The sequence below is a fragment of the Burkholderia sp. MSHR3999 genome, assembly GCF_000833595.1.
Taxonomy (GTDB): domain Bacteria; phylum Pseudomonadota; class Gammaproteobacteria; order Burkholderiales; family Burkholderiaceae; genus Burkholderia; species Burkholderia ubonensis.
In genome coordinates, this window is record NZ_JRFO01000007.1 from 907,604 (window position 1) to 1,365,498 (window position 457,895).

Sequence of the window (457,895 nt, forward strand, 5' to 3'; positions counted from 1 at the left end):
CGCCATCGCGGCGCCACGTTCACGGTGACGCTGCCCACCGGGTGGCAGCCGGCCGGCCCGATGGCGTGGGGGGCGGTCGAGCCCGCCGGCAACGGCGAGGCGACGATGCTCGACGCGCAGCGCGTGCTGCTCGTCGACGACGACGCGACGACCCGCGTGAGCCTGGCCGCCGCGCTGAGGACGCTCGGCGCGGCGGTCGACGTCGCGTCGTCCGGCCGCGAGGCGTTCGCGAAAGCGGCCGGGATGCGGCCGACCGTCGTGCTGTCCGATCTCGCGATGCCGGACGGCGACGGCTACTGGCTGCTCGACGCGCTGCGCCGCGACGTCGCGCGCGGGCTGGCCGGCGTGCGGGTGCTGGCGGTCACCGCGCATGTCGGGCAGGCGGACGAGCGCCGCGTGCTCGCCGCCGGCTTCGACGGCTATCTGCGCAAGCCGGTCGACGTCCGGCAGCTCGCGCGGGCGATCGCCCGCGCGACCGGCGGCCGCCGCGCGTGAGCCGAGTACTGAAATATTTACAACGCGGCGCGTGACCCGCGCCGTGGCGGCGCGCATCCCGCGCGCGGCACGAATCTTGCGCCCTCGTGACATGGCCGGCACGACGCCGGCACGAAGCATGGAGGTCACGATGAACGCGGCACAGTGGCGAGCCCGGTCCGGCCGGCCGGCGCGCCGCGCGGTGAAACGGCCGTGCGTGGCGGCCGTCGTCCTGACGGCGATCGTTTGCGGCGTCGCGCCGCGCGCGATGGCGGCGGGCGACGGCAGCCTGTCGGCGCTGCTGGCGGCCGCCGGCACGGAGCTTCGCGACACGGCCATCACGGTCAAGGCCAAGGCGGCGCTCGCCGGCAAGGAAGCCCTGTCGTCCGGCGACATTCACGTCACGACGCGGCGCGGCGACGTCGTGCTGACCGGCAGCGTGCCGGACCGGAGCCAGCGTGAAGCCGCCGTCAACATCGTGAGACAGCTCGACGGCGTGCGGGGCGTGAGCGACCAGCTCGCGATCCGCGCGAAATGACGGCGACCGCCGGCACGGCACACCCGCAGGCGCGCCGCGCGATCCCGTTTTCCCTTCAATTTTTCGGGAGAACCCGCGATGGCATCGCATCTGCATGGCGTTCACGAACCCGGTCAAGCGCACGTCCTTGACGACGAGCCGGTGCAGCAGGGCCACGACGCGGGTGCGAGCGGCAAGCCGCCGAGCCCGATCGAGATCCAGAAGGCGCTGAAGGGGATGGTTTACCCGGCCGGCAAGGCGGACCTCGTCCGATGCGCCGAACACGCGCATGCGAGCCGCGACGTGCTCGACCTGCTCATGCGCATTCCCGAGCGGGAATACGGCACGCCGGCGGCGGTGTCGAAAGAGCTGGGCCGGCTGCCGACGCCGCGCAAGAAATGACGAGGAGGTCGTGGATGAGACCGAGTATCTGGACGATCGCGGCGTGCGCCGCCGGCGCGTTGCTCGCGCCGGCCGTCACGCTCGCGCAAACGTCGGGCGCGGCGCCCGCGTCGCCGGTGTTGGGTACGCGCGCAACGCCCGACGTGATTCGGCCCGCGTCGGGGCCTGACGATACGCAGATCACGAAACGCCCGCAGGGCATCGACGCGGAATTCGTCGACACCGCGGGGCAGGCCGGCAAGCGCCAGGTGCAGGCGAGCCAGCTCGCGCTCGAGAAAGCCGCGTCGCCGGACGTGCGCGCGTTCGCGAAGCGGATGGTCGCCGATTACGGCGCCCTGAACGCGAGGCTGCGCGGGCTTGGCGCGCGCAAGGGCCTGCCGGTGCAGACCGTGCAGATCGTCGATCCTGACGTCGAGGCGTTGCGCGGCCGGAACGGCCCGGCGTTCGACGCCGCTTATGTCGCGGTGGCCGGGCCGGACGCGCATCGTCACGCGATCCGGCTGTTCGAGGACGAGGCGCACAACGGCCGCGACCCCGATCTGCGCGCGTTCGCGAGCGGGGCGCTGCCGACCCTCATGCGCCACCTGGCGGCGGCGCAGGCGCTCGTGCACAAGGTCGGCGCGCGCTGACGCGCACGACGATACAGGAGTTTGTCGAATGACTATCCAACGTAGCGACGACGACGTACTGCTGTGGCGCTCGCCCGACAGTGTGCCGGCGCGCCCGCGCCGCGTGCTGGTGGCCGACGACTATCGCGATGCGGCGGACGCGCTGCGCCTGCTGCTCGAGGCCCGCGGCTTCGCGTGCCGGGTCGTCGACGATCCGTTCGCGGTCTGCGACGTCGCGCGCGACTGGCAGCCGTTCGCGGTCGTGCTCGACATCGCGATGCCGGGGCTCAGCGGCCTGCAGATCGCGCAACGCCTGCGCGACGATCCGCGCACCGCCGACATGCTGCTCGTCGCGTGCAGCGCGTTCGCGTCGACGCGTGACCGCGAGCGCGCGAAGGAAGCGGGTTTCGACGCGCATTGCGCGAAGCCGCTGACGCCGTACCGGCTGCTGAACTATCTCGAAGCGGCGAGCGGGAACGGCGCGCCGCCCGCGGGGGATACGGGACGGCGAACGTAGCACGTAGCGGCCCGCGCGGCTCAGCGCGGACCCGAGCCGCGCTCCGGCCGGTCCGGCGAGGCCTCGTGCGGCGGCGCATCCTGCTCCGAGTCGAAGTCGTCGTCGCAGCTCCACCAGAGCGTGCCGCTGCCGTCGTAGCGCGCCGCGCCGACCCATTGCGGGTCCGCGATGACCGGCCAGTGATCCTTGTCGAACCCCGGCGCGTTGCGAATCCGCTCGGACGACGCCCACAACCGGAAGCAGCGGCGCTCGGCGTCGAGCGTGAGCGCATCCCATGGAATCGCGAGCAGCCTGTCGCCGATGCCGAACAGGCCGCCGGTCGACAGCGCCGCGTAGGCGACGCGGCCCGAGTCCACGTCGAGCATGATTTCCTTGATCCGGCCGACGTACACGCCGTCGGCCGTGACGACCCGGTCGCCTTCCAGCGTGCCGGCGCCCATCACGTCCGGGCCGGGGCCGCGCGCCGTCTCGCGATCCTTGCGGATGATGCGGGCCGGGCCTTCGTCGGGGTTGTGCACGGGCTTGTACATGTCATGTGCTCCTGTCGGGGCGCGCACGCGGCCCGTGGCGGGCCGCGTGTCGCATGGGTGGATGTCCGGGCCGGCGCGGTGTGCGCCTACGTCCGCTTCGGCTGCGATACGCGCTCGAGCGTGTTCACGAGTTCGTCGCGCGACGCGTCGGCGGCGCGTGTCGCGATGTCGCCGAGCGACAGCATGCCGACGAGCCGCCGGTCGTGATCGACGACCGGGATGCGGTGCAATTGCGCGTCGGCCATGTAGCGCTGGATCTCGTCCAGCGAGTCGTCGTCGAAGCACCATTCGATCGGCCCCGACGCGACCTCGCGCACCCGCGTTTCGGGCGGCTTGCCCGCGGAGACCGCGCGCACCGCGAGATCGCGGTCCGTCAGCATGCCGACCAGGCGGTTGTGGTCGCACACCGGCAGCGCGCCGATGTCGTAGCGCGCCATCAGTTGCGCGGCGTGGCGGATGGTGTCGGTCGGCGCAACGCGCACGACGTCTTTCGACATGATTTCGCTGACGCGATGCATGAGCGGTTCTCCTGGCTGGCTTGCGCAATGCGCAAGGCGTTCGTCGCGGCATGCGACCAGCGTCGCGCGACGTGCGCCGAGGGGCAGGGTGCGCCGGGTGGGCCTATAGGCCGCCGTGCGGAAAGCCGATCGCGGCGATCAGGCCCATGACCAGCGCACATTCGACCGCGGCAATCGCGGTCACGGCAAGCGCGTCGTGTACGGCGCGCCATCTCTTCGGGTTGCGATGCATGTTTTTCTCCTGGCGAATGAGCGCGCGATCATCGGCGGAACGCGCGCGCCGGATGGATTCATGCGGAGCTGGCCGCAAGCTGCGTTCCCGCGCCGCCCGGGCACACGGCTTGCCGCATGGATGCAGGCCTGCCGCGACGCTGCGCGCCGGCGGGGCAAGTACGAGGAGAGGGTGATGACATTGCGGAAGCGGGCGCCCGAGGTGCACTTCGAGGTCAACGTATGCGGCGGCGGTTTCGACGTAGTCGGCAACCGCTTTCTCGAGTGGAAGCAGGAGCCGCTGATTTCGCGGCCCGGCCGGCGGATGTTCGAGGGCAAGACCGACGTCCGGCGGCTGAACGACCGGACGTTCGACAGCACCGAGGTGGCGCGTCGCGCGCTGGAGCACGCCAGCCGGCCGCAGGACGATTTCGCGCTCGCGGCGCCCGTGAATGAAGAGGGCCGCGCGTTCTGGATCGTGCTGGCGGCCTACGAGGCATGAACCCGCGGCGCGGCGTGAAAGATTTGCAGCGGCGCATGTAGCGATTTCAAACGCGGGCGGTGCGCGGCATTCGGCGCGCACGCGCGGGCCGGCACGCGGATTGCGGATCGGCGGCATGCCCGTCACGACCGGAGGACGCATGGAATTTCGACACCTGACATCGCTGCACCGGCCCGAGCCGCCGATGCCCGATGTCGATCCGGACTCGGACCCCGAACTGCCGGAGCCCGACGACGATCCGCCGCCCGATGCGCCGGAGCCGTATCGGCATCCGGAGGGCGATCCGCCGCACCGCCGGCCGCCGCTGCATGCGCCGCCAGCAGGCGCGGCGGCGCGGCAGGCACGCGCGCGATGAGCATTCGCGTCGTGCCCGGCCTCAAGCGCGAGATCGCGGAAACGCTCGGCCAGTACTTCGAGGCGCGCGGCATGCCGTTCCATATCGAGGAGCGGCCCGCCGGCGTGCTGCATGTCGGTTTCGAGGCCGACGGCCATCCCGCGGCCGTGACCGTGACGTTCGACGAGGACGCGTTCGCCGCGTTCGAGCAGTGGGACATCGGACAGAAGCGGCTGGCGCTGGTGCGCCTCGCGACCGAGTTTGCCGAGCTGATGGCGCAGCGCAGCCCGACCGCGTGTGCGGGGGATTTTCACGTCAACCGGTTTTAGCGGGCGCCGAACGGCGGGCCTGCGGGCCGTCATTTCCCAGGAGGATCGTTCGATGAAACCGAACTCCGCGCCGACACATGCCGCGCGCCCGGCCGGCGCGCCGGAGCGGCTGTCGCCGGAAGCCGTCGCCGCGAAGACGCCGACCGGCCTGCCGCCGATCGACGTCGACGCGCGCACGAGCGACAGCGGCGATCCGGTGCGGCGAGCCGCGAGCCGGATCGTCACGCTGGACAACGCGAACATGGCGGCGACCGACAACAGCGTCGACGTCGACGGCAAGGGCATGGAGGCGCGCCAGGGCGCGTCGAAGTGGCAGGACAACGTGATCTATTCGAACGCGTCGCTCGACGAAAGCGTCGACACGCCCGATGAAGGGCTCGGCGGGTTCGAGAGCCGCCCGGGCGGCAGCCTGCCGCAGATCGCGCCGCGCGACGGCTGGCGGGTGCGCCATGTCGGCGTCGTCGAGATCGAGCGCGGCGACGGCAAGCGCGTGGAGCACGTGATTCGATTCGAGCGGGCCAACTGACGCGCGCCGCGCACGACATCCCGACATCCGGTTGAAATGCTTGCACGGGGTCCGGCTCACGCGCGCCGTGCGCGTGAGCCGGATATCAGGTCGGCGCGTGAACGAACGACGAACGCGAACGACGAACGCGCGAACCGGCGCTTCCCGTCAGATCGGCAACTGCGGCACCGTCACCGACGTGCCGGCCGGATCGAGCGACAGCTCGGTGCCGGGCGTCGGCCGCAGCGTCGCCTCGTTGTCGCTCGACAGCACGACGAGCCCGAGCCGATGGCCCGCTTCGAGCCGGTAGTCGCGCGGCATGAAGGTCAGGCGCAGGTCGTACGGCATGCCGGGCAGGACCGGCTCCGAGAACCAGCTCGACACGCGGTTGCGCGGATCGGTCCACGCGCGGGTGACGATCGTCGCGCTGCCGTCCGGCGCACGGTCGACCAGCAGCGCGGTCACGTTTGCCACGGCCGAGAACGTCAGCCGCACGCGCGCGGTCGCGGTGCCCGAGATCCGCGTCGCGCTCGCGAGCGGCGCCGTCTCGAAGCGGGAGCGATGCTCGCCGGTCGTCGCGTTCGCCAGCGTGAGGGCAGTGATGCGCGCATCGTCGGTGAACTTCACGAGCGGACCGCCGGTCGGCGTGCTCAGCAACGTGCCGGTGCCCGCGCCGTCGCCGCCCGCGAAATACGCGACGCTCGCCGCGCCGCGCGCGGGCCAGCTCGCCTCCTTCAGCAGCGTGCCGTCCGCCTGCTCGATCACCGCACCCGGATCGCGCTCGACGCCGTTGTCGAAGCCGAGCAGGTAGCGCGTGAACCAGCGGTTCACCTGCGCCGTCCACGCGGCGGCCATCGCCGGCACGCGGGTCGGATCGGTGTGCTTCAGGCGGTGCAGCCACAACTGCGCCGGCACGCCCTGGCGCCGCATCGCGAGGTACCACGAGGTCGACTGGTCGACCCTGACGTTGTCGTCGGTCAGCCCCTGCGCGACGAGCGCGGGCGCGACCGCGAGCGCCGTCGGAATGTCGCGCGCCGCCCAGAACGCCGAATAGTCGCCCGAGGCGCGATCTTCCTTCTTCAGCGCGTCGTCGACCAGATGCGTGCAGCGCTCCGGATGCGGGTTCGTCAGCAGCGCCTTGATGTAGACGTCGACGTCCTCGCCCTGGTAGCCGTCGGGCGCGCGCACGAGCCCGCCCGAGCGGTAGTAGCCGTACATGTTCGACAGGCCGGCGACCGGCACGATCGCGTCGAGGCCGCGCGTGCGCAGGCTCGCGACCATCTTCGGCAGCGTGCCGTCGTACGACACGCCGTACATGCCGACGTGGCCCGTCGACCAGCTCGCGACGACCGGCTTGCCGCTCGCGTCCTTCGCGCTCGCGCCGCGGCCGAGCCAGCGGATCACCGACGCCATCGCCACCGATTCGTCACGCGTCAGGATCGTCGGGCAGCCGTCCGAGCCGGCGGTGCCGAGCGAATCCGCATACACGATCGTGAAGCCGCGCTGCACGAAATACCCCTCGATCCACGAACGCCCCGCGGCGGCCGCTTCGACCTGCTGCAGGATTCGCGTCTGCGGCGCGGCGGCCATGATGCGCGCGGCGCTGGAGGCGGCGGGATGCGGCGTGCCGTCGAGCTCGACGTCGACGTTGTGGTTCGGGCTGTCGGCGAGGTTGTTGTAGTAGGGGCTCGCCAGCACGATCACCGGCGTGCGTGCGCCCGACGCGGTTTCGGTCGGCCGCACGACGCGCACGTGAATCCGGTCCCTCGCGCCGTCGCCGTCGGAGTCGACGGGCGTCTCGACCCACGCCTCCTCGTTGATCGTGGCGCCCGACAGCGACGGCTGCACCTGGCCGTTCTGGATCACGGGCGGGTAGCGGCCGCCCGACAGGGCGGCATACGGCACGCCGGACGGCGAGAAGCGCGCGGCGAGCGGCTGCGCGTCGGCCGCGGGCGCGGCTGCCCCCTCCTGTCGGCCCTGGGCAAGCGCGGATGCGCCCGGCGCGCCTGCGCCGTCCTCGCCGCCGCATGCGGCGAGCGTCGCGGCGGCAACCAGCGCGGCCAGCCACGCGCGCCGCGGTTCGGTTCGTTGAAATCGCATTGTTGTCCTCGTTCTTCTAGTTTTCGATGCTCATGTGGAAACGCGCGTCCCGGGCGGGACGGCGGGGTGCAGTACCGGCCGGCGGACGCCGCCGGCCGCGGCGCGTCGCGCGGCGTCGCCCGGGCCAGGCCGGGCGCGTTCGCGCTCGCTTACTTCGTGGCGGCGGCGACCGCGTTGCCGGCGTCGAGCAGCCCCGCACCGCAGGTGCTCGTCGAGCAGTTCGAGCCGCTCGAGAACGGCCGCGCGCTCGACTGCAGCCGCTGCAGGACCTGCGCCGGCGTGAGCGCCGGATTGACCGCGAGCATCAGCGCGACGGTGCCCGCGACGTGCGGCGTCGCCATGCTGGTGCCGTTGTAGCTCGCGTAGCTGTCCGCGCCCGGCGACGTCGTGCCGGCATTGAGCGTCGACAGGATGCCGACGCCCGGCGCCGCGATCTTCACGGCCGGGCCGTAGTTGCTGAAGCTCGCGCGCACGCCGCTGCTGTTGACCGCGGCGACCGCGATCACGCCCTGGCAATTCGCGGGCTGGCTATTCGCGACCGGGCCGCCGCTGTTGCCGGCCGCGACGACGACGTTCGCGCCGCGCGCCGTGATCGCGTCGATCGCGTTCTGGTACGTCGTGCTGCAGGTGCGGCTGTTGCCGCCGAGGCTCAGGTTCAGCACCTTCGCCGGCGTCGGGTTCGCCGGCGCGCCCGGCACCGGCAGGCCGGCGGCCCAGCGCATGCCGTCGGCGATGTCGCTCACCGTGCCGCCGCACTTGCCGAGCACGCGCACCGGCTGCACCTTGCCGACCCACGAGATGCCCGCGACGCCATTGCCGTTGTTCGTCACCGCGCCGATCGTGCCCGCGACGTGCGTGCCGTGCCACGAGCTGTTGCGCGCGCCGCAGCCGTAGAACGGGCCGTTCGGGTCGGCATCTTCCTGAGCGGTCACCCAGTCGCCCGGATCGGACGCGCTGTTGTCGCGGCCGTTGCCGTCGTTCGCGGTCGCCGGATCGGAGATGAAGTCGTAGCCGGGCACCAGGTTCGCGGCGAGATCCGCATGCGGGCGATAGCCGGTGTCGATGACGCCGACGACGATGTTCGGGGAGCCGGTCGTGCGATCCCATGCCTTCGGCAGGTTCGCGCCGCCCGCCGGGCTGGAGTAGCCCCATTGCTCGCCGTAGCGCGTGTCGTTCGGCACGAGCAGCGGAACCATCCGCGCGTCCGGCTCCGCGTACTCGATCGCGCCGTCCGCCGCGAAATCGCGGGCGAGCCCTTCGGCCTCGGCGAGCGACACGCGACGCTGCAGCGACAGCACCGTCGCGCCGCCCGACATGTCGCGCTTGATGCGGATGCCGGCGGCCGGGTCGGCCGGGTTGCCGGGCGCCGAGGCGGCGGCGGCGCCGAACGCCTGGCCTGCCGCGCGCGCGCGGCGGGCCGCGAGCACGCGATCGATGACCGCCTGGACGTCCGCGTGCCCGGCGGTCGCGGCCGAAGCAGCAGACGTGGCGGACGGCGTCTTGGCGGTGCGCAGCTTGACGATCAGCTGGTTCACCGCATCGGCCGGCCCGGGCACGGGCGCAGCCGCGGTTTGCGCGTGTGCGGCGCAGGCGAGGCCGGCCAGCGCGGCACCGAGGACGGTCGCGTTAAGCGAAGCAGTGCGAATCAATTTGGACATGCCGATACTCCCCCCGACAGGATTGAACGGAATGCATCGATGCTGCTTGTCTTGTTGCTGTCTTGTAGCTGCTTGCTTCGCTGCGCTGCCGGCAGGCGTCGGATTGGCGTCAGGGAGCCGGGCGAAACGTCGATCTTTGTTCACGCTGGGCCGCGCCGTTTCTTTCCGGAAGCTTGCGCAGAAATTAGCTCATTGAAATGCGTGCGTCAAACATTTTTAATTCAAATCAAAAAAAGTTTGATTCTTTCGCAATCTGGAACGCCGACCGACGGATACGCCGGTGCGGATCGGTGATCATTTAACCATTGGAAACAATCTGTTTACTTTACGGGGCATGATCTTCGGCGAATCGGCAGGCATACTTGCGGAAATGATGTGAAATGCCGTTGATCCGGCGCATAACCGCTTCCCATGACGAATCCTGTCCCTTTCCGATCCCTGCGCTGGCTGCCGCTCGTGGCCGCCGCCTGCCTGCTTGCCGCTTGCTCGACCACGTCCGACGTCACGGCGACGTCGAATCCGAACGTGTTCACCGTGTCCACGCGCACGGTCGGCGTGTCGACCAACTGGGCGACCGCGCACGAGAACGCGGTCAACGAGGCGATGAACTTCTGCTCGCAGCGCGGGATGCGCGCCAGCATGAAACAGGAGTCGCTGAGCGCCGGCCGCGGCGTGAGCGGCCGCTCCGAACTCGCATTCGAGTGCCATCCGACTTTCGAGGCCATGGCGGGCCCGCGCGGCTGAACGATTCCGGCGACATACGGCGGCGGGGCGGCACGTAACGCCGCGCCGCCGTCCCGGCGTCACGCGGCCGGCGCCTCGTACAGCTTCACGCACGCGGAGAAGTCGAGTCCGCCCAGCCCCTGCTGGCTCATCGACTGATAGAGCTGCTGCGCGAGCGCGCCCATCCACACCGGCTGGCGCGCCTGCCGCGCGGCTTCGGTCGCGAGCCCGAGATCCTTCAGCATCAGGTTCGCGGCGAAGCCGCCGCTGTAGCCGCGCGCGGCGGGCGCCGCGGGCAGCACGCCCGGGTACGGGTTGCAGCTGTCCGAGCTCCAGCAGCGGCCGGTCGACGTGTTGATGATGCCGGCCAGCACCGCGGGCTCGATGCCGAGCGCCGCGCCGAGCGCCATCGCCTCCGACACGCCCATCATCGAGATGCCGAGCAGCAGGTTGTTGCAGATCTTCGCGATCTGGCCGGTGCCGGTGCCGCCGCAGTGCACGACGTTCTTCCCCATGTCGAGCAGCACCGGGCGGATCTGCTCGAACAGCGCGGCGTGAGCACCGACCATGAAGGTCAGCGTGCCGGCCTGCGCGCCGGCGGTGCCGCCGGACACCGGCGCGTCCGCAAGCGGATGGTCCTGCCGCGCGGCCGCGTCGGCGATCGCGCGCACCGTGCCGGGGTCGATCGTGCTGCAGTCGATCAGCGTCGCGCCGGCGCGCGCGCCCGCGAGCACGCCGTCGTCGCCGAGATAGACCTGCTGCACGTGCGAAGCTGCGGGCAGCATCGTGATCACGAGCGCGGCGCGCGCCGCCGCGTCGCGCGGCGAGCCGGCGGCGGTCGCGTCCGCGCGCACCGCGGCGTCGAGCGCGTGCGCGTCGAGATCGAACACCGTCAGCGCGTGGCCGGCCTTGAGCAGGTTGGCGGCCATGGGGCCGCCCATGTTGCCGAGCCCGATGAATGCGATGTCCATGTTCCGGCTCCTCGCGTCAGCGCAGCGCGATCGTGGTGTTGACGCCGCCCGACGTCGCATCGTCGTCGAACCAGCGCGCGGTGACGGTCTTGGTCTGCGTGTAGAACTGCACCACCTGCTTGCCGTACGGGCCGAGATCGCCGAGCTTCGAGCCGCGCGAGCCGGTGAAGCTGAAGTAGGGCACCGGCACCGGGATCGGGATGTTGATGCCGACCTGGCCGACGTCGATTTCGCTCTGGAACTTGCGCGCGGCCGCGCCGCTCTGCGTGAACAGGCCGACGCCGTTGCCCATCGGGTTGCGGTTGACGAGCGCGATCGCGTCGTCGAGCGTGTCGGCTTCGAGCACGACCACCACCGGCCCGAAAATCTCTTCCTTGTAGATCGACATCTCGGTCGTCACGTTCGAGAAGATCGTCGGGCCGACGAAATTGCCCTGCTCATAGCCCGGCACCTTCACGCCGCGGCCGTCGAGCAGCAGCGTCGCGCCGGCCTTCACGCCTTCGTCGATCAGCCCCGTGATGCGCGCGTGCGCGGCCTTCGACACGACGGGGCCGACGTCGGTGCCGGCCTCGTGCCCCGCGCTGACCTTCAACTGCTTTGCCTTCTCGACGAGCTCCGGCAGCCAGTCGCGCGCGGCGCCCACCAGCACGACCACCGACGTCGCCATGCAGCGCTGCCCCGCCGCGCCGAACCCGGCGCCGACGAGCGCGTTGATCGTCTGCTCGCGATGCGCGTCGGGCAGCACGACCGCGTGGTTCTTCGCGCCCATCATCGACTGCACGCGCTTGCCGTGCTCGCTGCCGAGGTTGTACACGTGCGTGCCGACGCGCGTCGAGCCGACGAACGAGATCGCCTTCACGTCCGGATGCGTGCACAGCCGGTCGACCGCGGTCTTGCCGCCGTGCACCACGTTCAGCACGCCCGGCGGCAAGCCGGCCTCGATCGCGAGCTCGACGAGCTGCATCGTCGACAGCGGGTCCTGCTCCGACGGCTTCAGCACGAACGTGTTGCCGCACACGATCGCCATCGGGAACATCCACAGCGGGATCATCCCGGGGAAGTTGAACGGCGTGATGCCCGCGCACACGCCGATCGGCTGGCGCAGCGTGTACGTATCGACGCCGCCCGCGACGTTCTCCGCGAATTCGCCGAGCTGCAGCGTGCCGATCGAGCACGCGTGCTCGACCACTTCGAGGCCGCGGAAGATGTCGCCCTGCGCGTCGGGCAGGGTCTTGCCCTGTTCGGCGGTCAGCGTTTTCGCGATGCGTTCGAGGTTGCGGCGCACGAGGTCCTGGAACTTCAGCATGATGCGCATGCGCGCGCCGATCGGCGTGGTCTTCCAGGTCTGGAACGCGCGCTGCGCGGACGCGATCGCGGCGTCGACCTCGTCGACGGTCGCATACGGCACGCGGCCGATCGTTTCCTGCGTCGCGGGGTTGACGATGTCGCCCCATTCGCGGGTGTGCGATTCGACGAACTGGCCGTCGATCAGCAGCTTGGCGGTGGGCAGCGCGACGGTGGCTTGAGGTACGGCGGCGTTCATGAACAATCTCCGGATAAAGAAGCGGCAATGCGATGAAAGGAGGCGGCCGCCGCGCATGCGCGCCGGCCGGCAGGTCAACGAATGGGGAGCGGGGCGGATCGTGCGGTCAATCGCGCGCGCGGCGCATCAGCCCCGTGCAGATCAGCGCGAACGCGCCGAGCCCGACGAGGTAGGCGATCACGTAATGCGGCTGGCCGCCGCCCGTCTTCAGCAGCGACGTCGCGATCATCGGCGCGAAGCCGCCGCCCAGCACGCCCGCGAGCTGCACCGACAGCGAGATCCCGCTGTAGCGGATCTCCGCCGGGAACTGCCTGGCGAACAGCAGCGATTCCGGCGCGTACAGGATCGGAAACACCACGCCGAGGCCGAGCACGATCGCCCACCACGCGATCGACGTCTGCCGCGTGCCGAGCATCATGAAGAACGGCGCGACGAACGCGCACATCAGCACGAGGCCGATCGCGAACATCCGGCGCTGGCCGATGCGGTCGCTCAGGTGGCCGCACAGCGGCATCGTCACGAGCGACAGCACGGCGCCTGCCGTGATCGCCTCCAGCATCGCGGCTTTCGGCAGGTGGAGCTGCTGCGTCGCATACGCGAGCGCGAACGTGACGACCATGTAGAACCACGTGTTCTCGGCGGCGCGCGCGCGCCGACGATCGTCAGCACCTCGCGCGGATGCCGGCGGATCGCTTCGAGCACCGGCGACTTCACCGCCTTGCCCTGGTGCTTCATCTTCTCGAAGTCCGGCGATTCCGGCACTTTCGCGCGGATGAACGCGCCGAGACCGACCAGCGCGATGCTCGCGAGGAACGGGATGCGCCAGCCCCACGACAGCATGTCCGCGTCGGGCAGCGCCGCCACCGCGGTCATCGCGAGCGACGACAGGATCAGGCCGAGGCCGACCCCCGTCTGCGGCAGGCTGCCGAACAGCCCCTTGCGGCCCGCGGGCGCATGCTCGACCGCCATCAGCACCGCGCCGCCCCATTCGCCGCCGACCGCCATCCCCTGCAGGAAGCGCATCGCGATCAGCAGCGCGGCCGCCCAGTAGCCGATGCTGTCGTACGACGGGATCAGCCCGATGACCATGCTCGGCACGCCCATCAGCAGCAGCGTGACCATCAGCATCGACTTGCGACCGATGCGGTCGCCGAAGTGGCCGAACACGATGCCGCCCATCGGCCGGCCGATGAAGCCGACCGCGAACGTGCCGAATGCGGCGAGCGTGCCGGCCACCGGGTCGAGCGACGGGAAGAAGATGCGGTTGAAGACCAGCGCGGCGGCGGTGCCGTACAGGAAGAAGTCGTACCACTCGATCGTCGTGCCGGTCATGCTGGCCCAGCCGGCCAGCAGGTGGTCCTTCGCGGTTCGGGTGGGCGCGGGCGCGGCAAGCTCCGCGTGCTCGTCGAGGGTGGATCGGGTCTGCATGGCGTCTCCATCGTTATTTGCCCGCGGCTCGTGGTCCGCAGGTCACGGTCGAGTATAGTTATGCGCAGAATCCTGTAGTACCGACAAAGAATCCGGTTGGATGTGCAAATTTGCATATCGGCGGCCGGCCCGGAGACCCTCCCACCTGAACCCCGCCCGCCGATGCGACACCACCCCGAGCCGGTATCCGGCAACCTGAACTGGGACGACCTGCGGTTTTTCCTGGAAGTGGCGCGTACGCAGCGCGCGAGCGGCGCCGCGAAGCGCCTCGGCGTCGACTACACGACCGTCGCCCGGCGCATCCGCGCGCTGGAGGAGGCAATGGGCACGCTGCTGTTCGACAAGTCGCGCTCCGGCGGTTTCGTGCTGACCGCCGAAGGGCAGCGGCTCGTCGCGCATGCGGATGCGATGGAGACGACCGTGCAGTCGGCCTGCGACCAGGTCGCCAATACCGGGCATGCGCTGTCGGGGCATGTGCGGATCGGGTCGACGGAAGGTTTCGGGTGCTTTTTTCTTGCGCCGCAGCTTGCGCGGTTTCGCGCCGCGCATCCGCACGTGACGGTCGACCTGCTGCCGGTGCCGCATTTCGTCAGCCTGACGAAGCGCGAGGCCGATCTTGCGATCACGCTCGAGCGGCCTGAGCGTGGGCCTTACGTGTGCACGAAGCTCTGCGATTACCAGTTGCGGCTTTATGCGACGCGGGCGTATCTGGCGAGTCATGCGCCGATTGCGGGCGTGGGCGATCTTGCCGCGCACACGTTCATCAGCTACGTCGACGATCTCGCGTTCAGCAGCGAGCTGCTGTATCTGGAACGCGCGGTGCCAGGGGCGACGGCCGGGCTGCGCACGACGAGCGTGATCGCGCAGTATTTCGCGGCGCTGCAGGGCGGGGGACTGGCGATCCTGCCTTGCTTCATCGCCGCGCAGCAGCCGGCGCTCGTGCCGGTGCTGGCGGACGAGGTGGTCGTGACGCGGTGCTTCTGGCTTACCTGTCGGGAGGATTTGCGCAAGCTGCGGCGGGTGACGGCGCTGTGGGATTACCTGCGCGCGGCGGCGGATGCGAATCGCGCATTGCTGGCGGGGGAGTCGGGGGAGTTGCGGTTTGTTGGGGCGCCTGATCCGCTGGCCTGACCTGCATGGCGCGCGTCGAGCGGCTTGCCGGGCCGTGCGAATCCAGTGGCGTGGCCGCCGTGATGTACAGTTGCCTGTCGCATCAGCGACGTCCGCCAATCCGGCGCAGAACCCCGAATCGATTCGAAGTTTCCGCTACCTCGACACATGTGCTCACTCCTTCCGTCTCCTGGCGCCGTCCTGTTGCTGATCGACCTGCAGCGAGCGATCGACCATCCGAGTTGGGGAGAAAGAAACAACCCTCATGCGGAGTCGCAAATTCGCCGGTTGCTCGTCCATTGGCGCAGGCAGGGCTGGCCGGTATGGCACGTTCGGCACGACTCCACACACCCGGAGTCTCACTACCGGCCGGGCCAGCCGGGACACGAATTCAAGCCGGAGGCCACTCCGGTGGCCGGCGAACCCGTCATCCCGAAACAAACGAACAGCGCGTTCATCGGAACCGATCTGGAAGCCCGGCTTCGGGCCGGCGGCCACGATGCGCTGGTCGTGGCCGGCGTCATCACGAACAATTCGGTCGAGGCGACCGTTCGCATGGCCGGCAATCTCGGCTTTCGCACGTGGCTAGTGGCTGACGGCTGCTTCACGTTCGCCCGGCCCGACTGGAACGGAACGCCCCGAAGCGCCGACGATGTTCACGCGATGTCGCTGGCCAATATGCATTCCGAATACTGCACGGTCGTTAGCGCGGATGCGCTGCTAGTGTTCCGTCCCAGAAATAACTTTACATGGAATTGTGTTGCTCTATGATCAAGCGAAATTGAGTGGAGGTGATCATGGCGCGCAAGAGAATCGAGGTGGTGATCTCGGAACTGGAGCGGGAGCAATTGCTGTCGATGAGCCGCTCGCGTTCGCTGCCTCATTCGCTGGTGCGCCGGGCAAAGATTGTCCTGATGGCGGCTGACGGTCGTACGAACCAGGAAATCGCAGCGCAATGTGAAGTAACGTCTCCTGCGATCACGCACTGGAAGAAGCGGTTTGTCGCGCATGGGCTCGCCGGTCTGCATGACGAAGCACGCCCGGGGCGACCGCGCGCGCATGACAATGAAGCCGTGGCGGAGTTGCTGGCGAAGGTACTGCATGAGAAGCCCGACGGGGCAACGCACTGGAGTGTGCGTTCTGCTGCTGCGCAAACGGGTATTTCGAAGAGTTCGGTGGCCCGGTATCTGTCGCTGTTCGGTGTCCAGCCTCATCGCTCGAAGAGCTTCAAGCTTTCGACTGATCCGTACTTCGTCGAAAAGGTGCGCAATATTGTCGGGCTGTATCTGAGCCCGCCGACCAACGCCTTGGTGCTGTGTGTCGACGAGAAGAGCCAGTGTCAGGTGCTCGAGCGTACGCAGCCGGTGTTGCCGATGGGGCTGGGCTATCTTGAAGGTGTTACGCACGACTATATACGGCATGGCACGACCACCTTGTTTGCAGCGCTCAATGCGGCGACGGGCGAAGTCATCACGCAATGCAAGCCGCGTCATCGACATCAGGAGTTTCTGGCGTTTTTGAATCACATTGATCAAGCGGTTCCGGAAGATCTTGACGTGCATCTGATCGTCGATAACTACGCAACGCACAAGCACCCGAAGGTCAGGACATGGCTGGCGAAGCACCCGCGTTATCACATGCACTTCACGCCGACGTATTCGAGCTGGCTCAATCAGGTGGAGCGCTGGTTTGGCCTGATCACGCAGCAGGCCATCCGGCGCGGCTCGTTCAAAAATGTGCGCCAGCTGATTGCCAGCATCGAGCGCTATGTTGAGCAGTACAACCAGCACAAACGTCCGTTCGTCTGGACGGCAACCGCCGATTCCATCCTTCAGAAAGTGGCTCGGCTATGCAAAGTTATTTCTGGGACGGAACACTAGGGTCTGTTTACATACGGAACACGCATGCGAATGCCCGAAATCGCCCGTAGGGCAAGGAGCAAGGAGCGCCGTTTGGCCGTGCCAAACAAGCGACGAGCGACGCCGCCATACGGGCGATTTCGGGCATTCCCGTGGAATGGTTTTTTGAAATTTGGGGTTGCCACGAGAACGGCCGCTCGCCGCGTTGCGCTCCTTGCGAATACGTCCAGTATTCGCGGCGTCGCGCGCCTCGCGAGCGGCCGTTCTCGTCGCAACGCATGCGTGTTCCGTATGTAAACAGACCCTAGGCACGTCCAGCCAGGCAGAGTGAATTCCGGAGGGCGGCATTCGCAGGTCGACCACACGTTGGCGTCGCGGCGCCATGCTACGATCGACCCGATCCGACTTCCACCCGGTGCGCAATGACGACGCTATACGAATTGCTTGGCGTGCGCGAGGACGCCTCCGACGAGGAAATCAAGCGCGGCTACCGGAAGGCCGCGATGAAAGCGCATCCCGACCGCAACGTCGGACGCGAGGCGGCCGCGCATGCGCTGTTTCAGGAGATCAAGGAGGCTTACGCGATTCTCTCGGACCCCGCGCAGCGCCGTGTCTACGACACCGTCTATGCGGAGGAGATGCTTCGCCACGCGCGCCTGCGCGAAGAGGAAGAGCGGGCGCAGGCGGAGCGTGATGCGCAATACGCACGGTTCGTGACGCTGGCGATGCGCTTTGCCGAGCAAGGGCACAACCGCGACGTCGTGTTCGGCGTGTTGCTCGGCCGCGATTGTGAAGCGCCGCTCGCCGAGCGCATTGCCGGCAGCGTGGTCGAGCTGCATGCGTCGCGGCAGGCGGGGGCGTCGCGGGATGCGCAGAGCGACGAGCCGGCGCCGCGACACGACGAGAACGCGGCGCAGACGGCGTCGGCCCGGGACGCACGAGAGCCGGACGGCGTGTCGCAACCGGCGTCGGAGCAAGCGTCGAAGGACGACATCCGAAAGAGCGACGAACGCGCGGAACACACGGATTTCTTCAGCGTGCTGTGGCACAGCATGTTCGGGCTGCGCCAGTGAATCCGCATGCGATCGATGCCGGTTTCGAAAAATTCCCTTTCCTCGAATCACGTCGCGCAATGACGGCTGTCGGCTGCCGGCCGGCCTTGCCGTAAACGTTCGGCGTTTCCTCCCGCTCTCCGTCAAAGCACCGAGCCACTTTGGGCACGCCGATTGCTGCCCGACGGACAGATGTAACCGACTCTGACCGACCGGTTGTATCGAATCCCGTCCCGCTTCGGCTGCATTCGCATGTGCGCGTCCGATCCCGCATGTCGCTCGTTGTGGAGGGTCGCGCACCGTGAAACGTGCGCTTACACGTCTCGACAGGTTTGCACGTCCGTCGCGGGTATCGTGAATTCATGTTGCCCATAGCAAGGAGGCTGCGATGCAGATCCGTTCAATCATCTCCCACGCCGCGCTGGCGGCGGCCATGGCAGGCGGCGTCTCGCTGAGTGCGGGGACCGCGATCGCGCAGGAAGGCCCGGCGCCCGGCACGTATGGTCAGGCGCCCTCGATTCCGGCCGCCGATGTCAACATCACGATCGGCATGCATGGCGACCGCTATTGGGATGGCCATCGGTACTGGCGGCACGAGGAATGGGTGCATGAACATGCGCGCGAAGAACACGACCCGTGGCGCCGCGACGAGGAATCCGAGCACATGCGGCGTCGTTACGACGAGCCGCGTCGTGATTATTGACCCGCGCATGAGCTGAAGCGGTCGAGGCAGGTGCCGCCGCGTCCGTTGACGGGCGTCAAGCGTCATCAGCCTTCACCGGAAGTCGACCGCCTGCACGTCAGCGCGCCGCCCGACTGCGGGCGTTCGAACACCATCGGCGCGGCGCGCATGCCACGCGCATACATGCTGATGACGTGGTCGTCGAAGCCGGGCAGCCGGCGTTGATACTTGCCGACCAATTGCGGCTCGAACGTCGCCTGCCGATCGCGCGGAATATCCAGCTTCAGTTCGCCGTTGGGCGTCAGGACCGTCTTGGGGCTGGTGCCGTTGCGGTGGTTGCCGGCCTTGCCTTGCTCTTCTTGGTCACTGTTGCATCGGTCATGGGACGTTAGTTCCGTTTTCGTCTCATGACCTCGGCACACTAAAAATCTGACAGGCTCCGACGTCACGATCCAACACACTGCTTGCCGCACATTGGTGCTTAAGCGTACCGGTACTGCGGCACGACGCCCGCCGAGCCTCCGTCCGGTTTTGCCACCCATCGGCGTAAACCCGGATGCGGAAACCCGCGCGCCGTCACGATATAACGAATCAGACGTCCCAGACGCGACCAAAAACCACACGTCAGGTTTTCACCTTGGATACCGAACCGCAAAGCCCGCGCTACAGCCTCGGCCTCGCGGCCGAAGTGCTCGCGTCCGAACAGAGCGTGCTGCGGCTGATCACGCGCAACACGCCGCTGCCCGAACTGCTGGCCGAAGTCTGCCGCCGCGCCGAGGCGCTGCTCGGTACGGGCGCCTCCTGCACGATCATGCTGCTCGACGACGACGGCGTGCACATCCGCGTCGGCGCCGCGCCGTCACTGCCCGCCCATTACGGCGCGGCGATCGACGGCGTCGCGATCGGGCCCGTCGCGGGCTCGTGCGGCACGGCGATGTACGAACGCCGGATGGTCGCGGTCGAGGACATCGCAACGGACCCGCTGTGGGACGCCTACAAGGGCCTCGCGCTGCCGCTCGGCCTGCGCGCGTGCTGGTCGGTGCCGTTCCAGGACGAAGCGGGCGCGGTGCTGGGCGCGTTCGCGGTCTACCATCGCGCGCCGCGCCGGCCGACCGACGAGGAAACGGCGCTGCTGCGCGACATCAGCAACAGCGTCGGGCTCGCTGTGCACCAGGACCGGATCGCCCGGCAGCTGGCGCGCAGCGAGGAACATCACCGGCTCGTGGTCAACAGCCTGAACGAGGGCATCCTCGTCGTGTCGCGCGACGGCACCGTGACCGCGAGCAACCCGAGCGCGCAACGGATGCTGCGCGTGCAGGGCAGCATCGTCGGTTGCCGGCTGTGGAGCCTGGTGACGAGCGCGACCCGCGAGGACGGCACGCCGATCCCGCTGGACGACTGGCCGAGCCGGCGCGCGCTTGCCACCGGCGCGCCGCAGCCCGGCTTTACGATCCGCCTCGGCCTTGCCGACGGCGACATGATCTGGGTCAGCGGCAACGCGGTGCCGATCGTGAAGCCGGGCGACGCGCAGGCCGGCTCGGTGCTGCTCTCGTTCAACGACGTCGGCCCGATGCGCGAAGCGCAGCAGAAGCTGCGCTACCTCGCGACGCGCGACGCGCTGACGGGCCTCTACAACCGCCGCTGGCTCGCGGATCGAATGCGCGACCTGTTCGGCGCGCACGACGGCGCCGCCGAAGCCGCGCGCGTCGCAATCCTGTTCATCGATCTCAACGGATTCAAGAAGGTCAACGACACGGCCGGCCACGATGCGGGCGACGCGCTGCTGCGCGGCGTCGCGTCGCGGCTCGCGGGCTGCGTCGGCGAACGGCATGCATTGACGCGCGTCGGCGGCGACGAGTTCGTGATCCTGGTCGACGACTACGACGCGCCGGACGATCTCGCCGCGCTCGCGCGGCGGGTGATCGACGCGATCGCGCGGCCGTTCGACGTGGCGAACAACGAGTACTACCTCGGCGTGTCGATCGGCATCAGCCTCGCGCCGCGCGACGGCGACGACGCGGCAACGCTGATGCGCAACGCGGATTCCGCGATGTACGACGCGAAGCAGCACGGGCGCAACACCTTCACGTTCTTCACCGCGCAGCTGAACCAGCGGCTGCAGCGCCGTTTCGCGATCGAGCAGTCGCTGCGCCGCGCGCTCGCGTCGAACGCATTGCGGCTCGCGTACCAGCCCGTCGTCGACGGCCGCAGCGGGCGCACGGTCGGCGCGGAGGCGCTGCTGCGCTGGACCAGCGCGGAGCTCGGGCCGCTGTCGCCGGCGGAGTTCATCCCGGTTGCCGAGGACACGGGGCTGATCGTCGCGATCGGGCAATGGGTGCTCGAAACCGCGTGCCGCCAGGCGGCCGAATGGCGCCGCACGATCGCGCCGGACCTGATGATGGCCGTCAACCTGTCGCCGCGGCAGTTCCACGACGGGCTCGTCGAATCGGTCGACCGCTGCCTCGCGAAGGCGGGGCTCGACCCGTCCGCGCTGGAGCTGGAGATCACCGAAGGGCTGCTGATGTACGACACCGACACGGTGCTGCCGATGCTCCGCGCGCTCGCCGACATGAACGTGCGGATCTCGGTCGACGATTTCGGCACCGGCTATTCGTCGCTGTCGTACCTGAAGCGCTTTCCGCTGCACAACCTGAAGGTCGACCGCTCGTTCGTGTCGGGCGTGCCGGAACACCGGGATGCGGTCGCGATCACGCAGGCCGTGGTCGCGATGGCGCATTCGCTCGGGATGAAGGTCACGGCCGAAGGCGTCGAGACCGAAGCGCAGTCGTCGTTCCTGCGGCAGATCGGCTGCGACAAGCAGCAGGGCTACCTGTTCAGCCGGCCGCTCGAGCCGGCCGAATACGCGCGCCGGCTCGTCGCGCCGTAAGCCGCGCGAAGCCGCGCGCGGCGCGCCCCGGCGTCAGGCGGGCGGCGTGCCTCCGTGCGCGCCGCCTTGCCCCGCCGGCGCGGCCACGTCGATCGCGACGCGGTTCTTGCCGTCGCGCTTCGCTCGGTACAGCGCGCGGTCCGCGGCCTCGATCAGCGACGTCGTCGGCGCATCGGCCGCCGGCACGATGCTCGCGCCGCCGATGCTGATCGTCACGTAGCGGCCGGTCGACGACTGCTCGTGCAGCAGTTTCAGCGCCTCGATCGCGAGGCGGATCTTCTCGGCGAGCAGGCGCAGGCCGCCCGGCGACGTGCCGGGCAGCACGACCGCGAATTCCTCGCCGCCGAAGCGCGCCGCGAGATCGCCCGCCCTGCCGAGACAGCGCTCGACGGTGGCCGCGATCTGCTTGAGCACGTCGTCGCCGGACACGTGGCCGTAGGTGTCGTTGTACAGCTTGAAGTTGTCGACGTCGATCATCAGCAGCGACAGCACCGCGTGCTCGCGCGCGCCGCGCCGCCATTCGGCGCTCAGGTATTCGTCGAGATAGCGCCGGTTCGACAGCCCGGTCAGGCCGTCCGAGTGCGTGAGGCGGCGCAGTTCGAGGTTCGCCTGCAGGAGCTGCTGCTGCGACTGCCGCAGCGCGCGGTAGGCTTCGTCGCGCTGCAGCTGGTTCACGTAGGAGCGCGAGTGGTAGCGGATGCGTGCGACCAGCTCGATGCGGTCCGGCAGCTTCACCAGATAGTCGTTCGCGCCGGCGGTGAACGCCGCGCTCTTGATTTCCGGCTCGTCCTTCGTCGACAGCACGATGATCGGCACGTCGCGGGTCGCCGGATTCGCGCGGTACGCCTTCACGAGGCTCAGCCCGTCGGTGCCGGGCATCACGAGGTCCTGCAGGATCACGGTCGGCCGCGTCTGGACGGCCGCGATCATTGCGTCGTGAGAATGCGTGCAGTAATGGAAGTCGATGTTGTCTTCGTCGGCGAGCGCGCGGCGTACGGCTTCGGCGACGATCGTCTGGTCGTCGACGAGCAGCACCATCACCGGCACGTCGGTGGCCGGCGGGGTCTGCAGCGCCTTGCGCGCGGCTTCGAGCGCGGCGTCCGCGGCGTCGGCGGCGGGCGTCCCGCCGTCGTCGCACGGGCTTCGCGTGGTGTCACTGGTCATGTCGATACCTGTTTCTGCTAGGGTCTGTTTCCATACGGAACGCACATGCGTTGCCACGAGAACGGCCGCTCGCGAGGCGTGCGACGCCGGGAATACTGGACGTATTCACAAGGAGCACAACGCGGCGAGCGGCCGTTCTCGTGGCAACCCCAAATTAAAAAATTCATTCCAGGGGAATGCCCGAAATCGCCCGCATGGCGGCGTCGCGCGTCGCTTGTTTGGCTCGGCCAAACGGCGCTCCTTACTCCTTGCCCTGCGGGCGATTTCGGGCATTCGCATGTGCGTTCCGTATGGAAACAGACCCTTGTCGCGCGTGTTCATGGGGTTCAGGCCCGGGCGAGCGCCATCAGCTCGCCCGCGATGCGGTCGAGCGGCAGGATCGCGCGCGCCGCGCCGAGCGTCGCGGCCGCCTTCGGCATGCCGTACACCGCGCTCGTCGCCTCGTCCTGAGCGATCGTATGGTAGCCCTTCATGCGCATCGCCTTCAGGCCGATCGCGCCGTCGCGGCCCATGCCGGTCAGCAGCACGCCGATCACGTCGCCGGGCCAATGCTCGGTGACGCTGCCGAAGAATACGTCGACCGACGGCCGGTAGGGCGTCTCGACCGGCTCGCGCGTGTATTCGAGCGTGCCGTCGCGCGCGATGCGCAGGTGGTCGTTGGTCGCGGCGAGCAGCGCGACCGACGGCTGCGGCCGCTCGCCTTCGCGCGCGATGCGCACCGTGAGCGGCGTCTGGCCGTCGAGCCACCGGGCCATGCCGTCCGCGAACGCCTGGTCGACGTGCTGCACGATCACGATCGGCGCGCCGAAATCGGCGGGCAGGCCGCCGAGGATCGTCGCGAGCGCGGTCGGGCCGCCGGCCGACGCGCCGATCGCGACGAGCGGCCCGCTGTCGCCGCGCGCCGCGCCGGCTGCGCGCGCGGCGCGCGGCGGCTTGTCGAGCAGCCGGCCGATCTGGTCGATCTTCGCGAGCAGGAGCCGCGTGGTGTCGCCGTTCGCGCCTTCGCCGAGGCGCGGCGTGTCCACCGCGTCGAGCGCGCCGGCGCCCATCGCCTCGTACACGCGCCACGCGTTCGCGCCGATGCTGCTCGTCACGACCAGGATCGCGCACGGCCGGCCCGACGACATGATCCGCCGCGTTGCCTCGACGCCGTCGAACTTCGGCATGATCAGGTCCATCAGCACGACGTCCGGCGGCTGCGCGGCGCACATCTCGACGGCCTGCGCGCCGTCGGTCGCGACCCACAGCACGCGGTGCTCGGGCCTGAGCGCGATCGCGCGACGCATCGCCTCGACGGCAAGCGGAAGGTCGTTGACGATGCCGATGTTCACGGGCGGGCTTCTCCTATCAGGTCGCGTACTGCATCGAGCAGGGTTTCATCGTGGAAACTGCTTTTGGCGAGGTAGTAGTCGGCGCCGGCATCGAGCCCGCGGCGGCGGTCTTCCTCGCGATCCTTGTACGACACGATCATCACCGGCAGCGCTTTCAGCGCGGCGTCGCGCCGGATCAGCGTGACGAGCTCGATGCCGTCCATGCGCGGCATGTCGATGTCGGTCACGACGAGATCGAACGCCGCGCCGCGCAGCGCGTTCCAGCCGTCCATCCCGTCGACGGCGACCGTCACGTCGTAGCCGCGTTTTTCCAGCAGTTTCCGTTCCAGCTCGCGCACCGTCAACGAATCGTCGACCACCAGCACGCGCCGGCTGCGCGCGACGGCGGCATGCTGCTCGCGCTGCACGCGCTCGAGCCGGCCGCCGCGCACGAGCTTGTCGACCGAGCGCAGCAGGTCCTCGACGTCGATGATCAGCACCGGCTCGCCATTGTCCATCAATGCGGCCGCCGCGATGTCCTTGACCTTGCCGAGCCGCCGGTCGAGCGGCTGGATCACCAGCATGCATTCGCCGAGGAAGCGGTCGACGGCGACGCCGCAGGCGTCCCACTCGTCGCCGATCACGACAGTCGCGACGCTGTCGCGCGCCGGGTCCGGCGCGCGGGCGCCGAGCAGCTGGTGGGCGGTGACGAGCCCGATCGCGCGGCCGTCGAAGCGGAAGTGCTGCTGGCCTTCGAGCGTGTCGATGTCGTTGCGCGCGAGTTCGAGCGTGCGGCGCACGTGCGCGAGCGGGATCGCGTATGCCTCGCCGCCGACCTCGACGAGCAGGCTGCGCACGATCGACAGCGTCAGCGGCAACTGCAGCACGAAGCGCGCGCCGCGCCCCGGTTCGGTGAAGATCCGCACCGCGCCGCGCACCGCCTTCACCATGTCGTGCACCGCGTCGAGCCCGACGCCGCGGCCGGACACGTCGGTCACGCGCTCGCGCATCGAGAAGCCGGGCAGCAGCAGGAAGTCGAGCAGCTCGTGATCGGACAGCCGCGCCGCGGTGTCCTCGTCGGCGAGCCGCCGCCGCACGACGGCGGCGCGCAACGCGTCGAGGTCGATGCCGGCGCCGTCGTCGCTGACGGAGATCAGCAGCTGGCCCGCGCTGTGGCGCGCTTCGAGCGTCACGCTCGCCTCGGCCGGCTTGCCGCATGCGATGCGCGCGTCGGGCGTTTCGACGCCGTGGTCGAGCGCGTTGCGCAGCAGGTGGCCGAGCGGCGCGTCGAGCATGTCGAGGATGTCGCGGTCGACCTGCGTCGTCTCGCCGACGATCGAGAACCGCACGTGCTTGCCGAGCGAGCGCGCAAGGTCGCGGACGATGCGCGGATACGCATGCGCGGCATCGCCGAACGGGCGCATCCGGCAGCGCAGCGCCTCGTCGTAAAGCTGCTGCGCGAGATGGGTGCTGCGGCGGTCGAACCGGTCGAGTTCGTCGATGCGCGCGCCGAGCTGCAACTGCAACTGGCCGAGCCCCTGGCGCACGTCGTTCAGCGCCGCGAGCGCGGTCGGGTCGAGACGCTCGGCGAGCGTTTCGACGACCACGTCGAGCGCGCGCGCGACGTCGCGCTGCATCCGCTTGATGCGCAGGATCGACCCGGTGAACGGCTTCAGCCAGTGCGATTCCACCAGCGACTCGCCGGACAGGCCCAGCAGCCGGTCGAGCTGTTCGGCGCGCACGCGCAGCATGCGCTGCGGATCGTGGCGCGCGCCGGAGTGGGGCGGCGACGGCGGCGGCGCGCCTGCGTCGTGCGCCCGAGCGGCCGGTGCGCGCGGCGCATGCCGGTCCGGCGCGGCGCGCGGCGTGCCGGATGATTCGTCCGCTTCCGGCATCGCGGGCATCGGGCCTGCGTCGCGCGTATCCGGCGCGCCGTCCGGCGCTCGCCCGGCCAGCCGCGCGGTGAGCGCGTCGATGTCCGCGCGCGCGACCGCCGTCGCCGGATCGGCGTCGCCGATGCGCAGCAGCAGGTCCACGCCGTGCAGCAGATCGTCGATATGCGCGGCCGTCAGCGTCAGCGTGCCCCGTTGCGCGGCGACGAAGCATTCTTCCATCGCGTGCGCGACCTTGACGCCGTCGTGCAGGTCGATGATGCGCGCCGCGCCTTTCAGCGAATGCGCGGCGCGCATGCACACTTCGAGCGCGGCGGCATCGGTGCTCGCATGCTCGAGCGTGAGCAGCCCGTCCGCGAGCGCCTGCGCCTGGGTCTGCGCTTCCTCGCGGAACAGGTCGAGCAGCGACAGGCGCGTCAGGTCGTCGTCGGTGCTCATCGCAGGCTCCGGGCGAGCGAGTCGAACACGCGGTCGGCATCGAGCAGCCCGAGCGTCGTGTCGCGCCACGCGAGCAGGCCGCGCGTGTGCATCGTGGCGGCGTGGGCGAGCGTCGTCGGCGCCGGCAGCAGCGCGGATGCCGCGAAACGCAGCACGCCCTCGACCTCGTCGACGGGCAGCGCGACCGTGTCGCCGCGATGCTCGACGACCAGCAGCCGCGCATGCGCGTGGCGCGACGCATGCCGGCCGGCGGCGTCGTGCTCGAGGCCGAGGCCGAGGTCGAGGCCGAGAAGCGCGCCGAGCGACGCGGCGATCGTCAGCGTGCCGCGGACGTTGACGAGCCCGAGCACCACGCCGTTGCGCCGATGCGGCAGCGGATGGATCGGTCGCGGCCCGTCGATCTGGCGCAGCGCGGGGACGGGCAGCCCGAGCCATTCGTCGGCGATGCGGAACGCGAGCGCGGTTTGCGGCGCGTTCGCATCGTCGGCGCGCGCATCCGGCGGCGCCTGATGAGTGTCATGGGCCTCATGGGCCGTGCGCGCGGCTTCCGCGAAATCCGCGTCGGAGAGCGGCCGGTCGAGCAGCGTCGCGGCGGCCTGCGCGAACACCGGGCAGTTCAGGCAGCGCGTGTGCGCCGCGAGGCGCGGGCACGTACCGTCGCCGCGCGTGCCGATGCGGTTCCAGCAGTCGTCGATGCGCCGCGCCGGCGCGCGGTCGTCATGAGCGGCGTGAACCATCGGTTCCTCCGCGATCGTCCGTCAGGTCGGCCGTCGGCGTGCCGCGCAGCGCGCTCGCGCGTTGCGCGCGCGCCATCAGCTGCCGCGCGCCGTCGGCGTCGCCGGCCGCGTCGCGCAGCGTGGCGAGGTGCGTCAGCGCTTCGTAATGGGCCGGCTCCAGATACAGCGTCTTGCGATAGAAGTCCTGCGCGTCGGCGTCGAGGCCGCGCGCATCGGCGATCAGCCCGAGCAGGTAGAACGCGTCCGCGTGCGGCCCGTGCACGATCGTGAACGCGTGCGCGGCGCGCTCGGCTTCGTCGAGCCGGCCCGTGTCGGCGAGTTGGCGGGCGTCGTCGAGCGTCGGCGTGGCGCCGGCGGGCGACGAGGCCGGCGCGCCGCGAGGCGGCAAGCGTCCGTCGGGCAGGGCCGCCCGGGTGCGCGCGACCGGTGCGGGCGCAGGCATGTGCACGGCGGCGGCGGCGCGGGCCGCTGCCACGAACGGCGCCTGCGCCGGTCGCGCCGGCTGCGCGCGCGCGGCGTTCGGCGGCTTACCGTCCGATGCGATGACGCCCGCCGTCGTCGGCGTCATCGCGCCCGGCGGCGCGCGATGGAACGCGAACGCGAGCGGGATGCGCGCGGGCGTCAGCGGATGGCGCATCATCAGGCCGGTCTCGGCCGGCCCGACGAAGATCGTGCCGCCGTCCGCGAGCTGCTGGTCGAGCAGCCGGATCGACTGGTCCTGCGCGTCGCGGTTGAAGTAGATCAGCACGTTGCGGCAGAAGATGAAGTCGTAGCGCGCGGCGGCGTCGAGCGGCAGGTCGAACAGGCTCGCCCGCACGAACCGGACCGGCTCCTGCACGCGCGCGTCGAGCTGCCAGCCGCCGGCCGTCTCGCGGAAATGGCGGTCGCGGAATTCGAGCGGATGGCCGCGAAACGAATTGCGGCCGTAGAGGCCGTCGCGGGCGCGCTCGATCGCGCGCGCGCTGATGTCGATCGCGTCGACGCTGAAGCGCGACGGGCCGATGCCGGCGTCGAGCAGCGCCATCGCGATCGAATAGGGCTCCTCGCCGGTCGAGCACGGCGCGCTCAGCACCCGCAGCGTGCGCGCCGGCTCGCGCACGAGCCGCGCGTCGGCGAGCCGCGCGAGCGCGGCGAACGCCTCGCGGTCGCGGAAGAACCACGTTTCCGGCACCACCAGCGCCTCGATCAGCGCCTGCCGCTCGTCGGCCGACGCGTTCAGCAACTGCCAGTAGGCATCGATCGCGCCGTCGCCGGCGGGCGGGCGCGCATCGCCCAGCGCGACGCGCGCGCGTTCGGCGACGGCGCGCGCCAGCGCATTGTTGCCGAGCGTGGCGGGGTCCATGCCGGTCTCGCGCGAGAGCCACGCGTCGAAGCGGGGATCGTCGGCGTTCATCGCGGCGGTCATCCGGAGGCCGCCTGCGGCAGCGGCTGCGCGGGCGGGAACAGCAGCGCGCGGGCGTCGTCGTCGAGCATGCGCCGGACGTCGACCCATTGCACGAATCCGGACGCGTCGCCGGCAACCGGCCCGAGCCAGCGCGCATGCGGCGTCGCGATCCCGCTGTCGGCGAACCGAGCGGGGTCGATCCGGCACGTCTGCGTCGCATGCTCGACGATCAGCCCGAGCATGCGCCCGGCCGCGCTACCCGAGTCGGGCGGCGCATCGGGCTGCGCATCGGGCTGCGCATCGGGCGTGTAGCAGCGCACCACGACGAGCCGCGTCGAGCGCAGCCGGCGTGCCGCGCGCCCGAGCGCGAACTGCGCGACGTCGATCACCGGCACCGGTTTGCCGTGGCGGTCGATCGCGCCGGCGATCCACGGCGGCGCGCCGGGAATCGACTTCACCGGCGCGAGCGCCAGCACTTCGACGATCCGCGTGGCCTCCAGCGCGTAGCGTTCGCCGTCGAGTTCGAAAAGAAGGAAGAGCATCGCGTCGTTCGGCGCGTCAGCCGTCGATCTTGAAGCGCGACACGCCGGTGCGCAGCTGGTTCGCGACCAGCGTCAGGTCGTCGATCGCCTGCGACGACTGGCGCAGCGATTCGGCCGTCTGCTGCGCGGCTTCCGAGAGCTGCGACAGCGCCTGCGTAATCTGCTCGGCGCCGCTCGCCTGTGTCTGCATCCCTTCGTTGACCATCTGGAAGCGCGGTGCGAGCGCCTGCGCCTCGTGGATGATCTGCGACAGCTGCCCGCCGACCTGCTGGATGTCGCGCATCCCGCGCCGCACTTCCTCGGAGAAGCGGTCCATCCCCATTACGCCGGCCGACACGGCCGACTGGATCTCCTTCACCGTCTGCTCGATATCGTCGGTCGCCACCGCCGTCTGGTCCGCGAGGCGGCGGATCTCGGTCGCCACGACCGCGAAGCCGCGGCCGTATTCGCCGGCCTTCTCGGCCTCGATCGCCGCGTTCAGCGACAGCAGGTTGGTCTGGTCCGCGACCTTCGTGATGGTCGCGACGACCTGGTTGATGTTGACCGCCTTCTCGTTGAGGATCGCGAGCTTCGCGTTCACCGAGCCGGCCGCCTCCATCACGCTGCGCATCATTTCCTCCATGTGCGCGAGGCCGCTCTGGCTCGCGCCGGCGAGCGCCGCCGACTGCTCGGCGACCGACGACACCTCGTTCATCGTATGCAGCAGGTCGCGCGACGTCGCGAGGATTTCGCGGGAGGTCGCGCCGATCTCGGTCGTCGTCGCGGCCGTCTCGTTCGCGGTGGCCTGCTGCTCCTTCGACGTCGCCGCGATCTCGGCGACCGACGTCGTGACCTGCAGCGACGATTGCTGCGCCTGCGCAACGAGGTTCGCGAGCTCGTCGCTCATCCGGTTGAAGCCGTCCTGCAACGTGCCGAATTCGTCCTGGCGGCGCAGGTCGAGCCGCCGGGTCAGGTTGCCGGTGCGCATCGCGTCGTGCACTTCGACGAGGTGCGCCATCGGCCCGGTGATCGCGCGATACAGCGCGTAGCCGAGCGCGAGCGCGGCCAGCAGCACGACGCTCAGCGCGGTCGCGACGGTGACCTCCGCGCCGGTCACCGACTCGTGGATCAGTTGCGCCGAATCATCCGCCTGGGCACGGTTTTCGTCGACCAGCGTGTCCGCGGCGTGGATCACGCGGTCCCACGCCGCGCTCAGGCGCGCGAAGCCGGCCCGCGCGGTCGCGCGGTCGCCCGCCGCCGTGCGGGTCAGCTCGTTCGCGAGCAGTAGGTACGCGTCGTATGCGGCCCGGAATTCGCGGAACCGCGCCTTGTCTTCGTCGCGGAACAGCGTGGCTTCATATCGCGTCGACGCCTGATCGAAATGCCGCAGCGCGTCCGGCATCCGGTCGAGGTCGCGCTTCGCGGCGTCAGCGTCCGGATCGACGAAGATCGCCCGCTGCAGGATGACGTAGCTTTCATTGGCGGCGGCGCGCAGCGACGTCGACAGGAACAGGCCCGGCACCGAATCCCGCTTGAGGCTGTCGGCCTCGTCGTCGATGGCCTTCAAACGGCTGTATGAAATCGCGGCCATGACGAGCATCAGCACGAAAATCGTGCCGAAGCTGAGCACGATGCGCGTGCCGAGCGTGAACCGTCCGCCGCGCAACGGGGCGGGCAGCAGGGGGATGCCGGCACGGGGCGTCGCAGTGGCCATGGGGTGTCTCCCGGAGGATGGTCGGTCGTAGGGCGCCCGCATGCTGTCATGCGGGGCGTCCGATCGCAATCGAATTTTCCGCGCATTGCATCGCGCTTTTTCATGCCATTAAAGATAGGTGATTGTTCGGACGATTGTCGTAATTCGATCGGCAAGAACGTGCGGGTTTTATGCGCAGGCGTCGGCCGGCGCAGCGCGCATGTGTGGCGGGCTTGCCCAGTAAGACGATTGCAATGAAAGCAGCGTGCGCGTCGGTGAACATTTGCCGCCTGAATTCCGATCGGCAGGCGATGCGACATCGCATTCGATCGGGAGTGGCTGCCGAATCGGCGGGGCTATGGAAAGGGACGTGACGACGCGATGAACGGCGACTGGGGCCCGTTCGCCGTCGCGTTCCTGGTCGCGGGCGCGCTCGGCGGGCTCGTGGTGATCCTGGTTGGCCTGTTCGACTCCGATCGCACGGCGGACGGCTGGGCGGACGCCACGTCATCCGATGAGGCCGCGCTGATCGTGATGGTCGTGGCGGTGCCGCTTCATTTCGTGCTGCGTCGCTTCTGCGAGCGGCGCTAGCGTGCGCAACCAGCGTCGGCCGTCAATGGCTGCGCGCGTACCCCTGGATCAGCGCCCGCATCATTCCTTCGACGGTCGCGTCGCGCAGGTCGTCTTCCTGCTCGACGTCCTCGACGAGCGCGGCATAGGCGGTGGCGAGCGTCACGCGGTCGACTTCATGGCGCTGTTCCATCAGCGTCACCATGCCGTCCTTCGCCAGATGGGCGGAGAACGCGCGGCTGCCGATGGTCTCGTATACGTCAATCATGGCGGCTCTCCCGAGTGCTGCGGATGTTTTCCAGTGTAGTTGCTGCATGGGGGCTCCGCCATGCGGGCGCCCCGCCCGGCGGGGCGGGAGCGGCGTTTCCGGACGGCCGCCGGCGCGTGGCGAATCGTCGGACGAATGCGCGGCGGGCGGCTTCTGCGGTACGCTGGCGACGCAAATGCCCGCGAGCTTCGACATCGCGCGCCGACGTGCTACGGATGCCCGCGTCCGTTTCCGTTATCGACGAACCGACGAGAGGACCATGACTGCACGACTCACGCCCGACATCGCGTCGAAATTCGCGTCGCTCGCGCTCGCGCACCTGACGCGCGAATACCCGAACCGGCTCACGCATTCACTTGCCGGCCCGCAGGACGTGCAGGGGCCGCGCGCGCTGCATCCGATCTTCTACGGCAGCTACGACTGGCATTCGTGCGTGCACGGCTACTGGCTCGTGCTGCATCTGCTCGAACGCTACCCGACGCTGCCGGAGGCGGAGCGCATCGTCGCCGTCGTCGACGCGCATTTCACCGACGCGCACGTCGCGGGCGAGCGCGCGTATCTCGCGCTGCCGCATAACGGCGGCTTTGAGCGGCCGTACGGCTGGGCGTGGCTGCTCGCACTTGCCGCGCAGCTCGAGCGGCTCGCGCTGACGGGCGCGCTGCCGCAGGCCGCGCGCTGGGCGAAGGCGTTCGCGCCGCTGACCGACGCGTTCGTCGCGCGCTTCGAGGTGTTCCTGCCGAAGGCGACCTATCCGGTGCGCGTCGGCACGCATTTCAACACCGCGTTCGCGCTGGCGCTGGCGCTCGAGTTCTCGCGCGACACGCGGCGCGACGGGCTTGCGGCGCTGATCGCCGATACCGCGAAGCGCTGGCACCTGAACGACGCCGCGTGCCAGGCGTGGGAGCCGTCGGGCGACGATTTCCTGTCGCCTGCGCTGATGGAGGCGGAGCTGATGCGGCGGGTGCTCGCGCCGGCCGAATTCGATGCCTGGTTCGCGCGCTTCCTGCCCGATCTCGCGCGCGGCGAGCCGGCGACGCTGTTTTTGCCGGCGACGGTGAGCGACCGCAGCGACGGCAAGATCGCGCATCTCGACGGCTTGAACCTGAGCCGCGCGTGGTGCCAGCGCGCGCTCGCGAACGCGCTGCCGGACGGCGATACGCGCCGCGCGCGCCTGCTCGACGCGGCCGACCTGCACCTGGACAGCGCGCTCGCGCATGTTGCCGGCGACTACATGGGCGAGCACTGGCTCGCGACGTTCGCGACGCTTGCGCTGGAGGCGTGACGCGCAAGGCTCCGGCATCGCGACGCCCGCCGGCATCACTGATAGAAGTTCAGCGTCACCATCGCCGAGCGTCCCGGGGCCCACGTCGCGTAGATCGGATACGCGCTCGCGTAGTACTTCTTGTCGAACAGGTTCTGCACGTTCAGCTGGACGTCCATCGTCTTGTTCACGCGCCACGTGGCGGCCGCGTCGAAGCGCGCGTAGCCGGGCGTCCACTTCCTGACCGTCGGCGTCACCGACGCGTAGGTCTTGCTCATCACCGTCGCGCCCGCGCCGAGCGTCAGCTTCGGCATCACGTCATAGCTCGTCCACAGCGTGAAGTTGTGCTTCGGCACCATCACCATCGGCAGGCCCGACGCGCCGGGGCTGCCGGGGCCCGCATCGGTCGTGACCGCGTTCATGTACGTGTAGCCGCCGAACATGTGCCACTTGGGCGTCAGGTTGCCCGCGAAGCCGAGCTCGACGCCGCGCACGCGCTGCGTGCCGGCATTGATCGTGTGGCCGAGCCCGTCGCTCACGCGCGCGTTGGTCTTCTCGGTCTGGAACAGCGCGGACGTCAGCGACAATTGCTCGTGGAGCACGTCCCACTTCGCGCCGATCTCGATGTTGCGCGAGCGCTCCGGCGACAGGTCGCGGTTGGCCGCGGTGATCTGGTCGGTGCCGCCGCCGAGGCCGCCGTTCGCGCCCGGCGGGTTCGACGACGTGCCGTACGACGCATACAGGCTCACGGTCTGCACCGGCTTGAACACGAGGCCGAACTGGTAGCTGAACAGGTTCGACGTGTTCGACAGGTCTGCCGCGCCGGCCTGCTTCGCGGTGATGTCGTAGCGGTCGAAGCGCAGGCCGGCGTTGAAGCGCCACCGCTCGGACAGCTTCACGGTGTCGAACACGTACGCGGACGCGGTGGTCGTGCGCGTGTTCGTCGTCGCGCCGGGGAAGGCCTTGTCGCCGTTCAGCACGATGCTGCCGGTCCACGGCATGTTCGGGTTCCAGCCGCCCGCGAGCGGCGTGCAGTTGCCGGCAACCGAGCACGGGCCGCCCATGCGGATGTTGTTGCCGGCCGCGTCGGTGACCAGATAGCCCTCGTAGCGGTTCTGTTCCTGGCCGAACTCGACGCCGGCCGTCAGCGTGTGCTGCATGCCGAACAGGCTCGCGCGGCCGGTGACTTCGGTCTGGTTCGCGAAGCCGTTGGTCGCGTACTTGCCGCTCTTCGCCTGCAGGCCGAGCAGGTTCGGATTCGACGCGAGGATCTGCGGATTGGTCGCGACGAAGTCGAGCGTCGTGCGCCCGAACATCGTCGTGTTCTTCAGCTTCCAGTTGTCGTCGATGCGATGCTCGACGCGGATTTCGCCGGTGTCGGTCTGCCCGTAGCGATAGTCGCGCGTGTTCAGCCCGAAGAACCGGCCGCGATCGGTCTGCACCGGCGTGCCGCCCGACGTGCGGAACGGCGCGCTGAAGTCCGGCATGTCGTACGAATTCATGTGGTAGTAGCTGAGCGTGACCGTGGTCGGCGTGTTCAGCCCGAACACGATCGACGGCGCGACGCCCCAGCGCTTGTTGTACACGTCGTTGCGGCCGGCCTGGTTCGCGTCGTGGCCCATCACGTTCAGGCGCACCGCGGTCGTGTCGTTGAGCTTGCGGTTCGCGTCGATCGTCGCGCGCTTGTAGCCGTCGGTGCCGAAGCCGATGCTGCTGTTGATGAAATCGTCGTTCTTCGGCGTCTTCGTGACGATGTCGATGCTGCCGCCGACCGAGCCGCGGCCCGCGTAGACGGAATCCGGACCCTTGATCACGCTGATCTGCTCGACCGCGAACGTCTCGCGGTTCTGCAGCCCCGAGTCGCGCATCCCGTCGACGAAGATCGAGTTGCGCGATTCGAAGCCGCGGATCACGGGGCGGTCGGCTGACGGGTTCGCGGCCGCGTCGCCGCCGAGGAACGTGATGCCGGGCACCGAGCGCAGCGCGTCGGCGAACGTCGTCACGTTCTTCTCCTTGATCAGCTGCTCGGGGATCACCGTGACCGAGCGCGGCGTGTCGAGCAGCGGCGCGGTGAACTTGTAGGACGGCGAGCGCTTCACCTGCATGTCCGACAGCGCGGACGACTGGACCGCGATCGCCGGCAACGTGGCGGCGGAATCGGCGGCGGCGTTGGCGGCGGCGTTGGCGGCGGGCGCGGTTTGCGCGGTGGCGAGAAGCGGCGTCAGGAAAACGGAGCAATACAGCGCGGACACGAGGGCTCGCGGTCGCGTGTTGAACTGGGCAGGCATAGGAGAGGCAGCGGAAGTATCGGTGATCGGCGGCGTGCAGGCGGCGGACGCGGTCCGGGGCAGTCCTGCACGTCAATCGTAATGCGTATGATTCGCATTTGCGTCCGCGATTCTAGGGATTGTCGCCAAATATGTAAACAGTCGATTGGTTTTTGTACTGAAGCGGTTGACGCGCTCGTGCACGATAGCGAGCGTCTTTGCACCGGGCGCAACACCACTTTCCATCCGCGCCTTCGCCCGGCGCGGAGGGGACTCGATACACTTTCGCCTCGATTTGACGAGGCCCGGTCACGCGGCCGTGAGAAATGGAGACAGGATGGATACGAACGGCGCGGCGGTAGTCACGTACCGTGGAAAGGCGATCGAGAACACGCACGCGGCGCACGTCGCGGTGGTGGATGCGCACGGCAGGCTGCTGTATCGGCTGGGCGACCCGTTCCGGATGACGCTCGCGCGCTCGGCGGCCAAGCCGGCGCAGGCGTTGTCCGTGCTCGAGACGGGCGGCCCCGACCGGTTCGGCTTCGACGAAGCGGACCTGGCGCTGATGTGCGCGTCGCACAGCAGCGAGGACCGGCACGTCGAGCGAACCCGCGCGATGCTGGTCAAGGTGCACGCGCAGGAATCGGACCTGCGGTGCGGCGGGCACGCGCCGCTGTCCGACGCGGTGCTGCGCTCCTGGATCAGGCGCGACTACACCCCAACCGGGGTGTGCAGCAACTGCTCGGGCAAGCATGTCGGCATGCTGGCCGGCGCGCAGGCGATCGGCGCGGCGATCGCGGACTACCATCTGCCCGACCATCCGATGCAGGTGCGGGTGAAGCGCGCCGTCGCCGAAGCATGCGGGCTGCGCGACGACGAGGTCGAGTGGGCGATCGACGGCTGCAACCTGCCCACGCCGGCGTTTCCGCTCGATCGCCTGGCCCGCATCTACGCGGGCCTCGCGCATGCCGCGGACGCCGTGGAAGCCGGGAATGCGCACGACGCGCGCATCGGCGCGCTGGCGCGGATTCACCACGCGATGACGCGCCATCCCGAGATGGTCGCCGGCGACGGCCGTTATTGCACCGTGCTGATGCGGGCGTTCGGCGGCAGCGTCGTCGGCAAGCTCGGCGCGGATGCGTGCTACGGGCTCGGCGTGCGCGCGTCCGGCGAGACGCGCCGGCTCGGCGCCGACGGCGCGCTCGGCATCTCGGTCAAGATCGAGGACGGCAACATCGACGTGCTGTACATGCTCGTCAGCGAGCTCCTGGAGCGGCTGCAGATCGGCACGGCGGCGCAGCGCGAGCAACTGGCGGCGTTCCATCGGCCGCCGATGCTGAATACGCAGGGCGTCGAGACCGGTCACGCGGCGTTCCCGTTCGAACTGCAGGCGGCCTGACCGGCAGGGCCCCGGCGACGGCGCTCAGCGCCGTGCGCCGCGGATCTTCTGCATCTGCGCTTCGGCAAGCTCGCCGACGTGGGCCAGTCGTTCCGCCAGGAATTCGCGCAGCACCCGCAATTTCGCCGAGCTGCGCCGGTTGGCCAGATACGCCATGTAGATGAAGTCGCCGGTCAGCTTGTTCTGCAGCCGATAGCGGGGCAGCACGACCTCGAGCTGGCCGCTCGCCAGCAGATCCCGCACCAGCCAGATCTCGAACTCCGCGATGCCGAGCCCGGCACGGGTGGCGTCGAGCAGCAGCTCCGAGTGGTCCGAGACCAGGTTCCCCGCCGGCAGGATGCTGTGCCGCGCGTCTGCGCCGACCAGCTCCCAGCGCGGGTCGCCTTCCGGGTGGACGTAGCGCAGGCAATTGTGGCTCGCCAGTTCGTGCGGCTCGGCCGGACGCCCGCAGCGATCGAGATAGGCGGGCGACGCGCACAGGATGCTGTCGTTGCGCGACAGCCGCTGCACGACCAGGTTGTCGAGGTAGTTCTCGCCTTCGTGGATGTCGAGGTCGAAGCCGCCGGCGACCAGGTCGTTGTGGTTGTCGGTCAGCCGCACATCGAGCTGGATCGTCGGGTACTGCGCGAGAAACGGCGCGATCAGCGGCGCGAGATGGCGCCGGCCGAACGCAACCGGCGCGGTGAGCTTGAGCGGGCCGCTCGGCCGCGCATTCAGCTCGGCGACGACGCGCAGCGTGTCGTCGAGATCCGCGATCAGCGTGACGGCCCGTTCGTGATAGATGCTGCCGGCTTCCGTCAGCGTCACGCTGTGCGTGGAGCGGTGCAGCAGCGGCACGCCGAGCGCCTCTTCGATCGCCGACACCTTGCGCGCGACGGTGGACGTCGACACGCGCATCTCTTTCGCAACCGCGGAAAAACTCCCTGTTTCGACCACCCGCACGAATGCGCGCATCGCGCCGAGGTGATCGACGCCAGCCTCTCTTGGCCCCTTCTTCATGCCTGCCTCGCTATTGCATGTGACGCAAAACCGAATTCGATAATAACGAAATGAGTATTTTTTTGCAAAGACATAGAATGCGAACGCGTCGCGCGGGCGGCAGGCCGGCGAAGACCGGTTCGGCTTCGCGGCGCATGAACCGAGGGCCTTTTCGATGCCGGCGTCCGCCGGCGAGACCAAACTGGAGAGACACGATGGCAGGCATCGACTTCCGCGTCGAAACCGATCTTTTAGGTAAACGAAATGTACCGGCGGACGCCTACTACGGTATCCACACGCTTCGCGCGAAAGAGAACTTCGACATTTCCGGCCGCAGCATCGCGTCGTTTCCCTACCTGATCATCGCGCTGGCGGCCGTGAAGGAAGCGGCCGCCGACGCCAACTGCGAACTCGGGCTGCTGCCGCAGGCGTACCGCGACGCGATCGCCGCGGCGTGCGTCGAGATCCGCGAAGGCCACCTGCACGACCAGTTCGTCGTCGACATCATCCAGGGCGGCGCGGGCACGTCCACCAACATGAATGCGAACGAGGTGATCTGCAACCGGGCGCTGGAAATCATGGGGCATGCGCGCGGCGAGTATGACTATCTGCACCCGAACGAGCACGTCAATCTCGCGCAGAGCACGAACGACGTCTATCCGACCGCGCTGCGGATCGCGACGTGTTTCGCGATCGAGCATCTGCTCGAGGCGATGGTGCACCTGCGCGACGCGTTCGACGAGAAGGCCCACGCATTCGCCGGGCTGCTGAAGCTCGGGCGCACGCAGCTGCAGGATGCCGTGCCGATGACGCTCGGCCAGGAGTTCTCCACCTATGCGGTGATGCTGACGGAGGACATCGCGCGCCTGCAGGAGGCGGGCGCGCTGATTCGCGAGATCAATCTCGGCGCGACGGCGATCGGCACCGGGATCACCGCGCATCCGGAGTATGCGGCCAAGGCGCTCGCGGCGCTGCGGCGCATCACCGGCGTCGACCTGAGCACCGCGCCGAACCTCATCGAGGCGACGCAGGATTGCGGCGCGTTCGTGCAGATCTCCGGCGTGCTCAAGCGGATCGCGGTCAAGCTGTCGAAGACCTGCAACGACCTGCGGCTGCTGTCGAGCGGGCCGCGCGCCGGGTTCGGCGAGATCAACCTGCCGCCGATGCAGGCCGGCTCGTCGATCATGCCCGGCAAGGTGAATCCGGTCATCCCGGAAGTCGTCAACCAGGTGGCGTTCGAAGTGTTCGGCAACGACCTGACGGTGACCTTCGCCGCCGAAGCCGGCCAGCTTCAGCTCAACGCGTTCGAGCCGGTGATCGCGAGCGCGCTGTTCCGCAGCTTCAGCCACCTGACGGCGGCCTGCATGACGCTCGCCGACAAGTGCGTGAAGGGCATCACCGCGAACCCCGAGCGGCTGCGCGAAACCTTGGAGCGCTCGGTGGCGCTCGCGACCGCGCTCAATCCGTACCTTGGCTACAAGCGCGCGACGTCCGTGGCCGCCGACGCGCACGCGAGCGGCAAGACCATCCGCGAAGTCGTGCTCGGCCGCCAGCTGATGACCGAGGCGCAGCTCGACGAGGCGCTGCGGCCCGACGCGCTGATCCAGCCCCGCGTCTACTGAGCGCGGCGACCCCGTTACCGCAGCAGCCGCCGGGCCGTCGTTCGCGCGCTGCGGCTGCGCGTTGTCCATTCAATTCCAATTACATCGGAGACACATCATGAAACATGCCAGCGAGCGCCCGGCTGACACGGCCGGCGGCGCCGCCTCCCATCATGCCGACCGGGATGCGCTGTTCGCGTCGCACGAAACCGGCTATGCGAAGCAGCTGAAGCCCAGGCACGTGCAGATGATCGCGATGGGCGGCGCGATCGGGACCGGGCTGTTCCTCGGCGCCGGCGGCCGCCTGCAGCACGCGGGGCCCGCGCTGGCGCTCGTCTATCTCGTCTGCGGGATCTTTGCATTCCTGATCATGCGCGCGCTCGGCGAGCTCGTGATGCATCGCCCGACCAGCGGCAGCTTCGTGTCCTATGCGCGGGAATTCATGGGCGAGCGGGCGTCGTTCGTCGCGGGCTGGATGTACTACCTGAACTGGGCGACCACCGGCATCGTCGACATCACGGCGGTCGCGATCTACATGAAGTACTGGGCGGTGTTCTCGGACGTGCCGCAATGGGTGTTCGCGCTCGGCGCGCTCGCGATCGTGTCGACGGTGAACATGATCGGCGTGAAGATGTTCGGCGAGATGGAGTTCTGGTTCTCGCTCGTCAAGGTCGGCGCGCTGGGCGTGTTTCTGCTGGTCGGGAGCCTGTTCCTGGCCAGCGGCCGGCCGCTCGACGGACACCTGCCGGGCCTCCACCTGATCGCGGACGGCGGCGGAATCTTTCCGCACGGGCTCCTGCCGGCGGTGCTGATCGTGCAGGGCGTCGTGTTCGCGTACGCGAGCATCGAGCTCGTCGGGGTCGCGGCGGGCGAGACCGCCGATGCGCGCAAGGTGCTGCCGAAGGCGATCAACAGCGTGATGTGGCGCATCGCGCTGTTCTACGTGGGCTCGGTCGTGCTGCTGGTCACGCTGCTGCCGTGGTCCGCCTACAGTGCGCACGAAAGCCCGTTCGTGACCTTCTTCGGCAAGCTCGGCGTGCCTTACGTCAGCACCGTGATGAACGTCGTAGTGCTCACGGCCGCGATGTCGAGCCTGAACTCCGGGCTCTATTCGATGGGGCGCGTGCTGCGCGCGATGGCGATGGGCGGCTCCGCGCCCCGGTTCGTTTCCCGGATGAGCGCGCGCGGCGTGCCTTACGGCGGCATCCTGTTTACGGTCGCGATCAACGCGATCGGCGTGCCGCTGAACTACATCGTGCCGGCGCAGGCGTTCGAGATCGTGCTGAACATGGCGTCGCTCGGCATCATTGCGACGTGGGGCTTCATCGTGATGTGCCAGATCCTGTTCCGCCGCAAGGTCCGGCGCGGCGAGCTGCGCGACGTGCCGTTCCGGATGCCCGGCGCGCCGTTCACGTCCTGGCTCACGCTCGCGTTCCTGCTCGCGGTGCTGGTGCTGATGGCGTTCGACTATCCGGGCGGCACCTGGACGATCGCGATGATTCCGGTCGTCGCGCTCGCGCTGACGGTCGGCTGGCGTCTGGCGAAGCGCGGCTCGGTGCGCGAGGCGGCGACGATGCATCGGTCCGTGGCCGATCGGGTGAATCAGGCCTGATTTCGCAACGAAAGGGGAGACGGCAGCCTGCACGGGCTGCCGTCGCGCGCAGGCGAGCGCGAAATGCGCGGCGGGGCATTTCCTCGATTCGTCAAAATGATTCGGAAAAGCAATCCGGCGATGCGCTTATTCCATGCCGTGATTCGTTCGATAAATTAAATGGCGATCATTCGCAAACGTTTTTCTGATCGCCATGAATATCCCGTCATGCAATCTCGCGGTCGATAATTCGCGTCGCGTGAAAGGCAGGCGCAAAGCCTCGCCGGCTGGTGATTCCGGCAGTTTCCGAGCAAGTGCAACCGTGCGTTAACGGCAAGCCGCAAAGGAACTTTAGGATTTTCGTCCTGAAATTAATCATTTCAATTTACGCGCGAATCGATTTGCGCATGGTCATCCGACGGTCATAAATCATCCTCGATAATTCGGCGCTCGGCCATTCAATCAACAGAACGCACGAGCGTTTGAAGCCGGATCGCTACGGGGAGCTGTACACATGACCATTCGTCATCGCATCACGTTGCTTGTCGTCCTGACCTTTCTCGCGTTGTCGGCGATCGGCGCCTATGCCGTCTACCAGACGCGCAAGAGCGCGTCCGAGGTCCGGCAGGTGACGCAGGGCATCGTGCCGAGCGCGCTCGCGTCGGCGGACGTCGTGTCCGACGTGAAGAACATACAGATCGCGACGATGACGCTGATCTACGCGCCGGACGCCAGCACCGCCGCACAGGCGCGCGACGAGCTGAAGGTGAAGGAGGCGGCGCTGCGCGCGGCGCTCGACGTGCAGGCGAAGTCGGCCGCGAGCCATGCGCAGGAAGGCCTCGTCGCGCAGGCGAAGGACAGCGCCGCCAACTATTTCGCGGCGATCGACGACACCGTGAAGATGAAGGCCGACGGCAAGGCCGAGATGGCGCAGGCCTACCTGTTCGCGAACGTCGCGCAGTATCGCGACGAGCTCGAAGGCATCGTCGAGACGCTGCGCGTCGAGAAGAACCGCCAGAAGGACGACGCGATCAGCGCGCTGAACGGGATGCTGGCGACGACGGCCACCGCGATCGCCGGCGTGGCCGGCACGGTGATCGTGCTGCTGACCGCGCTCGGCTTCGTGCTGTACCGCCAGATCACGCGCCCGCTCAGCCGGATGCAGACGATGATGAGCGAGATCGCGACGAGCCAGGACTTCACGCGCCGCGTGCCGGTCGGCCGGATGGACGAGATCGGCCACTCGATCGTCGCGTTCAACGGGATGATCGAGAAGATCCAGGAGAATTCCGCGCAGCTCAAGCAGAAGACCGCCGACATCCAGGCGATGCTGCAGAACATGCAGCAGGGCATCCTGACCGTCGTCGACGGCGGCGTCGTGCATGCCGAATACTCGGCGTACCTCGAGACGATCTTCGAGACGCAGGACATTGCGGGCCGCGACCTGATGGCGCTCGTGTTCGACGATTCGAACCTCGGCTCGGACGCGCGCTCGCAGGTCGAGGCGGCCGTGCATGCGTGCCTCGGCGAGGACAGCATGAACTTCGCATTCAACGAGCACCTGCTCGTCAACGAAGTCGCGAAGCGCATGCCGGACGGCCGCGACAAGTGGCTCGACCTGAGCTGGTCGGCGATCACCGACGAGACCGACACGATCGTGCGCCTGATGCTGTGCGTGCGCGACGTGACCGAGCTGCGCGAGCTGACCGCGCAGGCCGGCGAGCAGCAGCGCCGCCTGGAGATGATCGGCGAGATCCTGTCGATCAGCCAGGACAAGTTCCACCAGTTCGTGAACAGCGCGAAGGGCTTCCTCAGCGAGAACGAACGGATGATCCGCCAGCACGAGCGCGCGGATCACTCGATCGTCGCGGCGCTGTTCCGCAACATGCACACGATCAAGGGCAACGCGCGCACGTACAGCCTGCAGCACCTGACGAACATCGTCCACGAGGCGGAGCAGGCCTACGACACGCTGCGTCGCGCGGACGCGGGCCCCGAGTGGAACCGCGATGCGCTGATGGACGATCTCGCGCGCGTGCGCGATGCGGTCGAGCATTACGCGACGATCAACGCGGTCACGCTCGGCCGCAGCGGCGAGCCGGCGCAGCACGCGAGCGAACACTACCTGATGGTCGAGCGCGCGCACATCAGCGAGAGCCTGCGCGTGCTCGACGGCGTCGATCCCGCTAACGCCGCCGACTGGCGCGCCGCGCGCGATGCGGTGCGCCGCATGCTGAGCCAGCTCGGCACCGAGAGCGTCGGCGATGTGCTCGGCGGCGTGCTGGAATCCCTGCCGTCGCTGGCGGCGGAGCTCGGCAAGGCGTCGCCCGTCGTGCGGATCGACAGTCACGGCTATCGCGTGCGCAGCGAGATCGGCGGCACGCTGAAGAACGTGTTCATGCACCTGCTGCGCAACGCGATCGACCACGGCATCGAGTCGTCGGACGAGCGTCGTGCGGCTGGCAAGCCGGCGGCCGGCACGATCGACATCGCGGTCGACGTCGCCGACGGGATGCTGCAGTTCACGCTGGGCGACGATGGCCGTGGCCTCGCGCTCGACCGGATTCGCGGCATCGCGCGCGAGCGCGGCTGGATCGATGCGGACAACGCGCGCATGCTCGGCGACGAAGTGGTTGCCGAGCTGATTTTCCGGCCGGGCTTCTCGACGGCGCGCGAGGTGACCGAGGTGTCGGGGCGCGGTGTCGGCATGGACGCGGTGCGCAGCTTCCTGAAGCGCGAGGGCGGCGATATCGCGCTGCGCTTCGCCGACGACCGGCGCGGGGCCGCCTATCGCGCGTTCCGCACGATCGTGTCGCTGCCGGCCGCGTTCGCGGTGGAGGGCGCCGGCGTGACGCAGGACCACGCGCGCGCCGGCTTCGCGGACGCCAACGCGACGGAGTGATCGTGCAGGCATTGACGCATATCGGCGCCGTGCTGGCGGGCGCCATCGTCGCCGCGATCGTCGCGGCGGTCGTGTTTCGCGTGCATCGCGCGCGGCTCGTCGCGCGGCTGGCTGCCGACGCGGATGCATTGCGCGACGCGCTCGCGCAGGCACAGGCGCGCGCCGGCGAGGCGGCGGCCGCGCATGCGGCGCGGGCCGATGCATGGGCGCGGAAGGAAGCGGAGCTGGCCGACGCGCTCGCACGGCAGACGGCCGACGCGGAGGCGCAGCGCGATGCACGCCAGGCGCTGTCGGCGGAGCGGGACGCGCTGTCGCAGCACGCGGCGCGGATCGCGCACGAGGCCGCGCGCCTGCGCGGGCTCGCCGGCACGTTCGAGCGCTGGCACGAGCAGATGATCTCGCTGACCGCGCAGAACCAGGACATGCGCGCGAAGAACCTGGAGCTGTCCGCGATCGTCGCGCACGTGTCGATCGTGTCGCTGAACGCGTCGATCGAGGCGGCGCGCGCCGGCACGGCCGGCCGCGGGTTCTCGATCGTCGCGAGCGAGGTGCGCGGGCTTGCCGCGCGCTCGCAGGAGCTGTCGAACAGCTATCGCGACAGCCTGAACCGCAACGACCTCGTGACCGCGGCGACGTTCCAGGACATCCAGGCGGGCGGCAAGATGATCACCGCCGCGCTCGCGAGCGTCGAGACGCTGGCCGGGCAACTGAATGCGCGGCTGGAAGGAGCGGCGGCGTGATCAGCGCGCAGGCGAAGGCGAGCTTCGAACGGATTTTCTTCGACGCGGCGCGCACGCGGCTCGCGACTGGCGGCGGCGCATGCGACATCGCGCCGGCGGCGGACGAGCCGCCGCGCGAACGCCGGTCGCGCGCGAAGCCGGCCGCGCAGGTCGCGGTGCTGACGATCTCGGCGCTGCATTTCCGCCTGCTGCTCGCGCTGCGTTTCAACGACGATGACGCGACGCGGCGCTATTACGCGGGCGGCGCGGAGGCGGGCGGTGCGCAGCCGTCGCTGCAGGAGGCTTTCATGGAAGTCGCGAACCTCTGCTGCGGCGCGATGAACCAGGCGCTGACCGTCCATTTCCCGGATCTCGGCATGTCGACGCCTTACCTGTTGAGCGACGCGAGCATCGAGTATTTCACCGCGCTGGCGCCCGGCCATGTCGCCGCGTTCGACGTGACGCTCGGCGACGGCGTGCGGATTCGCGCGACGCTGTGCATCTGCGCGAACGCGCCGGTCGATTTCCATGCGCCGGCAATGGCGGCGGTGGATGCCGGCGGCGAGCTCGAACTGTTTTGACCGGACCGTTCCGGAACCCGAACCCAAGGAACCCGCGCCATGACCGAAGGCAAACCCGTCAGCAAGGTGCTCGTGCTCGACGACAGCCGCGCGCACGCCGACGCGATCAAGCGCTTCTGCGACGACCACAACCTGATCGGCCTCACGGTGCGCCGCAACCGGCTGCTGAAGGTGCTGCGCTCGAACATCGATCTCGGCGCGATCCTGCTCGCCGAGGATTACGGCGGCTCGTCGGCCGAGAGCGCGATCGTCGCGACGCAGATCGACGCGCTGCGCCCCGAGCTGCCGATCATCCTGCGCCGCGACGCGCAGGCGTCGCGCGACGGCCTGCCGGACGCGCTCGCGCGCGTCGCGTGCGCGACCTACGTCGCCGACGACATGACGCCGCTGCGGCGCGTGATCGACGAATACATCTTCAGCATCGATTATCCGAACGCACTCGTGCGCGGCATCTCGGAGATCACCGAGGCGCGGCTCGACAGCATGTTTCCCGGCATGACGATCAGCCGCGACACGCCGTGCATCGTGCGCGACCGGATCATCTTCGGCGAGGTGTTCAGCCTGATCGCCCTCGAAAGTGCGTGGTGCCGCGGCTACATGCTGCTGCAGACGAGCGAGCAGCCGCTGCTCGACATGCTCGGCGGCGTGCGCGCCGACGGCCGTGCGCCGGACTTCCGCGACGTGAACGGCGCGCTCGGCGAGCTCACCAATCTCGTGTGGGGCGCGTTCAAGGACCGCTACCTCGGCGATGCGGAAGCGCTCGCGCGTCATACGGTGCAGGTGCCGCTGATCGTCAATCACAAGCAGAAGTTCATCTCGTTCGGCGGCGATTGTCCGCAGCTCTGCTTCAAGTACCGGATGACCGATCCGGCGTCGGGGCAGGCGGTCTGTATCGACCAGCGCTTCGTGTTCAGCCTGAGCTGGTCGCCGGAGGATTTCCGCGAAGTGGTGCAGGACGTCGGGCCGATGGTCGAATCGGGCGAACTCGAATTGTTTTGAAGTTTTCAGGCAAGTTCAGCAAGAAGAAAAGGGGAATGACGCATGGCAAAGATTCTGGTGGTTGACGATTCGGGCACGGTGCGCGACGAAGTCGCGGGCTTCCTGCGCAATCACGGGCTGGACGTCGCGACGGCGGTCGACGGCAAGGACGGGCTCGCGAAGCTGAAGACGACGCCCGGCATCCGGCTCGTGATCAGCGACGTCAACATGCCGAACATGGACGGCCTGACGATGGTCGAGAAGATTCGCGGCGAGCTCGGCAACGCGGCGGTCAACGTCGTGATGCTGACGACCGAAAGCAGCCCGGCGATGAAGGAGCGCGGCAAGGCGGCCGGCGTGAAGGGCTGGATCGTGAAGCCGTTCAAGGGCGATGCGGTGGTCGAGGCGTTGAAGAAGCTGGCGGGGTGACGCGTGCGGCCGGGCCGCCGCAGCGCGGCCCGATTGTTTGCAGGGCACGGGATGGGTGTTGCTGCGCTCCGCACGGCTGATCAGGTTCATCGAGCATAGGGTGGCGGACACGCGGGTCGTGCGGCTCATCAAGAAATGGTTGCACGCCGGTGTGCTGGAAGAGGGTAGGTTGACGCGGAGTGAGGTTGGAACCATTCAGGGCGGAAGTATTTCGCCGCTGTTGTCGAACATCTACCTTCACTACGCGTTCAACTTGTGGGTAAAGCAATGGCGTGTGCGACAAGCCGTAGGCGATATGATGGTTGTGCGCTATGCCGACGATTGGGTCGACACTGATTTCTTCCTGCCCGTCGCCGTTCAGATCGGCAACATGCTTGACCGCGAAGGCGAATGCCGCGCTCGTCCACAGATATGCGCTTCGCCCGGCATCCCGCACGTTCTCGGTGTAATTGAACGCGCGCACGGACAGCGTATCGGGTCCGTAGGGCAAGCGGGCGAGGAAGCGCGGCATCGTCAGCGCGACGTAGCGCGCATCCTCGGTTTCACGGAAGCTCTTCCATTTCAGGTATTCGGCCCGCTCGAACCAGATCGGCAGGTCTCGGATGCCTGCGACCGCCTCCATAGTGGGTTTGTCGAAGAAGGCCGGCGAGGCCGCGCCGATAAACGGCATGTGAGCGGCCGCGGCGACTTTCGAGATATTGCGCAATAGAGCGATGTCCTGCGCGCGATGGTCGAATTCAAACGCCGAAATTATCGCGGCGATGGGCTGTCCGCCAGGCATGTCGTATTCGCCAACGTAGGTCAGTCTGAACAAGCCGCTCTGGATGATATCGGGCGCATCTTCGAAGTCTTGATGGAGTGCTTCCTTTGAAACGTCGAGTACTTCGATTTTGACGTTTTGACGGAAATCGGTGCGATCGACCAGAAACTGCAGGCCTCGCCAAGTCGATTCGAGTGCCTGAAATGCTGGGTGGTGCAGGATGGCATCAAGTTGACGGCCGAGTTGTTCGTCCAGGTCCGCCAGACACCAATCGAGAAAATCCGGATCTATGCAAGTCATCGCATTCGAATTTGCTCTTGCATGCGTATCGGAGACTACGGCGATTTTGGTGTGCTGATCGCTTTGAAATTCTGCGCTCATTGGACGTCGTAGTGGGTATGGCCGGACATCAGCGGAGAGCGACGTATAGCATGGCAATCATCTCAAAAACAGGGCATACGTGAACAACTGTTACGTTTCGACCAAATACAACAATCCGCTCGAATAATAGGAGTCCACGCTTCCCGAGTCTGGGTGCGTGCGGCTATCGTTTGTCGCTCAATCCATGCATCGCACGCAAGCAACGATGCTGCCCATGACGGCAGTGCGTAGCAGTGCTATCTGGACACGGGGTGAACAACAATGGCCAGCCTGTTTGACGATGCGAAGCGGTTCGTGTCGAACCTGAGAGATGTATCGGGGCGTCAGACGTATTTCCTCGACGTGCCCGGCACCGATTCCGCAGCCGCGCTGTCGGTGGTGTCAGTTTTCGCGACTGAGCGGATGGGCGCGCCCACCGAGGTGCGTGTCGTGCTCACGCATCCGCTGCAGCTCGCACGCACCGAGTACCTGAATCGCGACGCGGCTTGCACGATCGTCTCCGACGGCGGCGTGCCCCGCCGGTTCTCCGGCTTCATTGCCCGTTTCTCGACGCTGCAGACCACGCGCGATTTCACCAAGTACTGGCAACGTATCGCTACGGATCTGTCCTCGCCGTCCGTCTGATTCAATTACCTCATCGCGCACCCATGACTCTTCCACCCTGTCCGTATTGTGAAAAAGAAGGCTTGCCGATCCTGCTGACGCGCTACGGCATCGCACCGGAGAAGGCGTTCATGGCCCGGCCCGGAAAGCCACCCGTCACCCGGCCCGCACCGAAGGCGGCGTCTTCCGTCGGCGACCCGACGCCCGCCATTGCGCTGGGCAAGACCACCGACGCGCATTACACCGTTCGAAGTTTGCGAGGCGGCTATGTGTACGTCTACTACGAGGTCGGCAAATCGTGGGAGGCCTACGCGGTCGATCAGGAGGGGCGGCTGGCGCAGGTGCCGGTAGAGAGTTACATGCCCCCGGAGGCAAGGCCTTTCCATCAAGGCTGCGTACAGAACATGCAGAAGGTGGCGAGCGCCTCGCTGATCACCATTCGCGACCCGAAGACTGCCGGAAAGGTATGGTTCGGCTTTTCCGACGCATGGTGGACGCCTGCGGTTCGCAAGGACAACGAGTCTGAAGGGATTCGCCGGCTGCATATGCGGTGCGTCGATGTTCAGCGCTGGTACAACGACGGTCAGCCCGCGAAGGCGCCCCCGCATGCCAGTGCCGTCGCCAACGTCGATGCGGTCGTCGCCGATTACGCGATGTCCGACGAGGATAGCCGGCGTCTGTTTTTCTGGAGTCCGTTTCCGGCCCCGAGGCAGGGTTCGCTCCAGTTGCCCCGCGCGACCATTCTGAAGGCTGAATCGCAGCGATTGCTGAAGGACAAGGGGCTGATCGTCGTGCTGGACGATCCCGTTGCGATCCTGCAGGAAATTTCGGCGTATATCGACAAGCGCTGGTTCAGCTTCGTTTCGCAAAACGATGCGGAAGATCCGGTCCACCCCGATCAAACCTGGCATCGCAAGTCCGCGCTCAGTTCGTCCCTGGAGACGCTCAGGCTGCGTGTCGAGCGGGAAGCGGAGGTCAGTGTCTATGGCGAAGCAAGACAGGCGCGTCGAAACGTCGAATGGATCGACGGCGGCGATGGCAAACGCGTGTACAACACGGGGCTGCTTGTGCCGGAGTACCGCAAGGCGGCTCAACCGATCCTCGACGAGAAGGTGACCCAGGCCCAGCTGGAGGCGGCTCGGGCCGAGCGCTGGGGGGCGTATGAGAAGCTGTTCGATCGTACGCAGCGGGAAGCCTTCGAAGCGCGCTTTGAAAAGGCGTCCGCGCGGCACGATGCGGCGTACACCACGCCGCTGGCCATCGCGCATGCCGCATGGCTTCGCAGTGCGAAGCTGCGTGCCGTTCTCGACCATCATTTCGACATGCGCGATATCAACAGCGGCGCCGCCTTCGCGGGCATGACGTTGTCGTGCATCCGCGGGACGGGCGGGTTGGGCGCCTGCATGAACGTTTATAGCGATTGGTTCGACGAATCGATCGAGAAAAGTCCGCTCTGGCGAGCGCTGAACCTGAATCATCGACCGCTGCTGCAGGCGGTGGACGAGGTGTCGAGCGGCTCCGGCGAGCCGTTCGGCAATCCGGATGACTGGATCAACCTGTTCGTCGTCTATTCGGCTGCCGCCAGCAAGATCAGGGAACTCGGCGCGGCCATTGGTGCGCTCGGCGTGAAACGCAACACGGTCATGAGTTCCGATGTGTTGCCCGCGCTGCTGCAGGAACTGGGGGTGCTGCCAACGAACATCCTGCGCAAAGGCGGAAAGTCGGGGACGGCCCTGCGCGCGACGCTCGGCATGCGCAGTGGCCATTCGATTCGCGTAGTGGAGGTGGCGGCGACGCGACGCGATCTGTACCAGACCATCCTCGAGGTGATCCTCAAGTCGCAAGCGGGGCGGGGTATCTCGCTGGGACATTTGCAGTACTCGCTTGCCGATCAGCTGCGCACGTTCGAGATCGAAGGCGTGCCGCTGGACGAGAAGGTGCGGTTCTGGAGCCTGGTATTCGACGAGGAAGCGCAAACCAGTCTGGCGAACGGTCGTGTCACGCCCGCGCAGCGTGGCGATGCGCTGGGCAAGACGGTCAAGGTGATCGGCGTCGAGAAGTTCGCGGAAGGTACGGTCGGCAAGGTCATCGAATCGGCCGCGCATCCGGGGGTGCTGGCGGGCGTCGGGCTGACGCTGGCGATGGTGGGGCTCACGCAGGCGGCGAGTGCGGATGCGTCGATGAAGCATCTTGGGACGCGGGCGACGTTGAAGATCGCTGCGCTGTATAGCGCGGGGGCGGGGAGCTTGCTCGATCTGGTGCGGGTGGGGGCGCGGGCGGTGGCGGGCAGAAGGGTTCCGATGCTCAGTCCGTGGCTGGGTACGCGATTGGGGCAAAAGGGGTTTTTGATTTGGGAAGGATTGGGAGGGGTGGCGGGTGGGGTTGGGACGATCATGCTCGGGGTAATTGATGTTGGAAACGCCGTGGAAGCAAGAAGCCGAGACCAGACTGGCATGTACGCACTGTATGTAACTAATGCTGTATCTGAAATTATTGTCGGTGGCTATGCAGTCGCTGCCGGAATTAACTTCATCTTTAGCGATATTAGCCTCATCTTCAGACTCGGTTCGGTATTTTCTGAATTCAATCCCGTCATCTTTGGGTTGACGATGGTCATTCTTGTCACCAGTGTAATCATCGAGATTGAAAAGGATCCGCCAACTATGGATTGGGTGCGCCAGTGCCTGTGGGGCAAGGAAAATAACTACAAGAATGCGGCTGAAGAAATCGGCAACTTTAACAAGGCGTTGAACGGATGAAATCCTGGATTGCATGGCTTCTGGTGCGGAACAACGGTATCGTGATGTCGGGGCGTTATTTGCGCGAGCCGGCGTGGACGCCGAGTGAGCAGTTCGTAAAAAGTCGGCTTTATCAAAGGCAACGGTCCATGTCTGAACCTTGCACGCTCGGCAGTGTCGTAGCGTTCAACGAAAATTATATTGACGTTGTTGATTGGGCTTACCAAAAGGTTGGGCCGCCAGAAATTATCTGGGTGTTTGTATTTTTTTTGAAAGCGGGACTTTTGGCTTATCTCTATGTCGACACAATTTTCGGTCCATCAAATCAGAATGCATTGTTCTATAATTCGTTTTCTACTGTTGCATTTCTTCCGGGTGTTATCTGGTTCAGTCGGATCTTATACAACACATTCACCGGTTGCACATACTATCCGGTTCGCCTTGACCGAAGGAATCAGATGGTCCACGTTTTCCGCCACAACGGGGAAGACGGGGTAAGCAGTTACCGCTGGCGCGACATTACGTTCGGGATGATCGGTGGCGGGGCCTTGCAGCGCAGCTTCGTGAAAGGGGTAATGGCCGGATACGTACGGCGTCCTGACGGCAGCTACGACTACTTCCGGCTGGGCGTGATGTGGCCCACGGAAGAGGGCATGCGCGGGCAATGGGAATACTTCCGGCGCTACATGGAAGAAGGCCCCGATTCATTGCCCGAGCCGGAAATCCTGCTGCCGATCGAAAACAAGCGGGAATCGTTCCGCATGGGCGCGCAACTGTGCTGGTTCATGGCCGGCCCGATGCTCGGTCCGGCGATCTTCCTTGCGCCGCTCACGGTGCCCGGCAGCCTGCTGCGCTGGTTCATCATGCACGTCACGCGGCGCCTGCCGCGCTGGCCGCAGCACATCGTGGATCTCTGCCCGATTTCTGCCGACGACAAATACGCACACAAGCCGCCCAAGTCGCTGGACGTGTCGCTGGACCTGGCGTTCTTCGTGACCGCGGGTGTGCTCGCACTCGACGCCACATTGATTTGGTGGTTCGTCGATTGGCTGTCGCAGCCGGGCTATCACTGATAGGGATGAACGGATGAAACCCAGGATGGCTTGGCTGCTGGTACGGAACAACAGCATCGTGATGTCGGGTCGATATCTGCGTGAACCAGCGTGGACGCCGAGTGAGCAATTCAATCAGTCTGTACTTGAGAAAAAACGACGTACTGCTGTCGAGCCGTGCACGCTTGGTGGTGTCATTACGTTCAACGAAAACTATATGGATGTGGTCGATTGGGCCTATCAAAAAGTCGGACCGATTGAGATTATTTCAATGGTTGTGATGTTGGTTCCAATGGCATTCTCATCATTTGTTTATTTAAATACATTTTCTGGCTGGAACAGGGATCCGGTATTTTACAATGCGGTGGCGACTATTTTTTGTCTTCCTTTCCTCATCTGGTTCAGTCGGATCCTATTCATGACATTTACTGGCTGTACGCACTATCCGGTTCGCCTGGATCGAAAGAACCAGATGGTCCACGTATTCCGCCACAACGGGGAGGGTGGGGTAAGCAGCTACCGCTGGCGCGACATTACATTCGGGATGATCGGCGGCGGAGCCTTGCAGCGAGATTTCGTCCAAGGGGTAATGGCCGGATATGTACGACGTCCTGACGGCAGCTACGACTACTTCCGGCTGGGCGTGATGTGGCCCACGGAAGAGGGCATGCGCGGGCAATGGGAATACTTCCGGCGCTATATGGAAGAAGGTCCCGATTCATTGCCCGAGCCGGAAATCCTGCTGCCGATCGAAAACAAGCGGGAATCGTTCCGCATGGGCGCGCAACTGTGCTGGTTCCTGGCCGGCCCGATGCTCGGTCCGGCGATCTTCCTTGCGCCGCTCACCGTGCCCGGCAGCCTGTTGCGCTGGTTCATCATGCACGTCACACGGCGCCTGCCGCGCTGGCCGCAGCACATCGTGGATCTCTGCCCGATTTCTGCCGACGACAAATACGCACACAAGCCGCCCAAGTCGCTGGACGTGTCTCTGGACCTGGCGTTCTTCGTGACCGCGGGTGTGCTCGCGCTCGATGCCGCGCTGATTTGGTGGTTCGTCGATTGGCTTTCGCAGCCGGGCTATCACTGATTTGTTTGCAGGGCGTGCGGATTGCCGTTCGCCCAGCGAAAGACTTTATCGAAAAAGCTTCGCGCAGGCGATGCCGCGTTCGGCGTGCGTGCAGGCTGGTCGATCCCTTATGCGGGCGGCGGGGCGTCGTTCGCCTGTTCCGGATCGACGGCAACACGTTGCGCGTCGTATTCGCGCAGCCGAAGATGTTCTATCGGAACATTGCCGGCGACTGTCATCCTGACGGCACGCGCGATCACGACATCACGGACGGCAGCAACGCGCTGAACGTGCTGCCGACATCAACGGACGGTTTCCGCGACTTGCAATTGCGCCAGCGCGGCGGCAAGTGGCATCAAACGTTTCGCTGGTCGGCGCGCGACGGCGAGTATCCGCCGCGCTGAAGCGACGGCGACTGGCGCGGACCGTGAACCGGCCGGTCGGTCCCGGGCGCCGACATCCTCCAGCCGCGCCCCGATTGGACTATATTGATCCGCTACCGCACCGCGATCACTCTCAATCCGGGGACCATCATGGATTCGAATCCCGCTTCATCGGAACCCCTCCTGCAGCGCGAAGCCCGCGACGGCGTCGTCACGCTGCGCCTGAACCGTCCGCAGCAATTCAACGCATTGTCCGAAGCGATGCTCGCGAGCCTGCACGACGCATTCGAATCGCTCGCGGCCGATCCGCACGTGCGCTGCGTGATCCTCGCCGCCGAAGGCAAGGCGTTCTGCGCGGGCCACGACCTGCGCGAGATGCGCGGCAAGCCCGACCTCGACCATTACCGCGCGCTGTTCGCGCAGTGCAGCCGCGTGATGCTCGCGATGCGCGCGTTGCCGGTGCCGGTGATCGCGCGCGTGCACGGCATCGCGACGGCCGCGGGCTGCCAGCTCGTCGCCGCGTGCGATCTCGCGATCGCGGCCGATACCGCGCGCTTCGCGGTGTCCGGCATCAACGTCGGCCTGTTCTGCTCGACCCCGGCCGTCGCGCTGAGCCGCAGCGTCGCGGCGAAGCGCGCGTTCGACATGCTCGTCACCGGGCGTTTCGTCGACGCGGCGACGGCCGCCGCATGGGGCCTCGTCAACGAAGCGGTGCCGGAAGACGCGCTCGACGCCGCCGTCGCGCGCAAGGTCGCGGAGATCGTCGCGAAAAGCCCGGCCGCCGTGCGCTACGGCAAGGCGATGTTTTACCGGCAGCGCGAGATGCCGCTCGACGATGCCTACGCGTACGCGGGCGACGTGATGGCGCGCAACATGATGGAAGAAGACGCGGGCGAGGGCATCGACGCGTTCCTGGAGAAGCGGCCGCCGCACTGGCGGACCTGACGCGCGGCGACGCCGCGCGCCGGATTTACCGCCCGTAGCTGCCGGTGCGCAGCGGCTCGTCCTGCGCTGCCGACGTGCCAGACGTGCCCAGCGGCTCGACCACGATCGGCACACGGGGCGCGACCGCGCACATCAGCTCGTAGCCGATCGTGCCGCTCGCCTCGGCGACGTCGTCAACCTTCACCTGATCGCCCCACAGCTCGACGTGCGAACCGATGTCCGCGTTCGGGCACGGCGTGAGGTCGACGGTGAGCATGTCCATCGACACGCGGCCGACGACGCGCGTGCGCACACCGTCCACCGCGATCGGCGTGCCGGTCGGCGCGTGGCGCGGATAGCCGTCCGCATAGCCGCACGCGACGACGCCGATCCGCATCGGCCGGTCGGCCGTGAAGCGGCGGCCGTAGCCGACGGTTTCCTGCGGCGCGAGCGTCTGCACGCCGATGATCTTGCTCGTGAGCGTCATCGCGGCAATCAGCGGCGTATCTGCGATGTGGCGCGCGGCGCCGGTCGGCGACGCGCCGTACAGGATCGTGCCGGGGCGCACCCAGTCGCGATGCGCGCGCGGATGCCACAGCACGGCGGCCGAGTTCGACACCGAGCGCTCGCCCGGCATGCCGGCCGTCGCCGCGTCGAACTGGTCGAGCTGCCAGTCGATCTCGCCTTCGTCGGCGTTCGCGAAGTGCATCATCAGCGTGATCTTGCCGATCGACGGCGCGCCGGCCGCGCGCTCCCACGCGGCGCGGAACGCGTCGGGCCGGTAGCCGAGCCGGTTCATGCCGGAATTCATCTTGAGCTGGATGTCGATCGGCCGTTGCGGCTTCGCGGCGATCAGCAGGTCGAGCTGCGCGTCGCAGTGGACCGCGACCGTCAGCCGGTGGCGGCCGGCCAGCTCGACGTCGGCCGGCTCGAAAATCCCTTCGAGCAGCAGCACGGGCTTGTCCCAGCCGAGCGCGCGCACGCGCACCGCTTCGTCGAGGTCGAGCAGCGCGATGCCGTCCGCTGCCGCGAGCCCCGGATAGATCCGCTCGATGCCGTGGCCGTAAGCGTTGGCCTTGACGACCGCCCACACGCGCGATGGCGAGACGCTCCGGCGAATGAATTCGAGGTTGCGGCGGACGGCGGCGGGACGGATGTGGGCGACGATGGGGCGGGGCATGGCGTGGGCTCGGATCGATGGTCGGTCGGTCTGGCGCGGATCGGCGCCAGGCCAGCAATGAACGCTATGTTATTGGGGATTGACCAGTTTGAATTAATGTTTTTGTCGGCAATTTGGTGGAAATTCCGGTGCGGTATGACCGGCCGAGCGCCCCGTCTAGAAAACCGGTGCGCGCTCGCGGCGGGGCGATGCTAAGCTTTCGGCGATCTTGTCATTGAGTAATGTAATCATAAACACGGAGGAGGCTTTGATGACGACGTCCCAGCTGTGCCTGTTCATCGTGGCGGTGCTGCCGTTCCCCCTGACGATTCTCGCGAAGGCGAAGAAGGGCTACGACAACCACGCGCCGCGCGAATACCTCGCGAAGCTCGAAGGCTGGCGCGCCCGCGCGGCGGCCGCGCACCACAACGCGTGGGAGGCGCTCGCGCTGTTCACGGCCGGTCTCGTCATCGCGTGGCAATCCGGCGCCGACGCACATCGCGTCGACCAGCTCGCGATCGCGTTCGTCGTGATCCGCGTCGTCTACTCGCTGCTGTACCTGCTGAACTGGGCCGCGCTGCGCTCGCTGACGTGGTTTGCCGGCATGGCCTGCGTCGTCGGGCTGTTCTTCGCCGGGCCGTGACCGCACGCCGTCCGGGCGACCGGGCGGCCGTTCGCAACGATCGTTTCATCACGCCGCCGTGCCTTCGGGCACGGCGGCGTTTTCATTTGCGCGCCGTTTCGTCTGAGCGAAGCGCGGCGACGCCCCCGCGCCGATGCCCGGGTTTTTCTCGATGCAATCGCCTGTTGCGCGTTTTTTTGTTGTCGTAGTATCGGTGTTGACAACACATGTTGCACTAAGGTGTAATTCGACATCGCATGTTGCGGTGCGGCTTGCTGTCGTCGTTCTACCCGGCCGGGGTGCCGGGCCCATCGCCAATCAATGCGGAGAAATGCCATGAGTCGCCGTTCCTTCCTGAAAACCGCCGTGGTCGTCGCGATGCTCGGCGCGAGCGTCGCGCATGCCGACACGAAGACGCTCGTCGTCGGCACCGACACGTCGTTCATGCCTTTCGAGTTCAAGCAGGGCGACAAGTACGTCGGCTTCGATCTCGACCTGTGGGCGGAGATCGCGAAGGACCAGGGCTGGAAATACACGATCCAGCCGATGGATTTCGCGGGCCTGATCCCGGCGCTGCAGACGCAGAACATCGACGTCGCGCTGTCGGGCATGACCATCAAGGAAGAGCGCAAGAAGGCGATCGATTTCTCCGCGCCGTACTACGACAGCGGCCTCGCCGCGATGGTGCAGACCGGCAACACGACGATCAAGTCGATCGACGACCTGAACGGCAAGGTGATCGCCGCGAAGACGGGCACCGCGACGATCGACTGGATCAAGGCGCACCTGAAGCCGAAGGAGATCCGCCAGTTCCCGAACATCGACCAGGCGTACCTTGCGCTCGAGGCCGGTCGCGTCGACGCGGCGATGCACGACACGCCGAACGTGCTGTTCTTCGTGAACAACGAAGGCAAGGGCAAGGTGAAGGTCGCGGGCCAGCCGGTCAGCGGCGACAAGTACGGGATCGGCTTCCCGAAGGGCAGCCCGCTCGTCGCGAAGGTCAACGAGGGGCTCGTGAAGATCAGGGCCGACGGCCGCTACGCGCAGATCTACAGGAAGTGGTTCGGCGCCGAGCCGCCGAAGATGTGAGCGTGACGGTGCATCATGGCGCGGCCGAGCGGCCGCGCCGGTCTTGAATCGAACGGGGAGCGGCAAGTGAATTTCGATTGGTCAGCGATCTGGGCGGCGTTGCCGGACTTGATGGACGGGGTCCGGCTGACGGTGTTCATCGCGTTGTTCGGGTTATTGGGCGGCTTCGTCGTGGGCATGATCGCAGGCATGTTCCGCGCGTACGGGCCGAAGGCAATGAACGTGCTCGCGCAGGTGTACATCGAGCTGATCCGCGGCACGCCGATCGTCGTGCAGGTGATGTTCCTGTATTTCGCGCTGCCGCTGCTCGCGCACATCCGCATCGACGGGCTGACGGCCGCGATCATCGCGATCACCGTGAACTCCGGCGCGTATCTCGCGGAAGTGGTGCGCGGCGCGCTGCTGTCGATTCCGAAGGGATTGACGGAAGCAGGGCTCGCGATGGGGTTGTCGATGCCGCGCGTGCTGCTGAAGGTGGTCGGGCCGCTCGCATTCCGGCGGCTGATTCCGCCGCTCGGCAACCAGTGCATCGTGAGCCTGAAGGACACGTCGCTGTTCATCGTGATCGGCGTCGGCGAACTGACGCGCAAGGGGCAGGAGATCATCGCGGGCAATTTCCAGGCCGTCGAGATCTGGACCGCGGTCGCGGTCATCTACCTGATGCTGACCGGCGCGATGACGCTGACGCTGCGCGTGGTCGAGAAGAGGATGAAAATTTTATGAGCATGGTCGAATTCCAGAACGTGTCGAAGAGCTTCGGCCACGTGCCGGTGCTGAAGAACATCGACCTGAAGATCGACGCGGGCGAGGTCGTGGTCGTGATCGGCCCGTCGGGCTCGGGCAAGTCGACGATGCTGCGCTGTATCAACGCGCTCGAGAAGATCACGTCCGGCGATCTGCTCGTCGACGGCCAGAGCGTGCGCGGCCACGCGGCGACGATCCGCAACATCCGGCTCGAGGCCGGGATGGTGTTCCAGCAGTTCAACCTGTTTCCGCAGATGACCGCGCTCGAGAACGTGATGTTCGGGCCGATCCAGGTGCGCGGCGCATCGCGCGCCGACGCGCGCGACCAGGCGATGGCGCTGCTCGACAAGGTCGGCCTCGAATCGCGCGCGAATCATTACCCGTCCGAGCTGTCGGGCGGCCAGCAGCAGCGCGTCGCGATCGCGCGCGCGCTCGCGATCCGGCCCCGGCTGATGCTGTTCGACGAGCCCACCTCCGCGCTCGATCCGGAACTGCGCCACGAAGTGCTGAAAGTGATGCAGGATCTTGCGACGGAAGGCATGACGATGATCGTCGTCACGCACGAGATCGGCTTCGCGAAGCGGGTCGGCACGCGCCTCTTGTTCATGGATCAGGGCGGCATCGCCGAGGACGGCCACCCGGCCGACCTGATCGACCGGCCGCCGACGCCGCGCCTGAAGGAATTCCTGAAACACGTGTCCTGAGCACGACCCCGACGTCCGACATGCAGCTTTCCCTTTCTCCCGTCATCGCCGGCGCGCCGTTCGACATCGGCGTGCGTCTCGGCGAACTCGCGCGGCCGGTGTTCGACGCGTACATGCAGCAGAGCAGTGCGTGGCAGGCGGTCAGCCGCTGGCGCGGCCATCCGTTCGTGCACGCGTTGCGGCAGGCGGCGCTCGCCGCGTACCCCGATCTCGTCGCGGAGCTCGACGGGATGGCGGCCGGCGTCGGCTGGCCGGCGGAAGACGTCTTTCTGTGGAATTGTCGCGGCGAGCTGATCCACAACGCGCCGGACGGCTGCACGACGCTCGCCGCGCGCGGCGCGGACGGCACGCGCTGGATCGCGCACAACGAGGACGGCGACCCGTTCCTGCGCGAGCGCTGCCTGCTCGTCGACGTGCAACCTGCGGCCAAGCCCGGTTTCGTCAGCTTCTATTACCCGGGCTCGCTGCCGGGCCACACGTTCGCGGCGAATCGCGCGGGCCTCGTGCAGGCGATCAACAATCTGCGCATCGAGACGCCGGCCGCCGGCGTGCCGCGCATGATTCTCGCGCGCGCGGTGCTCGATGCGACGTCGCTCGACGCGGCAGTCGACGTGCTGCGCACGCATGCGCGGGCGAGCGGCTTTCATCACACGCTCGGCACGACGAACGACGCGCGGCTGCTGAGCATCGAGGCGAGCGTCGCGCGCTGCTCGGTCGTCGACGTTGCGCGGCTGTCGGGCCACGCGAATCATCTGGTGCATCCGGGCTGCGAACGGGAAGGGCAGATCGTCACGCAATCGTCGGCGGATCGTCAGCGGCGGGTCGATGCGTTGGCGCCCGGCATCGACGCGATCGGCGAAGATGCACTGCTGCGCGTGCTCGGCGATCGTGCGCCCGACGGCCTGCCGATCTACCGCGACGACCCGGCCGATCCCGACGACGAGAACACGCTGGCGACCGCGGTGTTCGCGATCGACGCAGCGGGCATCGACATCACGATTCATCAACACGGCACGCAGCGTTTCGCGACGCGCATCGTGCCGGACAGGCGCGCGACAGACGCGTCCTGAACCAAGAGGCAACGCATGACAACCGTTTTTCATCGCGCGCCGCGCGCGACACTCCCGGTCGCCGTCGCCGGCGACGGCATCGAGATCATCGACTCGACCGGCAAGCGCTACATCGACGCATGCGGCGGCGCCGCGGTGTCGTGCCTTGGGCACAGCAACCAGCGCGTGATCGACGCGATCAAGCGCCAGGTGCAGCAACTGCCGTACGCGCACACGTCGTTCTTCACCACCGACGTCGCCGAGGCGCTGGCCGACCGGCTCGTCGATGCCGCGCCGGCGGGGCTCGACCATGTGTATTTCGTGTCGGGCGGCTCGGAGGCGATCGAGGCGGCGCTCAAGCTCGCGCGCCAGTATTTCGTCGAGAAGGGCGAGCCGCAGCGGCGTCACTTCGTCGCGCGCCGGCAGAGCTATCACGGCAACACGCTCGGCGCGCTCGCGATCGGCGGCAACGCATGGCGGCGCGAGCCGTTTCTGCCGATCCTGATCGAAGCGCATCACGTGAGCCCGTGCTACTCATATCGCGAGCAGCGCGCGGACGAAACCGAAGAGGCGTTCGCGCAGCGTCTTGCCGACGAACTCGAACAGAAGATTCTCGAACTCGGCGCGGACAGCGTTGCCGCGTTCGTCGCGGAGACGGTGGTCGGCGCGACGGCCGGCGCGGTGCCGCCGGTGCGCACGTACCTGAAGAAGATTCGCGCGGTATGCGACAAGTACGGCGTGCTGCTGATTCTCGACGAGATCATGTCGGGGATGGGACGCACCGGCTACCTGTTCGCATGCGACGAAGACGGCGTCGCGCCGGACCTGCTGACGATCGCGAAGGGGCTCGGCGCGGGCTACCAGCCGATCGGCGCGACGCTCGTCAGCGACGAGATCTACCGGACGATCGTCGGCGGGTCGGGCTTCTTCCAGCACGGCCATACGTATATCGGCCATGCGACCGCTTGCGCGGCGGCGCTCGAAGTGCAGCGCGTGATCGCGGAAGAGCGCCTGCTCGACAACGTGAAGGCGCGCGGCGAACAACTGCGTGCGTTGTTGCGCGAGCGTTATGCGCAGCATCCTCATGTCGGCGACGTGCGTGGGCGCGGGCTGTTCGTCGGCGTCGAATTCGTGCGCGATCGCGCGAGCAAGGCGGCGTTCGATCCGGCGCTGAAGCTGAACGCGGTGATCAAGCGCGAGGCGATGCAGCGCGGTTTGATGGTGTATCCGATGGGCGGTACGATCGACGGACGCCAGGGCGACCATGTGCTGCTCGCGCCGCCGTTCATCTGCACCGCGCAGCAGATCGACACGATCGTCGAGCGCCTGGCGGGCGCGATCGACGCCGCGGTGGCGGCGGTCGGCGCATGACAAATTCGGTGAACGGAAACCTGATGACTTCGAGACTTCCCCCATTCGACCCCGCATCCGCGACCGATGCGCAGAAGGCGGTGCTGGCCGAGATTCTCAGCGGCCCGCGCGGCAACCTGAACGGCCCGTTCCTCGGCTGGATCGCGAGCCCCGAGCTTGCGCAGCACGCGCAGCGGCTCGGCGCGTTCTGCCGGTATCGCACCGGCTTGCCGCTGCGCCTGTCGGAGCTCGCGATTCTCGTCACCGCCGCGCGCTGGCGCTCGCAGGCGGAATGGCACATTCATCATCCGATCGCGCTCGATGCGGGCCTGCCGGCCGCGACCGCCGAAGCGATCCGCGACGGCGTCGAACCGGTGTTCGAGTCGGACGACGATGCGCTGATCTACGCATTTGCGAACGAGCTGTACGATGCGCGGCGCGTCAGCGACGCGACGTTCGCGCGCGCGGAGGAGCGCTTCGGCCACGAGGTGGTCGTCAATCTCGTTGCGCTGCTCGGCTATTACGCGCTCGTCGCGATGACGCTCAATACGTTCGGCATGCGCGCGGAAGGGCAGACGGAATTGCCGTTTCCGGAGTGAGCGGCCCCGGCGCGATATCCGGCACCGACCCCATGGGAGCGTGGGGTCGGCATCGATGCAACCAAATGTATTCGTCGGATATGACGCGCCGGCGGTCGTTTATCATCGATCGTTCACTTCGATTGGACGACCGGTGAGCGAAGCATGACGAATACCCGTAGGAAAGTGATGATCGCCGGGGGGCTGCTGGTGGTCGCGACGAGCGTGTCGTACCTGATGCTCCTCAGGGCGGACCACCGTGCGATAGCGGAAGCCGGCTTCGGCGAGGCCGCGCCGGCCGCACCAGCGCAAGTGACCGAACCCCGAGCGGGCGACGATCACGCGGTGCAGGGCAGCATTGGGCAACCGGCGTCCGCCGCCGCAACCGCGACGCATGCCGACGCGGCACCGCAACAGCCGCCGGTCACCGTGAGCGCGGTGCCGCCGCCGCCACCCGTGAGCGCCGTGCCGCCGCCACCGCCGGCACCCGTGAGCCTTCTGCAGAAGCCGCCGCCTGCGCAACCACCCGAGCAGCCGCCTGCGCGCGTGAGCGCGACGCTCGTACAGGGGCAGGCAGTTCCGAGCGTCAGCGAGAAACCTCAACCGCCGGTCCAGCCGAGCGAGCCGCCGTCCGCCGCTGTCGCGTCGGTCGATGCGCAGAAGTCGGCCGCTTCGCCCGCGAATCCGGCGCAACACGCGTCGCGTCAGCGCGACGGCTTGGCGCGTCACGCCATGACGAATCCCGCCAAAACTTCCGAGACGCCCGAGACCGCCGCGCTGGTCAGGGAATCGGCGAAGCTCGATCCGTCGTTGCCACCGCCGCAACTTCCGGCGGGTGCGGGCGCAGGCACGGATCGGCACGGCTCGTCCACGGGTTCGAACGCAGTCGCCGCTGCGATGACCGAGCGGCTCGTCAGGGAATCGAGCAGTTTCAAGCCATCTTCTCCCCCGCCAAAGGACAATCCGGTCGCACCCCAGTGATCCGGGCGGCGTGTGTAAATGCACGCCGGTTCCGCCAATCCGGGCAGCACAAAAAAAGACCCCGCACGCTGACCAGAGCATGCGGGGCCAAGAGAGACAACCTTGGGTATGACGGGTATTACGCGGCGACCGCCTCCTCGACGGCCGGCTTCGCGTCGACGGCCGCGACGTCCTGCCGGATCAGGTGGTCGAACGCGGCGAGCGATGCCTTCGCGCCTTCGCCGACCGCGATCACGATCTGCTTGAACGGCGCCGTCGTCACGTCGCCGGCCGCGAACACGCCGGGCACCGACGTCGCGCCGCGCGCATCGACGACGATCTCGCCGTGCTTCGACAGCTCGACCGTACCCTTCAGCCATTCGGTGTTCGGCACGAGGCCGATCTGCACGAACACGCCTTCGAGATCGATGCGCTTCACGTCGCCGCTGCGCAGGTCCTTGTAGACGAGGCCGTCGAGCTTGCTGCCGTCGCCGGTCAGTTCCGTCGTCTGCGCCTGCGTGACGATCGTCACGTTCGGCAGGCTGCGCAGCTTGCGCTGCAGTACTTCGTCCGCGCGCAGTTGCGCGCCGTATTCGATCAGCGTGACCGCCTTCACGATGCCCGCGAGATCGATCGCGGCCTCGACGCCCGAGTTGCCGCCGCCGACCACCGCGACGCGCTTGCCCTTGAACAGCGGGCCGTCGCAGTGCGGGCAGTACGCGACGCCGCGGTTGCGGTATTCGCGCTCGCCGGGCACGTTGATTTCGCGCCAGCGCGCGCCGGTCGCGAGGACGATCGTCTTCGCCTTCAGCACCGCGCCGTTCGCGAGGCGGATCTGGTGGACGGCGCCGGGAATCAGCGCATCCGCGCGCTGCACGTCCATCACGTCGACGTCGTACTGCTTCACGTGCTGTTCGAGCGCGGTCGCGAACTTCGGCCCTTCGGTTTCCTGCACCGACACGAAGTTCTCGATCGCCATCGTGTCGAGCACCTGGCCGCCGAAGCGCTCGGCGACGACGCCGGTCGCGATGCCCTTGCGCGCCGAGTAGATCGCGGCCGCCGCACCCGCCGGGCCGCCGCCGACGATCAGCGTGTCGAACACCGGCTTGGTCTCGAGCGCCTTCGCGGCGCGGGCGCTCGCGCCGGTGTCGAGCTTCGCGAGGATTTCCTTCACGCTGCTGCGGCCCTGGCCGAACGATGCGCCGTTCAGGAACATCGTCGGCACCGCCATGATCTGGCGCGCCTCGACTTCGTTCTGGAACAGCGCGCCGTCGATCGCGACGTGACGGATGCGCGGGTTGATCAGCGACATCACGTTCAGCGCCTGCACGACTTCCGGGCAGTTCTGGCACGACAGCGAGAAATACGTCTCGAACGCGTAGTCGCCGTCGAGCGCGCGGATCTGCTCGATCACGTCGTCGTCGAGCTTGACCGGGTGGCCGCCCGTCTGCAGCAGCGCAAGCACGAGCGACGTGAATTCATGGCCCATCGGAATCCCGGCGAAGCGGATGCCGGCGGGCTTGCCCGGTTCGCCGATCGAGAACGACGGCTTGCGCTCGGCGTCGCCGCGGCGTTCGACCACCGTCACACGCGTCGTCAGCGACGCAATCTCGTTGAGCAGCGCGAGCAGTTCCTGCGACTTGGCGCTATCGTCGAGCGACGCGACGAGCTCGATCGGGCGCGTGATCTTTTCCAGGTACGCTTTGAGTTGGTTCTTGAGATTGGCGTCGAGCATGGCGTTTCGGATTCCGTATTGATGATTCTGGTCGGGCACGTCGTGCCGGAGGGGAGGGCGGGCCGCACGATGCGGCGGCCGGCCGTTGCGCGCCTCGCATGAGGCGCGCGGGGCGTGGCGTCAGATCTTGCCGATCAGGTCGAGCGACGGCGTCAGCGTCTCGGCGCCCGGGGTCCACTTGGCCGGGCACACTTCCCCCGGGTGCGCGGCGATGTATTGCGCGGCCTGCACCTTGCGCAGCAGTTCGCCCGCATCGCGGCCGATGCCGTTGTCGTGGATCTCGCACAGCTTGATCTCGCCTTCCGGGTTGATCACGAACGTGCCGCGCAGCGCCATCCCTTCTTCCTCGATCAGCACGTCGAAGTTGCGCGACAGCGTGAGCGTCGGGTCGCCGATCATCGGGTACTTGATCTTGCCGATCGTGTCCGACGTGTCGTGCCAGGCCTTGTGCGTGAAGTGCGTGTCGGTCGACACCGCGTAGATTTCGACACCCAGCTTCTGGAATTCCGCGTAGCGGTCGGCGAGGTCGCCCAGCTCGGTCGGGCAGACGAACGTGAAGTCGGCCGGGTAGAACACGACGACGGACCACTTGCCCTTGAAATTCTCGTCGGAGACGGGCACGAAATCGCCGTTGTGGTAAGCGGTTGCCTTGAACGGCTTGATTTGGGTGTTGATGATCGGCATCTGGTTTTCCTTGCTCGTTGCGGTGTTGAATTAACGAGTCGCCAGTATCCGGGTTCACCCTGAGTTTGTGAAATTGCTTGTTTCAATCCGCGGGATCGTGAATTTCTATCTGCCTGCGCCGGTTCGCGCAGGAGAGGCGAAGGGCGCGGCGGATTGTCGCATTCAGCGCGTCGGCGCGTCGCCGTAGAACTGCTCGATCAGCTCCTCGAGCAGGTAGCGGTGGTGCGCCGACAGCGTCTCGATCTTCGACGCCAGCTCGATCGTCTCGCGCGTCGGCGGATAGCGCTCGTCGCGCGGCAGCGGCGGCGGCGTCATGCACGACGCGGCGCTCGGCGGCGGGCCGTAGCGCAGCCAGTGCAGGTCGACGCGCAGCCACGTCGCGAGCGTGCGTAGTTTGTCCGGCGTCGGGATCGTGCGCCCGGTCAGCCATTTGTGCACTGTCTGCGTCGACACCGGATGCGCGCCATGGTGACGGAGATTGAAGTGCCGCGCCAGATCCGTCGCGCCCGCGACTTTATGCGGGCCGCGTTGCAATGCGAATTTCAGGCGTTCGCTGAACGCCGCTTTTTCTTCGGGTGTCGGCATGGCGCGATTGTGCATTTCGGCCGACACGCGCCGGGCAACCGGTCGGGTGAGATGTATCCCGCGGGCTGGTCGGCAGCGACGCCACGGCGCGCGCCACGCTCGCCTATGCAGTCGAACGAGGCTGGGGCAGGGCGATGTAGACGATGCCAAGGGCGCCCGGCATCACGCCGCCGCCATGTGCCTCAGCCACGCCGCGAGCCGCCCGGCGCCGTCCGGCAAGTCCGTGTCCTCCCGGGTGCACAGGTAGTAGTCGCGCCCGTCGTCGAGCACGTGATCGAACAGCCGCACGAGTTCGCCGCTCGCCAGCTCGCGCTCGACGAGCGGCGCGCGCAGCAGCGCGACGCCGAGATCCGCGCGCGCCGCGCTCAGCGTGAGCTGGCCGTCCTCGAACATCGGGCCGACCGCGTGCGACACGTGCCGCACGCCCGCGCCCTGCAGCCAGTTGACCCACGCGCTGCGATCCTCGTCGTGCACGAGCGGCGCGTGCGCGAGATCGGCCGGGGTGCGGAACGGCCCGTGACGCTCGAGGAACGACGCGCTGCACATCGGCGTCATCGCGCCCGGCAGCAGCCGCTCGCAGCGATAGCCGGGCCAGTCGCCGGTGCCGAAGCGGATCGACAGGTCCGACGCATCGCTTCGGTAGTTGCGGTGGTGCGCATACAGCACGGTCACGTCGACGTCGGTGTTCTCCGCGAGGAACGCATGCAGGCGCGGGATGAACCAGCCGATGCCGAACAGCGGGATCAGGCTGATCGTGATCTGCCCAGCGACGAGCGGTCGCGCACGAAGCGCGTCGCGCTGCGCAGCACCGAGAACGCGGCGCTGATCGACCGGTAGTAGTCGCGGCCTTCGTCGGTGAGCGCGAGCAGGCGCCCGTCGCGCACGGTCAGCGGCGTCTGGATGAACGCGTCGAGCAGATGCAACTGGTGGCTGACCGCGGACGGCGTGATGTCGAGCTCGGCCGACGCGGCGGGCAAGACGATCGGCGAGGAGCTCGCGCGGATCGGCTATGCGGGCAGCGAGCCGGTCGGCGGCTATCCGGTGCACGCCGCCTACGAGCTGCATATCGAGCAGGGCGCGATTCTCGAGCGCGCGGGCAAGACGATCGGCGTCGATGCGCACGCGGGCACGACGCCGATGGAATTCCGCCGCGACGCGCTGGTCGGCGCCGCGCGGATGATCGCATGCGTCGACGCGCTGGGCCGCCGTCATGCGCCGCATGCGCGCGCGACGGTCGGGATGATCGACGCGCGCCCGAACTCGCGCAACACGGTGCCGGGCGGGTGCTTCTTCACGGTCGAATTCCGGCATCCGGACGACGCGGTGCTCGACGCGCTGGACGCCGCGCTGCGCGCGGAACTCGCGCGCGTGGCGGGCGAGGCCGGCCTCGGCGCGCAGATCGAGCAGATCTTCAGGTATCCGCCGGTGCCGTTCGCGCCGGCCTGCATCGGCGCGGTGCGCGACGCGGCCGACGCGCTCGGGCTGCCGCACATGGACATCGTGTCCGGTGCGGGCCATGACGCGTGCTATATCGCGCGCGTCGCGCCGACCGGGATGATCTTCGTGCCGTGCGTCGATGGGCTGAGCCACAACGAGGCCGAGGCGATCACGCCAGAGTGGGCGGCGGCGGGCGCCGACGTGCTGCTGCGCGCGGTGCTGCAAAGCGCGCAGGAAGCGGGCCGCTGATCGAGCCGAGGCGGCCGGGCGCCGCCAGGTCGAATCGCGCGGTCAGGCCACTTCCACCGGCCCGTGGTCGTCGCAATGATCGCCATGCGGGTGATGGAGGCGGCCGTCGACCAGATAATCGACATGGTCGCCATGCGGTACCGCTTCGTGCCCGCATCCCGGCCCGTGGACGTGACTCGCGTCGTGGCCGCCGCAGCCCTGCGTGCACTGATCCGGATTCCTTGGGCTGACTTCGAGCGCGTGTTCGTCGACATGGTCGCCGTGCGGATGGTGCAGATGGCCATCGTGCAGGTAATCGACGTGGTCGCCATGCCTGATTGCGGTATGACCGCAGCCCGGACCGTGCTGATGCTCATGTTGGGCATGATGCGGTTCATTGCATGTGCTCATGCGTATCTCCTCGATCTGCCGGGTGGCGCGGACGTCGCCGACCCGTTGGAGATAGTCTAGTGCGCACCAACGCGGATTTCGACCACGCGATGCGATCCGGCGCGGCGCCGCGCTGCCTTTCCCGAGCGCCCACGGGCCTGCCACCCGCCCGGGGAGCGGGCCGATGCAAATTGGCCTGCAGGCGAAAGGGGCATTGCGCGCGACAAATGCAACGTTATATCATCTCGGCGTTCGGCCCGACGCGACCTGTCAGCGCGCTCATGCCGGTCAGAGGCCTTCCCGTAATGGGAAGGTGCGCGTCGATGATGATACGTTATATCATTTCGGATCCGATTCGGTGCGCTTTTTCAACGCGTTCCCACGCGAAAATTTCCGAACATCACGGTCGCCCGTCGCGTTGCGATCGCCCGCGCGAAGCGTTGTCATCGACGATCGGAACATGGCGCTTCCGACCCGGCAAGCGCCGTTTCCCGCCCCTGTTCGAAATCGGCTTCCCGCACGCCCGACGGCGTCAGCGACACGAAGTGCATGGTCGTGTCGCTGGCCGGGAACGCGGCGATGCCGGTCGTGCCCCACGGAATCGGCGAGCGTTGGGCGCCGCGCACGGTGATTTCCGCAGGCGCGAGCGCCAGCGTCAGCAGCCGTCCGTCGTGCGTCGGCACATAGGCGTTCGGGCCGGCGACGCCGATGCCGGATTCGCGCACCGTGGCCGGCAGGCAATCGCGCTGCGCCGTGCGGCGGCCGTCCGGGGCGATCAGCATCGCGACGCCGCGCTGGTCCGCCGTCGTCGTGACGACGATGAAGCGATCGATCGCCGGCACGTAGGCCGACGAGTAGACGTAGTACCGGATCGCATCGTTCAGCCGCCCGAGCTTGTCCAGCTTCGCCGTCACCGGATCGAACATCGCGTATTCGAGCGTCGCGTCCGTGCTGCCTTCGATGAATTTCTGCCAGACGAGCAGCGCGTTGCGCGGCGAGCCCGCGATCACGGGCCACCACTCGCGGCTGTGCGGCGCGACCGGGACGTGGTTCAGCAGCCGCCCGGCGGCATCGTAGGTCTTCAGATAGACGCCGCCGCCGGTGCCCAGGTTGTCGACGCCGCCGCCGTCGACCCAGTCGGCCGAATAGAACACGACGAAGCGCTCGCCGACCGCGGCGACGTGCCCCGAGTGGCCGCCCGACTCGACGTCGTTCGGATACGGCTTGACCGGCTTCAGGTCGCGTCGATACACGCCGTACCGCTGGCTGACTTCCTGCGGCGCGTTCCAGCCGTCCTCGAACGTGACGAAGAGGTCGCCGCGATCGTTCTGCGCGACCGACACCGGCTCCTGCGCTTCGGGCCGGCTGATGAACGTGCGAACATGCGTGATGTGGGCACTGCCGGGCGACCACTCGCCCACGTATACGTCATGCGGCCAGTTGCCGTTGGCCAGCGCGCCGCGCGGCGGGATGCCCGAGCTGCTGAAGAAGATCCAGCGCTTGCCGTTGCCGGCGTCGGCCACGCCGATGCCGTGCATGAAGCGTCGCGGGTCGCCGGTGTCCTTGCGTTGCGCGGACGGGTGGGGCGCGGCCTTGTGTCTGGCGGTCGCGCCCGCGAGCGCGGCCGGCGGGGCCACGCTCGCCGCGACCACGAGACAGCAGGCGGCGCACAGCGCGCTTGCGACGGCCCGCGCCGCTTTGCGCCGATCCGCCTTCGATCCGGCCATGATCCGCGCGCGCAGCGGCGTCATTCCACGGTCACGGACTTGGCGAGATTGCGCGGCTTGTCGACGTCGGCGCCGCGCGCGCAGCCGACGTGATAGGCGAGCAGCTGCAGCGGCACGACGTGCATGATCGGCGACAGCACGTCGCCCGGCTCGCGCAGGCGAATCAGGCGCGTGTCGTCGGTGTCGTCGATCTCGAGATGGCTGCCCGCGAGCACGTAGAGCCGCCCGCCGCGCGCGCGCACTTCGGCCATGTTCGACTTCAGCTTCTGGAACAGGCCGTCGTCCGGCGCAATCGTGACGACCGGCATCGCGCTCGTCACGAGCGCGAGCGGGCCGTGCTTCAGCTCGCCCGCCGGGTAGCCCTCGGCGTGGATGTACGACACCTCCTTGAGCTTCAGCGCGCCTTCCATCGCAATCGGGAAATGAATGCCGCGCCCGAGGAACAGCGCATTCTCGCGCTGCATGAAATCGGCGGCCCAGCCCATGATCTGCGTTTCCAGGGCCAGCGCATTGCCGACGCGCGCCGGCAGCCCGCGCAGCTGCTGCAGGCAGGCTGCCGCGCGCGCCGCGTCGAGCCGGCCGCGCAACTGCGCGAGCGTCACCGTCAGCAGGAACAGCGCGACGAGCTGCGTCGTGAAGGCCTTGGTCGACGCGACGCCCAGTTCGATGCCGGCCTGCGTCAGGAAGCGCAGCGACGCGTTGCGCGCGATCGTGCTCGTCGCGACGTTGCAGATCGCCAGCGACAGGTCCTGGCCCAGGCCGCGCGCGTGCTCGATCGCGCCGATCGTGTCGGCGGTCTCGCCCGATTGCGAAATGCCGACGACGAGCGTGCCCGGGTCGGCCACCGATTCCCGGTAGCGGTATTCGCTGGCGATCTCGACCTGGGCCGGCAGGCCCGCGATGCTCTCGATCCAGTATTTCGCGGTGAGCCCCGCGTAATAGCTGGTGCCGCAGCCGAGCAGCAGCACGCTCCGCACGCGCGACAGCAGCGCCTGCGCTTCGTCGCGCGAGCCGAACAGGGCCGGGGAGATCGTGTCGACGCCGGCCAGCGTGTTGCCGATCGCCTGCGGCTGCTCGAAGATCTCCTTTTGCATGAAGTGCTGGAACGGGCCGAGCCCGGCATCGCTGTCGCGCGCCTTGACCTGGCACAGCGGGCGTATCGCGTCGCGCCCGAGCGCGTCGACGATCCGGATGTGCTCCGGCGTGAGCAACGCGACGTCGCCGTCCTCGAGATAGATGAAGCGGTCGGTCAGGTCGCCGAGCGCCGCGCAGTCGGACGCGAGGTAGTTCTGCTGCGCGCCGATGCCGATCACGAGCGGCGAGCCCGCGCGCGCCGCCACGAGGCGCTGCGGCTCGCGCGCGCTCAGCACCGCGACCGCGTACGCGCCGCGCAGGCGCTTGACCGCGCGCACGACGGCGTCGAACAGGTCGTCGCGATACTCGCCGTGAATCAGGTGGGCGATCACTTCGGTATCGGTCTCGCCGCGAAAGACGTAGCCGCGCTGCCGCAGTTCGGCCCTGAGCGCCTGGTGGTTCTCGATGATGCCGTTGTGCACGACCGCGATCGAGTCGCCCGACATGATCGGGTGCGCGTTGGCCTCGGACGGCGCGCCGTGGGTGGCCCAGCGTGTATGGGCGATGCAGGTTCCGGCTTCGAGGCCGAGCGTCATCACGCGTTCCTGAAGGTCCATCACGCGCCGCAGCGTGCGCTCGCTGCGCAGGTTGCCGCCGTTCTGCAGCGCAATCCCGCACGAGTCGTAGCCGCGGTATTCGAGCCGGCTCAGCGCCTTGACCAGTTGCGGCACCTGATTGCTCCGGCCGCTTGCTCCGACGATTCCGCACATGGATCACCTCGTCCAGAAGAAGTTATCGGAACGCCCGCGCGGTGCGGCGGACGTCGATGTCAGGTGCCGTGACGCGTCGTCCGGCCGACGCCGCCCCAGACTGTCTCGTTCGATTCCTCGTCGTCCCATTCGCGCGCGTGCGGCGCGGCACGGCGCTCGTGGCGCTTCCATTCGAGCGCGGAAATCGAGCCGTCGGCGTCATGCGATGCGACGAGTATGCGCGATGCCTGCTTACCGTCGGGGTGTGCGGATTTCGCGAGAGCCGTCGTCGGTCCCGGCTTCGACTTCAGGCTGGCCGAGCGCCGCAGCATCTTCGTGACGTGCCACCGGAAGGTGAGCGGGTGGATGACGCGGGCGGCGATCAGCCACGTGACCAGCGCACCGGCGATGAGCGAGATGCAGGTCACGTAGAAGACCAGTTGCTCGATCGGCATTTCGTCGTCGTTGATCGGCAGCAGGTAGCGGTACGTATAGATGCAGATCGACGCCCATACTGCGCCGACCAGTGCTGGCCGAATGAAGCGAAACCACACGATTTGCGTGCAACCGGCGATGATGCCGCGATCGGCGATCATCCGGGCGGGCGAACGGAGCGAGAGGTCAATAATCGGCGCGTTCTTCATGCTGAATTCCTCGGTCGGGGCTGGTCCATATTGCGCGTTTGCCCCGGCCTCGCAACACGATGGCGGGCAGGGCGACGACGGTGGTGATCATGCTGATCAACCAGAAGGCGACGGGATACCAGACGGTGTCCAGGAAATACATCAGGAGCTTTTCGTCGTAGCGGCGATCGATCATGCAGCCGACGATCAGCTGCAGCACGCAGGTCGCCACCAGCAGCATGCCGTGCCAGCGCGGCACCAGCGACACGTGCCAGTCCGGCGGCAGCGGATGGAACAGGCCGACGACCGACAGCAGCAGGATGAACGCCATCGAATACGCCCACGCGATGCCGATCAGGTACTCGGCGTAGAGCGGCCACATCATCATCTGCGCGGGCCGCGCGACCGTGCTCGCATATTTGAGCAGCACCTGGATGCCGCCCTTGGCCCAGCGCAGCCGCTGGCGGTAGAGCCCCCGGATCGTCTCCGGCATCAGGATCCAGCTGAGCGCATGCGGCTCGTACATGACGCGCCAGTCGCGGCACTGCAGCTTCCAGCTGATGTCGATGTCCTCGGTCAGCATGTCCGAGCTCCAGAAGCCCACATCGGCGAGCGCGGTCTTGCGGAACATCGTGATGACGCCGGACACCGTGAAGATGCGGCCGTACACCTGCTGCGTGCGCTTGATCAGCCCGACGATCGACGAAAATTCGCCGACCTGCATGCGGCCGAGCAGCGACGTGCGCGTGCGGATGCGCGGATTGCCGGTGACCGCGCCGACGCCGGGGTCGGCGATGAAATGCTCGAGCATCCAGTCGATCGCATCGTGCGCGAGCAGCGAATCGCCGTCGATGCAGAGCAGGTACTCCGCATTCGACACGGCGGCCGCGGTCGTGAGGCCCACCGCCTTGCCCTCGTTGCGCGCATGATGAATGACGATGAGCCGCGGGATGGCGGCGGCCAGCTCGTTGAGCATCTCGCCGGTGCGGTCCCGGCTTCCGTCGTTGACCGCGATGATGTCGTAGTTGCGATAGTCCATGCCGTTCAGGTGCGTGATCACGCTGCGCACGTTCGCTTCTTCGTTGAAGCAGGGCACGACGATCGACACCTTCGGCATGCCGCTCGCCGCGAGCATGCGCTTGGACAGCACGCGGCCCTCCTCGAGCAGCAGGAAATGCACGACGCCCCCGATCATCCACAGATACGACATGAAGAACGGGTAATAGAAGACGAAGTCCTGCAGGCGCCGGATGAAGTCATGTGTGATCATTTTGCCGGCTTCCCCTGGTTCTGTTGCGCCTGCATCAGCGCATTGATCGAAGTCGGGTCGAGGCGTGACTTGAGCGACATGGCGTTGCGTATGGTCGCGAGTTTCGGCTGATCGTGCAGGAAGTTGTCCGGGTAGTAGCCGAAGCTCAAGGCTCCGCGGCTTCTCAGCCGCCCCATCTGCGCAAGCAGCGTGGTGCTGGAAATCTCCTTGCGGGCGCGCCAGTCGTAGGCCTGCAATTCGAACACGGTCTTCGCGAAGCCGTGCTGCCTGGTGGCGACGACGTCGGCGAGCTTGTCCAGCCAGCGATCCGGGTCCGATGCCTGCTCCATGTACGGCATCGCCATCAGCGCGACGAAGTCGTACGCCTTGAGGAAATCGTCGTAGTTTTGCGCGTACCACGCTTCGGATTCGGGGTTCAGCACCGGCTGCGCGAAGATGTTGCGCGCGGTGAGCACGTCGCCGGCGTTCTGGTTCGCCAGGATGATCTGTTGCAGTTGCCGCGTCAGGTCCAGCAGATAGCGGGTCTTCTGCCGCGTCCAGCGGTTCATCAGGTCGGGCTTCGCGCGAATCTGCCCGATGTCGCGCGGCAGCCCCCACTGCGCATACAGTTGCAGCGCGTGCCGGCTCGCATCCTCGTAGTCGTCGAGCACGGCGTCGTCGCTGAAGAGGATGCCGTTGAACGACGCATACTTGCTGAGATCCTCGTAAATCTGCTCGATCAGCAGCCGGGCGTTCGGGTCGAACGGACTCAGGCGAAACACGCGCGTGCCGTTCTCGCGTGCCGGCGCGCCGCTATAGGCGGTGACCGTCTCGAGGTTGCGCATCTTGTCCGGCGGCGGATGGAAGGCCAGCACCGGCATCCACGCATAGACCTGGACATTGGACCGGGTATTGAGCTGCCATGCGGCGCGAGAGAACAGGTCGGCCCGCATCGGCAGGTGCCGGTTCGGAAAATAGACGGACTCCGCGACGCCGGTGCCCTTCGGATCGGCGAACGCCTGCAGGTAGACCGACTTCGGCTGCATCCGGTAGATGCGCTCGACGAGCTCGCCGAGATTCTTTTCCTGTTGCGCCGGGTTGGGGTCGTACACCTGGTCGAGATCGACCTGCACGATCCGCTCGGCGCCTTCGACTTCGCCGCGGTTGGTCGCCGGCTCGCGCATCGAGCGCTCGAACCCGCCGATATCGACGTCATACATCATCAGGATGCGCCGCAAGCGATCGAGCGGCACGTCCGGCGTATTCGGTCCGGCATCGAGACTGAACTGGATATCCATGCCGAGCGACGTCGAGATCTTTTGCACGGGCTGGTTTTCCGCGCCGTACGGCCAGACCATCGAGCGCGCGACAAGCCCGGTGCGTTCGCGAATCTGCCGGATGCAGGTCTGCAGGTCGTCGTGCACCCGCGCCTGGAATTCCGCATCGGTTTCGTAGCGCTTCTCGCTGGCCAGATAGAGGTGCGACGTGGTGGCGGGCAACTCGTTGCCCTGCGGATTGGCCACCGCGCCATGATGCAGGTTGTGCGTGTGGCAGGCGAGCTCGACCAGCTCCGACGAACCGAGCTGCTTGACCTCGTCCCACGACATGAAGTAATCGCGCGGCAGCTGGATCCTGTCGCTGATGCGGATCGGCGCGTCGGCGGGGGCGTCGATCCAGGCGGTGACGATGCCCATCACCGCCGGATAGCGGAACCGCTTCAGCAGTGGCAGCACTTTCGTGAAGTGGCTGCGAAAGCCGTCGTCGAACGTGAGGAGCACGGAGCGGGGCGGCAACGGCTTGCCGCCGTGCCGGGAGGCCTCGATCTGCTTGACGGTGATCGTGTGATAGTTGTTGGCCTGCAGCCAGGAAAAGATCGCGGTCAGCGTGCCGGTGTCGATCGCGTACGGATCGATTATCGTGGCGCTCGCGTACGTCGACAGCAGGTTGTCGCGCACGTCGTGCATGCAGATCACGCGGAAGGTCTTGCCGTCGGCGGGGTCCGACGGCGGAAGGAGGTCGATCATCCTTGCCTGGGTCACGCCCGGAAACAGCGAACAAGCAGCAGCTGTGCCAAGGCAACCACACATGAAGGTACGTCTCGATTGCATTCGCCGGGCTCCTGGTTCTAGAACGGCAGGTTGAGTGCGAGGAAGCCCGTTTCCGAGCGCTCCCGCTGGCCGTCGTACGCATGGCTGCTGACCTCGATGCCGTAGGTCAGCGTGATGTCGTGCTTGAACGTCCACGCGTGTTCGAGGCGCGCGCTCCACAGCGCGCTGGTGCCGAATCCTCTCTGGTTGTATGCGCCGCCGGAAGCGGAGATGCGCTGCCGCATCGACATGTCGCTCTTCTTCCAGGCCAGCCATTGATGCATGACGGTCGCCGCGACCGCGTAGTCGCGGCTCGGGCTGAAGTAGGGGGTGTTTTGCCGCGTGTTGCTGTCGGTGCCGGCATTCAGTGAAACGTTGACCAGCTGGTTCGCGGACGTGTACACGCGCTGCGTGCCGGTCGCCGCGATTTCCTGGTGGAAGTTCGAGTCCGAGTAGCGGCTCACGCCGTAGCTCAGCTTGACCTCGCGGCGATCGTTCTGGCGGTACCCCACCTCGACGTTCGCGGATTTGCCCCAGATGTGCGCGACGTAGGCTTTCCACGGCAGCGAGTTGTCGTTGCTGTCGAGCCCGGCTGCCACCGACCAGTAATCGTCGAAGTTGTAGCTGACGGAACCGCGGCCGCCGGTGCGCCCGTCGGTGCCGAACGAGCGCGTGGCTTCGGCCTGCAGGCTGAGCGGCCCGTGCCGGTAGTCGCCGCCTACCCCGGTGCGCGTGCGGCTGATCCTGCCGAGGTCGGTTTGCGCATACCCGAAGAACGTATGGGCAAACACGCGCCAGTTGTCGCCGAACGGTTGCGAATACAGATAGGTATTCGACGTGAAGCTGTTGTCCGCCAGCGTGCTGTTGCCGTGCTCGTAGCTCAGGTCCGTCGTCAACACCGGGCTGCGGTACGCGTTGTAGTCGCGCTTGAACTGGCGGACCGCGCCGTTGTCCGGAAACGTATTGCCGAAGGTCTGGTCGATCTTGCGCGCGGCTTCATAGTCGTCCGCCGCGAGCGACGCGCGGCCGAGCCCGGCGAGGTTTTCGACGCTGTCGGGATGGTCGGTCAGCGTCGCGTGGTACATCGCGATGGCCTGGCGCGGGTGCGACTGGCTCGATATCGCATCGGCATGGGCGGCGCTGATTTCGGAGTTGAACGGCACTTCCTTCTCGATCTTCTCCAGCTCGGCAATCCCTTCCTCGGTCCTGCCCGTGTTGAGCAGGAGCTGCGCGCGCAGCCGGTAGTAGCGCAGGTAATCGTCGGTTGCCGGGTCATGTGGACGAACCTGAGCGGCCGGCGGCAGCGACTTGCCCATCTCGTCGAGCACCTTGCTCGCATCCCGCGCCCGCCCCTGATCGATATACGACCAGAACAGCCCTTCGCGCAGCTCGATCGGGCGCGTGCGTGCGCCATACTGGTAGCCGCGCGTCGCGTGGTCGGTCGGCGACGCGCTCGCCTGCGTCAGCGCACGTCGATAGACGGCCTCGGCCTTGCCCGGCTCGCCCAGGTACAGATAGGCGTCGCCCGCGCCCGCCAGCGCATCGATCGAAATCTCCGCGTCGGGCGGGATCGTTTCGAACGACGCCACCGCCTTTTTCATGTCGCCGCGCGCGGCGTAGGCGACCGTGCGATCTCCGGCGAGCGCCGTCCTGACCGGCGAATACTCGGGCGTGATCGGCATTTTCGCGTTGAGCTCGTCCGCCGCGCGCAGCGCGGTGTCGAGCCCGTCGAAGCGATCGGGGCTCGTCATCGAGCGCGCCTTGTCGCGTCCGCCGCGCACCTGCTGGCGGATCGAGAGCTCCTCCAGTTGCGCGAGATCGAATGCGGAAAAGATGTCGGGCCGGGACTTCGCCTCGTCGAGCGCCTTGACGGCGCCGCCGCTCGTGGCGAGACCGAACACTTCGTCGCGCACGGCTGCTGCGTCGGCCGGCTGCGCGCGCGGGGCGCCTTGCGCCTCGGCGACGTTGCGGGGTTGGCTTGACTCGGCTCCGCCTTCGGCGGCGACGCAGGCACCGGATGCAACCAGCAGCAGCATGAGCGGCGTCTGAAGAAGAATCCGCCGGTTGCGCGGAATGGCAGTGAGTCTGCGATTGTTGATATTGGCCACGGGGTGTCCTCACTTCGAAACGGTTAGATCGGTCGTGCGCCGATCAATGCGCTCGATCTGCCGTCGAGTTTGTTGGTGGTTCTGGTTCCCCGAGTACAACGTCAAGGATGGTTTCGGATGGCCTCCCCGAGCAGTGCCCGCGATTCGCCGTTCTGCGGGTCGATGGCGAGCACCCGGCTCGCGTTCTGTTCAACACAGCCCCATTGCTCGAGCACAGCGCACGAGCGCGCCTTCGTGAGCGCACGTGCGCTCTCCAGCTCCTCGTGCGTGACGCCTGCGGTGTGCGCGTGTCCGTCTTCGCTGAACGAATGCGGCCTTGCCGTGACGATCATGCGTGTCCTTGTATTGGCAACGTCATGAGGCCGTGGATGCCGATGCTGCTGGCGATGCATGCCGGCATGCCTTGCGTTGACGGCGCCGCCGGACGGTGCAGCGTGTGCCGCATGCGCGTTGGTCGCGGCGACAACAGGCGGGGCGACAACAGGCGGCGCGGGCACGGGCGGCGTTGCCGTCGCCTGCGCGTCGACGCGCGGCGCGGCCTCCGGCTCGATTTCGATCGTCACCGGCGACGTCATGCCGGTGGGTGGTGCCGATGCAACATCCGGCCTGTCAGTGCTCCTGACTGATATGCCGACCACGCCCGATGTCTGGTGCGATGCCGTGGAAACCTCGTCGACGACATCCCGCTTGACATAGGCGAATATGCCGAAAATCACGGCAAAAGCCGCGAAGCTGAGCGCCGCGTTCTTGCCCGGGCCCCAGCCCGGTTTTGGATGGCCGGTGGAGTGCATATGCTGTCGATTCACACTGGTCATGCATCGCTCCTCGATTCAGTGCCGTTGCCGGTGGAAGGCTTACCACCGTAGTTGCGTATTCAGCACGCCTGTTTCGACGATCGCGAATTTCGTTTCGCCCTGGTACGTGCCCTCGATCCGGTAGCTGGCATCGGGAACGCTGAACAGGCAGCGCGGTCCTGCCGCGTTGAATTCGGCGAGCACGCGACCGTGGCGTCTCAGCCGCACTTGAACGTTGACGAGCGGATTGCCGGATTGGGCGGAAGCAAATGACACGCCCAGGTTGTAAGGACGTCCGTCGGGTGGAAGCGGTGCGGTGCCGTCGATCCGTGCGTCACCGCAGATGTATGAAATCACATAACGCTGCGTGTCCGGCTCGGACGCGGGAGCCGTCTGGGCCATTGCCACGACGCCCATGCAAAGCATTGAAGCGGCAGTGGCTGCAGCAGGAACAGCGTGCTTTCGAAACGAAGATAACATCGAGACCTCCGTTCGCGTTTGATAGCAAGCATACATTCCGGAACGAAAAACGCAAAGGCCATTCGCTATTTTCCAACAGGCTATTCACTTTCATGGGTCGATTAATAAAATACCGCGCATGACGTGGAAGTGGCGATGTTCGGGAACATAATATCTGAAATGAGAATGACGGCGGTTTCGTGCGATCAATAACGACCGAAAAAACAAACCTCCCCGGATTACGGCCTCGCGTGGCCGTTTCAACTTGCAGAACATAATATGGAAAGAAGGTTGCCGCGCGCTTTGTTCCGATTACGTGGCGTGACGAATGGAAATTTTGCCGCCCATCCGTCTGCCTTATTGCGCGACGCGGGATGTTCGAGGGGCGGCGCCCGCTAATGGGGTTGCGAGTGAATTTGCATCACTGATAACGACTGACAATTGAAGATTTTCCGCCATGTGGAAGGGGGCGTTTTGAGCTGGCGTGTGGAATTGTATTTTTGGTTCTGGTTGTTTGGTTGAATAAATGACGTGGTTTCAAGGGTGAGGAATTTTGATGATTGGCCGTTCCATTTGTGATATCGAAATGGCATTTGTGTGATTTCAATGAAAATCCCCGTGCGGCTACGAGGTGGGCGTGTCCGGGAAAAGGGGTTTTCGCGCCTGATTGATATTCGGCATTTGAAATGGATTGTCGGTGTTAACGCCGACGGGATATTTACTTATTGGCAGCGAATTACGACTGAATATTGGCCGGGAGCGGCGACGCAACCTGCCCATGCGCGGGCGCGGCATCCCGGGAATGGTCCCGGAGGCGACGCGCTGAAACGCGAGGAGGAGGTGCTATCGCCAGACCAATTCGGTGCGCGGCAAGTCGGGCAGGGCGCCGTGCGCGATCAGGGCAGGAAATTCGTCATCCTGATGGAAGCGCAACGAAGAGGCTGGTTTGAAATGGTGCGGGCCGATATTCCCCTGCGCAACCGGTCGACGGCACCGCACCCGCCCGGCCTGCACTACCGCCCGCCGCCGCTCGCAGTCCGTCTCGCGACCCGCGTCGCCGGCGCCGGCGGATCGGCCGTTGCCGTCGCCGCGCCGCGCGGCCGGTTCATGATGTACGTCCAAAGCTGCTCCGCCGCCAGCCCGCGCTTGCGCGCCGACCGATACAGCCGGATCTCCAGCTCGGTGATCCAGTCGGCCGATCCGGCGCACACGAGGCTGCCTTCCGCGAGTTCCCTCGCGACGCAGCTTTCCGGCAGCCAGCCGATCCCGTGGCCCGCCACCACCATCCCCTTCAGCGCCTCGGACATGTGCGTCTCGAAGCAGCGGTGCAGCGCGTACGGCTCGGCCGCGTTCAGCAGCAGCATCTCGACGACGTTGCCGAGGAAGGCCCCCGACGAATACGCGAGCAGCGGCAACGGCTCGCCCGGCCGGCCGGGCAGCTGGAACAGCGGCTTGCCGTGCGCGTCGGGCGTGGAGACGGGGAGAATCCGCTCGACCCCGAGGTTCACGAACGGGAAATGGTTCGGGTCGAGCACGATCGGCAGCTGCGGATGGTGATAGCCGAGCAGCATGTCGCATTCGCCCTCGACGAGCTGCTGCACGCCCTCCGGCACGTTCACCGCGTTGACGCGCGCGGTCACGTGGCCGACTTCGCCGTTGAGCTGCTTCAGCCATTCGGGGAACAGCGTGAACACGAGCGTATGCGCGACCGCGAACCGCACGACCTGGTCGCTCGCCGCGAACTGGTCGTAGCCGTTCACCAGGTTGCGCGCCGCATACATGCTGCGCAGGATGTCCGCGGCCAGCCCGCGGAACATCTGTCCGGCCGGGGTGAGGGCGACCGGCGTGATGCTCCGGTCGACCAGCTTCGCATCCATCCAGGTCTCGAGCGACGCGATTCGCCTGCTGAATGCCGATTGCGTGAGATGCCGGTTACGCGCTGCCCGGGAAAAACTCTTGGTATCTGCAAGGCTCAGGAAATCTTCCAGCCACTTTGCTTCCATATCGATCGTCGTCTTTTATATAGTCGGGCGCTTGCCGAAGCCGGCGCGGGTTTTCTGCACGAACCCTAGGGTCTGTTTACATACGGAACACGCATGCGTTGCGACGAGAACGGCCGCTCGCGAGGCGCGCGGCGCCGCGAATACTGGACTATCGCCAAGGAGCGCAACGCGGCGAGCGGCCGTTCTCGTCGCAACCCCAAATTTTAAAAGCCATTCCACGGGAATGCCCGAAATCGCCCGTATGGCGGCGTCGCTCGTCGCTTGTTTGGCACGGGCCAAACGGCGCTCCTCCCTCCTTGCCCTACGAGCGATTTCGGGCATTCGCATGCGTGTTCCGTATGTAAACAGACCCTAGCCTACCGCGCCTCGTGTCGAGCATACCGATGTTTTTTTTCGATGGGTGTTAGTCGAAATATGCATGAGCGTTGTCGCCATAAATACGGCTGCATAACGTTGTCATGCCGGACAAGGCTAACCGGTTAGTTCATCTCGCGTCTGAACCCGCCGGCTGGCCGTGGACGGTACTTCCCCCAGGGCTCGGCTGCGCCGTGCGCGCGTCGGCCCGCCTCTTTCGCCGACGCGGTGCGGCAACCCGGTGCGCGGGGCATCGCGCCGGAGCGGCCGCGCGGGCCGGCCGGCCGCGAATGCTGCACCGCAGATTGCACATTGATGACACGCGGGAGAACCATGATCGTGACACGCGGCGCACCGATGCCGCGAATCGCGTCGCGCGCTGCACCGTCGTGGTGCGGCATGCCGCCGGAGCGTGCCGGCGGCGCGGCGAAATCGGGGAATGGCAAGGCACGCTCCTTGCTCAGCAGTCGTTACGCCGGTCCGGCATGCGCAATGCCGGGAAAAACGATGGAGAACAAATCGATGAAGCCATTCGATGAAATGCTGCAATCCGGCGACATGGTCAGGGCGCCCTACGCGCGCCTGAAGCAGTGGCTCGACACGCAGAACCCCGCGAGCCTCGCCCAGAAAGCCCGCGACGCGGAGAACGTATTCCGCAAGACGGGCATCACGTTCGCCGTCTACGGCGACGCGGACGCCGCCGAGCGGCTGATCCCGTTCGACATCGTGCCGCGCATTATTTCCGGGAACGAGTGGAATCGGCTGTCGCTCGGCATCGAGCAGCGCGTGATGGCGCTCAATGCCTTCCTCGACGACATCTACCACCGCCAGGAAATCGTGCGCGCCGGGATCGTGCCGAAGCACCTGATCGCGCACAACGACGCGTTCCTGCCCGAGATGATCGACTTCCGGCCGCCGGGCAACGTCTACACGCACATCATCGGCGTGGACATCGTGCGCACCGGCGAGAACCAGTTCTACGTGCTCGAGGACAACGCGCGCACGCCGTCCGGCGTGTCGTACATGCTGGAAAACCGCGAGACGATGATGCAGCTGTTCCCCGAGCTGTTCCAGCAGGTCAAGGTGCGGCCGGTCGAGACCTATCCGCAGATGCTGCGCCAGTCGCTCGCGGCCGTCTGCCCGCCGGGCGGCAACGGCGACAACCCGACCATCGCCGTGCTGACGCCCGGCATCCACAATTCCGCGTACTACGAACATTCGTTCCTCGCCGACCAGATGGGGGTGCACCTCGTCGAGGGCAGCGACCTGCAGGTGATCGACGACCGTGTCGCGATGCGCACCACCGAGGGCTTCCGGCCGATCGACGTGCTGTACCGCCGCGTCGACGACGCGTTCCTCGACCCGCTGACGTTCCGCCCCGATTCGGTGCTCGGCGTCGCGGGGATCATGGACGTGTACCGCGCGGGCAACATCACGATCGCGAACGCGCCGGGCACCGGCATCGCCGACGACAAGGCGATCTACTCGTACATGCCGGAAATCGTCGAGTTCTACACGGGCCGCAAGGCGCTGCTCGAGAACGTGCCGACCTGGCGCTGCGGCGAGGCGGACAGCCTGAAGTACGTGCTCGATCATCTCGACGAGCTGGTCGTGAAGGAAGTGCACGGCTCGGGCGGCTACGGGATGCTCGTCGGGCCGTGCGCGTCGAAGGCCGAGCTCGAGGCGTTCGCCGCGAAGCTGCGCGCGCGGCCCGCGAACTACATCGCGCAACCCACGCTGGCGTTGTCCACGACGCCGATCCTGACCGACGCGGGCCTCGCGCCGCGGCACGTCGACCTGCGGCCGTTCGTGCTGGTGTCGGACCGGATCCGCATCACGCCGGGCGGGCTCACGCGCGTCGCGCTGAAGGAGGGCTCGCTCGTCGTCAATTCGAGCCAGGGCGGCGGCACCAAGGACACCTGGGTGCTGGCCGACTGAACGCAACGCGGCGACGGCGCGCGCCGGCAACGGCCGCGCGCGAACGGAAAACAGACGGAGTGGACACAAGATGCTTCTTGGACGCACAGCGAGCGGTCTCTACTGGATGTACCGCTATATCGAGCGCGCGGAGAACACCGCGCGGATCGTCGACGCCGGCCTGCGGATGGCGCTCACGCGCACGTCCGACGCGCCGGCCGAATGGTCGTCGGTGCTCGTCAGCTCGGGCTCGGACGACGGCTACCGCGAGAAATACGACGCGTACGCGGCCGACACCGTGACCGACTACCTGCTGCGCGACCGCGACAACCCGTCGAGCGTGCTGTCGTGCATCGAGGCCGCGCGCTCGAACGCGCGGATGGTGCGCACGGCGCTCACGCGGGAAGCGTGGGAGAGCGTGAACGGCGCATGGCTGTCGCTCGGGCGCGTGCTCGCGCAGCCGGTGCCGGAGGGCGAGCTGCCGGCGGTGCTCGACCAGGTGAAGCGCGAGACCGCGCTGATCCTCGGCAGCTTCTACAGCACGATGCTGCGCAACGAGATCTTCGATTTCGCGCAGATCGGCGCGTTCGTCGAGCGGGCCGACAACACCGCGCGGATCCTCGACGTGAAGTACCACCTGCTGCTGCCGTCGGTCTCGCACGTCGGCACGATCCTCGACAACTACCAGTGGGAGACGATCCTGCGCTGCGTGGCCGCGCACCGCTCGTACCGCTGGGTCTACGACGTGCAGTACAAGCCGCTGAACATCGCCGACTACCTGATCCTCAACGGCCGGATGCCGCGCTCGCTGCGCTATTGCTACGGCCGCGTCGTGTCGAGCCTCAACCTGCTCGCGAAGGACTACGGCGTCACGCACCCGTGTCACGACACCGCCACGAAGATCCTGCAAATGTTGTCCGACACCAGCGTCGAGCGGATCTTCAAGAGCGGCCTGCACGAATTCCTGACCGACTTCATCGGCCGCAACAACAGCCTGGGGCTCGAAATCGCCCAGGCGTACAACTTCGACTGAGACTTGCCATGCGACTCGCCATCCGACACATCTCGCGTTATCAGTTCGACGATCAGGTCACCCACGTGCTGCAACGGCTGCGGCTGCGCCCGCAATCGGGGCCGGGCCAGACGGTGCGCGCGTGGCAGGTCACGATCGACGGCGTCGAGCCGACGCTCACCTATGCCGACGGGCTCGGCAACCGCACCGACCTCGTGCGGCACGACCGCGGTGCGAAGCCGGAGATCGTGATCGTCGCGGCGGGCGTCGTCGAGACCCAGGACCGCGCGGGCATCCTCGGCCACACCGAGGGCTACGCGCCGCCGTGGATCTTCGAGCGCGAGACCGCGCTCACGAAAGCGGGCGACACGGTGCGCGCGCTTGCCGACGCGCTGCCGATCGAGCAGCGCAGCCTCGATGCGCTGCACTGGCTGATGACCGAGGTGCACGGCCGCATCGCGTATGCGCCGCATGCGCCGGACACGCCGGTCGACGCGGAAACCGCGCTGCAAAGCGGCGAGGGCACGAGCCGCGACCATGCGCATGCGTTCATCGCGGCCGCGCGGGTGCTGAAGATCCCGGCCCGCTACATCTCCGGCTACGTGCTGGCCGACAGCGCGATGCAGCGCATTGCGGACGCGAAGCAGCACGGCGGCGGCGCGCAGGAGGAAGAAGCCGTCGCGATGCAAAGCGGTGACGGGATGCAGCAGGCGCTCGGCCAGCGCGTCGATGAAGCGCACGCGTCGCAGTCGCAGGGCATGCCGCGGCCGGCGCTCGGCGCGCGGCAGCAGGCGGCCGCGCCGATGCAGCAGCCCGCCGGCCACGCGTGGGCCGAGGCGTATGTCGACGGGCTCGGCTGGGTCGGCTTCGATCCGTTCATGAACCGCTGCCCGGACGAGCGCTACGTGCGCATCGCGACCGGCCTCGACTCCCGCGACGCACAGCCGGTGACCGGGGCCGGCGCGACGCCGGTCGGCATCGAGATCAGCGTCGTGCAGTCGCCGGAACTGGTCTGACGCGCACGTCAGCCGACGAACCCGTCGCGCCGCGTCGCCGCGCCCGATCCGGCGCGGCGCGACGGCCCGATCCAACCTGAGCCGAGCCGCTTTGCCATGCCCATTCACGTCGCGCTGCATCACACCACCCGTTACCGCTACGACCGGCTCGTCAATCTCGGCCCGCAGGTCGTGCGGCTGCGTCCCGCGCCGCATTGCCGCACGCCGATCGTCGCGTATTCGATGACCGTGCGGCCCGCGCAGCACTTCATCAACTGGCAGCAGGACCCGTTTGCGAACTACCTGGCCCGGCTCGTGTTTCCGGAGCGCACGCGCGAGTTCGAGATCACGGTCGATCTCGTCGCCGAGATGTCGGTCTACAACCCGTTCGACTTCTTCCTCGAAAGCAGTGCCGAGCAATACCCGTTCCAGTACGACGATGCGCTGCGCACCGAGCTCGCGCCGTATCTCGCGTGCGATCCGCACACGAGCGCGTCGCCCGCGTTCCGCGCGTATCTCGACGGAATCGACCGCGCGCCGGCCGGCACCGTGAACTTCCTCGTCGCGCTGAACCAGAAGCTGCAGCACGACATCCGCTATCTGGTGCGGATGGAGCCGGGCGTGCAGACGCCCGAACGGACGCTCGAGCTCGCGTCGGGCTCGTGCCGCGACAGCGGCTGGCTGCTCGTGCAGCTGTGCCGGCACCTGGGCATCGCCGCGCGCTTCGTGTCAGGCTACCTGATCCAGCTCACGCCGGACGTCAAGTCGCTCGACGGCCCGAGCGGCACGGCGGTCGACTTCACCGACCTGCACGCGTGGTGCGAGGTCTACCTGCCGGGCGCGGGCTGGATCGGCTTCGACCCGACCTCGGGCCTGCTCGCCGGCGAAGGGCACATTCCGCTCGCGTGCACGCCGCAGCCGACCAGCGCCGCGCCGGTCGAGGGGCTGATCGACGAATGCGACGTCGCGTTCGAGCACGAGATGGCGGTCACGCGCGTGTACGAATCGCCGCGCGTGACGAAGCCGTACACCGACGCGCAATGGGGCGCGGTGCGCGCGCTCGGCGCGCGGGTCGACGCGGCGCTGACGGCCGGCGACGTGCGGCTCACGCAGGGCGGCGAGCCGACCTTCGTGTCGATCGACGACCGCGACGGCGCGGAATGGAACACCGACGCGCTCGGGCCGACCAAGCGCGGCTATGCGACCGAGCTCGTGCAGCGGCTGCGCGCCGAGTACGGCCATGGCGGCTTCCTGCATTTCGGGCAGGGCAAGTGGTATCCGGGCGAGCAGCTGCCGCGCTGGGCGCTGTCGATCTTCTGGCGCGCGGACGGGCAGCCGGCGTGGCGCGATCCGTCGCTGTTCGCGGACGAGCGTGCGCCGTCGGCCCTGACGACCGGCGACGCGAAGCGCTTCATCGACGCGCTGGCCGCGCGCCTGAACCTGACCGGCGAATTCATCCGGCCCGGTTACGAGGATGTCTGGTACTACCTGTGGCGCGAGCGCCGGCTGCCGGTCAACGTCGATCCGTTCGACGCGCGGCTCGACGACGAGCTGGAGCGCGCGCGGCTGCGCAAGGTGTTCGAGCAGAAGCTCGACAGCGTGGTCGGCTACGTGCTGCCGCTCAGGCGCGCGGATGAATCCCCGGGGCTCGAAGGCCCGTGCTGGCAGACCGGCCCGTGGTTCTTCCGCGACGAGCGGATGTACCTCGTGCCCGGCGATTCGCCGATGGGCTACCGGCTGCCGCTCGACTCGCTGCCGTGGGTCGGCCGCGCCGATTATCCGGTCCTGGTCGAGCGCGACCCGTTCGCGCCGCGCGAGCCGCTGCCGGACGCCGACGCGTTCCGCGCGCGCCATGCCGGCACGGGCGACGCGCCGCGCTATCTGGCCGGCGTGCATCGCGAGGCGCCCGCGCAGACCGTGATGCAGTGGCGCGACGATGGCGCGGCGGGCGACGCGCGCCGTGCCGCTCCGGACGCGACGCGCCGTCCCGAGCGCTTCGAATCGGCCGCATGGATCACGCGCACCGCGCTGTGCGTCGAGGTGCGCAACGGCATCCTGTACGTGTTCATGCCGCCGCTCGCCGCGCTCGACGATTATCTCGACCTGCTGGACGCGATCGAGCTGACCGCCGGCGCGCTCGGCGTGAAGCTCGTGCTCGAAGGCTATCCGCCGCCGCGCGACGCGCGCCTGAAGCTGCTCCAGGTGACGCCGGACCCGGGCGTGATCGAGGTCAACATCCATCCGGCGCACAGTTTCGACGAGCTCGTCGGCCATACGGAATTCCTGTACGACGCGGCGTGGCAGTCGCGGCTCAGCAGCGAGAAGTTCATGGTCGACGGCCGCCACGTCGGCACGGGCGGCGGCAACCACTTCGTGCTCGGCGGCGCGACGCCGGCCGACAGCCCGTTCCTGCGGCGTCCGGACCTGCTCGCGAGCCTGATCGCGTACTGGCACAACCATCCGTCGCTGTCCTATCTGTTCTCGGGCCTGTTCATCGGCCCGACGAGCCAGGCGCCGCGCGTCGACGAAGCGCGCAACGACCAGCTCTACGAGCTCGACATCGCGTTCGCGGAGATCCAGCGCAACCGGCTGCTGCACGGGCACGACATGCCGCCGTGGCTCGTCGACCGCGTGCTGCGCAACCTGCTGATCGACGTGACCGGCAACACGCATCGCAGCGAGTTCTGCATCGACAAGCTGTATTCGCCCGATTCGCCGACGGGCCGCCTCGGCCTGCTCGAACTGCGCGCGTTCGAGATGCCGCCGCATGCGCGGATGAGCATCGTGCAGCAACTGCTGCTGCGCGCGCTGGTCGCGCGCTTCTGGGCCGCGCCGTACACGACGCCGCTCACGCGCTGGGGCACCGCGCTGCACGACCGCTTCATGCTGCCGACGTTCCTGAAGATGGATTTCGACGACGTGCTGGCCGAGCTGCGCGACGCGGGTTTCGATTTCGATCCGGCGTGGTTCGCGCCGCACTTCGAGTTCCGCTTCCCGCTGTTCGGGCAGATCGCGGTGAGCGGGATTCAGTTGTCGCTGCGCGGCGCGCTGGAGCCGTGGCACGTGATGGGCGAGGAGGGCGCGAGCGGCGGCACGGTGCGCTACGTCGATTCGTCGCTGGAGCGGCTCGAGGTGCGCGTGACCGGCCTGAACGAAAACCGCCATGTCGTGACCGTCAACGGCCGCGCGCTGCCGCTGCAGCCGACCGGCACCGCCGGCGAATACGTCGCGGGCGTGCGCTACAAGGCGTGGGCGCCGCCGTCCGCGCTGCATCCGACGATCGGCGTGCATGCGCCGCTGACGTTCGACATCGTCGATACGTGGATGCAGCGCTCGCTTGGCGGCTGCCGGTATCACGTCGCGCATCCGGGCGGGCGCAACTACGCGACGTTCCCGGTCAACGCGTACGAGGCCGAGAGCCGGCGGCTCGCGCGTTTCGTCGCGATGGGGCATACGCCGGGCCGGATGACGGTGGCCGCGGCCGCGCCGAGCCGCGAGTTCCCGTTCACGCTGGACCTGCGGCGGCCCTGAGCACTGCATGCATGGAGGAGACCCGATGACGATGCGCGGACGGCCGGGGCGACCGGGACGACGGCGCGCGCCGGCCGATGGCGGCCCCGCCGGAATGCTAGGATGCCGGCAGAGCGCGGTCGCGCACGCGCGTGCGCGTGCCGCCTGCTGTTCGTTTCTGCTGACTCGCGCCTCCTGACTCAAGACGGACCGATACCGTGCCGCCCATTCACCCCGACGATCTCGCCGCCGCCGACGCGATGCACACGCTCTTCGATACCGGGTCGCAGCCCGACGCCGCGGAGCTCGCCGCCGCGCTTGCCGCGCCGGCCGCCGCCGGCCGCTACGACGAGCTGCGCGGCAGCGCGGCCGGCCTGCAGGCGCCCGCGCTCGCGCCCGCGTGGCGCGCGTTCTTCACGCACCTCGGCAGCGACGGCGTCGCCGATCTCGACCGCCGCGCGGATGCGCTGCAGCGGCGCATGCGCGAGAACGGCCTGTTCTACCAGCTGCACGAGCAGCGCGCCGGCGACGGCGCGACCGGCCCGTGGTCGCTGGACCTGCTGCCGCTGATCGTCACGTCGCAGGACTGGGCCGCGATCGAGCGCGGCGTGCTGCAGCGCGTGCGGCTGCTCAACGCGATGATGGCCGACCTCTACGGGCCGCAGACCATCCTGCAGCGCGGGCTGCTGCCGCCCGCGCTCGTCACCGGGCATCCCGGCTACCTGCGCGCGATGCGCGGCGCGCGGGTGCCCGGCGACACGTGGCTGCACGTCGTCGCGTTCGATCTCGCGCGCGGGCCGGACGGCCAGTGGCGGGTGATCGCGCATCACACGCAGGGCGCGGCCGGGCTCGGCTATCTGCTGGAAAACCGCCTGATCGTGTCGCGCCTGCTGCCGCGCACCTTCCGCGGGCTGCGCGTGCAGCGGCTCGCGGCGAGCTACCGCGCGCTGCTGCAGAGCATGCAGGCGCTGAGCCCGGCGGGGAAGAACTCGCGGATCGTGCTGCTGACGCCCGGGCCGCACAGCGCGACGTATTTCGAGCATGCGTATCTCGCGCGCTACCTCGGCCTCACGCTGGTCGAGGGCGGCGACCTGACCGCGCGCGACAACCGCGTGTTCCTGAAGACGCTGCGCGGGCTCGAACCCGTGCACGGCATCCTGCGGCGCGTCGACGACGCGTGGCTCGATCCGCTGGAGCTGCGTCCCGATTCGATGCTCGGCGTGCCGGGGCTGCTGCAGGCGGTGCGCGCGGGCAACGTGCTGCTCGCGAACGCGCCGGGCTCGAGCTTCCTCGAATCGCCGGGCATGCTCGGCTTCCTGCCGCGTCTCGCGGAAAGCCTGCTCGGCACGACGCTGACGCTGCCGGCCGTGCATTCGTGGTGGTGCGGCGAGCCGGCCGCGTGCGACGATGCGCTGCCGCAGCTCGCGCGCTGCATCATCAAGCCGTCGTTCCCGCCGGACGTGCAGGCGGGCGGCGGCTTCGAGCCGGTGATCGGCGCGCGGCTCACGCACGCGCAGCTCGCCGAATGGCGCGCGCGAATCCTCGCGAATCCCGCGCACTACACGGTGCAGGCCGACCTGCCGCTGTCGCAGGCGCCGACGTGGCCGGGCCACCGCGAGGCGGGCGACGGCTACGGCAACGGCGGCGCGCGCATCGTGCCGAAGCCGCTGCTGCTGCGGGTGTTCGCGCTCGCGGACGGCGCCGCGCGCTGGCGCGTGCTGCCCGGCGGGCTGTCGCGGGTCGGCGCGCGCGACGCGCTGTTCAACGCGCCGATGCCGCGCGGCGGCAGCACGGTCGATACGTGGGTGATGACGGAAGGCGTCGTCGATGCGACCACGCTGCTGCAGACCCACCTCAGCGCGGACGACCTGACCACCGCGCAGCCGCGCGCGATCGCGAGCCGCGCCGCGGAGAACCTGTTCTGGCTCGGGCGCTACACCGAGCGCGCGACCAACCTGATGCGGCTCGCGCGCGCGGCGCTCGAACGGCTGCGCGGCGAGGACGACGCGGACAGCCCCGCGCATCTGGAGCTGATCGACACGCTGTGCCGCGACACGGGCTTGATCGCGGCCGACGCGCCGAGCGCCGTCGACGCGCCGCGCGCGTTCCAGCTTGCGCTCGCCGCATCGCTGACGCGCGGCGCGGACCACGCGGCGGGCATCGCGTCGTGCCTGTTCGGGATGCGCGGCGCAGCGGCCGCGATCCGCGAGCGGCTGTCGAGCGAGCAATGGCGGCTGATCGACGACGCGACCCAGCTGTTCGCCGACAGCACCGGCAACGCGGAAGCGGAAGAGCAGCTCGGCAACGAAGCGCTGCAGCTGCTCGAGCGGCTCGGCTTGCTGCTCGGCGCGATCACCGGCGCGCAGACCGACAACATGACGCGCGACGACGGCTGGCGGCTGCTGTCGATCGGCCGGCAGATCGACCGGCTGGACTTCCTGTGCAGCGTGCTGCGATTCGCGTTCGAGGAGGGCGCGGTGCACAAGCAGGACGGCTTCGAGCTGGTGCTGGAGCTGTTCGACAGCGCGATCACGTTCCGCTCGCGCTTCCAGCGCGGCTTCGACGTCGCGCCGCTGCTGTCGCTCGTCGTGCTCGACACCGACAATCCGCGCTCGCTCGCGTGGGTGGTGCAGGCGATGCGCGGGCGCCTGACGAAGGTCGAGCGCAGCGAGGGCTACGCGCTGTCCGAGCTGGCCGACGCGATACCGGACGTGCCCGGCTGGTCGCTGCACGAGTTGTGCGAAACCGGCGACGACGGCCGCCACGACCGGCTGCTCGAGCGCCTCGACACGACCGCGAAGGCCGTGTGGGAGCTGTCGAACCGGATCGGCGAACGCTATTTCAGCCACGTGCGCGAGGCGGGCAGGACGCTATGGTGACGACGACCAAATCCGCGGCGAAGGCGCCGCCCGCACCGGACGCGGCGGTGCCTGCCGCGCCCGTTGCCGGCCGGCTGCTGCGCGTCACGCATGACACCGAGTACCGCTACGCGGCGCGGGTCGAATCCGCGCAGCACCAGGCGCGCCTGACGCCGCTCGCGACGCCGCGCCAGCAGGTGCTGTCGTTCGCGCTCGACATCGAACCCGCGCCGGAAAGCGTCGGCACCGAGACCGATGCGTTCGGCAACGCGCGCACGTCGTTCGCGCTGAACCAGCCGCACGACGCGCTGTTCGTGCGCAGCCGCAGCGTCGTGCGGGTGACGCCGCCCGTCTGGTCGGCCGGCGCGCGCGGCGAGCCGCCGCCCGCGATCGCGCAGCCGGACCCGGCGCAGGCGAGCGTGTGGGAAGCGGTGCGCGAGCGGTTCCGTTTTCGCGCGGGGCAGCCGTACGACGAGGCGAGCGAATTCGTGTTCGCGTCGCCCCACGTCGCGTGCGATCCGGCGCTGGCCGCGTATGCGGCGGTCAGCTTCACGCCCGGCCGGCCGCTCGTGCAGGCGGCGTGGGACCTGATGCGGCGCATCCACGCGGAATTCACGTATGCGCCGAACAGCACCGACGTGACGACGACCGCGCTCGATGCGCTCGCGCTGCGCCAGGGCGTCTGCCAGGATTTCGCGCACGTGATGATCGGCGCGCTGCGCTCGCTCGGGCTGGCCGCGCGGTACGTGAGCGGCTATCTGTTGACGCAGCCGCCGCCGGGGCAGCCGCGGCTGATCGGCGCGGACGCGTCGCATGCGTGGGTCGAGGTGTACGACCCGGCGTGGCCGGAGGACGGCGGCTGGCTGCAGCTCGATCCGACCAACGATCGCGCGCCGGGCGACGACTACGTGATGCTGTCGATCGGGCGCGACTACGCGGACGTGACGCCGCTGCGCGGTGTGATCCGCGGCGGCGGCGCCGATCAGGAGCTGAGGGTGGGGGTGACGGTCGAGCCGCTGGAGGAGGACGGCGACGGGTGAATGTTCGGGGTTTCGCGTGCCGGTGACGCCTGCCGGCTGACTAGTTCGCGAACCGGTCCGTCGCCGCGAGCAGCGCCTTCAGGATTCCCGGTTCGTTGTACGCATGGCCGGCATCGGGCACGATCTCGAACGACGCGTCGGGCCATGCCTTCGACAGATCCCACGCGGTGCGCGCGGGCGTCGCGATGTCGTAGCGCCCCTGGACGATCACGCCCGGAATGCCGGCCAAACGATGCGCGTCGCGCAGCAACTGCCCCTCGTCGACGAAACCGCGGTTCATGAAGTAGTGGTTTTCGATGCGCGCGAACGCGAGCGCGTAGTGTCCGTCGCCGAAATGCTCGGCGAGCGCGGGATCGGGCAGCAGCGTGATCGTGCGGCCTTCCCACAGGCTCCACGCGCGCGCGGCTTCCAGCTTCGCGGCTTCGTCGTCGCCGGTCAGGCGGCGGTGGTACGCGGCCATCAGGTCGCCGCGCTCGTGCTCCGGGATCGGCGCAAGGAACTGGTCCCACAGGTCCGGGAACAGCCACGACGCGCCTTCCTGGTAGTACCACAGCAGTTCCGCGCGGCGCATCGTGAAGATGCCGCGCACGATCAGCGCGCTCACGCGTTCCGGGTGGGTTTCCGCGTAGGCCAGCGCGAGCGCGCTGCCCCATGAACCGCCGAACACGAGCCATTGCTCGACGCCGACCATCTCGCGCAGGCGCTCGATGTCCGCGACCAGATCCCAGGTCGTGTTGTGGTCGAGGCTCGCGTACGGCGTCGAGCGGCCGCAGCCGCGCTGGTCGAACAGCAGCACGTTGTAGCGGGCGGGATCGAAGAGCCGGCGATGGTCGGGGCTGCAGCCGCCGCCGGGGCCGCCGTGCAGGAACACGGCCGGCTTGCCTTGCGGGTTGCCGCACAGCTCCCAGTAGACCTGGTGGCCGTCGCCGGTGTCGAGGTAGCCGTGGGCATAGGGTTCGATGGCTGGGTACATGGAATTTCCCCCTGGAATGAAGGACGCCCGGCTGCCGTGGCAGCGAGGCCGGAAGCGATTCGCCATTATGCCCAATCCGCGTTGCCCGCGGCCGGCCGTTGTGCGACCTGAATGGCGTGTCGTTTAAGCCGGCATTTTTTTTAAGAGATTTTATTTCGATATTTTTCGACGAAACTGGCGACGACATATCGGCACGCCATTCAGAAACACGAATCAACAAACCGGCCATTCGCCATTCCGATGGAAACGAGTCCATGACACATCGCGTCCAGCAGCTTACCGGGTTGCGCGCCGTCGCGGTGGCGATGGTCGTCGTCGGGCATGCGGAGCACGTCACGCCCGGCGGCTATACCGGCTGGCTCGCGCCGCTGCGGCTGCTCGCCGACGGCCGGCTCGGCGTGCTGATCTTCTTCGTCCTCAGCGGATTCCTGATCACCAACGTGCTGCTGGGCGAACTGAAGCGTACCGGGAGCATCGCGCTGGCGCCGTTCTATGTCCGGCGCGTGCTGCGGATCTGGCCGGCATGCTATGCGTATCTCGCGGTCGTCGCGCTCCTGGCAGTGGCGGGGTGGATCGACGTCAGCCCGCGCCAGTGGGCGCTTGCCGCGCTGCATCTGTGGAACTATTCGGTCGGGCTTGGACTTACCGCCGACACCGCGCTGCATCCCGACGGCGCGTGGTATCTCGGCCATTTCTGGTCGCTGGCGCTCGAGGAGCAGTTCTACTGGTTCTGGCCGCTGCTGCTGCTGTTCGCCGCGCGGCGCAACAACACGCGCTGGCTGGCGGCGCTGATCCTGATCGTGCCGCTCGTCCGCGCGGGCACCTATTTCGCCGCGCCGGCGCTGCGCGGCCAACTGCGGATGATGTTCCATACGGGCATCGATCCGATCCTGATCGGCTGCTACGTGGCGCTCAACCGGCAGCGGCTGGAGGCGTGGATCGGATCATGGCGCGGCGAGTCGCGCATCGTCACCGCGATCGTCTGCATCATGCTGTTCGCGATGCCGGTGATCGAATCGGAACTGCGGGGAATCTGGAATATCACTTACGGCGTGACGATCGAAGCGGCATTGATCGGCGTTCTGATCGTCGTGCTCAATTTTCGAAATGATTTATGGTGTTCGCGATTGTTGCAAACCAGGCCATTGGTGTTTGTCGGCACGATTTCATTCAGCCTGTATTTATGGCAGCAACCGTTCGCCAATCCGAATTTGCCGATCCCGCATGGCTTTCCGCTCGGCATCCTGGAAGCGTTCGCGGCGGCCACCGCCAGCTATTTTCTCGTCGAAAAACCGTTCCTGCTGCTCAAGGAGCGCTATTCGGCGCGGGCGGGGCGGCGTGCTGCGGGCGATGCGATGAGGATGCCGGCGTCGTCCGACGGCATCGGGCCGAAAGTGGCGGAGTAGGTGAGGTCCGTCCACGTCGCCACGGACAGGATGCGAACCATCCTTTTCATCGCCGCAAAAAAAGGCCCTTGCGGGCCTTGTTGCGACGAAGCGTGCGCGGGCGTCAGCGCGTGAGCGCCGTAAACCCATCCAGCAACCGCTCGACATCGGCCGCCTCGATCGCGCCCATCGTCGAGATGCGGAACAGTTCCTTCGACAGCCCGCCTTGCCCCGCGTAGATCACGAAGCCGCGCGCCTTCAGCCCGTCGTGCAGTTGCTCGTACGTCACGCCCTGCGGCAGGCGGTACGCGCGCAGCACGACCGACGACGCGCCCTCCGGCAGCACGAGCGGCATCCCGCGCGCGGCGAGGCCCGCCTGCGCCTGGTCGGCGAGCGCCTTGTAGCGCGCGTGGCGCGCGCGCCAGCCGCCGGCTTCGTCGAATTCGCGCAGCGCCTCGACGAGCGCGTAGTACGCGTGCACCGACGGCGTGAACGGCGTATTGCGCTGGTCCTGCAGCTTCGCGAGGCGGCCGAGGTCGAGGTAGTACGTGCGGCTCGCGGCCTGCGCGAGCGCGCTGCGGCGCGCGATCACGAACGCCGCGCCCGGCACGCCGTGCAGGCACTTGTTCGCGGTCGCGGCAACCGCGTCGATGTCGCCGCCGGCAAAATCGATCGCCTCCGCGCCAAAGCTGCTGACGCCGTCGACGAGCAGCTTCACGCCGCGCGCACGGCACACGTCGGCGATCGCGCCGAGATCGTTCAGGCGGCCGGTCGTCGTTTCGTGATGGATCACGGCGACGTGCGAGAAGCCGCCCGCGTCGAGCCGCGCGGCGATCTGCGCGAGGTCGGGCGCCTGCATCCACTCGTGCTCGAGCACTTCATGCGCAATCGCGTACTGCGTCGCGATCTGCGCGATCCGCTCGCCGTATACGCCGTTCTCGATCACGAGCAGCTTGCCGCGCTGCGGGACGAGCGCCGCGATCATGCTTTCGACGGCGGCGGTGCCCGAGCCCGTCATCAGCACGGCGGCCCATTCGGCCGGATCGAGGCCGTACGCGGCGACGAGGCGCGCGCGCGCGCCTCGTCCTGCAGGTCGAAGAACTCGCTTTCGCGATGGCACAGGTCGGGTTGCAGCAGGCTGCGGCGCACGCGTTCGGTCAGCGTCACCGGGCCGGGGTTCAGCAGCAGCATCAAAGGGCTCCTTCAGCGTGGGTTTCGGCCTGCGCGGCGCCGATGTGCCGCATCAGGCGGGTCTTGACCTCGACCGGCGTGACGGTCGGGCGGGGCAGGCCGTCGGGCACGCCCGTGCGGATCGCGAGACGCACGAAGCGCGTGCCGTCCGCCGGATGCGCCGCGTCGAGCGCCGCATCGAGCACGTCGAGCGATTCACCTTCGACCGCCGACGCGTAGCCGCACGCGGCGGCGACGCCGGCGAACGACACGTGCTGCGACACGGTGGCCTGGCCGCCCGTCGATTCGTGCGCGCCGTTGTCGAGCAGCACGTGCGTGAGGTTCGCGGGGCCGTAGGCGCCGAGCGTCGCGAACGCGCCCATGCGCATCAGCGCGGCGCCGTCGCCGTCGACCGCGACGACCTTCAGGTCGGGCCGCGCGAGCGCGAGGCCCAGCGCGAGCGGCGTCACGCAGCCCATCGAGCCGACCATGTACAACTGGTTCGGGCGATCGTCGAGCGCGTACAGCTCGCGGCCGCAGAAGCCGGTCGATGCGAGCACGACGGTCGAATCGACCGGCGTGTGCGCGATCACACGCTGCAGCGCGTCGTGGCGGGTCGGCCGCGCGTCGGCCGATTCAACTCGCGCCGCCGACTGCGCGGCGACGTGCGCGCGCGGCGTCGCCGCCGGATTGGCCTTCAGCTCATACGGCGCGACGCTGCCTTTCTGCATCACGAGCGCATACGGGCGGCCGGTCGCGTCCATGTGCGCGATCGCGCGGTCGAGCGCCGGGCCGACCGCGTCGGGATCGGTCGGGAAGGTCTCCCACGGGATCTCCATCGTGTCGAGCATCGCGGGCGTGATCGGCCCCATCAGCGCGTGCTGCGGTTCGTCGGGCACGCCGGGCTGGCCGCGCCACGTGACGATCAGGAGCTGCGGCAGGCGGAACGTCCACGTGAGCGACGTGAGCGGGCTCACCGCATTGCCGAGCCCCGAGTTCTGCATCATCGCGATCCCGCGCTTGCCGCCGAGCGTCGCGCCCGCGATCAGAGCGACCGCGTCGCCTTCGTTCGCGGCCGACACGTAGTGCAGCGTCGGGTCCTGCAGCACGTAGTTGATGAACGGCGTCAGGTACGAGCAGGGCACGCCCGCGTACCAGTCGAAGCCGCGCGCGCGGGCGGCCTCGACGAACTGGGCCGCTTCGATCATTGCGCGCCTCCGTTGCCGGCGCCCGGTTCGGACAGCGGCGTCTGGCCATGCGCGAAGTCGCCCGCGCGGCGGAAATCTTCGAGATCGTTGACGCCGCGCCAGTGGCCGTGCACGTACTGCACCTCGATCTTCTCGCCGGCGGCGATCAGTTCGTTGAGGAGCGTGGGGATGTCGAGCGTGTCGAAATCGGCGCGCGCCTGCAGCGTCGCGAGCATCGCCTTCAAGCGATCGACACCCGCGCCGCGCACGTTCAGCAGGCCGATCCAGCGGCCGTGCGGCGTGCCTTCGGCCACATCGCTCGACACGCGCTGCAGATAGGTCTTCTGGCCGAACAGGCCGCGGTCGTCGGCTGCGGAGCAGAGCGCGAAGTCGCGCACGCTCTGGTTCGTCGGTTGCGTCAGCGACGAATCGACGACGACGCTGAACTCGGCCTCGCTTTCCGCGAGATCGCGCAGGATGTAGCTGCGGAACAGCAGGTCGCCGTACGAGATCACGGTGTCGCCGGTCAGGCGCTCGGCCGCGCACGCGAGCGACGCGAGCTCGCCCGTCTGCGCATGGCGCTCGTTGACGACGAGCTTGATGCCCGACGTGTCGATCGCGTCGGCGCGGTAGCCGCCGACCACGGTGATGTCGTTCACGCCGTGCTTCTTGAAGCCGTCGACGAGCCAGCGCAGCAGCGGCTTGCCGGCGACCGGCAGCATCACCTTGGGCTTGTCTTCGGTGACGGCTTCCAGCCCCTTGCCGCGGCTCGCGGCGAGCACGATCGCGGCGTTCGACGCGCGCGACGACGACGACAGGTAGATGCGCTCGGCCGCCGAATACTCGTCGGCGTCCTGCAGGCGGAAGATCTCGTTGACCGACGCGACGCGGTCTTCGACGTTGATCAGCGTTTCGTTCTCGTGGATCTCGCGCGCGACGGCCTGCATCGCGGACGCCGATGCGCGGATCAGGTGGTTCGCCCAGATCACGGTGCTGATGCCGGCCTGGCGGAACACGTCGGTCGGCGTGCTGTAGTACTTGGTCGGCACGATCACGAGCGGCGCCTTGCCGCTCCATTCGCGCGCGAACTGCAGGATCTCGTCCGGGCGCGACAGCTTGCTGTGGATCAGGATCGCGTCCGCGCCGGCTTCCGCATACGCGTTCGCGCGGCGCAGCGCCTCGTCCATCCCCCAGCCGGCGATCAGCGCCTCGACGCGCGCGACGATCGAGAAGTCCGGGTCGCTCTGCGAATCCTTGCCGGCCTTGATCTTGCCGCAGAACTCGTCGATCTCGGCGAGCGGCTGGCGCTCGCCGTCGATGAAGCTGTTGGTCTTCGGGAACTGCTTGTCCTCGATGCACACGCCGGCGATGCCGCGCTGCTCGAGCTTCTTCACGAGGCGGCGCACGTTGTTGAAGTTGCCGTAGCCGGTGTCGCCGTCGAGCAGGATCGGGAGGTCGCTCGCGTCGGCCATGAATTCGAGCACGTCGACGACCTGGGTCCAGCTCGCCTCGTTGTTGTCGCGCACGCCGAACTGCGCGGAGATCGCGAGGCCGGACGCCCAGATCCCCTTGAAGCCCGCCTCGCGGACGATCCGCGCGGACAGGCCGTTGTGCGCTTCCATCAGGAATTCGAGGTCGCTGCTGACGAGCATGCGGCGCAGGCGCGCGCTGCGCGATTCGGTGAAGTTGGGTTCGCGTGCGTTCATCGTGCAGCTCCGGCGGTGGTGCGTTGAATCAGGGGGAGGATGTCCTGCGTGGCGCGCGCGACGTCGTTCGGGAAGTCGATCTCGATCCACGGCGCGCCCGTCACGTCGGCGACGTCGAACGAATGGCCGCCTTCGAGCAGCAGGTCGCGCACGGCTTCCTCGTGCGGCATGTTCGCGCGGCCGCTGTCGACGTAGCCCGCGACGATCGCCGCCAGGCGCCGCGCGGTGCCTTCGGTGAAGCGGAAGAAGCCGACCGATTCGCCGATCGTGTCGTAGTCGAGGTCGACCGCGAGCTGCTTGCGCAGCTCGACGGGCACGCCGTTCTTCAGGCACAGCTTGACGGGCTCGTCGCCCGCCTCGAAATCGCGGTCGATCAGCAGGCGGTCGACAGGCTGGTCGGGGTTGGCCACGAGCGCGTGCAGGATGCTTTCGTCGTACAGCACGTCGGCGTCCATCAGCAGCACGTCGCCGCCGCGCGTCATCGCGTCGGCGACGGTATGCACGGTCAGCACGCTGCCGAGATCGTAGCGGTCGTTCAGCACGATTTCCGCGCGGCGGCCGAGGCGCTTCAGTTCTTCCTCGACCTTGCCGGACTGGAAGCCCAGCGCCAGCACGATCTCGTCGACGCCGGCCGCGTCGAGCACGCGCAGGTGGCGTTCGAGCAGCGAGGCGTCGTCGAAGCGCAGCAGACACTTCGGGAATTGCGCTTCGGGAGGTTGCTGCAGGCGCAAGCCGAGGCCTGCCGCAAGAATGATGGCTCGCATGTGTTCTCCAACCAAAAAATCGACCGATCGATGCTTGACCGATCAGTCGGCGAGGGGCTGCGGCGCACGGCGCCGCTGCCAGTTTCTTTCACTGAAATGCAGATAGAGCAGGCCGGGCAGGCCGAGCGCGAGTTCGCGCGCGCGCTTCGCGAGCGACAGCGCGAGCGCTGCGTCGGGCGGCAGGCCGACGAGCGGCGCGAGCAGCAGGTAGCCGCCTTCCTGCGCGCCGAGCGAGCCGGGAATCGCGAAGGCGGCGCCGCGGATCGCCTGGCCGACGCTTTCGAGCAGCAGCGCGTCGAGCCAGCTCACCGGATGCCCGAGGAAATGCAGCGCGAGCCACACTTCCGCGGTGCCGACGATCCAGCCGACGAGACTCAGCGCGAAGGTCGACGCCACCTTGCGGCGGTCGCCGTACAGCGTGCCGACCGCCGCGTCGATCGCGTCCGCGCGGGTTGCGAGCGACGACCAGTCGCGCGGGCCGAGCAGCTTCGACGCGACGCGCAGGCCGCGGCCGAACAGCCCGCGCCGCTGCGCGGCATAGAACAGCACCGCGCAGCCGCCGAGCACGCCGGTCGCGATCAGCGCCGGCGTGCGCAGGTGCGCGGCCGATTCGTGCGTCGCGACCATGCTGAATGCGGCGATGCCGAGCAGCGCGAACGCCATTTGTGCAAGCGCCTGCATCGTCGTGCTGACCGTGATCGCGGCGGCGGCATCGGCCATCCGGGTGCCGCGCTGCGCGAGGTGGCGCACCATCAGCACCGGGCCGCCGATCTGCCCGGCGGGCAGCAGGCTGTTGACCGATTCGCCGACCCAGCGCGCGCGCAGCGCATTGCCGAGCTCGGCGCCGGGCTCGCCCTTGCGGAACATCGACGAGATCGCCGCCGCGTCGATCACGAGCGGCACGACGTGGAACGCCGCGACGAGCGCGAGCCCCCAGCCGGCCGCGAGGAACGTCGACGCGACCGCGCCGACGCCCTGCCACGCGAGCAGGGCCACGAACAGGGCCGTCCCGAGGGACAGCAGGATCATGCCGGCGCGTGTCATGAGCCCGTCGCGCGTCGCGTCGCCAGCTGCTTGAACACCTGGCGGAAACCGAAGTACGCGATCGCGTCCTTCATGTTCGAGATGAAGCGCTTCCACGGTCGCATGCCGGGGTCGGTCACGTATTCGAACGTGAGCGACACGCGCATCTCGTTCTGGCCGAGCGGCGTGACGCGATGGCGCAGCTTGTCGCCGTCGAACAGCACGATGCCGCCGTCGGCGATCTGCACCGTGCCCGGTTCGTCGGGCACGTCGGGGTTGCGCGTATGCAGTTCGTAGTCGAGCCGGCAAGACGAGTCGTCGATCACGCCGATCAGCAGCGTGTAGCGGCGGCCGTCATAGTACGACGTGTCGTAGTGCCAGCCGATGTGGTCGCCCGGCTTCGTGTAGTAATACAGCGCGTAGGCGTGCGGATCGTCGTCCGGCGACAGCAGCAGCGTGTCGCCGGTGAGCTTCTCGAGGAGGCCGATCAGCGCCTTCGAGCGGTACAGCTCGGCGATGTACGGCGCCTTCGCGTCGATCGTGTGGCGGCTCACGCTGCCGCCCTGCTTGTGGCCGGGCAGGTAATTGCGGTTGATGTCGGCCATGAGCGCGCGCGCGGCGTCGGCGAGCTTCGCGTGCGCGTCGGGCGGCAGGAATGTGTCGAGATACAGGAACGACCCCTGGCGCGTGTAGTCGTCGCGCAGGCGGCCGACGTCGAGCCGGCCGACGCAGTCGGCCACGGTGCGGTCCGCGGTGGCTGCCGCTGCGCGCGCAGGCGCGGGGCGTGCCGGGTTCAGCACGGAGTCGTCGCGTGTGCTGGGAGTCATTTGCTTGCCTGGATTTCGGTTGGGTTCTGCGGCAGCGCGCCGCGACGGACGATGCGCCACCAGTCGATCACGACCCAGGCGGCGAACAGCGGCGCGCCGATCGACGCCGCCAGCAGGAACGGTTCGACGCCGTTCGTGAGCGTCACGAGCGGCAGCAGATAGAGGACGTCCTCGGTCTCGAAGCCGCCGACGAACGCCTGCTTGGTGCCGGCCTTGCCGGCGAACGACTCGATCCGCATCCGCAGATAGAAGATCAGCGCGACCGCCGCGCCGGCCGCCGCGCCGAGCAGCACCGGCGACGCGGCCATCTGGCCGCCCTGGGCGATGATCCCGACGCCCATGCTGACGAACAGCGCGATCGTGACGAGCGCATCCGCCGCGAGGTCGTAGAAATGGCCGATCTTGCTCGACTTGCCGCTGATGCGGGCGAGTTCGCCGTCCGTGTGGTCGACGAAGTTCGACAGCACGATCAGGAATGCGCCGGCGTTGCTCCAGCCGTAGCCGCCCTGGGCAAGGCACCACGCGCCGGCCAGGCCGATCAGCAGGCGGACGGTGGTGAGGTGATTCGGAGTGACGGGGGTGTCGACGAGCGGCCGGACGAGGGCGCGCGCGAGCCGCGCATCCCACGTGCGGGGTAGCGGTGGCTCGGAACGTTTGGCGGTTTTTCTTTGGTCCATCGGCGAAATATATACGGATTTGTAAGTTGTTGCTTTTTTCCGCTCAATCTCCTGACATTTTCCGGTGTTACCGGCCATTTCGGAAGGACTTTGCGCGCCATGCGTGCGCGGCAGGCACACATATGGTGCGCACGGGGCCGTTCCGCTCCGTCCGCGCCGAAGCGGCGCGTTATGTTGAAGTTTCGTCGTCGCCGCCCGCATGCGCAAGGCGCGTCGTTGGCGAACCGGGCGGGGGCTGGAGGCCCGCGCCACGCACGCTTGACGCCGATCATGCCGGCCGTGCGCGCATCGGGCGACAATCCGCCGCCTGTCACAGAACGGCTGTCCGATACCCGGCAATTTCCGAAAGGGTCTTTTGCATCCGGCGGACATTTCGCCGATGCGGCCTCTGCGATACTCCGGTCGTACCTGTGGTGCCGGCCGCCGACCGCGGCCCCAAGGTTTCCACGCCGCTCAGGAGACACCCCCCCGCGGCGTCAACGACAGACCAAAACGCATTCGTTCAAACTGCCATGTCTTCATCCCGCATCCTCGCTCCCGCCCTGCGTTCGCTCGTCCGCACCGCCGACGAAGCCGCTGCCCTGATCCGTCCCGGCATGACCGTCGCCATGAGCGGCTTCACCGGCTCGGGCTACCCGAAGGCCGTGCCGGCCGCGCTCGCCGCGCACATCGAGGCGGCGCACGCGCGGGGCGAGGCATTCCGCATCAACGTGCTGACGGGCGCATCGACCGCGCCGGAGCTCGACGGCGCGCTCGCCCGGACGAACGGCATCTCGATGCGCCTGCCGTACCAGTCCGACCCGACGCTGCGCGACAAGATCAACGCCGGCGAAGTCGACTACCAGGACGTCCACCTGAGCCACGTCGCGCAATACGCGTGGTTCGGGCTGTACGGCGATCTCGACGTCGCGATCGTCGAGGTCGCGGGCATCCGCGAGGACGGGCTGCTGATTCCGTCCGCGTCGGTCGGCAACAACAAGACCTGGCTCGACCGCGCGAAGCACGTGATCCTCGAGGTCAACGCGCGCCAGCCGCTCGGCCTCGACGGGATGCACGACATCTATTACGGCACCGCGTTGCCGCCGCACCGCAAGCCGATCCCGCTGACGAAGAGCGACGACCGCATCGGCGAGCCGTACCTGCGCTGCCCGGCCGAGAAGATCGTCGCGATCGTCGAGACCGACGCCGCGGACCGCAGCAACGCGTTCTCCGCGCCGGACGAGACGTCGAAGCAGATCGCGACGCAACTGATCGATTTCCTGCGCCACGAAGTGAAGCGCGGCCGTCTGCCGGAGAACCTGCTGCCGCTGCAGTCGGGTGTCGGCAACATCACGAACGCGGTGCTCGCGGAACTGAGCACGGCCGGGTTCTCGAATCTCTCCGCGTACACCGAGGTGATCCAGGACGGCATGCTCGACCTGCTCGCGGACGGCACGCTCGGCTTCGCGTCGGCCACCGCGCTGTCGCTGAGCCCGGACGCGGTCAAGCGTTTCGCCGACGAGATCGCGACGTTCCGCGAGAAGATCCTGCTGCGCCCGCAGGAGATCAGCAACCATCCGGAGCTCGTGCGCCGCCTCGGCTGCATCGCGATGAACGGGATGATCGAGGCCGACATCTACGGCAACGTGAACTCGACGCACGTGATGGGCACGAAGATCCAGAACGGCATCGGCGGCTCGGGCGACTTCGCGCGCAACGGCTACCTGTCGTGCTTCATGTCGGCGAGCACCGCGAAGGGCGGCGCGATCTCGCGGATCGTGCCGATGGCGAGCCACGTCGACCACACCGAGCACGACGTCGCCGTGGTCGTCACCGAGCAGGGCCTCGCGGACCTGCGCGGGCTGTCGCCGAAGCAGCGCGCGCGCAAGATCATCTCGACCTGCGCGCACCCGGACTTCCGGCCGATGCTCGACGACTACTTCGAGCGCGCGTGCCGCGAGAGCTTCGGCAAGCAGACGCCGCACCTGCTCGGCGAGGCGCTGTCGTGGCACGAGCGGTTCGTGCGGACCGGGTCGATGAAGGGCTGACCGGGCCCGGCGTCATGGCATCAGCGTGAGCACCTGCGCGGCGACATACAGCCCCAGCCCGTAGGACAGATGCGTGACGAGGCTGCGGCGGCGCGCGACGCTCGGCTGCGGCGTGCGCGCCGCGGCGATGCCGAAGCCGAATGCCGGCTGCATCACGAAGAACGGCGCGGCCACGCTTCCGATGCCCGCGGCGAGCGCGGGCAGTAGCGTCGGCGCGCTGATCCAATGCGTTCCCGCGAGCGCGACCGGCAGCCCGGCGAACGCGATGCCGATCGCGTAGTGCGCGAGCCAGCCGAGCGGCCGTTCGTGCCGCACCGGCGCCGCCGCGACGATCGACGCGTGCCGGAACCGGCCGCTCGCCATGTGGCCGAGCCAGCGGCCGACCAGCGCGTAGTCGAGCGACGGAACGCCGAACGCGCGCCGTCGGAACAGTGCCCAGAGATCCATCACGAGCGTGCCGCCTGCGCCGATCAGCAGCAGGTGGAGCAGGGTGTCGGCCGTGTCGTTCATTGTTTGCCTCTGATGTAGGGGCTGGATGCGTCGGCGCGACGTGGGGTTTGGATCGGTTTCATGGCAATTCCGGCTTGTTTCAATGGGAGCGAGCGGCTATCTTGCAGCTTCAAGTTCACTTGAGGTCAAGCATGGGCTGTCTGGATATCGCTGACGTCGCGCGTCATGCGGGCTTGCCCGCGTCGACGCTGCGCTACTACGAGGAAAAGGGGCTGATCGCTTCGAACGGGCGTCGCGGGTTGCGGCGGCAGTACGATCAGGCCGTGCTGCAGCGGCTCGCGCTGATCGCGCTCGGTCGCGAGGCAGGGTTCTCGCTCGACGAAATCGGCGCGATGTTCGGCGCGGGCGGCGAGCCCGAGATCGACCGCGCGAAGCTCGACGCGAAAGCCGACGAGCTCGATCGCACGATCCGCCGGCTCAGCGCGGTGCGCGACGGCCTGCGGCACGCGGCGGCGTGTCCGGCGCCGAGCCATCTGCAATGCCCGAGTTTCCAGAAGCTGCTGCGTATTGCCGAGCACCGCGGTGGCACGCGTCGTGCGAAGCCGGTCGGTGTGGACGGAGCGTGAATCCAGCCTGAGGGGGCGCGATGAGCGTGCCGATCGAGTGGGTGCTGTTCGATATGGAGGGCGTGCTGACGCACTACGATCGCGCGGCGCGGGTCGCGCGCCTGTCGGCGCTCACGGGCCGGCCGCCGGAGGCCGTGCGCTACGCGATCTGGGAGTCCGGTCTTGAAGCGCGCGCGGACGCCGGCGAGATCACGCCGGATGCGTATCTGGATGCGCTGGGTGATTTGCTGAAATGTCGCGTCAGCCGCGATGCGTGGCTCGATGCGCGTCATGCGTCGATTACGCCGAATCCTGACACGCTCGCGCTGGCGGAGCAGGTTGCGGGGAGGTGTCCGATCGCGGTGCTCACGAACAACTGCCGGCTTGTTACCGATCATCTCGACTATCTGAATCCGCAGGTCGCGCGGCTGTTTGGCGCGCATGTGTATTCGTCGGCGTCGTTCGGTGCGGTCAAGCCGGCTGTGCGTGCGTATCTTGGCTGCGTTGGGGTGCTCGGTGCGCGGCCGGATGCGACGCTGTTTATCGACGATACCGATGCGAATGTCGCGGGGGCGGTTGCAGCGGGGCTGCTCGGGTATCGTTTTGTCGACGCGGGGTCGCTTGCGGACGAGTTGCGGCGGTACGGGTTGATTTAGCTTTTTCGTGGATGTCGGTTATCGACCCGAAACGGTCGGTCGTCACAGCGCGCTTGTAACGGCCGCTTGTGAGGCATAGCGGCCGTTCATATTCCATGCTCGGAATTGTCCGTAAACGGTACGTTTAGTGGCCTCCCAGCAAACAGTGCGCCCTTCAATACGGGGCGCCTCCGCCTCGCTCGGTATAGTCGCGCATCATCGCGAGGAGATTGTCTTTCGTCCGAGAATGCTCGAATTGGTTAAGAAATACGAAAAAACCGGCGCGGTCATTTATTCCTAAATTTTCGAAATTGACCGGAAAATCCGAGCGGTTCGCGAGATAGATTTTTGAGACTAAGCCTTCAAAATAAAAACGAACATGGGTCAATCTGCGGTCAGGTTCTCCCTCGATTGTGATCGTGTCCTCCTCCATAAATGGCGTCCGGTTATGCGGTGCGCCGAGATTGGAAATTTGATGGAGAAAAATCGGGTAATCCTCTTGGGCGCCGGGGTCGCGATTGAAGACTCTTTGCCGAAGGTCTTCGGTCTCCTCGGGTGTGAGGGCAACATGCCTAAATTCCGAAAGGCCGGATGCTCCGGCTCGCCACAAAAGGCTAAGGAAGAACAGTCTGAGGTTTCTCGTGTTTTGCAACCGGAGTTCCCTGAAAGGACTGTCGGAGTCAATGCCTAGAAGGGCTTGCAATGATTCGTGTCCTTCCCAGCCGCTCCAGATCAGATGATTCTCGCGAAGTTCCTTGATGCCAACGTCATCAATATCGGCAAGAATATCTTCGCCTAATCGTACGACTAGTTTCAGGTCATACCAACTGTCCGGAACCCGCGCCATGCGCTCTCCAATACCGGACTGAATGAACTTTTCGCCGGTGCGGGACAGGCGTGTCAGCGCGCGAGGTATCAGGTGCGACTTTACGAACTGGCCATACTCGCCGGTCAGCGCGCAAGTGCCAAAAAATTTCTTTGCCATTTCTACCTTGATAGAGTTAGGTGAATTGGAATGCGCGTCGCAGCCGTCATTGTAGGCTGGTCGAAGCTGGAAATTATAACGGCGATCATTGACACCGAATTTAGTTAGTAGCGTTTGAGCATCTGGCTGTTTCGCACAAACGGCTCGTTCCTAGCCGTTGCCTTGACTGGCAATCTGTGGTCGACAACATGCTCGGCGCTGGTTGCGGTCAAACGGCTGTTCACAGCGGCGAAGCGGTTGCATGAATGTCGATCTGACAGCCAGATCAATGGCGCGTCTTGGCCGGCTACCGCCCGATGCAATCGGCCGCAGCCAACCCGAAGTTGCCAATCAGGCTAAGCTAAAACGGACATTCAACGCTTAAATTTAAGAAAGACTAGATACCGTTGAGGTAACCATCGACGACATCCCATGTATCAGTCAGCAGCTTTGCACGGTCTTGAGAGGTCCCGCCAGACGCTTCGCCGTGTCGTAATGGATCGGCAGCCAATTTGATGCTGCGAAGAGTGTCCTCGGTGGAGCCCGAAACCTCACGAAATTTGTCCCATTGCCTAGCCTTGCCTGCGTCGGTTAATCCATGCAAGGTTGCACAATGGTGCCGTAGTGACTCAATAGCACGGTAGCAGTAAAAGCCAGTGTCATCGGCATGCTTCATTGATGAAACAAGATCGGCGAAACAGCGGCTGAGGAACACGCCGTTCTCGCCGATGGTCTTATCACGGAGCTGCATTAATGAATCTTGTACATCTATTCCCTTGTTTCGCTCTGTAAGACAAGGAACGTCGATGCCAAATACATAATCAATGCCTCGACTCTGATTCAGAACGCGAGTGATTTCAAAATCATAGGCGATACCCGCGAGGTAGCCAACCATAGCCAAGTGATTTTGGATGATATTTTTAACGACGTTTCTCAGGTCGAAAATATCCCAATCATGCTCGCTATCGACGTGAGCGGCTACCTGATTAAGAATAATACTTACCTTCGCGGCGCCACCGACTCCGGATGTAAGGTGAGAAAATCGCACACTGAATTGAAGCGACAACTGCGCACGTTCGGGGAGAACAACGCCGAAGAACAGGTAGGGTTCCATAATGGAGCTGTTTAAGTTGTGGGATGTCATCACCGATTGTCGACAATTTGCGCCATGGTGTCGAGCGACCGTTCGTGGCCGTACGCCGACGCTCCGCCCCGCATTCCCCGGCAAGCCTCGATGAACCTTGATTTACGGACCATCCCACCACCTCACCCAGCGTAATACACCTCACACTCCCTTTCCCGCCCCCGCACGACCCGCTTGCCAGCCAGCGCACCATGCGCTTCGGTAAACACCGTACGCTCATGCTCCCTTAGCACGTCGTCATAGAAGTACATCGCGACCCAATCGGCAGTGCCGACCGACTCATGCGCGCGCCCCGTATGCATAAACAGCGCTGTGAAATGCCATCCACCTTTCGTGAGATGCAGCACGGGAAGCGGCGGCCGAGCGTCCGGTACCACGCGCTTCGGCGCGATGGTCGGCAGCACCCCGGCGGCGGCCCGCGCGCGATAGAGGCGATCAACATACAGCAACAGCTCGACCGGCGGCTCCGCGCCGAGACCAGCGTCGCGCGTCGAGCCATGCCACCGCCGCCGGCGGCTCAGCACCTCGTCGAGCGCCGCGCGAATGCCCGCCGCGCGGCGCGGGCCGACGCCTGCGACGGTTTCGAGCCGGCCGGTGCGGGCCGCCGCCTCGAGGTCCTCTAGCGTACCGATGTGCAGCGCATCATGAATGCGCATCGCGAGTTCGCGGCCGATGCCGGGCACGGCCTCGAACGGCGACGCCGACGCCGTGTCGCCGCGCAGCCGTTCCAGCTGGCGCCAGCGGCCGGCGAGCAGCAACTCGGCGATCGCCTGCGCAATGCCGGTGCCGATCCGCGGCAGCGCGTCGAGCGCATCGACCCCGCCGGCATTGAAGAGCGCCCGGACATCCTGTCCGAGACCGTCGATCGTGTCCGCCGCCGCGCGGTATGCGCCGGCCCGGTACGCGTTCGCTCCCTGGTCGGCCAGACGCTCGGCCGCCTCGCGCAGGCAACTGGCGATCTGCCTGTTTTCCTCGTCGATACGGCTTTCGGTCGTCTGCATGGGCGATCAAGCGCGTTGAGTGCAAACAGAGGGCGCGCGTCGCGCCGTGTCCGGGCCATTCACGATTGTCCGGAACACAAAACGCGAAAAGTTGATGCGCGTCAATGGCAAACGTTGCACAGGCGCGCTGCCTGCGCGGGGGCATGATTCCCCGGCCCGGCCGCGCGGCGTTACGCTATACGACAGGATGCAACGCGGGAGGGCTGCGATGCAACGGACGCTTCTGATCTGCGGATTGCTGCTGATCGCGGCGAGCCTCGGCTGGCGCTGGCTCGCGCGGATTCCGTTCGGCCGCCTGCCGGGCGACTTCCACATCGTGCGCGACGGGTTCAGTCTCTACGTTCCGCTGGCGACGTGCGCGGTGCTGTCGGTCGCGCTGACGGTGCTGGTGTGGCTGTTGCGGCGATGAGCGCGGCGCGCGACGCGCGGCCCGCAGGCTGCGCGCGCCTGTTTCTGTGCGGCGACGTGATGACTGGGCGGGGGATCGACCAGATCCTGCCGCATCCGGGCGACCCGCGCCTGTTCGAGCCGGTATGCGGCTCCGCGCGCGACTACGTGCGGCTCGCCGAGCAGGCGAACGGCCGGCTGCCGTCCGCGCGCGACGACGCGTATCCGTGGGGCGACGCGCTCGGCGTGCTCGAGCGCGTGCGGCCGGACGCGCGGATCGTCAATCTGGAGACGGCCGTCACCGCGAGCGACGACCGCTGGCCCGGCAAGACGGTGCTGTACCGGATGCATCCGGACAATGTCGGCTGCCTGCTGCGCGCGGGCCTCGACTGCTGCGTGCTCGCGAACAACCACACGCTTGACTGGGGGCGCACGGGTCTCGCCGACACGCTCGCGACACTCGCGCACGCGGGAATCCGGCCGGTCGGCGCGGGGCGCGATGCAGCGGAGGCGGCCGCGCCGGCCGTCGTCGAGTGCGCGGGCGGCGTGCGGGTCCGCATCGGCGCGTTCGCGTCGCCGAGCGCGGGCGTGCCCGACACGTGGGCCGCGCGCGGCCCGCACGCGGGCGTGAACCTGCTGCCGGACCTGTCGCCGGAGCGGGCGGAGGCGATCGGCAGCGACCTCGCTGAAGCCCGGCGCGCGGCCGGCGACGTGAACGTCGTGTCGCTGCATTGGGGCGGCAACTGGGGATACGCGGCGAGCGCCGACGAGCGCGCGTTCGCGCACCGGCTCATCGACACGGGCGGCGTCGACATCGTGTACGGCCATTCGTCGCATCACGTGCGCGGGATCGAACGCTATCGCGGCCGCTTGATCCTCTACGGATGCGGTGATTTCCTGAACGACTACGAAGGCATTGCCGGCTACCGCGCGTACCGGCCCGATCTCGCGCTGATGTACTTCCCGCTGGTCGACACGGCAAGCGGCGCGCTGTGCGACCTGTTCATGGCGCCGATGCAGATCCGGCAACTGAGCGTGCGTCGCGCGCCGGACGAGGGCGTCGCGTGGCTCGCCGACACGCTCGAACGGGAAAGCGCGGTGTTCGGCACGCACGTGCGCGCGGACGCGACCGGGATGTTGACGCTGCGGGACTGACGCAGGCCGGAGCGCGCTTCGGCGGCGCGGGCTGGCCCGCCGGCGCATGAAACAAACAGTAACCGATCATACGTATCGAAATGTGCGGGAGACGTAAGCTAGAAGCGTGGCGCGCGCCGGATTGCGTCGCGCCGATTCTGCCGGAGCGTGACATGAAACCGATTTCCGCGATCAGGCCCGCTGCCGTTGCGCTGGCTGCGCTGACGCTCGGCGGCTGCTATTACTCGAGTCCGTACGGCTACGCGCCGTACAACACGCCGTATTACGCACCGGCGACGGTGTCGCAGACGCCCGCCACGCCGGACAATGCAACCACGCCGCCTGATGTGCAGGCCACGACCGTACCCGTCTATCCGGCGCCGGTCTATGCACCGTATCCGTACCCGTATTACTACCCCGCCTGGTACGACTGCTGCTGGCCGCCGCTCGCGATCGGCTTCGGATTCAGCGGCCGGTTTGGCGGCGGCCACTTCCATCATCACCACATGGGTGGCGGACACTGGGGGGGTGGGCACTGGGGTGGCGGCCACTGGAACACCGGTCATTTCGGCGGCGGACATGGGCGCTGAGCCTCGCGCGGCGGCGGGCGGCGCGACGTCCGGTGACACGATGCGCGCCCGTGCGGTGCAGGAGAACGCTATGAGAAACATGATCGTCCGATGTCTGTGCATCGTCCTTTTCGGCCTGCTGGGCGTGCCGGGCGCGGCCGACGCGCAGACCGCGGCGTACACGAACGCGCCGGCCAACCTGCGGGCAGGGCCGGCGCAGGATTATCCGCTCGTCGCGCAGCTTCCGGAGGGCACGCTGGTTTCCGTGATCGGCTGCATCAGTGATTACACGTGGTGCGACGTCGCCGTGCCGGGCTTGCGCGGGTGGATCTACGCGGGGCTGCTCGACTATTCGTACCAGGGCGGCGAGGTGCCGCTGCTCGATTACGGGGCCGAGCTCGGCTTCCCGATCGTGGCGTTCGCGATCGTGCCGTACTGGGACAATTTCTATCGCGACCGGCCGTTCTTCCACGACCGCGACCGCTTCATGCACCGCCACGCCGAGCCGCGTATCGGCCCGGGGGGCGTCGGGCCGGGGCGCGGGCATCCGCAACTGAACGAGCCGCCGGCCGTCGTGACGCCGGGCGTGGGTGGGCGGCCGCCCGAGCACGGCGGGCGTGACGGCGGCCACGATACGCGGCCGTCGGCCACGCGCGGCGGCTGGACCGGCGGCATCCGCACGCCGGCTCCGGCTCCGATGCCTGCGCCTGCGCCGATGCCCGCACCGCAAGGCGGCGGGAACATGCACGCACCGGGCCCGGCGGCTACCACGCATGCACCGGCGCCGGCGGTCGTGATGCCGCCGCAAGGGCATCAAGGCGGCGAGCGCGGCAGCTTCGGCGGTCATCAAGGCGGAGGCGGCGGCGAACGCGGCAGCTTCGGCGGCCATCAAGGCGGCGGAGGCGGTGGTGGTGGCGCACGCGGCGGGGAATTCCGGCACGAGTGACGGGACCGGGCTTGCCGCCTGACCGAGGTGCGACGCAAAAAAAGCCCGGATGCGCCGGGCTGAAAACGGGCGATGCGTGCCGCCGGCGGGCACGACATCGCTTCGCGTGGAACCGTGCGTCAGAGCATCCGTGCGAGCACGCCGTCCTTCAAGACGAAGCGGTGTGCGAGCGCCGCGCACGCATGCAGGCCGATCAGGATCGCGAGCGCAGTTGCCCACGCGCTGTGCAGCTCGCCGATCGACGCGCCGAGCGAATGCGGCGCGGCGATCGCCGGCAACGGAATCGCGCTGCCGAGCCCGACATGCCAGGTGCGGCCGTTCGCGTTCAGCCAGCCGAGCACCGGCACCACGATCAGCGACGCATAAAGCAGCTTGTGCGTGACGTTCGCAATGAACGCCAGCGCCGGAGGCTGCTCGACCGGCGCGATGGGCTTTCGAGCGCCGGACCACAGCAGGCGCGGCGCCGCGATCAGCAGCAGCAACACGCCCAGGTTCACGTGCAGCAGCACCAGCCCGAGCGGTGGCGCGGTGCCGTGGACGTCCGGCATCGTCCAGCCGATCGCGAACTGGACGGCCACCAGCAGCACCATGCTCCAGTGGAACAGGCGCGTGAGCCGGTCGTGGCGGGCGGTCTGGCGCGGGGTATCGGACATGGCGGCTCCTTCGGGCGGATCAGTTGAGCGGGGGCGCGGCACGACGAACGGGCGAGAGGCCGCTGCTGACGGGATCATCGTAGCGCGAGCCTTATGACAGCCTTAAGGTGCGCGAGCGCGCAGCGGTCGTGTGTGGCGGGGAAAGCAGAGACGACCGGGGGAAGCGAAGTACGCAACAGCGGGCGATACCGCATCGTCCGCGCGCATTGCGCCCGCGGACGATGCGTGTCGCGCATCAATCGAGCAGCGCGAGGATTTCCTCGTAAAGCGGCCGTGGAATCCGCACGCCGTTCGCCGCGCTGCGCGCGCGGGCGTCGAAGCGCCGTTGCGACGGCAGCCGCGCGCCCTGCGCGACGATCGATTCGAGCATCCGTTCGCCGCGCGCGAGCCCCGCGTCGAGGTCGTCGCCGAGAAACACCTTCGGGTCGAACGCGATCACGAGCTCGCCATGGCACGGGGTCGCGCCGACGCCCTCGTCGAAGGCCATCGACTCCTGGCTCGTCAGGTCGCCGATCAGCGCGCCGCCGAGCAGCTCGACCATCGCCGCGAGCGCCGAGCCCTTGTGGCCGCCGAACGTGCGCATCGCGCCCTGCAGCGCGGCCTTCGGATCGGTGGTCGGTTGGCCGTCGGCGTCGATCGCCCAGTGCGGCGGGATCGGCTTGCCTTGCTTCGCGTGCAGCTCGATGTCGCCGCGCGCGATCGCGCTGGTCGCGAAATCGAACACGAACGGCAGGCCGCCCGGCCGCGGCCACGCGAACGCGATCGGGTTGGTGCCGAACACGGGCCGGTTGCCGCCTTCCGGCGCGACCCAGCTATGGCTCGGATTCATCGCGATGCCGGCGAGGCCCTCGGCCGCGATGGCCTCGACCTCGGGCCACAGCGCGGAGAAGTGATAGCAGTGGTTGATCACCATCGCCGCGATGCCGTGCTGCTTGGCCATTTCAACCAGCACCGGCAGGCCCGTCTCGAAGCTCAGCAGCGAGAAGCCGCGATGCGCGTCGACCGCGACGATCGACGACGACAGCCGGCGCAGCGTCGGCACGGCCTGCGGATCGACCTTGCCCTTTTTCAGTGAGCGCACGCAGACGAGCAGCCGGTACACGCCGTGCGAATGGCATTCGTCGCGCTGGCCTTGCGTGATCACGTTCGCGATCGCGCGCGCATGCGCGTCGGACATCCCGTGGCGGGTCAGCACGCGCAGCGCGAGCGCGTGCACGTCGTCGAGCGGCAGGACGGCTTCGTTCGCGTCAGACATCGCGCGCCTCCTTCGGCAGCACCACGGCGCCGTCGATGCGCTGCGCGACGTGCAGCGGATTGTCATCGCGCAGCGCCGCCGGCAGCAGCGCGGCGGGCACGTCCTGATACGACACCGGGCGCAGGAAGCGCTCGATCGCGCGTGCGCCGACCGACGTCGTGCGCGTGTCGGACGTCGCCGGGAACGGGCCGCCGTGCACCATCGCATGCCCGACCTCGACGCCGGTGCCGAAGCCGTTGACGAGAATCCGGCCGGCCTTGCGTTCGAGCGTCGGCAGCAGCTTTGCGAACAGCGGCGCGTCGCCGTCGGCGAGATGCGCGGCGATCGTCAACTGGCCTTCGAGCGACTTCAGCACGCGGTGCAGCGTGTCGGCGTCCGGGCAGCGGACGATCAGCGACGCGGGGCCGAACACTTCGTCGCGCAGTTCGTGGCGCGCGATGAACGCTTCCGCCGACGTCGCGAACAGCGCGGCGCGCGCCTGGTAGCGGTCGCCTTCGACGCCTTCGGCGAGCGTGTCGACGGCAGCGTGCGCGCGCAGGCGCGCGACGCCGTCGCAGTAGCTCGCGTGGATGTGCGGCGTCAGCATCGTCGCCGCCGCAGCCGCGCGCGCCGCGGCCGCCGCGGCGGCCTCGAACGCGCGCAGTGCGGGCCCGTCGACGCCGAGCACGAGGCCCGGGTTCGTGCAGAACTGGCCGGCGCCGAGCGTCAGCGACGCGACGAACTGCTGCGCGATCGCATCGTGCCGCGCGGCGAGCGCGTCGGGCAGCAGCAGCACCGGGTTGATCGAGCTCATTTCCGCATAGACGGGAATCGGCTCGTCGCGCCTGGCCGCGATGTGCATCAGCGCGACGCCGCCGCGGCGCGAGCCGGTGAAGCCGACCGCCTTGATGCGCGGATCGGCGACGAGCGCCTGGCCGATCTCGCGCGACGCGTCGAACAGCAGCGAGAACACGCCGGCCGGCAAGCCGCATTCGCGCACCGCCTGCTGGATCGCGCGGCCGACGAGCTCCGACGTGCCCGGATGCGCGGAATGCGCCTTGACGATCACCGGGCAGCCGGCCGCGAGCGCCGACGCCGTGTCGCCGCCCGCGACCGAAAACGCGAGCGGGAAGTTCGACGCGCCGAACACGGCAACCGGCCCGATCGCGACGTTGCGCAGCCGCAGGTCGACGCGCGGCAGCGGCTTGCGCTCGGGGCGGGCGGGGTCGATGCGCGCGTCGAGGAAGCCGCCGTCGCGCACGACCGACGCGAACAGCCCGAGCTGGCCGACCGTGCGGCCGCGCTCGCCCTCGACGCGGGCGCGCGGCAGCCCGGATTCGGCGACGCAGCGCTCGATCAGTGCGTCGCCGAGCGCCATGATGTTGCGGCCGATCGCGTCGAGAAACGCGGCGCGCGCTTCGAGGCTCGTCTCTCGATACGTGTCGAACGCGTCGTCGGCGAGCGCGCAGGCCGTCTCCAGGTCGTGCAGGCTCGCGCCGCCGAACGCGGGTTCGAGCCGTTCGCCGGTCGCGGCGGCGATCGCGTGGAGGGTGCCGTTCTGCCCGGTGACGGCAGCGGAGCCGATCAAAAGCTGACCTGTGAGTCGCATGGTTCTCCTCGAAAAAAGTGCGGGCCGGGCGCGCGGCCCGGCCGATGAGAAAAAAGGGAAGGGGGCGTCAGCCTTCGTCGTCCTCGAGCTGCAGCTTCGCGGACGGCACGCCGGTATGCGCGCCCCAGTAATAGATGACGAGCGCGATCGCCGCGACGACGAGCGTGTCGTACGGATGCGCGAGCTGGCCCGTGCCGCCGAAGCCGCCGAAATACGACGCGACGATCATCGCCGCATGGAACGCGATCAGCCACGCCGACGAGCGCACCTGTTCGGCGAGGCTCAGGTGCGCGGTCGGCACCCAGCGGCGGCACGCGAGATAGATGACGAACATCGCGATCTGCAGCCCGAGCAGCCAGGACACGGTGCTCCAGCCCGACCAGTAGACGATCAGCGCGGCGATCACGAACGACGCGGGGCCGGTGATCGCGAACGCGCTCGCGCGGAACGGACGCGGCAGGTCGGGCGCGGTGCGGCGCAGTGCTGCGACCGATACCGGCGCGACCGCATAGCTGAGCACCAGCGCGGCCGACACGATGTTGATCAGCGCTTCCCACGACGGGAACGGCAGCGTCCAGAAGATCGCGAGGCCGAAGGTCAGCCACAGGCCCGCGCGCGGAATGCCGGACGCCTCGTCGATGCGCGTGAACACCTTGAAGAACGTGCCGGTCTTCGCCCAGCCGTAGACGACGCGCGGCGTCGCGTTCATGTAGATGTTGCCGCAGCCGCTCGGCGAGATCATCGCGTCGGCGACGACCATCACCGCGAGCCAGCCGACGCCGAGCGCGAGCGCGATGTCGCGGTAGGGCAGCGAGAACGCCTTGCTGACGTCGTGCCAGCCGGCGGCGAGCATGTCGGTCGGAATGCTGCCGATGAACGCGAGCTGCAGCAGCACGTAGATCAGCGTCGACAGCAGGATCGACAGGATCAGCGCGATCGGGATCGTGCGCTGCGGGTTGCGCACCTCGCTCGCGACCGACACGATCGGCGTGAGCCCGAGATACGCGAAGATGATGCCGCCGGCGGACACCGCCATCTCGATGCCCGGCATGCCGAACGGCGCGAAGCCGTGCACGGTCAGGTTCGCGGGCTTGAAGAACGTGAACAGCACCGCGATCACCGCGAGCGGCACGATGAACTTGAAGAGGCTGATGATGTTGTTCGCCTTCGCGAACGTCTTCACGCTCGAATAGTTCAGGTAGAAGAAGAAACCGAGGAGCGCGGCCTGCACGAGCCAGCCGAGCGTGGTCGGGTCGCTCGACCCTTCGGCCGTCAGCCCCGGAAACCACGCGGCCGCGTACTGGCGCGCGGCGACGACTTCGATCGCGATCAGGCTCGAAAAGGCGATCAGCGTGATGAAGCCCATCAGGTAGCCGAGCAGCGGCCCGTGCGAGAACACCGGATAGCGGACCACGCCGCCCGCGCGCGGCAGCGCGGCGCCGAGCTCGCAATAGACGATGCCGAGCAGCAGCACGGCGAAGCCGCCGAGCAGCCACGAGAAGATGCCGGCCGGGCCCGCGATCGTCGATACGTGACTTGCGGCGAACAGCCACCCCGACCCAAAGATGGCGCCGAGACCGATGAACGTGAGGTCGGTCAGCGACAACTGTTTCTTGAACTTGCCGTGACCCGCGTCGGGGTGCGCGGAACGGGAAAGCGGCACGGACGGTTGTGCATTGCCTTGGCCTGGCATGGGCTTTGTCTCCTATGGGAATGTCGGCACAGGCGGAAACCGCGCCGCGCTCCGGCGGAGCCGCGGCGCGCGCCTGCCGGCCGGCGGCGCCCGGTTCGATCGACCGGGGCGGGCCCGTGCGGGCCATGCCGGACCGAGGGCGGCGGCGCGACGGGGATAGCCGTTGCGCCGCCGCCGGGGAAGCCGGTCAGAGACCGACGTCGGGCAGCGTCGGGCGCGTTTCGAGCGCCTTCGCGACGATCGCCTTCACTTCCGCGAGCGTGTCGCCCTGCAGCGCGAGGCGCGGCGGGCGCGTGACCGCGCTGCCGCGGCCGACCAGCTCTTCGCACAGCTTGATGCACTGCACGAGGTCCGGGCGCGCGTCGAGGTGCAGCAGCGGCATGAACCAGCGGTACACCGCGAGCGCTTCGTCGAAACGCTTCTGCTTCGCGAGGCGGAACAGCGTCTCGCCTTCCTTCGGGAACGCGTTCGACATGCCCGACACCCAGCCCTGCGCGCCGACCGCGATGCTCTCGACCACGACGTCGTCGAGGCCCGCGAACAGCACGAAGCGGTCGCCGACCGCGTTGCGCAGGTCGATGAAGCGGCGCGTGTCGCCCGACGAATCCTTGAAGCAGACGATGTTCTCGCAGTCCTGCAGCGCGATCAGCACGTCCGGCGTCACGTCGTTCTTGTAGATCGGCGGGTTGTTGTAGACCATCACCGGCAGGTCGGTGCCCGTCGCGACCGCGCGGAAGTGCGCGGCGGTCTCGTGCGGCTTCGCCGAGTAGACGAGCGCCGGCATCACCATCACGCCGTCGACGCCGACGCGCTGCGCTTCGCGCACGGTGTTGCGCGCGAACTCGGTCGTGAACTCGGCGATGCCGGCGATCACCGGCACCTTGCCGCCGGCCGCGTCGCGCGCGGCCTCGATCACCTGGAGCTTCTCGCTCGTCGTCAGCGACGTGTTCTCGCCGACCGTGCCGCAGACCACGAGGCCCGACACGCCGTCGTTCACCAGGTTCTTCACCACGCGGTGCGTGGCGTCGATGTCGAGGGAAAAGTCCGGCTTGAACTGCGTGCTGACGGCCGGGAAAACCCCGGTCCACTGAATGGCGTTTCGGCTCACTGAAATCTCCTACGTTCGTATCGGTCGGCCGACAGGGGTGTCGGTGCGGCAACCAGTATCGCCGTGCAAACGCCCGTCGCGCTTGAGTCGTTTCCCGGAGCAACATGACGAAATCGGCACAGTCTCGGAAAGGGGCGCGCAAGGCGCCGCGCACTATGCCGATTTCGTCGTCGTCCTCAATGAAAATCCACAAGCGGGCGGACGCGCGACGGAGGAAGCTGTGCTCCTTTCCCCACTTTCGGACGACGCATGATGAAGCGCATCCAGATCATCGATTCGCACACCGGCGGCGAACCCACGCGGCTCGTCGTGTCCGGTTTTCCTGCGCTCGGCAACGGCTCGATGGCCGAGCGGCGCGATCGGCTCGCGCGCGAGCACGACCGCTATCGCACCGCGTGCATCCTCGAGCCGCGCGGCAGCGACGTGCTGGTCGGCGCGCTGCTGTGCGAGCCGGTGTCGCCCGACGCGGCCGCCGGCGTGATCTTCTTCAACAACAGCGGCTATCTCGGCATGTGCGGGCACGGCACGATCGGCGTCGTGCGCACGCTGCACCACATCGGGCGCATCCAGCCGGGCGTGCACCGGATCGAGACGCCGGTCGGCACCGTCGAGGCGACGCTGCATGACGACCTGTCGGTCAGCGTGCGCAACGTGCCCGCGTATCGCCATGCGAAGGACGTCGTCGTCGACGTGCCGGGCCATGGCCCCGTGAAGGGCGACATCGCGTGGGGCGGCAACTGGTTCTTCCTGATCAGCGGCCACGGCCAGCGCGTCGCCGGCGACAACGTCGCGGCGCTGACCGCGTATGCGTCGGCCGTGCGCGCAGGGCTCGAATGCGCGGGCATCACCGGCGCGAACGGCGGCGAGATCGACCACATCGAGCTGTTCGCCGACGATCCCGAGCACGACAGCCGCAGCTTCGTGCTGTGCCCGGGCCTCGCCTACGACCGTTCGCCGTGCGGCACCGGCACGAGCGCGAAGCTCGCGTGCCTCGCGGCGGACGGCAAGCTCGCGCCGGGCGTCGTGTGGAGGCAGGCGAGCGTGATCGGCAGCGTGTTCCACGCGAGCTATGCCGAAAGCGACGGCGGCATCGTGCCGACGATCCGCGGCACCGCGCACCTGAGCGCGGAAGCGACGCTGCTGATCGAGGACGACGATCCGTTCGGCTGGGGCATCGTGTCGTGAGCGACATGAAGACCGACGTCGTCGTGATCGGCGCGGGCATCGTCGGCGCGGCGTGCGCGCACGAGCTGGCGCAGCGCGGCCTGCGCGTGCTGGTGCTCGACGACGCCAGCGGCGGCGCGACGGGCGCGGGCATGGGGCATCTCGTCGCGATGGACGACAACGCGGCGGAGCTGGCGCTCAGCCATTTCTCGATCGAATTGTGGCGAGGGCTGAGCGGCGCGATGCCGGAAGGCTGCGCGTATCGCAACTGCGGGACGCTGTGGCTCGCGGCCGATTCGAACGAGATGGACCTCGCGCGCGCGAAGCAGGCGACGCTCGCCGCGCATGGCGTGGCCGGCGAGCTGGTCGACGGCGGCGCGCTCGCCGCGCTCGAACCGATGCTGCGGCCCGGGCTCGGCGGCGCGCTGAGGATTCCCGGCGACGGCATCCTGTACGCGCCCGTGACGGCGAACTGGCTGCTGCAGCGCGTGCCGGGCATCGTGTTGCGCCGCGACAAGGCGGTCGCGGTCGACGGGCCGAGCGTGACGCTCGCGAACGGCGACGTGCTGCGCGCGGAACGCGTGGTCGTCGCGAACGGCGTCGCCGCGCGCACGCTGCTGCCCGAACTGCCGCTGCGGCCGAAGAAGGGGCATCTGCTGATCACCGACCGTTACCCGGGATGCGTGTCGCACCAGCTCGTCGAGCTCGGCTATGCGGCGAGCGCGCATGCGAGCGACGGCACGTCGGTCGCGTTCAACGTGCAGCCGCGCCCGACCGGCCAGTTGCTGATCGGCTCGTCGCGCCAGTTCGACACGGAAGATCCACGCGTCGAGCCGCCGGTGCTCGCGCGCATGCTGCGCCGCGCGGTCGGCTACCTGCCGGCGCTCGCCGACCTGAACGGCATTCGCTCATGGACGGGTTTCCGCGCGGCGAGCCCGGACGGCCTGCCGCTGCTCGGCGAGCATCCGGCGCGGCCGGGCGTGTGGCTCGCGGTCGGGCACGAGGGGCTCGGCGTGACGACCGCGCCGGGCAGCGCGCGGCTCGTCGCCGCGCAGATGTTCGGCGAGCGGCCGCCGATCGACGTCGAACCGTATTTGCCGGGACGTTTCCTGTCGACGTCCCCTGTAGTCGGAGCGCTTTCATGATCATTCATCTGGACGGCCGCGCGCTGACGGTGGCGGACGGCCTGACGGTCGCCGCCGCCGTCGCGTCGAGCGGCGACGACACGACGCGCACGTCTTGCACCGGCGCGCCGCGCGCGCCGTTTTGCGGGATGGGCATCTGCCAGGAGTGCAGGATGACGATCGACGGACGCCGCCGGCTTGCGTGCCAGACGCTGTGCCGCGACGGGATGCAGGTGGAGCGCACTAGATGAAACACGAGATTCTGAGCGTCGACGTCGCGATCGTCGGCGCGGGGCCGGCCGGGCTGTCCGCCGCGCGGGCGGCGGCGCGAAGCGGCGCGTCGGTCGCGATCGTCGACGACAGCCCGCGCGCGGGCGGGCAGATCTGGCGGCATGGGCCGGGCGTCGCTGCGCCGCCGGCCGCGGCCGCGCGTTTCGACGTGCTGCGGCAACCGAACGTGCGGCATCTCGCGGCGACGCGCATCGTCGCCGAAGCGAGCCCGTGCACGCTGCTGCTCGAAGACGACGAACGCGGGCTGCTGCTCGAATACCGGACGCTGATCCTGTGCTGCGGCGCGCGCGAGCTGCTGCTGCCGTTTCCCGGCTGGACGCTGCCGGGCGTCACCGGCGCGGGCGGCTTGCAGGCGCTGATCAAGCACGGCCTCGACGTGCGCGGGCAGCGCACCGTGATCGCGGGCAGCGGGCCGCTGCTGCTGGCGAGCGCCGCGACGGCGCGCGAGCGCGGCGCGCAGGTGCTGCACGTGCTCGAACAGGCCGCGCGGGCGGATGTGATCGGCTTCGGAGTCCGGCTGTGGCGCTGGCCGTCCAAGCTCGCGCAGGCGGCGCGGCTGATGACGCCGGTGTACCGGCCGGATGCTTATGTCGTCGAGGCCTTCGGCGGCCAGCGGCTCGAAGGCGTGCGGATCAGGCAGGCCGGCCGCGAATTCGACGTCGAATGCGACCGGCTCGCGTGCGGATTCGGACTCGTGCCGAACACGGCGCTGCCGAGCCATCTCGGCTGCCGGATCGAACACGGCGCGGTGGCGGTCGATGCGCACCAGCGTACGAGCCGGGAAGGGCATTTCGCGGCGGGCGAATGCACGGGCGTAGGCGGCAGCGAGCTGGCGATGGTCGAAGGCGAGATCGCCGGTTGTGCGGCAACCGGACAGACGTCGCGGCTTGCCGGGCTGATTGCACGCCGCGCCCGCTGGCAGGCGTTCGCGGATGCGGTGCGCGATCGGTTCGCGATCCGCGAGCCGGTCCGCAAGCTCGCGCGGCTCGATACGCTCGTCTGCCGCTGCGAGGACGTGCGCTACGACGCGCTCGTGAACGAAGCCGGCTGGACGGCCGCGAAGCTGCAGTCGCGCTGCGGAATGGGCGCGTGCCAGGGCCGCGTGTGCGGCGCGGCCGCGCAGGCGCTGTTCGGCTGGACGCCGCCGGCGCCGCGTCCGCCGCTCGTGCCGGCGCGAGTGGGGACGTTGGTGCTGGATGGGGGCGACGACGCTTGAGTCGAGGCCGGTCGCCGGCTTGGGGCGGGAAAAGGCGCAGCGGCGGGGATGCGCTCGTCGCGTTCAACGGCCGCGTGGCCGGGATCAGCGGCATCGTCGGCGGTTTGCTCGCGCGCCGTGCGGACGGGCGCGACTGGCGGCTGGCGTTCGTCGCGGGGCTGATCGTCGCGCCGCTCATGCTGCGCGCGACCGGAATCGGGGCGGCGCCGCAGGTCGACGCGAGCTGGCCCGTCGTCATCGCGGCCGGCCTGCTGGTCGGAATCGGCACGCGTTACGCGGGCGGATGCACGAGCGGCCACGGCGTGTGCGGGCTGTCGCGCGGGTCGCTGCGCTCGCTGGTCGCGATGGCGACGTTCATGGCCGTCGGGTTCCTGATCGTGTTCGTGCAGCGGCATGTGCTGGGAGGCTGACATGGCGGCGTGGTTCGCATTCCTTGCCGGGCTGGCATTCGGCGGCGGGCTCGTCGTGTCGGGCATGGCCAATCCGCAGAAAGTCCTCGGCTTTCTCGATCTCGCGGGAAGCTGGGACCCGTCGCTTGCCTTCCTGATGGCCGGCGCGACGGGCGTCGGCGTGCTCGCATTCGCATGGGCGAAGCGCCGCTCGCGGTCGTGGCTCGGCCTGCCGATGCAGTTGCCGGCCGCGCGCACGATTACCGTGCGTCTGGTGGCGGGCGTCACGACGTGGCCGTCCGCCCGCGGCGCAAGCGCGCCCGCCACGCGTCGAGCACGCCGCGCCATCCGGCACGCGGCTCCGGCGCGACCACAGCCGTACTGGCCGCCGTCGCGCCGGCAGGCGCGAGCGACGCATGGCCGGCCGTTTCGATCGTCAGGCAGTCGCCGGCGTCGAGCACCCTGCGGATGTAGTGCGGCGCGTCCGGCAGCCAGTCGAGACCGCCGTGCCGGAGCGTGACGGCGAGCGCGCCGTCCAGCACGATGACCTGGCTGCCCTTGTCGAACCACGCGATGTGGCTTTGGCCGGCGTCCAGCCGGAAGTGTCGAGTCCGCATGGCGATTCCTTTCCCGGTTGCGCGCCGTCGCGTCGTGCGCGGCGATCGCATGTCGACAGGTTAGGGACGCCCGCCCGGGCGCGACAGATTCAGGGGGCGGGAATCTGTTGCGGTGCAAGCGTCAATTCGCGCGGCTGTATCGGTCGGTTTTCCCGGGATCTGTATCTGGCAGCAGAACAGCCGCGCGGGCACGATGGCCCGCATGAATTCTTCCCGCGACGCCTTCCGCCAGCATCTGCCGATCGCCGGCGAGCCGCTGTACGAACGCCTCGCCGAGCACTACCGACGCATCATCGCCGCCGGCACGCTGGCGCCCGGCGACCGGATGCCGTCGGTGCGCGCGATGATGGAGCAGCACGGCGTCAGCCTGTCGACGGCGATCCAGACGTTCCGGCGGCTCGAAGACGCCGGCTGGTGCGAGGCGAAGCCGCGCTCCGGCTACTTTGTCCGCCGTCGCGCGTCGGCCGCGCTCGAGACGCTGCGCGAAAGCGACGCGACGCCGCTGACGGTCGCCCCGCCGTTCGCCGGCCTGCACGAGCGCGTATCGCGGGTGATCGACCGCGCGAACGCGATGCCCGATGCGCTGAATCTCGGCGGCGCGTCGGCGTCGTCGGCGCTGTATCCGACGGCGCGCCTGCAGGCGCTCGCGATCCGGCTGCTGCGGCGCAAGCCGACGCTGCTCACCGATGCCGGCCCGGTCGGCGGTTCGCCCGAGTTCCGGCAGACGATGGCGAAGCGCGCGCTGGCGTATGGCGTGACGGTGTCGCCGGACGAAGTCATGTCGACGAGCGGCGGCGTCGACGCGGTGAACCTCGCATTGCGCGCGGTCGCGCGGCCGGGCGACACGATCGCGATCGAATCGCCGGCGTTCTTCGGGCTGATCCAGCTGCTCGAAAGCCTTGGCCTGCGCACGCTCGAAATCCCCGCCAGCCCGACGACCGGGCTGTCGATCGAGGCGCTCGACGTGGCGCTGTCCGCCTATCCGGACATCAAGGCGGTGGTCGTCGTGCCGAACCTGCAGAACCCGCTCGGCAGCGTGATGCCCGACGACCGCAAGGCCGCGCTCGTCGCGCTGTGCGCGCGGCACGGCGTGGCCGTGATCGAGGACGAGCCGTACCGCGAGCTGGTCGAAGCGCCGCAGGCCGTGAAGCCCGTCAAGGCGTGGGACCGCGACGGCACCGTGATCTACTGCCCGTCGCTGAACAAGGTGCTCGCGCCCGGCATGCGGCTCGGTTGGATGAGCGCGGGGCGCTGGCATGCGCGCGTGAAGATGCTGAAATTTGCGCACAGTCGCCACAACGCCGCGCTGCTGCAGGCGGTCGCGGCCGAATTCGTCGGTTCGGGCGCGTTCGACCGCCATCTGCACCGGTTCCGCGAGCAGTTGCGCGCACAGCGCGACGCGACGATCGACGCGATCGCGCGCCACTTTCCGGCCGGCACGCGGCTGAACCAGCCGCCGGGCGGCCTGATGCTGTGGGTCGCATTGCCGGACGGCGTGTGTTCGGAGGCGCTGTTCAATGCGGCGCTCGAACAAGGGGTGCGCATCGCGCCCGGCGCGATCTTTTCCAACACCGACCGCTTCGACGCCTTCATCCGCATCGGCTGCGCGCGACCGTTCGACGCGCAGCTCGAAGCGGCTTTCGGGACGCTTGGCCGCCTCGTGCGCGCCGCGGCGGCCGCGTAAGCAGCCGCGCCGTTGCGCCTGCCCGATCGGCCGCCCGGCTCAGCGGCTGGCGGTGTGGGCGGCGAGGTGCTGGCGGATCAGCGACAGATAGCGATCGCCGACCGAGAAATCGCGCACCGCCCGCGGCCGAGCCGTGTGGCGCAGCGTCGCCGGCGCGCTGACGCCCAGATACCGGCACAGGGCCGACGGAAAGGGCTTGCGGGTGTGCCCGAGCTGCCGCGCCGCGCGCTCCACGCGCGCATCGCCGACTTGCGTACGCAGCCAGGCCAGCACTTGGCGATCGGTGTCGTTGACGATCCGGACCAGATGTTCCATCGCGCACCTCACTGTTTATAAATACAGTACTGTAAATATAACCAGTATCTCGTGCGGCAGCAAGCGGCACGTATCTGTCCGATGCGCGAGGCGGTGATTCGGGACGATAGGGGGCGATTCGGGCGTGGAGGGAAGGGAGGCGCCGTGCGAGCCGAAACGGTCTCGAACGACGGCAGGCGAGTGTGCTAGCGATGCCGGTTCGCCTTTTCGATCGCGTCGAGCCGTGCCAGCAGCGTGTCGACTTGCGGCTGCAGCCCCGGCGGAAGATCGGCAATGCCGTTGATGCGTGCACGCCAGTAGTCCGGCTGCGTCACGATCGTTCCTTTCCAGTCGAGGCGCTCACCTTGAACGAGCTGTTCGAGTCGCGTGACCATGGCAGCGATGTGTACCAACTCCTGCGCCGCGGGATGGTGGTAATTCATGCCTTTTGCCAATGGCGCACGCCATCGTTCCGGCGCGCATCGACATCGCGTTGGTGATGCATGCCGTTCACAGGTGAACGGCATGCGGCAATGCCCGTCAAGCCGGCTATGGCTATCGCTTGGCTGCCTGCCGTTCCTGCTCGATGGCGCGCTTGGCGTTCTTCGACGCCGCCGCGGCGACCACGTCGATGTTGCTTCGCGCGACTTCGACCGCCTGCTGCCCGGTTTTTTCCAGCGTCTGGTAGAGCGTATTGGCGGCGACGATCGCCGAGTTCCATGCAGCCACGGCGGCCTCGGAGCCGGCCGGCGCGTGTTTCGTCGCGTCTTCGACGAACGTCTGGACGCGGCGCACGCAAGACTCGTTGCCGGCCTGGGCGGCCTTCAGCACTTCAGCCTGGGCGGACGACAGGATGCCGAAAAATTCGCGGCTGTAGGACTGAACCTTCTCGGCCAGCGGCGCCGCGATCGAGCGCTGGATCGCGATCCAATCCTGTGGTTTTTCCGCCGTGCTCCGCGCGACTTCCAGCGCGACTTCCAGCGCGTCTTCCAGCGCCGATTGCGTGAAGCGCGCGTTGAGTTCCGCCAGCTTCCCGACTTCATCGACCATCTTGCCGACCAGACTGAAAACGACGTCGAGATTGGCGCGCTGCGCGCTCGAAATCAGCTCATGGGCTTGCATGATCAGCGATCTCCTGGATTGATCGAATTTCCGTGGACCCGCGCTATTCGGCGTGCCGAATGAGCCGCATCGCAGCCATTCGAACCTCGGTCCGTGATGGGGATGACCCGCCCGGCGGCCCGGGCGACGGTCAGCGTTTTCGCGTCATCGCCCGCAGCAGCAGTTCACCGTCATTCGTCACGCGTGGACGGCGCGCGCCGGAAACGAGTCTCTCGAGAACGACGAGCCGTTGCTCGAGCAGGGTGTCGAGTTCGTCGCGGCTCATGTCGATCTGGTCAGGCGATGACTTGACCAGCATGAGCGCCGCAAATTCATGGGGGCTCAGCATTGTTGTCTCCGATATCTGAAATAAGCAGGCGTTGCCGCTCGGCACTGAGTCGGCTTTCGCGACATCGAGTCGCGTGCACTGCTTGCGCGTCGCGTGCGATCAATCCTGCCCGGAACGCGCAATGTGATGCGTGATATCCCTGACTATCGTCAGCTTCGGATGGGGGCGCGCGATCGGGAACGAATCCGCGGCTTCATTTGCATCTTCCTTCTCGTGTCGATGGGTTGCGGGATTCGAGACCACGTTCAAATGAAACAGGGTGAGGCTCAATTCCAGCGGTGTCTCGATGAACATGTCGGCGATGTCGGCCGTGCACAGCGGCCCGGACTCGACAAGATCGACCGTCATCGATTCCACGCCGGTGATGCGATCGACGCTGATGCTCCAGCGATAGACCTTTGCTCTGCTTTTTGCGAGGCATCGCCACACCGAGATGACTCGCAGCTTGCCCTGGGCGGCGCGGAACGACAGCCTTTGAACGATCATCTTTGATATCCCGTGAGGTGACTTTCTCGAGCGGAAAATGACCGTACCAAGCATATGACAGGGCCGGCGGAAAAGTACACGACGGGAATGTGTCCGTATGGTCGGCTTTACGGACAGGGGCGCCGGATGCAGGCAGGCGCTGCGTTTCGCCCGGTCGTCGAGGAGCAAGCGCGGCGTCACATGCCGGTCAGGTACGGTCCGATGAATCGGCGGTGCCGCGACGCGCGGTCTCGCTATCACGTTCGAATGTCGATGAGATGGCATGCGCGCAATGTACGGTTGCGCAAAACTCCGAGACGGCGTGCAATGGAAACGGATACGTTCACCGCAACCTGATCCGGCGAGCCGGCCGAATCCCGCCGGGGTCGGACGTTCATATCCGCGCGGCAGACTTCGCGACATGCAGGCGCGGGCACGCGTATTGCTGCACGTAAACGATTCGCGGATTGGAGCCCGAATGACCCACCGAGACTTCATCGCAATAGGTGCGTCGTCGGGGGGCGTGGATGCGCTTCGTGTTCTTGCCTCCCTGCTTCCCGGCGACCTGCCGGCGACCATCGCGATCGTCGTGCACATCGGCGTCCATGACAGTTGCCTGCCGTCGCTGCTGTGCGACTCCGGGCCGCTGCGCGCCGAGCATGCCAAGGATGGCCAGACGTACCGGATCGGCAGCATTTACGTAGCACCGCCGGATCGGCACCTGATCGTCGAAGGCGCGCATTTTCGCTTGCTGAACGGGGCGAAGGAGAACTTTGCGCGACCGGCGATCGACCCGCTGTTTCGCAGCGCGGCCGCCGAGATGGGTGCGCGCGTCATCGGCGTCATCCTGACGGGCACGCTGGACGACGGCGCGGCCGGTCTCGAGGCCATCCAGTCGTGCGGGGGCTCGACGATCGTCCAGGACCCTGCCGAAGCTTTCGCCGGCGAAATGCCGCTGCATGCGGCTCGCTACGCCGATCAGGTCCTGTCGCTCGACGGCCTCGCGCACCGGCTGATCGAGCTGACGACAGGCGGCGGCGGCTGACGGGATCGCGCGGCAGCGTGCCGTCGAGTGCGCGTTGCGCGAGAGCGAAAGGAGGCGCGGCGACAACGCGGCGACAACGCGGCGCGCAACCGGCGGGAGGAGGCGGCAAAGTTCTTGCAGTCGATGCGCGGCGAAGGATAATAGAGGTCTCAGCGCATCTTGGCGCAAGCAGGCCAGGAGCCTCCCCGGCCTTGGTCGCGACTCACACAATTATTCATCGAACAGGACACGCAGCAATGCCGAAACGACGTGGGCAGACTCTCCCGAGCCAGGCAGACTATCCGATCGTCGGCATCGGCGCATCGGCCGGCGGGTTGAGTGCGCTCCTGGAATTCTTCGAGGCGCTGCCGGCGCACACGTCGATGGCGTTCGTCGTGGTCGTGCACCTGGCGCCCGATCACGAAAGCAATCTGGCTTCCCTGCTGCAGAAGGCCACCGGCATGCCCGTGCTGCAGGTGACGACCGCCACGCCGATTCAGCCCGACCATGTCTACCTGATCGCGCCGTCGCTCGAACTGACGATGGTCGACGACTACCTGCGCGTTGCGCCCAGCCGGCCCGAGGAAGGCGGGCGCAGGGCCGCCATCGACCTGTTCTTCCGCACGCTCGCGGAAACCCACCGCGAACGCGCGATCGGCATCGTGCTGTCCGGCGCGGGCTCGGACGGCTCCGTCGGGCTGTCGCGCGTCAAGGAAATGGGCGGCATCACGTTCGCGCAAGACCCGGCCGAAGCGGAATACGACAGCATGCCGCGCAGCGCCATCGCCACCGGCATGGTCGACTTCGTGCTCACGGCGGCCGAGATGCCGCAGCGGCTGCTGGATCTGTGGCTGACCGCAAAGGAAATTCACCTGCCCGCCGTCGAAGACGAGGAGCGCCAGGAAGACTTGATGAACGAGTCGGCCGAGCGTGCGTTGCGCGAGATCATGATCATCCTGCGCACGCGCACCGCGCACGATTTTCGTCATTACAAGCGGGCGACCGTGCTGCGCCGGATCGAGCGCCGCCTGCAGGTGAACGGCATCACCGATCTCCAGGCGTATCGCGACTATCTCCATCTGCACCCGGACGAAACCCAGGCGCTGCTGCAGGACATGCTGATCAGCGTCACGAACTTCTTCCGCGACAAGGAAACGTTCGACGTGCTGGAGCGCGAAGTCCTGCCCCAGTTTTTCGAGGGGCGCAGCGAGCAGGACCGCATCCGCGTCTGGTCCGTCGGCTGTGCGACCGGCGAAGAAGCGTATTCGCTCGCGATGCTGCTGCAGGAACGATCGCTGAAGTCGTCCGAGGGCATTTCGTTCCAGGTCTTCGCGACCGATATCGACGAGCGGGCGATCTCCTTCGCGCGCGCCGGCCTCTATCCCGACTCGATTCTCGCCGACGTGACGGCGGGCCGCGTGCGCCAGTTCTTTTCGAAGGACGCCGCGCACTATCGCATCAAGAAGGAACTGCGCGAGCATATGCTGTTCGCGCACCACAACGTGCTGAGCGACCCGCCGTTCTCGCGGCTCGACCTGATCTGCTGCCGCAATCTGCTGATCTATCTGGACCGCGAGGCCCAGATCGAGATCCTGAAGATGTTCCACTTCGCGCTGCGTCCGGGCGGCGTGCTGTTCCTCGGCAGTTCGGAGTCGGCCGACAGCGTCAGCTCGATGTTCAGCGTGATCGACAAGCGCAACCGCATCTATCGCGCGAACGTGGCGGTGCGCGGCGACACGCCGATGCCTGTCGCGATCACCGGAACGATGAGCGCGCGGCCGGTCGTCGCGACGGTGCAGCTGCCGGGGCGCCGCCGCTTCTCGTTCGGCGACCTGCACCAGCGCCTCGTCGAGCAATACGCGCCGCCGAGCGTGCTCGTGAACCGCGACTCCGAAATCGTCCACCTGTCCGATCGCGCGGGGCGGTTCCTGCAGTATTCGGGCGGCGAGCCGTCGCACAACATCATCGCGGCGGTGCGCCCCGAACTGCGGCTCGAACTGCGCACCGCGATCTACCAGGCGCTGCACACGAACCGCAGCGTGGAAGCGCGGCGCGTGAGGATCGAGCGCGACGCGCGGTCGTATTTCGTCAACATGACGGCGCGCCCGGTGCACGACCCCGAAGCCAATGCGGATTTCGTGCTGGTGCTGTTCGATGAAGTCGAAGACAGCATGAGCGGTGGGGAGACCGCGACGGCCGACACGCAGAAGGACCCGATCATCACCCAGCTCGAGCGCGAGCTGCAGCGCACCAAGGAGCAACTGCAGTCGACGATCGAGCAATCGGAAACGTCGACGGAAGAGCTGAAGGCCTCCAACGAGGAGCTGCAGGCCATCAACGAGGAGCTGCGTTCGGCGACGGAAGAGCTCGAGACCAGCAAGGAGGAACTGCAGTCGATCAACGAGGAGCTGACCACCGTCAACGCCGAGCTGAAGTCGAAGGTCGAGGAAACCGGCAAGATCAACGACGACTTGCAGAACCTGATCGCCGCGAACGACATCGGCACGATCTTCGTCGATCGCAATATCTGCATCAAGCGCTACACGCCGCGCGCGACGGACGTGTTCAGCATCATTCCGTCCGACATCGGCCGGTCGCTGCTCGACATCACGCATCGGCTCGAATACGACAAGCTCGCCGACGACGCGGCCGAGGCATTCGATTCGCTGCGCCTGATCGAGCGCGAGCTGAAGAGCAACGACGGGCGCTGGTATCTCGCGCGCTTCGTGCCGTACCGGACGACGGAAGACCGCATCGACGGCGCGGTGCTGTCCTTCATCGACATCACGGACCGGCGGCGGGCGGAAGAACGGCTGCGCGAAGGCGAGCGGCGCATGCGGATCGTGACCGAGGGCACCAAGGACTACGCGATCATCACGTTCGACGACGACGGCGCCATCACCAGCTGGAATGCGGGCGCGGAACGAATCTTCGGGTACGCCGCAGCGGAAATGATCGGGCAGTCCGCCGAGGTGCTGTCGACCGACGAGGACCGGGCCGGCCACGTTGCCGAGCGCGAGTTCGCGCAGGCGCGCGCGAACGGGCGCATCGAAGAGGCGCGTTGGCACCGGCGCAAGGACGGCACCCGTTTCTTCGCGAGCGGCGTGTTGTCGCGTCTCGACGAGCCGGGCGTCAGCGGGTTTGCAAAAATCGCCCGCGATCTCGGGGAATCCACCCAGGCCGCCACGGTCGGCCGAGACGCACAGGTCGAACAGCTTCGCGTTTCCCGCGAGCAGGATGCCGAGCGGCGTCGCGACGAATTCCTCGCCGTCGTCTCCCATGAGCTGAAGAACCCGCTCAACCTCATTTCGGCGAGCGCGGAGCTGATCGCGCGTTCGCCGGAGGCGCGGCAAAGCCTGAACATCTCGCGCGCGACCGAGACGATCCGGCGCACGGTGATTGGCCAGGCGCAGATCATCGACGATCTGCTCGATGTGTCGCGCGTGCGGACCGGCAAGCTGTCCGTGGTGCGCACGCCCGTCGACATGCGCGAGATCGTGCGGCGCGTCGCCAGCGCCGTGCAGGACGAATCGAACCAGCGCGGCCTCGCGCTCCAGGTCGCGATGACCGAGTCGCCCGTCATCATCCTCGCGGACCTCACGCGCATCGAGCAGGTCGTCTGGAACCTGATCAGCAATGCGCTGAAGTTCACGAGCCACGGCAGGGTGGACGTGTCGCTGCAGGTCAACGGCCATGCGGAGGCCGTGCTGCGCGTGGCCGATACCGGCAGCGGCATCGAGCCGGCGCTGTTGCCGCACATCTTCGACATGTTCCGCCAGAGCCGCGACCCAGCCGCACGCCGCGCCGGCCTCGGCATCGGCCTCGCGCTGGTCCGGGAGCTGGTGAGTCTCCATGGCGGCACGGTGCGGGCGGAGTCCGAGGGCGCCGGCCGCGGCGCGACGTTCACGGTCACGCTGCCGACGCATCGCGCGCATGCCGATGCGAATGCGGCCGGCGGGATGCTCGCCGAATCGTTGCATGGCTTGCATATCCTGATGGTCGACGACGATACGGAGACGGTCGAGACCTTCAAGCTCCTGCTGGAAAGCGAAGGCGCGATCGTTCGGACGGCGACCAGCGGCGAACAGGCGCTGTCGATGCTCGACGGCAACGTGCCGGACGTCGTGCTGTCCGATATCGGCATGCCGGGCATGGACGGGCTGGCGTTCGTCGGGAAGCTGCGCGAAGCGCCGGCCATGAAATCGGTGATCTGCATTGCGCTCAGCGGCTTCGGCCAGGAAGCCGACGTCAGGCTGGCCGAGCAGGCGGGCTTCGATGCGCACCTGAAGAAGCCCGTGACGCTCGAAAACCTGCAGTCCGTGTTCTCGCGGCTGCGCGGCTAGGGCCTGTTCCCGCTAATAACGGGCTTGCGCTGGCCGCCAGAAGGGCCGAGCGCGAGGAGGCCCTTGCGCACGCCGACCCGGGCCGCGGAGGCGGAGCGTCGCCGTCGCCGTCGAAGCGGCGGCAGTGCGCGAGGATTGCGCAGGCGGCGCATACTGCAACTGGATGACATGCCGCGGGACGCGTCGCGACATGCGTTGCCCAGGCTCGGATGTCGGTTCCGACCCGTACCGAGCGACGGAAGCCCAGCGAGAAATGACGAACAGCATCGACAATCGCGACAAGGATGCGAAGGCGCAATTCGACGAAGCCGCCCGGCGGCTCGAGGCCGCGGAGGCCCGCTTGCAGGCGCTGCTCGCCAATCCGTTCGCGGACGAAACTGCGCGGCAAACGGCGCTGGAATCCTACCAGGAGGCTCGCCTGCTCTGGCTGAGCAGCGAAGCCGTATTGCGCAGCGCGGCGATCGTCGACGACCCGCCACGGCACGCGGGCAAGAGCGTCGTGATTCTCCGGGGCAACCCGCACGTCGGGGAATCGATTGCGCTGTTGTTGCGCTTGCGAGGATTCAGCACGACCGTGCTCCCGAAGCATCGCGTCGAGGAGACGGTCGCGCACGGGCCCGTCGCGGCGGTGATCGTCGACATCGAGCGAGATCCGCACAGGGCGCGCGAGCTCGCCGTCGACACGCTCAGGACGTACCCCGGCGCCCGTATCGTCGGCATGATTCCGCAGACGCTGGCGCGCTGCGACTGGAGGGAGTTTCACGCCGTCATCGTGAAGCCGGCCTCGATCGACATGATCGTGCGGGCCATCGCAGGCGATGCCGGGGCATCATAGAACAAGGTAGCGAACCACGGATCGGCCGACAGCGTTGCGTCCTTCGGAGCTGGCTTTGCAGCGAACCTACTTCTACATCAACAGTGCGGCCGATGGCCATGTTCCGGAGCAGGAACTGATTGCGTTCGACAAGGCCGGCTACACCATCGTGCTCAATCGCATCGCAACCGATCATGTGCCGCCGCACGTCGCCGCGGCGGAGCGGCCCGAACTCAAGGGCCTGTTGAGACGCGCCGCGCCCGGCGATCTGCTGGTGGTGCTCGAACTCGCCGCGCTCGGGTGCAGCGCGCGGGACGTGCTGTCGACCCTGATGCATTGCCGCAGCGAAGGAATTTCGGTTCGATGCGTCGAACTCGGCAACGTCGACCTGGCCGGCCGTTCCGAACCGCAGGCGGTCAAAACGCTGAAGGCGATCGTCCGGATGGAGATCGTGACGAGAAGCCAGCGCAGCAGGGAAGGGTTGAAATCCGCGCAGGACAGCGGGCGACGCACCGGCCGGCCGGCGTCGCTTTCGCACCATGATCGGGAGCGCGTGATGCGCGCGCTCGACAAGGGTCTGTCGATCAGCGAGATCGCGCGCAGGTTCGGCACCTCGCGTCAGACCGTCATGCGGATCCGGGCGTCCGCTGCGGCGGCTGCCGCAGCGCAGCGCTGACGCGAGTTCGGTCGCGCCGATCTTGTGCAGCAGCGCGGCCGTCGCTGTAGTGACTTTCAGGTCGCACCTGCGTCAACACAGCATATTTCCGTCCGCAACCGGCTGGACGTTTACTCTTTCGAAACAAAGCCTGAAAGATTCGTAATGTGAATAATCGCGATGCATCCAAAGAATTTCATGGCACCGGTCCACTTTGATATGATTCGTTTCCATTGAATATATTGTGTAGGATTTGCAAATATTTAGAAGGTATGCGGCATAGTTTTGCCATTGTTATTCTTGTTGAGCATGTCGAGTCATGAATCTGATCGATAACGAGAGGTCCTATCAAATCAAGCTTGAATCATTTTGAACAGAGGCTCACACGGATATGATGCAAACGTCAATCATGCTCGGTGTTTCACGAAATGAACTCGGATTGACCCTGTCATGGCCGAGTTCCTCGACTGCCTCCATGCTGATGATCGGCGCGAACGGCGCATCGCCAATCCGAGCCGCTTCAGCTGGCATCGCGTGCTGACCTTCGTCACGCTCCACCATCCGAGCCGGCGTCTGGAAGAGGCCTTCCGCCGGCTCAAGCATCGACCTGATCTTGAAGTCGTCACCGGGACTGAATTGTCTGCCAGCGCTGGCTGCACGATCGGGCTCTGCCCGACGCCGAAAGTCTGAGCCGACTGTTTCTTCAGCTCGCCAGTAATATTATTCGTTTCGTTGCCGACCGCATGCGCGATTGACCTCGAAAACCCATATCCCACAATGCTTTTGCGGCACAGCTCATTATGTAGTGGTCCTTAAGTTGGCAGGATTGGAAAGGAGGAGACGAATAGAGATAAATCCTGATTGGCAGCCGATTACCCCGTCGTTAATAACTCCGTTGATATGGAAAGGTTGCGAATGAGTACGACAGCTCGATACGATTCGATTGGCGGACTGTTTGAGGATTTCACGCAGTCTGCCGCGCAGCGGGCCATCGAGGTCCGCACGATTTTCCACATGATTGGTGATGTTTCCGGCAAGTCGGTGCTGGATCTGGCTTGCGGATTCGGTTATTTCGGACGCGAAATTTACCGGCGCGGCGCGGCCGCCGTGGTCGGCGTCGACATCTCCGAGAAGATGATCGACCTGGCTCGCGAGGAGTCGCGCAAGTATGGCGATCCGCTCGAATTCCACGTGCGCGACGTCACGAACATGGAGCCGCTCGGGCAGTTCGACCTGGTCAATGCCGCCTGGCTTTTCAACTACGCGGATTCGGTCGAGAACCTGCGCAAGATGTTCAAGGTGGTGCGCGCGAGCCTGAAGCCGGACGGCAAGTTGGTGGCCTATACGGTAGATCCCGACTTCTCGCTGGCCAACGGCAATTTCACGAAATACGGCGTGAACGTACTCAACGAGCGCAGCTGGGGCCCCGGCCATCGCCATGACGCCGAGTTCGTCACCGATCCGCCCAGCCAGTTCAGCTTCTACCGCTGGACGCGCGCCGACTACGAAAGCGCGATCGCCGATGCGGGTTTCGGCCACTTCGAATGGCAAAAGCCGCTGCTCGGTGCCGACGATATCGCCACCCATCCGCCCGGCTTCTGGGACGTGTTCCAGAACAACTGCCTGCAGACCGGGTTGCTCTGCAAACCCTGATATTCCAGAGGCGGCCCGATCCGCCCCGTTCGTCCTGACTCTGCGCAAATCGGCAAGGCATGCCTGCCCGCTGGCGTATTTGCCGATGCGCGCGCATCTCCTCAACCTGAGAGGCCGAGCCCGTGAACCAATCCAATGATCATTCCGGCGTGAGCATCCGCACACGCATCAAGGTGCCGATTCGTCCGCGTTCGAGCGCAACGGCATTTGAAACCGAGATGGTGACCTTCAACGGTCTTTGCGACGCCGCCGAGCATATCGCGCTGGTGTTCGGCAAGATCGGCGAGGCGCCGCTGGTGCGCCTGCATTCCGAGTGCCTGACCGGCGACGTGTTCGGCTCCGTGCGCTGCGACTGCGGCGAGCAGCTCGACGAGTCGGTCGCGCTGTTCGGCGAAAGCGGCGGCATCCTGCTCTATCTGCGCCAGGAAGGGCGCGGCATCGGGCTCTACAACAAGCTCGACGCCTATCGCCTGCAGATCTCGCAGGGGCTCGACACGTTCGCGGCCAACCGCGCGCTCAACTTTCCCGACGATCTGCGCGACTTCCGCGTGGCCGCGCAGATGCTCGAGGCGCTCGGCGTTCGCGAGGTATCTCTTGTCACCAACAACCCCGACAAGACCGCACAACTGACCAATCACGGCATTAAGGTGCGCCAGGTGAAGTTGACCGGCGTGTTCGCGAACAGCGTCAACTTCGGCTATCTGTATGCGAAGGCGACCCAGCACCAGCATGCCATCAAGCTCAACGGAGAAGTGCAATGATTGCCCATCGCAGCCCGATCAGCGGCATTGCCGCTCACCGCGACCAGTACGTGTTGACGGCCGGCTACGACAACCAGGTGATTCTGTGGGACGCGAAGACGCAGCAGCCGCTGGCGCGCGCGATGCACGACCATCTCGCCAACCAGGGCGCGTTCTCGCCGAACGGCGACTACGTGGTTACCTCCTCGTCCGACTACACCGCGCGTCTGTGGACCGTGCCGAACCTGCGCCTGGTCGCCGTGTTCGCCGACCAGGAGGACGATGTCGAGATGAGCGTGTTCCATCCGTCCAAGCCGCTGGTGGCGACCGCTTCGCGGGATCACCGCGTGCGCGTCTATGATTTCTCCGGTCGGCTGGTGCAAACATTCGTGGGCCACGCCGCCGACGTGATTTCGGTCGAATGGATGAGCGATGCCGACGAACTGGTCTCGTCGAGCGACGACGGCACCATCAAGCGCTGGTCGCTCGCCACCGGTGGCCTGATCGGCGATATCGACCTGAACGGCATCGAGACCGATACCATCGTGATCGCCCCGGACAGCCGCATCTTTGCCGGCAACGACGAGGGCGAGATCATCATGATCGACGGCGAGCGGCGCGCCACGCTGAAGGCGCACGACGCCGGCGTGAAGCGCCTGGTGCTCGACGGCCGGCGCGGCCTGTTGGTCTCGCTGTCGTACGACCGCACCATGCGGCTCTGGAAGGTCGGCGAGGGCATGCCCGAGGCGAGCGGCGGCACCCAGCTGCCGCCCGAGGTCTGGCCGCGCTCCTGTTCGTTCGAGGGCGACGACCACGTGGTGTTCTCGACCTTCCACTCGACCTATCGCCGCTACAACTGGAAGCTCTCGCGCTGGGACAGCAGCGAGATCGCGCCGACCCACGGCGCCAATGCCGCGATCGCGATCGACGGCAAGGTCTGGACCATCGGCGATGCGGGCGTGGTGCGCGTCGACGGCGTTGAACACGCGAACACCCGGAGCCTCTGCAACTTCCTGAGCGTGGCGGGCGAGGTGGTGCTGACGGGCGGCCAGCTCGGCAAGGTGTTCGATGCGCGCAACGGACGCGAGCTCTACCAGCATCGCTCGCCGCTCAACTGCGCGGTCGGTTTCGTGCACGAGGGCGTGACGCATGCGATCGTGGGCGCCTATACCGGCGAGGGCATCGTGCTGCGCATCGAGGGCGACGAGGTCAGGCACGTCAGAGACCTGCCGCTGCATCCGAACGCGGTCAAGGGCGTGGCGCGGTCGGGCGACCTGCTGTTCTCGGTGGCGGCCGACGCCTCGGCGACCTGGGTGCGCTGCTCGACGCTGGAGATCGTCGCCACGCTGCCGGACGCGCACGACAAGATCGCTAACGGCTGCGCCGGCCTCGGCGACGGCTACTTCGCCTCGATCAGCCGCGATCTCAAGCTGCGCATCTGGTCGCCCGACCAGCAGGCAGAGGTGATCGACACGCCGCACACGCATTCGATCAAGTGCGTGAGCGCGAGCGGCGACGGCCGTTATATCGCGACCGGCAGCTACTACGGGCGCGTCGCGATCTACGACCGCGTCGAGCGGCGCTGGAGCTTCGATGCGCGCATGACGACGGCGGGCGTGTCCTCGCTGAGCTTCGATCCGCTGTCGCGGCATTTCCTCGCCAGTTCCTACGACGGCCAGGTCTACCGCGTGCCGGCGATTCCGCACTGAGTCAGGCCCGACCGGCAGCCGTCCGATGCGGCGGCCGTCGGCGGGCGTTCCATCCCGGCGCGCGGCGGCCGGTTTGTCGCGCGCGATTTGCCCACCCGATCCTGCTACCGACCATGACTCCCATCCTGGCTGACAATCCGAACCGCCTCACCGACCGCGAGGCCATGGGCCTGCCCGAAACCTTCCTCGCGCGCACGCCGGCCGCGCTGCTCGCCGGCCACGAGGACCTGCTCGGCGCCGGCGCGTCGCGCCTGGTCGAGGTGGTCGAGGATCCCGCCCAGCCGTTCGCGCGCCGTCATGCGGCGGGCGCGTTGCTGGGCCTGCTCGGCGATCCGCGCATCCGCCCGCTCGATCCGGCGATGCGGCGCATCGAGGCCGCCCGGGTGCGGATCGGCCTCGATCCGGGCGAGGTCGGGCGCGTGGTCGCCGAGTGGGGGCGCGTAGGCGTGATCGAACCGTGGATCGCGAAGGAATGCCCGGCCCATTTCGTGGAACTGGCGTCCTATGCCCTGATGCGCTACCCGGTCAGCAATCTCGAATACCGCCTGTTCCTCGAACAGACCGGCTCCACCGAGTTGCCGAGTTCCTGGGTCTTCGGCGTCTATCCGGCCGAGCGCTCGAATCATCCGGTCTGGTCGGTGTCGGCCGAGGCGGCCGACCACTATGCGCGCTGGCTGACCGAAAGGACGGGGCGCGCGTTTCGCCTGCCGACCGAGGCCGAATGGGAATATGCGGCCGCTGGCGGCGCTTCGCGCGAATATCCGTGGGGCGACGGCTTTGATCCGGCCGCCGCGAACACGGTCGAGGCGGGGCCGCTCAGCACGACGCCGGTCGGTATCTTCCCGGCCGGCCGCAGCGTGTTCGGCATCGACGACCTGGGCGGCAATGTCGAGGAATACGTCGCTGACGACTATCGCGCCTATCCCGGCGGCGATGTGATCGACGACGATCTCGCGCTGACTCAGGGCGCCTACCGCATCGCACGCGGCGGCAGCTTCACGCGTTTCGGCGATCTCGCGCGCTGCACGCGCCGCCACGGACGCTATCAGCGCGACATCTACGCGATGGGCTTCCGGCTCGCGGAGACGCTTCGATGAGCGGCGCGCTGCGCAGCAGCGACGTCCACGACGAGGCCTCGCGCGAGGCCCTCGACCGTGCCTGGATGGCGGAGGCGCTGGCCCTTGCGGCGGGCGGGCTGTACACGACCACGCCGAATCCGCGCGTCGGCTGCGTGATCGTCAAGCACGGCAGCGTGATCGGCGAGGGTTACACGCAGCCGGCCGGCCACGATCATGCCGAGGTGCGCGCGATGAAAGACGCGCGCTCGCGCGGCCACGAACTGCGAGGCGCGACCGCCTACGTGACGCTCGAGCCGTGCAGCCATTACGGCCGCACGCCGCCGTGCGCGAAGGCGCTGATCGAATCCGGCATCGCCACCGTGGTGGCCGCGATGGAGGACCCGAATCCGCAGGTGTCCGGACGCGGTTATGCAATGCTGCGCGAGGCGGGCATCGAGGTGCGCGACGGCGTGCTAGAGGATCAGGCGCGCGAGCTCAATATCGGCTTCGTGTCGAGGATGACGCGCGGGCGGCCCTGGGTGCGCATGAAGATGGCCGCCTCGCTGGATGGCCGCAGCGCGCTGCCCGACGGCGCGAGTCAGTGGATCACCGGCGCGGCCGCACGCGCGGACGGCCATGCCTGGCGCGCGCGGGCCTGCTCGATCCTGACCGGCATCGGCACGGTGCTGGCCGACGATCCGCAACTGAACGTGCGCGGCATCGACACGCCGCGCCAGCCGCGGCGCGTGCTGATCGACGGCCGGCTCGAGCTGCCGCATCAGGCTCGGTTGCTGGCAGGCGCACCGCCGCTGGTGTTCTGCGGCGAACTCGATGCGCCCGTGCGGGCGCGCGCCGAGACCCTGCGTGCGTGCGGCGTCGAGATCGTGTCGCTGCCGAACGCGCGCGGTTCGGTCGACCTGGCCGCCGTGCTGGCGGAACTCGGTCGGCTCGGCAACAACGAACTGCACGTGGAAGCAGGACGCACTTTGAGCGGGGCGCTGCTGCGCGCGGGGCTGGTGGACGAACTGCTCGTCTATGTCGCACCGAGCCTGCTGGGTGCCGATGCGGCGGCGATGTTCGAACTCCGCGCACCGGCCTCGCTGGCGTCGCGTATGCGGCTGCGCTTCCATGATGTCGAGCGTGTCGGCGAGGATCTGCGGATCCTGGCGCGGTTCGCGCGCGGCACGTGAGTTGGGGGGAGCGAAGCGCGCCGCACATGGTCCGGCGATTTCAGGGCCTGTTGTTACGGCGGCCTGGCCGGGTGGCCGCCTCAGCCCGCCGTCGCCGGCCGCGCATCGGTCTCGCGCGGCCGGTCGCCGGTGTGCTCGATCCAGCCGCCGCCCAGTGCCCGGTACAAATCGACCAGGTTGGTCCAGCGGTCCAGTCGCGCCGAGATCAGCGCGGTCTGCGCCGTGTACAGGTCCGTCTGTGCCGTCAGCACGGTCAGGTAGCTGTCCACGCCTTTGCGGTAGCGCAGGTCCGACAGATCGTAACGACGCTGCTGCGCCTGCTCGTTACGCTGCAGCGCGGCGATCTGCTGGTCATACGTACCACGTGCCGCCAACCCATCCGACACTTCGCGGAATGCCCTCTGAATCGCCTTCTCGTAGTTCGCGATCTCGATGCGCTTCTGCACGTGCGCGAGATCGAGGTTCGCGAGGTTCGCGCCGCCCTCGAAAATCGGCAGGGCGAGGTTCGGCGCGAACGACCAGGCTGCCGTGCCGGGCTTGAACAGGCCGCCCAGCGTCGGGCTGGCCGTGCCGAACGCGGCCGTCAGCGAGATCTTCGGGAAGAAGGCCGCGCGGGCCGCCCCGATGTTCGCGTTGGCGGCCAGCAGCGTCTGCTCCGCTTCCATGATGTCGGGGCGACGCGTCAGCAGGTCCGACGGCAGGCCGGCCGGGATGTCGGTCAGCAGGTTTTGCGAGCCCAGCGGCAGGCCGGCCGGCAGATCGCCGGGCAGCGGCTCGCCGATCAGCAGCACCAGCGCATTGACGGCCTGTGCACGAGCCCGTGCTTGAGCCTGCTGGTTCGCCAGCGCCTGCTCGACCACCGTCTGCGCCTGGTGCAGGTCCAGCTCCGAGCCGGTACCGTTGTCGAACTGCAGCTTGGTCAGGTTGTAGGAGTCCTGCGCGGTCTTCAGCGTGTTTTCGGTGACCTTCAGCAGGTCGTCCGTCGACTGCAGCGCCAGGTACTGATCCGCCACCTGAGAAACCAGCGAGATCTCCTGGGCCTTGCGAGCCAGGGCCGTCGACAGATACTGTGCCAGGGCCTGGTCCTTCAGGCTCTGGATCCGGCCGAACAGGTCAAGCTCCCAGGACGCGGACAAGCCGACGTCGTAGGTACGCGAGATGAGCGGGGCTCCCGTGGTCGAAACACCGGCCGGCAGCCGTTGCGTATTGCCGGTGCCGGTGCCCTCGAGCGTCGGGAACAGCTGCGCGCGCGTGATCTGGTACTGCGCGCGCGCCGCCTCGATGTTGAGCACCGAGACGCGCAGGTCGCGATTGTTCTTCAGCGCGATCTCGATCAGCGCCTGCAGGCGCCGATCGGCGAAGAAGTTGCGCCAGCCGATGTCGGCGGCGGCCTGGCCATTCGCGCTGTGCGAGCCGTTCGCGCGCGGCTGCGTCGCGTAGACGCCGTCGGACGGGAAGGCGCCCGACACGGGTGCATCGGGGCGCTGGTAATGCGGCGCCATCGTGCAGGCGGCGAGCAGCAGGGCTGCCGCGCCGGCCGGCACGGACGGCTTGATGGCGGGGAGGCGATCGAAGGCAGGCACGGTGCGTCTCAATGCTGGGTGGCGAGCAGGCGCTCGCGTTCGGAGGCGCGCGCGGCGCCGTGATTGCGCGCGATGAAGGTGTAGACGGTGGGCAGCACGAACAGCGTGAACAGCGTGCCGACCAGCATCCCGATCGAGACCGTGATGCCGATCGCGAAGCGGCTCGCGGCGCCGGCGCCGCTCGCGAACACCAGCGGCACCAGGCCGGCCACCATCGCGGCGGTGGTCATCAGGATCGGGCGCAGGCGCACCGCGGCGGCGCGTTCGATCGCGGCGAGCCGGTCGAGCCCTTCGTCGCGCTGGAGATCGTTGGCAAAGCTGACCATCAGGATACCGTGCTTGGTGATCAGGCCGATCAGCGTGACCAGGCCGATCTGCGTGTAGATGTTCAGCGTCGCATAACCGAGGTAGAGCGGCACCAGCGCGCCGCATACCGACAGCGGCACCGACACCAGAATCACCAGCGGGTCGCGCAGGCTCTCGAACTGCGCGGCGAGCACCAGGAAGATCACGATCAGCGCGAACACGAAGGTGACGGTCAGGCGATTGCCTTCCTGCACGTATTGCCGCGATTCGCCGAGCCAGTCGATCGAATAAGCGTGCGGCAACGGCTGCGCGGCGAGGAAGTCGACCGCCTGTCCTATCGTCACGCCGGCCGCCGGCACCGCCGACAGCGTGACCGCGTTCATCTGGTTGAACTGGCTCAGCATGCTGGCCTGGTTGCCGGTGCTCACGCGCACCACGGTCGACAGCGGGATCATCGCGCCGCTGCGCGTCTTCACGTAGTAGCGCGCCAGCGTCTCGGGCGTGAGCCGCTCGTTGCGCGCCACCTGCGGGATCACGTCGTAGGAGCGGCCCTTGAAGTTGAAGCGGTTCACGTAGTTCTCGCCGACCAGCACGGCGAGCGTGTCGGCGATGTCCTTCATCGTGATGCCGAGCGCATTGGCCTGGCTATGGTCGATGCCGAGATTGACGGCGCGGCTGTCGAAGGTGAGGTCGCTGTCGACGGTGGAGAACAGCCCGCTGCGGGTCGCGGCCGCCTTGAGCTTCTCGACCGTGTCATACAGCTGCGGGTAGTCGGCCGGCGCGCGCACCACCATCTGCACCGGCAGGCCGCCGCTCGAGGCCGGCAGCGAGGGCAGCAGGAAGGTGAAGATCTGCTCGCCCTCGATCGCGCCCGCGCCGTTCTGCACGATGCCCTGCAACTGCGCCGCGCTGCGCTTGCGCTTGGACCAGTCCACCAGGTTGACGCCGGCAAAACCGAGATTGCTGCCGTTGAAGCCGTTCAGGATGAAGCTGGTGTCGGCCTCGGGAAAGGCGCGGAACGCGCGTTCGAGTTCGGGCGCATAGCGTTCCATGTAGTCGAGGTTGGCGTACTTCGGTGCCTTCATGACGGCCATGATCGAGCCCTGGTCCTCGGGCGGCGCGAGCTCGCGCTTGACGCCGGAGAACAGCAGCACGATGCCGGCCAGCACCGCCACGCCCACCATCAGTACCAGCGGCCGCGCGGCGAGGCTGGCGCGCAGGCCGCGCCGGTACCAGCCGGTCAGGCGCGCCATGGTGTGCTCGATGCGGCGCACGATGCGGCCCTCGGAGAGCTGGGGCGTGAGCAGCAGGGAGCCCAGCATCGGCGAGAGCGTCAGCGCAATCACGCCCGACACGAACACCGAACCGGCCAGTGTGAACGCGAATTCCTTGAACAACGAGCCGGTCAGTCCGCCCATCAGGCCGATCGGCGCGTAGACCGCCACCAGCGTGCCGGTCATCACGATCACCGGCATCACGATCTCGCGCGTGCCGATCAGCGCGGCGCGCACCGGCGGCTCGCCCGCCTCGATATGACGGTGGATGTTCTCGACCACCACGATCGCGTCGTCGACCACCAGGCCGATCGCCAGCACCATCGCCAGCAGGGTCAGGATGTTCAGGGAGAAGCCGAACAGCAGCATCAGCAGGGCGGTGCCGACCAGCGACAGCGGGATCGTGAGGATCGGGATCACCACCGCGCGGAAGCTGCCGAGGAACAGGAAGATCACCACCACCACGATCACCACCGTTTCGGCGAGGGTGGCGCGCACCTCGTCGATCGACGCATGGATGAAACGCGCGACGTCGAAGCCGTCGGCGATGGTGAGCCCGGCCGGCTTGTTGCGTTCCATCGCCGGCAGCAGCGCCTCGATGCCCTGCACGATCTCGAGCGGGTTGCCCGAAGGCGTCGCGTTGACGGCGATATAGACCGCGCGCTTGCCGTTCATCAGCGCGCTCGAATCGTAGTTCTGGCCGCCGATCTCCACGGTGGCGACGTCGCGCAGCCGCACCAGGCTGTAGCCGTTGTCGGCCGCGCGCACCACCAGATCGCCGAACGAGCGGGCATCCTGCAAGTCGGTGTTGGCGCTGATGTCGGCCAGCGTCAGCGCGCCCTTGATCCGGCCCGGCGCGGCCTGCACGTTGTTGGCCTTCAGCGCGGCCGACACGTCGCCGGCCGATAGGCCGTGCGCGGCGAGCCGGTCGGCGTCGAGCCAGACGCGCATGGCGAGATTCTGGCCGCTTAGGATATCGGCCGACGCGACGCCCGAGACGGTGGTCACCAGCGGCTGCGCGACGCGCACGATGTAGTCGGTGATCTCGGGAATCGACAGCGTATCGCTCGAGAAACCGAGGTACATCACCGCGGTCGGCGCGTCGGTCAGCTTCGTGATGATCGAGTCGTAGGCGTCGGCGGGCAGCTTGTATTTGACCTCCTGCACCTTCGCCATGATTTCCGTCATGGCGCGATTCGAGTCGGCGTTCAGGCGCAGGCGCGCCTTGATCACGCTCTTGCCCTGGGTGGTGCTCGAACTCAGATAGTCGATGCCGTCCGCGGTCGCGATCGACTGCGCGATCGGGGTGGTCACGAAACCCTGCATCAGCGCCTGCGAGGCGCCCGGATAATCGGTCTCGACGCTGACGGTCGCGCTCTCCAGCGCCGGGTACTGGCGGATCGGCAGCGACATCAGCGCGCGCAGGCCGACCAGCAGGATCAGCAGGCTGACCACCAGGGCCAGTACCGGGCGGCGGATGAAGATATCGGTGAAGGCCGGTTGCGAACGATGCGCGTTCATTGCGCCGTCCCCGCGTTGCCGGTGGCGTTCCGGCCTGCTTCGCGGCCGGCGTCGCCTCCGTCCCCGTCGTGCCGGTCGTAGGCGATCTTCACCCGGGCGCCGGGCGCGACGCGCACCTGGCCCGCCGTCAGCACCACCTCGCCCGCGCGCAATCCGTCGAGCACCTCGACGCGGCCGCCGCCGGCGATTCCGGTGCGCACCTTGCGGAACGCGACGGTGCCGACGCCCTGCGTGTTCGGCTTGTCGACCACGGCGACGATATCGCCGTCCTGCGAACTCTGCACGGCCGTGTCGGGCACGGTCAGCACGTCGGAGCGCGACGGCAGGTTCAGCGTGACATGCGCGTACATGCCGGGCCGCAGCGGATGGCCGGTGTTCTCCAGCGTGGCCTGCACCGTGACGTTGCGGGTGGCGTCGCCGACGCGCGGCTCGATCGTCGTGACCTTGCCGACGAAGTCGCGGCCCGGATAGGCATCGGCGGTCAGGTGCACGGCCTGACCGGCGCGCAACTGCCCCAGGTATTTCTGCGGCAGGGTGAAGTTCGCGTAGAGCGTATCGAGGTCGGTCAGCGTGGCGATCGCATCGCCGGCGTTCAGGTATTGCCCGAGATTGACCTGACGGATCCCGATCTCGCCGGCGAAGGGCGCGCGCACCAGCTTCTGGCGGATCACCGCCTCGACCTGGCGTGCATCCGCGCTGGCCGACTGGTAGTCGAACTGGTGCTGGTCGAAGGTGCTGCGCGGCTCGGCGCCGACCGGCGCGAGCGTCTGCGAGCGCGCCAGCTGATTCTTCGCGAATGCCGCCTTGGCCTGCAGGCTGGAGAGCTGGGCGCGTTCGGGATCGTCGTAGAGCTGGACCAGTGCCTGGCCCTGACTAACCTGGCTGCCCGGCGTGAAATGGATCGCGGTGATGCGGCCGGCCACTTCGGGCGCGAGCATCACCTGCCGCACCGCGACCAGGGTGCCGATTGCATCGAGCGAGGACGGCGCGGTGCCGGCGCGCACCACGCTGGCGGTCACGCTCATCGGGGGGGAAGGAGGGGGCGCCTCGTTGGCGACCGCCTCGCGGCCGTTGCGCCACAGGAACAGGCCGCCGAATACGACTGCCATCGCGGTGCCGGCAAGGATCAGTTGCGACGATTTCATGGGTGTCTCGACTACGCGGGGATCCGCTGGATCAGGCTGGATCAGGTGTGGGGATGCGCGCTCGGCTCGATCTCGCGCGCGGCATGGGCGCCAGCCTCTGCACTCGCGCCGGCATGGCCGGCCGCCGGGCGCGGCGCCGGCGTGAACCACTGCACCAGCAGCATGCCGGCGAAGATCATCAGCACGCCGGCCACCCGGCCGGGATTGGCGGGCTTCACGGGCAGCCCCATCAGCCCGTAGTTGTCGATCAGCAGCGAGGTGAGCATCTGGCCCGCGATCACGCTGACGATGAAGGTGGTCGCGCCCAGACGCGGCGTGAGCACCAGTGCCGAGGTGATGTAGATCACGCCGGCGACGCCGCCGAACCAGACCCACACCGGCAGTTGCGCCGTGCGGCTGAGCAGCGGCGCATGCGCGTGCATCACGAACAGCGCCGGCAGCACGCACAGCAGGCTGACCAGCAGCGAGGCGACGGTGGCCCACAGCGGGTGACCGAGCGCACGGCCCAGGGTGGCATTGCTGCCGGCCTGGAACGGAACCAGTGCCCCGGCGACCAGGGCGGCGCAGGCGAGGGCCACGGTAGAGAGCGAAAGAGAGGTCGGCATCGTTCGTTCATCACGCAGTGGTTGTGTTCGAGCCGATTCTCTTATATTAATAATCTGAATGAAAATTCGTAGTATTTATCTCGGCAATTCAAATCATGAATAATCTGAAGCGGATCGACCTCAACCTGCTGGTGACGCTGCAGGCCTTGATGACGGAGAAGCACATCTCCCGCACCGCCATGCGGCTGCACAAGAGCCAGCCCGCGATCAGCCACGCGCTGGCCCATCTGCGCGAGATCTTCGACGACCCGCTGCTGGTGCGGCGCGGCGGCGGGCTCGAGCTGACCTCGCGCGCCAGTGAGCTGATGCAGCCGCTGTCGGACGCGCTCGACCAGCTCGGCTCGCTGCTCGAGCCGCCCCAATTCGATCCCTCGCAGGCGCAGCGCGTGTTCCGCGTGTCGATGTCCGATTACGGTGCGCACATCGTGCTGCCCAAGCTGGTCCGCATGCTGCGCGCCACCGCGCCGGGCATCGAGCTGGTGGTCAGCCAGGCCACCCGCGAGGCGATGCGCATGCAGGTGATGGACGGCGAGGTCGACCTCGCGCTCGGCGTGTTCCCGCCGCCGACCGCCGAACTGCACACCGAGACGCTGTTCGTCGAGACCTTCGCCTGCCTGGCCGACGTGGCCAGCATGCCGGCCTCGCGTACGCTCGACCTCGAGGCATGGCTGGCGCGCCCGCATGCGCTGGTGGCGATGCGAGCCGGCACCGACAACGAGATTGATCGCGCGCTCGCGCAGTTGCGCGCCGAGCGTCGCATCGCGGTAATCCTGCCGCACTGGGGCGTGGCCAATGAACTGATCGTCGATACCGACCTGGTGCTGACGGTGGCGCGCCGCAATCTCGACGCGGTGCGCGACGACTCGCGCTTATGCGTGTTCGATCCGCCGTTTCCGGTCGAGTCCTTCGAGTTCCAGCAGATGTGGCATCAGCGCCGGCAGGGCGACCCCGCGCACTGCTGGCTCCGCCAGGTAATTGTGCGCGTGGTGCGCGACCAACCCTGTCAACTCAAGCGGGAATCCTTGTAAACAAAGGCTCGCACGGATAGCCACATGCTGAATCGACGCTTCTGGCCGGTCCGGAATGGTTGAAGAAGCCGGCCCGCGGAAGCTATGGACTGAATCGCCCTCGTCATGACGTCGGTTCTTTAGCGGGTTTTGGCGTGGGCGCTGGCCGCATAGCGCGCGTCGGTCAACGTGCCGAGGAACGCGACGAGATCGTCGATTTCCGCTTCGGTCAGCGCGGGCGGCGTGCCGGGGCGGCGGTTCATCGGCGTCGAGTTGACGTTGATGTTGCCGCGGTACGCGGGCGGCACGTCGTCGAAGGTCGCGGCGCCGTGATACCAGTGCTTCGGATCGGTCGAGCGGGTGTTGTAGAACGCCACCGCGTCGCGCAGCGACGTGAACACGCCGTTGTGCATGAAGGTCTGCTTCACCGCGACGTTGCGCAGGCCCGGCGTGCGCAGGTAGCCGCACCATTGGTCCGGCTCCGGCCAGCGCAGCCGGCGTGCGGTGTCGCACAGGCCGTTGTCGAAGTGGCGCGGGTCGCGGTTGGCCGGCAGCGCGGGGTTGCGCGGCACCGCAATCGCGTCGTAGCCGAAATCGGTGAACAGCGAGCGCTCCGGCCGGCTCGACGTGTCGGACAGCGTATGGCAGCTCATGCAGTTGCCCTTGTCCGGATTCCTGAACAGCGCGAGGCCGCGCATCTCCTGCGGCGCGAGCGGTGTGCGGTTGCGCAGGTACGCGTCGAAGCGGGACGTGAACGGCGCCATCTCGTCGCTTTGCAGATACGCCTGGACCGCCGCGCCAAGCGCGCGCACCATGCGCTCCGGATCGCGCCGCACGCCGTCGCCGAAGCGCTCGGCGAGCGCGGGCGCGAGCTCGGTTGCGTCGACCTTGCGCAGCAGCGCGGCCGGCGACCGGTTGTTCATCTCGTTCGGATCGAACAGCGGCCCGCGGATCTGCTCGGCGAGCGTGTCCGCGCGGCCGTCGCTGAACAGGCCGCCGAACGGCGACGGCGCTGGCGCGTCGTCGTCCTGGTAGAAGTGGCGGCGCGGCACGTAGCGCACGTAGAGCAGCGACGGCGCGTTGCGCCGGCTGAAGCGCCCGGGGCGGCTGCCCTGCGGCACGCCCGGGCCCGCGAGCGCGGCCGCGGACAGCGTCGGCGCGAACGCGCGGCCGGGATCGTGACAGCCGGCGCACGACATGCCGCGCGGCTCCGACAGGCGCGAGTCGAAGAAGATGCGGCGGCCGAGCGCGACGAGCGTCGGGTCGGGCGCGAAGCGCGCGGCGGCCGCATCGATCTTGTCGGCGACCTGCGGCGTGCCGTTGCCGATCGTGCCGACGACGCGCGCGGGCGGGACGCCGGGCAGGAGCACGGTGTCGGACGGCGCGGCGCGGCCGGCAAGGGGCGCTGCGGCGGCGAGCGTCGCGGCCGCGAGCAGGGCCGTGAGGGCCGAGCGGGCAGATTGACCGGAGCGGCCGCTGCGTGCGGAACCTTTCGTCACGGCGCGATGAACCCCGTCTTGTCGCAGGCGAGCGTCGTGCCGGCCTGCGTGCACGACGCGAGCAGCTTGCCGGCGGCCGAGTACGCGTGGAATATCCAGCCCGTCGCCGGTGCGGGGCGGCGCTCCATGATCAGGAAGCCGAAGCTGTTGTTGTGCGACAGCTTGTCGATGACGGCGCCGGGCGCGGGCGTCAGGCCGGCCGGGAACGGGTCGGGCAGCGCGACGTCGAGGTTGTCGCCGCCGTTGCCCGACACGATCGTCGCCGGGTGGCCGGACGCGAAGTTGATCGCCTGGAAGTCGTGCACGTGCCCGTGCAGCGCGACGTGCACGCCGGGCGGGTAGTACGCCTGCGCGTTCAGGCTCGACATCACCGACTGCAGCGCGAGGTTGCCCGGCGCGGGCGTGCTGCCCGCGATCGGCGCGAACGCGAGGATCGGATGATGGTTCGTGAAGATCGTCGTCGACATGCCGGCCTTCGACGCGAGCGCGGCCACCGTCTGGAACTGCTTCTGGTAGATCTGGAATTGCGTGTCGGTCGTCTTCAGCGCGTTGCGCCCGACCTTCGCGGTATCGAACACGATCACCTGCGTGCCGCTGCCGAGCGACACCGCATAGGGCTCCGAATAGTTCGCGTTGCCGTCGTTGGCCGGGTCGTTGCACGAACGCGCATCGCTGTACGGGCGCGGATCGAGGAAGCGGAACCAGCCCTGGCCGGCGCGCGCGCATTCCTCGTGGTTGCCGCGCACGACGACCCACGGCGCCTGCGCGAAGAGCGGCGCGGCCGGACGGAACAGGTCGGCCTGCCACGTATCCCAGCCGTAGCCCCACGGGCTGTCCTTGCAGCCGGCGATGTCGGGCGGGCACGCGTTCTCGCGGTAGTGATAGTCGCCGACGTGCAGCACGAGATCCGGCGACAGCTTCGCGACGCTCGCGGCGATCGTGTCGAACGGCCAGGCCGTCGAATCGTTGCATGCCTGCCATGCGTTGTCGGCCTTCTTCATCCGGCAGCCGGTGTCGGCGATGATCGCGATGCGCTGCGGCTGCGCCTTCGGCAGCGGCAATGCACGGCCGGCGACGCTCGCGCTTTGCGCGCCGTCCGGCAGCGTCATTTCGCAGACCGAGACCGGGAAGTTCGACGGCTTCGAATCCGCCGGGGCGCTCGCGGTCGGCCGCTGCGGCGCGGTGGCCGCGCCCGCGCGCAGCGACATGCGCGATATCTTGCCGTCGACGACGAGCTGCGGGCACAGCGGATCGCCGGCGGATGCCGGCACGAAGTTGGTGACGACGCGCGCGATCGGCTGGTTCGCATCGCCGATCTCGACCCATGCGGCCTGCACGTTGATCGCGGCGCTCGCCGGGTCGGCGGGCGTATCGATGTGATTCGAGCACGCCGGCAGCGTCGCGAGGGCCGCGATCGCCGCCAGCGAGACCAGGGGCGCGGTCACGGCGCGCGGGGAGAGTCGTCGCATGGTGGTCACCGGTGAAAAGCCGTCAACATACGCAACGCGAATGTAAGAAATATGAAAACGATTCGGCGGGGCGCGGCGATTCGGCGCGCCGTCGACGCATTGTGCGCGATTCGGCGAACACGGCTTCGGTCGATCCCCTGCGTGGCGTTCGCCGCGAAGCGCTAGTCAGTGGGCAGCCGGTGTGTCCCGAGTTGCCGACGCGGCAATCATCGCGCCATTTCGGGCATGCGGGCCTTGCTCGAGCAGCGTCTCGACCACGCTCTTGTAGGAAGTTCCGCCGCCTTCAGCCTGGTTCGCGTGGAAGTTGAAGTCGAGCGAGATCCAGTACTGCAATTTCGACGCGTAGTTGTCCGGGTATTGTGCTTGCTCGATCGCCGGCAGGCCCTTGTAGTGCTTGAGCACTTCGGCAAAGAAGCCGTTCTGCTTCCCGGTTCCTTGATATTCGAGATCGCCTTGCGCAATGACCCGAACGCGCCAGGCCTGTTCCTGATCGTAGGCTTCGTGCCAGGCTGCATGCCGCTCGTTGACGGTAAATTTGCCGCTGTCGTCATAGGCAATGGCATCCAGCTGCTCGCGAGACATGCCCTTGAACGGGTTGGCGCCGATGCCATGGGAAAAATCCGTTGCTTGCCTGGCCAATGCCAAAGCTTGCGGGTCGTCCGATTTCGGGCGCTCGGCATCGTGTCTGGCCCTGTTCGCGGCCCAGGTCTCGCCGGCGATTTCATCAACGATGGTTTCGGCCCTTGCGCCCAGTTCTTTTCGGCCGGGTGTGCCATTGCGTGCTTGAGCGCGCCACGAGACGGTAACGGAACCTGCTTTGGTCGCGGTGCCGATAGACGATTTTTCCTGACTTGATGCGGATTGAGCCTGAGTTGGCGCATACCGCGGCGTGCTGCTGGTGATGGCGATCGCCATGAAACCCTCGTTGTTGTTGGAATATGCGCCCGACGACGTGCTCTCAGGACTGTCGAAATAGAGTTGGTGGATGCTCATCAACCCCGGGCATCATTTGCTTCATGTCGAATTCGGCTGCCAGCCATGCAGTCGGTGTTGCTTTCAATCCATGAAGGGGAGTCGCAAGAAAGATTAACGGCAGCTGACTGCCAGGGTTTAGGCCACTCGCAAAATCAATTGACGGTTGTCGTCGGGCTGGCCGTGCTTCCGCCCCCGTCTCGTTTCGAAAGGCGTTTGCGCCGATGGCGTCCGCCGCCGCTTGACTTCAAGCCGGCTTGAAGCAGCACACTGGCGGTTCGCCTTTCGAGGGCAAATCCACAGGAAACACGATCATGAACCACACTCAGCCAGCCAACGGCGAACTGGCCGCACTCTGGAACGGCCCGTCCGGCCGCGCGTGGGTCGACATGCAAGCGGTGCTCGACCGGATGTTCGAGCCGTTCGAGGAACTGCTCGTCGAAGCGGCCGCGGCCACGGGCGCGCGGCAGGTGCTCGACGTCGGCTGCGGCACGGGCGCCGTCACGGTCGCCATCGCGCGGCGGCTCGGCGCGCAGGGGCACTGCACCGGCGTCGACGTATCGGCGCCGATGCTCGCCGCTGCGCGGGCGCGCGCCGAGCGCGCAGGCGTGGGCGCCGGGTTCGTCCGCGCGGATGCGCAGACGCACGCGTTTGCACCCGCGAGCTTCGACCTGATCGTGTCGCGCTTGGGCGTGATGTTCTTCGACGATCCGGTCCGTGCGTTCGCGAACCTGCGGCACGCGGCCGCCGACGGCGCGGGGCTATGCGCGATCGCGTGGCGCAGCGCGGCGGAGAACCCGTTCATGACGACCGCCGAGCGCGCCGCGGCGCCGCTGCTGCCGGGCCTGCCGCCCCGCATGCCGGGCGCGCCCGGACAGTTCGCGTTCGGCGACCGGGAGCGGGTCGCGGCGATGCTCGACGCGAGCGGCTGGAGCGGCATCGACCTTCGGCCGATCGACGTGCGATGCGTGCTGCCGACGCACGCATTGGCCGATTACGTGTCGCGGCTCGGCCCCGTCGGCCTCGCGCTGCGCGACGTGGACGACGCGACGCGCGTGCGCGTGGTCGAAACGGCTTGTGCGGCGTTCGAGCGTTACGTGCACGGCGACGAGCTGCGTTTCGACGCCGCGTGCTGGATGATCCGCGCGCACAAGCACGCCGCGTAGCAGACGCACGGGCGGTTCGGGGCGCTGCCGCTTCCGTCGGCGCGAGCGCGCCGGGACGCGCATTACAATCGCGTCTTCGGCTTCGTCGCAAGGATAAAGAACGATGAGTGCGGAGATGGAGGACGACGACCTCGGCCGGTTCGCGGCGCATGGCGCCGCGCCGCTGCCGGCGGCCGGCTTCGAGGGCTGGCTGGAACACGACGGCGCGCGCATCTGGCATGCGTGCTACGGCGACGGGCCGCCGGTGATCCTGCTGCATGGCGGCCTCGGCCACGCCGGCAACTGGGGCTATCAGGTGCCGGCCGTGCTGGCGGCCGGCTATCGGGCAGTCCTGATCGACAGCCGAGGCCACGGCCGCAGCACGCGCGACGGCCGGCCTTATTCCTACGAGCGGATGGCGTCGGACGTGCTCGCGGTGATGGATGCGCTCGGCCTCGACCGGGCCCGCTTCGTCGGCTGGAGCGACGGCGCGTGCATCGCCCTCGTGCTGGCGTCCAGGGCTCCCGCACGCGTGGAAAGCGTGTTCTTCTTCGCATGCAACATGGACCCGGGCGGCGTGAAGGCGATGGCGTCGAGCGCGGTGGTCGACCGCTGCTTCGCCCGGCACCGGAACGATTACGCGGCGCTGTCGGCGACGCCGGACGGCTTCGAGCCGTTCGTGGCGGCCGTCAGCGAGATGATGCGCACGCAGCCCGACTACTCGGCGAAGGAACTCGCCGCGATCGACGTGCCCGTCGCCATCGTGCTCGGCGAGCATGACGAATTCATCCGGCCCGAGCATGCGGCTTATCTCGCCCGCACCATTCCGGGCGCGACGCTGACGATCCTGCCGGGCGTCAGCCATTTCGCGCCGCTGCAGCGCCCGGCCCGATTCAATGCGGCGATGCTGGCGTTCCTCGATCAAACGCGGGGCTAGGGCTCCCGCCTCGCGCGCAGCATCAGCCACGCGCATCCGGCCGCGACCATCGCCAGCCCGCCGAGCACCGCTTCGACGCCGAGCGCGAAGCCGCCGGGCATCTCGCCGAGGTTCGATCCGGGCGACTGCCCGGCGAACATCGCGCCCGCGCCGCCGATCAGCAGCGCCGCGCAGACGATCCAGTAGACCTTGCCGCGCCGTCCGGCCGCACGGATTCGCCAAAGCGCAAGCCCGAGCCCCGCGAGATACAGCAGCGCGAACGTGCCGAGCGCGATGGTGTCGCCGACGAGATCGTGCGACACGCCGCTCATCGCACGCCCGCGGAAACGAAGCCCGCCGTCATTGCGCCTGCGTCGTCGCATGTCCGGGCGCGCGGCATCGGCAGATGCGCGCGCTTGCCGGCCGCGAGCGACGGCGGGACGACCTGCGGCCTGAACGTCGTTTGGGACAAGGGGCGGGAGTCTGACATGGTAGGCATCGAGAAAAGAGGCACGAGACGGAACGCCGGCCGCCGCACGCATTCGCGCGGCAAGCCCGGATGTGGCGGACTCGCGTGATGTTACCCCGTGAACGGGAAGCGCATCCGCTCGCGCGCGCCGCATCGGGGAATCCCTGAGTCGCTGGAAATTTATTTTTTTCCTAATGTGGATTGTGTAAGTTTACTTTCACTTTCATTTGCCTGACCGTCGCCGTCATGCCGACACCTGATCCGTCCACCGCGTCCGATGCCGAACCGTCGATCGCCGCGCGCATCGCGTCGGCGATGCCGTCGCTCACGCCGATTCACCGCCGGATGGGCGAATACGTGCTGGCCAATCCGTTCCGCGCGGCGACGATGCGGATCGACGAGCTGGCCCAGGCCGTCGACGCGTCGATCGCGACCGCGAACCGCTTCGCGAAGGCGCTCGGCTTCGACGGCTATCCGGCGATGCGCGCGGCGCTGGTGCGCGGCTTCGAGGCGACGCTCGCGCCGGTCGAACGGCTGCGCTCCGCGCAGGAACAGGAAGCCGGCGTGCGCGACGCCGCGTGGATCGACGCGGTGTTCAACCAGGCGGTCGAGAACATCGAGGACACACGTGCGCAACTGAACGCGGCCAATATCGAGGCGGCGGTCGAGGCGATCGTCGCTGCGCGCCGCGTGCTGATCCTCGGCGCGGGATCGAGCGCGTTTCTCGCGGGGCTGATGGAGCACGGGCTGTCGGTGTGCCACGACAACGTGCAGTCGCTCGCGCTGCTCGGCGGGCCGTCGCATGCGGCGCGGCGCCTGTACACGGCGGACGCGCGCGACCTCGTGATCGCGATCGCGTTTCCGCGCTACGTCGAGGACACGATCGAGCTGGCGCGCCGCGCGGCCGCGCGCGGCGCGCGGGTGCTCGCGCTGACCGACGGCCCGCATTCGCCGCTCGCGCCGCTCACGCCGCTGACGCTGTTCGTGACGGCGCAGCGGCGCTTCGCGGCGACGTCGGAGGCGGCCGTGCTCGCGATGATCGAGGCGCTGATCGACGCCGTCGCGCTGCGCACGCATCGCTCCGCGAAGGCCGCCGCGGAAATGACCGAATTCCTGTTGCCGTGGCTCACGCAGCCGCAGGCGGCGCTGCCGGCGACGGACCCTTCATCCACCGGTTCGAGGAAATCATGACTTCACCCGCGATCGTCGCGATTCACGGCGGCGCAGGCACGATCCTGCGCGAAGCGATGAACACCGACACCGAACTGCAATACCGCGCGGAACTGGCGGCGATCCTGCGCGCCGCGCAGGCCGTGCTCGCCGACGGCGGCAGCGCGCTCGACGCGGTGAGCGTCGCGGTGCGGATGCTCGAGGACTGCCCGCTGTTCAACGCGGGGCGGGGCGCGGTGTACACGGCCGACGGCACGCACGAGCTCGACGCGGCGATCATGGACGGCGCGACGCTCGCCGCCGGCGCGGTCTGCTGCGTGACGCGCGTGCGCAATCCGGTGCTCGCCGCGCGGCGCGTGATGGAGGCGAGCGAGCACGTCATGTTCGCCGGCGCGGGCGCCGACGTGTTCGCCGCCGCGCACGGGCTGGAACTCGTCGAGCCCGGCTACTTCGGCACCGAAGCGCGTCATGCGCAGTGGCTCAAGGCGCGCGACGCCGCCGGCGCGCTGCTCGATCACGACGCCGCGACGTTCGCGTTCGGCGACGGCGCGCCGCTCGACCCGGACCGCAAGCACGGCACGGTCGGCGCGGTCGCGCGCGACCTGCACGGCCACGTCGCGGCGGCGACGTCGACGGGCGGGATCACCAACAAGCAGCCGGGCCGGGTCGGCGACTCGCCGATCATCGGCGCGGGCTGCTACGCGGACGACGCGACCTGCGCGGTGTCGTCGACCGGCACCGGCGAGATGTTCATCCGGATGGCGGCCGCGCACGACGTCGCCGCGCAGATCGCGTACCGCGGCGTGTCGGTCGCCGAGGCCGCGTACGACGTCGTGATGAACAAGCTGCCGCGCATCGCGGGCCGCGGCGGGATCATCGCGGTGGACGCGCACGGCAACGTCGCGATGCCGTTCAACACCGACGGGATGTACCGCGGCTACGCGCGCGTCGGCGCCGCGCCCGTCGTCGGGATCTACCGCGACGACGCGGCCTGATTCCGTTTCGCCCCCGATGCAGGAGACGCACGCATGACTCCGAACCGAACTCCGAGCGCACTCGCGTTGCCCGAGCAGCGCGTCGTCGCGGTCGACGACCTGTCGGTGACGTTCCAGCGCGAGGGCGCGACGTTCGACGCGGTGCGCGGCGTGTCGTTCCACGTCGATCGCGGCGAGACGCTCGCGATCGTCGGCGAATCCGGCTCGGGCAAGTCGGTCACGTCGCTCGCGCTGATGCGGCTCGTCGAGCACGGCGGCGGCACGATCGCGAGCGGCCGGATCGCGTTCCGGCGGCGCAACGGCGCGCTGCTCGACCTCGCGCGGGCGAGCGCCGCGACGATGCGCGGCGTGCGCGGCGCGGACATCGCGATGATCTTCCAGGAGCCGATGACGTCGCTCAATCCGGTGTTCACGGTCGGCGACCAGATCAGCGAGGCGATCGCGCTGCATCAGTCGAAGCGTGCGTCGGACGCGCGCGCCGAAACGCTGCGGCTGCTCGATCTCGTGCGGATTCCGGAGGCGCGCCGCGTGTTCGCGCGCTATCCGCACCAGCTGTCGGGCGGGATGCGGCAACGCGTGATGATCGCGATGGCGCTGTCGTGCCGGCCGGCGCTGCTGATCGCCGACGAGCCGACCACCGCGCTCGACGTGACGATCCAGGCGCAGATCCTGCAACTGATTCGCGGGCTGCAGGACGAGATGAACATGGGCGTGGTGTTCATCACGCACGACATGGGCGTGGTGGCCGAGGTGGCCGATCGCGTGCTCGTGATGTATCGCGGCGAAAAGGTCGAGGAGGGCGAGTCGGAGCGCATCTTCACGGCGCCCGCCCATCGCTACACGCGCGCGCTGCTCGCGGCGGTGCCGCGGCTCGGGTCGATGCACGGCACCGACGCGCCGGAGAAATTCCCGCTGCTGAAGGTCGACGTGGCCGCACCCGCGAACGCGAACGGCATGGCGGTTGCGCCGGCGGCCCCGGCCATCGCCGAAGTGGCGGAGGATGTGAACGAGGTGGCCGCGCTCGCGCAGCCGGGCGTCGATCCGCACGCGCCGCCGATCCTGCGCGTGCGCGACCTCGTCACGCGCTTTCCGGTCAGGAGCGGCCTGTTCGGCCGCGTGTCGCAATACGTGCATGCGGTCGAGCGCGTGAGCTTCGAGCTGCGCGCGGGCGAGACGCTCGCGCTCGTCGGCGAATCCGGCTGCGGCAAGTCGACGACCGGGCGCTCGCTGCTGCGCCTCGTCGAGTCGCAAAGCGGCTCGATCGAATTCGACGGCCGCGACATCAGCGCGCTGAAGGGCCCGGACCTGCAGGCGCTGCGCCGCAATATCCAGTTCATCTTCCAGGACCCGTTCGCGTCGCTGAACCCGCGCCTCACGGTCGGCTTCTCGATCATGGAGCCGCTGCTCGTGCACGGCGTCGCGAGCGGCGCGGCCGCGCAGCAGCGGGTCGACTGGCTGCTCGACAAGGTCGGCCTGCCGGCGGAGGCCGCGCGCCGCTATCCGCACGAATTCTCCGGCGGCCAGCGCCAGCGGATCGCGATCGCGCGCGCGCGCTCGCGCTGAACCCGAAGGTCGTGATCGCCGACGAGTCGGTGTCCGCGCTCGACGTGTCGGTGCAGGCGCAGATCGTCAACCTGATGCTCGACCTGCAGCGCGAGCTGGGCGTCGCGTACCTGTTCATCTCGCACGACATGGCGGTGGTCGAGCGCGTCAGCCATCGCGTCGCGGTGATGTATCTCGGCCAGATCGTCGAGATCGGCCCGCGCCGCGCGGTGTTCGAGGCGCCGCAGCATCCGTACACGAAGAAGCTGATGAGCGCGGTGCCGGTCGCCGATCCGGCGCGCCGACACGCGCCGCGCCAGCTGCCGGCGGACGAGGTGCCGAGCCCGATCCGCGCGGCCGGCGACGAGCCGGCGGTCGCGCCGCTCGTCGCGGTCGGCCCCGATCACTTCGTCGCGACGCATCGCGTCGGCGGCGCGTACTGACGCGCGGAGGCGGCGATGGACCGCAGTTGCGCGCGCGCCAGGCAGAGACGGTTGTTTCCCGAGCGGAGGCAGTCATTCCGCGATTCCCACCACGCGTCACCGAATCACGCACAGGAGCCAGCCCACATGAACAAATCGCATTCGTTCCCGATGTTCCGTCCGCGCGCGCTGCTCGCCACGGGCGCGAGCGCGTTCGCGCTGGCGGTCGCGCTGCCCGCGTTCGCGCAGCAGACCGCGGTGATCGCGGTCGGCGAGACGTTCACGACGATGGACCCGTACGATTCGAACGACACGGTGTCGCAGGCGGCCGCGAAGTCGTTCTACGAGGGCCTGTTCGGCTTCGACAAGGATATGAAGCTCGTCAACGTGCTCGCGACGGGCTACACGGCGTCGCCCGACGCGAAGGTCTATACGGTGAAGCTGCGCCAGGGCGTGAAGTTCCAGGACGGCACCGATTTCAACGCGGACGCGGTGAAGGTCGTGTTCGACCGCGTGACCGATCCGGCGAACAAGCTGAAGCGCTACAACCTGTTCCGCGTGATCGAGAAGACCGAGGTCGTCGATCCGTATACGGTGCGGTTCACGCTGCGCGAGCCGTTCTCGGCGTTCATCAACACGCTCGCGCATCCGTCCGCGGTGATGATCTCGCCCACGGCGCTGAAGAAGTGGGGCCGCGAGATCGGGCTGCATCCGGTCGGCACCGGGCCGTTCGAGTTCGTCGAGTGGAAGCAGACCGACGACATGAAGGTGAAGAAATACGCCGGCTACTGGAAGAAAGGCTATCCGAAGATCGACATGATCGACTGGAAGCCCGTGATCGACAACAACACGCGCGCGGCGCTGATGAAGGCCGGCCAGGCCGATCTCGCGTTCCGGATTCCTTATGAGCAGGTCGCCGACCTGAAGACCAATCCGAAGCTCGACGTGGTCGAGCGTCCGTCGATCGTGGTGCGCTACATCTCGCTGAACACGCTGCAGAAGCCGTTCGACAATCCGAAGGTGCGCCAGGCGCTCAACTACGCGATCAACAAGGATGCGCTCGCGAAGGTCGCGTTCTCGGGCTTCGCGATGCCGGCGCCGGGCGTCGTGCCGCCGGGCGTCGAGTACGCGACGAAGACGGGCCCGTGGCCGTACGACCCCGCGAAGGCGCGCGCGCTCCTGAAGGAGGCCGGCTATCCGAACGGCTTCGAGTCGACGCTCTGGTCGGGCTACAACAACACGACGTCGCAGAAGGTGATCCAGTTCGTCCAGCAGCAGCTCGCGCAGGTCGGCGTGAAGGTGCAAGTGCAGGCGCTCGAATCGGGCGAGCGCGTCTCGAAGGTCGAGAGCGCGCAGGACCCGGCGACCGCGCCGGTGCGGATGTTCTACATCGGCTGGTCGTCGTCGACCGGCGAGGCGAACTGGGCGCTCACGCCGCTGCTCGCATCCGCGTCGAAGCCGCCGAAGCTGTTCAATACCGCGTACTACCAGAACGGGCTCGTGGACGAGGGGCTGGAGAAGGCGCTGTCGACGACCGATCACGCGAAGAAGGCCGAGTACTACGCGGGCGTGCAGAAGCAGATCTGGGCCGACGCGCCGTGGATCTTCCTCGTGCAGGAGAAGATCGTCTACGCGCGCAGCAAGCGGCTGCAGGGCATGTACGTGATGCCGGACGGCTCGTTCAATTTCGACGAGATTTCGCTGAAGTAAGCGCATTCGGGCGCGTCACGGCGCGCCGCCCTGGTTCGGTGCCATCATGCTGAATTTCATCGTCAAGCGCCTGTTCGGCCTCATGCCCACGCTCGCGATCGTCGCGGTGCTGGTGTTCCTGTTCGTGCACCTGCTGCCGGGCGACCCGGCGCGGCTCGCGGCCGGCCCCGAGGCCGACGAGGCGACCGTCGCGCTGGTGCGCGCCGATCTCGGCCTCGACAGGCCGATGCCCGCGCAGTTCGCGAACTTCTTCGTGAAGATCGCGCACGGCGACTTCGGCAAATCGACGCGCAGCAAGCGCGCCGTGTCCACCGAGATCGGCGAGCGCTTCATGCCGACGCTGCTGCTGACGATCGTCAGCATGGGCTGGGCGACGCTGTTCGGGATGGCGATCGGCATCGCGTCGGCCGTGTGGCGCAACCGCTGGCCGGACCGCGTCGGCATGACGTTCGCGGTGTCGGGCATCTCGTTTCCCGCGTTCGCGCTCGGCATGCTGCTGATGGAGATCTTCTCGGTGAAGCTCGGCTGGCTGCCGGTCGTGCCGGACGGCACGTGGAAGAGCTACGTGCTGCCGTCGCTGACGCTTGGAGCTGCCGTCGCGGCGGTGATGGCGCGCTTCACGCGCGCGTCGTTCGTCGAGGTGCTGAACGAGGATTTCGTGCGCACCGCGCGCGCGAAGGGCGTGCACGAGCCGATGGTGGTGCTCAAGCACTGCCTGCGCAACGCGATGATTCCCGTCGTCACGATGATGGGGCTGCAGTTCGGCTTCCTGCTCGGCGGCTCGATCGTCGTCGAGGCGGTGTTCAACTGGCCGGGGCTCGGGCGGCTGCTCGTCGATGCGGTGACGATGCGCGACTACCCGGTGATCCAGGCGATCGTGCTGCTGTTCTCGCTCGAATTCATCCTGATCAACCTGACCGTCGACGTGCTGTACGCGGTCATCAACCCGACCATCCGGTTCAAGTGAGGCCAGCATGAACGCGACCGTCCAGACCGCGGCGAGCGCCGCGTCCTCCACGATCCGCACGCCGTGGCGCGAATTCTGGCGCAAGTTCCGCAAGCAGACCGTCGCGCTCGTCGCGGGCGGCTTCGTGCTGGTGCTCGTCGTGCTGGCGTTCGTCGGCCCGCACGTCGTGCCGTTCGACCCGGAAAACTATTTCGACTACGACGCGCTGAACGCCGGGCCGTCCGCCGCGCACTGGTTCGGCGTCGATTCGCTCGGCCGCGATATCTTCAGCCGGATCGTCGCCGGCACGCGCATCTCGCTCGAGGCCGGCTTCTTCTCGGTCGCGCTCGGCGCGGTGGTCGGCACGTTCTTCGGGCTGCTCGCGGGCTATTACGAAGGCTGGTGGGACCGCATCACGATGCGCATCGCCGACGTGCTGTTCGCGTTCCCGGGCATCCTGCTCGCGATCGGCGTCGTCGCGATCCTCGGCAACGGGATGATCAACGTGATCTGCGCGGTCGCGATCTTCAGCATCCCGGCGTTCGCGCGGCTCGTGCGCGGCAACACGCTGGTGCTCAAGCACATGACCTACGTCGAGGCCGCGCGCAGCATCGGCGCGTCGGACCGGACGATCCTGATGCGGCACATCCTGCCGGGCACCGTGTCGTCTGTCGTCGTGTACTTCACGATGCGGATCGGCACGTCGATCATCACCGCGGCGAGCCTGTCGTTCCTCGGGCTCGGCGCGCAGCCGCCGACGCCGGAGTGGGGCGCGATGCTGAACGAGGCGCGCGCGGACATGGTGACGGCGCCGCACGTCGCGATCTTTCCGAGCCTCGCGATCTTCCTGACCGTGCTCGCGTTCAACCTGCTCGGCGACGGGCTGCGCGACGCGCTCGATCCGAAGCTCGAGCGCCGCTGATGGCCGCGCCGACGATGTGGGCCGCGACGCTGCCCGCGGGCCCGCGCGGCACGATCGCCGACGTGCCCGGCGTGACGGTCGGCCATTGCACGCTCGATGCCGGCGCGGTGCAGACCGGCGTCACCGTCGTGAAGCCGCACGCGGGCGACGTGTATCGCAGCAAGGCGCCGGTCGGCGCGGCGGTGATCAACGGCTTCGGCAAGAGCGTCGGGCTCGTGCAGGTCGACGAGCTCGGCGTGCTCGATACGCCGATCGCGCTGACGAATACCTTCGGCGTCGGGGCGGTCGCGCACGCGCAGATCCGCGCGGCGATCGCCGCGAATCCGCGGATCGGCCGCGACTGGCCGACCGTCAACCCGCTCGTGTTCGAATGCAACGACGGCTACCTGAACGACCTGCACGCGTTCGCGGTGGGCGCGTCGCACTACGACGACGCGTGCCGCGCCGCGACGCGCGACGTCGTGCGCGGCGCGGTCGGCGCGGGGCGCGGGATGTCGTGCTTCGATCTCAAGGGCGGGATCGGTTCGGCGTCGCGGATCGCGGCGGCCGCCGGGCGTTCGTATACGGTCGGCGCGCTCGTGCTCGCGAATTTCGGCCGGCTGCCGATGCTGACGCTCGGCGGCGTGCCGGTCGGGCGGATCGTCACCGCGCGCGCGGCGGCGGAACAGGCCGCGCCGCCCGAACAGGGCTCGATCATCATGCTGCTCGCGACCGATGCGCCGCTCGACGCGCGGCAACTGGCGCGGCTCGCGCGCCGCGCGGCGGCGGGGCTCGCGCGCACGGGCTCGGTCTACGGCCACGGCAGCGGCGATATCGCGCTCGCGTTCTCGACCGCGTACACGATCGCCCATGACGCGCAGTTCGTGGCGCTGCCGGCGCTGCTCGCCGACAGCGTGCTCGATCCGCTGTTCCAGGCCGCGGCCGAAAGCGTCGAACACGCGATCGTCGATGCGCTGCTGCAGGCAGTGACCGTTACCGGGCGCGACGCTCATGTGCGGCAGGCGCTGCGCGACGCCGTTCCCGAGCTCGACCGCCTGCTCAACGAAGGACCCGCCACGCATTCATGAAGATCCTGATCTCGACCGATATCGAAGGCGTCGCCGGCGTGTTTGCCGTCGAGCAGACGCGGCCCGGCAATCCGGAATACGAACGCGCGCGCCGCTGGATGACCGCCGAGGCGAACGCGGCGATCGAGGGCGCGTTCGCGGGCGGCGCGCAGGCCGTCTGGGTCAACGATTCGCACGGCGGCTTCCGCAACCTGCTGCCCGACGCGCTCGATGCGCGCTCGCGCGTGGTGCTCGGCAAGCCGCGGATGCTCGGCATGATGGCGGGGCTCGAGCAGCGGCCCGACCTCGTGTTCATGATCGGCTATCACGCGAAGTCGCAGACGCGCGGGGTGCTCGCGCATACGATCAACAGCTTTGCGTTCACGCAGGTCTGGCTGAACGGCGTCGAGCTCGGCGAAGCGGGGCTGTACGGCGCGCTGGCGCAGGAATACGGCGCGCACGTCGCGCTGGCGTCCGGCGACGACGTGTTCGCCGAGGAGACGCGGCCGCAGTTTCCGGCCGCGCGTTTCGAGACGGTCAAAACGGCGGGCGGCGCGTCGTGCGGCGACACGCTGACGCCCGCGGCCGCGTGCGCATGCATCGCGGCCGCGGCGCGCGAGACCGTCGCGGGTGCGGCGGCGGCCGGCCTGCGCGCCGGCGCGCATCGACCCGCGCCGGCTGCGTGCACGCTGCGCGTGCAGAGCGCCGCGCTCGCGGACCTGTTCGGCATGCTGCCGGCGCTGGAACGGATCGATGCGGTGACGCTGCGCTTCGATGCGCCGTCGGTCGAGCATGCGGTGCGCACGCTGAACAGCCTGTCGGCGATGTCGTTCATGCTGCGGTGATCGGCGCGCGAACGGAAGCCCGCGCGCCGGCCGTCAACGCTTCGTCAGGAGCGCTTTTCGAGTTTCACGATGGTCAGGGTGCCGTTCACCTCTTCAACGCGCACCTTGACCTTGTCGCCTTCCTTGACCTGCTTGACCATCGCGGCATCCTTCGTCTTGAACCCCATCGTCATCGGCGGCATGCCGACGTTTTCCAGCGCGCCGTGCTTCAACGTGACCATGCCGGTCGCCGCGTCGACCTTCCTGACCTCCGCGTCGGTGAGCGCGTTGCTCGACGACGCCTTCATCGAGGAAGCCTTGGTCGGCATGTCCATGCCGGCCATGTCGTTGCCGGCGAATGCGGGCGTGGCGAAAGTGGCCGCAAGGGCAGCGGATACGACGATCATCTTCTTCATCAGACTTCTCCAGTTTGGTTGACGGGCACGTTCGTGCCGGAAGGGACTGCGTGGGGAAAATGGACGGCACTGGCCTGTCGTGCGCGACGACGCTGCAACAGGAACCACGCGGCGGGAATCACGAACATCGACAGAAGCGGCGCGGTCACCATGCCACCGACCATCGGCGCGGCGATACGCTGCATGACCTCCGACCCGGCGCCGTGTCCGACCATGATCGGAACGAGGCCTGCGAGCACGACGGCCACCGTCATGGCCTTCGGCCGCACGCGCAGCACGGCGCCTTCGCGAATCGCGTCGAGCAGCAGCGCCTCGGTGAGCGGCTCGCCGTCTTCCAGCCGGCGGTTGAGCGCGCCTTTCAGGTAGAGCAGCATGACCACCCCGAACTCGGCAGCGACGCCCGCGAGCGCGATGAAGCCGACCGATGTCGCGACCGACACCGCGTGGCCGAGTATCCAGACGAGCCAGAATCCGCCGACCAGCGCGAACGGCACGGTCGACATCAGCAGCAGCGCATCGGCGGCCGAGTTGAACGTCAGGAACAACAGCACGAAGATGACGGCCAGCGTGACGGGGATGACGGTTCGCAGCCTGGCCGCCGCGCGTTCCAGGTACTCGAACTGGCCCGACCACGCAATCGAGTAGCCGGGCGGCAATTGGACCTGCCGGGCCACGGCCTTCTGCATTGCCTTCACGGCGGACTGCAGGTCGGTGTTGCGGATGTCGACGTAGACGTACCCGGAGAGCCGCGCATTCTCGCTGCGTATCATCGGCGGACCGTCGGCGATTGCGATGTGCGCAACGTCGCCGAGCTGGATTTGCGCGCCGCGATCCGTGACGACCGGCAACTGCCGCAGCTTCTCGAGCGAGTCGCGAATTTCGCGCGGGTAGCGGATATTGATCGGGAAGCGCTCGCGGCCGGCAATCACCTCGCCGACGTTCTCGCCGCCCACCGCCGACGACACGACCGACTGGATAGCGGCTACCGACAGTCCGTAGCGGGCTGCGGCGAGCCGGTCGACGTCCACGTCGATGTAGCGCCCGCCGTTCAGCCGTTCCGCGAGTGCGGACGTCACGCCGGGAATGCCCTTGACGGCCGTTTCGACCTGCGTCGCGATGCGGTCGATTTGCGTCAGGTCCGATCCGGAAATCTTGACGCCCACCGGCGTCTTGATGCCGGTCGACAGCATGTCGAGACGATTGCGGATCGGCGGCACCCACACGTTCGACAGGCCAGGCACCTCGACCGTCCGGTCCAGCTCGTCGACCAGCTTCTCCGGCGTCATGCCCGGCCGCCACTGGCTGCGCGGCTTGAACTGGATGGTGGTCTCGAACATCTCGAGCGGCGCCGGGTCCGTGGCCGTATCCGCACGGCCCGACTTGCCGAACACCGTCGCAACCTCGGGCACGGTCTTGATGAGCCGGTCGGTTTGCTGCAGCAGTTCGCCGGCCTTCCCGGCGGAAATGCCCGGCAGCGCGGTCGGCATGTACAGCAGGTCGCCTTCGTCGAGCGGCGGCATGAATTCGCCGCCGAGACGCGAGATCGGCACGATCGTGAGCAGCAGTGCAACCACGGCGAGGCCAATCGCCGCCCATGGCCGGCGCAGCGTCGCGTCGAGCAGCGGACGATACAGCCGGATCAGCACGCGGTTGATCGGGTTCACGTGCTCGTGCGGAATCCGGCCGCGGATCAGGTAGCCCATCAGGACCGGCACGAGCGTGACCGACAAGCCGGCGGCCGCGGCAATCGTGTAGGTCTTCGTGAACGCCAGCGGAGAGAACAGCTTGCCTTCCTGTCCTTCCAGCGAGAACACCGGAATGAACGACAGCGTGATGATGAGCAGCGAGAAGAACAGTGCAGGCCCCACCTCGGCGGCCGACGTCGCGATGAGCTCCCAGCGCTGCGCCGCCGTCATCCGCGCATTCGGATGCGCATGCTCGAACGCCTCCAGGTGCTTGTGCGCGTTCTCGATCATCACGATGGCCGCGTCGATCATCGCGCCGATGGCGATCGCGATGCCGCCGAGCGACATCAGGTTCGCGTTGACGCCCTGGTAGCGCATCACGATGAACGCGGCCAGCACGCCGAGCGGCAGCGACAGAATGGCGACGAATGCGCTGCGCAGGTGAAACAGGAACACGGCGCAGACGAGCCCGACGATGACGAACTCCTCGACGAGCTTGTCCGTCAGGTTGTCCACCGCGCGTTCGATGAGCTGCGAGCGGTCGTAGGTCGTGACGACTTCGACGCCGGGCGGCAGCGAACGCTTCAGGTCGGCGAGCTTCGCCTTGACGGCATCGATGGTCTTCAGCGCATTCTTTCCCGAGCGCATCACGATGACGCCGCCGGCGACCTCGCCCTGGCCGTTCAGCTCGGCGATGCCGCGGCGCATCTCGGGGCCGATCTGGATGCGCGCGACGTCGCCCAGCAGCACTGGCGTGCCGGCGTCGTTGGTGCGCAATACGACCTTGCGGAAGTCGTCGAGCGAGCGCAGATAGCCGGACGAGCGCACCATGTACTCGGATTCCGCCAGCTCGACGACCGAGCCGCCCGACGCCTGATTCGCGTTGCCGAGTGCATCGGCCACCGCGGCCTGCGTGATGCCGTACGCGCGCAGCTTGTCCGGATCGAGCACGACCTGGTACTGGCGCACCATGCCGCCGATGCTCGCGACCTCGGAGACGTCCGACACCGCCTTCAGTTCGAACTTCAGGAACCAGTCGTTCAGCGCACGCAACTGCCCGAGGTCATGCTGTCCGGTCCGGTCGACCAGCGCGTATTCGTACACCCAGCCCACGCCGGTCGCGTCCGGCCCGAGCGAGACCGTCGCGCCCTGCGGCAGCCGGCTCTGCACCTGGTTCAGGTATTCGAGCACGCGCGAACGCGCCCAGTACGGGTCGGTCTTGTCGTCGAACAGCACGTAGACGAACGCATCGCCGAACGACGAGTACGCGCGGATCGTCTTCGCGCCCGGCACGCCGAGCAGCGTCGTCGCGAGCGGGTACGTGACCTGGTCCTCGATGACCTGCGGCGCCTTGCCCGGATACGATGCCTTGATGATGACCTGGGTATCGGAGAGGTCGGGCAGGGCGTCGAGCGGCGTCTCGGCGACCGAGTACAGGCCCCAGCCCGTCACGAGCACGGTCGCGAGCAGCACCAGGAAGCGGTTGCGGATGGACCAGCGGATGAGCCGGGCAATCATTGCGCGCCTCCGATCGGTTCGACCTTCGTCAGCTGGTAGCCGTCGTCCGACTGCTTGAAGACGAAGTGCACGGTCTGTCCCGCCTTGACGTCGGGGAATGCGCCGGGCGCGGGCTTGCTGAACGCCATCGTCATCGCGCCCCAGCCGAGCGCCGGCACGGGTTGATGGGAGAACGTGATGTCCGCGGCGGTCACGTTCTCGACCTTGCCGGTGGTCTCGTAGCTTTGCGCAGCAGCGGCAGGCGCGGCCGCGTCCGCTCCCGTGCCGCCCGCCAGCCTCGGCAGAACGGACTTCAGGCTCGCTTCGGAATCGATCAGGAACTGGCCGGACGCGACGACGGTGTCGCCGTCGTTCAGGCCGCTCAGCACCTCGGTTTCGTTGCCGATGTCATTGCCCACGGTCACCGTCGCCGGCTGAAGGCGCCCGTCGGCGTTCTTCACGATGACGACCGAGCGTTTGCCGGTCGTGATGACCGCTTCGGAAGGCACCAGCAGTCTCGACACGGCCTTCTGGCCGGCGACGCGCACGCGCATCAGCATGCCCGGCGTCAGCCTGAGCGCGGCATTGTCGATTTCCAGGCGTGCCTGCAGCGTGCGGCTCGTGGTGCTGATGCCAGGCAGGATCTCGCGGATGCGTCCGTTGAAGTGTTGTGTCGATTCGCCTGCGAACGTCGCGTCGACCGTCATGCCGGGCTGCACGTTCAGCGCGAGGGCCTCGGGAATCTCGACGACGAGCCAGAGTGTCGACAGGCCCGCTATCTTCGCGAGCGTCTGGCCGGGCGCGACCATCGCGCCGTCACGGACGTTCAGTTCGCTGACGACGCCAGCCTCGGGTGACGTCAGCACGACGTGCGTCCGGGCCTTGCCGGTTCGGTCGAGGCTCGCGATGATGCCGTCCGGAATCGACATCGCGCGCATCCGCGCACGCGAGGCTTCGAGCAAGCCGGCATCCATCCCGCCGCGCTTGAGCGCGAGATATTCCTCCTGCGGCGCGAGCCAGTCCGGGACGAACAGCGACGCGACCGGCGCGCCCTTCGCGATGCGCTGCATCGGCGCGCTCGCATACAGCCGGTCGATGTAGCCGGTGACGCGCGACTGCACGACAGCCGCGCGCGATTCGTCGAATTGCGTCGTGCCGACGGCGTCGAACCCGCCCGCCGTGTCCTGCCGGCGCACGCTTGCATAGCGAATGCCGAGATTCTGCTGCAGGCCCGGGTCGATCCTGATGCCGGAAGCACCGCCGCCTTCGTCCGCGTAAACGGGCTCCAGTTGCATGTCCATGAAAGGCGACTTGCCGGGCTTGTCGAAATGCTGGTTCGGCACCATCGGGTCGTGCCAGTACAGCACCTTCCTGCCGGTCTTGGGGTCGGTCCTGTCGCCCGGCGAGGCAGCGGCAGTCGAGGCTGCCGCGGCGGGGGCGGCCGCGCTGCGTGTCCCCACGACGTATCCTGCGCCGAGCAGCGCCGCAGCGGCGAATAGTGCCGACGCCGCGCGCACCAGTGGTTTCTTGGTCATGTTGTTCTCCGTCACCGAGCGGCGGCCATCGTCGATGGCACGACCTGATATTCGAGTTGAGCCCAGGTCAGCGATACCTCGCGCTTGAGGTCGAGCACCTGCAACTGCGCTTCCAGTTGCGCTCGGCGGGCCGCGAACGTGTCCGCGAGCGAGCCGCTGCCCGCGCGATAGGCGGCATTCGCGAGTTGCACGCGCTGGTCCGCGGCGGGCAGCAACGACCGGCCCAGATTGGCGATGCGCTCGCGCCCGCTCGCCAGGATCGCGGATTGTGCGCGGATGTCGGCCTGCACCTGTCGCAACGCGTCTTCGTACATCAGCCGTGCCTTCGTGGCGAGTTCGGCTTTCTCCGCGACGTCGCGGTTCTGTCGGTTCTTCCGATTCAGCGGCAACGGAATGGTGACGCCGACCGACACCATGTTCGAGTACGCACCGCCGCGTTGCTGGTACGCGACCTCCCACGTCCAGTTCGGGCTGCGCTCGCTGTTGGCGACGGCCGTATCGGCTTCGGCGACTGCGATGTCGTCAGCGGCGGCGACGAGCGTCGGTTGCGACAGGCGCAGTTCGTCCGGCGGGAGCGACGACACGAAAGACTCGGGCGCCGGCGGTTCGCCAGTCACCTCCGAAACCGGAACGGCCGTCCAGCGCGACAACCCGATGAGCGCGGTCTGATAAGCCTGCTGCGCCTTGAGCACCTGGTCCTGAGTCTGCGCGAGCATCGCCTGCGCCTGCACGACGTCGGCGGCGCTCGCCTTGGCGCCGCGATACGACGCGTTCGTCGCCGCCAGCTCATGGCGCATGTGGTCGAGCAGCGCCTGCTGCAAAGCGAGCGCCTTGTTCGCATACACGGCGTTCAGCCAGGCCGCGGCGGTTTGCTGGCGAACGTTGGCGAGTTGCGCGAGATAGCCGGCGCGCTCGCGCCCGACCATCTCGTTGGCCAGCGCGGAACGCAGCCGCCGCTTCTCGCCGGACACCCATTCCTGTTCGATGCCGATACGGCGCATCGTCATGAAGTCCTGGCCGATGGTGAAGCGTTGCGGACCGTTGACCGGCAGGTTGTCGATGCCCGCCTTGAGCATCGGGTCCGGCAACTGGCCGGCCTTGACGGCCGCCTCCGAACTGGCGCGCACCGACGCCTGCGCGGCCTGCATCGATGAAGAGCGATCGGTCGCCGCCTGCAGCGCGGCGTCCAGCGTGAATGGCGCCTGCTGGGCGTGAGCGACGCCCGCGACGAGAAGCGCGGCAACAAGCGTGTGCACGCGACACGGAACACGCCGACGCAGCGGCGTGCCGAAAATGAATGGCATGTTCTAACCCCAAAGGCGAAATCCCATAGGGATTCCACGTCCGGCATAGGACGAACTTCACCGCAACCGCGGTGAACCTGTCAGCGAGGGATCAGACGAGACGCGGAGGTCGCCACAACCCGTTCGGGTCGCGGACCGGCAGAGACTGGATGTAGTGGAAGACGACGGGCGTACCTGACACAGCCGGCCGGCTGATGTCGGCCGTGGCGGCCGGATGGTAGAGGCTGCCGAACTGGCATTGGGCCGTCACTTTGCAGAACGCGCCCTTGGCCTTGGCTTTGTCGACGGACGATGCCTTCATCGATTCGCAGCCCGGCATGTCGGACTGGCCGGCGTCCGCGCCCATGGCCGTGGTTTGCTGCATCGGACATTCACCGGTCAAGCCGCTGGCTGCCAGCCCGCTGATGGGCAGCACCGCGCAGAGCAGCAGCAGGATGAAGGTCCGGAGCAGTTTCATGGCGGCGATTATAGCGTGTAGCCCGGCGATCAGTGTCCCCTGGACGTCGAAGGGGAACCTTCGGCCACGCCCGGATTCGCCGCGGCCCCCGACGACGGCGCCGCCGCGCCGCTGGTCGCTTGCGCCGCGCGTCCGGCAGGGGGCATCCCCAACACACCGGAAGCTGCCTTCATATACGCCGGCGCCGGTGCGGGTTTCTTTCGCACGCCCGGCGGCGGCGCCGTCGGCCGCTTTTCCATGTCGGCAAGCATCTGCTGGCATGGCAGGGGCCGGTTGTTGCTCGGCTGAATCAGCGCGATGAGCGACGCGAACGGATTGAGCAACCCCAGTCCGACCACCGCGCCGCCGCGTGCGATCAGCGCGCCCGGCTGAACGCCGACGTGCGGCTGCTTGAACGTCCCGCGCACATACAGCGGCGAGCGCAGCGAAATCACCCGGAGGCCTTTGGTATGCGGGTGTATCCGCAGATTCATCGTCTCGTCGCGCATGTTGATGTTGCCGTCCATGTCGATCACGGCGTCGTCGGTATCGATTGCGAATACGCGCGAATCGAACACGCCGTTGGTCGCCACCAGGTCGGCCGCCGCGCAGTTGATCTTCACGTCCCGCTGGCCGAACAGCTTCTCGTACACGACGTTCGCGACGTTCAGTCCCGCCGCTTCCATCAGCAGCCGGCTGACGGTGCCGTCGGTGACCAGCGTCTTCACCTCGCCGTTGGAACTCGCCGCAAGCGCCGCCGGCGAATTGCCGGTCGCCGACAGCGCGATATCGCCGTTGATTTCGCCCAGGCTCGTCTGCATCACCGCGAAGGTCGGAAAGAGCTGCTTGAGCCGCAGGTGCCGCACTTGCATCGACACGCGCGCCTTCAGGGGCGCGGCGTTGCCGTCGAGGCGCATCGTCGATGCGAGGGTGCCGCCGGCGACGTCGAATTTCAGCGGATCGAGCGTCAGCACGCCGTCGCGCAGGATGACGTGCGTGTCCAGCGCGGTGACGGGCAGGTTGACGTTCTTGATGATGCGCCGGCCGGTGAACGTCACGTTCGCGTCGATCGCTTTCCACCGCTCGGTATGGAAGGCCTCGACCGGCACCGCCTTGGCGGCGGGCTGGTGCGCGGCCTCGCCGCGGCGGCTCTTGCTCGCGTTCGAATCCGCGCCGATGATCGGCGCGAGATCGGTGAACTGAAGCAGATTCGACGCGGTCTTGCCGTACAGCACCGGTCTCGGCTCGCGCGCCTCGTAGGTCAACGAGCCGTTCAGGTCGCTGCCGCCCACGCGGCCGGTGAAGTTGTCGTACTTGAAGATGTTCCCCGCTTCGCGAAACTGGCCGACCAGCCGGCCCTCGGTCGCGAACGGCCGCGTTTCCGGCAACGTGACGCCGCCGATCTCGTACAGATGCGCCATGCTGATTCCCGCCAGCCACAGGCGCAAGTCGAGCGCCGCGAGGTGGGCCGGATCGGTCAGCGTGCCGACCAGCGCGATGCGCGTGTCGCCGATGCGCAGGCTCGCCTGCACCGGGAACGGCCGCCGCGCGTCCTGCAACGCAAGCACGCCGCCAACCTTCCCGCTGCCGCTCAGCGGCATCGTCCGGTACGTTCCATCGACGGTCCAGCCGATCGCATAACCCCCGATCGCGCGTTGAACGGAAGGCGAGCCCGCACGGCTCGCGCCGGATGCCGCGGCGGCGCTTGTGGTCCCGGACGCCGTCGGGGGCGCGGCTGCGGAAGGCGAGGGCGCGGGCGCCGCCGGCAATTCGCCGGAGGCCGGGGGCGCGCCTGACGCCTTCGACGCCCCGTGCGCGGTCTTGGCCCGCACCTGTGCGTTGAGCTTCGTTGCGTTCGCGCTGCCGACGACTCCGGCCGATTCCTGGCGCGAGTTTTTCTCCTGCTGCCTGAGCACGTCGCCGAACGGAATCGGCTGGCCGAGCGTATCGATCGCCGCCTTCAGGTCGGCGCGCTTGACCTCGTCGTAATAGGCGGCGCGGCCCTTCATGAATGCGATGTCATGCAGGTCGAGCGTCCACGTGCGCGGCCTGGCGGCGGATTTCAGCTTGAACGTCCAGTTCTCGCGCCCGTCCTTCAGGCGTTCGAGATCGACCGACGGATTGACGAGCTCGATCGACGGAATGACGATGCGCCGGTCGAGCAGCGGCAGCGCGGCCACGTCGAAGCCGATGGCGTCGAGCGTCGCGAAGTCCTTCGCGCGCGCCCAGTCGGGGTTCGCGATCACGATGTTGCGCGCGGTGAACCTCGGCCACGGCACCCACGCACGCCATCCGTGCTCGAACGGCGGCCGGTGCCAGTCCACGCGCAGGTCCCCGTTGATCGAAAACTGCCGTCCGATGGCTTCGGACACCTTGTCATCGATCCACGGGCGAGCGCGGTTCCAGTCGAACGTCTGGACGAAGACCGCCAGCGCGCCGACCACCACGGCGACAGTCACGATGAGCGCTGCGACGATCTTGCCGAACGGGCGTGCGATGCGCATTGTCCACTCCGGGTTGCCCACGAACGACAGCTACCCAGCAATCCGTGTTCCTGCATGCGGGTCAAGAACAGGCGTTCGACCAATCCGTCTACGCGACCGGGTACGCGGATTGCGCGCCCACTCGTTGCTTCCGCCGGCAGGACGGCATGAAACGGTCTGCGCTGGAAGCGACCAAGGAGAATTGAAATGAACGCGTCCCACCCGAGGCAGTGAAAGCAGAGGAAGTGGGTGGATCCTCACGGGCCGACGGCATCGAAGTGCCCAGGTGGAAAATGCAAGCATTTCCCGGCAACCGGAGGATCCACGATGAACAGTATGGCCGTAGGCGTAGATATCGCCAAGCAGGTTTTCCAGGTGCATTACGTCGATCAGGAAAGCGGAGAGATCGTGAACAAGCCGATCAAGCGGGCAAAGTTTCTGGAGCACTTCGCCAACCGTGCGCGGTGCCTGATCGGAATGGAGGCGTGTGGTGGCGCGCACCACTGGGCCCGTCAATTGACGAAGCTGGGTCACGAGGTGAGGCTGATGCCGGCGCAGTTCGTGAAAGCGTTCAACATTCGCAACAAGAACGATGCGGCGGACGCGCGGGCGATTTGGCTGGCGGTGCAGCAGCCGGGCAAGCCGGTGGCGGTGAAGAGCGAGATGCAGCAGGCGATGTTGGCGCTGCACCGCATGCGTGAGCAGTTGGTGAAGTTCCGCACGATGCAGAGCAACGGACTGCGCGGTTTGCTGACGGAATACGGCGAGGTGATGAGCAAGGGCCGGGCGAAGCTGGACAAGGAAATACCGGCCGTGCTTGGCCGGATCACCGAGCGCTTGCCGGCGGCGCTGATCGAGACGTTGCGCGAGCAGTGGAACGGGTTGGCGAGGCTGGACGAGCAGATTGCCGAAATCGAGCGCCGGATGCGCGACTGGAAGAAGGAAGAGCGGGCCGTAAAGGCGATCAGCGAGATACCCGGCGTCGGGTTGCTCACGGCCACGGCGGCGGTGGCGATGATGGGCGATCCGAAAGCGTTCAGCTCGGGGCGAGAGTTCGCGGCATGGGCCGGATTAGTGCCCAAGCAGACCGGCTCGGGCGGCAAGGTGAACCTGCACGGAATCAGCAGGAGAGGCGACACATATTTGCGCACGCTGCTGATCCATGGTGCGCGAAGCGTGTTGACGCATGCGAAGGAGCCCGGCCCGTGGGTCGAGCAGATGAAGAAGCGGCGGCCGATGAATGTGGTGATCGTCGCGCTAGCGAACAAGATGGCGCGCACGATCTGGGCGGTACTGGCCCATGACCGGCCGTATCAGAAGGACTACTTGAGCGTGAAACCGGTCTGAACGGCTCAGGCGAGGTAGAAGACCAACGTTTAACACAGGGTGAACGTCGAAAGGTTGCGCAGCAATCGAGTGTGATGACAAGTCAGGTAGGACCGGGACTTGCTAAACCTGAATCACGTGACGAGCTTCGAGCTCGCCAGGAGAATGAGGGGCGAGTCAGCGGATTTCATAGAGGCCCGCAGCGGCAGGATCGGCTGCAACAAGGCCGGATATAGAGCTGCAGCCATCCTGTCTGTCTGAACATTCGAAAACTGTTGCAAACGGGACGCGTTCATATAGAGACGTGATGCAAAAACGATATCCCGGCCGGCCAATGGATCGACGCGGCCCGCAGAAGTGGCAAGAGCGCAACGAACGCGCGTACTGGGGCGCCGGCGAACGCGACGTGCCGAACTACGACGAATCGCTGTTGCCGGAGGACGAATACGAGTCCGCATATCGCTTCGAATCCGAACGGACGGACCCGGAGGACTGGGGCCGTGAATGGGGCGGCCGGGCGGATCGCGTACCGCGTGCTCCTGGTCGGCGCGCCTACGGCGCCGATCGCTACGACGGCCGCCAATACCTGCCGTCTTTCGGCGGCCCGGGCATCGAACGCAGCGTCCCGCGCTGGCGTCGAGGGCCGAAAGGCTATACGCGCTCGGACGAGCGCATTCGCGAGGATGTCTGTGAGCGGCTCGCCGGCGCGCTCGGCATCGACGTGAGCGACGTCAGCGTCACGGTGCAGGATGGCCGGGTCGAACTCGACGGCACCGTGCCGGTGCGCTGGATGAGGCACGGCATCGAGGACATCGCCGATAGCTGCATGTACGTGCGCGACATCGAAAACCGCGTGAAGGTCCGTCGAGCCGAGGACGACAACCGGCCGCAAGTGTTGCGTCCGGATCAACGGACCGTGACGCTGACGCTGCAACCCCGCAGACAGGAACCCGACGGCGCCCCGTCCGGACGAAAGCCGCGCCGCTGACATTCGCCTGATAAACCGTGAGTGCATCCGTCTGACGCGTGCATGCGACGCCTATGCGCTCGTGCCGGAGAGGCGGCGGGGCGAATTTACAGCGCGGTTATAAAAACGCCCTCGATGATCGCGACACGACGCCGATGCCGCGGCCGGGGCGAATTCGATGACCGGCAGGCACGGAAATCGCTCATTCCTGTTCAGCGGCGCGTTCCTCGACGAACCACGCTCGCCATTCCTCCCGCGTTGCTCTTCTGGCCTTTCACGCGGGCGCGGGGCGCTGCATTTCAGGGTGCTGTTGCCATGACATACGATCATTCGTTGCCCGAATTCCCTGGCCGACCTCGCATCGCAGTGTTCCGGGCACTGCAACTCGGCGACATGCTGTGTGCGGTGCCCGCATTGCGCGCGTTGCGGCGCGGTGAGCCCGAAGCGCGCATTACGTTGATCGGCCTGCCGTGGGCGCGCGAATTCGCATCGCGATTCAGCGAATATATCGACGATTTCATCAAGTTTCCCGGTGCGCCGGGCTTCGTCGAGCAAGCCGAGCCGGATGCGGCGCAATCGGAGGCGTTCCGCTCGACATGCCTCGCGCGCGGGTTCGACCTCGCGCTCCAGCTTCACGGCAGCGGCGAGCAATCGAACGCGGTCGTCGCCTCGCTCGGCGCGGCGCGCACCGCGGGCTTCGTGCCGGCGAGCGGCCATGCCGTGGCGCTCGACCACGCGATTCCGTGGCCCGCCGACCAGCCGGAGATCGCGCGCTATCTGCAACTGATGCACAGTCTCGGCTACGACGATTGGGGCGACTATCTCGAGTTTCCGCTCGGCGGCCTCGACTATGCGATCTGGCAGGTGCTCGGCGAGAAGCACGAGCTGAAGCCCCGCCGCTATGCGGTCGTTCATCCGGGCGCCCGGATGCCGTCGCGGCGCTGGCCGGTCGAGCGTTTTGCGGGCGTCGCGCGCTGGCTCGCGGAGCACGGCCTGCAGATCGTGCTGACCGGCACGCGCGGCGAGGAGGATCTCGCGGCCGCATTCGTCGCGAGCCTCGGGCAGCCGTGCGTCAATCTTTGCGGCGGCACGCCGCTCGGCGCACTCGCGGCGCTGATCGCCCGCGCGCGGCTGCTCGTCTCCAACGACACCGGCGTGTCCTACATCGCGGCGGCGCTCGGCACGCCGAGCATCGTGATCGCCTGCGGCAGCGACGTCACCCGCCGGGCGCCGCTCGATGGCGAGCGGCATCGCGTACTGGCGGTCTATCCCGCCTGCCGGCCGTGCATGTTCGAAGCATGTCCGTATGAGCACGTGTGCGCGGCTGCGATCGGTGTCGACGAAGTGATCGGCCAGGCCGATCAGTTGCTCGGCAAGGACGGGCGCCACGCACGGTGAGCGGCACGCGATTTGCGTCACCGTGAGCGGATCGGCGCAATGCCGGCATGACGAAGGAGGTCAAGATGAACGCAAGACAGTTGCAAACCTGGACCGAATGGCTGAAGCGCCATCCGGCGAAACGGCTCGGCGCGGCGGTCGCGATCACGACGGCCGCGTTCTGCGCCGCCGCCGCCCCGCACGTGGCGGCGGCCGCCGACAACGACGCGTCGTCGGCGCTATCGACGGCCGGCGCCAGGATTCGCGACGCGGCGATCACGACCAAGGCGAAGGCGGCGCTCGTCGGCACGGACAACCTGTCGTCCGGCGACATTCACGTGAAGACGCGGCGCGGCAACGTCGTGCTGACGGGCAGCGTGCCGGACTTGCAGCAGCGCAAGCTCGCGGTCGATACCGTGAAGCAGGTCGAAGGCGTGAAGGACGTCCACGACCAGCTCACGATCCGGCCGAAATGACGGCTGAACCCGGCAGGACGTCCATTCGGTGAATGGCGCGCTCCAACCGGCCGGCGGCCGGCGAACGCGCTCGTCCGCCCTGCGACGTCAAACGGGAACGAAGGGGCACGTGCGGCGCCCGCGACGATGCAGCCGTTGCCCGTCAGCGCGGGCGTTCGTCGCGCCCGGGGTAGTTCGGCGGCATTTCGTCGTTCGGCATGTCGTGGCCGAACTCGTCATCGTCGCTCTCGTAAGGGGCGCTGCGTGAGTCGTCGTGAATCGGCCCGGCCCATTGCAGATCGGCCAGCGACGGCCAGTGGTCCTTGTCGAATCCCGTAGCGCTACGAACCTGTTCGGTCGACGCCGACAACAGGAAGCACTTGCGCTCGGTGTCGAGCGTGAGCGCGTTCCACGGAACCGCGAGCAGCTTGTCGCCGATCCCGAGCAGGCCGCCGCTCGACAGCACCGCATAGGCGATACGGCCGGAACCGACGTCGAGCATGATTTCCTTGACCTTGCCGACGTCGTCGCCGTCGGTGGTGAGGACCTTGTCGCCTTCGAGCGTGCTCGCGGTCATGAGGTCCGGGCCGGGGCCGCGCGCTGTTTCGCGTCCCTTGCGGATGATGAGGGTTCTGCCTTGGTCGGGTGTGTTCATGGAGATCCTCCGGGCTGGCGCGAACGTTACCCATGCCGGGCGGTGTGTCGCGCGGGGGCGTGTCCAGGCCGGCGTGGCGCGCGGTGCGTCGTCACGTCCGCCTGGGGCTTCGATACGCGCTGGTGCGCGTCGAATCAACGAGCATGTGGCGTGCCTTGGCGCGAAGCGCATTCGGGCATCGTGTCGGCGACTACTTCCGGCTCGGCTTCGACGGATCGATGCGCGTGACGCCGCCGATCGCCGGCGGATCGCTGGCAGGGAACGTGTTGTCGAGCGCGTCGTCGATGTGACGCTCCGAATGGCGAGCGTGCGTGTCGCCGTGATGTTTCCGCGGCGGCGGCGAATGCCGGGTGCGCCGCCCGTGGGCCGGCGCATCGCCGCCGGCGTGTTGGGACTTCGTCATGTCCGTCGCTCCTTCAAGGGGGCATGCGTTCGCAAGTGCAACGGGCGTTCCCGCGGGACGGCGTGAGCGCCTTGCGCCGGTTGAAAGTTTTGCAGCGGTCGAAGCAGGTATTTCAACGGCCGGCGGCTCGCAGCTGCAGACGTGCGGCTCGGCGACGCGCAGCGCAGGCGGTACGCCGCTTGCGGCTCGACGGGACACCGTGGCGGCCGGTACTTCGACGAGCGTGGCGTTTCCATATCGGGGAACATCCTGGCCAGGCTCATGGGCGGCTACATTTTCTGGAGGACTCCGATGAAACCGAATCTGATACACGGCGCTGCCGCATGGGCGATCGCCGCCGCGTGCGGTGTCGCAGCATGCTCGCATACGAGCCCCTATGGATCGCGTCCCGACGTCGCCTCGCAGCAAGGCGAGCAAAGCGGCGCGATGCAGTCTCCTTCGATGCAAGACCCAGACAGCCGTTACGACACGAGTCCCACAACGAGCGGAACGGCACCGGCGCCATCGACGGACGAACACCGCAACCCGGGCTCGCAGCCGCCCACGGTTTATTGACGATTGCCGGCGGGCGCGCCGTCGCGCACCCGCCGCCGTTACCACCGGCGCATCACTGCGGCCCGAGTTCGATGGCCGACGTATCCGCGTCATTGCCTTGCGCGACCAGCACGTGAATGTCGTTCGGCGTCACGTCGGCGATGCCGCCCGACGGAATCGTCAGCAGCAGCCAGTCCGCGTTGTTGCCGAGGTTGACGGGCGCGGTCTTCAGGATCGGCGCCTTGCTGCCGGCCGTCGTGACGATCACCTGATAGGTGCCGCCGTTCAGGTAGATCGAATCCTCGCCGGACGACGGCGACGCGTTCTGGTACGCGGCGCCGCTCAGCGTCGGGCTCTGCATCGTGATGTCGGTGCCCGGCGCCACGACGTAGACGTCGACGTTCTGCGCATTCGGCGACGCGTTGAAGCTGCGCACCCGCGCCTTGTCCGACAGCAGGGGCTTGGCGAACGGATCGTCGATCACCGAGATCAGTGACGACTTGCTCGGCAGCGCGATCGTCGTGTAGTGGTGCCCGTTCGCGGCGCTGAAGGTCTGCGCCGCGATGGTCGTCGTCGTGCCCGATACGTCGTAGCTGGCGTTCTCCGTGCCCGAATCGATGTCGTGATAGCGCGTCACGCCCTTGTACGCGACGCCCGACGCGTCGATCTTCGCGTTCAGGTAGTAGTCGAGGTTCGGGCCGCTCGGCACCGCGTTGATGAAGCGGCCCTGCGGATGGGAGATGCCGAGCTCGGTGCCGACGTCGTTGCCGCCGCCGCATGCCGCGAACGCGGAGATCACGGCGCACGCCGCCACAACCATTCGGATGGATGTCATGTCGTCCTCTCGTATGGGGAAACCCGCTTGCCTTGCGCAATCGACGCATGGGCGCGCAAATCGCTACACAGGTCGTTGGTTGGAACGAATGCCGCAATGACGCGACGCGCGCCAGACGGCGCGCCAACCCGCGCATCACCCGTACCCGCACCGTGAACCCGGATGGATGAGCGATCCGGCTCGCATGGGCCGGGCATGACGGGCAAACTTGCCGATCGCTTGTAAAAAAGTGAGGAAACCGGCCGCGACGCGGGGGTGCGAACCCGCGCGGGCATCGGCAGGCACGCGCGCCGGCGCCATTGGCGCGGATGTTGCGTGCCATTCGCACACCGATGCGATGAACAGCAGGAGGGTGTCGATGTCCGTCACGCTTGCGCTCCAGATGCGGCAGCATCTCGCACTCACACCGAGGCTCCAGCAGTCGCTGCGCCTGTTGCAGATGTCTTCGCTCGAGTTCCAGCAGGAGTTGCGGCTGGCGCTCGACCGCAATCCGTTTCTCGAGGACGTCCGGACCGACGACGATGACGGCGCGGCGGAACCGTCGTCCGCGGCCGAGGCATCCGAAGCATCCGCGCCCGAAACCGCCGCGCTCGACGGTGCGCCGCCGCCGACCAACGAGATCGCCTATACGGCCGAGCCCGCGGCGCGCGGGCCAGGCCGCGCGGACGACGACGCGCCCGATGCGGCGGCCGGCGAATGGAGCGCGGCGGAACCGTCGCTGCATGCGTACCTGCACGACGCGCTGCGGCTCTATCCGCTGAACCGGCGCGATCGCGCGGCGGCGCGCCTGATCATCGACGCGCTCGACGACGACGGCTACCTGCGCCAGGCGCTGCCGGAGCTCGTGCTCGCGGCCGACCCGGCGCTGCTGCTGAACGAACGGGATCTCGCGGTCGCGCTGCGGCTCGTGCAGGCGCTCGACCGGCCCGGCATCGCCGCGCGCACGCTGGCCGAATGCCTGCTGCTGCAGCTCGATGCGCTGCCGGCCGGCACGCCGGCGCTCGCGCAGGCGAAGGCCATTGCCCGCGACCATCTCGAACGTCTTGCCCATCGCGAGACGGCCGAGCTGCAGCGGCGGCTCGGCTGCGACGCGCCGACGCTGCACGCCGCGTGCGCGCTGGTGCGCGGGCTCGATCCGCGTCCCGGCGATCACTACGGCAGCACGCGCGGCGACTACGTCGTGCCGGACGTGATCGTGCGCGAGGTGCGCGGCGAATGGATCGTGACGATCAACCCGGCCGTGCTGCCGCGCGCGCGGCTGCACCAGCGGTACGCGGAACTGTTCGCGCGCGCGAGCGGCGAGCGCGATTCGCCGCTCGGCCAGCAGCTGCAGGAGGCGCGCTGGCTGATCCGCAATGCGCAGAAGCGCTTCGACACGATCCAGCGCGTCGGTGCCTGCATCGTCGCGCGCCAGCGGGATTTCTTCCGCTACGGCGAAATCGCGCTGAAGCCGCTCGTGCTGCGCGACATCGCGGACGAGCTCGACCTGCACGAATCGACGGTGTCGCGCGCGACCGGCAACAAGTACATGGCGACCCCGTACGGCACGTTCGAGTTCAAGCACTTCTTCCCGCGGCGGCTCGAGGCGGCCGGCAACGGCGCGTGCTCGGCTGCTGCGGCGAAGGTGCTGATCCGCGACATGATCGCCGCGGAGGGGCACGCCGAGCCGCTGTCGGACGTCGCGCTCGCGCAGCGCCTCGCCGGCCGCGGCATCCTGCTCGCGCGCCGCACCGTGACCAAATATCGGCAGGCGATGAAGATTCCGCCCGCCGGGCTGCGGCGGCGCGATTCGGTCTGACTCGGGCCTGACTCGCGCCTGACGTTCACGCAATCGAACACGAGCATCGCCATGCCGGCGAAATCCCAGGCTCGACAACGCGCGGCGGGCGCCGCGCAATGGACGATCGATATACGCTGCACGCTCGGCTCGAGCGGCTGGCACGCGACCCGTGGAACGGCTATCGCGGCGTCCGCCAGCGCGTGACCGCGCAGATGCGCTCGCAGCTCGGGCCGCCGTGACGGCGTCGTGACGAATCAGTGCCGGCGCGGACGCCGGTGATACCGGCTCATCAGCGGCGTCGCGGACACCCCGTGCGCGATCACCGATGCGGCGATGACCGCGAGCACCGGCGCCGCGAGCGGTCGCACCGCGTCGGCGGGCCCGTGCTCGAGCACGAACGCGAGGTAGTAGAACGAGCCGATGCCGCGGATGCCGAACCATGCCATCAGCCGCCGCTGCGCGCGCGTGGCGTGTGAGCCGGCGAGCGAAAGCATCACCGAGGCCGGCCGCACCACCAGGAACAGCGCGGCGGTCAGCGCGGCCGTGCGCCACGTGAACACCGGGCCGGGCAGCGTCGCGAGCACGCCGCCGACCATCGTCATCACGACCGCTTCCGCGATGCGTTCGAGCTCGATCGTGAAGCCCAGCACCGATTCGGCCATGTACGCATGCGCTTTTTCAGGGTGCTGCTCGGTGGCGACGACGTCCGCCGCGTCGATCTTGCCGATCACGTCGTGCGGCGCGCGGTCGCCGCTCGCCTGGTGCTCGACGCGCCGCATCGCGACGCCCGCGGCGAACGTCGCGATGAAGCCGAAAGCATGCGCGAGCTGAGCCGCGCCGAACGACAGCACGATCAGCGCGAGCGCGAAAAATCCTTCGAGGCCGAGCGCCTGCGCGTGTTGCGTGCGCAGCCAGCCGATCGTCTTCGTCGTCGCCCAGCCGAGTGCGCCGCCGATCGCGGCGGCGCCCGCGATGCCCCACAGCGTCGCCAGCGCGAAGCCGGCGGACAGGAGCGGCATCCGGTGCGTCGCGTCGGGATTGCCGCACAGCGCGAGCCCCGCGAGCGCGAACGGCAGCGCAATGCCGTCGTTCAGGCCGCCTTCGCCGGACAGCGCGAAGCGCACGAGGTCGCGGTCGCCCGGGTCGCGCACCTGCACGTCGTGCGCGAGCACCGGGTCGGTGGGCGCGAGGATCGCCGCAAGCAGCACCGCGGGACCCCAGGCGAGCCCCAGCGCGACCACCGCGCAGCCGGCCAGGAGCGGCACGGTGACGATCATCGCCAGCAACCCGAGCCGGCACGGCATGCGCCAGAGCGGGTCGAACAGCGGCACGCGCAGCCGCAGCCCGATCGCGAACAGCGACACGAGCAGCGCGACTTCGACGACGCTGCGCAGCAACGGCGCGTCGCGTTCGAGGTCGAGGTGCAGCAGCCCCGCGCCGGCCGGGCCCAGCAGCACCCCGAGCAGCAGGTAGATCATCGCCGTGCTGCACGGCAGATGGCGCAGCGCCGAGGTGGCGATGCCCATGCTCATCAGCACCGCGCCGACGATCAGGTACCACAGGGTTTCATGCATGCGCGGTCTCCGTGCAGACGGCCGCGGACCGCGTCAGGGCTTGCGGCCGAAGGCCTCGCGCAGCTTGCGCTTCGCGCGCTCGAGCGTCGCCCGTCGCGATTTCGGCAGATTGCGGCCGGCGCGGTTGACGTAGAAGTTCAGCATCGACATGGCCGACTGGAACGGCGTTCCCTTGCGCCGCCGGCTGCGCTCGGCCGAGCGCTTCAGCGACGCCGCGACGGCCTCCGGATCGTCGGATTTGAAGATGTCCGGCTCAATGTCGAGCACGTCGCCGGCACGTGTGACTTCGGCGGACCAGCGCCTGCGCTGTCGTGGATCGGCACTGCGGCTACGGCCGGCGCGTCGCGTCAGGCGCTTTCCATGGCCTTGTTTTCCATGGCCGTGTGCTGCTGAAGGATGAGTCATCGATGAGTCCCCGTCGAAGCAGGTGAAACGGTCCGGCGCGATGGCGCGCCTCGCCGCATGCAGCAATGCGCATGCCGCACGGCACGGGGCAATGGGCATGATGCTTGCGGGAATCTGAACGGATGCGTGTTTCCAAGGAGGACGTACACGATGGTATTCGCAATCCGACCCGGACAATGATCGAGCGCCCCTGGCGCGTCGACAGAGGCACTGCACGATGCGCCGCCGACGGATGGATCGTTCGGTCAACTCAACGGAGAACATCATGCATTCGAATGCCGAAAGGGAACTCGACACAACCGTCCGCTTCGACCCGGAGACGGGCACGATCACTTTTCATGCGGCGTGGGCCGCCGCGGCTCATACCGCGTCCGGCGGCTCTCCCGGTCCTGCAATCGACGTCGTATTCGATTGCTGGGTGATGGAGCGCTATGCCAATCTTGATGCCGCCGCACGCGGGCGCGTCCATGCACTGCTGCACGACGCCGTGGAGCAGACGGTCGAATGCCTGCCCGAACAAGCGGACGCGTGCAGGCTGACCGTCGAAATCACCGACGCGCTGCTTGATGTGGCGACCCGCCTGCATTGACGACACTCGGGCGTCGCGCATTACATCCGATTGAAAAGAATTCACGCTGTTCCGTTCGGGGCGCGATGACGTGCGTTACGTCACCGCGACCGTCCCAGGCGGGGCCGGCACGCGCATGCGCGCGACGAGCGGGTAGTGATCCGACGCGCGGCGGGCGCGTGCGGAGCGATGCACGGCCACGTCGATCAGCAGTTCGCCGGGATGGATCCAGATCCGGTCGAGCGCGAACAGCGGATAGAGGGTCGGGAAGGTGCGCGGCGCGGGCGCGCGCCGGAAGCGCGTCACCAACGTGCGCAGTGCGCGGCCGCGCATCAGCCATTCGTTGATGTCGCCAAGCAGGATCACGGGCATCGCTCCCGTATCGAACGCAGCGAGCAGGCGCTGCACCTGCTCGCTGCGTTCGGCGGCCGACAGCCCCAGATGGGTCGCCACCACGCGTATCAGGCCTGCGCCGCAATCGATGTCGGCGTCGAGCGCGCCGCGCGGTTCGCGATGGCGGAACGACAGGTCGAGCGTGCGCGCCGCGCGGATCGGGCAGCGCGACAACACCGCGTTGCCGTAGCGCCGTTCGGTGGTGTCGATCGTCACGCCGGCCGCCGCGTTCAGGCCGGTGGCCGCGCGCAGGTGGGCGAGCACGTCGGCGCCCCGCGAGCCGCCGAGCGGCACTTCCTGCAACGCGATCACGTCCGCGTCGAGCTCGTCGATCACCGCGGCGATGCGGTCGGCGGCCGCCGCATGCCAGATGCCGAAGCCGCCTCGAATGTTGTACGTGGCGATGCGCAGGTCGCGCGCGCCGGGCGGGCGCGGCGGGCTTGGGGAAGGGGCGGCGGCACTCATTGCAGCCGCCGCAGGATTCGCACCAGCAGGACCGACGCGCCGATGAGCACGGCGCCGATCGCGGCAAGCCACGCGAATGCCGCCGGCCCCGGATGCGCGAGCGCGGCGCCGAGCTGGTGCGCGAACGTCACGGTCAGCGCGATGCCGGGCAGCATGCCGATCGCGGTGCCGACCAGGTAATCGCGCAGCCCGATGTGCGAAGCGCCCGCGACGAGGTTCACGACCGTAAACGGCGCGATCGGCAGCAGCCGCAGCAAGGTCATCGCGACGATGCCGCTCCTGCCGAGATGCCGGCTCAGCCGGTTCGCGCGCGCGCCGGCAAGCCGGCGCACCGCGTCGCGCCCGAGCCAGCGGCCAAGGCCGTAGGTGGCGGCGGCCGCCGCCATCGTGCCCGCGGCCGCATACGCGAAACCGGGCCACGCGCCGAACACGAGCCCCGTGACGGTGATCAGCAGCGTGATCGGCACGGACAGCGTTGCCGCGACGACGTATCCGGCCAACAGGATCGCGGGCGCGACCGGCAGGCGCGCGATGCGCAGCGCCGCTTCCGACAGCGTCGCGACGTTCACGTGCGCGGCCAGCGGCGAAAAGCGCCACGCAGCCGCGAGCGCGGCGATCAGCAGCACGCATGCGCCGAGCACGACGAGACGCGCGCTCAGCGAGCGGCGCTGTTCCAGCGGCACGAATTCGCGCACGAGCCGCTCGGGCTCGATCGGCCGCTCGGGGTCGAGCCGCGCGCTGACGGGCACGAGCGCGTCGAGCTGCGGCGCGACCGCCGGGTCCAGCGGCAGCAGCGTGCGGCCGCGCGCCGCGCGCAGCCGCTCGATCGCTTCGTTCGGCCGCGGCGCGAGCGCCAGCGCCTCGGCGACCCGCTCGACGGTCGTGCCGAGGTGCTCGGCGAGCAGCCGGTTGCGCGTGTGCGCGATCGCCGCGCGGATGCGCGCGTCGCCCGCGGCGACGAGCGCGATGTCGCATTCGGTGTCGAGCAGCATCGAGCGATTGTTGAGATTCGCGCTGCCGATCACGAGGCACTCGTCGTCGACGATCATCACCTTGCTGTGGACGTTCACCCAATCGCGGTCGAGACCGTCGACGTGCGGATACAGCAGCCGGTAGCGATCGAAGCGGTCGGCCGCGACGAGCGCGGCATGCAGGCGTGCGCGCAGCACGCCCATCGTCGCTTCCTGCAGCCAGCCGCTGTGGGCGGGCGGCGCGACGACGGTCACGTCCGGCGCGCACGCGTCGGCGAGGCGCGGCGACAGCGTTTCGCGCACGACGGCCGCCGTGAAGTACTGGTTCTCGATGTACAGATGCCGCCGGGCCGCGCGGATCGCGTCGGCGACGAGCGCGCAGACTTGCCGGACCGGCTCGCGGCCGCGTTGCGCCGGCGCCGTATAGGCGACACCGACGCGCACGTCACGCACGTCGACCGGCGTGCCGGGCGGCCACGGGTCGCCGCCGTCGTTGCGGCGCCGCTGCGCGCGGATCGCGACGCGGCGCCCGCATGCGTAACGCCAGCGCTGGCGCGCCTGCTCGCCGATCGACGCCGCCGCGTCGCCGTCGAACATCGCCTGGATGTCGTGGAACGGCCGGTATGACGCGCCGTCCGCGTCGCGGCGGCGCGGCTCGTCGGCCGCGTGCGACGGCGTGTCCCAGCGCGCGCGTGTCAGGTCGAGCCCGCCGACGAATGCGACGCGGTCGTCGATCACGACCAGCTTCTGGTGATGCGACGCGCCGCGCGGATGCGCGCCGTCGAGCTGGAACACGATCCCGCGATGGGATCGCCACGCCGTGCGGTACACGGGCGGCCAGTCGCGCTCGAGCGCGTAGATCATCGCGAAGTCCCACGCGAGCACGTAGATGCGCAGGCGCGGACGGGCCGCCGCGAGCGCGCCCAGAAACGCGCCGAGCGGCTCCGGAAAGCCGTCGTTCGCGCCGTCGGGCACGAGCCGCATCCGGCTGTCGATGTCCCATCCGACGATGAACACGGTATGGCTCGCGCGAACCAGTGCCGCGCGCAGCGTCGAGAAATAGGCGGCGCCGTCGATGAGGGTGGTGAAGCGGTCCGCATGACGGATCACGTCGCAGTTCCGGCCGCATTCGAGCATGCCGTGACGCCCCGCATCGCGCCGGGCGTTGCGCGTTTCGGCGCCGTGATCCGGGTGCCGCGATTGCGTCGCGGACGTCATGACGCGTCTTCGCCGTCGCCGTGGAGGTGTTGCAGCAGCGCTTCGCAGCGTGCGCGCAAGGCTTTCAGTTGCGGCGCGTCCAGGTTGGCAGGGCTGCGGCCGCCGTCCTCCCGGTCGTCGCGCGCGGTCGCCATGTCGTAGATGTCGTGCGAGAGCGTGACGGATGCCGCACCGATCCGGACCCGTTCAAGCCAGTCGTATTCGATCCGGTGGTATGACAGCCAGGTGCGCATGGTCGCGACGAGCACATCGGGCGGGAGCCAGCGGCCGGTCCGGATGCGGGCGGCGAGCTGGCTCGTCACGAGATGGGCGAGCAGGTCGAATCGGGTCATGCGAGCCTCCTTGGGTGCCGCAGATCGCCGGGCAGTCGATGGCCGGCCCGCATATTGCGTTCCCGCTGCGTTCCGTCGCAGCGATCGGCCGGGCCGCCGGCACGGCCGCGCGCGTTACAGCGCCGTTGTAAAAAAGCGCACGCACGCGACGTGCGCAACCGTCCGGCTGTGGCGGCAGGAAGCTTGCTTCAAAGCGGGTGGGGCTGCGGCGCATGCAGCGTCAGGGAGGAGCCCACGGCCCCCATCGGACATCGCAACGCAAGGAACGCGAACATGAAGCGCGCCACGATCGGGCACGCGGGCCGCCATGCGCGCCGCGACTACCGGGGCGGCCGGCAGCGCACCGCGCCGTCGGCCGCGTTCGCCCGATCGCGGCGACGCGGGTGGCACCGATGCGGATCGAGGATTACGCGGCCATCGTCGACGGCTGCCCGGGCGGCGAAGGCGCATTCGTCGCCGCCGGTTTCTGGCTCGCGCAGGTCGCGCTGGTCAACGTGCGCTCGCGCTGTCGGGCGCCGGGCGCGACGATTTCGGCGCCGGCGCGTGAAGTCGCGACGCGACGTGCGCAGTTCAATGGATACGTCCGCCGAACAGCCCGAGCATCCCGATGACGATCAGGTAGATCGCGACGATGAAATTCAGCAAGCGGGGGACGATGAGGATGAGAATGCCGGCGATCAGCGAAACCATCGGGCCGGCGCTGGTGAGAATGTTCATGGTTCGTCCTCCGCAAGATTGACAATGCGCGGGCGCAGCCTGCCGCCGTCAACGTGCTGTCCGCGAGCGCGAACGCGTCAAGGGGCGCAAGCGCCGTGCCCGGCCCGGCGTTCCATCGCGGCGCGGGACATGCTTGCACAGTTCGGGCATCCGTCAACTTCAAGGCGCCATGCCATGAACAAGGATCAGGTGAAGGGCCGCATCGCGGAAGCGAAGGGCAAGCTGAAGGAGGTCGCCGGCAAGACACGGGCGTCATTCGGCGATGCGAAGGAGCGATTCAAGAAGTGATCGCGAGGCCTGACGGCGCGGATCGAACCGCGCTTGCAAAACGCACGGAAACCATGAACATCCCCGTCAGCCGGCCGGCACCAGCAGCGCGACCGGCAGCGTATGCAGCACGTCGCGCAACGCGAGCGCGCCCTCGGACGGCACATGGATGGATGACGTGAGCGCGTCGCGCCATGCGGCGGGCTGACCTGGCATTGCGGGCAACGCGGCGGCGCTCGACGCCGATGCCGCGGGACGCGTGAGGAGGATGGCCGTGTCGCGCCAATGGTGCGGCGCAATGCGAGGCGCCGCGCCTGCCTGGAGCCAACGCGCGGCCAGCCGGCTCGCCACCGCGACGACAGGGCCGCCGGTGCGGTCGCCGGCGCAACGGGCAAAGGCGATCGCATGGTTGGCCGCCGCGCCGGTGACCGGCAGCGGCATATACGCGCCGCCGTCGAAACATGCCGCGTGGGCGCGTCGAATCGCGAGCACGTCGCGGATCAGCCTCAGCTTGATTCGGCCGTCATGCCAGTGCGCGAGTTCGTCGAGCCCGGCAGCCCGCGACGCATCGCTCATCGGCGCGAGCGCGGCCTGCCGTGCGGCGAAGTCGACCGGCCGGCGGTTGTCGGGATCGACGAGGCTTTCATCCCAGAATTCGCATCCCTGGTAAAGATCGGGCACGCCCGGCGAGGTCATGCGCAGGAACGTCTGCACCAGGCCGTTGAGCGCGCCTGCCGCGGCGATGCCGCGCACGAATTCGTCGAGCCCGGCGACGAACGGGGGCGCATGCAGGATCGCAGCGACGAAACGGCGGCAGCCGGTTTCATAGGCGTCGTCGGGCGCGAGCCACGACGTGCGCAGCTTGGCCTCCCGAATCGCCTTCAGTTGCCACGCGGCGATGCGTTCGCCAAATGCGTCGATCCCGGCAGGCGCCGTGGCGTCGCGAGCGGGCTCGGCAAGCCATGCGGCGGGCCACGCGCCGATCAGCGTCTGGTAGAGCATCAGCTCGTCGGCCGGCGAGGGCGCGGGGCCGGAAGCCAGCGTCGCCCGATGGCGCGCATTGTCGTCGAACCATCTCGACACGGCCGCCGCGAAGCGCTCGGGCACTTCGCTCAGCACGGCCAGGCGCGCGCGCACGTCTTCGCCGCGCTTGTGATCGTGGGTGGCGGTCGTGAGCATCGTGCGCGGGAAGGTGGCGCCCCGCGCCGCGTTGGCCGCATGGAAGGCGGCGACGGAGATGCCGAGCGTGGCGAGGTCGGCGCCGACCTCGTTGCGCGACAGCGCGCGGGCCCAGCGATAGCCGACCGTGTCCTCGACCGATTTCGCCGCGAGCGGCGCGGTGACCTGGGCAAAGCGGATCTGGGCCTCGCGCAGCCGCCGGCGCCGCCCCGGCGCGTCGGCGCCGAGCCAGCGGTCGAGCTGCGCAAGCACCGGCCGGTCGAGCGGATGCAGTTCGGCCCGCGCGCGTGGCAGCGCCGCCGCGAATGCGGCCGCGTCGGTCGCGCTGCGCGGGCCGGCGCACGGATACGCGCGGTAGACGGGAAAGTGGCGCGCCAATGCGCGCACGCACCGCTCGATGGCGGCCGGGCTGGCATCGCACCCGGACGGCTCGCGGCCGGCGATATCGCCGAGTACCGTCATCAGCCGCGCGACTTCGCTGCCGAACGTCTCGTCGAGCAATTGCGCGCGGGCGGCAACGACGTGCGTCGCGAGGTCGCGCGCGTCGCCGGCATGGTCCCGCCAGATCCCGGCGAGCGCCTCGGCGCCCGTGTCGTCATGAAGCACGGCGGCGACGTCGTTCATGAAATCGTAGCCGGTCGTGCCGTCCGTGCCCCAGGCCAGGTCGAGCGTCTCGCCGCGCATGAGGATCTTCTCGACGAGGACGTAAGGCTGGCGGCGGCCCGCGCGCCGCAGCGCGCGCACCAGCCGCCGGCAATACGCGCCCGGATCGGCCAGGCCGTCGACGTGATCGATGCGCACGCCGTCGATCAGGCCGTCGCCGAACAAGCGGATCAGCAGCGCATGGCTCGCGTCGAACACCGCCGGATCGTCGACGCGCACGGCCGCGAGCGTGGTGATGTCGAAGAACCGCCGCCAGTTGAGCGCATCGCGCGCGAGCGGCCACCAGGCGAGCCGGTAATGCTGGCGTTCGAGCAGCGCATGCCAGTCGTCGGCCGAGCGCATCGACGATGCCGCGTCGCGCGTCGCCGGGGACAACGGGAACCGCTGCCCGGCATAGTCGATCTCGAATTCGCCATCGGTTCCCCGCGCCAGTTGCAGTTGGCCGCGCGCGAGCACGACGGCGAGCGGCTCGGCGAGCACCGGCAACAGAACCTTGCCGCGCGCATCGAGCGCACGGCTCGCCCAGTCGATGTCGAAAAACGATGCGTAGCGGCTCGCGCGGCCATGGGTCAGCACGTCCTGCCACCAACGGTTCGCGGCGCCGATGCCCATATGGTTCGGCACGATGTCGACGATCAGGCCCATGCCGTTGTCGTGCAGCCGCGCGGCAAGACGCCGCAAGGCCGTCTCCCCGCCGAGCTCGGGATTGACGAGGTTCGGATCGACGACGTCGTAGCCATGACGCGAGCCGGGCTGTGCCGCGAAGATCGGCGACGCATAGAGATGGCTGATCCCCAGCGCCGCGAAATAGTCGATCGCAGCTTCCGCGGCGCTGAATGGGTAACCGTGGTGAAACTGGAGCCGCAGTGTCGCTGTCGGCTGCGTCATCGCGCTGCCTCGTCGCGCGCCTGCGCGAACGCCCGCAGCCGCGCGGCGACGCGGGCGTCGGCCAGCAGCCGCGGCGCCGCGGCCGGCAGGCGCCGACGCCAGTTCGGGTGGCCCGTCGCCACGCCGGGCAGATTGACCGGCTCACGCTGGCCGATCGCGTCCTCGAGCGGCAGCAGCGCGAGCGGCGCCGGCGTGCGGCCCACGAACGCGGCAATTTCCGCCAGCGGCGGCTCATTTGGCGGCTCATTTGGCGGCTCATGCGGCGGCTCATGCGGCGGCTCATGCGGCGGCGTAACCGGCGCGCCGGGCGCCAGCCCTTCGTCGCGCAGCGCGTGCCACAGCGCCATGCGTGACGTGCGTCGCTCGCGCCACGCGTCGCGCGCGAACTCGCTGGACCCGCCGTGCCCGACGCGCTTGCGCCACGCGATATCGCGCCCTCGCCACCAGCCGGCAACGGTCGGCAAATCGTGCGTGCTGGTCGTCGCGACGGCATCCGCGCGCCACCGGGCGGGCGACGCGAAGCCATCGCCGTTGCGGGCGAACCAGAGCACGTCCAGGCCGAGCAGGCCGGCCGCCGACAAGTGCGCGCGCAGGTCCGGCGGCACCGTGCCGAGATCCTCGCCGAGCACGATGGCGCGATGGCGCCACGATTCGAGCGCGACCAGCGCGAGCATGTCCTCGAGCGGGTAGCGCAGATACGCGCCGCTGGCGGCCGGCATGCCGTCGGGCACGATCCACAGGCGCGCGAAGCCGAGCACGTGATCGATGCGCACGCCGCCCGCATGGGCGAGCACGGCCCGCAGCATGTCGATGAACGCGCGGTAGCCATGCTGCCGCAACGCCCACGGCGCGAAGGTCGACAGGCCCCACGATTGCCCGAGCGGATTGAACGGGTCGGGCGGCGCGCCGAGCGCCACGCCGTTCAACATGTCGTCGGCGTGGCACCAGCGCTCGCTGCCGGCCGGGTCGACGCCGACCGCGAGATCGGCCAGCAGGCCGATCGTCATGCCCGCGTCGCGCGCGGCATGCTGCGCCGTCGCGAGGCCATCGCGCGCGAGCCACTGCAGGAATACGTGAAACGCCACCTCGTCGCGATGCTCACGGGCCCGGCGTTCGACTTCCGGCGATTCGGGCGCGCGCACGTCGGCCGGCCAGTTGCGCCAGTCGTCGCCATGCTCGCGGCGCAGCCGGGCATGCAGCATCTCGAAGCGGGCGTGATGCTCGAGCGGCGCACCGCCCGCGTCGCGGAAGGCGTCCAGCGATTCGCGTTGCGCGCGGCTCAACCACCGGTCTCGCCGCGCGAACAGAAACCGCAGGACGCGCAGCCGCGCGCGCACCGCCGGCGCCCACGCGACGAGCGGCTGCGACTCGCGGCGGGCGAAGCCGGCGGACAGTGCGAGGGACGCCACAGCTTCACGCACGGCATGCGCGCCGCAGCATGCGGCCGGATCGACGTGAGCCACGTTGTACCAGCGCCGGTTCGAAGGCGAATAGGGGCTGTACTGCGCCGGACGCGCCGCGAACATCGCATGGACCGGGCTCACGGCGAGCGCCTGGGCGCCGAGCGGCGCCGCCGCTCGCGCCAGCTCGGCCAGCGCGCTGAAGTCGCCGAGCCCGCCGTCATGTGCGCGCCGCAGGCTGTACATCTGCACCGCCAGGCCCCATCCGCGTGCGCGATCCGGCAACTCATGGCAACGGGGCGGCGCGACGGCGACCGTCAGGCGGCTGCCGCCGATTTCGAGGCCGTGATAACCGGGCCGGGCGAGCGGCGGCAGCCGCGGCGCGTCGCCGCCGGCGCGTGCGGCGACGTGGCCCTCGTGCGTGCCGCCGTTTTCCCAATCGAGCCGGTAGCGCATGCGGCCCCGCCCACCGAGCCACGGCAGCGGTGTCGGCTCGCCGCAGGGCGCGATCAGCAGCGGCGGCGCGTTGACGACCCGTTCCGCCTCGCGCAGCCGTGCCGCGCTCTCGCCGCATTGCCGGGCCGTCATGCACGGCAGCCCGAACGCCGACAGGATGGCGCGCACCGTATCCGGGTCGACCCGGCGCGCGTTGCCGGCGGCGTCCTGCCAGTCGATCGCGAGGCCGGCTTGCCGGGCCAGCTGCACCAGCGCGTCGCGAGCGGCGTTCACGGCGGCGCCTCCAGCCACGCCACGCAACTGGCCGGCGCCAGCTCGCCGGCCGCGAGCCGCTTCGCCGCGTCGTCGGGTGTGCTGCACAACACCGTGCCGGCCGGCATGGCGGTGCAGCCGGCGGATTGCCGGTGCAGGTTCACGTACAGGGTCAAGGCGGCGCCGTCGTTCATGCGCCAGCGCGCCCGCACGGCGCCGGCGCTGATCACCTCGGCGCCGAGCGCGCGGGCGCCGGGCAGGCGCGGCACGAGCATCGCGCGTCGCGTGGCCAGCAAGGTCCGGTACCAGGCAAGCCACGCGGCGTGCGCGGGCTGGTTCGCGTCGCTCGGCGTGGGGCACGAGCGTGTGAACGTGCCGACATCGTTCGGGTCGGGAATCGCCGCGCGCGCAGCGGGGTCGGCAAACGCGCGCTGGTGCGCGAACTCCGTGCGCCGGCCTTCGCGCACCGCGTCGGCCAGCGCGTCGTGGTAATCGGTGAAGTAGAGGAATGGCTGCGTGCAGCCCCATTCCTCGCCCATGAACAGCAACGGGATCTGCGGCGACAGGAGCAGCAGCGCGACAGCCGCGCGCAGCGCCTGCGCGTCGCACAGGGCCGTCAACCGTTCGCCGTGGGCACGGTTGCCGACCTGGTCGTGATTCTGCAGGAACATCACGAACGCGGTCGTCGGCAGCCACGCGCTCGGTTCGCCGCGCCGGCGCCCGAGGCGCGCGACCTGCTCGCCCTGGAACGCAAACCCGTCGGCGAGGCAGCAGGCCAGTCGCGCGGTCGGGGCTTTGGCGAAGTCGCGGTAATAGCCGTCATGCTCGCCCGTCAGCAGCACGTGGATCGCGTTGTGCGCATCGTCGTTCCACTGCGCGGTGAAATCGTGCGCGAGCAGGCTCGCGCGGTTGTCCTCGTTCTCGAGCACGAGGTGGATGTGCCGGTCCGGCTCGCGCAGCGCCGTCTGAGCGCGAACCCGGCGGGCCAGCTCGACGAGAAACGACGTGTCGCCGATCGCATGGACGGCGTCGAGGCGCAATCCGTCGAAGCGGTATTCGAACAGCCAGTACAACGCGTTCTCGATGAAGAATTCGCGTACCGCCGGCTGGCCGAAATCGATCGCGTCGCCCCACGGCGTGCGTCGCGACGCGTCGAAGAACGGGGCGGCCAGACGGCCCATCGCGTTGCCGTCCGGGCCGAAATGGTTGTAGACGACGTCGAGGAACACCATCAGGCCGAGACCATGCGCGTCGTCGATCAGCGACTTGAGCGCGTCGGGCGAACCATAGGCGGCTGATGGCGCGAACGGCAGCACGCCGTCGTAACCCCAGTTGCGCGTGCCGCCGAAGGTCGCGATCGGCATCAGCTCGATCGCCGTGACGCCAAGTGCGGCGAGCCGCGGCAGTTGCGCGGCGACGCCCGCGTATCCGCCCAGCGCGCCGGCGTGCAGCTCGTACAGAACCGTTTCGTGCCAGGGCCGGCCCCGCCAGGCGGTGTGGCGCCAGCGAAACACGCCGGCGTCGCAGACGATGCTCGCGTCGTGCGGGCCGCCATCCTGGGCGCGCGAGGCCGGGTCGGGCAGCGCCGTCCCGTCGGCGAGCACGTAGCGGTAGCGCGCGCCGGCGGCGCAGGCCACCACGGCCTCGTGCCAGCCGTCGGCCAGCGCCGTCATCGGCACGCGGGCCTGGCCTTCGACGGCCAGCATCACCGCCGGGTGGCTCGGCGCCCACAGGCGAAAGCGCGTGGTGCCGTCGGCTTGCGGCGCGGCGCCGAACGGCAGCGGATGGCGATAGGTGCGGGTCGTCATGCGGTGTCCCCGCTGTCGGGCGCGGCCGCCGGCGGGGCGTCGCCGGCAGGCGCCGCCGGCGCTTGGGCCTGATCCTCCGGCGGCGCGGCCTCCGGCGGACGCCAGTCCTTGCGGATGCAGCCCGTCACGATGGCCAGGCTATGCGCGGCGATCTCGATGGCCGGCGTATGGATCGCATGCGGGAGGATCTCGGGCTTGGCCGTGCCGATTTCCATGCGCCAGTGCGCGCCGGGGGCCGGCAGCGCGAACGACAGCGGCACGCCGGCGCCGTTCATGAGCCACAACGCCAGCTCGACATCGCCGTGCGCGTTGCGCGCCGCGCGCCGCAGCACGAGCGCGCGGCCCTCGGGGTTGTGCCAGTCGTCGGGCGTCAGCTCGACGCCGCGCTCGTCGAACCAGGCGGTGCCTTTGACGTTCGGCGCGACATCCCTGGCGTCATGCACGAATTGCTTGACGCGCAACAGCGGCACGGCGCGCCGCAGCGCCGTCGCGCGCGCCACGAATGCCGTCAGCGCCGCGCCTTCGGGTGACGCGGCCCGGTTCCAGTCCAGCCACGACAGCGGGTTGTCCTGGCAGTACGCGTTGTTGTTGCCGGCCTGCGTGCGGCCGAACTCGTCTCCGGACAACAGCATCGGCGTGCCGCTCGCGAGCACGTTGGTCAGCAGCAGCGAGCGCCGCACGCGGGCGCGCACCGCACGGATGGCCGGGTCGTGCGTCGGGCCCTCGACACCCCAGTTCGCGCTGAAATTGTCAGGCGTGCCGTCGCGGTTGTTCTCGCCGTTTGCTTCGTTGTGCTTGTGCTCGTAAGCCACCAGGTCCGCCAGCGTGAAACCGTCATGCGCCGTGACGAAATTGATCGACGCCCACGGCTTGCGGTGGCGGCGGTCGAACACGTCCGCCGACGCCAGCAGGCGGGCGGCGAGCTCGGGCCGCGTGCCCTGGTCGCCGCGCCAGAAGCGCCGCACCGTGTCGCGAAAGCGCCCGTTCCATTCGGCGAAGCCGGGCGGATGGTTGCCGAGCTGGTAGCCGCCCGGTCCGACGTCCCACGGTTCGGAGATCAGCTTGAGGCGCGACAGCACGGGGTCCTGCAGGATCGCGTCGAAAAAGCCCGCGCCCGGATCGTAGCCCTTGCCTTCGCGACCGAGCGTGACGCCGAGATCGAAGCGGAATCCGTCGAGGTGGAGCGCTTCGACCCAGTAGCGCATCGAATCCATCACCATTTGCAGCACGCGCGGATGCGACAGGTTGAGCGTGTTGCCGCAGCCCGTGTCGTTGATGAAACGGCGCTCGTCGCCGGGGATGAGGCGGTAATAGCTGGCGTTGTCGAGGCCGCGCCACGAGATGGTCGGCCCGAGCTCGTTGCCTTCGCAGGTGTGGTTGTACACGACGTCGAAGATCACCTCGATGCCGGCCGCATGGAGGCTGCGCACCGCGTGGCGCATTTCGTCGAGCCTGCCGCTGGCGAGGTAGGCCGGCTCGGGCGCGAAGAAGGCCATCGTGTTGTAGCCCCAGTAGTTGCGCAGGCCGCGTGCAAGCAGGAAGCGGTCCTGCATGAACGCATGCACGGGCAGCAGCTCGATCGCGGTGATGCCCAGGCGCTGCAGATGTTCGATCACCCGCGGCGACGCGAGCGCTTCGAAGGTGCCCCGCGCCGGCCCGCGCAGCGTGTCGAGCTGCCTCGTCAGGCCGCGCAGGTGCGCCTCGAGGATGACGGTGTCGTCCCACGGTATGCGCGGCCGGTCCGGGTCGTCCCAGTGGACGCTGTCGTCGACCACCACGGCCTTCGGCATCGCGGGCGCACTGTCGCGCCGGTCGAACGAGAGATCGGCGCGATGCGATGCGAGGCGGTAGCCGAACAGCGCGTCGGACCACCGCAGCCTGCCCGTCAGCTGCCGCGCATAGGGATCGAGCAGCAGCTTGGCCGGGTTGAAGCGGTGGCCGTGCACCACGTCGTAGGGGCCGTAGGCGCGATAGCCGTACGCGAGCCCGGGCCCCGCGCCGGGCAGGTAGCCGTGCCAGATCTCGTCGGTGCACTCGGGCAGGGTCATGCGTGCGAGTTCCTTGCGGCCGCCGTCGTCGAACACGCACAGGTCGATGCGCGACGCGTTGGCCGAGAAGACCGCGAAATTCACGCCGAGGCCGTCCCAGCGCGCGCCGAGCGGCGCGGCCGCGCCGGGCAGGAGATGGTCGGCAAAGCGCGCCATCGACTCACTCCTCCGGGAGCAGAAACACGCAGGCGAGCGGCGGCACCGTCAGGCTGAGCGAGGCGGGCAGGCCGTGGCTCGGTTCCGGCACGGCCGTCACGCCGCCCCCGTTGCCGATGCCGCTGCCGCCGTAGCAGGTCGCGTCGCTGTTGAGAATTTCGCGCCAGCGGCCCGGCCGCGGCACGCCGACGCGATAGCCGACGCGCGGCACCGGCGTCAGGTTGAGCGCGACCAGCACCGGGCCGGACGCATCGGACGCGCCGCCGCGGCGCAGGAACACGAACACGCTGTTGTCGCGGTCGTCGCCGACGACCCACGCGAAGCCGTCGGCCTCGGCGTCGCGCGCATGGAGCGCGGGGAGGCCGCGATAGCAGCGGTTCAGGTCGCGCACGAAGCGCTGCACGCCCCGGTGGTCCGCATCGTCGAGCAGGTGCCAGGCCGGCGAAGCATCGTGATTCCATTCGGAATCCTGGCCGAACTCGCCGCCCATGAACAGCAGCTTCTTGCCCGGATGCGCCCACATGAAGCCCAGGTAGGCGCGCAGGCCGGCGAAGCGCTGCCAGCGGTCGCCGGGCATGCGGCCGAGCAGCGAGCGCTTGCCGTGCACGACCTCGTCATGCGACAGCGGCAGCACGAAGCGCTCGGAAAACGCGTAGATGAGGCCGAAGGTCATTTCGTCATGGTGATAGCGCCGGTAGATCGGGTCGCGCGACATGTACTGCAGCGTGTCGTGCATCCAGCCCATGTTCCATTTGTAGCTGAAACCGAGCCCGCCGGCGGCGACCGGTGCGCTCACGCCGGGCCACGCGGTCGATTCCTCGGCGAAGGTCGCCGCGCCCGGGCACCGTTCGGCGACGACCGTGTTGAACCGGCGCAGGAACTCGACGGCTTCGAGGTTTTCGCGGCCGCCGTGGACGTTGGGCACCCACGCGTCCGGCGCGCGGCTGTAGTCGCGGTACAGCAATGACGCGACGGCGTCCACGCGCAGGCCGTCGACGTGATAGCGCGTCAGCCATTCGAGCGCGCTGGCGAGCAGGAAATTGGCGACTTCGTTGCGGCCGAGGTTGTAGATCAGCGTCTGCCAGTCCTGGTGAAAGCCTTCGCGCGGATCGGCGTGCTCGTAGAGCGCGGTGCCGTCGAACTGCATCAGGCCGTGCGGATCGGTCGGGAAGTGCGCCGGCACCCAGTCGAGAATCACGCCGATGCCGGCGCCGTGGCAGCGGTCGACGAAGCCGGCGAAGGCAGCCGGCTCGCCCAGGCGCGCCGTCGGCGCGAACAGGCCGAGCGGCTGGTAGCCCCACGAACCGGCGAACGGATGCTCGGTGATCGGCAGGAATTCGATGTGCGTGAACCCCATGTCGGCGACGTACGGGATCAGCCGGTCGGCCAGCTCGTCCCAGCGCAGGCTGCGCGCGCCGTCGCCGGAATCGCGCAGCCACGAACCGGCGTGGACCTCGTAGATCGACAGCGGGGCGTTTGCGGCCTGGCGCTGCGCGCGCGTCGCGAGCCACGCGTCGTCGCTCCACGCGAACGGCGCGGGATCGGCCACGCGCGATGCGGTCGCCGGCGGCAGCTCCGTCGCGCGCGCGACGGGGTCGGCCTTCGGGTGGAGCAGGCCGCCGTGCGGGCCGATCAGCTCGTACTGGTAGCGCTCGCCGACACCAAGGCGCGGCACGAACAGTTCCCAGACGCCGGCGTGATGGCGCAGGCGCATCGGATGACGCCGGCCGTCCCAGCTGTTGAAGTCGCCCACCACCGACACGCGCCGCGCGTTCGGCGCCCACACGGCGAAACGCACGCCCGCCGTGCCGTCGATCGTCATCGGCTGCGCGCCGAGGCAGTTGCCGAGTTCGAGATGCCGGCCTTCCGCGAGCAGGTGCAGGTCGAGGTCGCCGAGCAGCAGCCCGAAGCTGTACGGGTCCTCGGCCACGTGCTCGGCGTCCGGCCAGCGCACGCGCAGCCGGTACGCGGGCGCGGCGGCCTGGCCGCTTTCCGGCAGCGCGCCGACGAACAGGCCGTCGGGGTGCGCGTGCGCCATCGGCACGCGGATGTCGCCGTCGAGCTCGAGCGACGCCGCGAGAGCGCCGGGCAGAAACGCGCGCACGAGCCAGCGGCCGTCGACGCGATGCGGCCCGAGCAACGCGAACGGATCGGCGGCGCGCCCGCTGATCAGGGCTTGCAGGCTCGCTTCGCAGAGTCCGGCGAGCGGGTCGGAGCGGTCCTCAGCCACGGGGCGCCTCCCCATGCCGGGCAAGCAGCCGCCGGGCGAGCTCGGCCATCCCGCGCAGCGGCACCGGCACCCACGCCGGACGATTGCGGAATTCGTAGACGATCTCGTAGGCGGCCTTTTCGAGCAGGAACGCATCGAGCAGGGCCGCGCGGCCCGCGGATTCGGCCAGGCCGGGCGGCGCCGTGCCGACGGCGGCGCGGTACGCGTCGAGGAACGCCGTGGCGGCGCGGTCCATCGCCTCGCGCAGGAACGCATCGCGGCGCGCCAGCAGCGGCTGCGGCATCTGCTCGCCGGCATGGGTGACGGCGTAGCCGACATAGTCGAGCGAGCGCAACAGGCCGGCCACGTCGCGCAGCGGGCTGGCCTTTTCGCGCCGCTCGGCAAGCGGCCGCACCGGCTCTCCCTCGAAATCGATCAGGCAGGCGTCGCCCTGCGCCACGAGCACCTGGCCGAGATGGAAATCGCCGTGGATGCGCTGGCACGACGTGCCGGCGCCATCCCGGCACAGCCGTTCGGCCAGCGCCAGCAGCGGCGCGCGCTGATCGACGAGCCGCCGGGCCAGTTGCGCGGTCGCCTTGTCGCTCCATTGCCGGTCGAGCGCGAGCAGATCGAGCGCATCGTCGACCTGGGCCCGGACCCGGGCGGCCCAGACGTCGCAGTCGTCCGGCGTGGCCCGTCGCGGCGCGAACTCCGGCTGCTCGCTCGGCTGCGCGAGCACGCCGTGCATTTCGCCGAGGCGCCGCCCGACCACGCCGGCAAAGCGCGTGTAATCGGCGGTGTCGTCGTCCGATGCGTCGGCGACGTCGGTTTCGTGCGACAGTTCCTCGGTCAGGCGGGTCAGCGTCTCGAACGCCCAGTCCCACGCGTTGCCCTGGTTCTCGACGAAAGCCTGCAGGATGGCAAGGGTGTGCGGCGTGCCGGCGGCATCGCGGCGGCGCACTTCGCCGAGCCACGCCGGGGCGTTGGCGAAGCCGTGCTCGCTCAGGTAGCGCCCCATTTCCGCCTCGGGGTGGACGCCCGCGACGACGCGGCGCACGAGCTTGAGCGCCAGCGCGTGACCGATCGCCAGCGTGCTGTTGGTCTGCTCGGCGGCGATCCAGTTGATCTCCGCATCCGCGCGATACATCTCGGCCGTGAGCGCGGCCGACGCGTCGCATTCGATCACGTCGCCATCGGCGTGGCCGCCCACGGGCAGGCGCGCCTGCCTGCGCATCGCGTCGCACAGGGCGCGCGCGAACGGCGCGACGGCGAACGCGTCGGTCAGGAAGCCGACCTGCGGCCCGCACCGGATGCGCGCCAGCGCCAGCTGGCCGGGCAGCGGCGGCAGGCCCGGCTGATCCCACGCGACCGCGAGCGGCAGCAGATAGTGCTCGGTGGCGGCCTTTCCATCCGTCTCGATTTCGCTTTCCACCTCGCACAGGAACGTCGGCGTCGGCGTGCCTTCGAGCGCCGTGATGCCTTCCAGGCGGGCGCGATGCAGCTTGCCGTTCTTGGACGCGAACCAGCGCCGCCTCGGAAGGTACTGAGGCAGCGCCTTCTGCTCGAGCGCCTGGCGGTGCGCGCCGCTGAGCACCGGTTCGCCGGCGCGCCAGACCAGGGTGATGAATTCCGGCAGTTGCTCGGACGGCTCGGCGTTCCACCGCGGCGCCTGCGTATCGTCGCTGAGCTCGAACCAGTAGAACCCATACGGCGGCAGCGTCAGCAGGTAGGTCAGCTGGCCGATCGACGGAAACGCCGAGCCGCCGAGCAATTCCACCGGCGTGCGCTTCGCGAAGCGCGAAAGATCGAGCTCGACCGCCTGCGAGGCGCGCGACAGATTGGCCACGCACAGCAGCGGCGGATCGTTCTCGTATTCGCGCAGGTAGGCGAGCACCTTGCGATTGACCGGCTGCAGGAACTCGATCGCGCCGCGCCCGAACGCGTGGTGGCTGCGCCGCGTGGCGATCAGGCGCCGCGTCCAGTTCAGCAGCGAGTGCGGATCGCGCGACTGGCTCTCGACGTTGACCGATTCGTAGCCGTACAGCGCCCCCTGGATCGGCGGCAGCGTCAGTTGCTCCGGATCGGCGCGCGAGAACCCGCCGTTGCGGTCGAACGACCATTGCATCGGCGTGCGCACGCCGTCGCGGTCGCCGAGGTGAATGTTGTCGCCCATGCCGATCTCGTCGCCGTAGTAGATCACGGGCGTGCCGGGCATCGACAGCAGCAGGCTGTTCATCAGTTCGATGCGGCGACGGTCGCGTTCGAGCAGCGGCGCGAGGCGGCGCCGGATGCCGAGATTGAGCCGCGCGCGCCGGTCGCTCGCGTAGACCTCCCACAGATAGTCGCGCTCGCTGTCGGTCACCATCTCGAGCGTCAGCTCGTCGTGATTGCGCAGGAAGATCGCCCATTGGCACGTCGGCGGGATCTGCGGCGTCTGCCACAGGATGTCGGTGATCGGGAAGCGGTCCTCGCGCGCGATCGCCATGTACATGCGCGGCATCAACGGGAAATGGAACGCCATGTGGCATTCGTCGCCGCTGCCGAAATACTGCTGCACGTCCTCGGGCCACTGGTTGGCCTCGGCGAGCAGCATGCGGTTCCGGTATCGCGCATCGAGATCGGCGCGGATGCGGCGCAGGATCTCGTGCGTCTCGGGCAGGTTCTCGTTCGACGTGCCTTCGCGCACGACCAGGTAAGGCACCGCGTCGAGGCGCAGCCCGTCGACGCCGAGGTCGAGCCAGAAATGCATCACGCCGAGCACTTCCTTGACGACCTGCGGGTTGTCGAAGTTGAGGTCGGGCTGGTGCGAGTAGAAGCGATGCCAGAAGTACGCGCCGGCGACCTCGTCATAGGACCAGTTCGAGACCTCGGTGTCGAGGAAGATCACGCGCGTGCCCGCATATTCGCGGCCGGTGTCGGACCAGACGTAGTAGTTGCGATGCGACGAGCCGGGCTTGGCGCGGCGCGCGCGCTGGAACCATGGATGCTCGTCGGACGTGTGGTTGATGACGAGCTCGGTGATCACGCGGATGCCGCGCGCGTGCGCGGCGGCGATCAGGCGCTTGATGTCGCCGAGCTTGCCGTAGTCGGCGTGCACGTCGCGATAGGCGGAGATGTCGTAGCCGTCGTCGCGGCGCGGCGACGGGTAGAACGGCAGCAGCCAGATCGCGTCGACGCCGAGCTCGGCGATGTAGTCGAGCTTGGCCTGCAGCCCCGCGAAATCGCCGATGCCGTCGTTGTTGGCGTCGAAGAACGACTTGACGTGCAGCTGATAGATCACCGCGTCCTTGTACCAGAGCGGATCGGCGGTGAGGCGTTCGAAATACGGTTCTCGTTTCATGGTGAGGCCTCGCCGTCAGGCGGGCGCACGGCCCAGATCGCGTAGGGCGCGTCGGGCGCGAGCCGCACGTGCTGGCGCTTGCCGTGGAACGCGAAGCGCGTGCCGTCGAGCAGGTTCTCCGCGGCCAGCACGGCGTCGTCGGCGAGGCCCCACTCCCATAGCGGCACCTCGAAGTCGGCCTCGTGCGCGGCGAACGGGTCGAGATTGATCGCCGCGAGCACGACGTCGTCGCGGCGCGGCGTGGTCTTGGCGAAGTAAAGGATGTGCGGGTCGAACGCGTTGTGGAAGGTCAGCCCGCGATGCGTGTGCAGCGCCGGATGGGCGCGCCGGATGCGATTGAGCTGCGCGATCTCCCGCACGATGTTGCCGGGCCGGTTCCAGTCCCACGCGCGCAGCTGGTACTTCTCGGAATCGAGATATTCCTCGCGGCCGGGCAGTGCCGCCGATTCGCACAATTCGAAACCGTTGTAGACGCCCCATAGCCCGGAGAGCAGTGCCGCGAGCGCGGCCCGGATCAGGAAGCCGGGCCGGCCGCTCGTCTGCAGGAACAGCGGATTGATGTCGGGCGTGTTGACGAAAAAATGCGGCCGGAAGTACGCGGCGATGTCGGGCCGGGTCAGCTCGCCCAGGTAGTCGATGAATTCCTGTTTCGAATGGCGCCACGTGAAATAGGTGTACGACTGCGAGAAGCCGATCTTGGCGAGCCGGTACATCATCTTCGGCCGCGTGAACGCTTCGCTCAGGAACACCACCTCGGGATGATCCGCGCGCACCGTCGCGATCAGCCATTCCCAGAATGGCAGCGGCTTGGTATGCGGGTTGTCGACGCGAAACAGCGTGACGCCGTGCCCGATCCAGAACAGCACGATGTCGCGCAGCGCGAGCCACAGGCCCGGCATGGCGTCGTCGGTATAGAAATCGACGTTGACGATGTCCTCGTATTTCTTCGGCGGGTTCTCCGCATAGTGCAGCGAGCCGTCGGGGCGCCAGTCGAACCAGCCCGAATGGGACGTGAGCCACGGATGGTCCGGCGAGCATTGCACCGCGAAGTCGAGCGCGAGGGCCAGGCCATGAGCGTGCGCGGCCTCGTTCAGGCGGCGGAAATCGTCGAACGTGCCCAGCGCCGGGTGCAGCGCGTCGTGGCCGCCTTCCTCGGCGCCGATCGCATACGGGCTGCCGGGGTCGCCGGGTGCCGCGGACTTGCTGTTGTTGCGGCCCTTGCGGTGCTTCGTTCCGATCGGATGGACCGGCGGAAAGTAGAGCACGTCGAAGCCCATCGCGCGGATCGCCGGCAGGCGCGCGATCACGTCGTCGAACGTGCCGTGACGCGACGGGTCGTTGCTCTGCGAACGCGGGAACAGCTCGTACCAGCTCGCGAAGCCGGCCAGCGCCGGCTCGACGTCGACCGGCTGCGGCGGCAGGTGGCGCAAGACGTACGGGCGGAAGCGGGCCGCCGCCACCGCGTCGGCCAGCGTCGGGGCCGTCAGCGCCGAGAGCGTGTGGCCGGCATCGAGCGCATCGTCGACGCGGCACGCATGCTCGAGCGCCAGCCGCGCGCGGGCGGTGACGGCGTGTCGCGCGACGTCGGCAAGGATCAGCGCGCCTTCGCGCAGTTCGAGCGTGATGTCCAGCCCGGCATCGACCTTCTTGCCGACTTCGCGGCACCAGTTGACGTAGGGATCGCGCCACGCCTCGATCGTGAATTCGTAGCGGCCGATCCGGTCGGGCCGGAATTCGGCCGTCCAGCGATCGTTGCCGAGCGGCGCCATGTCGACTTCGCGCCAGTCGGCCGCGTCGACCGGGCGCCAGAGCAGCACGGCCGACGGCACGTCGTGGCCGTCGATGACGACGTCGGCCTCGACGCGGATCGCTTCGCCCGCGACGCACTTGACCGCGAAGCGGCCATTGTCCACGGCGGGCGTGATCGCATCGATGAAGAGGCGCGGTGCGCGCACCGCGTCTTCCGCGGCCCGCACGGCCTTGTCGGCGGCATGACCGCCGCCGTGCGCGCGCGCGGCGCGGCCGGCCACCGGCGCCGGGCGCGTGGCGCGCCACGCGCGCACCTCGCCGGGCGCCAGCCTCACGGTGTCGAGCGGCTGCGGTGCGCCGACCGGTGCGTCGTCGTCGTCGAGCGGCTGCACGTGCGTGCAGTCGTGCCACGACCAGCCGGCTGCGTCGAGCGACGCGGTGTCCGACAGGCTGATGTTGGCGGCGACGATCCGTAGCGGCTCGCGTCGCCGACGGTCGCAGGGCACGCGCGCGAATACCGCGATCGGCGCGGACGGGCCGGCCAGGCGTTGCAGCTCGACACCGCCGTGCAAGTCCACCCTGTCGGCGGCCCGGCGCGCAAGGCGAGCGTTCCCGCGTGCGATGGCGTGACCGAGGTTGAACGCTGCGGCCTGCCAGGCGGCACTCAAGTCGGCGGGCGTGCGAATGGCGCGCCAGACCGGACCGGACCACGCGAACTCCATTCCGGCCGGCACGAGGATGCCGTCGCCGAGCTCGAAGGCGACGGCGAGTGCGCGCTGGCACGCCAGCATGCGGTGCCGGGACGGCACGGCGTCGAGCGCGCGCCCGCCGAAAGGATCGTCGGCCAGCGCGATGCGGCACGGGCTCGTCGCCAGGTCCGCATGCTCGTCGAGCAGCCATGCGGCCCGCAAATCCCACCAGCACGACGACAGGAACACACCGTCAAAGCGGGCGGCGGCGTCGATCATGCGCGCGCGAGGCAGGCCCGGCGTCCACGCAAAAAACGCGGTGCCCGGCCGCGCGGCGCGCACGCGTCCCAGGCAGTCCGACCATTGCGCGATCGGCATCGCGTCGACGCCACGCAGGCAGAAACCGGCAACGCCATACCCGGCCAGGGCGATCAAGCGCTCGGCCAGGTCGTCGTCATGCGGCGCAGCCGGCGCGTGGGGCGGCGATGCCGCGACCGGCGGCGCGCGGCGCGGGTCGGGCAGGGGATCATCGGCGCATGCGCCGTCGACGGCGAATGACGGCGCAGCGGGAGCGGCCTGGCGCTCGATCACGAGATCGAGCGCCAGGCCGCTGGCGCGCGCGGCGTCGGCGTAAGCGGCGAGCGGCTCGACGGGCTCGCGCAGGGACGCGCCGCACGCGGCGAGCGTCGTCAGGATGCGCGAGAAGCCCATCTCGGCGGCACGGCCAACGCACTGCAGCCACGCGTCGCGGTCCAGTGCGAACGCAAGCGGCAGGCAGTAGATGCACGGAGCACCGCTGGTAGTGCTTGGCGGTCGTGTCATCGGCGACGATCTCCGGAATGGACGGCACCGATGGGGCCGCGCAATTTCCGTGCCGCTGCGTGACCGGATTCGATTCGTCCTGCGTCGAAGCACGACGATTGCCGCAGGAAAAACACACGCCGCCTGAAGCGGCGGGCGGGGCGAAAACGGGCGCGCCCGCGCTGCGGGGCACCGCGTCGGCGCGGTCCGTTTCCCCGTCAGGAAAGAACTTCAATCGCTTGTAGAAGTTGGCCGTGCAACCCGCGCGGGCAAAAAAACGCGCGACTGCCATATGGTCGGACAGCCGCGCTCAAAGGCACTCGGTTGAACATCCACGCCAATCCGCGGTTGAGCGGCAGCGCATGCCGAACGGAATTATTGCTCGCGATGATGCAATAGCGTTCGTCGAATGCCGATAGCATAGGCTATGCCGCATAACGCGCAAGGGAAATCGCGGCAAACGGTTGCAATATCCGCCAGAGCCCCGTTTGGCGGGGCTGAGCGGCCTTTCATCCGACTTTCCGTTGCTGCGCAATTCGGCGTTTGCCGAATGACGCCGCGCTGCCGCCCGCAAAACGAAACCGCCGCGCGCGACGATGCTGAACGCATCGCCACGCGCGGCGGCGGGCAAGCAACGGGGCCGGCCTGCGCCGGCGCATCGCTCAGACGTCGAAGAACACCGTTTCGTCCGGACCCTGCATGCGGATGTCGAAGCGATAGATCGTCGGTCCGCCCGGCTGCGTTTCGCGCTTCGCGACGAGCGTCGCGCGGCGCTCGGCCGGCACCGCGTTCAGCACCGGGTCGGCCGAGTTGGCCGCCGCTTCGTCGTCGAAGTACACGCGGGTGAATGCATGGGTGAGGATTCCGCGCATCATCACCGTCACGTTGACGTGCGGCGCGGCGTCGTTGTCGGCGGCGGGGGTCCGGCCCGGCTTGACCGTTTCGACGACGAAGCGATGCTGCGCGTCGGTGCCGGTGCCGACCCGCGCAAAGCCCGCGAAACCGGTCTGCGCGATGTCGGCGCGCGACGCCGGATAGCGGCCCGCGCCGTCGACCTGCGTGAATTCGAGCACCGCGTCGCTGACGACGTTGCCGTCGCCGTCGAATACCCGGCCGACCAGCAGCACGTGCTCGCCCGCCGCGTGCGGCGCGGCGATCGTCGGCGTGAACAGGCTCTTCAGATCGTAGTTGTACTGCTGCGGGCACAGGCCGTAGGCGAAGTACGGGCCGACCGTCTGCGAAGGGGTTTGTTTCAGCGTCGTCATGGTTCAGCGCTCCATCGGGGTGGCGTCGCGGCCGCGCAGCACGATGTCGAATTCGTAGCCGAGCGCATAGCCTTCTTCGGTGATGTCCAGCGAGAAACGCGAGATCAGCCGGTCGCGCGCCGCTCCGGGCGTGCCCTGGAAGATCGGGTCGTACGCGAGCAGCGGATCGCCGGGGAAGTACATCTGCGTGACGAGGCGCGAGCCGAAGTAGTCGCCGAACAGCGAGAAGTGGATGTGATTCGGACGCCACGCGTTCGGGTGGTTGCCCCACGGATACGCGCCCGGCTTGATCGTCAGGAAGCGGTAGCGGCCTTCGTCGTCGGTCAGGCAGCGGCCGGCGCCGAGGAAGTTCGGGTCGAGCGGCGCGTCGTGCTGGTCGACCTTGTGCACGTAGCGGCCGGCGGCGTTCGCCTGCCAGACCTCGACCAGCGTGTTGCGGACGGGCTTGCCGCCTTCGTCGAGCACGCGGCCCGTGACGACGATGCGCTCGCCGAGCGGCTCGCCGTTCTTCACCGCGTTCTTCGTCAGGTCGTGGTCGAGCGCGCCGAGGTCTTCGGCGCCGTACACGGGCGCGTGCTGGTCGCGCAGCTTCTCCTTCAGCGGAATCAGCGGCCGGGTGGGGCCGCGCTTCACCGACGAGCGGTATTCGGGGTGGATGTACGCGGGATGCGACGGCCAGTCGCGCGGCGTGAGGATCGTGGGGGAATCCATCGGGCGTCTCCTGATAGGTTTTCGACAGAGGTGATGGGAGGACTTTAGCCAATCCGGAAAGTTATGCAAAATGACGTTTTTTCGCTGGACGCATAACCAATCGTTATGTGATGCGCCAATGAAGAAACCGCCGGACGGCGGCTGCCGCTCCGGCGGATAAAGCGATCGGGCTCGCGTATCGTCGGTGACGAACGTTGCACGGCCCTCCAGCCAGCCCGTCGCTGCTTGTTTTTCGTTTTTCTCGTTGTTGTCCTGCGTGGTCTCCGTCGCGCTCGACGTATTCGGCGCGTCAGCCGCGGCGCGGGTCGAACACGATCCCGTCGAATTCGAGCGTCAGCCGGCCGCAGCGCAGCAGGCTCGCGGGCGTGACCGTCTCGCGGGCCCACGGAATGCGCCCGAAATACCACAGCCGCCAGAAGCCGAGCTTCGCGCCGGGGCGGCGCGCGAGCAGCGTCGAGAACGTCTCGACGTCGCCGACTTCGATGCCCGTCGCGTCGCCGAGCACCTCGCGCACGTAGCGCGAGCAGAACTGGCGCCGCGAGCGCAGGTTGAAGCCGGTGTCGTACAGCGTGCCGATCCGCCGTTCGGCGGCGGCCTGCATCCGGCGCTGCTCGTCAGCGGTGGGCGGCGTCGCGAGCCGCGCCAGCGCGAGGCGGCCGCCTTCGGAGCGCTGGACGAAGCGCGTGAGCGGCGTCAGCTTCGCCCACGGAAACGTGCTCTCCGCGACGACGGGTTCCGCGCCCGACGTGTCGACGACGATCCCGACATGGTTGGTCCACGTCCCCGTCGCGTCCGCCACTTCGCGGAACAGGCGCACCGGCACGCGGATGAACACGAGATCCCCGACGTGCGCGCTTGCGGCAAGCGTGCGCACGGTCGCGAGCGGCAACGCGCGATCGGTTTCGCGGGCGTCGCGCGGCGCGGCGCGATGCGGGGCGGCTGCGGCGGTTTCGGTTCGGATCGTCATCGCATCTCCGTCGATCAGTGACAGGTCGGAGCGGATTATGCAGACAAGTATCGAAAACCGTGCGACAGTACGCGCCGGTAGCCTGGAGTTTTACTTTAAGCATCATTTTTAGATACCGACCATGACTGAAATCGCCCAGCTCATCGATACGCTGAAGCGCCTGCTGAAGGCGCAGGGCATGACTTACCGCGACGTCGCCCGTTCGCTCGCGGTGTCCGAGACAAGCGTGAAGCGCCTGTTCGCGAGCGAGCGCTTCACGCTCGAGCGCATCGTCCAGATCGGCGAACTGCTCGGCTACACGCTCGCCGAGCTCGTGCAGGAAGCGTCGGCCTCCGCGCCGCGGCTGCACGTGCTGACCGAGCAGCAGGAAGCGCTGCTCGTTTCGGACGAGAAGCTGCTGCTGGTCGCCGTCTGCGCGATCAATTACTGGACCGTGGACGACATCGTCGCGGCCTATCGCGTGACGAAGGCCGAATGCCTGAAGTACCTGCTGATGCTCGACCGGATGAACGTGGTCGCGCTGCTGCCGGGCGACCGGATCCGCGTGCGCGTCGCGCGCGACTTCGACTGGCTGCCGGGCGGCCCGATTCGCCGCTACTTCCACGCGCATGCGCTCGGCGATTTCCTCGACAGCCGCTTCGACGGCCCCGGCGAGACGATGACGTTCTCGCAGGGGATGCTGACCGAGGCGGCCGCCGCGGAGCTCGAGCAGGAGTTGCGCCGGCTGCGCAACAAGGCGGCCGCGCTGCATGCGGAATCGTCGTCCGCGCCGCTCGGGCAGAAGCACGGCACCGGGCTGCTGATCGCGAAGCGGATCTGGGAGCCGGCCGGTTTCGAGGCGCTGCGGCGGGCGGCGTGACGGGGCGGCGGCGGGCGGAGAGCGAACGACCCGCAGCGGCGGACGAAAATCGGAAGGCAGCGCTTGGGCGTACGCGAAAAGTTATGCAAAATGGCCATTCACGATCATTTGCATAACCATTCGTTATGACTAACCGTATCGCCGACGGCCGCGTCAAGTTCCGGCACCTGCAGTGTTTTCTCGCGGTCGCGCAGTTGGGCGGCGTGCAGAAGGCGGCCGAGAGCCTGTCGATCACGCAGCCGGCCGTCTCGAAGACGATCGCCGAGCTGGAGTCCATCCTCGGCGTCAGGCTGTTCGAGCGCAGCCGGCAGGGTGCGCGCCCGACGCGCGAAGCGCAGCTTTTCATGCCGCATGCGAACGCGTGCGTGCTCGCGCTGCGGCAAGGCGTCGGGCTGCTCGCGCACGACGGCGGCGGCGCGGCGGCGACGCTCGAGATCGGGATGCTGCCGACCGTCGCGGCGTCGCTCGCGCCGGCGTTGATGAAGGCGCTTGCCGTGCACTGGCCGCGCGTCGTCGTGCGGCTCGCGACCGCCGCGAATGCCGAGCTGCTCGAACGCCTGAAGGCGGGCGCGATCGAATGCGCGATCGGGCGGCTGTCGGAGCCGGAGCGGATGGTCGGGCTCGCGTTCGAGCAGTTGTACAACGAGCCGCTCGTCGCGGTCGTGCGCGCCGGACACCCGCTGATGGCGAGCGTCGCGCCGGCCGCCGAGCTTGCGCGCTACCCGGTCGTGCTGCCGCCGTACGGCACGCTGATCCGGCAATCGGCCGAGCAGTTGCTCGGCGCGTGCGGCGCGCCGCCGCTGGACGCGTTCATCGAAGTGCTGTCCGTGTCGGTCGCGCGCGCGCTCGCGCTCGAGAACGACGCGGTCTGGTTCGTGCCGCAGTATGCGGCCGAATACGACCTGTCCACGGGTGCGCTCGCGCGACTGCCGCTGCCGTCGGCCGGCACCGACGAGCCGGTCGGCCTGATCCTGCGCACCGATGCCGAGCCGTCGCCCGTCGCGCGCACGCTGATCGACGCGGTGCGGGAGATTGCGCGGGCACGGTTCGGTGACGGGCGGCCGGGGGAAGCGTCGCCACGCGGCCGCAAGCGGACGCGCGGCGACAAGGCAACGGAATAGCGCCGAATCGCACCGCGGCGCCTGCCGCGCGAGATTGGCCGGACGGTCGAGGTTCGCTTTCGCCGCACTTGGCATATCGTATCAATTTTGGTACGCTTGGTGTCAGGACGATGACGAGGCAACTGTTACAGGCGACGTTGAGCGTGCGGTTCTTCTGCACGGCTGGCGGAAGCGAACCGGTCCGCGAATGGCTCAAGGGGCTCGATCAGGCGGAGCGGAAGGCGATCGGCGAAGAGATCAAGACCGTTCAATTCGGCTGGCCGCTCGGCATGCCGCTGGTCCGGAAGATGTCGAAGGATCTGTGGGAGATCCGGGTCACGCTTCCGACGCGAATCGCGCGAGTCTTCTTCACCGTCGTCGACGATGCGATGGTCCTGTTACACGGGTTCATCAAGAGGTCGCCGACCACACCGCCGGACGATCTCGACGTCGCAAGGTCTCGACTGAAAGCCGTGAGCAACGGCATCTGAATTCCGCGTGCGCGGCGCCGGTTGGTGCCATCTGGGACGACCGGGCAGCGGGCAACGCAAAGCAAAGGAGTACGACATGACGACCACGACCAATCGCCACATCGGCGGTGACTTCGACGCTTTCCTCGAAGAGGAAGGCCTCCTCGAGGCGGCCACCGCGACCGCCATCAAGCGGGTGATCGCGTGGCAGATCGGGCAGGAAATGAAGGCGCAGCACATCACGAAGACCGCGATGGCCGCGCGGATGAAAACCAGCCGCGCGGCGCTCAACCGCCTGCTCGACGAAACCGACACGAGTCTCACGCTGACGACCCTCGCGAGCGCTGCCGCGGCGCTCGGCAAGCGCTTGAGCTTCGAGCTGGTGCCGGCCTGAGTCAACGCCCGCGGCCGGCCACCCGCAGATAGAGCAGGGCCGCACTCGCCAGCAGCAGCGGCCGGACGATATACCACCCGGTCGTCAGGAACAGCCCGGCGACCGCAACCAGCGAGATCCACGCGCAGCGATGTGCGATGCCGCTGCACGGCAGCAGTTTCAGCGCCGGCATGTAGGGACGTCTCCGGAATCGTTGGAATCGGCGCGGGAAGCCGGCGCAGCAGAACGCCCGATGGTAGCGGAACGTCCTGCCCCGTGCGTGCGGCCGTTCAGTAGTCAGCGGATGTCAGGAGCGGCGTGCGAGCCGCACGCGCGCGTCCTCGCGCGCGGCGGGCGACAGGTCGGGCGCGTAGTGGAATGCGCCGGCGACGAGCGACGCGACCGGCACGCCGTCGCGAAACAGCACGCGATTGCCGGCCAGCGCGGGCACCTTGTCGCCGGGCAGCAGCGTGCCGGCAAGGTTCAGCGGATCGGCGCCCGTCACGCAGACGAACTGGCCGCTGCCCGGCTGCCGCCGCAGCTCGCGCAGGATCGGGATCGCTTCGGGCAGCGCGAACTGTTCGCCCGCCAGCCCGGCGACGAAGCGCCCGCCGCGAATCTCGCCGCGCGCTTCCAGCCGCTGCAGCACGCGCACCAGTTCGCGCCAGCCCGGCAGCCAGTCGGCTTCACGTTCGAGCAGCCGCCAGAACACCACGCCGTAACGGCGCAGCAGCGTCCACGCGATGTGTTCGAGCGCGTCGGGATCGGTCGCGGCGAGCGTGCGCGCCGGCGGGCGCTGCGGCGTGCCGGCGGGCGGCGCGGGACGCTGCACGAGCGCCCAGCGCCCGGCGTCGTCCATGCCGCCGATCAGCGCGCCGCCGCGCCGGGTGCGCGGTGCATGGATGGCGCTGCGCTTGACCGCCGGCTTCAGCAGCGCGCGCAATCCCGCGAAGCTGTCCGCGTTCACGAGGCCCGCGGACACGAGTTCGCCGAGCGCTTGTTCGAGTTCGACGGGCAGCATGTGCAGGTCGCCGAGCAGTTCGTCGAAGAACATCGCGCCATGCGCGGCGAGCGCGTCGCGCACCTGCGCCGCGCGCGCCGACAGCGCGGGCTGCGCGGCCGGATCGCGCAGCGCCTGCCACGCGGCGAGATCGCGGCGTGGCAGCAGCACGATCGGCGTCGTCTTCACGGGCGTGCCCGCCGCGCGCGCCGGCGCGCCGATGCGGGTCCACACGAGCTTGCCGGAGCGGCACAGCTCGTCGAGCCCGCCGGTCACGTAGTCGGCCAGCCGCGCGGGCAGCAGCGCGTCTTCCCATGCGCTCGCGGCCGCTTCGTAGCCTTCGAGCTGCTCGACGACGGCGGCGAGCGCGTCGCGGCCGGCGCCGCGCGTGTCCGGCGTCAGGTGCTGCCAGTGAAACAGGAACCGCATGAAATCGGCGCGCTCGACCGGCTCGATTTCGCGACGCAGGCGCTTCACCGTGTAGCGGTGGATGCGCGCAAGCAGGTGGCGTTCGCACCATTCGTCGCCGGCCGCGGCCGGCGTAAACCGGCCGCGCATCACGTAGCCTTCCTGCTCGAGCGCGGCGAGGGCGGTCGTGACCGCTGCGACGGGCAGGCCGAGCGGCCGCGCGATCGCGTCGAGCGCGAGCGGCCCGAAGCCGGTCAGCCGCGCGCGGATCACGTCGACGAGCGCGGCGTCCGCTTCCCATGGTTCGGCGCATGCGGCCGGCACTTTCAACGCGGGCGTGCAGCGCGCGTCGGGATGCAGCGCGCGCAGGCAGACGAGCCGCTCGACCGGCACCCACAGCGCCGCGCCGCCCGGCGCGGCCAGCTTCGTCGCGCGGCGGCGCTCGGCCAGTTCCGCGAGCCACGCGGGCCAGCCGTCATGCGCGCGCGCTTCGTCGTCGGCGATGCAGGCCAGCGTGAGCAGCGCTTCGTGCATTTCGTCCGCGTCGCGCACGAGCGGCCACGCTTCGTCGCGCACCGCGGCGATCGCGTCGGCGTCGAGCGCGCCGAGATCGTCCGCGGATTCGGGGTCGCTCCAGCGGCGCGCCTGCACCGCCTGCGTGCGGCGCTCCTCGAGCGGCGCGTCGTCGAGGAACGCGTACGGCTTCGCGTTGAGGATCTCGGCCGCGAGCGGCGACGGCGCGGGCAGGTCGCGCGCGACCAGCTCGATCGCGCCGCTTTCGATCCGGCGCAGCAGCGCGAGCCAGCCGTCGGTGTCCATCGCGTCGTGCAGGCAGTCGTCGAGCGTCTGGTCGACGAGCGGATGCGACGGAATCTCGCGCTCGCCGACGATGTTCTCGAGGCACGCGACCTGATCGGGGAACACCGTCGCGAGCAGGTCGTCGCTCTTCATCCGCTGCAGTTGCGGCGCGGTCCGCTTGCCGCCGGTGAAGCGCGGCAGCGCGAGCGCCGTCGTCGCGTTCCAGCGCCAGCGCACGCCGAACAGCGGCGCGTCGAGCAGCGCCTGCACCAGCACGTGCTCGGCGCTCGCCGCGCGCAGGTAGCGCCACACTTCGTCGAGCGCGAAGCTGTGCGCGAGCGACAGCGACAGGATGATCGCGTCGTCGGTCGCGGCGGCCTGCAGCTCGAAATTGAACGTGCGGCAGAAGCGCTTGCGCAGCGCGAGCCCCCACGCGCGGTTGATGCGGCTGCCGAACGGCGAATGGATCACGAGCTGCGTGCCGCCCGATTCGTCGAAGAAGCGCTCCATCACGAGCGTGTCCTGCGTCGGCAGCGTACCGAGCGCCGCGCGGCTGCGCGCCAGGTAGTCGACGATCTGCCGTGCGGCGTCGGGCGACAACTGCAGCGCGTCGACGAGCCAGCGCAGCGCGGGCGCGAGGCGGCCCTCGGCGGCGCCGGCGCCCGCCTGCCGGTCGCCCTCGGCGAACAGCGCGTCGAGCCGCGCGCGCAGCCGGCCGACCGCGGCCGACAGCTCGTCGCTGCGTCCCGGCGCCTCGCCGAGCCAGAACGGAATGTTCGGCGACTGGCCCTGCGCATCCTCGACGCGCACGCGGCCCGTCTCGACCCGGATGATCCGGTACGACTGGTTGCCGAGCTGGAACACGTCGCCGGCCAGGCTCTCGATCGCGAAATCCTCGTTGACGGTGCCGACCTGGATGCCCTGCGGCTCGAGGAGCACCGCGTAGTCGGCCATGTCGGGGATCGTGCCGCCGGACGTCGTCGCGGTCATCATCGCGTTGCGCCGCCCGCGCACCGTGCCGCCGACCACGTCGCGGTGCAGGTACGCCGCGCGCACGCCGCGCCGGCTGGTGAAGCCTTCGGCCAGCATCCTCATCACGTCGTCGAAGCGCTCGCGCGACAGGCGCGCGTAGGGCGCGGCCTGCGTGAAGCTGCGGTACAGCGCGTCTTCCCGCCATTCGGCGCACGCGACCTCGGCGACGATCTGCTGCGCGAGCACGTCGAGCGGTGCCTCGGGAATCCGCAGCGTGTCGAGCTCGCCGCGCCGCACGCAGTCGAGCAGCGCCGCGCATTCGACGAGCTCGTCGCGCGACAGCGGGAAGAGGCGCCCCTTCGGCACGCCGCCGACGTGGTGCCCAGAGCGGCCGACGCGCTGCAGGAACGGCGCGATGCCGCGCGGCGAGCCGACCTGGCAGACGAGGTCGACGTCGCCGATGTCGATCCCCAGCTCCAGCGACGCGGTCGCGACGAGCAGCTTCAGCTCGCCGCGCTTGAGCCGCTGTTCGGCGTCGAAGCGATGCTCTTTCGCGAGGCTGCCGTGATGCGCGGCGATCGCGTCCTTGCCGAGCCGGTCCGCGAGATGGCGCGCCATGCGCTCGGCGGTGCGCCGCGTGTTGACGAACACGAGCGTCGTGCGGTGCGCGGCGGCGAGCCCGGCGATCCGGTCGTACACCTGTTCCCACACGTCGGTCGCCATCACCGGTTCGAGCGGCACGTTCGGCAGCTCCAGCGCGAGATCGCGCTCGCGCGTGTGGCCGGTGTCGACGACCGTGCAGTCGCGCGGCGCGTCGGCGGGCCCGCCGACCAGGAAGCGCGCGACCGCGTCGATCGGCTTTTGCGTCGCCGACAGGCCGATGCGCGGCAGCGCGCGTCCGGTCAGCGCGTCGAGCCGTTCGAGCGACAGCGCGAGATGGCTGCCGCGTTTGCTGTTGGCGAGCGCATGGATCTCGTCGACGATCACCGAGCGCACGCTCGACAGCATCTGGCGGCCCGACGTCGACGACAGCAGCACGTACAGCGATTCCGGCGTCGTCACGAGGATGTGCGGCGCGCGCTTGCGCAGCGCGGCGCGTTCGGCCTGCGTGGTGTCGCCGGTGCGCACCGCGGTGCGGATCGCAGGCACCGGCAGGCCGAGCCGCGCGAGCGATTCGGCGATGCCGGCGAGCGGCGCGTCGAGGTTCACGTGGATATCGTTCGACAGCGCCTTCAGCGGCGACACGTAGACCACGAGCGTCGCGTCCGGCAGCGTGCCGTCGTGCGCGAGCGCGTCGCGCACGAGCGCGTCGATCGCGCAGAGGAACGCGGTGAGCGTCTTGCCGGAACCGGTCGGCGCCGCGACGAGCGTCGAGCGGCCGGCCTTGATGTGCGGCCACGCGAGCGCCTGCGCGCCGGTCGGCGCGGCGAACGTGCGCTGGAACCAGGCGGCGACGGCGGGGTGGAACACGTCGAGCACGCTGGCGGCGGGGCGGGTGGCGGTGACGTCCATCGAAGCGGCTAAATAGGGCTCAAGCAGGGCTCAAGCTCGGCTCATGCGGGGTGCAAGCGCGCCGATGCCGCACGGCGCGCGCGAATCGTCAGTGTGCCAGACGCGGCGCGTGCGCGCCGGAAACCGCTACACGCGATGCAGCCACCCGAGCCAGTGCTGCAGCGCCGGTGCGCGCGTCCACAGCGACTGCGCGAGCCACAACGCGCCGCCCCACGCGGCGGCGACGACGATCAGGTCGCAGCTCCCGCTATTCCACAGGTTGAGCGAATGCCGCCGCCAGATCCACGGCACGCCGAGCGGGTTGGGCCAGTCGGCGAGCAGGTGCATCAGGCCGCCGCACGCGAAGCCGAACAGCGGTGCGGCCCACAGCGGGTGCGGATGATGGGTGAGCGCATGCCACGCCAGCGCGAGCAGCGCGGCCCAGCCGACGCCCCAGTGCGTGATGGTGCGGTGCGTGATCCACAGGCGGCGCTTGCGGCTCCACCAGGCGATCTCGAGCCAGTCGGGCGCCGTGCCGCCGGCGACGCCGGCCGCGAATGCGGCGGGGATGCCCAGGTGCCAGGGGCCGGTCGCGCCGGCCTGCGCGACGAGCACGGCTGCGATCAGGCCGGCCGCGAAGCCGCTCGCATGATGTGCGTTGTGTGATGCCATACGGAAAGATGAAGAAAAACGCGCGGCGCGAAAACGACGGGGCGCTATCTTCGCAGATCGGCGCGCGTCGTGGGCGGTTGTCCGGCGAATTTCGCGTTGCGATGCGCTGCATGATGCAGTGCGTGATGCGGAATGCGGGCCTTTCATCGTTGCCGCCGTGTTTGACCCTTTTTGTCCCCCTATACTACGAAGCCGGTGCATGGCCGTCGGCGCGCCGGCGGCCATCAGCGGATCAGGTGCTTTTTCCAGCCTGAAAGAGATCGACATGGGAGACATGCAATGACTACGCTGAATCGCTTCAAATCGTCCGCCGTTGCGCTCGCGACGGTGGCCGGCATCGGCTTCCTGCCGAATGCGCCCGTCTATGCAAAGGGGCCGCAGCCCGCGATCCTGACGAGCTCGGCGGTCGCGGTCGCGGACAAGTACAGCGCGGATGCCGCGGAGCGGATCTTCAAGGAAGGCGGCAACGCGATCGACGCCGCGGTCGCGATCGCGTTCACGCTCGCCGTCACGTATCCGGAAGCCGGCAACATCGGCGGCGGCGGCTTCATGACCATCTACAAGGACGGCAAGCCGTACTTCCTCGACTATCGCGAGCGCGCACCGCTCGCGGCGACGAAGGACATGTATCTCGACAAGGACGGCAACGTCGTCAAGGGCATGAGCCTGTACGGCCCGCGCGCGGTCGGCGTGCCGGGCACGGTCGCGGGCATGTGGGAAGCGCAGAAGCGTTTCGGCAAGCTGAAGTGGCAGCAGGTGATCGCACCGGCGATCCACTATGCGCGCGACGGCTTCGTCGTCGACGAGCAGCTTGCGCAGCGCGGCGTGGACGCGTCGAAGGAATTCGGCGGCAAGACCAACTTCGACAAGTACTTCGCCGGGATGAAGGCGGGCGTGAACTTCAAGCAGCCGGATCTCGCCGACGTGCTGACGCGGATCTCGAAGGGCGGCGCGAAGGGCTTCTATGAAGGCAAGACGGCCGAGCTGATCGCCGCGTCGATGAAGACCGGCGACGGCAACGGGCTGATCACGACCGAGGATCTCGCGCAATACCGCGCGACGTGGCGCCAGCCGGTCGAGGCGAGCTGGAACGGCTACCGCGTGATCACCGCGCCGCCGCCGAGCTCGGGCGGGATCGGGCTCGTGCAGCTGCTGAAGATGAAGGCGGACCGCAAGCAGGACTTCGAGGGCGTCGCGCTCAACTCGCCGCAATACATCCACCTGATCGCGGAGATCGAGAAGCGCGTGTTCGCCGATCGCGCGCAATACCTGGGCGACCCCGACTTCTACAAGGTGCCCGTTTCGCGGCTGACCAGCGACGCGTACATCTCGAAGCGCGCGGCCGAAGTGAATCCGAAGGAGCCGTCCGACACGAAGAGCGTGCAGCCGGGCCTCGGCACGGAGATGCCGGAGAAGGCGGAAACGACGCACTTCTCGGTGGTCGACAAGTGGGGCAACGCGGTATCGAACACGTACACGATCAACGGCTATTTCGGCTCGGGCGTGATCGCCGACGGCACGGGCATCGTGCTGAACGACGAGATGGACGATTTCTCCGCGAAGCCGGGCGTTGCGAACATGTTCGGCGTGGTCGGCAGCGACGCGAACGCGATCGAGCCGAAGAAGCGCCCGCTGTCGTCGATGTCGCCGACGATCCTGACCAGGGACGGCAAGGTGTCGCTCGTGATCGGCACGCCGGGCGGCTCGCGGATCTTCACGTCGATCTTCCAGGTGATCAACAACATCTACGACTTCAAGATGCCGTTGAAGGAAGCGGTCGGCGCGATGCGCTTCCATCACCAGCTGCTGCCGCCGAACACGATCTTCTGGGAGCCGTACCACCCGATCGAGGGCGACCTCGCGAAGCAGATCGAGGCGCGCGGCTATACGCTGAAGGGGCAGGATTTCAGCGGCGACATCCAGGTGATCAAGATCGACGGCAAGACGCCCGAGGCGGTCGCCGATCCGCGCGGGCGCGGGGTGACGCGGGTGATTCACTGACCGCACGCGTGCGCGTTCGTGCAAGCGGACGCGCATGCGCTAGATGGCCTGAGCCGCTTCGGTGAATTCCGGAAGAGCCCCGGCCTTGCGAAGAACATCCTGGCCGCCCGTCTGCGCAACCTGGTCGCGCACGGCATCCTGGATGCGGTGCCCGCGGCCGACGGCGGCGCGTATCACGAATACGTGCCGACCGAGAAGGGGCGTGGGCTGTTTCCGCTGCTCGTGGCGCTCCGGCAGTGGGGCGAGGATTTCTTCTTCGAGCCGGACGAGGCGCACGTGCTGCTGGTCGACCGGAAGAACGGCTTGCCCGTCAGGAGGCTGGAGCTGCGCGCGCAGGACGGGCGCGTGCTCGGGCCGGAGGACACGGTCGTGCTGCTGCCTCCCACGGCGGATGCGCCGCCACGGGACTGACGCGGCACTCGTCACTCCACGCGCGCGCCACCTGCCGCGTTGCTCTGCGGGAAGCTGTCCACCGCCACCAGCGATTGCTCGTCGAGCGTCCCCAGCACGCTCTTCAGCTTCAGCTGCAGCTTGAGCGCGTCGAGATAGCTGTCGAACAGCTTCTGCCGGATGCTCATCACGTCGCGCCGCGGGTTCGGCGTTTGGTGCTTCGTGCCGACCGGTTCGATGAGATCACGGTGTGAATACCGGACGGTCGGCAGTTTCCGATCGACGTGCAGCGAGCCAACGGCATCTTCATCTGGCACTGCTGTTATCGAGCAAGCCACGAATCGGCTTTGTGTCACGTTCAATGCGGTTTCGGTTCTCGTCGCTCGACTTACCGCGGTGCGACGCATTGAGTGGCGAGAATGTATTGCAAACGGGCAGAATTCAGCCTATAGCGGCCGCACGGCGATCGATGTCACGTATATGCGCAACCTCTCCGGGTGCGATAAAGAACATCGAAAGAAGTCGGAATTTGACATTGAGCATGTTTTTTTGTGTGTCGCATTGTCCGGTTATGCTGAATTCTTTGCCCCACTGAAAATGGGGCGTCGGTTTCCGTGAACGTTGATACCAGGCCGCCGGCAGCGGGGGCTAGTGCTAACCGTGCTTGGCCGAATTGAGATTGTCGGGATTTAACAATTTTTTGTAATCGACTGTCCGAGTGGTCGACGGTGTAAGTGCCGCTTGAACTTATCGGATATTTATGGATTCGTTTCCCGTGTAGAATGCGTGTCGGAAAATCTTATGGCAGGCATTTGCCCGCTCGAAAAGATTGGTTGCGGTCACCGGGATAAGTCGGTCTGAATGATAGAGGCTTGAATAGACCCGCGGTTTTCGACAACGCAAATTGTCGTTCCATCTTCACTTTCCTTAAGGATCCGCATGCTCAGAAGTACTCGATTCTTGATGGCCGCACTGGCCTTGTCGACCGCGATTGGTGCCCACGCCGCAGACTCCCGCGTGCAGGTACTTAGCGCAACCGTCAAGGACCAGAAGATAGCCGGCGCGACGGTCATTCTCCAGAAAAACGGCGAGCAGTCGGTTACAGCCACGACGGACGCGCAAGGCCAGGTGTCGATTGATGCCGGCCCGCTGTCCGATGCAGCGTCGCTGATCATCATCAAGAAGGACGGTTATTCGAATCTCGTTGCCAAATGCCCGTGCACCGGCCTTACCTACGCGTTGAGCCCGGTGATGCGCAATCTGGACGGCCTGCGCGTGGTATTGACTTGGGGCGCTACACCGCGAGACCTCGATTCGCACATCGTCTATCCGGGCAATCACGTTTACTTCAGAAGCAAGCGTGGCGCCGATGCAAACCTCGATGTCGACGACACCGATGGCTATGGCCCGGAGACCGTCACGCTCGAGCGCAAGCGCGACGGCGACACCTACGTGTATGCAGTGCACGACTATACCGACCGCGACGCCCCGGGCACGATGGCACTGTCGCAGAGTCAGGCGAAAGTGTTCGTCTACGTAGGCGAATCGCTGGTACGCACCTACTACGTGCCGCGAAACCAGCCGGGCAATCTTTGGACCGTGTTTCGCATCTCTGGAGCAGGCGAGTTCCAGGACATCAATACGATGCGCGGTGTGAGAGTAGGCCCCGAAGATGTCCTGAACACGCTCGCCGACATTGGCGATGAACGCAACCGTGTCGTGGCCGCCAACCAGGCGCCGATCGATTCCGAACGCGCACGCGCGTTCAATCAGTCCGGTGAAAAGGCTTATCGCAACGGTCAACTGGACGAGGCGATCGTTCTGTACGGTCAGGCTATCGAGCAGGATCCGAATTACGGGCAGGCTTATAGCAACCTCGGCCTGGCCTATCAAAAGGCAGGGCGCAGTGCAGAGGCGATCTGGGCCAACCGCAAGGCGATTGCACTGGCCAGCGGCGCCACCGCCGCTACGGTGCGCGCGAGCTCTTACTACAACATCGGCCGGATGTACGAATCCGCCGGGCAGTTTGCCAGCGCGTTGGAAAACTACCGAGCGGCCAAGCGCGAAAAAGACAATCCGGTCTACGACAAGGCCATCCAGCGCGTCAGTGCGCGTTCGTAATCAACCTGGCCCCCGCGAGCGGGGGCCTGTTTCGTAAGAGTTCCGCATATGCGCAAACGCCTTGCCGTATTCAGTCTGCTGGCGATGGCTGGTCTGGCTCAGGCGGCCGGCCCAAGCGCGGTCGCGTCTGTCGACCGCAGCCTCTGGCCGGATCCTGCCGCTTCCCCGGCGGGTTTCGACCGGGCCTCTCGTGCAGAAATGCTTAGCTTTGCGCATGCATTGAGCGAAAGCGAGCATGACGGCGACGGCACGCTGCGCGATCGGCTCAAGCTGAAGCAGTTCGACAAGGATGCGATCGACCGTGCGCGCAAGATTTACTGGCGTCGTCTGACGGCGAACTACACATTGGCATCGGTCCATTGTGTCCGGGACGAACCGTTCTGCCTCGGGGCGCTTGACGAGGCGGCGTTCAGGAAGGCAGCGGCGGCCTTTACGCGCGCCCCCGACGATCGTTACGCCGCGTGGTTCGCGGCGTCTCAGCGGTTCCACCGCACCTATCTGGACGAATTGCTGCGTCTTGCGTCGCTGTTCCCGCGCATCAGCAGCGAAGTGGCGACCTATTCGAGCAGCGAACTGAGCGGCGGCGAATTGGCCGATCGGCATTTCCTGCTCACCTTCGACGATGGTCCCACACCCACTGGCGGTAACACCGACAAGTTGCTGAATACACTGCGCAAGCAACATCTCAACGCAACCTTTTTCGTGCTGGGCGAGCCGTTGCAGACGCGGCTGCAGCAAGACGCGCCCGGCGAACTCTCTCGCACCTACCAAGGTATGTGCGTGGGCTCGCATGGCTGGCAACACAAGTCACACAGCGCCTGGCCGCAATGGCAGGACTCGGTTACGCGCAGCATTGGCCTTGTCAAGAACAGCTTGCCTTCCAGCTATGTACCGCTGTTTCGGCCTCCGTATGGCCAGCGTCGCGCTGACAGCGGCGCGTTCTTCGATGCCCGAGGCTTGCATGTGGCGCTGTGGAACATCGATTCGCAAGACTGGAACAGCAAGGTGGATGCCGATCAGGTCAAGCAGCGAGTGTTGACGCTGATGCTCCTCTGGCGTCGTGGCGTCATTCTGTTTCACGACATCCACGAGAAGGCGCAGACCGTTGTGCCGTGGCTGGTCGAGCAGACCAACGGTACGGATCTCCACTGGGTTGACTGTCATACGTACGGACTCGATAGTTGACGCGCCGCGACGCCGTTGGTCCAGGGTTGGCGTGTCGACGCCGACACCCGGGCCAGCGCCGGCGTTCGCGACACGCGCCACGCTGCCGGGTCGCCGCGCTTGCGGCCTGGCGCGGGACGACGGCGCGGACGGGATCGGCTTCGACGTCGACATGACAGACGCCGGCGCCTGCGGGGGCGGCGGTGGCGCACGATGATGCACGTGCGGCGCAGCCGGCCGGCGTCGTGCACGCGGACCGGATGCCGTACGAGCTGCGCCTGATCGATCCGTCGTGGCTGCCGGACCTGCCCGCCGCGCAGGCGCCGTCGCTGATGGAGCAGCTGACCGGCGACGACCGCAACATGGTCGGCCTCCGCTGGCGCTTCGTCGCGACGACCGGCCGCTCGACGCCCGTCACGACGCACACCGATGCGCTCGGCCAGAACAGTTTCGAAAAAAACGCGGCTCGAGCCTGTCGCTCAGCAACACGAACACGCCGGCGTACACGTTCACGCATTTCTTCAGCGAAAGCTGGGCGACCGAACTCGGCGGGGGCATTCCGCCCGTGCTCACGCTGCGCGGGCACGGCAGCATCGGGCTGCCGCTCTACCGGATCTTTCCGGGCGTCAAGGGGCGGCTGCCGCTGATCGATCTTGCCAATCCGGACAGCAATCCGCTCGTGACCACGCGCGCGTGGCTCGCCTCCGTCGTGTTCAAGTACTACCTCGGCGAGCGCGACGACCGGTTCCGGCCGTTCGCGGGCCTCGGGGTCAGTCCAGCGGGTGTGGAACGCCGGCGGCGACCTGCTGCTGTCGGGCCGCACCAACGTGTCGGCGAAGGTGAAGCGCGTATGGGAGCCCGTGTTCATGCTGGGCGCGAGCTATCAGGTCACGCGCCGCTTCTGGATCACGGGGATGGTCACGTACATTCCGCTGCGCACGAAGATCACGCTGGACATCAGCCAGCAGAACCGGACGCTCGCATCGAATACATTCGACATTTCGGCGAATCCGGTGCTGGCGACCGTGCTGCTCAATTTCCGCTTCTGAGTCCGCTTCCGAGCGGGCGGCGCCACGTCGGGCGCTGACATGTGGCTTTCATCATTCTGGCGCGAGCGCCTGCGATAATGGTGCGGATTCGCTGCGTCACGGAAGGAGGCCCCATGAGCGACAACGACAGCCGTATCGATATGGAATCGGCCGAGGCGCGCCAGCGCCGGCTCGAGGAAGATCTCGTCGACGCGTACGACGAGGAACTCGAGATGGAACTCGACGATCGTCGCTTCGACGATGACGGCACGCTGTTTTCGCCGGAGCGGCGCGAGGCGCGCAAGCAATATTTCCGCGAGCTGTTCCGGCTGCAGGGCGAACTGGTCAAGCTGCAGGACTGGGTCGTGAGCACCGGGCACCGGCTCGTCGTGATCTTCGAGGGGCGCGACGCGGCGGGCAAGGGCGGCGTGATCAAGCGCATCACGCAGCGTCTGAATCCGCGCGTATGCCGCGTGGCCGCGCTGCCCGCGCCCAACAACCGCGAGCGCACGCAATGGTATTTCCAGCGCTACGTCGCGCACCTGCCGGCCGGCGGCGAGATCGTGCTGTTCGACCGCAGCTGGTACAACCGGGCGGGCGTCGAGCGTGTGATGAATTTCTGCACCGACGACGAGTACGAGGAGTTTTTCCGTTCGGTGCCGGAATTCGAGAAGATGCTGGTGCGCAGCGGCATCCAGATCGTGAAGTACTGGTTTTCGATCACCGATCCCGAGCAGGAGCGGCGCTTCCAGAACCGCATCGAAGATCCGCTGAAGCAGTGGAAGCTGAGCCCGATGGACCTGGAAAGCCGGCGCCGCTGGGAGGCGTACACGGCCGCGAAGGAGGAGATGCTCCAGCGCACGCACATTCCCGAGGCGCCCTGGTGGGTCGTGCAGGCGGTCGACAAGAAACGCGCACGGCTGAACTGCATCCACCATCTGCTGAACCAGGTGCCGTACCACGAAATCCCGCGCTCGCCGATCGACCTGCCGCAGCGCGAGCATCACGAGGATTACATCCGCCGGCCGGTGCCGGCGGACATGATCGTGCCCGACGTCTATTGAACCGATCGCGGCGCCGGGCCGCGCGCGCCGCTTCGCGCGGCGCGGCCGTTACTCCCGGATCAGGAACGCGGACCGGTCGCGCCCGACGATCCACGACGGCGCGCGCCCGCGTCCGCTCCACGTCGCGCCGGTCACCGGGTCGCGGTACTTGGGGCCGACCGTGAACAGCTTCGCGCGGTCGCTGTAGCCTTGCCCGAAGATTTCCCGCGCGGTCAGCGCGTAGCTCGTGACCAATTGGCGCGCCTGCATCAGCGCGTCGTTGCGCTCGTCGCGGCGAGCCGCCTTGATCCGCTCGTCGAGTTCCGCAAGCTGGGCTTGCAGTTTTTGAATAGTCTGCATGCGTCGTTTTTCCGTCGCTGAGATTCGATTATTGATGACGCTTCATGCGGATCCCCGCCCGTCGGCGTGCCGGGCCAAGGCGCGCCAGTCCGGCTGGCCGGCGAAACGTTTGCGCGGCGACGATCCGGAAAACGGGATGAGATTAAATATCTGCAAGTAATTTTTCTATGGGACTTTTCCGAAATTTCGGGAAAATCGGCCGAATTGCCCGGTCTGATGCCGATTGTTGCAGTGCGGAGTGGGGGATCGACGGGCCGTACGGGCCGGATGTCGGGCGCAGCGGTGGGCGCGGCGGCGGGCGCCCGTGCTTACAGTTCGGGGAAACCCGAGCGGCCCTGCGTGAGGTCGAACAGGGCGGTGCGCGCATCGGCCTCGGCCGTGACCGGCAGCCGGATCACGAGGCGCACGGTCATTCCGTATGCGCTGTCGGCCAGTTCGTAGCCGGCCTGCTCGATCCAGCGGCGCACGCGCGCTTCATCCGGATAGCCGATTTCGATCGCGAGCTGCGTGCGGCGGATGCGTTCGACGCGCTCCGCGTCGAGCAGCGCCGACGCGATCGCGTCCGTGTACGCGCGCACGAGCCCGCCCGCGCCGAGCTTGACGCCGCCGTAGTAGCGCACGACCGCGCCCAGCACGCCGTCGAGATCATGGTGGCGCAGCACTTCGAGGATCGGCCGGCCCGCGGTGCCGGACGGCTCGCCGTCGTCCGACATGCCCGACTGGCCGCCGGCGAGCAGCGCCCAGCAGACGTGCGTCGCGGCCGGGTGTTCGTCGCGCAGGCGTTGCAGCGCCTGCATGGCGGCGTCGCGATCTTCGACGGGGATGGCGTGCGCGATGAAGCGGCTCTTGCGGATTTCGAGCTCGCGGCTGTAGGTGGTGGCGAGTGAGTAGGTCATGTCCTGTATGCCGGGAAACCACCGGGTGGATTCAGCGGCATCGTTCGTTTCCGGCCAGCCGGGGCGAGCGGCATCGGTGCGGAAGCGGGCGGGCAGCGGGTGGCTGCACGCGGTGCATCGGTCGAAAAAAGTAATTTTACCGCGAGGCGCGTCGATCATTGCGTTGCAGCGTGCGCAGGCGAGCGCCGGCATCAGCGTCCGGACGTCGCTCCTGGCATCGCGCCATGACCGATGCGGCTCAGTGATCGCTCGTGGCTCCAATGACTCGATCAATCCTGGGTCTACAAACAGAGCCACGCTTGCCCTATCGTGGCGCCTTTCACGAACACCTGAGAGGATTCCCGCCGTGACCGTCACCGAAACAACGTCGCCATCCGCGCGTACCCGCATCCGCCGCATCGCCAAACTCGGCCGCTATGACCGCGCGACGCTCCATGCGATCGTCGATGCGGCGTATGTATGCCACGTCGCATTCGCCGACGAACACGGCGTGCACTGCATTCCGACCGCGTGCTGGCGTGACGGCGATCATCTTTACATCCACGGCTCGAACGGCAGCCGCATGCTGAAGCTCGCGACCGACGGCGCGCAGGTGTGCGTGACGATCACGCATCTGGACGGACTGGTGCTTGCGCGTTCCGCGTTCGAGCATTCGATGAACTATCGCTCGGCCGTGATCTACGGCGCGTTCGACGCGGTGGAAGGCGAGGCCAAGGCCGCGGCGCTCGATACGTTCCTCGAGCGGCTTGCGCCCGGTCGTTCACGCGAGGTGCGCCCCGGCGACGCGAACGAGCTTGCCGCGACCACGGTGCTGCGCATTCCGCTGGAAGAGGCCGCGTGCAAGGTCCGCTCGGGCGGACCGGAGGACGGCGAAGACGACCTGTCGTTGCCGGTGTGGGCGGGTGTGTTGCCGCTGGCGCTGCAACCGCAGGCGCCGGTCGTCGATGCTGCGCCGACGGGGACGCCGGAGTATGTGAAGCAGTGGCGCGTGCACGCGTAACTGCGCTCGTTGGATCAGGGCTTGGGAGCGGACGCTCAACGCTCGCATATGGCAGCAGTTCTCGAACTGCAACTCGCTCAGTGAAACCTCAGTGAAACATATGGCCGCGCCCACCGACCATCGCCGAGCGCCCGGCCGGCATCGGATGCAGTCGCCGGGCGCGCGTGTGCCGCTTACTCGTGCCCCGCGACCGCGTGCGGTACGTACGGCGCTTCGAGCGCCGCGAGTTCCTCGGCGCTGAGTTCGAGCGACAGCGCCGCGACCGCGTCATCGAGATGCCGGGCCTTCGACGCCCCGATGATCGGCGCGGTCACCCCGGACTTCTGCAGCAGCCACGCGAGCGCCACCTGCGCGCGCGGCACGTTGCGCGCACGCGCGATCGTCGCGACGGCTTCGACGATCGCGCGATCGTTGTCGGCATACGCTTCGTAAAGCGTCCGGCCGTAGGCGTCGCTCTGCAGCCGCTCGCTCGACGCATCCCAGTCGCGCGTGAGCCGGCCGCGCGCGAGCGGGCTCCACGGCAGCACCGCGATGCCCTGGTCGGCGCACAGCGGCAGCATCTCGCGCTCTTCCTCGCGATACAGCAGGTTCAGGTGATCCTGCATGCTGACGAACTGCGTCCAGCCGTTCAGCTTCGACGTGTAGAGCGCCTTGCTGAACTGCCACGCATGCATCGACGACGCGCCGATATAGCGCGCCTTGCCGGCCTTCACGACGTCGTGCAGCGCTTCGAGCGTCTCCTCGATCGGCGTGTGATAGTCCCAGCGATGGATCTGGTACAGATCGACGTAATCGGTGCCGAGACGCTTGAGGCTATGGTCGATCTCGGTGAGGATGGCCTTGCGCGACAGGCCTGCGCCATTCGGGCCGGGGCGCATGCGGTGGAACACCTTGGTCGCGATCACGACGTCGTCGCGCTTCGCGAAGTCGCGCAGCGCGCGGCCGACGATCTCTTCGGACGTGCCGTCCGAATACATGTTCGCGGTGTCGAAGAAGTTGATGCCGGCGTCGAGCGCCTGGCGGATGAAGGGACGGCTCGCGGCTTCGTCGAGCGTCCACGGATGCGTGCCTCGTTCGGGCACGCCGTAAGTCATGCAGCCGAGACACAGACGCGAAACCTGCAGCCCTGTGGAACCGAGCCTGACATATTCCATTGCTGATGCTCCTTGCGATTTTCCGGTTGGACGTTCGCCGCGCGGCGCGCGCGGCGAACCCTCGCAAGTGTATTACCGCATGCAAGAACGCGTCGGACGTCGAAACGCCGGGCGCCGCAGCGTCGGGCGCTCAGCGCCCTTGCAGCCGGATGTCGCGCGACGACGCGCCGACGAACACCGTCCCGCCCGGCACGTAGCGCCAGCCGTTGCGCGATGCGTCCCACACGCTCTGCATCCGCGGCGGGACGGTGATGCGCACGCGCCGCGCCTCACCCGGGTTCAGGTCGATCTTCTCCCAGCCGACCAGCCGGCGCGGCGGCTCGTCCTTGTACGGCACGCCGAGGTATACCTGCGGCACGTCCGCGCCGGCCACGGGCCCGTCATTGCGCACGGTGAACGACACGCCGAGCGAGCCGTCGCGCTGCCGCGACACGGACAACCCCGAGTACGAGAAGTGCGTGTACGACAGGCCATAGCCGAACTCGAACATCGGCTTGACGTTGTTCGCGTCGTACCAGCGATAGCCGATGTTCAGCCGTTCCGCGTAAACGGGATCGTTGTCGAACGCGCCGCCCGCTTTCCAGGTCGGCGTGTCCTGGTCGCGCGCGGGGAACGTGACGGGCAGCCTGCCGGACGGGTTGACCTTGCCGAACAGCACGTTCGCGATCGCGTTGCCGCCGCCTTCGCCCGGGTACCAGGCCTCGACGATCGCGGCGACGCGGTCCTTCCACGGCATCAGCACCGGATTGCCGCTCTGGACCACGACGACCGTATGCGGATTCGCGCGCGCGACGGCGTCGACGAGCGCGTCCTGGTTCGACGGATTCGCGAGGCCGAGGCTCTGCAGGTCGCCGAAGTCTTCGCCGGCCGGCTGCGCGACCACGACGATCGCGACGTCGGAGCGAGCGGCGAGCGCCGCGGCCTGGTCGATCTCCTGCTGCGTGTACGGACGGAACGGGGCCTGCTGGTCGCTGTTGCCCGCGAACGTGACCTGCGCGGCGGGCGCGAGCGCGCGAATCGCCGCGACGATCGGCACGTCGACCTTCAGCCACGGGTTGCGCCACCAGCTGCAGCCGGCCGATGCGCCGAACGCGAGGCCGCCGCAGCCCGCGAACGAACCCGTGACCGGGTCGCGCGTGTTGCCGGAGCCGCCGCCCGACAGCACGGCCGCATCGGCATGGCCGCCGATCACCGCGATCCGCGCGAGCGCGGCGGCGGCGAGCGGCAACTGGTTGCCGTCGTTCTTCAACAGGACGATCGACCGCTCGGCGGCCGCCTGCGCGAACCGGCCGGCGGCCGCGAAGTCGATCGCGCCGCCGCCCTTGGGCGGATCGTCCATCACGCCGGTGCGGATCATCACGAACAGCTTGCGCCGCACCATGTCGTCGAGCCGCGCCGTCGACACCGAGCCGTTCGCGATCGCCTGCTTGACCGCCGCGGGCGTGAGGAACACGCTCGGCCCGACGTCTTCCTCTTCGTCGAGCCCCGCGTTGACCGCCTTCGCGGTGCTGTGCGTCGCGCCCCAGTCGGACTGCACCTGGCCCTGGAAGCCCCATTCGTTCTTCAGCACGTCGTTCAGCAGATGCGCGTTCTCGCACGCGTAGTCGCCGTTCAGCCGGTTGTAGCTGCACATCACGCTGCCGGGCTGCGCGCGTTTCGCGGCGATCTCGAACGGCAGCAGATAGAGCTCGCGCAGCGTGCGCTCGTCGATCTGGCTGTTGCCGCCCAGCCGGCCGTGTTCCTGCTCGTTGCCGGCGTAATGCTTGATGGTCGCGATGACCTTGTGCCGCTGCGTCGCGAGCGTGCGTTCGGCGAGCAGCTCGCCGGCAAGCAGCGGGTCCTCGCCGAGATACTCGAACAGCCGGCCGCCGCGCGGCTCGCGCGCGAGGTTGGCGCCGCCGCCGAGGCCCATCCCGAATCCTTGCGCGCGCAACTGGATCGCGACCTGCGTGCCGTAGTCGTACGCGAGGCGGCGATCCCAGCTCGCGGCGACGGCGAGCGTCGCAGGGAACGTCGTGCTCGCCTGCGACGTGCTGCCCGAGCCCGTCGCCGAATCGACCATGTTCAGGTCGGGGATGCCGAGGCGCGGCACGCCCTGGATGTAGCCGGCGCCGCCGCCGGGCACCTTGGACATTTCGTACTGCGAGTGAATGAAGCGGAGTTTCTCGTCGAGCGTCATCTTGCGCACGAGCGCATCCGCGCGCCGGTGCGCGGCGCTCGACGCGAACGTGTCGACGCTGTCGGATGCGTTGCCGAAATCGGTCGCACCGGCGCAGGCGCTGCCGCAGAATGCCGCCGCCAGTGCGGCGGCTGACCAGAAAGTTGCCCCCATGTTGCTGTCTCCATGATCGTGATGCCGGTTGTTCGGGTGAGGTCAGGAGCTGCGCGCGTCCGGTGGAATCGCACCGGATGCTTCCGGCCGGCGATGCAGGGTGGCTTCCGTGTCGGCATGCCGGGCCGGGCAGGGGATCGTGACGGCCGGTTAGGCGCGGCCGGCCAGGCACGGTCGGGTTGGCCCGATCGCGTGCCGCCGGATCGGGTGTAGCGATCCTCTGCAGCGACCAATGGTATGAATGTAGTTTGACTACAGCATCGGTGTTTCTACCGATACGTCGGATCTTTTGCGTGATCGCCCTTCATAGCAACGAAGAAGCAGTCAACGTTCCCGATCAGGCGTCGCGCGCGGCGTAAGAAGTACCGGCGCGACGTAGCGTATCGCGCCGTCGCTGAGTCCTGGACGAGCGTGCGCAGCATCGTCTGGCGCGTTACGGCTTTTGCGCGCCGGTCGCGCTGTCTTCCGCGTTGGCGAACGCGAGGTCGCCCGAGCCACCGGTCGGGGCGTCGGCGACGCGCGCGACCGCATGGCGCGCGCGTCGCCGAGCGGCGCATCGATCATGCGGACGGCGCCTCGGCAGCGCGCAGGTGCGGTGGTGTGCGATGCCCGAACGCGCTTGTGCGGTCGAGCGCACAAGCGCGCCGCACATGCTGACGGCACGGCAAACCGCATCCCGCTCGCTGCGGGATGGCGGCGGCGCGCGGTCACGTCGCCGCCATCGGGGCAGGCACGGTCATGTCAACGTTGATTCGGGAACGGGAAGGGGCGCGTGCGGCACCTGAGGCGCACGCCGCGGGCGGTCGCCGCGTCCGCGCGGATCGCGCAGGCGTGTGCCGCAGCGAATGAACGCCGTTCGGCGTTAAAGCGTCCGGCGGCGCACTGCAAAGCCGGACGCATTTAAATTAATTCGCAGTCCGTGGCAATGGCGCCGGAAGCCGGCGCGGACGATGCGCAGGGCCGTCAACCCGATGGCGCCGATGCGTCGGCATGCGGTGCGCCGGGAGCGGCCTCCTTCGGCTGCGCATCCGGCGCGACGGGCATGCTGGACGGCGCGATGGCGTGCTGAATCGTCGGCACGACCATCGTCGGAAAGAGGGCCGCGAGCGCGACCCATATGATGACGCCGAAAACCATGGCTGTCTCCCGCGTGTCGATCAAAGGACATGCGCAAAAAACGCACGCGCGCTCGTTCGCACGAACCGCTCGTGCGATCTGTCCCAGTCGTCCCACTCTACGGCGCAGCTTTATGCAGGGGATTGATCGATCTCAAGCCGCGGTGCGTCAGACGATTGCCCTTCGCCTGTCATCGCGTTGACGATTGACGGTCAGACTTCCGTCAAACGAGGTTCCTACACTTGCAAAGACAAGGACGCGCGATCGCGACGACGAGACTCGCGCGTCGACACCGGAGCCGACGATGGCATGCAACGACGAGGACGAGCGCGAATTGCGGCATATCGCGGCGATGATCGACGAGCTGTCCCGCGTCGATGTCCGCGACCGGCCGGTCGCCTCGACCTCGGTGATGCGCCCCGCGTATTGGCGCGCGCGCCTCGACGCGATCCGCGCGCGGGTGCGTGCAGGCAGCCGCGCGGCAATGCTGGCGCAGATGCTGGGCGATCGTCTCGACGAACTGGAACGCAGGCAACGGCGTGACGGTTCGAGCGGAAATCGCAAACGTTAGCGTGCCTGATGCGGTCGCATGTGCGTCTTGCGACACGCATCGCGCTTGTCGAATGCGAGGTGAGACCTGCACGGCGACAAGCATATCGTCGGCCATTCCGATGTCGTGGAAATCACTCACTGTTCCGCGGGAATCATTCCCGTCAAACTGCGCAGCACGGTTCGCGCCGTCACTTTCGTGCCAGAAGGCACGGCGCGACATTCGTCACGAGGAGCTCGTCAAGATGCTGACCCCGCACGAATTTTCTACGCTGCTGCTGGTCGCGCAAGCACCGCAGCATGTCGATTGCTTCAGTCCCGATTTCGATGCGCTCGTCGCGCAGTCGTTCGTCGAACTCGTCTCCGATGCGCCGGGCGAAGCGCCGCATCCGGCGCTGACGCCGCAGGGATGCGGCCTGCTGGCGCGCATCGGCGTCGACACGTCCCGCCATCCGTCGACGGGCGTGCAGGGCGCAAGCCGCGAAGTCCGGCGGCTCGCCGCACGCAGCGCAGCACGCCAATGCGAAACGATTTCGCGTCGGTCCCCGCTTTTTGCGAACGAGGCCCGCTCCCGCTTTGCATGAGGTCGGTCAACACGCGCCAGCGCATTGGGTTTATGCTGCGTCGGAAGCGTAGCGTCCGGCGATGCTTGCGATCGGACGCAGAAGCGGACAGGCGGAACCCGAACAAGGAGAACGACGATGGCGCTCGACGAATGCGAATGGCAAACCCTGCATCGACGATTGACCGAGTGCGAGCAGACGCTGCGCGCGGAGATTCGCGCGAGCGAGCACCAGCGCGCGTCGGAGTCGTATGCGGACCTGGCCGGCGCCGCGCCCGACGAGGGCGACGAAGCGAACGCCGATCTGTTCGTCGACGTCGATCATGCGCTGATCGGCATGAAGCTGGCGGAGTTGCGCGCGGTCGCGCGCGCATTGCAGCGGATGCGTGACGGCAGCTACGGCGATTGTGTGGACTGCGACGCGCCCGTCGACTACGAGCGCCTGCTCGCGCGGCCGACCGCGGAGCGCTGCGCCTATTGCCAGAAGCTTCACGAACGGCGGTACGCGACGGGCACACGCGCGTCGCTCTGACGCCGCGCCTCGTTCACGCGCCGGCGCACGGCGGCGCAACCGGGGGACGCGATGCGGGAAGTCGACTACCTGGCGATCGGCGGCGGGGTCGCGTGCGCGACGGCCGTGCAAACGCTGCGCCGCGAAGACGACGCGGCTACCATCGCGATGCTGTGCGGCGAGCCGGTGCCGCCGTATCGCCGTCCGCCGCTCACGAAACTGCCGGACGTCGGCGATGGCGCGACCGGCATCATCCTGCACGACGCGGCGTTCTACGAGCAGCAGCGGATCGCGCTGCTGCTCGGCGCGCGCGCGACGCACGTCGATCGGCATGCGCGCATCGTGCGCACCGATACGCAGGGCGAATTCCACTACGGAAAGCTGCTGATCGCGACCGGCACGTCGCCGCGTTTGCCGTCGCTGCCGGGCCTCGAGCTCGGCGGCGTGCATTGCCTGCATACGCTGGCCGACATGCTGGCGCTGCGGCGCGAAGCCGGGCGCGCGCAGCGGGTCGTGATCCTGGGCGCGGGCTTCATCGGCGTCGAGGTCGCCGCGACGCTGCAGGCGCGCGGCGTGCACGTGACGCTGGTCGAGCGCGAGCCGGACGTGATGCCGATGCTGCAGGCGCCCGTGCTGTCGCGCTTCTTCGCGGCGTGCTGCGCGGCGCGCGGCATCGCGGTGCGAACCGGTTGCGAATTGCGCGCGCTGGTCGGCGACGGCCGCGTCGAAGCGGCGCTGACGAGCGACGGCGCGACCTTGCCGTGCGACCTCGCGCTCATTGCGATCGGCGTGACGCCGAACTGCGATTTTCTCGCGGACAGCGGCCTGCCGATCGGCGACGGCATCGAGGTCGACGCGTTCCTGCGCAGCGCCGATCCGCACATCTACGCGGCGGGGGACGTCGCGAATTTCCCCGACCCGGTGTTCGGCGTCCGGCGCCGCATCGAGCACTGGGACAACGCGATGCGGCAGGGCAGGATCGCCGCGCACAACATGGCCGGGCGGCCGGTGCCGTATCGCGACGTGTCGATCTTCTTCGGTGACGTGTTCGGCCTGACCTACAACTTTCTCGGCGACCTGCGCGGCGCGACGGAGACGATCGAGCGCGGCACGCTCGGCGACGGCCCGTATGCGCTGCTGTACCTGAAGGACGACGCGCTGCGCGCCGTGTTCGCGGTCGCGCAGCCGCCCGCGAGCATCGCGTCGCTGGCCGATGCGATCTCGATGCGGCTCGACCTGAAGGCGGAGCGTGGGCGCCTGCAGGATGTCCGTTTCCCGCTCGACCGACTGCCGGTGCAGACGCTGCTGATCCTGCAGGGCGGCGGCGCGCTCGGCGCGTTCGAATGCGGCGTCGCGCGGGCGCTCGACGAGCACGGCATCCGGCCGGACGTGGTGTCGGCCGTGTCGATCGGCGCGTTCAACGGCGCGATCATCGCGAGCCATCCGAAGTCGCCGTCGCGCGCGCTCGACGCGTTCTGGCGCGAGCTGGCGATTCCGCTGCCGTCGACGGGCGACCCGCGCTGGCAGCAGATGCTGGTGTCCGCCTACGTGTTCTGGTTCGGGGTGCCCAATTTCCTGGCGCCGCGCTGGTGGAATCCGCTGAGCTGCGTCGACTGGCTCTACGGCCGCGGGACGAGCCTGTACGACGCGCGCCCGATCGTGAAGCTGATCGAAAAGTATGTCGATTTCGCTGCGCTCGGCTCGAGCCCGACGCGCCTCTTGATCAGCGCGGTCGACGTGAAGAGCGGCGAGCCGCGCATCTTCGACAGCTACGTCGACCGGCTGACGCCCGAGCATCTTCTGGCGAGCGGCAGCCTGCCGCCGGGCATCCCATGGACGAAGCTCGACGGGCATGCGTACTGGGACGGCGGCATCGTCAGCAATTCGCCGCTCGACCTGATCGTCGAGCGCTGCGGCCGGATCGGCGGGCGGATCTTCATCGTCGACCTGTTCAGCGGCAGCAAGCGGATGCCGGAAAACCTCGTCGAAGTGATGCTGCGGCGCGAGGAGATCAGCTACATGGACCGCGTGCGCAGCGACCTGCGTTTCGAGGAATACGCGAACGACTTCAGCGATCTCGTCGGCAACATCATGACGCACGTCGACGAGCCGGCCGCCAGCATGATCCGGCAACTGCCGCTCTACATCCGGCTGATGGGCAACCGCGCGCCGATCCGCGTCGAGCGGATCGCGCTGCAGCGCACCGGACCGGTGTCGTTCGTCACCGACTACGATTTTTCCGCCACGACGATCGCCGAGCTGCAGGCGCGCGGCCATGCGGCCGCGGTCAAGGCGCTGGCCGATCGCGACGCGGCGTGACGGCGAGGCGCACGAATCGATCCCGGTCACGCAATCGCGCTGCCTCGGTCCATACTGAAGGTGTCGTGCCGGACGCCGTGCGGACCGATCGTCGCGCCGTCGGCCGGCGGGCGTCGCCGCCCGCGTTCCGGCACGACCGTTGCATGTCGAGGGCCGGTGCACGCCAATAACGGTCAGGCGCACATGCGTTCGGTCGGCCTTCAGCACGGACGGCGCCGCGAGCGTAGGATGGGATCGGGCGCCCGGCGTTGGTCGTCAACGCGCCGGGCGGGCAGGCGCCGCCGCATGGCGCGCGGCGCGATCCACGTGGAAGGAGCCACGCCGATCATGTCGATCCACAATGCCGAGTGTGCGGCGGTGTTCGCCGAGATTGCCGACATGCTCGAAATCCAGGGCGCCAATCCGTTCCGGGTGCGCGCGTATCGCAACGCCGCGCGCACGATTACCGACTATGGCCGCGACATTCCGACGATGGTCGCGCACGGCGACGACCTTGGCCGGATTCCGTCGATCGGCGTCGACCTCGCATCGAAGCTGCGCGAGATCGCCGCGACGGGCACCTGCGAGCTGCAGCAGACGCTGCGCCATGCGCTGCCGGCTGCGATCGTCGAGTTGCTCGACGTGCCGGGGCTCGGCGCGAAACGCGTGAAGGCGCTGCATGAAGGGCTGCACGTCGATACGCTCGAAGAGCTGAAGGCCGCGGCGAAAACCGGACGCGTGCGCGAACTGCCGGGCTTCGGCGCGAAATCCGAAGCGCACCTGCTCGAAGCGCTCGACGCACGCCTCGATCACGCGCAGCAGCGTTTCCTGCTGCCGTTCGCCGAACAGTGCCTGACGCCGCTGCTCGAACGCCTGCGCGCAGTGCCGGGCGTCGGCGACACGGTGCCGGCCGGCAGCTTCCGCCGCCGGCGCGAGACCGTCGGCGACCTCGACATCCTCGTCACCGCGAGCGACCCGGCCGCGGTCACCGACGCATTCGTCGGCTACGCGGAAGTCGAGCGCGTGCTCGCGAGCGGCGCGACGCGGTCGAGCGTCGTGCTGCACAGCGGCATCCAGGTCGATCTGCGCGTCGTCGACGCGGACGCATTCGGCGCGGCGCTCGTCTACTTCACGGGGTCGAAGGCGCACAACATCGCGCTGCGCCGCATCGCGCAGGCAGGCGGCCTGAAGATCAACGAGTACGGCGTGTTCCGCGACGACGAACGGATCGCCGGCGCGACCGAAGCATCGGTCTACGAATCGATCGGGCTGCGCTGGGTGCCGCCCGAGCTGCGCGAGGATCGCGGCGAGATCGATGCGTCGCGGGTCGGCCGCCTGCCGGCGCTGGTCGAGCGCGGGCAATTGCGCGGCGACCTGCATGCGCATGCCGGCCCATCGGACGGCAAGGACGGCCTGGACAGCTTGCGGGCGATGGCGGAGGCCGCCCGCGCGCGCGGGCTTTCGTATCTGGCGATCACCGAACCGGCGCGGCGGCCGGGCGCGCGCGGCGGCGACGGCGAGCGGCTCGCGCGGCGGCTCGACGACATCGACCGCGTCAACGCGTCGTACGACGATTTCGTGCTGCTGAAGGGCGTCGAAGCCGGGATTCTCGAAGACGGCAGCCTCGACGTGCCGGACGACATGCTCGGCCGGCTCGATCTCGTCGTCGGCGTGGTGCGCGACGCGCTCGACCTGCCGCGCGCCGCGCAGACCCGCCGCGTGCTGCGCGCGATGGACCATCCGCATTTCACGATCCTCGCGCATCCGACCGGCCGGGTGCTCGGCGAGACCGACGGGTGCGACCTCGACGTGCCGCGCGTGATCGAGCACGCGCGAGCGCGGGGCTGCTTCCTCGAACTCGATGCGCAGCCGCAGCGGCTCGACCTCGCGGACACCTGGTGCCGCGAGGCCGCACGGGCCGGCGTGCTGGTGTCGATCGGCTCGGACGCGCAGCGCGCCGACGAACTGGACGATCTCGGCCTGGGTGTCGATCAGGCGCGGCGCGGCTGGCTGACGCGGGGCGACGTGCTCAACACGCGGACGCTCGCGCAGTTGCGGCCGCTGCTCGCGCGCACGATGGGCGCGGGCCGCGCATCGGCGCCGCGCCGCGCGAAGGGGGGCTGATGGTTGACGGCGACAGCGTGCTGCTGACCGATCTCTACGAACTCACGATGTTGCAGGCGTATTTCGACGCCGCGATGAACGACGTCGCGAGCTTCGAGTTCTTCGTGCGCGCGCTGCCGCCGCAGCGCAACTTCCTGATGGCGGCGGGGCTCGCGCCGGTGCTCGACTACCTGGAGCGCGCGCGTTTCACCGACGCCGACCTCGCGAGTCTCGCGCGGACCGGGCGCTTTCGCGCCGACTTTCTCGCGTCGCTCGCGGACTGGCGGTTCACCGGCACGGTGCACGCGATGCCCGAAGGCACGGTGTGCTTCGCCGACGAGCCGCTGCTGCGGATCACCGCGCCGCTGCGCGAGGCGCAGCTCGTCGAGAGCCGCGTGATGAACCTGCTGCACTACGCGACGCTCGCGGCCAGCAAGGCGGCGCGCTCGGTGCTCGCGGCGCCGGGGCGCCTGCTCGTCGATTTCGGGCTGCGCCGCGCGCACGGCGCGGAGGCGGGCCTGCTGTCCGCACGGGCGAGCTACCTTGCAGGCTTCTCCGGAACGGCGACGGTGCTGGCCGGAATCGCGTACGGCATTCCGACGTTCGGCACGATGGCGCATTCGTATGTGCAGGCGCATGGCGACGAGGCGCAGGCGTTCGCGCATTTCGCGCGCTCGCAGCCGGACAACGCGGTGCTGCTGATCGATACCTACGACGTGGAGCAGGCCGCGCAGACGGTCGTGGCGACCGCGCGCATGCTGGCGCCGGAGGGGATCGCGATCAAGGGCGTGCGTCTCGACAGCGGCGATCTCTTGATGCAAGCGCGGCGCGTGCGCGAGATTCTCGACCGCGGCGGGCTTGCGAACGTGACGATCTTCGCGAGCGGCAATCTCGACGAATACGGGCTGCAGGACCTGCTGGCGCGCGGCGCGCCGATCGACGGCTTCGGCATCGGCACGCGGATGAACACGTCGTCCGATGCGCCGTCGCTCGACTGCGCGTACAAGCTCGTCGAATACGCAGGCGTGCCGCGCCGCAAGCGCTCGGAAGGCAAGGCGACGTGGCCGGGCCGCAAGCAGGTGTTCCGGCGGCTCGACGCGAGCGGGCGGATCGACGCCGACTGCCTGGCGCTGGACGGCGACGCGCAGCCGGGCGATGCGCTGCTGCGGCCGGTCATGATCGACGGGGCGCGACTCGCGTCGCCGTCGCTCGACGCAAGCCGCGCACATGCGGCCAGCCAGCTCGCGACGCTGCCCGCGCGCACGCGTGCGCTGACGGCGGCGGAGCCGGTCGCCGTCGACATTTCAGCGGGGCTGGCGGCGCTCGTGAAGCGGATGGACGACGGCGCCGCGTGACGGCGCGGCGCCCGCGCGCGGGCCGGGTCACGCCAGCATGCCTTCCGCGGGCACGTAAGGCAGCCCGAGCGCGCGGGCGACCGCTTCGTAGGTGATCTGTCCGTCGCACACGTTCAGGCCGGCGCGCAGGTGCGCGTCGTCGGCCATCGCGCGCTTCCAGCCCTTGTCGGCGAGCGCGAGCGCATGGCCGATCGTCGCGTTGTTCAGCGCGAACGTCGACGTGCGCGCAACCGCGCCGGGCATGTTCGCGACGCAATAGTGGACGACGCCGTCGACCACGTAGGTCGGCTTCGCATGCGTGGTCGCGTGCGACGTCTCGAAGCAGCCGCCCTGGTCGATCGCGACGTCGACCACCACCGCGCCGGCACGCATCCGCGCGATCATGTCGCGCGTCACGAGCCGCGGCGCCGATGCGCCCGGCACGAGCACGGCGCCGATCACGACGTCCGCGTCGCACACCGATTCCTCGATCGTCTGCGCGTTCGAGCAGACCGTCGCGATCCGGTTGCCGAACACCAGGTCGAGCTGCCGCAGGCGGCCGACGTTGTTGTCGAGCACCGTGACACGCGCGCCCATGCCGACCGCCATCTGCAGCGCGCCCGTGCCGACCACGCCGGCGCCGAGCACGACGACGTGCGCGGCCGGCACGCCGGGCACGCCCGCCATGAGCAGGCCCATTCCGCCACGCGGGCTCTCGAGATGGGTTGCCGCGACCTGGATCGACATGCGTCCGGCGACCTCGCTCATCGGCGCGAGCAGCGGCAGGCCGCCGCCGGGGCCGGTCACGGTCTCGTACGCGATGCACACCGCGCCGGACTTGACGAGCGCCGCCGCCTGTTCCGGATCGGGCGCGAGATGCAGGTACGTATAGAGGATCTGGCCGCGCCGCAGCATCGCGCATTCGGCCGGCTGAGGCTCCTTGACCTTGACGATCATGTCGGCCTGCGCGAACACGTCGGCCGCGCCGTCGCACAGCGTCGCGCCGGCCGCCGCATAGTGGTCGTCGTGCAGCCCGATCGCCGTGCCGGCGCCGCGCTGCACCAGGACCCGATGCCCATGACGGGTCAGTTCGCGGGTGCCGGCCGGCGTGAGCCCGACGCGGTATTCGTGGTTCTTGATCTCCTTCGGCACTCCGATCAGCATGGGTCACCTCCACGGGCCTTCGTTATCCGTGTTCCACCGCGGCCCGGGCGGGCGGCCGCGTTCGTCCGCGCGCACGGCGATGCGTGCGCGTCGGCGCGTCCTGTCGCGGCGGCCTGTCGCGACGGCTTTATGCGGTCTTCGCGATCGGGTCCGCCCGTTCCGCCGGCGCCGCGCGCTCGGCGCGCGATTCCGCGGGCTGGATGCCCGCGCCGAACCACGGCACGTCGGCCGCGAGCGATTCGACATAGCGTGTCCAGCCGCGCGGATTGCCGGCGAACAGCTTCCCGCAGACCGGCGCGGCGAGCGCGTCGCGATCGAGCTGCGCATCGAGCAGCAACTGCGGCCACAGGCAGAACGCGTGCAGCACGGCGCTCGCGAATTCGCGCACCGTCATGTGATCGAACACGTGTTCGAGCAGCGGCAGGTCGGCAAGCATCGGCCGCGTCGCGATCAGCGCGCCGATCGCGGCGTCGTCGCGCTCGCTTTCGAGCAGGCAACTGAGGGTACGCATCACGCTGCCGAGATGCAGCAGCAGCGCGCGGCGTTCGAGGGCTTCGTTCATCAAGCGGTTCCTCCGGCAGGCAGGCGTGAGCGATTTCGCGTTCATGCCTCGACTGCAGTCCTGGAATAAAAGGGTAGTAGCGCACGGATGGAAGTCAAGCGGCGGCGCGCATGAACGCCGCGACGCGGAGGCTGGCAATGCAGCGAGCGGCCTTTGCTGCTGCGCAGCGGAAAGCGCGCGCATGGCCGGGTGTCGCTCATGGAGCGCGGCCGCGACGGAAGGCCGACGCGAAGCGGCGTCGGCCATTGCCGGACCCGCGACCGGACGCCGCAATGCACGGCGCGCGCGATTTCGGTATCGTCATACGCTTCGCGGCATGCACGCCGCGCGCCGGATCGAGGGCCGGCGAATTACCGGGACACAAGGAGACGGATTCACCATGACCGCTGCGTATTTCATCGTGCCGACGCTGTGCGCGATCGCGCTGATCCACGTCTATTGGGCATGCGGCGGCCGAGTGGGCAAGGGGGCGGCGATTCCCGAACTCGACGGCGAGCCGGTGCTGCGGCCGAGTGCCGCCGGCACGTTCGCGGTGGCGGCGGCGCTGCTCGCCGGCGCCGGCGTGATCGCCGCGCGGGCCGGCTGGCTGGGGGCGAGCCCGCATGCGAGCGCGGTCGCGTTCGCGACCGTTGCGCTCGCACTGATCTTCGCGGTGCGGGCGATCGGCGACTTCCGCTACGTGGGTTTCTTCAAGCACATCCGCGGATCACGATTTGCGCGGATGGATACGCTCTGCTATTCGCCGTTGTGCGCGGCGTTGTCGCTGTCGATCGCGTCGATGTTCTGGGTGCGCTGACCGTTGCCGCGAGCGCAGTCTGCCGCGGTGCGGCAGCGGCGTTCGCCCGGCATGACGCGGTGCGCGGCCGCGCAGTCGGTTCAGGCGGCGGGCGTGTCGAGCGTCGACAGGAACTCGGCAGGCACCGCGTCGGTGAGCCACACGCCGTTCTCGGCCACGAAGAACCTGAAGCCGCGCGCGTGCATGCGCTGCGCGTCGATCGCGAGCACCACCGGCTTGCCGTAGCGCGTGCCGACCGCGATGGCCGTCGTCACGTCCCGGGACAGATGCACGTGATGGCGCGCGCCGGCCTTCAGCCCCTGTTCGCGAATGGAATCGAGAAAGCGCGTGGCGGTGCCGTGATAGAGCACGTCCGGCGGGCGCTGCTCCGGGTATTGCCGCTGCACGGCCGGCGTCGAGTGGCCTTGCACCGCACGAATGCGCCGGCCGTCGCCGGATAGCGCGAAGCGCTTCTTGTCGTTGGTGGCGACCACGGCCTGAATCGTCGCCCGATCGAGGGCGCGCCCGGCGCGGGATGCGCCGGCGATGAGCGCATCGAGATCCGCCCAGCCTTCCGGGTCGAGCTGCAGGCCGACTGCCTGCGGCGCGTGGCGGAGGACGTAGCTCAGGTATTTGCTGGTCTCGTCGAGAGCCTTCTTGGTATCGGTATTCATATCAAGGCGCAAGCCTAGCAGATTTCGACGGATGACCGTCGCGCGCCGGCCGTCAGCCTACAGTTTTCCTCATCTTTACGCCCCGCAACACCCGAAGCGTTGCGATTGTTGCATTTTTCGATCCAATGAGTTGCGTTAAAACACTTTGAAATGGAACCGGTTCCATTTATGATTCGCGGGGCGTCGATTCAGGCCGTCGAGCGGGGCGCGTTTATCGGTTCTTACCGGCTTTGCCTTCGCCGGAACCGGCGACCAGGCAAAGCCGGTCCGGCGGCGCGAATTTGTCTGACGATAAGGTCCGCAAGAGGCTTGACCCTTTGGAGTCCGATGGAACGTGCCGAAAGCGGCTGCACGGCGGCGGGCGGTGCGCACTGCGCGAATCCGCCGGCGGCACCAAGGTAATTCGCAACACGAAATAAAAAGGGCGGCCGGGTGTATCGCGGCTCGGCCCGGCCGTCGCGCGCGGCACCGGCTGTTTGCGCGTGTTCGAAGCGCTGTCCCCAACATCATCAACCGACCATGTCCACGCCACCCGACAAACCCAATTCGCGCCGTCACTTCCTGCGCTCGTCGGTCGCGCTCGTGCCGCTCGCGTCGCTCGCCGGCTGCGACCTGCGGCCGTCGTCGGCCGCCGCGACCACGGCCGGCGGCGCGCGCGCCGCATCGGCCGACGCCGCGCAAGCGCCGTACAAACCGACTTTCTTCGATGCCCGGGAGTGGGCGTTCGTCCAGGCGGCCGTCGACCGGCTGATTCCAGCCGATGCCGAAGGCCCCGGCGCGCTCGAGGCCGGCGTGCCGGAATTCATCGACCGTCAGATGGAAACGCCATACGCGCACGGCGCGCTGTGGTACATGCAGGGGCCGTTCCAGCAGGGCGTGCCGGAGCTCGGCTACCAGCTGAAGCTCGTGCCGCGCGACATCTATCGGCTGGGCATCGCGGCCGTCGACCGCTTCTGCACGAAGACGCACGGCAAGGCCTTCGCGGATCTCGACGCGGCGACGTGCGACGCGGTGCTCGGCGCGCTCGAAAAGGGCAGCGCGCAGATCGACGACGTGCCGCCCGCGGTGTTGTTCGGACAATTGCTGCAGAACACGCGCGAAGGTTACTTCTGCGATCCGGTCCACGGCGGCAATCGCGGGATGGCCGCATGGAAGATGATCGGCTTCCCCGGCGCGCGCGCGGACTTCATGGATTTCGTCAACCAGAACGGCAAGCCGTATCCGTACGGGCCGGTTTCGATCAACGGGGAGCGCACCTGATGGCCGCAGAGAAGAAGCCGCACGTCGACGCGGTCATCGTCGGCTTCGGCTGGACCGGCGCGATTCTCGCGAAGGAACTGACCGAAGCGGGCCTGAACGTGGTCGCGCTCGAGCGCGGCGAGTATCGCGACACGTATCCGGACGGCGCGTATCCGAACACGATCGACGAGCTGACCTACAACGTCCGCAAGAAGCTGTTCCTCGACCTGTCGAAGACCACGGTGTCGATCCGCCACGGCGTGCAGGACACGGCGCTGCCGTATCGCCAGCTCGCGGCGTTCCTGCCGGGCGAGGGCGTCGGCGGCGCGGGGCTGCACTGGTCCGGCGTGCATTTCCGCATCGCGCCGGAAGAGCTGCGGCTGCGCAGCCACTACGAGGAGCGCTACGGCAAGAAGTTCATCCCCGCCGGGATGACGATCCAGGACACGGGCGTCAGCTACGACGAGCTGGAGCCGTACTTCGATTTCGCCGAGAAGGTGTTCGGCACGTCGGGGCAGGCGTACAAGGTCAACGGCCGGGTGGTCGGCGACGGCAACGTGTTCGACGCACACCGCAGCGACCACTTCCCGTTGCCCGCGCAGCTCAACACGTATTCGGCGCAGCGCTTCTTCGACGCGGCGAAATCGCTCGGGCTGCATCCGTACCGGCTGCCGTCGGCGAACACGTCGGGGCCGTACACGAACCCGTACGGCGTGCAGATGGGCGCGTGCAACTTCTGCGGCTACTGCAGCGGCTACGCGTGCTACATGTACTCGAAGGCGTCGCCGAACCTGAACATCCTGCCCGCGCTGAAGCAGGCGCCGCATTTCGAGCTGCGCTCGAAGTGCCACGTGCTGCGCGTCGATCTCGACGACACGAAGAAGCGCGCGACGGGCGTCACCTACATCGACCCGGCCGGCCGTGAAGTGCACCAGCCGGCCGATCTCGTGATCCTCGCCGCGTTCCAGTATCACAACGTGCACCTGCTGCTGCTGTCGGGCATCGGCAAGCCGTACGACCCGATCTCGGGCGAGGGTGTCGTGGGCCGCAATTTCGCGTACCAGAACCTGTCGACGATCAAGGCGTTCTTCGACAAGGACACCTACACGAACCCGTTCATCGGCGCGGGCGGCAACGGCGTCGCGGTCGACGATTTCAACGCGGACAACTTCGATCACGGCCCGCTCGGCTTCGTCGGCGGCTCGCCGCTGTGGGTGAACCAGGCCGGCGTGAAGCCGATCAGCGGCATCGCGACGCCGCCCGGCACGCCCGCGTGGGGCGCCGCGTGGAAGAAGGCGGTCAAGGACAACTACGCGCACACGATCTCGATGGACGCGCACGGCACGAACATGTCGTACCGCGACGTGTATCTCGATCTCGATCCGACCTACCGCGACTCGTACGGCCAGCCGCTGTTGCGGATGACGTTCGACTGGAAGGACAACGACGTCAGGATGGCGCAGTACGTGACCGGCCAGATGAAGAAGATCGCCGAGGCGATGGGGCCGAAGGCGATCGGCGTGTCGACGCGCGAGTTCGGCAAGCACTTCGATTCGCGCCAGTACCAGACGACCCACCTGGTCGGCGGCGCGGTGATGGGCAACGATCCGAAGACGAGCGTGCTGAATCGCTATCTGCAGAGCTGGGACGTGCACAACGTGTTCGTGATGGGGGCGTCGGCGTTGCCGCAGGGCATCGGCTACAACCCGACCGGGATCATCGCGGCGCTGGCTTACTGGTCGGCGCGCGCGATCCGCGAGCAATACCTGAAAAACCCCGCTCCGCTGGTGACCGCATGAAGAGAACAACGACAGACAACGCCGCGAGCCGCACGGTGCGCGCGCTGGCGACCGGCGCGGCGTGGCTGGCGTTCGGCCTGGCGAGCGGGGCGGCCGTCTCGCAACCGGCGGCCGCGCCTGCGGCGGCCGCATCCGCGCCGCATGCCGCGGATGCGCTCGTCGCGCGCGGCGCGTACCTGGCACGAGCCGGGGACTGCGTCGCGTGCCACACGGCGAGCGGCGGCAAGCCGTTCGCGGGCGGGCTGAAGTTCGACACGCCGATCGGCGCGGTCTATTCGACCAACATCACGCCCGACCCGAAGACGGGCCTCGGCGGCTGGACACTGGACGAGTTCGACCGCGCGCTGCGCTCGGGCGTGCGCAGGAACGGCGACACGCTGTATCCGGCGATGCCGTTCCCGTCGTATGCGCGCCTCACCGACGATGACGTGAAGGCGCTCTACGCGTACTTCATGCACGGCGTCACGCCGGTGCAGCAGGAAAACCGCGCGGTCGACATCGTGTGGCCGCTGTCGATGCGCTGGCCGCTCGCGTTCTGGCGCAAGCTGTTCGCGCCGGCGCCGAAGCCGTTCGACGCGGCGCCGTACCCCGATCCGGTCGTCGCGCGCGGCGCGTACCTCGTGCAGGGGCTCGGCCACTGCGGCGCGTGCCACACGCCGCGCGCGCCGACGATGCAGGAGCGCGGGCTGACCGACGCGGACGGCCCGGACTTCCTGGCCGGCGGCGCGGCGATCGACGGCTGGGTGCCGACGAGCCTGCGCGGCGAGCCGCGCACGGGGCTCGGCACGTGGACGGAGGCCGAGATCTTGCAGTTCCTGAAGACCGGCCGCACGCCGCGCACCGCGGCATTCGGCGGGATGACGGACGTGGTCGGCCACAGCATGCAGCACATGACCGACGACGACCTGACCGCGATCGCGCGCTACCTGAAGAAGCTGCCGCCGAAGATGCAGGGCGAGACGCGTTACGCATACGACGCCGCAGCCGCCAACGCGCTGCAGGCCGGCGACGCGAGCAAGCCGGGCGCGGCGGTCTACCGCGACAACTGCATGGCCTGCCACCGCAGCGATGGCCGCGGCTACACGCGCGTGTTTCCGGCGCTCGGCGGCAACCCGGTCGTGCAGGGCGGCGATCCGACCTCGCTGATCCACGTCGTGCTGGAAGGCAGCGCGCTGCAGGGCACGCACGCCGCGCCATCGACCTTCACGATGCCGCCGTTCGGCTGGCGTCTGTCGGACCAGGAAGTCGCGGACGTCGCGAACTTCGTGCGCACGAGCTGGGGCAATACCGGCGCGCCGATCTCGTCCGCGCAGGTCGCGAAGGTGCGCAAGACGACGCCGGGCACGCGGCCGGAGCCGCCGCCGGGCGCGCGTTATCCGCAAGCCGCGCGCTGAGCGGGCGCCCGCGGCGGGCCGTGGCGCCGGCCGCGTCCGTCGCGCCGAGCGCATCCGTGGCCGGCATCGCGCCGAATTACCGCGGATTTCCTCCCCGATGCCCCGACATTCCCCGCGTCGCGCCGCCGCCCGTGAATTTTTCGCGGCGGCGCGCCATTTTCCCCACCTCATCCCTTATCCTTGAACCTTACTAAACGGTTACATCTACAGGGGAGAGGGGATGCCACATGACGTCAGCCTGATTGCTTTGCTCGCGGCCGGTTTCGGTCTCGCGATGGTCTTCGGTTATCTCGCGTCGCTGCTGAAGATGCCGCCGCTGGTCGGCTACCTGCTCGCCGGGATCGTGATCGGCCCCGGCACGCCGGGCTTCGTCGGCGATCTGTCGCTCGCCCAGCAGCTCGCCGAGGTCGGCGTGATGCTGCTGATGTTCGGGGTCGGCCTGCATTTCTCGCTCGGCGATCTGCTCGCGGTGCGCAAGATCGCGCTGCCGGGCGCGATCGTGCAGATCTCGGTGGCCACCGCGCTCGGCGGCGGGCTCGCGCTGCTGTGGGGCTGGAGTTTCGGCGCGGCGCTCGTGTTCGGTCTCGCGTTGTCGGTCGCGAGCACGGTCGTGCTGCTGCGCGCGCTGGAGGGCCGGGGGCTCGTCGAGTCCGTGAACGGGCGCATCGCGGTCGGCTGGCTGGTCGTCGAGGATCTCGTGATGGTGCTCGTGCTCGTGCTGCTGCCGCCCGTCGCCGGGCTGCTCGGCGGCACGCCGCCCGGCGACGCGCACGCGGGCGGCGGCAGCGTGTGGGGCACGCTCGGTGTCACGATGCTGAAGGTCGCCGCGTTCATCGCGCTGATGCTCGTGGTCGGCAAGCGGGTGTTTCCGCGCATCCTGTGGCTCGTCGCCCGCACTGGCTCGCGCGAGCTGTTCACGCTGTGCATGATTGCCGCGGCGGTCGGCATCGCGTTCGGCGCGGCGAAGCTGTTCGACGTGTCGTTCGCGCTCGGCGCGTTCTTCGCCGGGATGATGATGCGCGAATCCGAGTTCAGCCGGCGCGCGGCCGACGAGACGCTGCCGCTGCGCGATGCGTTCTCCGTGCTGTTCTTCATCTCGGTCGGCATGCTGTTCGACCCGCAGGTGCTGCTCGACGAGCCGCTGCACGTGATCGAGGTCGCGGCGATCGTGCTGGTGGGCAAGACGCTCGCGGCGGTCGCGCTGGTGCTCGCGTTCCGCTATCCGCTCAATACCGCGCTGACGGTCGGCGCGGGGCTTGCGCAGATCGGCGAGTTCTCGTTCATCCTGGCCGGTCTCGGCCGCGCGCTCGGGCTGCTGTCGGCGGAAGGGCAGAGCCTGATCCTCGCGGTCGCGCTGATCTCGATCGCGCTGAATACGCTCCTGTTCGCGATGATCGATCCGGCGCTCGCATGGATCCGCCGGCATTCGGCGTTCGCGCGGCGGCTCGAGGCGCGTGACGATCCGCTCGCCGCGCTGCCGATGTCCACGCCGCAGACGCACCTGACCGGGCAAGTCGTGATCGTCGGCTACGGCAAGGTCGGCGCGCGGATCGCCCAGGCGCTCGACGAGCGCGGGATCGCCTGCGTGGTCGTCGAGCAGAATCGCGAGATCGTCGAGAAGCTGCGCGCCGACGGCGTCGCGGCGGTGTCGGGCGACGCGATCGAGCCGATCGTGCTCGTGCAGGCGCACATCGCGCGCGCGGGGATGCTGGTCGTCACGCTGCCGGACGTGTTCGACGTGCGGCAGATCGTCGAGATCTCGCGCACGCTCAATCCGTCGCTCGAGGTCGCGCTGTGCACGAACAGCGGCGACGAAGCGGCGCTGCTCGCGAGCGAGGGCGTCGGCACGGTGTTCATGGGCGAGACGGAGCTCGCCCGCGGGATGACCGAGCACGTGCTCGGCAGGATGACGAAGCCGGCCGCGGCCGCGCATGCGCATTGACGGCGGGCGGCGGCCCGCTTCCTGGTAGAACGTGTCGAGCGTCAGCTCCTGCGCCATCACGCGATTCCCGGCCAGCAGGCCGCCGTCGACCGGCAGCGCCACGCCGGTGATGATCCGCGCGGCCGGCGAGGCGCGGCCGGCGAGCACAGAAACAGCGCGGCCTGCGCGACGTCGTCGGGCGTCGCGAAGTCGTCGAGCGCACATCACTTCCTCAGTTGCTCGAATATCTGCGGGTTGCGCCGCACGCGCGCTTCCCATGCGGCCGTCTTCATCGTGCCGGGCAGCACGAGCGTTATCCAGCGGAATCGCATGCGTCTCTTGTTGTACTTGTTCGCGTGGGCAGGGTGCCTGCGGCGCGAAAAAATTGCAGGGGCGCGCGGCGGGAACGCTCACATGTTGCGAGGCGTTCCTGGAAAATGGGATGCCGGCGGCGGCGAAGGGCTCGCTTTACGAGCGCGCGGCCGCCGTCGTCTGGGCCTGCACGGCCGGCTCGGGCGGCGCGAGCTTGTCCGCCTCGACCGGCACGTCGGGCGGCACGCCCAGCAGTTGCAGCGAGCCGCTCGTGACCGACGAGAATACCGGCCCGGCGACGGTGCCGCCGTAATACCCCTTGCCGCGCGGCTCGTCGATCATCACCGCGACGATCAGGCGCGGGTTGCTCATCGGCGCCATCCCGGCGAACAGCGCACGGTACTTGCCCTGCGCATACGACTTGCCGACCTGCTTGCGCGCCGTGCCGGTCTTGCCGCCGATCCGGTAGCCGTCGACGCGCGCGCGGCGCCCGGTGCCGCCTTCGCCGACCGCCATCTCGAGCATCGAGCGGATCGCCGCCGCCGTCTGCGGCGTCGTCACGCGATGGCCGCGATGCGCGTCGATCGTCTGCCTGTCGGTGCCGTTCTTCAGCAGCGACACCGGATGCAGCGTGCCGTCGCCGGCGTACGCGGTGTACATCTGAGCAATTTGCAGCAGCGACATCGACAGCCCGTAGCCGTACGCCATCGTCGCCTGCTCGATCGGCCGCCAGCGCTTGTATTGCCGCAGCCGGCCCGACGCGACGCCCGGGAAGGTCAGCTCCGGCGCGCGGCCGATTCCGTATTCCTGGTACTTGTTCCAGATCGTCTCGGCCGGCAGGTTCAGCGCGAGCTTCGCGAGCGCGACGTTGCTCGACTTCTGCAGCGCCTGCGCGACGGTCAGCGAGCCGTGGTTCGACGTGTCGTGGATCACGGCCGGGCCGATCTTGTAGGTGCCGGGCGACGTGTTGAGGATCGTGTTCGGGCGCACCTTGCCTTCGTCGATCGACAGCGCGACGACGAGCGGCTTGATCGTCGAGCCCGGCTCGAACGTGTCGATCACCGCGCGATTGCGCAGCTGCTGGCCGGTCAGGCGCGCGCGGTCGTTCGGATCGAAGGTCGGATAGTTCGCGAGCGCGAGGATCTCGCCGTTCTGCGCGTCGAGCACGACGACGCTGCCGGCCTGCGCGTTGTTCTCGAGCACCGCGGCCTTGAGCTGGCTGAACGCGAGCTGCTGGATGCGCCGGTCGATCGTCAGCTCGATCGTCGCGCCATGCTGCGCGGGCACGAGCGGCCGCGTGTCGGACACGATGCGGCCGAGCCGGTCGCGGATCACCTCGCGCTGCCCGGCGGTGCCCGACAGCGGGCTGTTCGCCGCCAGTTCGACGCCTTCCTGCCCCTGGTCCTCGACGTTCGTGAAGCCGACCACATGCGCGGCCGATTCGCCTTCGGGGTAGTAGCGCTTCGAATCGGCGATCTGCGTGATGCCCTCGATCGCGAGCTTGTCGAGGCGGCTCGCGGTGTCGGCATCGATCTGGCGCTTGAGCAGCACGAACGTGCGGTCGTTGCGCAGGCGCCGCTTGACCTCGGCGAGCGGCATGTCGAGCAGCTTCGCGATCTGCGGGTAGTCGGTCTCGGCGACCTGTTTCGGGTTCGCCCAGATTTCGTAGGTCGACAGGCTGACGGCGAGCATCGCGCCGTTGCGGTCGACGATGCGGCCGCGCATCGCGCCGAGTTCGATCGTGCGCTGGTAGCGCTTCTGGCCCTGGCCGACATAGAAATCCTGGTTGGCGATCTGGACCCAGAATGCACGGGCGAGGAGCGCCGCGAACGCGAGGAACACGATGATCACGACCAGCTTCGAGCGCCACATCGGCAGGCGTGACGCGAGCATCGGGTGCTTGGTCGCCGTTGCGTACGGATCGGCGGGATGGGTCTTCTTTTTCACGCTCATGCGAGGGCCGGGGCGAGCCGCCAGGCGGCGGGCTGTCAGTCTGAATAATGCGATTGTAATAAATGAGTAATCGTCATGTGGGGGAAATTGCGTGATTCCGCCCCGATTTTTGGGATGCGGATGCGGGCTGAAGCCGGGAGGGGACGCGTGAAACCCGCTTGCCGAAATCGGACGAGTCCTGAAACCGAACCGTCCCTGATTAATTTTCTTGATGCGGATCAATTGAAAACGCCCCCGGAGGGGCGTCGATATTTTCAAAACAGGAAAAACAAAATAGATAAAACTGGAATAAACCCGAAACCCGCAGACAATACGCGTCAAAAATACCTGACTATCGATCGACGGAAATAAATTCCCGGTATTCCGGCTGGACCGTGCAAGTGTCGATTTCCTGCAGCCGCCAGGCCCCCTCATGCTCGCCGGCGAGCACGGCGGTGCCCTGTTCGCGCTGCGTCGCGTCGAACGACAGCCCCTGCAGCTTGCAGACGGCCTTGCCGCTGTCGGCCGCGCAGAGCGCCATTGCGCCCTCGACGTCCTTGACCTTGCCCCACGTCGGAAGATCGATGCCTTGATGTGCCTCGCGAGACCACAGCCCTTCGTCGGTGTCCACCCACAGCACTGCAAAAGACTGTCGAGTTGCCGCTTCGCTGCCATTAATCCGAATGGTGAGGCGCATTGGATCGTCTCCTAATAAAAAATGACTCATTCGACCAGGTTAGCTTGGATAGTCTAGATAGACTGCGGTGAAACGCAAGACGCAATGCGCAATAAATCAACATCGCGCACATCCGCATTCCACATGAAATGACGTCTGACAAAAAGCGCTGCGCAGCCGCGCCTGCCGCGTGACGCCCGCCGCAGGCGGCATTGCGCTGGGTCGCGGTGTGTCGCGCCGCGTCGCGCAACTGCGCGCGGGGACCGCGGGCGCGTCGATGTGTCGCGCCTGATTCGAGGGGGCCGACTTCGGCCCGGACCGCGCGCGGCCGCCAGAGCCACACACGCAGACAATCTCATACAAATCCGCACACTTTCGCAAAACTTTCAGGACAGACTTGTCCCGAACCCGGCCCCACACTGGCAAGGTCCCGACTGGCGTTGCTGCCCTCATTCGCGGCGCCGCCCGCGTCGCCCCTCGTGCCGACTCGTCGCGCGGCGGATGCCGGATCGGGACGCCGGGCACGCTCGACGGCCCGCAGACCGACAGCCGCACGTCCGGCGCCAGTGCGCCGGGCGTCGCGCCGTCCGGCCGATTTTTCGAAGGAGATTCCCGTGCTGATCTGGAAAACCGCCCTGTCGCTCAACTGGCGCACGAGCCTCGTATCGCCGGCGTGCGCGCCGGTCGCCGCGGCGAACGTCGGGCGACTGGTGCTCACGGGCCCAACCGGCTTCATCGGCAGCACCGTGCTGACGACGCTCGTCAATGCGGGGCTGCTCGACCGCATCATCTGCGTCGTGCGCGCGCAGGACCGCGGTCACGCGGTTTCGCGGCTGCGCGAGGCGGCGCTGCGCGCGGGCCTCGCGCCATATTGGGCGTCGCGCCTGAGCGACGCGAACGTGGTCGTCGGCGCGCTCGGCGACGTCTGGGAGGGCGCGGACGCGGCCCGTCTGGCGCAGGCAACGCATGTGATCCACTGCGCGGGCCACGCATCGACGGCGGACGGCGCGCACCTGCAGGCCGACGTCGACGAGTCGCTGCGCTTCGCCGCCCGGTTTGCGCACGCCGCGCAGCTGCAGCGCTTCGTGTACGTCGGCACCGCGTTCGTGCACGGCGGCCGGGGCGGCACGGTGCTGGAGGACGCGCCGTCCGGCGCGGCACACGCCGCCGCGGATCCGGGCGCAGCGCTCGCGGGCGCCGTGCTGGCGGCGGACTACCTGCGCGCCAAGCGCGAGACCGAGCAGCGCCTGCGCACGCTCGGGCTGCCGCTCGTCGTCGTCCGTCCGTCGCACGTCGTCGGGCATACGGTGCTCGGCACGCGGCCCGCGCCGAACTCGTTCTGGGTGTTCCGTCTCGCGCACGCGGCGCGTCGCTATACGGCGCGGCCGATGACGCGCATCGACATCGTGTCGGTCGACGACGTCGCGCGCGCGACGATGCTGCTGGCGGTCAAGCCGGCGCTCTCGCACGACGTCTATCACGTGTCGGCGGGCGACGAGGCGCCGATGGTCGCGCAGATCGTGCGGGCGATGGACGAGGCGGCCGGGATGGCGGGCGCGCCGCGCTACGCGGCGTGCGCGGCGGCGGAGCTGCCGCTCGTCGTGCGCGACGTGCTGGGGCGCGCCGATCCGGCGCTCGAGCGGGTGGTCGGCAAGGCGCTGCGGCGCTTCGCGGAATTCGCGGCCGTCGATCGCGTGTTCGACAACCGGCGCGTGCGCGACGAAATCGATTTCGAACCGCTGCCGTTCGTCGACTACGTCGAGGAATGCATGCGCACGTCGCGCGGCGTGCCGCTCACCGCGCTGATGCGCGGCGAGGCCTGAGCCCGCGCGCGGGGCTGGGGCTTAGGGCGCGCTGTCGCCGAGCTCGATCAGCCGGTCGAGCGCGCGGTAGATGTCGTCGAGCGCATCCTGGCCGAAGCGCGCCTCGAGCAGCCGGTACTGTTCGTCGATGCGCGGGCCGATTTCCGTGACCAGCTTCCGGCTTTGCGGCGTCAGGCTGACGAGCAGCCTGCGCTGATCTTCCTGCGCGCGCGTGCGCTTGATCAGGCCGTCGCGCTCCATCCGTTCGAGCACGCCCGTCAGGCTCGGGCTCAGGATGCAGCAGCGCCGCGCGATCTGTCCCGCTTCGAGCGCGTGCGACGGCTCGCCGTCGAGCACGCGGATGATCCGCCATTGCTGTTCGGTCAACGCGAATTCCTTGAGAATGGGGCGGAACCGCCCCATCAGCGTTTCGCGGGCCTCGAGCAGCAGCATGGCCAGATTGCGGTGGTCGAGCGTACGGTTCATCGAAATGAAGGGGATGGACGGGGACGCGCCAATCTTAACAGGCGGTCGCGGCGAATTTCGTGTATCAGGGTAATCGAGGTTGTCACCGCCCGATTGTTTACTTAAGATGTTAAATATTAACGATGCGCCGCGACGCGCGGCAGGGGAATGACGCATGGAGCTGTCTTGCACGACCGCCGCGGCGCCGCCGCTGCCGGTCGCCATCGGGACCGTCTACGGTGCGCTGCTCAACGAGCGCGCCGCGCTCGACGCGCTCGGCGATGCGGTGCGCCAGCCGCCTTACGGGCGGCCGCCGCAGGCGCCGATCCTGTACATCAAGCCCGCCAACACCCACGCGGCCGACGGCGCGGCCGTCGTCGTGCCGGCCGGCGTCGACGCGCTGGAGATCGGCGCGTCGGTCGCGGTCGTGTTCGCCCGCCGCACGACCCGCGTGGCGGCCGGCCGCGCGCTCGACTACGTACACGGCTTCACGCTCGCGAGCGACGTGTCGGTGCCGCATCCCGACTACTACCGTCCCGCCGTGCGCTTCAAGTGCCGCGACGGGTTCTGCCCGCTCGGCCCGGCGATCGTCCCGCCCGGCGCGTTCGACGACGTCGACGCGATCCGGCTGACCGTGCGGATCGACGGCAACGTCGCGCAGTCCGCGTCGACGGCGACGCTGATCCGCCCGGTGCGGCAACTGATCGCCGACGTGTCGGCATTCATGTCGTTCGATGCCGGCGACGTGCTGCTGCTCGGCGTGGCGGGCGGCGCGCCGCGCGCGAAGCCGGGCAGCCGGATCGAGATCGCCGCGCACGGCATCGGCACGTTGCGGCATGCGCTGATCGCGGAGGCGGCCCGATGAGAACCGCACGCGTGATCTACAACGGCGCGCAGCATGCGGCCGAACCGGCCGGCGACGGCCTGATTCGCCTCGATACGGGGCGGGTCGTCGAGGAGCGCGCGGTGGCCTGGCTGCCGCCCGTCGCGCCGCGCACGACGTTCGCGCTCGGCCTGAACTACGCGGACCACGCGAAGGAGCTCGCGTTCAACGCGCCGAGCGAGCCGCTGATCTTCCTGAAGGGCCCGAACACGTTCATCGGCCACCGGTCGCGCACCGTGCGGCCCGCCGACGCGACCCACATGCATTACGAGTGCGAGCTGGCGGTCGTGATCGGCCGCCCCGCGCGGGGCGTGCGCCGCGCGCAGGCGCTCGACTACGTCGCCGGCTACACGGTCGCGAACGACTACGCGATCCGCGATTACCTCGAGAACTACTACCGCCCGAACCTGCGCGTGAAGAACCGCGACACCTGCACGCCGCTCGGGCCGTGGCTCGTCAGCCCCGACGAGATCGGCGACCCCGGCGGCCTGGCCTTGCGTACGACGGTGAACGGCCGCGAGACGCAGCGCGGCAGCACGCGCGACATGATCTTCGACGTGCCGGCGCTGATCGAGCACATCAGCGGCTTCATGACGCTGTCGCCGGGCGACCTGATCCTCACCGGCACGCCAGAAGGGCTTGCGGATACGCAGCCGGGCGACGAGGTCGTCACCGAAATCGAAGGCGTCGGCCGGCTCGTGAACACGATCGTCGCCGAACACGACTACTATCGCGCCGGCTGAGCCCGCCGCACAAGGAGAGCAGATGACCATCAAGCACTGGATCGACGGCCGCGAAGTCGAAAGCCGCGACACGTTCACGACGCTGAATCCGGCGACCGGCGAAGTCATCACCGACGTCGCGTCGGGCGGCGAAGCGGAAGTCGACGCGGCCGTGCGTGCGGCGAAGGCCGCGTTCCCGAAATGGGCGAACACGCCCGCGAAGGAGCGCGCGAAGCTGATGCGCAGGCTCGGCGAGCTGATCGAGCGGAACGTGCCGGCGCTCGCGGCGCTGGAGACGCAGGATACGGGCCTGCCGATCGCGCAAACCAGCAAGCAGCTGATTCCGCGCGCGTCGGAGAACTTCAATTTCTTCGCGCAAGTGTGCGTGCAGATGAACGGCCGCACGTATCCGGTCGACGACCAGATGCTGAACTACACGCTGTACCAGCCGGTCGGCGTGTGCGCGCTGATCTCGCCGTGGAACGTGCCGTTCATGACCGCGACGTGGAAGACGGCGCCGTGTCTCGCGCTCGGCAATACCGCGGTGCTGAAGATGTCCGAGCTGTCGCCGCTGACCGCCGACCAGCTCGGCCGGCTCGCGCTCGAGGCGGGCATTCCGCCGGGCGTGCTGAACGTCGTGCAGGGCTACGGCGCGACCGCCGGCGACGCACTGGTGCGGCATCCGGACGTGCGCGCGGTGTCGTTTACAGGCGGCACGGTCACCGGCAAGAAGATCATCGAGCGCGCGGGCTTGAAGAAGTATTCGATGGAGCTCGGCGGCAAGTCGCCGGTGCTGGTCTTCGACGACGCGGACTTCGACCGCGCGCTCGACGCGTCGCTGTTCACGATCTTCTCGATCAACGGCGAACGCTGCACCGCGGGCTCGCGGATCTTCGTGCAGCGTTCGATCTACGACCGCTTCGTGCAGGAATTCGCGCGCCGCGCGAACAATCTGGTGGTCGGCGATCCGGCCGACCCGGCGACGCAGCTCGGCGCGATGATCACGCGCGCGCACTGGGAGAAGGTGACGGGCTACATCCGCATCGGCGAGCAGGAGGGCGCGCGGCTCGTCGCGGGCGGCGCCGACCAGCCGGCGAACCTGCCCGCGCACCTGCGCAGCGGCAACTTCGTGCGGCCGATCGTGTTCGCCGACGTCGACAACCGGATGCGCATCGCGCAGGAAGAGATCTTCGGCCCGGTGGCCTGCCTGATTCCGTTCGACGACGAGGACGAAGGGCTGCGCCTCGCGAACGCCACGCGCTACGGCCTTGCGTCGTACATCTGGACGCAGGACGTCGGCAAGGTGCATCGCCTCGCGCGCGGCATCGAGGCCGGCATGGTGTTCGTCAACAGCCAGAACGTGCGCGACCTGCGGCAGCCGTTCGGCGGCGTGAAGGAGTCGGGCACCGGGCGCGAGGGCGGCGAGTACAGCTTCGAAGTGTTCGCCGAGATCAAGAACGTCTGCATCTCGATGGGTTCGCATCACATTCCGCGCTGGGGCGTGTAAGCGGCGCGAGAAAGAACGAGACGCAGACTGACGGAGACTCACGATGGGCAAACTGTCCCTCGCCGCAAAGATCACGCACGTGCCGTCGATGTACCTGTCGGAGCTGCCGGGCAGGCATCACGGCTGCCGAGCGGAAGCGATCCGCGGCCATCAGCTGATCGGCGAGCGCTGCCGCGCGCTCGGCGTCGACACGATCGTCGTGTCCGACGTCCACTGGCTCGTCAACGCCGGGTATCACGTGAACTGCAACGCGCGGTTTTCCGGCGTCTACACGAGCAACGAGCTGCCGCATTTCATCCGCGACATGGCCTACGCGTATCCGGGCAATCCGGCGCTCGGCCGGCTGATCGCGGAAACCGCGACCGCGCGCGGCATCGCGACGCGCGCGCACGAGATCGACAGCCTCGAACTCGAATACGGCACGCTCGTGCCGATGCGCTACATGAACGCCGACCAGCATTTCAAGGTCGTGTCGATCGCCGGCTGGTGCATGTGGCACACGCTCGACGAGAGCCGCCGCTTCGGCGAAGCGCTGCTCGAAGCGATCGAGAAGAGCGATGCGAACGTCGCGTTCCTCGCGAGCGGGTCGCTGTCGCATCGCTTCAACGACAACGGCAGCCCCGAGGAATCGATCCACCAGATCAGCCGCGAGTTCTTCCGGCAGGTCGACCTGCGGGTCGTTGAATTGTGGAAGCAGGGCGATTTCGCGACCTTCTGCAAGATGCTGCCCGAGTACAGCCAGCACTGCTTCGGCGAAGGCGGGATGCACGACACCGCGATGCTGCTCGGCCTGCTCGGCTGGGATCGCTACGACAAGCCCGTCGAAATCGTCACCGACTACTTCGCGAGCTCGGGCACCGGGCAGATCAACGCGATCTTTCCGTTGCCCTGAGCACCGCCACGCCGTGCATCTGACAGATCTGACAGGAGAATCGTCATGCCACACATCGTCGTCGAGTACACCGCGAACATCCGCGACGACGCGCGCATCCCCGCGCTGCTGCGCACGATCAACGCGACGCTGATCGCGCAGGGCGGCGTGTTTCCGACCGGCGGCATCCGCTCGCGCGCGATCGAGCTGCGCGACTATTGCGTCGCGGACGGCGCCGGGGACGATGCGTTCGTCCACGTGACGCTGAAGATCGGCGCGGGCCGCAGCGATGAAGTGAAAAAAGCCGCGTGCGACGCGCTGTTCGACGCGATCAACGCGCATTTCGCCGAGCTGTACGCGAAGCGCTATCTTGCGCTGTCGATGGAGCTGGCCGAGTTCAGCGAGAGCGGCTCGTACAAGCACAACAACATCCATGCCCGCTACAAGCGGGCCGGCTGAATCCCATTACCGACCCGACCATGTTCGATACCGCGACCATCGACCTGCTCGCGCGGCGCCTGCACGACGCCGAACGCGAACGCAAGCAGATCCGCCAGATCTCGCTCGACTATCCGGACATCACGATCGACGACGCGTATGCGATCCAGCGCGCGTGGGTGAGCCTCAAGCTCGCGGAGGGCCGCGTGCTGAAGGGCCACAAGATCGGCCTCACGTCGAAGGCGATGCAGAACACGTCGCAGATCGACGAGCCCGACTACGGCGCGCTGCTCGACGACATGTTCTTCGAGGATGGCGGCACGATCCCGACCCAGCGCTTCATCGTGCCGCGCGTCGAGGTCGAGCTCGCGTTCGTGCTCGGCAAGCGCCTGAGCGGGCCGAACTGCACGATCTTCGACGTATACGACGCGGTGGATTACGTCGTGCCCGCGCTCGAGATCATCGACGCGCGCAGCCAGTCGATCGACCCCGATACGCAGCGCCCGCGCAAGGTGTTCGACACGATCGCAGACAACGCGGCGAACGCCGGCGTCGTGATCGGCGGGCGGCCCGTGCGGCCGGCCGACGTCGACCTGCGCTGGGTCGCGGCGATCATGTCGCGCAACGGCGTGGTCGAGGAAACCGGCGTCGCGGCCGGCGTGCTGAACCATCCGGCCAACGGCGTCGTGTGGCTCGCGAACCGGCTCGCGCGCTTCGACGTCGCGCTGGAGCCCGGGCAGATCGTGCTCGGCGGGTCGTTCACGCGGCCGTGCGCGGCGCGCTCCGGCGACACGTTCAGCGTCGACTACGGTCCGCTCGGCACCATTCAATGCCATTTCGGGTGACGCGTGATGAAGATGCCATCGAATCCCTTCAAGGCCGCGCTCGCGCGTGGCGACGCGCAGATCGGGCTGTGGCTCGGTCTCGCCAGTCCGTACAGTGCCGAAATCGTCGCGGGCGCCGGCTTCGACTGGCTGTTGATCGACGGCGAGCACGCGCCGAACACGGTGCCGACGATCCTCGCGCAATTGCAGGCGATCGCGCCGTATCCGTCGCATCCGGTCGTGCGCGTGCCGTGGAACGACCCGGTGATCGTCAAGCAGGTGCTCGATCTCGGCGCGCAGACGCTGCTCGTGCCGATGGTGCAGAGCGCCGCCGAGGCGCGCGCGGCAGTGGCGGCGACTCGCTATCCGCCGGAGGGCATCCGCGGCGTCGGCAGCGCGCTGGCGCGGGCGTCGCGCTGGAATCGCGTCGGCGACTACCTGCCGCGCGCGAACGGTGAAATGGCGGTGCTCGTGCAGGTCGAGACGCGCGCGGGGCTCGACGCGATCGACGCGATCGCGCGGGTGGAGGGCGTGGACGGCGTATTCATCGGCCCGGCCGACCTCGCGGCGGATCTCGGGCATCTCGGCAATCCGGGGCATCCGGACGTGCAGGCGGCGATCGATCATGCGATCCGCGCGATCAAGGCGGCCGGCAACGCGCCGGGGATTCTCAACGCCGATGAGGCGGCGGCGCGGCGGTATCTCGAAGCGGGGGCGTTGTTCGTCGCGGTGGGGGTCGACACGACGCTGCTGGCGAGAAGTGCGGAGCGGTTGGCGGCGCGGTTCAAGGGGAAACCGTCCGACGCCGCGAAGCAGGGCGACGGCACGTATTGAAGGCGCGGCGAATCGAATGTCGCCACCGTCGATGCGTGCATGTGAGCGCGCAATGACGCGCTACGCGGCGTCGCCCCGGCGTCCGTCGTGTCCGGCTTCCATATACCGCCCCGGCGTCGTCCCCAACGCGCGCCGGAACATGTCGATGAACGCGCTCACGTTGTCGTAGCCGAGATCGAGCGCGATCGTCGTCACCGGCATGCCGTCGGCCACCTTCTCCAACGCGCGCAGCAGCCGCGCCTGCTGGCGCCACTGCGCGAACGTCAGCCCCGTTTCGGCGACGAAGCGCCGGCTCAGCGTGCGCGGCGCGATGCCTGCCCACGCGGCCCATTCCTCGAGACGGCGGTTGTCCGCGAGATCGGCGCTCAACGCGTCGGTGATCCGTCCGACCCGCGGATCGCGCGGGCGCGGCAGGCCGAGCGTGACCGGTGGTGATGCCGCGATCTCGTCGAGGATCACTTCCGCCACGCGCGTTTGCGCCGCGTCGAGCGTGCCGCCGCGCCAGCTTGCCGCGCGCCGTACCGCCTCGCGCAACAGCGCGGAGGTGCGGATCGCGTGCGGCGCCTGCGGCAGCGATTCGCAGCGCGGCTCCGCAACGAACACGCTCCAGCCGGAGAACGGCCCGAACGAGCGCAGCGAATGCACGCAATGCGGCGGAATCCAGATTGCATGAACGGCCGGCACGACCCAGTCCTGGTCGTCGAGGCCGAGCGACAGCAAGCCGGTCAGCGCGCCGACCAGTTGGCCGCGCGCGTGGCGATGCGGCGCGGTCACGCGTGCGGCGCGCTGCGTCAGCTCGGCGGCGGCGACGAACGGGCCGTCGGAAGACTTCACGAGGCCGGCGGGAAGAAGCGGATCGTCAGGCATGGCTGGAATTCGGTATCGAATGGCATTTATACCGGAGTTCGGCCGTGTTCGCATCCGTACACTGGGTGCTCGTTCAACACTTCAGGAGGGCCGCGCGATGCGAGCCGACGAAATGCTTCCCGACCACCTCAATCAGCTCGACCTCAACGGCACGACGATCCGCAAGGGCAGCGTGGGCGCCTTTCTCGCGAATGCGCGGGTGCTCACCGACCCGCATGCGGACGAGGCCGAGCGCTCCCGCGCGGCGGCCGATGCCGCCGACGTGCTGCCGGCGCTGCGCGCGCTCGGGCTGTTCGACGTGTTCGAGATCCGCGACGCCGCGTTGCGGGCGTGGGTCGATGCGCGGTGATGGCGCGGGTCATCTGAAGGAGCACCCATGAAAGCAGCAGTCGTCAACGGGGCGGGCGCGCGCCCCGTTCATGCCGAGTTCGAATCGCCGCACGCGTTGCCCGGCCACCGGCTGATCGACGTGACCGCGTCCGCACTGAGCCGGCTCGCGCAGGCCCGCGCGTCCGGTTCGCACTATTCGTCGACGGGCGGCTTTCCGTTCGTCGCGGGCGTCGATGGCACGGGGCGCCTCGAAGACGGCCGGCGCGTCTATTTCTTCGGGCCGCTCGCGCCGTTCGGCGCGATGGCCGAGCGCACGGTCGTGCCCGACGCGCAATGCGTGCCGCTGCCCGACGCGCTCGACGACGTCACGGCCGCCGCGATCGCGATTCCGGGGATGTCGTCATGGGCCGCGCTGACCGAGCGGGCGCGCCTCGCGGCCGGGGAGACCGTGCTGGTCAACGGCGCGACCGGCGCGTCCGGGCGGCTGGCCGTGCGGATCGCGAAGCACCTGGGCGCGGCGAAGGTGATCGCCACAGGACGCAATGCGGCGGTGCTGGCGGCGTTGCAATCGGCCGGCGCGGACGCCGTGGTGTCGCTGCAGCAGGACGACGCGCATCTGGCGCGCGCGCTGGAGCCGCACTTCCGCACGGGCGTGGACGTCGTACTCGATTATCTGTGGGGCGCGAGCGCGCGGGCGCTGCTGGTGACGGCGGCGAAGGCGACGCCGGAAGGCCGGCCGCTGCGCTTCGTGCAGATTGGCTCGATCGGCGGCGCGGAGGTGCCGCTGCCCGGCGCGGTGCTGCGCGCGACCGCGATCACGCTGATGGGCAGCGGGATCGGGAGCATTGCGCTGCCGCGCCTGCTGGACGCGGCGCGTGCGGTGTTCGACGCGGTCGAGCCGGCGAGCCTGCATATCGACGTGCAAGCCGTCCCGCTGGCGGATGTCGACCGGTATTGGGATGACGTGAACGCGCTCGTCCGTCCGGTGTTCGTGATGCGTAGGGACGCGTGACGAAGCGGCGCAGCCGGTTCGCGATGCTGCCGACCGGCTGCGCCGTCATGCTCAGAAGCGCTGCTGAATCCCCACCGTCGCCCCGACCTGCGTGGTGCCATATCCCGCGAAATCGCGCGACACGCCCACCTTCTGCCCGTGCTGTGCGATCGCGAAGCCGCCGGACGCGTACAGCACCGTGCGCTTGGACAGCGCGTAGTTGGCCCGCACCGAGACCAGCGTCGGATCGGCATCGGTGCCGCCCTTGATGTTCTGGTGATACACGGCCGCGATCAGCGAGAACGCCGGCGTGAACTGGTACGACCCGCCGACCCAGTACATGTCGCTCAACTGGTTCGCCGCCGCGGTGCGGAACGTGCGCTTGTAATTGCGGTAGCCGGCCATCGTCTTCAGGTTGCCGAAGTCGTAGCTCAGGCCCGCGTGGATGCCCTGAATGTAGTTCACGGGATCGGCCGGCGTGATGCTATCGGCCGCGCCGTTCTGCCGGTCGAACGTGACGACCGCGGCGAACGGCCCCTTCTCGTAGCCGAGCGCGAAGTCGTACTTCGAGCTGGTCTTCACGCTGCCGGCCACGTTGCCGAACCCGTACATCGCGCCGAACTTGAAGCCCGCGTATTCGCCGTCGTAGCGCACCGCGTTCGACGAGCGCGTGAACAGGCCGTCCTTGCGGCCGCCGGTCGCCGTCGACGAAGTCGCCCACGAGTAGTTCTGCGCGTAGCCCATCGGGTCGAACGGCAGCATGTAGTCGTAGGTGACGGTGAAGTTGCGGCCCAGCGTGAGCTCGCCCCATTTGCCTTTCAGGCCGACGGTCGCGCGGCGCGCGAAGATCGAATCCGGGCCGTCGTCGAACGCGCCGTTCGCGAGGTCGATCCCGCTTTCCAGACGGAACACGGCCTTCAGCCCGCCGCCGAGATCCTCGACGCCGCGCAGGCCCCAGCGCGACGTGTTCTTGTTGCCGGACTTCAGCTTGAACGCATTGCCGCCTTCGGGAGCGGCATGATTCGCGAATTCGATGCCGGCGTCCATGATCCCGTAGATCGTGACCGACGACTGCGCGTAGGCGGCGGGCGCGGCGACGCACGCGGCTGCGGCCGATCCGGTTAGTACTACTGTGCGAAAGGAACGTGCTGCGCAAGACTTCATTGACGGTGTCTCCTTGGTTATTGTGGGTGAGGGAAATCGTGGCGCGCACGGCGCCTCGGCGGATGCCGGGCGACATCCGCCGAGGTCGGCCGCCGCGCGGGTCAGCCCGCTTTCGCGAACGCCCAGCAGTCGTTGGTCGGGAATTCGAGCCAGTGCTTGCCGGCCGCGCGCGGCACGTGGCCGAACGCGCGCAGGCGCAGGTCGCCGCAATGGAACAGGTATTCCCAGCGGTCGCCGAGATACATCGACGTGACGAGGTCGGCCTGCAGCCGGTTCGCGCCGGGGCCGTCGGCGACTTGCACGCGCTCGAGGCGGATCACCGCCTGCGCGTCCTGGCCGGGTGCGAGCGTGTCGCGGGCGAGCGCGCGCAGCTGCCAGCCGTCGCCGGCGAGCGTCACGCACGCGCCGTCGACCGCCGTCACGCGCGCATCGATCCGGTTGTTGCTGCCCATGAATTCGGCCGTGTACAGCGAGCGCGGCGCGCCGTACAGCTCGGCGGGCGTGCCTTCCTGTTCGATGCGGCCGTTGCGCAGCAGCAGGATGCGGTCGGACATCGCCATCGCCTCGGTCTGGTCGTGCGTGACGCAGAGCGCCGACAGCCCGAGCGACACGATCAGCTCGCGCAGCCATGCGCGCGCTTCCTCGCGCAGCTTCGCGTCGAGGTTCGACAGCGGCTCGTCGAGCAGGATCACCGGCGGGTTGTAGACGAGCGCGCGTGCGATCGCGACGCGTTGCTGCTGGCCGCCGGAAAGCTGGTGCGGATAGCGCTCGGCGAGATGGCCGAGGCCGAGCTGGTCGAGCGCGCTCTGCACGCGGCGCTTCTGCTCGGCGGGTGCGACGCGGCGCAGCTTCAGCCCGTAGCCGACGTTGTCGGCGACGGTGCGGTGCGGCCACAGCGCGTACGACTGGAACACGAGCCCGAGCGAGCGCTGCTCGACCGGCAGGTCGACGCGTTGCGCACCGTCGAAGAACACCCGGTCGTCGAGCTGGATGCGGCCGCCGGACGGCTGCTCGAGGCCCGCGACCGCGCGCAGCAGCGTGGTCTTGCCGCTGCCGGACGCGCCGAGCAGGCACACGACCTCGCCGGCCTTGAGTTCGAACGACACGCCCTTGAGGATCGGGTTCGCGCCGTAGCTCAGATGCAGATCGTCGACGATGAGCTTATCCATGAAGTTTCACTCCGAAGCGCAGGGCCACGCCGAGACCGGCGCCGACCATCGCGATGTTGATGACAGAGAGCGCGGCGACCTGGTCGACGGCGCCGGTCGCCCACAGCGACACGAGCAGCGCGCCGATCACTTCGGTGCCGGGCGACAGCAGGTAGACGGCGGTCGAGTATTCGCGCTCGAAGATCATGAAGATCAGCAGCCACGCGGCGAGCAGGCCGAAGCGCACGAGCGGCAGCGTCACGTCGAGCGACACGCGCCCGCGCGTCGCGCCGACGCTGCGCCCGGCTTCCTCGAGCTCCGGCCCGACCTGCAGCAGCGCGCTCTGGATCAGGCGCATCCCGTACGCGAGCCACACGACCGTGTACGCGATCCAGATGCTCCACATCGAGTTCTTCAGTTCGCGCAGCCCCGGCACGAACAGGAAGATCCACAGGAACGCAAGACCGGCGAGCAGGCCCGGCACCGCGCGCGGCAGCAGCACGAGGTAGTCGAGCAGCTTCGTCGCCCAGTCGTGGCGGCGGTGGCCGGCGAACGCGACGAGCGAGTAGAAGCCGATCGCGATTGCGCCGCCGATCACGCCGATGCCGAGCGTGTTGACGATCGCGCGCACGAGGTTGTCCTGCTCGAACAGCTCGACGAAGTTCGCGAGCGTCAGCACCTCGGCGAGCGCGACGCCTTCGCCCCAGTTGGTCACGAACGCACGCAGCACGATGCCGGAGATCGGCACGATCACGGTCAGCGCGAGCCACGCGGCGACGATCGCGAGCGCGACCCAGCGCCACACGCCGAGCGGCAGCACGGTCGTGCGGCCGGCCTTGCCCTTCACGGTGACGAAGCGGTTCGCGGTCTTCAGCAGCCGGCGCTGCAGCAGCACGAGCGGGAACGTGATCGCGACGATGCACACCGCGACCGCCGCCATCAGGTGATACGACGGCACGCCGAGCTTGTTGGTCAGCTTGTAGAGGTAGGTCGCGAGCACGAGATGGCCTTCCGGGTCGCCGAGCACGAGCGGCAGCCCGAACACCTCGAAGCCGAGGAAGAACACCAGCACGCCGGCGAACAGCAGCGCGGGCATCGTCATCGGCAGGCTCACGTCGAGCGCGACGCGAAACGGCCGCGCGCCGGTCACGCGCGCCGCTTCCTCGACGTCGGAGCCGAGATTGCGCAGCGCGGCCGACGAATACAGGTACACGTGCGGCACGTGCGTAAGGCCGACGATCAGCGTGATCGCGAAGATCGAATAGACGTTCCAGGGCACGGATGCGGCGCCGAACAGCTCCTTGAACCACACCGAGTAGAAGCCGACCGGGCCGACCGCGACCACGTAGCCGAACGCGAGCACCATCGGCGACACGAACACCGGCGTGAGCAGGAGCGGTTCGAGCCAGCGGCGGCCGGGCAGGTCGGTGCGCACCATCAGGAACGCGAGGATGCCGCCGAGCGGGATCGAGATGAACAGCATCCCGCCGGCGATGATGAACGAGTTCTTCACGGCCGACCAGAAGTCGGGATCGCTGAAGATGAAGCGGAAGCCGTCGACGCCGAGCGTGCGGTTCGCGTCGAAGAACGGCGCGGACAACAGGCTCTGGAACAGGATGAAGCCGAGCGGCAGCGCGACCGCGAGGGTCAGCACCGCGATGACGATCCAGCGCAGCATGCCGGCGAGCGGCTGCAGGCTGCTGGCGCGCAGCGCGGGAATCGCGCCGCCGCCGGTCTGCGGCACGGCCGGCGGGGTGCCGGAGGTGCTGGTTGAAAGCATGAGTTCGCCCCTGCGGCCCGCGGGCCGCATCAAGAGAGTCGTCGGAAAGGGGAGGTGGCGTCGCCCGCGGCGCGGGCGACGCGCTATGCGGCGATCAGCGCTTGATCGACTGCTGCCACTGCTTGAGGAACGCGAGGCGCTTCGACTGGTCGAGGTAGACGAGCAGGCCGGTGCCGATCTGGATCGGCTTCAGCGAATCGCCGAGCTCCTTCGTGAGGCTCGCGGCGGACGTCTCGCCCGTCACGTCCGCGCGGATCGCATACAGGTTCGCCTGGTTCGCGATCAGCGTCTGGCCGCGCTGCGACAGCAGGTAGTCGACCCACAGCTTCGCGGCGTTCGGGCTCTTCGCCTTCTTCGAGATCGTCGCGAGGCGGCTCACGACCTGCGTGTAGTCCTTCGGAAACACGTAGCCGATCGACTTGTCCTTCTTCGCCTTCGCATATGCATACGAGCCGATGATGTTGTAGCCGACCAGGTTCTCGCCGGACGAGATCCGCTCCATCATCGCGCCGGTGCTCGACTGCAGCTTCGGGCCGGTCGCGCCCATCGCCTTCACGAGCTCCCACGTGACCTTCTCGTTCAGGTGCGCGTCCTGCGTGAGCGCATTGAAGCCGACGCCCGACTTCTCGATGTCGTAGGTCGTGACCTTGCCCTTGAACCTGTCCGGCTGCGCGGCGAGCAGCTTGATCAGGTCCGCGCGGGTCTTCGGCACTTCGCCGTCGGGAATCAGCCGCTTGTTGTAGACGATCGCGAGCGGCTCGAACGTGGTGCCGTACGCCTGCTTCTGGTATTGCGCCCATTGCGGCACGTGCGTGCTTTCGGGGGAATCGTACGACGCCATCAGGCCGTCGTTGACGAGCTTGACCTGCAGGTCCATCGCCGAGCTCCACAGCACGTCGGCGCTGGTGCCGTTCGCCGCGTTCTCGCTGATGTAGCGGTTGTACAGCTCGGTGCTGTTCATGTCGTTGTATTCGACCTTGATTCCGTACAGGCTTTCGAAGTCCTTGATCAGCGGGCGCACGAGGCCCGTGTCGGTCGTCGAATAGACGATCAGCCTGCCTTCCTTCTTCGCGGCGTCGACGACGCCCTGGTAGTTGCCCGGGTATCCGGCCGGAACCTGCGCCCAGGCGGCGCCGGCGACGATCGACAGGATGGCGGCGAGGTGCTTCGGTGCGAACGGCATGTCTTCCTCCAATTGCGCGTCTGTGTTGTTCGAGTGACGCGGATGGTAATTGCGGCGCACTTTCAGCCCGCTTTCATTTCTGTTCACAATGGCGCGGTTTGTGTCATGGATTTCCCGAGGTCGGCGCCAGCAGCTTGCCGAGGAGCCGGCCGCCATGCCGCGCGTGCGCGGCGGTCAACGCCGCGTAGCCGACGATCACGCCCGCCGCGAGCTCGGCACTGCGGCAAAAGCTGCGGATCGGCTGCAGCGACACGCCGGCCGCCTGGGCCCGCGCGACGTACGACGCGTCGTCCATGCCGGGCGGCAGCCACAGCACGAAATGAAAGCCCGCGTGCTCGCCCGACACCGTGTACTGCCCATTGCCGTGTTTCGCCAGTTGCTCCAGCACGAGGTCGCGTCGATGGCGGTACGCGTGACGGCTCGCGCGCAGGTGCTTCGCGAACTCGCCGCCTTCGATGAAGCGCGCCAGCGCGAGCTGCGGCGCCACGCCGACGGCGCGCGCGGTCACGCGCCACACGGCCGACAGCGCCGGCCGCAGTTCCGCCGGCACGACCATGAAGCCGACGCGCAGCCCGGAGAACAGCGTCTTGTTGAACGAGCCGCAGTAGATCACGCGATCGCACGCGTCGAGCGACTTCAGCGCGGGAAGCGGCGCGGCCTGGTAGCCGAACTCGCCGTCGTAGTCGTCCTCGATGATCCACGCCCGATTGCGCTGCGCCCAGTCGAGCAGTTCGAGCCGGCGGGACACCGACATCGTGACGCCGAGCGGCGCCTGATGCGCGGGCGTCACGTAAGCGGCGCGCGCTTCGGGATGCCGGTCCAGCGCGGCCGTCTCGATCCCCTCGCGGTCGACCGGCACGTCGATCACGGTCGCGCCCGCCATCGTGAAGATCTGCCACGCCGACGCGTAGCCGGGATCTTCCATCAGCACCGTGCTGCCGGGCGAGAGCACGGTGCGCGCGACGAGATCGATCGAATGCCGGATGCCGGTCGTGATGAAGATGTCGTCGGGCCCGCAAGCGATGCCGCGGTATTCGCGCAGGTAGCCGGCGATTTCGGCGCGCAGGCTTTCGATGCCTTGCGACGGCGTCGAACCGAGGTCGCTCGCCGTGGCCGCAAGCAGGCTCGCCCCGACGGTCTTCTTCCATTGCTGCATCGGCAGCAGGTCGGGATCGGCGAGCCGTGCGATGAACGGCACGCCCGGGCGCACCGCATGTTCCGGCGCGGCCGTGTCGGGCGCTGCTGCCGGCTCGGGGGCCGCGACGGAGGGGCGGGGGCCGCTCTCCCGCGACTGCGCGGACGCGCGCAGATAGCTGTCCGGCACCACCGCGCACACCCGCGACCCGGACCCTTGCGTCCGCGCGATGTAGCCCTCGGCGCACAACCGGTCGTAGGCCGCTTCGACCGTGCCCCGCGCCACGCCCCAGCGCGCGGCGAGGGTCCGGCTGGACGGCAGCGGACTGTCGCCGGCCAGCAGGCGTTTCAGGATCGCGTCGCGCAGCGCGTCGGCAATGCACTCCTGCTTCGACTGCGGGCTTTGCGTCGACAGCCCGGGCGGGCACGGCAGATCGAGCGGAATCGCGGCTTTGCCTCGCGTCATAGTGGTCCAGTCAGAGTTCGAATTAATGGCCCTTCAGCTTATATCACTTTCCTCCTAGATTCTTGCCGGTGACATTCCGAAACTGCTGGAGATGGATACGCCGTATGAAGGCCCGCTCGTTGCCCCAGTGGGGCTGGTTGCTCCTGTTGATGCTCGTCGTCTGCCTGCCGCGCGTGACGATCGACGCCTACCTGCCGTCGCTGCCCGCGATGGCGGACGCGCTGCACGGCACCGATGCCCAGATGCAGCTCACGCTGACCCTGTACATGGCCGGCTATGCGCTGTCGATGCTGGTGTCGGGGCCGTTGTCGGATCGGTACGGCCGCCGTCCCGTCCTGCTCGGCGGCCTGTGCCTCTACGTGGCCGCGAGCGTCGCGTGCGCGTTGTCGACGAGCATCCCGGCGCTCGTCTGCGCGCGCATCTTCCAGGCGCTGGGCGGCTGCAGCGGCACGGTGATCGGGCGCGTGATCGTGCGCGAGCGCTTTCCGACCGCGCTGCAGGCGACGATGCTCAGCCGCATCTCGGCGGGCATGGCGCTGTCGCCGGTGATCGCGCCGCTGGCCGGGAGCGCGGTCGCCGAATGGTTCGGCTGGCGCGGCGTGTTCGCGTGGCTCGCGGCAGGGGGGCTCGTCGCGACGGCGATGGTGCTGCGCCATCTGCCCGAGACCCGCGAACGCGACACGCGCCCGGCGCCGGGCCCGGGGCTGCTGCGGACCTACGCCGGGCTGCTCCGCGAGCGCCGCTTTCTGCGCTACTCGCTGGCGATCAGTCTCGTCTACTGCACCTACTTTCCGTTCATCGCTGAATCGTCGGCGCTGTTCCAGCGGCAGATGGGCGTGTCCGGCCCGGTCTATGCCGCGATCTTCGGCCTGACCGTGCTCGGGTATCTGATCGGATCGAGCGTGTTCCGGCGCAGCAGCGGCCGATGGAAAGCCGATTCCGTGATCGCGGCGGCGGCCTGCATCAACGTGGCCGGGGCCGTCATGCTGTGGGCCGGCGGCGCCGTCGCGCCCGCGTCCGCCGCGGCCATCGTCGTGCCGATGTCGTTCGTGATGGTCGCGGTCGGGATCGCGATTCCGGCCTGCCAGTTCGCGGTGATGCAGCCTTACACGACGATCGCCGGCACGGCGTCCGGGCTGTTCTTCTTCATCCAGATGGCGATCGCCGCCGGGTGCGGCGGCGTGCTGGCGTGGTGGTCGGACGGCACCGCCCGCCCGATGATCGCGGTGACCGTCTGCGCGAGCGTCGCGTTCCTGGGCGTGGTCGTCGGCCTGCGCGAGCGCAGCGCCGGGCCGGCCGGCGGCGCCGGCGCGGAGAAGGCGGAGGCGGCCGGCTGACGCGCGATACCGGTGTTTCCGAGAGGCGTCACGGCGGAAAGGATCATGTAATGTAGCGGCCTGACGTTTGCCTGACAGGAATCCAGATGCGTGTGCTGCTCGTCGAAGACAACCCGATCCTGGCGCAGTCGCTGTCCGACGCGCTGGCCGCCGCGCGCTTCGCGGTCGATCACATGGCGGACGGCGAGGCGGCGGACCACGTGCTGCGCACGCAGGATTACGCGCTGGTGATCCTCGACCTGGGGCTGCCGAAGCTCGACGGGCTCGAAGTGCTGCGGCGGCTGCGCGCGCGGCGCAATCCGGTGCCGGTGCTGATCCTCACCGCGCACGGGTCGGTGGAGGACCGCGTGAAGGGGCTCGATCTCGGCGCCGACGACTATCTCGCGAAACCGTTCGAGCTGACCGAGCTGGAGGCGCGCGCCCGCGCGCTGATCCGGCGCAGCCTCGGGCACGAGCATTCGAAGGTCGAATGCGGGCCGCTCGCGTTCGACAGCGTCGACCGCAGCTTCCGCCTGGCCGGCGACGCGCTGCCGCTCACGCCGCGCGAGCGCTCGGTGCTCGAGGTGCTGATCCTGCGCAACGGCCGCGCGATCAACAAGGAGACGCTGTCGGAGAAGATCTTCGGGCTCGACGAGTCGGTCAACGCGGACGCGATCGAGATCTACGTGTACCGGCTGCGGAAGAAGCTCGAGAACAGCGGCGTCGCGATCGTCACGCTGCGCGGGCTTGGCTATCTGCTCGAGGCGAAGGCTGAATGACGCGGCCGAACCTGCGGACGCAGGTCGCGCTGTGGCTGCTGCTGCCGCTGCTCGGCCTGCTCGCGCTCGATTCGTGGCTCACCTACCAGCGCGCGATGAGCGCCGCGCACGTCGCGTTCGACCGCACGCTGTCGTCGTCGCTGAAGTCGATCCGCGAAGGCGTGCGGCTCAACCAGGGCGAGATCGAGGTCGACCTGCCGTATCTCGCGCTCGAGATGCTCGAATCGAGCGACGGCGGCAAGATCTTCTACCTGATCCGCGAGGACGGCGGCCGCGCGGTGACGGGCTACCCCGACCTGCCGCTGCCGCGGGGGCGCGACGTGGGCGACGGCGCGCTGTTCGTCACGCGCTACTACGATGCGGTCTATCGCGGCGAGCGGCTGCGGATGGCGGCGTTGCGGCTGCCGGTGCACGACGTGCCGAGCGCGCAGTCGCGCATCGTGTGGGTGATGGTCGGCGAGACGATCGAGGCGCGCCAGGCGCTCGCGCGCGAGATCCTGATGGGCTCGCTGCTGCAGGAAGGGCTGCTCGTCGTGCTCGCGCTCGGCATCGTATGGCTCGGCGTCGGGCGCGGGCTGCGGCCGCTGAACCGGCTGTCGGCGACGGTCGCCGCGCGCGCCGAGGACGATCCGACGCCGCTCGACACCGGCGGGATGCCGAGCGAGCTCGCGCCGCTCGTCGATTCGATCAACCAGTACATCGGCCGCACGCAGCGCATGCAGGTCGCGCGGCGGCGCTTCTTCGCGGACGCCGCGCACCAGTTGAAGACGCCGCTCGCGGCCGTGCAGGCGGGCGTCGAGCTGGCGCTGCGGCCCGCCGAGCAGCCGCGCGTGAACGTCCATCTGCGGCGCGTGAACGGCGCGGTGCGGCAGGCGGCGAAGATCGTCCAGCAACTGCTGTCGCTGTCGCGGCTCGATTCGGACAGCGGGCACGCGGTCGCGCACCAGCCGGTCGCGCTGCACCGGCTCGCGCGCAGCGTGACGCTCGACTGGTCGCCGGTGGCCCGCGCGCGCGACATCGATCTCGGCTTCGAGCACGAGGCGGACGTGGGCGTGCTGGGGCAGCCCGATCTGCTCGGCGAGATGGTCGGCAATCTGATCGACAACGCGATCCGCTATGCGGGCGACCATGCGGTGATCACCGTGCGCGTGTCGCGCGACGATGAGCACGCGCGGCTCGACGTGATCGACAACGGGCCGGGGATTCCGGCGGAAGAACGCGATGCGGTGTTCGAGCGGTTCCATCGCGGCAGCAAGACGCAGACCGTCGAAGGCACGGGGCTCGGGCTGTCGATCGTGAGAGAGATCGCGCGGGTGCATCAGGGGAGGGTGGAGCTGGGCGATGCGGCGGGCGGCGGGTTGATCGTCACCGTGACGCTGCCCGTGCTGCGTGAGGTGGCGTAGCGGGGGCCCGCCGGGCAGCATCCGCCTTCAGTCGCCGAACCCGATTTCCGCTTCGAGCGCCTGCCCGACTTCGAGAAAACGCCCCGCGCCGCGCACGACGATCGCGTTGTTGCCGAACGTCAGCGCGCCGTCGAAATTCGGGTTCGCACGGTAGGTTTGCAGCGTGTCGGTCGGCTCGTGCGGCCATGCGGGATCGGGCGCGCCGGTGCGCTGGTCGATCGTCGGCACCGGGCAGCGCGTGCACAGCTTCACGAGGCGCAGCCGCACCGGCGTGTCGCCGTCGGCGTCGAGGTGCTCGATGTAATCCTCTTCGAACGCGTCGATGCCCGACACGACGAGGTTCGGACGGAAGCGGTCCATCGGAATCGCCGGCGCGCCCTTCGCGACGAGGCGCGCGTTCAGGTCGTCGAGCGATGCCTGGCCGATCACGAGCAGCGGGTAGCCGTCGGCGAAGCGGGTCGATGCGTCGAGCTCGCCGGTCCATTTGCGGTTGCACGCGCGCCGCGCATCGGGCGCGAAGCGCGCGAGCTTCGCCGGCATGCCGAGGAATTCGCTGAACCAGGCGGCGGTGGCGGCGCCGGTGTCGATCGCGTCGACGGTGTCGCGCCAGACGGTCGCCGCCATCTTCGGCGTTTGCGCCGACGCTTCGCCGTCGAGCGGCGTGCGCAGCTCGGGCATGCCGGGCGCGTTCAGCACCAGCGCGTCGCCGTCGAATGCGGGCTGCACGAGCGCGAGGCGCGGATGCGTGCGCTGCGTGATCATCTCGCCGGCCGGGTCGGTCACCATCCAGTGACGGTCGTATGCGAGCCCGGTGTCGAGCAGCAGCGCGCGGCGCAGCGCGATGCCGCCGCAGGATTTGATCGGGTAGACGAAAAGTTCGCTGATGGCTGGCATGGTGCTGGCTTCGACCGACGGGGAAAGTCAAAGCGCGATTGTGCCAGATCGCTCCGTGACACGTTGGTGCCTCTTCGTCAGGCCGGCAGCGGAAAGCCGCGATCGAACGTCGGACGCACGTCGAGCGGCTGGCGCAGCAAACCGGCCTTCAGGTAGAAGTCGGCCGTGCGCTGCTGCTCGGCGATCACGGTAGCGTCGATCGGCTGCCAGCGCGTGCGGCGTCGTTCGAACTGCAGCTTCGCGGCCGGCTGCGGGATGCCGATGATGCGCGCGAGCGTCGCCGAGAACGCGTCGGCATGCCGGTACGACCAGGCCTGCGCGCGCACGACGCGTTGCAGGAAGTCGCGCAGCACGTCGCGTTTCGCGGCGAGCGCGGCGTCGGTCGCCGCGACGTAGCTGAGCCCCGACCACAGGCCGCGGCCGTCGACGAGCACGCGCGCGCGGCCGCTCGTTTCCGCGAGCGCCGTGTACGGCTCCCACGTCGCCCACGCGTCGATCGAGCCGCTCGCGAGCGCGAGCATCGTGTCGGCGGGCGGCAGGAAGCGGAACGACACGTCGTCCGGCGCGAGCCCCGCCGCGTCGAGCGCCTTCAGCGTGACGAAATGGCCGATCGAGCCGCGCGTCGTGCCGACGCGCTTGCCTTTCAGGTCGGCGGCGGTCTTCAGCGGCGCGTCCGGCCGCACGACGACGGCGGTGCCGTATGGGTCGGAGCGGCTCGCGCCGATCACCTTGATCCGCGCGCCCGATGCAAGCGCGAAGATCACCGGGGCGTCGCCGATCGGCCCGCAATCCACCGCGCCCGCGTTCAACGCTTCGGCGAGCGGCGCGGCGGCCGGGAACTCGGTCCACGCGACGTCGTAGGCGAGTCCGTTCAGTTCGCCGGCCGCTTCGAGCAGCGCGCGCAGTCCGCCTTTCTGGTCGCCGGCGCGCAGCAGCGGGCGTGCGCCGGATTGCGCGCGCAGGGTGAGCGGGGCGGCGGCGAGCGTCGCGCAGGCGGCGGCTTGGGTCAGGAAATGGCGTCGGGTCGGGTTCATCGTGGGGCTCGGTCGGTCAAGGGAGGCGTCCGGTCGTGGCGCGGCCGTCAATGCGGCAGGCCGGCCTGCACGTCGCGCACCGGATCGGCGTCGAGGCGCAGCAGCAGCGCGGTCAGCGGATCGCCGCCGGCGGCCGGCGCAGAGGTTCGCGCGGAATCGGACGCGCTGCACAGCAGGTCGGCATCCGACCAGCCGGCGCTGCCGGGCTTTGCCCGCGCGCGCAGCCAGCCGCGGCGGTCGGCGAGGAATTGCGTGCCGCCGAGCGCATCGGGCGGCGTCCCCGCGATCGTCGCGAAAGCCAGCCACGCGCCGGGCGTCGCGGCGACGCAATCCGCCCGCCCTGCGACGGCCGGGACGGCGGCCGGCTCCTGCGCGATCACTAGCGTCTGCCAGCGCGCGTCCTCGGCCGGCGGCGGCGCGCCGCGCGCGAGCGCGACGACCCGCACGCGCTGGCCTTCGCGCCAGCGTTCGAGCGGCAGCGTCGCGCGCTGCCCGCCGCAGCGCACGTCGAGCGCGGGCAGCGCGACGGGCACCGGCCATGCGCCGTCCGCCTGCGCGCCGCTGCCCGCGGCGAGCGCCTTCAGGTAATCGAGCACGGCCCACGTGTCGCGCGGGCTGAGCGTCGCGCCGAAGCCGGGCATCGATTCGGCGCCGTGCGCATCGCGCATCCCGTGCCGCACGCGCCAGGCCAGCTCGCCGTCGAGGCGGCGCGCCAGCAGCGTGCCGGCGAACGTCGGCGGCCAGTGCGCGAGCGACGCGGCGAGCGGCCCTTCGCCGCGTCCGTCGGCGCCGTGGCATGCCGCGCAATGACGGTCGTACAGTCGCGCGCCATGCACCACGCTCGCCACCGAGAACGGCGCGGTATTGCGCTGGAAACTGGTCGGCGCGGCCGGCGCGAGCCACAGCGCGGCGCTCGGCCACGGCGCGCACCATGCGGCGAGCAGCGCCGCGCCCAGCGCGACGATGCGATGCCTGCGCGAAACGAGCGCGATGAACGCGAGCATTGCTGCGAGCGTTACCAGCCCGAACGCGATCGCGAGCTGCCGCGTCAGGCCCGCATCGATGCGCAGCGTCTCGATCGCGATCCGCCGCGTCCATGGCCACGCGGCCTGGCCGTCCGCATCGGCGGTCAGGCCGACGGCGTGCAGCAGCTGTGCGAGCGTCGATTGCAGTCGATACAGCGCTTGCAGGAACGCGAGCGACCATTCGGGGAACGGCGGCGCGCTCATCGGCGGCGCGCCCCGGGCAATGCTGCGCCGCGCATCTACCAGCTCGCATCGAGACCGAGATGGCGCAGCGCGTCGTGCCGCAGCGCGGCGAGGCGCGGATCGCCGCGATGGCGCGGATACGGCAGGTCGACGCGCAGTTCCGCGACGATCCGCGCGGGCCGCGGGCCGAACACGATCACGCGCTGCGCGAGGAACAGCGCTTCCTCGACGTCGTGCGTGACGAGCAGCGCGGAGAAGCGCTCGCGCTGCCACAGCGCGGTCAGCTCGGCCTGCATCGTCAGCCGCGTCAGCGAATCGAGCTTGCCGAGCGGCTCGTCGAGGATCAACAGGCGCGGATCGTTGACGAGCGCGCGGGCGAGCGCGACGCGCTGCGCCATCCCGCCCGACAACTGATGCGGGAACACGTTCGCGAAGTCCTGCAGCCCGACGCGCGCGAGCGCATCGTCGACGCGATGCTGCGCGGTGCGCTGCACGCCGCGCGCCTCGAGGCCGAGCGCGACGTTCGCGCGCACGCGGCGCCACGGATAGAGCGTCGGGTCCTGGAACACGACGATGCGCGACGGGTCGGGGCGCGCGATCGGCACGCCGTCCTGCGCGATCGTGCCGTGCCGCGCGGCGTCGAGGCCCGCGACGAGCCGCAGCAGCGTCGATTTCCCGCAGCCGCTCGGGCCGAGCAGCGCGACGAATTCTCCGGCGTCGACCGACAGCGTGACGTCGTCGAGCACCGGCAGCGCGCCGCCCGCAGCGTCGAACGCATGGCTCACGCGGCGCACGTCGATGCGCGCGCCGCGCGGCGCTTCGGCGGCCGGCGCCGACGAAGCGGAGACGGGGGAGTCGAGCGCGGCGCTTACCATTTGACGGTTCCTTTCTGCCATGCGAGCGTGCGGTCGCGCACCGCGAACAGCAGCGCGATCAGGCCGGAGAACAGCAGCGCCATCACGAGCAGCGCCGCGTACATGTTCACGTACGACGCCCAGCCCTGCGCCCAGCTCAGGTACCAGCCGAGCCCGGACTTGACGCCCATCATCTCGGCGACGACGAGCACCGTGAACGACGCGCTCAGGCCCATGAAGATGCCGACGAACACGTGCGGCAACGCGGCGGGAATCGCGACGCGCAGCACGAGGAAGCGCGCGTTCGCGCCGAGCGTGCGGGCGACGTCGTAGTACTGCTTGTCGACGCTCGCGACGCCGGACCAGGTCAGCACCGCGACCGGGAAGCCGGTCGACAGCGCGATCAGGAACGTCGCGGCCGAATAGCTCGACGGAAAGAAGTAGAAGGTGAGCGGCAGCAGCGCGGTGGCCGGCACCGGCCCGAGCACGCGCAGCAGCGGATGCACCCAGTAGCCGACCCGGCGCGACCAGCCGATCGACACGCCGAGCGCGAACCCGGCCGCGACGCCGTACGCGAACCCGACGCCGAGCAGCTTCAGCGTGTTGCCGGCGCTGCCCAGCAGGCGCGGCCAGTCGTCGACGTAGACCTCGATCAGCGCCTGCGGCGGCGCGAAGAACGGCGTCGGCAGCCAGCCGGTTTTCGCGGTGGCGATTTCCCATGCGGCCAGCACGAGCGGCGCGGCGACGAGCCACGGGCCGGCCGGCTGCACGCGCGCGAGCGGCGCGGCCACGCGCGGGCCGAGCGTCGCCAGCGCGAGCAGCAACGCGGCAATCGCCCACGCGGCCGTGCCGAAGGTGTCGGTATACGCCCAGTCGCTGAAGCCGGCGATGCGGTTCGGCCACAGCCGCGTCACCGCGCCGAGCGCGCCCCAGGCGAGCGCCGCGGCGATGCCGGCCGGCCAGGCGCGCGCACGGCGGGCGTCGGCCGCCGCCTGGGCGGTTTCGCACGTGGAGCAGGCGACGCGGGATGCCGGCGCAGCGACGAGCGTACCGGCCGGCGCCGACGTGGCGCGCGCCACGGAAACCTGTTCGAGCGTCGACATCGCGTCACCCCAGCACGTTCGCGTAGACCTGCTGCGCGAAGCGCTGCGGGTCGGTGCTCTTCTTGATCACGCCGATCCGGCGGAAGTCGTCCGCGTAGAACGCGATTTCCTGCTGCAGGTCGACGCTGGTCGGGTGGTGCGTGTACGTGAGCGTCGCATACAGCTTGCGCAGGTCTTCCGGATCGATCTTCGGCGAATACTTCGCGAACACCTTCGCGGCTTCGTTCGGATTGTCGTGCGTGAACTCGGTCGCCTGCACGATCGAGCGCGCGAGCGCGGCGGCGGCCGGCCGGTCGTTGCGCACGAGCTCGCCGCGTGCGCCGATCACGCAGCACACCTTGCGCGCGTATTCGCCGGACAGGTTCGTCGCGAGCTCCGCGTACTTGCCGGCGCTGCGCTTTTCGAGCAGATACAGGTTCGGGTCGCCGTCGGCGATCGCGTGGATCTCGCCCTTGTCCGCCGCGACGCCGAGCAGGTCGGCCGGATATTGCCGCCACGTGATGTCGCGCTCCGGATCGATGCCGTTCTTCGCGAGCAGGATCGAGAAGAAATGCTTGCCGGGCGCCGCGAGATCGCTGACGCCGACCGTCTTGCCCTTCAGCGCCTGCAGCGTCGTGACGCCGGCCGCCTTCGCGCCGATCAGCCGCACGCAGCCGCCGTGCGAGCTGCCGACGATCTTCACGTCGAAGCCCGCTTCGAGCGGCTTGAGCCAGCGATGGATCATCCCGACCGCCGCGTCGGCCTTGCCGGTCGCGATGGATTCGAGCAGCTGGTCGGTCGAGCCGCTGTAGTTGATCAGGTCGACCTTCAGGCCGTTCTTCTCGAAGAAGCCGCGCTCCTGCGCGACGACGATCGGCGTCAGGCAGAACGCGTTCTGGTTCCACGCGAACGTCAGCTTCTTCAGCGGCGTCGCGGACCACGCGCGACGGCCGAGCGTGAGCGCGGGCGCCGCGAGCGCGGCTGCGCCGGCGGCGCGCAGCAGGCGGCGGCGCTGGTCGTCATGCGCATCGTGCGTCTTGGGCGTCTTGGGCGCGGTGGCGGCGGGGTGTGTCATCGGCAGGTCTCCGGTCGTGCGGGGTGATGCGTGACGCTCAGTCGAGCAGGTCGGGTTCGTCGGCGACGATGCGCGCGTACAGGCTGTCGAACGCATGCAGCGCGCCGTCGGGGCCGCCGATCTGGCCGTGCGTATGGCGGGCGGTGTCGGCGTCGATCGGTTGCGGCGCGCCCGCCGCTTCGGCGAGCAGCTGCGTGTGCGCGGCGTTGTCGAGCGCGATGTACCACCACGCGGCCGCCTCGACGCTCGGGCCGGCGGTGAGGATGCCGTGGTTCTTCAGGATCGCGCCCTTGTGCGTGCCGCCGCCGGGCTTCGCGAGCGCCTGCGCGATCCGCGCGCCTTCGCGCGTGTCGACCACCATCCCGGTGAAATCGTCGAACAGCGCGTGATCCTCGTAGAACACGCATGCGTCCTGCGTCAGCGGATCGAGCCGGCGGCCGAGCGTCGACCATGCCTTGCCGTAGGTCGAATGCGTGTGCGCGGCGGCGACGACGTGCGGATGCGCTTCGTGGATCGCCGCATGGATCGCGAACGCGGCCTGGTTCAGCGGCCGGGCGCCGATCGCGGTTTCGCCGCGCGCGTTGACGAGCAGCAGGTCGGACACCCTGATTTGCGAGAAATGCACGCCGAGCGGATTCACCCAGAAGTGATCGGGCAGCTCCGGATCGCGCGCGGTGATGTGGCCGGCGAGGCCCGATGCGAAGCCGTGGCGCGCGAACACGCGGAACGCGGCCGCGAGGCGCTCCTGCCGATGGCGGCGCTCGGCGGCGACGTCGGCGCGCGGCGCGGGCGGGTCGAACCAGAAATGCCGGCGCGGCGCGGCGGCGAGCGCGAGGCCCGACGCGGTGCGGGTGGGCGAGGGCAGGACGGCGGACATGGCGGTCGTCTCCCGTCGTCAGGCGGCGCGGCGCGCGGCGACGGCCGCGCGCACGCGCGGAATCAGTTCGCGGCCGTAGTCGATCGCGTCGTCGAGCGGATCGAAGCCGCGGATCAGGAAGGTCGTCACGCCGAGGTCGTAGTAGTCGAGCAGCGCGTCGGCGACCTGCTCGGGCGTGCCGACGAGCGCCGTCGAATTCGAGCGCGCGCCGGTCAGCTTCGCGATCTCGGTCCACAGCCGCTTGTCGACGCGCGCGCCGCGCTCGGCGGCGGCCAGCAGGCGGCGCGCGCCTTCGCTCTGCAGCGGGCCGCCGGCGCCGAGGCCGGCCGCTTCGCGCAGCCGGCGCGTTTCGTCGAGGATCCGGTGCGCGCGCGCCCATGCGTCGTCCTCGGTCGCGGCGAGGATCGGGCGGAACGACACCGAGAAGCGCACCTGCCGGCCGTGCTTCGCCGCTTCGGCGCGCACGCGCGTCGTCAGGTCGCGCACCTGGTCGAGCGATTCGCCCCACAGCGCGTAGACGTCCGCGTGCTTGCCCGCGACCGCGAGCGCCGCGTCCGACGCGCCGCCGAAATAGATCGGCACGTGCGGCTTCTGGTGGGGCCGCACGTCGGAATAGCCCTGGCGGAAGCGGTAATGCGCGCCTTCGTGGTCGAACGGCTGCGCGTCGGTCCAGATCCGGCGCAGGATGCCGAGGTATTCGTCGGTGCGCGCGTAGCGGGCGTCGTGGTCGAGGAAATCGCCGTCACGCTGCTGTTCGGCGTCGGAGCCGCCCGAGATGATGTGCACCGCGAGCCGGCCGCGGCTGAACTGGTCGAGCGTCGCGATCTGGCGCGCGGCGAGCGTCGGCGCGGTGAAGCCCGGACGATGCGCGAGCATGAAGTGAATCCGCTCGGTCGCGGCGGCCGCGTATGCGATCGTCAGCGTCGCCGACGGCCCGGTCGAGTGGTGCGGCACGAGGATGCGGTCGAAGCCGGCCGTCTCGTGGGCGCGGGCGAAGTCGCGCACGTAGTCGGGATCGACCGCGTTGCCGGTCGGCGGATGAATCTCCGATTGCTTCTGGCTCTGGATCATGCCGATGAATTCGACGCTCATCTGGGGCTCCGCTGGGTCTTCCGGTACAGGGCTCCGGCAACGGGCCGGACTGGAGCGCAGATTACCGCCGGGATCATGCGTAACGGAAATAATCAATCTCGAATTGAATATCAGATTTGCATGGTTTGATCGATCGGGCGGCGCGCCTACGCTTGGCGTTCGCGCTCCGCTTGCGCCATGTTCTTTTCGATGGAATCCGTTTCGATGCCTGCCCGCCTTGCCGTTTCCCCGCCACCGTTACAGCCGCACCTGCAGCCGCAGCCGTTGCGGCACCTGCCCGCCGCCGACGACTACGCCGACGACTACGCCGACGCGCGCGTCGCCGCGCTGCTCGACCGGCTCGCGCCGGAACTCGCGGCCGACGCCGCGCGCAACGACGTGCTCGGCCGCTTCCCGCACGAGAACTTCGCGCGACTGCAGCGCGCGGGGCTGATCGCGCAGGTCGTGCCGCGCGACTACGGCGGCGCGGGCGCGACGCTCGCGCAGGCGAGCCGGATCGTCGCGGCGGTTGCGCGGGCCGATCCGGCGGCCGCGCTGGTGCTGACGATGACGTACCTGCAGCATCGCGCGCTCGGCCGTGCCGACAGCCGCTGGCCCGAGTCGCTGCGGCGCGCGGTGTTCGACAGCGCGGTGGCCGACGGGGCGCTGATCAACGCGTTGCGCGTCGAGCCGGCGCTCGGCTCGCCGACACGCGGCGGCCTGCCCGAGACGGTCGCGCGCCGCGACGGCGACGGCTGGCGGCTGTCCGGCCACAAGCTGTACAGCACCGGCATCCCCGCGTTGCGCTGGCTCGCCGTGTGGGCGCGCACCGACGAGCCCGAGCCGCGCGTCGGCGTGTTTCTCGTGCCGCGCGATCCGGTGCGCGGCGACCCGGGCATCCGCGTGATCGAGAGCTGGGATCATCTGGGCCTGCGCGCGTCGGGCAGCCACGAGGTCGTGTTCGACGGCGTCCGGCTGCCGGGCGATCACGCGGTGGACGTGCGCGCGCCCGACGCGTGGGCCGCGTCGGCGGCGAGCCACGTGGACCTCGACGCGCAGGGCGACCAGCAGGCGTGGATGGTTGCGCTGCTCGGCAGCCTGTACGACGCGGTCGCGCGCGCGGCGCGCGACTGGCTGGCCGGATTCGTCGCGACGCGCTCGCCGAGCGGGCTCGGCGCACCGCTCGCGACGCTGCCGCGCGTGCAGGAAGCAGTCGGCGAGATCGAGGGCTGGCTGCACGCGAACCGCGTGCTGCTCGACGACGCGATCGCGCGCGCCGACGCCGGCGCGCCGCTCACACTGACGACGAGCGGGCTCGTGAAGCGCGCCGTCACCGAGCACGCGATTCGCGTGGTCGAGCAGGCGTTGAAGCTGTCGGGCAATCACGGGCTGAGCCGCAGCAATCCGCTCGAACGTCACTATCGCGACGTGCTGTGCAGCCGCGTGCATACGCCGCAGGACGATGCGATCGCGGTCGCGGCCGGGCGAGCGGCGCTCGACGCGGCGCGGGAGGCGGAAGGCGGCGCGCAACGGGAAGCGCGTGCGCGGCGGCGCGACGGTGCGTAAGCCGCGCATGGCAGCCGTTGCCGGCGGGATGGCCGGGCCGGGCGTGAGCTTACGCAGCCTCGTCGTTCGCGTGCGCGGGCAGGCTGAACGCGGCGCGCGCCTGTTCGGCCACCGACGCGAGCGGCGCGGCGAGACGGGCCGCGTCGTGCCGCCGGAGCAGCCACAGGTCGATCTGCGGCTTGAAGTCGGCGAGCGGCACGATGTCGAGCGCGTCGCGCAGCGGGCTCTGCTCGACGAGCGGCAACGGCATCAGGCCGAGGCCGACGCCGTTCGCGGCGCTCTGCAACTGCAGGTCGCGGCCATACGCGTCGAGCGTGACCTGCAGCGGCAGGCGCTGCGCGTCGAGCGCGCGCCGCAGGCTCGCGCGGAAGCCGCAGCCGTCCGGGTTCAGCGCCCAACCGTGCGCGTGGCAGTCGGCGAGCCGGTAGCTGCGGCGCGGCCAGTCGCCGTGGCGGCCGACCACGACGAGCCGCGTGGCCAGCAGCCGCTCGCCTTCGACCTGCGGCGGCAGCACCATCTCGCGCGCAAGGAACACGAGCGCCGCATCGAGCTCGCGCCGCGCGACGCGCTCGACGAGCGCGCCGCCCCACGCGGTCGTGACCTGCGGCGCGAGCGCGGGCCAGCGAGCGCCGAGCGTTTCGAGCAGGCCGGGCAGCATCAGCTCGCCGAGGCCCTGCGTGAGGCCGAGACGGAAGGCGCCGGTGGGCGGCCGTTGTCCGGCGGTCAGCTCGCGCAGCGCGTCGACTTCGCGCAGGATCGCGCGGCATTGCTCGAACACCTGCCGGCCGATGTCGGTCGGCCGCGGCGGTTTCGTGTTGCGGTCGAGCAGCACCACGCCGAGCGCTTCCTCGAGATTCTGCACGCGCCGCGTGATCGCGGGCTGCGTCATCCCCAGCTCGGCGGCCGCCTGGCTGAGGGTCTGGCAGCGGACGACCGCTGCAAAAGCATCGATATCGCTAATTTTCATGTTTGTTCTGCATGATCATTCAGGTGCATCATGACGATCCATCATATTCGAAGAGGCTGCCGATGAATACGCCTGCGTTGCAGCACACGCCGTTGCGCCCGTTCGTCGACGGACTGGACGCGCTGCTCGCGTCCGGCGCGAACGAGGCGCGCATCCTGGACGAGGGCGGCGCGCTGCTGGCTGCGCTCGTCGCGCACGACGACTGGCTGCCCGATGCGTTCGCGCAGCCCGATCCCGAGCGCTACCGCCAGTACCTGCTGTATCTCGATCCGGACGAGCGCTTCTCGATCGTCAGCTTCGTTTGGGGGCCGGGCCAGGCGACGCCGATCCACGACCACACGGTGTGGGGGCTGGTCGGGATGCTGCGCGGCGGCGAGTTCTCGCAGCCTTACCGGCTCGACGCGCAGGGGCGGCCGGCGCCGGCCGGCGACGCGGTCCGGCTCGCGCCGGGGCAGGTCGAGGCCGTGTCGCCGCGCATCGGCGACATTCATCGCGTGAGCAATGCGTTTGCCGACCGCGTGTCGATCAGCATCCACGTGTACGGCGCGAACATCGGCAAGGTCGAGCGCGCCGTCTATCTCGAGGACGGCACCGTGAAGCCGTTCGTTTCCGGCTATTCGAATGCGTGACGCGCGGCATGGCCGAGGATTCCATTCACTTCTTTCACCGACTTCATCCGACATCGTGACGCAACCCACTGATTCCCCCCAACGCTTCGCCGCCGCGTCGTATCAGGACGTGCGCGCCCGCCTGCTTGCCGGCGACGAGATCGCGCTGATCGACGTGCGCGAGGAAGACCCATATGCGCAGGGCCACCCGCTGTGGGCGGCCAATTTCCCGCTGTCGAAGCTCGAACTGGACGCGTGGACGCGGATTCCGCGCCGCGACACGCCGATCGTCGTGTACGGCGACGCGGCCGGCGAGGATCTCGCGCCGCGCGCGGCCGCGCGGCTCGCGCAACTTGGCTACAGCGACGTGCGGCTGCTCGACGGCGGCCTCGCGGGCTGGCGCGCCGCGGGCGGCGAACTGTTCATCGACGTCAACGTGCCGAGCAAGTCGTTCGGCGAATGGGTCGAGGCCGAACGGCATACGCCGTCGCTGTCCGCGCAGGAGGTGCAGGCGCTGATCGACGCGCGCGCGGACGTCGTGATCGTCGACGCGCGCCGTTTCGACGAATACCGGACGATGAACATCCCGACCTCGACCAGCGTGCCGGGCGCGGAGCTCGTGCTGCGCGTGCGCGCGCTCGCGCCGGACCCGGCGACGCGGGTGATCGTCAATTGCGCGGGTCGCACGCGCAGCATCATCGGCACGCAGTCGCTGATCAACGCGGGGCTGCCGAATCCGGTCGCGGCGCTGCGCAACGGCACGATTGGCTGGACGCTCGCGGGGCAGGCGCTGGAGCACGGCGCGGCGCGCCGCTTCCCCGACGAGATCGACGCAACGCTGCGCGCCGATGCGCGCTGCGCCGCGCGCAAGGTCGCCGAACGGGCGGGCGTGCCGCGCATCGCGCTTGCCGACGTGGCCGCGCTCGCGGAGCCGGGCCGCACGCTGTACCGCTTCGACGTGCGCACGCCGGAGGAATACGAGGCCGGTCATCTGCCGGGCTTTGCGAGCGCGCCGGGCGGCCAGCTCGTGCAGGAGACCGACCATCACGCGCCGGTGCGCGGCGCGCGGATCGTGCTCGCGGACGACGACGGCGTGCGCGCGGACATGACCGCGTCGTGGCTCGCGCAGATGGGCTGGGACGTGCGGGTGGTCGAGGCCGACGCGCAGGCTTTCGGCGAGACCGGCCAGCCGCCGCGCGACGTGCCGGCCGCGCCCGGCGTCGCGGAAGTCTCGCCCGCGACGCTGGCGGGCTGGCTGCGCGAAGCGGCGCCCGACGAGATCGCGATCGTCGACGTCACGGCCAGCGCGAATTACGTGAAGCGCCATATTCCGGGCGCGTGGTTCGCGGTGCGCGCGCAGTTGCGCGACGCGCTCGCGGCGATTCCGGCCGCGCGGCGCTACGTGTTCACCTGCGGATCGAGCCTGCTTGCGCGCTTCGCGGCGGCCGACGCGCGCGCGCTGCTGCCCGCGTCGGCGCAGATCGTGGTGCTGGCCGGCGGCACCGCGGCGTGGATCGACGCGGGCCTGCCGGTCGAAGCCGGCGACACGCGGCTCGCGTCGCCGCGCATCGATCGCTACCGGCGTCCGTATGAAGGCACCGACAACGCGGCCGCCGCGATGCAGGCGTATCTCGACTGGGAATTCGGGCTGGTCGAGCAACTCGAGCGCGACGGCACGCACCATTTCCGCGTGATCTGACGCACGGCGGCGCGGTGTGGCGCGCGCCCCCGTGCGCCGCGTTCAACGCTGGAACGTGTCGACCGCCGTGCGGCCGACGGCCGGATCGTCGGTGAAGAATCCGTCGATGCCCGCGCGCAGGTACGCCTGGATCTCGCGCACCGAGCCGGCGGTGTTGCGCGCGCTCGCCGCGCCGCCGTCCTTCAGCGACGCCGGCAGGAAGTTGTTTTCCGGCCGGAACGTATACGGATGCACGACGAGGCCCGCCTCGTGCGCGTAGCGCACGTACGGGGTCGGCTGCTGCAGCGTGCCGTCCGCGCCGACCGCGATGATCGACGCCTTGTACGGGCCGACGCCGTTCGCGTAGGTCGCGACCTCGCGCATCCCGTCACGCGTCGACAGGTCGCCGTACGTGCGCTTGTCGTTCGCCTTCACGAAGTCGTACGGACGCTGCGCCGCGTCGTCCATCAGCTGCACGAGCTTCCAGTTCGGCTGGCTCGACCCGATCCGGTTGCGGATCGCCTTCAGGTTCGCGACTTCGAACGACTGGATGTAGATGGTCGCCGTGCGCGCGGTGTACGGGTCCTTCTGGAGCGCATCGACCAGACGGTCCTCGAGCGGCAGGCCGATCGACTGGAAATAGGTCGGGTGCTTGGTCTCCGGATACAGGTGGATCGTGCGGCCGACCTGCGCGGACATCTGCTTCGCGAGCGCGACGATCTCGTCGAAGGTCGGGATCTCGTACTGGTCGTTGTACGCGGTGTTCGCCGGACGGAACTGCGCAATGCGCTCGCGCGCGCGCAGCGTCTTCAGCTCGGCGAGCGTGAAGTCCTCGGTGAACCAGCCGGTCAGCGGCACGCCGTCGATCGTCTTGGTCGTCTTGCGGCTCGCGAACTGCGGCAGCGCCGACACGTTCGTCGTGCCGGAGATCTCGTTCTCGTGCCGCGCGACGAGCACGCCGTCGCGCGTGGAGACGAGGTCGGGCTCGATCACGTCGGCGCCGTCCTCGATCGCCTTGCGGTACGACGCGAGCGTGTGCTCGGGGCGCAGCGCGCTCGCGCCGCGATGGCCGACCACCTGCACCTTGGCGGACAGCGGCTGGGTGGGGTCCCGGGTGATTTCGTCGCCGCCGCAGCCGGCGAGCACGAACGTGGCGGCGCAGGCAACGGGGACGCAGCGGAGGGCGAACGAGCGCTTGAAAAACATGTCGGTGAACCTTCGGAATGGAAATGACGGATGTCGGGGCGCCCCGCGCGCGATGTGATGTGCGCGGGCGTGTAAACGATGCCGAACGGGACGCGATCGTCTCATCGGATCATTACATCTATATTACTCGTCGCTTTCTGGCCGATTCGTGCTGCGCAGGCTGGCCGGTGGGCAGGTCTTGCGCCGGATGCACTAAACTTGCGGGAATTTTGCATCGCCGGGTCGGGCGGACCGCCGGCCGCGCCGGGCGATGCGGCGACTCGCGGACGGGGGCGGGCGCCGGCCGCCGCGCGCGTCCGGCCCGCGCTCCGGCCGAATTTCCCGGACCCATGACGAACCACACCGATTCCGCCTATCTGCTCGGCGACCTGCTGAAGAACGTTTCCCGCTCCTTCTACCTGACGCTGCGCGTGCTGCCCGACGGCATGCGCGACCCGGTCGGTCTCGCGTACCTGCTCGCGCGCGCGGCCGACACGATCGCGGACACCGCGCTCGTCGCGCCCGACCGCCGCGCGGCGCTGCTGACGCAGTTGCGGGAGAACATCGAGCGGCTCGACGACGGCGTCGCGCTGTCGCAAGCGCTCGAAGACGTGACGCGGATGCAGACGGATTCCCACGAGCACGTGCTGCTCGGCTCGATGCAGCCGATGCTCGCGCTGCTGCGCACGCAGTCGGCCGCCGACAGCGCGGCGATCCGCAAGGTCGTCGCGACGCTGACGTCGGGGATGGAATTCGACCTGCGCACGTTTCCCGACGAGCAGGCGGGGCAGGTCGCCGCGCTGCCGTCGCGCGAGCTGCTCGATCGCTACACGTACCTGGTCGCCGGCTGCGTGGGCGAGTTCTGGACCGACATGACCGGCATGCATACGCGGGCCGCGCGGCGCTGGGACCTGCCGGACATGCGGGAGAAGGGCATCCGCTTCGGCAAGGCGCTGCAGATGACGAACATCCTGCGCGACTGCGCGAAGGACCTGCGGATCGGCCGCTGCTACCTGCCGCAAGAGGTGCTGGACGCTCATGGGCTCCGCGTGCCGGACCTGCTGGCGCCGGACGCGTCGCCGCGCGCGCGGGGCGTGCTGTTCGACCTGCTGCGCGTCGCGCTCGCGCAGTACCGCGACGCGTGCCTGTACACGGTCGCGATTCCTCGCCGCTTCGTGCGGCTGCGGCTCGCGTGCCTTTGGCCGATCCTGATCGGCCTCGAGACGCTGGAACTGCTCGCCGGCCACGACGCGTGGCTCGATCCGGCGCGACCGGCCAAGGTGACGAGAAAGCGCGTCTACCGGATCATGGCGTCGTCGCTCGCGATCGTCGGCTCGAACGCCGCGATCCGCGCGCGGGTGACGCGCCTCATCGACGCGGTCGACGCGTTGATCGGGACGGCGGCCCGTTCCTGAGCAATGGGGAAGGCGCCGGCGTTTTCATTCGTCCCGGCGCAATGCCGGGCGCCAGCGCTTCGCCATCCGCAACGTTGCGACTCACGCAACACCGCAGTGCAACGTTTCGGTTGTCGAAATACGTTTGCCACATTCGTCAGCCATCCTGCGCGGCCATGCGAAACGCAATGAAAGCCTGCGTCGGCCGATTCGTCAGACGAGCCGGGCACGCAGGCGTCTGACGACGTGAGACGGGCGCGGCGCGCACGTAAAAATGTAAAGCTAGGGTTTTCACTGGGAAACGCCTGAAACCGGTGCCAGTCGTACCATTGCGGGCGATTCCTAACTGTTTGGTGAACCCTCGCGTTGCGTCGATCATACGATGACCGACTATGTGTGTTGGGAAATAATCGGTAATCCGTCAGAATTGCGTCCGCATGTACTCGCACATGTGTCACAACCACACCAGATAAGAATTCATTCTTTGAGGACGGAGAATCAATGAAAAAGCGCGTCGCTGTCGCCATGACGGCAGCTGGCCTTGCGGCCGTCACCACCGCACACGCACAGAGCAGCGTGACCCTGTACGGTATCGTCGACAACGGTATCGCATACCAGAACAACTCGTCGTCGACGGGCGCGACCACCGGCGGTCACTCGAAGGTGCAGATGTCGACTGGCGTGTGGGCAGGCAGCCGTTTCGGCCTGAAGGGCTCTGAAGATCTGGGTGGCGGCACGAAGGCGGTGTTCCAGCTCGAAGCGGGCGTGAAGACGAACGACGGCACGTCGCAATGGGCGGGCGGCATCTTCACTCGCCAGGCATGGGTCGGCCTGACCAACCCGACGTACGGTACGCTGACGGCCGGCCGTCAGTACACCGCGTACTACACGCTGCTGTCGCCGTACAGCCCGACGACCTGGCTGACCGGCTACTACGGCGCGCACCCGGGCGATATCGACTCGCTGGATACCAGCTACCGCGCGAACAACTCGATCGTCTACATTTCGCCGAAGTACTACGGCTTCACGGTCGGCGGCTCGTACTCGCTCGGCGGCGTGCCGGGCAGCTTCAACCGCGGCTCGACGTGGAGCGCGGCAATCCAGTACATGAACGGTCCGGCAGGCATCGCGGTCGGCTACCAGCGCATCAACAACGCGACGCTGGGCGGCGGCAACACCTGGGGTGCAAACTCGACGGCCGAGAACGGTACGTCCACGGACGCGAACGGCAATACCGTCGGCAACCAGCCGGCCGTGTCGTCGATCAACAACGGCTATAAGTCGGCTCAGTCGCAGCAGCGCGTCGCAGTGACGGCGGGCTACCAGTTCACGCCGGCATGGGACATCTCGGTGTCGTACTCGAACGTCCAGTACATCCCGGGCACGTTGTCGACGTTCCGCAACACGGCGACCTTCAACACGGCCGGCGCCGTGCTGCACTGGAAGGCGAACGCGCAGTGGGACTTCGCGGCCGGCTACTCGTACACGGCAGCAACGCAGTCGAACGGCATCACCAGCGCGGCCAAGTACCACCAGGTCACGCTGTCGCAGTACTACAGCCTGTCGAAGCGCACGGGCCTGTACGCGGTTGAGGCTTACCAGCACGCGAGCGGCAACACGCTGAACGGCAGCAATGTCATCAAGGCAACGACCTCGATCGGTGACGGCGTCGGCGCGGGTTCGAACCAGAACCAGATCGGCGTCGGCGTCGGCCTGATCCACCGCTTCTGATTCCGCGCGGCGCGCGAGCGCCGCATCCGGAACGCGGTACAGAAACCGGCCTTCGGGCCGGTTTTTTTCTTTTCGTGCGTCGGTAGGGCGCACTTACTCCGATATCGGCGCGCGCGCCGTCATCGCGCATCATCCTCCATCCGGCTTCCCCCCAGCGCCTGAAACAGCGCTGCCGTGTCGGCGAGCCGGTCCGCCTGCGCGCGCGTGCGGTCGAGCGCCGTCTGCAGCGCCTGCCGCTGCGCATCAATCCAGCCGAATTCGCTGAGCCCGCCCGCAGCATAACGGTCGGCCGAAATCGCATTGCCGGCTTCGGCTTCGCGCGCGGCCACGTCGCGCGACTGCAGCGCCGCCGCATCCTGCTCGACGGCGCGCATTGCATCTGCGACCTGCTGCAGCGCCTGCAGCACGGTCTGCCGGTAGACGGCGAACGCCGCGTCGTAGGCCGCTTCCGCCGCGCGCTTCTTCGCGCGTAGCTCGCCGCCATGAAATAGCGGCTGCGTCAGGTTCAGCCCGATGTTCCAGATGTTCAGGCTGTTCACGATGTCCGCGATGCGCATGCGCTCCGAGCCCGCGCCGGCCGAGATCGCAAAGCGCGGATACAGGTTCGCGGTCGCGACGCCGACGTTCGCGCTCGCCTGATGCAGCAGCGCTTCGGCCGCGCGGATGTCGGGCCGTTCGCGCGCCAGCGTCGACGGCAGCGTGACCGGCAGCGTGCCGGGCAGCGCGAGCGCGTCGAGCGGCACGTCGGGCAGGTCCGCGTCCGGCGGCGGCACGCCGAGCAGGATCGCGAGCCGGTGCCCGGCCTGCGCGAACTGGGCCGCGAGCGGCGGCAGCGACGCCTGCGTCTGCGCGAGCAGCGTGCGCTGCGCGTGCACGTCCGCGAGCGGCACGCCGCCCGCTGCGTGGCGCGCTTCGACGATGCGCAACTGGCGCGCCTGCGCATCGGCGAGCCGGCGGGTCAGCTCGATCTGCTGCGCGAGCGACGCGCGCCGGATCACCGTCGCGACGACGTTGCCCGCGAGCGTCAGGCGCGCCGCATCGAGCTCGTACGACCGGTAGTCGACCTGCGCGCGCAGCGCCTCGAGCGCGCGCCGGTTGCCGCCGAACACGTCGAGCACGTACGACACGCTGACCGACGCGTTGTACAGCGTGAACGGCCCCGGCGGCGGCACATTGGCCGGCAGCCCGAACGCCGCGATATCGACTTGCTCGCGCGTGGCGGACAGCTTCGCGTCGATGCTCGGCAGCAGCGTCGCGCCGGCTTCGGCGACGTAGCTCTGCCGCGCCTCGTCGAGTCGCGCGCGTGCTTCGTCGAGCGTCGGGCTGTGCCGCAGCGCGTCGTCGACGAGCCGGTTCAACGCAGCGGAGCCGAATTGCGTCCACCACCGCGGCGGCGCGTGCGCGGCGTTCGAGAAGGTCTGCGCGGTGCCGGCCGCGCCGCTCGCGGCAGCCGTCGTCGCGGGCGGCTCGCCGCGCGTGTAGCGCTGCGTCGGCGGCGCGGACGGCGGGTTGAAGTCGGGGCCGACCGCGCATCCGGCGAGCAGCGAAACGGCGATGGCGGCGGCAACGGCGACGCCGCGTGCGGCAGCGCGGGCGCGGCGCGGGGCGGGCGGCATCGTCATGCTTCTAGTCCAGCGTGCGCCGGTAGAAGCGCAGCGCGATGGCCATCACGACCACGGTGAACACGGCGACGGGCCACACTGACGGCCACAGGTCGGCCCAGCCGTTGCCCTTGAGCAGGATGCCGCGCACGAGGCGGTTGAAATAGGTGAGCGGCAGCAGGTTGCCGAGGAACTGCGCCCACTTCGGCATTCCGGCGAACGGGAACATGAAGCCGGACAGCAGGATGTTCGGCAGGAAGTAGAACACCGCGAGCTGCATCGCCTGCAACTGGTTCTGCGCGAGCGACGACAGCGTGATGCCGACCGTCAGGTTCGCGGCGATGAACAGCAGCGCCGACAGGTAGATCGCGAACACGCCGCCGACGAACGGCACGTCGAACACGAAGCGGGCGGCCGCGAGGATGATCGACACCTGGATCAGCCCGATGAACACGTAAGGCACGATCTTGCCGGTCATCACCTCCAGCGGCAGCACGGGCGTCGCGAGCAGGTTCTCCATCGTGCCGCGTTCGCGCTCGCGCGTGATTGCGAGGCCGGTCATCATTACCATCGTCATCGTCAGGATCACGCCCATCAGGCCCGGCACGACGTTGTACTGCGTGATGCCTTCGGGGTTGTACAGGCGGTGCAGCACGACGTCGAACGCGGCCGGGCGGCCGTTCAGGCGCGCGAGCGGGCCGGTAAGGTCCTTGTCGGCGACCGGCTGCACGAGCCCCGGCAGCGCGCCGAGCGCGGACGCGGTGGCGACCGGATCGGTCGCGTCGGCTTCGACGAGCAGCGCGGGCCGTTCGCCGCGCAGCAGCCGCCGCGAGAAATCGGCGGGCACCGTCAGCACGAACTGCACGTCGCCGCGCGCGAGCGCATGCCGGCCGGCCGCTTCGTCGGGCAGCGTCTCGACGATGTCGAAGTACGCGGAATTGCGCATCGCCGCGATGAAGCTGCGCGAGAACGGGCTCGCGTCGGCGACGATCACCGCGGTCGGCAGGTGCTTCGGGTCCGTGTTGATCGCGAAGCCGAACAGCGTGAGCTGGATGATCGGCACGCCGACGATCATCGCGAACGTCACGCGGTCGCGGCGCAACTGCAGGAATTCCTTCAGCACGATGCTCCACCAGCGCGCGATCGAGAACGACAAGCGGAAGCGCGACGGCGTGCTCATCGCGCGGCTCCGTCGGCGTGGTCGGGCGTGCGGCTCATCAGGTAGATGAACACGTCCTCGAGGCCGGTGTCGGCCGGCTCGACCTTCAGCGACGCATCGCCGGCCGCGACCTGCTCGACCGTCGCCTCCAGCGCGCGGCGGTCGCGGCCGCTCACGTGCAGCGCGGCGCCGAACACGACCGTCTGGTCGACGCCCGGCATCGCGCGCAGCCGTGCGGACAGTTCCGTCAGGCGCTCGCCGCCGATCGCCCAGGTCGCGAGCCCCTGCGACGCGACGATCTCCGCCGACGTGCCTTGCGCGAGCAGCTCGCCGTACGCGATGTACGCGAGCTTGTGGCAGCGCTCGGCCTCGTCCATGTAGTGCGTGCTGACGAGCACCGAGATGCCCTGCGCGGCGAGCCGGTGCAGCTCCTCCCAGAAGTCGCGGCGCGCGGCCGGATCGACGCCGGCGGTCGGCTCGTCGAGCAGCAGCAGCTCGGGGCCGTGCAGCATGCACGCGGCGAGCGCGAGACGCTGCTTCCAGCCGCCGGACAGCGCGCCGGTCAGCTGGTTCGCGCGGCTCGCGAGGCCGAGCGTGTCGAGCGCGCGTTCGACGGCCGCCTGGCGGTCCGGCATCCGGTACACGCGCGCGACGAAGTCGAGGTTCTCGCGGATCGACAGGTCTTCCCAATACGAAAAGCGCTGCGTCATGTAGCCGACGCTGCGCTTGATCTGCGCGCTCTCGCGCACGATGTCGTAGCCGAGGCAGGTGCCGCTGCCCGAGTCGGGCGTGAGCAGGCCGCACATCATCCGGATCGACGTCGTCTTGCCGCTGCCGTTCGGGCCGAGGAAGCCGAAGATCTCGCCGCGCGCGACGCGCAGCGACACGTCCTTCACGACGTGCTTGTCGCCGAAGCGCTTGTTCAGCCGGTCGACGTCGATCGCGTACGGGACGCCCGGCGCGCTCATGGCACCCTCACGGCGACCGGCTGGCCCGGGTGCAGCTTCGGCGCATCGGCGACGGCCGGCCGGGCTTCGATCATGAACACGAGCTTGGTGCGGCTTTCGTTGCTGTAGATGACGGGCGGTGTGTACTCGGCCTGGCTCGACACGTAGGTGATGCGCGCGGGAACGTCGGCCGCGCAGCCGTCGCAATGGATCGCGACCGCGCGGCCGGGCGCGAGCGATGCCACGGCGGCTTCGGGTACGAAGAAGCGCACCTTGACGTTCTGCGGCGGCAGCATCTGCACGACCGGGCTGCCGGCCTGCACCCATTCGCCGAGCCGGTACAGCGTGTCGTAGATGCGCCCGGCAGCGGGCGCCGCGACGCGCTTCTGGTCGAGCTTCCATTGCGCAACGGCGACGGCCGCCTGCGCCGCGTCGACCTGCGCGGCCTGCGCGGCGATCTGCTGCGAACGGCCGGGCAGGCGTGCGACGTCGACCTGGCTGCGCAGCTCGCGCACCTGGGCGGCGCTCGTGCGCGCCGCCGTGCGTGAATCGTCGAGCTGCTGCGCCGAAATGCCGCCGGCCCGGTATTGCCGTTCGTCGCGCGCGAGCTGGTCGGCGGCCTTGCCGGCCTGCGCGACGGCCTGGGCCAGCTGCGCTTTCGTGACGTTCACTTCCGGCGGGCGCTTGCCGGTCCGCAGGTCGGCGAGCTGCGCCTGCGCGGCCGCGAGCTGGTGCTGCGCCTGCTGCAGCGCCGCGGTTTCGTCGACGGCTTCGAGCGCGAACGCGGGCGTGTTCGCGGCGACGCTCTGGCCGCGCTGCACGGCGAGCTGCGCCAGCGTGCCCGATTGCGACGACGACAGATAGACGAATTCGCCTTCGACATAGCCCTGGTAAATCGCGCGCTCGTCGGCGCGCTGCCCGCAGGCGGCGAGCGCGATGCCGGCGGCCAGCAGGAGCGACGTGGCGCGCAGCGCGTTCACGATCGCCTTCCTGAGCGGGGCGGAGGCTGCATGCCGAAGCCGAGCAGCGCGCCGACGTGCCGCTGCAGCACGCCGCGGTCGATTGGCGGCAGCCCGCGCGCGCTTTGCCACAGCTTCGCGGTCGCGAGCGGCAGCATCACGAGCGCGATGATCGACTGGAACAGCAGTGCAGGTTCGAGCGCGGGGTTCACGACGCCTGCCTGCTGCGCGAGCCGGATGCGTTCGGCAAAGCGGCCGATGTGCTCGAGCGGGATGCGCCTGACCATCCGCTCGCGCAACTGGCCGCCTTCGTTGACGATTTCGCGCAGCCACAGCGACGGCAGCCACGGCATCCGCGCGGTGACGTCGAAGAAGCGGTCGACGAGCTCCGCGACGAGCGTGAACGGATCGTTCTCGGCCTGCGGCTCGGTCGGCCGCCAGACGAACGCGATTACCTGCGCGAGGCGTTCCTCGACGATCGCGTCGAGCAGCTGCTCGCGGTTCGTGAAGTAGTAGTGGACCATCGCCGACGTGACGCCGGCCGCCGCCGCGATCTGCGCGACCGTGGTGGCCGCGATGCCGCGCTCGGCGAACAGGCTCGTCGCGACGTCGAGCATGTGGTTGCGCAGGTCGAAGTCGTCCACCGACGGGCGGCGCCCGCGAGGCCTGGCGACGGCGGATTTTGCGTTCATGCAGACGACGCTAATTGACGGGTTAGTTAATTTCAAGGAAGGGTTTTCGACGAAGTTGACGGTCGTCAGGCGGAGTGCGAGGCGGGGCGCGGGTGTGCGGGGCGGGGCGGGGCGGGGGCGGGACGGTGCGGTGGGGGACGGTGTGGGAATGAAGGGAGCGGCTACGGAAATGTGGCGGTTCCGGTTCCGGCGGATCGGCGGGGTACCGATCCGCCCGTGGCGGCGTGCGGGATAGCTACGTACGCTGGATCGCGCCTACTGATCCATCGCCGACTTCAGCGGCTCGTGCTCCCCCGTCAACCCGAACACGACGATCTGCGCCGGCTCGGTATCGCTCGCATTGCGCGACACGAGATGCCGCGAGCCCGGCGGTTCATACCAGCCTTCGCCCGCGCGGTAGCGGCGCAGCGGGCCGTCGTTGACCTGCGACAGCACTTCGCCCTTCGACACGACCGCGAACACCGAGCCGAGATGCCGATGCGGCTCGGACGCCTGGCCGGGCGCGTAGTCGACGGTGGCGACAACGGCCAGCTTGCCGGGCGCTTCCGGCACGGCCTGCTTCATGACGGAGCGCACATTGTCGCCGCCGTCGTGCGCGTGCGCGGCCGGCATCGTCGCGCCCAGCACGAGCGCGGCGCACGCGGCGGCGCGCATGAAAACGTTGCGAGTCATGGCCGCCTCCTTACTCGGGCATCTTGCGGAACGCGATCGCGAAGCGATTCCACGCATTGATCGTCGTCACCAGCAGCGACAGGTCGAACAGCTCCTCGTCGCTGAAATGCGGCTTCACGGCTTCCCAGACAGCGTCCGGCACGTGATTGTCCGCGACCCGCGTCAATGCCTCGGTCCATTCGAGCGCCGCGCGCTCGCGGTCGGTGAAGAACGGCGTCTCGCGCCAGACGACGACCGTCGCGAGGCGGCGGTCGGTCTCGCCGCCCTTGCGCGCGTCGGTGGTGTGCATGTCGACGCAGAACGCGCAGCCGTTGATCTGCGACGCGCGCAGCCGCACGAGCTCGGCGAGCGGCTTCTCGATCGAGCTTTTGGCGAGGAACTCCTCGGCGTTGCGCATCACCTTGATGGCATTCGGGCTGGCGGTGTAGAAGTTCAGGCGGGGTTGCATGGCAGGTCCTCGTTCGGTTGATGCGCACGTTGGCGCGACAGGACCCAGATTAACGAGTGGACTGGCCTGCTGGAATAACCAATTTTTTGTAAATCGAGGTGGCCAATGACGCCTGGTTACCCGGCCGCCCGCAGCAGCGCGGCGAGCTGCGCGAGCGCCGCGTCGATGCGCGTCGCGTCGATGCCGCCGTAGCCGAACAGCAGGCCGGCCTGGCGCGGCGCGTCGACGTGGAAGGCGGCGATGCCGTACAGCCCGATGTCGTGCGCGCGCGCCGCGGCGATCAGCGCGGCTTCGTCGACACCGGCCCTGAGGCGCGCGGCGAGGTGGATGCCCGCAGCCGGCACGATCGCGTCGAGCCACGGCGCGAGGCTGTCGCGCAGGTGCGCGATCAGCACTTTGCGCCGCACGTCGTAATGCTTCTGCACGCGGCGCAGATGCCGCGCGAAATCGCCGTCGAGCATGAAGCGGGCGAGCGCGGTCTGGGTCAGCGTGCAGGTATGCCAGTCGGCGATCTGCTTCGCCTTGCACAGCGCCGGGTGCAGCGCGGCCGGCGGAATCGCGTAGCCGATCCGCAGCTCGGGAAAGATCGTCTTCGAGAACGTGCCGACGTACGCGACGAGGCCCGCGCGGTCGAGGCTCTTCAGCGATTCCATCGGGCGTCCTTCGAAGCGGAACTCGCCGTCGTAGTCGTCCTCGATGATGACGGCCCGCCGCCGCTGCGCCCATTCGAGCAGCGCGACGCGCCGCTCCAGGCTCATCGGCATGCCGAGCGGGAACTGGTGCGACGGCGTCACGTAGACGAGGCGCGCGTCGTCGGGCAGCCGGCCGGCGACGAGCCCGTGCGCGTCGACCGGCACGCCCACCACCGTCGCGCCGAGCGACGCGAACGCGGCGCGCGCCGGCGGGTAGCCGGGGTCCTCGACCGCGACGACGTCGCCGGGCCGCACGACGACGCGTGCGACCACGTCGAGCGCCTGCTGCGCGCCTTGCGTGACGATCACGTCCTGCCAGTTGCAGGCGACCGCGCGGCTGAACGCGACGTAGCGCGCGATCGCGAGCCGCAGCTGCTGGTCGCCGGCCGGGTCGTGATACTGGCCCGGGCCGCGCGCCTGCTGGCGCAGCGCGTGGTGCAGGCAGCGCCGCCACGCGTCGAACGGAAACAGCGTCTTGTCGGTCACGCCGCCGCGGAAATCGAAGCCGAGCGCGGGCAGCGGCTCGGGCATCGCGAGCGCGTCGGGCACGTCGTTCCATATCGCGCGCGCGGTCGGCGCGTCGGCCGGCCGGCGGTCCGCGGCGATCGCCGGCATGGCCGCGGCCGGCTCGTGCGGCACGCGCGCGAGGCCGTCGGCGACGAACGTGCCGTCGCCGCGCCGCGTGTGCAGGTAGCCTTCGGCGGCGAGCCGCTCGAACGCGTCGAGCGTCGTCTTGCGCGACACGCCGAGCTGCGCGGCGAGATCGCGGGTGGACGGCAGCCGCGCGCCGCCGGCGAGACGTCCGTCGACGATCGCGGCGCGCAGTTGCCGGAAGATCTGGCCGGTCAGGTCGTGACGGCCGTCGATGCGAATCGCGATGTCCATCGCAGTGGCTACCTCGTTCGGGGTGGTTTTGCCGGAATCGGCATGTCGCCAGTATGCCGGCTGAAGGGCCGCGCGTCGCGGATTGGACCGGCATGCGCGGCTGCCTTACGATCACGATTCCGATCACGACGTCCCCAGGCCGGAGCGTGTCCATGTTGTCTGAAGAAGAATTCGCGCTGCTCGATGCGATCCGCGCGACCGGCAGCCTGTCGCGCGCGGCGGCGCGCCTCGGCAAGGCGCCGTCGACGGTGTCGCATGCGGCGCGCCAGCTCGAGGCGCGCTTCGACGCGCTGCTGTTCGACCGGCGCCGCTACCGGCTGCAGCTCACGCCCGCCGGCCAGTTGCTCGCCGACGAGGCGGCGCGCCTGATGCTCGACGTCGCGCGGCTCACGCAACGGGTGCGGCAGATCGCGAGCGGCTGGGAGGACCGGTTGTGGATCGTCAGCGACGAGCTGCTCGAGTTCGAATCGATGATGCCGGTGGTCCGCGCGTTCGATGCGCTGGATTCGGGCGTGTCGCTGCGCTTCACGCACGAGGTGCTCGGCGGCACCTGGGAAGCGCTGCGCGACGGCCGGGCCGACCTGATCGTCGGCGCGACCAACGAGCCGCCAGCGATTCCCGGGCTGAAATGGTTCGAGCTGGGCGCGCTCGACTGGGTGTTCGCGGTGTCGCCGCGCCATCCGCTCGCGGCCGCGCGCGACCCGCTGACGCGCGATGCGATCGGCGCGCACCGCGCGGTCGTGGTCGCGGATTCGTCGCGGCTCGCCGCCGGCCGCGCGTACGGCTTGCTGGGTGGCCAGACGGTGCTGGCGGTGCCGTCGATGCGCACGAAGATCCTGGCGCAGCGCGACGGGCTCGGCGTCGGCTGGGTGCCGCGGCGCCGCGCCGCGACGCTGCTCGCGCGCGGCGAGCTGGTCGAGATGCCGACCGCCGAGCCGCGCGAGCCGAACGTGCTGTACGTCGCGTGGCGCGGCGATCGCGAAGGCCGGGCGTTGCAGTGGTGGCTCGAGCAGCTCCGTGTGCCGCGCCTCGCGCAGCGCCTGCTCGACGGGATCGACGTCGTGCCGTGACGGCGTGCGGCTCCGGCCGGAACACGTTCGATGGATTCGAACGTTTTCGTCGCGCGAGTCGTACGGCAGCGGGCAGCTTCGCGCGCACCATGCGTTCACGGTCATTCACCGAAATCACTGGAGAACATCATGGAACGCTTCAAAGGCAAGACGGTGCTCGTCACGGGCGGCACCAGCGGGATTGGCCTCGCGGCCGCACGGGCATTCGCGGCGGAAGGCGCGCGGGTGATCGTCACCGGGCGCGACGTGGAGGCGCTCGCCGCCGCGCAACGCACGCTCGGCGACGGGGCGCTCGCGATCCGCAACGACGCGGGCAGCGTGGCGGCGGCCCGCGAGCTCGCGGATGCGATCAGCGCGGCGGGGGCGCGGCTCGACGCGGTGTTCGTGAACGCGGGCGTCGCGAAGCTCGCGTCGTTCGCGGACGTCGACGAGGCCCTGTGGGATCTCGTGTTCAACACCAACGTGAAGGGCGCGTATTTCCAGATCCAGGCGCTCGTGCCGCTGCTGAACCGCGGCGCGTCGATCGTCATCAACGGGTCGATCAACGCGCACATCGGGATGCCGGGGTCGTCGGTCTACGCGGCGAGCAAGGCCGCGGTGAATTCGCTCGCGAAGACGCTGTCGACGGAGCTGCTGCCGAACGGCGTGCGCGTGAACGTCGTGAGCCCGGGGCCCGTCGAGACGCCGCTGTACGGCAAGCTCGGGCTCGACGCCGCGACGCTCGAGGCGACCGCCGGGAAGATCAAGGGCCTCGTGCCGATCGGCCGGTTCGGCACGCCGGACGAGATCGCGTCGACCGTGCTGCACCTGAGCGCGCCGGAGTCCGCCTTCATCGTCGGCGCGGAAATCATCGCGTCGGGCGGGATGGGGCTGCTTTGAGCGGCTGACGGCGGGCGCCCGCCGTCAGCCGGCGCGTTCGCGCGGCTAGCGCGGCGCGTCGCAAGCACGGCCGGCATCGTCCGGCCCCGCGAGGTTCGTCACCGTCAGCCCGCCGAACGTCGCGCCGCCGTGCTCCGCGAACACGGCGACGCGGTCGGCATCGCCGGGCGGGAAGATCAGGTCGGTGATCGCGGTGCGGCCGTGACCTGCGAACACTTCGACCGAGCCGCGATCGACGACGATTTCGAGCGGCAACCGCCCGTTTTGCAGCGGCAGGTTCACGATGTGCTGCCGGCTGAATGCGTTGGAGAAATTCGCCTCGCCGGATTGCGACCGGTCGAGCGTCAACGTCTGCCTCGCCGTGTCGTAGACGATCCGCGTGCCGATCGCGCCATCCGCCGAGCGCCGCACGACGAGCCCTGCGCGCGCGGCCGACTGCGGCGTGAGCGTCAGCGTGATCCGCTGCACCGTGCCGCGCGTCGCGGCCGGCAGTTCTCGCGTCGCCGACGCGACGCTCACGTTGCCGAGATGCGTTGCGGGCCGGCCGTCCGCCCACGCGTCGAACGCCGGAGCCGGCGTGACGACGAGCCGCGGCTCGCCGTCGATCGTCTTCAGCGCGAACGCGCGCGGCAGCGTCATCGCGCCGCGCCACGGCGTGGTCGGCGCCTTGGCCGCATAGTCCCAGTTGCTCATCCACGCGATGCCGACCGGTTGCGCGCCCGGCGCGCCCGAGAACGTGCCGGCTGCGTAGAAATCCGCGCCGTGATCGACCCAGCGGAACTGCGCGGGATCGGCGCCGGCCGGCGCGACGCGATCGGGCGTGAACGTGCGGCCGTCGAAGTCGCCGACGAAAACCATCGACCCCGAGCCGCCCGCGATCGACCACGGATTGACGTTGACGATCATCACCCACTTGATCCGCGCCGGATCGCCGTCGAGCGGCAGCGCGATCAGGTCGGGCATTTCCCACAGCGCGCCGTCGTGCGGCACGCCGGGCAGCGTGAAGTCGCTCAGGAACGCCCAGTGGATCAGGTCGTCGGAGCGATAGAGCTTGACGACCTGCGCATCGGCGACGACCGTCGTCATCAGCCAGTACCCGCCCGGCGCGTACCACGACACCTTCGGGTCGCGAAACTGCTTCGATTCCGGATCGAGCGTGAGCACCGGGTTGTGCGCGTACGGCCGCCAGGTCGCGCCGTGATCGAGGCTGTACGCGAGCGACTGCGCCTGCGTGCCGGGCGCGTGGCCGGAGCCCGCCTTGTAGACGCTCGTATACAGCGCGACGAGCGGCGTCTGCCCCGGCGCGCCGAGGCCGGACGTGTTGCGGGTATCGGCGACGATCGAGCCGGAAAAGAATTCCTCGGTCGCGTTCGCGCGCATCGCGACCGGCTGCTCGCGCCAGTGGACGAGGTCGGTGCTGGTCGCATGGCCCCAGGACATGTTGCCCCAGTCGTTGCCGGCCGGATTGAACTGATAGAACAGGTGATAGCGGCCGTTCTCGTAGACGAGGCCGTTCGGGTCGTTCATCCAGTTGCGCCGCGGCGTGTAGTGAATCGCGGGCCGCCATTGCGGCGTGCCGTCGGCGACGGGCGCGGCGCAGGGGGCGACGCAGGGCGCGGCGGCGTGCGCGCCGGCCGTGCACGCGAGCAGGAGCGCCGCGTGGAAGGGAAAACGGGGTAGCGTGAATCTCATGCGTGGTTCCAGGCTGCGTCCGGCGAAGCGGACCGCCGCGCGCTGCGCGCCGGATGCGGATTGGCGGCGCGGCGCGCGGCGGGCAGAGGGTGACGGCACGCGCGCGCACGGGACACGCCCGATACGCGCGCGCTGCGCGTGACTGCGCGCGGCCGTCGTCAGTGGCCGGGGCCCTGCGCGGGCAGGTTCGCGGGGATGTCGCCGTAGCCGCCGAGACCGCCGCGGCCGTACTGGCGGTCGACCGCCGTCGACGTGCCGTTGATGTTGACCTTCACCGTCGGCGCGAGCGTGCCGCCGCGGCGCGGGCCGATCGCGTCGATGAACGACTCGACGAGCCCGCCCGGCATCACGTAGTGCGAATACGACTGGAATTCGCGCGGGTTCTGGTTCGGGTCCTGCGCATACGGCGCGCCGGCCGGCGCCGAGAAGTCGGTCGGGTTGCCGAGCACGAGGCCGCTGCCGCCGTTCAGCGGCAGGAAGTCGCTGCGGATGCCGTTGCCGACGAAGCCGTAGACACCGTCCGGCCCGTCCACGCCCGCGGCCATCGTCGTGCGGTGGCTGATCGTGAACAGGTAGTACTTGCCGTCCTTCAGGTAGATCTGCGGACGCTCGGTCTGGTCGTCCACGCAGTTCGCCGACAGTATCGGCGGCAGGAACTTCCACGCGGTCAGCTGCGGGTTCGTCGCGACCGCGAGGCCGACGTTGGCCTTTTGATACACTGCGCCGGCATTCATCACCGCGTTGAGGTCTTCCTTGTACGGATCGTTCGGCGCGTAGCCGAGGTCGGCTTCAGTGCAGGTGCGCGCGCCGCGCGGGCCGCCCGTGTTGCCCTCGAACACCATGTAGGTCTTGCCCGGGTGCGCGGGATCGGTGAACACGAACGGGTCGCGGAACGAGAAGTAGGTGTTCTGCTGGCCGGTCTGGTAGTAGTTGCCGTCCGGCTGCAGCAGCGCCTTGTGATCGTCGAAGCCGCTGAACCACACGTGCTTGTCGTCGGCATGGATGTGGCCGTCGGCGCGCGTGATGATCGCCTGGGGCGGCGTGATGTCGGCGCCGCCCGGCGCCGAGCGGTTGAACGACGTCGCGGTGTAGTAGAGGCTGACGTTGTCGCCTTGCGTGAGGCGCGCGGAGCCCGACCATTCGGCGTTGTTGGTCATCGGCGAGGTGCCGAACACCTTGGCGCTCGCGCCGTCCGGGAACAGGTGGCCGCCCCAGGTCCAGCCGCCGTTCGCCGGACGCTGGGACGCGGGGATGCCCGCGCGGCGGTAGAAGAAGCCGATCCGCGCGTGCACGTGGCGGTCGTCGAACGTGTAGCCGGCATGCGGGTCGGCGGTGAGCGAGAAGATCACCTCCCAGCCCTTGTAGCTGAGCTGGTTCGCGCGCAGGTCGGCGAGCGGCCACGTGTCCCAGACCCACACGTTCGAGTTGATCAGCGGGAAATCCTGCGGGATGTCCGGCATCGTCAGGGCTTGCGGCAGCGAGTTCCGGTCGGCGCCGGCGGTGTGCGACTGGGCGACGATCTGACGGATGTCGGCGCGGGTCCAGCGCATCGTGAAGTTGCTCTCGGGGTCGTACGCCTGCTGCGTGTGCGGCGTGGGCTCCGGGGCGCCGGCGGTCTGCGCATGTGCAACGACGGCGAAGGCCGCGAAGGCGGCCAGTGCGCAGCCAGCGAGCGGCAAACGTTTGCCCTGCGGCGAGCGGAAAAAGGGGAAGTATGTCATCTCGGCGTTGTTTCGTTTGACGGTGAAAGGGAACGGCTGAAGGTGGCATCGATGTCCAAACCGGTTTGGATGCTATTTCAAACCGGTTTGGGCGTCAAAAGATATTTATTTGACGGTAATGCTTACCAAATGGAAATAATTACCCGGTCGGAGGCGGCCGGGTGGACTGGCGAATGCGAGGAACGACGGTGAAGGTGAATCTGAAGGCGCTCTCGGATGCGCTCGGGCTGTCGCGCACGACGGTCAGCCGGGCGCTGAACGGCTATGACGACGTGAGCGAGGCGACCCGCGAACGGGTGATGAAGGCCGCGCGCGAGATGGGCTACGTCGCGGACCCGACCGCGCGCCGCCTCGCGACCGGGCGCGCGGACGCGATCGGGATCGTCTATCCGTTCGGCGCGGGCGATCTCGGCGATCCGCGCTTCGCCGAAGTCGTCGCGGGGATCACCGAGCGGCTCGCCGAGCGCAACCTCGATTTCTTCATCGTGTCCGCGCGGCCGAATGCGGAGCTGGACACCTACCGGCGGCTCGTCGACGGCAAGCTCGTCGACGGGCTGATCGTCGCGCGTACGCTCGTCGACGATCCGCGCATCGCGTTCCTGGCGTCGCGCGGGTTTCCGTATGTCGCGTACGGCCGCACCGAGCGCACGGAACCGTACGCGTGGTTCGACTTCGACAACGCGGCCGGCGCGAAGGCGGCCGTCGAGCGGCTGATCGGGTTCGGGCACCGGCGCATCGCGATGATCGGCGCGCCGCTGACGCTGAATTTCGCGGCGCAGCGGCGCGCGGGCTTCGACGCCGCGCTGCGCGAGGCCGGCATCGAGCCGGATCCGGCGCTGCGGGTCGAGTGCCCGTTCACGCGCGACGGCGGCCTGCAGGCGGCGCGCGCGCTGCTCGCGCTCGCCGAGCCGCCGACCGCGATTTTCGTCGACAACAACATCGCGGGCAGCGGCGCGTTTCGCGCGATCGTCGACAGCGGGCGGCGGCTGGGCGAGGCGCTGTCGCTGATCGTCTACGACGGCGTGCCCGACGACGTCGCGCATCCGCACCGCGTGACCGCGATCGTGCAGCCGACCGGGCACGCAACGGGGCGGTCGCTCGCGGAGCTGATGCTCGGGATGATCGACGGCGGCGGCCGCGGGCAGCGGCTCGAAATGCCGGTCGTCGAAGCAGGGGACACGGACGGGCCGCCGCGCGGAAATCCATGACGGCCATAAGGTCGTATCTCCATTTTTCTAGACGACTGGTCTAATCGGCGGCTATCATCCAGCCTGTCGAATGCAGCGGCGCCCATTCGGCGCGGCTGCCGAAGTGAGGCAACGGGGCGCAGGCGGGTTTGCGCGATGTCATCGGGCTTCATTGCGGGACGTGCCGAGACGACTGGTCTAATAGAGAGTTCGCATGCAGGCCCTCGCTGACGCGGACCGCACGTCGACGTGCCATATTTGATTGACGGGCAGGCGCACGATGCGCGGCCCTGTTTCCACCCTTTCGAAGGAGTGTCCGATCATGAAGATTCTCGTTGTGCTGACGTCGCACGACACCCTGGGCGACACCGGCAAGAAGACCGGCTTCTGGCTCGAGGAGCTGGCGGCGCCGTACTACGCGTTCAAGGATGCGGGCGCGGAACTGACGCTCGTGTCGCCGCTGGGCGGGCAGCCGCCGCTCGATCCGAAGAGCAGCGATCCGTCCGCGCAGACCGACGCGACCCGCTGCTTCGAAGCGGACGCGGCCGCGAAAGCCGAGCTGGCCGCCACGCGCAAGCTCGCCGACGTGTTGCCCGACGACTACGACGCGGTGTTCTATCCGGGCGGCCACGGCCCGCTGTGGGATCTTGCCGAGGACCTGCATTCGATCTCGCTGATCGAGCGCACGCTCGGCGCCGGCAAGCCGGTCGCGCTCGTGTGCCATGCGCCGGGCGTGCTGCGCCACGTGAAGGACCCGAAGACGGCCGAATCGGTGGTGCGCGGCAAGCGCGTGACCGGCTTCTCGAACAGCGAGGAAGCCGCCGTCGAGCTGACCGAAGTCGTGCCGTTCCTCGTGCAGGACATGCTCGAGACCAATGGCGCGCGCTACGAGCACGGCCCCGACTGGGCGCCGCACGTCGTCGTCGACGGGCTGCTGATCACCGGCCAGAACCCGGCGTCGTCGGCGCCGGCGGCCGACGCGCTGCTCGCGCAGCTCAAGCGCGCGTAGCCTCCCGCGCGGCGCCGAACGTTGCGGCGCCGCCCGTTTTCGTCGCCCGCCGGCCCGTGCCGGCGGGCATCCCGGATCGGTTCGCCGCGCGTTGCGCGGCGGGCCGTACCCGTGCTGTCGTTTTGCAGGACCAATCAAAGGAGTCGTGGATGTCTGCCCTGTTCGAACCGTTCAAACTCAAGGATGTCACGCTGCGCAACCGGATCGCGGTGCCGCCGATGTGCCAGTACGTCGCCGAAGACGGCGTCGTCAACGACTGGCATCACGTGCACCTCGCCGGCATTGCGCGCGGCGGCGCGGGCCTCGTGATCGCCGAGGCGACCGCGGTGGCGCCGGAAGGCCGCATCACGCCGGGCTGCGCGGGACTGTGGACCGACGCGCAGGCGCAAGCGTTCGCGCCGTCGGTCGCCGCGATCAAGGCGGCGGGCGCGGTGCCGGGCATCCAGCTCGCGCACGCGGGCCGCAAGGCGAGCGCGAACCGTCCGTGGGAAGGCGACGATCACATCGCCGACGGCGATCCGCACGGCTGGCAGACCATCGCGCCGTCGGCGGTGCCGTTCGGCGCGCACCTGCCGAAGGTGCCGCGCGAGATGACGCGCGACGACATCGCGCGCGTGCAGGCGGATTTCGTCGCGGCGGCCAAACGGGCGCGCGACATCGGCTTCGAATGGCTCGAGCTGCATTTCGCGCACGGCTATCTGGGCCAGAGCTTCTTCTCGGTGCATTCGAACCATCGCGACGACGCGTACGGCGGCTCGGCCGACAATCGCGGCCGCTTCCTCGTCGAGACGCTCGCGGCCGTGCGCAAGGTGTGGCCGGAGCACCTGCCGCTGACCGCGCGGCTCGGCGTGATCGAATACGACGGCCGTGACGACGAGACGCTCGCCGAATCGATCGCGCTCACGCAGCGGCTGAAGGCGGAAGGGCTCGACCTGCTGAGCGTGTCGGTCGGCTTCTCGACGCCCGCCGCGCAGATTCCGTGGGGCCCGGCGTTTCTCGCGCCGGTCGCCGAGCGGGTGCGCCGCGAGGCCGGGCTGCCGGTCGCGTCCGCGTGGGGGATCGATACGCCGCAGCTCGCCGAACGCGTGGTCGCGGACCAGCAGCTCGATCTCGTGATGGTCGGCCGCGCGCACCTGGCCGATCCGCACTGGCCGTACTACGCGGCCAAGCAGCTCGGCGTCGAGCGGCCGTCGTGGACGCTGCCCGCGCCGTACGCGCACTGGCTCGAACGCTACAAGCTCGCGGCCAAGGCGGCCTGACCCCGGGCGCGCCGCCGCGCGGCGGGCCGGTACGATCGGCCGGCCGCTTGCGATGGCTGATCCGGCACCGACGCCGATAGAATGGCGGTTCGCGCGACGCACGTCGCCTGCGCGAACCGCCGTTTTTCTTTCGACCGAGGGCTCATGGGCGCAAACGTACCGCCGTCTTCCGATTCCGCCGCGCGTCCGGGCGCGCAACAGATCGCGCGGGTGGTCCTCTATGCGGGACTGCTGGCGCTCGCGCTGTGGGTGATCCGCGCGTTCATCCCGGCGATCGCGTGGGCGTGCGTGATCGCGATCGCGCTGTGGCCGCTGCTGAAGCGCTTCGAGTCGCACCGGCTGTTCCGCGAGCGGCCGACCGTCGTCGCGACCGTCATCACGGCCGCGGTGTCGCTGCTCGTCGTGCTGCCGGTGGCGATCGCGCTGATCCAGGCGATCGGGCAGGCGCACGACCTGCGCGAGTGGCTGCGCACGGTGCAGGACAACGGCATTCCGGTGCCCGACGTGGTCGCCCGGCTGCCGGTCGGCGCGCCGCAGGTCGCCGCGTGGTGGCAGGCCCATCTCGGGCATCCGCTGCATGCGGAGGCCGCGATGAAGGGCGTCAACAGCGAGACCTTCATCGCGTTCGGCCGGCACTTCGGCTCGAAGCTCGCACATGCGGTGCTCGAATTCGGCTTCATGCTGGTCACGCTGTTCGTGATCCTGCGCGCGGGCCACAAGCTGTCGGGCGCGCTGCTGCAGGGCGTGCAGCGCGCGTTCGGCGGCAACGGCGCGCAGTTGATCGAGCGGATGGCGGCGGCCGTGCACGGCACCGTGACGGGCCTCGTCGTCGTCGGGCTCGGCGAAGGCGCGCTGCTCGGCATCGCCTACGTGCTCGCGGGCGTGCCGCATGCGGCGCTGCTCGGGCTCGTCACGGCGGTCGCCGCGATGCTGCCGTTCTGTGCGCCGATCGTGTTCTGCGGCGCGGCGCTGTGGCTGTTCGTGCAGGGCGCGACCGCGTGGGCGGTGGCGGTGGCCGCGACCGGCTTCGTCGTCGTGTTCGTCGCCGAGCACTTCGTGCGGCCGGTGCTGATCGGCAGCTCCGCACGGCTGCCGTTCCTGCTCGTGCTGTTCGGCATTCTCGGCGGCGCCGAGACGTTCGGCCTGCTCGGCCTGTTCATCGGCCCCGCGCTGATGACCGTGCTCACGATGCTGTGGGCCGAGTGGGTCGCCTGACGAGCGGCGGGCCGCGTCGTGCGGTCGCAACGGCGCCGCAACATTGCTTCACGATTCGCGCGGGCGGCGAGCCGCGCCGTAGCGGGCTCTGGCACGCATCTTCAAAAAAGTTTTTCGATCCGGCCCCGAAGGTCGAGTAGCATGGGGACTTTCGACCGCGCCGGCCTGGCGCAGCAGATTTTCCGAGCATGCGATCGATCCCGATGTCCCGGCCCGCAGCGGCGCTCTCCCTGGCGGCGGGCTGCCTGATGATCAGCGGCTGCGCGTGGCTTGAAGCGCTGCTGCCGTTTTCGTATTCGCGCCTGCCGGTGCCGAGGGCCGCGTCCGCGCACGGCGCGACGCGCGCCGACGTCATTCGCGCGGGCGGCAACCCGCGCAGCGTGTGGATGGTCCGCAACGGCAGCGGCGTCTGCTACAACTACCGGCTCGACCACGGCGACCAGTATCGGCCGTATTTCGTCGTGTTCGACGACGCGGGCGTCGTCACGCGCCACGGCTTCGAGACCTGCATGGACGCCGATCGCAAGGGGCTGCTGCAGACGACGAAGGTCGGCGCGCGGTAGCGCGCCCGGCGGCCGTCACGCGATCGTATCGACCACGCCCCCATCGACCCGCAGCGCGGCGCCTGTCGTCGCCGACGCCTGCGGCGAGCATACGTACACCACCAGGTTCGCGACTTCCTCCGGCGTTGCCGGCCGCTGGATGATCGAGCTCGAACGATGCGTGCGCACGAATTCGATCGCGACCTCGTCGACGCTGCGGCCGGTCTCGTCGGCGGTTTCCTTCAGCAGCGTGCGCACGCCTTCCGACAGCGTCGGCCCCGGCAGCACCGAATTGACGGTGACCCGGCTGCCGGCCGCGAGCTTCGCGAGCCCGCGCGCGATCGACAGCTGCGCGGTTTTCGTGAAGCCGTAGTGAATCATGTCGACCGGGATGTTCAGCGCCGATTCCGACGAGATGAACACGACGCGCCCCCAGTCGCGCTCGAGCATCCCCTTCATGTAATGCCGCGCGAGCCGCACGCCGGACATCACGTTCACCTGGAAGTAATGCGTCCATTCGGCGTCGTCGATGTCGAAGAACGGCTTCAGGCCGTAGACGCCCGCATTGTTGACGAGGATGTCGGCCTGCGGCATGGCGCGCGTCACGCGTGCAGCGCCGTCCGCGTCGGACAGGTCGGCGGCGACGCCTTCGACGGTCGCGCCCGGCGCTGCGCGGCGCAGGCGCGCGAGCGCGGCCTGCACCGACGTTTCGCTGCGGCCGTTGACGACGACGCGCGCGCCGGCGCGCGCGAGCCCTTCGGCGATCGCCAGCCCGATGCCGGCGGTGGAGGCGGTGACGATCGCGGTCTTGCCACTCAGATCGATGTGCATACGTGTGAAGTGCGATGGGTGGAAGGAAGCCGCCGGGCCTGCCGCGGCGGCCGGAATTCCAAGCTTAGGCGAAACCGCGCGATTCGGTAGGGCCTGGTCACGCGATTGCTTCGGCCGGGGCAGTCCTGTACCGTATGCGCTCGCCGTCCGATCCGGGAGCCCGTCCGCGTGAGTCGTTCCGCCAAATCCGCCGTGCCGTCGCCGTTCTGGCGCGACGCCGCGCTGCCGTTCATCGAGGCGCGCACCGTCGACGACGGGCGCACGATCTGCTATGCGAAGCACACGCACGACACGTTTTCGCTCGGCGCGGTGGTCGGCGGCACGAGCACCTACGTGAACGGCGCGGCGAAGGAACGCATCGGGTCCGGCGCGCTCGTGATCATCGATCCCGAACAGGTGCATGCGTGCAACCCGTACGGGCGCGACGCGTGGGCCTACCGGATGGTGTACGTCGACGTGCCGTGGCTCGCGCGGCTGCAGCATGCGCTCGGCCGCGATCCGAACACGGATTTTCACGGCTTTTCGCAGACGTCGAGCGTGCGGCGCGACCTGTTCGCGCAATTCGGCCGCTTCTACCGGACGCTCGTCGCACCCGGCGTCGAGCCGCTCGGCAAGGAAAGCGCCGCCGTCGAGTTCTTCACGCGGCTGCACGACGCGCTCGACCCGGCCGCGCCGCGCGCGCCGTGCGCCGCCGACAATGCGAAGCTCGCGCGCGCCGCCGACTACATCGCCGCGCACTGCCGCGACGCGGTGACGCTCGACGCGATCTGCGCGGCGGCCGAGCTGTCGCCGTCGTACCTGATCCGCGCATTCAACGCGCGCTACGGGATGACGCCGCACGCGTTCCTGATCGATCGCCGCGTGCAGTACGGCCGCGCCGAGCTGCGCCGCGGACGGCCGATCGCGGACGTCGCGCTCGACGCGGGGTTTGCCGATCAGGCGCATTTCCAGCGCGCATTCCGGCGGATCGCGGCGGCGACGCCGGGGCAGTATCGCGGCGCGGCCGGCGCTTCGCGCTAGGCGCGGCTGGCTAGGCGCGGCCGGCTAGGCGTCGAGCAGAAAGAGCGCGCTGCCCGCGAGCAGCAGCGCCATCAGCCGATTGAACACGCGCATCCGGGCCGCATTCGCGAGCCGGTGCCGCAGCGACGCGCCCGCATACGACCAGCACGCGATCGACGCGAAACAGATCACCAGATACAGCGCGGCAAACTGCCAGATCAGCACCCGGTCGCCGTCGGCCGCGTACGCGCCCATCGCGGCGACGCACGCGAGCCACGCCTTCGGATTCAGCCATTGCATCGCCGCGCCCGAGGCCGCGGACGGGCCGGCGACCTGCGCGTCCGACGCGAGCCGGCCGTCGTCGAGCGCGAGGCGCAGCGCCATGTACAGCAGGAACGCGATGCCGGACCATTGCGTCGCCGTCGTCAGTACCGGCCAGCGCACCAGCGCCGCGTGCAGGCCGAGCCCGATCAGCAGGAACAGCGCGACGAAGCCGAGCGTCGCGCCGGCCGCGTAGCGCAGGCTCGCGCCGAGGCCGTAGCGCGCGCCGGCACTCAGCGCGACGATGTTGACGGGGCCGGGGGTGATCGACGACGCGAGCGCGAACGCCGCCATTGAAACCAGAATGCTCATGCCATGCCTCCATGCGGATCGAAAGTCGCATCGAGGCTAAAGGAGCGGGGCGGGCAGGTATTGAAGAAAACTGCCCTCGGCGGATGGCGCGACGTTCCGGACGGTTGTCAGTGCAGTGCGCGCGGCGCGTGCGCCGTGGGTATGCCGGTCGCGCGGGCCGGCTCCGCGGCGAGCGGTTCGCCGGCCGCGCACGGCTGCGCCGCGACGGAAAACCCGAACGTATTGACGCCGCCCGCGCACGCGACGAACACGCTGCCGCCGTGCATCTCCGCGACGGCCTTGACGATCGACAGCCCGAGCCCGTGGTTCTCCTTGCTGTTCGCGCGCGCTTCCTCGAGCCGGTAGAAGCGCTCGAACATGTGCGCGCGCTGGCCGACGTCGATCGGCTCGCCGGGGTTCGCGACCGCCACCTCGACGAGCGCGTCGCGCCGCGCGATCGTCACGCGCAGCAGCGCGCCCGGCGCCGAATGCTGGATCGCGTTGATCAGCAGGTTCGTCATCGCGCGGCGGAACAGCGACGGATCGACGCTCGCGCGCGCGTCGCCGTGCAGCTCGGCGCGCAGTTGCGCCTCGTCGAGCGGGATTTCGAGGAAGTCGAGCATGCGCCGCACTTCGTCGGCGAGCGACACGTCCTTCAGGTCGGTCGCGCGTTCGCCGCGATCGCTGCGCGACAGGAACAGCATGTCGTTGACGATCACGCGCAGCCGCTCGAATTCCTCGAGGTTCGACTGCAGCGTCTGGCGCATCCGCTCGACCGAGCGGTCGCGGCTCGTCAGCGCGACCTGGGTCTGGCCGATCAGGATGCTGACCGGCGTGCGCAGCTCGTGCGCGACGTCCGCGTTGAACGCCTCGAGCCGCCCGTATGCCTGCTGGATGCGCTCGAGCGCGCCGTTGAACGACGCGGCGAGCTCGCGCAGCTCGGCGGGCAGCGCGTCGGTCTGCAGCCGCTGGTGCCGGTTCGTCGAACCGATGGCCGCCGCTTCCTGCGACATGCGCTCGAGCGGCGCGAGCCCGAAGCGGGCGACCGCGCGGCCGAGCAGCAGCGTGACGCCGGTCGCGAACGCGATCAGCGCAGCCAGCGTCCAGCCGTAGCGGCGCAGCATCCGCTGCGTGCGCTCGCACGACGTCGCGACGCTCAGCGTCAGGTCGGGGCGCTCGCCGCTGCCGGCCACCGTGATCGTCTTCGTCATCACGTCGTAGCTGCTGCCGTTGAGCCGGTAGCGCTGGAACGCGCCGAACGGCGCGCCGTGCGGCGTGCCGTCCACCGCGCGCCCGAAGCGGAACGCGGGATTCGGGCCGTCGACCCGGTAATGCGTCGAGCCGTCCGGCGGCTCCAGGTCGGCGAGCTTTTCCTGCGTGATGTGCCAGCGCGCCGGCGTGGTCGCATGCGACACGATCATCTCGACCACCTTGGTGCGCGTGTCGAGCGTCGCGCGCAGCTCGGCGAACAACTGCCGCTCCATCATCACGAACAGGCCGCACCCGACCAGCGTGAACACGACGAACGACACGATGCCGAACATCGCGGACAGGCGCAGCGCGATCGAGCGTTTCATGTGCGCCTCTCGCCGTCGCCGTCCTCGCGCGCCTCGAGGACGTAGCCCATCCCGCGGATCGTGTGCAGCAGCTTGTCGGCGAACGGGCCGTCGAGCTTCGCGCGCAGGCGCTTGATCGCGGTCTCGACGACGTTCGCGTTGCTGTCGAAGTTCACGTCCCACACGAGCTCGGCGATGGTCGTCTTCGACAGCACCTCGCCGCTGCGGCGCGCGAGCACGCCGAGCAACTGGAACTCCTGCGCGGTCAGGTCGAGGCGCGTGCCGTCGCGCGTCGCGCGGCGGCCGATCAGGTCGACCCGCAGGTCGCCGATCGAGATCAGCGTCGATTCCTGCACGCGCGCGCGGCGCGTCAGCGCGCGCAGCCGTTCGATCAGCTCGAGGAACGAGAACGGCTTGGTCAGGTAGTCGTCGGCGCCGCCGCGCAGGCCGCGCACGCGGTCGTCGACGCGGTCGCGCGCGGTCAGCATGATCACCGGCGTCTGCTTCTGCGCGCGCAGCGCGCGCAACACGCCGAAGCCGTCGAGCTTCGGCAGCATCACGTCGAGCACCACCACGTCGTAGTCGAATTCGACGGCTTTCCACGCGCCGTCCTCGCCGTCGAGCGCGGTGTCGACCACCCAGCCTTCCTCGGTCAGACCGCTCTTCAGGTATTCGACGACCTTGAGTTCGTCTTCGACGATCAGGACTTTCATGTCAGGGTCCGTTGTCGGGTTAGTGGGAGTCCGCGACCGCGGCCGCCGCGTCGCCGTCCCAGCCGCCGCCGAGCGCCTTCGCGAGGAACACGACGAGCGCCGCGCGCTGGCCCTGGATCTGCACCGCCTGCCGTTCGCTCGTCAGCAGTTGCTGCTCGGCGGTCAGCACGTCGATGAACGGCGTCAGGCCGCCGGCGTAGCGGTCCTGCGCGAGCGACACGAGCTTGCGCGCGTCGTCGACGGCCGCGGCCGCCTGCCGCGCCGCCTCGTCGAGCACCGACAGGCCGGTGACCGCATTTTGCACCTCCTGGAACGCGGTCAGCACGGTCTGCCGGTAATTCGCCTGCGCGGCGACGTAGCCGGCCTGCGCGAAATCGACCCCCGCCTTCAGCCGGCCGCCCTCGAACAGCGGCTGGCTCAGCGACGCGCCGACCGACCACAGCAGCGCCGGCACCGTGAACAGCCCGGAGAAGCGCGTCGCGTCCCAGCCGATGTCGGGCGACAGCGTGAGGCGCGGGAAGTACGCGGCGCGCGCGACGCCGATCTGCGCGTTTGCGGCGGCCATCGCGCGCTCCGCCGACGCGACGTCGGGGCGGCGCTGCAGCAGGTCGCTCGGCACGCCGGTCGGCAGCGCCGGTGCGTTGATCGGCACGACGCGCGGCGGCAGCGAGAACGCCGGCGCGGGCGTGCCGACCAGCGTCGCGATCGCGGTCTCGACCTGCGCGCGCTGCTGGCGCAGCAGTTGCGCCTGCGTGCGGGTCGCGTCGAGCTGCGCACGCTGCTGCAGCAGGTCGAGGCCCGACACCGCGCCGAGGTCGTGACGCGCGGACACGTAATCGAGCGCCTTCTGCTGCAGGCCGATTGAGCGGTCGACGACGTCGATCTCCGCGTCGAGCGCGCGCAGCGCGAAGTAGCTCGACGCGAGATCGGCGGTGAGCACGAGGCGCGCGTTCGCGAAATCGTCGCGCGCCGCATCGGTGCTCGCCCGCGCCGATTCGACGCTGCGCCGCACGCGGCCGAACAGGTCGAGTTCGTAACTGACGCTCGCGCCGACCTGAATCTCGTTCTGCACGGTCGACATGCTCTTCACCGCGTAATTCGTCTGCGGCCGGTCGGCGGAAATCCTGAAGCGCTGGCCGCTCGCGTTCAGGTTCACCGCCGGATACTGCGCGGACGCAACCGACGCGAGCGTCGCCTTCGCCTGGTCGTAGCGTGCGGCGACGACCTTCAGGCTCTGGTTGTTGCGCAGCGCGTCGGCTTCGAGCGCGTCGAGCTGCGCATCGCCGAACGCGGTCCACCACGCCGGCGCGAGCGGCGCATGCGCGGGCGCGGCCGGATGCCAGTACGCGTCGGCCGGGTCGAGCCGCCACGCGGCGGGCGTCTCGACGCCGGGGCGCCGGTAGTCGGGGCCGACCGTACAGCCGGCGAGGGCGGCGAGCGCGACGGCGATGGCGGCCGCGCGGGCGGCCGGCCGCGGCGCGAGGCGGGCGCGCATCACGCGTTCGCTCCCGCCGCGGCGCCGGACGCGGGCTTCGGCGCCGGCTTCACGACGACGACCTGGTCGCCGTTCGCGAGCGAATCGCTCGGGTTCACGACGAGGCGATCGTCGGGCGTCACGCCGCCGTCGATCTCGAGCGTCTGGCCGATCGTGCGCACGACGGTCACCGGCTTCAGACGGACCACGCCGTGCGCGTCGACGCTCGCGACCGTGGGGCCTTCCGCGCGGAACAGCAGCGTATTGGCCGGCACCGACAGGCGGCCGACCGGCGAGGTCGGCAGCGTCGCCTGCACGTAGGCGCCGGGCAGCAGCCGGCCGTCCGGGTTCGGCAGCGTGATCTCGATCTGCAGCGAACGCGTGGCGACGTCGATCGCCTCCGACGTGCGCGTGATGGTGCCGTCGAAGGTCCGGCCCGGCAGCTCGGCCTGCGCGACCGTCACGTGCTGGCCGGTCTTCACCTGCTGCGCGTATGCCTGCGGCACCTGCACGTACAGGCGCAGCCGGTCGGCCTGCACGACGGTGAACAGCGACCGGCCCGCGTTGCCCGAGCTGACGAGGTCGCCGACGTCGACGTTGCGCTGCGTGACGATCCCGTCGATCGGCGCGACGATGCGCTGGAAGCCCTTCAGCTCGGTGAGCCGGCGCACGTTCGCGTCGGCCGCGGCGAGGTTCGCGGCGCCCTGGTTGTACGCGCCTTGCCGATCGTCGAGCTCCTGCTGCGAAACCGCGTCGCGCTGGCGCAGCTGCTGCGCGCGCTCGAACGACGTCTTCGCGAGCGCGAGCGCGGCCTGCGCCTGCTGGCGCTGTGCGGTGGCCTGCGCGAGTTCCTGGTTCAGCTCGGGCGTATCGAGCTCCGCGAGCAGTTGCCCCTGCTTCACGTGCGCGCCGATGTCGGCCTGCCAGCGCAGCACGTAGCCGTTCGCGCGCGCGAAGATCGGCGCCTCGACGAAGCCGCGCAGCGTGCCGGGCAGCGTCAGCCGGCCGCCCGACGCGGCGTCGACCGGATGCACGACGCTCACGTACTGGCGTGCGTTCTGCGCGGTCAGCGCATCGAGCCGGTTGCGGTTCATGACGTCGGTGAAGATCGTGCGCGCCGCGCCGGCCGCGAGCAGCGCGCCGACGACAATCAGCACGATTCGCGCTCGTCGCCATACGCCGGCCCGCGCGGGCAGGTCGAGCCCGTGTTCGTCCACCTGGATGCCGACGGTGCTGTGATGTTTCTCTTCCATGAAATCAACCGGTCAATATGCGAAGCGTGAACAGACCCTAGCTCGCGCGCCGTCGCGCGAGCCGCGCATGCACGCCGGCGAACACGAGCGGAACGAACAGCAGCGTCGAGACGGTCGCGAACAGCAGCCCGCCGATCACCGCGCGGCCGAGCGGCGCGTTCTGCTCGGCGCCTTCGCCGAGCCCGAGCGCCATCGGCACCATGCCGATGATCATCGCGAGCGCGGTCATCAGCACCGGGCGGATGCGGGTCGCGCCGGCCTCGAGCGCGGCGGTCAGCGGCGGCGCGCCGGCCGCGAGGCGCTGGCGCGCGAACGACACGACGAGAATGCTGTTCGCGGTCGCGACGCCGACCGTCATCACCGCGCCCGTCAGCGCGGGCACGCTCAGGTGCGTGCCGGTGATGAACAGCATCCACGCGATGCCGGCGAGCGCGGCCGGCATCGCGCTGATGATGATCAGCGGGTCGAGCCACGACTGGAAATTCACGACGATCAGCAGGTAGACGAGCACGATCGCCATCGCGACGCCCGCGCCGAGGCCGAGATACGACGTGCGCATCGTCTCGATCTGCCCGCGCATCGTCAGCGCGGTGCCGCGCGGCAGCGTTGCGCGCGCGTCCGACACGATGCGGTCGATCTCGCTCGCGACCGAGCCGAGGTCGCGGCCCTCGACGCTCACGTACAGGTCGATCGCCGGGCGAATGTTGAAGTGCGTGATCACGGCCGGCTCGCTCGCGGTGCGCACCTGCACGAGGTTGCCGAGCAGCTGCAGCGGCGCGCCGGTGCGTCCCGCCGACACGGGCGTGCCGAGCAGGTCGCCGACCGAGCCGACGTCGTATTGCGGGGTCTGGATCGCGAGCGGATACTGCACGCCGGTCTTCGGGTTGACCCAGAACGACGGCGTCGTTTGCGCGCTGCCCGACAGCGAGATCAGCATGTTCTGCGCGACGTTCTGCGCGGAGAGGTTCAGCTGCTGCATGCGCGTACGGTCCATGTCGGCTACCAGGGTCGGCTGGTCGTTGCGCTGAAGCACGTGCGCGTCGACCGCGCCGGGAATTTGCCTGACTTTTTTCATCAGGCGGCTCGCGATTGCCATGTTACTCGCGAGATCGTTGCCGAGCACCTGCACGTCGATCGCGGCCGGCTGCCCGAAGTTGAGGATCTGCGTGATGATGTCCGACGGCTGGAAGAAGAACTCGGCGCCCGGGAAGCGTTCGGGCAGCCGCGCGCGCAGCGTCTCGACGTAACGCTGGGTCGGCGCGTGGCCGGGCTTCAGCGCGATCAGGATCTCGCCGTCGAGCGAGCCGATCGTGCCCGCGTTGCTGTACGACAGGTTGATGCCGCTGATCGGCTGCCCGAGGTTGTCGACGATCGCGCCGAGCTCGTCCGGCGGCACGACTTCGCGCACCACGCGTTCGACCTGGTCCGCGAGGCGCGCGGTCTCCTCGATCCGGTAGCCGGTCGGCGCGCGCATGTGCAGCCGGATGTTGCCGGAATCGGCGTTCGGGAAGAAGTCGCGGCCGAGCGCGAGCACGAGCCCCGTCGACAGCACGCAGAAGCCGAGGAAGCACATCGCGTAGAAGCGGCGGCGCACCAGCAGCATGCTGAGCAGCACGATGTACGACGCGCGCAGCCGCTCGAACGCGTGATTGAAGCGGTGATGGATGCGCGCGAAGCGCGACGTGGAATGGTCGGGCCCGGTGCTGGCCTGCTGCGGGCGGAACAGCAGCATCGCCATCGTCGGCACGAGCGTGCGCGACAGCACGTACGACGCGAGCATCGCGAACACCACGGCCTCGGCGAGCGGCACGAACAGGTAGCGCGCGACGCCCGTCAGGAAGAACATCGGCACGAACACGATGCAGATGCACAGCGTCGACACGAACGCCGGCACCGCGATCTCGCCCGCGCCTTCGAGGATCGCGTTGTGCAAGCCTGAACCGAGATGCAGGTGGCGCTCGATGTTCTCGATCGTCACGGTCGCGTCGTCGACGAGAATGCCGACCGCGAGCGCGAGCCCGCCGAGCGTCATGATGTTGATGGTCTCGCCGAGCGCGGCGAGCGCGATCAGCGACGTGAAGATCGACAGCGGGATCGAGATCGCGATGATCAGCGTGCTGCGCCAGTTGCCGAGGAACAGCAGGATCATCATCGCGGTCAGCACGGCGGCGATTAGCGCCTCGTGGATCACGCCCTGCACGGCGGCGTCGACGAACACCGACTGGTCGAACAGCGGCGTGATCGTGAGGCCCTCGGGCAGCGTCGGCACGACCTTCGGCAGCAGCGCCTTCAGGTCCGACACGACCTTCAGCGTCGACGCGTCGCCGCTCTTCAGGATCGACACCAGTACGCCGCGCTGGCCGTTCTGGCGCACGACGTTGGTCTGCGGCGAGAAGCCGTCGCGCACGGCCGCGACCTCGCCGAGATAGGTGGTCGCGCCGTTCACGGTCTGCAGCGGGATGTGGCTGATGTCGGCGATCGTGTCGGCCGACGCGTTGGTGTCGACCCGGTACTCGGTCTGGCCCATCTTCGCGGTGCCGGTCGGCAGCACGAGGTTCTGCGCATTGACCGCGTTGACGACGTCGGCGGGCGTGAGCCCCTTCGACATCAGCGCCTTCGAATCGATGTCGACCGCGACGACGCGCGTGCGGCCGCCGTACGGGAACGGCACCTGCGCGCCGGGGATCGTGATCAGCTGCGGGCGCAGGAAGTTCAGCGCGATGTCGGCGAGCGACTGCTCGCTCAGCGTCTTGCTCGACAGCCCGAGCTGGATCACCGGGATGCTCGACGCGGAATAGGTGATCACGAGCGGCGGCGTCGCGCCCTGCGGCATCTGCCGGACGATCGCCTGCGCGGACGACACCGTCTGCGCAATTGCCGTCTGCACGTTCGCGCCCGGCTGCAGGAACACCTTGACGACGGCCGTGCCGGGCAGCGTGGTCGATTCGACGTGCTGGATGTTGTTGACGGTCGTCGTCAGCACCCGCTCATGCACCGCGGTGATGCGGTTCGTCATCTCCTTCGCAGACAGCCCGTTGTAATTCCAGATCACGCTGATGACCGGAATGTCGATCGACGGCAGCACGTCGACGGGCGTGCGCATCAGCGCGAGCGGGGTGGCCAGCACGATCATGATGGCCATCACGACGAACGTGTACGGGCGCCTGAGCGCGAGGTTGACGATCCACATGGAGGCAGCGGGGCAGGCGGCGGTCGGGCGTTGATGAGGAACGGCACTCGAATGATAGGCGGGCGCCCGGCACGGGTCACTGACGCGAAACTGGCGAAGTTGTCAGGTTGGCCCGCACGCGCGTCGCATTGAATTCGTCAGACGTAACGCGCGCTGCCGCCGCGCACTTCAGATCTGCTCCATCCCCACCCGCGCGAGCCCCGCCAGATCGACGACCTCGATCTGGTTGTACGCGAGCCGCAGCACGCCGTGCTTCTCGAGCTGCTGCAGCGCCTGGTTGATCCGCTGCCGCGACACGCCGACCAGCATCCCCAGCTCCTCCTGCGAAATTGCCAGCGACGGCCCGGTGTCCGGGTACAGGTCCGGGTTGAACAGTTGCGCGAGTGCCTGCGCGACGCGCGCGTCGACGTCGAGCAGCCGGCTGTTCTGGATCGACGCGATGAACTCGCCCATCCGGTTGTTCAACTGATGAATCACGAAGCGCGTGAACGGCAGGCTGCTGTCGAGCAGCGCGTGGAATGTATCGGCCGGCACGTACAGCACGGTCGAGCGCTGGATCGCGACCACCTCGTACTTGCGCGGTTCGCGCTTGATCACGCTGCCTTCGCCGAACCAGCCGCCCGACGGCACGCCCGAAAACGTGCAGCCGCGCCCCGACGCGTTGAAGATCGCGAGCTTCAGCAGCCCGCGGTGCACGCCGATCCAGTATTCGGACGGCGCGAGCCGCTGCGCGATCACGTCGCCCGCTTCGCGGCATTCGACGCGCGACTGCGCGAGCACGAGCGCCCGGTGTTCGGGCGCGAGCGTGCGGAACCACGCGCACTGGCCGAACAGCGCGGACAGCGGGCCGGGTTCGGGCGGCGCGGGCGTGTCGAGGGGGGCGAGAACGTCGTCGTGCATGGCTGCGGGTTTGCGAGGATAGGGATAACACGCGGGGCGCGCGGGGGACTCTGTCGTTTCGATGACAGACGCTCCACAATATCGCCCGTTAGGCTAGCCCGGATTGAACCACATCAAGACGAACCGGGGCACGTGCGCCTCGGCTCGACAAAGGAGACAGGACCATGACGCAGATGTTCGAAGCCGGCCTCGAGCGCCGCGACGCCAACTACGCACCGCTCACGCCGATCGATTTCCTGGTGCGCTCCGCCGAGGTGTACGGCGACCGCGTGGCGATCGTGCACGGCGACGTGCGGCGCACCTGGGGCGAAACCTATGCGCGCGCGAAGCAGCTCGCGAGCGCGCTCGCGCAGGCCGGCGTCGGCCGCGGCGACACCGTCGCGGTGCTGCTGCCGAACATCCCGGCGATGGTCGAGGCGCACTTCGGCGTGCCGATGGCGGGCGCCGTGCTCAACACCATCAACACGCGGCTCGACATTCCGTCGGTGCTGTTCATGCTGCGCCACGGCGAAGCGAAGGTGCTGATCGTCGACACCGAGTACGCGGAGCTTGCACACCGCGCGGCGCTGGAAATTCCGGGATTGAGGATCGTCAGCGTCGCCGACGCGATGCCGGCCGACCCCGCGCGCTTCGCCGGCGCGACCGACTACGAGGCGTTCGTCGCCGGCGGCGACGCCGACCATGCATGGACGCTGCCCGCCGACGAGTGGGACGCGATCGCGCTGAACTACACGTCCGGCACGACAGGCGACCCGAAGGGCGTCGTCTACCACCATCGCGGCGCGTACCTGGCGGCGCTCAGCAACATCCTCGAATGGGACATGCCGAAGCATGCGGTTTACCTGTGGACGCTGCCGCTGTTCCATTGCAACGGCTGGTGCTTCCCGTGGGCGATCGCCGCGCGCGCGGGCGTGAACGTGTGCCTGCGCCGGTTCGACGCGAAGACCGTGTTCGACCTGATCCGCCGGGAGCGCGTCACGCATTACTGCGGCGCGCCGATCGTGCAGAGCGCGATCGCGAACGCGCCGGCCGAATGGCGCGAAGGGATCGACCACACCGTGCACGCGATGGTCGCGGGCGCGGCGCCTGCGCCGGCCGTGATCGCGAAGATGAAGGAGATCGGCTTCGACCTGCTGCACGTGTACGGGCTGACCGAGGTCTACGGCCCGGCGACGGTCTGCGCGAAGCAGGCGCACTGGGACGGCGTGTCCGACGAAGAGCGCGCGCGCCTCAACGCACGGCAGGGCGTGCGCTATCACCTGGAGGCGGGCGCGGCGGTGCTCGATCCGGACACGATGGCGCCGGTGCCGGCCGACGGCGAGACGCTCGGCGAGATCATGTTCCGCGGCAACATCTGCATGAAGGGCTACCTGAAGAACCCGCACGCGACCGACGAGGCATTCCACGGCGGCTGGTTCCATACCGGCGATCTCGCGGTGCTGTCGCCGGACGGCTACATCCGCATCAAGGACCGCAAGAAGGACATCATCATCTCGGGCGGCGAGAACATCTCGAGCATCGAGGTCGAGGACGCGCTGTACCGGCATCCGGCGGTCGCGGTCGCGGCGGTGGTCGCGATGCCCGACCCGAAGTGGGGCGAGGTGCCGTGCGCGTTCGTCGAGCTGCGCGAAGGGATGAGCGCGACCGAGGAGGAGATCGTCGCGCATTGCCGGCAACTGCTCGCAGGCTTCAAGGTGCCGAAGGCCGTGCGCTTCGGCGAGCTGCCGAAAACGTCCACCGGCAAGATCCAGAAGTTCCAGTTGCGCAGCGCGATCGGCTCGGACAAGGCGATCGACCTGGCGGGCGACGGGAAGAAGTGAGCGGCGGCAGTGGCGTGGCGTGACGTCGATACGTCGTCAATGCGGCACGAGCCACGCGACCGCCAGATAACGGCCGACCTTCGCGAGCGTGACGATCGCGAGAAAGCGCGGCAGCGGCTCGCGCAGCACGCCGGCGATCACGGTCAGCGGGTCGCCGATCACCGGGGCCCAGCTCAGCAGCAGCGACCAGTGGCCGTAGCGCGCGATTGTACCGGCCGCGCGAGCGCGGCCCGCGGTCGCTATTCGGCGTGGCCGAGCTTGAACACGCTGACCGCGTCCGACAGTTCCGCGGCCTGGTCGCGCAGCGCCACGGCCGCGCGCTCGGCCTGCGCGATCAGCGTCGCGTTCTGCTGCGTCGCCTCGCCGATCTGCGTGACGGCGAGGTTCACCTGCTCGATGCCGGCCGACTGCTCGCTCGACGCCGAGCTGATCTCGGCGATGATGGTGCGCACCTGGTCGACCCGCGCGACGATGTCGCGCATCGTGCCGTGCGCGGCCTCGGCGATCCGGTAGCCTTGCTCGACGGTCGCGGCCGATTCGGCGCTCAGCGCCTCGATCTCCTTGACCGCCGCCGCGCTGCGCTGCGCGAGCGCGCGCACTTCGGCCGCGACCACCGCGAAGCCCTTGCCGTGCTCGCCCGCGCGCGCGGCCTCGACGGCCGCGTTCAGCGCGAGGATGTTGGTCTGGAACGCGATGCCCTCGATCACGCCCGTGATCTCCGCGATCCGGCGCGTCGCGCGCTCGATCTCGCCCATCGTCGCGACCACGCGCTGCACGGCGTCGCCGCCGCCCGTCGCCGCGTCGGATGCGCCCGCGACCAGCGTGTTCGCCTGCGCCGCATGCTCGGCGTTCTGCTGCACGGCGGCCGTGATTTCCTCCATGCTCGCCGCCGTCTGCTCGAGGCTGCTCGCCTGCGTCGCGATGCGGGCGGCGATGTCGCCGCTGCCGGCTGCGATGTCGACGGTGCCGCGCGCCATGTCGGCGGAGCCGCGGCGCACCTGCGCGACGATGCGCGCGAGGCCGTCGCCGATGCCGTCGACCGCCTGCACGAGGCGGCCGATCTCGTCCGCGCCGCGCGGCGCGACGCCGTCGTCGCGGACGCGCACGCTCAGGTCGCCGGCGGCGAAGCGTTCCGACGCGCGCGCGGCCGCTTCGAGCGGCCGGCTCACGACGCGCCGGACCACGACGACGAACATCGCCGCGAACGCGAGCACGAGCGCCGCGGCGATCAGCAGGAAGCGGTTGCGGGTCGCGCGCATGTCGGCGAGCAGCTCGTCGTCGATCGCGACGCCGCCGACCAGCCACTGCCATTGCGGAATCGTCGAGAACGACGCGAATTTCGCGGTCGGGCCGCGGTCCTGCGCGGCCGGATCGGCCGACGTGTACGCGAGCTGCCCGTGGCCCGCCGCGAGCATCTGCGCGTAGGGCGCGGCGCCGTCGCGGGCCGGTTTGCCGGCCGCCTCGGGGTGGACGACGAAGGTGCCGCGCGACGGGCCGGACGATGCGTCGATCACGAAGTAATAGCCGTGCTCGCCGATCTTCAGCTCGCGAATGCCGGCTTCGACGAGGCGGATTTCGTCCGCGACGTCGATCCCGACGAACAGCGCGCCGATCACGCGCCCGCCGGCGTCGACGACCGGCTTGTACTCGGTGATGAACGGCTTGCCGAACAGCTTCGCGAGCCCCGTGTAGCTGCGGCCCGCGACGAGCGGCGCGTAGGCGGGGCTGTTGCGGTCGAGGCGCGTGCCGACCGCGCGCGTGCCGTCCTGCTTCTTCAGCGACGTGGTGATGCGCACGAAGTCGTCGCCGTCGCGCGCGAAGATCGTCGCGATCGCGCCACTCTTCTGCAGGAACTGGTCGGGGATCGTGTAGTCGAGATCGAGCGGCCTGCCGCCCGCGGACAGCGTCGGCGCCATCACGCCGCCGCCGAGGTCCTGGGTGCGCGCCGGGTCCAGCGCGAAATCGGCCGGCAGGAAGCTCGCGAGCAGCGTCATCGAGCGATGCGCTTCTTCCGACAGCGCCTTGTCGAACAGGTCGATCATCGCGGCGATCGAGCGTTCCTTCTCGGCGATGCGCGCGTGCGCCTGGTCGGCGATCTGTTCGCCGGCCAGATGCGCGAGGGTCCACGCGAAGGCGGCAAACAGCAGTGCGACGGTTGCGCACGACAATGCGGCCAGACGAGCGCCAACGCTCACCCGGCCCAGGGAAATGAATCTCATAGAGCTTCCTGCGTGGGGGACGGAGAGGAGGCGGAACGCACGCGTCACCGCAATTTCGTCACAGGAATTACGGCAGCGCGTGCGGAATCTTTAGCGCGGAGGTTTCGGCGGATCGAGCGAAGGGGATTCAGGGGGGAAGGTTGCGTGGGCAACCAGTCAGTTCCAGCCGGCCATGACCGCGCCCATCCCGACGAGCAGGCCGCCCGTCACGCGGTTCATCGCGCGCATCCCCGCCGGCCGCTGCAACGCGCTGCCTAGCCGGTGCGAGAACAGCGCCATCGACGCGACGCCGCCCGCGAACAGCAGCGCGAACGTCGCCGCGAGCAGCAGGAACTGAAGGTTCAGGCTCCATTCGGCGTTCGCGTTGAGGAATTGCGGAAAGAACGACGGGAAGAACAGCAACGTCTTCGGATTCAGGCCCGACGTCGCGACGCCGCGCCAGAACAGTTCACGTCCCGTATCGGCTGCCGGTTGGGCGGTCTCGGCCGATGCGGCCGGCGCGTGGGCCGGCGCGCGGCTGATCCATTGCTTGCACCCGAGCCAGACCAGGTACGCGGCGCCCGTCCAGCGCAGCACGGTCAGCGCGCGCTCGTCGATGTGCACCAGCGAATTCAGGCAGAGCGCGGTCAGCGCGAGTTGCAGCAGCACGGCGAGCGTGCCGCCCCATACGCAAGGCAGCGCGCGCCGCCAGCCGGCGCGCAGCGCCTGGTTCATCGTGAGCAGGTTGACGGGGCCGGGGGCGTAGATGAGAACGAAGGAAGCGGCAAGAAACGAGAGGTAAAGCCGGAACGACATGACAGGAAGCGCAGGAACGGGGAGACGGGCGCGGCGCCGCGCACGGTCGGTTGGGTGCGCGGACGGCGGTTTCGAATGCCTGGATGCCCGGCTCCGCAACTCGTGATTGCGGCCGTGCGTCCCGTTGCGAAGGGGTTGTCGCGGGGAGCGTGCCGGGCAGCAGGCATAGGGAAAATGTATCAGGGGGCCAGGTTAAAAGGCTTCCTGTTTTCCAGTGAAATGGGTCGAAATCCGGAATACCGTTCAGCTAGAATGCAGATTTTCAGTAGAAGATTCTTCCTGTCATGGTAACGCGCGAACGCACACCCAAAACGCTCGACAATCAGGACCGCAAGATCCTCGGCGCACTGCAGAAGAACGCGCGCCTGTCGAATGCCGAACTGGCCGAACAGATCGGGATGTCGACGACCGCGTGCTGGAACCGCACGCGGCAACTCGAACTCGACGGCTACATCGACGGCTATGTCGCGCTCGTCAATCAGCGCATGCTCGGCTACGCGGACATCGTGATCCTCGAAGTGACGCTCGATCGCCACGAGGACGACGCGCTGGCCCGCTTCGGCGCGGAACTCGCGGCGCTGCCCGAGGTGCTCGAGGCCTACCTCGTGTCGGGCGAATACGATTACTGGATCAAGGTCGCCGTGGATGGCACGGCAGGCTACGAGCGGTTTCTGCGCGAGAAGCTGTACAAGATCTCGAGCATTCGCCACAGCCGCTCGATGTTCGCGCTGCGCTGCATGAAGGATGTGCCGTCGATTCAGGTGTGAGCGCGCGGAGGAAGGGGCAGCCGTTCTTCGTCGAAGAGCCGGCGCGCGCGGCCGCGTGATTGCGCGATTGCGCGGCGGAGGCGCGCAAGTGGAAACGGAACAAGGCCGGGGGCCAGATCAGGGCCGCCGGCCGGCGTCTGGTCGTTCCGTTCAGCGCGGCAGGCGCGCGTGGGCTTCAGCGATGATTTCGCAGGTCTCGAGGTGCAGTGCCCATGCTTCTGCAAGCAGCGAGCCAACACGCGAGAGCCAGCCAGCGGATTGGTTGGAACGGTCGGAGACGTTAGACGTTTGCATGACGATGCCCCATTCAGGTGGCGAGTTAGGGATAACCCTAATCATAGATGAGGCCCACCGGGTTGTGAAATGCGATTTTGTAATATGGTAATTCTTTGAGGGTTCTGTTGCCGCAGCGCAACAGGATTCATCGTGATCGTCACCGCCCGCCGATCCACCCGAACCGCCACGACAGCCGCCGCGTCGCGGCGAGCAGCGCCTGCGCGAGATCGCTGTCGGGCCCGCGCGGGAAGCCGCGCGACGCGCCGATGACCGCGATCACGAGCCGGATGCTGCCGGTGTGATCGAACACGGGCGCGGCGACCGTCGCGATGCCGGGCACCGGCGCGTCGAACGCGAAGTCGACGCCTTCCGCGCGGATCTGCGCGAGGTGCGCGCGAAACGCAGCGTCGGCCGCCGCCGTCGGACGCCCCGCGAGGCGCACGGGTTCGCCGGCGAGCAGGTCGGCCAGCACGTCATCGGTCATGCCGGCCGCGAAGCTGCGGCCGATCGCCGTATTGACGAGCGACATCACGGTGCCCACCTGCAGGCTCACGTGCTGCGGCCGCGCCGATTCCTCGAAGCGGATCACGGTCGGCCCGAGCGGCCCGAGCGTCGCGGCCGCGACGCTCATGTCGGTCGCTTCGGCGAGCGCGACGATCTCGGCTTCCGCGTCGCGCGCCGGCGACACGCGCTGCATCGCGATCAGGCCGAGCGCCTGGCTGAGCGGCCCGGCGTCGAAGCAGCCGGCCGCGTCGCGGCTCAGCAGGCCGATCTTCAGCAGGCTCACCAGATGCGGAAACGCCTTCGCGGCCGGCATGTCCGCCGCCGCCGCGAGATCGCGCAGCGGCAGCGCGCGGCCTGCCGACACGAGCGCGAGCAGCAGGCCGCCGGTGCTGTCGAGCGCGTTGATCCCGCGCTGCGCCTTTGTGTCGTCGGCCAGCGCGGGCGGCACGCGCGGCGCGGCCGAGGGCGGCGGCGCCGCCGCATCTTCCGCGCCGAGCGACGCGGTCGCCTGCCGCGCCGCATCGCGCAACGCCGCCGCGATCGGGCCGTCCCACGCGACGTCGATCGACCCCGTCGAACCGATCACCGTCAGCGCGAGCTGCAGGCGGCCGTCCGCGTCGAGCACCGGCACGCACAGCGCGCTGACGCCGGGGCTCGGCAGGTCGACGCTGCGCTCGATGCCGCGCCGGCGGATCGCGTCGAGCTGGGCTTGCCGCGCGTCGGCGTCCGGCGCCGGCTGCGCGCTTTCGGCGCCCGCGAGCGTGTTGCCCGCGCCGGCCTGGCTGGCCGCCATCGCATCGAGCTGCGCGGGGTCGCCGAACGCGCGGAATACGCGGCCGGTCGCCGTCGTGTCGAGCGACATTACCGATCCCACGTGCAGGTTCACGTGCAGCGGATAGCCGCCGTGCTCGATGCGCACGATCGTCGGCCCGAGCGCGCCCGGCACCGACAGCGCGACGCTCAGCCCGACGCTTTCCGCGAGCCGCGCCGCGTGCGGCAAGGCCGCGCGATAGGCCGGCTGCCGCTCGATCGACATCAGGCCGAGCCGCAGCGACAGCGGCCCCGGCTCGTAATTGCCGGTGATCGCGTCGCGCTTCACGAGCGCGAGGCGCGTCAGGCTCACCAGATAGGTATGCGCCTGCGCGGTCGACAGCTCCGCGGCCGCCGCCAGCTCGGACAGCCCGAGCGGCTTGCGCCGCCGCGCGAGCGCGTCGAGCAGCCGGCCGCCCACCTCGACGCTCTGGATGCCGCGCTGCGCCTTCTGCGGCGCGTCGTCCGCGCGATCTTCGTCGTTCTGCACTGCATTCACCTGAAATCGAAACATCCCGCATGGTATCCGACGCCATTTCCCGCGCCCGTCCACACGTTTACCCGTATTAAACAATAGCAAGCGTATTTGCCATTGACAAATAATCGATGCAGGATGATGATCCGCTCAACCCCTCAACACATGGCTCGCAGCCACGGAACCTCACATGGCCAAAGCATTCGCCTCTCAAGCCGACCTGGAAGAGAAGAAGATCACCTGGACCCGGCTCTCCGAAAACGCGTACGCGTACACCGCCGAAGGCGACCCGAACTCGGGCGTGATCATCGGCGACGACAGCGTGCTGATCGTCGACACCACGGCGACGCCCGCGATGGCGCAGGACCTGATCGCGAAGATCCGCGGCGTCACCGACAAGCCGATCAAGCACGTCGTGCTGTCGCACTACCACGCGGTGCGCGTGCTCGGCGCGTCCGCGTATTTCGCCGAAGGCGCGCAGAACGTGATCGCGAGCCGCGGCACCTACGAGATGATCGTCGAGCGCGGCGAGGCCGACATGAAGTCGGAGATCGAGCGCTTTCCGCGCCTGTTCGCGGGCGTCGAGACGGTGCCGGGCCTGACCTGGCCGACGCTCGTGTTCGAGCGCGAGATCACGCTGTTCCTCGGCAAGCTCGAAGTGAAGATCATGCATGTCGGCTCGGGTCACACGAAGGGCGACACGATCGTGTGGCTGCCGTCGCAGAAGGTGCTGTTCTCGGGCGACCTCGTCGAGTACGACGCCGCGTGCTACTGCGGCGACGCGCAGCTCGAACAGTGGCCGGCGACGCTCGAGGCGCTGCGCGCGCTCGGCGCCGAGAAGCTCGTGCCCGGCCGCGGCCCGGCGCTGCTGAACCCGGCCGAAGTGAACCAGGGCCTCGACTACACGAAGGACTTCGTCACGACGCTGCTCGCACAGGGCCGCAAGGCCGTCGAGCGCAAGCTCGACCTCAAGGCCGCGATGGCGCTCACGCGCGAAGCGATGGACCCGAAGTTCGGCCAGGTGTTCATCTACGAGCACTGCTTGCCGTTCGACGTATCGCGCGCGTTCGACGAGGCAAGCGGCATCACGCATCCGCGCATCTGGACCGCCGAGCGCGACAAGGAAATGTGGGCCGCGCTGCAGGACTGAGCGGCCCATGACGGCGGGGCGTCCGTAGTCCCGCCGCGTTTCTTCGATCTCACAAGAAAGCAGGGCGCACGCACGCCCTCGGAGACTGCTGCGCGCTCGAATCGCGCAGCACGTTTGGAGACAGACATGCCCCAATCCCTTCCCGCCGAAGCGGCGGTCGCGTCCGCGTCGGCTTCCGACGACCAACTGCTGTTCCGCAAGATCGCGTGGCGGATCATCCCGTTCCTGTTCCTCTGCTACGTCGTGTCGTTTCTCGACCGCATCAACATCGGCTTCGCGCAGTTGCAGATGAAGCACGACCTCGGTTTCAGCGACGCGATGTACGGCCTCGGCGCGGCCGTGTTCTACGTCGGCTACGTATTTTGCGAAGTGCCGAGCAACCTGCTGCTCGCGCGCTTCGGCGCGCGCCGCACGTTCACGCGGATCATGCTGCTGTGGGGCATCGCGTCGGTGGGGATGATGTTCGTGTCGAAGCCGTCGCACTTCTACGTGCTGCGCTTCCTGCTCGGCGTGTTCGAGGCCGGCTTCTTTCCCGGCATCGTGCTGTACCTGACCTGGTGGTTCCCGGCGAACCGGCGCGCGGCGGCGATCTCGGTGTTCTTCGCCGGCGTGGCGGTCGCGGGCGTGCTCGGCGGGCTGATGTCGGGCTGGATCATGCGCGACATGGCCGGCGTGCTCGGCCTCCACGGTTGGCAATGGATGTTCGCGATCGAGGGCGCGCCCGCGGTCGTGCTCGCGTTCGTCGCGCTCGCGTATCTCGTCGACCGGCCGCAGGACGCGGCATGGCTCACGCCGGACGAGAAGGCGCGCGTCGCGGCGCTCTGCGCGCACGGGCAGGGCCGCGAGGGGGCACACGGCGTACACGGTCCGGGCAGCTTTGCCGCTGCGCTGCTGAATCCGCGCGTCTACCTGTTCGCGTTCATCTATTTCTCGCTGACCTGCGCGTCGTTGACGCTCAACTTCTGGATGCCGCTGATGATCCGCGATTTCGGCGTGACCGACGTGGTGGCCGTCAGCCTCTACACGGTCGTGCCGAACGCGATCGGCGCGATCGGCCTGATTGTGATCGCGCGCCGCTCGGATCGCACCGGCGAGCGGCGCGGGCATTTTGCGTGCTGCACGATCGGCGGCGGGATCGCGCTCGCCGCGCTGACGCTGCATCTGCACAGTTTCGCGGCGATGCTCGCATGCCTGTCGATCGCCGCGACGCTGATCTTCGCCGCGCTGCCGATCTTCTGGGCGGTGCCGACCGGCTACCTGTCCGGCAAGGCCGCGGCGGGCGGGATCGCGCTGATCAGCAGCATCGGCATCACCAGCGGCATCGTCAGCCCGTGGGTGATCGGCCTGATCCGCACGCGCACCGGCAGCATGGATCTCGCCGTGTATCTGCTGGCCGCGCTGCTGGTTGCGAGCGGCGTCGCGCTGCTGCTTGGCGTGAAGGGCGAGCCGCAGCGGCGGGTTTGGGCTTGAGTTGAGCGCTGCGCCGTGGCCGTCCGCTGACCGTTGACGGCCGCGCCACGTCAGATGCCGTTCCCCGGCAACCGATCGAATGCGATCAAGGAGACAACCGATGTCTGCTTCTCTTCAAGCGGAGGCGGCGCGCGGCGTCGCCTCCGGCGCCGGCGCGGGCGATGATGCGCCGGACGCCGCCGCGCTGTACCGCCGCATCGGCGCGCGGATCGTGCCGTTCCTGTTCGTCTGCTACATCGTGTCGATCCTCGACCGCAGCAACATCGGCTTCGCGCAGTTGCAGATGCGGCAGGATCTCGGCCTGACGGACGCGATGTACAGCCTCGGCGCGGTGCTGTTCTTCGTCGGCTACGTGCTGTTCGAGGTGCCGAGCAATGCGCTGCTGCGCCGGTACGGCGCGCGCCGCACGTTCGCGCGGATCCTGGTGCTGTGGGGCGCGGTGTCGGTCGCGATGATCACCGTCGACAGCGTGCGGCAGTTTTACGCGCTGCGCTTCCTGCTCGGTGTGTTCGAGGCCGGCTTCTTCCCGGGCCTGGTGTTCTACCTGACCTGCTGGTATCCGGCGCGGCGGCGTGCGTCGGTGCTGTCGATCTTCTACGCGGGCGTCGCGGTCGCGGGGATAGTCGGTGGGCTGCTGTCCGGCTGGATCATGCGCGGCATGTCGGGCGTGCTTGGGCTGCACGGCTGGCAGTGGATGTTCGCGATCGAGGGCGCGCCCGCGATCGTGCTCGGCGTGGTCGCGTGGTTCTGGTTGTGCGACGGTCCCGAACAGGCCGCGTGGCTGACGCCGGACGACCGGCGGCGGCTTGCCGACGATCTCGCGGCCGACCGCGCCCGGGCGCCCGCCCATACGGCCGCGTCGCTGCGCGAGGCGCTCGCGGCGCCGCGCACGTACCTGTTCGCGTTCACCTATTTCTCGCTGACGACCGCGCTGCTGATGCTGCTGTTCTGGATGCCGCTGATGATCCGCGAGTTCGGCATCCACGACGTCGTGCACATCAGCCTGCTGTCGATCGTGCCGAACGCGATCGGCGCGGCGGGGCTGATCGCGATCGCGCGGCGCTCGGACCGGCGGCGCGAGCGGCGCCGGCATTTTGCCGCCTGCGCGATCGGCGGAGCGCTGGCGCTTGGGCTGCTGACGCTGCATCTGCCGAACATTGTCGCGATGATGGCGCTGCTGTCGCTGGCGGCGATGCTGATCTTCGCCGCGCATCCGGTGTTCTGGGCGGTGCCGTCCGCGTATTTCTCGGGCGCGGGCGCCGCGGGCGGGATCGCGCTGATCAGCAGCATCGGCGTGTCGAGCGGGATGATCACGCCGTGGATCGTCGGGATGATTCGCACGCGCACGGGCAGCATGGACCCGGCGATGCTGATGATCGCCGGGTTGCTCGCGGCGTGCGCGGTGGCGATGCTGGCGGGGACGCGGGGGGAGCGGCCGACGGAACCGGCGCGATGACCCTCAATTCCCCGAAACGAAGACCGGATTGAAAACCATCTCCCACTGATGGCCATCCGGATCCTGAAAATATCCGGAATGTCCGCCCCAGAAGGTCTTGCCTGCGGGCTTCACGAACCGCGCGCGCCAGCCCCAGGCCATCGCGGAAGAAGCGCATAGCCGTTTCCAGAACGTCGACGCCGATTGTCAGTACGCTGATTCCTGGTTTCATGTGGCGGCCTTCAAGGTCCGATAAGGGAAGCGCACCGCTCACGCCAGCAGCGTCGCGCCGGCCCACGCGATCAATACGATGCCCAGCGCGCGGCCGATGCGCTCGCCGCCGGGCAGGTTCTTCTCCACGAAGACGACGAGCGACAACGCGGCGATCCACACGAGATTCATCACGCCGCCGACGAACAGAAGCGCCATCAGCAGCCAGCAGCAGCCGACGCAGTAAAGGCCGTGGTGCAATCCGAGCCGGAAACTGCCGGCGGCGCCGGGCCGCCAATGCGTGGTGAGGAACTGCACCGGCGAGCGGCATTGCGTGAGGCAAGCGCGCTTGAACGGCGAAAGCTGATAAATCCCGGCCGCGGCCAGCACGATCGCGGAAAGGAGCGCGCTCTTCGACCACAGCATCATTGTCGAAATGAGGCCGGTTGGCTGCAGCACTTTCTGCAGCGATGCCGCAGCGATCGAAAACGCCAGCCAGGCCGTCAGGTAGCCGGCCAGCAGCGCCAGCGACGGCGCGGACGACGCCTCGTCGGCCGCGCCGTAATGTCGCAAGACGCGCCGGTACAGCAGGATGAGCGGCGCGGCACCGGGCATCATCATCGCGATCATCATCGTCCACCACATGACGATCACGGTCGCCAACGACGGGTCCATGCTGCCGATGCCGTGCGGCAGCCGATGCGGGAAGAGCGTAGCGGCCGTCATGTCGAGCGCCGACATGCCCATTCCCGCGCCTGTCCACAGGTAGAACCACGACAGCGCGACGACGGCCGCCATGCCGAGCGCGGTGACGACGCGCTCGTGCCTGAAGAGTGGATCGATGCCGATCATGCGGCAGTGCGATGCCGGATCAGCCCCGTGTTGTTCATGTGCAGTCGCGCGAACTGCGCATAGGTATCCTTGAGATCCAGTGCGATGTTGCCGCGCGAACGGCTGGTGCCGGAGCCGATCTCGGCCAGTTCGTATTCGAAGCCGTGCGGCAGGTCGATCCGGGCGCGATGTTCGGCGCCCGTCACCGGATTGCGGATCGGTTCCCCGACGACGTCGAAAACGCCTTCGACATGAATCCGGCCGCGTCGGGCGTCGACGTCCACGTCGAAGTCGATCTTCGCGAAGATCGGATCGAACGCGTGCTCGAGCGTCGACGCGAATACCGAGAACATCGTGGCGAACGGTTCGGTGTCCTGCCCCGTCATGATTTTCAGAACGGCGTCGCGCTGCGCCGGGCTGGCCCGTTCGTCGACGATCGGCTGGCACTTGCCCTTGCCTTCGTGAATGGGGCCCGGCCACTGGAACACCACCGCGAGGTTGACGCCGTCGAGCCGCACGTCGCCGTAATGACCGCAGCCGATCGAAATCGCGCCCATCGCTTCGCAAAAGCCGTTGGTCGGCGGCGCGCTGAACTGGCAAGGGCAACCGTATGAGCAATTGCAGGTCATCAGTTCCGTGCCTTGAATTTCCCAGGGCGTCATGGCAGTGCTCCTTGCGCGCCGCGTCGAGTCGCGTGGTTCGAATCTAGTGCACGCGTTGGGGGAAGTCAAAGCAAGCGCTTGCCGCCGTTCGTAGCTGCGCGAACGGCAATGGCGGTGGTTGTGCGGGCAAGGTTCCGATGCTGCGCCGGACTCAGCGCGTGACGAACGGCGCGGCGGCGTCCGGCGCCGTGCGCGCATGCTTGCGTTGCCGCAACAGCGCGACGCGGCAATTCTCCCGCGCGGTCTCGCGGCCGTCGTCGTCGAGCAGCACGAGATCGCCGCGCATCACGTTGAACGTGATCACGTCTTCGCCGTCGCTGCCAAGCGTTTGCGGCGTATGGACGGAGCCGGCCGGTTCGAGCACCGTCGAGCCGGCCTGCGCGATCCAGTCGTATTCGACGTAGCGCCACGCGCCGTGCAATGTATAGACGAATACCTGCCCGTCGTGACGATGGCGCGGCAGCGTCCGGCCGGCGGGCATCTTCAGCAGCGCGGTCAGCGTGTCCTCGGCCGCGTTGATGTGCAGGTACTTGATCGCGAGGCCGGGGAGGTCCGGGCTCATCGGCAGCCACGGCAGCGCGTCGCCGGGCAGGCACGAGATCGGCGGCAGGTCGGTCGGGAGCGGAACGGACGGGAGTGTCATGGCGGGAGCGGAGGCGAGAGATGACAGGGACGGCGGCATTATCGCAGAGGGAGGCGGCGACCTTATGGCTTTGAGTCATCCAACGTTGCGATCGAGTCGTCGCGTTGCGACGGCCGTTCTGTCACGAACATTGTTGCAAACCATTTCCATTCGCTGGACGTATGTGTGGCTAACCGCTATTCCTTCAGCTTCCGAAAAAAAGCATAACGCTGAGAGAGAACACGATGGCCCGAGAACGAGGTGCACAAGGCGCGCTGGCGCAGTGGATAACCGGTCGTCAGTCGTATTTCCTGGAAGTGCCGGGCGCCCCGCGGGCGCAAGATCTGTCGATCATGTCGTTCGCGCTCGACGAGCGGCTTGGCGAGCCTTATCGGATCGAAGTGACGCTGACGAGTCCGGTTGCGCTCGCGCGCACCGACTACCTCAATCGCCCCGGCACCTTCACGATCGAACCGCCGGGAACGGGCGGGGCCGCTGGAGCGGCGCGCAAATTCGCCGGCTGCATCACCGCGTTCGGGCAGGTACGCAAGACGCGTGATTTCGTGTCGTACCGAATCGTCGTCGAGCCGTTCGTCGCGCGTCTGCGCCTTGCTCAGGCAACGCGCATCTATCAGCAGCAATCCGTACCGGAGATCATCGAATCGATTCTGAGACGACACGAATTCCGTTCCCATCAGTTTTCGTTCAAGCTGCGGCGCGCCTATCCACGTCTCGCATTCCGCATGCAGTACCGGATGTCCGATTGGGATTACCTTCACCTGCTGATGGAGCAGACGGGCTTGTACTGCTTCTTCCGCGCCGGACAGCACGGCGACGAACTGCATTTCGGCGACGACGTCGATGCCTATACGTATCGGCCGAACGTCACCATCCCATACCGCGAAGCAAGCGGCCTCGAAACCGGCCACGAAGCCATGCTGGCGCTCGAATCGCATAGCGAAACGATCCCGCAGACGATCAAGGTCGCCGACTACAACCCGGAGAAGGCCTACGATCGGTTCAAGGCCGAAGCCAATATCGCGCGCGACGATCCGACGACATGGGGCCAGTGCTACATATACGGCTCGCACCATCTGGACGGTGACGAAGCCAGGCGCGAAGCGCAGTTGCGCCACGAGGCCGCCGTCGCGTGGCAGGTCGTGTATTCCGGCAAGAGCTCCGTAGTGGATTTTGCGCCCGGACTCGTCGTGAAACTCGACGAGAAGCAGGCCGACGCGCCGCATGGGATCGTGATCGTATCGGTGCGGCATCAGGGCGGCCGTGATACGTCGTATGTCAACACTTTCGAGGCCATTCCGTCAGGACGACCGTTCCGCCTAAAACTCGACGAGCGTCGCCATCCGACGATCGCCGGCACGTTGTCGGCGCGAATCACGACGCCGGACGCTTCGCCATACGCAAATCTGACGAGCGCCGGCCTGTACACGGTGCGCTTCGATTTCGACTTCGACGACTGGCCGGCAGGCGGCGAATGCGTGCCGCTGCGGCTCGCCAAGCCGTTCGCGGGCGGGAATCAGACCGGGTTTCATTTTCCGTTGCTGGCCGATACGGAGGTGGCTGTTGCATTCGTCGGAGGGAATCCGAATCGGCCATATATCGCACACGCACATCACCACAGCCAGGCCGTCGACCTTGTGACGGGCCGCGATGGTTTCAATTCGCGCAACGTGATACGCACGCAGGCGAACAACAAGCTTCGTTTCGAAGATTTCAAGGGGCGCGAGGGGATCAAGCTGTCGACTGACTACGGCGGGAAGACGCAGGTCAATCTCGGTCATCTGGTGGACAGCCGTAAAGCGACGCGCGGCGAGGGATTCGAAGTCCGCACCGACGAGCGTGGCGTGTTGCGCGCAGGCAAGGGGCTGTTCCTGTCAGCCGACGCTCAGTCGAACGCGGGTGGTCATGCGTTCGACATGACGGTTGCGCGGGAGCAACTCGATGCTGCCCGATCGCGAATGAAGAGCCTGGCCGACGCGGTCGCGACAGCCAAAGCGACGGTTGCCGCCTGTGAAGCCCAACAGGCGTTGCTGGAAGCAAGGATCAAGGATCTGCAGGCGGCAGTGCTGCTCGTTTCCGCACCGCACGGGGTGGCGATTACGAGCGGCGAGCACATGCAACTGGCAACCGGCGGACATCTGTTCACGACGACCGGCGGCAATGCGGATGCGGCAGTCGGCGGAAATTACACGGTCGCGGCCGGCAATGCTGTGTCGATGTATGCGAATGCGCAAGGCATGAAGCTATACGCAGGAGCAGGCAAGGTGGACGTTCAGGCGCAAGGGGATGCGCTGGAACTGACGGCCTTGAAGGGCGTGACGATTGCGAGCACGTCGGACGCGGTGACGCTGAACGCGAACAAATCGCTGACGCTGATGTGCGGGGGCGCGTACATCAAGCTGTCGGGCGGTCAGGTAGAGATCGGCAGCGCGGGCCATATCCGGCTGAAGGGGCCGTTGCGCATCGAACCGTCCGGCACCCAGCGGCAGGCGTTGCCGCTGATGCCGAAGCAGGAACAGACCGGCATGCAACTCTGGCACGCGTACCCGAACGGCGAGCCGGTGGGGCACGCGCCATACCGCGTGACGTTCCCGGACGGCTCGTGGCGCGAAGGCCGGCTGGACGCCAGCGGGCGCGGCACGCTGGCGACCGTGCCGCGAGGCGGCGGCACGGTCGAGTATCTCGAGGAAGACCACGATCTGCAGGACAGGGCGCGCAAGTGGAGCGATCCGAATGGCGCGGCGCAGCTGGACAGGGCTGCAGGCAACGCTGGCGATGCCGTTCCCAGTCTTGTTGGGCCGGCGATGGCCGCGCCGATTGCGCGGGTTGTGGAGTCGGCAACTGCGATCAAGGCGACGGTGTCGAGCGTTGCAGCAAGTGTTGCCAAGGGCGATGTCGCGGCACTCCGTCAGGCTGGATTCGACGTGCTCGAACAGCGGGCCGTAGGCTCAATGGCCAGCCATGCGACGACTTCTACGCCCGTGTTCGCCCAGAGCCTGACCAAGACCCTCGCGTCGAACTGACCGGGGCTTCGCACCCGCATCCGACTCCTCCAGACAAAGAACAAACCCATGGCCGGCACTAAAACCCTTCGCCCCCCGCAGCGCCCGATTCCCCAAGCCCTCCAGCAGAACGCCGAAGCCCGGCGCGTGATCGTCAGCCCGGTTCCCGCACCCGCGACCTCGCCGAAGGTGACCGCCGCCCGCGCCGAATCGGTGACGAACCACGGCCTCGAGATCTTCGTCCAGTGCCTGTACATGCTGCCGGTCGTCGGCAATGCGATGTCGCTCTACGACGTCGGCGTCGACATCTACCGGATCTGCAGCGAGCCCGGCGGCGCGAAGAAGGTCCTCAGCTGGAGCATCCTCGCGATCGACGCGATCGGCGTCGTGCCCGCAGCCGGCAATGCGACCCGCCCCGCCCGCGCGGTCGTCAAGGAGGTGTTGCTCGCGTTCGCGAAAGGCGCGGGCGCGGCGGCGCTGGTCGAGCTGTTCTGGGCCACGGCCGGCGGCGACGTGATCGCGTTCATGGCCGATCTGGATGCGCACCTGAAGCGATGGAAGAACGACATCGTCAAGGGCGTGCGCGACGCGTCGCAGACGGTGCGGCGCTTCGTGGTCAATCCGGTCTCGGCCGCGGAGCAGATGGGACGCATCCAAAAGAACAGCGGATTCCTGTCCTGGGTGCCGTCGACCGAGGCCATCGCGCTGCACGGGATCGATCAGCTGCTCAAGCTGTCCGGTCAGCGCGACGCGATCGTCGCGTGGCTCGACGAATTCGACCGCAACACCGGGCCGATGTTCGACGCGGCGTTCGGCGACGTGACGCAGGCCGGCAGCCTGCTGTTCATGGCCGCGCAGATCACCGCGGAGATCAAGGCGCGGCGCGCGCGCAGGGTGCCGTCGCATGTCGCGCAGGCCACGCCGGGCACGATGCGGGCGCCGCACCAGAAGCGCGGCGCGCATCGCGATTCGACGCAGAAGGGCGCGCAGCCGAGCCCGCTGCCGGCGAAGGACGGCTGCGGGTGCCCGCCCACCGCGAGCGCGAAGCCGGTCAACTACGCGATGGGCGACGAGAACCTCGAGCAGGCGGACTTCGTGCTCGACGGGATCGTGCCGATCGTGTGGACACGGCGCTACCGGTCGAGCCTCGCGGCGTACGACGCGAGTCCGCTCGGCGCACGCTGGAGCAGCCCGTATCACCTGTCGCTGGAAGAACGGGACGGCCTCCTGACGTTCTTCGATCCCGACAACCGGGCGGTGCCGCTGCCGCCGGTGAACGTGGGCGAATCAGCCGAGGTGCCGACCGAGCAGTTCACCGTCACGCGCCCGGACAGCCGGCTCATTCAACTGACCTATCCCGACGGCAGTCGGGAGGATTACGAACGGCACGGCACGGTGACGCATGCGCGCTATCGCCTCGTCTCCCGCCGGGGCCGCGACGGCCTCGGCCTGACCTTCTCGTACAACGAAGCCGGCGAACTCGCCACGCTCAGCGACGGTGCGGAGAACGCGATCCGCCTCGACTACGCCGACGGACGGGTGGCGGCAATCTACCGCGCCGGCGTGCCGGGCCTCGCCCGGGAAGCGCTCGCCCGCTACACCTACGACGCGGCGGGCGACCTGACCAGCCACGTCGACATGCTGGGATTCCGGCGCACGTATGCGTACCAGCAGCACCTGCTCACGCGCTACACGGACTTCAACGGCAACGCCGCGAATCTGGAATGGGACTGGCCGGGCCAGCGCGCCGGCGTGCCCGCGCCGGCCGACGCGCAGTGCGTGCGCACCTGGCTCGGCGACGACGGGCAGCACATGCAGGACGAGACGCGTTTCGAGTACCACCGCGAGCACTGGTACACGAAGGTCACCGATGCGCACGGCCACGCGACGATTCACCGCTACGACTATCACAACCGGATCGTACTGGTCGAATATGCGGATGGTTCGACGGACGCGTTCGAGTGGGACGCCCACCACCGTCTCGTCGGCACCCAAAACGCCCTGGGCCACACGCAGCGCTTCGACTACGACGCGCAGGGGCGCCTCACTGCCGAAACGGACGCGCTCGGCAACACGACACGCACCGAATACAACGCGGACGGCTTGCCGATCCAGGTCACGGCGCCGGATGGCCGCGTCACGCAGACCGACTACGACCCGCTCGGCCGGCCGATGTCGGCGACGGACGCTGCCGGCCGGACCACGCGCTACACCTGGAGCGGCAACGGCCGCCTGCTGTCGCTGACCGACCCGACAGGCGGCGTGAGGCGCTTCCGCCACGACAACGCGGGCCGGCTCGTCGAGTCGACCGACTGTTCCGGCCACGCGACGCGCTACGGCTATGACGAGCGCGGCCACCTGTCGCGCGTCACCGATGCCGAAGGCCACGCGACGCGCTACCGCTGCGACGCGCGGGGGCAGGTCGTCAGCGTCACGCATCCGGACGACGTCGAGGAGCGCTTCACGTGGGACGGCGAAGGCAACCTGCGCACCTACCGGAACGGCGCGGGCCAGGTGACGGAATACGCGTTCAACACGCGTCGGCAGCCGACCTGGCGCCAGGATGCGGCGGGACGGCAGCTGACGTATGCGTACGACCGGCAGTGGCGGCTGACCGCGCTGACCAACGAGAACGACGAGCAGGCCCGGTTCCGCTACGACCCGCTGGGGCAACTGATCGAGCAGACGGACTTCGACGGCAGCACGACCCGCTACCGGTGGGACGAGGCGGGCCGGCTGGCCGGCTCGACCGAAGGCGAGCTGGAAACGACCTACACGCGCGACCCGCTCGGGCGGCTCACGCGGCGCGAGATCGAAGGACCGGATGGCCGCGGCCGGGTTGCCGAGCACTTCTATTACGACGCGCGGGGCCGGCTGACGACCGCGCAGGGCACCAGCAGCAAGGTCCGGCTGCATTACGACGATGCCGACAACCTGATCGCCGAAGAGCAGACCCACTGCCCGGACACGGGCGTCGCCTACACGGCGGTGACGCGGCACGAATACGACGCGCTCGGCAACCGGATCCGCACGCAGTTGCCGAATACGCACACGATCGACTGGCTGCGCTACGGCTCGGGCCACGTGCACGGGGTGTTGCTGGACGGCCAGCCGCTGGTCGACTTCGAGCGCGACAAGCTGCATCGCGAGATCACCCGCCGTCACCGCAGTTTCGAGCAGAAGCGCGAATACGACCCGGCCGGGCGGCTGCAGCGGATGATCGTGCGCCGCGATGCGCACGCGCCGCCGACGGACTGGATCGCCGCGCGGCAGTACCGATACGACGCGGCGGGCCACCTGACGCGCATCGAGGATCGCACGCGCGGGTCAACGGACTACACGTACGACCCGGTGGGGCGGTTGCTGAAGGCGGTGACGCCCGATCTGAAGGAAGTCTTTGCGTTCGATCCGGCGGGCAATCCGGTGGACCCGGAGCAGATGACGCCGCGCCCGACCGAGGAAACACGTGAGGAGATGAGCCGGCGGCACCAGCGCATCATCGCGCAGGATCGGGCGTGGCAGGACGCGCATCCGGGCGAGCGGATGACGCCCGAGCAGATCGCGCGGCGCACGCGGATGGCAGACGAAGCCGGCCAGCTGGCCGCGTGGGAGAAGGCGTTGCCGAAGTGCATGGGCAACGTGCTGAAGGAATTGAACTGTACCCGCTACGACCATGACGCGCACGGCAACCTGATCCGCAAAACCGAGCCGGGCGGCGCGACGTGGCTGTACGCCTACGATGCGGCGAACCGGCTGACGCGGGCCGATCGCTACGCGAAACCGCCGGCGGCGAACGAGATCGACCGGCTCGAGCGGACGCAGGACGGCACCGCGTTCATTCCGGGCACGGTGCGGCCGGCCTTGCAGGTGCGCTTCGAGTACGACGCGTTCGGGCGGCGCACGCTGAAGGAGGCGGGCCGGCCGGACGGCAGCCTCGACCGGACGGTGTTCACGTGGGACGGCGACGTGCTGCTGATGGAGGAGCGCTTCCACCTGCCGCCGCGGCAGCCGGGCGAACGTGAGCCACTGACCTTCCGCCCGGTGCAGATCGTGCGCGAGGATCCGGACGACGCGGACGCGCTGCCGGTGGCGCAGCGGATGCATACGCTGAGCGAGCGGCATCAGTGGCAAGGGGCGTCGCTCTATCTGCACGAACCCGGCACGTTCGTGCCGCTGGCACGGCTGGACGAGACGCTGGTGGAGGCGGCGTTCATTGCGACGGGGACGGATGGCCGGTTCGTGCAGGTGCCGGCGAAGACGCGGCATGCGACGCTGTTTTATCAGAACGATCATCTGGGGACGCCGCAGGAGTTGCTGGACGAGTCGGGGAAAGTGGTGTGGCTGGGTCGGTACCGGGCGTGGGGCGCGGAGAAGACGGTCTGGCAGGCACAGCCGGAACGCCATGAAGCGGGGAACCCGATCCGGTTCCAGGGGCAGTACCATGATGACGAGACGGGGCTGCATTACAACCGGCACAGGTACTACGATCCGAACTGCGGGCGGTTCATTAGCAAAGACCCGATCGGGCTTGCTGGCGGCATCAACGTCTTCCAGTACGCGCCGAATCCGGTAGGCTGGATCGATCCACTTGGATTGACGAGGAAAAAATGCCCTTGCCCTGACCGTCTTCCTAACGAGGCAATTGTATGTAGAGGCGGTAGTTGTACTGCCGAAAAGTTTCGTCAGGGATCTGGTGTCACTGTCGGCGCAGACGGAAAACTAGATGGAGTCTCGGTAAGCAGTGCTACGGGAAGGTCACTAGACGAACTGACTGATGGTATCCCGCATGGGAAGGTCGGTGTTACAACGGTCGGAAATGTTAGGGCGGCAGGTGGTGATGTGGTTGCATCGCCAACTAGAAACAATCCGAATCATGCAACCTTATCGGGAATAACAGCGGAACGCGCAGAGGCACTCATGACGCCGACTGTCCGCAATCCAAATGCAAGAAAGTAGGTGGAATATGAACGATGAAATACTGAATGAAATCGAGGCTCGCTGTAAGGCGGCTACGCCAGGACCGTGGGTATCTTATGTTGAAGGAAGAGACCATGAAAGCGGTTCAAATTTCATCATGACTGGTCCGGAAGGGGATCGCAGTGACGATATCGAACTAAGTGGCGCCACCATCGCGGATCAAGATTTTATTGCGCATGCTAGACAAGATATACCACTGCTGGTTGCTGAGATTAGGAGACTCAAGGAAATGTTGATGCGTAAGTAGAAGCTGCGTTGCTTGCGGTCAAGTCATCATGACAATGAGACGTGGCTGCATTACAACCGGCATCGGAACTACGATCCGACGTCGGGACGGTACGTGTCGAAGGATCCGATCGGGCTGGCGGGTGGCATCAACGTCTTCCAGTACGCGTCGAATCCGACCGGCTGGATTGATCCGCTGGGTCTGACGTCTAAAACACCTCCGGCTTGTGGATGCTTGGATTGGTCGAGGATCAATCCAAAAACAGGAGAAACCGCACCTGAGCATGTGATGCGACATGGAGAGGGCATGCCTGATAGGAAAGTCTCGCACGGCGTTTTTGCTGATGATCCGATTGCAACAACAAATGCAGCATGGGATAAAACAGTTCACCAAAAAATTTCTCCAACCGTTGGCCCAAATGGTAACTTGGCTTACGACATTCCTTATTCGGAAGCAGGGTTGCAGGGGGGCAGGGGCTGTAGCAGGAAATCCAATACTGGATAGCGTTCGAATCGTAACTAGACCTAGTGGTACGAATAAAGTAGTCACATCGTTTCCTAGGTGAGGATTTGATGGAAGGAAGATATTGCGTGGTTGCCGCTTATGACGCCGGATTTGGTCATGGTGATGAACTGCATTTGATTACGTTATCCGATGGTCGCCTTATAGGGTATTCATCGGAGTTTGATAGCTGTACGACTGATATAGCCGATGCATGTGTGGCAGAAAGTGCCTCTTGCACCAAATGGTTTGGCTGGGATGAAGGGTGGCAGTGGCGAGCGGCGACACTTGAAGAAATCAAGGCGCTAAGGTTGGATAAATATGTGATAGGTTCGAAAAAAGATATGAAATTCAACACCCCCATTGAACCACTCTAACGATTGAAGGGCAGCGATAGCGACCTTTGGCGTCGCAATACATGTACGAGCCGCGAAGATTCACGTCGTTGGTCCGGGCGACGGGGCCGGCGATTCTGTGTGGCGGAGAAGATGAAACGCCAAGTTCGATGTGCGTACGACCCACTATTTGATCTGCTCTGGCCAACCGTCGTGCGATTTCGAGATGCCTTGTTGCGCAAGGCTCAACGACGTGTCATTTGCCGAACGTTACAACTACGACGATGAATGCGACGTGCATCGCTGCAGGAGATTGCGAATGTTGAAAGGTCGATCGTAGCGGCAGGTAGACTGGGCTGCACTATAACCGGCGTCGGTATTGTGATCTCAGCGTCGGGTGATTCATCGGCAAAGATCTCCATTGTCAATATTCGATAACTCAAGGGGGCTGCAAGATATCTTATCAACGCTCAAGCAAGTGTTTGTTTCGTCGGATGGTAATGGTGGAAAATTCACTTGTGCAAAGTTGGTTGTATATGAAAATTTGAGTCGAGGGGGAAATTGCGTTGGCTTTTCATAGATTTGATTTTGAATGGCTTGTTTGATCAAGTAAATCTTATTCTTCGTGTCGGGTAATTGATGTTTGCGGGTGCGCATGTTTCTGAAAAAATGTTGTGAATCCAGAAAAGATCGGGGGCTTGGATGTGGGATTTATTGTGTCGAGCATGGACGTGTGCATTGTTGGTAAAGGTGCGATTGGGTTGACCGTTGATTGTTGTTTGATTTATGAGATTTTTTTATGAAACCAAGAAAGGCTTCATTGATTTCTGGTCTGGTGGCGCTATTTGTATCTAATGCTGCGCAATCGGAAGAGCTGAGTTGGTTGGCTGACAAGACACTGTGCACTGCGAGCGTGCCGAATAAATTCTATAAGCCTGATGGCAACTCGGATCTTGCGAAGTTGCAACAGCTTCGCAAGTTGGTCGGGGCCGGGAAGGCTATCGCAGACGGCGCAGAGGTGATATTTGGTGTGAAGCCGGGAGTGACGCTATGGGGCTTCCCGGTGGAGTCGGTCGTGTTGCTGAAAAACGCTTATCCAGCCGGATCCAGCTTGGCGATTGACGTCAAGGGAAATATTGAAGACGTCAAGGAAAAACTTGATCGGGCGCTGACGGGTTACGAGCGCGCGGGGCCTTTTGTGAGTCGCTTCAATGATGCGTCGCAAGGGGATTCGATTGCGTATGTGCGCTCGGTCAAGTACAACCCTGGCTATGTCAACCAAGGCTTGGACGAGAAAATTGGAACGTTCAGGGTATTCCTCAGCACGTCAAAAAGCAGTTCTGATCTTCGTACGTCCGTGTATTGTGCCGTAGAGCAGGAATGACAGACTTTGAAGTGGCATCAGGTACATGTGTTGACAAGTCTCGCTCGAATACAGAGTGGGAATGGGTTGTGCGCCGAGCTTTAAGCGTCTGCGGAAGCGGACTGGAAATCGATAAACCCTCAGTAAGAAAGCGTCGCTCTCGCAACAATGTGGATATTCCCGTTGCTTTCGGACGTCGGTAAATTCGGTGCTCTGCCACTCGCTGAGACGTAACCTACTAATGTGAATTTTCCAGGAGCAAACCCATGACCTCAATTGCATGCATCGGCGACCCGACCACCCACGGCGGCTCCGTCATCACGGGCTATATGAACGCGTCCCGTTTGCAACAGTTTTCGAATGTTCAGACAGACAGGATGGCTGCAGCTCTATATCCGGCCTTGTTGCAGCCGATCCTGCCGCTGCGGGCCTCTATGAAATCCGCTGACTCGCCCCTCATTCTCCTGGCGAGCTCGAAGCTCGTCACGTGATTCAGGTTTAGCAAGTCCCGGTCCTACCTGACTTGTCATCACACTCGATTGCTGCGCAACCTTTCGACGTTCACCCTGTGTTAAACGTTGGTCTTCTACCTCGCCTGAGCCGTTCAGACCGGTTTCACGCTCAAGTAGTCCTTCTGATACGGCCGGTCATGGGCCAGTACCGCCCAGATCGTGCGCGCCATCTTGTTCGCTAGCGCGACGATCACCACATTCATCGGCCGCCGCTTCTTCATCTGCTCGACCCACGGGCCGGGCTCCTTCGCATGCGTCAACACGCTTCGCGCACCATGGATCAGCAGCGTGCGCAAATATGTGTCGCCTCTCCTGCTGATTCCGTGCAGGTTCACCTTGCCGCCCGAGCCGGTCTGCTTGGGCACTAATCCGGCCCATGCCGCGAACTCTCGCCCCGAGCTGAACGCTTTCGGATCGCCCATCATCGCCACCGCCGCCGTGGCCGTGAGCAACCCGACGCCGGGTATCTCGCTGATCGCCTTTACGGCCCGCTCTTCCTTCTTCCAGTCGCGCATCCGGCGCTCGATTTCGGCAATCTGCTCGTCCAGCCTCGCCAACCCGTTCCACTGCTCGCGCAACGTCTCGATCAGCGCCGCCGGCAAGCGCTCGGTGATCCGGCCAAGCACGGCCGGTATTTCCTTGTCCAGCTTCGCCCGGCCCTTGCTCATCACCTCGCCGTATTCCGTCAGCAAACCGCGCAGTCCGTTGCTCTGCATCGTGCGGAACTTCACCAACTGCTCACGCATGCGGTGCAGCGCCAACATCGCCTGCTGCATCTCGCTCTTCACCGCCACCGGCTTGCCCGGCTGCTGCACCGCCAGCCAAATCGCCCGCGCGTCCGCCGCATCGTTCTTGTTGCGAATGTTGAACGCTTTCACGAACTGCGCCGGCATCAGCCTCACCTCGTGACCCAGCTTCGTCAATTGACGGGCCCAGTGGTGCGCGCCACCACACGCCTCCATTCCGATCAGGCACCGCGCACGGTTGGCGAAGTGCTCCAGAAACTTTGCCCGCTTGATCGGCTTGTTCACGATCTCTCCGCTTTCCTGATCGACGTAATGCACCTGGAAAACCTGCTTGGCGATATCTACGCCTACGGCCATACTGTTCATCGTGGATCCTCCGGTTGCCGGGAAATGCTTGCATTTTCCACCTGGGCACTTCGATGCCGTCGGCCCGTGAGGATCCACCCACTTCCTCTGCTTTCACTGCCTCGGGTGGGACGCGTTCATTTCAATTCTCCGATACGATGGACGTGATGGGGCGCAAAGCCGCGCGTCGCGGCGATCTGGTGTCGTGCCCGATCGAAGGGCACGGCGTGAACCCGATCATTGAAGGATCGGACATGATTCTCGACAATGGCGTACCTATCGCCCTGCACGGTCATCGGTGCGCGTGCGGCTGTCAGCTGATCGCATTCGGAACCGACGCGACTCTTGAATAAGCACGGGCGCCGCTTGGCGCCGATCTGCTCGCCGGTCGGAAACGCCTACCCGCCGCCAGCCCCCTCCCGCCCACGCGCATGCGCCGCCTCGAGACAATTCTGAAACAACAACGCCGCCCGCGATGGCCGCGGCGAGCGCCTGAGCAGACTCACGAACCGGCACGTGTAATAAAACCGATGCGGCGCGATCGCCTGCATCAGCCCCTTGCTCTCGAAGCTCTCCGCATAATGATCCGGCAAAAACCCGAGATACCGCCCTGACAGGATCAGCGTCGCGATCGACTCCTGGTCCGACGCGGTCGCACTGCGCGTGAGCTTCGCTCGATGACTCAGCTCCATGTTCGGCGAATGGAACCCGAGCCCCGCGAATGCATGATGACGGATCGTCGTCCACGTCAGCTTCCCGTGCGGCGCATCGAACAGCGGATGCTGGCGGCCGCAGTAGAGCAGCATCCGCTCGTCGAACAGCTCCGAATAGACGAGGCTGCCGGAGCTGCGGTGCGCCGGAATGATCCCGACCTGGTAACTGCCGTCGATGATCCCGCGCTCGACCTCGTTGATCGACGCGACGTGCAGGTTCAGCGCGACATCCGGCGCCTCGTCGGCGAACTGCCGGATCGCGTCGCCGAGGCGCGCGTTCGGGTTGGTCGCGGTCTTGTCGAACACCGCGATATGCAACTCGCCGCCCATCCGGTCGTGAATCCCGTCGACCCGGCTGCGGAACGCCTCCATCGACGCCAGCAGGCGCAGCGTCTCCTCGTACACCGTCTGCCCCTCCGGCGTCAGCGTGAAGCCGGCGCGGCCGCGCCGGCACAGCACGAGGCCGAGGCGGGTCTCGAGGTCCTTCACGTGGCGGCTGATCGTCGAGATGCCGATGTTCAGCTCCAGCTCTGCGGCCGCCATCCCGCCGCACTGCACGACGCCCTTGAAGACCCGCAAGAGGCGCAGGTCCATGTCGCTGAGCTGCCCGAGCAGCGCGCGGCTCTTCGGTTTCTTTGCTTGCATAATTGCGCAAGTGAACATTGATATTGCGATATTCAAAAGACTAATTGTCGTCCCGACAATGCGCAACATCTACCAAGAAGGAGGGGCGCGCCGCGCCGACCGACATGACCGACGCCATTACCGCCACGCAACAGGAAGACACGTCGCTGCGCACCGATGCCGCGTGGCTCGACGCACACTGGATGCCGTTCACGGCCAACCGCCAGTTCAAGTCCGACCCGCGCATGATCGTGTCGGGCAAGGGCGCGTATTACACGGACGCCGAAGGCCGGAAGATCTTCGACGGCCTGTCGGGCCTCTGGTGCACGGGCCTCGGCCACGGCCGCACCGAGATCACCGACGCGGTGAGCCGCCAGGTGGCGCAGCTCGACTACGCGCCGGCATTCCAGTTCGGCCATCCGAAATCGTTCGAGCTGGCGAACCGGATCAAGGACCTGACGCCGGCAGGCCTCGACTACGTGTTCTTCACGGGCTCGGGCTCGGAAGCGGCCGACACGTCGCTGAAGCTGGCCCGCGCGTACTGGCGCGCGAAGGGCAAGGGCACGAAGACGCGCCTGATCGGCCGCGAGAAGGGCTATCACGGCGTGAACTTCGGGGGCATCTCGGTCGGCGGCATCGGGCCGAACCGCAAGCTGTTCGGCCAGGGCATCGACGCCGACTTCCTGCCGCACACGCAGCTGCCGGAAAACAAGTTCTCGCGCGGGATGCCGGAGCACGGCGCGGATCTCGCCGACCGCCTGCTCGACCTGATCGCGCTGCACGACGCGTCGAACATCGCGGCGGTGATCGTCGAGCCGTTCTCGGGCTCGGCGGGCGTGGTCGTGCCGCCGAAGGGCTACCTGCAGCGCCTGCGCGACATCTGCACCGCGCACGACATCCTGCTGATCTTCGACGAAGTGATCACGGGCTTCGGCCGCGCCGGCGCGATGACGGGCGCGGAAGCGTTCGGCGTGACGCCGGACATCATGAACATCGCGAAGCAGGTGACGAACGGCGCGCAGCCGCTCGGCGCCGTGATCGCGAAGAAGGACATCTACGACACGTTCATGGCCGCGGGCGGGCCCGAGTACATGCTCGAGTTCCCGCACGGCTACACGTACTCGGCGCACCCGGTCGCGTGCGCGGCGGGCGTCGCGGCGCTCGACCTGCTCGTGAAGGAAGACGCGGTCGCCCGCGTGCGCGCGCTCGCGCCGCATTTCGAGGCGGCGGTGCACGGGCTTAAGGGCCAGCGCCATATCGCGGACATACGCAACTACGGCCTCGCCGCGGGCCTGACGATCGCGGCGCTGCCCGGCGAGCCGGCGCGCCGTCCGTACGAGATCGCGATGCGCTGCTGGGCAAAGGGCTTCTACGTGCGCTACGGCGGCGACACGATCCAGCTCGCGCCGCCGTTCATCGCCGAGAAGCGCGAGATCGACAACCTGATCAACGCGCTGTCCGACGCACTGAACGAAGTGGCGTGAGCCGCGCCGCGGCACGCTCCACGATCGACCGAATTCACGAACGAGTCTCAACGATGAAACACGATAGCAACGTCACCTCCACCCTCGGCCACCTGATCGACGGCAAGCGCGTCGACGGCGGCAGCCGCGTCCAGCCGGTGTTCGATCCGGCGACGGGCGCATCGGACAAGAGCGTCGCGCTCGCCGACAAGCTGACGGTCGAGGCCGCGATCGCGTCCGCGCAAGCCGCGTTCCCGGCCTGGCGCAACACGCCGCCGCTGAAGCGCGCGCGCGTGATGAGCCGCTTCAAGACGCTGCTCGAGGAGCACGCGGACGAGCTGTGCGCGCTGATCACGGCCGAGCACGGCAAGGTGCTCGCCGACGCGATGGGCGAGCTGCAGCGCGGGATCGAGAACGTCGAGTACGCGAGCTACGCGCCCGAGCTGCTGAAGGGCGAGCACAGCAAGAACGTCGGCCCGGCGATCGACTCGTGGAGCGAATTCCAGGCGCTCGGCGTCGTGGCGGGCATCACGCCGTTCAACTTCCCGGTGATGGTGCCGCTGTGGATGTGGCCGATGGCGGTCGCGTGCGGCAACACGTTCGTGCTGAAGCCGTCGGAGCGCACGCCGTCGTCCACGCTGCGGATGGCCGAGCTGGCGCTCGAGGCCGGGCTGCCGCCGGGCGTGCTGAACGTCGTGAACGGCGACAAGGAAGCGGTCGACACGATCCTGACCGACACGCGCGTGAAGGCCGTGAGCTTCGTCGGCTCGACGCCGATCGCCGAGTACATCTATACGACCGGCTGCGCGCACGGCAAGCGCGTGCAGGCGCTCGGCGGCGCGAAGAACTTCGCGGTCGTGATGCCGGACGCGGACATCGGCAACGCGGTCAACGCGCTGATGGGCGCGGCGTACGGCTCGTGCGGCGAGCGCTGCATGGCGATTCCGCTGGTCGTCGCGATCGGCGACGAAACGGGCGACAAGGTGGTCGAGGGCCTGAAGGCCGAGATCGCGAAGATGAAGGTCGGCCCGGGCACCGGCGCAGGCATCGACATGGGCCCGCTCGTTACACGGCAGCATTTCGAGAAGGTGACGGGCTTCGTCGAGGCCGGCGTCGCAGCCGGCGCGAAGCTGGTGGTCGACGGCCGCGGCGTGAAGGTCGACGGCCACGACGGCGGCTACTACCTCGGCCCGTGCCTGTTCGACGACGTGAAGCCCGGCATGCCGATCTATCAGCACGAGATCTTCGGGCCGGTGCTGGGCGTCGTGCGCGTGAAGTCGCTCGACGACGCGATGGCGCTGATCGACGCGCACGAATACGGCAACGGCACGTGCCTGTTCACGCGCGACGGCGAAGCGGCGCGCTTCTTCAGCGACAACATCCAGATCGGCATGGTCGGCATCAACGTGCCGCTGCCGGTGCCGGTCGCGTATCACTCGTTCGGCGGCTGGAAGCGCTCGCTGTTCGGCGACCTGCACGCGTACGGTCCGGACGCGGTGCGGTTCTACACGAAGCGCAAGACGATCACGCAGCGCTGGCCGTCGGCCGGCGTGCGCGAAGGGACGGTGTTCAGCTTCCCGTCGAGCCGCTGACGCACGTGACGCCTGCCGGTGCGGCGGGCGGTGCAGGGCAGCCCGTGAAGGCCCGGCCGGAGTCGTTCCGGCCGGGCCTTTTTGCGCCGTGCGAGCCTACGGCGTGACGACGTGCCACATCTTGTTGTAGTTGTCGCCGTTGCGCTCGCCCTGTTTCATGTCCTTCGAGAAGAAATACAGCGGCTTGCCCTTGTACGCCCACTGCGGGCTGCCGTCGTCGCGCTTGACGATCGTATACGGGCCGACGGGCACGTCGTTCGTGCTCGCCTTGTACGGCGGCCAGAACGTTTCGCACTGGCCCGTGCACGCGCTGGCGTTGGGCTTGTCCTTGTCGAAGCTGTACAGAGTCATCCCGTTCGCGGCGACGAGCGCGCCGTTTTCGACGCTCGTGATGGCGCCCTGCGCCAACGCCGACGCCGATACGACGGCGAGCAGGGCGGAACTGGCGAGAAGCGCGGCTTTCTTGATCATGATTGCCTCCTTGTTGTCCGGTGGGCGGTCGCGATCGCTCGCGCGTGGCGGCTGGGCGGTCCGGGATCGCGATGCGGCAAGCCTCGACGCAGCAGCCCGCGGCGGGCCGCGGGGGCGCTTAATTCACGATAGGCGGTTTTTTGCAGGGACGTGAGCTCGCGCAGCGACAAATATTCCCAATTGATCCATAAAAATACTATAATGCGGGGCAATAGGTAATATTTCAGAGGGCAACTGGCGTGCAGGACGTCTTTTACACAGTCGACGAAGCGGCGCAAAAACTCCGTCTTCATCCGAAGACCATTCTTCGCTTCATACGGGATGGGAAGCTGAACGCGAGCCGCGTCGGCAAGGCCTATCGGATCCGGCATGCGGACCTCGCGGCCGTTACCGGGGACGCGGTCGAGCCGGAGCCCGTTCGCGTCACCACGGTCGTCGACGTGCCCGACGCGCGCTCCGAGCTGCACCAGTACGTGGCAAGGAGCTTGCAGGCCGTGCTGAACACCCCGACGGCGCGCGACAGCGCCGTGCATCTCGAAACGATCTTCGATCCGGAGCGACGCCGGATCAGGGTCGTCGTCATCGCGTCGCTCGGCGATACCGCCGCGCTGCTTCAGACGCTGGACACCTTGCTGCAGTCGTTTCGCGGTTGAGCGGCGGGTCGTCGGAAACCACGCGGGCGCGAGGCCCGATTCTGTCAACGGAACACGGAGTAGCGGCGATGTCCTCGCGAGCGAAGCGGACGCGATCACGTTGATCGGGGACGCATGGTCGCACGAAGCGGGCTGGGTCGCCGTGCCGGTCGCGACCATGCACGACGACCTGTTTCGGCTCGAAACCCGCCTGCTCGGCAACATCACGCAGAAGTTCACGAACTACGGCATCGGCCTTGCGATCGTCGGCGACGTCGACGCTTGGCTGGCGCGCAGCCAGGCGCTGCGCGCGTTCGTCCACGAAAGCAATCGCGGGCGCACGATCCTGTTCGTCCCGCATGTGTCCGCGCTCGAACAGAAGCTCGCAATCGGGGCATGACGCGTTCGCCGCGTGGGCAATGACCCCGCGCGGCGCATCAGCGACCGATGCGATTCGTCAGCATGACGCCCGCGATCACGAGCACGCCGCCGGCCAGCAACAGGGCCGCGATCGCGAATCGTCCGGTCGCGGCCGTCGTCGCGGGCAGCGACGCGGCGAGCACGCGGCCCGCGATGAAGGTGCCGCCCCAGAACAGCGCGACCAGGGTGAGCTTGACGTAGATCCCGATGGGCGACCGCGCGTTGGCTGCGGCGACCGGCGTGGCGGGTGCGTTCATGTCTTCGACGAGATGGGACGGAAAGTTGTGAGGGCAACGGATCGCGCCGACGGATTCAGCGCAGCGCCGACGCCGCAACGAGCGTCGTCAGCACGGCCGGCATCGCGATCGTCGCGAACAGCGTCTGGAATGCGGTGATGCCGGCCATCAGCGGCGCGTCGCCGCCGAGCTGGCGCGCCATCAGGTACGACGCCGACGACGTCGGCAGCGCCTGGAACAGCAGCGCCACCGTGAGGGCCGCGTCGCCGAGCCCGAGCACGCGCCCCGCGACGAGTGTGAGCAGCGGCATCGCGACGAACTTGAACGCCGACGCGACGCAGACCGGCTGCATCCACGCGCGCGCGGCGTCGAACGTCAATGCCGCGCCCACGCACAGCAGCCCGAGCGGCATCGACGCGGCGCCGAGTGCGCGCACGGCCGGCTCGATCGCGGGCGGGAACGTCGCGCCGCTTGCCTGCATTGCGATGCCGATTGCACAGGCAACCACCAGCGGATTCGACACGATCTGGCGCACGAGCGCGGCGATTCCCAGTCGCGCCGATCCGTAGCGCGCGAACACGAGCACACACATCAGGTTGACGGTCGGGACGATCGCGGCGACGCACACGGCGGCCAGCGCGATGCCCTGGGCGCCGAAGAGGCCCGCGGCCAGCGATGCGCCCACATAGTTGTTGAAGCGCACCGCTCCCTGGAATACCGACGTGAAGCCGGCGCCGTCCACCCGCACGAACGGGCGGATCAGCAGCAGCACCGCTGCCGCGGCCACCGTCGAGCCGACCAGCGCGAGCGCGAGCGGCATCACGGCGAGCGATTGCAGCCGGGCGCTCGCGAGTCCGTGCGCGAACAGCGCGGGCAACAGCACGTAATAGCAGAGGCGTTCGGCCGACGGCCAGAACGCGTCGCCCACGAAGCCGCTGCGCTTGAGCCCGTGGCCGAGCGCGACCAGCAGCGCGACCGGCGCGAGTGCGAGCAGGACGGCCCCGATCATCGAGGCGCTCGCGCGCGAATCACGCACATCGGCGCGGCGGTCGGGCGATGGGGCAATACGGGAATTCGTCCGGCGTGCGGCATGGCGACGAGCGTTCGAGCGAGTGGCGACGTCGCCAAGTTAACACGCGCAGGCAACAGGAATAATTGTTAATTATCGTGCGTCCAATGAGAAATTCTCATGGACGACGCGGTGACTTCCGCGGCCAGCGCGCGGGCGAAGCGCTCCGCCGGGCGCGACTGATGTTCGAGCAGCACGACGGCGCGCGCCATTTGCGGCTCGCCGAACGGCAACCGCGTCACCGCGGGCAGGCGCGCGAGCGTCGAATCGGAGAGCGCGACGATCGCGGCGCTCAGGCCTCGCGCGACCATGCGGACGATCGTCTCCGTGCTGTCCAGGACCATTTCCTCGCGCACTCGCACGCCGAGCCGGCGCAGCTCCGCGGCAATCATGCGGCCCGCCCACGCCTGCGCATCGAAGCGGATGAACGGCAGCGATTCGAGCAGCGCGCCCGCGTCCCGCTCCGTGCAGTGCGGCGGGGCGAGCAGCCAGAAGCGATCCTCGTAGAGCGGCGTCCAGGTCAGTTCGGCCGGGTGAGGTTTGACGGGGTGCGTGGTGATCGCCGCATCGAGCTCGCCGGCGGCGACGCGCTGCGCGAGTTCCGCCGACATCCCAGCGGAGACATGCACGCGCAGCGACGGATGCGCGTGACGCAGCGCGAGCAGCGCGTCGGGCAGCGGGCCGGCCAGCGCGGTCTGGATCGCGCCGATCCGCAGGCGGCCGACCAGCTTCTTTTCGTCGCTGAGCGCGTCGGGAATCCGGTCGACCATCGCGAGGATCTGCTCGGCTTGCGCGACCAGGATGCGGCCCGCCTCGGTCAGCGCGGGCTGTCTGCGCGAGCGGTCGAACAACTGGACGTTGAATTCGCTTTCGAGCGTCTTGATCTGCAGGCTCACGGCCGATTGCGTGAGCCCGATGGCTTCGCCGGCCCGGGCGAAGGTCCGATGGCGGGCGATCGCCACCAGCGTTCTGAATGCGCGTAAGGACATGGACATGCTGACGTGGGCAGCCGGATCGATCGACGCCGACGGACGCGCCAAACGGATCGGGCTGCGATCGATCCGCCTGCCGGCCGAACGCCCGACGGAAAAAGGGGCGGCAGCGTGCCGGCTCGGGCTCATCATGCCCGCGCGCCATCAATCGGGCAACCGACGCGCTGCCGCGGCCTCAAATTTATACCCGGATAATATTGACGGATGATTTATACCCGGGTATAAATTCGGCCTTCAACTTCACAATGGAAAGGAAGGGCAGCATGCAATCCGGTTCGTATACCGCTTTCGAAGGTTATCGGCGGCTCGCCACAGGTCCGCTTGCCACGGTCGCGCTCACGGTCAGACGGGCGATCGACGCGGGCTCCGCCGCCACGGTGCTGATCTTCGACGACACGACCGGCCGCTCGATCGACATCGATATGCGCGGCTCGGACGATGAAATCCGCGCGCGCTTCGAACCGTCGCGTGAAGACGCGTCCGCGCCCGCGGATGCGCAGGCCCGCGCGGACGAGCCGCGCGGCCGCGGCCGCCCGAAGCTCGGCGTGGTGGCGCGGGAGGTCACGCTGCTGCCGCGCCATTGGGACTGGCTGGGCGCGCAACCCGGCGGCGCGTCGGTCGCGTTGCGCAAGCTCGTCGACGAAGCGCGGCGCGCACGGGCGGCCGAAGACCGCAGCCGCGCGGCGAAGGATCGGGCCTATCACTTCATGTCGGCGATCGGGGGGGATCTGGCGGGCTTCGAGGAGGCGACCCGCGCGCTTTACGCGAACGATCACGCCCGGATGGGAGAACTGATCGCGGCGTGGCCCGACGACGTGCGCGATCACGCGCTCGCACTCGTGCTCGGCAAGATCCCGCCGGGCGCGGCCGACGATCATTCGCTGGAGTCCTGACGACATGACCACGTTCGACCTGAATAGCGGTGCGGTGGCGCCGGTCGCCGACGAAGTCGATCTTCATGACCTCCGCGTCACCGGGCGCATCCCGCGCGACCTCGACGGGACCTTGCTGCGCAACGGCCCGAATCCGCTGAGCGGCCGCTTCGCCGGCAACGACGTGCTGTCGTGGTGGCCGGAATCCGCGATGCTGCATGCACTTTCGTTCGAAGCCGGCCATGCGACCGGCTACTGCAACCGCTGGGCCCGCACGCGGCGCTGGGCGGACGTGTTCGCGCCGGAGCGGGCGGCGTCGCTGCCGGACACCAATCCGAGCGTGAACGTGCTGCGGCACGCGGGGGAACTGCTGGCGCTGGCCGAAGGCGGCATGCCGCTGGCGATCGACGGCGACCTCGACGCGTTCGACGTTCCAGCGCGGCATGCGGGGCTGGCGGGCGGCGTGACCGGGCATCCGAAAATCGATCCGCGCACCGGCGAGCTGATGTCGTTCCGCGCGCACTGGGAGGCGCCGTGGCTGCGTTACAGCGTCCATGACGCGCAGGGCAGGCAGACCGTCGACGTCGAAATCGACGTGCCGGCGCCGTCGATGATGCACGACATGGCGATCACCGCGACCCACAGCATCCTGCTCGACCTCAACGTCGGCTACGACTTCTCGATGCTGTCGCGCGGGCACCGGATGCCGCTGCGCTGGCACGACGAGCGCTGCGCGCGTCTCGGCGTGATCCCGCGTCACGGCGGCGTGGTGCGCTGGTTCGGCATCGCGCCGTGCTTCATCCAGCACGTCGTGAACGCGTATGACAGGGACGATGCGACGATCGTGCTCGATGCGGTGCGATACCCGTGGTTCCTGCGGGTCGGCCGGCACTCCGGCGCGTTCGAGGACAACCCGGTGGGCGTGCTGTGGCGCTACGTGATCGACCTCGACAAAGGAACGGTCGCCGAGACGCAGATCGGGGAAGCGGGCATCGAAATGCCGCGCATCAACGAAGACCGGACGGGCGACGCATACCGATTCTTCTATGCGGCCGAACAGCCGACCAATGCCGAACTTCGCGGCATCGTCCGCTACGACCTCGAGCAAGGCGTGCTCACACGTTTCGACGTGCCCGAAGGCGACCAGAACAGCGAGCCGGTGTTCGTGTCCCGTGCCGGATCGTCCGCCGAAGACGACGGCTGGGTGCTCGCATGGGTGTACCGTCGCGCGACCGATACCAGCGACCTCGTCATACTCGACGCGCGCTGCATCGAGCGCGGGCCGGTGGCGACCGTCCATCTGCCGAGGCGCGTGCCGGCGGGGTTTCACGGCGCGTGGGTGCCGCGCAAGCGCTGACCCGCGGACGTGCCGCGCAGGTCACGCCCGTCAGACCCACAGCCGATACAGCCAGAACGATTCGTCGTCGGCGAAGCGCTGCGCGAACTCGCGCGGAGAGAACCCGGTGATGCGCTTGGACGCGCGGCTCAAATGCGCCTGATCGGCGAATCCTTCGTCTAGCGCGAGCGTTGCCCAATCGTAGGGCCGACCCGCTTCGTACCGCTCCCGCGCCGCGAAGAACAGGCCTTCGGTCCTGACGAGCGCCTGCCACTCGCGCAGCGATCGTCCGCTGCAGGACTTGATGCGGCGCTCGACCTGACGCGGACTTTGCGTGCGCCGCCATTCGCGCGCCTGCCGCGCAAGGCGTCCGACCCAGTGCCGGCCTGCGTCGCGCAGCGACGACAGGCCTGAGCGTTCGCCCTGAAGCGCGCGCCAGCGCGGCGCGAGATGCCGCTCCAGCGCGGCCAGCGTGGCCGCATCGTCATCGGCGCCGGACAGTGCATCGCAGAGCGGCCGCCAGTCGCTGCCGAGCAGTTCGCGCGCATCGAGAAAGCGGTCGTGGATCGCGGGCAGCGCGATGCCGAACAGCGCTTGCGCGGCATCGGCGGTGAAACACGCGATGCCGCCGCGTCCGGTCGTCGGCGCCCAGCTCGTCAGCGGCCGCGACTGGCTGCCGGAAAGCATCACGGTGGCGCCGAACGGCTGCCAGCGCGGGCCGTCCGCCGTGCGTTCGACGAGCCCCACGCCGAGATCCCGAAACCAGGACAGGCACACGAACGGCGAAGCCGCGAAGTGGGTCAGGATTTGCGCGTCGCTCAGCGCGAAGCCGCGCGTGTCGCGGCAGATGATCGCGACGACCGCGCCGTGCAACGCCGGTGGCGCGGGATACAGCCGGCCGTGAGGCGGCCGGCCGCCGTTCAGCGCGCGGGGCGCGCGCGCGAACGGATCGGGGCACGGCGGCAAGGCCGGCAGCGGGTTGGAGGACATGACCGGGCAGTATAGGGAGGCGCGACACGCGTGTCGATGTCGTTTGCGTTCAAGACCGGCGCTCCGGGCGCGCGGACAATGCGCCGCATGAACACGCCATCACCTGACCAATGCCCGTTCCACGCGGACGCGCCGTCGCCCGCGCCCGTCCTTCATCCGCCCGGCGTGTGGCCGCCGGGGCCGCGCGCCGGCCTGACGGGGTGGGGGCTGCTGCGCGCGATGTCGCGCGACCTGATCGGCACGCTGGCCGGATGGCGGCAGACGTACGGCGACGTCGTGCATCTGCGCATGTGGCCCGAGCATGCGGTCGTGGTCACCGACCCGCAGCTCGTGCGCGACCTGCTCGTCACGCATCACGACGCGCTGGTGCGGTGGGAGCGCGGCATTCGGGTATTCGGCGAGGTCCACGGACACAGCGTGCTGATCGTCGAGGGCGGCGCATGGCGCGACAAGCGGCACGCGTTGCAGCCGGGCTTCATGCCGAAGGCGGTTCAGGGCTTCGTCCCGACGATCGCGGCGGCGGCCGGCCATGCGCTTGCGCAGTGGCCCGCGCACGATCCGCGCTGGCCGATCGAAAGCGCGCTGACGTCGCTGGCGATGGACGTGATCGTGCGAACGATGTTCTCCGACGTCATCGGCGACGACGCGCGTGACGCCGAGGCGGCCGTGCGTACGGTGAGCGCGGCGGCCAATGCCGAGTTCTACCAGCCGTGGAGCGCGCCGGACTGGATGCCGTGGAAGCGGCGCAAGGCACGGGCGTCGGCGGTGCTGAACGGCTTGATCGATCGCCAGTTGCACGCGCGTCTCGACGTGCCGGACAGCGCGTGGCCCGACGACCTGCTGTCGCGGCTGTTGCGACTGCACCGGGCAAACGCGCGCATCTGGCCGTTGCGGGCGGTGCACGACGAATGCATGACGGCGTTCCTGGCCGGACACGAAACGACGGCGGCGACGCTGACGTGGTGGGCCTGGTGCATGGCATCGAATCCGGCGGCCCAGGCCGCCGCGCGGGAAGAAGTGGAGCGCGTGCTGGGCGGCCGCGCGCCGACGGCGCAGACGCGGCCGTTGCTGCGCTATCTGACGCAGACGCTCGAAGAGACGCTGCGCCTGTATCCGGCGGCGCCGATCCTGATCAGCCGTCGCGCGTTGCGGCCGATCGCGTTGGGCGGATGGCAGTTGCCCGCGCGCACGCTGTTCATGTTGCCGCTGCAGCTCATGCATGACGATCCGAGATGGTTCTCCGAGCCGCACGCATTCCGGCCGGAGCGCTTCGACGAGGCTGGGCCGGCCGTGCCGCGCGGCGCGTACATGCCTTTCGGCACGGGGCCGCGGGTCTGTCTCGGACAGCATCTGGCGACGACGGAGATGACCGTCATTGCCGCGATGCTGCTGCAGCGCTTCGAGCTGTCGGTCCCGGCGGGGATGGCCGCGCCACGGCCGGTGCTGAACGTGACGCTGCGGCCGGACCGGCCGCTGCAGCTTGGGATCGCGGCGATCTCGCCCGATCCTGTGAAGGTCCCCGCCGATCGCTCCGTCACGGCGAGTCCTGCTTCCCCAACGCCTGAATAAACCGCGAAAACAGCTCCGGCTGCGAAGAAATCCCGAGTTTCGCGTACAGATGCCGTCGATGCACCTTCACGGTTTCCGGCGAAATCGCGAGCCGTTCGGCGATCGCCTTCGACGAATTGCCGCGCAGCACCATCCGCGCGATCGCCATTTCGCGCTCGGTCAGGCGATCCGCGCCGAAGCGCGCGAGCGCCTGCTCGACGCGCGCGCCGAGATCGCCGTCGGGCGTCGCGCGCGCGGCGTCGCCGACCAGCTTCCAGTGCTGGCGGATCGTCGCGAGCACCCACGGCATCGCGGCCGTCAGCTTGCCGAGCGGCTCGACGTCGAAGCGGCTTGCCGCACCAAGCGACAACGACAGCAGCAGGTCCGGCTGCGGCCTGAGCAGAATCTGGATCTCGTCCTCCCCGACCGCATCGCGGAAATAACTCAGGAAATACTCGCTCTGCCGGAACAGGTCGGGCGCCACTTCCTCGAGCCGATAACACCCGTCGCCAAGCCCGTCGTGCGCGGCCTGCAGAAACGGATCGAGCAGATATAACCCGTTGAGGTAAAGCGGCACCGGCGACGGCTTGTCGGTCCCGCCGGTGTCGTATTCGTCGAGCACGACCGGCACGCCGTCGCGGCCGATCGCGGTCGCGAGCGCGTTGTCGAACGGCGCCATCTCGTTGAGCAGCAGCACCAGGAAACGCCAGAAGCGCGGCTGGCCGAGATGGTCGATCGCGCGGCCGAGCGCCTGGTGCATCGCGATTTCCGAAAAGAGACGATCCATACCACCACCGGAAGGGCGTAACACGAAGGGGGAATAGCAGTCCTGAAATTGGCTTCCTAGACTGCCACGCATCTGGTGGCCCCGAGTATGGGCGTTCAAAAAAGCGCAGCACAGGAGAGCAAGATGGCGATGATGTCGGAATCGACGGGCACGCTGCAAGCATCGCCCGCAACCAGCGAAGCGCCGCGCGCGCTCGCGCAGACGCTCAGCGTGCGCGACGCGGTGATGATCACCGTGTCGGGCGTGACGCCTGCGAGCTCGATCTTCGTGATCGCGCCGTTCGCGATCCAGCAGGCGGGCAGCGGCGCGGTGCTGTCGTTCCTGCTCGGCGGCGTGCTCGCGTTCACCTTCGCGCTCTGCTATGCAGAACTGAGCGCCGCGCATCGCAGCGCAGGCGGCGAATACGTGATGGCCAAGCGCGTGTTCGGCACGCTGCCCGGCTACCTGACCTTCATCGCGGTGCTGTCCGTCAGCGTGTTCATTCCGGCCGTGCTCGCGAGCGGCGCCGCGCCGTACCTGAACGACGCGCTCGGCACGCACTTCGGCAACCAGTCGGTCGCACTGACGATCGTGCTGCTCGGCTACGTGCTCGGCATGCTCAACATCAAGACCAACGCGTGGATCACAGGCGCGTTCCTGGTCGTCGAAATCGGCGTGCTGATGCTGATCGCGGGGCTCGGCTTCGGCGCACCGCATCGCGGCGCCGACGCGCTGATCCATCCGGTCGTCGCGAGCGGCGGCGCATTGCTGCCCGCCACGGCGGCCGCGATCGTGCCGGCGATCGGCACCGCGATCTTCTGCTACAACGGCTTCGGCTCGGCGGTGTTCCTTGCCGAAGACCTGCGCGGCGGCAACCGCAACGTCGCGAAGGCGGTCCTCTATTCGCTGATCGTGATCCTCGTCGTCGAGCTGGTGCCGCTGGCCGCGATCGTGCTGGGCGCGCCGTCGCTCGCCGAACTGTCGAAGAGCGCCGATCCGATCGGCTATGTCGTGAGCGCGCTCAGCAATCCGGCCGTGTCGCGCGTCGTCAGCGGCGGCATCTTCCTGTCGGTGTTCAACGCGATCATCGCGATCGTGATCACGATGGGGCGCCTGCTGTACAGCAGCGGGCGTCACGCGCTCTGGTCGCGCAGCTGCAACCGCGCGTTTTCGGCGATCCATCCGCGCCTCGAATCGCCGTGGCTCGCGACGCTCGCGCTCGCGGTGCCGTCGGCGGGCCTCGTGTTCGTGTCGAGCCTCGACGAGCTGACCGCGTTCACGGTCGACCTGCTGCTGCTCGTCTATCTCGTCGTCGGCCTCGCCGCGCTCGCGAGCCGCTTCGTGCGCCGCGACGTCGAGCATCATTACCGGATGCCGTTCTGGCCGGTGACGCCGCTCGTCGCGGTGGCGGGCGCCGCGTATACGCTCTATACGACACTGGCGACGTCGGCAAAGCCGACCGACCTCTATATCATCGCGGGGCTGTTCTTCGTCGCGCTCGCGATGTATGCGATGTGGGCGCGCCACAGCGACGCGTTCCGCGCACTCTGACCGACGATCGAACCCAATATGGGAGGAAGGGCAACATGCGCACGAGGGATCTCGGCATCCGCATCGGACTCGGCACGCCGGGCCGCTTCAACGCAATTACCGACGTCGCCGGCGTCCGGGTCGGGCACTGCACGCTGAACGCCGACGCCGGCGACGCGTCGGTCCGCACCGGCGTCACGATCATCGAGCCGCGCGCCGGCGCCGCGCACGACGCGCCGTGCTTTGCGGGCGTGCACGTGCTGAACGGCAACGGCGATGCGACGGGCCTCGAATGGATTCGCGAAGCCGGCATGCTGACGACGCCGATCGCCATCACCAACACGCACAGCGTCGGCGTGGTGCGCGACGCGCTCGTCGCGCACGAACGCACCGCCGCGCGCGAGCGCGTGTACTGGTGCATGCCGGTCGTGATGGAGACCTACGACGGCCTGCTCAACGACATCTGGGGGCAGCACGTGACGGCGGCGCACGTGCGGCAGGCGCTCGCGGCCGCGCGCTCGGGGCCGGTCGCGGAAGGCGGCGTCGGCGGCGGCACGGGGATGATCTGCCACGAGTTCAAGGGCGGCATCGGCACCGCGTCGCGGGTGCTCGACGCGGCCGCGGGCGGCTGGACCGTCGGCGCGCTGGTGCAGGCGAACTACGGCTGCCGCGAGATGCTGCGTGTGGCCGGCTATCCGGTCGGCGAGGTGCTGCGGCACGTGCATTCGCCGTTCCGCGCGCCGGCCGCGCGCGGCGAGGCGGGGATGGGGTCGATCGTCGTCACGCTCGCGACCGACGCACCGTTGCTGCCGCACCAGTGCACGCGTGTCGCGCAGCGCGCGAGCGTCGGGCTCGCGCGCGCCGGCGGCGGCACCGAGGATTCGAGCGGCGACATCTTTCTCGCATTCGCGACCGGCAATCACGGACTGCCGGCCGCGAACTACGGACGCAAGGGCATGCCGACGACCGCTGTGCGGATGGTCAACAACGATCATATTTCGGCGCTGTTCGTCGCGGCGGCGGAGGCGGTCGAGGAAGCGATCGTGAATGCGCTGGTCGCGGGCGGTGACGTCGAAGCGAGAGGCGCGCGCGTCGAAGGGCTGGGCGGGGCGCGCTTGCTGGATGCGTTGCGCGAGGTCGGCTGGCGGCCGCGGCGGGAGACGTAAGTAAACGCGATGCGCGCCGGTTCAGGCGAAGCGGCGCGGACAGGTGATGCGGGTGATGCAGATGAGGCGAAGCGGCGATCCGGCGTTCGGGCGCATGCCCGCGCGCCGGCCAAGGGCGCTGCGGGCACGGCCGTCGCGACGCGGCGTCATGTTCAGCTGCCGAAGTAGACGTTGCAGAAGCTGACCGGGCCGACGCAGGCGTTCGGATCTTCCTTCTTCGATTTCGCCTGGTCGGCGCGGCCGGCAGCCTGCACGGCTTCGGCGCGGTTCGCCTGTTGCCGGGCCTGTTCGACCGGCGCCGGCTGGGCGTGCGCGACGGCGGCGGTGAGCGTCAGGGCAACGAGGGCGAGGTGCAGCGACTTCATTTCGATTTCTCCTGGGGGTTGCCAGCGTGGCTGGCGTGATCGAACTATAGGCGCGCACTGCCTGAAGATTAATCACCCGGCCAGGAGAGCTTATTTGCATTCCGAACAAGGATGGCGTGTCGCGCGCGATCAACGGCGATGCCGGTTGAACGGCGCATCCTTGTCGAGCAGCGCGCTGCGCACGAAGTGCAGGCAGCCGACAATGCGCTGCATTCGGCGCCGCTCGTCGGGCACCGCATGCCACGCGACCAGCGCGTGCTGCGCCGCGCGGATCGCGAGGTTCACCGATTTCAGCGTGCGCGCGTGACGGGGCGGCGTCGGGTCGTCGAAGAACGGCGGCAGCATGTCGAGCACCGCGTCGATCGACGCGGTCCAGCGCAGCGCCTGCGGCGGCTTCGTCGCGGAGAACGCCTGCACTTCGTCGCGCAGGTCGATCACCGCGTGGCCGACTTCGAGCGTCGCGAGCATCCAGCGCAGCGCGTCGCGATGCTGGCGCGTGCGCCTGACGAGCAGCGTGCGCAGCTGCGCCATCAGGTCGTGCGTGCTCGACTGGAAGCGCTGCGCGAGGCCGGCGCCCGCGCCTTCGCAGGCGAGCGTCACCTGGCGGCGCAGGTCGTGCGCGATGCGGCCCGTCAGCCACGGCATGTGCGTGGGGAACACGACCGCGAACACGATCGAGCACGCGAGCATCGCGACGACGAGCGCAAAGCCGTTGTTGATCAGCACCTCGGGCGTGTACGCGATCACGTTGTCGGGGCCCGCGAGCAGGCAGAAGAACACCGCGAAGCCGATCCCGTAGCCGGACAGGCCCGGCCGCATCGCGAGGAACGCGCCGAAGCCGAGCACCGGCGCAAGCGCCGCGCACAGCAGCGGAAAGCCGTCGATGTTCGGATACACGTAGCACAGGAACAGGTAGCCGACGAGCGTCGCGAGCGCCGCGCCCGCGCCCATCTGCGCGACGAACTTCGGCGCGCGCGGCGACGTCGAGCTGAGCGCGCACGCGATCGCGGCGCCGATGACCGCCAGTGCGCCGCTCGGCCATTCCGACGCGATCCAGAAACAGCTCGTCGCGCCGACCGCGACCACCGTGCGCAGGAACGTGAAGCCGACGAAGAACGTGTTGGTCTTCACTGCATAGTGGGTGACCGAGCGCTCGAACGCGTGATCGTCGTCGTCGAGCGACGCATAGGTGTCCGCGTAGCCGAGGAATTCGCCGACGAAGCGATACACCAGCTCGACGGCGGTATCGAAGTCGAGCAGGCCGCCCGCCGCGTGATCCTCGAGGTCGCGGCGCGACGCGCGCGCGGCCTTGGGCAGCGCGGTGTGGAAGCGGCGCAGTTCGAGCAACGCGCCGGTCGCGCGCGCCGGCCCGCGTTTCAGCTCGCCGTCGAGCGCGGCGAGCCGCCGCGCGAGCGTGTCGAGGTGCGGCGCCAGCGCCGCGAGCACCGCGTCCGCACGGCTCTCGCGCAGGCGCTTGAGCAGCTGGTGCAGCGCATGGAGCCGCGTGCATGCATTCATGAACTCGCTGTTGAGCCGCGCGAGCCGGCGGCTGCGTGCGCGGATGTGCGGGTCCTCGAACGACGCGAACGCGCGGTTCGCCTCGAAGCCGACGATCTCGTCGACGAAATCGGCGAACCGGCGCTCGAACCCGCCGCGCTCGATGTCGCCCGCGAGTGCGCCGGACGCGAACGCGACGAACTTCGCGTGACGCGCGTTCAGCGAGCGCATCAGCGCCTTCGCCGAGCTGAGCGGCAGGATCAGCGCGCTGACGACGCCGGAGCAGACGATGCCGAGCGCGACTTCCGCGGCGCGCGTCAGCGCGGATTGAAACAGCGTCTGCGGTGTCATCACCGAGGGCAGCCCGATCAGCGCGGCCGTGTAGCCGGCGAGCACGAATCCGTACCAGCGGAAGTGGCGGTTGCGCACCGCGAGCGCGATGCAGCCGCCGACCCACAGCGTGATGCCGGCCATGTACAGCTCGGGCTGCTGCGCGAACAGCCCGCCGAGCGCCAGCGCGGCGACGAGGCCGGCCGCCGTGCCGAGCACCCGGTAGAAGCTCTTCGCGAACACCATTCCGGACAGCGGCTGCATCAGCACGAACACGGTCGTCATCGCGGTGCGCGGCTGCGACATCTCGAGCTGCATCGCGATGCCCATCGCGAGCAGCGCCGCGCATACGGTCTTGGCGAGATGCAGCCAGATCAGCCCGTCGCTCGCGGCCCAGTCGCGCGCGGCCTTGCCGAGCGGATCGAGCCAGCGTCCCGCTCGTTGGTATCCGGCGGCAGGGGGCTCGATCGCAGGTTGTGGCTTCATGGCAAGAGAGGGCGCGCGCCGGCCGGGCGGCATGCCGCGGCTCGGCCGAACGCACCCGGTCGACTGGGGAGGCGCCGATTGTAGGAGCGCGGCGCGCGCGCATTAACGCAGCGCCGGGGAAACGATAGTTGCACCGGGCGTAACAATGCATCGCATTCCGTGGAGGAAAATAGCGGCTCCGACACAGGTGGCTCACAGGAATGGATACGCTTCAAAACATGCGGGTGTTTACGCGCGTCGTCGAGACGGGCAGCTTCACCGCCGCCGCGCAATCGCTGAATTCGACGACGGGCGCGATGTCGCGCGCGGTGTCGGAACTCGAGGCGCGGCTGCGCACCCGCCTGATGAACCGCTCGACGCGCCGCCTCGCGCTGACGTCCGCCGGCGAAAGCTATCTGCGGCGCTGCCGGCAGATCCTCGCCGACGTCGATCGCGCGGAAGAGGAGGCGAGCTGCGCGCACGAGCGGCCGGCCGGCGTGCTGCGCATGCACAGCTTCGCAAGCGTCGGCCATCACTACGTGATGCCTGCGCTGACGCGCTATCACGCGCAGTATCCGGACGTATCGATCGAGCTGTCGCTGTCGCAGCGGATGCCCGACCTGTTCGACGGCACCAGCGACATGGCGGTCGTGACCGCATCGTCGCTGCCCGATTCGGAGCTCGTGTCGCATCTGCTCGGCTCGACGTTCAGCATCCTGTGCGCGTCGCCGGACTACGTGCGCCAGCATGGCGCGCCGACGCGTCCGCAGGATCTCGGCGCGCATCAGTGCCTGACGCTGTGCACGCCCGCGTTTCCGACGCACGAATGGCTGCTCGAAGGGCCGGGCGGCGTCGAACAGATCCACGTGACGGGGCCGGTGCAGACCAATACGGCCGAATCGCTCGCGCTCGCGATTCGCGACGGCATCGGCATCGGCATGCTGCCGGTGTATTCGTCGATCGACGCGCTGCGCGACGGCACGCTCGTGCGCGTGCTGCCTGACCATATCCTGCAGAAGATGAACGTCTACGCGCTGTATCCGTCGCGCCGGTTCGTCGACGCGAAAGTGCGGACCTGGGTCGAGCTGCTGCGTGCCCAGGTGCCGGACATGATCGCGCACGACGTCGAGATGCTGGCGGCGCTCGGCCGGGAGCAGCAGGCCGCTTGACCGGCGGCGTAGCGCTGCATGCGCGCGCAACCGGCGCGCGCTTTCGCGATTTCCGTCGCTATCGTTCAGTTTCGTTCAGTTCAAGCGTTCCGCCCCGCATGCGCACTGCGGCGCATGCGGGGCGGCGTGCGTGATGCTTACAGCGCCGGCTTCGCGACCGCGCCCGATTCCGCACCCGCCGCGCCGGCCGGGCCGTATGCGGCTGCGCCGGCCTTGCGTTCGGCGAGGCGCTTGGCCGCAAGACGCTCCTGCGCGGCCATGATGTCGTCCGGATAGTTGCCGGCGTCGCCGACCGACGGGTTGTAGCCGACGGATTCGAGGTCGTACAGTTCCTGCAGCACTTGCGCGCGCGTGACGGGCGACTTCGCCGACTGGGCGAACGACAGGGCGGGCGCGGCGAGCAGGACGGCTGCGGCGGCTGCGGCGGCTGCGGTGACGACGAGCGATTTCACGATTTCCTCCTGGATATGCGATCGATGCGGTCCGGCAATTAGCGAGTGATCCGAACCGTTGACTGAAGTCTACGCAGCGCGGGCGTGCGCAAAAACCCCGATTCCAGGCAGTCTGCCTTCCAGAACGAGCAACATTGCGGGCCCGCATCGCGCTTCGTTCTGCATGCCGAAAAAGAAAAAACCCGCCCTCGCAGGCGGGTTTCGCGTGTCGCGAGCGTATCGCGACGGCGTTCAGAAGCGCGTACGCATGCCGATCGTGCCGACGATCTGGTTCGGCGTGCTCGACGCGCCGCCCGACCCGTTGATGAACGCCTGGTAGCCGCGGCCGGACGCGTGCTGGTACATCGCTTCCGCATAGACGTCGGTGCGGCGCGACAGCTTGTAGACGGCCTGCAGGTCGACCTGGTGCCACTTCGGGTCGGTGCCGTGCTTGCTGTCCGGGTTCGACACGCTGGCATCCGTGTACACGTACGCCGCGCCGAGGCTGAACGCCGGCGTCACCGCATAGCGCACGTTCACGTCGTAGTTGTTGAACGCGATCTGGCCGGTCGAACCGAACGAGCCCGTGTTGTCGTATTGCGAGCGCGTGTACACGAAGCCGACGGTGGCCGGGCCGAACGCGTAGTTGATGCCGCCGCCATACGAGCGCATGCGGTCCGAGCCGATCGACCAGCCGCCCTGGTTCAGGCCCTTCGCTTCGGCGACGTCGGTCGCGCCGGGGCTCGCGCTCGTCGAACCCTTCGTGCCGTTCATCTGCAGGTACGCGCCCGCGAGCTTCAGCGGGCCGTTGGTGTAGCTCGCCGCGACGCTGTACGCGCGGTTCGCGCCGAAGTTCGTCGCGTTCGAGAACGCGTACATCGCGCCGACCTTGAAGCCCGCGTACGTGTCGCTCGTGTACTTGACCGCGTTGTTGATGCGCAGCGAGTGGTTCAGGTTGTCGTTGTCGAACGGGTGCGCGAAGCTCGCGTCGCCGAAGTCGCCGGCGGTGGCCGACAGCGGCGCGACGAAGTCGACCATCGTGTCGTACTGGCGGCCGAGCGTCAGCGTGCCGTAGCCGTTCCCGCTGAGGCCGATGTAGGCGTGGCGGCCGAACAGCTTGCCGTCCTGGCCGAGCGAGCCGTTGTTGACGTTGAAGCCGTTCTCGAGCACGAACAGCGCCTTCAGGCCGCCGCCGAGATCCTCGGTGCCGCGCAGGCCGAAGCGGCTGCCGTTGACGGTGCCGCTGCTCATGCGCCACATCGACGCGCCGCCGGCGTTGTTGGTGTAGACGATGCCGGCATCGATCAGGCCGTACAGCGTGACCGAGCTCTGTGCGTGCGCGAGCGGGGCGAACAGGGCGGCGGCGGCTGCGCCGGCGAGAAGGGTTTTTTTCACGTAAAGGCTCCTGCGTGTGGGACTGCGGACAAAAAGTTCGGCGCAAGTATAGGGACGCAGGCGCCGGGATTTCGGTGGTCTGGCGCGACAGCTCCGTTGCAGATCCAGCAAGAGTGCTTCACAAAACTGCCATGTATCGTCGCGCATGCCGACGGGCTGGCCGTGTCCGCACGGTGGCACGAGCGCGGCCCGGTGCGTGCGCCGCCGGCTTGTCGCGTGCGTGCAACACGCGCATTCGGTTGGACGGCGGTTGATCGGCGCGGCGCTCGCGCGGAGAATGGGCGTCTCACGCCCTCGATCGGGAGACTGAAGATGACCACGCCCAGCCGCCGTCCCTCCGTCAGTCCAGCGGTGTTCTATCGCGATCCGTGGGCCGCGCTCGACTGGCTCGAGCGGGCGTTCGGCTTCGCGCGCAGCGTCGTCGTCAGCGCGCCGGACGGCAAGCTCGCGCATGCCGAGCTGACGTGCGCTGGCGGCACGCTGATGATCGGCGGCGAATGGGCCGAGTTCGTCACGAGCCCGCTGGGCGTCGGCGGCAGGAACACGCAGTGCGTGCATGTGCAGCTCGCCGACGGCATCGACGCGCATTGCGAACGCGCGCGGCAGGCCGGCGCGGTGATCCTGCAGGAGCCGGCCGACCAGTTCTGGGGCGACCGCACCTATCGCGCGCGCGATCCCGAGCAGCACGTATGGACGTTCGGGCAGCAGGTGCGCGCGGTATCGGCGGAGGAAGCCGCCGCCGCGACCGGGCTGAAGATCGAAGGCTGGTCGTGACGGGCGGCGCCTGCGCGCATCCGGTCGTTCCTTTCCATTCACGCGTCCGTCGCGCGCGCCGCGCGGCCGCCTCTTTCTGCCGGGACCCAGCATGAACCTGTTCAACGTACGCCTGCGCGGCCGCGACGGCCTGTTCACGATCGGCATCGACGCGGGCCGGATCGCCCGCATCGACGCCCAGCCGGCGGCGCTCACGCCCGCGAGCGCCGCCGACATCGATGCGGGCGGGCGGCTCGCGATCCCGCCGCTCGTCGAGCCGCACATCCATCTCGACGCGGTGCTCACCGCGGGCGAACCCGCGTGGAACATGAGCGGCACGCTGTTCGAAGGCATCGAGCGCTGGGCGGAGCGCAAGGCGGCGATCACGCACGAGGACACGAAGGCGCGCGCGCACACGGCGATCGGCATGCTGCGCGATCACGGCATCCAGCACGTGCGCACCCACGTCGACGTGACCGATCCGTCGCTCGCCGCGCTGAAGGCGATGCTCGAAGTGAAGGACGAGGCGCGCGGGCTGATCGACCTGCAGATCGTCGCGTTCCCGCAGGAAGGCATCGAGTCGTTCGACGGCGGCCGCGCGCTGATGGAGCAGGCGATCGACATGGGCGCGGACGTGGTCGGCGGGATTCCGCACTTCGAGAACACGCGCGAGCAGGGCGTCAGCTCGATCCGCTTCCTGATGGACCTGGCCGAGCGTACCGGCTGCCTCGTCGACGTGCATTGCGACGAGACCGACGATCCGCACTCGCGTTTTCTCGAAGTGCTGGCCGAGGAGGCGCGCGTGCGCGGGATGGGTGCGCGAGTCACGGCGAGCCATACCACCGCGATGGGTTCGTACGACAACGCGTACTGCTCGAAGCTGTTTCGCTTGCTCAAGCGCGCGGGGCTCAATTTCATCTCGTGCCCGACCGAGAGCATCCATCTGCAGGGGCGCTTCGACACGTTCCCGAAGCGGCGCGGCGTCACGCGCGTCGCGGAGCTCGACCGCGCGGGCATCAACGTGTGCTTCGGGCAGGACTCGATCAAGGACCCGTGGTATCCGCTCGGCAACGGCAACATCCTGCGCGTGCTCGATGCGGGGCTGCACATCTGCCACATGATGGGCTACGAGGACCTGCAGCGCTGCCTGGACTTCGTGACCGACCACAGCGCGACGGCGCTGCAGCTCGGCGAACGGTACGGGCTCGAAGTCGGCCGGCCGGCGAACCTCGTCGTGCTCGACGCGGACAGCGACTACGACGCGCTGCGCCGGCAGGCGAAGGCGGCGCTGTCGATCCGGGGCGGGCGGGTGATCATGCGGCGCGAGCCGGAGCGGATCGACTATCCGGGGTGAGCGGGGATGCCTGGCGACACGCGTAGATAAAGCAAATATTCACAAAACGCATGAGTCGATTATAAAAATACGTTTGTCTCATGAGCGCGGCCAACCTAGGATGCGGGCTGACGACGGCATGCGCGACGCATGCCGTTTCCCCGATTCCAGCCAGCCGATCCGATGCGCGCCGACCTCCCGCCCGTTCCCCCGTCCTCGTTGCCGCCGAGCGGCGCCTCGCTCACCTGCTTTTCCCACTCCACCCGGCTCGCCGCGGTCGCGCTGCTGACCGGCATCGGCGCGGGCCTCGGCGGCATGCTGCTCGCGCTGCTGCTGCATGCGATCCAGCATCTCGCCTACGGCTACAGCACCGCGCGGGTGATCGGCGACGAGAGCTTCCTGGCGGGCGTGACCGCCGCCGCGCCGCTGCGGCGGCTCGTCGTGCTGGGCGGCTGCGGGCTCGTCGCGGGCGCCGGCTGGTGGGCGCTGTACCGCTACGGCCGGCCGCTCGTCAGCATCCGGCGGGCGGTGCGCGCCGACGATCCGCGGATGCCGGCCGTCAGCACGACGATCCATGCGCTGCTGCAGATCGTCACCGTCGCGCTCGGCTCGCCGCTCGGCCGCGAGGTCGCGCCGCGCGAGCTCGGCGCGCTGCTCGCCGGCCGCCTCGCGCACCGCGCGGGGCTGACGCCGGCCGACTGCCGGCTGATGGTCGCGTGCGGCGCGGGCGCGGGGCTCGCTGCGGTCTACAACGTGCCGCTCGGCGGCGCGGTGTTCGTGCTCGAAGTGCTGCTCGGCACGTTCGAGTTGCGCGCGCTCGTGCCGGCGGTCGTCACGTCCGCGATTGCGGCCGCGATCGCGTGGCTCGGCCTCGGCAACGAGCACCAGTACAGCGTGCCGCCGTTCGTGCTGAGCGCGTCGCTCGTTGCGTGGTCGATCGTGAGCGGGCCGGTGTTCGGCTTCGCCGCGTACGGTTTCGTGCGGCTCACGGCCCGGGCGCGCGCGGCCGCGCCGAGGGACTGGCGGCTGCCGCTGCTCGCCCTCGTCAACTTCGCGGCGATCGGCTGGCTCGCGATGCGGTTTCCGCAATTGCTCGGCAACGGCAAGGGGGCCGCGTCGCTCAGCTTCGACGGCGCGCTGACGATCGGCGTCGCGGCGACACTGCTTGCGCTGAAGGTGCTGATCACCGCAAGCAGCCTGCGCGCGGGCGCGGAAGGCGGCCTGCTGACGCCGGGCCTCGCGAACGGCGCGCTGCTCGGCATCGTGCTGGGCGGACTATGGAGCGCCGTCTGGCCGGGCGTGTCGGTCGACGGTTGCGCGCTGGTCGGCGCAGCCGCGTTTCTCGCGGCGTCGATGCAGATGCCGATCACGGCGGTCGTGCTGCTGCTCGAATTCACGCGCGCGAGCCACGACAGCCTCGTGCCGATACTGTTCGCGGTGGCCGGGTCGCTCGTCGCGTACCGGTTCGCCGAGCGGCTGGCCGAACGCCGTGCCGCGCAACGCGTGACGGCGGAACAGCCGGCGGTCGCGGTTCGCCAGTCGTGACGTTTCGATGGGTTGTATTGATGGCGGGGTTTCTCGGAGCCAAGTCCGACGAAGATATGGCGGCCGGGCGCTTTCGGCGGCGTTACGCGTGAATATCGGGTGTCTTACTGCGCGCCGGCCGGGCCGGCGCGCCGTCGCGGCGGGCGTCAGAACGGGCTGCGCGTCGTGCTGCCGTCGGTGAAGATTGCGTCGACCACCTGATAGAAGCCCATCGAGGTGTCGGCCACTTCCCACACGGCGAGGATCACGTGATAGCCGGTGCGGACCGGCAGCCGGCATTGATGGATCGTCGGCTGCGACGGAACGAGGTTCGCGTTCGGGCTCCAGTACGGCTGGCCGGGATTCTGGATCGTGCAGAACGGCGTGGGCTCGAATTGCGCGCGGGTCAGCTTCCGCGACGGATTCCAGTCGGCGCGCGTGACGAAGTAGTTCCAGCGGCGCGTCTTGTGCACGGCGCTGAATTCCCATTTGAAGTTCTGCAGCGCGCCGGAGCGCAGCGGAACCTTCTGCCAGCGGTCCGGCGACTGTTCGTTCAGCAGCGGCACCGCGCCGTTCGTGCTGGCGCCGGCGATTTCGCCGTCCTTGGGCGGCGCGACGTTCTGCGCGTCGGCCGGCGCGAACGCGTCCGACAGGCCGCCTTGCGTGGCCGGAAAGAACTTGCCGTTTTCCATCGCATTCGCATGCCACGCGTCGATCGGGCAATTCGGGTTCTGGCCTTGCGTGCACAGCACGATGCGCGACGCCGGCTCGGTCAGGCGGCCGTGCGCGTGCGCGTCGGCCATCACGCTCAGCAGCGCCGCACCGGCCAGCGCGCGCATCATGACGGAAGAAACGGATCTTCGGATGGTCTGTTTCATGGGCCCTCACTGCGTTGAAGTCGGAATGGTTGTGCGCGCAACGGCCAGGACGCGATGCCGCCGGATCGCGCGATGACAATCGGCTTTCGCCGACTCGAACCATAGTCGTAAAAAGCGGAAAAGGAAATTGAAAACGGATTAAACGCCAATTAAATTGGCGCCGTTTCCGTTTTTGCAGATGTGGCGCGGAATGTGCCTGTTTTTAAAAGCGTATTTTTTAAAGGCGCACATGTTCGCGTGAAGGCGAAAGCCATGAATCCGGTGAAAAATCCGGTTATTGACGGCGCGATCATTTCGCTTCCGGATGCGCGCAATTCCGGCCGAAACGGGAAAGACGCCGGCCGGCTCAGCCTTCGACCGGCATCGCGCTCGTGCACTTGATCTCGTCGAGGCAGACGCTCGAATGCACGCCGCTCACGCCGGGGATGCGCATCAGCGTTTCGAGCAGGAACGTGGAGAGGCCCTTCAGGTCGTGCGCGACGACCTTCAGCACGTAGTCGATGTCGCCCGTCACGGAGAAGCACTCCTGGATCTGCGCAAGCTCGGACACGAGCTTCTGGAACTTGGACAGGTCGCGAATGTGCCCGCGCTCCATCGTCACGTGCACGAACGCGGTGACGCCGAAGCCGAGGGTGTCGGGGCAGAGCCGCGTCTCGTAGCGGCGGATCGCGCCGATCTCCTCGAGCCGCCGGTGGCGGCGCAGCGTCTGCGCGGGCGACAGGCCCACCGCCTTCGCCAGCTCGAGATTCGATGCGCGGCCATGCTCCTGCAGGATCGCCAGCAAGTTCCGATCGATGCGGTCGAGTACCGGTTCAGGCATTTTTGTTTCCTCGTCTGTCTCCCGGATGCAATCTTATCTCATAATGTAGGGTTTGCATGAACGGGTTACGAAACCCGATTTCGTCGTCGCGACGCTAAACTGACGCCGGATTTTCGTACGCGATCGCGGCAACGCGGTTGCGGGCGGCAGTCGGCGGCCGGTTGGGCGGGCTCGCCGACGGCGTTCGGGCGTCGCCGCGCGAAAATTGCAGTCCCCAACCTGGCGGCCCCACGAAGGGCCGCCGGCACAGCAAAACAGCGCGCGGCACACCGACGCGCACCGCTTCCGCCGGAAGCGGACAAAGTGGAGAAGACATGGTTTCAGAACACGAGAAGGACGGCCTGAAGCGCGGGCTGAAGAATCGCCACATCCAGCTCATTGCGCTGGGCGGCGCGCTCGGCACGGGGCTGTTCCTCGGCATCGCGCAGACGATCAAGATGGCGGGCCCGTCCGTGCTGCTCGGCTACGCGCTGTCGGGCGTCGTCGCGTTTTTCATCATGCGGCAGCTCGGCGAGATGGTCGTCGACGAGCCGGTGGCCGGCTCGTTCAGCTATTTCGCCGACAAGTACTTCGGCCACTTCGCCGGCTTCCTGTCCGGCTGGAACTACTGGGTGCTGTACATCCTCGTCGGCATGGCCGAGCTGTCGGCCGTCGGGATCTACGTGCAGTACTGGTGGCCGGGCGTGCCGACCTGGGTGTCCGCACTCGTGTTCTTCGTCTTCATCAACCTGATCAACCTGACGAGCGTCAAGTCGTACGGCGAGACGGAATTCTGGTTCTCGATCATCAAGGTCGCCGCGATCGTCGGCATGATCGGCTTCGGCGGCTGGCTGCTCGCGAGCGGCCATGCGGGCCCCGAGGCGAGCGTCGCGAACCTGTGGCAGCACGGCGGCTTCTTCCCGAACGGCGTGTCGGGCCTCGTGATGTCGATGGCGGCGATCATGTTCTCGTTCGGCGGGCTGGAGCTCGTCGGCATCACCGCGGCCGAGGCGGACGATCCGCAGCACAGCATCCCGCGCGCGACCAACCAGGTGATCTACCGCATCCTGATCTTCTACATCGGCGCGCTCGGCGTGCTGCTGTCGCTGTATCCGTGGGAGAAGGTCGTCACCGGCGGCAGCCCGTTCGTGCTGATCTTCCACGCGCTCAGCAGCGACGTGGTCGCGAACGTGCTGAACGTCGTCGTGCTGACGGCCGCGCTGTCGGTCTACAACAGCGGCGTGTACTGCAACAGCCGGATGCTGTTTGGCCTCGCGCAGCAGGGCAATGCGCCGAAGGTGCTGTGCTCGGTGAACAAGCGCGGCATTCCGCTCGCGGCGCTCGGCGCATCGGCGCTCGCGACCGGCATCTGCGTGGTGGTCAACTACTTCATGCCGGGCAAGGCGTTCGAGCTGCTGATGGGGCTCGTCGTGTCGGCGCTGATCATCAACTGGGCGATGATCAGCCTGATCCACCTGAAGTTCCGCCAGGCCAAGCGCGAAGCGGGGCTGCAGACGCGCTTCCGCAGTCTGGGCTATCCTTTCACGAATTACGTGTGTCTCGTGTTCATGGCCGGCATTCTCGTCGTGATGTACCTGACGCCGGGCCTGCGCCTGTCCGTGTACCTGATCCCGGTGTGGCTCGCGGTGCTCGCGGTCGGGTATCGCTTCCGTCAGAAGAATGCGGGCTACGCGCTGCGTGAAGGCGCGTCCGCGCAATGACGCAGGCAAGGCCGGCCATTTCTGGCCGGCCGCACCTTGCAGGCCACTAGATTTCTCATCCAACCAGACCGATAAAGCCATGTTCGAACACATCGACGCGTACCCCGGCGATCCGATCCTGACGCTCAACGAGAACTTCCAGAAGGACCCGCGCGACCAGAAGGTCAACCTGAGCATCGGCATTTATTTCGATGCCGAAGGCCGGATTCCGGTGATGGAGGCCGTGCGCGAGGCCGAGACCGCGCAGCAGCGCGAGATCGGCGCGAAGCCGTATCTGCCGATGGTCGGCATGGCGCCGTACCGCGACGCGGTGCAGGCGCTCGTGTTCGGCGCGGATCATCCGGCGCGCGCGGCGGGCCGCATCGCGACCGTGCAGACGCTCGGCGGCTCCGGCGCGCTGAAGGTCGGCGCCGATTTCCTGAAGCGCTACTTCCCGGATGCGCAGGTGTGGCTCAGCGACCCGAGCTGGGAAAACCACCGCTTCATCTTCGAGCGGGCCGGCTTCACGGTGAATACGTACCCGTACTACGACGCGGCCACGGGCGGCCTGAAGTTCGACGCGATGCTCGCGGCGATCGACGCGCTGCCGGCGCGCAGCGTCGTGCTGCTGCACGCATGCTGCCACAACCCGACCGGCGTCGACCTCGACGAAGGCCAATGGCAGAAGCTGATCGACGTGATCGAGACGCGCGAGCTGCTGCCGTTCGTCGACATGGCCTACCAGGGCTTCGGCGCGGGCCTCGACGCGGACGCGTTCGCGGTGCGCGAGCTGGCCCGCCGCGGCCTGCCGGCGCTGGTCGCGAACTCGTTCTCGAAGAACTTCTCGCTGTACGGCGAGCGCGTCGGCGGCCTGAGCGTGGTCTGCGAGGACGCTGCCGCGGCCGAGCGCGTGCTCGGCCAGCTCGCGGGCGCGGTGCGGTCGAACTACAGCAACCCGCCGATCCACGGCGCGAAGATCGTATCGACGGTGCTCACCACGCCCGCGCTGCGCAAGCAGTGGGAGGAAGAGCTTTCCGCGATGTGCCGCCGCATCGCGCGGATGCGCCAGTCGATCCACGACGGCCTGCGCGAACATGTGAGCGGCGAAGCGCTCACGCGCTACGTGAAGCAGCGCGGGATGTTCACGTATACGGGCCTGACCGAATCGCAGGTCGACGCGCTGCGCGAAGTGCACGGCGTGTACGTCCTGCGTTCGGGGCGGATGTGCGTTGCGGGGCTGAATGACTCGAACGTCGGCATCGTCGCCGATGCGATCGGGAAGGTGCTGAAGAGCGGCGTTTGAGGACGTTAGCGCTCGCAGGTGCGAAACCGGCTGTTCCTGTTGAGGGGGCAGCCGGTTTTTTTTGGGGTACTCCGTGGATTTCCGTCGATGTCGCTCACTGACCCGGCCGATATTCCGGATTGCACGACCGGGACGCAAGCAGCGCGAGGCATTCTCGATGCGGCAACAAGTTACTTCTCCTCGCAGCACTGCGCGATCGAACCCTCGCCTTTGCCACCGCACACGGAGACTGTTCTTGCAACGCGCGGCGCTTTGACCGGACTCGCGTTGATATTGGCCGCTGCAAGGGCGCTATCGTGAACTTCGGCGCTGACACGATGGTCCGGCAGGAGGCGAATCCACACGGTATTCGCTATCTCGTCGCCCATACGCCACACGCTCGATGCCTGCCGTTTTAGTGAATAGGGCGGAACGTCGACTTCCGAACGCTGGCAATTCCAGGTTCCGGACGGTTGCTGCTCCAGCCACGACATCTTGAGTCGAGCACCGGCTTTTCCGTCCGGCGATACGACAGAGAATTCACAAGTGCCGCCACGATGCCCCATGGAACATTCGGGGCTCTCTGCTTGTGCTGGTGCTGTTGGCGATCCAGCGGCGACCTCCCCGAAACCAGCGCTCCACCATGCCGAAAATACCGCGCTGGGCAGTTGATTCGACGGACTTTTCTCGGCGCCGGCCGCCGCGGCTTGTTCAATCTGCACGCGACTTACTTTCCGGCCAGAGGTGTTGAGCAGTTTCATCGCAACCCGCTGCGGTCCCAACCGGCTCGGCACCTCTTGGCGAGGTGCAAGCGACGTCCATTGTGCTTCCGGCGTACTGCAACTTGCATTGCTGAACCAGTCGGCAGCTACGCGGTTTCCGGGAAGAAAATGGAGAAACAGGATTGCGTTCTGGTTAAGCGATACAGGAACGCTGAGCGTCGCGGTCATATTGTCGTAAAACGTACGCGCGCCGACCGTTTCTCTCGATACCCAATTGACATGGAAACGATCTGTCCTCTGGGTCGATGCCGGGGTGGATGGCCATAGATCGAGGTTACCGTGCTCCGATGGACCCCACTGAATGTCATTGCGAGCGGGCAGGCCTCCTATTATCGCGACGCCTTGCAGCCGTTGCTTTCTGCCTTGGAGGAGTGGTTCTTTCTCTTCGGAGTGCCGGTTCGACCAGTAGCCGAGATCGTATTCAGCGGAAACGACCATTACGCTATCAATGCTCACGCGGGGTTTCTGCGACTCATCGCGGGCTATGACGGGTATGTTGAAGGGAGCATTGCCTTGCGCAGCGGACGCCTTGTCCTGATTCAGGTCATTTCCACATGCAGACAGCGTCGAGAGCAACATGACCAAGGCAGCCAATCTCGAATATGAAACTACGTGGCGGCTCAATATTGAAACTCCGTATTCATCGGTGCTCGGGGTCAAACAACTTCGAAGCCGTGCTTTCGTGTGAATGCTTGCCGATTCAAGCCCGTACCTGTGGCAGTGCCCGAACGGAAAGCTGGATTGTCGATGATGTACGCGACGGTGTCGACCGGCTGAAGCTCGCCGAACGCCGTCGGTCTGCCCCCGCGCTCCACGGTAAACCCCGCTGAACTTTTTTGTGCGATGCGCGATCTCGCATCGCACACCTGTCACCACCACGCACACGGCGTTACGATGTGCGCGTCGAAATCATCGAACCGAAGGAGCAATGCACGCATGAGCATCCGGATCGTACAGCTGGGGTCGCCGCGCGCGGCGGGCGAGGGCCTGCGGATCGGCACGGTGCGGCGTCCGCCGCGCGGCGTGCCGAAGGCCGAGTTCGCGTCGCGCGACTATTACGACGTGTGGCTGCCGACGCTGTCGCCGACGCCCGAGCTCGTCGCGCAGGCGCAGGCCGCCGCAACCGACGCCGACTGGCGCACCTTCGCCCGCAAGTTCCGCGCGGAGATGAATCACGGCGACGCGCCGAAAGTGCTGGACCTGCTCGCGGCGCTGTCGGCGACCACGCAGTTCTCGATCGGCTGCTACTGCGAGAACGAAAGCCGCTGTCACCGCAGCATCCTGCGCGAGTTGCTCGCCGAGCGCGGCGCGGCGATCGAGCCGGACGCATCCTGAGCGGCGCGGACTGTCACCGCGATTCAGCTCGCCGCCACATCAGGCGCATCAGGCGCCGCCCACGGCGGCAGCTCGGCCCGGCCGAGCGTGCCGGTCCTGCCTCCTTTGACCACGCCGAGCCCACGGCGTCGAGCAGTGCCTCGGGGGACTCGCTTGACGTGGGTCAAGCGTGCGGCGGCGCGCGCCTCTATGCTCACGTCATGGACATGTCGCAGCAATGACGGACGAGCCAATGCCGATGCAGATCGATTTCCCGCCGGATCCACCGGAATATTGCGCACGCGATCTGGTCGTCGCGTTCTCGGCGATCGTCGATGACAGCTGTGTGCAATGTGCGATCACAGCCGAGGCGCTCGAGGATCACTTCGGCGCGGCGTCGCTGCTCGAACGCGACCTGATCCGCGCGTTCGACGCGCACCGCCCGGAGATCGAGGACGTCGCGCGCCGGATGCTCGAGGAGATCGGCGGGCGGCCGGTGCTGTTGCACAGCGGTCATTTCCGATTCGGCGGCTGACGCGGCGTAAGGGTCTCCGTAAGGGTCTCGGGAGGGGGCATGACACTGTCGGGCAATATCCGCGAGGACGACTGGTCGGTCGAGGTCGAGACGCGGCCGGACGCCGCCGGCGGCGGGTTCCGCTGCCGCGTGCAGGTCGAGCACGGCGTCGGCGCCGGCCGGTTCCACCATGCGTTCGAGCACAGCGAGTCGTATCCGACCGAGCGCGAGGCGGTGCTCGCCGGCCTGCGGGCCGGCATGACGTGGATCGAACTGAAGCGGTCTCAGACATTCAACGTATAAGAGAAAGGGGAGCCGCACGCGGGGGCGTGCGGGCAACGCGCGGCGGGGCCGCGCACGCTGCCGGCCAGACTGCGGCCGGCAAGGACGGACAACGCAGGCAGTCACTACAGATGAATCTTCGCCGTCTCGCGGCCACGCGGGCGGCGCATATCAGGCGATCGGCACGAGGGCGGCGCCGTCGGGAGAAACAACATGGGCGTGGGCATGCAGATCGCCTACTTCGGATTCGCCGGTTCGGCCGCACTGGAGGCGGAAGCCGGCGAGCAACTGGTGCGCCTCGAACGGTTCCGCACGCTGATCAGCGGCTGCCACCTGGCGATCGAGTCGCGCGCGTCGGGCGCCGGCCAGCGCGCGTACGACGTGCGGCTCGACCTGATCACCCGCAACAACGAGCTGAGGCCGATTCCGCATTGCGTCGGCGAAGACCCGCACGAAGCGGTGCGCCGCGCGTTCGCGGCAGCCGAGCGGACGCTGATGGCGTGGGTCGGGCAGGGGACGGGGACGCCGGGCACGACCGGGCAGGGTTCGCATGCGCTGCGTTGAGCGCGAAGGGCGGCACGACGGGCGCAACAACGGGCGCGACGAGCGCGCGCCGGTTCGTGTCGACGGGTGCGTGCGGCGAGTCGCGCGGCTTGCCGGCCGCTCAGACGCGCGCGAGCCGTTCCGCGTCGATGATGCGCACGCGCTTGCCGTGCGTCTCGACGAGCGAATCTCGATGGAACCGGGAGAACATCCGGCTGACGGTCTCGAGCTTCATCCCGAGGTAGCAGCCGATTTCCTCGCGCGTCATCCGCAGGTTGAACTCGGAGGCCGAATAGCCGCGCGCCTGGAAGCGCGACGACAGGTTCAGCAGGAATTGCGCGACGCGCTGCTCGGCGGACATCGTGCCGAGCAGCAGCATCTGGCTCGATTCGCGGACGATTTCGCTGCTCAGCATCTGATACAGGAAATGCTGCATCGGCTTCATTTCGCGGCAGGCCGCCTCGAGCTGGCCGAACGGGATGATGCACACGACGCTGTCCTCGAGCGCGATCGCGTCGCAGCAATGCTGGCCGCTGCTGATGCCGTCCATGCCGAACGTCTCGCCGGCGATCTGGAAGCCCGTCACCTGTTCGCGGCCGTCGCGATGCACCATGACCGTCTTGAACGACCCCGCGCGCACCGCGTAGATGCTCTGGAACGGATCGTCGGTGCGGAACAGCGCGTCGCCCTGGCGGACATGGCGGGTCGTGCAGATGATCGAGTCGAGCCGGCCGTATTCGGCCGCGGTGAGCTGCGGCGGCAGGCACAGGGAACGCATCGCGCAGACCGAGCAGCGCGCGGCGGGGTGTTTCGGGGCGTCGGCCCGGGCAATCGCGTGAAGCGGCGTCGCAAGCCGCCGCGCGACGGGCACGGCAGCAGCGCCAACGGATGCTGATGACATGATGCACTCCGGCACTTTCAGGTGCGGTGCGCGCGACGCGAGCGCACCAGGGATTCGATGACGTGGCATGCGGCGTCGAATTCGGCGGTCTTGTCGAAGAAGTAATCCGCTCCGGCCGTCGCGCATGCCTCCCTGAACGCCGGCGCCGAATGGTTCGTCAGCACGATCGTGACGACGCGCGGCGCGACCTTCGACAGCATGCCGATCAGGTCGAGACCGCTGCCGTCCGCGAGCCGCAGGTCGACGATCACGACATCCGCCTGGCACCGGCGGATGTGCGTCCACGCACCTTGGCCGTCCTCCGCTTCACCCACGACGTCGACCCCACGGATCGCGCCGACGAGCAGCGCGATCCTGCGCCGTACCGCGACGGCGTGATCGACGAGGAACACCCGGAGCGCAACGGATGACAGGCTGGCATTCATGAAAGCCAGTATCCGGTTGCGACGCCAAAAAGGAAATCGGCCGAATTGGAAGTTTGCGTAGGCCGCTTCGCCGCGTTGTAGGGTTTTTCCTACATGCGCCGTGGCGACGGGGCCGAAACGCAGCGGGGCCGAAACCCGTGACGCACCGGCCGGGTCAGCCGGCCCGGCGTGCGTCGAGCGCGTCGCGCGCCGCGCGGCAGGCGGCGAGATCCCACGCCGCGCAGCCGACGCTCTTGAACAGCAGCGGCCCGCCGCGCACGAACGCGCCGCCGAGCACGTCGGCGAGCGAAGCCACGTTGCGCCAGTCCACCTGCGCGAGGATCAGGTCGCCCGCCTCGTGGCGCGCACCGGCCGGGTCGTCGACGACGAGCCGGCTGTTGCGCACGGTGCCCGCGTCGATTTCCGCCGCGTCGGCGGTGAACGCGCCGACGCCGACCACCAGCCGGCCTTCGCGCGCGGCTTCGCGGTAGACCGGCGTGCGGCTCGTCGTCAGCGTGACGACGACGTCGACGGTGCCCGGAACGTCGTCGCCGTCGAGCGGCGCGAGCTGCGGCGCATGGGCGCGCTGGGCGTCGCAGAACGCGGCGACGCTCGCGGCGCGGGTGCCGCGCACCAGCAGGCGCGCGCTCGGAAAGATCGTTGCGAGCGCTTCCGCGTGATTGGCCGCCTGCCGGCCGGTGCCGATCAGCAGGATCTCGCGCGGCGCGTCGCCGTGCAGCGCCTGGATGCCGAGCGCGGTCACCGCGGCGGTGCGCCGCCCGGTGACCGTCGGGCCGTCGAGCACGAAACGCATTTCGCCCGTCGTCGCGTCGCACGCGATCACCTGGCCGAGGATCGTCGGCAGCCCGCGCGCGGCGTTGCCGGGGCAGACGTTGACGAGCTTGTGGATCGCGATGTCGCGCGCGCTCGACGGCATCGACAGCATCACGCCGCCCGCCTGCAGCGGCACGACGAGACGCTCGGGGCTGACGATTCCGCCCGCCGCGTACTCGACGACGGTTTGCCGGAGGGCGGCGAGCAGCGCCGGATAGTCGAGCAACGCGGCAGTCGCGGCCGCGCCAAAAACGGGAGTCTGGGAGAGAGCGGTCATCGTGTGCGTCGGTTGAGCGTGGACGCCGGGCGGACAGCGCGCCCGGTGCTGGGTTGCCGGATACCGCGAGACGGGCACTCTGGATCGAATCTATACCAATTTCCGGCGGGGTGACAAGCCGGAAAATAAAACGCCCGGGTGCTTTTGGTTCTAATATCTGTCCAGAAGCGGGCGCGGCGACGCCCCGCTCCGGTATAGTGCGAACCCGTCCACGATCCCGAACATCCGGCAGGAGCCCCCACGATGTCGTCCGCGCGCCTCGAAATCCTCGAAAACGGCTTCCGGCCGCTGCAAATCTACGAGCAGGTTGCCGAAAAGATCCGCGACGAGATCCGCGCGGGGCGCTATGCGCCCGACACCCGGCTGCCGTCGGAGCGCGAGCTCGCGGCGCTGTTCCAGGTCGGCCGCCCGGCCGTGCGCGAGGCGCTCGGCGCGCTGCAGAACGAAGGGCTCGTGTTCACGAAGCGCAACTCGGGCACCTATGTCGTGTCGGCCCCGCTCGACGTGCTGGCGCGGCGCGGCGACCAGCGCGCCGCGGCCGAGGCCGACTTCAGCCCGACCTCGACCCTCGACGTGCGGCTGATCCTCGAACCGGCGATCGCGCGCCTCGCGGCCGCGCATCGCAAGCCGGACCCGGTCGCCGAGCGCTATCTCGCGCAGATGGAAACGATCACCGATATCGACGATCCGCGGCAGCGCGCGCTGTGGAACGAGAGCGACCGGCTGTTCCATCGGCAGCTCGCGCTGATGACGGGCGACGCGCTGATCGTGAAGATCGCCGACGAAGTCGCGAAGACGATGGACCAGCCGCTGTGGAAGCGCCTGAAGGACGACGGGATCTACGACGCGGGCCGGATCCGGCTCTACGTGTCCGAGCACCGGCTGATCTACGAGGCGATCGTCGCCGGCGACGCCGACGCGGCCGCGTTCTACGTCGAGCAGCACATCCTGCGCGTGCGGCGCGACATCGCGCCGAAGTAAGCGGGGCGTCTTTGTTCTGTTGCTCTGGTCTGATTTTTGACCAGAAGATGGGGCCGCTTTTTTAAACTGCTTGAATAATGACCAGTTGTGTCCTACATTGGTTCGACTAAAACCAATCAGGAGACACACCATGCGTCAACTCGTCATTGCGCTCGCCGTGGCCGTCGCCACCGGCGCGCTGGCTTCCGCCCATGCGCAGGAAGTCGTGATGATCGGCCATTCGGCGCCGCTCACGGGCCCGCAGGCCGCGAACGGCAAGGACAACGAAAACGGCGTCCGCCTCGCGGTCGACGAGATCAACAAGCAGGGCCTGAAGGTCGGCGGCAAGACGGTCACGTTCAAGCTGGCGTCCGACGACGACCAGGCCGACCCGAAAGCCGGCGTGCAGGTCGCGCAGAATCTCGTCGACAAGGGCGTCGTCGCGGTGCTCGGGCCGTACAACTCGGGCGTCGCGATCCCGGCGTCGCGCGTATACAGCAACGCGGGCGTGCCGATGCTGCCGGTCGCGTCGAACCCGGCGCTCACGAAACAGGGCTTCAAGAACATCTTCCGGATCGGCGCGAGCGACGAGCAGCTCGGCGGCACGATGGCCGTGTTCGCCGCGAAGACGCTCCATGCGAAGACCGCCGCGATCGTCGACGACCGCACCGCCTACGGCCAGGGCGTCGCCGAGCAGTTCTCGAACGTCGCGAAGGCGAACGGGATCAAGATCGTCGACCAGGAATTCACGAGTTCGTCCGCGACCGACTTCTTCGGCATCTTGACGAAGATCAAGTCGACCAACCCGGACGTGATCTTCTTCGGCGGCTACGCGGCGCAGGGCGCGCCGATGGCCAAGCAGATGAAGCAGCGCGGCCTGCGCGCGAAGCTGCTCGGCGGCGACGGGATCTGCTCGGCCGACATGGGCAAGGTGGCGGGCGAGGCCGCGTCGATCGTCTACTGCGCGCAAGGCGGCGTCGCGCTCGAAAAGACGCCCGCCGGGCGCGAGTTCCTGAAGAAGTACCACGACACGTACCACACCGATCCGCAGGTGTACGGCGTCAACTACTACGACGGCGTGAAGCTGCTCGCCGACGCGATGGTCAAGGCCGGCACGACGACCGACAAGGCGAAGCTCATCGCGCAGCTCGCGAAGTCGGACTACAAGGGCGTTGCCGGCACCTATTCGTTCGATGCGAGCGGCGACCTGAAGGGCGCGCCGACGAGCGTCTACGTGATCCGCAACGGCTTGCCGGTGCCGTACGGCGATTGATTGCCGCGCTCGAGCGGCTCGCGCGGCCGGCGTGCGCGCCGGCCGCCGCCGCGTTCCCGACTCAAATCCCCTGAGCAACCGATGAAAATTTCGCGATCCATTTCCACTGTCGAAGTCCACACCGGCGGCGAAGCGTTCCGCATCGTCACGAGCGGGTTGCCGCGCCTGCCGGGCGACACGATCGTCCAGCGCCGCGCGTGGCTGAAGGAGCACGCCGACGAAATCCGCCGCGCGCTGATGTTCGAGCCGCGCGGCCACGCCGACATGTACGGCGGCTACCTGACCGAACCCGTGTCGCCGCATGCGGATTTCGGCGTGATCTTCGTGCACAACGAGGGCTACAGCGACCATTGCGGACATGGCGTGATCGCGCTGGCGACTGCCGCGGTCGAGCTCGGCTGGGTGCAGCGCACGGCGCCGGAAACGCGGGTCGGCATCGACGCGCCGTGCGGCTTCATCGAGGCGTTCGTCAAGTGGGACGGCGAGCACGCGGGGCCGGTGCGCTTCGTCAACGTGCCCTCGTTCATCTGGAAGCGCGACGTGACGGTCGATACGCCGTCGTTCGGCGCGGTGACGGGCGACATCGCGTACGGCGGCGCGTTCTATTTCTACGTCGACGGCGCGCCGTTCGACCTGCCGGTGCGCGAGGCCGCGGTCGAGCAACTGATCCGCTTCGGCGCGCAAGTGAAGGCGGCCGCGAACGCCGCGTATCCGGTCGTGCATCCCGAGATTCCGGAGATCAACCACATCTACGGGACCATCATCGCGGGCGCGCCGCGCCACCCGGGCTCGACGCAGGCGAACTGCTGCGTGTTCGCGGACCGCGAGGTCGACCGCTCGCCGACCGGCTCCGGCACCGGCGGCCGCGTTGCGCAGCTGTACCAGCGCGGGCTGCTGGCGGCGGGCGACACCCTCGTCAACGAATCGATCGTCGGCACGATCTTCAAGGGCCGCGTGCTACGCGAGACGACCGTCGGCGAGATCCCGGCGGTGATACCGGAGGTGGAGGGCCGCGCGTACGTGTGCGGCTTCGCGAACTGGATCATCGACGAACGCGATCCGCAGGCGTACGGCTTCCTCGTGCGCTGAGCGCGCAGCCCGGCTGCCGGGCACGGGTCGAAGCGGTTGCAGTACCAGGCTTGGCGCGCGGTTCCGGTTGCCGGACGCGCGCCTTTTTTGCGCGCGTCGCCGGCCCGGCGGCCAGCGCGCGAACGAGCGCCGGCGAGGCGCTGTGCCGTCCGCCGGACGGCGCGCCGCGCGAGTTTTGGTACGATGCTGCCTTTCCAGCAGATCCCACATCCGCGTGAATCGCCGAAACGTGTCGTCAGTGCGTGACCTTTGTGCCAAGTGGGTCGCGCGCGCCCAACCCGTCGCGGCCGCCGCCGCCGCGTTGCTCAAGCGTCTCCTCGCCGCCGCCTGGCTGCACCTGCGTCACCCGACGCGTCGCGGCGTCCTGCTCGCCGTCGCCGCCGTGCCGGCGCTGTTCGTGCTGTACGTGCTCGCGCTGATCCCGTTCACGCCGGGCATCGGCGACATTCGAAAGGCGCGCGTCGACCAGCCCGCGCAGGTGCTGTCCGCCGACGGCAAGCTGCTCGCCGAATTCAAGCCGTCGAACCGCGAATGGGTCGGGCTCAAGCAGATCTCGCCGCACATGATCGACGCGCTGATCGCGACCGAGGATCACCGCTTCTATGAGCACCACGGGCTCGACTGGCGGCGCACCGCGGGGGCCGCGCTGCACACGTTCTCGGGCAGCCGCCAGGGCGGCTCGACGATCACGCAGCAGCTCGCGCGCAACCTGTATCCGGACGAGATCGGCCGCGCGCCGACGCTCACGCGCAAGCTGAAGGAAGCGATCACCGCGCTGAAGATCGAGGCGGTCTACAGCAAGGACCAGATCCTCGAGACCTACCTGAACACGGTGCCGTTCCTGTACAACGCATACGGCGTCGAGATGGCCGCGCGCACCTATTTCGACAAGTCGGCCGACGAGCTCGACGTGCTCGACAGCGCGACGCTCGTCGGGATGCTGAAGGGCAACAGCTACTACAACCCGGTGCTGAACCCCGAACGCGCGCTGCAGCGGCGCAATACCGTGCTCGGCCAGATGGTGAAGTACGGCAAGCTGTCGCCGGCGGCGCTCCAGCAGCTGCAGCGCCGCCCACTGCGGATCGACTTCGAGCGCCAGAAGGAGCCGCCCGGGCCTGCGCCGCACTTTGCGCAGCAGTTGCGCAAGTGGCTGATCGCATGGGCCGACCGCAACGACTACAACATCTACTCGGACGGCCTGATCGTCCGCACGACGATCGACGCGCGCCTGCAGGCGATGGCGACGCAGGCGCTCAAGCAGCAGGCGAACGCGCTGCAGGGCATCGCGAACGGCGCATGGAGCGGGCGCGACGGCTGCGGGACCGACAACGAGGTGTTCCGCGCGTTCATGCGCGAAGCGCCCGAATACAAGGCGATGCAGGACGCCGGCAAGAACGACGCCGCCGCGATGAAGGCGCTCGCCGCCGACCGCGGCTTCATGCGCGCGCTCTGCAAGACCAAGACCGACGTGCAGGCCGGCTTTCTCGCGATCGATCCGCGCAGCGGGCAGATCCGCGCGTGGGTCGGCAGCCGCGACTTCACGGCCGAGCCGTTCGACCACGTCGCGCAGGCGCGCCGCCAGCCGGGCTCGACGTTCAAGCCGTTCGTCTACGGCGCGGCGTTCGCGAGCGGGATGAAGCCGGACGACACGTTCGTCGACCAGCCGGTCGAGATCCCGCTGAAGGGCGGCGAGATCTGGCGGCCGAACGACGACGCGCCGCCGACGGGCAAGCCGATGACGCTGCGCGACGCGATCGCGCTGTCGCGCAACCGGATCACCGCGCAGGTGATGGAGAAGATCGGGCCCGCGAAGGTCGCGCGGCTCGCCTACGCGATGGGCGTGCGCGACAGCGCGCTCGAACGCGTGCCGTCGCTCGCGCTCGGCACGAGCCCGGTGACGCTCAAGGAGATGGTGGCGTCGTATGCGACGATCGCGAATGGCGGGCTGTACGTCGAGCCGCAGATGGTCACGCGCATCGAGACCCGCCAGGGCGAAGTGCTCGCCGAGTACGCGCCGGCGCCGCCCGAGCGCGCGCTCGACGCCGAGACCGACAAGACGCTCGTCGACGTGATGCGCGACGTCGTCGACCGCGGCACCGGCACGAGCATCCGCACGCGCTTCGGGATTCGCGGCGACGTCGCGGGCAAGACCGGCACGACGCAGGACAACGCGGACGGCTGGTTCATCCTGATGCAGCCGGACCTCGTCGCGGGCGCGTGGGTCGGCTTCGACGACGGGCGCGTGACGCTGCGCAGCGATTACTGGGGACAGGGCGCGCACAGCGCGCTGCCGATCGTCGGCGACTTCTTCCAGCGTGCGCTGCGCGCGCGGCTGATCGACGGCAAGGCGAAGTTCGATACCGAGCCCGCGCCGGGCTGGCTCGAATCGCTGCAGGATCGGATGACGGGCTTGTTCGGTGGCTGGTTCAAGTCCGACACGAAGACGCCGCCGCCTGCACCGAAGGCGCCGCGTGCGCCGCAGCCGGCCGAGCCGGAGGCGAGTGCGGCGTCGGAGGCGTCCGCGCCGGAAGCCGCGTCCGGCGGCATCGTCGAGGAATGGGTGCCGGCGTCCGAGGTCGCCGCGTCGGCGGCAGCGCTGTCGGGCAGCGCCGCCAGTGCGCCGCAGGCGCCGCCGTCGAACGGTGCGGGCGGCGGCAACGGCGCGCTGCCGGCCACGCCGACGTCTCCGGCATCGCCGGCTCCCGCGCCGGCTCCGCCCGACACGCAAGCGCCCGCCGGGGCGAGCGGCGCGGAGTAATCCCCGGGTAATCCTCCGATTCAGGTTTCGCGCAGGCTGCCGTAATACCGCCATCACGACAGCCTCGCGCGGCTCGTCCGCGTCCCTCCGATGCGCACTTCCTACAATTTCGTCGCGCTCGAGCACGACGATTTCCTGGCCGGTGCGCCGCTCGGCTTCGACGTCTACGATCTCGGCGGCGCCGCGTTGCTGCCGGCCGGCACGACGCTGCACGATCCGGCGCAGCCCGCTTTCCTGTTCGACCATTTCCAGCCAGCGAGAAGAGACGCGGCCGGCCTGGGCGTGGCCGGCTTGGGCCCAGCAGCCGGCCCGGCGGAACCGCAGAAAGACGGCGTGCCGTCGGTCGCGCACATGGGCCTTTGGATGGGCGCGCCGATCGGCCTGCGGCGGCGGGTCGGCGCGACGCGCACGATGCTGCGCTGCCGGCTGATCGGCCAGCGGGCGTCGCAGTCGCTGCTCGTCGAGCCTCAGCATGCGACGGCGCTCGAATTCAGGCCGGGCGACGACGTCGAGGCGATCGCGATCGGGCGCGCCGCGGCGTACCGCTTCGCGGCGACCGTCGACATGGTGCAGCCCGGCCTGGCGCCGTTCATGGCCCTGTCGCCGCCGGGCTTCATCGAATGCCTGCGGGTGCGCGCGGAGCCGCGCGTGCCGGCGCGGCTCGCGGCCCGCTGCTGCAGCGTGCGGGACGGCGTGGGCAGCTTCGGGATCGTTCGCGACATCAGCTTGAGCGGGCTGTCGGTGGCGGCGAGCCAGACGATCGCCGCGGCGGGCGAGCCGCTGCGGATCCGGCTGCCTTACGAGGTCGGCGGCAATGTCGCGTTGCTGACGCTGGACGGCACGGTGCGCCACACGCACGCCGACCCGGCCGCGCCGCAACTCGTGCTGCATCACGTCACGTATGGCGACGACATCGAGGCGGCCGATGTCGTGCGCCTCAAGGCGCTGCTGTTCGATCGGCTGATGGCGTCGGCGGAATGGGGCGGGGTGAATTGAATGACGTCGCGTCCCGCGCTCGTTTTGTGCGGGACATTCGTTGCCGCCGGCTCGATAATCATCTGATTGATTGGCCGGGCAGACGGTGATTGTACGTTTTGCGTCAACAGTGAATTTGCGATTTAAGTATTTACCCTGATTGCGGGGGCTCCTAGACTTCCACTCATCCGCACCGAACCATGAGTCCGATGCGTTTGAAAACAATCTTGGAGGTTCCAAATCATGAATTCGCTGATCAAGGCAGTTGCACTGGCCGTCATCGTGGCCGCCCCGGCCGTTTCGTTCGCACAGTCGAACCAGCAGCCGCTGACGCGCGCGCAAGTGCGCGCCGAACTGGTCGAACTCGAGAAGGCCGGCTACAACCCGAACGACTGGATCAACTATCCGGAAAACATCCAGGCCGCGCAGGCGAAGATCGCCGCCGCCCGCAACCCGGGCGCGCAGGCCGATACGACGGGCTACGGCGCGAATGCCGCCGCAGCGTCGCAAGCCGGCCAACGCGTGGTCGTGCCGGTGTCCGGCGACACGTCGTCGGTCTACCGCGGCCATTGAGCAGACGCGGCGGCGCCCGCGAGGGCGGCCGGATCGCCCCGGAATGACGGAAAGCCCGCACTCGGTTCAGTGCGGGCTTTCTCACATAATGCCCGGCGGCGATCAGCACCGCGCCGCCGAGCAGCGCGAAGTCGAGCGGCGGGTGACGCGGCGCCCCCACGCGGCATTCTTCTCGATCGCCATCGTGGCCGCGAGCGCGAGCGTCCAGTCGAGGCTGCCGGCGCCGACGACGACCATCAGCAGCATCAGCGCCCAGCAGCAGCCGACGCGACGCCGCGCGCGTGTCGACGGTGCGAACACGGATTGCGCCAAGGAATGCAGCGGTTGCGGGGAGCGGGATGGATGCGCTAGCGGGATCGAAACGGGGTTTCGATTTTCCGGTGTAGGCGGACGAGGGGCAGATGCAAGCGCGGCACTATGCGGCTGACAATTGCGCGCTCGTGCGCTAGCATCGCGGTCGATGTCGCCGCGCCGAGGCGGCCGCAGCGCGTCGACACGCGCCGGCCCGGCGCGCGGCGCCGTGCTCCGAGGCGCGGCAGGGCGGCCGCCCGGCATCGTGTTCCACGACATCAACGAATAAAAGGAGCGTCCATGCGTGTCTTGACCGGTTTGCTGTTGCTGCTGGCCGTGGCGGCGAATGCCCATGCGCAGGCGAATTGCGCGAATGCCGCCGACCAGGCGTCGATGAGTGCGTGCGCCGAGCGCGCGTACCGGAAATCCGATGCGGAGCTGAACCGGGCTTACGAGGCCGTCACCGCGCGGGTGCGGGCCAACCGGCCGCTGGCGGAGAAGCTCGTCTCCGCGCAGCGCGCGTGGGTCGCGTATCGCGACGCCGAATGCGGTTTCTCGAGCGCGGGCGCGGAGGGCGGCAGCGTCCATCCGATGGTGGTGTCGATGTGCCTCGACGATCTGACGAAAGCGCGCACCGAGAGCCTGCAGGGCTACCTGTCGTGCGAAGAGGGCGATCTCGCCTGCCCGGTGCCGGCGAAGTGACGGCGGCGGAACGCGTGCCGCCGGCGCGCGTCCGTTGCACGTCGCCCGTTACACGTCGTCCGTCTCGTCGAGCAGCTTGTGCCGCATCGCATAGCGCACCAGCGCGGCTTCATGCGGCATCTGCATCTTTTCGAGAATCCGCGTCTTGTACGTGCTGACCGTCTTCGCGCTCACGCACAGCGCCTGTGCGATCTCGGTCAGCGTCTGCCCGGCGGCGATGCGCCGGAACACGTCGAACTCGCGGTCCGACAGCCGCTGGTGCGGCAGCGTTTCCGCCGGCTCGTTCAGGCTCTGCGCGAACTGCTCGGCCATCGCGAGGCTCACGTAGACGCCGCCCGACGCGACCTTCGTCACCGCGCCGACCAGCTCGGCGCTCGCGCTTTCCTTCGTCAGATAGCCGGATGCGCCCGCGCGGAACGCGCGCACCGCATATTGCTGCTCCGCGTGCATCGTCAGCACGAGCACGCGTAGCGCCGGCTTCTCGTCCTTGATCTGCTTGATGAGTTCGACGCCGTTGCGGCCGGGCATCGACAGGTCGAGCACCAGCACCTGCGCGGGGGTCGAGCGCACGAGCGCGATCGTCGTCGGGCCGTCCCAGGCCTCGCCGGCGACCTCGAAGCCGCTGGCGTTCTGCAGAATGTGCCGCAACCCGTCGCGCACGAGCGTATGGTCGTCGGCGATGAGCACCGTGATCATGTGATTGAGGTTTCCTGTTGAATCGTGGTCAGCGGCAAGGCGACGCTGATCGAGAAGCCGCGCGAAACCGCGGTGTCGATCGTCACGGTGCCGCCGAGCATGTGTGCGCGCTCGCGGATGCCGATCAGGCCGAACGACTTGTCTTCGTGCGTCGGCCCGCCGGGCGCCGCGCCGCGGCCGTTGTCGGCGATGCGCAGCACGCAGAAGCCGCTTTCGACGCCGAGCGTCAGCGTGACCCGGGTCGCGTCCGCATGGCGGGCGACGTTGGTCAGCGCTTCCTGGACGATGCGGAACAGCGTGGTCGCGCCGGCATTGGTGAACGCGAGGCCGCCGGGCTCGATGTGGCGCTCGACGTCGATCCCATAGCGGTTCGTGAAATCGTTCGCGAGCCATTCGATCGCCGGCACGAGGCCGAGATCGTCGAGCATCACCGGCCGCAGGTCGGCCGCGATGCGCCGCACCGACGCGACCGTCGCGTCGATCAGCCGCCGCATGCCCTGCAGGTGGGTGAGCACGTCTTCGCCGGCCCGTCCGCTGTCGGGCGCGCGCAGCGTGTGCTCGACGACCGACAGGTCCATCTTCAGCGCGGTGAGCTGCTGGCCGAGATCGTCGTGCAGCTCGCGCGCGATGCGCGTCTTCTCTTCCTCGCGGACGTTCTGCAGGTTCGCCGACAGCTCGCGCAGCTCCTCGCGCGACTGCTTCAGCGCGTTCTCGGCGCGCACGCGCTGGGTGATGTCGCGCAGCATCACCGTGTAGAGCTTGCCGGACGCATCGCGGATCTGCGAGATCGACGCCTCGATCGGGAATTCCTCGCCGTCGCCGCGCAGCCCGAACAGCACGCGCTGGCGTCCCATCTGCCGCTCGGACACGCCCGTCACGCCGAACTGTTCGACATGCTTCGCGTGCGCCGCGCGGAACCGCTCGGGGATGAAGCGCGACAGCGGCGCGCCGATCGCCTCCATCGCGGACACGCCGAACACCTGCTCGGCCATCGGGTTGAAGATCACGATCGTCTGCTTCTCGTCGATCGTGATGATCGCCTCCATCGACGAGCGGATGATGCCCATCATCCGCGCTTCGTTCAGGATGCCGCTGCTGCGGGCGCCGACGTCCGCGGCGGACCCCGGCCGGCCGCGCACCAGCGCATACGCGAGCGCCGCGAACACGACCGACGCGAGCAGGCCGGCGGCGAGCACCGTGCCCGCCGCGCGCTGCGCGCCGGTCGCGCTCGGCCGCCCGTCCGCCGAATAGGCAAGCGTCAGCGTGCTGCCGCCGAAGTTCAGCACCTCGGTCCGGCGCATCAGGTCGGGCGAGAGCGACGCCTCGTCGGTGATGGTCTCCGCGCTGACGATCGGCCGCGGGTCGCCGTCGACGCTGATTCGCAGGTCGATCCCGCGCTCCGAGTCGAGCGCGCGCTCGACGAGCCGCCGCGGGCTGAGCTCGGCAAACAGCACGCCGTCGATGCCGCCTTCCCGCGAGACCGGGTGCTGCGGGTCGGCGACGGGCAGGAACAGCGTGACGGTGCGGGCGGCATCGTCGTCGGCCGCCCGGATGCCGAGCGCGGCGTTGCCGGTCTGCACGGCGCGCCGCAGCGACACGGCGTCGGCCGCACCGAAGCGCGCGGCGGGCGCCGACGACGCGGGCGCGCTGAGCGCGGCGACCGCGAGCGGCACGGCCGACGAAGGCGCGGCGGCGCCGGCGAGCTGGCCGCGCACGGCGGGCGGCAGCGGCGCATAGCCGAGCTGGCTGATCGGCGAACGGCTGTTGTCGATGGCGAGCGCGTCGACATACTGGCGCCACTGTACGGGCGTCATCTGCGGCGCGAGGCCGAGCGCGCCGCGCGCGCCTTCGAGCACGCCGACGCTGTCCTGCAGCTCGTGGAGCAGCATTGCCGTCACGTGCGTGACGCGGCGCTCGAAACGGGCATGGACGGTGTCTTGCCATTGCTCACGCACTATCAGCGCGACACCCAGCGAGAGCGTTGCGCCGGCGCAGAGCGCGACGATGCCGGCCGCGAACGGCTGGCGTAACATGGTTTGAAAGCGCGTGCGCACCGGGGCGTCGCGCGTCGGGGTTCCGCTGGCGGTCATCTACGGGCCACTCTGTCCGAGGCCGCCCTGGCACCGGGGCGACAAAGGAAAAATCGGGCGCGGTTGGCGCCCGATGCTTGGCGGTATCTGTTATCGAGACGAAATTGTGCGCGTTTTATGACTTTTTTGTAATGGGGGCAGCGGAAATTCAGACAAAAGATCGGGGGGCCTGTTGTGCGACCGTATTTGATGCGCGTCAACGGGCGTCCGGGAGCGTGGGGCCAGACTAGGAAGCATAGGGGCCGGCGGAGCCGCCGGCGATCGGATTCGAACCTGCCTTGCGCGACGCGCAAGGCTGTCCGGTGAGAGGTGCGGAACATGTACAAGCGAATTTTCGTGGCGCTCGACGACAGCCCAAGTGCGCGTCTCGCGCTGGATGAGGCGATCAGGATCGCGGTCGCGTCCGGCGGCGCGATCACCTGTGCGTCCGTCGTCGAGCACAAGACGCAACTCGTCGACGTCGACGCGGGCTTCGCGGACACACGGGAACCCGAGCCGTCGGCGCTGGACGCCGCGACGCTCGTGCTCGACGACGCGAAGGCCGCGCTCGATGCGCACCACGTGCCGGGCACGGTGCGCGCGCTGACAGCATATGGCGAGGACATCGCGGCCGTGCTGATGCGCACGGCGGCCGAGGCCGACGCGGACCTGATCGTGATGGGCACGAGCGGGCGGCACGGCTTGCGCCGGCTGCTGGTCGGCAGCGTCGCGGAGTCGCTGCTGCGCGCGGCGGACCGGCCGGTGCTGCTGGTGCGGCACGACGAGAAAACGGTAACGAAGCCCGCCTGAGCCGCGCGTGCATGAACCGGGCCGCGTGCGAGCGCGGCGATTGACGGCGCGCCGCGCAATGCGTCGTGCCGGCGCCGCATGCACTGAGCGGCGCACCTGCCGCGGCGCGTCCGTCCGCTTCGCGGCCGCGCGCGCCGCGTTCAACCGCGCTGAAGTTGCGCCGCGCGGCGCACATCTGGCAGCATCCGTGCCGTAGCCCCTTTTTTCGCTCATCGCCGGGCGCGCGTCACGCCGACGCGCGACGGGGCCGGCGTCCACGGAGCCCATCACGCATGACAATATCGACCAAGGGACTGCGGCTGGCCGAAGTGTGGTTCCAGCGCGCACTGTGGATCATCGCCGTCGTGTTCGCCGGCTTCCTGATCGGACTCGGCGGCCTGATCGTCGGCGATTTGCCGCGCGTCGAGGTGACGCTGGACCGCGACGCGTTCGTCGACCGGCAGGCGGCCGCGCCGCTGCGCCAGACGCTCGCGAAGCTGTCGGCGGACCTGACCGCGAATCGCGACGCGACCGAACAGGCGTCGATGCTGCTGACCGCGGCCGAGCAGGATACGCAGCAGGCACGCGAATCGTTTCGCACGACGATCGCGAGCCGCCATGCGACCGAGCGCGCGGAACAGGATCCGGCCGTGCTCGCGCATGCGCGCGCGCTCGAGGCGGCGACGCAGCGCGAACGCGACGCGCAGGCCCGCATCGGCACGCTGAAGCAGGCCGCGCAGGCGCTCGAGCGTGAGCAGGGCGCAACCCGGCTCGCGCTCGGCGAACTCGAAGCGCAGGCCGACCGCAAGCTCGAAGCGGCCCAGCGCGAGCAGGAACTGCGCGTGTTCGGCATCCGGCTGCTGTTCACGCTGCCGCTGCTGCTGGTCGCAGGCTGGCTGTTCGCGAAGAAGCGCGGCAGCCGCTACTGGCCGTTCGTATGGGGCTTCATCTTTTTCGCGCTGTACGGATTCTTCGTCGAACTGGTGCCGTACCTGCCGAGCTATGGCGGCTACGTGCGCTATCTCGTCGGCATCGTGCTGACGGTCGCGGTCGGGCAGTACGCGATCCGCGCGCTGTCGCGCTATCTCGAGCAGAAGCGCCGTGAGGAGCAGCAGCCGGACGTGTCGCGGCGCGAGGCGATCGATTTCGTGACCGCGTACGCGCGCATCGCGAAGAAGGTCTGCCCCGGCTGCGAGCGGCCGCTCGACACCACCGATCCGAACGCGAATTTCTGCCCGCATTGCGGCATCTGCGTGTTCAACGCATGCGGGCAGTGCCGCACGCGCAAGAATGCGTTCAGCCGCTTCTGCCCGTCGTGCGGCACGTTCGCCGGCACGACCGCGCCAGCCACGCCGTCCACCCCCGCCGCGTGACGCGCGCGGCGTCCGGCGCACCGTACAGCGCGGCGTTCGTCAATCCCGTTTAGAATGCCGGACATGCCGTCCCGGCTGCGCAACTGTCGCAGCGATCGTTGCACGGCCGGACGCCGGCGTCGGTCCGGCCCGCATGTCATCCAGGAGCGCCGCCGTGTGGCACTTTCCCGTCGCGATTCCCTCGTCGCTCGGCCCGTGGGCCGTGTTCGCGAGCGTGCTCATCACGCAGCTCGGCGTGCCCGTGCCGGCCGTGCCGATGCTGATCCTGGGCGGCACGATGGCGGCGATGGGGCAGGCGTCCTATGCGGCCATGTTCGCGGCGGCCGTCGGCGCGACGATGCTCGCCGACTCGCTGTGGTTCTTCATGGGCCGCACGCGCGGCCGGCGCCTGCTCAACGGCCTCGTGCGCTTCTCGCTGTCGCTCGACACGACGCTGCGCTTCGCACGCAACCTGTTCGAACGCCACGGCGCGCCGCTCCTCGTGCTCGCGAAATTCCTGCCGGGGCTCGGCCTCGTGTCCGCGCCGCTGCTCGGCACGACGGCGATCGGCGTCGGCGTGTTCCTGCTGTGGGACTTCGCCGGCGCGGCGCTGTGGGCGGCGTTCTGGCTCGTCGGCGGCTCGGCGGCTCATGACCAGATCGTCCAGGCCGTGCTGTGGGTGCGCGCGAGCGGCGGGACGATCCTCGACGCGTTCCTCGCGATCTTCATCACGTTCGTGCTGTACCGCTGGGTGCGCCGCGTGCAGTTCCGGCGCTGGCTCGCGCAGGTGCGCATCTCGCCGCCGCAGCTCGCCGAGATGATGACGTCCGACGAACCACCGCTGATCTTCGACGCGCGGCCGCGCGCGGTGCGCGAACGCGAGCCGTTCCGGATCGCCGGCGCGGTGCCGCTCGATCTGGATTCGCCGGAGCTGATCGATCCCGACGTGCTGAAGCGGCCGATCGTCGTTTATTGCGTGTGCCCGAACGAGGCGACCGCCAAGCGCATCGTCGCGCAGCTGCAGCGCAAGAAGATGGCGCATCACATCAAGGCGCTGAAGGGTGGCCTCGACGCGTGGGAAAAGCACGGCTATCCGGTCGAGCCGATGCCGGACGATCTGGATTCGTCGCGCTATTTCGTGCGGCCTGATCACGGCGGGCTCGACGGCGAATATACGGTGCGGGCGACGTTGTCGAAGTGATGTCCGGAGCCGCTTCCTGACGAAAAGCCGCAGTGAGGTACCGCTTCTCCACATCCAGAAGAGTCGTTTACGCATCTGCGATCGGCGACAGTTTGTCGGTCGAGACGAATTGAGCCAGACCGACGTCGGCCGGCGCGATCAGGTGGGCTGGTGCGCTCTTAGATCATGTGTTGTCAGACCTGAAAACCATTTTGACGTAAACGGTTTTCTGAATTTACTCATTCTTGGCATTATAAAAAATATTCCGCAATTAACGAGGTGGATATGATGGTGAGTAGGATTTTAATGGAGATTAGATAAAGTTTATCTGAAACGTAATCTCTAAATTTCGTTCCTGCCCATACGCCTAAGCCGACGGGTATGAACGTCAGCACGGATGATTCGATGCTGATGAATTCTAGCTGCCCATTTTCGCGAAACAGGATTGCCGCAATGAGACTCCCCATCAAGGTGATGACATTAATGGCTCTTGCTACGCTGTCCTTGGTATTTTCCCTGCTGGAGATATAGGCGGCAATAAATGAGCCGAAAATGCTGGTTGCCCCGCCGAGCACTCCGCCGACTCCGCCGACAATAGGTTCGGAAAAAAGTGGTGGCATATGGATTTTAGGCGCTATTCGCTGGATGAAAGGGGTGGAGATGAAAAATAAGATGCAAAGCCCAAGGGTCAGAGAAACGAGTCGCGCGTCAGCAGCCGTCAAAAAGCTAGTGCCCAGTATAACGCCCATGCCTTGGAAGATCACCAATTTCCAGTACTTTTTAAGGGGTGAAATAAAACTCTTTTGCATTATGCATAATTGAACGCTGCTGATCAGAACCGGCATATTCAAAAGGGCAACCGCTGACTTGACACCGATGACCGGCGATAATAGTGGAACTGCCAGAGGGGCCATTCCAAATCCAATGCTTCCCTTTACGGCGCCGGTGATGAATAGGATGACGACAAGTTCGGATATTTGTGCAATATTGAGGCTCATGCAAGTTCTTCCATTTTCTGGATTGCATTGCTTAATTTCGATTCGCGCTCAGGATGATAGAGCGTATGCATCAAATGATCCCGGCCTTCAATTGCATCAAGAACTGCGGAGGCAACGGCTGCGCTTTGAGTGAAGCCGCCCGTGTTGTGTCCGCCCGTTATCAATGCCAAGCCTTCGGTGGCGTTGCGAATCGAAAATATGCCGAGACAATTTGCAGTCCATGGACGGTGGCAGTATCGAATGGATTGCTTGCAAGAGTTGGTATGAAAATAGTGCTCGGCAAACTTCGGGAAAATCATTTTTAGCACATCCTCAAGGACAGCTCGAAATGGCTCATACTCTTGAGTTGATATTTTTCTGGGGTTTTCTCCCACGTACCCATGAACTGAGCTGATCAAAATTTCAGATGTATGGTTACTTTTTGGTGATACAAAGACATTGGCGCCCTCGGCTGCTCCGTTTGAGTAGATGCCGGATCGACTTAGTTTGAATGCAATCGCCCTGTTGGTCTTGGTTGGGACATCCAGTTTTAGCCAACCGCCAGCCACTGCGTGCATATCGACAGAATCATCCAAGGTGGACAGAACGGATTTATGGTATGCGCCGGGGGAAAATACGTAATGAGTGGCTGACGTGAGGCGTCCGTTTGCTACAACACCACGAATGTTTCCATTTGAGTCGAGTTTTACATCGTGAACCTTGGTGCAGAACTCAACTGTTGCGCCAGATTGGCGAAGATGTTCAATGATGTTCTTGGAAAGTTCATGAATCTTCAGTGTAAATCCTTTTACTCGTAGTGCTCCAACTATCGCTCCAGTTTCACAGGCATCTGAAAATATTGGGTGACGTTTTACTAAATCATCAAGCTTCACTTGCGCGATGAGTGATTCCGCAGCGCTTTCCAATTCGATTGCCGCACGATACTGAGCGTCGGTGGAGTAGAGTCGCAAAAGTACATCGTTAAAGGCTACATCTAAAAATAGATGCGGGAGATTATCACGAAGATTGAGCCAGTCTTGATGACTTTGCTTTGTGATTTTAATCAAGTCTTCATTATATACTCCACGCATCCACTGAACTTCATTGCTGCGCAAATGTTGCCAAGGCAATGATGCAAGCGCGTGCTCTCCGATTAACCAGCCGTTCTGGTCAAGTGGTTTTGTTAGTGCGCGGTGTACCGTATGTCCCGATAAATTGACGAAATGATTTCGGGTTTCGAAGAAGGAAAACATTCGCGCATTCTCTCCGCCAAACGTACACCCTTGGGTTTCCCATGATGTTTGCGAGTTCGGCTCGGGTGCGGCATCGAGAACGCGAACCCGATATCCGGAGAGTTGCAGTTTTAACGCGGTAATGAGATTCACAATTCCCGCCCCGACAAGAAGGATTTCTACGGATTTGGGGTATTTTCGAACCGTTGGGCTGCGGGAACCTGTTAGTACATTTTCTATTCGCCGCAGATGATCATGAGAGAACTCTCCGGCGACCGGGATTGTTGCGATAATATTAGGAGCATCTTTCTGTGCTTCAAGTAAGTATTTCTTGTTCTGTGGTTTGTAGATAAGGATGATTTTCGTTTCGGATGATGTGATTTTTATTTTTGATAGCGCTTTGATGTTGGTGGGGGTGGCATCGCAAACTAGTAAGTTTGGTGGTGGGGTCCACGCGAATTCCGGAATTTCTTGAATCGATTTAAAAGTGATGGTCGATGATGATTCTCTCAGGATGCAATCGAGCTTGGGGTTGACATCGGAAATCGCGAATATGGTTTTCATCTTATAATTTTGGATATTGGGGCGGGCTATTTTATTTTAACGATGCCTTTTATAATTACTGGAAGCTGATCTCGAAGTGAGTTCGCTCCAAAAACTGACCGCGCATGTTTTCCGCGTTCACCGAATATCGATGTGAGTAGGTCGGAGCACCCATCTAGTACTTTTGCGTGGTCGCGAAAATCTTCCGTGCAGTTAACGAATCCTTGTATTTCGATGACTTGGACTATAGAAGATAGGCTTCCGGTTTCCGACCGGATGCTTGATAGTAGATTAATGCAAGCATCTTTGGCGAATTCGTACCCTTGCGTCGACGTAAATTCCTTGCCGAGCTTGCCTTCCTTAATAATTCCGTCCCGAAAATATGGGCCTTTGCCAGAAAGGTAAAGGAGGTCGCCGTTGCGGATTGCGTTGACATAATTGGCGGCCGGTTTTGTTGTTGGTATTGAGATGCCAAGCTGTTGAACTCTCAAATCGTAATCATCTTGTAACATTTCACTTTAATCCTTCGGCCTAGGGGGTGGTTTAGTATTTGTGTGAGGATACATTTTTTCTGTGCTGCACACCACCGCTTTAAAAAATTCATATCTGCTTTATTGATGTATTGTCCGCTTTATTGGATATCCATTTGTTGAATTCTTTGATTGTTCATTTTTTGTATGGTCGATTTGGTCATTAATGTTTGTTTTTGAGTCAATGTGTGCGGCGCGGCCATCTTGCTCGGCTGTTGTGACCGGGATGTTGGCGTAAGTAGCAACGAGTCTGCGACGAGTAAGGCTGCGCGGCAGCCACGTCTATGCCTGGGAGTTGCAAGGAGTTTTTCGGGAAGCGCAGGTGACTACCGCCTTATCATATATACGCATAACGCGTCGAGTTGCGACTCCGAAACCCACGCCCCCCCCCCCCCCCCGGGTGTGCAAGAAGATTTCTGTCGGAATTCGTTTGCGATTGCGTGGCGTGAGAGCGACTAATTTGAAGGCCCGCAAGGAGGCTTCGAAGCACTGGTCATTCTTGGATGCCACCATTGGTAGCTAAAGCGGCGAGGTCGTTCGTACGAACACATATCCGAACGCGCGGCCCGAATCACTGCGCGGAGGATCGCAAGTTCCCGGAGAACCAAACCGCCCGTGACCGTTTTCAACCGGCCATCGCGCCACGATGGCGTGACAGGCCCGCTTGCCGAGCCGAGCGCGGCCCGCATCTCGCCCATCTGGCCCGACATGACCGGGAATGCGAAGCCACGGCTGCCAAGTCGACACGATGAGCATGAATGCCAACCCGATCAGCATGCTGATCGGGTTGTGTCGGTCAGGCTGGCCATCCCGTTACGGCCTGCCGATATGGGCGTTGTTTAGCGGAGTTATTTTTCCCACCAGTGGCGATTGGCGTCCTTCAAGTTCTTCTCCACGCCTTTGCTCACGTTGCGATTTGCATCCGCCTGAGATTGCACCGCATCCGTTTCCGCTTTCGATCGAGCGAGGTCGGCATTGATGCGATCGTTTTCGCGCGCAACTTGCGCTTCCAGCCTTTTCAGCTGCAGTTCCTTGTAGCGGTTTTCGTAGCTGCGGTCCTGATCTTCGATCGCGCGCTGACGGTTGACCGCAGCTTGCCGTTCGCGATTGGCCTGCGCTTGCGCCGCGGCATGCGCTTCGCTGCGCTTGCGCTCGGCCGCGGCTGCCTGCTGTCGCTGCCTGCGACGGTCGGCTTCGGCCTGCTGCTGCTGCGCGGCGCGCTCATGTTCGGCATTCGATTCGAGCGCCTGCATACGTGCGATGCCGTTATCGAGATTGACGGGCGCTTGTTCCTGCGCGAACGCGGGAAGTGCCGTCAGCAAGAAAAGCATAGAAATTCCGTGCTTCATTTACTTTACCTGTGCTGGTTGTTGTGCCGCGCCGACGACCGGACATTGCGAGTTCGGCTGAATGCGCGTGGTCTTGCCCGAGCCGACCATCAGCGCCGTACCCGGCTTGAATTCGCACACGCGGCCGACCTGAGCCGATGCAAATGCCGACTTGCCGTCGCGGTACATGATTTGCACGCCATCCACCAGCACCTTGTCGTTCACCATCGAACCGGCCGCGGCACCCACGGCGCCACCTGCGACCGTACCTACGCCCGTGCGGTTCCAGCCGCCGGGGCCGGTCGTACCGCCGATCGCAGCGCCCGCGATAGCGCCGAGCATCGCGCCGGCCAGTTGCGCGGTCTTCTTGTTCTGCTCGTTACTTACCTGCACTTTGCCCGGCAGGATCGTCAGGATTTCGATGGTGCGCACTTCTTGACGCTGATTCACATCGAGCACGTTGTACGCGTCTGCCTTGTTTTCCATGCCAGGCGTGGCGCAGCCAGCGAGTGTGACCGAACTGGCGATGAGGGTGAGAGCAACCTTCCTCATGAATTTCCTTTGCGTGTGGTTGTTTATTGAAGATCTCGGACTTCAAAAAAAGACGTCCACGGACTGAGTCGGTGGGCATCGCGCAGTGCGGGACGTTGAAATCCGGTTAACAGTTTACGGCAATATTACGAATTCCTTTAGGCGGTTGCGGCGCGAAATGTATTTAAAAAAACATGGGCGTGTGCGGTGACGGAAAGCACCGGCAGCGTTCGCGAGCGGCGCCGGTGCTTGCCACGCAAAATCGACTGGCGCGAATCGTCTGATCATTCATATAATCCCGCCTGCATATTGCATGCGCATCAAGGCGCACACAGGAGGCGCGGCATGCCGCGCCGAATTCGATTGAATTCCCGTTGAACGCAATGCTGGGCACGGCGCGCTTTGGCACGCCGCGTCCGGCGTGTCGGCGTGTTCCCGAAGCGGCACGAGCCGCTTTCCGGATTGTTTCGGAATATCCGGATAATGCGCGGCGATTCCGAACGGTTTCGCTCAATATCCGTTTCCTTTCCAATCCGGAAATAAGCGGCGGGAATCATTTCGTTTTCGGCGGCCTGAGCAGCACCGGCAAGCCGTGCGCTGATATCGACACAGTGACGGCGGTCGCCCACGGCCGCCAGGAGACGCAATTGAAACAACAAGAAGACCAGCTGCACCGCAGGCTGGAAGAGCGGCACATCAACCTGATGGCGCTGGGCGCGACGATCGGCGTCGGCCTGTTCCTCGGCTCGGCCACCGCGATCCGCAGCGCCGGCCCGGCCATTCTGCTGACCTATCTGCTGGGCGGCGTCGTGATTTTCCTGATCATGCGCGCGCTCGGCGAAATGGCGATCACCAACCCGGTCGCCGGCGCGTTCAGCCGCTACGCGCGCGACTATCTCGGCCCGCTCGCGGGCTACCTGACCGGCTGGACCTACTGGTTCGTGTGGATCGTCACCTGCATGGCGGAGGTCACCGGGGTCGCCGTGTACATGCACGTGTGGTTCCCCGATGTGCCGAACTGGATCTGGGCGCTGCTCGGGCTCTCGGCGATGGGCGCGGTCAACTTCGTCGCGGTGAAGCTGTACGGCGAGTTCGAGTTCTGGTTCGCGCTGATCAAGATCGTCACGATCGTGCTGATGATCATCGGCGGCGCGCTGATGATCACGCTCGGCCTCGGCAACGGCGGCATCCCGACCGGCATCTCGAACCTGTGGTCGAACGGCGGCTTCATGCCGAACGGCTGGTCCGGCGTGATCGGCGCGCTGCCGATCGTGATGTTCGCGTATCTCGGCGTCGAGATGCTCGGCCTGACCGCCGGCGAGGCGCGCAACCCGGAGAAATCGCTGTCGAAGGCCGTGAACTCGGTGTTCTGGCGCGTGCTGATCTTCTACATCGGCGCGCTGTTCGTGATCATGTCGATCTACCCGTGGAACCAGATCGGCACGCAGGGCAGCCCGTTCGTGATGACGTTCTCGCGGCTCGGCATCCCGGCCGCCGCCGGCATCATCAACTTCGTCGTGCTGACGGCCGCGCTGTCGTCGTGCAACAGCGGCCTGTTCAGCACCGCGCGGATGCTCTACAACCTCGCGCAGCAGGGCCAGGCGCCGCGCGTGCTCGGGCGCGTGAACCGCAACGGCGTGCCGGTCTACGGCGTGGCCGTGTCGGTCGCGCTGCTGCTGGTCGGCGTGCTGCTCAACTATCTCGCGCCGCAGCACGTGTTCACGTGGCTCACGTCGGTGTCGACGTTCGGCGCGATCTGGACGTGGTGCGTGATCCTGATCGCGCAGATGCGCTTTCGCCGCACGCTGTCGGCCGACAAGATCGCGCGCCTGCCGATCCGCGTGCCGTTCTACCCGCTCGGTTCGTACGTCGCGCTCGCGTTCCTCGCGCTCGTCGTCGTGCTGATGGCGTTCACGCCCGATACGCGCGTCGCGCTCGTGATCGGGCCGGCGTGGATCGTGCTGCTCGGCGTCGCCTACCTGCTGTTCTACGCGAACCGCCCGGTGGCGTCGGTCTCGACGGAATCGTAGGTTGCGCGCGTCTCGTCCGGCCTGCCGCTTGATTTCGGTCATGCATGTGCGGGCCGGGCGTTCTATGCTGTCGGCATTGCTTGTCCTCGCTTCGCGCGGCCGCCCGCCGATGCCTGCGATCGTGCGCCGGCGGCCTGATCCGCCGCGCGAAGCCCCGGCGCCGTCCCGCCAAGGACGGCGCGCACGAACGGAGGCCTTCGCCATGCAGCCTGACTCATCCGTCCCGCCGCTTTCGCGACTCGTGCTGGCCGTCGATCCGACGCCCGAATCGCTGCGCGCCGCGCAGTACGTGCGCACGCTGCTGCGTCCCGGCATGAAGTTGCGCGTCGTCAGCGTGATCGACAATCCCCGCCTGCTGCTGCCCGATATCCCGCGCGTCGATGCGTTGCTCACGTCCGCGCGCGAGGAAATGGCGCACGATGCGCAGGCCGTGCTCGACCGCATCACGCCGCTGTTCGCCGGATGCGGCGCGGACGTCGAGCAGGGCATCGTCGACGCGTCGGTCGCGGGCGGCACGATCGCCAACGCGCTCGTCGGCGACACCGTCGCGTGGCAGGCCGATGCGCTCGTGGTCGGCGCGAGCGCACATCACGGCCTGCTGCGGCTCGTCGAGGGCGCGGTGTCGGACACGCTGACGCGGCGCGCCCGCTGCGCGCTGCTGATCGTGCCGGCGAGCTACGAGCGGCCGATGGACGGCCCGCCGCAGCGGATGATGTTCGCGGTCGACGGCAGCGAGCCGTCGCTGCACGCGTTGCAGGCCGGCATGGCGCTCGCGACGCCGACGACGCTGCTCTACGCGGTGTACGTCGTCGATCGCGCGATTCGTCTGACGGACATCGTGCCGGTGCGCGCGCTCGAGGACGCGTACCGCGCCGAAGGCGAGGGCGCGCTCGCGCGGGTGGCGGCGCTGTTCGACGGATGCGCGAATCCGACCAAGCGCGGCATCATCGAAACGCACGCAACGAGCGATGACGTCGCGCACGCGCTGATGCGCGAGGCCGTGCGCTGGGATGCGGAGCTGCTGGTGGTCGGCACGCACGGCCGGCGCTGGCTGGCGGCGCTGCTGATCGGCAGCGTCGCGCGCCGCGTCGCCCACATCGCGCAGGTGCCGGTGCTGCTCGTGCGCGGCACGGACTGACGCCGGGCGGACCCATTCGGGAGCGTGCGATGAAGACCGACAGGCAGGTGAAGCAGGACGTCGAGGAAGAGCTCGCGTGGGATCCGGCGGTCGATTCGACCCGCATCGGCGTCGAGGTCGAAGACCGGGTCGTCACGCTGTCGGGACATCCGTCGAGCGTCGCGGAGAAAGTCGCGGCCGAACACGCCGCGCATCGCGTGGCGGGCGTGAGGGCCGTCGTCGTCGACATGACCGTGCATCTGCCGCATGACGAGCGCCATACCGACGAAGACATCGCGAAAGCGGTGCGCGCCGTGCTGCACTGGACGGCCGGCCTGCGCGACGACGCGATCCACGTGCAGATCGAGAAAGGCTGGATCACGCTGAGCGGCAAGGTCGACTGGGGCTACCAGCGGCAGCGCGCGTTGCGCGCGGTGTCGCAGATGCGCGGGATCGTCGGCGTATCGGATGCGATCGAGGTGGGCGGCGACGTGCTCGCCGGCGACATCGGCGCGACGATCCGCAAGGCGATGCAGCGGCACGCGGAACGCGAAGCGAACCATATCGACGTGATCGTGCAGGACGGCACGGTCACGCTCAACGGCAAGGTCGACTCGTATGCGGAGCGCGAAGTCGCGCGCGGCGCGGCCTGGTCCGCGCCCGGCGTGCGAGCGGTGATCGACAACCTGGTCGTCGAGTAGGCGCGCGCACGCGGATGCCGCCGGCACCGGACACGAACTCTCCGGCACGAGGGTAGGCCGCCGTCAGGCTGCCTTGGAGGACGGGCGGGGTGGTAGACCCCGCCCGCTTTCCTGGCCCGCGCCGACGCTTTTCCTCGTATGTAAACCGGTGACGGCCGAACGCGGCCCCGGCGTGCGCATGGCCGCGCGCACGCCTGTCGGCATGACGTCCGCCGTCGATGATGCCGCGCTGCGCGCCGGACCGGCCGGGCCGGTTCGTCAGCGCGGCAGCGGCGGCGCGCGCGATGTCAGGACACGCAGCCCGGACGGGCGCTGCGCCGCTGGCGCCCGCCGTGTCGCGCATGCGCGCGGTGGCGTGCCGTCTCGAGAGGGCAGGCGCGGCACGGCGAAAAGCGGCGCGTCCTGCTCACGCGCACGTGTCCGCGGCGCGATGCGCGCCGCACCGGCGACGGCGCGGGCGCAGCCACGGCCGCCTGCTGACGCAGCGCGGCCGCGAACCGCTGCAACGCGGCCACCGACCCGACGATGCTCTGGTACTTCTCGCGGCCGATCTGTCCGTCGAGCGTCACGAGCAGCCCTGCCTGGCGGGCGAGCGCGAGCAGCGCATCGAGATCGTCGCGGGGAGCCGGCGCGGGTTCCGCGATCGCGCGCGTCGCGCGCCGCTGTCCGTCGCCACTGGGAAAGTTGCCGAAAGCCATGGGTGGTCTCCTCCGCCTGACCCGCGTGCCCGCTCGACGGCCGGCTGCGCGATGGCCCTGCATGAACGATGTGTCCATGGCATCAGTATCGTGTGGCGGAAGAACGCTTCCAATCAGGGCGCGCTGAAGTCTGCGTCAGGAATTCCGCCGCGCCATAGGAATTTCCTGACACGCGCGCGTCGCGTTCGGCGCGCGATCGCGCGGTTTTAAGCGGGCGATTCACGGCGCAAGCGCCTTGACGCGCCTTTTAGTCCCGTCTAACTTGGTTTTTATGCCGACCGCCGATGCCTGTCCACGACAGGCTCGCGCGTCGGCGCCGCGCTTTCGGGGAAGCGTGGTTTCTCCATCGGACGATCCGTGCGGCACAAGCCCGCATCGGCCAGGTTGCAGGCGATCCGCCGTCGGATCGCGGCGCTCGACACCCGCTTGACGCTGCCGGCGTCGCTCGGGGTCGTTGATGCCGCGCAAGGGCACGATCGCGCGTCGCGCGCGGCGTTGCTGTTCAGTCTTTAGGCTAGGAATACATCCATCTTTATTTGCCTCGACAGTAAGGAGTCCGTCGATGTCACGGGACACTTTGTTGGAAGCGCTAGCGGAAGTTGCCGCGCAGCGGTCGATCAATGCAGACCAGTTGCGCGCCATGATCGACGACGAGGTGCGCGCACTGTCCTCCGACGCACGCGTGCACGACTACATCCACGTGTTTGCGGTCCGGCATCTGCGCGAGCGGATGCGGCAGCTCGACGAGCAGGCGGCGGACGGGCCGCCGGCGCGGCAGCCCGCGGAGCCGGACGTTCAGGCGAGCCGTCGCCTATGAGGGGAGGCCGCCTGCATTGCTGACCGAACGGCCGTGACGAGTCGCGCGCGGCCGTCCGCCTGACGATACGCTGACGCAATACGGCCACGCCTTTTCACGAGGGCGGGCAGATCCATGCGCGCACGTGCTGCGAGCGCGTGCGCGCGGAATTCCCCAATCCGGGACCGTATCCGCACACCCATGCCGCCCGCAATCGCCGGGCACCGGGTTTTTCCCCAATTGATCGATTCGACGCCTGCATGCAAGGCGCGTGCCGTCGCGCGTCAAACAACGAATGGTCTGACGAATTCCACCCTTAAGTAATCGCGAACGCCGCCGTTTACACGGGGAATTCGTCCACCGTGCGTTCGCGCTCCCTCATAGAGTCGTTGCCATGTTTTCGTCCATTCGCGCCCGCATCATCGCCGCGTGCGTCGCCATCGTCGCGGCCGCACTGCTCGCCAGCACGCTGATCAACTATTTCATCGCCCGGTCGTACAACGACGACGCGATCGACCGGAACCTCACGTCCGTCGCGAGCGGCCACGTGGTCGGGATCGGCGACTGGGTCGCGACAAAAAGCCGGATGATCGCGTCGCTGCAGGACGCGGCGCTGTCGCCCGATCCGCTGCCGGTCTACAAGCAGATGGCCGCGGCAGGCGGCTTCACCAACGTCTACGCGGGTTACGCCGACAAGACGTTCAAGTTCTCCGACCCGACCGGCATCCCGGCCGACTACGATCCGACCGGCCGCCCGTGGTACAAGCAGGCCGCGCAGGCCGGCAAGCCGGTCGTCACGCCGCCGTACGTCGACGCGGGCACCGGCAACCTGGTCGTCACGTTCGCGGTGCCGATCATGCGCGACGGCGCGGTCAAGGGCGTCGTCGCCGCTGACGTCGCGATGAACGCCGTGATCGCGAACGTCAAGTCGATCCACCCGACGCCGGCCAGCTTCGGGATGTTGATCGACAGCAATGGCCACGTGGTCGCGCATCCGGACTCCAAGCTGACGCTCAAGCCGGTCAACGACGTGTCGACGGAGCTCGGCGCGATCGCGCCCGCGTCGATCGTGAACGCGAGCGCGCCGGTCGAGGTGGAAGTCGGCGGCGCGGCGAAGCTGGTCCGCGCGCTGCCGGTGCCGGGCACCGACTGGTACGCGCTCGTCGCGCTCGACAAGTCCGAGGCGACCGCGGGGATGCGCTCGCTGCTGACCGCGTCGCTGATCACGCTGGTCGCGGACATCGTCATCGCGTCGCTGATCGTCGGCGCGATCACCGCGACGGCGTTCCGCCGCCTGTCGCTGGTTCGCCAGGCGATGGCGGCGATCGGCTCGGGCTCGGGCGACCTGACGCAGCGCTTGCCGGCGGACGGCGGCGACGAGGTCACGGACATCGCGCGCTCGTTCAACAGCTTCGTCGACAAGCTGCAGGAGGTCATGCAGCAGATCCGCGACGCGAGCGAATCGGTGCGCACGGCCGCCAACGAGATCGCGGCCGGCAACCAGGACCTGTCGTCGCGCACCGAGGCGGCGGCAGCGAGCCTCGAGGAGACGGCCGCGTCGATGGAGGAAATCACCGCGACGGTCGGCCAGTCGGCCGCGGCGGCGGGCCAGGCCGACCAGCGCGCCGAGGCCGCGTCGAAGATCGCGTCGCACGGCGGCGTGGTGGTGTCGGACGTAGTCTCGACGATGGAGAAGATCGAGGAGGCGTCGGGCCGGATCGGCGACATCATCGGCGTGATCGACGGCATCGCGTTCCAGACCAACATCCTTGCGCTGAACGCGGCCGTCGAGGCCGCGCGGGCGGGCGAGCAGGGCCGCGGCTTCGCGGTCGTCGCGCAGGAGGTGCGCAGCCTCGCGCAGCGCAGCGCGCAGGCCGCACGCGAGGTGAAGGTGCTGGTCGAATCGACCGTCGCGAGCGTCGAGGCCGGGTCCGGTCAGGTGCGCCAGGCCGGCGAGACGATGCGGGAGATCGTCACGAACGTCGCCAACGTGACGACGATCATCTCCGAGATCACGCACGCGGCGAACGAGCAGACCCGCGGCATCCAGGAAGTCAACCGCGCCGTGACGCAGCTCGACGAGATGGTGCAGCAGAACGCGGCGCTCGTCGAACAGTCGACGGCCGCGGCGGCGGCGCTGCAGACGCAGGCGCACGCGCTCGCGGCGACGGTCGGGCAGTTCAAGGTCTCCTGACGCGGCGCCTGTCGGACCGGGGCCGGCCGCTCGGCCGGCGCCCGGGGGCGAGCGATCGGCGCGCCCCCTGACCGCGCCGATCGCACCCGCGATTTCAGCGTGGTGAAATACGCGGCGCCATCCTTTTGCACGGCTGATGGGCCAGTGCGAATAATGCATCGCCGGCATCGAGCGGTGCGTGAAACAGCAATTGACGCGATCACTGTTTCACTCATGTCAATCAATTCGAAGCCCATTGTCCGTCCGTTCGACGGAACGCGCGGATCATAAAAAAGCGCCTTGGAAACAACGGGCGAATTCCTATACTTCGCGATATTCACCAGTCGCAGCGACGTTCACCCGATCGCATGAGGCGGCACATGGACACGGCTTCCAGAGGCTCATCCATCTTCGCAGACGACGACGCGCAGCGCGTTCACGATGCATCGAATTTCCCCCGTCGTCTTCATATCGCACAAACCATTTCCCGTTGCGGTTGACGCACAAGACCATCGACAACACGAGGTCGAGGCCGCCGGGCGTGTTCGGCTGAAACTGAAAAAGGAGGTCAGCGATGAATGCAACTACAAGCAATGATGCTGCACCCGATCAACCGCTCATCGACACAACGCCATACGGATACGGTCCGAACGATTCAATCAGCGACGTCACCGAAATTGCCGCGATTACGCACCACACGTTGAACCTCGACGGTAGGTCGATCGACTATACGGCGCGAGCAGGCCACCTGGTCACGACCGACCCGTACAGCTCACGGCCGGGCGCAAAACTGTTCTATGTCGCGTTCACCGCCGATGAATCGACGCCATCCACGCGCCCGGTCACGTTCTTCTATAACGGCGGCCCCGGATCATCGTCGGTTTTCCTGCTGCTGGGGTCGTTCGGTCCGAGGCGGATCAGGACGAGCATGCCGAACTTCACGCCCCCGTCTCCGTATGCGCTGGAAGACAACGCGGACAGTTTGCTCGACCAGACCGACCTCGTGTTCATCGACCCGGTCGGCACCGGTTACTCCACCGCGGTCGCGCCTCACACCAACAAGGATTTCTGGGGCGTAGACCAGGACGCAGGGTGCATCAAGCAATTCATCAAGCGTTACCTGACGGTTTTCAACCGGTGGAACTCTCCCAAGTATCTGTTCGGGGAATCCTACGGAACGCCGCGCACCAGCGTGCTCGCGTGGATGCTGCACGAAGACGGCGTGGACTTGAACGGGATCGTGCTGCAGTCGTCGATTCTCGATTATTCGCAGGCGGGCAACGCGGTCGGCGTCCTTCCGACGTTTGCGGCCGACGCGTGGTACCACAAGAAAGTCACGGTGTCCCCGGAGCCGACCGATCTGCCCGCATTCATGGACAAGGTGTCTGCGTTCGCGAGCGGTCCATATGCGGATGCATTGGCCGCCTACCCCAAGATCGATGACGGGGTTCTGCGGCATCTGAGCGAGATTCTCGGCATTCCGTCCACGGTCCTCAAGTACTGGCAGCTCAATCCTTCAACGGGAAATGGCGCGTCGTTCCTGACGAGTCTGTTGCTGGACGCCGGGATGGCCGTCGGCGCCTATGACGGGCGCGTCAAAGGGATAGACACCGGCATCGCCCAGTTCGTCGCGCCGGATTCGGGCGGCAACGATCCGACGATGGCTGCCGTGAGCGGTGTGTACACGGCGATGTGGAACGTCTACCTCAACGACGAATTGCAATACACGTCGGTCGCGCCCTTCATGGACCTGAACGACAAGGCGTTCGCCCATTGGGATTTCAGTCATATCGACCCGACCGGCGCCGAAAGAGGGGGGAGCGGAAGTCTCTACACGGCGGGCGACCTTGCTGCCGCGATGTCCGTCAATCCGTACCTGAGGGTGTTTTCGGCAAACGGGTATTACGACTCGGTGACGCCGTTCTTCCAGACCTTGATCACGTTCCAGGAGATGCCGCTTGCCAGCGCGCAGATCGACAGCAACCTGACGGTCCGCAATTATCCGTCGGGTCACATGATCTACCTCGACAATGAATCGAGAACCGCGATGAAGGCAGATCTCGCGTCGTTCTATGGCGGGGCGGAAACGCATGCCGCGGCAATAAGGGCAGCCGGTCTGCCCGCGAGGGCGGCAATCGAGGGCGTTGCGCGATATCGCAGGCGTTCGACCCGCACGCCGTACTGAGCCTCTGACGGAGCCCGCGCGCGGACGCTGGACCGCAGCGTCCGCCGCGGCGGCTTGCGCGTGCCGCGCCCGTGCAATCGCCGCGTCAGCCCTGATCGTGCGGTTTCGAAGGCGTGTGCGGCGGGCGCTTTTCACGTTCGCCGGACGGCTTCGACGGGTCGATGCGGGAAGCGCCGCCGATCGCCGGCGGGTCGCTGGCGGGAAACGATTCTTCGAGCCCTTCGTCGATGCGTTCTTCCGTCTTGTCGGCGGGCGGCTTGCGCTGCGACGCGAGCAGGCGGGACAGGCCGGCGGCCGTCAGTACGGTGCTGCGGCTGCCGGTGGGATGGACGATCATGGTCGAACCTCCTTCGGTCGATGGACGAATGTTCGCAGGCATCATGCCGAGCCTTCGTCGCGGCGCCGGCGCCCAGCCGCGCGCATCGTGACGAAAGCCTCCACACAAAGTCTACGTTACCGGGAGGACCTCCGCTGCGGCGCATGAAAGCCGCGCGGAAAAACCTGCGTCGAAGTGCACGCAGCGCATTGGCAGTTCACGAATTCAGCGTACACTGCATTTCATGCATGCCGCCTGCGGCTTGCCGGTACGGCAAGCGGTGCGCGGCGTTCCCCGGTTTTCATGCAGCCGTCGGATACCGCCTATGGTCATCGCTCGCCAGTTGCTGTCGCCCGGCGCACGCCGGTTCCTTTCCGGTGTGTCGACGGTCGCGGTGCTCATGGCGACCGGCCCGCAAGCCGCACGCGCGCAGACGCCGTCGCCGCTCGGCGAGTGGCAGTTCTCGGCCGGCGTGCCGCTGATGAAGCTGTTCGAGCCGAACACGCCGGACTGGCAAGTCAGTGTCGGCGCCGGGATGACGCTGGAGCCGCGCTACGCGGGCGCGGATCGCTATCACGTGCTCGGCGGGCCGAACGTCGACGTGCGCTATCGCGACCTGTTCTTCCTGTCGACCGGCGAGGGCATCGGCGCGAACGTGCTGCGCGGCCCCAACTGGCGCGTCAGCCTGTCGGTGGGCTATGACCTCGGGCGCCGCAGCGCGGACGACCTCGACCACCTGCGCGGCTTCGACAACATCAACCCGGCGCCGGTGCTCAAGCTTTCGGCCGATTACGTGATCTCGAAGGACTTTCCGCTCGTGCTGCGCGCGGACGTGCGGCGCAGCGTCGGCGGCTCGAACGGCTGGGTCGGCGACCTGTCCGCGTACATGCCGATGCCCGGCAGCAACGAGCATTTCTTCTGGTTCGCGGGGCCGACCGTCTCGTTTGCCGACGCGCGCTACATGAACAGTTGGTTCGGCGTCAGCGATGCGGCCGCGGCGCGTTCCGGGCTGCCGCGCTATTCGTCGGGAGCGGGAATCCGGTCGGTGGGCGCGGGCGTGACGATGGTCTGGTTCGTGAACAAGCACTGGTTCCTGACGATGGACGGCGCGCTCGAGCAGCTCGTCGGGCGCGCGGCGCGCAGCCCGGTCACGCAGCAGACGACGAACGGCGTGCTCGATCTGTCGGTCAATTACCAGTTCTGAACCGGACCGTTTGGGCGGAAGGGGGCCGGAAGGCGGTCGGCGCTTTGCACAAGCACGGGCCGCATGTCACGACCCGCGGCCGAACGCTTCGCGCAGTTTTTGCTTTGCGCGTTCGAGCGTGTCGCGGCGGTCTTGCGGCAGATGCGCGCCGGCCCGGTTGATATAGAAATTGAGCATCGACATCGCGGACTGGTACGGCGTGCCCTTGCGGCGCGTGCTGCGTTCGGCCGCGCGTTTCAGCGCCTGCGCGACTTCGTCGGGATCGTCGTGCGAGAACGTGCCCGGTTCGAGGTCGAGCGCGTCGCTGTGCTCGGTCACGCGTTGCGACCAACGCTGCGCGGCTGACGGTGCGGTCGTGTCGCGGGCAGGGCGCCGCGTCGCGGAATGGCCGTCTTCACGGGAACTGACAGGCGGGCGGCGAGTAGTCATGGCGAACTCCTTCGGCGCGGCGCGCCGATGTGCGCCGGACGATCCGCGTGCTTCTTGGGTGCGCTGGCCGAAGCCCGTGAGCCGTGGCGCGGTGTGATGCTTTCGATTGTGCGCGCGTGCGATCGGACGAGGCAACCGCGCCACACCCACCGCCAGTTTCACATTTGCTATGATTCCGACCTGTACAAACGTACAGTGACCGATCTCCGTGACGCCATCTTCGCCGCCTCCGCCGGCGTTTTATTACCTGACCAATTTCGAACGTGCGCTGGCCTGGCTCGGCGAGCGCTACGACGACGTGTTCGACGACAGTGAGCGGGCATTCCTGCAGGCCTTCCCGTCGCTGCCGCAGGCGTCGCGCGCGCTGCTCGTGCGGATGCTGATGCGCAACGGCCCGGATTTCCGCGCGAGCAAGCTCGCCTACGACGAGATCGGCTGTCCGCTCGCGGCGGCCGCGCCGCTCGTCGCGGCGGGCTGGGTCGATCCGGCCCCGGCGCTGACGCTCGATGAAATCTTTGCGTTGTGCACCAAGGCCGAACTGCTGCGGATGTTTCCGGCGCTCGGCGCCCATGCTGGCGAGCGCAAGAGCGAATGGCTCGACCGGCTGCGGCTCGCGCACGACATGGCCCAGCCGTTCGACGTGTGGTTTTCTGGGGCCGGCCATCCGGGGGCCGGCCAACCGGGGGCCGGCCAACCGCCGCGCGACGACCACGTGCTGCGCGTGACCGTCGGCGCGCTGTGCGACCGGCTGCGGCTGATGTTCTTCGGCAATCTCCATCAGGACTGGAGCGAATTCGTGCTCGCCGATCTCGGCGTGTTCCAGTACGAAAGCGTGCCGTTCGCGCCGTCCTCGCGCGCGTTCCAGCGGCGCGGCGACGTCGACGCGTATCTCGCGCTGCACGCGTATCGCGATGCGCTCGACGCCTGGCCCGACGACGCGCCGCTCGAAGCCCTCGTCGACGCAATCGGCACGGTCGCCTGCGGGCAGCCGTGGCTCGAGACGCGCCGCGCGAAGCTGCTGTTCGCGGTGGGCCAGGCCGGCGAACGCCGTGGCGCATGGCCGCTTGCGCTCGACGCGTACGCGCGCAGCGCGTGGCCCGGCAGCCGCCACCGGCGCATCCGCGTGCTGGAGCGCAGCGGATGCGACGACGACGCGCTCGCGCTGGCTCTCGACGCGCGCGCCGCATTCGAGAGCGACGAGGAGCGCCAGCGCGTCGAACGGATGCTGCCGCGCCTGCAGCGCCGTGCCGGCCGCGCGGTCGAGCGTGCGGCCGCCGCGCCGGACGTGCCGCGCGACACGCTCGTGCTGGCGCGCCCCGACGCGTTCGTCAGCGTCGAATACGCGGTGCGCGACCATCTCGCGCAACCCGGCGCGCCGGTCCATTACGTCGAGAACACGCTGATCAACTCGCTGTTCGGCCTGCTGTGCTGGGAGCCCGTGTTCGCCGCCGTGCCGGGTGCGTTCTTTCACCCGTTCCAGCGCGGGCCGGCCGACCTGCATGCGCCCGATTTCGCCGCGCGTCGCGCGGACGCGTTCGCCGCGTGCTTCGCGCAGCTCGATTCCGGCGCGTACCGGGAAACGATCCGCCGCCATTACGCGACGAAGCTGGGCCTGCAGTCGCCGTTCGTGTTCTGGGGCGTGCTGAGCCCGGAATTGCTCGACGAGGCGCTCGCGTGCCTGCCGTCCGCGCATCTGCGGCTCTGGTTCGCGCGCCTGCTCGCCGACATCCGCGGCAACCGCTCGGGGCTGCCTGATCTCGTCCGTTTCTGGCCCGCGGAACGGCGCTACGAACTGATCGAGGTGAAGGGGCCCGGCGACCGCCTGCAGGACAACCAGACGCGCTGGCTCGGCTACTGCATCGGCCACGGGATGCCGGTGCGCGTCGTCGACGTCGAATGGGCGGGCGACGTCGCGGTGCCCGCCGCCGCTGCGGGGCACTGCGCATGACCTACGTCGTCGCGGTGCGGGCGATGTGCGAGTTCACCGCGCGGCGCGGCGATCTCGACCTGCGCTTCACGCCCGCGCCGACCGCGCTCGAAGGCATCGCGGGGCACGGCGCGGTGACGTCGCGCCGCGGCGCCCGCTACGAGACCGAGATTGCGCTGACGGGCACGTGGGGAACGCTGACCGTGCGCGGCCGCGCGGACGGCTACGATCCGGCGGCGAACCGCCTCGAGGAAATCAAGACTTACCGCGGCAACCTCGACGCGATGCCCGCCAATCATCGCGCGCTGCACTGGGCGCAGGCGAAGGTATATGCGCATCTGCTGTGCGACGCGCGCGAATTGCCGGAGATCACCGTCGCGCTCGTGTATTTCGACATCGTGTCCGAGCGCGAGACCGTGCTGAGCGAGACGCTGGCGGCCGACGCGCTCGCGGCGTTCTTCGCCGAGCAGTGCGCGTGCTTCGTCGGCTGGGCCGAACGCGAAACCGCGCACCGTGCCGCGCGCGACGCGGCGCTGCGCGCGCTGCGGTTTCCGCACGGGCAGTTCCGCAGCGGGCAGCGCGAGCTGGCGGTCGCCGTCTATCGCGCGGCGCGCGACGAACGCTGCCTGATCGCGCAGGCGCCGACCGGCATCGGCAAGACGCTCGGCACGGTGTTTCCGCTGCTGAAGGCGTGCGGCGAGGATCAGCTCGACCGCGTGTTCTTCCTGACCGCGAAGACGCCGGGCCGCGCGCTCGCGCTCGACGCGGCCACGACGCTCGGCGCCGGCACGCCGGCGCTGCCGTTGCGCGTGCTGGAGCTCGTCGCGCGCGACAAGGCGTGCGAGCACCCGGACAACGCGTGCCATGGCGAATCGTGCCCGCTCGCACGCGGCTTCTACGACCGGCTCGCCGCCGCGCGCGACGCGGCGATCGGCAACGGGCTGCTCGACCGCGAAACGGTGCGCGCGGCCGCGCTCGCGCACGACGTCTGCCCGTACTACCTCGCGCAGGAGCTGGCGCGCTGGTCGGACATGGTGGTCGGCGACTACAACTACTACTACGACGGCAGCGCGATGCTGCACGTGCTTGCGCAGCAGAACCAGTGGCGGATCGGCGTGCTCGTCGACGAAGCGCACAACCTGCTCGACCGCGCGCGCAAGATGTACAGCGGATCGCTCGACCCGTTCGCGTTCGCGGCCGCGCGCGACGCGGCGCCGGCCGCGCTGCGCAAGGCGTTCGAGCGGCTGGGCCGCGCCTGGGGCGCGCTGAATCGCGCGCAACAGACGCGCTACGCGGCGTATCCCGACATCCCCGGTCCGCTCGTATCGGCCGTGCAGAACCTCGTCGCGGCGATCGGCGAGCACCTGGCCGACGCGCCGCGCGCGAACGACGACGCATTGCTGCGGTTTCATTTCGATGCGATCCAGTTCGGTGCGCTGGCGGATGCGTTCGACGACGCTTCGATCTTCGACGTCACGCTGCACGGCGAGCCGACGCCGCGGCAGCCGGGGCTCGACGGCGTGGCGCCGGCGGGCCGGCGGCGCCGTGCGCAATCGACGCTGTGCGTGCGCAACGTGATCCCGGCCGGCTTCCTCGCGCCGCGCTTCTCGGCCGCCCGCGCGACCGTGCTGTTTTCCGGGACGCTGCGCCCGTTCCACTTTTATCGCGACACGCTCGGGCTGCCCGCCGACACCGGTTGGCTCGACGTCGACGGGCCGTTCCGCGCCGAGCAGCTGACCGTGCGTGTCGCGAGCCACGTGTCGACGCGCTGGCGCGACCGCGACCGGTCGCTCGTGCCGATCGCCGACCTGATCGCCGCGCAGTATGCGGCGCGCCCCGGCAACTACCTGAGCTTCCTGAGCAGTTTCGATTACCTGCAGCGCGTCGTCGCGCTGATGCGGGAGCGTCATCCGGACGTGCCCGTCTGGGCGCAGGCGCCCGGCATGGCCGAAGCCGAACGCGACGCGTTCCTCGCGCGTTTCGACGCGGGCGGGCGCGGCGTCGGCTTCGCGGTGCTGGGCGGGGCGTTCTCGGAAGGGGTAGATCTGGCCGGCGAACGGCTGATCGGCGCGTTCATCGCGACGCTCGGCCTGCCGCAGGTCAACGACGTCAACGAGCAGATGCGCCGCGCGATGGACGCGCGCTTCGGCAACGGCTACGACTACATCTACCTGTATCCGGGGCTGCAGAAGGTCGTGCAGGCGGCCGGGCGGGTGATCCGCACCGAGCAGGACGAGGGCGTCGTGCACCTGATCGACGACCGCTATCGGCGGCGCGAGGTGCGGGATCTGCTGCCGCGCTGGTGGCGGATCGGTTGAGCCGCGCTCAGCTCAGAGGACGTTCAGCATCGCGAGCGCGGTTTCCTGCAGCGGCGGCAGCACGCGCCGCACGGCCGCTTCGGTGGTTTCCGCGCCGATCGGCATGTTGGTGCTCAGCGCGGCGACGACTTCGCCGTGACGGTTCTTCAGCGGCACCGCGATCCCGCGCACGCCGACCTGCAACTGCTGCTCGATCACCGCGAAGCCGTCGTCGCGCGCGCGGTCGATCTGTTCGAGCAGGCGCGCGTTGTTGGTGATCGTATGCGGCGTGAACGGCGGCAGCTCGGCGCCGTCGAGCCACGCGCGGACCGCGTCGCGATCAGGATGATGCGCGAGCAGCACGACGCCCGGCGACGTCAGCGGCGCAGGCACGCGTGCGCCGAGCACGAAGCCGGTCGTCATCACGCGCGACACGCCGTTGCGCGCGATGAACACCAGCTCCCACTCGTCGAGCACGCTCACGTACGCGGATTCGTTCAGCGTCGCGCTCAACTGCTGCAGATACGGCTGGACGGTGCGCGGCAGCCGCGCGGAATCGAAGTACGACCAGCCGACCCGCAGCACGCGGGGCGTCAGGCCGTACAGCTTGCCGTCGGTATACACGTAGCCGAGCGATTCGAGCGTCAGCAGGTAACGCCGCGCGGCGGTGCGCGTGAGACCGGTGCGGGCGGCGGCCTGGGTCGGCGTCATGCGCGCATGCTGGCTGTCGAACGCCTCGAGGATCATCAGGCCCTTCTCCAGGCCGGCGATCCAGTCGCGCTTGTCGAGGTCGGCCTTGTTCATGTCGCGCGGCGCCGCATGGCTCGCATCACTCGCTGCTGGTCCACTCGACGTTCGCGCCGACCGAACGCAGGTTCTCGACGAAGCGCGGATGCGCGCGGCGGATCGGCAGCGCGTTCATGATTTCCGAGCGGCCCTCGATGCTCGCGGCGACCATCAGCAGCGCGATCGCGACGCGGATGATGTACGGGCTCTCGACGCGCGCCGGCGTAAGCTTCAGCCCGCCGAACGTGATCAGCCGGTGCGGATCGGACAGCAGCACGTGCGCGCCGAACTTCGACAACTCGCCCGACCAGCCGAGCGCGCCGTCGTAGACCTTGTTCCAGAACATCGCGCTGCCTTCCGCTTGCACGCCGAGCGCGATGAAGATCGGCAGCAGGTCGACCGGCAGGTACGGCCACGGCGCCGCTTCGATCTTGGTCAGGATGTTCTGCGTGAACGGCCGGCGCACGCGCAGCGGGCCGTCGCGCTCCGCGCGCGACCAGCCGTCCTGATGCGTGACTTGCACGCCGAACTTCGCGAACGTGCGGTCGATCAGCGGGAAGTGCTCGGGCACCGAGTTGCGCACGGCGATGTCGCCGCCCGTGATCGCGCCGAGCGCGAGGAACGTCGCGATTTCGTGGAAATCCTCGGCGAAGCGGAATTCGCCGCCGCCGAGCCTGGCGCCGCCGGTCACGCAGAGCCGCGACGTGCCGATGCCTTCGATTCCGACGCCGAGCATCGCGAGGAACTGCGAAAACTCCTGCACATGCGGTTCGGACGCGGCGTTCATCAGCGTCGACGTGCCGGCCGCGGCGGTCGCGCACAGCGCGAAGTTCTCGGTGGTCGTCACCGACGCGTAGTCGAGCCAGTGGTCGTTGGCCTTCAGCGGGCCGTCCGAGCGCACGATCAGCGAGTCGGGCGTGCGTTCGATCTGCGCGCCGAAGCGTTCGAACACCTCGACGTGCGGATCGATCTCGCGCACGCCGAGCGTGCAGCCCTTCACGTCGTTCTCGAGGCGCGCGACGCCGAAGCGCGCGAGCAGCGGCGGGATCAGCATGATCGACGAGCGCATCGCCTCGGGCAGCCGGTGGACGGCCGGATCGAACGTCGTGTTGCGGTGATGGAGCTCGAGGATGCCGGTGTCGAAATCGATCGACACGTCGCTGCCGAGCGTGCGGAAGATGTCGAGGATCTTGCGCACGTCGGTGATGTCGGGCACGCCGACGAGCCGCAGCGGCTGGTCGGTGAGCAGGGTGGCGCACAGGATCGGCAGGACGGCGTTCTTGTTCGCGGACGGCTGGATGTCGCCGCGCAGCGGTGTGCCGCCGTGAACGATGAGATTCGACATGATATGGGGGTAGATCGGTGACTGACGTAGCCCCATATGATGCCATCGCTCGGGATGCCGGTGGAAAGTGCAAGCGGGAAAAGGGGAAATCGGGGCAGCGCTTGACAGTGTCTGACGCTGCGCGGCGCAGTTCGCACGCGCCCGACGCTTGCGCGCGGCCGGCCGTCGCTGCGGCCGGCCGCGGACAGTCAGCCCGCCGCCCGCATCCGCGCGGCGACGACCAGCGAGATCAGGCAGCCTGCCGCGAGGTAGCCGGCGACGAGGTGCCACGAGCCGCCCGCGAGGCTCACGAGCCCGACCGCGATGAACGGCGTGAAGCCGCCGCCGACCACGCTTGCGAACTGATAGCCGACGCCCGCGCCGCTATAGCGGTATTCGGCGCCGAACAGCTCGGTGAAGAGCGGTTGCTGGACGCTCACGACCATGTCGTGCGCGGCGTTCGCGAGCAGGATCGAGAAGATCACGATCCACGCGATCGAACGCGCTTCGAGCGCGACGAAGAACGGCACCGCGGACGCGAGGCCGATCAGCGCGCCGACCAGGTAGATGCGGCGCAGGCCGAAGCGGTCGGCGAGCCACGCGAAGCACGGGATCGTCACGCAGCTCACCGCGCCGACCAGCAGGCCGATGTTCAGGAACAGGTCGCGCGACATGCCGAGATTGGTCGTCGAATAGCTGAGCGCGAACGCGGTGACGATATACATCGTGAACAGTTCGGCGAGACGCAGCGCGACGATCAGCAGGAACGCCTTCGGATGGCGCGTGAGCGCTTCGAGTACCGGCAGGCGAACCTTGCGGTTCGCGTGCTCGACCTTCTCGACGAACTCCTGCGACTCGTCCATGCTCTTGCGCACCCACAGGCCGATCAGCACCAGCACGATGCTGAACACGAACGGCAGGCGCCAGCCCCACGACTTGAACGCCGCCTCGCCGAGCGTGTGGCTCAGGATCGACACGACGCCCGTCGCCAGCACGAGGCCGACGCCGTAGCCGACCTGCACGCCGCTGCTGTAGAACGCCTTCTTTTTCCGAGGCGCGCTCTCGACGGCCATCAGCGCCGCGCCGCCCCATTCGCCGCCGACGGCGAAGCCCTGGACCGCACGCATCAGCACCAGCAGCACGGGCGCCCACCAGCCGATCGTCGCGAAGGTCGGCAGCAGGCCGATCGCGACGGTCGACAGGCCCATCATCATCACCGTCAGCACGAGCATCCGCTTGCGGCCGAGCCGGTCGCCGTAGTGGCCGAACACGACGCCGCCGAGCGGCCGGAACAGGAAGCCGACGCCGAACGTCGCGAACGCCGCGAGGGTGCCCATCGTCGGGCTGACTTTCGGGAAGAACTCGGAATTGAACACGAGCGCGGCGACGATCCCGTACAGCAGGAAGTCGTACCAGTCGACGACGGCGCCGACGAAGCTGCCGAGCGCGGCCTTGCGGGCCTGGCTGCGGGCCCGGACGGTGCTTGCGGTGTCGACGGTGTCAAAGGTTGGGGTCATGGCGGTGTCTCCTGGCACGGCGCATCATGGAATCGTGGCGGCGCCGCGTCCGATGCTGCATTGAAGGCGTTGGGTGAACGGAGCATAGGGCGCGCATCGCGGCGCGGCAATTGGCCATACGGCCAAAATGCGCGATTATCGTTCAAGTCCGTGCGTTAATCGCACGATTTTCGGGTTTGCACTAGGCGGATGCCGCGCAGTCCGTTCGGCCAGGGTGCGCCGTCGTGAACGGCTTGGTTAAAATCTGCACCATTGACGACATCGCGCGGAACAGTCGCAGGCCCGGACGCCGCGCACGCCGGGCCGCGCCACGGGCCCGGCGCAACACCTCATCGACCCCGCTTGCCTTCGGAGACTGGAATGCCTGGCACTCATCCCCCCCTGACCAGCGATACGCCGCCTGTCGAGAACCCGGCCGCCAATCCGCTCGGGATGGCCGGGCTGGAATTCGTCGAATTCGCGGCGCCGGTGCCGGACGCGCTCGCGCAACGCTTCGAGCAGCTCGGCTTCAAGGCGATCGCCCGGCACGTCAGCAAGGCCGTTACGCTGTACCGGCAAGGCCGGATGAATTTCCTGATCAATGCGGAGCCCGATTCGTTCGCCGCGCGTTACGCGGAGGAGTACGGAATGGGCGTGTGCGCGATCGGCCTGCGCGTTGCGAACGCGCGGCGCGCGTTCGAGCGGGCGATCACGCTCGGCGCGTGGGCGTTCGAAGGCGAGCGGGTTGGCGTCGGCGAGCTGAAGATTCCGGCGATCCAGGGCATCGGCGATTCGCATCTGTACTTCGTCGACCGCTGGCGCGGCCGGGACGGCCAGCGCGGCGGCGTCGGCGACATTTCGATCTTCGACATCGATTTCCGGCCGATCGACGTCGCCACCGCGCACACCGACCTCGATTTTGCCGGCACCGGGCTGCAGCAGGTCGACCACTTCACGCAGACGGTCGGTGCGGGGCGCATGCAGGAATGGCTGGATTTCTACCACGACCTGCTGCATTTCCGCGAAATCCACGAAATCGACCCGCACTGGCACGTGTCCGAGGAATCGCGCGTGATGGTGTCGCCGTGCGGCGCGCTGCGGATTCCGGTGTACGAGGAAGGCACGCGACGCACCGAGCTGATGCACGCCTACCTGCCGGACCATCCGGGCGAGGGCGTGCAGCACGTCGCGCTCGCGACCGACGACATCCTGTCGTGCGTCGACGCGCTGCGCGCGAACGGCGTCGAGTTCATCGAGCCGCCCGCACGCTACTACGACACGGTCGATGCGCGGCTGCCGGGGCACCGTCTCGATCTCGATGCATTGCGCCGCCGCGCGGTGCTCGTCGACGGCGAAATCGGCGACGACGGCGTGCCGCAGCTGTTCTTCCAGACGTTCGTCAAGCGGCAGCCGGGCGAGATCTTCTTCGAGATCGTCCAGCGGCAGGGGCACCACGGGTTCGGGGAAGGGAGCCTGGCGGCGCTGGCGCAGGCGCGCGACGCTGGCTGAATGGCCGACTGCCTCAACCAGATGTGACGTGTCCGGCAGACGCGGAATCGGGCCGCTGCACGCGACGTTCCGCGATTCGCCGGCGCCGGTGCACCTGTTTTCCTTCACAGCTCACGGCTTACGCCGTTTGACTCGCTGTCCACCGGCTGTGTTTCGTACACGCCCGACGTGAATCGCCGCATCGCGATTCCGTTTCTTGGAGCGCTCGATCGCTCGCTCGGAACCGGGCTTGGGTCAGGGCGGATTGTTGCCGCCGTCCTGCGGATACCCACGGCCGCCGCACGGTTCCGCATGAGCCGACGGCGCAGAGAGGACCGCATAGGTGCCGACGGTACCGCCAACCACGGTCAGCAGGGCAACGGCAAGCAGGAAACTCTTCATGACGCGTTTCATGGCTTCTCCGCGGGGCAGCACGCATACTCATCCGAAGTCTAGTTCGTCCTATCTGATCGATACGAGCATCATCAGCGAAATCAGAAAGGGAAAGCGAACCAACAATGGGGTGCGAGCATTCTTTCGGCAAGCCGAAGCCGACGCGAGCGCCCTTTACCTGTCCGTCGTGACGGTGTCCGAGCTGCGGCGCAGCGATCCGGCCCGTCTTTGCGGCGCCCGCCGCGGCTGGCCCGGCGACGCCGTGCGACGCCACATCGCATCGCAAGAACTTGACGCGACGACCTGCACCGTGTAGTGTCCGTCACCGAAGTCTTCAAGAAGCTCGATTGCTCATCATTGGCCGCTGCCCGCGGCATTCGTTGGTCTCTCCCTCTTCAATTCTTTGTCCGCTGCCATCAACAGGCACGACCATTCATTCGTTTTAAGGAAGTATTTATGGATACCGGTACCGTCAAGTGGTTCAACGAAACCAAGGGTTTTGGCTTCATCACGCCCGACAAGGGCGGCGATGACCTGTTCGCGCACTTCTCCGAGATTCGCGGCACGGGTTTCAAGACCCTCGCCGAAAATCAGAAGGTCAGCTACGAAGTGAAGCGCGGCCCGAAGGGCCTGCAGGCATCGAACATCACGCCGCTGTAAGCCGTATCGGCACCGGCCGCCTGCAGGGGGCCGGTGCCGCAGTGCTCTTCGCGCGGCACCTGCCGCCATGGCGGACGCCGTCGATTCACGACGGCAATCGCCTCCCTTTCAAGCGTCCAGCCTCATGGACGCACACGTATCGCCGGCGAAAGAGACGGCACGTCGCGACCTTTGCGACGCGCCCATCGTCAGGCGCTCCATTCATCGCGCGTTCGAACGACGCGCAACACAACACCCCCGCGAAGCGGCAGTCGCATCGCATCGAGACAATCGAAGCAACTCAAGCACGCAGAGGCCATGCCGAAGCCGGCGCGGCCTTGATCCTGGCGGCACCCATGGCACCGCCTTCCTGATCGCACCAAGCAGCGACGCGTCGGGCTCCGATCATGAGCCGGATCTACCGCGCGTTTGCGCTCGACATCGAGCCTCCCTTGCTAGGGAAACAGCGCTCGACGGACCGTTGCAGCTGCGGTCAATCATCTTGTCTGGAGGAATTGGTTTGGCAAAAGAAGAACTGCTGGAATTGGACGGAATCGTGGACGAAGTGCTGCCGGACAGCAAGTATCGCGTCACGCTGGAAAATGGCGTGGTGGTCGGCGCATATGCGTCGGGCCGCATGCGCAAGAACCATATCCGCATTCTCGCGGGCGACCGCGTGACGCTGGAATTGTCGGTCTACGACCTGACGAAGGGGCGCATCAATTTCCGGCACAAGGATGACCGCTCGCCGGCCCGGCCGCCCCGCAGCGGGCAGCCGCGCCGCTGATCGGCCGCAGCCGGACGGGGGCGGCGGGCGGATTCCGCCGCTTGAATCCGGCTGATGCGGCGGGGAGGCCCGCCGCATCGCGACGTCGTCACGGTCAAATCCGTGACGGCAAACGACTGATCTTTACGCGAGTGCCGGCCGCACCGTACACTCGTCGGCACTCCGCGACCGACACGCTTTACAACACTTTCAACGATCGGCCACGCAGCCCGGCGAATCCAGCTTTCCCTCGAACGACGGAAGGAGGCTCCATGAGCGCAGACGCAGCGGCCGCATCGACGTCAGTCCAGTCGCCGATCCAGCATGTATTCGTGCTGATGCTGGAGAACCGGTCGTTCGACCATCTGTTTGCGTTGTCGGGCATAGCCGGCATCGTTGCCGCCACACCCGCGAACATCAATACCTACTCCGGCAACGTTTATCCGTTCGGCGGCGGCGCACCCGCGCAGATGCCCACCGATCCCGGTCATGAGTTCACGGACGTCGTCGTACAGCTGTGCGGCACGGGCGTCGAATTCCGGAAGGGCCAGCCGTATCCGCCGATCGACAATTCCGGCTTCGCGTCGAACTATGCGACGACGCACACCGAAGGCGCGCCGCCGCAGGCCGACGATGTCGGCAAGATCATGCAGGCGGTCGATACCCGCACCCAGACTCCATCGCTGTACCAGCTGGCCACGTCCTTCGTGCTGTGCGACGGCTGGCATGCGTCGATGCCCGGCCCGACCTGGCCGAACCGGTATTTCGTGCACGGCGCGTCGTCGGCGGGCCTCGACCATTCGCCGACCAGGGAGGAAATGGCCGGCTGGGAAACCGTCGGCGGCTTCCCGTACCCGAAAGGCTCGATCTTCGATGCGCTGGGCGACGGCAGCTACCGGCTCTACCAGGACCAGTCCGGGTCGCCTTTCGGACACGTGCCGCAGGTTGCATCGCTCAAAGGCATCAGCTTCTTCGACGTCGACGACCTCGCGCATTTCGAAGCGGATCTCGCGGCCGGCTACACGGCCCGCTACACGTTCATCGAACCGGGCTACGGCAACATCGTGGACGGCACGTACGAGAACGGCACGTCGCAGCATCCGATGGACGGCCTCGCCGGCGGGGATCAGCTCGCGGCACGGGTCTACAACGCGATCCGCAACTCGCCGCTGTGGGAACGCAGCCTGCTCGTGATTCTCTACGACGAGCACGGCGGCTTCTACGACTCCGTCAAACCGGGGGCCGCGCCACCGCCGAACGATGGCGCGGCGGCCACGCTGAACGCGAACGGGTTCGGGTTCGACGTCTACGGCGTGCGCGTTCCGGCGATCGTCGTGTCGCCGTGGGTCGCGCGCGGCCACGTCGACCACACCGTGTACGACCACAGTTCGGTGCCCGCGACCGTCGAGCGCCTGTTCGGTCTCCAACCGCTAACCGACCGCGACCGCAACGCGAACGACCTGCTGTCGCTGATCACGTCGACCTGCCGCGCGGATTGCCCGCCGAGGATCGGATCATGACCCACGAAGCCGCCCGTCAGAACCCGCGCGACAACGAACCGCTGCGCGACGGCACGAGCCTGGTTGCCTACCTGCACATCCTGAAGAAAGCGCATGCGGCGCTGGTCGGACACGACCGGGCGCATCAGCGCTTCGGCGAGGTCGTCACGCACGGTCAGGCAAGGAAGTACATCGAGGAACTGATGCCGCAATTGAAGCAGGAGCGCGACGTGCACCGGCGACGGCGCGGCTGATCGACCCGGCGGCCGGAATCGACCGACGGTGCGCTGCGACGGCATCGGGATGACGACCTGGCAATATGCAACCCGATGCCGCCATCGCCCCGATCAAATCGATCAGTAGGGCGAAAAGAAGGCGCGATCCGAAGCGCGACGTTCAAAACCTGCCACCCGAGCGGCGGCCTGCCGGATCGCCACCGCGGTCCGGCGGCGTATTGTTCTGATCGATCTTCGCGAGCACGAGACCGTGAGTGGAGGGCAGGGTGCCCGGCATGCGAGACGCCGTGTGCGCGATTCCGGCCTGCGCCGCGGCGCGTGGGGAACTGAATGACGCAGCGCCCGGTTGAGCGAGCGCCGAAATGGAAACGGCCGCCAGGGCGGCGGCGATCGCGTGCGTGTTCATGGCAACTCCTTTCGCGACGAAACTGCGTAACGACGCATTCAGTCTAGGTCGCGAAACTTAACGTCACGCCCTTGCGTGATGACGCAAAGGCCCGCTCCAAAAGCGTCCCGTTTCAGCCATTCCTAAGTCGAAACCCGAAGCACGTTGCGAGAAAGGAAACGATTCTGCGCTGCTCACACGACACGCGCGCACACGTACTACTCCCGATTGCCGTACGCGCTTTTTTGCGCCGTAACGTGCCGTGGTCAGATGTTTGTGTACGCAACCTAATTCAGGGTTTGCCGCACTGGCGAAAACGTGAATGTGCTCGAGATGCCGGCGCGCTCGTTGCATGCATCCGGCGCACGCCGGCCTTACCGTATCCGCGCAACCCTTGCGGGGCGGGGCTGTGCCGCGAGCATGGCAATGCAGCGCACGAATCGCGCCAGTAAAAATTACGCACGCGCAACGCACGTGCCCGCCCGCCGGCGCATGACTTCCTTGCTGCAACGCAATGCCGACGCGAGTTCGGCGATGGTATGCTGGTCATCATGTAGTTGTACGTCAGGTTGCATGCATGGCGAAACTCGCGTTCGCATATTCCAACGAGACATCCAGCCCTCTCGCCCGCGTCACGGCTCAGACACGCGCACCGCTCGCGCGATTCGTCCTGCGCGCCGCGTTCGCGGCAACCTGCCGCCCGATCATCCTTCCCATCTCGCGGGCCCGGCCCGCTTCCCCCATCCTTGCCCAATAATTCTGGAGACAATCTCATGGACCGAAACGCCACGGACGAAGCAATGCATGGCGCGAAAATCGCACCGCCGGCCTTCGTCAAGCATCGCGGACTGATCGAATGGGTGACGCGCATCGCAGAGCTCACCGAACCCGAACGTGTCGTGTGGTGCGACGGCTCGCAAGCCGAGTACGACGCACTGTGCAACGCGATGGTCGAGCAGGGGACGCTCAAGCGGCTCAATCCCGCGAAGCGCCCCAACTCGTTTCTGGCGCAGTCCGATCCGTCGGACGTCGCGCGGGTCGAAGATCGCACGTTCATCTGCAGCGCGTCGCGCGACGACGCCGGACCGACCAACAACTGGACCGCGCCCGACGAAATGCGCGCGACGCTCGACGGGCTGTTCCGCGGCGCGATGCGCGGCCGCACGCTGTACGTCGTGCCGTTCTCGATGGGCCCGCTCGGCTCGCCGATCGCGCACGTCGGCGTCGAGCTGTCCGACAGCCCGTACGTCGCGGTGAACATGCGGATCATGACCCGCATGGGCCGCGACGTGTACGACGTGCTCGGCGAGGATGGCGAGTTCGTGCCGTGCGTGCACAGCGTGGGCCATCCGCTCGAAGCGGGCCAGAAAGACGTGCCGTGGCCGTGCAACCCGGTCAAGTACATCGTGCACTTCCCGGAGACGCGCGAGATCTGGAGCTTCGGCTCCGGCTACGGCGGCAATGCGCTGCTCGGCAAGAAGTGCTTCGCGCTGCGCATCGCGTCGACGATGGGCCGCGACCAGGGCTGGCTCGCCGAGCACATGCTGATCCTCGGTGTGACGTCGCCGGCCGGCAAGAAGTATCACGTCGCGGCCGCGTTCCCGTCGGCCTGCGGCAAGACCAACTTCGCAATGCTGATTCCGCCGAAGGGCTTCGACGGCTGGCAGGTCACGACGATCGGCGACGACATCGCGTGGATCAAGCCCGGTCGCGACGGCCGGCTTTACGCGATCAATCCCGAGGCCGGCTTCTTCGGCGTCGCGCCGGGCACCGGCGTGAAGACCAACCCGAACGCGATCTCGACGCTGAAGGAAAACGTGATCTTCACGAACGTCGCGCTGACCGAAGACGGCGACGTGTGGTGGGAGGGGCTGACCGACACGCCGCCCGCGAAGCTGACCGACTGGCAAGGCAACCCGTGGACGCCGGAAATCGGCAAGGAAACCGGCCGCAAGGCCGCGCATCCGAACTCGCGCTTCACGGCGCCGGCCGCGCAATGCCCGTCGATCGACGCGGACTGGGAGGACCCGGCCGGCGTGCCGATCGATGCGTTCATCTTCGGCGGCCGCCGCTCGACGACCGTGCCGCTCGTCACCGAGGCGCGCGACTGGATCGAAGGCGTGTACATGGCCGCGACGATGGGTTCGGAGACGACCGCGGCGGCGGCCGGCCAGCAGGGCGTCGTGCGGCGCGATCCGTTCGCGATGCTGCCGTTCTGCGGCTACAACATGAGCGATTATTTCGGCCACTGGCTGACGCTGGGCGAACGGCTCGCCGCGAGCGGCGCGACGCTGCCGAAGATCTACTGCGTGAACTGGTTCCGCAAGGGCGAGGACGGCAAGTTCGTGTGGCCGGGATTCGGCGAGAACATGCGCGTGCTGAAATGGATGCTCGATCGTCTCGAAGGGCAAGGCGGCGGCGCCGAGCATGCGTTCGGCGTGTCGCCGGCCTACGACGACCTGCACTGGGACGGACTGGACTTCACGCGCGCGCGCAGTTCGACGCGGTCACGTCGATGAATACCGCCGAGTGGCGCGACGAACTGAAGCTGCATGCGGAGCTGTTCGACAAGCTGAAGCTCCGCCTGCCTGCCGCGCTGCTCGATACGATGAAGCGGATCGAACGGCGCATCGGCGCGTAACACACAGCGCATCGCGCATCGCGCCGGCTCGTTCGGCGCAATCGCGGACAAGGTCCCGCGTCGGCCACCGGTGCCGACGCGGGATTTTTTTGCGCGCGCGGTCAGCGCACGCGCGTCAACCGAGATCGAGCGCGTTCGTCAGATCCCCCGGCGGCGTCTGGCCGCGCGCGGCGAACGCCTGGTTGCGCGCAACCACGCCGTCGAGCGGCGCGAGCCCGTGTACCCGGCTGATGAAGCGCAGGATCGAGTTCGTGTCGTACAGCGTATGGTCGACGTAGCCTTTCTTCGCGAACGGCGCGATCACCAGCGCCGGAATCCGCGAGCCCGGCCCCCAGCGGTCGCCGAGCGGCGGCGCGACCGGGTCCCACCAGCCGCCGTTCTCGTCGTGCGTCATGATGATCACCGTGTTCGCCCACTGCGGGCCGCGCCGGATGTGCTCGATCACGGTCGCGATGTGCCGGTCGCCCGACGCGATGTCCGCGTAGCCCGCATGCATGTTCAGGTTGCCCTGCGGCTTGTAGAACGTGACCGCGGGCAGGCGGCCCGCATCGATGTCCGCGAGCAGGCGGTTGGTCGATGGCTCGTCGCCGAGGCCCGCGTCGCGCAGATGCCGGCGGCGCGCTTCGGTGCCCGGCGCGTACTTGACGAAATAGTTGAACGGCTGGTGGTGATACTGGAAGTCGGGCACGTCGCCGGTGTCGCGGTGCTCGAGCGCGTACTGCCATGCGCCGCTGTACCACGCCCAGTCGATGCCCTTGTCAGACAGGCGGTCGCCGATCGTCGCGTAGCCCTGCGGCGGCAGCACGCGATGGTCGTCCGGATCGGCATACGCGGCGTTGCCGTCCGCGGGCGGCGGCACGTAGCTCGGCTGGTACGGCGGCGCCATCGTGTTCACGCCGTAGCCGTCGGGCGTCAGCGCGCCGTCGCGCGCGAACTTCGGCGGGCCGTCGAGCGCGGACGCCGGCGAATCGGCGGCCAGCTTCAGGCGCGTGCCGGTCGGGTCGTCGCCTTCGACTGCCGACAGCAGCTTCGCGGCCTGCGGATGCTTGTGCGCATCCGGATACAGCGGCGGCTGCGCGCCGATCAGGTACATGTGGTTGAGCCAAGAGCCGCCGAACGCAGCCATGAAGAAGTTGTCGCACAGCGTGTACTGCTGCGCGAGATTCCACAGCCGCAGCGTGTCGGCCGAATTGCGGTAATGCCCCATCACGAGGCCGCCAGAATCGGCCCACGCGACGAACTGGTCGTTGCGGCCCGCGTTGATCTGCATCTGGTTCTGGTAGAAGCGGTGCCACAGGTCGCGCGTGATCACGCCGTTCGGCAGCGGCTTGCCGTGCGCGTCGCGGATCAGGAACGGCGCGTTGGGCAGCTTCTGGATGTCCTGCTCGGCGATCATGTAGCGCGTGCCGTCGACTTCCTGCGCCTGCGGCACGAGGCCGCCCCAGATCTTCGGCAGGACCGGCAGCGGGGTCTTGCCGTCGCGGTCGAACTGGCGTGCCTGCGCGGGCGGCACCGCGGCGAGCGGATGCTGCACGCCGGGGAAATCGCCGTACAGGTTCGCGAAGCTGCGGTTTTCCGCGTAGATCACGACGATGTTGCGCACGTGGTGGCGCAGCGCGTCGTCGAGCCGGAGATCGGCGGCCGAGCGCGGCGGCGAGGTTTCGCAGCCGGTCAGCGCAACGCCGGCGACGCTCGCACCGAGCGCGGCGATGCCGCCGAGCACGCGGCGGCGGTCGGGATCGTCGGGAAGGCCGTCGGGCCGGGCGGGGGTGTCGTTCACGTCGTGTGCTCCTCGGATGGGCGGATGGATGTTGTCATTCGATGCACGGCTGCGCGCCGGAACCGCCGCGGCGCGCCGCATTGTCACAAAACTGTCACGAACGCGACTATAACGCGGCGAGGGTCGGAGTTGAAAGGTCAGGTCCGACGAATCGCGCCGCGGCGCCCGCGTTCGCGTGACCGGCGACCGCGAACTAGACTGGATTTACGAGCTGCATGCAATTGCGGACCGGCATCGCCGGCCGCGCAGACGAAACCGCGGCATGCGGCGCGACAGAGTCGGTCAAGGGCGCGCGATCGCCGGCCGGTGCAGGGTCGCGCGAACGCGCAAGCGCCCATTCATTTGACGAAACGAGGCGACGATGAACCACTCGAACTCCACTCCCGGACAGTCGGCGATGCGGCACGACCAGCGGCCGCCCGCGCATACCGACGACAGCTATCACGCGCCGAAGCGGCTCAAGACCGCGACCCGTTGCACCACGTGCGGCGCATCCTACGACGACGGCCGCTGGACCTGGCACGACGCGCCCGTCGACGCGAAGGCGCAGCAGTGCCCGGCCTGCAAGCGCACCGAGGACCATGCGCCGGCCGGCGAACTGATCCTGAGCGGCGCGTACCTGAACCCTCGCCGCGCGGACATTCTCGCGCTCCTCAATCATCAGGCGGATGACGAAACCCGCCAGCATCCGCTCGAGCGGATCATGGAAATCGACGACGGCGATGCGTCGCTGACGGTCCGCACCACCGGCGTGCACCTGCTGCGGCGCCTGGGCAAGGCCATGCTGCGCGCCCACCACGGCAAGCTGACGCTGCATTACCCGGACGGCGAAGGCATGCTGCGGGCCGAATGGATGCGCGCGGACGCGTAGGAGAAGCGACACGCCGCGCACGCGCGGCCGGCTCGATGCCATGGACAAGAAATTCGACTATCCCGGCCTGCTGATCGCGATCGGATTCTTCATCCTGTTCGCGGTGCAGCTGCTGATGCTGCACCCGACGTCGACGCCGATCGCGTACAGCGACTTCCATCGGCTCGTCGCCGCGCGGCTCGTCGACGATCTCGAGATCGGCCAGGCGTCGATCTCGGGCACGCTGAAGATGCCCGAGGCCGGCGCGATGCTGCCGGCTTCCGAGACGTCCGTCGTGAAGGAGGCCGGCGCGCCGTGGCGCTTCTCGACCAACCGCGTCACCGACGAACACCTGGTCGACACGCTGAGCGCCGCCGGCATCCGCTATCACGGCACGCCGGACACGAGCTGGCTCGCGGCGCTCGCGTCGTGGGTGCTGCCGCTGATCGGCTTCGTGTTCATCTGGAACATGATGCTGCGACGGCGGGGCGGGCTGCAGGACTTCAGCGGCATGGGCAAGAGCCAGGCGCGCGTGTACATGCAGCAGGCGACCGGCATCACGTTCGACGACATCGCGGGCATCGACGAGGCGAAGGCCGAGCTGCAGCAGCTCGTCGCGTTCCTGCGCAACCCGGAGCGCTACCAGCGGCTCGGCGGCAAGATCCCGAAGGGCGTGCTGATCGTCGGCGCGCCGGGCACCGGCAAGACGCTGCTCGCGCGCGCGGTCGCCGGCGAGGCGGCGGTGCCGTTCTTCTCGATCAGCGGCTCGGCGTTCGTCGAGATGTTCGTCGGCGTCGGCGCGGCGCGCGTGCGCGACTTGTTCGAGCAGGCGCAGCAGAAGGCGCCGTGCATCGTGTTCGTCGACGAGCTCGACGCGCTCGGCAAGGTGCGCGGCGTCGGCATGATGTCCGGCAACGACGAGCGCGAACAGACGCTGAACCAGCTGCTCGTCGAGATGGACGGCTTCCAGGCCAATTCCGGCGTGATCATCATGGCCGCGACCAACCGGCCCGAAATCCTCGATCCCGCATTGCTGCGCCCGGGCCGCTTCGATCGGCACATCGCGATCGACCGGCCCGATCTCAACGGCCGCAGGCAGATCCTCGGCGTGCACGTGAAGCGCGTGAAGCTCGCGGCCGGCGTCGATCTCGCCGAGCTGGCGTCGCGCACGCCGGGCTTCGTCGGCGCGGATCTCGCGAACGTGGTCAACGAGGCCGCGCTGCACGCGGCGGAGCACGGCAAGCCGGAGATCGAGATGATCGATTTCGACGAGGCGATCGATCGCGCGATGACCGGCATGGAGCGCAAGAGCCGCGTGATGAACGAGCAGGAAAAGGTGACGATCGCCTATCACGAGGCCGGGCATGCGCTCGTCGCGCAATGCCGCACGCATTGCGACCCGGTGAAGAAAGTGTCGATCATCCCGCGCGGCGTCGCGGCGCTCGGCTATACGCAGCAGGTGCCGACCGAGGACCGCTACGTGCTGCGCAAGAGCGAGCTGCTCGACCGGCTCGATGCGCTGCTCGGCGGGCGGGTCGCCGAGGAGCTGGTGTTCGGCGACGTGTCGACGGGCGCGCAGAACGATCTCGAACGCGCGACCGCGATGGTGCGCCACATGGTCATGCAATACGGGATGAGCGAGAGCATCGGCCTCGCGACGTTCGACGACGGCGCGCCGCGCGCGGGCCTGCCCGGCGCGTGGAACGCCGGCGAAGGGCGCTGCAGCGAGCACACCGCGCAGTTGATCGACGACGAAGTGCGCGCGCTGCTCGCCGACGCGCACGCGCGGGTCGCCGCGACGCTCGCCGAGCATCGCGACGCGCTCGAGCGGATCGCGCGGCGCCTGCTCGAATGCGAAGTCCTCGAACGCGACGCGCTGCAGGCGCTGATCGCGCCGCCCGACGCCACGCCGCCGCGCGCGGCGCCCGGCGCCGAAGCGGAACCGGGCGCCGCGAACGGCCCCGGTGACGCGACCGCCGACGTGCACGATTTCATGACGTACGGCGCGCCGCATAAACCCGATCATTGACGGTCGGCGCGCCGGTCCGACGCCGGAATGCGCTGATCGCCCGTCAGGGCGCTCGTCGGCATCCGGCGCGAGCGGCGCGCCGATCCTTACGATTTCGACGGAGTCGCCATGAGCGAAGAGCGTGTGTCGGTCGACGTCGCGCAACGCGAACGCTTCCATTTCGAGGTCCGGTTTACCGGCACGGACCTGCCCGTGATGCTGACCGACGAGCCGCCGCCGCTCGGCCTCGGCAGCGGGCCGAACCCGGTGCGCCTGCTGGCGGCGTCGGTCGCGCATTGTCTCGCGGCGAGCCTGCTGTTCGCGCTGGAGAAACAACGCATCGATCCGCAGCCGGTCGCCGCGCATATCGACGTCGACATGGTGCAGAACGAAACCGGGCGCGTGCGGGTCGGCTCGATGGCGGTGCAGTTGACGATCGGCAAGGCGTGGGCCGATCTCGCGCAGGCGTCGCGCGCGCTCGAGCAGTTCGATGCGTATTGCGTCGTCACGGAAAGCGTGCGCGCGGGCATTCCGGTCTCGGTGGACGTGTGCGACGTGAACGGCGCGGTGCTCGCGGACGTGCAGACGAGCCTGTAACGCCGGACATGCCGCACGGCATGCGGTCGCATCACGGCTGGGCCGCGGCGGCGACCTCCGACGCATCGGCGAGCGCGTCGAGAAAGCGCGTGCGCCACCAGTGCACGTCATACTTGCGCACGGTCGCCATCAGCGCCGCGTGGCGCTGCCGGCGCTCGTCGATCGACATCGTGAGCGCGCGCTGGATCGCCTGCGCGGTGCCTTGCGTGTCGTACGGATTGACGAGCAGCGCTTCCTTCAGCTGCTCGGCCGCGCCCGCGAAGCGCGACAGCACGAGCACGCCCGGATCGGTGCCGTCCTGCGCGGCGAGGAATTCCTTCGCGACGAGATTCATCCCGTCGCGCAGCGGCGTGACGAGCGCGACGCGGCTCGCGCGATAGAGGCCCGGCAGCCGCCGGCGCGCGACCGTGCGATGGATGTAGCGCATCGGCATCCATTCGAGCTCGCCGTAGTCGCCGTTGATCGCGCCGCACAGGCTGTCCATCTCGCGCCGCAGGTCGTCGTAGGCGCCGAGATCCTCGCGGCTGGGCGCGGCGATCTGGATCAGCGTCGCGCGATTGCGGTTCTCCGGATACTGCTCGAGCAGTTGGCGGAACGCGTGCACGCGCTGCGGCAGGCCCTTCGTGTAATCGAGGCGGTCGACGCCGACGAGCAGCTGGCGGCGCGAATACTCGTCGCGCATCCGTTCGAACATCGCGATGCCGTCGCGGTCGCCCGCGAGCGACGCGAATTCGTCGACGTTGATGCCGATCGGAAACGCGCCCGCCGACAACGTGCGGCCGAACGCGCGCAGCCGGCCGTCGGGCAGGCGCGCCGCGCCGGCTTCCGCCTCGACGTAGTGCTCGAAGTGCAGCAGGTCGCTTTCCGTCTGGAAGCCGACGAGGTCGTACGCGAACAGCGAGCGCATCAGCCACTCGTGCTCCGGGATCGCCGCCATGATCGGCGGCGGCGGCATCGGAATGTGCAGGAAGAAGCCGATCGGGTTCGTGCAGCCGATCGCGCGCAGTTCGGCCGCGAGCGGAATCAGCTGATAGTCGTGCACCCACACGACGTCGTCGGGGCGCAGCAGCGGGTGGAGCTTGCGCGCAAAGAGCTGGTTGACGCGGCGATAGCCGTCCGCGAAACGTCGGTCGAATTGCGCGAGGTCGAGCCGGTAGTGAAACACCGGCCACAGCACGTTGTTCGAATAGCCGAGGTAGTACGCGTCGTAGTCTTGCGGATCGAGGTCGATCGTCGCGAGCTGAATGCCGCCGACGTTCTGGATCTGCACGTCGTCGCCGCGGCCGGGATGGTCGTCCTCGCCGCGCAACCGGCCGCTCCAGCCGAACCATACGCCGCCGGTTTCCTGCAGGCTGTCGCGCACTGCGACGGCGAGGCCGCCTGCAGCGGCTTTACGTGGATCTGCGATGCGATTGGAAACGACGACGAGACGGCTCACCAGCTCTCCTGACGAATGATGGGGAACGTGCCTGTGCGGCCACGGCGCGCGACAACCGCCGCCATCGGCTCGATGCGCGCGATGGGGCCGCGTCGGCCGAGCTGGTGTCGAGGGATGCGACTCGTCGCCCGGCCGGAGGTGCTTTTTTTAGGATACTCGGCATTCATCGGTTTTAAAAGTCTGCATGTACGCCGGTGCGGCGCGCCGCGTCAGCACGGATGCGCATCCGTCTGCCCGAACGCGCCGCCGGGGAACACTGACGGGAACGTCGGATCGGGGCGGAAGATCCTGATGCTTTTCAGGCGCTCGCGCCACGCGGCGAAGAACAGCGCGTCGATTTGCGCGAGCGAGCAGCGCCGATCGACGTTGACCGTTTTCGAGATCGCCGCGTCGACGCAGGGCTGCAGCGCGGCGAGCATCGACACGTGATCGGCCGGCGCGATGTCCGCCGCCTTCACGAAATAATCGGGCAGCGGCGCGTGCTCGCCATGCAGCTGACGAAACAGCCGGTACGCGTGATTCTCCGCACGAATCGCATGCAGGTGGTTGTCGCCGGTGCGCACTTCGCGGCGCTCGACCCAGTCGATCGCGGGCTCGATGCCGTGCGAGCAGTTGTCGCCGAACGCGACGCTCACGCTGCCCGCCGGCGCGAACGACATCAGGTGGCTGTTGCGCAGCCCGTGACGCGCGATCGTCTCGCGCACGGTGACCGGCAGCGGCGCGCGATGCGCGGCGCCGTCGAGATAGTCGGCGGCGTCGTACGCGGGAAACACGCCGCGCTCGGCCGCCAGCGACGCCGACGCGGAAAACGCGTGGTGACGCATCGTCAGCGCGATCTCGCGCGCGACCATGCGCGCGGCGCCGCAGTCGTAGCGCAGACGCAGCATCGTCAGCGCATCGGCGAGCCCCGTCACGCCGACGCCGATGCGCCGTTTCTCATGCGCTTCGCGCGCATGCGCGGCGAGCGGCCACACGGTCAGGTCGATCGCGTTGTCGAGCATGCGCACCTGCACGCGCACCGCGTCGGCGAATGCCACGAAATCGAATTGCGGCTTGCCGTCGACGCCGAACGGATGGCGCACGAACCGGGACAGGTCGATCGGCCCGAGCACGCTGCTGCCGTACGCGGGCAAGGGCTGCTCGCTGCATGGGTCCGTCGCATCGATGCGCTCGCGCGCGCGCAGCGAATCGGCCGCGTCGATCGTGTCGAGAAACAGCAGCCGCGGCTCGGAGCTGTCGCGCGCTTCGTTGACGATCACATGCCACAGCGCACGCGCGGGCACCGTCGCGTAGGTCCAGCTGCCGTCCGGCAGCGCGGTCTGCGTGCAGTCGGGCGAGCAGGGCGGCACGCGGTGCCGCAACGTCCACGGCAGGTTGCCGGCGACCGCTTCCATGAAGGCGTCGGTCACGCCCACCGCGAGGCTGAAGGTCGGCCAGCGCCGCCGGCCATGCTTTGCTTCGACGAATTCGACGATGTCGGGATGATCGCAGCGCAGGACCGCCATCTGCGCGCCGCGACGCGGGCCCGCGTAAGGCAGCGCGCGGCACACGATGTCGAAGCGGTCGATCGCCGCGCAGACGTCCGGCGTGTCGGCGCCGCGCCGCTCATAGGCCGTGGCCGGCGGCAGCGGGGAAAAATCGTAGCCGACGCCGCCGCCCATCAGCAGCGTGATGCGCGCCTCGTCGAGCGCCTGCGCGAGCGCCGCGTGCACGGCGGCGAGCGAGGCGACGCCGGGCATCGCGACCGGATGCACGAAGCAGTTGACCATCGTCCCTTCCGCGCCGGTGCCCGCGTTGGCCATGATGCGTCCGGCGCCGATCGCGCCGCGCTGCATGTTGCGATAGAACAGCTGCTCGACGCGCGCGCGCGACGCCATCGGCTCGGCGAGCGCGAGCGCATGCGCGACCCGCCGGAAAATCGCCGCGCGCGTCGTCTCGCCGGCGCGCGCATAGCGATCGGCGAGCACGGCGGCGGACAGCGGTTGTTCGACCATGGCGGCGCTTTCGTTCCGGCAATGAGGACACTTTATGAAGCGCGCGGAGATTGATTTTGATCAAACGCAATTCGTCCACGGTAGGACGAATGCCGGCAGTGCGATATGAACGGCGAAAGGGCGCGTGACAGTCCATGCGCAAGGGGTTCGCGAAACGCGAGGCTTCCACGCATGCGCGTTTACGCGTTTACGTGTACGTCGCGTGCAGAACGATTCTCCTTGCGACACGCGTTCGTCCGACGTGGCGTGACGGGCGCGCGGCATGCATGCAAGCCGCGCGCGCCAATCATCGCGAACCTCGTCACGCAGCAAGCGCACGCCAAGCGCCGGCTGCATCCGGACTGGCGCTCGACGGCGCCCGCTCGCCGGCCGGCAGCCGAAACGCGGCGACCGTCTCGCTCAGCTCGTGTCCCTGCGCCCCGAGCGCCGCGTTCTGCTGCGTCGTCTGATCCATCTGCGTGATCGCGACGCTGACCTGCTCGATCCCGCGGCCCTGCTCGGCGGAAGCGGCCGCGGGCCGTGACGTCAGAACGTCGTCCGCAAGCCGGCCATCACGCTGCGGCCGCCTTCCGGCGCAAAGTCGCGCACCACCGAGCTCGCGTAGCGGATGTCCTGGTTCGTCAGGTTGTCGCCGCGCAGATACGCGAGCCAGCGCGTCGCGCCGACGCGGAACTTGTAGGTCAGCATCACGCCGAGCGACGTGTAGCCGGCGGTCGGCAGGTCGTTGTCCGGCACGCGATGCTGCGACCACGCATGCGTGACCTGCGCGCGCGCGCCGAACGGCCCGTAGCCGTAGTCGGCCGCGAGCGTCGTGCGCAGCGGTGCGATGCGCGGCAGCGGCTGGCCGGTGTCGACGTTGCGCGCATGCGTATAGTCGGCGGTCAGCTCGAGGTCGACCGTGTGGCCGCGCCGCGCGAACGCGCGCCACTTGCCGTCGAGCTCGACGCCGTAGAACTCGGCGCGCACGCCGCGGTAGACCGCCTCGGACAGCGCGCCGTCCGTGCCCGGCGCGACCGGGTCGCCGTCGCTGTCGACGATGCGGCCCGTATTGAACTCGGTCAGGTAGTTCGAGAAACGGTTGTAGAACACGCCGACGCTGCCGCGGTTCGGCCCGCTCGCGTAGCGCAGCGACAGGTCGGTCGACACCGCCTTTTCCTTCGATGCATTCGGGTTGCCGATCAGGAACTGGCCGGTCGCGTCGTGCGGGCCGTTCGAATACAGCTCGTAGAACGTCGGCGCGCGCTCGGTGTACGCGACGTTCGCCGCGACCGACCACACCGGCGTCAGCGAGAACAGCGCGCCGGCGGACACGCTGCCCGCGTTGACGTCGCGCGGCTGCGCGCCGGCGAATTTCTCGGCGCCGGCCGGGTCGGGCTGCAGCTTGACGTGCTCGTAGCGGCCGCCGACGCTCAGCTTCAGCGCGTCCGACACCTTCCATTCCTCGAGCCCGAACAGCGCGACGCTCGTCGTGCGCGTGCTCGGCACGAGCGTTTCGTCGCCGAGCGCGGAGAAGCGGTTCTGGCCGAACTGCACGCCGAGCGCGCCCTCGAACGGGCCGATCTTGCGGTGGCGGGCCTCGATGCGCGCCTCGTAGCCGCGATTGCGGAACATCGTCGCGGTTTCGCCGTGGTCGACCTCCTTGTGCCGGTAGTCGGTGTATGCGAAATCGAACTTCAGCTGCGAGAACGGCCCGCTCAGGTTGCGCACTTCGGACGCGAGCGCGAGGCGCTCCTGGCGCATCTTCAGGCGCACGTCGTCTGCGGCGACCGAGCCGTAGTTCGATTCGTAGCCGCTGTACGACAGCCCGGTGAAGCCGTCCGCCCACGTGTACGACGCGCCGACCGAGCCGCCGTGCACGCGGCCGTCGCTGTTCGGCACGTTGCCGTATGGCTGCGGCCGGTCCGGATCGTCGAGCGCGCGCTGTGCGTCGCTGCGCGCGTAGCCGGGAATCCGCAGCTTGCTCGTCTCGCGATCGAACGCATCGACGTGGAACGCGAAGCGGCCATTGCCGCCCTCGACCTGCGCGGCGCCCGCGCGCACCGTGTTCGCGCCGCCGTAGCGCGCATCGACCGCGCCCGTCACGCCTTCGATCGCGTCGCGCGGGATGCGGTTGTCGATCGTGTTGACCACGCCGCCGACCGCGTTGCCGCCATACAGCAGCGCGGCCGGGCCGCGCACGATCTCGACGCGCTCGATCGTCAGCGGGTCCTGCGGCACCGCGTGGTCGTACGACAGCGACGACGCGTCGTAGGCGGCGACGCCGTTCTGCAGCAGCCGGATCCGGTCGCCGTCCATGCCGCGGATGATCGGGCGGCCGACCATCGGGCCGTAGGTCGTCGTCGATACGCCGGGCAGGCCGTTCAGCGTCTCGCCGAGCGAATCGGCCTGACGGCGCGTCAGCGCGTCGCCCGACAGTTGGGCGGTCGGCGCGATCAGTTGCGCATCGCCGAGCGGGTTCGCGGTCACGAAGATCGGCGCGAGCGGGCGATCGCCGGACTGGCCGGGCGCTGCGGGCCGCGTATCGGCCTGGCCGTGGGCCAAGCCGGCGAGCAGCATCAGGGAAAGCGGGGAGAGTGGGCGAAGCGGGTGACGAGGGTGGTCGCGCATGGTCGATGAATCTTGTCGAAGGGGAGTCAAACGGGGACATCGCGCAGCAACGATATATTGTTGCATTTGCTGCGCGCAGTACCCCCGTAGAAGCACGCTTTGGGCGCCCCGGCTGATCTCGAGGCGGTACGTCAAGCGGTCGTGATGATACGTTATATCATCGCAAAACGACAACCCGGCGTGTTCGTCTGATCGCGCTTGAGGCCACGCGACGCCGCGACGCAGGACCGGCGGGACACGCGGATTCCTTTTTCCTTGGAAACGTTGATTGGTGACAAGTCCGCTCAGTAAACCGGCACGACCTTAAAATTGAGATATTCCAATCTTGAAATATGGCCGTTGAATTGCCGCCATCGCCAGCAAGAAAGGCATCGTTTTGTTTGAGGTTTCCGGCTGGGACGATGCCCAGGGACATGCCACGCTGTTCGACGGCAAAGCCTAACTCGATAGCCTGGTCAAGCGGCTTGTCATTAACCCCGGGCGCACTTGTCGGCAAGACAATGCGTCGCCGGCAGCACGAAAGTGATAATGAGCGCGACGGTCTCGCGCGACAAATGCGCGTCGTTCGCAGAAAGCCGCCGCCCGGCTAGTCGCGCTCGGGCGCGCCCAACGGGAAGAAGCGCCGATACGGCCGCGCCTCGTCGACGACGCGTGCCACGGACGGGCGGGACAGCAGCCGCGCCCGGTATGCAGCGAGCGCGGCATGACGCTCCGAAATCGGATGAACCCAATCCGCATAGAACAGCGCCGGCGCGGCGGCGCAATCCGCAATCGTGAAGCGGCCGCACGCGGCCCATTCCTTCGCCTGCAGACGCGCGTCCAGCCATGCGTAGCTGCGATCGAGCAGCGCATGCGCGTCGGCAACGCCGCGCGGGTCCCGCTCGTCTTCCGCGCGCAACGCGTCGCCGACGATCCGCTGCATCGGCGCGTTGACGTAATCGTCGAACACGTCGGCCATCATCCGCGCGTCCAGCGCCTCGCGCGGGTCCGCCGGCACCATCGGCCCGCCGTTGCCATGAAACAGGTCGAGATACTCGATCACGGCGTTGCTCTGCGTGATCGCCGTGTCCCCGTCGACCAGCGCCGGAAATTGCCCGGTGGGCGAGAGCGCCGCCATGCGCGCCTGGTTGTCCGGATGATCGGGATCGACCATCCGGAGCGTGAAGGCCACCTCGCGCTCGTAGAGCGCGATCAGCGGCTTCCAGACGAACGACGCGAACGGGTGCCCGTAAAGTTCGACCGTCATAGCATGGCTCCCGATGATCGAAGGACGTTCTCGATTGCGTCGTACATGAATGCGCTCCCTTGGCGGCGATCGGCGGTGCCGTCCTTGCCGTCCAGGAACACGATCTGCTCGGTGTAGGAGACGCGCGTCCCGTCTCCTTGAGGTTCGAGTTCGAGACTCGACAACGTGACCGAATGAAAGCGCCCCGAGTGATGGAGATCGTAGCTGTAGACGAGGCGCCGGGCCGGCTCGATCAGGTGATAGCGGGCCTCGAACAGCGTCTCCATGCCGCTTTCGTCGAAGCGGCCTTCCAGCACCTCGGCGCCGCCCACCCGAAAATCCATCGAGCGGCGCAGCAGCGTCCAGCGCTCGGCCGGGCCGGTGAACCACTGGGCCTTGAGGTCCGGATCGGACCACGCGGCGAACACCCGGTCGGGCCGGGCCGCCCACACGCGGCTCAGCGTAAACGTGCCGTGGAAAAACGGGGTTTCCGTCATCATTCGTCTCCTTTGCGTTCATCGCTTTCAAGCAGTTTGCCAAGGCGGTCGAAGCGGCTCTCCCAGAGGAGGCGACGCTCGCTCAGCCAGTTTTCTACGCGCTGGACCGCCTCGCTGGAGATCCGGCATTCGCGGACGCGCCCGCGCTTTTCCGTCACGACGAGCCCGCTCGCCTCGAGCACCTGCACGTGCTGATGGATCGCGGCGAGGGACGTGCCGTAAGGCTCGGCCAGTTCGCTCACCGACGCCGGCCCGCGCGACAGGCGCTCGAGCATCCCCCGGCGCGTCGCATCCGCGAGCGCGTGGAAGGCCCTGTCAAGTTGTTCCGAATACTCAATCATTCGCTTAAGTTATGGTGCGTCCGCGAAAAAGTCAAGCCATCGCTTAAGTATCGTTGCGCGACCGGGTGCCGCGTCCGCATCGCGCCTTTCCGCCTCGTTGACACACGTCAACCGTCCCCGATTCCGCGTGCGGATACTGGTTCGCTCATTGATCCATCAGGAGCGACGCATGACGCACACCATGAAAGCCGCCGTAGTGCACGCCTTCGGCGAACCGTTGCGCATCGAGGAAGTGCCGGTGCCGACGCCGGGCCCGGGCCAGATCCTCGTCAACATCAAAGCGTGCGGCGTCTGCCATACCGACCTGCATGCGGCCGACGGCGACTGGCCCGTCAAGCCGTCGCTGCCGTTCATTCCGGGCCACGAAGGGGTGGGCGTGGTCGCGGCGGTAGGCGCGGGCGTCACGCACGTGCGCGAGGGCGACCGGGTCGGCGTGCCGTGGCTGTATACGGCCTGCGGACATTGCGAACACTGCTACTCGGGCTGGGAAACGCTGTGCCACGGGCAGCAGAACACCGGCTATTCGGTGAACGGCAGCTATGCGGAATACGTGCTCGCCGATCCGGACTACGTCGGCCACCTGCCGGCGCAGGTCGCGTTCGACGAAATCGCGCCGATCCTGTGCGCGGGCGTGACGGTCTACAAGGGGATTCGCGTCACCGATACGCGCCCCGGCCAATGGATCGCGATCTCCGGAATCGGCGGCCTCGGGCACGTCGCCGTGCAGTACGCGCGCGCGACGGGGCTGCACGTCGCGGCGATCGACATCGCGCCGGACAAGCTCGCGCTCGCGAAGCAGCTTGGCGCTGAGCTGACCGTCGACGCGTCGAGCGCCGATCCGGCCGCGGTGCTTCAGAAGGAAATCGGCGGCGCGCACGGCGTGCTCGTCACGGCGGTGTCGAGAAGCGCGTTCGCGCAGGCGCTCGGGATGGTGCGGCGTGGCGGCACGGTCGCGTTGAACGGGCTGCCGCCGGGCGATTTCCCGCTGCCGATCTTCTCGACCGTGCTGAACGGCATCACGGTGCGCGGCTCGATCGTCGGCACGCGGCGCGACCTGCAGGAGTCGCTCGACTTCGCGGCGGACGGGCTCGTGCGCGCGCACATCCACCGCGACCGGCTCGGCAACATCAACGACGTGTTCGCGAAGCTGCGCGCGGGGCAGGTCGACGGCCGCGTCGTGCTGACCGAGATGCACTGACGCCCGCGCCCGCCCGGGGCGACCACCACGGGCGGGCGGCCCGTCACGCCATCCGGCTGATGGTCAGGCGGAACCGCTTCAGCGACAGCAGGAACAGCACGCCGCCGATCGCGAGCAGGAGCGCGAACTGCGGCCACACCGCGTCGAGGCCCGCGCCCCGATAGAGGATGCGCTGCGCAAGCTCGACGAAATGGGTCGTCGGCGCGGCGAACATCACGTCCTGCACCGCCTGCGGCATGCTCTCGCGCGGCGTGAGCCCGCCGGACAGCAGTTGCAGCGGCAGCAGCACCAGCACGAGCAGCATCCCGAACTGGGGCATGCTGCGCACGAGCGTCGCGAGGAAGATCCCCATCGACGTCGTCGCGAACAGGTGCAGCGCCATGCCGGCGACGAACAGCCCGAGCGAGCCCGCGATCGGCACCTGCAGCGCGCCGCGCACGACGAACACGAGCGACGCCAGCGCCGCCACCGTCACGACGAGCCCCATCGACCAGACTTTCGCGAGCATGATCTCGGCGGGGGTGACGGGCATCACGAGCAGGTGCTCGATCGTCCCGTGCTCGCGCTCGCGGATCAGCGCCGCGCCCGTGAGGATCATCGACAGCATCGTGACGTTGTTGATGACTTCCATCAGCGCGCCGAACCACACCTCGTCGAGATTCGGGTTGAAGCGCATGTGCACCGCGAGATCGACCGGCAGGTCGGGGCCGCCGCGATAGCGGCGCACGAACGCGTCGATCTCGCCCGACACGATCTGCTGCACGTAGCCGCTGCCGGTGAACGCCTGGCTCATCCGCGTCGCGTCGACGTCGAGGCGGATCGTCGCCGGGCGTCCGGCCAGCACGTCGCGCTGGAAGTTCGGCGGGATGTCGAGCGCGAACGTGTAGTCGCCGTCGTCGAGGCCGCGATCGGCCGACGCGGCGCCGGCCATCGCGGGCAGCGTGAACTGCGGCGGAAAGAACGCGGACGCGATGCGCGCCGACAGCGGCGACGCGTCCTCGTCGACGATCGCGATGGGCGCCTTGTGCAGCGTGTCGGGCCGCGCGGTGGCGGCCGCGTAGATCGACGCGCTGAACGTGTAGACGATCAGCACGAGCATGATCGGGTCGCGCGCGAGGCTCCACAGTTCCTTGACGCCGAGCCGGTAGATCGTGAGCAGACGCTGCATGGTCAGGTTTCCTGCTTGCGGAGCAGCGCGACGGTGGCGGCCAGCAGGACCGGCACCGACGCGAGCATCGGCCAGAACTGCGGCCACAGGTCGGCGAGGCCGAGCGCCTTGTTGTACACGCCGCGGCTGATCGCGAGCATGTAGGTGGCCGGATAGAGCGTGCCGATCCACTTGCCGGCGCCTTCGAGCGACGACAGCGGCGTGAGCAGCCCGGAGAACTGCACGACCGGGATCAGCGTGCCGATGATCGTCATGAAGATCGCCGCGATCTGGCTGCGCGTGAACGTGGACGCGAGCAGCCCGACGCCGGTCGCCACCACGTTGAAGATCAGCACGGCGAGCAGCAGCGTCGCGAAGCTGCCCTTGATCCGCACGCCGAACGCGAGATCGGCGAGCACCACCATCAGCAGGAAGTTCAGCATCGCGAGCACGATGTACGGCGCCTGCTTGCCGATCAGGAATTCGGTGCGCGTGACGGGCGTCACGTACAGGTTGACGATCGAGCCGAGCTCGCGCTCGCGCACGACGGCGAGCGCGGTCAGCATCGCCGGCAGCATCAGCAGCAGCATCGGCATGATGGCCGGAATCATCGCGGGCAGGCTCTTCACGTCGGGGTTGTAGCGATAGCGCACCGCAATCTCGACCGCCGGCGCGAGCGACACGCCGAGCCGGCGTTTCGCCTCGTCGCGCAGCCAGTTCTCGTGCATGCCCACCACGTAGCCGCGGATCGTCTCCGCGCGCAGCGGCATCGCGCCGTCGATCCACATGCCGATCTGCACGCGCCGGCCGCGCGCGACGTCCCGCGCGAAATCCGGCGGAATCTCGATCGCGAGCGAAAGCTGCCCGCTGCGCATGCGCCGGTCGAGGTCGTCGTAGCCCGTCAGCGCGTCGCGCTGCACGAAGTAGCGCGAACCGGCGATGTTCTGCGTGTAGCCCTGGCTGAGCATCGTCTGGTCGCGATCCAGCACCGCGAACGTGAGGTTGTCGACGTCGAGGCTGATGCCGATGCTGATCACGCACATCAGCACCAGCGAGCCGAGCAGCGCGAGCGTCGCGCGCACCGGGTCGCGGCGCAGCTCCAGCACTTCGCGCCACGTATAGCTGCCGGCGCGCGCGAGACTGAAGCGCGGCGCGGGCCGGGCGGCCGCGATGGACGGCGGCGCGCCGGCATCCCCGCCGGCATCCCATGAAGCATCGTTCGGCGCGGCCTGCGGTGCGTCGCCCGCGCGTTGCGCGTCGACGAGGTAGCCGATGAATGCTTCCTCGAGCGTGGCCGCGCCGCGCTGCCGCACCAGCTCGGCGGGCGCATCGCTCGCGAGCACGCGGCCCGCATGCATCAGCGAAATGCGGTCGCAGCGCTCGGCCTCGTTCATGAAGTGCGTCGAGATGAAGATCGTCACGCGGTCGCGCCGCGCCAGCTCGATCATCAACTGCCAGAAACTGTCGCGCGCCACCGGATCGACGCCGGAAGTGGGCTCGTCGAGAATCAGCAGTTCCGGCTTGTGCACCATCGCGACCGCCAGCGACAGCCGCTGCCGCATGCCGAGCGGCAGGCGCTCGGGCAGCGCGTCGAGCGCGTCGGCCAGGCCGAAGCGCGCGGTCATCTCGGCCACGCGCGCGGCGACCTCCGCCTCCGGCACGCCGAACAGGCGCGCATGCAGCACGAGGTTCTGCCGCACGGTCAGCTCGCCGTACAGCGAGAAGCCCTGCGACATGTAGCCGACCCGGCGGCGCGTGTTGATGTCGCCGGCCGCGACGGGCCGGCCGAACAGCTTCGCGTCGCCCTCGGTCGCGGGCAGCAGGCCGGTCAGCATCTTCATCGTCGTCGACTTGCCGCAGCCGTTCGAGCCGAGAAAGCCGAAGATCTCGCCGCGCCGGATCCGGAAGCTCACGTGATCGACCGCGACGAAATCGCCGAACCGCATCGTCAGGTCGTGCGCCTCGATCGCGTAGCCGGCGGCGTCGTCCGCCTGCAGCGGCGTCACCCGCACCGGCACGTAGCCGCGCCGCTTCTCGTCCGGCAGCAGCGCGATGAACGCCGATTCGAGCCGGTCGCAGCCGGTGCGCGCGAGCAGCTCGTCAGGCGTGCCGGTGGCCAGCACGCGGCCGGCGTCCATCGCGATCAGCCAGTCGAAGCGCTGCGCCTCGTCCATGTAAGCGGTCGCGACCACCACGCTCATCGTCGGGCGCGCCGCGCGGATCCGGCCGATCAGCTCCCAGAACTGCGCGCGGGCGAGCGGGTCGACGCCGGTCGTCGGCTCGTCGAGGATCAGCAGGTCGGGATCGTGGATCAGCGCGCAGCACAGGCCGAGCTTCTGCTTCATGCCGCCCGACAGCTTGCCGGCCGGGCGGTCGAGGAACGGATCGAGGCCGGTGCTGCGCGTCAGGCTGTCGATCCGGCGCCGGCGCTCGGCCGCGTCGTGGCCGAACAGCCGCGCGAAGAATTGCAGGTTTTCCTCGACCGACAGCGTCGCATACAGGTTCTTGCCGAGGCCCTGCGGCATGTACGCGATCCGGCCGCACACGCGATCGCGGTGCGCGGCCGACGCCATGTCGCCGCCGAGCACGCTCACCTGGCCTTGCTGGATCGCCCGCGCGCCCGACGCGAGCGCGAGCAGGCTCGACTTGCCGACGCCGTCCGGGCCGATCAGCCCGATCATGCGCCCGGCGGGCACCGCGAGCGTCACGCCGTCGAGCGCGCACGCCGCGCCATAGCGCAGCGTCACGCCGGACAGGCGGATCACGCCGCCGTCGGCACCGCCGGTCGCGACCGGCTCACGCTCGATGAGGCCGGTGGCGTCCTGCTCGGGCGTCACTGCGGCACCTTGACCGCAAGCGCGTCCGGCCAGCTCGCGTGCGGATCGACCTTCAGCCACGCGACGCCCGGCAGCCCGGTCTTGACGAGCCGGAGATGGCGCAGCAGCAGGTCGCGGTCGATGCGCGCCTTCACGCGGAACATCAGCTTCTGCCGCTCGTTGGCCGTCTCGACCGTCTTCGGCGTGAACTGCGCGGTGCTCGACACGAACGACACCCGCGCCGGGATCACATACTGCGGCGCGGCGTCGAGCACGATCCGCACGTCGGCGCCGAGCGGCACCTTGCCGACCACGGTCTCCGGCAGGAAGAACGTCATGTAGACGTCGGACAGGTCGACGACGTTGAGCACCTTGCCGCCAGCCGGCAGCACTTCACCGGCCTCGGCCACCCGATACTGCACGCGGCCGTCGCGCGGCGAGGTCAGTTCGCTGTCCGAGATGTCGGCCTGCACGCGCGCGACGGTCGCCTGCGCGGCCGCGACGGCGGAGTGCGCGGCGACGAGCTGTGCCTTCGTCGCATCGATCGCGGCCTGGGCCGCATCGACCTGCGCGCGGGCGGCCCGCACGGTCGCCTCCATGCCACGCGCGCGGGCGCGATCGTCGTCGAGCTCCTGCATGGACGACGCGCCTTCGCGCGACAGCGTTTCGGAGCGCGCGAGCCGGCGCCGCGCGGCGTCCAGCTCGCTTTCGCGCTGCACGACGGCCGCCTCGGCCGCCGCCTTGTCGCTGCGGCGCTGCGCGACCTGCGCATCGACGCTCGCGGCCGTGTTCAACGCCTGCTGCTCTTTCGCGCGCGCCTCGTCGAGCTGCGCGTGCAGCACGAGCACGTCCATGCTGGCGAGCGGCTGGCCGGCCTTCACGAAATCGCCTTCGTCGACCCGCATCGCGCTGACGCGCCCGGGCAGCTTGGTCGCGACGTCGATCTCGGTCGCCTCGATGCGGCCGTTGCCGCTCACGAGCCCCGCGTCGGCCCGGCCGTCGCGCCAGAGGGTCCAGCCGTACCAGGCGGCGCCGAGCACGAGCGCGGCCGCGCCGAACCCGATCAGATAGTGGCGGTTGGGCATCTTCATTGGATGGAACCCGAATCGGTCGAAACGTGAGGGGAGAGGGCCGGCGCGTCGTTGCCGGCCTGCGGGGCGCCGCCGAGCGCGCCGTACAGCGCGACGCGGCTCGACAGCAGCGCGCGGCGCGTCTGCACGAGCTGCTGCTCGGCATTCAGCAAGTCGCGCTGCGCGTCGAGCACTTCGAGAAAGCGCACCGCGCCGCTGTCGTAGCGCAGCTTCGCGAGTCGCGCGCGCTCCGTCTGCGACGCGAGCGTCGCGCGTTCGACGCGCAGCTGCTCGGCCAGCCAGTCGCGCGCCGCGAGCGCGTCGGACACGTCGCGGAACGCGCCTTGCACGGTTTTCTCGTATTGCGCGACGGCCTCGTCGCGCTGCGCCTGCGACAGCGCGAGATTGGCGCGATTGCGTCCGGCGTCGAAGATCGGCATCGCCAGATTCGGAATCACGCTCCACGTGCCGGTGCCGGACGTAAACAGCTTGTGCAGCTCGCTGCTGCCCGAGCCGATCGCGCTCGTCAGCGCGATGCGCGGGAAGAACGCCGCGCGCGCCGCGCCGATGTTCGCGTGCGCCGCGCGCAACTGGTGCTCGGCCGCGATCACGTCCGGACGGTTTTCGAGCAGCGCGGACGGCAGCCCGGGCGCGAGCGCCGGCATCACGGCCTGGTCGTCGAGCGTGAGCGGCGTGGCGGGCAGATCGGGCGACGCGCCGACCAGCAGCATCAGCGCGTCCGCGGCGCTCGCGCGCGCCTGGCCCAGTTGCGCGCCGAGCGATTCGGCCTGCTGCAGCAGGATTTCCGATTGCGTCAGGTCCAGCCGCGAGATCGCGCCTTCGTCGTGGCGCCGCCGGAAAATCCGCAGCGACTCGCGCCGGCTGTCGATCGTCGCGCGCGTCAGTGCGATGCGCTCGTCGTATGCGCACACGGCCAGGTACGCGTCGGCCACCTGCGTGATCAGGCTCAGCGACACCGCGCGGCGAGCCGCGTCGCTCGCCAGATACCGTTCGCGCGCCGCGTCCTTCAGGTTGCGCACGCGGCCCCAGAAGTCGAGTTCCCATTGCGTTTCCGCGAGCTGCACGTCGTAGAGCCGGCCGATGAACGGCGACGGCGCGAGCAGGCCGCCGGGCGTGCGAAAGCGCGCGTACGCGGCGCCGGCATTGATCGACGGCCATTGATCCGCGCGCCGGATGCCATAGACGGCGCGCGCTTCCTCGACCCGTGCGACGGCCACCCGCAGGTCGCGGTTGTTCGCGAGCGCCTGCTCGATCAGCGTGCGCAGCCGCGAGTCGGTGAAATACGTGCGCCAATCGGGGACGGCCGTCGCGCTCGCCGCTTCGTCGGCCTTGCCTGCCGGATAGGCCCCGGGCACCGGCTGCGCCGGACGCGTGTAGTGCGGCGCGAGCGACAGGCAGCCCGACAGCAGCCCGCCGCACGTCAGTGCGACCGCAACGCGCGCGGCCCGTGCGAGGGCAGTGCGCGCCCGGTCAGGCGGCGGGTCGGGGAGCGCAACGTGGCGCATGGGATTCCTCGTTATCGGTTGGCAACCGTGCGTGACGTTGCCATTGCTGGGGCGCCCGGCGAGGGCCGGGCCGCGCATCACCGATGCGCTCGCCCGTTCGCCGGAACGCGTCCAGTTATAGCCGATGATTGCAGTGACAACCGTTGATCTGGGTCAGCGGCGGATGGAAGTGCGCGTCGAGGGGTTCCTCGCTTGACACGCGCGCGGCGCCGGGCGGCTGCGGCCAGGGGATGCGCCGACGAGCGCCGGCGCGAGGCGATGAAGAAGATCCTGACCGGCCGCCGCGAAGCGGCCGGTCGGCCGTCACGGCGCGAAGAACACGTCCGTGCGGTTCGCGAGATTGCCGGAGTTGGTCTGCACGAAGAACGGATGGAACGACGACGACGGCCCCACGTCGAGGCCCTGGTAGTCGCCGATGAAGAAGCCCTCCGCATTCGGCGCGACCTTCAGGTCGAACGGCCCGCCGACGCGCCGCTCGGCGACGAACGTGCGGCCGCCGTCGAGCGAGATCTTGCGCCAGAAGCCGGTCGGCAGCGTCGTCGTGTCGCCGGCCGGCAGGTCGCGGAAGTCGTAATGGGTAACCATCACCGCACCGCCTTCGTTGACGCGCACCGACGGGTTGAACGCCGCGCGGCCCGTCGGCGTGTTGACCTGCAGCGGCGCGCTCCAGGTCGCGCCGCCGTCGGTCGACGTCGACAGCGCGATCTCGTCGTAGTGGCCGCCGTTGAAGCGGCTGTCCTGCCAGACCACGTAGAGCTGCCCCGACGCCGGGTCGATCGCGGGCTCGGGAATGATGTCGCCGGTGCGCACCGGCTCGCCGGTATTCGGATCGGTCACGCCGACGGTCTGCAACCCGGCGATCACCTGCGGCTTTGTCCACGTCGCGCCGTCGTCGGTCGACTTGATGAACGCGACCTTGCCGGCGGCCTTGCTGAACGGCGGCTGGATCAGGTTGAAGAAGTTGTAGAGCGTGCCGCTCTTCGGATCGACGACGATCTGGTTGCCGATCGTCTGCTGCCGCGACGGCACGTGGACGATGACCCGCGCCTTGCTCCACGTCTTGCCGCCGTCCACCGTCTTCGAGAACAGCGTCGGCCCACGGAATGCCTGCGTGTGCAGGTTCGCGTACGGATTGCCGTTCGGCAGCTCGAGACGATCCCACACCGCATACGCGGTGCCGGCCTTCACCGGGTTCGCGGTCACCGATTCCTTGTCGTTGAAGAACTGCGTCGTCGGCTCGTTGTCGGCGATCAGCAGCGCCGGGCTGCTCCACGTCTGGCCGCCGTCGGTCGACACGGACGCCCCGACCGCGTTGCTGTTGTTCGACTGGTTGAACGAGATCGATACCGAGTACGCGGTGCCGTCCGGCCCGAACGACACCCACGGATCGGACGCGCGCTCGTAGGGCAGCCCGCCCGGCGCGCAGGCGCTGAACGGCTGCGGCGTCTGCGCCCAGGTCGCGCCGCCGTCGAACGTGTAGCCCGCGACGAGGCCGTGCGCGCCGCCGTTCGACCAGCGGTCCTGCTGCCAGACACCGATCATGTTGGTCGGACGGGCCGGATTGACCGCGAGCCACGGCTCGACTTCGGCATTCACGTACACGGTGCCGGGGCCGCCGGCCGTGCAGGCGGCGAACGGGCTCGGGCCGGACACGCGCACGGGCTCCGCGTGCGCGGCGGCCGTGAACGCGAGCGCGGCGGCAATGGTCAGCCGGGTAACGAGCGGGTGAGGCAGGGTAATGCGTCGCATGGACTGCTCCTCATTGACGTGCGGAAGCAGTGGCCTGACAGGCTGCGGCCTCGCGCGTCGTCGCGCGGGGCGTGCGCCTGGACTTCAACGCAGCGCGTCGACGCTTCGGATCTCGCGCCGGTGCGTGCCGGACAGTACGCCGCTTCTGCCATCGCAATCCGCCTTCGCTGGGTTCCGCCAGCGCATCGGTCAAGACTCCTTGTGATTCTTGTTGCTGTCGCGGCCGCTGTGCGTCTCATTCGACGATTGCCGTGAGGTGGAAGCAATGTAGGTCAACAAAACGCCGAAAAGCAGGCGATTTTTTGTAACAGAGCGTAGCCGGCAAGCGTTGCCGGAATCGCATGCGTGCGGGCAGAAAAAATTGCGGGAAAGATCGCGGTATCGCGAGTGGAGAATCGAATCGAAGTGCGAATCGAAATCGCTGCGCAAATCGCTTCGCGTTCAGCGATCCGCCGGAAAGCGCGCCTGCAGCGTGCGCAGCCAGCGCGCGACGACGTCGAGCTCGTCGTCGGAGAACCCGTCGCACAGCTTCGCGTTCAGCTCGCGCAGCAGCACGCGCGCCTTCTTCAGCGCGGCGTGGCCGTCGTCGGTGAGGAACAGGCGGGTCGCGCGCCCGTCGTCCGAATCGCGATGGCGCGTGAGCAGGCCGGCCTTCGCCATGCGATCGGCGAGGCCCGTCATCGCGGACGGCGCCAGTTGCAGCGCCGCGCCGACTTCGCCGACGAGCGCGCCGTCGTGTTTCGCGAGATGGAACAGCACGCCGGCCTGCGCGGCGCTCGCGTGCGTATCGGTTTCCGCCTTGCGGTCGACCCAGCGCTGCGCGCGCCGCTGGCCGATGTTCAACAGCAAAAACAGTCGTCGTTCGTCGCTCAAGCTCGGTTTCCTGCTGGCGTGGAGGAGGGCGCGCGGTCCGCATCGTGCGGCCGGTCGAGCGCCTGCGCGAGCCAGTCCGCGACGCCCGGCCACAGCACCGCGCCGGGCCGGCTGCGGAAGAAGCCCATGTGCCCGACCGGCCCGCTGCCGGTGGCGCGCGGATCGATCTGGCGGCGCTCGACCGCCGCATGCGTCAGGTAGCTTACCAGCAGGTCGATGGCCACCGGGTTCGCCCACGGGTCGTCGTCGAAGCCGAGCGCGAGAATCGGCAGCCGTTGCTTCGCGAACCGCTCGGCCGCGCCGAGCGTCGGATCGTCGAAAAAGTAGCGCGGCAGCGTCGTCCAGCCGCTCCATTCGCGGAACACGCCGGCCGGCAGGTCTTCGCCGAGCCCGAGCCGCCTGCCCGGCACGTAGCCGAGCAGCGTGGACGTCAGCGGCCCGAGCACGCGCAGGATCAGCCGCACCTTCAGCCGTTCGGCGGCGTGCGCGATCAGCCGCGTGGTGCCCGCGTGCGATGCGACCATCACCGCCGCCCGCAGGTGGCGCGACCCGGCCGACAGGCCGATCGCGTGGCCGCCGACGCTGTGGCCGACCGCGAGCAGCGGCACGCCGGCGAACGCGCGCCGCGCCCACGCGGTCGCCGCCTCGACGTCGAGGTCGACCCAGTCGCGCATGCGCGCACGCAGGCGGTTCAGGCGCGCCGGACGCGACGCGTCGATGCCCCGGTAGTTGTAGGTCAGCGCCGCGAAGCCGCGCTCGGTCAGGTAGCGCGCGAAGCCCGCATAGAGCCGCTCCGGCACGGCGGTCGCCGGATGGATCAGCACCAGCGCGGACGGCTCGGCGGCCGGCCGCCACAACGTGCCGCGCAACGGGTAGCCGTCGGCGGCGGAAAACTCGATCGACTGGGTCGTCATGATGCCCTCGGTTCGATGGATATTTCGCATGCGAAATATAGTGCGAAAACTATTTCGCGCACGAAATATCTGTCGAGGGATGACTCGAAATACGCGGCGTGCCGCATGCGATGCGGCGCATCGAATTCATAAAACTTTCGCATCTTTACTTAGCAGAATATTGCGTTTGTTTTACTACTCCGGAAAACGTATCGTCTGCGGTTCAACCCCGCCCGACCATTCATCCAGGAGATCACATTGCTGAGCCGAATCGTCACGGCGCTCATGCTGGCGCTCGCCGCGCAGCCGGGCATCGCGAAGGACACCGTCACGCTGCGCGTCGGTGAACAGAACTACTTCAACATCCAGGCGTCGATGGAGGCGTCCGGCGTGCTCAAGGACCTGCCGTACACGATCGAGTGGAAGCACTTCCAGGCGGCCGCGCCCGTGGCCGAAAGCCTCAACGGCAATGCGATCGACGTGGGCTTCCTCGGCGATTCCGCGCTGCTCACGCTCGCCGCGCGCGGCGCGCCGGTCAAGGTGATCGCCGTGTCGCGCCAGAGCCTCGACGGCGTCGCGATCCTCGTGCCGAAGAATTCGCCGGTGCGCACGGTCGCCGACCTGCAGGGCAAGACGATCGCCGTGTGGCGCGGCGCGTGGAGCCAGCAGCTCGTGCTGCGCGCGCTCGAACGTGCGGGCGTGCGCGCCGACGCAGTCAAGTACGCATACCTGATGCCGATCGACGCGACCAACGCGCTCGCGAACGGCTCGGTCGACGCCGTTTCGCTGTGGGAGCCGTTCGTCAGCACGCTCGCGCTGCGGCAGGGCACGCGGCCGGTCGTCACCGCGCAGGGGCTGATGCCGGCGCTCAGCTTCGTCGCGGCGAACGAGCAGGCCGTCGACGGCAAGCGCGCGGAGATTACCGACTTCCTGCGGCGCGTGGTCGCCGCGCGCCAGTGGGTCGACAGCCATCCGCGCGAATACGCGGACCTGTGGGCCAAGCGCGCGAAGCTCGAGCCGGACGTCGCCTACCGCTGGCTCAATAACGCGCACCAGCGCGTCGGCCCGGTCGACGCCGCCGCCGCGAAGGACGCGCAGAACACCGCCGATTTCCTGCACAAGGCCGGCGTGATCCCGACTTCGTACGACACCGCGAAGCTGCTCGACCGTTCGTATGCGGGCGCGTTCGCCACGCCCGCGCAGAAGGCCGCCGCGCAATAAGCGCATTTCCCATCTTCGAAGGACATTCCGACATGCCAGTCGACATCATCGGCATGATCACCGCGACGCCCGGCGCGGAACTCGACCGGCAGGGCGCGGCGGTTACTGCATAAGAGCGCGCGGCAGTCACGGGGTGCCGCGCGATGGCACCGCGTTGTTGCTGCGCCCGTCCGCCCGGCTCAGAACGCCGGCAACCCCGGCGGATTGGTCTCGGCACGCATGACAGCCTCGTTTTGCAATCCCCAGCGCGCCAGCGCCTGTCCGTACCGGCCATTGGCGATCAGCGTATTGGTGGCGAGCGTCAACGCATCGGCCAGGCCGCTGCCCTTGCGCGTCGCGATCGCGACGTCCGCATTGGCCGGCCAGCCCGCGTTGACGAGCCCGACGCGCCGCAGCTTGCGGTCCCGCGCCGCTTCATAGGCGAGCGCCGCGTCCGGGTTCAGCACCGCATCGGCGCGCCCCGACAGCAGCGCGACGCGCGCGGCCGCGTCGTCGTCGAAATACTGCAGCTCGGTCGGCCTGAGCCCCTGCGCGATGTTGCGGCGGCTCCATTCGAGCAGGATCCGCTCCTGGCTCGTTCCCGCGCCCGTGATGATGCGCAACCCGGCAACATCCTTCGGTTCGGCGATCTTCACGATCGGGCTCGCGGTGCGCACGTAGAAGCCGTGCAGCCCGAGCCGGTACGTCGTGAAGTCGTATTTCTCCTTGCGCTTCTCGGTCACGCCGACGTTCGAGATCACCGCGTCGTACTTGCCCGAGGTCAAGCCGAGCGGCCAGTCGGCCCACGCGATCGGCACCAGCGCGAGCGTGCGCCCGAACGCGTCGGCCACGAGCTGCGCATAGTCGGGGTCCGCGCCGACCACGGTGCGCGCGTCCGTCGCATAGGTCGACACGGGCGGCGCGTGCGGCGAGATCGCGACGGTGAACGCGCCGTCGCGCACCCAGCGGTAGCCGCTCGCCGCGCGAATCGCGGCCGGATCGCGCGGCGCACGCACGCGGCCCGCCTGGCGCGGGTCGAGATCCGCGAGCGCGGCGGCGGCGAACGCCGTGCGCAACGGCAGGCCCGCCGTCGCGGCGAAGGCGGCGCAGAGGAACAGGCGTCGGTCGATCATCGGCATGTGTCTCGCTGGTCCGGAGAGGAAGGCGGGCGTCACAGCACCCGCGACAGGAATTCGCGCGTGCGCGGATGCGTCGGCTGGTCGAGCACGATCGCGGGCGGCCCCGCCTCGACGATGCGCCCGCTTTCCATGAACAGCACGTTGTCCGCGACTTCGCGCGCGAAGCCGATTTCGTGCGTGACGATCACGAGCGTCGTGCCCGAGCGCGCGAGCTCCTTGATCACGTCGAGCACCTCGTTGACGAGCTCCGGATCGAGCGCGGACGTCGGCTCGTCGAACAGCAGCACCTTCGGCCGCAGCGCGAGCGCGCGTGCGATCGCGACGCGCTGCTGCTGGCCGCCGGACAGCTGGCGCGGATACGCGTCGGCCTTGTCCGCGAGCCCGACGCGCGCGAGCAACGCGCGCGCGGTGCGCTCGGCGGCGTCGCGGGTCGCGCCGCCGACGGCGACCGGCGCCTCGACCAGGTTCTCCAGCACGGTCAGGTGCGGGAACAGGTTGAAGTTCTGGAACACCATGCCGACCTCGGTGCGGCGCTTCAGCACGTCGCGCTCCTTCAGCTCGTAGAGCACGTCGCCGTCGCGGCGGTAGCCGATCAGCTCGCCGTCGATGTCGATGTAGCCGTCGTCGACGCGCTCGAGGTGGTTGATCGTGCGCAGCAGCGTCGACTTGCCGGAGCCGGACGGCCCGACGATCACCGTCACGCTGCCGCGCGGCGCGACGAACGATACGCGCTCGAGCACGCGCTGCGCGCCGAACTGCTTCGACACCGCGTGCACCGCGACCTCGCCGCCCCGTTGCGGCGCGGCCGCATCGGTGGCGGCCGGCGCCGCCGCGGCGGGCTTGCGCGCCGCGAGCCGCCGCCACAGCGCGCGGGCGCGCGCAAGGACGAAGGTGAGGGCGGACGGCGGCGGGTTGCGCAGCGCGCCGCGCGCGTAGTGCCGCTCGACCTGCACCTGGATCGCCGACAGCACCGTGAGGATGATCAGATACCAGACGGTCGCGACCATCAGCAGCGGAATCACCTCGAGATTGCGCCGGTAGATCACCTGCACCGTGTAGAACAGCTCGGGCATCGCGAGCACGTACACCATCGACGTGCCTTTCGCGAGCATGATCAGGTCGTTGAACGCGGTCGGCAGGATCGCGCGCATCGCCTGCGGCAGCACGATGCGCGTCGTCTGGTGCGCGCGCGGCAGGCCGAGCGCCGCCGCGGCCTCGAGCTGGCCCTGGTCGACCGAGAGGATGCCGCCGCGGATCACTTCGGCGGAGAACGCCGCATGGTGCAGCGTCAGGCCGAGCACCGCCGCGAGGAACGGGCTGATCAGGTCGGTCGTTGCGACGTCGACGAACGTGATGCCGGTGAGCGGCACGCCGAGCCGCACGTGCTCGTACAGGTAGCCGAGATTGTTGAGGATCAGCAGCAGCACGATCAGCGGGATCGAGCGGAACAGCCAGATGAACGTCCACGCGCTCGTCGACAGCAGCCGCGAGCGCGACAGCCGCGCCAGCGCGACGAACGCGCCCAGCACGAGGCCGAACACCGCGCCGAGCGCCGTCAGCGCCAGCGTGCGCGCGAGCCCGGACAGCACCGGCGGCGCGAAGAACCAGTCGGCGAACACCGGCCAGCCCCATTGCGGATTGCCGATGACCGAAACCAGCACGAGCGCGATCAGCGCTAGCGCGAACGCGGTGCCGGCCGCGCTCGAACGATGCCGCGCCGGCACGATCCGCAAGCGCGTGCCGGCGTCGCGCGCGGCGGGAGCAACGGGTGAAAGATGCGGCGAGGCCGCGCCGAGGTGGGTGGTGTCGCTCATGTCGGTACGGGCTCCGGTACGGTTCCTGTGGTTCCGCCTGTCTGTCTGCCGGCGCGCCGCACGCACGCGGCGGCCGGCCGAATGGTCGTCGTCAGGCCTGCGCGTCGGCCACGGTGGCGCGCTGCGCCTCGGCCGCCGCATAGCGGCTCGCCTTGCGCGGCAGCCCGAGGTGATCGCGCAGCGTGCTGCCGGGGAGGTCGCGGCGATAGCGGCCGCGCGCCTCCAGCACCGGCACCACGAGCTCGAAGAAATCGTCGACGCCCTGCGCCTGCACCGCGAAGCCGAGGATGAAGCCGTCGGCGGCGCCCGCGTCGA

The 457,895-nt window shown here is 68.2% G+C and carries 389 protein-coding genes and 22 pseudogenes (2 of these 411 running past the window's edge); 210 read left to right on the top strand and 201 right to left on the bottom strand.

Annotated features, from left to right (window positions below; all coding sequences use genetic code 11):
- From KY49_RS27610 to KY49_RS27630, 5 genes are all read left to right on the top strand, one after another.
- A protein-coding gene (locus KY49_RS27610; RefSeq protein ID WP_042588783.1) for a hybrid sensor histidine kinase/response regulator crosses the window boundary here: on the top strand, positions 1 to 495 show its 3' portion. Its footprint begins 1,809 nt before the window's first position; only the last 495 of its 2,304 coding nucleotides appear in the window; its start codon lies off the left edge, out of view; the stop codon is at positions 493 to 495.
- 130 nt (positions 496 to 625) lie between these two features.
- Positions 626 to 1,012: a BON domain-containing protein gene (locus tag KY49_RS27615; RefSeq protein WP_042588784.1), complete on the top strand. Its 387-nt coding sequence runs from the start codon at positions 626 to 628 to the stop codon at positions 1,010 to 1,012.
- A gap of 78 nt (positions 1,013 to 1,090) precedes the next feature.
- Positions 1,091 to 1,393, top strand: coding sequence for a DUF2795 domain-containing protein (locus tag KY49_RS27620; RefSeq protein WP_042587575.1), 303 nt, complete (start codon positions 1,091 to 1,093; stop codon positions 1,391 to 1,393).
- A 14-nt stretch (positions 1,394 to 1,407) separates the two neighbouring features.
- Positions 1,408 to 2,022 carry a DUF4142 domain-containing protein gene (locus KY49_RS27625; RefSeq protein ID WP_042587576.1) on the top strand — a complete coding sequence of 205 codons (615 nt, stop codon included), beginning with the start codon at positions 1,408 to 1,410 and terminating at the stop codon, positions 2,020 to 2,022.
- Positions 2,023 to 2,050: 28 nt separating this feature from the next.
- Positions 2,051 to 2,518, top strand: a complete 468-nt coding sequence (locus tag KY49_RS27630; protein WP_042587577.1) for a response regulator — start codon at positions 2,051 to 2,053, stop codon at positions 2,516 to 2,518.
- A gap of 20 nt (positions 2,519 to 2,538) precedes the next feature.
- On the opposite strand, the gene KY49_RS27635 is transcribed toward KY49_RS27630, so the two are convergent.
- Entirely contained in the window at positions 2,539 to 3,036 is a 498-nt protein-coding gene (locus KY49_RS27635; protein WP_162487845.1) for a PRC-barrel domain-containing protein, read from the bottom strand.
- 98 nt (positions 3,037 to 3,134) lie between these two features.
- On the bottom strand, positions 3,135 to 3,566 hold the full coding sequence (locus KY49_RS27640; protein ID WP_042587579.1) for a CBS domain-containing protein: 432 nt from the start codon (positions 3,564 to 3,566) through the stop codon (positions 3,135 to 3,137).
- A 406-nt stretch (positions 3,567 to 3,972) separates the two neighbouring features.
- Here KY49_RS27640 and KY49_RS27645 point away from each other — a divergent pair, with 406 nt between their 5' ends.
- From KY49_RS27645 to KY49_RS27660, 4 genes are all read left to right on the top strand, one after another.
- A complete protein-coding gene (locus tag KY49_RS27645; RefSeq protein WP_042588785.1) occupies positions 3,973 to 4,278 on the top strand; it encodes a hypothetical protein in 306 nt (101 codons plus the stop codon).
- Positions 4,279 to 4,417: 139 nt separating this feature from the next.
- Positions 4,418 to 4,633 (top strand): hypothetical protein, encoded by a 216-nt coding sequence (locus KY49_RS27650; protein ID WP_042588786.1) that lies wholly within the window; start codon positions 4,418 to 4,420, stop codon positions 4,631 to 4,633.
- Positions 4,630 to 4,941 (top strand): hypothetical protein, encoded by a 312-nt coding sequence (locus KY49_RS27655; protein WP_042587580.1) that lies wholly within the window; start codon positions 4,630 to 4,632, stop codon positions 4,939 to 4,941. The genes KY49_RS27650 and KY49_RS27655 overlap by 4 nt, the downstream gene beginning before the upstream one ends.
- A 52-nt stretch (positions 4,942 to 4,993) precedes the next feature.
- Complete coding sequence (locus KY49_RS27660; protein ID WP_088501933.1) at positions 4,994 to 5,467, top strand: DUF3005 domain-containing protein; 474 nt, start codon at positions 4,994 to 4,996, stop codon at positions 5,465 to 5,467.
- A gap of 147 nt (positions 5,468 to 5,614) precedes the next feature.
- Here KY49_RS27660 and KY49_RS27665 read toward each other — a convergent pair whose 3' ends face one another.
- Together KY49_RS27665 and KY49_RS27670 are read right to left on the bottom strand one after the other, a co-directional pair.
- Positions 5,615 to 7,546, bottom strand: coding sequence for a Xaa-Pro dipeptidyl-peptidase (locus KY49_RS27665; RefSeq protein WP_042587581.1), 1,932 nt, complete (start codon positions 7,544 to 7,546; stop codon positions 5,615 to 5,617).
- A gap of 149 nt (positions 7,547 to 7,695) precedes the next feature.
- A complete protein-coding gene (locus KY49_RS27670; RefSeq protein ID WP_042587582.1) occupies positions 7,696 to 9,204 on the bottom strand; it encodes a S8 family peptidase in 1,509 nt (502 codons plus the stop codon).
- A gap of 39 nt (positions 9,205 to 9,243) precedes the next feature.
- Between KY49_RS27670 and KY49_RS37765 the strand changes: the two genes are divergently transcribed.
- Together KY49_RS37765 and KY49_RS27675 are read left to right on the top strand one after the other, a co-directional pair.
- Entirely contained in the window at positions 9,244 to 9,498 is a 255-nt protein-coding gene (locus KY49_RS37765; protein ID WP_143134640.1) for a hypothetical protein, read from the top strand.
- Positions 9,499 to 9,615: 117 nt separating this feature from the next.
- A complete protein-coding gene (locus KY49_RS27675; RefSeq protein ID WP_042587583.1) occupies positions 9,616 to 9,948 on the top strand; it encodes a hypothetical protein in 333 nt (110 codons plus the stop codon).
- Between the two features lie 59 nt (positions 9,949 to 10,007).
- Here the strand turns inward: KY49_RS27675 and mmsB are convergent, their stop codons facing one another.
- The 3 genes and pseudogenes from mmsB to KY49_RS27690 form a co-directional block, all read right to left on the bottom strand.
- A complete protein-coding gene (gene mmsB / locus KY49_RS27680; RefSeq protein WP_042587584.1) occupies positions 10,008 to 10,898 on the bottom strand; it encodes a 3-hydroxyisobutyrate dehydrogenase in 891 nt (296 codons plus the stop codon).
- 16 nt (positions 10,899 to 10,914) lie between these two features.
- Positions 10,915 to 12,441, bottom strand: a complete 1,527-nt coding sequence (locus tag KY49_RS27685; protein ID WP_042587585.1) for a CoA-acylating methylmalonate-semialdehyde dehydrogenase — start codon at positions 12,439 to 12,441, stop codon at positions 10,915 to 10,917.
- 106 nt (positions 12,442 to 12,547) lie between these two features.
- Positions 12,548 to 13,869 (bottom strand): annotated as a pseudogene (locus tag KY49_RS27690) (MFS transporter).
- A 162-nt stretch (positions 13,870 to 14,031) separates the two neighbouring features.
- On the opposite strand from KY49_RS27690, the gene KY49_RS27695 reads away from it, so the two are divergent.
- The 5 genes from KY49_RS27695 to KY49_RS27715 all read left to right on the top strand — a co-directional run bounded on the left by KY49_RS27695 (position 14,032) and on the right by KY49_RS27715 (position 18,593).
- A complete protein-coding gene (locus KY49_RS27695; RefSeq protein ID WP_042587586.1) occupies positions 14,032 to 15,000 on the top strand; it encodes a LysR family transcriptional regulator in 969 nt (322 codons plus the stop codon).
- Positions 15,001 to 15,183: 183 nt separating this feature from the next.
- Positions 15,184 to 15,750 (top strand): cysteine hydrolase family protein, encoded by a 567-nt coding sequence (locus KY49_RS27700; RefSeq protein WP_331456573.1) that lies wholly within the window; start codon positions 15,184 to 15,186, stop codon positions 15,748 to 15,750.
- A gap of 26 nt (positions 15,751 to 15,776) precedes the next feature.
- On the top strand, positions 15,777 to 16,859 hold the full coding sequence (locus tag KY49_RS27705; protein WP_042588788.1) for an IS630 family transposase: 1,083 nt from the start codon (positions 15,777 to 15,779) through the stop codon (positions 16,857 to 16,859).
- 401 nt (positions 16,860 to 17,260) lie between these two features.
- Positions 17,261 to 17,911 (top strand): J domain-containing protein, encoded by a 651-nt coding sequence (locus KY49_RS27710; RefSeq protein ID WP_042587588.1) that lies wholly within the window; start codon positions 17,261 to 17,263, stop codon positions 17,909 to 17,911.
- A gap of 367 nt (positions 17,912 to 18,278) precedes the next feature.
- Positions 18,279 to 18,593, top strand: a complete 315-nt coding sequence (locus KY49_RS27715) for a hypothetical protein (RefSeq protein WP_042587589.1) — start codon at positions 18,279 to 18,281, stop codon at positions 18,591 to 18,593.
- 146 nt (positions 18,594 to 18,739) lie between these two features.
- Here KY49_RS27715 and KY49_RS39060 read toward each other — a convergent pair.
- Positions 18,740 to 19,114 (bottom strand): annotated as a pseudogene (locus KY49_RS39060) (transposase); the annotation flags it as partial.
- A gap of 95 nt (positions 19,115 to 19,209) precedes the next feature.
- Between KY49_RS39060 and KY49_RS27725 the strand changes: the two are divergent.
- Positions 19,210 to 21,459 carry a putative bifunctional diguanylate cyclase/phosphodiesterase gene (locus KY49_RS27725; RefSeq protein WP_042587591.1) on the top strand — a complete coding sequence of 750 codons (2,250 nt, stop codon included), beginning with the start codon at positions 19,210 to 19,212 and terminating at the stop codon, positions 21,457 to 21,459.
- Between the two features lie 33 nt (positions 21,460 to 21,492).
- On the opposite strand, the gene KY49_RS27730 is transcribed toward KY49_RS27725, so the two are convergent.
- The 7 genes from KY49_RS27730 to KY49_RS27760 form a co-directional block, all read right to left on the bottom strand.
- A complete protein-coding gene (locus KY49_RS27730) occupies positions 21,493 to 22,623 on the bottom strand; it encodes a diguanylate cyclase (RefSeq protein ID WP_042587592.1) in 1,131 nt (376 codons plus the stop codon).
- 326 nt (positions 22,624 to 22,949) lie between these two features.
- Positions 22,950 to 23,954, bottom strand: a complete 1,005-nt coding sequence (locus tag KY49_RS27735; protein ID WP_042587593.1) for a chemotaxis response regulator protein-glutamate methylesterase — start codon at positions 23,952 to 23,954, stop codon at positions 22,950 to 22,952.
- Complete coding sequence (locus KY49_RS27740) at positions 23,951 to 26,263, bottom strand: hybrid sensor histidine kinase/response regulator (RefSeq protein ID WP_042587594.1); 2,313 nt, start codon at positions 26,261 to 26,263, stop codon at positions 23,951 to 23,953. Before KY49_RS27740 ends, KY49_RS27735 begins: the two co-directional genes overlap by 4 nt.
- A complete protein-coding gene (locus tag KY49_RS27745) occupies positions 26,260 to 27,000 on the bottom strand; it encodes a chemotaxis protein CheW (protein WP_042587595.1) in 741 nt (246 codons plus the stop codon). The genes KY49_RS27740 and KY49_RS27745 overlap by 4 nt, the downstream gene beginning before the upstream one ends.
- Entirely contained in the window at positions 26,981 to 28,393 is a 1,413-nt protein-coding gene (locus KY49_RS27750; RefSeq protein ID WP_052495837.1) for a CheR family methyltransferase, read from the bottom strand. Before KY49_RS27750 ends, KY49_RS27745 begins: the two co-directional genes overlap by 20 nt.
- Positions 28,394 to 28,401: 8 nt before the next feature.
- The gene (locus KY49_RS27755; RefSeq protein ID WP_042587597.1) at positions 28,402 to 28,926 is read right to left on the bottom strand and encodes a chemotaxis protein CheW; all 525 of its coding nucleotides are present in this window, start codon (positions 28,924 to 28,926) and stop codon (positions 28,402 to 28,404) included.
- A 16-nt stretch (positions 28,927 to 28,942) separates the two neighbouring features.
- A complete protein-coding gene (locus tag KY49_RS27760; protein WP_042587598.1) occupies positions 28,943 to 30,619 on the bottom strand; it encodes a methyl-accepting chemotaxis protein in 1,677 nt (558 codons plus the stop codon).
- Positions 30,620 to 30,979: 360 nt separating this feature from the next.
- Here KY49_RS27760 and KY49_RS27765 point away from each other — a divergent pair, with 360 nt between their 5' ends.
- Positions 30,980 to 31,189, top strand: a complete 210-nt coding sequence (locus tag KY49_RS27765) for a hypothetical protein (protein ID WP_042587599.1) — start codon at positions 30,980 to 30,982, stop codon at positions 31,187 to 31,189.
- Positions 31,190 to 31,211: 22 nt separating this feature from the next.
- Here the strand turns inward: KY49_RS27765 and KY49_RS27770 are convergent, their stop codons facing one another.
- Positions 31,212 to 31,436 (bottom strand): hypothetical protein, encoded by a 225-nt coding sequence (locus KY49_RS27770; RefSeq protein WP_010089051.1) that lies wholly within the window; start codon positions 31,434 to 31,436, stop codon positions 31,212 to 31,214.
- A gap of 259 nt (positions 31,437 to 31,695) precedes the next feature.
- Here KY49_RS27770 and KY49_RS27775 point away from each other — a divergent pair, with 259 nt between their 5' ends.
- Entirely contained in the window at positions 31,696 to 32,718 is a 1,023-nt protein-coding gene (locus tag KY49_RS27775) for a DUF2891 domain-containing protein (protein ID WP_042587600.1), read from the top strand.
- Positions 32,719 to 32,753: 35 nt separating this feature from the next.
- Here KY49_RS27775 and KY49_RS27780 read toward each other — a convergent pair whose 3' ends face one another.
- A complete protein-coding gene (locus tag KY49_RS27780) occupies positions 32,754 to 34,985 on the bottom strand; it encodes a TonB-dependent receptor (RefSeq protein WP_042587601.1) in 2,232 nt (743 codons plus the stop codon).
- A 316-nt stretch (positions 34,986 to 35,301) separates the two neighbouring features.
- Between KY49_RS27780 and KY49_RS27785 the strand changes: the two genes are divergently transcribed.
- Positions 35,302 to 36,363 carry an asparaginase gene (locus KY49_RS27785; RefSeq protein ID WP_042587602.1) on the top strand — a complete coding sequence of 354 codons (1,062 nt, stop codon included), beginning with the start codon at positions 35,302 to 35,304 and terminating at the stop codon, positions 36,361 to 36,363.
- Between the two features lie 24 nt (positions 36,364 to 36,387).
- On the opposite strand, the gene KY49_RS27790 is transcribed toward KY49_RS27785, so the two are convergent.
- Positions 36,388 to 37,362, bottom strand: a complete 975-nt coding sequence (locus tag KY49_RS27790; RefSeq protein ID WP_042587603.1) for a LysR family transcriptional regulator — start codon at positions 37,360 to 37,362, stop codon at positions 36,388 to 36,390.
- 194 nt (positions 37,363 to 37,556) lie between these two features.
- On the opposite strand from KY49_RS27790, the gene aspA reads away from it, so the two are divergent.
- The 8 genes and pseudogenes from aspA to KY49_RS39350 all read left to right on the top strand — a co-directional run.
- On the top strand, positions 37,557 to 38,963 hold the full coding sequence (gene aspA / locus KY49_RS27795; RefSeq protein ID WP_042587604.1) for an aspartate ammonia-lyase: 1,407 nt from the start codon (positions 37,557 to 37,559) through the stop codon (positions 38,961 to 38,963).
- Between the two features lie 97 nt (positions 38,964 to 39,060).
- A complete protein-coding gene (locus KY49_RS27800; protein WP_042587605.1) occupies positions 39,061 to 40,554 on the top strand; it encodes an amino acid permease in 1,494 nt (497 codons plus the stop codon).
- A gap of 493 nt (positions 40,555 to 41,047) precedes the next feature.
- Positions 41,048 to 43,435: an ATP-binding protein gene (locus tag KY49_RS27805; RefSeq protein ID WP_042587606.1), complete on the top strand. Its 2,388-nt coding sequence runs from the start codon at positions 41,048 to 41,050 to the stop codon at positions 43,433 to 43,435.
- Entirely contained in the window at positions 43,432 to 44,175 is a 744-nt protein-coding gene (locus KY49_RS27810; protein ID WP_415868036.1) for a methyl-accepting chemotaxis protein, read from the top strand. The genes KY49_RS27805 and KY49_RS27810 overlap by 4 nt, the downstream gene beginning before the upstream one ends.
- Positions 44,172 to 44,735, top strand: coding sequence for a hypothetical protein (locus KY49_RS27815; RefSeq protein WP_042587607.1), 564 nt, complete (start codon positions 44,172 to 44,174; stop codon positions 44,733 to 44,735). Before KY49_RS27810 ends, KY49_RS27815 begins: the two co-directional genes overlap by 4 nt.
- Positions 44,736 to 44,774: 39 nt before the next feature.
- Positions 44,775 to 45,734, top strand: a complete 960-nt coding sequence (locus tag KY49_RS27820; protein WP_042587608.1) for a chemotaxis protein CheX — start codon at positions 44,775 to 44,777, stop codon at positions 45,732 to 45,734.
- A gap of 42 nt (positions 45,735 to 45,776) precedes the next feature.
- Positions 45,777 to 46,142, top strand: coding sequence for a response regulator (locus KY49_RS27825; RefSeq protein WP_010097353.1), 366 nt, complete (start codon positions 45,777 to 45,779; stop codon positions 46,140 to 46,142).
- Between the two features lie 118 nt (positions 46,143 to 46,260).
- Positions 46,261 to 46,407 (top strand): annotated as a pseudogene (locus KY49_RS39350) (group II intron reverse transcriptase/maturase); the annotation flags it as partial.
- Between the two features lie 81 nt (positions 46,408 to 46,488).
- Here the strand turns inward: KY49_RS39350 and tssC are convergent.
- Positions 46,489 to 47,283 (bottom strand): annotated as a pseudogene (gene tssC, locus KY49_RS36370) (type VI secretion system contractile sheath large subunit); the annotation flags it as partial.
- Positions 47,284 to 47,544: 261 nt separating this feature from the next.
- On the opposite strand from tssC, the pseudogene KY49_RS27840 reads away from it, so the two are divergent.
- From KY49_RS27840 to KY49_RS27865, 6 genes and pseudogenes are all read left to right on the top strand, one after another.
- Positions 47,545 to 47,865: pseudogene (locus KY49_RS27840) on the top strand (type VI secretion system tip protein VgrG); the annotation flags it as partial.
- A gap of 104 nt (positions 47,866 to 47,969) precedes the next feature.
- Positions 47,970 to 50,645, top strand: a complete 2,676-nt coding sequence (locus tag KY49_RS27845; RefSeq protein ID WP_042587612.1) for a T6SS effector BTH_I2691 family protein — start codon at positions 47,970 to 47,972, stop codon at positions 50,643 to 50,645.
- The gene (locus KY49_RS38810) at positions 50,642 to 51,697 is read left to right on the top strand and encodes a DUF6708 domain-containing protein (protein WP_231636496.1); all 1,056 of its coding nucleotides are present in this window, start codon (positions 50,642 to 50,644) and stop codon (positions 51,695 to 51,697) included. Before KY49_RS27845 ends, KY49_RS38810 begins: the two co-directional genes overlap by 4 nt.
- 25 nt (positions 51,698 to 51,722) lie before the next feature.
- A complete protein-coding gene (locus tag KY49_RS38815; RefSeq protein WP_231636497.1) occupies positions 51,723 to 52,763 on the top strand; it encodes a DUF6708 domain-containing protein in 1,041 nt (346 codons plus the stop codon).
- Positions 52,736 to 53,146, top strand: a complete 411-nt coding sequence (locus tag KY49_RS27860) for a hypothetical protein (protein WP_231636498.1) — start codon at positions 52,736 to 52,738, stop codon at positions 53,144 to 53,146. The genes KY49_RS38815 and KY49_RS27860 overlap by 28 nt, the downstream gene beginning before the upstream one ends.
- A 129-nt stretch (positions 53,147 to 53,275) precedes the next feature.
- Positions 53,276 to 54,070, top strand: a complete 795-nt coding sequence (locus KY49_RS27865) for an enoyl-CoA hydratase (protein ID WP_042587614.1) — start codon at positions 53,276 to 53,278, stop codon at positions 54,068 to 54,070.
- A gap of 25 nt (positions 54,071 to 54,095) precedes the next feature.
- Here KY49_RS27865 and alr read toward each other — a convergent pair whose 3' ends face one another.
- Positions 54,096 to 55,229: an alanine racemase gene (alr, locus tag KY49_RS27870; protein ID WP_042587615.1), complete on the bottom strand. Its 1,134-nt coding sequence runs from the start codon at positions 55,227 to 55,229 to the stop codon at positions 54,096 to 54,098.
- 250 nt (positions 55,230 to 55,479) lie between these two features.
- Here alr and KY49_RS27875 point away from each other — a divergent pair, with 250 nt between their 5' ends.
- The 8 genes from KY49_RS27875 to KY49_RS27910 all read left to right on the top strand — a co-directional run bounded on the left by KY49_RS27875 (position 55,480) and on the right by KY49_RS27910 (position 62,325).
- Complete coding sequence (locus KY49_RS27875; protein ID WP_042587616.1) at positions 55,480 to 55,851, top strand: MAPEG family protein; 372 nt, start codon at positions 55,480 to 55,482, stop codon at positions 55,849 to 55,851.
- Between the two features lie 315 nt (positions 55,852 to 56,166).
- The gene (gene glnH / locus KY49_RS27880; RefSeq protein ID WP_010097614.1) at positions 56,167 to 56,919 is read left to right on the top strand and encodes a glutamine ABC transporter substrate-binding protein GlnH; all 753 of its coding nucleotides are present in this window, start codon (positions 56,167 to 56,169) and stop codon (positions 56,917 to 56,919) included.
- A gap of 15 nt (positions 56,920 to 56,934) precedes the next feature.
- On the top strand, positions 56,935 to 57,642 hold the full coding sequence (gene glnP, locus KY49_RS27885; RefSeq protein ID WP_175550682.1) for a glutamine ABC transporter permease GlnP: 708 nt from the start codon (positions 56,935 to 56,937) through the stop codon (positions 57,640 to 57,642).
- Positions 57,639 to 58,367: a glutamine ABC transporter ATP-binding protein GlnQ gene (gene glnQ / locus KY49_RS27890; protein WP_042587618.1), complete on the top strand. Its 729-nt coding sequence runs from the start codon at positions 57,639 to 57,641 to the stop codon at positions 58,365 to 58,367. The genes glnP and glnQ overlap by 4 nt, the downstream gene beginning before the upstream one ends.
- A gap of 20 nt (positions 58,368 to 58,387) precedes the next feature.
- Complete coding sequence (locus KY49_RS27895) at positions 58,388 to 59,437, top strand: C45 family autoproteolytic acyltransferase/hydolase (RefSeq protein WP_042587619.1); 1,050 nt, start codon at positions 58,388 to 58,390, stop codon at positions 59,435 to 59,437.
- A gap of 15 nt (positions 59,438 to 59,452) precedes the next feature.
- A complete protein-coding gene (locus tag KY49_RS27900; protein WP_042587620.1) occupies positions 59,453 to 60,787 on the top strand; it encodes an aspartate aminotransferase family protein in 1,335 nt (444 codons plus the stop codon).
- A gap of 23 nt (positions 60,788 to 60,810) precedes the next feature.
- Complete coding sequence (locus KY49_RS27905) at positions 60,811 to 61,365, top strand: carboxymuconolactone decarboxylase family protein (protein WP_042588792.1); 555 nt, start codon at positions 60,811 to 60,813, stop codon at positions 61,363 to 61,365.
- Between the two features lie 144 nt (positions 61,366 to 61,509).
- Positions 61,510 to 62,325 (top strand): hypothetical protein, encoded by an 816-nt coding sequence (locus KY49_RS27910; RefSeq protein ID WP_042587621.1) that lies wholly within the window; start codon positions 61,510 to 61,512, stop codon positions 62,323 to 62,325.
- Positions 62,326 to 62,443: 118 nt separating this feature from the next.
- On the opposite strand, the gene ahpF is transcribed toward KY49_RS27910, so the two are convergent.
- The 4 genes and pseudogenes from ahpF to KY49_RS27930 form a co-directional block, all read right to left on the bottom strand.
- Positions 62,444 to 64,039, bottom strand: a complete 1,596-nt coding sequence (ahpF, locus tag KY49_RS27915) for an alkyl hydroperoxide reductase subunit F (protein ID WP_042587622.1) — start codon at positions 64,037 to 64,039, stop codon at positions 62,444 to 62,446.
- A 120-nt stretch (positions 64,040 to 64,159) separates the two neighbouring features.
- Positions 64,160 to 64,723 (bottom strand): alkyl hydroperoxide reductase subunit C, encoded by a 564-nt coding sequence (gene ahpC / locus KY49_RS27920; RefSeq protein ID WP_010089952.1) that lies wholly within the window; start codon positions 64,721 to 64,723, stop codon positions 64,160 to 64,162.
- A 162-nt stretch (positions 64,724 to 64,885) separates the two neighbouring features.
- Entirely contained in the window at positions 64,886 to 65,308 is a 423-nt protein-coding gene (locus KY49_RS27925) for a transcriptional regulator (protein ID WP_042587623.1), read from the bottom strand.
- Between the two features lie 162 nt (positions 65,309 to 65,470).
- A pseudogene (locus tag KY49_RS27930) lies at positions 65,471 to 66,312 on the bottom strand (LysR substrate-binding domain-containing protein).
- Here KY49_RS27930 and KY49_RS27935 point away from each other — a divergent pair.
- Both KY49_RS27935 and KY49_RS38295 read left to right on the top strand, forming a co-directional pair.
- Positions 66,263 to 66,994, top strand: a pseudogene (locus tag KY49_RS27935) (M20/M25/M40 family metallo-hydrolase); the annotation flags it as partial. The pseudogenes KY49_RS27930 and KY49_RS27935 sit on opposite strands and share 50 nt — an antisense overlap.
- 75 nt (positions 66,995 to 67,069) lie before the next feature.
- Positions 67,070 to 67,444, top strand: coding sequence for a hypothetical protein (locus KY49_RS38295; RefSeq protein WP_052495797.1), 375 nt, complete (start codon positions 67,070 to 67,072; stop codon positions 67,442 to 67,444).
- A 362-nt stretch (positions 67,445 to 67,806) separates the two neighbouring features.
- Here the strand turns inward: KY49_RS38295 and KY49_RS27945 are convergent, their stop codons facing one another.
- The 9 genes from KY49_RS27945 to KY49_RS27985 all read right to left on the bottom strand — a co-directional run bounded on the left by KY49_RS27945 (position 67,807) and on the right by KY49_RS27985 (position 80,236).
- Positions 67,807 to 69,114, bottom strand: coding sequence for a hypothetical protein (locus KY49_RS27945; RefSeq protein ID WP_042587624.1), 1,308 nt, complete (start codon positions 69,112 to 69,114; stop codon positions 67,807 to 67,809).
- Positions 69,111 to 70,934: a glutamine--fructose-6-phosphate transaminase (isomerizing) gene (glmS, locus tag KY49_RS27950; RefSeq protein ID WP_042587625.1), complete on the bottom strand. Its 1,824-nt coding sequence runs from the start codon at positions 70,932 to 70,934 to the stop codon at positions 69,111 to 69,113. Before glmS ends, KY49_RS27945 begins: the two co-directional genes overlap by 4 nt.
- 59 nt (positions 70,935 to 70,993) lie before the next feature.
- Positions 70,994 to 71,557 (bottom strand): Biofilm PGA synthesis auxiliary protein PgaD, encoded by a 564-nt coding sequence (locus KY49_RS27955; protein ID WP_230380761.1) that lies wholly within the window; start codon positions 71,555 to 71,557, stop codon positions 70,994 to 70,996.
- On the bottom strand, positions 71,535 to 72,806 hold the full coding sequence (pgaC, locus tag KY49_RS27960) for a poly-beta-1,6-N-acetyl-D-glucosamine synthase (protein ID WP_042587627.1): 1,272 nt from the start codon (positions 72,804 to 72,806) through the stop codon (positions 71,535 to 71,537). Before pgaC ends, KY49_RS27955 begins: the two co-directional genes overlap by 23 nt.
- On the bottom strand, positions 72,803 to 74,893 hold the full coding sequence (gene pgaB / locus KY49_RS27965; protein ID WP_042587628.1) for a poly-beta-1,6-N-acetyl-D-glucosamine N-deacetylase PgaB: 2,091 nt from the start codon (positions 74,891 to 74,893) through the stop codon (positions 72,803 to 72,805). Before pgaB ends, pgaC begins: the two co-directional genes overlap by 4 nt.
- A gap of 17 nt (positions 74,894 to 74,910) precedes the next feature.
- On the bottom strand, positions 74,911 to 76,908 hold the full coding sequence (gene pgaA / locus KY49_RS27970) for a poly-beta-1,6 N-acetyl-D-glucosamine export porin PgaA (protein WP_197083611.1): 1,998 nt from the start codon (positions 76,906 to 76,908) through the stop codon (positions 74,911 to 74,913).
- 173 nt (positions 76,909 to 77,081) lie between these two features.
- A complete protein-coding gene (locus KY49_RS27975) occupies positions 77,082 to 77,795 on the bottom strand; it encodes a hypothetical protein (RefSeq protein ID WP_231636500.1) in 714 nt (237 codons plus the stop codon).
- 39 nt (positions 77,796 to 77,834) lie between these two features.
- Complete coding sequence (locus KY49_RS27980; RefSeq protein WP_042587631.1) at positions 77,835 to 78,254, bottom strand: hypothetical protein; 420 nt, start codon at positions 78,252 to 78,254, stop codon at positions 77,835 to 77,837.
- Positions 78,255 to 79,246: 992 nt separating this feature from the next.
- On the bottom strand, positions 79,247 to 80,236 hold the full coding sequence (locus KY49_RS27985; RefSeq protein WP_042587632.1) for a LysR substrate-binding domain-containing protein: 990 nt from the start codon (positions 80,234 to 80,236) through the stop codon (positions 79,247 to 79,249).
- A gap of 644 nt (positions 80,237 to 80,880) precedes the next feature.
- Between KY49_RS27985 and KY49_RS37775 the strand changes: the two genes are divergently transcribed.
- The 7 genes from KY49_RS37775 (at position 80,881) to KY49_RS28015 (ending at position 91,922) form a co-directional block, all read left to right on the top strand.
- Positions 80,881 to 81,129: a hypothetical protein gene (locus KY49_RS37775; RefSeq protein WP_141715821.1), complete on the top strand. Its 249-nt coding sequence runs from the start codon at positions 80,881 to 80,883 to the stop codon at positions 81,127 to 81,129.
- Positions 81,113 to 82,528 carry a circularly permuted type 2 ATP-grasp protein gene (locus tag KY49_RS27990; protein WP_042588794.1) on the top strand — a complete coding sequence of 472 codons (1,416 nt, stop codon included), beginning with the start codon at positions 81,113 to 81,115 and terminating at the stop codon, positions 82,526 to 82,528. The genes KY49_RS37775 and KY49_RS27990 overlap by 17 nt, the downstream gene beginning before the upstream one ends.
- Before the next feature lie 70 nt (positions 82,529 to 82,598).
- Positions 82,599 to 83,540: an alpha-E domain-containing protein gene (locus KY49_RS27995; protein WP_042587633.1), complete on the top strand. Its 942-nt coding sequence runs from the start codon at positions 82,599 to 82,601 to the stop codon at positions 83,538 to 83,540.
- An 8-nt stretch (positions 83,541 to 83,548) separates the two neighbouring features.
- Complete coding sequence (locus KY49_RS28000) at positions 83,549 to 84,535, top strand: transglutaminase family protein (protein WP_042587634.1); 987 nt, start codon at positions 83,549 to 83,551, stop codon at positions 84,533 to 84,535.
- 96 nt (positions 84,536 to 84,631) lie between these two features.
- A complete protein-coding gene (locus KY49_RS28005) occupies positions 84,632 to 88,045 on the top strand; it encodes a transglutaminase family protein (RefSeq protein WP_042587635.1) in 3,414 nt (1,137 codons plus the stop codon).
- Positions 88,046 to 88,284: 239 nt separating this feature from the next.
- Positions 88,285 to 90,903, top strand: coding sequence for a circularly permuted type 2 ATP-grasp protein (locus KY49_RS28010; protein ID WP_042587636.1), 2,619 nt, complete (start codon positions 88,285 to 88,287; stop codon positions 90,901 to 90,903).
- Positions 90,900 to 91,922 carry a transglutaminase family protein gene (locus KY49_RS28015; protein ID WP_042588795.1) on the top strand — a complete coding sequence of 341 codons (1,023 nt, stop codon included), beginning with the start codon at positions 90,900 to 90,902 and terminating at the stop codon, positions 91,920 to 91,922. Before KY49_RS28010 ends, KY49_RS28015 begins: the two co-directional genes overlap by 4 nt.
- A gap of 40 nt (positions 91,923 to 91,962) precedes the next feature.
- Here KY49_RS28015 and pip read toward each other — a convergent pair whose 3' ends face one another.
- A complete protein-coding gene (pip, locus tag KY49_RS28020) occupies positions 91,963 to 92,895 on the bottom strand; it encodes a prolyl aminopeptidase (protein WP_042587637.1) in 933 nt (310 codons plus the stop codon).
- A 254-nt stretch (positions 92,896 to 93,149) separates the two neighbouring features.
- On the opposite strand from pip, the gene KY49_RS28025 reads away from it, so the two are divergent.
- Positions 93,150 to 94,301, top strand: coding sequence for an acyltransferase family protein (locus tag KY49_RS28025; protein WP_042587638.1), 1,152 nt, complete (start codon positions 93,150 to 93,152; stop codon positions 94,299 to 94,301).
- A gap of 103 nt (positions 94,302 to 94,404) precedes the next feature.
- Here KY49_RS28025 and KY49_RS28030 read toward each other — a convergent pair.
- The 7 genes and pseudogenes from KY49_RS28030 to KY49_RS28060 all read right to left on the bottom strand — a co-directional run bounded on the left by KY49_RS28030 (position 94,405) and on the right by KY49_RS28060 (position 101,634).
- Positions 94,405 to 95,471 (bottom strand): annotated as a pseudogene (locus KY49_RS28030) (2-aminoethylphosphonate aminotransferase).
- Positions 95,471 to 96,658, bottom strand: a complete 1,188-nt coding sequence (gene aepY / locus KY49_RS28035; RefSeq protein ID WP_042587639.1) for a phosphonopyruvate decarboxylase — start codon at positions 96,656 to 96,658, stop codon at positions 95,471 to 95,473. The pseudogene KY49_RS28030 and the gene aepY overlap by 1 nt, the downstream one beginning before the upstream one ends.
- Positions 96,655 to 98,343 carry a phosphoenolpyruvate mutase gene (aepX, locus tag KY49_RS28040; RefSeq protein WP_042587640.1) on the bottom strand — a complete coding sequence of 563 codons (1,689 nt, stop codon included), beginning with the start codon at positions 98,341 to 98,343 and terminating at the stop codon, positions 96,655 to 96,657. Before aepX ends, aepY begins: the two co-directional genes overlap by 4 nt.
- Positions 98,340 to 99,107, bottom strand: a complete 768-nt coding sequence (locus KY49_RS28045; protein WP_042587641.1) for a phosphocholine cytidylyltransferase family protein — start codon at positions 99,105 to 99,107, stop codon at positions 98,340 to 98,342. The genes aepX and KY49_RS28045 overlap by 4 nt, the downstream gene beginning before the upstream one ends.
- A 42-nt stretch (positions 99,108 to 99,149) precedes the next feature.
- Positions 99,150 to 100,151: an HpnL family protein gene (locus KY49_RS28050; RefSeq protein ID WP_042587642.1), complete on the bottom strand. Its 1,002-nt coding sequence runs from the start codon at positions 100,149 to 100,151 to the stop codon at positions 99,150 to 99,152.
- Positions 100,148 to 100,957, bottom strand: a complete 810-nt coding sequence (locus KY49_RS28055; RefSeq protein ID WP_042587643.1) for a HalD/BesD family halogenase — start codon at positions 100,955 to 100,957, stop codon at positions 100,148 to 100,150. Before KY49_RS28055 ends, KY49_RS28050 begins: the two co-directional genes overlap by 4 nt.
- Positions 100,954 to 101,634, bottom strand: coding sequence for a CDP-alcohol phosphatidyltransferase family protein (locus KY49_RS28060; RefSeq protein WP_010089929.1), 681 nt, complete (start codon positions 101,632 to 101,634; stop codon positions 100,954 to 100,956). The genes KY49_RS28055 and KY49_RS28060 overlap by 4 nt, the downstream gene beginning before the upstream one ends.
- 512 nt (positions 101,635 to 102,146) lie before the next feature.
- On the opposite strand from KY49_RS28060, the gene KY49_RS28065 reads away from it, so the two are divergent.
- On the top strand, positions 102,147 to 103,661 hold the full coding sequence (locus KY49_RS28065) for an acetyl-CoA hydrolase/transferase family protein (protein WP_042587644.1): 1,515 nt from the start codon (positions 102,147 to 102,149) through the stop codon (positions 103,659 to 103,661).
- A gap of 12 nt (positions 103,662 to 103,673) precedes the next feature.
- On the opposite strand, the gene KY49_RS28070 is transcribed toward KY49_RS28065, so the two are convergent.
- Positions 103,674 to 104,171: a DUF2938 domain-containing protein gene (locus KY49_RS28070; protein WP_042587645.1), complete on the bottom strand. Its 498-nt coding sequence runs from the start codon at positions 104,169 to 104,171 to the stop codon at positions 103,674 to 103,676.
- Between the two features lie 131 nt (positions 104,172 to 104,302).
- Here KY49_RS28070 and KY49_RS28075 point away from each other — a divergent pair, with 131 nt between their 5' ends.
- Together KY49_RS28075 and KY49_RS28080 are read left to right on the top strand one after the other, a co-directional pair.
- A complete protein-coding gene (locus tag KY49_RS28075; protein WP_042587646.1) occupies positions 104,303 to 104,737 on the top strand; it encodes a helix-turn-helix domain-containing protein in 435 nt (144 codons plus the stop codon).
- 20 nt (positions 104,738 to 104,757) lie between these two features.
- Positions 104,758 to 105,372, top strand: a complete 615-nt coding sequence (locus KY49_RS28080) for an HAD-IA family hydrolase (protein WP_042587647.1) — start codon at positions 104,758 to 104,760, stop codon at positions 105,370 to 105,372.
- A gap of 154 nt (positions 105,373 to 105,526) precedes the next feature.
- Here the strand turns inward: KY49_RS28080 and KY49_RS28085 are convergent, their stop codons facing one another.
- From KY49_RS28085 to KY49_RS28095, 3 genes are all read right to left on the bottom strand, one after another.
- Positions 105,527 to 106,336, bottom strand: a complete 810-nt coding sequence (locus KY49_RS28085) for a hypothetical protein (RefSeq protein ID WP_052495799.1) — start codon at positions 106,334 to 106,336, stop codon at positions 105,527 to 105,529.
- 376 nt (positions 106,337 to 106,712) lie between these two features.
- Positions 106,713 to 107,459 (bottom strand): hypothetical protein, encoded by a 747-nt coding sequence (locus tag KY49_RS36385; protein WP_231636502.1) that lies wholly within the window; start codon positions 107,457 to 107,459, stop codon positions 106,713 to 106,715.
- Between the two features lie 122 nt (positions 107,460 to 107,581).
- Entirely contained in the window at positions 107,582 to 108,460 is an 879-nt protein-coding gene (locus KY49_RS28095; RefSeq protein ID WP_042587649.1) for a helix-hairpin-helix domain-containing protein, read from the bottom strand.
- A 208-nt stretch (positions 108,461 to 108,668) separates the two neighbouring features.
- Here KY49_RS28095 and KY49_RS28100 point away from each other — a divergent pair, with 208 nt between their 5' ends.
- The 4 genes from KY49_RS28100 (at position 108,669) to KY49_RS28115 (ending at position 111,496) form a co-directional block, all read left to right on the top strand.
- Positions 108,669 to 108,869 carry a DUF2905 domain-containing protein gene (locus tag KY49_RS28100; RefSeq protein ID WP_042587650.1) on the top strand — a complete coding sequence of 67 codons (201 nt, stop codon included), beginning with the start codon at positions 108,669 to 108,671 and terminating at the stop codon, positions 108,867 to 108,869.
- Entirely contained in the window at positions 108,866 to 110,002 is a 1,137-nt protein-coding gene (locus KY49_RS28105) for a CapA family protein (protein ID WP_042587651.1), read from the top strand. Before KY49_RS28100 ends, KY49_RS28105 begins: the two co-directional genes overlap by 4 nt.
- Before the next feature lie 152 nt (positions 110,003 to 110,154).
- Positions 110,155 to 110,571: a hypothetical protein gene (locus KY49_RS28110; protein ID WP_042587652.1), complete on the top strand. Its 417-nt coding sequence runs from the start codon at positions 110,155 to 110,157 to the stop codon at positions 110,569 to 110,571.
- 70 nt (positions 110,572 to 110,641) lie between these two features.
- Positions 110,642 to 111,496 carry an SH3 domain-containing protein gene (locus KY49_RS28115; RefSeq protein ID WP_042588797.1) on the top strand — a complete coding sequence of 285 codons (855 nt, stop codon included), beginning with the start codon at positions 110,642 to 110,644 and terminating at the stop codon, positions 111,494 to 111,496.
- A gap of 119 nt (positions 111,497 to 111,615) precedes the next feature.
- Here KY49_RS28115 and KY49_RS28120 read toward each other — a convergent pair whose 3' ends face one another.
- From KY49_RS28120 to KY49_RS28140, 5 genes are all read right to left on the bottom strand, one after another.
- Complete coding sequence (locus KY49_RS28120) at positions 111,616 to 112,149, bottom strand: cytochrome b (protein ID WP_042587653.1); 534 nt, start codon at positions 112,147 to 112,149, stop codon at positions 111,616 to 111,618.
- Between the two features lie 235 nt (positions 112,150 to 112,384).
- A complete protein-coding gene (locus tag KY49_RS28125) occupies positions 112,385 to 113,404 on the bottom strand; it encodes an Ldh family oxidoreductase (RefSeq protein ID WP_042587654.1) in 1,020 nt (339 codons plus the stop codon).
- Entirely contained in the window at positions 113,397 to 114,992 is a 1,596-nt protein-coding gene (locus KY49_RS28130) for an aldehyde dehydrogenase (NADP(+)) (protein WP_042587655.1), read from the bottom strand. The genes KY49_RS28125 and KY49_RS28130 overlap by 8 nt, the downstream gene beginning before the upstream one ends.
- 67 nt (positions 114,993 to 115,059) lie before the next feature.
- Positions 115,060 to 116,685 (bottom strand): APC family permease, encoded by a 1,626-nt coding sequence (locus KY49_RS28135; protein ID WP_042587656.1) that lies wholly within the window; start codon positions 116,683 to 116,685, stop codon positions 115,060 to 115,062.
- 187 nt (positions 116,686 to 116,872) lie between these two features.
- The gene (locus KY49_RS28140) at positions 116,873 to 117,793 is read right to left on the bottom strand and encodes a dihydrodipicolinate synthase family protein (protein WP_042587657.1); all 921 of its coding nucleotides are present in this window, start codon (positions 117,791 to 117,793) and stop codon (positions 116,873 to 116,875) included.
- A gap of 252 nt (positions 117,794 to 118,045) precedes the next feature.
- Here KY49_RS28140 and KY49_RS28145 point away from each other — a divergent pair, with 252 nt between their 5' ends.
- From KY49_RS28145 to KY49_RS38820, 6 genes and pseudogenes are all read left to right on the top strand, one after another.
- Positions 118,046 to 118,978, top strand: coding sequence for a 4-hydroxyproline epimerase (locus KY49_RS28145; protein WP_042588798.1), 933 nt, complete (start codon positions 118,046 to 118,048; stop codon positions 118,976 to 118,978).
- Positions 118,975 to 120,102 carry an NAD(P)/FAD-dependent oxidoreductase gene (locus tag KY49_RS28150; RefSeq protein ID WP_042587658.1) on the top strand — a complete coding sequence of 376 codons (1,128 nt, stop codon included), beginning with the start codon at positions 118,975 to 118,977 and terminating at the stop codon, positions 120,100 to 120,102. The genes KY49_RS28145 and KY49_RS28150 overlap by 4 nt, the downstream gene beginning before the upstream one ends.
- Positions 120,099 to 120,332, top strand: coding sequence for a (2Fe-2S)-binding protein (locus tag KY49_RS28155; RefSeq protein WP_010090052.1), 234 nt, complete (start codon positions 120,099 to 120,101; stop codon positions 120,330 to 120,332). The genes KY49_RS28150 and KY49_RS28155 overlap by 4 nt, the downstream gene beginning before the upstream one ends.
- Positions 120,329 to 121,588, top strand: coding sequence for an NAD(P)/FAD-dependent oxidoreductase (locus KY49_RS28160; RefSeq protein WP_042587659.1), 1,260 nt, complete (start codon positions 120,329 to 120,331; stop codon positions 121,586 to 121,588). Before KY49_RS28155 ends, KY49_RS28160 begins: the two co-directional genes overlap by 4 nt.
- The gene (locus tag KY49_RS28165) at positions 121,585 to 121,998 is read left to right on the top strand and encodes a YeeE/YedE family protein (RefSeq protein ID WP_042587660.1); all 414 of its coding nucleotides are present in this window, start codon (positions 121,585 to 121,587) and stop codon (positions 121,996 to 121,998) included. Before KY49_RS28160 ends, KY49_RS28165 begins: the two co-directional genes overlap by 4 nt.
- A 1-nt stretch (position 121,999) precedes the next feature.
- Positions 122,000 to 122,260: pseudogene (locus KY49_RS38820) on the top strand (DUF6691 family protein); the annotation flags it as partial.
- 1 nt (position 122,261) lies between these two features.
- Here the strand turns inward: KY49_RS38820 and KY49_RS28170 are convergent.
- Positions 122,262 to 122,594, bottom strand: a complete 333-nt coding sequence (locus tag KY49_RS28170; protein ID WP_042587661.1) for a hypothetical protein — start codon at positions 122,592 to 122,594, stop codon at positions 122,262 to 122,264.
- A 193-nt stretch (positions 122,595 to 122,787) separates the two neighbouring features.
- Between KY49_RS28170 and KY49_RS28175 the strand changes: the two genes are divergently transcribed.
- Positions 122,788 to 124,278 carry an aminotransferase-like domain-containing protein gene (locus KY49_RS28175; protein ID WP_042587662.1) on the top strand — a complete coding sequence of 497 codons (1,491 nt, stop codon included), beginning with the start codon at positions 122,788 to 122,790 and terminating at the stop codon, positions 124,276 to 124,278.
- 39 nt (positions 124,279 to 124,317) lie between these two features.
- Here the strand turns inward: KY49_RS28175 and KY49_RS28180 are convergent, their stop codons facing one another.
- The 5 genes from KY49_RS28180 to KY49_RS28200 all read right to left on the bottom strand — a co-directional run bounded on the left by KY49_RS28180 (position 124,318) and on the right by KY49_RS28200 (position 126,508).
- Positions 124,318 to 124,593: a hypothetical protein gene (locus tag KY49_RS28180; RefSeq protein ID WP_042587663.1), complete on the bottom strand. Its 276-nt coding sequence runs from the start codon at positions 124,591 to 124,593 to the stop codon at positions 124,318 to 124,320.
- A gap of 185 nt (positions 124,594 to 124,778) precedes the next feature.
- Positions 124,779 to 125,015: a hypothetical protein gene (locus KY49_RS28185; RefSeq protein ID WP_042587664.1), complete on the bottom strand. Its 237-nt coding sequence runs from the start codon at positions 125,013 to 125,015 to the stop codon at positions 124,779 to 124,781.
- Between the two features lie 112 nt (positions 125,016 to 125,127).
- Positions 125,128 to 125,694: a phasin family protein gene (locus KY49_RS28190; RefSeq protein WP_042587665.1), complete on the bottom strand. Its 567-nt coding sequence runs from the start codon at positions 125,692 to 125,694 to the stop codon at positions 125,128 to 125,130.
- Between the two features lie 130 nt (positions 125,695 to 125,824).
- Complete coding sequence (locus KY49_RS28195; protein WP_042587666.1) at positions 125,825 to 126,022, bottom strand: hypothetical protein; 198 nt, start codon at positions 126,020 to 126,022, stop codon at positions 125,825 to 125,827.
- 99 nt (positions 126,023 to 126,121) lie between these two features.
- Positions 126,122 to 126,508 (bottom strand): hypothetical protein, encoded by a 387-nt coding sequence (locus KY49_RS28200; protein ID WP_042587667.1) that lies wholly within the window; start codon positions 126,506 to 126,508, stop codon positions 126,122 to 126,124.
- A gap of 301 nt (positions 126,509 to 126,809) precedes the next feature.
- On the opposite strand from KY49_RS28200, the gene KY49_RS28205 reads away from it, so the two are divergent.
- The 10 genes from KY49_RS28205 to ribD all read left to right on the top strand — a co-directional run bounded on the left by KY49_RS28205 (position 126,810) and on the right by ribD (position 139,673).
- Positions 126,810 to 127,532: a chemotaxis protein CheB gene (locus KY49_RS28205; protein ID WP_231636511.1), complete on the top strand. Its 723-nt coding sequence runs from the start codon at positions 126,810 to 126,812 to the stop codon at positions 127,530 to 127,532.
- A gap of 236 nt (positions 127,533 to 127,768) precedes the next feature.
- The gene (locus KY49_RS28210) at positions 127,769 to 131,854 is read left to right on the top strand and encodes a CheR family methyltransferase (RefSeq protein WP_042587668.1); all 4,086 of its coding nucleotides are present in this window, start codon (positions 127,769 to 127,771) and stop codon (positions 131,852 to 131,854) included.
- A 253-nt stretch (positions 131,855 to 132,107) separates the two neighbouring features.
- Positions 132,108 to 132,689: a hypothetical protein gene (locus KY49_RS28215; protein WP_042587669.1), complete on the top strand. Its 582-nt coding sequence runs from the start codon at positions 132,108 to 132,110 to the stop codon at positions 132,687 to 132,689.
- Between the two features lie 55 nt (positions 132,690 to 132,744).
- Positions 132,745 to 133,344, top strand: coding sequence for a helix-turn-helix domain-containing protein (locus KY49_RS28220; protein ID WP_042587670.1), 600 nt, complete (start codon positions 132,745 to 132,747; stop codon positions 133,342 to 133,344).
- A 429-nt stretch (positions 133,345 to 133,773) separates the two neighbouring features.
- A complete protein-coding gene (locus KY49_RS37780) occupies positions 133,774 to 134,013 on the top strand; it encodes a hypothetical protein (protein ID WP_156162630.1) in 240 nt (79 codons plus the stop codon).
- A gap of 171 nt (positions 134,014 to 134,184) precedes the next feature.
- Positions 134,185 to 134,976 carry a class I SAM-dependent methyltransferase gene (locus tag KY49_RS28230; protein ID WP_231636513.1) on the top strand — a complete coding sequence of 264 codons (792 nt, stop codon included), beginning with the start codon at positions 134,185 to 134,187 and terminating at the stop codon, positions 134,974 to 134,976.
- A gap of 218 nt (positions 134,977 to 135,194) precedes the next feature.
- Positions 135,195 to 135,737: a GTP cyclohydrolase II gene (locus KY49_RS28235; RefSeq protein ID WP_231636661.1), complete on the top strand. Its 543-nt coding sequence runs from the start codon at positions 135,195 to 135,197 to the stop codon at positions 135,735 to 135,737.
- The gene (locus KY49_RS28240) at positions 135,734 to 137,425 is read left to right on the top strand and encodes a WD40 repeat domain-containing protein (protein WP_042587674.1); all 1,692 of its coding nucleotides are present in this window, start codon (positions 135,734 to 135,736) and stop codon (positions 137,423 to 137,425) included. The genes KY49_RS28235 and KY49_RS28240 overlap by 4 nt, the downstream gene beginning before the upstream one ends.
- A 113-nt stretch (positions 137,426 to 137,538) precedes the next feature.
- Entirely contained in the window at positions 137,539 to 138,522 is a 984-nt protein-coding gene (locus KY49_RS28245; protein ID WP_042587675.1) for a formylglycine-generating enzyme family protein, read from the top strand.
- Between the two features lie 65 nt (positions 138,523 to 138,587).
- Positions 138,588 to 139,673 carry a bifunctional diaminohydroxyphosphoribosylaminopyrimidine deaminase/5-amino-6-(5-phosphoribosylamino)uracil reductase RibD gene (gene ribD / locus KY49_RS28250; protein ID WP_042588800.1) on the top strand — a complete coding sequence of 362 codons (1,086 nt, stop codon included), beginning with the start codon at positions 138,588 to 138,590 and terminating at the stop codon, positions 139,671 to 139,673.
- A gap of 80 nt (positions 139,674 to 139,753) precedes the next feature.
- Here ribD and KY49_RS28255 read toward each other — a convergent pair whose 3' ends face one another.
- From KY49_RS28255 to KY49_RS28270, 4 genes are all read right to left on the bottom strand, one after another.
- On the bottom strand, positions 139,754 to 141,175 hold the full coding sequence (locus tag KY49_RS28255) for an efflux transporter outer membrane subunit (RefSeq protein ID WP_063901827.1): 1,422 nt from the start codon (positions 141,173 to 141,175) through the stop codon (positions 139,754 to 139,756).
- An 89-nt stretch (positions 141,176 to 141,264) separates the two neighbouring features.
- Positions 141,265 to 144,357, bottom strand: coding sequence for an efflux RND transporter permease subunit (locus tag KY49_RS28260; protein WP_042587676.1), 3,093 nt, complete (start codon positions 144,355 to 144,357; stop codon positions 141,265 to 141,267).
- On the bottom strand, positions 144,354 to 145,502 hold the full coding sequence (locus tag KY49_RS28265; protein ID WP_042587677.1) for an efflux RND transporter periplasmic adaptor subunit: 1,149 nt from the start codon (positions 145,500 to 145,502) through the stop codon (positions 144,354 to 144,356). The genes KY49_RS28260 and KY49_RS28265 overlap by 4 nt, the downstream gene beginning before the upstream one ends.
- 41 nt (positions 145,503 to 145,543) lie before the next feature.
- Entirely contained in the window at positions 145,544 to 146,107 is a 564-nt protein-coding gene (locus KY49_RS28270) for a DMT family transporter (protein ID WP_042587678.1), read from the bottom strand.
- A gap of 95 nt (positions 146,108 to 146,202) precedes the next feature.
- On the opposite strand from KY49_RS28270, the gene KY49_RS28275 reads away from it, so the two are divergent.
- Positions 146,203 to 147,135 carry a LysR family transcriptional regulator gene (locus KY49_RS28275; RefSeq protein WP_042587679.1) on the top strand — a complete coding sequence of 311 codons (933 nt, stop codon included), beginning with the start codon at positions 146,203 to 146,205 and terminating at the stop codon, positions 147,133 to 147,135.
- A gap of 119 nt (positions 147,136 to 147,254) precedes the next feature.
- On the opposite strand, the gene KY49_RS28280 is transcribed toward KY49_RS28275, so the two are convergent.
- The 3 genes from KY49_RS28280 to KY49_RS38825 all read right to left on the bottom strand — a co-directional run bounded on the left by KY49_RS28280 (position 147,255) and on the right by KY49_RS38825 (position 151,075).
- Positions 147,255 to 148,550, bottom strand: coding sequence for a cytochrome-c peroxidase (locus tag KY49_RS28280; protein ID WP_156162672.1), 1,296 nt, complete (start codon positions 148,548 to 148,550; stop codon positions 147,255 to 147,257).
- Positions 148,551 to 148,609: 59 nt separating this feature from the next.
- On the bottom strand, positions 148,610 to 150,082 hold the full coding sequence (locus tag KY49_RS28285; protein ID WP_042587680.1) for a metallophosphoesterase family protein: 1,473 nt from the start codon (positions 150,080 to 150,082) through the stop codon (positions 148,610 to 148,612).
- Positions 150,083 to 150,247: 165 nt separating this feature from the next.
- On the bottom strand, positions 150,248 to 151,075 hold the full coding sequence (locus KY49_RS38825; protein WP_231636515.1) for a hypothetical protein: 828 nt from the start codon (positions 151,073 to 151,075) through the stop codon (positions 150,248 to 150,250).
- A gap of 293 nt (positions 151,076 to 151,368) precedes the next feature.
- On the opposite strand from KY49_RS38825, the gene KY49_RS28295 reads away from it, so the two are divergent.
- A complete protein-coding gene (locus KY49_RS28295; protein WP_042587681.1) occupies positions 151,369 to 152,220 on the top strand; it encodes a class I SAM-dependent methyltransferase in 852 nt (283 codons plus the stop codon).
- Positions 152,221 to 152,323: 103 nt separating this feature from the next.
- On the top strand, positions 152,324 to 153,136 hold the full coding sequence (locus tag KY49_RS28300; RefSeq protein ID WP_042587682.1) for an alpha/beta fold hydrolase: 813 nt from the start codon (positions 152,324 to 152,326) through the stop codon (positions 153,134 to 153,136).
- Here the strand turns inward: KY49_RS28300 and KY49_RS28305 are convergent.
- Positions 153,133 to 153,447 carry a membrane protein gene (locus KY49_RS28305; RefSeq protein ID WP_042587683.1) on the bottom strand — a complete coding sequence of 105 codons (315 nt, stop codon included), beginning with the start codon at positions 153,445 to 153,447 and terminating at the stop codon, positions 153,133 to 153,135. The two genes, KY49_RS28300 and KY49_RS28305, sit on opposite strands and share 4 nt — an antisense overlap.
- A gap of 383 nt (positions 153,448 to 153,830) precedes the next feature.
- On the opposite strand from KY49_RS28305, the gene KY49_RS28310 reads away from it, so the two are divergent.
- The 8 genes and pseudogenes from KY49_RS28310 to KY49_RS28345 all read left to right on the top strand — a co-directional run bounded on the left by KY49_RS28310 (position 153,831) and on the right by KY49_RS28345 (position 163,182).
- Complete coding sequence (locus tag KY49_RS28310; RefSeq protein WP_042587684.1) at positions 153,831 to 154,775, top strand: MurR/RpiR family transcriptional regulator; 945 nt, start codon at positions 153,831 to 153,833, stop codon at positions 154,773 to 154,775.
- Positions 154,772 to 155,749, top strand: coding sequence for an isoaspartyl peptidase/L-asparaginase family protein (locus tag KY49_RS28315; RefSeq protein ID WP_042587685.1), 978 nt, complete (start codon positions 154,772 to 154,774; stop codon positions 155,747 to 155,749). Before KY49_RS28310 ends, KY49_RS28315 begins: the two co-directional genes overlap by 4 nt.
- 33 nt (positions 155,750 to 155,782) lie before the next feature.
- A pseudogene (locus KY49_RS28320) lies at positions 155,783 to 157,734 on the top strand (dipeptide ABC transporter ATP-binding protein).
- A 126-nt stretch (positions 157,735 to 157,860) separates the two neighbouring features.
- Positions 157,861 to 159,423 (top strand): glutathione ABC transporter substrate-binding protein GsiB, encoded by a 1,563-nt coding sequence (gene gsiB / locus KY49_RS28325; protein ID WP_042587686.1) that lies wholly within the window; start codon positions 157,861 to 157,863, stop codon positions 159,421 to 159,423.
- Positions 159,424 to 159,469: 46 nt separating this feature from the next.
- Entirely contained in the window at positions 159,470 to 160,390 is a 921-nt protein-coding gene (gene gsiC / locus KY49_RS28330) for a glutathione ABC transporter permease GsiC (protein WP_042587687.1), read from the top strand.
- A 7-nt stretch (positions 160,391 to 160,397) separates the two neighbouring features.
- Positions 160,398 to 161,291: a glutathione ABC transporter permease GsiD gene (gene gsiD, locus KY49_RS28335; protein WP_042587688.1), complete on the top strand. Its 894-nt coding sequence runs from the start codon at positions 160,398 to 160,400 to the stop codon at positions 161,289 to 161,291.
- Positions 161,291 to 162,358: a P1 family peptidase gene (locus tag KY49_RS28340; RefSeq protein WP_042587689.1), complete on the top strand. Its 1,068-nt coding sequence runs from the start codon at positions 161,291 to 161,293 to the stop codon at positions 162,356 to 162,358. Before gsiD ends, KY49_RS28340 begins: the two co-directional genes overlap by 1 nt.
- Positions 162,355 to 163,182, top strand: a complete 828-nt coding sequence (locus KY49_RS28345) for a M55 family metallopeptidase (protein ID WP_042587690.1) — start codon at positions 162,355 to 162,357, stop codon at positions 163,180 to 163,182. The genes KY49_RS28340 and KY49_RS28345 overlap by 4 nt, the downstream gene beginning before the upstream one ends.
- A gap of 44 nt (positions 163,183 to 163,226) precedes the next feature.
- Here the strand turns inward: KY49_RS28345 and KY49_RS28350 are convergent, their stop codons facing one another.
- The 6 genes from KY49_RS28350 to KY49_RS28375 form a co-directional block, all read right to left on the bottom strand.
- Positions 163,227 to 163,577, bottom strand: coding sequence for a copper-binding protein (locus KY49_RS28350; protein ID WP_042587691.1), 351 nt, complete (start codon positions 163,575 to 163,577; stop codon positions 163,227 to 163,229).
- Positions 163,577 to 166,780: an efflux RND transporter permease subunit gene (locus tag KY49_RS28355; RefSeq protein WP_042587692.1), complete on the bottom strand. Its 3,204-nt coding sequence runs from the start codon at positions 166,778 to 166,780 to the stop codon at positions 163,577 to 163,579. Before KY49_RS28355 ends, KY49_RS28350 begins: the two co-directional genes overlap by 1 nt.
- Positions 166,777 to 168,294 carry an efflux RND transporter periplasmic adaptor subunit gene (locus tag KY49_RS28360; RefSeq protein ID WP_042588804.1) on the bottom strand — a complete coding sequence of 506 codons (1,518 nt, stop codon included), beginning with the start codon at positions 168,292 to 168,294 and terminating at the stop codon, positions 166,777 to 166,779. Before KY49_RS28360 ends, KY49_RS28355 begins: the two co-directional genes overlap by 4 nt.
- A gap of 11 nt (positions 168,295 to 168,305) precedes the next feature.
- Positions 168,306 to 169,598 (bottom strand): TolC family protein, encoded by a 1,293-nt coding sequence (locus KY49_RS28365; RefSeq protein WP_042587693.1) that lies wholly within the window; start codon positions 169,596 to 169,598, stop codon positions 168,306 to 168,308.
- Between the two features lie 91 nt (positions 169,599 to 169,689).
- A complete protein-coding gene (locus KY49_RS28370; protein ID WP_042587694.1) occupies positions 169,690 to 170,055 on the bottom strand; it encodes a hypothetical protein in 366 nt (121 codons plus the stop codon).
- A gap of 29 nt (positions 170,056 to 170,084) precedes the next feature.
- Positions 170,085 to 172,538, bottom strand: a complete 2,454-nt coding sequence (locus KY49_RS28375; protein WP_042587695.1) for an AsmA family protein — start codon at positions 172,536 to 172,538, stop codon at positions 170,085 to 170,087.
- A gap of 306 nt (positions 172,539 to 172,844) precedes the next feature.
- On the opposite strand from KY49_RS28375, the gene KY49_RS28380 reads away from it, so the two are divergent.
- The 4 genes from KY49_RS28380 to KY49_RS28395 all read left to right on the top strand — a co-directional run bounded on the left by KY49_RS28380 (position 172,845) and on the right by KY49_RS28395 (position 176,663).
- On the top strand, positions 172,845 to 173,864 hold the full coding sequence (locus KY49_RS28380) for an IS110 family transposase (protein WP_042585031.1): 1,020 nt from the start codon (positions 172,845 to 172,847) through the stop codon (positions 173,862 to 173,864).
- A gap of 385 nt (positions 173,865 to 174,249) precedes the next feature.
- Positions 174,250 to 174,831: a BON domain-containing protein gene (locus KY49_RS28385; protein WP_332451311.1), complete on the top strand. Its 582-nt coding sequence runs from the start codon at positions 174,250 to 174,252 to the stop codon at positions 174,829 to 174,831.
- Between the two features lie 294 nt (positions 174,832 to 175,125).
- The gene (locus tag KY49_RS28390) at positions 175,126 to 176,208 is read left to right on the top strand and encodes a glycosyltransferase family 9 protein (RefSeq protein WP_042587697.1); all 1,083 of its coding nucleotides are present in this window, start codon (positions 175,126 to 175,128) and stop codon (positions 176,206 to 176,208) included.
- 65 nt (positions 176,209 to 176,273) lie between these two features.
- Positions 176,274 to 176,663 (top strand): BON domain-containing protein, encoded by a 390-nt coding sequence (locus tag KY49_RS28395; protein ID WP_042588805.1) that lies wholly within the window; start codon positions 176,274 to 176,276, stop codon positions 176,661 to 176,663.
- 142 nt (positions 176,664 to 176,805) lie between these two features.
- Here the strand turns inward: KY49_RS28395 and KY49_RS28400 are convergent, their stop codons facing one another.
- The 4 genes from KY49_RS28400 to KY49_RS37785 all read right to left on the bottom strand — a co-directional run bounded on the left by KY49_RS28400 (position 176,806) and on the right by KY49_RS37785 (position 179,438).
- Positions 176,806 to 177,297 (bottom strand): PRC-barrel domain-containing protein, encoded by a 492-nt coding sequence (locus KY49_RS28400; protein ID WP_042587698.1) that lies wholly within the window; start codon positions 177,295 to 177,297, stop codon positions 176,806 to 176,808.
- 190 nt (positions 177,298 to 177,487) lie between these two features.
- Positions 177,488 to 177,700: a hypothetical protein gene (locus KY49_RS28405; protein WP_042587699.1), complete on the bottom strand. Its 213-nt coding sequence runs from the start codon at positions 177,698 to 177,700 to the stop codon at positions 177,488 to 177,490.
- Between the two features lie 607 nt (positions 177,701 to 178,307).
- Positions 178,308 to 179,069: a DUF4397 domain-containing protein gene (locus KY49_RS28410; protein WP_042587700.1), complete on the bottom strand. Its 762-nt coding sequence runs from the start codon at positions 179,067 to 179,069 to the stop codon at positions 178,308 to 178,310.
- A gap of 135 nt (positions 179,070 to 179,204) precedes the next feature.
- Positions 179,205 to 179,438 carry a hypothetical protein gene (locus tag KY49_RS37785; protein ID WP_143134584.1) on the bottom strand — a complete coding sequence of 78 codons (234 nt, stop codon included), beginning with the start codon at positions 179,436 to 179,438 and terminating at the stop codon, positions 179,205 to 179,207.
- Between KY49_RS37785 and rpoN the strand changes: the two genes are divergently transcribed.
- Together rpoN and KY49_RS39065 are read left to right on the top strand one after the other, a co-directional pair.
- Positions 179,428 to 180,867, top strand: a complete 1,440-nt coding sequence (gene rpoN / locus KY49_RS28415; protein WP_042587701.1) for an RNA polymerase factor sigma-54 — start codon at positions 179,428 to 179,430, stop codon at positions 180,865 to 180,867. The two genes, KY49_RS37785 and rpoN, sit on opposite strands and share 11 nt — an antisense overlap.
- Positions 180,868 to 180,965: 98 nt before the next feature.
- On the top strand, positions 180,966 to 181,088 hold the full coding sequence (locus KY49_RS39065) for a hypothetical protein (protein ID WP_269433330.1): 123 nt from the start codon (positions 180,966 to 180,968) through the stop codon (positions 181,086 to 181,088).
- A 15-nt stretch (positions 181,089 to 181,103) separates the two neighbouring features.
- Here KY49_RS39065 and KY49_RS28420 read toward each other — a convergent pair whose 3' ends face one another.
- Both KY49_RS28420 and KY49_RS28425 read right to left on the bottom strand, forming a co-directional pair.
- The gene (locus KY49_RS28420; RefSeq protein ID WP_042587702.1) at positions 181,104 to 182,423 is read right to left on the bottom strand and encodes a cation:proton antiporter; all 1,320 of its coding nucleotides are present in this window, start codon (positions 182,421 to 182,423) and stop codon (positions 181,104 to 181,106) included.
- A 33-nt stretch (positions 182,424 to 182,456) separates the two neighbouring features.
- Positions 182,457 to 182,828, bottom strand: coding sequence for a DUF3175 domain-containing protein (locus tag KY49_RS28425; protein WP_042588806.1), 372 nt, complete (start codon positions 182,826 to 182,828; stop codon positions 182,457 to 182,459).
- A 265-nt stretch (positions 182,829 to 183,093) separates the two neighbouring features.
- On the opposite strand from KY49_RS28425, the gene KY49_RS28430 reads away from it, so the two are divergent.
- Positions 183,094 to 183,417: a DUF3022 domain-containing protein gene (locus tag KY49_RS28430; protein WP_059632994.1), complete on the top strand. Its 324-nt coding sequence runs from the start codon at positions 183,094 to 183,096 to the stop codon at positions 183,415 to 183,417.
- Between the two features lie 75 nt (positions 183,418 to 183,492).
- On the opposite strand, the gene KY49_RS28435 is transcribed toward KY49_RS28430, so the two are convergent.
- From KY49_RS28435 to KY49_RS28480, 11 genes are all read right to left on the bottom strand, one after another.
- Entirely contained in the window at positions 183,493 to 184,254 is a 762-nt protein-coding gene (locus tag KY49_RS28435; RefSeq protein ID WP_042587704.1) for an endonuclease/exonuclease/phosphatase family protein, read from the bottom strand.
- Positions 184,251 to 186,443, bottom strand: a complete 2,193-nt coding sequence (locus KY49_RS28440; RefSeq protein WP_042587705.1) for a VTT domain-containing protein — start codon at positions 186,441 to 186,443, stop codon at positions 184,251 to 184,253. Before KY49_RS28440 ends, KY49_RS28435 begins: the two co-directional genes overlap by 4 nt.
- Positions 186,440 to 186,775 (bottom strand): hypothetical protein, encoded by a 336-nt coding sequence (locus KY49_RS28445; RefSeq protein ID WP_042587706.1) that lies wholly within the window; start codon positions 186,773 to 186,775, stop codon positions 186,440 to 186,442. Before KY49_RS28445 ends, KY49_RS28440 begins: the two co-directional genes overlap by 4 nt.
- A 570-nt stretch (positions 186,776 to 187,345) precedes the next feature.
- On the bottom strand, positions 187,346 to 187,492 hold the full coding sequence (locus KY49_RS36395) for a DUF3096 domain-containing protein (RefSeq protein ID WP_071732865.1): 147 nt from the start codon (positions 187,490 to 187,492) through the stop codon (positions 187,346 to 187,348).
- A 354-nt stretch (positions 187,493 to 187,846) separates the two neighbouring features.
- On the bottom strand, positions 187,847 to 190,489 hold the full coding sequence (treY, locus tag KY49_RS28450) for a malto-oligosyltrehalose synthase (RefSeq protein ID WP_042587707.1): 2,643 nt from the start codon (positions 190,487 to 190,489) through the stop codon (positions 187,847 to 187,849).
- Positions 190,486 to 192,618 carry a 4-alpha-glucanotransferase gene (gene malQ / locus KY49_RS28455; protein WP_042587708.1) on the bottom strand — a complete coding sequence of 711 codons (2,133 nt, stop codon included), beginning with the start codon at positions 192,616 to 192,618 and terminating at the stop codon, positions 190,486 to 190,488. Before malQ ends, treY begins: the two co-directional genes overlap by 4 nt.
- Positions 192,615 to 194,405: a malto-oligosyltrehalose trehalohydrolase gene (gene treZ, locus KY49_RS28460; protein WP_042587709.1), complete on the bottom strand. Its 1,791-nt coding sequence runs from the start codon at positions 194,403 to 194,405 to the stop codon at positions 192,615 to 192,617. Before treZ ends, malQ begins: the two co-directional genes overlap by 4 nt.
- Entirely contained in the window at positions 194,402 to 196,609 is a 2,208-nt protein-coding gene (glgX, locus tag KY49_RS28465) for a glycogen debranching protein GlgX (protein WP_042587710.1), read from the bottom strand. Before glgX ends, treZ begins: the two co-directional genes overlap by 4 nt.
- Before the next feature lie 4 nt (positions 196,610 to 196,613).
- Positions 196,614 to 198,854, bottom strand: coding sequence for a 1,4-alpha-glucan branching protein GlgB (glgB, locus tag KY49_RS28470; RefSeq protein WP_042587711.1), 2,241 nt, complete (start codon positions 198,852 to 198,854; stop codon positions 196,614 to 196,616).
- On the bottom strand, positions 198,832 to 202,158 hold the full coding sequence (treS, locus tag KY49_RS28475) for a maltose alpha-D-glucosyltransferase (RefSeq protein ID WP_042587712.1): 3,327 nt from the start codon (positions 202,156 to 202,158) through the stop codon (positions 198,832 to 198,834). The genes glgB and treS overlap by 23 nt, the downstream gene beginning before the upstream one ends.
- Entirely contained in the window at positions 202,155 to 205,418 is a 3,264-nt protein-coding gene (locus tag KY49_RS28480) for an alpha-1,4-glucan--maltose-1-phosphate maltosyltransferase (protein ID WP_052495800.1), read from the bottom strand. Before KY49_RS28480 ends, treS begins: the two co-directional genes overlap by 4 nt.
- 17 nt (positions 205,419 to 205,435) lie before the next feature.
- Here KY49_RS28480 and KY49_RS37790 point away from each other — a divergent pair, with 17 nt between their 5' ends.
- Positions 205,436 to 205,642, top strand: coding sequence for a hypothetical protein (locus KY49_RS37790; protein ID WP_143136268.1), 207 nt, complete (start codon positions 205,436 to 205,438; stop codon positions 205,640 to 205,642).
- Between the two features lie 417 nt (positions 205,643 to 206,059).
- Here the strand turns inward: KY49_RS37790 and pcaG are convergent, their stop codons facing one another.
- The 3 genes from pcaG to KY49_RS28495 form a co-directional block, all read right to left on the bottom strand.
- Positions 206,060 to 206,662 carry a protocatechuate 3,4-dioxygenase subunit alpha gene (pcaG, locus tag KY49_RS28485; protein ID WP_042587713.1) on the bottom strand — a complete coding sequence of 201 codons (603 nt, stop codon included), beginning with the start codon at positions 206,660 to 206,662 and terminating at the stop codon, positions 206,060 to 206,062.
- Between the two features lie 3 nt (positions 206,663 to 206,665).
- Positions 206,666 to 207,373 (bottom strand): protocatechuate 3,4-dioxygenase subunit beta, encoded by a 708-nt coding sequence (gene pcaH / locus KY49_RS28490; RefSeq protein WP_042587714.1) that lies wholly within the window; start codon positions 207,371 to 207,373, stop codon positions 206,666 to 206,668.
- Positions 207,374 to 207,662: 289 nt separating this feature from the next.
- Entirely contained in the window at positions 207,663 to 208,340 is a 678-nt protein-coding gene (locus KY49_RS28495; protein WP_082062461.1) for a YebB family permuted papain-like enzyme, read from the bottom strand.
- A gap of 121 nt (positions 208,341 to 208,461) precedes the next feature.
- Between KY49_RS28495 and KY49_RS28500 the strand changes: the two genes are divergently transcribed.
- From KY49_RS28500 to KY49_RS28515, 4 genes are all read left to right on the top strand, one after another.
- Positions 208,462 to 209,199 carry a helix-turn-helix domain-containing protein gene (locus KY49_RS28500; RefSeq protein ID WP_042587715.1) on the top strand — a complete coding sequence of 246 codons (738 nt, stop codon included), beginning with the start codon at positions 208,462 to 208,464 and terminating at the stop codon, positions 209,197 to 209,199.
- Positions 209,200 to 209,324: 125 nt separating this feature from the next.
- The gene (gene pcaQ, locus KY49_RS28505; protein ID WP_042587716.1) at positions 209,325 to 210,320 is read left to right on the top strand and encodes a pca operon transcription factor PcaQ; all 996 of its coding nucleotides are present in this window, start codon (positions 209,325 to 209,327) and stop codon (positions 210,318 to 210,320) included.
- 110 nt (positions 210,321 to 210,430) lie between these two features.
- Positions 210,431 to 210,790 carry a type II toxin-antitoxin system RelE/ParE family toxin gene (locus KY49_RS28510; RefSeq protein WP_042587717.1) on the top strand — a complete coding sequence of 120 codons (360 nt, stop codon included), beginning with the start codon at positions 210,431 to 210,433 and terminating at the stop codon, positions 210,788 to 210,790.
- A 76-nt stretch (positions 210,791 to 210,866) separates the two neighbouring features.
- Entirely contained in the window at positions 210,867 to 211,163 is a 297-nt protein-coding gene (locus tag KY49_RS28515; RefSeq protein WP_042587718.1) for an XRE family transcriptional regulator, read from the top strand.
- A gap of 1 nt (position 211,164) precedes the next feature.
- On the opposite strand, the pseudogene KY49_RS37795 reads toward KY49_RS28515, so the two are convergent.
- The 3 genes and pseudogenes from KY49_RS37795 to KY49_RS28525 form a co-directional block, all read right to left on the bottom strand.
- Positions 211,165 to 211,329 (bottom strand): annotated as a pseudogene (locus tag KY49_RS37795) (amino acid permease); the annotation flags it as partial.
- 120 nt (positions 211,330 to 211,449) lie between these two features.
- Positions 211,450 to 215,832: a DEAD/DEAH box helicase gene (locus KY49_RS28520; RefSeq protein ID WP_042587719.1), complete on the bottom strand. Its 4,383-nt coding sequence runs from the start codon at positions 215,830 to 215,832 to the stop codon at positions 211,450 to 211,452.
- Positions 215,833 to 215,958: 126 nt separating this feature from the next.
- On the bottom strand, positions 215,959 to 216,483 hold the full coding sequence (locus KY49_RS28525; protein ID WP_042587720.1) for a metal-dependent hydrolase: 525 nt from the start codon (positions 216,481 to 216,483) through the stop codon (positions 215,959 to 215,961).
- Between the two features lie 279 nt (positions 216,484 to 216,762).
- Here KY49_RS28525 and ggt point away from each other — a divergent pair, with 279 nt between their 5' ends.
- Both ggt and KY49_RS28535 read left to right on the top strand, forming a co-directional pair.
- Complete coding sequence (gene ggt, locus KY49_RS28530) at positions 216,763 to 218,484, top strand: gamma-glutamyltransferase (protein ID WP_042587721.1); 1,722 nt, start codon at positions 216,763 to 216,765, stop codon at positions 218,482 to 218,484.
- A gap of 18 nt (positions 218,485 to 218,502) precedes the next feature.
- The gene (locus KY49_RS28535) at positions 218,503 to 218,895 is read left to right on the top strand and encodes a winged helix-turn-helix transcriptional regulator (protein ID WP_042587722.1); all 393 of its coding nucleotides are present in this window, start codon (positions 218,503 to 218,505) and stop codon (positions 218,893 to 218,895) included.
- An 11-nt stretch (positions 218,896 to 218,906) separates the two neighbouring features.
- Here the strand turns inward: KY49_RS28535 and KY49_RS28540 are convergent.
- Positions 218,907 to 219,068, bottom strand: a pseudogene (locus KY49_RS28540) (TolC family protein); the annotation flags it as partial.
- A 769-nt stretch (positions 219,069 to 219,837) separates the two neighbouring features.
- Here KY49_RS28540 and KY49_RS28545 point away from each other — a divergent pair.
- From KY49_RS28545 to ppk2, 5 genes are all read left to right on the top strand, one after another.
- Positions 219,838 to 220,995: a tetratricopeptide repeat protein gene (locus KY49_RS28545; protein ID WP_197083613.1), complete on the top strand. Its 1,158-nt coding sequence runs from the start codon at positions 219,838 to 219,840 to the stop codon at positions 220,993 to 220,995.
- Positions 220,996 to 221,043: 48 nt separating this feature from the next.
- Positions 221,044 to 222,180: a polysaccharide deacetylase family protein gene (locus KY49_RS28550; RefSeq protein WP_042587725.1), complete on the top strand. Its 1,137-nt coding sequence runs from the start codon at positions 221,044 to 221,046 to the stop codon at positions 222,178 to 222,180.
- Positions 222,181 to 222,419: 239 nt separating this feature from the next.
- Positions 222,420 to 222,806 (top strand): hypothetical protein, encoded by a 387-nt coding sequence (locus KY49_RS39355; protein ID WP_442854654.1) that lies wholly within the window; start codon positions 222,420 to 222,422, stop codon positions 222,804 to 222,806.
- Positions 222,807 to 222,941: 135 nt separating this feature from the next.
- Positions 222,942 to 223,208 carry a hypothetical protein gene (locus KY49_RS39360; RefSeq protein WP_059628783.1) on the top strand — a complete coding sequence of 89 codons (267 nt, stop codon included), beginning with the start codon at positions 222,942 to 222,944 and terminating at the stop codon, positions 223,206 to 223,208.
- 113 nt (positions 223,209 to 223,321) lie between these two features.
- Positions 223,322 to 224,251 (top strand): polyphosphate kinase 2, encoded by a 930-nt coding sequence (gene ppk2 / locus KY49_RS28560; protein WP_042587726.1) that lies wholly within the window; start codon positions 223,322 to 223,324, stop codon positions 224,249 to 224,251.
- A 48-nt stretch (positions 224,252 to 224,299) separates the two neighbouring features.
- On the opposite strand, the gene KY49_RS28565 is transcribed toward ppk2, so the two are convergent.
- Entirely contained in the window at positions 224,300 to 224,590 is a 291-nt protein-coding gene (locus KY49_RS28565) for an H-NS histone family protein (RefSeq protein WP_042587727.1), read from the bottom strand.
- Here KY49_RS28565 and KY49_RS37800 point away from each other — a divergent pair.
- Positions 224,589 to 224,750 (top strand): hypothetical protein, encoded by a 162-nt coding sequence (locus KY49_RS37800; protein ID WP_156162631.1) that lies wholly within the window; start codon positions 224,589 to 224,591, stop codon positions 224,748 to 224,750. The genes KY49_RS28565 and KY49_RS37800 overlap by 2 nt on opposite strands.
- Positions 224,751 to 224,898: 148 nt before the next feature.
- Here KY49_RS37800 and KY49_RS28570 read toward each other — a convergent pair whose 3' ends face one another.
- Positions 224,899 to 225,486: an IMPACT family protein gene (locus tag KY49_RS28570; RefSeq protein WP_042587728.1), complete on the bottom strand. Its 588-nt coding sequence runs from the start codon at positions 225,484 to 225,486 to the stop codon at positions 224,899 to 224,901.
- Between the two features lie 346 nt (positions 225,487 to 225,832).
- On the opposite strand from KY49_RS28570, the gene KY49_RS28575 reads away from it, so the two are divergent.
- Complete coding sequence (locus tag KY49_RS28575) at positions 225,833 to 226,486, top strand: pyridoxamine 5'-phosphate oxidase family protein (protein WP_042587729.1); 654 nt, start codon at positions 225,833 to 225,835, stop codon at positions 226,484 to 226,486.
- A 173-nt stretch (positions 226,487 to 226,659) separates the two neighbouring features.
- On the opposite strand, the gene KY49_RS28580 is transcribed toward KY49_RS28575, so the two are convergent.
- The 3 genes from KY49_RS28580 to KY49_RS38300 all read right to left on the bottom strand — a co-directional run bounded on the left by KY49_RS28580 (position 226,660) and on the right by KY49_RS38300 (position 231,109).
- The gene (locus KY49_RS28580) at positions 226,660 to 227,640 is read right to left on the bottom strand and encodes an aldo/keto reductase (RefSeq protein ID WP_042587730.1); all 981 of its coding nucleotides are present in this window, start codon (positions 227,638 to 227,640) and stop codon (positions 226,660 to 226,662) included.
- A gap of 130 nt (positions 227,641 to 227,770) precedes the next feature.
- A complete protein-coding gene (locus KY49_RS28585) occupies positions 227,771 to 229,972 on the bottom strand; it encodes a glycoside hydrolase family 3 C-terminal domain-containing protein (protein WP_042587731.1) in 2,202 nt (733 codons plus the stop codon).
- A gap of 963 nt (positions 229,973 to 230,935) precedes the next feature.
- On the bottom strand, positions 230,936 to 231,109 hold the full coding sequence (locus tag KY49_RS38300; RefSeq protein ID WP_175550706.1) for a hypothetical protein: 174 nt from the start codon (positions 231,107 to 231,109) through the stop codon (positions 230,936 to 230,938).
- A gap of 283 nt (positions 231,110 to 231,392) precedes the next feature.
- Between KY49_RS38300 and KY49_RS28595 the strand changes: the two genes are divergently transcribed.
- From KY49_RS28595 to KY49_RS28620, 6 genes are all read left to right on the top strand, one after another.
- Positions 231,393 to 231,659: a hypothetical protein gene (locus KY49_RS28595; RefSeq protein WP_042587733.1), complete on the top strand. Its 267-nt coding sequence runs from the start codon at positions 231,393 to 231,395 to the stop codon at positions 231,657 to 231,659.
- Between the two features lie 223 nt (positions 231,660 to 231,882).
- Positions 231,883 to 232,221, top strand: coding sequence for a hypothetical protein (locus tag KY49_RS28600; protein ID WP_042587734.1), 339 nt, complete (start codon positions 231,883 to 231,885; stop codon positions 232,219 to 232,221).
- Between the two features lie 117 nt (positions 232,222 to 232,338).
- Complete coding sequence (locus KY49_RS28605) at positions 232,339 to 232,731, top strand: TraR/DksA family transcriptional regulator (protein ID WP_042587735.1); 393 nt, start codon at positions 232,339 to 232,341, stop codon at positions 232,729 to 232,731.
- A gap of 51 nt (positions 232,732 to 232,782) precedes the next feature.
- Entirely contained in the window at positions 232,783 to 235,029 is a 2,247-nt protein-coding gene (locus KY49_RS28610) for an FAD-dependent oxidoreductase (protein WP_042587736.1), read from the top strand.
- Positions 235,030 to 235,356: 327 nt separating this feature from the next.
- Positions 235,357 to 237,132, top strand: coding sequence for a DNA polymerase/3'-5' exonuclease PolX (gene polX / locus KY49_RS28615; protein WP_042588809.1), 1,776 nt, complete (start codon positions 235,357 to 235,359; stop codon positions 237,130 to 237,132).
- Positions 237,132 to 238,466, top strand: coding sequence for a nicotinate phosphoribosyltransferase (locus KY49_RS28620; protein ID WP_042587737.1), 1,335 nt, complete (start codon positions 237,132 to 237,134; stop codon positions 238,464 to 238,466). Before polX ends, KY49_RS28620 begins: the two co-directional genes overlap by 1 nt.
- Positions 238,467 to 238,493: 27 nt before the next feature.
- On the opposite strand, the gene ald is transcribed toward KY49_RS28620, so the two are convergent.
- Together ald and KY49_RS28630 are read right to left on the bottom strand one after the other, a co-directional pair.
- Positions 238,494 to 239,609 carry an alanine dehydrogenase gene (gene ald / locus KY49_RS28625; protein ID WP_042587738.1) on the bottom strand — a complete coding sequence of 372 codons (1,116 nt, stop codon included), beginning with the start codon at positions 239,607 to 239,609 and terminating at the stop codon, positions 238,494 to 238,496.
- Between the two features lie 127 nt (positions 239,610 to 239,736).
- Positions 239,737 to 240,171, bottom strand: coding sequence for a hypothetical protein (locus KY49_RS28630; protein WP_042587739.1), 435 nt, complete (start codon positions 240,169 to 240,171; stop codon positions 239,737 to 239,739).
- A gap of 379 nt (positions 240,172 to 240,550) precedes the next feature.
- Here KY49_RS28630 and KY49_RS28635 point away from each other — a divergent pair, with 379 nt between their 5' ends.
- A complete protein-coding gene (locus KY49_RS28635) occupies positions 240,551 to 240,967 on the top strand; it encodes a DUF3995 domain-containing protein (protein WP_042587740.1) in 417 nt (138 codons plus the stop codon).
- 80 nt (positions 240,968 to 241,047) lie between these two features.
- Here the strand turns inward: KY49_RS28635 and KY49_RS28640 are convergent, their stop codons facing one another.
- Positions 241,048 to 241,620 (bottom strand): RNA 2'-phosphotransferase, encoded by a 573-nt coding sequence (locus KY49_RS28640; RefSeq protein ID WP_042587741.1) that lies wholly within the window; start codon positions 241,618 to 241,620, stop codon positions 241,048 to 241,050.
- Positions 241,621 to 242,139: 519 nt separating this feature from the next.
- Between KY49_RS28640 and KY49_RS28645 the strand changes: the two genes are divergently transcribed.
- The 4 genes from KY49_RS28645 (at position 242,140) to KY49_RS28660 (ending at position 247,994) form a co-directional block, all read left to right on the top strand.
- Positions 242,140 to 242,880, top strand: a complete 741-nt coding sequence (locus KY49_RS28645; protein ID WP_042587742.1) for a gluconate 2-dehydrogenase subunit 3 family protein — start codon at positions 242,140 to 242,142, stop codon at positions 242,878 to 242,880.
- Positions 242,880 to 244,658 carry a GMC family oxidoreductase gene (locus tag KY49_RS28650; protein WP_042587743.1) on the top strand — a complete coding sequence of 593 codons (1,779 nt, stop codon included), beginning with the start codon at positions 242,880 to 242,882 and terminating at the stop codon, positions 244,656 to 244,658. Before KY49_RS28645 ends, KY49_RS28650 begins: the two co-directional genes overlap by 1 nt.
- The gene (locus KY49_RS28655) at positions 244,655 to 246,052 is read left to right on the top strand and encodes a cytochrome c (protein WP_042587744.1); all 1,398 of its coding nucleotides are present in this window, start codon (positions 244,655 to 244,657) and stop codon (positions 246,050 to 246,052) included. The genes KY49_RS28650 and KY49_RS28655 overlap by 4 nt, the downstream gene beginning before the upstream one ends.
- Before the next feature lie 220 nt (positions 246,053 to 246,272).
- Positions 246,273 to 247,994, top strand: coding sequence for a cation:proton antiporter domain-containing protein (locus KY49_RS28660; RefSeq protein WP_042587745.1), 1,722 nt, complete (start codon positions 246,273 to 246,275; stop codon positions 247,992 to 247,994).
- A 24-nt stretch (positions 247,995 to 248,018) separates the two neighbouring features.
- On the opposite strand, the pseudogene KY49_RS36400 reads toward KY49_RS28660, so the two are convergent.
- The 3 genes and pseudogenes from KY49_RS36400 to KY49_RS28675 form a co-directional block, all read right to left on the bottom strand.
- A pseudogene (locus KY49_RS36400) lies at positions 248,019 to 248,284 on the bottom strand (SDR family oxidoreductase); the annotation flags it as partial.
- A gap of 157 nt (positions 248,285 to 248,441) precedes the next feature.
- Positions 248,442 to 250,238 (bottom strand): peptidoglycan D,D-transpeptidase FtsI family protein, encoded by a 1,797-nt coding sequence (locus KY49_RS28670; RefSeq protein WP_042587746.1) that lies wholly within the window; start codon positions 250,236 to 250,238, stop codon positions 248,442 to 248,444.
- Positions 250,239 to 250,569: 331 nt separating this feature from the next.
- Positions 250,570 to 250,914: a DUF3564 family protein gene (locus KY49_RS28675; protein ID WP_010089788.1), complete on the bottom strand. Its 345-nt coding sequence runs from the start codon at positions 250,912 to 250,914 to the stop codon at positions 250,570 to 250,572.
- A 593-nt stretch (positions 250,915 to 251,507) separates the two neighbouring features.
- Here KY49_RS28675 and KY49_RS28680 point away from each other — a divergent pair.
- The gene (locus KY49_RS28680; RefSeq protein WP_042587747.1) at positions 251,508 to 252,716 is read left to right on the top strand and encodes an SDR family oxidoreductase; all 1,209 of its coding nucleotides are present in this window, start codon (positions 251,508 to 251,510) and stop codon (positions 252,714 to 252,716) included.
- A gap of 21 nt (positions 252,717 to 252,737) precedes the next feature.
- Here KY49_RS28680 and hpaR read toward each other — a convergent pair whose 3' ends face one another.
- Entirely contained in the window at positions 252,738 to 253,181 is a 444-nt protein-coding gene (gene hpaR, locus KY49_RS28685) for a homoprotocatechuate degradation operon regulator HpaR (RefSeq protein WP_010089786.1), read from the bottom strand.
- A gap of 154 nt (positions 253,182 to 253,335) precedes the next feature.
- Between hpaR and KY49_RS28690 the strand changes: the two genes are divergently transcribed.
- Genes KY49_RS28690 through hpaI form a run of 7 tightly spaced genes read left to right on the top strand, consistent with a single transcriptional unit; the run spans position 253,336 to position 259,239 of the window.
- Positions 253,336 to 254,025: a fumarylacetoacetate hydrolase family protein gene (locus tag KY49_RS28690; RefSeq protein WP_042587748.1), complete on the top strand. Its 690-nt coding sequence runs from the start codon at positions 253,336 to 253,338 to the stop codon at positions 254,023 to 254,025.
- Positions 254,022 to 254,786 (top strand): fumarylacetoacetate hydrolase family protein, encoded by a 765-nt coding sequence (locus tag KY49_RS28695; RefSeq protein WP_042587749.1) that lies wholly within the window; start codon positions 254,022 to 254,024, stop codon positions 254,784 to 254,786. Before KY49_RS28690 ends, KY49_RS28695 begins: the two co-directional genes overlap by 4 nt.
- 22 nt (positions 254,787 to 254,808) lie before the next feature.
- The gene (gene hpaE / locus KY49_RS28700) at positions 254,809 to 256,272 is read left to right on the top strand and encodes a 5-carboxymethyl-2-hydroxymuconate semialdehyde dehydrogenase (protein WP_042587750.1); all 1,464 of its coding nucleotides are present in this window, start codon (positions 254,809 to 254,811) and stop codon (positions 256,270 to 256,272) included.
- Positions 256,273 to 256,315: 43 nt separating this feature from the next.
- Entirely contained in the window at positions 256,316 to 257,164 is an 849-nt protein-coding gene (hpaD, locus tag KY49_RS28705; RefSeq protein ID WP_042587751.1) for a 3,4-dihydroxyphenylacetate 2,3-dioxygenase, read from the top strand.
- Between the two features lie 45 nt (positions 257,165 to 257,209).
- A complete protein-coding gene (locus KY49_RS28710) occupies positions 257,210 to 257,602 on the top strand; it encodes a 5-carboxymethyl-2-hydroxymuconate Delta-isomerase (RefSeq protein ID WP_042587752.1) in 393 nt (130 codons plus the stop codon).
- Positions 257,603 to 257,622: 20 nt separating this feature from the next.
- Positions 257,623 to 258,426, top strand: coding sequence for a 2-oxo-hept-4-ene-1,7-dioate hydratase (gene hpaH, locus KY49_RS28715; RefSeq protein ID WP_042587753.1), 804 nt, complete (start codon positions 257,623 to 257,625; stop codon positions 258,424 to 258,426).
- A gap of 6 nt (positions 258,427 to 258,432) precedes the next feature.
- Positions 258,433 to 259,239, top strand: coding sequence for a 4-hydroxy-2-oxoheptanedioate aldolase (gene hpaI, locus KY49_RS28720; RefSeq protein ID WP_042587754.1), 807 nt, complete (start codon positions 258,433 to 258,435; stop codon positions 259,237 to 259,239).
- A 60-nt stretch (positions 259,240 to 259,299) separates the two neighbouring features.
- Here the strand turns inward: hpaI and KY49_RS28725 are convergent, their stop codons facing one another.
- Positions 259,300 to 260,106, bottom strand: a complete 807-nt coding sequence (locus KY49_RS28725; protein WP_042587755.1) for an AraC family transcriptional regulator — start codon at positions 260,104 to 260,106, stop codon at positions 259,300 to 259,302.
- A 97-nt stretch (positions 260,107 to 260,203) separates the two neighbouring features.
- Between KY49_RS28725 and KY49_RS28730 the strand changes: the two genes are divergently transcribed.
- Complete coding sequence (locus KY49_RS28730) at positions 260,204 to 260,455, top strand: hypothetical protein (RefSeq protein WP_042587756.1); 252 nt, start codon at positions 260,204 to 260,206, stop codon at positions 260,453 to 260,455.
- A 27-nt stretch (positions 260,456 to 260,482) separates the two neighbouring features.
- Positions 260,483 to 261,448, top strand: a complete 966-nt coding sequence (locus tag KY49_RS28735) for a quinone oxidoreductase family protein (RefSeq protein ID WP_042587757.1) — start codon at positions 260,483 to 260,485, stop codon at positions 261,446 to 261,448.
- A gap of 51 nt (positions 261,449 to 261,499) precedes the next feature.
- Here KY49_RS28735 and KY49_RS28740 read toward each other — a convergent pair whose 3' ends face one another.
- The 5 genes from KY49_RS28740 to pdxR (KY49_RS28760) all read right to left on the bottom strand — a co-directional run bounded on the left by KY49_RS28740 (position 261,500) and on the right by pdxR (KY49_RS28760) (position 268,302).
- Positions 261,500 to 262,591: a porin gene (locus KY49_RS28740; RefSeq protein ID WP_042587758.1), complete on the bottom strand. Its 1,092-nt coding sequence runs from the start codon at positions 262,589 to 262,591 to the stop codon at positions 261,500 to 261,502.
- 101 nt (positions 262,592 to 262,692) lie between these two features.
- A complete protein-coding gene (locus KY49_RS28745) occupies positions 262,693 to 263,760 on the bottom strand; it encodes an ABC transporter ATP-binding protein (RefSeq protein ID WP_042587759.1) in 1,068 nt (355 codons plus the stop codon).
- Positions 263,753 to 265,519, bottom strand: a complete 1,767-nt coding sequence (locus KY49_RS28750; protein ID WP_042588810.1) for an ABC transporter permease — start codon at positions 265,517 to 265,519, stop codon at positions 263,753 to 263,755. Before KY49_RS28750 ends, KY49_RS28745 begins: the two co-directional genes overlap by 8 nt.
- 94 nt (positions 265,520 to 265,613) lie before the next feature.
- Positions 265,614 to 266,702: an ABC transporter substrate-binding protein gene (locus KY49_RS28755; protein ID WP_042588811.1), complete on the bottom strand. Its 1,089-nt coding sequence runs from the start codon at positions 266,700 to 266,702 to the stop codon at positions 265,614 to 265,616.
- A gap of 103 nt (positions 266,703 to 266,805) precedes the next feature.
- Positions 266,806 to 268,302, bottom strand: coding sequence for a MocR-like pyridoxine biosynthesis transcription factor PdxR (pdxR, locus tag KY49_RS28760; protein ID WP_042587760.1), 1,497 nt, complete (start codon positions 268,300 to 268,302; stop codon positions 266,806 to 266,808).
- 104 nt (positions 268,303 to 268,406) lie between these two features.
- Between pdxR (KY49_RS28760) and KY49_RS28765 the strand changes: the two genes are divergently transcribed.
- The 3 genes from KY49_RS28765 to KY49_RS28775 all read left to right on the top strand — a co-directional run bounded on the left by KY49_RS28765 (position 268,407) and on the right by KY49_RS28775 (position 271,800).
- A complete protein-coding gene (locus KY49_RS28765; RefSeq protein WP_042587761.1) occupies positions 268,407 to 269,639 on the top strand; it encodes a multidrug effflux MFS transporter in 1,233 nt (410 codons plus the stop codon).
- An 86-nt stretch (positions 269,640 to 269,725) separates the two neighbouring features.
- Positions 269,726 to 270,397, top strand: a complete 672-nt coding sequence (locus KY49_RS28770) for a response regulator (protein ID WP_042587762.1) — start codon at positions 269,726 to 269,728, stop codon at positions 270,395 to 270,397.
- Positions 270,394 to 271,800, top strand: coding sequence for a sensor histidine kinase (locus KY49_RS28775; RefSeq protein ID WP_042587763.1), 1,407 nt, complete (start codon positions 270,394 to 270,396; stop codon positions 271,798 to 271,800). The genes KY49_RS28770 and KY49_RS28775 overlap by 4 nt, the downstream gene beginning before the upstream one ends.
- Before the next feature lie 27 nt (positions 271,801 to 271,827).
- On the opposite strand, the gene KY49_RS28780 is transcribed toward KY49_RS28775, so the two are convergent.
- The 8 genes from KY49_RS28780 to KY49_RS28815 all read right to left on the bottom strand — a co-directional run bounded on the left by KY49_RS28780 (position 271,828) and on the right by KY49_RS28815 (position 279,916).
- Positions 271,828 to 272,694 carry an MOSC domain-containing protein gene (locus KY49_RS28780; RefSeq protein ID WP_042587764.1) on the bottom strand — a complete coding sequence of 289 codons (867 nt, stop codon included), beginning with the start codon at positions 272,692 to 272,694 and terminating at the stop codon, positions 271,828 to 271,830.
- A gap of 77 nt (positions 272,695 to 272,771) precedes the next feature.
- On the bottom strand, positions 272,772 to 273,728 hold the full coding sequence (locus KY49_RS28785; RefSeq protein WP_042587765.1) for an ABC transporter substrate-binding protein: 957 nt from the start codon (positions 273,726 to 273,728) through the stop codon (positions 272,772 to 272,774).
- A gap of 47 nt (positions 273,729 to 273,775) precedes the next feature.
- Entirely contained in the window at positions 273,776 to 274,957 is a 1,182-nt protein-coding gene (locus KY49_RS28790) for a c-type cytochrome (protein ID WP_042587766.1), read from the bottom strand.
- Between the two features lie 35 nt (positions 274,958 to 274,992).
- Positions 274,993 to 275,811 (bottom strand): ABC transporter ATP-binding protein, encoded by an 819-nt coding sequence (locus KY49_RS28795; RefSeq protein WP_042587767.1) that lies wholly within the window; start codon positions 275,809 to 275,811, stop codon positions 274,993 to 274,995.
- Positions 275,805 to 276,893 (bottom strand): ABC transporter permease, encoded by a 1,089-nt coding sequence (locus tag KY49_RS28800; RefSeq protein WP_042587768.1) that lies wholly within the window; start codon positions 276,891 to 276,893, stop codon positions 275,805 to 275,807. The genes KY49_RS28795 and KY49_RS28800 overlap by 7 nt, the downstream gene beginning before the upstream one ends.
- Before the next feature lie 4 nt (positions 276,894 to 276,897).
- Complete coding sequence (locus KY49_RS28805; protein WP_042587769.1) at positions 276,898 to 277,947, bottom strand: ABC transporter substrate-binding protein; 1,050 nt, start codon at positions 277,945 to 277,947, stop codon at positions 276,898 to 276,900.
- A 37-nt stretch (positions 277,948 to 277,984) separates the two neighbouring features.
- Entirely contained in the window at positions 277,985 to 278,824 is an 840-nt protein-coding gene (locus KY49_RS28810) for a class II aldolase/adducin family protein (protein WP_042587770.1), read from the bottom strand.
- An 18-nt stretch (positions 278,825 to 278,842) separates the two neighbouring features.
- Positions 278,843 to 279,916: an LLM class flavin-dependent oxidoreductase gene (locus KY49_RS28815; RefSeq protein WP_042587771.1), complete on the bottom strand. Its 1,074-nt coding sequence runs from the start codon at positions 279,914 to 279,916 to the stop codon at positions 278,843 to 278,845.
- 204 nt (positions 279,917 to 280,120) lie between these two features.
- Between KY49_RS28815 and KY49_RS28820 the strand changes: the two genes are divergently transcribed.
- Positions 280,121 to 281,461 (top strand): acyl-CoA dehydrogenase family protein, encoded by a 1,341-nt coding sequence (locus KY49_RS28820; protein WP_042588812.1) that lies wholly within the window; start codon positions 280,121 to 280,123, stop codon positions 281,459 to 281,461.
- 49 nt (positions 281,462 to 281,510) lie between these two features.
- Here the strand turns inward: KY49_RS28820 and KY49_RS28825 are convergent, their stop codons facing one another.
- Complete coding sequence (locus KY49_RS28825) at positions 281,511 to 282,428, bottom strand: LysR family transcriptional regulator (protein WP_042587772.1); 918 nt, start codon at positions 282,426 to 282,428, stop codon at positions 281,511 to 281,513.
- A gap of 62 nt (positions 282,429 to 282,490) precedes the next feature.
- Here KY49_RS28825 and KY49_RS28830 point away from each other — a divergent pair, with 62 nt between their 5' ends.
- Both KY49_RS28830 and KY49_RS28835 read left to right on the top strand, forming a co-directional pair.
- Positions 282,491 to 283,057: a cysteine dioxygenase gene (locus KY49_RS28830; protein WP_042588813.1), complete on the top strand. Its 567-nt coding sequence runs from the start codon at positions 282,491 to 282,493 to the stop codon at positions 283,055 to 283,057.
- A gap of 55 nt (positions 283,058 to 283,112) precedes the next feature.
- Positions 283,113 to 284,735, top strand: coding sequence for a rhodanese-related sulfurtransferase (locus KY49_RS28835; RefSeq protein ID WP_042587773.1), 1,623 nt, complete (start codon positions 283,113 to 283,115; stop codon positions 284,733 to 284,735).
- A 42-nt stretch (positions 284,736 to 284,777) separates the two neighbouring features.
- Here KY49_RS28835 and KY49_RS28840 read toward each other — a convergent pair whose 3' ends face one another.
- The gene (locus tag KY49_RS28840) at positions 284,778 to 285,920 is read right to left on the bottom strand and encodes a glycerophosphodiester phosphodiesterase (protein WP_042587774.1); all 1,143 of its coding nucleotides are present in this window, start codon (positions 285,918 to 285,920) and stop codon (positions 284,778 to 284,780) included.
- Positions 285,921 to 286,249: 329 nt separating this feature from the next.
- Here KY49_RS28840 and KY49_RS28845 point away from each other — a divergent pair, with 329 nt between their 5' ends.
- Positions 286,250 to 287,314 carry a phytoene/squalene synthase family protein gene (locus KY49_RS28845; protein ID WP_042587775.1) on the top strand — a complete coding sequence of 355 codons (1,065 nt, stop codon included), beginning with the start codon at positions 286,250 to 286,252 and terminating at the stop codon, positions 287,312 to 287,314.
- 480 nt (positions 287,315 to 287,794) lie between these two features.
- Positions 287,795 to 289,024: a porin gene (locus KY49_RS28850; protein ID WP_042587776.1), complete on the top strand. Its 1,230-nt coding sequence runs from the start codon at positions 287,795 to 287,797 to the stop codon at positions 289,022 to 289,024.
- A gap of 119 nt (positions 289,025 to 289,143) precedes the next feature.
- Here KY49_RS28850 and KY49_RS28855 read toward each other — a convergent pair whose 3' ends face one another.
- The 8 genes from KY49_RS28855 to pdxR (KY49_RS28890) all read right to left on the bottom strand — a co-directional run bounded on the left by KY49_RS28855 (position 289,144) and on the right by pdxR (KY49_RS28890) (position 297,079).
- Positions 289,144 to 290,640 carry an efflux transporter outer membrane subunit gene (locus tag KY49_RS28855; RefSeq protein WP_042588814.1) on the bottom strand — a complete coding sequence of 499 codons (1,497 nt, stop codon included), beginning with the start codon at positions 290,638 to 290,640 and terminating at the stop codon, positions 289,144 to 289,146.
- Positions 290,641 to 290,650: 10 nt separating this feature from the next.
- Positions 290,651 to 291,805: an ABC transporter permease gene (locus KY49_RS28860; RefSeq protein WP_042587777.1), complete on the bottom strand. Its 1,155-nt coding sequence runs from the start codon at positions 291,803 to 291,805 to the stop codon at positions 290,651 to 290,653.
- Positions 291,802 to 292,752, bottom strand: coding sequence for an ABC transporter ATP-binding protein (locus tag KY49_RS28865; protein ID WP_042587778.1), 951 nt, complete (start codon positions 292,750 to 292,752; stop codon positions 291,802 to 291,804). Before KY49_RS28865 ends, KY49_RS28860 begins: the two co-directional genes overlap by 4 nt.
- Complete coding sequence (locus tag KY49_RS28870; protein WP_042587779.1) at positions 292,749 to 293,711, bottom strand: HlyD family secretion protein; 963 nt, start codon at positions 293,709 to 293,711, stop codon at positions 292,749 to 292,751. The genes KY49_RS28865 and KY49_RS28870 overlap by 4 nt, the downstream gene beginning before the upstream one ends.
- Entirely contained in the window at positions 293,708 to 294,382 is a 675-nt protein-coding gene (locus KY49_RS28875; RefSeq protein WP_042587780.1) for a TetR/AcrR family transcriptional regulator, read from the bottom strand. The genes KY49_RS28870 and KY49_RS28875 overlap by 4 nt, the downstream gene beginning before the upstream one ends.
- A 255-nt stretch (positions 294,383 to 294,637) precedes the next feature.
- Positions 294,638 to 295,054: a cupin domain-containing protein gene (locus tag KY49_RS28880; RefSeq protein ID WP_042587781.1), complete on the bottom strand. Its 417-nt coding sequence runs from the start codon at positions 295,052 to 295,054 to the stop codon at positions 294,638 to 294,640.
- A gap of 10 nt (positions 295,055 to 295,064) precedes the next feature.
- A complete protein-coding gene (locus KY49_RS28885) occupies positions 295,065 to 295,502 on the bottom strand; it encodes a carboxymuconolactone decarboxylase family protein (protein WP_010099649.1) in 438 nt (145 codons plus the stop codon).
- A gap of 116 nt (positions 295,503 to 295,618) precedes the next feature.
- A complete protein-coding gene (gene pdxR / locus KY49_RS28890) occupies positions 295,619 to 297,079 on the bottom strand; it encodes a MocR-like pyridoxine biosynthesis transcription factor PdxR (protein ID WP_042587782.1) in 1,461 nt (486 codons plus the stop codon).
- A 152-nt stretch (positions 297,080 to 297,231) separates the two neighbouring features.
- Here pdxR (KY49_RS28890) and KY49_RS28895 point away from each other — a divergent pair, with 152 nt between their 5' ends.
- Both KY49_RS28895 and KY49_RS28900 read left to right on the top strand, forming a co-directional pair.
- The gene (locus KY49_RS28895; protein WP_042588815.1) at positions 297,232 to 298,149 is read left to right on the top strand and encodes a LysR family transcriptional regulator; all 918 of its coding nucleotides are present in this window, start codon (positions 297,232 to 297,234) and stop codon (positions 298,147 to 298,149) included.
- 129 nt (positions 298,150 to 298,278) lie between these two features.
- Complete coding sequence (locus tag KY49_RS28900; RefSeq protein ID WP_042587783.1) at positions 298,279 to 299,028, top strand: SDR family oxidoreductase; 750 nt, start codon at positions 298,279 to 298,281, stop codon at positions 299,026 to 299,028.
- A gap of 45 nt (positions 299,029 to 299,073) precedes the next feature.
- Here KY49_RS28900 and KY49_RS28905 read toward each other — a convergent pair whose 3' ends face one another.
- Positions 299,074 to 300,720 carry a glycoside hydrolase family 32 protein gene (locus KY49_RS28905; protein ID WP_042587784.1) on the bottom strand — a complete coding sequence of 549 codons (1,647 nt, stop codon included), beginning with the start codon at positions 300,718 to 300,720 and terminating at the stop codon, positions 299,074 to 299,076.
- 158 nt (positions 300,721 to 300,878) lie between these two features.
- Positions 300,879 to 302,441 carry a glycoside hydrolase family 68 protein gene (locus KY49_RS28910; RefSeq protein WP_042587785.1) on the bottom strand — a complete coding sequence of 521 codons (1,563 nt, stop codon included), beginning with the start codon at positions 302,439 to 302,441 and terminating at the stop codon, positions 300,879 to 300,881.
- 173 nt (positions 302,442 to 302,614) lie between these two features.
- Between KY49_RS28910 and KY49_RS28915 the strand changes: the two genes are divergently transcribed.
- From KY49_RS28915 to KY49_RS28935, 5 genes are all read left to right on the top strand, one after another.
- Positions 302,615 to 303,649, top strand: coding sequence for a substrate-binding domain-containing protein (locus KY49_RS28915; RefSeq protein ID WP_042587786.1), 1,035 nt, complete (start codon positions 302,615 to 302,617; stop codon positions 303,647 to 303,649).
- 301 nt (positions 303,650 to 303,950) lie between these two features.
- Positions 303,951 to 304,637, top strand: coding sequence for a type 1 glutamine amidotransferase domain-containing protein (locus KY49_RS28920; protein ID WP_042587787.1), 687 nt, complete (start codon positions 303,951 to 303,953; stop codon positions 304,635 to 304,637).
- 149 nt (positions 304,638 to 304,786) lie between these two features.
- Positions 304,787 to 305,896: an NADH:flavin oxidoreductase/NADH oxidase gene (locus tag KY49_RS28925; RefSeq protein ID WP_042587788.1), complete on the top strand. Its 1,110-nt coding sequence runs from the start codon at positions 304,787 to 304,789 to the stop codon at positions 305,894 to 305,896.
- A 144-nt stretch (positions 305,897 to 306,040) separates the two neighbouring features.
- A complete protein-coding gene (locus tag KY49_RS28930; protein ID WP_042587789.1) occupies positions 306,041 to 307,111 on the top strand; it encodes an AI-2E family transporter in 1,071 nt (356 codons plus the stop codon).
- Positions 307,112 to 307,299: 188 nt separating this feature from the next.
- Positions 307,300 to 307,674: a lipoprotein gene (locus KY49_RS28935; protein WP_042587790.1), complete on the top strand. Its 375-nt coding sequence runs from the start codon at positions 307,300 to 307,302 to the stop codon at positions 307,672 to 307,674.
- A gap of 15 nt (positions 307,675 to 307,689) precedes the next feature.
- Here KY49_RS28935 and KY49_RS28940 read toward each other — a convergent pair whose 3' ends face one another.
- On the bottom strand, positions 307,690 to 308,484 hold the full coding sequence (locus tag KY49_RS28940) for an SDR family NAD(P)-dependent oxidoreductase (RefSeq protein ID WP_042587791.1): 795 nt from the start codon (positions 308,482 to 308,484) through the stop codon (positions 307,690 to 307,692).
- 168 nt (positions 308,485 to 308,652) lie between these two features.
- Here KY49_RS28940 and KY49_RS28945 point away from each other — a divergent pair, with 168 nt between their 5' ends.
- The gene (locus tag KY49_RS28945; RefSeq protein ID WP_042587792.1) at positions 308,653 to 309,504 is read left to right on the top strand and encodes an AraC family transcriptional regulator; all 852 of its coding nucleotides are present in this window, start codon (positions 308,653 to 308,655) and stop codon (positions 309,502 to 309,504) included.
- 24 nt (positions 309,505 to 309,528) lie between these two features.
- On the opposite strand, the gene KY49_RS28950 is transcribed toward KY49_RS28945, so the two are convergent.
- From KY49_RS28950 to KY49_RS28980, 7 genes are all read right to left on the bottom strand, one after another.
- Positions 309,529 to 310,116: a LysE family translocator gene (locus KY49_RS28950; RefSeq protein ID WP_042587793.1), complete on the bottom strand. Its 588-nt coding sequence runs from the start codon at positions 310,114 to 310,116 to the stop codon at positions 309,529 to 309,531.
- 107 nt (positions 310,117 to 310,223) lie between these two features.
- Positions 310,224 to 311,672, bottom strand: coding sequence for a heavy metal sensor histidine kinase (locus tag KY49_RS28955; RefSeq protein WP_042587794.1), 1,449 nt, complete (start codon positions 311,670 to 311,672; stop codon positions 310,224 to 310,226).
- A complete protein-coding gene (locus KY49_RS28960; protein WP_042587795.1) occupies positions 311,669 to 312,364 on the bottom strand; it encodes a heavy metal response regulator transcription factor in 696 nt (231 codons plus the stop codon). The genes KY49_RS28955 and KY49_RS28960 overlap by 4 nt, the downstream gene beginning before the upstream one ends.
- A 19-nt stretch (positions 312,365 to 312,383) precedes the next feature.
- Entirely contained in the window at positions 312,384 to 313,859 is a 1,476-nt protein-coding gene (locus KY49_RS28965; protein ID WP_042587796.1) for an efflux transporter outer membrane subunit, read from the bottom strand.
- A complete protein-coding gene (locus KY49_RS28970) occupies positions 313,859 to 315,091 on the bottom strand; it encodes an efflux RND transporter periplasmic adaptor subunit (protein ID WP_042587797.1) in 1,233 nt (410 codons plus the stop codon). The genes KY49_RS28965 and KY49_RS28970 overlap by 1 nt, the downstream gene beginning before the upstream one ends.
- Before the next feature lie 37 nt (positions 315,092 to 315,128).
- Positions 315,129 to 318,281, bottom strand: coding sequence for an efflux RND transporter permease subunit (locus tag KY49_RS28975; protein WP_042587798.1), 3,153 nt, complete (start codon positions 318,279 to 318,281; stop codon positions 315,129 to 315,131).
- A 168-nt stretch (positions 318,282 to 318,449) separates the two neighbouring features.
- Entirely contained in the window at positions 318,450 to 319,181 is a 732-nt protein-coding gene (locus KY49_RS28980; protein WP_042587799.1) for a Crp/Fnr family transcriptional regulator, read from the bottom strand.
- Positions 319,182 to 319,345: 164 nt separating this feature from the next.
- On the opposite strand from KY49_RS28980, the gene KY49_RS28985 reads away from it, so the two are divergent.
- A complete protein-coding gene (locus KY49_RS28985; protein WP_042587800.1) occupies positions 319,346 to 321,001 on the top strand; it encodes an acyl-CoA synthetase in 1,656 nt (551 codons plus the stop codon).
- Positions 321,002 to 321,037: 36 nt separating this feature from the next.
- Here the strand turns inward: KY49_RS28985 and KY49_RS28990 are convergent.
- From KY49_RS28990 to KY49_RS29000, 3 genes and pseudogenes are all read right to left on the bottom strand, one after another.
- A pseudogene (locus KY49_RS28990) lies at positions 321,038 to 321,229 on the bottom strand (YqaA family protein); the annotation flags it as partial.
- Between the two features lie 11 nt (positions 321,230 to 321,240).
- On the bottom strand, positions 321,241 to 323,220 hold the full coding sequence (locus tag KY49_RS28995; RefSeq protein WP_042587801.1) for a methyl-accepting chemotaxis protein: 1,980 nt from the start codon (positions 323,218 to 323,220) through the stop codon (positions 321,241 to 321,243).
- Positions 323,221 to 323,376: 156 nt separating this feature from the next.
- Complete coding sequence (locus KY49_RS29000) at positions 323,377 to 324,015, bottom strand: LysE family translocator (protein WP_042587802.1); 639 nt, start codon at positions 324,013 to 324,015, stop codon at positions 323,377 to 323,379.
- A gap of 284 nt (positions 324,016 to 324,299) precedes the next feature.
- On the opposite strand from KY49_RS29000, the gene KY49_RS29005 reads away from it, so the two are divergent.
- Positions 324,300 to 324,782: an Lrp/AsnC family transcriptional regulator gene (locus KY49_RS29005; protein WP_042587803.1), complete on the top strand. Its 483-nt coding sequence runs from the start codon at positions 324,300 to 324,302 to the stop codon at positions 324,780 to 324,782.
- Positions 324,783 to 325,215: 433 nt separating this feature from the next.
- Here the strand turns inward: KY49_RS29005 and KY49_RS29010 are convergent, their stop codons facing one another.
- The gene (locus KY49_RS29010; RefSeq protein WP_042587804.1) at positions 325,216 to 326,862 is read right to left on the bottom strand and encodes an IclR family transcriptional regulator; all 1,647 of its coding nucleotides are present in this window, start codon (positions 326,860 to 326,862) and stop codon (positions 325,216 to 325,218) included.
- Between the two features lie 175 nt (positions 326,863 to 327,037).
- On the opposite strand from KY49_RS29010, the gene KY49_RS29015 reads away from it, so the two are divergent.
- The 3 genes from KY49_RS29015 to KY49_RS29025 all read left to right on the top strand — a co-directional run bounded on the left by KY49_RS29015 (position 327,038) and on the right by KY49_RS29025 (position 330,923).
- Entirely contained in the window at positions 327,038 to 327,997 is a 960-nt protein-coding gene (locus KY49_RS29015) for an MBL fold metallo-hydrolase (protein WP_042587805.1), read from the top strand.
- Between the two features lie 126 nt (positions 327,998 to 328,123).
- Positions 328,124 to 329,467: an MFS transporter gene (locus KY49_RS29020; protein WP_042587806.1), complete on the top strand. Its 1,344-nt coding sequence runs from the start codon at positions 328,124 to 328,126 to the stop codon at positions 329,465 to 329,467.
- Positions 329,468 to 329,567: 100 nt separating this feature from the next.
- On the top strand, positions 329,568 to 330,923 hold the full coding sequence (locus KY49_RS29025; protein WP_042587807.1) for an MFS transporter: 1,356 nt from the start codon (positions 329,568 to 329,570) through the stop codon (positions 330,921 to 330,923).
- 3 nt (positions 330,924 to 330,926) lie between these two features.
- Here KY49_RS29025 and KY49_RS39365 read toward each other — a convergent pair.
- The 4 genes and pseudogenes from KY49_RS39365 to KY49_RS29040 form a co-directional block, all read right to left on the bottom strand.
- Positions 330,927 to 331,046, bottom strand: a pseudogene (locus KY49_RS39365) (VOC family protein); the annotation flags it as partial.
- A gap of 126 nt (positions 331,047 to 331,172) precedes the next feature.
- Complete coding sequence (locus KY49_RS29030; RefSeq protein WP_042587808.1) at positions 331,173 to 331,964, bottom strand: DUF2182 domain-containing protein; 792 nt, start codon at positions 331,962 to 331,964, stop codon at positions 331,173 to 331,175.
- Positions 331,961 to 332,605 (bottom strand): DUF1326 domain-containing protein, encoded by a 645-nt coding sequence (locus KY49_RS29035; protein ID WP_042587809.1) that lies wholly within the window; start codon positions 332,603 to 332,605, stop codon positions 331,961 to 331,963. Before KY49_RS29035 ends, KY49_RS29030 begins: the two co-directional genes overlap by 4 nt.
- 151 nt (positions 332,606 to 332,756) lie before the next feature.
- Positions 332,757 to 333,248 (bottom strand): 2,4'-dihydroxyacetophenone dioxygenase family protein, encoded by a 492-nt coding sequence (locus KY49_RS29040; RefSeq protein ID WP_042587810.1) that lies wholly within the window; start codon positions 333,246 to 333,248, stop codon positions 332,757 to 332,759.
- Positions 333,249 to 333,472: 224 nt separating this feature from the next.
- Here KY49_RS29040 and KY49_RS29045 point away from each other — a divergent pair, with 224 nt between their 5' ends.
- The 7 genes and pseudogenes from KY49_RS29045 (at position 333,473) to KY49_RS29060 (ending at position 344,140) form a co-directional block, all read left to right on the top strand.
- Entirely contained in the window at positions 333,473 to 336,268 is a 2,796-nt protein-coding gene (locus KY49_RS29045) for a type VI secretion system Vgr family protein (protein ID WP_082062462.1), read from the top strand.
- Positions 336,269 to 336,316: 48 nt separating this feature from the next.
- Positions 336,317 to 341,203 (top strand): RHS repeat-associated core domain-containing protein, encoded by a 4,887-nt coding sequence (locus tag KY49_RS29050; protein ID WP_082062463.1) that lies wholly within the window; start codon positions 336,317 to 336,319, stop codon positions 341,201 to 341,203.
- 7 nt (positions 341,204 to 341,210) lie between these two features.
- The gene (locus tag KY49_RS36415; protein WP_197083614.1) at positions 341,211 to 341,471 is read left to right on the top strand and encodes a hypothetical protein; all 261 of its coding nucleotides are present in this window, start codon (positions 341,211 to 341,213) and stop codon (positions 341,469 to 341,471) included.
- 27 nt (positions 341,472 to 341,498) lie between these two features.
- A pseudogene (locus tag KY49_RS39370) lies at positions 341,499 to 341,669 on the top strand (RHS repeat-associated core domain-containing protein); the annotation flags it as partial.
- A gap of 353 nt (positions 341,670 to 342,022) precedes the next feature.
- The gene (locus tag KY49_RS37810; protein ID WP_156162633.1) at positions 342,023 to 342,328 is read left to right on the top strand and encodes a hypothetical protein; all 306 of its coding nucleotides are present in this window, start codon (positions 342,023 to 342,025) and stop codon (positions 342,326 to 342,328) included.
- Between the two features lie 757 nt (positions 342,329 to 343,085).
- Positions 343,086 to 343,670, top strand: coding sequence for a hypothetical protein (locus KY49_RS29055; protein WP_156162634.1), 585 nt, complete (start codon positions 343,086 to 343,088; stop codon positions 343,668 to 343,670).
- Positions 343,671 to 343,915: 245 nt separating this feature from the next.
- Positions 343,916 to 344,140: a hypothetical protein gene (locus KY49_RS29060; RefSeq protein WP_042587812.1), complete on the top strand. Its 225-nt coding sequence runs from the start codon at positions 343,916 to 343,918 to the stop codon at positions 344,138 to 344,140.
- 113 nt (positions 344,141 to 344,253) lie between these two features.
- Here the strand turns inward: KY49_RS29060 and KY49_RS29065 are convergent, their stop codons facing one another.
- Complete coding sequence (locus KY49_RS29065) at positions 344,254 to 345,273, bottom strand: IS110 family transposase (protein ID WP_042585031.1); 1,020 nt, start codon at positions 345,271 to 345,273, stop codon at positions 344,254 to 344,256.
- A gap of 53 nt (positions 345,274 to 345,326) precedes the next feature.
- Between KY49_RS29065 and KY49_RS29070 the strand changes: the two genes are divergently transcribed.
- The gene (locus KY49_RS29070; RefSeq protein ID WP_042587813.1) at positions 345,327 to 345,605 is read left to right on the top strand and encodes a PAAR domain-containing protein; all 279 of its coding nucleotides are present in this window, start codon (positions 345,327 to 345,329) and stop codon (positions 345,603 to 345,605) included.
- Between the two features lie 45 nt (positions 345,606 to 345,650).
- Here the strand turns inward: KY49_RS29070 and KY49_RS29075 are convergent, their stop codons facing one another.
- Complete coding sequence (locus KY49_RS29075; protein ID WP_042587814.1) at positions 345,651 to 346,610, bottom strand: LysR family transcriptional regulator; 960 nt, start codon at positions 346,608 to 346,610, stop codon at positions 345,651 to 345,653.
- Positions 346,611 to 346,714: 104 nt separating this feature from the next.
- Between KY49_RS29075 and KY49_RS29080 the strand changes: the two genes are divergently transcribed.
- Both KY49_RS29080 and KY49_RS29085 read left to right on the top strand, forming a co-directional pair.
- The gene (locus tag KY49_RS29080) at positions 346,715 to 348,073 is read left to right on the top strand and encodes an aspartate aminotransferase family protein (protein WP_042587815.1); all 1,359 of its coding nucleotides are present in this window, start codon (positions 346,715 to 346,717) and stop codon (positions 348,071 to 348,073) included.
- 53 nt (positions 348,074 to 348,126) lie between these two features.
- A complete protein-coding gene (locus KY49_RS29085; protein ID WP_042587816.1) occupies positions 348,127 to 349,644 on the top strand; it encodes a CoA-acylating methylmalonate-semialdehyde dehydrogenase in 1,518 nt (505 codons plus the stop codon).
- A gap of 96 nt (positions 349,645 to 349,740) precedes the next feature.
- Here the strand turns inward: KY49_RS29085 and KY49_RS29090 are convergent, their stop codons facing one another.
- Positions 349,741 to 350,115 carry a COG4315 family predicted lipoprotein gene (locus KY49_RS29090; RefSeq protein WP_042587817.1) on the bottom strand — a complete coding sequence of 125 codons (375 nt, stop codon included), beginning with the start codon at positions 350,113 to 350,115 and terminating at the stop codon, positions 349,741 to 349,743.
- A gap of 239 nt (positions 350,116 to 350,354) precedes the next feature.
- Here KY49_RS29090 and KY49_RS29095 point away from each other — a divergent pair, with 239 nt between their 5' ends.
- Positions 350,355 to 350,768 carry a helix-turn-helix domain-containing protein gene (locus tag KY49_RS29095; RefSeq protein ID WP_010099907.1) on the top strand — a complete coding sequence of 138 codons (414 nt, stop codon included), beginning with the start codon at positions 350,355 to 350,357 and terminating at the stop codon, positions 350,766 to 350,768.
- Entirely contained in the window at positions 350,713 to 351,147 is a 435-nt protein-coding gene (locus KY49_RS39070; protein ID WP_269433349.1) for a DUF4180 domain-containing protein, read from the top strand. Before KY49_RS29095 ends, KY49_RS39070 begins: the two co-directional genes overlap by 56 nt.
- Before the next feature lie 94 nt (positions 351,148 to 351,241).
- Here the strand turns inward: KY49_RS39070 and KY49_RS29105 are convergent.
- The 3 genes and pseudogenes from KY49_RS29105 to KY49_RS29115 all read right to left on the bottom strand — a co-directional run.
- Positions 351,242 to 351,424: pseudogene (locus tag KY49_RS29105) on the bottom strand (EamA/RhaT family transporter); the annotation flags it as partial.
- 55 nt (positions 351,425 to 351,479) lie between these two features.
- Positions 351,480 to 352,412: an AEC family transporter gene (locus tag KY49_RS29110; protein ID WP_042587820.1), complete on the bottom strand. Its 933-nt coding sequence runs from the start codon at positions 352,410 to 352,412 to the stop codon at positions 351,480 to 351,482.
- 149 nt (positions 352,413 to 352,561) lie between these two features.
- On the bottom strand, positions 352,562 to 353,461 hold the full coding sequence (locus tag KY49_RS29115; RefSeq protein WP_042588819.1) for a LysR substrate-binding domain-containing protein: 900 nt from the start codon (positions 353,459 to 353,461) through the stop codon (positions 352,562 to 352,564).
- Between the two features lie 4 nt (positions 353,462 to 353,465).
- Between KY49_RS29115 and KY49_RS37815 the strand changes: the two genes are divergently transcribed.
- From KY49_RS37815 to KY49_RS29125, 3 genes are read left to right on the top strand one after another with little or no spacing between them, the layout of a single operon-like run.
- Positions 353,466 to 353,672: a hypothetical protein gene (locus tag KY49_RS37815; protein ID WP_143134578.1), complete on the top strand. Its 207-nt coding sequence runs from the start codon at positions 353,466 to 353,468 to the stop codon at positions 353,670 to 353,672.
- A 55-nt stretch (positions 353,673 to 353,727) separates the two neighbouring features.
- Positions 353,728 to 354,357 (top strand): DUF2239 family protein, encoded by a 630-nt coding sequence (locus tag KY49_RS29120; protein WP_042588820.1) that lies wholly within the window; start codon positions 353,728 to 353,730, stop codon positions 354,355 to 354,357.
- Between the two features lie 4 nt (positions 354,358 to 354,361).
- Positions 354,362 to 355,693 (top strand): carotenoid oxygenase family protein, encoded by a 1,332-nt coding sequence (locus KY49_RS29125; protein WP_042587821.1) that lies wholly within the window; start codon positions 354,362 to 354,364, stop codon positions 355,691 to 355,693.
- 30 nt (positions 355,694 to 355,723) lie between these two features.
- On the opposite strand, the gene KY49_RS29130 is transcribed toward KY49_RS29125, so the two are convergent.
- Complete coding sequence (locus KY49_RS29130; protein WP_042587822.1) at positions 355,724 to 356,662, bottom strand: helix-turn-helix domain-containing protein; 939 nt, start codon at positions 356,660 to 356,662, stop codon at positions 355,724 to 355,726.
- Between the two features lie 87 nt (positions 356,663 to 356,749).
- Here KY49_RS29130 and KY49_RS29135 point away from each other — a divergent pair, with 87 nt between their 5' ends.
- Entirely contained in the window at positions 356,750 to 358,231 is a 1,482-nt protein-coding gene (locus tag KY49_RS29135; RefSeq protein WP_082062504.1) for a cytochrome P450, read from the top strand.
- Here the strand turns inward: KY49_RS29135 and KY49_RS29140 are convergent.
- The gene (locus KY49_RS29140) at positions 358,197 to 358,997 is read right to left on the bottom strand and encodes a helix-turn-helix transcriptional regulator (protein WP_042587823.1); all 801 of its coding nucleotides are present in this window, start codon (positions 358,995 to 358,997) and stop codon (positions 358,197 to 358,199) included. The genes KY49_RS29135 and KY49_RS29140 overlap by 35 nt on opposite strands.
- Positions 358,998 to 359,120: 123 nt before the next feature.
- On the opposite strand from KY49_RS29140, the gene KY49_RS29145 reads away from it, so the two are divergent.
- Both KY49_RS29145 and KY49_RS29150 read left to right on the top strand, forming a co-directional pair.
- A complete protein-coding gene (locus tag KY49_RS29145) occupies positions 359,121 to 360,527 on the top strand; it encodes an APC family permease (RefSeq protein ID WP_042587824.1) in 1,407 nt (468 codons plus the stop codon).
- A 35-nt stretch (positions 360,528 to 360,562) separates the two neighbouring features.
- On the top strand, positions 360,563 to 361,672 hold the full coding sequence (locus tag KY49_RS29150) for a DmpA family aminopeptidase (RefSeq protein ID WP_042587825.1): 1,110 nt from the start codon (positions 360,563 to 360,565) through the stop codon (positions 361,670 to 361,672).
- Positions 361,673 to 361,824: 152 nt separating this feature from the next.
- Here KY49_RS29150 and KY49_RS29155 read toward each other — a convergent pair whose 3' ends face one another.
- Together KY49_RS29155 and KY49_RS29160 are read right to left on the bottom strand one after the other, a co-directional pair.
- Positions 361,825 to 362,037 carry a hypothetical protein gene (locus KY49_RS29155; RefSeq protein ID WP_042587826.1) on the bottom strand — a complete coding sequence of 71 codons (213 nt, stop codon included), beginning with the start codon at positions 362,035 to 362,037 and terminating at the stop codon, positions 361,825 to 361,827.
- A gap of 129 nt (positions 362,038 to 362,166) precedes the next feature.
- Positions 362,167 to 364,350: an FUSC family protein gene (locus KY49_RS29160; protein ID WP_042587827.1), complete on the bottom strand. Its 2,184-nt coding sequence runs from the start codon at positions 364,348 to 364,350 to the stop codon at positions 362,167 to 362,169.
- A 200-nt stretch (positions 364,351 to 364,550) separates the two neighbouring features.
- Between KY49_RS29160 and KY49_RS29165 the strand changes: the two genes are divergently transcribed.
- Positions 364,551 to 365,498, top strand: coding sequence for a LysR family transcriptional regulator (locus KY49_RS29165; protein ID WP_042587828.1), 948 nt, complete (start codon positions 364,551 to 364,553; stop codon positions 365,496 to 365,498).
- Between the two features lie 137 nt (positions 365,499 to 365,635).
- On the opposite strand, the gene KY49_RS29170 is transcribed toward KY49_RS29165, so the two are convergent.
- Both KY49_RS29170 and KY49_RS29175 read right to left on the bottom strand, forming a co-directional pair.
- The gene (locus KY49_RS29170) at positions 365,636 to 365,950 is read right to left on the bottom strand and encodes a DUF4148 domain-containing protein (RefSeq protein WP_042587829.1); all 315 of its coding nucleotides are present in this window, start codon (positions 365,948 to 365,950) and stop codon (positions 365,636 to 365,638) included.
- Between the two features lie 231 nt (positions 365,951 to 366,181).
- Positions 366,182 to 367,324, bottom strand: coding sequence for a porin (locus tag KY49_RS29175; protein WP_042587830.1), 1,143 nt, complete (start codon positions 367,322 to 367,324; stop codon positions 366,182 to 366,184).
- 312 nt (positions 367,325 to 367,636) lie between these two features.
- Between KY49_RS29175 and KY49_RS29180 the strand changes: the two genes are divergently transcribed.
- From KY49_RS29180 to KY49_RS29190, 3 genes are all read left to right on the top strand, one after another.
- Positions 367,637 to 368,098 (top strand): VOC family protein, encoded by a 462-nt coding sequence (locus tag KY49_RS29180; protein ID WP_042587831.1) that lies wholly within the window; start codon positions 367,637 to 367,639, stop codon positions 368,096 to 368,098.
- A 91-nt stretch (positions 368,099 to 368,189) separates the two neighbouring features.
- Positions 368,190 to 369,431, top strand: a complete 1,242-nt coding sequence (gene codA, locus KY49_RS29185) for a cytosine deaminase (RefSeq protein WP_042587832.1) — start codon at positions 368,190 to 368,192, stop codon at positions 369,429 to 369,431.
- A 162-nt stretch (positions 369,432 to 369,593) separates the two neighbouring features.
- Positions 369,594 to 370,955 (top strand): chloride channel protein, encoded by a 1,362-nt coding sequence (locus KY49_RS29190; RefSeq protein WP_042587833.1) that lies wholly within the window; start codon positions 369,594 to 369,596, stop codon positions 370,953 to 370,955.
- Between the two features lie 146 nt (positions 370,956 to 371,101).
- Here KY49_RS29190 and KY49_RS29195 read toward each other — a convergent pair whose 3' ends face one another.
- Both KY49_RS29195 and KY49_RS29200 read right to left on the bottom strand, forming a co-directional pair.
- Positions 371,102 to 371,776 carry a lytic polysaccharide monooxygenase gene (locus KY49_RS29195; protein WP_042587834.1) on the bottom strand — a complete coding sequence of 225 codons (675 nt, stop codon included), beginning with the start codon at positions 371,774 to 371,776 and terminating at the stop codon, positions 371,102 to 371,104.
- 382 nt (positions 371,777 to 372,158) lie between these two features.
- Positions 372,159 to 372,632: an Lrp/AsnC family transcriptional regulator gene (locus KY49_RS29200; protein WP_010096283.1), complete on the bottom strand. Its 474-nt coding sequence runs from the start codon at positions 372,630 to 372,632 to the stop codon at positions 372,159 to 372,161.
- Between the two features lie 314 nt (positions 372,633 to 372,946).
- Here KY49_RS29200 and KY49_RS29205 point away from each other — a divergent pair, with 314 nt between their 5' ends.
- Both KY49_RS29205 and KY49_RS29210 read left to right on the top strand, forming a co-directional pair.
- The gene (locus KY49_RS29205) at positions 372,947 to 374,332 is read left to right on the top strand and encodes an amino acid permease (protein ID WP_042587835.1); all 1,386 of its coding nucleotides are present in this window, start codon (positions 372,947 to 372,949) and stop codon (positions 374,330 to 374,332) included.
- Positions 374,333 to 374,411: 79 nt separating this feature from the next.
- Entirely contained in the window at positions 374,412 to 375,614 is a 1,203-nt protein-coding gene (locus tag KY49_RS29210) for an amino acid aminotransferase (RefSeq protein WP_042587836.1), read from the top strand.
- Between the two features lie 170 nt (positions 375,615 to 375,784).
- Here KY49_RS29210 and KY49_RS37820 read toward each other — a convergent pair whose 3' ends face one another.
- Positions 375,785 to 376,954 carry a hypothetical protein gene (locus tag KY49_RS37820; protein WP_156162635.1) on the bottom strand — a complete coding sequence of 390 codons (1,170 nt, stop codon included), beginning with the start codon at positions 376,952 to 376,954 and terminating at the stop codon, positions 375,785 to 375,787.
- Between the two features lie 357 nt (positions 376,955 to 377,311).
- On the opposite strand from KY49_RS37820, the gene KY49_RS29215 reads away from it, so the two are divergent.
- The 4 genes from KY49_RS29215 (at position 377,312) to KY49_RS29230 (ending at position 379,049) form a co-directional block, all read left to right on the top strand.
- Entirely contained in the window at positions 377,312 to 377,710 is a 399-nt protein-coding gene (locus tag KY49_RS29215; RefSeq protein WP_042587837.1) for a DUF488 domain-containing protein, read from the top strand.
- A gap of 238 nt (positions 377,711 to 377,948) precedes the next feature.
- The gene (locus KY49_RS29220) at positions 377,949 to 378,224 is read left to right on the top strand and encodes a DUF1488 domain-containing protein (protein ID WP_059588855.1); all 276 of its coding nucleotides are present in this window, start codon (positions 377,949 to 377,951) and stop codon (positions 378,222 to 378,224) included.
- Between the two features lie 39 nt (positions 378,225 to 378,263).
- On the top strand, positions 378,264 to 378,506 hold the full coding sequence (locus tag KY49_RS29225) for a hypothetical protein (RefSeq protein ID WP_042587839.1): 243 nt from the start codon (positions 378,264 to 378,266) through the stop codon (positions 378,504 to 378,506).
- A 192-nt stretch (positions 378,507 to 378,698) separates the two neighbouring features.
- Complete coding sequence (locus tag KY49_RS29230) at positions 378,699 to 379,049, top strand: metal ABC transporter ATPase (RefSeq protein ID WP_042587840.1); 351 nt, start codon at positions 378,699 to 378,701, stop codon at positions 379,047 to 379,049.
- Positions 379,050 to 379,149: 100 nt separating this feature from the next.
- Here KY49_RS29230 and KY49_RS29235 read toward each other — a convergent pair whose 3' ends face one another.
- The 3 genes from KY49_RS29235 to lhpI all read right to left on the bottom strand — a co-directional run bounded on the left by KY49_RS29235 (position 379,150) and on the right by lhpI (position 381,444).
- Positions 379,150 to 379,929, bottom strand: coding sequence for a helix-turn-helix domain-containing protein (locus KY49_RS29235; protein WP_042588822.1), 780 nt, complete (start codon positions 379,927 to 379,929; stop codon positions 379,150 to 379,152).
- A 17-nt stretch (positions 379,930 to 379,946) separates the two neighbouring features.
- Positions 379,947 to 380,354: a response regulator transcription factor gene (locus tag KY49_RS29240; RefSeq protein WP_042587841.1), complete on the bottom strand. Its 408-nt coding sequence runs from the start codon at positions 380,352 to 380,354 to the stop codon at positions 379,947 to 379,949.
- 154 nt (positions 380,355 to 380,508) lie between these two features.
- Positions 380,509 to 381,444 (bottom strand): bifunctional Delta(1)-pyrroline-2-carboxylate/Delta(1)-piperideine-2-carboxylate reductase, encoded by a 936-nt coding sequence (gene lhpI / locus KY49_RS29245; RefSeq protein ID WP_042587842.1) that lies wholly within the window; start codon positions 381,442 to 381,444, stop codon positions 380,509 to 380,511.
- A gap of 243 nt (positions 381,445 to 381,687) precedes the next feature.
- Between lhpI and KY49_RS29250 the strand changes: the two genes are divergently transcribed.
- The 6 genes from KY49_RS29250 (at position 381,688) to KY49_RS29275 (ending at position 389,072) form a co-directional block, all read left to right on the top strand.
- Complete coding sequence (locus tag KY49_RS29250) at positions 381,688 to 382,425, top strand: FadR/GntR family transcriptional regulator (RefSeq protein WP_042587843.1); 738 nt, start codon at positions 381,688 to 381,690, stop codon at positions 382,423 to 382,425.
- Between the two features lie 130 nt (positions 382,426 to 382,555).
- On the top strand, positions 382,556 to 383,677 hold the full coding sequence (locus tag KY49_RS29255; protein ID WP_042587844.1) for a branched-chain amino acid ABC transporter substrate-binding protein: 1,122 nt from the start codon (positions 382,556 to 382,558) through the stop codon (positions 383,675 to 383,677).
- 81 nt (positions 383,678 to 383,758) lie between these two features.
- Positions 383,759 to 384,766 (top strand): trans-3-hydroxy-L-proline dehydratase, encoded by a 1,008-nt coding sequence (gene lhpH / locus KY49_RS29260; protein WP_042587845.1) that lies wholly within the window; start codon positions 383,759 to 383,761, stop codon positions 384,764 to 384,766.
- 229 nt (positions 384,767 to 384,995) lie between these two features.
- Positions 384,996 to 387,524 (top strand): penicillin-binding protein 1A, encoded by a 2,529-nt coding sequence (locus KY49_RS29265; RefSeq protein ID WP_042588823.1) that lies wholly within the window; start codon positions 384,996 to 384,998, stop codon positions 387,522 to 387,524.
- Between the two features lie 90 nt (positions 387,525 to 387,614).
- On the top strand, positions 387,615 to 388,520 hold the full coding sequence (locus KY49_RS29270; protein ID WP_042587846.1) for a PilZ domain-containing protein: 906 nt from the start codon (positions 387,615 to 387,617) through the stop codon (positions 388,518 to 388,520).
- A gap of 222 nt (positions 388,521 to 388,742) precedes the next feature.
- The gene (locus KY49_RS29275) at positions 388,743 to 389,072 is read left to right on the top strand and encodes a DUF4148 domain-containing protein (protein WP_042587847.1); all 330 of its coding nucleotides are present in this window, start codon (positions 388,743 to 388,745) and stop codon (positions 389,070 to 389,072) included.
- A gap of 88 nt (positions 389,073 to 389,160) precedes the next feature.
- Here the strand turns inward: KY49_RS29275 and KY49_RS38840 are convergent.
- Positions 389,161 to 389,339, bottom strand: a pseudogene (locus KY49_RS38840) (copper chaperone); the annotation flags it as partial.
- Positions 389,340 to 389,663: 324 nt separating this feature from the next.
- On the opposite strand from KY49_RS38840, the gene KY49_RS29285 reads away from it, so the two are divergent.
- Positions 389,664 to 390,065 carry a lysozyme inhibitor LprI family protein gene (locus KY49_RS29285; protein ID WP_042587849.1) on the top strand — a complete coding sequence of 134 codons (402 nt, stop codon included), beginning with the start codon at positions 389,664 to 389,666 and terminating at the stop codon, positions 390,063 to 390,065.
- 48 nt (positions 390,066 to 390,113) lie between these two features.
- Here KY49_RS29285 and KY49_RS29290 read toward each other — a convergent pair whose 3' ends face one another.
- Both KY49_RS29290 and KY49_RS29295 read right to left on the bottom strand, forming a co-directional pair.
- Positions 390,114 to 390,761 (bottom strand): response regulator, encoded by a 648-nt coding sequence (locus KY49_RS29290; protein ID WP_010089481.1) that lies wholly within the window; start codon positions 390,759 to 390,761, stop codon positions 390,114 to 390,116.
- Positions 390,758 to 392,851: a PAS domain S-box protein gene (locus KY49_RS29295; protein WP_042587850.1), complete on the bottom strand. Its 2,094-nt coding sequence runs from the start codon at positions 392,849 to 392,851 to the stop codon at positions 390,758 to 390,760. Before KY49_RS29295 ends, KY49_RS29290 begins: the two co-directional genes overlap by 4 nt.
- Before the next feature lie 318 nt (positions 392,852 to 393,169).
- Between KY49_RS29295 and KY49_RS29300 the strand changes: the two genes are divergently transcribed.
- From KY49_RS29300 to KY49_RS29310, 3 genes are all read left to right on the top strand, one after another.
- Positions 393,170 to 393,640 carry a universal stress protein gene (locus KY49_RS29300; RefSeq protein ID WP_042587851.1) on the top strand — a complete coding sequence of 157 codons (471 nt, stop codon included), beginning with the start codon at positions 393,170 to 393,172 and terminating at the stop codon, positions 393,638 to 393,640.
- A gap of 272 nt (positions 393,641 to 393,912) precedes the next feature.
- Positions 393,913 to 394,992: a zinc ribbon domain-containing protein gene (locus tag KY49_RS29305; protein ID WP_042587852.1), complete on the top strand. Its 1,080-nt coding sequence runs from the start codon at positions 393,913 to 393,915 to the stop codon at positions 394,990 to 394,992.
- Between the two features lie 154 nt (positions 394,993 to 395,146).
- Complete coding sequence (locus KY49_RS29310) at positions 395,147 to 396,172, top strand: VTT domain-containing protein (RefSeq protein WP_042587853.1); 1,026 nt, start codon at positions 395,147 to 395,149, stop codon at positions 396,170 to 396,172.
- A 230-nt stretch (positions 396,173 to 396,402) separates the two neighbouring features.
- Here KY49_RS29310 and KY49_RS29315 read toward each other — a convergent pair whose 3' ends face one another.
- From KY49_RS29315 to KY49_RS37825, 6 genes are all read right to left on the bottom strand, one after another.
- A complete protein-coding gene (locus KY49_RS29315) occupies positions 396,403 to 397,149 on the bottom strand; it encodes a TSUP family transporter (protein ID WP_082062466.1) in 747 nt (248 codons plus the stop codon).
- Complete coding sequence (locus KY49_RS36435) at positions 397,146 to 398,924, bottom strand: NAD(P)/FAD-dependent oxidoreductase (protein WP_082062467.1); 1,779 nt, start codon at positions 398,922 to 398,924, stop codon at positions 397,146 to 397,148. Before KY49_RS36435 ends, KY49_RS29315 begins: the two co-directional genes overlap by 4 nt.
- Before the next feature lie 26 nt (positions 398,925 to 398,950).
- Entirely contained in the window at positions 398,951 to 399,415 is a 465-nt protein-coding gene (locus KY49_RS36440; RefSeq protein WP_071756720.1) for a RidA family protein, read from the bottom strand.
- Between the two features lie 866 nt (positions 399,416 to 400,281).
- Positions 400,282 to 400,764: a DUF5384 family protein gene (locus tag KY49_RS29320; RefSeq protein ID WP_052495801.1), complete on the bottom strand. Its 483-nt coding sequence runs from the start codon at positions 400,762 to 400,764 to the stop codon at positions 400,282 to 400,284.
- Positions 400,765 to 400,782: 18 nt separating this feature from the next.
- On the bottom strand, positions 400,783 to 401,313 hold the full coding sequence (locus tag KY49_RS29325; RefSeq protein ID WP_042587855.1) for a hypothetical protein: 531 nt from the start codon (positions 401,311 to 401,313) through the stop codon (positions 400,783 to 400,785).
- 299 nt (positions 401,314 to 401,612) lie between these two features.
- Positions 401,613 to 401,966: a hypothetical protein gene (locus tag KY49_RS37825; RefSeq protein WP_156162636.1), complete on the bottom strand. Its 354-nt coding sequence runs from the start codon at positions 401,964 to 401,966 to the stop codon at positions 401,613 to 401,615.
- On the opposite strand from KY49_RS37825, the gene KY49_RS29330 reads away from it, so the two are divergent.
- From KY49_RS29330 to KY49_RS29340, 3 genes are all read left to right on the top strand, one after another.
- Complete coding sequence (locus KY49_RS29330; protein WP_042588825.1) at positions 401,940 to 403,322, top strand: amino acid permease; 1,383 nt, start codon at positions 401,940 to 401,942, stop codon at positions 403,320 to 403,322. The genes KY49_RS37825 and KY49_RS29330 overlap by 27 nt on opposite strands.
- A 202-nt stretch (positions 403,323 to 403,524) precedes the next feature.
- The gene (locus KY49_RS29335) at positions 403,525 to 404,460 is read left to right on the top strand and encodes a universal stress protein (RefSeq protein WP_042587856.1); all 936 of its coding nucleotides are present in this window, start codon (positions 403,525 to 403,527) and stop codon (positions 404,458 to 404,460) included.
- Between the two features lie 29 nt (positions 404,461 to 404,489).
- Positions 404,490 to 405,140, top strand: coding sequence for a BON domain-containing protein (locus KY49_RS29340; protein WP_042587857.1), 651 nt, complete (start codon positions 404,490 to 404,492; stop codon positions 405,138 to 405,140).
- Between the two features lie 476 nt (positions 405,141 to 405,616).
- Here the strand turns inward: KY49_RS29340 and KY49_RS39375 are convergent.
- A pseudogene (locus KY49_RS39375) lies at positions 405,617 to 405,838 on the bottom strand (hypothetical protein); the annotation flags it as partial.
- 562 nt (positions 405,839 to 406,400) lie between these two features.
- On the opposite strand from KY49_RS39375, the gene KY49_RS29350 reads away from it, so the two are divergent.
- The 3 genes from KY49_RS29350 (at position 406,401) to KY49_RS29360 (ending at position 410,992) form a co-directional block, all read left to right on the top strand.
- On the top strand, positions 406,401 to 406,655 hold the full coding sequence (locus KY49_RS29350) for a DUF3562 domain-containing protein (protein WP_042587858.1): 255 nt from the start codon (positions 406,401 to 406,403) through the stop codon (positions 406,653 to 406,655).
- 373 nt (positions 406,656 to 407,028) lie between these two features.
- The gene (locus tag KY49_RS29355; RefSeq protein WP_042587859.1) at positions 407,029 to 408,828 is read left to right on the top strand and encodes a methyl-accepting chemotaxis protein; all 1,800 of its coding nucleotides are present in this window, start codon (positions 407,029 to 407,031) and stop codon (positions 408,826 to 408,828) included.
- 553 nt (positions 408,829 to 409,381) lie between these two features.
- Positions 409,382 to 410,992: a S10 family peptidase gene (locus KY49_RS29360; protein ID WP_042587860.1), complete on the top strand. Its 1,611-nt coding sequence runs from the start codon at positions 409,382 to 409,384 to the stop codon at positions 410,990 to 410,992.
- An 85-nt stretch (positions 410,993 to 411,077) separates the two neighbouring features.
- Here KY49_RS29360 and KY49_RS29365 read toward each other — a convergent pair whose 3' ends face one another.
- Positions 411,078 to 411,329, bottom strand: coding sequence for a hypothetical protein (locus KY49_RS29365; protein ID WP_042587861.1), 252 nt, complete (start codon positions 411,327 to 411,329; stop codon positions 411,078 to 411,080).
- Positions 411,330 to 411,633: 304 nt separating this feature from the next.
- On the opposite strand from KY49_RS29365, the gene KY49_RS29370 reads away from it, so the two are divergent.
- A complete protein-coding gene (locus tag KY49_RS29370; RefSeq protein ID WP_042587862.1) occupies positions 411,634 to 412,512 on the top strand; it encodes a MipA/OmpV family protein in 879 nt (292 codons plus the stop codon).
- Positions 412,513 to 412,578: 66 nt separating this feature from the next.
- Here KY49_RS29370 and KY49_RS29375 read toward each other — a convergent pair whose 3' ends face one another.
- Positions 412,579 to 412,941 (bottom strand): DUF3175 domain-containing protein, encoded by a 363-nt coding sequence (locus KY49_RS29375; RefSeq protein ID WP_042588827.1) that lies wholly within the window; start codon positions 412,939 to 412,941, stop codon positions 412,579 to 412,581.
- A 208-nt stretch (positions 412,942 to 413,149) separates the two neighbouring features.
- Here KY49_RS29375 and KY49_RS29380 point away from each other — a divergent pair, with 208 nt between their 5' ends.
- Together KY49_RS29380 and KY49_RS29385 are read left to right on the top strand one after the other, a co-directional pair.
- The gene (locus KY49_RS29380) at positions 413,150 to 414,889 is read left to right on the top strand and encodes a VRR-NUC domain-containing protein (protein ID WP_042587863.1); all 1,740 of its coding nucleotides are present in this window, start codon (positions 413,150 to 413,152) and stop codon (positions 414,887 to 414,889) included.
- Positions 414,886 to 417,186, top strand: a complete 2,301-nt coding sequence (locus tag KY49_RS29385; RefSeq protein ID WP_042588828.1) for an ATP-dependent DNA helicase — start codon at positions 414,886 to 414,888, stop codon at positions 417,184 to 417,186. Before KY49_RS29380 ends, KY49_RS29385 begins: the two co-directional genes overlap by 4 nt.
- Before the next feature lie 12 nt (positions 417,187 to 417,198).
- Here KY49_RS29385 and KY49_RS29390 read toward each other — a convergent pair whose 3' ends face one another.
- From KY49_RS29390 to shiA, 3 genes are all read right to left on the bottom strand, one after another.
- Positions 417,199 to 417,969, bottom strand: a complete 771-nt coding sequence (locus KY49_RS29390; protein WP_042587864.1) for an IclR family transcriptional regulator domain-containing protein — start codon at positions 417,967 to 417,969, stop codon at positions 417,199 to 417,201.
- A gap of 25 nt (positions 417,970 to 417,994) precedes the next feature.
- Positions 417,995 to 419,296, bottom strand: a complete 1,302-nt coding sequence (locus tag KY49_RS29395; protein WP_042587865.1) for a UDP-N-acetylglucosamine 1-carboxyvinyltransferase — start codon at positions 419,294 to 419,296, stop codon at positions 417,995 to 417,997.
- Between the two features lie 188 nt (positions 419,297 to 419,484).
- A complete protein-coding gene (gene shiA, locus KY49_RS29400) occupies positions 419,485 to 420,792 on the bottom strand; it encodes a shikimate transporter (protein WP_042587866.1) in 1,308 nt (435 codons plus the stop codon).
- Positions 420,793 to 421,152: 360 nt separating this feature from the next.
- Here shiA and KY49_RS29405 point away from each other — a divergent pair, with 360 nt between their 5' ends.
- The gene (locus KY49_RS29405; protein ID WP_042587867.1) at positions 421,153 to 422,280 is read left to right on the top strand and encodes a 4-hydroxyphenylpyruvate dioxygenase family protein; all 1,128 of its coding nucleotides are present in this window, start codon (positions 421,153 to 421,155) and stop codon (positions 422,278 to 422,280) included.
- A 234-nt stretch (positions 422,281 to 422,514) separates the two neighbouring features.
- Here the strand turns inward: KY49_RS29405 and KY49_RS38305 are convergent, their stop codons facing one another.
- Positions 422,515 to 422,661, bottom strand: a complete 147-nt coding sequence (locus tag KY49_RS38305; RefSeq protein ID WP_197083638.1) for a hypothetical protein — start codon at positions 422,659 to 422,661, stop codon at positions 422,515 to 422,517.
- Positions 422,662 to 422,671: 10 nt separating this feature from the next.
- Here KY49_RS38305 and KY49_RS36455 point away from each other — a divergent pair.
- The 5 genes and pseudogenes from KY49_RS36455 to KY49_RS29430 all read left to right on the top strand — a co-directional run.
- Positions 422,672 to 422,863: pseudogene (locus tag KY49_RS36455) on the top strand (hypothetical protein); the annotation flags it as partial.
- A 245-nt stretch (positions 422,864 to 423,108) separates the two neighbouring features.
- The gene (locus KY49_RS29415) at positions 423,109 to 423,312 is read left to right on the top strand and encodes a cold-shock protein (RefSeq protein WP_010089472.1); all 204 of its coding nucleotides are present in this window, start codon (positions 423,109 to 423,111) and stop codon (positions 423,310 to 423,312) included.
- Between the two features lie 499 nt (positions 423,313 to 423,811).
- Entirely contained in the window at positions 423,812 to 424,078 is a 267-nt protein-coding gene (gene infA / locus KY49_RS29420) for a translation initiation factor IF-1 (RefSeq protein ID WP_010089473.1), read from the top strand.
- A gap of 251 nt (positions 424,079 to 424,329) precedes the next feature.
- Positions 424,330 to 425,577 carry an alkaline phosphatase family protein gene (locus KY49_RS29425; RefSeq protein ID WP_042587869.1) on the top strand — a complete coding sequence of 416 codons (1,248 nt, stop codon included), beginning with the start codon at positions 424,330 to 424,332 and terminating at the stop codon, positions 425,575 to 425,577.
- Complete coding sequence (locus KY49_RS29430; RefSeq protein ID WP_042587870.1) at positions 425,574 to 425,810, top strand: hypothetical protein; 237 nt, start codon at positions 425,574 to 425,576, stop codon at positions 425,808 to 425,810. The genes KY49_RS29425 and KY49_RS29430 overlap by 4 nt, the downstream gene beginning before the upstream one ends.
- Before the next feature lie 142 nt (positions 425,811 to 425,952).
- On the opposite strand, the gene KY49_RS29435 is transcribed toward KY49_RS29430, so the two are convergent.
- Positions 425,953 to 426,198, bottom strand: a complete 246-nt coding sequence (locus KY49_RS29435; RefSeq protein WP_042587871.1) for a hypothetical protein — start codon at positions 426,196 to 426,198, stop codon at positions 425,953 to 425,955.
- 752 nt (positions 426,199 to 426,950) lie between these two features.
- On the opposite strand from KY49_RS29435, the pseudogene KY49_RS29440 reads away from it, so the two are divergent.
- Positions 426,951 to 428,818 (top strand): annotated as a pseudogene (locus KY49_RS29440) (phosphoenolpyruvate carboxykinase (GTP)).
- 115 nt (positions 428,819 to 428,933) lie between these two features.
- Here KY49_RS29440 and KY49_RS29445 read toward each other — a convergent pair.
- Positions 428,934 to 430,598: an acid phosphatase gene (locus KY49_RS29445; protein ID WP_042588829.1), complete on the bottom strand. Its 1,665-nt coding sequence runs from the start codon at positions 430,596 to 430,598 to the stop codon at positions 428,934 to 428,936.
- 361 nt (positions 430,599 to 430,959) lie between these two features.
- Here KY49_RS29445 and KY49_RS29450 point away from each other — a divergent pair, with 361 nt between their 5' ends.
- From KY49_RS29450 to KY49_RS29460, 3 genes are all read left to right on the top strand, one after another.
- Positions 430,960 to 431,469, top strand: a complete 510-nt coding sequence (locus KY49_RS29450) for a BCAM0308 family protein (protein WP_042587872.1) — start codon at positions 430,960 to 430,962, stop codon at positions 431,467 to 431,469.
- 40 nt (positions 431,470 to 431,509) lie between these two features.
- On the top strand, positions 431,510 to 433,477 hold the full coding sequence (gene ftsH, locus KY49_RS29455) for an ATP-dependent zinc metalloprotease FtsH (RefSeq protein ID WP_042587873.1): 1,968 nt from the start codon (positions 431,510 to 431,512) through the stop codon (positions 433,475 to 433,477).
- 108 nt (positions 433,478 to 433,585) lie between these two features.
- Positions 433,586 to 434,053 carry an OsmC family protein gene (locus KY49_RS29460; protein ID WP_042587874.1) on the top strand — a complete coding sequence of 156 codons (468 nt, stop codon included), beginning with the start codon at positions 433,586 to 433,588 and terminating at the stop codon, positions 434,051 to 434,053.
- 31 nt (positions 434,054 to 434,084) lie between these two features.
- Here KY49_RS29460 and otsA read toward each other — a convergent pair whose 3' ends face one another.
- From otsA to KY49_RS29475, 4 genes and pseudogenes are all read right to left on the bottom strand, one after another.
- Positions 434,085 to 435,491 carry an alpha,alpha-trehalose-phosphate synthase (UDP-forming) gene (gene otsA / locus KY49_RS29465; protein ID WP_042587875.1) on the bottom strand — a complete coding sequence of 469 codons (1,407 nt, stop codon included), beginning with the start codon at positions 435,489 to 435,491 and terminating at the stop codon, positions 434,085 to 434,087.
- A 209-nt stretch (positions 435,492 to 435,700) separates the two neighbouring features.
- Complete coding sequence (locus KY49_RS29470; protein WP_042587876.1) at positions 435,701 to 437,485, bottom strand: adenosylcobalamin-dependent ribonucleoside-diphosphate reductase; 1,785 nt, start codon at positions 437,483 to 437,485, stop codon at positions 435,701 to 435,703.
- Between the two features lie 301 nt (positions 437,486 to 437,786).
- Positions 437,787 to 437,999, bottom strand: a pseudogene (locus KY49_RS36465) (methyl-accepting chemotaxis protein); the annotation flags it as partial.
- A gap of 11 nt (positions 438,000 to 438,010) precedes the next feature.
- The gene (locus KY49_RS29475; protein WP_042587877.1) at positions 438,011 to 440,041 is read right to left on the bottom strand and encodes a TonB-dependent receptor; all 2,031 of its coding nucleotides are present in this window, start codon (positions 440,039 to 440,041) and stop codon (positions 438,011 to 438,013) included.
- A 403-nt stretch (positions 440,042 to 440,444) separates the two neighbouring features.
- Here KY49_RS29475 and KY49_RS39380 point away from each other — a divergent pair, with 403 nt between their 5' ends.
- Entirely contained in the window at positions 440,445 to 440,534 is a 90-nt protein-coding gene (locus tag KY49_RS39380; RefSeq protein WP_256247097.1) for a T6SS effector amidase Tae4 family protein, read from the top strand.
- Positions 440,535 to 440,678: 144 nt separating this feature from the next.
- Here the strand turns inward: KY49_RS39380 and KY49_RS29480 are convergent, their stop codons facing one another.
- Genes KY49_RS29480 through KY49_RS29490 form a run of 3 tightly spaced genes read right to left on the bottom strand, consistent with a single transcriptional unit; the run spans position 440,679 to position 442,155 of the window.
- Entirely contained in the window at positions 440,679 to 441,338 is a 660-nt protein-coding gene (locus KY49_RS29480; RefSeq protein ID WP_042587878.1) for a glutathione S-transferase family protein, read from the bottom strand.
- Entirely contained in the window at positions 441,335 to 441,814 is a 480-nt protein-coding gene (locus KY49_RS29485; RefSeq protein ID WP_042588830.1) for an SRPBCC family protein, read from the bottom strand. The genes KY49_RS29480 and KY49_RS29485 overlap by 4 nt, the downstream gene beginning before the upstream one ends.
- Positions 441,814 to 442,155, bottom strand: a complete 342-nt coding sequence (locus KY49_RS29490) for an ArsR/SmtB family transcription factor (protein ID WP_042587879.1) — start codon at positions 442,153 to 442,155, stop codon at positions 441,814 to 441,816. The genes KY49_RS29485 and KY49_RS29490 overlap by 1 nt, the downstream gene beginning before the upstream one ends.
- A gap of 169 nt (positions 442,156 to 442,324) precedes the next feature.
- Here KY49_RS29490 and adhP point away from each other — a divergent pair, with 169 nt between their 5' ends.
- Positions 442,325 to 443,353 (top strand): alcohol dehydrogenase AdhP, encoded by a 1,029-nt coding sequence (gene adhP, locus KY49_RS29495; protein ID WP_042587880.1) that lies wholly within the window; start codon positions 442,325 to 442,327, stop codon positions 443,351 to 443,353.
- Positions 443,354 to 443,396: 43 nt separating this feature from the next.
- On the opposite strand, the gene KY49_RS29500 is transcribed toward adhP, so the two are convergent.
- The 7 genes from KY49_RS29500 to KY49_RS29530 form a co-directional block, all read right to left on the bottom strand.
- Complete coding sequence (locus tag KY49_RS29500; RefSeq protein WP_042587881.1) at positions 443,397 to 444,521, bottom strand: ABC transporter permease; 1,125 nt, start codon at positions 444,519 to 444,521, stop codon at positions 443,397 to 443,399.
- A gap of 2 nt (positions 444,522 to 444,523) precedes the next feature.
- Positions 444,524 to 447,307, bottom strand: a complete 2,784-nt coding sequence (rbbA, locus tag KY49_RS29505) for a ribosome-associated ATPase/putative transporter RbbA (RefSeq protein WP_042588831.1) — start codon at positions 447,305 to 447,307, stop codon at positions 444,524 to 444,526.
- A 26-nt stretch (positions 447,308 to 447,333) separates the two neighbouring features.
- Positions 447,334 to 448,407, bottom strand: coding sequence for an HlyD family secretion protein (locus tag KY49_RS29510; RefSeq protein ID WP_042587882.1), 1,074 nt, complete (start codon positions 448,405 to 448,407; stop codon positions 447,334 to 447,336).
- Positions 448,404 to 449,912, bottom strand: coding sequence for an efflux transporter outer membrane subunit (locus tag KY49_RS29515; protein ID WP_042587883.1), 1,509 nt, complete (start codon positions 449,910 to 449,912; stop codon positions 448,404 to 448,406). The genes KY49_RS29510 and KY49_RS29515 overlap by 4 nt, the downstream gene beginning before the upstream one ends.
- A 303-nt stretch (positions 449,913 to 450,215) precedes the next feature.
- Positions 450,216 to 451,661 carry a sialidase family protein gene (locus KY49_RS29520; RefSeq protein ID WP_042587884.1) on the bottom strand — a complete coding sequence of 482 codons (1,446 nt, stop codon included), beginning with the start codon at positions 451,659 to 451,661 and terminating at the stop codon, positions 450,216 to 450,218.
- Between the two features lie 441 nt (positions 451,662 to 452,102).
- Positions 452,103 to 452,534: a MarR family winged helix-turn-helix transcriptional regulator gene (locus tag KY49_RS29525; protein WP_042587885.1), complete on the bottom strand. Its 432-nt coding sequence runs from the start codon at positions 452,532 to 452,534 to the stop codon at positions 452,103 to 452,105.
- The gene (locus KY49_RS29530) at positions 452,531 to 453,448 is read right to left on the bottom strand and encodes an alpha/beta hydrolase family protein (RefSeq protein WP_042587886.1); all 918 of its coding nucleotides are present in this window, start codon (positions 453,446 to 453,448) and stop codon (positions 452,531 to 452,533) included. The genes KY49_RS29525 and KY49_RS29530 overlap by 4 nt, the downstream gene beginning before the upstream one ends.
- 237 nt (positions 453,449 to 453,685) lie before the next feature.
- Between KY49_RS29530 and KY49_RS29535 the strand changes: the two genes are divergently transcribed.
- Positions 453,686 to 454,648 (top strand): ABC transporter substrate-binding protein, encoded by a 963-nt coding sequence (locus KY49_RS29535; protein ID WP_197083615.1) that lies wholly within the window; start codon positions 453,686 to 453,688, stop codon positions 454,646 to 454,648.
- 179 nt (positions 454,649 to 454,827) lie between these two features.
- Here the strand turns inward: KY49_RS29535 and KY49_RS29540 are convergent, their stop codons facing one another.
- From KY49_RS29540 to KY49_RS29555, 3 genes are all read right to left on the bottom strand, one after another.
- Entirely contained in the window at positions 454,828 to 455,760 is a 933-nt protein-coding gene (locus KY49_RS29540; protein ID WP_042588833.1) for an ABC transporter substrate-binding protein, read from the bottom strand.
- 38 nt (positions 455,761 to 455,798) lie between these two features.
- The gene (locus KY49_RS39075; RefSeq protein WP_082062468.1) at positions 455,799 to 457,580 is read right to left on the bottom strand and encodes an amino acid ABC transporter permease/ATP-binding protein; all 1,782 of its coding nucleotides are present in this window, start codon (positions 457,578 to 457,580) and stop codon (positions 455,799 to 455,801) included.
- 91 nt (positions 457,581 to 457,671) lie between these two features.
- Positions 457,672 to 457,895: the 3' portion of an LLM class flavin-dependent oxidoreductase gene (locus KY49_RS29555; RefSeq protein WP_042587887.1), read on the bottom strand. The gene runs 1,126 nt beyond the window's last position; 224 of the gene's 1,350 nt are visible here — the last part of the coding sequence; its start codon lies off the right edge, out of view; its stop codon occupies positions 457,672 to 457,674.

Bases quoted from the DNA above. Each gene is read 5' to 3' on its own strand.
- KY49_RS29365 (WP_042587861.1), bottom strand. From the start codon at position 411,329: ATGATCGTCCATCCCACCGGCAGCCGCAGCACCGTACTGACGGCCGCC.
- glnP (WP_175550682.1), top strand. From the start codon at position 56,935: ATGGCGCGGCCGAGCGGCCGCGCCGGTCTTGAATCGAACGGGGAGCGG.
- KY49_RS28355 (WP_042587692.1), bottom strand. From the start codon at position 166,780: ATGATTGCCCGGCTCATCCGCTGGTCCATCCGCAACCGCTTCCTGGTG.
- lhpI (WP_042587842.1), bottom strand. From the start codon at position 381,444: ATGACCGCTCTCTCCCAGACTCCCGTTTTTGGCGCGGCCGCGACTGCC.
- KY49_RS29530 (WP_042587886.1), bottom strand. From the start codon at position 453,448: ATGACGACCCAGTCGATCGAGTTTTCCGCCGCCGACGGCTACCCGTTG.
- KY49_RS29195 (WP_042587834.1), bottom strand. From the start codon at position 371,776: ATGATGCGCGCGCTGGCCGGTGCGGCGCTGCTGAGCGTGATGGCCGAC.
- KY49_RS28785 (WP_042587765.1), bottom strand. From the start codon at position 273,728: ATGAACCCGACCCGACGCCATTTCCTGACCCAAGCCGCCGCCTGCGCG.
- KY49_RS28350 (WP_042587691.1), bottom strand. From the start codon at position 163,577: ATGAAGAAGATGATCGTCGTATCCGCTGCCCTTGCGGCCACTTTCGCC.
- KY49_RS28910 (WP_042587785.1), bottom strand. From the start codon at position 302,441: ATGACATACTTCCCCTTTTTCCGCTCGCCGCAGGGCAAACGTTTGCCG.
- KY49_RS28005 (WP_042587635.1), top strand. From the start codon at position 84,632: ATGCCCATTCACGTCGCGCTGCATCACACCACCCGTTACCGCTACGAC.
- KY49_RS29240 (WP_042587841.1), bottom strand. From the start codon at position 380,354: ATGAATGCCAGCCTGTCATCCGTTGCGCTCCGGGTGTTCCTCGTCGAT.
- KY49_RS29165 (WP_042587828.1), top strand. From the start codon at position 364,551: ATGGATACGCTTCAAAACATGCGGGTGTTTACGCGCGTCGTCGAGACG.
- KY49_RS28880 (WP_042587781.1), bottom strand. From the start codon at position 295,054: ATGACTCGCAACGTTTTCATGCGCGCCGCCGCGTGCGCCGCGCTCGTG.
- KY49_RS29200 (WP_010096283.1), bottom strand. From the start codon at position 372,632: ATGCCTGAACCGGTACTCGACCGCATCGATCGGAACTTGCTGGCGATC.
- KY49_RS29030 (WP_042587808.1), bottom strand. From the start codon at position 331,964: ATGATCGGCATCGATCCACTCTTCAGGCACGAGCGCGTCGTCACCGCG.
- KY49_RS28820 (WP_042588812.1), top strand. From the start codon at position 280,121: ATGCCTGCCCGCCTTGCCGTTTCCCCGCCACCGTTACAGCCGCACCTG.
- KY49_RS29290 (WP_010089481.1), bottom strand. From the start codon at position 390,761: ATGATCACGGTGCTCATCGCCGACGACCATACGCTCGTGCGCGACGGG.
- pcaH (WP_042587714.1), bottom strand. From the start codon at position 207,373: ATGGATTCCCCCACGATCCTCACGCCGCGCGACTGGCCGTCGCATCCC.
- pgaA (WP_197083611.1), bottom strand. From the start codon at position 76,908: ATGCTGCTGCTGGTTGCATCCGGTGCCTGCGTCGCCGCCGAAGGCGGA.
- KY49_RS28195 (WP_042587666.1), bottom strand. From the start codon at position 126,022: ATGCTGAGCCCCCATGAATTTGCGGCGCTCATGCTGGTCAAGTCATCG.
- KY49_RS27865 (WP_042587614.1), top strand. From the start codon at position 53,276: ATGGATTCGAATCCCGCTTCATCGGAACCCCTCCTGCAGCGCGAAGCC.
- KY49_RS28565 (WP_042587727.1), bottom strand. From the start codon at position 224,590: ATGCAGACTATTCAAAAACTGCAAGCCCAGCTTGCGGAACTCGACGAG.
- aepX (WP_042587640.1), bottom strand. From the start codon at position 98,343: ATGAACGCACGCGAACCCAACTTCACCGAATCGCGCAGCGCGCGCCTG.
- mmsB (WP_042587584.1), bottom strand. From the start codon at position 10,898: ATGGACATCGCATTCATCGGGCTCGGCAACATGGGCGGCCCCATGGCC.
- KY49_RS27660 (WP_088501933.1), top strand. From the start codon at position 4,994: ATGAAACCGAACTCCGCGCCGACACATGCCGCGCGCCCGGCCGGCGCG.
- KY49_RS27905 (WP_042588792.1), top strand. From the start codon at position 60,811: ATGACTTCGAGACTTCCCCCATTCGACCCCGCATCCGCGACCGATGCG.
- KY49_RS28600 (WP_042587734.1), top strand. From the start codon at position 231,883: ATGCTGACCCCGCACGAATTTTCTACGCTGCTGCTGGTCGCGCAAGCA.
- KY49_RS29390 (WP_042587864.1), bottom strand. From the start codon at position 417,969: ATGAACAAGGCCGACCTCGACAAGCGCGACTGGATCGCCGGCCTGGAG.
- KY49_RS28800 (WP_042587768.1), bottom strand. From the start codon at position 276,893: ATGTCGACGCTCGAACAGGTTTCCGTGGCGCGCGCCACGTCGGCGCCG.
- glnQ (WP_042587618.1), top strand. From the start codon at position 57,639: ATGAGCATGGTCGAATTCCAGAACGTGTCGAAGAGCTTCGGCCACGTG.
- KY49_RS29470 (WP_042587876.1), bottom strand. From the start codon at position 437,485: ATGGTCGAACAACCGCTGTCCGCCGCCGTGCTCGCCGATCGCTATGCG.
- KY49_RS28985 (WP_042587800.1), top strand. From the start codon at position 319,346: ATGACGCAGATGTTCGAAGCCGGCCTCGAGCGCCGCGACGCCAACTAC.
- KY49_RS29355 (WP_042587859.1), top strand. From the start codon at position 407,029: ATGTTTTCGTCCATTCGCGCCCGCATCATCGCCGCGTGCGTCGCCATC.
- KY49_RS29140 (WP_042587823.1), bottom strand. From the start codon at position 358,997: ATGGATCGTCTCTTTTCGGAAATCGCGATGCACCAGGCGCTCGGCCGC.
- KY49_RS27775 (WP_042587600.1), top strand. From the start codon at position 31,696: ATGACTGCACGACTCACGCCCGACATCGCGTCGAAATTCGCGTCGCTC.
- KY49_RS28955 (WP_042587794.1), bottom strand. From the start codon at position 311,672: ATGAAACGCTCGATCGCGCTGCGCCTGTCCGCGATGTTCGGCATCGTG.
- KY49_RS27760 (WP_042587598.1), bottom strand. From the start codon at position 30,619: ATGGCCACTGCGACGCCCCGTGCCGGCATCCCCCTGCTGCCCGCCCCG.
- KY49_RS29125 (WP_042587821.1), top strand. From the start codon at position 354,362: ATGACCACGTTCGACCTGAATAGCGGTGCGGTGGCGCCGGTCGCCGAC.
- KY49_RS27645 (WP_042588785.1), top strand. From the start codon at position 3,973: ATGACATTGCGGAAGCGGGCGCCCGAGGTGCACTTCGAGGTCAACGTA.
- KY49_RS29210 (WP_042587836.1), top strand. From the start codon at position 374,412: ATGTTCGAACACATCGACGCGTACCCCGGCGATCCGATCCTGACGCTC.
- KY49_RS29225 (WP_042587839.1), top strand. From the start codon at position 378,264: ATGACACTGTCGGGCAATATCCGCGAGGACGACTGGTCGGTCGAGGTC.
- KY49_RS28365 (WP_042587693.1), bottom strand. From the start codon at position 169,598: ATGCCATTCATTTTCGGCACGCCGCTGCGTCGGCGTGTTCCGTGTCGC.
- KY49_RS28645 (WP_042587742.1), top strand. From the start codon at position 242,140: ATGTCCACGCCACCCGACAAACCCAATTCGCGCCGTCACTTCCTGCGC.
- KY49_RS28285 (WP_042587680.1), bottom strand. From the start codon at position 150,082: ATGCGACGACTCTCCCCGCGCGCCGTGACCGCGCCCCTGGTCTCGCTG.
- KY49_RS27755 (WP_042587597.1), bottom strand. From the start codon at position 28,926: ATGCTCTTCCTTCTTTTCGAACTCGACGGCGAACGCTACGCGCTGGAG.
- KY49_RS28940 (WP_042587791.1), bottom strand. From the start codon at position 308,484: ATGCACATCGATCTGAGTGGCAAGACCGCGATCGTCACCGCCTCCACC.
- KY49_RS29405 (WP_042587867.1), top strand. From the start codon at position 421,153: ATGCCTGGCACTCATCCCCCCCTGACCAGCGATACGCCGCCTGTCGAG.
- KY49_RS28425 (WP_042588806.1), bottom strand. From the start codon at position 182,828: ATGACTCATCCTTCAGCAGCACACGGCCATGGAAAACAAGGCCATGGA.
- KY49_RS28375 (WP_042587695.1), bottom strand. From the start codon at position 172,538: ATGCGCATCGCACGCCCGTTCGGCAAGATCGTCGCAGCGCTCATCGTG.
- KY49_RS29490 (WP_042587879.1), bottom strand. From the start codon at position 442,155: ATGATTGAGTATTCGGAACAACTTGACAGGGCCTTCCACGCGCTCGCG.
- KY49_RS29270 (WP_042587846.1), top strand. From the start codon at position 387,615: ATGCGCACTTCCTACAATTTCGTCGCGCTCGAGCACGACGATTTCCTG.
- KY49_RS28640 (WP_042587741.1), bottom strand. From the start codon at position 241,620: ATGAATACCGATACCAAGAAGGCTCTCGACGAGACCAGCAAATACCTG.
- KY49_RS29000 (WP_042587802.1), bottom strand. From the start codon at position 324,015: ATGTCGTTCCGGCTTTACCTCTCGTTTCTTGCCGCTTCCTTCGTTCTC.
- aepY (WP_042587639.1), bottom strand. From the start codon at position 96,658: ATGATCGAAGCGGCCCAGTTCGTCGAGGCCGCCCGCGCGCGCGGCTTC.
- KY49_RS29190 (WP_042587833.1), top strand. From the start codon at position 369,594: ATGCGCGCCGACCTCCCGCCCGTTCCCCCGTCCTCGTTGCCGCCGAGC.
- KY49_RS29335 (WP_042587856.1), top strand. From the start codon at position 403,525: ATGCAGCCTGACTCATCCGTCCCGCCGCTTTCGCGACTCGTGCTGGCC.
- pdxR (WP_042587760.1), bottom strand. From the start codon at position 268,302: ATGACGCGAGGCAAAGCCGCGATTCCGCTCGATCTGCCGTGCCCGCCC.
- pgaC (WP_042587627.1), bottom strand. From the start codon at position 72,806: ATGATCACACATGACTTCATCCGGCGCCTGCAGGACTTCGTCTTCTAT.
- KY49_RS27985 (WP_042587632.1), bottom strand. From the start codon at position 80,236: ATGGAAGCAAAGTGGCTGGAAGATTTCCTGAGCCTTGCAGATACCAAG.
- KY49_RS37780 (WP_156162630.1), top strand. From the start codon at position 133,774: ATGGCCGAGTTCCTCGACTGCCTCCATGCTGATGATCGGCGCGAACGG.
- KY49_RS29250 (WP_042587843.1), top strand. From the start codon at position 381,688: ATGTCGTCCGCGCGCCTCGAAATCCTCGAAAACGGCTTCCGGCCGCTG.
- KY49_RS38815 (WP_231636497.1), top strand. From the start codon at position 51,723: ATGGCTTGGCTGCTGGTACGGAACAACAGCATCGTGATGTCGGGTCGA.
- KY49_RS27980 (WP_042587631.1), bottom strand. From the start codon at position 78,254: ATGTTATCTTCGTTTCGAAAGCACGCTGTTCCTGCTGCAGCCACTGCC.
- KY49_RS27715 (WP_042587589.1), top strand. From the start codon at position 18,279: ATGCAGATCCGTTCAATCATCTCCCACGCCGCGCTGGCGGCGGCCATG.
- KY49_RS39065 (WP_269433330.1), top strand. From the start codon at position 180,966: ATGGACGATCGATATACGCTGCACGCTCGGCTCGAGCGGCTGGCACGC.
- KY49_RS29215 (WP_042587837.1), top strand. From the start codon at position 377,312: ATGAGCATCCGGATCGTACAGCTGGGGTCGCCGCGCGCGGCGGGCGAG.
- KY49_RS28070 (WP_042587645.1), bottom strand. From the start codon at position 104,171: ATGAACGACACGGCCGACACCCTGCTCCACCTGCTGCTGATCGGCGCA.
- KY49_RS37775 (WP_141715821.1), top strand. From the start codon at position 80,881: ATGCTGCACCGCAGATTGCACATTGATGACACGCGGGAGAACCATGAT.
- KY49_RS37765 (WP_143134640.1), top strand. From the start codon at position 9,244: ATGCTGCTTGTCTTGTTGCTGTCTTGTAGCTGCTTGCTTCGCTGCGCT.
- KY49_RS29500 (WP_042587881.1), bottom strand. From the start codon at position 444,521: ATGCAGCGTCTGCTCACGATCTACCGGCTCGGCGTCAAGGAACTGTGG.
- KY49_RS28410 (WP_042587700.1), bottom strand. From the start codon at position 179,069: ATGACATCCATCCGAATGGTTGTGGCGGCGTGCGCCGTGATCTCCGCG.
- KY49_RS27800 (WP_042587605.1), top strand. From the start codon at position 39,061: ATGAAACATGCCAGCGAGCGCCCGGCTGACACGGCCGGCGGCGCCGCC.
- KY49_RS28500 (WP_042587715.1), top strand. From the start codon at position 208,462: ATGACTGAAATCGCCCAGCTCATCGATACGCTGAAGCGCCTGCTGAAG.
- KY49_RS27780 (WP_042587601.1), bottom strand. From the start codon at position 34,985: ATGCCTGCCCAGTTCAACACGCGACCGCGAGCCCTCGTGTCCGCGCTG.
- KY49_RS28000 (WP_042587634.1), top strand. From the start codon at position 83,549: ATGCGACTCGCCATCCGACACATCTCGCGTTATCAGTTCGACGATCAG.
- pgaB (WP_042587628.1), bottom strand. From the start codon at position 74,893: ATGCAATCGAGACGTACCTTCATGTGTGGTTGCCTTGGCACAGCTGCT.
- KY49_RS28650 (WP_042587743.1), top strand. From the start codon at position 242,880: ATGGCCGCAGAGAAGAAGCCGCACGTCGACGCGGTCATCGTCGGCTTC.
- KY49_RS28755 (WP_042588811.1), bottom strand. From the start codon at position 266,702: ATGCCGTTCGCACCGAAGCACCTCGCCGCCATCCTGTCGATCGTCGCC.
- KY49_RS28145 (WP_042588798.1), top strand. From the start codon at position 118,046: ATGAAGCGCATCCAGATCATCGATTCGCACACCGGCGGCGAACCCACG.
- KY49_RS27620 (WP_042587575.1), top strand. From the start codon at position 1,091: ATGGCATCGCATCTGCATGGCGTTCACGAACCCGGTCAAGCGCACGTC.
- pip (WP_042587637.1), bottom strand. From the start codon at position 92,895: ATGTACCCAGCCATCGAACCCTATGCCCACGGCTACCTCGACACCGGC.
- KY49_RS37790 (WP_143136268.1), top strand. From the start codon at position 205,436: ATGGACGGCACCGATGGGGCCGCGCAATTTCCGTGCCGCTGCGTGACC.
- KY49_RS28255 (WP_063901827.1), bottom strand. From the start codon at position 141,175: ATGGCGCCGCATTACCAGCGCCCCGATGCACCCGTGTCGGGCGCCTTC.
- KY49_RS28430 (WP_059632994.1), top strand. From the start codon at position 183,094: ATGCATTCGAATGCCGAAAGGGAACTCGACACAACCGTCCGCTTCGAC.
- KY49_RS28745 (WP_042587759.1), bottom strand. From the start codon at position 263,760: ATGGATAAGCTCATCGTCGACGATCTGCATCTGAGCTACGGCGCGAAC.
- KY49_RS27975 (WP_231636500.1), bottom strand. From the start codon at position 77,795: ATGACCAGTGTGAATCGACAGCATATGCACTCCACCGGCCATCCAAAA.
- ahpC (WP_010089952.1), bottom strand. From the start codon at position 64,723: ATGCCGATCATCAACACCCAAATCAAGCCGTTCAAGGCAACCGCTTAC.
- treY (WP_042587707.1), bottom strand. From the start codon at position 190,489: ATGACGCAGCCGACAGCGACACTGCGGCTCCAGTTTCACCACGGTTAC.
- KY49_RS29375 (WP_042588827.1), bottom strand. From the start codon at position 412,941: ATGACTACTCGCCGCCCGCCTGTCAGTTCCCGTGAAGACGGCCATTCC.
- KY49_RS28445 (WP_042587706.1), bottom strand. From the start codon at position 186,775: ATGACCCGATTCGACCTGCTCGCCCATCTCGTGACGAGCCAGCTCGCC.
- KY49_RS29370 (WP_042587862.1), top strand. From the start codon at position 411,634: ATGGTCATCGCTCGCCAGTTGCTGTCGCCCGGCGCACGCCGGTTCCTT.
- KY49_RS29415 (WP_010089472.1), top strand. From the start codon at position 423,109: ATGGATACCGGTACCGTCAAGTGGTTCAACGAAACCAAGGGTTTTGGC.
- KY49_RS28135 (WP_042587656.1), bottom strand. From the start codon at position 116,685: ATGCCAGGCCAAGGCAATGCACAACCGTCCGTGCCGCTTTCCCGTTCC.
- KY49_RS28095 (WP_042587649.1), bottom strand. From the start codon at position 108,460: ATGCAGACGACCGAAAGCCGTATCGACGAGGAAAACAGGCAGATCGCC.
- KY49_RS29515 (WP_042587883.1), bottom strand. From the start codon at position 449,912: ATGCGCCACGTTGCGCTCCCCGACCCGCCGCCTGACCGGGCGCGCACT.
- KY49_RS28295 (WP_042587681.1), top strand. From the start codon at position 151,369: ATGAACCACACTCAGCCAGCCAACGGCGAACTGGCCGCACTCTGGAAC.
- KY49_RS28235 (WP_231636661.1), top strand. From the start codon at position 135,195: ATGGTGACCTTCAACGGTCTTTGCGACGCCGCCGAGCATATCGCGCTG.
- KY49_RS27625 (WP_042587576.1), top strand. From the start codon at position 1,408: ATGAGACCGAGTATCTGGACGATCGCGGCGTGCGCCGCCGGCGCGTTG.
- KY49_RS28170 (WP_042587661.1), bottom strand. From the start codon at position 122,594: ATGCGGACTCGACACTTCCGGCTGGACGCCGGCCAAAGCCACATCGCG.
- KY49_RS29475 (WP_042587877.1), bottom strand. From the start codon at position 440,041: ATGCTGCTCGCCGGCTTGGCCCACGGCCAGGCCGATACGCGGCCCGCA.
- KY49_RS28815 (WP_042587771.1), bottom strand. From the start codon at position 279,916: ATGAGCGTCGAATTCATCGGCATGATCCAGAGCCAGAAGCAATCGGAG.
- KY49_RS37815 (WP_143134578.1), top strand. From the start codon at position 353,466: ATGCTGACGTGGGCAGCCGGATCGATCGACGCCGACGGACGCGCCAAA.
- KY49_RS28605 (WP_042587735.1), top strand. From the start codon at position 232,339: ATGGCGCTCGACGAATGCGAATGGCAAACCCTGCATCGACGATTGACC.
- KY49_RS28515 (WP_042587718.1), top strand. From the start codon at position 210,867: ATGACGACCACGACCAATCGCCACATCGGCGGTGACTTCGACGCTTTC.
- KY49_RS27710 (WP_042587588.1), top strand. From the start codon at position 17,261: ATGACGACGCTATACGAATTGCTTGGCGTGCGCGAGGACGCCTCCGAC.
- KY49_RS29130 (WP_042587822.1), bottom strand. From the start codon at position 356,662: ATGTCCTCCAACCCGCTGCCGGCCTTGCCGCCGTGCCCCGATCCGTTC.
- KY49_RS29205 (WP_042587835.1), top strand. From the start codon at position 372,947: ATGGTTTCAGAACACGAGAAGGACGGCCTGAAGCGCGGGCTGAAGAAT.
- KY49_RS29395 (WP_042587865.1), bottom strand. From the start codon at position 419,296: ATGTCGAATCTCATCGTTCACGGCGGCACACCGCTGCGCGGCGACATC.
- KY49_RS29080 (WP_042587815.1), top strand. From the start codon at position 346,715: ATGACCGACGCCATTACCGCCACGCAACAGGAAGACACGTCGCTGCGC.
- KY49_RS27825 (WP_010097353.1), top strand. From the start codon at position 45,777: ATGGCAAAGATTCTGGTGGTTGACGATTCGGGCACGGTGCGCGACGAA.
- KY49_RS28400 (WP_042587698.1), bottom strand. From the start codon at position 177,297: ATGAACACACCCGACCAAGGCAGAACCCTCATCATCCGCAAGGGACGC.
- KY49_RS29090 (WP_042587817.1), bottom strand. From the start codon at position 350,115: ATGATCAAGAAAGCCGCGCTTCTCGCCAGTTCCGCCCTGCTCGCCGTC.
- KY49_RS28045 (WP_042587641.1), bottom strand. From the start codon at position 99,107: ATGCGAGCCATCATTCTTGCGGCAGGCCTCGGCTTGCGCCTGCAGCAA.
- KY49_RS29040 (WP_042587810.1), bottom strand. From the start codon at position 333,248: ATGACACTCCCGTCCGTTCCGCTCCCGACCGACCTGCCGCCGATCTCG.
- KY49_RS29005 (WP_042587803.1), top strand. From the start codon at position 324,300: ATGGTAACGCGCGAACGCACACCCAAAACGCTCGACAATCAGGACCGC.
- KY49_RS28085 (WP_052495799.1), bottom strand. From the start codon at position 106,336: ATGGCAAAGAAATTTTTTGGCACTTGCGCGCTGACCGGCGAGTATGGC.
- KY49_RS29340 (WP_042587857.1), top strand. From the start codon at position 404,490: ATGAAGACCGACAGGCAGGTGAAGCAGGACGTCGAGGAAGAGCTCGCG.
- KY49_RS29480 (WP_042587878.1), bottom strand. From the start codon at position 441,338: ATGACGGTCGAACTTTACGGGCACCCGTTCGCGTCGTTCGTCTGGAAG.
- KY49_RS28860 (WP_042587777.1), bottom strand. From the start codon at position 291,805: ATGAGCACGCCGTCGCGCTTCCGCTTGTCGTTCTCGATCGCGCGCTGG.
- KY49_RS27665 (WP_042587581.1), bottom strand. From the start codon at position 7,546: ATGCGATTTCAACGAACCGAACCGCGGCGCGCGTGGCTGGCCGCGCTG.
- KY49_RS28315 (WP_042587685.1), top strand. From the start codon at position 154,772: ATGACTTCACCCGCGATCGTCGCGATTCACGGCGGCGCAGGCACGATC.
- KY49_RS28525 (WP_042587720.1), bottom strand. From the start codon at position 216,483: ATGGCATCACACAACGCACATCATGCGAGCGGCTTCGCGGCCGGCCTG.
- KY49_RS39075 (WP_082062468.1), bottom strand. From the start codon at position 457,580: ATGAGCGACACCACCCACCTCGGCGCGGCCTCGCCGCATCTTTCACCC.
- KY49_RS36440 (WP_071756720.1), bottom strand. From the start codon at position 399,415: ATGTTACAAGATGATTACGATTTGAGAGTTCAACAGCTTGGCATCTCA.
- KY49_RS29275 (WP_042587847.1), top strand. From the start codon at position 388,743: ATGAATTCGCTGATCAAGGCAGTTGCACTGGCCGTCATCGTGGCCGCC.
- KY49_RS28620 (WP_042587737.1), top strand. From the start codon at position 237,132: ATGGTTGACGGCGACAGCGTGCTGCTGACCGATCTCTACGAACTCACG.
- KY49_RS28370 (WP_042587694.1), bottom strand. From the start codon at position 170,055: ATGAAACTGCTCCGGACCTTCATCCTGCTGCTGCTCTGCGCGGTGCTG.
- KY49_RS27685 (WP_042587585.1), bottom strand. From the start codon at position 12,441: ATGAACGCCGCCGTACCTCAAGCCACCGTCGCGCTGCCCACCGCCAAG.
- KY49_RS38810 (WP_231636496.1), top strand. From the start codon at position 50,642: ATGAAATCCTGGATTGCATGGCTTCTGGTGCGGAACAACGGTATCGTG.
- KY49_RS27805 (WP_042587606.1), top strand. From the start codon at position 41,048: ATGACCATTCGTCATCGCATCACGTTGCTTGTCGTCCTGACCTTTCTC.
- aspA (WP_042587604.1), top strand. From the start codon at position 37,557: ATGGCAGGCATCGACTTCCGCGTCGAAACCGATCTTTTAGGTAAACGA.
- KY49_RS27955 (WP_230380761.1), bottom strand. From the start codon at position 71,557: ATGAAGAACGCGCCGATTATTGACCTCTCGCTCCGTTCGCCCGCCCGG.
- KY49_RS29360 (WP_042587860.1), top strand. From the start codon at position 409,382: ATGAATGCAACTACAAGCAATGATGCTGCACCCGATCAACCGCTCATC.
- KY49_RS28950 (WP_042587793.1), bottom strand. From the start codon at position 310,116: ATGAGCATTCTGGTTTCAATGGCGGCGTTCGCGCTCGCGTCGTCGATC.
- KY49_RS28305 (WP_042587683.1), bottom strand. From the start codon at position 153,447: ATGAGCGGCGTGTCGCACGATCTCGTCGGCGACACCATCGCGCTCGGC.
- KY49_RS27910 (WP_042587621.1), top strand. From the start codon at position 61,510: ATGACGAATACCCGTAGGAAAGTGATGATCGCCGGGGGGCTGCTGGTG.
- KY49_RS28050 (WP_042587642.1), bottom strand. From the start codon at position 100,151: ATGACACGCGCCGGCATGATCCTGCTGTCCCTCGGGACGGCCCTGTTC.
- KY49_RS37820 (WP_156162635.1), bottom strand. From the start codon at position 376,954: ATGTTGCTCTCGACGCTGTCTGCATGTGGAAATGACCTGAATCAGGAC.
- KY49_RS27925 (WP_042587623.1), bottom strand. From the start codon at position 65,308: ATGCCGACACCCGAAGAAAAAGCGGCGTTCAGCGAACGCCTGAAATTC.
- KY49_RS29145 (WP_042587824.1), top strand. From the start codon at position 359,121: ATGGCGATGATGTCGGAATCGACGGGCACGCTGCAAGCATCGCCCGCA.
- KY49_RS27790 (WP_042587603.1), bottom strand. From the start codon at position 37,362: ATGAAGAAGGGGCCAAGAGAGGCTGGCGTCGATCACCTCGGCGCGATG.
- KY49_RS36385 (WP_231636502.1), bottom strand. From the start codon at position 107,459: ATGACATCCCACAACTTAAACAGCTCCATTATGGAACCCTACCTGTTC.
- codA (WP_042587832.1), top strand. From the start codon at position 368,190: ATGAACCTGTTCAACGTACGCCTGCGCGGCCGCGACGGCCTGTTCACG.
- KY49_RS27695 (WP_042587586.1), top strand. From the start codon at position 14,032: ATGCGACACCACCCCGAGCCGGTATCCGGCAACCTGAACTGGGACGAC.
- KY49_RS27630 (WP_042587577.1), top strand. From the start codon at position 2,051: ATGACTATCCAACGTAGCGACGACGACGTACTGCTGTGGCGCTCGCCC.
- KY49_RS29020 (WP_042587806.1), top strand. From the start codon at position 328,124: ATGCCCCAATCCCTTCCCGCCGAAGCGGCGGTCGCGTCCGCGTCGGCT.
- KY49_RS28725 (WP_042587755.1), bottom strand. From the start codon at position 260,106: ATGCCTGACGATCCGCTTCTTCCCGCCGGCCTCGTGAAGTCTTCCGAC.
- KY49_RS28550 (WP_042587725.1), top strand. From the start codon at position 221,044: ATGCGCAAACGCCTTGCCGTATTCAGTCTGCTGGCGATGGCTGGTCTG.
- glnH (WP_010097614.1), top strand. From the start codon at position 56,167: ATGAGTCGCCGTTCCTTCCTGAAAACCGCCGTGGTCGTCGCGATGCTC.
- KY49_RS28900 (WP_042587783.1), top strand. From the start codon at position 298,279: ATGGAACGCTTCAAAGGCAAGACGGTGCTCGTCACGGGCGGCACCAGC.
- KY49_RS28830 (WP_042588813.1), top strand. From the start codon at position 282,491: ATGAATACGCCTGCGTTGCAGCACACGCCGTTGCGCCCGTTCGTCGAC.
- KY49_RS28300 (WP_042587682.1), top strand. From the start codon at position 152,324: ATGAGTGCGGAGATGGAGGACGACGACCTCGGCCGGTTCGCGGCGCAT.
- KY49_RS28970 (WP_042587797.1), bottom strand. From the start codon at position 315,091: ATGGAAGAGAAACATCACAGCACCGTCGGCATCCAGGTGGACGAACAC.
- KY49_RS28270 (WP_042587678.1), bottom strand. From the start codon at position 146,107: ATGCCGACCTCTCTTTCGCTCTCTACCGTGGCCCTCGCCTGCGCCGCC.
- KY49_RS29180 (WP_042587831.1), top strand. From the start codon at position 367,637: ATGACCACGCCCAGCCGCCGTCCCTCCGTCAGTCCAGCGGTGTTCTAT.
- KY49_RS29025 (WP_042587807.1), top strand. From the start codon at position 329,568: ATGTCTGCTTCTCTTCAAGCGGAGGCGGCGCGCGGCGTCGCCTCCGGC.
- KY49_RS28200 (WP_042587667.1), bottom strand. From the start codon at position 126,508: ATGATCGTTCAAAGGCTGTCGTTCCGCGCCGCCCAGGGCAAGCTGCGA.
- KY49_RS29060 (WP_042587812.1), top strand. From the start codon at position 343,916: ATGACCTCAATTGCATGCATCGGCGACCCGACCACCCACGGCGGCTCC.
- KY49_RS28245 (WP_042587675.1), top strand. From the start codon at position 137,539: ATGACTCCCATCCTGGCTGACAATCCGAACCGCCTCACCGACCGCGAG.
- KY49_RS27675 (WP_042587583.1), top strand. From the start codon at position 9,616: ATGACGAATCCTGTCCCTTTCCGATCCCTGCGCTGGCTGCCGCTCGTG.
- KY49_RS28060 (WP_010089929.1), bottom strand. From the start codon at position 101,634: ATGGACCAAAGAAAAACCGCCAAACGTTCCGAGCCACCGCTACCCCGC.
- KY49_RS28585 (WP_042587731.1), bottom strand. From the start codon at position 229,972: ATGGGGGCAACTTTCTGGTCAGCCGCCGCACTGGCGGCGGCATTCTGC.
- KY49_RS28340 (WP_042587689.1), top strand. From the start codon at position 161,291: ATGGCCGCGCCGACGATGTGGGCCGCGACGCTGCCCGCGGGCCCGCGC.
- KY49_RS28110 (WP_042587652.1), top strand. From the start codon at position 110,155: ATGAAACCGATTTCCGCGATCAGGCCCGCTGCCGTTGCGCTGGCTGCG.
- hpaH (WP_042587753.1), top strand. From the start codon at position 257,623: ATGTTCGATACCGCGACCATCGACCTGCTCGCGCGGCGCCTGCACGAC.
- pcaG (WP_042587713.1), bottom strand. From the start codon at position 206,662: ATGACGACGCTGAAACAAACCCCTTCGCAGACGGTCGGCCCGTACTTC.
- KY49_RS28840 (WP_042587774.1), bottom strand. From the start codon at position 285,920: ATGTTTTTCAAGCGCTCGTTCGCCCTCCGCTGCGTCCCCGTTGCCTGC.
- KY49_RS28420 (WP_042587702.1), bottom strand. From the start codon at position 182,423: ATGCATGAAACCCTGTGGTACCTGATCGTCGGCGCGGTGCTGATGAGC.
- KY49_RS28810 (WP_042587770.1), bottom strand. From the start codon at position 278,824: ATGTCCGCCGTCCTGCCCTCGCCCACCCGCACCGCGTCGGGCCTCGCG.
- KY49_RS29450 (WP_042587872.1), top strand. From the start codon at position 430,960: ATGAACCACTCGAACTCCACTCCCGGACAGTCGGCGATGCGGCACGAC.
- KY49_RS28930 (WP_042587789.1), top strand. From the start codon at position 306,041: ATGGGCGCAAACGTACCGCCGTCTTCCGATTCCGCCGCGCGTCCGGGC.
- KY49_RS27730 (WP_042587592.1), bottom strand. From the start codon at position 22,623: ATGACCAGTGACACCACGCGAAGCCCGTGCGACGACGGCGGGACGCCC.
- KY49_RS29305 (WP_042587852.1), top strand. From the start codon at position 393,913: ATGACAATATCGACCAAGGGACTGCGGCTGGCCGAAGTGTGGTTCCAG.
- lhpH (WP_042587845.1), top strand. From the start codon at position 383,759: ATGAAAATTTCGCGATCCATTTCCACTGTCGAAGTCCACACCGGCGGC.
- KY49_RS28770 (WP_042587762.1), top strand. From the start codon at position 269,726: ATGCGTGTGCTGCTCGTCGAAGACAACCCGATCCTGGCGCAGTCGCTG.
- KY49_RS27705 (WP_042588788.1), top strand. From the start codon at position 15,777: ATGGCGCGCAAGAGAATCGAGGTGGTGATCTCGGAACTGGAGCGGGAG.
- KY49_RS28310 (WP_042587684.1), top strand. From the start codon at position 153,831: ATGCCGACACCTGATCCGTCCACCGCGTCCGATGCCGAACCGTCGATC.
- KY49_RS27785 (WP_042587602.1), top strand. From the start codon at position 35,302: ATGGATACGAACGGCGCGGCGGTAGTCACGTACCGTGGAAAGGCGATC.
- KY49_RS36395 (WP_071732865.1), bottom strand. From the start codon at position 187,492: ATGAACATTCTCACCAGCGCCGGCCCGATGGTTTCGCTGATCGCCGGC.
- KY49_RS28825 (WP_042587772.1), bottom strand. From the start codon at position 282,428: ATGAAAATTAGCGATATCGATGCTTTTGCAGCGGTCGTCCGCTGCCAG.
- KY49_RS39355 (WP_442854654.1), top strand. From the start codon at position 222,420: ATGCCGTACGAGCTGCGCCTGATCGATCCGTCGTGGCTGCCGGACCTG.
- KY49_RS29350 (WP_042587858.1), top strand. From the start codon at position 406,401: ATGTCACGGGACACTTTGTTGGAAGCGCTAGCGGAAGTTGCCGCGCAG.
- KY49_RS28080 (WP_042587647.1), top strand. From the start codon at position 104,758: ATGAGCGTGCCGATCGAGTGGGTGCTGTTCGATATGGAGGGCGTGCTG.
- KY49_RS28360 (WP_042588804.1), bottom strand. From the start codon at position 168,294: ATGACCAAGAAACCACTGGTGCGCGCGGCGTCGGCACTATTCGCCGCT.
- KY49_RS28675 (WP_010089788.1), bottom strand. From the start codon at position 250,914: ATGCGCCTCACCATTCGGATTAATGGCAGCGAAGCGGCAACTCGACAG.
- KY49_RS28115 (WP_042588797.1), top strand. From the start codon at position 110,642: ATGAGAAACATGATCGTCCGATGTCTGTGCATCGTCCTTTTCGGCCTG.
- KY49_RS28915 (WP_042587786.1), top strand. From the start codon at position 302,615: ATGCGAGGAACGACGGTGAAGGTGAATCTGAAGGCGCTCTCGGATGCG.
- KY49_RS27740 (WP_042587594.1), bottom strand. From the start codon at position 26,263: ATGAGCACCGACGACGACCTGACGCGCCTGTCGCTGCTCGACCTGTTC.
- KY49_RS29295 (WP_042587850.1), bottom strand. From the start codon at position 392,851: ATGACCGCCAGCGGAACCCCGACGCGCGACGCCCCGGTGCGCACGCGC.
- KY49_RS29320 (WP_052495801.1), bottom strand. From the start codon at position 400,764: ATGCTTTTCTTGCTGACGGCACTTCCCGCGTTCGCGCAGGAACAAGCG.
- KY49_RS29015 (WP_042587805.1), top strand. From the start codon at position 327,038: ATGGCCAAAGCATTCGCCTCTCAAGCCGACCTGGAAGAGAAGAAGATC.
- KY49_RS28025 (WP_042587638.1), top strand. From the start codon at position 93,150: ATGACACATCGCGTCCAGCAGCTTACCGGGTTGCGCGCCGTCGCGGTG.
- KY49_RS27655 (WP_042587580.1), top strand. From the start codon at position 4,630: ATGAGCATTCGCGTCGTGCCCGGCCTCAAGCGCGAGATCGCGGAAACG.
- KY49_RS28065 (WP_042587644.1), top strand. From the start codon at position 102,147: ATGTCTTCATCCCGCATCCTCGCTCCCGCCCTGCGTTCGCTCGTCCGC.
- alr (WP_042587615.1), bottom strand. From the start codon at position 55,229: ATGCCCCGCCCCATCGTCGCCCACATCCGTCCCGCCGCCGTCCGCCGC.
- KY49_RS28380 (WP_042585031.1), top strand. From the start codon at position 172,845: ATGAACAGTATGGCCGTAGGCGTAGATATCGCCAAGCAGGTTTTCCAG.
- KY49_RS28130 (WP_042587655.1), bottom strand. From the start codon at position 114,992: ATGCGACTCACAGGTCAGCTTTTGATCGGCTCCGCTGCCGTCACCGGG.
- KY49_RS29110 (WP_042587820.1), bottom strand. From the start codon at position 352,412: ATGATCGGGGCCGTCCTGCTCGCACTCGCGCCGGTCGCGCTGCTGGTC.
- KY49_RS28610 (WP_042587736.1), top strand. From the start codon at position 232,783: ATGCGGGAAGTCGACTACCTGGCGATCGGCGGCGGGGTCGCGTGCGCG.
- KY49_RS29540 (WP_042588833.1), bottom strand. From the start codon at position 455,760: ATGATCGACCGACGCCTGTTCCTCTGCGCCGCCTTCGCCGCGACGGCG.
- KY49_RS29155 (WP_042587826.1), bottom strand. From the start codon at position 362,037: ATGAAGTCGCTGCACCTCGCCCTCGTTGCCCTGACGCTCACCGCCGCC.
- KY49_RS29425 (WP_042587869.1), top strand. From the start codon at position 424,330: ATGAGCGCAGACGCAGCGGCCGCATCGACGTCAGTCCAGTCGCCGATC.
- KY49_RS29315 (WP_082062466.1), bottom strand. From the start codon at position 397,149: ATGAGCCTCAATATTGCACAAATATCCGAACTTGTCGTCATCCTATTC.
- KY49_RS29070 (WP_042587813.1), top strand. From the start codon at position 345,327: ATGCCGTCGGCCCGTGAGGATCCACCCACTTCCTCTGCTTTCACTGCC.
- glgB (WP_042587711.1), bottom strand. From the start codon at position 198,854: ATGGGGAGGCGCCCCGTGGCTGAGGACCGCTCCGACCCGCTCGCCGGA.
- KY49_RS27770 (WP_010089051.1), bottom strand. From the start codon at position 31,436: ATGATTGACGTATACGAGACCATCGGCAGCCGCGCGTTCTCCGCCCAT.
- treS (WP_042587712.1), bottom strand. From the start codon at position 202,158: ATGAAACGAGAACCGTATTTCGAACGCCTCACCGCCGATCCGCTCTGG.
- KY49_RS28215 (WP_042587669.1), top strand. From the start codon at position 132,108: ATGACGAACAGCATCGACAATCGCGACAAGGATGCGAAGGCGCAATTC.
- KY49_RS28345 (WP_042587690.1), top strand. From the start codon at position 162,355: ATGAAGATCCTGATCTCGACCGATATCGAAGGCGTCGCCGGCGTGTTT.
- hpaE (WP_042587750.1), top strand. From the start codon at position 254,809: ATGACCATCAAGCACTGGATCGACGGCCGCGAAGTCGAAAGCCGCGAC.
- KY49_RS28750 (WP_042588810.1), bottom strand. From the start codon at position 265,519: ATGCTTTCAACCAGCACCTCCGGCACCCCGCCGGCCGTGCCGCAGACC.
- KY49_RS28865 (WP_042587778.1), bottom strand. From the start codon at position 292,752: ATGAGCGCGCCGGGCGTCCCGTACGCGATCGACGTCGACCGGCTGAAC.
- KY49_RS28175 (WP_042587662.1), top strand. From the start codon at position 122,788: ATGGCCCGCATGAATTCTTCCCGCGACGCCTTCCGCCAGCATCTGCCG.
- KY49_RS38295 (WP_052495797.1), top strand. From the start codon at position 67,070: ATGATCGCCATGCGGGTGATGGAGGCGGCCGTCGACCAGATAATCGAC.
- KY49_RS28480 (WP_052495800.1), bottom strand. From the start codon at position 205,418: ATGACACGACCGCCAAGCACTACCAGCGGTGCTCCGTGCATCTACTGC.
- KY49_RS27670 (WP_042587582.1), bottom strand. From the start codon at position 9,204: ATGTCCAAATTGATTCGCACTGCTTCGCTTAACGCGACCGTCCTCGGT.
- KY49_RS27750 (WP_052495837.1), bottom strand. From the start codon at position 28,393: ATGAACGCCGACGATCCCCGCTTCGACGCGTGGCTCTCGCGCGAGACC.
- KY49_RS27765 (WP_042587599.1), top strand. From the start codon at position 30,980: ATGAACGGCGACTGGGGCCCGTTCGCCGTCGCGTTCCTGGTCGCGGGC.
- gsiB (WP_042587686.1), top strand. From the start codon at position 157,861: ATGAACAAATCGCATTCGTTCCCGATGTTCCGTCCGCGCGCGCTGCTC.
- polX (WP_042588809.1), top strand. From the start codon at position 235,357: ATGTCGATCCACAATGCCGAGTGTGCGGCGGTGTTCGCCGAGATTGCC.
- gsiD (WP_042587688.1), top strand. From the start codon at position 160,398: ATGAACGCGACCGTCCAGACCGCGGCGAGCGCCGCGTCCTCCACGATC.
- KY49_RS28265 (WP_042587677.1), bottom strand. From the start codon at position 145,502: ATGAAATCGTCGCAACTGATCCTTGCCGGCACCGCGATGGCAGTCGTA.
- KY49_RS28850 (WP_042587776.1), top strand. From the start codon at position 287,795: ATGAAAAAGCGCGTCGCTGTCGCCATGACGGCAGCTGGCCTTGCGGCC.
- KY49_RS28780 (WP_042587764.1), bottom strand. From the start codon at position 272,694: ATGCCAGCCATCAGCGAACTTTTCGTCTACCCGATCAAATCCTGCGGC.
- KY49_RS28390 (WP_042587697.1), top strand. From the start codon at position 175,126: ATGACATACGATCATTCGTTGCCCGAATTCCCTGGCCGACCTCGCATC.
- KY49_RS28630 (WP_042587739.1), bottom strand. From the start codon at position 240,171: ATGAACGAAGCCCTCGAACGCCGCGCGCTGCTGCTGCATCTCGGCAGC.
- shiA (WP_042587866.1), bottom strand. From the start codon at position 420,792: ATGACCCCAACCTTTGACACCGTCGACACCGCAAGCACCGTCCGGGCC.
- KY49_RS29430 (WP_042587870.1), top strand. From the start codon at position 425,574: ATGACCCACGAAGCCGCCCGTCAGAACCCGCGCGACAACGAACCGCTG.
- adhP (WP_042587880.1), top strand. From the start codon at position 442,325: ATGACGCACACCATGAAAGCCGCCGTAGTGCACGCCTTCGGCGAACCG.
- KY49_RS28440 (WP_042587705.1), bottom strand. From the start codon at position 186,443: ATGACGTCCGCGACGCAATCGCGGCACCCGGATCACGGCGCCGAAACG.
- gsiC (WP_042587687.1), top strand. From the start codon at position 159,470: ATGCTGAATTTCATCGTCAAGCGCCTGTTCGGCCTCATGCCCACGCTC.
- KY49_RS29325 (WP_042587855.1), bottom strand. From the start codon at position 401,313: ATGAGGAAGGTTGCTCTCACCCTCATCGCCAGTTCGGTCACACTCGCT.
- KY49_RS28960 (WP_042587795.1), bottom strand. From the start codon at position 312,364: ATGAAAGTCCTGATCGTCGAAGACGAACTCAAGGTCGTCGAATACCTG.
- KY49_RS28895 (WP_042588815.1), top strand. From the start codon at position 297,232: ATGTTGTCTGAAGAAGAATTCGCGCTGCTCGATGCGATCCGCGCGACC.
- KY49_RS28855 (WP_042588814.1), bottom strand. From the start codon at position 290,640: ATGCCGCCCGCCCCGCGCCGCGCCCGCGCTGCCGCACGCGGCGTCGCC.
- KY49_RS28730 (WP_042587756.1), top strand. From the start codon at position 260,204: ATGCGAGCCGACGAAATGCTTCCCGACCACCTCAATCAGCTCGACCTC.
- KY49_RS29055 (WP_156162634.1), top strand. From the start codon at position 343,086: ATGAAACCAAGAAAGGCTTCATTGATTTCTGGTCTGGTGGCGCTATTT.
- KY49_RS27990 (WP_042588794.1), top strand. From the start codon at position 81,113: ATGAAGCCATTCGATGAAATGCTGCAATCCGGCGACATGGTCAGGGCG.
- KY49_RS29520 (WP_042587884.1), bottom strand. From the start codon at position 451,661: ATGCGACGCATTACCCTGCCTCACCCGCTCGTTACCCGGCTGACCATT.
- KY49_RS29255 (WP_042587844.1), top strand. From the start codon at position 382,556: ATGCGTCAACTCGTCATTGCGCTCGCCGTGGCCGTCGCCACCGGCGCG.
- KY49_RS28125 (WP_042587654.1), bottom strand. From the start codon at position 113,404: ATGTCTGACGCGAACGAAGCCGTCCTGCCGCTCGACGACGTGCACGCG.
- KY49_RS28655 (WP_042587744.1), top strand. From the start codon at position 244,655: ATGAAGAGAACAACGACAGACAACGCCGCGAGCCGCACGGTGCGCGCG.
- KY49_RS36415 (WP_197083614.1), top strand. From the start codon at position 341,211: ATGAACGATGAAATACTGAATGAAATCGAGGCTCGCTGTAAGGCGGCT.
- KY49_RS28210 (WP_042587668.1), top strand. From the start codon at position 127,769: ATGCCGAAACGACGTGGGCAGACTCTCCCGAGCCAGGCAGACTATCCG.
- KY49_RS28740 (WP_042587758.1), bottom strand. From the start codon at position 262,591: ATGAAGTCTTGCGCAGCACGTTCCTTTCGCACAGTAGTACTAACCGGA.
- ribD (WP_042588800.1), top strand. From the start codon at position 138,588: ATGGCGGAGGCGCTGGCCCTTGCGGCGGGCGGGCTGTACACGACCACG.
- KY49_RS29235 (WP_042588822.1), bottom strand. From the start codon at position 379,929: ATGTCATCAGCATCCGTTGGCGCTGCTGCCGTGCCCGTCGCGCGGCGG.
- KY49_RS29460 (WP_042587874.1), top strand. From the start codon at position 433,586: ATGAGCGAAGAGCGTGTGTCGGTCGACGTCGCGCAACGCGAACGCTTC.
- KY49_RS28905 (WP_042587784.1), bottom strand. From the start codon at position 300,720: ATGAGATTCACGCTACCCCGTTTTCCCTTCCACGCGGCGCTCCTGCTC.
- KY49_RS27945 (WP_042587624.1), bottom strand. From the start codon at position 69,114: ATGACGCCGCTGCGCGCGCGGATCATGGCCGGATCGAAGGCGGATCGG.
- KY49_RS27745 (WP_042587595.1), bottom strand. From the start codon at position 27,000: ATGGTTCACGCCGCTCATGACGACCGCGCGCCGGCGCGGCGCATCGAC.
- KY49_RS29050 (WP_082062463.1), top strand. From the start codon at position 336,317: ATGGCCGGCACTAAAACCCTTCGCCCCCCGCAGCGCCCGATTCCCCAA.
- KY49_RS27895 (WP_042587619.1), top strand. From the start codon at position 58,388: ATGCAGCTTTCCCTTTCTCCCGTCATCGCCGGCGCGCCGTTCGACATC.
- KY49_RS28845 (WP_042587775.1), top strand. From the start codon at position 286,250: ATGACGAACCACACCGATTCCGCCTATCTGCTCGGCGACCTGCTGAAG.
- KY49_RS28710 (WP_042587752.1), top strand. From the start codon at position 257,210: ATGCCACACATCGTCGTCGAGTACACCGCGAACATCCGCGACGACGCG.
- KY49_RS27640 (WP_042587579.1), bottom strand. From the start codon at position 3,566: ATGCATCGCGTCAGCGAAATCATGTCGAAAGACGTCGTGCGCGTTGCG.
- pcaQ (WP_042587716.1), top strand. From the start codon at position 209,325: ATGACTAACCGTATCGCCGACGGCCGCGTCAAGTTCCGGCACCTGCAG.
- KY49_RS28885 (WP_010099649.1), bottom strand. From the start codon at position 295,502: ATGCAACCCCGCCTGAACTTCTACACCGCCAGCCCGAATGCCATCAAG.
- KY49_RS28980 (WP_042587799.1), bottom strand. From the start codon at position 319,181: ATGCACGACGACGTTCTCGCCCCCCTCGACACGCCCGCGCCGCCCGAA.
- KY49_RS28185 (WP_042587664.1), bottom strand. From the start codon at position 125,015: ATGAATTACCACCATCCCGCGGCGCAGGAGTTGGTACACATCGCTGCC.
- KY49_RS28545 (WP_197083613.1), top strand. From the start codon at position 219,838: ATGGCCGCACTGGCCTTGTCGACCGCGATTGGTGCCCACGCCGCAGAC.
- KY49_RS28435 (WP_042587704.1), bottom strand. From the start codon at position 184,254: ATGAGTGCCGCCGCCCCTTCCCCAAGCCCGCCGCGCCCGCCCGGCGCG.
- hpaI (WP_042587754.1), top strand. From the start codon at position 258,433: ATGAAGATGCCATCGAATCCCTTCAAGGCCGCGCTCGCGCGTGGCGAC.
- KY49_RS29510 (WP_042587882.1), bottom strand. From the start codon at position 448,407: ATGAAGATGCCCAACCGCCACTATCTGATCGGGTTCGGCGCGGCCGCG.
- KY49_RS27875 (WP_042587616.1), top strand. From the start codon at position 55,480: ATGACGACGTCCCAGCTGTGCCTGTTCATCGTGGCGGTGCTGCCGTTC.
- KY49_RS28395 (WP_042588805.1), top strand. From the start codon at position 176,274: ATGAACGCAAGACAGTTGCAAACCTGGACCGAATGGCTGAAGCGCCAT.
- KY49_RS38305 (WP_197083638.1), bottom strand. From the start codon at position 422,661: ATGAAGAGTTTCCTGCTTGCCGTTGCCCTGCTGACCGTGGTTGGCGGT.
- KY49_RS28660 (WP_042587745.1), top strand. From the start codon at position 246,273: ATGCCACATGACGTCAGCCTGATTGCTTTGCTCGCGGCCGGTTTCGGT.
- KY49_RS28735 (WP_042587757.1), top strand. From the start codon at position 260,483: ATGAAAGCAGCAGTCGTCAACGGGGCGGGCGCGCGCCCCGTTCATGCC.
- KY49_RS28925 (WP_042587788.1), top strand. From the start codon at position 304,787: ATGTCTGCCCTGTTCGAACCGTTCAAACTCAAGGATGTCACGCTGCGC.
- KY49_RS29120 (WP_042588820.1), top strand. From the start codon at position 353,728: ATGCAATCCGGTTCGTATACCGCTTTCGAAGGTTATCGGCGGCTCGCC.
- KY49_RS38825 (WP_231636515.1), bottom strand. From the start codon at position 151,075: ATGAGCATCCACCAACTCTATTTCGACAGTCCTGAGAGCACGTCGTCG.
- KY49_RS28670 (WP_042587746.1), bottom strand. From the start codon at position 250,238: ATGAGCGTGAAAAAGAAGACCCATCCCGCCGATCCGTACGCAACGGCG.
- KY49_RS27995 (WP_042587633.1), top strand. From the start codon at position 82,599: ATGCTTCTTGGACGCACAGCGAGCGGTCTCTACTGGATGTACCGCTAT.
- ahpF (WP_042587622.1), bottom strand. From the start codon at position 64,039: ATGCTCGACGCCAATCTCAAGAACCAACTCAAAGCGTACCTGGAAAAG.
- KY49_RS28075 (WP_042587646.1), top strand. From the start codon at position 104,303: ATGGGCTGTCTGGATATCGCTGACGTCGCGCGTCATGCGGGCTTGCCC.
- KY49_RS29385 (WP_042588828.1), top strand. From the start codon at position 414,886: ATGACCTACGTCGTCGCGGTGCGGGCGATGTGCGAGTTCACCGCGCGG.
- KY49_RS28920 (WP_042587787.1), top strand. From the start codon at position 303,951: ATGAAGATTCTCGTTGTGCTGACGTCGCACGACACCCTGGGCGACACC.
- KY49_RS27820 (WP_042587608.1), top strand. From the start codon at position 44,775: ATGACCGAAGGCAAACCCGTCAGCAAGGTGCTCGTGCTCGACGACAGC.
- KY49_RS36435 (WP_082062467.1), bottom strand. From the start codon at position 398,924: ATGAAAACCATATTCGCGATTTCCGATGTCAACCCCAAGCTCGATTGC.
- KY49_RS29045 (WP_082062462.1), top strand. From the start codon at position 333,473: ATGGCCCGAGAACGAGGTGCACAAGGCGCGCTGGCGCAGTGGATAACC.
- KY49_RS29230 (WP_042587840.1), top strand. From the start codon at position 378,699: ATGGGCGTGGGCATGCAGATCGCCTACTTCGGATTCGCCGGTTCGGCC.
- KY49_RS28495 (WP_082062461.1), bottom strand. From the start codon at position 208,340: ATGACGATCCGAACCGAAACCGCCGCAGCCGCCCCGCATCGCGCCGCG.
- KY49_RS29085 (WP_042587816.1), top strand. From the start codon at position 348,127: ATGAAACACGATAGCAACGTCACCTCCACCCTCGGCCACCTGATCGAC.
- KY49_RS28240 (WP_042587674.1), top strand. From the start codon at position 135,734: ATGATTGCCCATCGCAGCCCGATCAGCGGCATTGCCGCTCACCGCGAC.
- treZ (WP_042587709.1), bottom strand. From the start codon at position 194,405: ATGACGACCCGCACCTATCGCCATCCGCTGCCGTTCGGCGCCGCGCCG.
- KY49_RS29115 (WP_042588819.1), bottom strand. From the start codon at position 353,461: ATGTCCTTACGCGCATTCAGAACGCTGGTGGCGATCGCCCGCCATCGG.
- rpoN (WP_042587701.1), top strand. From the start codon at position 179,428: ATGTCCGTCACGCTTGCGCTCCAGATGCGGCAGCATCTCGCACTCACA.
- KY49_RS29150 (WP_042587825.1), top strand. From the start codon at position 360,563: ATGCGCACGAGGGATCTCGGCATCCGCATCGGACTCGGCACGCCGGGC.
- KY49_RS29485 (WP_042588830.1), bottom strand. From the start codon at position 441,814: ATGACGGAAACCCCGTTTTTCCACGGCACGTTTACGCTGAGCCGCGTG.
- KY49_RS29035 (WP_042587809.1), bottom strand. From the start codon at position 332,605: ATGACGCCCTGGGAAATTCAAGGCACGGAACTGATGACCTGCAATTGC.
- hpaD (WP_042587751.1), top strand. From the start codon at position 256,316: ATGGGCAAACTGTCCCTCGCCGCAAAGATCACGCACGTGCCGTCGATG.
- KY49_RS29160 (WP_042587827.1), bottom strand. From the start codon at position 364,350: ATGAAGCCACAACCTGCGATCGAGCCCCCTGCCGCCGGATACCAACGA.
- pdxR (WP_042587782.1), bottom strand. From the start codon at position 297,079: ATGGACATCGCGATTCGCATCGACGGCCGTCACGACCTGACCGGCCAG.
- KY49_RS27615 (WP_042588784.1), top strand. From the start codon at position 626: ATGAACGCGGCACAGTGGCGAGCCCGGTCCGGCCGGCCGGCGCGCCGC.
- KY49_RS28405 (WP_042587699.1), bottom strand. From the start codon at position 177,700: ATGACGAAGTCCCAACACGCCGGCGGCGATGCGCCGGCCCACGGGCGG.
- KY49_RS28580 (WP_042587730.1), bottom strand. From the start codon at position 227,640: ATGGAATATGTCAGGCTCGGTTCCACAGGGCTGCAGGTTTCGCGTCTG.
- KY49_RS28160 (WP_042587659.1), top strand. From the start codon at position 120,329: ATGAAACACGAGATTCTGAGCGTCGACGTCGCGATCGTCGGCGCGGGG.
- KY49_RS29300 (WP_042587851.1), top strand. From the start codon at position 393,170: ATGTACAAGCGAATTTTCGTGGCGCTCGACGACAGCCCAAGTGCGCGT.
- hpaR (WP_010089786.1), bottom strand. From the start codon at position 253,181: ATGAACCGTACGCTCGACCACCGCAATCTGGCCATGCTGCTGCTCGAG.
- KY49_RS28805 (WP_042587769.1), bottom strand. From the start codon at position 277,947: ATGACACACCCCGCCGCCACCGCGCCCAAGACGCCCAAGACGCACGAT.
- KY49_RS37810 (WP_156162633.1), top strand. From the start codon at position 342,023: ATGGAAGGAAGATATTGCGTGGTTGCCGCTTATGACGCCGGATTTGGT.
- ald (WP_042587738.1), bottom strand. From the start codon at position 239,609: ATGCTGATCGGAGTGCCGAAGGAGATCAAGAACCACGAATACCGCGTC.
- KY49_RS28995 (WP_042587801.1), bottom strand. From the start codon at position 323,220: ATGAGATTCATTTCCCTGGGCCGGGTGAGCGTTGGCGCTCGTCTGGCC.
- KY49_RS29285 (WP_042587849.1), top strand. From the start codon at position 389,664: ATGCGTGTCTTGACCGGTTTGCTGTTGCTGCTGGCCGTGGCGGCGAAT.
- KY49_RS29135 (WP_082062504.1), top strand. From the start codon at position 356,750: ATGAACACGCCATCACCTGACCAATGCCCGTTCCACGCGGACGCGCCG.
- KY49_RS28570 (WP_042587728.1), bottom strand. From the start codon at position 225,486: ATGACCTACTCACTCGCCACCACCTACAGCCGCGAGCTCGAAATCCGC.
- KY49_RS38300 (WP_175550706.1), bottom strand. From the start codon at position 231,109: ATGGTTTTCGGCGTCATCATATGGGTCGCGCTCGCGGCCCTCTTTCCG.
- KY49_RS28010 (WP_042587636.1), top strand. From the start codon at position 88,285: ATGCACACGCTCTTCGATACCGGGTCGCAGCCCGACGCCGCGGAGCTC.
- KY49_RS28520 (WP_042587719.1), bottom strand. From the start codon at position 215,832: ATGGACGTCACCGCCACCCGCCCCGCCGCCAGCGTGCTCGACGTGTTC.
- ppk2 (WP_042587726.1), top strand. From the start codon at position 223,322: ATGAGCGACAACGACAGCCGTATCGATATGGAATCGGCCGAGGCGCGC.
- KY49_RS28790 (WP_042587766.1), bottom strand. From the start codon at position 274,957: ATGAGCGCGCCGCCGTTCCCCGAATGGTCGCTCGCGTTCCTGCAAGCG.
- KY49_RS28690 (WP_042587748.1), top strand. From the start codon at position 253,336: ATGGAGCTGTCTTGCACGACCGCCGCGGCGCCGCCGCTGCCGGTCGCC.
- KY49_RS28965 (WP_042587796.1), bottom strand. From the start codon at position 313,859: ATGCGCGCCCGCCTCGCGCCGCGGCCGGCCGCCCGCGCGGCCGCCATC.
- KY49_RS28055 (WP_042587643.1), bottom strand. From the start codon at position 100,957: ATGACTCCCAGCACACGCGACGACTCCGTGCTGAACCCGGCACGCCCC.
- KY49_RS29220 (WP_059588855.1), top strand. From the start codon at position 377,949: ATGCAGATCGATTTCCCGCCGGATCCACCGGAATATTGCGCACGCGAT.
- KY49_RS28775 (WP_042587763.1), top strand. From the start codon at position 270,394: ATGACGCGGCCGAACCTGCGGACGCAGGTCGCGCTGTGGCTGCTGCTG.
- ggt (WP_042587721.1), top strand. From the start codon at position 216,763: ATGACTACGCTGAATCGCTTCAAATCGTCCGCCGTTGCGCTCGCGACG.
- KY49_RS28695 (WP_042587749.1), top strand. From the start codon at position 254,022: ATGAGAACCGCACGCGTGATCTACAACGGCGCGCAGCATGCGGCCGAA.
- KY49_RS28275 (WP_042587679.1), top strand. From the start codon at position 146,203: ATGAATAATCTGAAGCGGATCGACCTCAACCTGCTGGTGACGCTGCAG.
- KY49_RS29065 (WP_042585031.1), bottom strand. From the start codon at position 345,273: ATGAACAGTATGGCCGTAGGCGTAGATATCGCCAAGCAGGTTTTCCAG.
- ftsH (WP_042587873.1), top strand. From the start codon at position 431,510: ATGGACAAGAAATTCGACTATCCCGGCCTGCTGATCGCGATCGGATTC.
- KY49_RS28155 (WP_010090052.1), top strand. From the start codon at position 120,099: ATGATCATTCATCTGGACGGCCGCGCGCTGACGGTGGCGGACGGCCTG.
- KY49_RS29435 (WP_042587871.1), bottom strand. From the start codon at position 426,198: ATGAACACGCACGCGATCGCCGCCGCCCTGGCGGCCGTTTCCATTTCG.
- KY49_RS28190 (WP_042587665.1), bottom strand. From the start codon at position 125,694: ATGCAAGCCCATGAGCTGATTTCGAGCGCGCAGCGCGCCAATCTCGAC.
- KY49_RS28510 (WP_042587717.1), top strand. From the start codon at position 210,431: ATGACGAGGCAACTGTTACAGGCGACGTTGAGCGTGCGGTTCTTCTGC.
- KY49_RS28935 (WP_042587790.1), top strand. From the start codon at position 307,300: ATGCGATCGATCCCGATGTCCCGGCCCGCAGCGGCGCTCTCCCTGGCG.
- KY49_RS28765 (WP_042587761.1), top strand. From the start codon at position 268,407: ATGAAGGCCCGCTCGTTGCCCCAGTGGGGCTGGTTGCTCCTGTTGATG.
- KY49_RS27650 (WP_042588786.1), top strand. From the start codon at position 4,418: ATGGAATTTCGACACCTGACATCGCTGCACCGGCCCGAGCCGCCGATG.
- KY49_RS27900 (WP_042587620.1), top strand. From the start codon at position 59,453: ATGACAACCGTTTTTCATCGCGCGCCGCGCGCGACACTCCCGGTCGCC.
- KY49_RS28105 (WP_042587651.1), top strand. From the start codon at position 108,866: ATGAGCGCGGCGCGCGACGCGCGGCCCGCAGGCTGCGCGCGCCTGTTT.
- glgX (WP_042587710.1), bottom strand. From the start codon at position 196,609: ATGGCGCGCTTTGCCGACCATCTCCTGCCCGGCGCGGCCGCGCCGCTC.
- KY49_RS28635 (WP_042587740.1), top strand. From the start codon at position 240,551: ATGACCGCTGCGTATTTCATCGTGCCGACGCTGTGCGCGATCGCGCTG.
- KY49_RS28120 (WP_042587653.1), bottom strand. From the start codon at position 112,149: ATGTCCGATACCCCGCGCCAGACCGCCCGCCACGACCGGCTCACGCGC.
- KY49_RS28595 (WP_042587733.1), top strand. From the start codon at position 231,393: ATGGCATGCAACGACGAGGACGAGCGCGAATTGCGGCATATCGCGGCG.
- KY49_RS28875 (WP_042587780.1), bottom strand. From the start codon at position 294,382: ATGAACGCAAAATCCGCCGTCGCCAGGCCTCGCGGGCGCCGCCCGTCG.
- KY49_RS28100 (WP_042587650.1), top strand. From the start codon at position 108,669: ATGCAACGGACGCTTCTGATCTGCGGATTGCTGCTGATCGCGGCGAGC.
- KY49_RS29075 (WP_042587814.1), bottom strand. From the start codon at position 346,610: ATGCAAGCAAAGAAACCGAAGAGCCGCGCGCTGCTCGGGCAGCTCAGC.
- KY49_RS37800 (WP_156162631.1), top strand. From the start codon at position 224,589: ATGCGTCGTTTTTCCGTCGCTGAGATTCGATTATTGATGACGCTTCAT.
- KY49_RS28975 (WP_042587798.1), bottom strand. From the start codon at position 318,281: ATGTGGATCGTCAACCTCGCGCTCAGGCGCCCGTACACGTTCGTCGTG.
- glmS (WP_042587625.1), bottom strand. From the start codon at position 70,934: ATGTGCGGAATCGTCGGAGCAAGCGGCCGGAGCAATCAGGTGCCGCAA.
- KY49_RS28260 (WP_042587676.1), bottom strand. From the start codon at position 144,357: ATGAACGCGCATCGTTCGCAACCGGCCTTCACCGATATCTTCATCCGC.
- KY49_RS28180 (WP_042587663.1), bottom strand. From the start codon at position 124,593: ATGGAACATCTGGTCCGGATCGTCAACGACACCGATCGCCAAGTGCTG.
- KY49_RS28795 (WP_042587767.1), bottom strand. From the start codon at position 275,811: ATGGTAAGCGCCGCGCTCGACTCCCCCGTCTCCGCTTCGTCGGCGCCG.